This window comes from Campylobacter lari subsp. lari (genome assembly GCF_013372185.1).
Taxonomy (GTDB): Bacteria; Campylobacterota; Campylobacteria; order Campylobacterales; family Campylobacteraceae; genus Campylobacter_D; species Campylobacter_D lari.
On the sequence record NZ_CP053830.1, the window covers coordinates 344121 to 805493 of the forward strand.

A 461373-nucleotide genomic window follows, 5' to 3' on the forward strand; every position below is an offset into this window, starting at 1 on the left:
TTCACAAGCTGGAGCTTTATCATCTTTTACTTTTGAAATGCTTGAGGGTATGAGTTTGCAATGTTCTTACGAGCTTTCTAAAATGCATGATCTTATACTTTATGCACCAGTTTGCGATGAAGCACATTTTAACAATGCTATTGCATACTTAGTAAGAAGACTTGATGAAAATACTAGTGAAGATAATTTCATGAGATATTTTTTCAATCTTAAAATCAATGATAAAAATTGGCAAATGCAAAAAGAATTATTTATAAAATCCTTAGAAGGTGTTGCTAGTTTGGATAATTCTACTCATAGAACTCAAGATAGAAATAATGAAACAAAGGCTATTAGTTCTTATGAGAGTAAAGAATTTAAAAATGAACCTGATACAGATTTTATCTTAAAAGCAAATAGAGAATGGGCTAAAGCAATACGCACTCGATATGAAAATTTAGAAAATTATGATGTTTATCCGGTTGCAAAAGAAGAGATTAAAAATGAAAATTTACAAGTAGTAGAAGTTAAAGATAAAATCAAAAATCGCACTATAGGAAAAGCATATTTGGCAGGAGAAAAAGAAATAAAATTTGCTTTAGATGTAGCTAAGAGCTCAAATTTTAGCAATTTAAGTCATGATGAAATTTATAAAATTTTAGCAAAAACTGCTCAACTTGTTAGAGAACGTAGAGGAGATTTAATAGGTATAGCAGCTTTAGAGGTAGGAAAAACTTTCTTAGAAATTGATCCTGAAGTTAGTGAGGCTATAGACTTTTTAGAATTTTACCCACATTCTTTGGAAAAACTAAAAGAGCAAAATCCAAATACCACTTTTAAAGCAAAAGGCATAGGTGTGGTGATTGCGCCATGGAATTTCCCAGTAGGTATTTCAGTAGGAACCATAGCAGCGCCTTTGGCCGCAGGTAATAAAGTAATATATAAACCATCATCTTTATCAATGTTAACAGGTTATATGCTTTGTAAATGTTTTTGGGATGCAGGAATTCCAAAAGATGCTTTGATTTTCTTACCTGCTAAAGGTAGTGATATATCAAAATACTTACTTGTTGATCAAAGTGTGAAATTTTCAGTATTAACCGGTGGGGAAGAAACTGCTTATGCAATGCTTAAAGCAAATCCAACCTTGCTTTTAAGCGCTGAAACAGGCGGTAAAAATGCAACTATTGTTTCCAAATTTGCTGATCGTGATAGTGCGATTAAAAATATCATTCATTCAGCATTTTCAAATTCAGGTCAAAAATGCTCTGCTACTTCTTTGCTTGTTTTAGAAGAAGAGGTTTATAATGATGAAGAGTTCAAAAAGACTTTGGTAGATGCTGCTAGTTCTATGGCGGTTGGAAATCCATTTGTATTTAAAAATAAACTTGGAGCTTTAGCAGATAAACCAGATGTGAAATTACAAAAAGCTTTAGATGAGTTAGCTCCGTATGAAAGTTGGGCTTTAAAACCTAAATTTATAGATGATAATCCTTATCTTTTAACTCCAGGGATTAAATATGGCACTAAAAAAGGTGATTTTACGCACATGAATGAGCTTTTTGCGCCAATTTTAACTGTAATGAAAGCAAAAGATTTAAAAGAAGCTATTGATATAGTAAATTCTACAGGTTATGGGCTTACAGCAGGATTTGAAAGTTTAGATGAGAGAGAATGGGAGTACTTCCATACTCACATAGAAGCAGGAAATATTTACATTAATAAACCAACAACAGGAGCTATAGTTCTTAGACAGCCTTTTGGTGGTATTAAAAAATCAGCCATTGGTTTTGGTAGAAAGGTTGGAATTTATAATTACATTACCCAATTTTTAGATATAGAGCAAAGTCAAGCTGATCAAAATGTTTTAGACAATGAATTAGTATCAAATTTAAATGCTTTAAACTTGGATTTAAATGAAAAAGATAAAGCCGATTTTGAAGTCATTAAAGCTATAGCAAGAAGCTATGCTTATCATGCAAAACATGAATTTGCAAGTGTGAAAGATTATGTCAATATAAGAGGTGAGGATAATCTTTTCTCTTATACAAAGGTTAAAAATATCGCTTATAGAGTACATAAAGATGATAGTTTAAAAGATATTTTAGGAGTTATTTTAGCAGCTAGTGTACTAAATATTGATCTTATTTTAAGTTATGATGAGCATGAAAAAATAGATCTTGTGCAAAAAATTAATCAAAAAATTAGTTCAAAAACTTTATTCCTTAAAGAAAGTAAAGAAAATTTCATTAGCAAAATAGCTGATTATGAAAGAATTCGTTATTTTGCTCCATTAGATGTTAATGATGAAATTTTCATAAAAGCAGCAAGTTGTGCAAAAATCATCGCTAATGCTAAGCCTTTAATGAATGGGCGTTTTGAGTTGCTTTTATATCACAATGAAAAAGCTTTAAGTATATCTTTCCATCGTTATGGAAATCTAGGCATCCGTGCTTTAAAATAAAAAAGGAGGTAAAATGGAGGTTGTACAAATTAATACTCAAATTGCGATAATGTTTGTCGCATATTCAGCGTTAATGCTTTTTATCGGATTTTATTTTTATAAACAAAATAAAAACTCAGAAGACTATTTTTTAGGTGGTCGTTCTATGGGGCCTGTAGTTTCAGCACTTAGTGCTGGAGCTTCTGATATGAGTGGTTGGCTTTTAATGGGCTTACCAGGAGCTTTATATGTAAGTGGCTTAGCTGAAAGTTATATTGCAATAGGTCTTAGCATAGGAGCGTTTTTAAACTGGGCTTTTGTAGCAAAAAGACTTAGAATTTACACTAGTGTGATTGCAAATTCTATTACCATTCCAGATTATTTTGAAACAAGGTTTGATGATGATAAGCATATATTAAGAGTGGTTTGTGCTATTGTTATTTTGATTTTCTTTACTTTTTATGTTTCTTCAGGACTTGTAGGTGGGGCAAAACTTTTTGAAGCAACTTTTGGAATCCAATATGATTATGCTTTAACTACAGGAACTGTGATTATAGTTGCTTATACATTTTTGGGTGGATATAAGGCGGTTTGTTGGACGGATTTAATTCAAGGCTTATTGATGATGAGTGCTTTGATTATCGTGCCTATAGTGATGGTTTATCATTTGGGTGGTTTTAGTGAAGCTGTTAATATAGTCAAAGAAATCAAGCCAAATACTTTTTCCATGGGAGAAGGATTAAGCTTTTTAGGTATAGTTTCAGCACTTTCATGGGGGCTTGGGTATTTTGGTCAGCCACATATTTTGGTGCGCTTTATGTCTATACGCTCAACTAAAGACATTCCAACTGCTACTTTTGTAGGAATTTCTTGGATGATTATATCTTTAATTGGCGCTTGTTTGATAGGTGTTTTAGGTATAGCTTATGTGAGTAAATTTGAACTTAGTTTGCAAGACCCTGAAAAGATTTTTATCGTAATGTCACAATTACTTTTTAATCCTTGGATAGCAGGTATTTTATTAAGTGCTATTTTAGCAGCTATTATGAGTACAGCAAGTTCGCAATTGCTTGTTTCAAGTTCGACTATAGCAGAAGATTTTTATAAAAGAATTTTCAATAAAGAAGCATCTAATAAAATGGTAATGACTTTAGGTAGATTTGGTGTTTTAGCAGTGGCTGTGATAGCTTTTGTTATTTCTACTGATAAAAACTCAAGTGTTTTAAGTATAGTTGCTTATGCTTGGGCAGGATTTGGAGCAAGTTTTGGTTCTGTAATGCTTTTTTCATTATTTTGGTCAAAAATGACTAGATATGCTGCTATTGCAGGTATGATTACAGGTGCAGTTGTAGTTGTAGCATATAAAAATTTCTTAGCTGAGTGGCTTAATTTTCCTGTTTATGAAATCATTCCAGGATTTTTAGCTGCATCCATTGTGATTGTTTTAGTGAGCTTGGTAACTAAAGTGCGCCCAGGAACTAAAGCAGCTTATGAAACAATGTTAAAACATCTTTGATATATTCAAAAGCCTTTAAGGCTTTTGGATTAAAAATCTAAGCGTTGGCCCATCTTGATTTATTTCTAGAATTTCAAAACCACGATTTTTAGCATCCTGCGGTATGGAATTAATGCTTTGTGGGCAATCACATAAAATTTCTAAGACTTCGCCTGACTTTAGTTCTTTTAATGCATCAATAGTAGCTATAGCAGGGTATGGACAAGCCTCACCTTCTAAATTTAAACTATAATGAATAATCATATTCCCCCTTTTTTATTTTGTTTGAAAAAGAATGATTTTTTAAACTTTAATATAAATAAAAATAAAATTGCAAATAAAATTAAATTAATTACCAAACCATTAAAATAACCAAATTCATTTAAAAGATGAATCTTTACTCCATCTGTTAAGAAATTTGGAAAATGATCATAGCTTAAAGCTAATATCATAGTACCAATAATATTTGCAATACCCACTATAATAAAATGACTTTGTCCTTCACAAGCTCTATACATCCAGCCACACTCACATCCTCCGGCAAAAACTATCCCAAAGCCAAATAAAAAAGCACCTAAAGCAATATTTGGTGATATTTCTATTATTTTGCTAGTGTGTCCTTGTAAGATAAAAGCAAAAGCTATTAAACAAGCTATAATCATACCTATTAAAGCACCCTTTATGGCATTATCCCTACCAAATAAAAATAAATCTCTAAAGCAAGAAGTGAAGCAAATTTGAGCCCTAGATATGATAAAACCAAAAACAAAGCCAAATATCAATGCTAAAGGAAGAATACTTTCTTTGTTTTTAATATTTAAAGGTTGTTTTTGTAGTATAAATACAACATAAGTTATAAAAATTATAAATATACTAAGTCCTATATAAAAATATATCTTTGCGGTTTTATTTTGTGTTTTTAATGGTTGATTTTCTTTGCAAACGCGTTGTAATTTAGCTTTTGGCTTAAAAGGTGCTAGATTACAAACTTTAACAGCTAAATAAATCCCTAAAATCATAAATAAGGTAAAAACCCAAGTATGTAAAGAAAAATAAGGCAAGCCTGTAAAAAAATTTGCCAAGTTGCAACCAAAGGCAAGTCTCGCACCAAAACCGGATAAAATTCCACCTATAATAGCTTGAAAAATTCGAATTTTGCTAGCAGGTAAGCGCCATTTGAATTTATTTGCTAAAAATGCAGTGCTTAAACACCCTATAAACATACCTATAAGCATAATACCATCAATTCTTGTTAAGGGGCTGCCACTTAAATTTTGTTTTTGATAATAAGAATAAGAGCTTAAGTCTATACCAAAAAATTCCAAAAACTCTCCGCCCCAGCGTGTCATTTCGCCAGTGACCGCCCAAACACTACCAAAAATTCCAAAATAAATCGCACTTAAAATTCCAAGCACAATCATGCCTTTAGAATTATCCCAAAAATTGATAAAAAATGATTGTTTGAAAGAATGCATTGTCGTATCCAAAAATTGTGATTGTCAAAACTTGACACTAATTAAAGTTAGTATTATAGCTAATAAATTTAGATAAAATAAAATATTATCATAAAAATACAGTTTTAATTTTGCGTATTTGGTTTTTGTTTTAATTAAAAATATTAAGATATAATATCTTTTTGGAAGGTTAGCTTATCTGGTGATGGCCACTGACTTCAAATCAGATGAAAGGGTAGTTGACTACTTTTTGGGGAGTTCGATTCTCTCACCTTCTCGCCAAATTTAAGTCAAAATGGAGTTTTCATGAGTAAAGCAGATATTGTCGTTGGTATCCAATGGGGTGATGAAGGTAAGGGTAAGATAGTTGATAAGCTATGTGAAAATTATGATTATGTTTGCAGGAGTGCAGGCGGACATAATGCAGGTCACACTATATGGGTTGATGGTATAAGATATGCTTTACATTTAATGCCATCAGGTGTTTTGAATAAACAATGCATTAATGTTATAGGCAATGGTGTCGTAGTTAATCCTGATGTATTAATTAGTGAAATGGCTCAATTTGAAAATTTAGAAGGAAGATTATTTATAAGCGATAGAGCCCATTTAAATTTAAATCATCATGCTTTGATTGATCAAGCAAGAGAAAGACTTAAAGGCGATAAAGCTATAGGAACAACAGGCAAAGGCATAGGACCAAGCTATGAAGATAAAATTAGCCGTAATGGACATAGAGTAGGGGAATTGCTAGAGCCTGAAAAACTTTGTGAAAATTTAATGAAAGATTTTGAACTTAAAAAAACTTATTTTGATGTTTTAGGTATTGCAATGCCTAGCTATGATGAAATTTTAAAAGATTTAAAACGCTTTAAAGAAGTTTTAGCACCATATATCACAGATACTACAAGAATGCTTTGGAAAGCTTTGGATGAGGATAAAAAAGTATTGCTAGAAGGTGCGCAAGGATCAATGCTAGATATTGACCATGGAACTTATCCTTATGTTACTAGCTCAACGACTATTTCAGCTGGAGCTTTAAGTGGTTTGGGGTTAAATCCAAAAGAAATTGGAAAAGTTATAGGTATAGTAAAAGCTTATACAACAAGAGTGGGAAATGGAGCTTTTCCAAGTGAAGATTTAGGTGAAGATGGTGAAAAAATAGGACTTATTGGTAAAGAAATCGGAGTAAGTACAGGTAGAAAAAGAAGATGTGGTTGGTTTGATGCAGTTGCGGTAAGATATACTGCAAGATTAAATGGCTTAGATACTTTATCATTGATGAAACTTGATGTGTTAGATGGTTTTGAAAGTGTTAAAATTTGTAAAGCTTATGAGTATAAGGGGCAAGAAATAGACTATGTGCCTTGTGATTTAGAAAATGCTAAACCTATTTATGAAGTAATGGAAGGCTGGGATAAAGTTGCAGGGATTAGGGATTATGATTTGTTACCTGAAAATGCTAAAAAATACATTAAGCGTTTAGAAGAATTAAGTGGTGTTAAAGTAGGTTATATCTCTACAAGCCCTGAAAGAGAAGATACTATCATTTTATGAAAAGCAAATATTCTTCTGTAATTAAGCTTAGAAAACAACAGCTTGATAAAGCAGAAGCAAATTTAACTAAAACAAGACAAAAGCTTTTACAGTGTGAAGAAGAGTTTAAAGAAGCCTCAAAAACTTGTGAAAGCTTAACTTTAGCCAATAAGGGCTCGATAGCTTTGTTAAGATCGTCTTTAAAATTGCAAGAAATTGCAAGAGAAGGTAAGCAAAGGGTTAAACAAAAGTTAGATTTAACCAAAAAAGAACTTGCACATCATCAACATTTATACAAAAAGGCTCATTTGGAATTTGAAAAAATCAAAGTTTTAGAAAACGAAGAATTAAAAAAGATTCAAAAAGCTTTACAGAAAGAAGAAGAAAAATTTATAGATGAACTTGCTATAACAAGGCATTTTAATAAGGAAAAATGATGAAAAAAATAATATTTTTATTAATTTTTTTAAATTTTGTAAAAGCAGAACAAAATTGTGAGCAATATTTTGAAGCAAGAAAAGAGCAAATGCAAGAACAAATTAGAGAATATGATGAGGCAAGACAAAGTTTAGAGGCATATAGAGCATCTTTTGAAGCTTTACAAAAAGAAAAAATGCAAGCTTTGGTGCAAAAAGAAGCTGATATTAATGCAAGTTTAGAACAAATTAAAAGCTTAAAAGAACAAAATGAGCGTATATTGAAAGCAACTAGAGAAAATCTTCAAGCGATTAATGATAAAACTATGGGGCGTATTACAGAAATCTATGCAAAAATGAAAGATGTTGCTGTTGCAGGTATATTAAGCGAAATGGAACCTGATGAGGCTTCAAAAATTCTACTTTCGCTTGATCCTAGAAAAATTTCATCTATTATGGCAAAAATGGAACCTAAAAAAGCTTCAGATTTAACATTACTTTTGAAAAATTTAGATCAAAATGCAAGTTCGCAGTAAGTTTTAAGCAGTTTTTACCTTTTTTTTAGTATTATTTCAATAAAAATAAAAAGGTGGATAAATGCGTATCAAACCAGCTCACATACCTTATATAGCAAATAAAATAATACTTGATTTAATGCATTCTTCTTTTGTTAAAATCAAAGATGATAGTCAAAAACTTTTAAAAATAGCAAAAGAAATCATAGAAATAGATGTTTTGAATGAGCGTAAGCTTGATGAAAAAGCAAAAGAGCTTTTAGAAAGCCAAGAAGATGAAATTGAGTTTATGCAAATAGATAGAAAAAGTATGTTTTGGATGATTAAGAAAAAACTTGCAAGCGATTTTAAATTTATACTAGATAGTGAAGATAGATACAACAACCTTTCTCATAAAATTTTAGAAAATTTAGTAGAAGAGGATTTGATAAATTATAATGTATCAGAAAATCGTGTGAAAAATCTTATCTTTTCAAGTATTATGTCTTATTTAAAAGAGTATGAAAATTTAGAAGATATAGTTTATGAAAAAATTTCAAATTACAAAAGAAAACTTATACCAGGCTCTGAAGAGTATGAATTGATTTTTGAAAAATTATATCAAGAAGAATTAAGAAAAAAAGGGCTTTTATGAAAGCATATATTTATATAGAAAATGATGTTTTCTTAAGTGCAAAAGCTTTTGGACAAAGTGGAACTTTTTTTGGTGAGCTTGTTTTCAATACATCTTTAACAGGTTATCAAGAGATTATTTCTGATCCTTCATATGCGGGTCAATTTGTGGTTTTTTCAATGCCAGAAATTGGTATAGTTGGCGTTAATGATGAAGATAACGAAAGCAAAGAAGTTTTTGCTAGCGGTATGATCATAAGGGAATTAAATGAAGATTATTCTAATTTTAGAGCCAATAACTCTTTAAGTGCTTATTTGAAAAACCATGGCAAAATAGGACTTTGTGAAATTGATACTAGATTTTTGGTTAAAATGATTAGAGATCAAGGAAATTTAAGAGCGGTAATATCTACTGAAATTAAAGACAAAGAAGAGCTTAAGAAAATGCTTTTTTCTAGTGCTAAAATCGATGAGGTAAATTATGTAGCACAAGTTAGCACAAAAACTTCATATACTCACAAAAAAGGCACTTGGGATCATAGTAAAAAAGCTTATGAGAATGCAAAGACAAGCGGTAAAAAAATAGCTGTGATTGATTATGGTGTAAAAGAAAATATTTTAAATGAACTTGTAAGTGTAGGACTTAAAGTAGAGGTTTTTCCTTATAATACCAAGGCAAAAGATTTGATTGAATTATACCAAAAAGGTGTAATTCATGGTGTATTTTTATCCAATGGACCAGGTGAGCCAAAAATTTTAAAAGAAGAAATTGCAGAGATTAAAAAATTAGCAGAAGCAAAAATTCCTATGCTAGGTATTTGTTTAGGACATCAGCTTTTAAGCAATGCATTTGGTTATGAAACTTATAAGATGAAATTTGGTCAACATGGAGCAAATCATCCAGTAATCAATCTTACAAACAATACAGTAGAAATTACAGCACAAAATCACAACTACAATGTTCCTGAAGAAATAGCAGAGGTTGCAATAATTACTCATAGAAATTTATTTGGTGATAATGTAGAGGGAGTTAAATACAAAAATTACCCTATCATTTCAGTACAACATCACCCAGAAAGCTCCTCAGGACCACATGAGAGCAAATACATCTTTAAAGAATTTTTAGAGCTTTTGTGAATTTAGATTTCATTGCTTTAGCGAGTATAGCTTTTCTTTCTAGCTTTGGACATTGTTATGGAATGTGTGGAGGTTTTGTTTTAGCTTATACTCAGCTTTCAAAGCAAATCAAACTTCCTTTTTCTCTTTTGATTTTCTCTTATCATTTATCTAGAATTTTTGCCTATGTTTGTTTAGGTGTTTTTTTTGGATTTTTTGGAAATTTATTTTCTTTTAGCGAATTTGCAAAAGGTATAATGCTTTTTATTATCGGAATTTTTATGGTGGTTTTAGCTTTTGCTTTAATTTTTAAAGGAAAATTGTTAGCTTTTTTTGAAAACTCTTTATTTTTTGACTGTGTCATTAAAAAAAGCATTTCAAGATTAATTCAAAATAAGTCTTTGAAAAGTACTATTTTTTTAGGCTTTTTAAATGGTTTTGTACCTTGCGGCTTGGTGTATTTTTATATAGCTTTTGGAATGAGTGTGCAAAATGTATACTTAGCAGCGTTAATTATGCTTGTTTTTGGACTTTCAACACTGCCTGCTTTGGTATTTTTTGCTTATTTTTCTAAAACATTGAGTGAAAAATTTCAAAAAACAGCTAGTTTGATTTCTTATATTTTAATATTTTTTTATGGCTTGTATTTTTCTTATATAGGTTTTTCTATAACTCGATAAAATTTATTACTTACTTATAATTCTTAATAGATGATTAATCATTGTGTTTTTAAGCTAAAAAAGATGATAATTATCATATAATATAGTGATTGCATATTGCAGAAAAAAACTTAAGGAGAGGAAATGCACCCAGGAAATGCATTAAACTATGACTATACGGTTGCTAAATACTTTATGTTTGCTACCTTATTGTTTGGTATTATTGGGATGGCTATTGGAACGCTTATAGCTTTTCAAATGGCATATCCGGATTTGAATTATCTAGCTGGTGAGTATGGTACTTTTTCAAGACTTAGACCATTACATACTTCAGGTGTGATTTTTGGTTTTATGCTCTCAGGTATTTGGGCAACTTGGTATTATATTGGTCAGCGTGTGTTAAAAGTTAGCATGGCAGAATCTAAATTTTTAATGGCTATAGGTAAGTTACATTTTTGGCTTTATATGATTACTATGATTGTAGCTGTTATAAGTTTATTTGCAGGTGTTAGCACTTCAAAAGAGTATGCAGAACTTGAATGGCCGCTTGATATATTAGTGGTTTTAATTTGGGTTTTATGGGGAATTAGTATTTTTGGACTTATTGGAATTCGCCGTGAAAAAACTTTATATGTTTCACTTTGGTATTATATAGCTACATTTTTAGGTATAGCTATGCTTTATTTGTTTAACAATATGGCAGTTCCAACTTATTTTGTAAGTGGAATGGGCGATTGGTGGCATAGTGTTTCCATGTATGCAGGAACTAATGATGCATTAGTTCAATGGTGGTATGGACACAATGCTGTTGCATTCGTATTCACTGTTGGTATAATTGCTCAAATTTATTATTTCTTACCAAAAGAAAGTGGGCAACCAGTATTTTCTTATAAATTATCATTATTTGCATTTTGGGGCTTAATGTTTGTATATTTATGGGCAGGTGGACACCACTTGATTTATTCTACTGTGCCTGATTGGATGCAAACTATGGGTTCAGTGTTTTCAATAGTATTAATCCTTCCTTCTTGGGGTTCAGCAATTAATATCTTGCTTACTATGAAAGGTGAGTGGAGTCAATTAAGAGAAAGCCCATTAATCAAATTTATGATTTTAGCTTCAACTTTCTATATGTTCTCAACTTTAGAAGGTCCTATTCTTTCTATTAAATCAGTTAATGCATTAGCACACTTTACAGATTGGATTCCAGGACATGTTCATGATGGTACTTTAGGTTGGGTTGGCTTTATGACTATGGCTGCACTTTATCACATGGTGCCTAGAATGTTTAAAAGAGAACTATATAGCAAATCATTAATGGAAGCTCAATTTTGGATTCAAACTACAGGTATAGTATTGTACTTTAGTTCTATGTGGATAGCAGGTATTACTCAAGGTATGATGTGGAGAGCTACTGATGAGTATGGTAACTTACTTTATACTTTCATTGATACTGTTGAAGCTATTGTTCCTTATTATTGGATTAGAGCTGTGGGTGGCTTGTTATACTTAGTAGGATTTTTCATGTTTGTTTATAATATTTATAAATCAATTTCAGTGGGTAGAGTGCTTGATAAAGAACCAAAAAGTGCTTCACCTATGGCAGCATAAGGAGGAAAAATATGTTTAGTTGGTTAGAAAAAAATCCATTCTTTTTTGCTGTGGCAGTATTTATAGTGATTGCATATGCAGGTATTGTGGAAGTTTTACCTGATTTTGCTCAAAATGCAAGACCAATTGAAGGTAAAAAACCTTATACGGTTTTACAACTTGCAGGACGCCATGCTTATATTAAAGAAAGTTGCAATGCATGTCATTCACAACTTATTCGTCCGTTTAAATCTGAAACTGATCGTTATGGTATGTATTCAGTTAGCGGTGAATATGCTTATGATAGACCATTTTTATGGGGTTCAAAAAGAACTGGACCTGATTTATTGCGTATAGGTAATTTTAGAACTACAGATTGGCATGAAAATCACATGTGGGATCCAGTTTCAGTTGTTCCTGGTTCTATTATGCCAGCTTACAAACATATGTTTAATAATAACGCAAACATAGAAACAGCATATGCTGAAGCACTAACTGTAAAAAAAGTTTTCAGTGTACCTTATGATACTGAAAATGGTACAAAACTAGGTACTTGGGAAGAAGCTCAAGCAGAAGTAATGGCTGAAGCTAAAACTATAGTAGATCAAATGAAAAATCAAGATGTTAAAGATGCGTTTGCAAGAGGTGAGATTAAAGAAATCGTTGCATTAATTGCGTATCTTAACAGCTTAAAATAGGAAAAAATATGGATTTAGAACTAATAAGAGAACTACAAGGCTATGGATTTTTCGCTCTTGTAGTATTTTTAGTGGTAGTTTTGTATTCTTATTGGTTTCATTTGTATAGATCTGAAAAAACAGGTAGAAGAAACTATGAAAAATATGCTGATTTGGCATTACATGATGAAATCAGTGATCGTGTTTTAGAGCAAAATAAAAGGAGTGCTTAATGCAATGGTTGAATTTACAAGATAATGTTAATTTATTATCTTTTATCGGAGCAATTCTTATCATACTAATTACGCTAGTTGTGGTAGGAAAATTGTTTAAAAGTATGAAAGAAGAAAAGAGCCAAGGTGAACTAAGCGAGCATAGTTGGGATGGTATAGGTGAGTTTAAAAATCCTATACCGCTTGGTTGGGCTGTAGTGTTTTTCTTAGCTATAGTATGGTGTATATGGTATTTTCTTTGGGGATATCCTTTAAATAGTTATTCTCAAATTGGTGAGTATAATAAAGAAGTTCAAGCACATAATGAAAAATTTGCACAAAAATTTGCAAATTTAAGTGCGCAAGATAAACAAGAAATGGGTAAGAATATTTTCTTGGTTCAATGCTCATCTTGTCATGGTATTACAGGTGATGGTATTAATGGAAAAGCACAAAATCTTAACATTTGGGGTTCAGAAGAAGGACTTATAGAAGTAATTACTAAAGGCTCTAAGGGTTTGAATTATCCTATGGGTGAAATGTTAAGTGCAGCTGATAATGGCATAGATGAAGCTGATATCCCTGCAATTGCCGCTTATGTTGCTTCTGAAATTTCAGCAATCAAAAAAACTGAAAATCCTCAACTTGTAGCAAAAGGAAAAGAACTTTTTGCAACTTGTACAGTGTGTCATGGTGAAGATGGAAAAGGAACTATCGATGGACAATTAGTTGCGCCAGATCTAACAAAATATGGTAGCGCAAGCTTTGTTGTAGATGTTTTAAATCGTGGTAAAACAGGATTTATAGGTATAATGCCACATTTTAATAATGGTGTATTAAATGAGCTTCAAAAAGAAGCAGTTGGCGAATATGTAATTTCTCTTTCAAGGGGTGAATAATGGAAAATCAAAATAGATGTGTATTTTCACTTTCAGGGGTAAGTGGATTATTAATCGCAACTGTTTTATTGTTAGCGATTTTAGTTTGCTTAACGATTTGGGGGTTAAACATTCAGCAAGATGTAATGCAAAAACCATACAAATTAGAAAATGCAGAGCAAATTAAAATGTTTAATTCTAAAGAAGATGAACATATCATTATAAAGGAATGATTATGGTTAAAATTATGGAATATTTAATTGTAGGTGGATTGATTGTTGCAGCTGCTATTACAGCGTGGTCGGTTTTAACTATAAATCATCTACATATAGGATGAAAAATTTATTCAAAGGCGGTTTTTTAACCGCCATTTTTATGTGTTTTGCTACTTTTTTGCAGGCTGAAATTTTGCTGAATGAAAATATATTAAATACTTTTGTTGAGCAAAATATTAGCACTACTTCTAAAGAAATTAAAAAAACAACAGGTGTTGATATCGCTCTTGCGCTAAGCGATAAAAAAAGCTTTGATGAGTTAAAAAAATACGAAAGTAATTTAACAAAGCCTTATATATTGCTAGTTTTATCAAAAGCGTCTCACAGGGTTGATATTTTTGCAAGTGAAGATGCTATGAAATATTTTGATAAAGAAGGTGTTTTGAGTCCTTATCCTGAAAAAGGAACTATTTTGCCAATACTTGCAAACCCTAAGCAAAAAGATATTTATAATGCGGCAATCTTTAATGGATATGCTGATATTGCTGATCAAATTATGAGTTATTTTAATCTTAAGCCATATTATGGAAATTCAAATAAAGATACATTAAATATTATGCGAATTTTAATTTATGGTATTGTTTGTATAGCTATTTTAATGCTTGTGCAAAGAAGATTTAAAAGGAAAAAATGCAATGGAAAATAATAAAAGCTTTTGGCCTTATGGTATTTTGATTTCTTTAGGGCTTATTGTTATAGCTTGTATTGTTACGATTTTTATCGCAAGCAAAGCACCTGTATATGAAGATAATTTTTATTTTGATTCTTATCAAAATGTAGAATTAAATTATAATGAAATTCAAAACAGACAAAAGACTTTTGATGAAAATTTTAAGCTAAGCATTAAAGATAAAGAAAGCTTTGTGCATAAGAAAAATCAAGTTTATTATATTAATGAAGGGCAAAATGAACTTAGGATTGCAATTGAAAATTTAAAAGATTATGACTTAAATAAACTTCAAATTCAAACTTTACTTTCGCGTCCACATACAAATATAAATGATGAGAATTTACAAGCAAGATTAGAAGGAGATGATATAGTATTTGCTTTTAATATCAAAGAAAAAGGCGTATGGCAAATACTTTTAAAAATCACTCAAGATGAAAATAGTGTAGGATTTTTTAAATTCTTTTTACAAACTAAATAATGAAGCTTTTTGTTTTTAGCTCACTAAGAGCAGTAAGAAAATATTATGATAAAAAACTCATAGAAGATGGCTTGCTAGATCAAGCTATAAGTATGGCTGATTTTATGCAAGCTGTTGTATTTTCCTTGTCTTTTAAAGCAAGTCATTATGAGTGCTTGCTTTTGATGAAAAAAGCATGCGAGCAAACTAAAAATTTAGAAAAAGAACTGAAAATTCCAAGTAATTTTTTTGCATTTTTAAAAAATAATGCATACTTGTTTAGTTTTTTTAAAGAATTAAGCGTAAGTAAAAAAGATATTAAGGATTTGTATTTTAACGACACTTATGCTCAGTATGATGAACATTTAAAAATTCTCCAAGAACTTTTTGATAATTATCTTTCTTTGCTTAAAAAACAAAATTTATATGATGATATTTCTTTGAGTTATGATTATAAAATCAATGAAAGTTTTTTAAAAAATTATGATGAAATTATTTTTGATTTTCAAGGTTTTTTGACGAATTTTGAAGAAGAAATTTTATTAAAAATAAAAGAAATCATTCCTTTAAAAATTCAATTTTCTTGTACTAAATTTAATAAAGATTTTTTAGAAAAACTTTCTTTGTTAAAAAATGTAAATTTAAAAAATAATTATAGTTATTTATATGATGTAAATCAAAATAAAATTTTAAATGAAGAAAATTTTTCCATAAAAAATGAAATTTCATATAAAAGTTTTAATCTTAGATCACTGCAAGCTGCTTTTGTTTTTGAAAAAATTGATAGTTTTTTAAAAAAAGGTTTGCAAGCAAAAGATATAGTAGTAATCACCCCTGATGAAAAATTTAGTGAAATTTTAAAACTTTATGACAAGCATAATTTTTTAAATTTAGCAGGTGGAGTGAACATTAAAAATACTCATTTTTATCATAAATTAAATTCGCTTTATAAGAGCATTAAAGATGATGAGTATGAATTAAAAGATTTAAATTTAAATGAAGATACGAAATTAAATTTACACACTTGTAATTTGCATTTTTTTAACTGCGCTGATAAATTTCAAGAAATTAAAAAGAATTTTGATGAAAAGATAGAATTTGAATTTTTTCAAAATTTTATTGAAGAATTATTAGTAGATAGTGAAGAAGAATTGGTAATTAAAATCAAAGAAGAATTAGCCTTTATAAAAGAGCTTGTAAGAGCTCATGAGCTAAGCTTTTGTCAAATTTTAGAATTATTTTTTATGCAAATTGATGGCATAAAATTAAGCAGTGTTGGTGGCGGTGAAGTTACTGTAATGGGGCTTTTAGAAAGCAGGGGGCTTAGATATGATGGGGTTATTATAGTTGATTTTAACGATGAGTTTATCCCTAAAAGAGTTTCAAGTGAGTTATTTTTAAACAATGAAATTCGCAAAAAAGCAGGACTTATCACTCATACACAAAGAGAAAATTTGCAAAGGCATTATTATTATACTTTGATGGCTAAGGCAAAATTTGCGGGAATTTCTTATGTAGAAAATGAAGAAAAAATCAAATCACGCTTTTTAGATGAGCTTGAATTTTTTCTTGTTGAAGATAAGATATATAGTGATAATGCTTATATAAAATATTTTCAAGAAAATGAATGCAAATTTAATCTTGAGCCAATTACGCATATAAAAGCTGAGCATGATTATTTTAAAAAAGCGCTTACTTTTTCAAGATTTCACATTTTGATAAATTATGGACTAGATTATTATTATAAATATGTTTTAGGTTTAAAAGAGCCAAAAATTTTAGATAATAACCTTAAAGCTAATGAGCTAGGAAGTTTTATCCATAAGGCTTTGGAAGAATATTATAATCAAAATAAAAGCTTAAATTATTTTGATTATGAAAAATTTATAAATATTGTTAAAAATTTAAAAGATAAGCAAATTGATGTTTTAAATTTTGCTTTAATGCAAGCTATGTTTAAAGAATTCCAAGCGCTTGAAAATGAGCGTTTTAAGCAAGGCTATATGGTAGAAAAATGTGAATTTGAGCAAAAAAAAGAATTTATTAGTGATAATGGAATAAAAATCACTACTTTTGGGCGTATAGATAGATTAGATAATAACACTTATGAAAGATTGATTATAGATTATAAAAGTGGAAAAATAGATGAAAAAACCTATCAGCTTGCTTTTTATGTGTTTTTATTAGAAAGTAAAGATATGTTAGCAAATACAAAAGCTTGCTTTTATGATCTAAAAAATATGAAAATTGTTTATGAAAATTGCACAAATGAAAAAGTACAAGAGCTTAAGAATTTACTCAATGAGCTTGCAAAAGAGCCTTTAGAAAAAGAATTTTTTAATCAAAAAAATGACAACAACTATAGCCCATATACTATGCTTTATAAAAAGGAGTTTAAGCTTTGAGCCATAAATTTGAGCCTTTTTTAGCCTTAGAAGCTAGTGCAGGAAGTGGAAAAACCTTTGCTTTGAGTGTGCGTTTTGTAGCTTTAGTATTAATGGGAGCTAAGATCAATGAAATTTTAGCCCTAACTTTTACCAATAAAACTGCAAATGAAATGAAAGAAAGGATTTTTAAAACCTTTTTAGAATTTGATATGCTTGAAAATGGGCAAAACAAAGCAGAATGCAATGAGCTTATGAAAATGCTAGATAAAAGCAAAGAAGAGCTTATAGCCTTAAAAGAAAAATACAAAGATGAATTTTTAAGATCTAAACTTAATATCTATACCTTTGATAGTTTTTTTTCACAAATCATTCGTTCTTTTGCTTTGAATTTGGGTTTAATGAGTGATTTTATTACCACAGAAGAATCATCAGATAATTATAAAAATTTTATTGCTAAATTAAACGAAGAAGAATTACAAGCTTTAGCTTATTATATTATGCAGACAAAAAGCAAAAGTGATTTTTTTAAAAATCTTGAAAATTTATATGTAAGATCTTGCAATATCAAGCCAAATTCAAATGCCCATCTTCCAAATAAAGTAAATTTGAAAAATAAAATTGATGAGTTTATAGCTTATGCAAAAAATTTAAGTACAAATAAAAATTATCTTTCAAATTTTAATTTTGAGAGCATGGAAGAATTCTTTACTAAACCTATTATTTGCGATTTAAGTAAAAAATATTTTGAAAAAATTATCAATGATGAGTTTTTGCAAAAAAGAGCAAAGCTTATGCAAAATATAAAAGAATATCTTGCTCAAATGGAAAATTACCGCATTAGTATGCTTGCAAAACTTTTAAAACATTTTAAAGAGGCAAAAAGTGAAAACAATGCCAAGCAAAATACCCTAAGTTTTTCAGATATAGCCTTAAAAACTTATGAGTTAATCAGCGATGAGACTAATAAAGATTTGATTTATTTTAGACTTGATGGTTATATTTCGCATTTATTAATCGATGAATTTCAAGATACTAATGTTTTACAATATCAAATTCTAAAGCCTATCATAGCCGAACTTGTTTCAGGTGAGGGTGTGAAAAAAAATAGAAGTTTTTTTTATGTGGGTGATAAAAAGCAAAGTATATATAGCTTTAGAGGGGGTAAAAAAGAACTTTTTGACAAGCTTTTAAAAGACTTTCCGCAAATTAAATTAGAACATTTAGATACTAATTATCGTAGTAAAAAGATCATTGTTGATTATGTAAATGATATTTTCAAAGATAAATTTTTTGATAGTTCTTTAAAACCTAGCTTTACTTTGCAAAAAAGCATTAAAGAGGGTGGATATGTAGAAATTTTACAAAATCATATTCCTAGTAAAAATAGCCCTGTTTATGAAGCAAGCGCCCAAAAAACTTTAACTATCATTCATGATCTTTTAAAAAAAGGTATTGAGCTTAGTGAAATTTGCATTTTAGTGTGGGTGAATAATGATGCAACTTTAATAAAAGAATTCCTTGAAAAAAACGGCGTTAAAGCTTATACGCAAAGCAATGTAGCTTTGCTAGATTGCATTAGCGTGAGAGTGCTTTTTGAGTATGCAAAAGCTTGTGTGTTTAAAGATGAATTTAGTTTGTATTTTGTAAAGAGCATTTTAGAGAAAGATTTTGCCTATCTTGAACTTGATTTAAACCGCGGTGTGTGTGAAATTTTAAAATACTTAATTGATCATTTAAAATTAGATCTAAGCGATGTTAATCTCATCACATATTTAGAGTATGCAAACACTTTTGATAACTTTTTTGAATTTTTATTTAATCCTTGTCAGTTAAATTCTTTGCAAGCTCAAAATGATGGGGTGAGTATTATGACCGTGCATAAGTCTAAGGGGCTTGAATTTGAAAATTTAATAGTGCTTGATAGGCTTAGTAAGAAATCTTTGGACAATGATACTTTGATGTTTGATTATGATTTAGAGCAAGGTTGGGAAATAAAATACAGACATAGTGCTAGAAAATATCTTGAAGATGAAAGTTACAATGCCTTTTTAGCCAAAAGAGAAAAACTTCAAGCAGAAGATGAGATAAATTGTTTGTATGTAGCATTGACTAGAGCTAAAAATTCTCTTTTTATCATAAAAAATGATGAGAATTTTACAGGCTTTAAAAGCTATTTTAAAGACTATGAAGAAAAGCAAATAGGCATTTTAGAAGAAAAATTTTCAAAAACAAATGAGTCTTTAGAAAATTTAGAGCAAATAGAAATTTTTGGGCAATTTCAAAAGGTAAAGCCACAAGAGATTAAAAGTAAAAATCATTTTTCCAATACTCAAATTCATTTTGGCTTGGCTTTGCACGAGTTTTTGCAATATTTTGATTTTAATACTAAAGATAATTTTGAATTTTGTAAGCAAATGATATATAAAAAATATCGTTTTTACTTAGATGATGAGGGTTTTAATGAGCTTTTTAAAAGACTTATTATGCTTTTAAAAGATGAGAATTTTAACGCGCTTTTGGTGGGTAAAAAGCTATTAAAAGAGCAAATCATCACTTATAAAGGCGAGCAAAAACAGCTTGATATGCTTGCATTTGATGATAATGAAGCCATCATTATAGACTATAAGACGGGTTTAAATTTAAACGAGCATAAAAAGCAAGTTTTACTTTATAAAGAAGCTATAGAAAAAATCTTAGCTAAGACTTCCACTAAGGCTTTTTTGGTGTATGTTTTAAAAGATAAAGTGGAGATAGTGGAGGTTTAACATTATATAAGATATTTATATCGCTTTCATTTTTTAAGTTGTGTATTTTTTCATACTAAATATTTTTCATATAGTGGCAAGAATATTTAAACTTTAAATATTCTTAAATTAAGTATTAATTAAGCTAAAATAATTATAATCTCATTTTTAAAAAATTTTTGGCAAAGGTAAGATGATGACAAAGATAACAAAGCCAAACGAAGTAAAACGCGAATGGATCGTTTTAGACGCTGAAGGAAAGCGTTTTGGTCGTCTTTTAACAGAAGTAGCGACTATTTTAAGAGGTAAAAATAAACCTTGCTATACTCCAAATGTTGATTGTGGGGATTATGTAATTATCATAAATGCTTCTAAAGCAGTTTTCACAGGTGCAAATAAAGCAGAAGATAAATTATACCACAGACATTCAGGGTATTTTGGAAGCGTAAAAAGTGAAAAATTTGGTGATTTATTAGAAAAAAATCCAGTTAAATTATATAAATTAGCAGTTCGTGGTATGCTACCTAAAACAAATCTAGGTAGAGCTATGCTAAAAAAATTAAAAATTTATGCAGGTAGTGAACATCCTCATACTGCTCAAATTGCTAATAAAGGAAAATAATCATGGCAACAACATACGCAACAGGTAAAAGAAAAACCGCTGTAGCTAAGGTTTGGGTAAAATCAGGTAGCGGTAAAATCATCGTTAATGGTATGGATTTAAACACTTGGCTTGGCGGACATGAAGCTATAAAATTAAAAGTAGTTCAGCCTTTATTAGTAACTAAACAAGAAACTTCTATGGATATTAAAGCAACAACTTTGGGTGGTGGATACAGCGCTCAGGCTGAAGCTTTAAGACATGGTATTTCAAGAGCATTGGCTTCTATGGATGCAGATTTTAGAGCATTATTAAAACCAAAAGGACTTCTTACTAGAGATAGTAGAACAGTTGAGCGTAAAAAATACGGTCGCAGAAAAGCAAGAAGAAGCCCACAATTCTCTAAACGTTAATCTTTTTTGGATCCATTTTTGGATCCATTTTTTCTTTCATTTTTTAAAAAATCATATTTTTCCATATATTTTAGTTTTGTTTAAAATTACAGGATTTTTTATTTATAATAAACTTTTATAATTTCAAAGTCCGATCAGGGAAACCTCCTTTTTGTAGTAAATTTAAGCCCCTTACCCAAAAGGGGCTTATTTTATTTTAATCTTCATTTTATATAATATCCCAATTTATTTTTTAAGGATAGTCGATGAGAAAAATTATAGGATTAGTTAGTTTGGCTAGTGCTTTGTTTGCTTTTGATGCTAGTAAAATAGAAATTACTCCAACCTTTAACTACACAACCCCAGAAGGAAATTTAGATCTTAAAAATTATAGTGGAGTGGGATTGAGATTTGGCTATCATTATGATGATTTATGGATAGATCAAGCTGAACTTGGTTTAGAGTATTATAATAATGCAAAATATAATAATCCAAACGATAATACACATACAGATACTAGTGTTTCAAGATTTTATGTAAATGCTATTAAAGGAATTGATCTAGCTAATCATGTGTATTTATATAGTTTATTAGGAACAGGTTATGAGTATTTAAGTCATGGAGCTTATGAAAATAAAAGCAGCATGTTTGCTCAATATGGTGCAGGTTTGAAGTTTGCACTTGGGGAAGATTTGGCTTTAAGAGTGGAAGCAAGAGATCAAATTAAATTCAATAATGGTGATCATAATTTGATTTCTAGCGTTGGCTTGAGTTTTTATTTTGGCAATAAAACTCCAAAAGCTCCTCAGCTTGCAACTAAACAAATCGAAGAAAAACCACAAGCAAAACAAATAGATAAATCATGTCCAGAGCCAAGAAAAGGTGCTTTGCTTGATCATATAGGTTGTGAAAAAACTATAATGCTTGAAGGGCATTTTGGTTTTGATCAAATCACTATAAACCCTGAATTTGCACAAAAAATCCAAGAAGTAGGCAAGGTTTTAGAAGAAAACCCACAATATTATACTATTTTAGAAGGACATACTGATAATACAGGCCCTAAAGCTTATAATCAAAAATTATCATTAGAGCGTGCAAAGGCAGTTGCAAAAGAACTTGAAAAAGCAGGTGTTGCTAAAGAGAAAATTACAACTAAAGGCTACGGTTTTGAAAAGCCAATTGCAAGTAATGACACAAAAGAAGGTCGTGCGCAAAATAGACGCGTGGAAGCAAAATTTTTCATTAAAGAATAAACTTTGTTAAAAAAGACTATTTTATTTGACTTAGATGGCACTTTGATAGATTCTACAAGTGCCATTTTAGATGGATTTGATGCTGCTTTTAAAGCTTTTGGCGAGCCTTTAAGAGATCATGAAATAATTAAAGCTTTAATAGGCTTTCCTTTGGATATAGCCTTTGAAAAACTAGGTGTATCAAAAGAAAAAATAAACGAATATATAAACGCATATAGAAGTGTGTATCAAAAAATTTATATAGAACAAACTCATTTGCTTGCTTTGGCTAAAGAAAGCGTATATGAGGCTAGTTTGTTTGCTGATTTGGCTGTAGTTACTACTAAAAGCTCTAAATTTTCAAAGCCTTTGCTTGATCATTTGGGTATAGGAAAATATTTTAAGGTTATTATAGGCAGAGATGATGTAACTCACCCAAAACCAAATGCTGAGCCTATTTTATTAGCCTTAGGAAAATTGTCTAAAAGTAAAGAAAATGCATTTATGATTGGAGATACTCATTTAGATATCCAAGCAGCTTGTAATGCAGGCATTAATCCCATAGCAGTGAGTAGTGGTTATGAAAGTAAGGAAAGTTTAGCTAAATTTAAAATTCCACTTTTTAAAAATACTCATGAGGCAATAGAACACATAAAAAATATCCGATAATTTCACACTCAAACTCCATACTCATAAATAATAAAAATTTTTTATCATTGTTTAAGACAATTCAAGATAAAGTAGCTATTGATTTTAAGTAATTATTTTAATTATAAGGATAATTAGATGAGTAAAATAATGAAAACAATGGATGGTAATGAAGCAGCAGCTTATGCAGCTTATGCATTTACAGAAGTTGCTGGAATTTATCCTATTACCCCAAGTTCACCAATGGCAGATTATACTGATATATGGGCTTCTCAAGGTAAAAAAAACCTTTTTGGAGTACCGGTTAAAGTCGTAGAAATGCAAAGTGAGGCAGGAGCAGCAGGGACAGTCCATGGTTCTTTGCAAGCTGGTGCTTTAACTACTACTTATACTGCTTCTCAGGGACTTTTGTTAAAAATACCAAATATGTATAAAATCGCAGGTCAGCTTTTACCTGGGGTTATTCATGTGGCAGCTAGAGCTTTGGCTTCTCAAGCACTATCTATCTTTGGCGATCATCAAGATGTTTATGCAGCAAGACAAACAGGCTTTGCTATGCTTTGCTCACATTCTGTACAAGAAAGTATGGATTTAGCAGGTGTTGCGCACTTAGCAGCTATTAAAGGTAGAGTACCTTTTATGCATTTTTTTGATGGTTTTAGAACAAGCCATGAAATTCAAAAAATTGAAGTGATGGATTATGCACATTTTGATCGTTTGCTTGACCGTGAAGCTTTGATGGAGTTTAGAAATTCCTGTCTAAATCCAGAAAATCCAAAAACAAGAGGTACAGCTCAAAATGATGATATTTATTTTCAAACAAGAGAGTTAGCAAATAAATATTATGAAGCTATTCCTGATATTGTTAATGAATATATGCAAGAAATTTCAAAAATTACAGGAAGAGAATACAAGCCTTTTGTATATTATGGGGATAAAAATGCAACCCGCATTGTAGTAGCAATGGGCTCAGTGACTGAAGCTTTAAAAGAAGTTGTGGATCATCTAAATAGTAAAGGCGAAAAAGTTGGGGTTTTAAAAGTTCATTTATATAGACCATTTAGTTTAAAATATTTATTTGATGCAATGCCTCAAAGTGTTGAAAAAATCGCCGTTTTAGATAGAACTAAAGAGCCAGGAAGTTTAGGAGAACCACTTTATTTAGATTTGAAAAGTGCATATTATGGAAAAGAAAAAGCACCTTTAATCGTTGGTGGTAGATATGGACTTTCTTCAAAAGATGTTGATCCTGCTCAACTTCTAGCGGTTTTTGAAAATCTAAATCAAGCAAATCCAAAAGATGGTTTTACCATAGGAATTAATGATGATGTGACTTTTACTTCATTGCCTGTGGGAGAAAAAATTTCTTTGGGTGATGAGAGTACTATAGAGTGCTTATTTTATGGACTTGGTGCTGATGGTACTGTAGGGGCGAATAAAAACTCTATTAAAATTATAGGGGATAAAACAGACTTTTATGCGCAAGCTTATTTTGCTTATGATTCTAAAAAATCAGGTGGTTATACAAGAAGCCATTTAAGATTTTCTAAAAAACCTATTACTTCAACCTATCTAGTTTCTACACCACATTTTGTAGCATGTTCAGTGGCTGCTTACTTAGAAATTTATGATGTTTTAGCAGGCATTAGAAAAGGCGGAACTTTCCTTTTAAATAGTATTTGGAACGCACAAGAGACAATAAAAAGAATTCCAAATTCAGTAAAAAGGGTTTTAGCGCAAAAAGAAATTAATTTTTATATCATTAATGCTACAAAACTTGCTAGAGAAATAGGACTAGGTAGTAGAACAAATACAATCATGCAATCGGCTTTTTTCAAACTTGCTAATATCATTCCTTTTGAAGATGCGCAAAAATATATGAAAGAATTAGCTTATAAATCATATAGCAAAAAAGGTGATGCTATAGTTGAGATGAACTATAAAGCTATTGATGTAGGTGCAGATGGACTTGTAAAAGTTGATATTGATCCTTCTTGGGCGAATTTGACTGATGAAGTAAAAGAAGAAACTATAGCCTATAAAGGTACTGAGTTTGTTGAGAAAATCGCAAAACCTATGAATGCAGCTAAGGGAGATGATTTACCAGTTTCGGCATTTTTGGGTTATGAAGATGGTAGTTTTGAACATGGTACTACTGAGTATGAAAAAAGAGGCGTTGGTGTTATGGTGCCAAGATGGATTGAAACTAATTGTATTCAGTGTAATCAATGTGCTTCGGTGTGTCCACATGCAGTTATTAGACCATTTTTAATAGATGAAAAAGAATTAGAAAATGCTCCAGCAGGTGTAAAAGAACATAGCTTAAATGCAAAAGGTGTAAAAGAGCAAAAACTTAATTTTAAAATTCAAGTATCTCCGCTTGATTGTACAGGATGTGAGCTTTGTGTGCATGAGTGTCCTACTAAAGAAAAATCTTTAGTAATGGTTCCACTAGGTGAAGAGCTTGATCATGGTGAGCAAGAAAATGCAGATTATTTATTTAAAAAAGTAAGCTATAAAGATAATATCTTAAATAGAGAAAATGCAAAAGGTATCCAATTTGCTCAACCTTTATTTGAATTCCATGGTGCATGCCCAGGGTGCGGGGAAACTCCTTATATTACTTTAATCACTAGATTATTTGGTGAAAGAATGATTATTGCTAATGCAACAGGTTGTAGTTCTATTTACGGTGGTTCAGCTCCTTCAACTCCATATAGAAAAAGTAATAAAAATGGTCATGGGCCTGCTTGGGGTAATTCTTTATTTGAAGATAATGCTGAATTTGGCCTTGGTATGAAAATAGCAACTGAAACAACAAGACATAAAATAGAGCAGATTATGAATGAAAGCATGCAAGAAGTTCCTAATGCGCTTTCAGCTTTATATAAAGAATGGATTGCAAATAAAGAAGATTCTAAAGCTTCTTTAGAACTAAGAGATAAGTTGGTGCCATTGCTAGAAGAAAATAAACAGATTAAAACTGTAAATGATATTTTAGAACTTAAAAGCTATTTAAGTAAAAAATCACATTGGATTTTCGGTGGTGATGGCTGGGCTTATGATATAGGTTATGGTGGGCTTGATCATGTTTTAGCAAGCGGTGAAAATGTAAATATTTTAGTGCTTGATACTGAAGTTTATTCAAATACTGGAGGTCAAAGCTCAAAATCTTCAAGAACAGGTTCAGTGGCTCAATTTGCTGCAGCAGGTAAGCCAGTACAGAAAAAAGATCTTGGTCAAATTGCTATGACTTATGGTTATATTTTTGTGGCTCAAGTAAATTCTAATGCAAATTATGCGCAATTGTTAAAAGCAATAATAGCAGCAGAAGCTTATGATGGACCTTCTTTGATTATAGCTTATTCTCCTTGTATAGCTCATGGTATTAAAGGTGGGCTTGGAAATTCAGGAAATCAAGCAGAACTTGCTACAAAATGTGGATATTGGCCAACTTATATTTATGATCCGCGTTTGGAAGCTGAGGGTAAAAATCCTTTAACAATTTCTTCAAAAGAACCTGATTGGGATTTATATGAAAGCTTTTTAATGAACGAAGTGCGTTATAATTCTTTGAAAAAATCAAATCCTGAGCATGCAAAAGAATTGTTTGAAAAAAATAAAGCAGAAGCACAGCGCCGCTATAGACAGCTTAAACGATTAGCAAGTGCTGATTTTAGTAATGAAAACTAAAATTTGCTTCGATTTTTACTTGTGAGTTTATGGATACTTAGCGCTTTTGGCGCTAAGTATCCATTTTTGAATCAAAGTTGCAATGATGTTGATTTTTCCTTGATTCAAGATCCTTTTTTTCAAAAAACTACAAATATAAAATCTGATTTTTCCTTGCAAGCTATCGTTTCTAATAAAGTTAAGATTAATGATAAATGGTATGTTTTGAATGATGATATTGAAGGTTTTAAGATTGTTGAGATTAAAAATTCTCAAGTTATATTGATAAAGGAAGAAAAAGTCATGGTTTTAAAATTGTATGAAAAAAATAATATTTTTATTCATTAGTATTTTAAGTTTTACAAATATTTTTGCTTCGCAGTGTCATCAGCGCTTTTTTGATATAAGCGTAGAAAATAAAACTTCTTTGATTGAAATTTTAAATGAACTTGGTAGAGAATGTGGATTTAGTATTATAATAAAAGATTCATTAGCTAGAGAAAAGTTAAATCATACTCAAAATTATTTACACATAAGAAAAATGTCTTTAAGAGAAATTTTTAAACTTTTATTGATGGAAAATAATCTTGCTTATGAGTATGAAAAAAATATTTTAAAAATTTATGGAAGACAAGTTAAAACTTTTAAAGTTCATTATATAAGCTCTATTAGAGAAGGGCAAAGCATTACTAAAGCTTCAGTGGATTCAAGACCTAAACAGGGTGATTATGATAGTGCTAAAGAAGCAGATAATTTAGTCATTAGTACAGATAAATTTGATTTTTGGGAGAAAATTGCAGAAGAAATTCAAGCTTTACTTGATGAAAATACTACTAAGCCCATTATTAATACCAATGCGGGAATTATTACTTTAAATGCTACCTTGTATGAGCTTGCAAGAGTTGAAAAATATCTAAAAGACTTAAATAAAAGACTTAAAAAGCAAGTTTTAATTGATGTAAGTATAGTTGCAGTACATTTAAATAAAAGCCATTCAAGTGGGATTAACTGGCAAGAGCTTGCTTTTAAACTTAATGGAGATGATAATGATTTTATAATCAATAAAGGTGGTGTTAAAAATATTAATCTTAAAGCTAATGTTGAAACTAAGGCAATTTTAAATTTATTACAAGAAAATGGCAAAACCACTGTACTTTCTAACCCAAAACTCATGGCACTTAATAATCAGCAAGCTATTATTTCCATAGGTGATACGATTAATTATCAAGTAAAAGAAAGCTCTAAGGGTACTGAAAATGGTACGACCATTAGTGAAACTTATAATAATTATTCTATTTTTGTAGGAATTTTACTAAATATTTTGCCAGAAATTTCAGATGATCATAAAATCATGCTTAGGATTAATCCTAGTTTGAGTGATTTTAAATATAGTGTTGATAATCATAGACAAAATAAACCAAGAAATATAGCACCAGATACTATACAAAAAAAGCTTTCTACTGTAGTTGAAGTGGATGATGGGCAAACTTTAATTTTGGGTGGATTGATTAGCAAAAATACGATTAGTAATCATAATGAAGTAAGTGCTTTATCTAAAATACCACTTTTTGGTGCCTTGTTTCAAGGAAAGCAAAATTTAGAAGATATTAGTGAAATAGTTTTTATCATCAAGCCAAGTTTAATAAGAGCTGATAAAAAAGTATTAAGTTTGAAAGAATTAGGTTTTGAACATGAAGATGATATGTTTTAATTTTTTGATTTGTTTGTCTTTTTTAAATGCAATAAATATTCAAAATGAAGATTTTGAGCAAAATGTATTCTATGAAAAATTTATCAATCAGCCAAACTATGAAAATGCTTTAAATTTAGCTAAATATTTTTATCAAATAAAAGATTATCAAAAGGCCGTTTTTTGGGCTATTGAGGCAAATGAATTTGAATTATTAGAAAAAGAAGCATGGCTAGTTTTTATCAATGCTAAATTAAAACTTGGAAAGCATGAAGATGCTTTAAGAGCTAAAGAAGAGTATGAAAAACTTTTAGGAAATTATTTTGAATGACGCAAAAGAAATAAAAGTTTTAAATAAACTTCCTTTGCAAGAATTGGCTTTAGAATATAAATTAGAAATTTTAGACTTAAACCAAACTCTTAAAATAGAAAAATATCTCCATGTTTTGCCTTTTTCTCTAATAGAACAATATAATATTTTTTGTTTTTATGAAGATGATGAAAATATTCATATAGCTTCTTTAAAACCTTTAGATGAGAGTATTTTAGAAAAAATACAAAATTTATACCGCTTAAAGACGATTAAAATTTTTCTTTGTGATTTTATACAATTTAAATTCTTACTAGAAAGGATTAAATTTTTAATTTGCTTTCAAAACTATCTTGATAAATTAAAACTTAATTTAAAAAGTGATGAAAATAAAGATGAGCTTTTATTAGAGCAGTTTTTGAATTTAATTTTAACTTATGCTTGCTTTTTAAGAGCAAGTGATATTCATTTAGAGCCTTTGGAAAATGAAGTTTTGATAAGATTTAGAATAGATGGAGAATTAAAATATATCCATAGCCTTGATGTGAGTTCTTATCAGGCTTTATTAATGCATATAAAAATCATCACCCTACTTAATGTAGCCGAACAAAGACAAGCTCAAGATGGAAGTTTTTCCAAGATTATTTTAGAGCAAAAGTATGACTTTAGAATTTCAATTATGCCTTTGTTATTTGGGCAAAGTGTGGTACTTAGGATTTTAAAACAAGATGAGCATGTTTTAAAACTTGATAGACTTTTTATTAAAGAAGAAAATTTATTCCGTTTGAAAAAAGATATGAATGCACCTTATGGTTTGATTTTATTTTGTGGGCCAACAGGGAGTGGTAAAAGCACTTTTATGCATGCTATTTTAAACGAGCTTGATCAAAATAAAAAAATCATTACTCTAGAAGATCCTATAGAATATAAACTTAAACATGCTCAGCAAATTTTGTTAAATTCTAAAACCGGTTTTGATTTTCACAAAGCTTTAAGAGCGGTTTTGAGGCAAGATCCTGATGTGATTATGGTGGGTGAAATCAGAGATGAGGAGAGTTTGGATATAGTTTTAAAAGCTTCTTTAAGTGGACATTTAGTTTTAAGCACCCTGCATACTAATGGTGCTATAGAAGCTATTTTTAGAATGAAGCACATGGGTGCAAAAGAATATTTAATAGCTTATGCACTTAATTTGATTATAGCTCAACGCTTGGTAAGAAAATTATGCGAATGTAAAGAAGCTAGCGATGAAAAATTTCATTTTCAAAATCAAGTTTTTGAAGGAAAATTTTATAAAGCAAAGGGTTGTGCTAAGTGTATGTATAGTGGATATAAAGGGCGTTTAATGGTGGCTGAGTTTTTATTTTTGGACCGTAATTTAAAAAGTATGATAGAAAATAATGCAAATTATGAAAATATTTTAACATACGCCTTGAAAAAGGGCTTTTTGACTTTAGGCACTGATGCTTTAGAAAAGGCAAAACTGGGTTTGACAAGCATAGATGAGCTAAGAAAGATTGGTTTTTGAAAAAATTTATTATTTTTTATGCTTTAAACAAAGAGCAAAAGCAATGTGTAATTAAAGCCAAAAGTCTATATGAAGCCAGAAATCTTGCACAAAAATCATTTGAAAATATTATTAGTGTTGAAGAATACTTTAGAACAACAAAACATAAAATTAAAGAAGAAGAGCTTATTTTTATCCTTAAAGATCTAAGTATGGTTTTAAAAGCAGGATTAAGCTTACAAGAGGCTATTTTAGAATTTACAAGATCAAATCATGATGCGCACGTAGCTAAAATATTTAGTGTGATTTATAATAAACTCAAAAATGGAAGTTCTTATAATGAAGCTTTTAGAGGTGTTTTAAACTCTAGAGAATGCGCTGTTTTAAAAATTTGTGATGGTAAGGAGGATTTATATAAGGCTTTTGAGATTATCATTAATTTAAAAGAGAAAAACCTTCATAGTTTTAAGCAGTTTAAAAAATCTATAACTTATCCACTTTTTGTTTTTTCATGTATTATTTTAGCTTTTTTTGTACTGATGATTTTGGTTTTGCCTGAGTTTAAAACTTTATTTTTGCAACTTGAATTAGATTTGCCAAAAATCACTCAAATTCTTTTTGTTTTAGGAGATTTTTTTAAACATTTTTATGTATTTATTTTATTAGGTATGGGAATTTTTATAATGCTTGCTTACTCTTTTAGAAAGTCTTTGTTTTTTCATAAAATTCTTTTTTATTCTCCCATTTTTGGAAAGATAATATTTTATCAAGATAAATTTTGTTTTTTCTTGATTTTTTCATATTTACTGAAAGCAGGTGTGGATATAAAAAGAGCTTTTGATCTTGCTTGCGAAGGTATAGAAAATCAATTTTTTAAAAATAAAATGTTTATTATAAAGACTTCATTTGAATCAGGACTTGATTTAGATCAAGCTTTTTTCAAAATAAAGCTTTTTGAGCCTTTTGTGATAAGAATGTTAAAATTAGCTTTAAAAAGTTCTAAACTAGATGAGAGTACTTATGAGCTTGCTTTATTTTATGAGCACAAAAAAGAAAATTATACTCAAAGACTTTTAAGTGTTTTAGAACCTTTGATGACAATTTTTATGGCGAGTTTGATTTTAGTTTTAGCCTTGGGTGTATTTTTACCTATGTGGCAAATTAGTCAAGGAATTTAAGCAAGATAATCATAAGCAACCTTAGCTATAGTTAAAGCAACCATGGTTAAAAAAAGTTTTTTGATAAAAGTTCCCTGTGTTTTTAAGACTAGTTTTGAGCCTACAAAGGCGCCTAAAACTTGGCCTATACCCATTAAAACACCAACTTTCCAAAGTACTTCATAAGAGTATAAAAATACCCCTAAAGCCACTACATTGCTAGTGAAATTTAAGATTTTAGTATTAATGCTTGCATTTTTCATACTAAAACCAAGAAATATCACACAAGCAAAAATCCAAAAAGACCCAGTTCCAGGCCCTAAAAAGCCATCATAAAAGCCAAGCAATAAACCAAAAGTGATTTGAAAGCTTGTAGTGCTCATTTTCGCTTCATTATGAACATTTCCTAAATTAGGCTTAAAAATAGTATAAAGAAAAACTAAAGCTAGGCATATTAGCACAATGATTTTAACAGCATTTTGATCTATTAGTAAAACTGCATAAGTACCAATAACAGCTCCAATTGCGGTAAATAAAATACCTAAAGCAATTTTTTCTATATTCATATGTTTTCTATAAGATAAAACCGCAGTAAGTGAGCCAAAAGTGCTTTGAAGTTTATTGGTAGCTAGGGCTAAATGAGGAGGGATTCCACAAGCAAACAAAGCAGGTATAGTAATAAGTCCACCACCACCTACAATCGCATCAACACAGCCTGCAAAAGCAGCAACAAAAAATAAAATCACATAATAAGTTAATTCAAGCTCCATAAGCTTTCCTTGTTTTGTCCGATTCTATATAGAGCAAAATCATATTTTATAGGATCTTGTGGATCAAATTTTTTAAGACTTCGAGTAAGCTCTAAAACACTTTTAAAATCATAAATCTTACGCTTTAAAAGCTTAAGTTTTAATGAAACTTTATGAGTATGAGTATCTAAGGGTATGAGTAAATCTTTTTTATCGATATTTTTAAACAAACCCAAATCAAGCTCATCATTTCTTACCATCCACCTAAGATACATATTGTACCTTTTTAAAGGACTTTTTGGAGTTTTAAATTCTTTTGAAAAGAAAAATTCATAACCATGGCTTTTATAAGGATTAAGTTTATAAATTGTTTCTATGAAAGCTTTTATTGCATGTGTGATGTTTTGCTCTTTTTGATAAGTTTTGGTAAAAATATTTTCTATACTATCTTCATTTTTTAAGCGTTTAAGTGTGATAAAAATTTGAGCTATGTCATGGGAGTTTTGAAAGCGGTATTTTAGATCTTTGCATTCTTTTTTAATAATCTCATCATTTTTTTCAAGCAAAGAAAAATCAAGTTTTTTTAAAAAATTTACAATATTTTTAGCATTCCCATAGGCAAATAGAGCACAAATTAAAGCTATGGTTTCATCTTTATAAACACTTGCAATTTGTAAAGGATCAGGATGAGAGAAAAGCTCTTCTTGAGTATTTTTACTTAAAATAGCCTCATCTAAAAGAGCTTTAATTTGCATTAAGATTTTAAACCAAGTAGAGTTTCAATCATTTGATCTACGGTTGTAACTATCTTAGCTGCAGCTCCATAACTTGCTTGATATTGTATAAGTGCTGCTAATTCTTCATTAGTGTTTACACCACTTTTTGATTGATATTCTGCATAAGCTGTGTTAAATACTGTCATATTGGTAGCATGTGCAAAACTATTACTTTCTGCATTTGATGCAATTTTACCTGTAAATTTTCTATAATACCCATCTAATGTTAAACTATCTACCGTACCATCTTTATTGTAAAAATTCACCTTTTGATTTTGAAGTTGTAACATAGCATTAGCAATATCGTTGTTTCCATCAACTCCATTTGAGCTTGCTTTAAGAGTATTTGGATCATTTCTAATACTTGAATTTACATTAATACTACTTGCATCTTGACCATTAAAAAATGATGAAACATTTAAAGCTCCAGGGAAATTTGTACCTTTGTCCTTAAAAGATATTTTATAACCCTTTTTTAAGCCATTGATTTGGAAATTTCCACTATCACTTTGTCCATCATAATGATAAAAGGCTTTAAAATAATCATTTAAATCATTACCAGGTTTTCCATCATGGTTATCATCTATATCTGCATTGATTTGTTTGATAATATCTTCTATAGTGGTATTAACATCAATTTTTATAGTTCTTGTAGCAACCGGATCACCTTTTTCGTTATATACTGTAAGATCAAAACTTCCTGCCTGAATATTTCTATCATAACTCATCAATGAAGTGTCAGGTTTTAACCCTTTTAAATCATCTGAATTTACTTTTTCAGTTGCTGCTTGAGCATAGACATTGTTAGTTTGAGTGATGAGGGTTTTTGTAAAAGTATTTAGCATATCTTTATATTCTTGCAATATTCCATCACTATAAGTATCATGATTGCCATCATAATTTCTACCTCTAAGATCAAGCTGAGCACCAAGTTGTCCACCTGAAATTTTACTAGTTAAATCATAGCGGTTTTCATCATTTACTTCATAATAAATTTGATAAAAACCATTTTGATTATTATCATCTAATTTTAAAGGATGAAAACTAGAACCATTGACTATACTAAAACCTTGAATACTTAAATCATAATATCTTCCAGAATCAGTCATGGTGGATTCTAAAGTACTATCTTGAGAGCTTTTTCCTTTCCAAGCTACTGCATCAACTAATTTTGAAAGTCTAAGCTCAAGCTCATCTCTTCTATCTCTTAATTGATTAGCATTATCAGTTGGTAATACCTCTTCATTCTCAAGTTGTTTGTTGATATTTGCAATTTCTTGCCCAATATTATTAATCTCATCCACAGTTTGTCTGATTTGTTCATTAACAGTTTGCTGCATCTTGTCAAGGTCTTGTAGAGTTTTTTGTATATTTTGCGCTAATACATTTGCGCTATTAACAAGATCTATTTTGCTTGCTCCATCACTTGGATTGGAAGCAAAATTATTCCATGCATCATAATAATTTTTATAATCTTGTAAAATACCAGTTCCTTGCATATCAGGAAATCTTTGACTTGCTTCTTGTAAAATTTGTCCTAAATAATTTGTATAATTTTGCTGAGTAGTAGCATTTTTTAACTCATAATAAGAGTGTTCATCGTGCAATCTTTTTATGGTGTCAATTTGCGTGCCTGTTCCTAAGTGTAAGCCACCTCTATCAATAGACATACCAGAACTTTGCACAGCTCTTTGTCTTGTATAAAACACTGCATTTGCATTAGAGATATTATTACCTGTTGTATTAATTTGAATTTCAGCGGCTTTTATACCGCTAACTCCTGTATATAAACTATCAAAAATTCCCATGAGTTAGCCTTTAAACATTAATCTTAAATAATGAATCCGGAATTGTTTTTTTATCACCATAAGCATTATTTGTTCCATTTTGCTCAAACATTGCATTTAAAAGATTGTCATAAAAATTTTTAATAATAAGAGCTAACTTGGCATATTCTTTATTTTTTTGGTGTAAGGTGTTTAAATTTTGCTTTAAAAGAGCAAGTTTTTCTTTATCCTCATCATCTAAAAGCTCATCCAAGCCTTTATTGTTTCCTTGATTACTAAGTTCTACTAAAGCCTTGTCAAGATTTTTTTTAGCAATTTGGAAGTCATTTACAAGCTTAGTTTTATCTTCAACACTTTTACTTACATGTTTATGATTAGCTGCTTGAATTTGTGCTATATCTTCTAAAGTAAGATTGATGAGTTTTTCTAAAATAGAATTTGTTTCATTTAAATATTGTTTAACCATTTTTTATCCTTTCTTAGGCGCCAACCCAAAAAAGGATAAAAATTATAATAAAGAATCTGCTATTGCTTTAGAAGTGGCTTGTAGATTGATTTTATACTCGCCATTTTTAATTTGTGAAGCAATTAAAGATGCTTTACTTTCTTCTGCCTTTTGAGTTTCTTTTGCCTTGTTGTTTTCTTTGTTTTCTGTTTTATTTATATCATTAGTAGCAACCTGAGCTACATAACTTTGATGTATAGGGTTTATCATTTTAAGCCTCCAGTTCTATTAAAAAACTCTAAGAACTATATCGGCACTTAAAAAAATAACTTAACCCCTTTCTTTTAAATAATCAAATAATAATTTTGAAAAACCTAACCCCCCGCTTAAAGCCTTACTCATAGTATCATTATACATAGATGAATAAATTTCATCACTTGCATCTTTTCCAAATAAAGAATTTTCTTGTTTTAAAGAAATATCTAAAACACTTTTAATTAAAAAAGCTTCAAATGCGTCAGTTTGCTCTTTTAAAGCCTTATCTTCATCGCTTAGTGCTTGAATATGAGTGATATCATTTTTAAAAGCACTATCAGCATAGTTTTTAGCAGCTTTGTAGCTATTATTGTGTTTAGTGATACTTTCATAAAGATTGCTACTATAATTTTTACTCGCTATATAATTATCAACTTTCATTATATCACCTCTAATTCAGCACTAATCGCACCAGCTCTTTTTAGATTTTGCATAATAGCTATGATATCATTTGGTGCTGCTCCAAGTTTATTTAGCATTCTTGCTATATTTGCTACTGTTGTTTTATTGTTTGTGATTTTTAAAGTATTAGATACTGGATCTAAAATACCACCATCTTTCATATCGATTTCATTTTGTCCTAAAGCTACGGTATTGTTTGGATCGATTTTTATAGTGATATCTTTATGAGTGATTAATATAGGTTCAACTTCTATATTTACTCCAGCTACTATAGTACCAGTTCTCTCATCAATAATTACTTTACTTTCTGGAGTATAAGCTATATCTTGTTCTAAAACTCTTGCCATAAATTCAACATGAGAAAATTCTTCAGGTTTTGTTAATTTTATAGTTCTAGAATCTAAAGCTTTTGCTATATCTGTATCAAAAATAGTATTTAAAACTCTTTCTATATTATTAGCTGTTTTAAAATCTGCTTCTTTTAAGCTTAAAATCAAATCTTCGCTTTGACTAAAATTTTGTGGAATTTCTCTTTCTACTACCGCACCATTAATAACATTTGCTGAAGTTGAGTGTGTTCCTGCTGCACCCGGTCTTGGGCTAAGTCCACCTATAGCTAAAGAGCCTTGAGCCACAGCATAAATTTCTCCATCAACTCCTTTTAGGGCTGTCATAAGTAAGGTTCCACCTTGTAAAGATTTTGCATCACCTAAAGAAGCTACACTCACATCAAGTTTATCCCCACTTCTTGCAAAAGCAGGAAGTTTTGCTGTAACCATTACTGCTGCTGTATTTTTTGATTTTATATCACCTGGGCTAACTTTTACATTCATACCTTGAAGCATGTTTGAGATTGATTGTAGGGTAAATTCACTACTTGTTCCATCACCACTTCCATTTAATCCAACAACCAAACCATATCCTATAAGTTGGTTATCTCTAACGCCTACTACATTGGTAAGTTCTTTAATGGTAGCTGCAAAAACACTTAAGCTTAATGCTAAGCAAAGTAAAAATATTCTCATCGATTCTTCCTTTAATCTATGCTATTTTCATAAATTAAAGCAAAAAAAGTTCCAAATTTATGTAAGAGTGTAAAAACTTAAGCTAGTTGAGCCAAATTTCTTTTCTTTTGTTTTTTCATAATTTTGAATTTTAATTGGAGTTTTAAAAGTGCTGTGATGTTCTATGATGATGATTTTTACATTAGAATTTGGTAAATTTTTTATCAAATTCAAAGTCTTTTCATAAATATCAAAAAAACCTTCTCTAATATCAAAGGGCGGATCAAGATACAAAATAATATCTTCTTTAGAATTTTGAATAATTTGAGGGGTTTTTTTAAAAGTATCATCATTAAAGCAAATAGTGCTTTGATCAATATTGGAAGCATTTTTTAAAGCGATTTCATAAGCTTTTTTATCTTTTTCTATGGCATAACTTTTTAAGCAGCCGTTACTTCTTGCCTCTAAAGCCATTAAAGCACTTCCTCCAAAGGCCTCTATGAAAATTTTATCCTGCAAAGAAAAACGCAAAACATTAAAAACACAAGATTTTACTATACTTTTGGTGCTTCTTGTGGTATTTAAGCTAGGAAGTAAAATTTTTTTACCTTTATAGATTCCACTCTCTATGGTGGTGTAAATTTTTTGAGCTTGTTTTTTTGAGCTTGTTTTTTTATCTTCTTTGTAATTTTTTAAAAAATCCTTTACGCTTTGATATTCTTGTGTTTTATGCATTATTATTTTCTTCTTTGATGAGGTTTTTTAACTCTGTTTTGTAAAGATCAAATATCGCATCGATTTTTTCATGACTTTCTTGACGTAGTTGCTCTAAAATGGCTTCACATTTTTGATTCATAAGTTTTTTTTCACGCATAGCTATTTTATAAGCAATACTTTGCAAACTTGCATTGAAATCATTTAGAGCATTAAGTAATTCCTCTATATTAAAAGGATGAGATAAAAAATTTGATTTTTTATTGATGATAAATTGTGGTTTTTGCGTGTTGATTTTTTCATCACAGACTAAAAAATCACAATCTTTTTTTAAAACTAAAAAATCCTTCAAAGCGATTTCTAAAGTTTTTTCTAAAATTAAATCCTTACATTCAAGAGCGATTTTCATTGACTAAACTCACTTTTAATTTGTGTTTTTTTAAAGTGTATGGTACTATACCTAGAGCTAAATTTGCAAGCTCTGCAAAGGTTAAAATATAAAAATCTTCAAAATTTCTATTTGAAATAGCCTGTAATTCTTTATAGCATTTATCAAACATATAAAAAGAATAAAAATTTTCAACTACTAAAAAATCACAACCATTATCATAAGCATCTAATACAACAGAAGCTGCACATTTGTATGCTAATTGGGTGTTTAAATTTAAAAAATTATAGCCGCAACTTTTGTATTTTCTTTCAAAATCTATTATATTTGCTTTAAGCATCTTGACAAGCTCTAAAGAGCAGCTTGCATCTGAAAATCCCTGATATACACCTATATTAAATTGCTCAAAAAAATACTTAATGCGTTCTTGTTTAAGATGATCTAAAAAAATCTTTGGAGCATATTGGATTTTTTCAATTTTACTCATAATTTCATAAGAGCTGTATTCGCAAGCTAAAATATTATCCTCATCCATCATTCTAGAATATTCATCTAAGATATCTTTTGGATCATAATCAATAATAAAATAATTTTTACCCAAAGGCTTTTCGCATAATGTGCTTTGAATTCCAACTTTATCTAAAGCATCTTTGATAATATCAAAATAACAAAATAAATCATTATTGCTATTGGTGTAGATTTTATACATTATTCATTCCTTAAAAAATACTTCTTGCAAGACCTGATTTTACAAGCATAACTTTTAATTCTTTAATATAAGATTCATAATCAAGCTCGTTTGATGAAATAAAATTTTTAAATTTTGTGTGATAATAAATTCCTTTTTCTTCATCTGCAACTAATTTTAAAAATTGAGGTGCTTTTTCTGGGTATTTAAGTAGCATTTTATAAGCAAATACAAAAAAACTATCGCCAAGATATTCAGGTAAAAATTCCCTAACTTCGCTCGTATAATATAAAAAATCATATTGTTTATAAAGTTCTATATCGTGTATATCAATAAGCCCTTTAAAAAGTTCGAGTTTTTCTAAAAAATCACTTTTGTCCATGATTAAATCTTTGGTTGCTCTTTTAGTATCAAGTGGTTCTATGATAAGTTCTTTACCAAATCTTTCGATGATATTATTTAAATCTCTTCTTTGTCTGATTGTAACTTGATTGACTTTAATACAACTTTCTGGATTTTCTTCAAAATCAAAATATATATCATCTTTTTTAATTTGACTTAAAACATCATAAACACTTTTAAAATTTTTACTATCATAAACATAAGGTTTATAATAAGCTAAATAATCACTATCTTTATCAAAACGAAAAATTCTTAAAGTTATTTGCATATTTTGTCCTTGGTATTATTTTTCATTATATACATTTTAAACTTATAAAAATTTGATTATTATATAAAATTAAAAGCTTTTTGTATAAAATATTCACATGGATAAAGAAAAATTTATTATCAATGCTTTTACAAATTCTATTAATGGCGATGATGGCGCTGTTGTAGATGAGTATTGTTATTCTAAAGATTTATTTTGTGAAGATGTGCATTTTAAACGATCTTGGATGAGCTTAGAACAAATTGGAGCAAAGGCTATGCTTGTTAATATTTCTGATGCAATTGTTATGAATGCTACACCAAAGTACGCTCTTTTAGGGCTTTCTTTGCCAAAATGTTTAGAAATGAAGCAGGTTAAAGCTTTGCAAAAAGGCTTGCTAGATAGTGCAAAAGAATTTGGAGTGCAAATTATAGGTGGAGATACCATAGCGGATAATAAAATTAATATTAGTATAACTATTATTTCTAAGGTAAATAAAAGGGCCGTTTTTAGAAAAGGTTTGAAAAAAGGAGATTTACTCGCTTTTAGTGGAAAATTAGGTGAGAGTTTAAAAGGATTGAATATATTATTTCGTGGTGGAAAATTACACTCTAATCATCGTTTTATAAAGCCTAAATTAAGACAAAAATTTTTTTATGATATAGCAAAAAAAGTTAGAGTGAGTATGGATATTTCAGATGGGCTAAATAAAGATCTTTCAAGAATGTTAAATCTTAACAAACTAAGTGTTAAATTTTTTAAAAAATTAGATAAATTTAGCTTAAATAGTGCAGAAGAATATGAAATTTTATTTGCTTTTGATAAAAAACATAAAGCATTTGTACAAAATATGGCAAAAAAGCACAAAATTAAATTAAATATTTTTGCAAAAACTAAAATTGGAAGGTATAAATACTATGGAAAAGAACATCATTTTTAAACCACTTTATGCTTTAAAACATAGTCCAATAAATGTGTATTTTTCAAAAAATAGCAATGATTTTGTCGTTAGAGAAAAACCTTTGTATGAATTTAGTGGCAAGGGGGAGCATTTAATTTTACATATACAAAAAAAAGATCTTAGTACAAGTGAGGCTTTGAGAATTTTAAGTGAGCAAAGCGGTGTGAAAATGAGAGATTTTGGATATTGTGGATTAAAAGACAAGCAAGGTTTAACTACTCAATACATCTCAATGCCTAAAAAATTTGAAGAGAATTTAAAAAATTTCAAGCATGAAAAAATGAAAATTTTAGAAAGTTTTGTTCATGATAATAAGCTTAGAATAGGGCATTTAAAAGGAAATTCATTTTTTATAAGATTAAAAAAAGTTTTAAAAGTAGATGCTTTAAAGATAGAGCAAGCCTTTAAAAATATCCAAGAGCAAGGTTTTGCAAATTATTTTGGATATCAGCGTTTTGGTAAATTTCAAGATAATTTTTCACAAGGATTAGAAATTTTAAAGGGCAAAAATATAAAAAATAAAAAAATGCAAGAATTTTTAATCTCTGCTTTTCAAAGTGAGCTTTTTAATAAATACTTGAGTAAAAGAGTGGAAATTTCACATTTTATTAATGATTTTAGCGAAAAAGAGATAAGCCAAATTTATGCTCTTGATAAAGAAGAAATCAAAAGTTTGAAAAATCAAAAGCAGTTTTTTAAACTTTTAAAAGGTGAAGTTTTAGGGCATTATCCTTTTGGAAAATGTTTTTTGTGTGAAGATTTAATAAATGAAGTAGAAAGATTTAATCAAAAAGATATTAGTGCTATGGGACTTTTGCTTGGCGAAAGGGCATATGAGAGTAAAAATGATACTTTTGCTAGAAAAATAGAAGATGAAATTTTTAGTAATTTTTATGAGTATAAAACTAAAATGCAAGGCTCAAGAAGATTTTTATGGTCATATATGCAAGATTGTAAATGTTTTTATGATGAAGAAAAAGCACATTTTACTTTGGAATTTTTCTTACAAAAAGGCTCATATGCCACAGTGATCTTAGAAGAAATTTTACATACAGATATCTTTGAACAAAACCATAATATATAATTTAAAAAATTGATATTGAGTATCAGAAAAAATTTATTTTTTATAAATTATAATAACAATTATCATTTTTATAAAAAGGAAAACTCAATGTCAGTTTTGGTTATCGGAGCGGATGAAATAACCCCAATAAAAGCAGTTTTGACAAACCTAGGTGCAAAAAGCATAGAGCATTGGGATGCTAGAAATGAAAATAGGGTAAATAGAAAACCCATTCCACAAAATACTGAATGTATAGTTATGCTTACTAGTTTTTTAAATCATAATACTATGAAAAAAATCAAGACAGAGGCAAAAAAACGCAATATACCTTTGGTTTGTGCTAAACGCAGTGTAAGTTGTGTATATTGTGAATATTGTAAGGTTTTTGGCCTTGATCAAACCTATGAGTGCGCAAAGAAGGCTTAATATGTTTGGATTTAATGAAAAAGAGGATTTTATACCTAAAATATTTAGAGATTTAGAACAAAAAAGTATTAATCACATTTTTTTAAATTTATATAATTCTTTGGTTGAAGATGATCTAAAAATACCTTATATTTATGCAAAAAAAGCTAGCTCTTTAAGAAATATTTTTGAGTTAAAAATTCAAAATATGAGTATTAAGAGGACTTTGAGATTTAGCAAAGTAAAACAATTTTGTCCATATTCTCATAAAATCATCAAAGCTTATAAAGAAGGAAATTTAAATAAAATACAACTTGAAGCAAAGATGCCAAAATATGCTTTAGCTAAATTAATACAAAATGTGTTCTTATCATCTAGTTTTACTTTACCTTTGCAAGTTGCTTTTGAGGCTTTTGTGTATGATAAAATTTGCAAAAGTAATACCAAATCCAAAGTAAAGATTTATAAAAATATCATTATCATTAATGAAAAAATGGCAGTCATGCCTTTATTTTGTAAAGATAGTGATAAAGATATAGAGCTTGCTTTGCAATTTATAAAAGATAATTCTTTTGAAAGATTTTATATTGTGTATCCAAGAAATAAAAATTTCACTCAACATGAAGAAATAAGACATTTTTTATGCGAAAATAATAAAACTTTGCTAAAATTAGTTCCCTATACTATTAATAATCAAATTTTAAGGAGATGTTAAATGTCAATAGCAGTAATTTATGGTAGTTCAATGGGTAATACCGAAGGTGCGGCAAACATAATCGCTCAAAAATTAGGAATTTCAGATGTATTAAATATCGCAGATATTAATGCAGAAAAAATTAATTCTTATGATAAATTAATTTGCGGAACTTCTACTTGGGGAAGTGGTGATTTCCAAGATGATTGGGATGGTTTTGATTTTTCAGCTTTAAATCTTAGTGGTAAAACTGTTGCGGTTTTTGGTATGGGAGATAGTGAAAGCTATTCAGATACATATTGCAGTGCTATGGGAAAACTTGCTCAGGCCTTAAAAGCAGCAGGAGCAAATTTGGTAGGTGCTGTTTCTACAGGTGGTTATACTTTTGAATCAAGTGAAGCCGTAGAAGGTGATAAGTTTGTAGGACTAGCATTAGATAATGATAATCATGAGGATTTAACAGAAAGTAGAATTGATGCTTGGTTAGAGCAAATTAAACCTCATTTTTCTTAGAATAAAGATGTCTTAAAGACATCTTTGAAACTCTAATTTTTTAGAAAGTAAAATTTTATTATCAGTGTATTTTGCCCATTGTATATTTAAAGCAAAAATACAAGCTTGTGCAAGTTTTGCAAAGGGAAATTTTTTATAATATATTCTTTCTTGCTCTTTGGTGGCTTTTTGAAAAAGAGCTTTAATTTGTACTCCTTTAATGAGATTAATAATATCTGTATCTAGCGCTATATTAACTGCTACTTTAGGGGATTTATAGGTAAGTTGAATATGTTTGGTATGTTCTTCGCTAGCAAAAATTAAAGCTAAATTTTTATCATCAAAAGCATAATAACAGCTTGCGCAATATACTCCACCATCCTCATCAAGCATACTTAAATTTAAAAGTTTTTGTGAATGGATAAATTTTTTAATTCTTTCATCCATTGTTATTGGCTTTAAGCTTTAAAATTTTTTGATAACTTAAGTGTGTTAAGAAAATCACATAAAACACTTGTAAAAATAAACCAAGCAAAGGTATGCTTGATAAAGTAAAAAAGACTAAAGTGATAATTTTAAAATACAACGGTGATGAATTTTTATAAAAATCATCAAAATTGTTTTTATCTAAGACATTACTTAATACATCTAGCAATAAAAGTTTATGAAATAAATAATAAAATACTCCATAATAAATCACAATGCTAACAAAAGGTATAATCAATAAGAAAGTGGCTACTGCAAATAATACGCATGAGATGAGTAAAAATTTGAATGTTTTAAGTAAAATTTCTAAAGAATTTACTTCTTTTTGTATAGAATGGTTGTAGTATTTTTGGTTGATTTTTTTAACTATATAAGGAGTTAAAAAAGAAATTATAAACATAGTAAAAAATACAGAGGCAAATACTACTATAAAAAATCCACCTATAGCACTTAAAAATGCAAGTGAAAATTGCACTATAGAAAAGCTAAAAAACCAAGCCATAAAAGAGCCACTAACCACATCTTCAATATAAGAAAAAAATATATCATAACTATAATATACTAGCAGGGCAAAAATAACCAAGCTGATTAAAAAAGGCAAAGTTGAGAATTTTAAAAAAGGCCTGCTAAGAAAATCCTGCAAGCTTAGGTATAGTATATTCATTTAGTTTGCTTATAAGCATCCTGAAGTTTTTGATAGATTTCTTTATAATCTAGTGTTTCTTTTAAAATTTGATTTAAAACTTCGTTATCTTCTGTGCCATTCCAAATTTTTTTGTAAGTGCCTTCTTTGTAGCCATTTTCTTGTCTGAATTGATTTAATATATTTTTTCCAATATAGGTTTTATAAAGCTCAAAGAAATTTAAACCACATTTTCTAGCTAAAATAAAATATGCACTCAAGAGTTCACCTAAATCATAATCAAAACCACTACATTTATGGATAATAAGCTCAATATCATTTAAAATTCCATAGATATCTGCTTCATTTGGATTAGAAGTTTCTTTGCAAAAATCATCAAAAAAAGTTACAGAAGAAACTTCTTCTGCTATGAAATTTTTATCATTTATTTGTTTTTCTTTATATTCTTCTAAAATCAAACTTAAAATAAAATGCCATATATCTACTATTTCAATGCGTACATTGTCCCAGTTTGCAGGAGTATGTATGCTTTTCCAATGTTTCCAAGCAAAAGAATCAATAAGCTCAGCACACTCCATATAAATACATCTTCTAAAACTAATCAATTTACCTTCTTTTGTATAGCCATTTTCCCATCCTATACCATTAGTATCATCATTTAGTTTTTGCTGGAGTTCTAGCATGCTTTTTAAAATATCTTTTACTTCCATGTTATTTCCTTTTTTTAAGCATAAAATCCAAATTCTTTATTATCCTCTTCTTTTTGTTCTTTTTGTTTGTTATATTGCTCCCAAATTTCTTCTAGTAATTTAGTGCTATCTTGGAAAATTTGCTTTTTAATATCTTCAAGATCAGTTTTATTCATTTCTTTATTTAAACTCTTATCCATGGTATTAAATAACTCATGTAAAGTAGCTTTTTTATGTTCTTCATTTTTTGGTTCAGGCAAGGCATCGCCAATTTTCATTGCAGTGGCAATGAGCTCTTTTGGTTTTAAAGTTCCAACTCTTGAGTTTTTCATAAATTCATCGATTTGAGGTTGTACTTTGGCTACTGCTTCTTTTATCTCTTCAATTTCTTCTTGTGAAAGTTTAGTTCCACTATATGAAAATGAAAAACCAAATTGATTTCTTAAACTCAAAGATGCTGAATTTCCATCTTTATCTAATTTTGCTTCTTTTTTATCATACATAGAAAAAGAAAGATGGTTGCCATTTTTCGTTTTAATATCCATAGAAAAATTTTGAGAATTGTAGCTAGAAATTTGCATAGCTTTTCCTTTCAAGTAAAGATAAGGTTATATCGTCAAAACAACCAAATCTTGAATAAATTTGCAAAGTTTTCGCACTTTGCAAATTTCAAATATTTAGGGAGATGAATATTTTAGCATTAAGTCTTTAAATGCTCGTTAAATCCCAAAATAATTTTAATAATTTTTCGTTTTTTGCACATACTAAAATTTGCTCTTTGTTATGTGTCTTTTTGCATGCCTTTAGAGCTTGTTTTAAATGCTCTTTTAAAGAAAAAATCAAGCCAAAAGCAATGCCTTCTTTATCTAAGCCGCCTAGAATATAAATTAAAGGCATACGCATTGATTTAGAAACATCAAATTTTGCTTGCTCATTAATTGTGATTTTAAAATCAAATTTGCTAGGATGTTTAAACTTATAAGCTAGAGCAAGATCTAAAAACTCATCTAAATGGTTTAATTTTTTTCCACTAATAAATGGATATATAAAATAAAATAAATCTAAGATATTGTTGCTAGTTTTGCTTTCATCATCGTAATTTTCTTGTATAAAATCATAATATGTTTTAAATTGCTCTTGGTAATTTTGCACTAAAGTCATAGCCATTTTGGTTTTTGCAAAATTATTTAAGAAAACTTTAGGATTAGCTTCAAAACTAAAGTCTAAAAAATTAATCTTTGTGTCATTTTGATAAAAAATCCCACTAGTATCACTTTCTAAATCTAGTAAAATATTATTTGAATTAAGCTCATTGATAGAGCTATTATAGACTATTTTATCATCTAATATAATAGAAAAATCATTATAAGCAAATTCATTACTCATAGGTTTTTCATAAAAACCAAAATCATCCCAAAAATTCTCTTCACTACAAGCAATGCATCCATGTCCTGCAGCTACTGGCCAAGAAGTTTTAGAATTAAATTTAACCTTAGGACAATTATTATAAGCATAAGGTCCTTTGCAGCCTACTTTAAAAAGACAATAACCTTCTTTTATCTTTTCATCATCAAAGCTTTGAGCAAAATTTCCTGCCTCAAATTTAGCCTTTCTTTCACATAAATCATGAAGACATTTTCCATAAAGAGCTAAAGGTCTATTTTGATCATCTAAAGCCATATCTTGTTCAAATAATATATAAAAACAAAGTGCTGCGATGATATTTACATCACTTGGTGGGCAACCTGGTATGTTTATTATTTTTTCATCTAAGACTTTAGAAATTCCTATACTTTTAGTAGGATTTGGATGTGCAGCTTGAATTCCTCCAAAACTTGAGCAAGTCCCCATAGCAAAAATAGTTTTGGCATTTTTAGCGCATTTTTGTAAAATTTCATATCCATTTTCACCATGCGCTCCTATGGTTAGATAAAAAGGATCTATAGCACAAACCCCACCTTCTACAGCTAAAAGAAAATCTTTTTTTTCTAAAACTTCCTCTAAATGTGATTCTGCTTGATGTCCGCTTGCACTCATAAAGGTTTCATGATATTCTAAAGAAATAAAATCAAAAATTAAATCCAAAAAATCAGGCAATGAAGTTCTAAGCAAACTCTCACTACACCCTGTACATTCGCTCAAATGAAGCCATATAAGACTAGGCGGGGTGTGAAGTTGAAAATATCTATGCGCCAAAGGGCTAAAGTCATTTGGCAAACCTAAAATTTTAATGATAGAATTTACAGCTTCTAATGAGATATTTTTTTCTTCTTTTTGTGAGTTTTCTAATAACGCTATTTTTTTCTCTAATATGCTTTTTAATTCTTCATTACCTAAAGACATGTTTTTAACCTTTAGCTATTTGTATCATATTTAAAAAATCGCTTGCATTTAATGCAGCTGAACCTATCAATACTCCATCGCAATTTTTTAAAGCACAAATTTCTTTAATATTGCTTTGATTAACACTTCCACCATATAAAAGCTTAGCTTTGCTAAATTCTCTTAAAAAATTAAGTATAGTGTTAATATCATCAAAATTAGCACTCGCTCCTGTGCCTATAGAATAAATAGGCTCATAAGCTATAATGAGTTTTTTATAAGATAAATCAATATTTTCAATTTGTTTTTTTAAAAAATCTAAACTTTTATTGGCATTTTTAGTTTCTAAACTTTCACCTATACAATAAATAATATTAAAATCAAGATTTTTTGCAAAATCAAATTTAGCCTTTAAAAAGCTTTCATCTTCATTTAAAGCTCGTCTTTCAGAATGACCTATTAGCACGCTTTTGATATTAAATTCTTCTAAGTGAATTTTACCTATTTCTCCAGTATATGCGCCATTTTCACAAGGGTAAAAATTTTGTGCTCCTTGATGAAAATTTACTTTTAAACTAGAAAAAGCTATGCTTGGTGGGAAGATGAAAATTTCATCTTCATTGCTTAAGTTTTGGTTTAATTTTTGAGCGTAAAGTTCAAAGCTTGATCTTGTATGATTACACTTTAAATTTGCTGCAAAAATCATTCATTATCCTTTATGGTCAAAGGTTTTACACCAGGAAGTTCTTTTCCTTCTATAAGCTCTAATGAAGCCCCACCACCAGTTGAAATAAAAGTCATCTCATCAGCATCACCAGCTCTTGCTACAACATCAGCAGTATCGCCACCACCTATCACGGTAGTTGCGTGAGATTCGCTTATATAATGGCTCATTTTAATACTACCTTTTGAGAATTTATCGATTTCAAAAACTCCCATAGGTCCATTCCACCATATAGTTTGCGCATCAGAAAGTGCCTCTTTAAATAATCTTACACTAGCAGGCCCTATATCAAGCCCCATCCAACCTGCAGGAATTTCTTGCACAGGAGTGTATTTCATCACCGCTTCTTGAGAGCAAGTTTGCGCTGCTGTAACATCCACAGGAAGGTAAATTTTTACACCTAGATTTTTACCTTTGAGTAAGATTTTATTTGCTTCTTCAATTAAATCTTCTTCTAAAAGTGAATTTCCTATATCATAACCTTGTGCTTTTAAAAAGGTAAAAGCCATACCTCCGCCTATGATAAGCTTATCTACTTTTGGAAGTAGGTTAGTCAAAGCTTGTAATTTCCCACTCACTTTAGAACCACCTACTACAGCTACAAAAGGACGCGCAGGGTGTTTGATGAGATTGCTTGCAAATTCTATTTCTTTTTGGAGTAAAAATCCTGCACCTTTGTGGGTATTATCAAAGTATTTTGTAATGGCTTCAACGCTAGCATGAGCCCTATGACAAACCCCAAAAGCATCATTAATATAAACATCAGCCATAGAAGCAAGTTCTTTGGCTAAATTTTCATCATTCTTAGTTTCACCCTTTTCAAAGCGTAAATTTTCTAAAAGCAAAATTTCACTTGATTTTAATTCGCTAGCTTTTTTCTTTGCATCTTCACCTATAACATCTTTAGCCATGATAACATCTTTAGCCATTAAGCGTGCAAGTCTTTTTGCAACTGGCTCTAAAGAGTATTTTGAAGCTATTTCTTTGGGACGCCCTAAATGTGAAGCTAAAATAACCGCACAGCCATTGTCTAAACAATATCTTATAGTAGGGATAGCCGAGCGGATACGGCGATCATCGGTGATATTTAAAAATTCATCTTGAGGAACGTTAAAATCACATCTTATAAATACTTTTTTCTTTGCAAGATCAATATCTTTAATTGATAAAATACTACTCATCTTAAGCCTTTGCTACAAATACTGCCATATCTACTAAACGAGAAGAATATCCCCATTCATTATCATACCAAGCAACCACTTTAACAAAATCATCACAAATTACTTGAGTTAAATCACTTGCTACAATTGCGCCATAAGAGCAAGTTATAAAATCACTTGAAACTCTTTCTTCATCATCCACTAATAATATACCTTTTAAATTGCTAGCAGCTGCTTTTCTAAAGGCTTCATTGATTTCTTCTTTACTTACTTTTTTCTTTAAAGTTGCAGTTAAATCCACGCTTGATACATCAGCTACAGGTACACGCATACTTTGTCCGTGTAATTTTCCATCAAGTTCAGGCATAACAAGTTTCATAGCTTTTGCAGCTCCGGTTGATGTTGGAATGATATTTTGTGCAGCAGCACGCGATCTTCTTTTATCTCTTGCTTTTGCATCAATAATGCTTTGTCCATTTGTATAAGCGTGAATAGTGGTCATTAAGCCTTTTTCTATGCCAAAATTATCTTGCAAAACTCTACAAATTGGCCCTAAGCAGTTTGTGGTACAACTCGCATTTGAGATGATGTTTTCGCCTTTATATTCGTGAGCATTTACCCCTAAAACATAAGTTGGAGTTTTATCTTTTGCAGGCGCACTCATGATAACTTTTTGCACTCCATGATCTAAAAATCCTTGGCATTTTTCTATAGTTAAGTGTGCGCCAGTGCATTCTAAAACAATTTGTGCGCCGTATTTTGCAAAGTCTAAATCCGCTACATTTCTGCTTTTTAAAACTTTTATCTTTTCATTATCAATTATTAAATCATCTCCATCATTTTCAACACTACCATCGTATACCCCATGAACGGTGTCATATTTAAAAAGATATTTAGTAAGCTCTATATCAGTAGTATCATTAATCGCTACAAGTTCTATATCATCGCGTTTCATGATAATTCTTGCAACACATCTTCCAATGCGTCCAAAACCATTTATTGCAACTTTTACAGCCATTTTCATTTCCTTTTTATGATTAAGTAGGTAAAATTCTACTAAAAAAAGGTTAAATTTTAATGAAAATCGCACTTTTTGGTGGCAGTTTTGATCCACCCCATTTAGGGCATAATGCTATAGTCTTTAATGCGCTAGCAAATTTAGAGCTTGATAAACTCATTATTATGCCAACTTTTATTAGCCCCTTTAAGCAAGAATTCACCGCAAATGAGCAAAAACGCTTAAAATGGTGTGAGATGATTTGGGGAGGTTTGGAAAAAGTTGAAATTTGTGATTTTGAAATAAAAAAACAAAGACCTGTACCTAGTATAGAAAGTGTTGATTTTTTGTACAAGCAATATGAAATTTCTAAGTTTTATCTTATTTTAGGAGCTGATCATTTACAAAGTCTTGAAAAATGGCATGAATTTGAAAGATTGCAAAATTTGGTAGAATTTGTTGTAGCTAAAAGAGATGGTATTTTTATACCAAAACATTTTAAAACCTTAGATACTAAAGTAGATATTTCTTCTTCTTTTATAAGGCAAACCTTGCAAACATCACAAGTTTGTGAGCAAATCAAAGAAGAAGTTAAGCTTTATTATTCTAAATTTAAAAATATTTAACAAAAGGAAAATAATGCAAGAAAGAATTAATAATATAGTGCAGATTTTAGATGATAAAAAAGCTGATTTAATAGAAACTTTTGACATGCAAGATAAGGATTATTTTGTTAAATTTGTAGTGATTGCTACTACTATGGGGGAAAGACATGCGCTTTCTTTGATTGATGATTTAAAAACTAATCTTAAAAGTAAGGGTGAAGAATTTTTAAATATAGAAAGTAGCGAAGAATGGACTGTGCTTGATTTAGGTGATATTTTGATTCACTTAATGAGTGAAACTTATAGGGCAAAATATAATATAGAAGAATTTTTAAAAAGCCTAAATAAAGAAAATCAGAACTAGGATTAAGATTTGGATAATCTAATCACTGAGTTGTCAGATTTAGCCAAAGAATATTTCGAAAATTCAGAATTTGAAAAATGCGATGAGGTTTTAAGTGAACTTATAGCTTTTTGCAAAGGTGAAGTTACGCTTGCTCAAGATGGTAAAATGATTTTCATAGATGATGGAGATAAGCATCGTTTGCTTTTAGAAGCTTACCATAATAGAGCGCTTTGTAAATTTAATTGTTTGAAATTTCAAGAAGCACTTAAAGATGCAACTATAGCTGTAGAATTTGATCCTAACAATGTATTTTTGTTTAATCTTTTGGGTCTATGTAATTTTAAATTAGATTTATTACAAGAAGCACTTTTGGCTTTTAATAAAACTATAGCACTAGATAATGCATATTATTTAGCATATTTTAATAGGGCTAGAGTTTATATACTTTTAGATGAGCACACAAAGGCTTTAAAAGATTTACAAACTTGTATTGATTTGGCTCCAGAATATTATATGGCTTATTATACTAGAGCCATTACTTTGCTTAGTGTTGATCCAAAACAAGCTTTGATTGATTTTAAAAAATCTCAAGATTTAGGATTTGAATCCTCGCAGATTTTTTATTATCAAGGTGTTGCTTGTGAGAATTTGGAAGATTATCAAAAAGCTATAGAATTTTTTACTAAGATGATTGAGCAAGATGAGAGTTTTGCTGATGCATATTATAAAAGGGCTAATAATAAACGTAAAGTTGATGATTTAGAAGGAGCTTTGCAAGATTGTTTAAAATCCATTGAACTAGACAATGAAAATGCAATGGCATATTTGATTTTGGGACATATTTATAAAGATTTAGAAAAGATAGAATTATCAATAGATGCTTTTAAAAAATCAATCAATTTAGATGAAAATTTACAATATCCATGTTTTGCATTAGCTAGAGTTTTGTATGATTTAAAAGATTATGAACAAGCTTTGAAGTATTATGATAAAACAATTGAGCTTTATGAAGAATATGCCCAAGCTTACATTAATAGAGGTAATACTAAAATCAATCTAAAAATGATTGAAGAGGCTATAGAGGATTTTGATTTAGCAGCTAAATATTATCAAGAAAGAGCAAGAAGGCATGATTTTACTCCATCAGAATTAGCAGAGCTTGAACACGCAGTTCCTTATGGTTTTTATCATTTGGGTAATAGCTTGTATGAGATAGACAAATATGATGAAGCTTTGATAAGTTATGAAAAAGCCTTGAAATATCAAAAAGAATATCCTGATGTGTTTTTTAATAGGGCTTATTTAAAATCTGATCTTGAAAAATATGATGAAGCTTTAGAAGATAGCGAATTAGCTGTTAAATATTATAAAAAGCAAAATAATACTCAAGATTATGTTAATTCATTTTCTCAAAGAGCTTGGATTAAAAGCAAGCTTGAAAGATTTCAAGAAGCTATGGATGAATACAATGAGCTTATAAAAATATATAAAGATTATATTGATTTAAAAGATGTATTATTTGAAAGAGCATATTGCGCAAAAGAGCTTGAATCTTATGAAGAATTAATAGCTTATTGCAATGCAGCACTCAAGGTGGATAAAAATAATCTTAAACTTTATTTTTGGCGAGGAATTGCTAAATATAATTTAAGTTTAGAAGAAGAGGCCATAGAAGATTTAAATAGGGCTTTAAAAATTGATAAAAACCATAATGGAGTAAGGTATTATAAGGGACTTTGTTATGAAGATCTTTGTATGTTTGAAGAAGCTATAAAATGTTATGATAGTGTGATTTTAAGTAATGAAGAAGATGATGAATCATATTTTCATAGAGCAAAATGTAAAAGAAATCTTGAAAAATACAATGAAGCCTTAAAAGATATCAATGAATGCTTAAAAATAATTGATGATATTGGGGAATATTGGATAGAAAAAGCACAAATTTTAAGCTTTTTAGGAAAATATGATGAAAGTTTTGAAGCGGCAAAAAAAGCAAGCGAACTTGAGCCAAAATCATATGAATGTTATCATTTTATGGGTGCAGTTAAGGTGTATTCGCAAGATTTTAAAGAAGCTATAAAATATCTTAATATGGCTTTAAATTTAGACGAAAGTCAAAATTGGACACATTATTATAAGGCAGAGTGTTTAAGAAATTTAGGTGATTTTCATGAAGCATTGCAATGTTATGAAGACTGCTTAAAGATAACAAAAGAAAATACTGATGCTTTGGTGGGAAAAATTCAGTGTTTAGAAGAGCTAAAAGAATACAAGCAAGCTTTAGAATGCACTAAAGAATTATTAAAATTTGATGAAGAAAATGAGTTTGCATTAAAAAGTCAAAATATTTTAATGCAAAAATTAAAACAGCAAAATAAAAAGTGGTGGCAAATTTGGAATTAAATTAGAGTTTGTTGATATATTCTTCAATATCTTTTTTGATTTTGTCTTTTTTGTCTTTTAAAGCTTGTTTTTTATTTTTATACTCTATTTTACTCATATAATCTTTTTGTTTTTTTAATTCTTTTAACTCTTGTTCGATCTTTTCTATCTCTTGCTCTTTAAGTTTTTTAGCCTCTAATTTTTTATCATAAAAAAGAGGATCCTTTGCACAATCTGCCTGAACTTCTTTTAAGGCTAATTCTAGACTCAAAGCTTTTTCTTGATGATTGTAATTTTTAGCATAAGCTATTTCTTTTTGAATTTGCTTTATTTTAACCTCACATTGCGTGGAAAACGCAAATGAGCAAAGTGTAAGTAAAATAAAAATTTTTCTCATATTGTACCTTTTGTACCTTTTTAAAAATTTTTCTAAATTTTAAACCAAAATATTAAATATTTTTTATTTGGTATTTTTTATAAAAATATGAGTTTTAAATTTTGTTACATTTCCCCTTGCATCTATGTTAAACATTAAAGGTATAAAAGTTATAGTAGAGCTATTGTAAAGCTCATAATCTAGTTGAGAATTTTTTTGATAGGTTTTTAAAGTTTTATCAAAATCTATAATTTTTAAAATTTCTTGTTCTTGTAAGTAAAAGTATAAAATATTATCTTGTATTTTCATTGAGTATTTAAAATTACTTTTATTAGTGAAATTAAATAATACTTCATCATAGTCTTTTTTTAATTTTAAGTATTCAGGATTAAAATTTTTATATATAGAAAGATTAGGATTGGAAAGTTTTGCTTGATTTTTTAAATGATTTAAATTATTTGCCTTTAAAAATTCATCAAAACTATAAGATTTATCATAATTTTTATCTAAATTATGTATAGTATTTTTAATATCTTTTATTTGATTATAGTATTGTTTGCTTTTAGAATAGTCAAGTTCTAGTTTTTTTTCTTGTATAATTTTTTCTAGTTTTTCTAATTGATATTTTTGAGAATATATACTTATATGGTTAGCAAAAAAACCTAAAAATAAAGATATTATTGCTAGTATGTAAAAAGAATACTTAGGTGCTTCATTTTGTTTAAATACGCTTAAAAAACTTGAAATTAAAAGCCATAAATTAAAAGTTAATACAGCTAAGCGTTCAGGTGTAAATCCATATTGTGTAATTCTAATTATAATAGCATAAAATACAAAACTTGTTAAAAATATTAAAAACACAAGAAAAATATAAAAAATAATTTTTTTAATTTTATAAAAAGATAAATTTATCCAAAAATTAAATAATAAAAAAACTCCAAACCAAAGACACAAATGAACGATACTAAGATTTTCTAAAAAGTTAAAAAGAACACCAATAGTATAACTAAAAAGCATAATAATATATAAAATGCTAAAAATATTAAGTATAAATATAAAAATTTTTTTAAATTTATAAGATGTAAAATTTCCAAGCAAAAATAAAGAGAAAAAACCTGCACTAAAAACCCAAAAAGACACAATGGTAGTGTTTAGATTAGATGAAGAAATATCAAATAAAAAGCAAAATGAAGTATAAAAAATTAATATAAATAAACCTAGAATAAGCCAAAAGCTTATACTGAAAAAAAGCGCTGCTAAAAAATAATGAAAATTGTTAAAATCGTATAATTTTCTTGCACATATTAAAGATATAAGTGTTAGTGCTAAAGATATATAAAGAGTATTTTGAGTGTAAAATAGCAAATAATCTTCATCTTGTTTGAAAATAAAGTGCAAAATTATATAGAAAATTAGCCCAAAAAATAAAATCCAAAAATTTGTTATACTTTTATAAGTCTGTGTTAAATTTTCTTTTGCTTTAAAAAATGTTTCACAAAAAATAATAAAAAGAGTTAAAAATAAAAAATCGCTACATTGATACGAATCATAAAAAAATCCTATAAAAAACCAAAAACATAAGTAGCAAATTGCACCAAATGGATGATTTTTTAAGGCTATATGAGTAGAATTAATAAAATTTTTAAACATGGATATTGTTTATTTCTTTGAGCAAAATTAATTTAAATCCCTCAAAGTCTGGTAAATTTAAATCCCTTACTTCTCTTTGTTGTTTTCCCCACATACATTCAGGAAAAAAAGCATCTTCTTTAAAACGCGCCATAACATGAAAATGCACTCTTGGTACATAGTTTGCAAAGGAAGCTATGTTGATTTTTTCTGGGTTATAATGCTCTCTAAGGCTTAATTCGCAAGCTAAAACATACTGAAAAAGCATATTTTGTAAAAAGGTTGGACAATCACTTAATTCTCTGTAATTTTCTTTAGTAAAAATTTTCACCCAAGGAATTTGAGAATTTTCTTTTTCTATAAATAAATAATCATTTTCATAAATCATGCTAACTCTTAAGAAAAGACTAGGGTTATTCCTAGTCTTTTGATTATTTTTTTGGCCCTATCATTTTTGTAGGATCTACAAATTTAGCAAAGTCTTCCTCGCTTACTAAGCCAAGTTCCATAGCGCTTTCTTTTAAAGAAATGCCTTTTTTATGGGCATTTTTTGCTACTTTAGCTGCATTTTCATAACCAATGTGTGGATTTAATGCAGTTACTAGCATTAAAGAATTATGTAAATTATGATCTATTTTTTCTTTATTTGGCTCTATACCAACAGCACAGTGGATATTAAATGAATGCATAGCATCAGCCAATAAATCAAGGCTTTGCAAGAAGTTATAAATAATCACAGGTTTAAAAACATTAAGCTCGAAATTTCCTTGGCTTGCTGCAAAACCAATTGCTGCATCATTTCCCATAACTTGTACTGCAACCATAGTTAAGGCTTCACACTGAGTAGGATTAACCTTACCTGGCATGATAGAACTTCCTGGTTCATTCTCAGGTATGTTTAACTCTCCAAGACCACATCTAGGACCACTTGCTAGCCATCTAATATCATTTGCTATTTTCATTAAATTTGCAGCTAAACCTTTCATAGCTCCATGGGTAAAATTAATTGCATCATGGCTTGTTAGTGCATGGAATTTATTTGGACTTGACACAAATTTAGTACCTATTAGCTTGCTTAATTCTTCGCTTACTTTTTCACTAAGTTCTGGATGGGCGTTTAATCCTGTACCAACAGCTGTTCCACCTATTGCAAGCTCTCTTAAAGTAGGTAAAGAAGCGATGATTTGCTCTTTTGAATGAAGCAACATAGATAAATATCCACTAAATTCTTGAGCTAGAGTAAGTGGTGTAGCATCTTGAAGATGAGTTCTTCCTATTTTAATGATCCCTTCAAATTCTTTTACTTTTTTTTCAAAAGTTGCAATAAGCTCATCTAGAGCAGGGATAAGTTTTTTTTCTACTTGTTCTACTGAAACTATGCTCATGGCAGTTGGAAAAGTATCATTTGAGCTTTGGCTCATATTTACATGATCATTTGGGTGAACAAGTTTTTCTTTTCTAAAATCTCCACCCATAATTTCAGTAGCGCGATTTGCTATAACTTCATTCATATTCATATTGCTTTGTGTGCCTGAACCTGTTTGCCATATTGCTAGTGGGAAGTTATCATCAAATTTTCCTGCTACAATCTCATCGCAAGCTTGCACAATAGCATTTTTTTTAGCATCGTCTAATTTGCCAAGTTTATTATTAACTAAAGCCAAAGATTTTTTAAGATTTGCAAAAGCATAAATTAAAACTTTTGGCATTTTTTCACAACCAATTTTAAAATTTTCAAAACTTCTTTCAGTTTGTGCACCCCAATATTTATCATTAGGAACTTTAATCTCTCCCATAGTATCGTGTTCGATTCTATATTCCATGGCTTTTCCTTGTAATAAAATAAGATATGATATTTAAACCAAATAAACCCTAAAGTTTGCTTATAATTTAAGAAGTATTTATAAAATTTTTTAAAAAAGTGTAGTTTTTTCAAAACTACACAAAATATTTATTCTACAGTAACACTTTTTGCTAAATTTCTTGGCATATCTACATCATTGCCAAGTCTTATAGAAACTTCTAAAGCAAGAAGCTGTAAGATCACCATCATTTCAAAAAATTCACACATATAGTGCTCTTGTTTTGAAGTTCTTATAAAATCATCGCTTAAGTCAAAATCAAGTGGAGAAATAGCAAGTAAGGTAGAATCCCTTGCAGCTAATTCTTCTACATTTGATTTGGTTTTTTCATAAAGGCAATTTTGTGGCATTAGTGCAACGGTAAAAAGTTCGCTATCTGCTAGAGCAATAGGCCCATGTTTCATTTCACCTGCTGGATATCCTTCAGCATGCAAGTATGAAATTTCTTTTAATTTTAAAGCCCCTTCTAATGCTAGTGGATAAAATACATCTCTTCCTATAAAGAAAAAGCCATGGCCATGTAGGTATCTTTTTGAAATTCTGTGTACTTTTTCATGCAAGTTTTGCTCAACTTTAACTATACTTGGTAAGCTTCTTAGAGCTTTGATTTCTTTGCTCATATCTAAATTTGCTTTTTGTGCAAGATAGATTGCAAGCATCCATAAAGTTGCCACTTGAGTGGCAAAAGCTTTAGTTGAAGCCACACCTTTTTCAATGCCCGCTCTAGTAAGTAATGATATATCAGCCAAACGCACGATATTAGAATTATCCACATTACATATTGCTAAAGTTTTAACTCCTTGTGCTTTTGCTATTTTTAAAGCTTCAAGTGTATCAGCAGTTTCCCCACTTTGTGAAATCACTACAAAAAGAGTATTTTTGCCTATAATAGCCTCTCTGTATCTAAATTCACTTGCTACTTCAACTTTGGTTTTAACTTTAGCAAGTCTTTCTAGCAAATAAGCCCCGCTTAATGCTGCATGATAACTTGTGCCACAAGCACAAAGTGTTATTTTGTCTATGTTTTGTAAAAGAGTTTCATCTATATCTTCAAAAACAATCTGCTCACCTTGCAAGCGTCCCATTAAAACTTCGCCTAAAACTCTACTTTGCTCATAAATTTCTTTTTCCATGAAAAATCTATAACCATCTTTTTGAGCATAACTTTTATCTTGACTTAAAGCCACAAAAGTAGGTTGTATGCAAGCTTGCTCATGACAAATTTTGCATTCATTTAAATTAACATAACCATAATCTCCATCTTCAAGATAAGCTACTTTATCCACTAAAGAAACTAAAGGCGCATCACTTGATGCAAAATAATATTCATTTTCATCACCATTTTTTCCGATGATGAGTGGCACAGCATTTTTAGCAAAATAAATAGTACTAGGATCTTTTTTACTTACAAGCAAGATTGCAAAAGCGCCTTTTAGTTCAGCTATAGTCTTTTTAAAAGCTTCAAATGGTTCGAAATTACTTGCATAGTATTCAAATAAATGTACAATAACTTCAGTGTCAGTTTGACTTAGAAAATTAATACCTTCTTGTGTGAGTTTTGTTTTTAATTCTTGGTAATTTTCTATGATTCCATTATGTATTACACAAGAGTACTCGCCTAAATGCGGATGAGCGTTTATTTCAGTTGGTTTTCCATGAGTTGCCCAACGCGTATGACCTATAGCAAGTCCAAAGCCATCGCTGTGAAATTGTGCTGTTTTATTGGCTAAATTTTCTAATTTCCCAACCGCTTTAAAAAAGTCTAACTCCCCATCTTTCATCACTGCTATACCAGCGCTATCATAGCCTCTATACTCAAGCTCTTTTAAGCCTTCTAATATGATTTTTTTCTTTTCTTTGGTTCCTATATAACCTACTATTCCGCACATCTTTTACTCGCTTATTAGTGATTTAAGAATTTGATCTTTATGATCTTGCAAGCTTTCATTTTTATGCAAAATCAAAACATTTCGCGTTCTTTCTTTTATAGTTTGAATTTTTGCTGCACTTAAGATAATATCATATCTTACAAGCACATCCATCACATAAGCCATCAAACCTTTTTGATCTTTTGTGTTTAAAGTTATTTTGGCGTAGCTTTTGGAATAATTCATATCTAATTTTAATTCATCTTTTTTAATGTTTGGTTTTTTTGCTTTTTTTTGTACTTTTAAATGTAATTTAGAATTTAGTAAATTTTCTAAACTTTGCTTTTGAGTATCGCTTACTATATCTGAATATTCAAATTTCAAATAAACTTTTTCATCAAATAATTCAAAGAAACTCATAAAGATTAAATTTAAAGAACTCAAAGTATTGAGTATATTTTCAAGATTATTTTTTCTATTCATGATAAGTTCTAGGGTAAAATTATCTTGATTATCAAGCCAAAAAATAAAATTTTCTTTTTGTGCAATTTGCGTTATTTTGATGATTTTTTCAAAACTATTTTTTATAAAAAAGAGATTGGATTTAATATGAGTGATATTATTTTGAGTTTGCTCATCAAGATCTAAAAAAGCCTTGCTTCTTTTTAGAGTTTGTTCTTTTTTTACTCTTCTTTGACTCTCATCAATTAAATTCTCATCCTCAAAGCCTTCGAGTGCATTTTGAAATAATCTTTCTAAACTTTTATAATAAAAATGATTTTCTATGCCTAAAGCTTTAGCATTGCAAAAAGATAAAAGATGTAAGGTTTTTAAGGTATTTATATCATTTAATTTGGAAATAAAATTTAAAACAATAGTAGAATTATAAATATCTTCTTTTTCTATAATATCTTTAAAAGCATTAAAATTTTTATATAATCTTAAGCCAAAATCTAAAAGTTCATTATCAACTTGGAATTTTCCTACATAAGCCCTATAAATATTTGCTAAAGAAATTTCATTTTCTTCATGAATAGCACTTAAAAGTATGGTGAGTTTTATTATTAAAAGTGTATTTTCATCAAAGTTATAATCTTTTTCTTCAAAGTATTTTAAGCAAAGTAATGCTCTATCTAATGCACTATAAACACCTTCTTCTTCAAGCAAGAATTTGCTTTGAGTAAGAGGTTTGCAAAAATCTTTTAAAATATTAGCATCAGCAAGAAGTTTTAAAAGAGCAAAAGAATGCTTTCTTTCTAAAATTTTCTTGAATAATTCTAAATTTTCATCTTTGTTTTCTGCTCTTTTTAATGCGAAAATGAGTTTGATATCAAAATTATAATTTTTATCATCTAATTTTAAAAGCTGATTTAATATCAAATTTAGGTTTTCACTTTTATTAGAATAAGTAAAAGAGCTATCTTGTGTTTCATAAAGTTCATTATCTTTATAGTGTTTTTCTTGGATACACCTTGCTAAAAATTGTGTGTAAATTCCACAAGTTTGCATACATTGCATAGCTTTTTGAATAAGTATGGATTTAAGATCTAAATTTTTCTTTTCTTTTTTTTGCATTAAGTTAGCAAGTTCTTGTGAATTTTGTATTAAAAACAAGTTAGTGTTTTTACCTTCTAAAAGATTCATTGCGCATTTAAGTGAAAATAAAAAATCACTTGCAAGTTTAAATTCACTTAATTCTTTTTCGTTGATAAAATTAAGCATATAATTTTTAGGAGAATCTTTAAATAATATACTTAAATTTTCTATATCAAGTTGCTCATCTAAACCACCAAAATTTTTATTAATGTCAAATTCTTGCTTGATTAAAGGTTGATGATAAGGGTTAAATTCTTGCAAGATTTTTAAAGCAAATTCTTCTTTTAGCTCATCTTGAGCTTGAGAAATTTTTTCTTTGATTTGTTTGAATAAAATTTTAGATCCGCAAATATAACGATATTGTAAAATATTTTGTTTTAGCTCATTTTTGGCTATATTATAAAGTCCATTTATTTCACAAATTTGATAATTGATATTTAGATTAATATCATTTAAAGAAGTAATAAATGCTTTCATTAAAGGCTTGATATTATAAGCTTTTATATCTTTATAAATAAGTAATAAATCAACATTTTCTTTTATACTTAAATTCATTTTAGCATATTGTTTAATGGCGATAATACAAAAAGGAAATTTATCATTATGTGGAAAATAATCATCAAAAAAATCATTTAAAACAAGCTCGTAAACATCTTCTATAAAACGATCAATTTCTTTAGAGTGGTAAAAACTAAACGAGCCTTGTTTTAAAAAAAGTCTAGAGCAATAAGCTTCATAATCTTTTAAAGAATTTTTTAATTTTTGAATTTTTTGTATATCCATAACTTGATAATAATCCTTATTTAATTTTACTAGTATCATACCAAAAATACTTTGTATTAAATTTTAAGTAAGTTAAAATTATAATTGTAGTTTAAATTTAAAAAATGGTAAGAATATGCAAACAATTATAGAAAAACTAGAAAATCAAGAAAGATTAAACGAAGAAGAAGCTAACAAGCTTTGGGATTTAGATCTTTTTACTCTTGGAAAATATGCTCAAAAAATTCGCACAAATTTACATGGAAAAAAGGTTTATTTTAATGTAAATCGCCATATAAATCCAACCAATATATGCGCTGATACTTGTAAATTTTGTGCTTTTTCAGCTCATAGAAAAAATCCAAATCCTTACACTATGACTCATGAAGAAATCATGAAAATAGTTGATGAGACGGTTTTAAGAGACACCAAAGAAATTCATATTGTTTCAGCTCATAATAAAAATACCTCATGGCAGTGGTATTTAGAAATTTTTAAAATGATTAAGCAAAAATATCCATTTTTGCATATTAAAGCTCTAACTGCTGCTGAGGTTGATTTTTTAAGTAGAACTTTTAATATGAGTTATGAAGAAGTGATAGATAAAATGCTTGAATATGGCGTTGATTCTATGCCAGGTGGTGGGGCTGAAATTTTTGATGAAGAAATTAGAAAAAAAATTTGTCATGGTAAAGTAAGTAGCCAAAATTGGCTAAAAATTCATCAACTTTGGCATGAAAAAGGAAGATTAAGCAATGCTACTATGCTTTTTGGGCATATAGAAGAAAGAAAACATAGAATTAATCATATGATAAGATTAAGAAATCTTCAAGATCAAACCAAAGGTTTTAACGCTTTTATTCCACTAGTTTGGCAACAAGATAATAGCTTTATAACAGGCAAAAAACCACTAGGCTCTATAGAAATTTTAAAAACCTTAGCCATTGCAAGAATCGTGCTTGATAATATTAAAAATATCAAAGCTTATTGGGCAACTATGGGGATAAATTTAGCCATGGTAGCGCAAGATTTTGGCGCAAATGATTTAGATGGTACTATAGAAAAAGAAAGCATACAAAGTGCAGGTGGAGCAAAAAGCTCAAATGGCTTAAATTTAAATACCTTTATACAAATGATACAAAGCTCAGGTTATATCGCCATAGAGCGAGATAGTTTGTATAATGAATTAAAAACTTATTAAGGGCGAGAATGAATTTTTTTAAACTTAAAGAACACAATAGCGATGTAAAAACTGAAATTTATGCAGGAATTGCTACTTTTTTAGCGATGATTTATATTATACCAGTAAATGCCAATATAATGAGCAATTCTGGTATGCCTTTAGAAGCCTTGATAGTCGCAACAGCTTTGGTGACCATTATAGCTACAACTATCAATGCATTTTTTTCTAATACCCCAGTTGCAATGAGCGTTGGTATGGGTTTGAATGCTTATTTTACCTTTAGTGTTTGTAATACTTATCAAGTTCCATGGCAAACAGCACTTGGTGCGGTATTTTTATCAGGTATGATTTTTACTTTACTTTCTTTTACAAATTTTAGAATTTGGGTTATTAAAAGCATACCTAGTGATTTAAGAAAAGCTATTTCAGCAGGTATTGGAGTTTTTATAGCTTTTATTGGCTTATCTCAAATGGGTGTTATAAGTAAAAATGAAGCGACTTTGGTAGGTTTGGGCGATTTTTCAAGCTCTAATGTTTTATTTGGTTTATTTGGTTTATTTTTAGTTTTTATTTTTTGGGCTTGGAAAATTAAAGCTGCATTTATATTAGCTGTTTTTGTTAGCGCATTGTGCGCTTGGATTTTTGGTATAAATGGCGCAAGCTTTCCAGAGCAAATTTTTTCTTTGCCAGTAATTAGCGGAGAAAATGGCTTGAGTGCTATTTTTGGTCAGCTTGATATCATGGGAGCTTTAGAGCTTAGCATGATACCTGTGATTTTAACTTTTTTTGTTACTCAACTTTTTGATAGCGTAGGAACTATCACAGGAGTTGGTTCAAGGGGTAAAATTTTTGATGATCCAAAATTAGGCGAGAAAAAATTAGGAAAAACCTTAGGCGCTGATGCAGCAAGTTCTGCTTTGGGTTCTGTAGTTGGAACTTCAACCGTTACTGCATTTATAGAAAGTTCAGCTGGAGTTGAAGCAGGTGGAAGAACAGGACTTACAGCTTTAGTTACAGCAATTTGTTTTATTTTTACTTTGTTTTTGCTTCCTGTATTTAAGGCAATTCCAGCAAATTCTATCTATCCTGTTTTAGTTTTGGTTGGTGTTTTGATGTTTATGGAAGTTGCAAACATAAATTTCAAAGATAAATCCATAGCAGTGAGTGCATTTTTTATTATTATTATGATGCCACTAACTTATTCTATTACCACAGGTTTTGCTTTTGGTTTTATTGCGTATTTATTTATGCGTATCATGCAAAAAGAATTTGATAAAATCAATCTTGGTATTATTGTATTAAGTGCGATTTCATTGCTAGTATTTTTATTACAATTTTTATAGGAAGTGATTATGTATTATTATGCTTATGAAGAATTTCAAAAAGAAATTATTCCTTTTACGCGTAAAATAAAAGAGGAATTTAACCCCGATGTTTTACTTGCCATTGCAAGAGGTGGTATGACTTTGGGTCATTTTTTGGCAGAAGGTATGGGAAATAGAAATTTATTTTCTTTAAATTCAATTCATTATGAAGATACTCAAAAATTAGATACTATTAAAATCTTTAATATCCCAGATCTTAGTTCATATAAGAAAATTCTTTTGGTAGATGATATTATAGATAGCGGTGAAACCATGATAGAAATAAAAAGGGTATTAATGGAAAAATATCCTCATTTAGAATTAAAAGTTGCTAGTGTGTTTTATAAGCCATCAGCCTTGCTAATACCTGAATTTTGTGTTAAAGAAGCTAAAGAGTGGATAAAATTCTTTTGGAGTATAGAGGTTTAATTAAAACTAAGCTTATTTGGGTATTCTTATAATATTCATTTTGTTAAAAAAAGGATATTTTATGAGTCTAACAAGAAGAAAATTTCTAAAAGGTTTAGCAGCAAGTTCAGCTATAGCTAGCGTTAATCCTTTATTAGCAGCAAGTGAGGGAACTAAATTTTATGATGTTAAAAAAATTCCTCATGCTACTCACTTTGGTGCTTTTTACGCAGATGTAAATTCAGAAGGTAAGATTGTAAAAATTACTCCTCAAAAATCCGATAAACATCCTTCTATTATTACTGATGCAATTATTGATAGAACATATTCAGATACTAGAGTAAAGTATCCTTGTGTTAGAAAAAGTTTTTTAGAAGGTAAAAAAAAGCCTAAACTAAGAGGCAAAGAGCCTTTTGTAAGAGTGAGCTGGGAAAAAGCTTTAGAACTTGTATTGCAAAAATTACAAGAAACACCAATTGAAAATTTATTCAACGCTAGTTATGGTGCTTGGGGGCATGTAGGCTTATTGCATAATTGTAATTCAGTAGCAGGAAGATTTTTTAATACTGCTTTAGGCGGTCACATAGGAACCGATGGGGAGTATAGCAATGGAGCTGCTGGTAAAGTAAATGCTAGTATAATAGGGGATTTAGAAGTTTATTCTTTACAAACTTCTCATGAGGTTATTTTGGAAAATACCCAAGTTTATGTTTTATGGGGAGCTGATCTTTATAAATGCAACCAAATTGACTTTAAAGTTGCAAATCGTGGAAATGATGAGTATTATAAAAAATACAGCAAATCAAATATCAAATTTATTAGCATTGATCCTCAATACACTCAAACTGCAGAGATTTTAAATGCCCAGTGGATTAAAATTCGTCCAAATACCGATGTAGCTTTAATGCTTGGTATGATGAATTATTTATATAAAAGTGGAAAATACGATAAAAAATTCATTGAAAAATATACTGATGGTTTTGACAAATTCTTACCTTATTTGCTTGGAAAAACTGATGGTATTGATAAAACTCCAGCTTGGGCTGCAATTATCACTGGTGTTGAAGAAAAAGTTATCACAAGCTTAGCAGATACTTTTGTAAAAAATAGAACCTTCTTAGCAGGTAACTGGGCTATGCAAAGAGCGCACCATGGCGAACAAGCTGATTGGACTTTAATGGTTTTAGCTTCTATGATAGGTCAAGTGGGTTTGCCTGGTGGCGGATTTGGTTTTTCAATGCATTATTCAGGTGGTGGACAAGCATTTTCAGGTGTAAGATTACCAGTAGGCTTACCACAAGGTAAAAATAATCTTGACACCAATATCCCTGCAAGTAGAATTTCAGAAGCAATATTAAATCCAGGTAAAACAGTTAAATTTAAAGGTAAAGAAATCACCTATCCAAAAATCAAACTTATGTATGTAGTAGGTGCTTCTGTATTAGGTCATCATCCAGATACAAATGAACTTATCAAAGCACTAAGAACTCTTGATACACTAATCGTGCATGAGCCTTGGTGGACTTCTATGGCAAAAATGGCTGACATTGTATTACCATCAACAACTACCTTAGAAAGAGATGATATTAGTTTTGGTGGTTCTTATTCTCAAGATTATGTTTATGCTATGAAAAAAGTAATTGAGCCTTATTTTGAAAGTAGAAATGATTATGATATTTTTGAAGAATTAGCAAAAAGAATAGGTGAAAGAGAGCATAAAAAATTCACCGGAAATAAAACAAAAGAGCAGTGGCTTGAAGGATTTTATGGCAGAAGTGATTGTCCTTATTATATGGAATTTGCTGATTTTTGGAAACAAGGATTTATTCATTTTGAAGCTCCAAAAGAAGCTTATAGCTTTGTAAGACACTCTGAATTTAGAGCCGATCCTATAGCAAATAAACTTGCAACAGAAAGTGGAAAAATTCAAATTTATTCACCAAAATTTGAAAAATATAATTTAGAAGATTTTAAAGCACATCCGACTTGGTTTGAACCAGCTGAGTGGTTAGGTAATGAAAAATTAGTTAAAAAATATCCTTTCCATTTGTTAAGTCCACATCCAAGATATAGAGTGCATTCTCAGCTTGATAATACTTGGGTGAGAGATTTGTATAAAATTCAAGGTAGAGAGCCTGTGGTGATTAATACAAATGATGCTAAAAAACTTGGCATTACACACGGAGAAGTTGTAGAAGTATATAATGATCGTGGATCACTTTTAGCAGGGGCTTTTGTAACAGATAATATCATGGAAGGGGTTATTAGTATCCAAGAGGGTGCTTGGTATGACCCTGAAGATGTAAGCGATAGCAAGCCAAGATGTAATGCAGGTCATGTAAATGTTTTAACAAGCTCAAGACCAACTTCAACTATGGCTCAAGCAACTAGCGTAAATACTTGTCTAGTGGGTATTAAAAAGCTAAAAGAAGTTATAAAACCTTATAATTCAACTACACCGCCAGAAATTATAGGAGCTTAATAATGAAGAAAATTATATTAGTATTGACTTTTTTAGCTAGTGCTTTATTTGCTAAAGATATGTTTATTTTTAATGAAAAAGTAGATCTTTTAGATAGTGCTAACAAAAAAGTGGTAGGACAAATTTATGAAGGCTCTAAAGTAGAGCTTATAAAAGAAGAGGGTGGGTACTCTTTGATTAAAGTTAAAGGTGAGGTTGTGGAGTCAAATCCAAAAAGCCTTGCTTATACAAAAGATGGAATTTATCTTTTGCTTACTTTAGATGCTAAAAATGCAAGCAATGAAATGGAATTTTTAGTTGAAAGTAAAGATTTAACCGATCAAGAAATTCTTGCTTGGGATGAGATAGAATTAACTTATTATGATACTTGTACAAGTTGTCATGCAGCGCATAAGCCAAAAGAACATTTAATGGAAGAATGGGATGCATACTTGTCTGCTATGCAAGGTTTTGCAAAAATTACTGATGCAGAAAAAGATAGAATTTTAAGATTTTTACAATCTCACGCAAGTAATGGTCCTGTAAAACTTGACTAATCAAAAATGAAAAGGTATTTACTAGCCGTTTTATTTTTTGATTTTTGTGCTTTATTGTATGGCATAAGCACTTTATCTATAAGCTACAATGAAGCGCAAATTTATTTTTATGATCATAGCTTAATTGCTATGATCGCTAGATTTGGCACTACTCTTTTTGGTCAAAATGATTTTGGGTTAAGATTTCCTTTTGTTTTATTACATTCTTTAAGCTGTATTTTATTATACATTTTAGCTTTAAAATACACCAAAACTTCTTTTGATGCCTTTATTTCTGTTGTGCTTTTTATATTGCTTCCTGGTAGTGTAGCTAGCGCTTTATTGCTTAATGAATCATCTATTGTAATATTTTTTACACTTTTAATTTTAGTATTATTTGAACATAAGAAAATATTTTTATTTTATATTTTATTGGTTTTAGTTCTTTTTATAGATGGAAATTTTGCAATTTTGTACTTATCTTTTTTCTTTTATGCTATTTATAAAAAAGATAAATTACTTATTATATGTTCTTTGATTTTATTTGCTATTGCAATGAGTGTTTATGGATTTGATGCAAGTGGAAAGCCTAAGGGGTATTTTTTGGATACTTTGGGTATTTTTGCAGCTTGTTTTTCACCTTTGATTTTTCTTTATTTTTTTTATGTTGTTTATAGAATTCTTTTGCAAGATGATAAACCGCTTTTATGGTTTATTAGTGCGACTACTTTTGTTTTTTGTTTGATTTTTTCTATAAGACAAAGGCTTTTTTTAGAAGATTTTTTACCTTTTTGTGTGGTTTGTACGCCTTTGTTGATTCGTTATTTAATGTCTTCTTATCGCTCAAGAATACCACAATTGCGTCTAAAACATAAAATTTTTATAGAATGTTCTTTGGTGTTTTTATTATTTTTTTATCTTGGTATTATTTTTAATCAAAGTTTTTATTATTTATTAAAAGATCCAAAAAAACATTTTGCATATGATTATCATATAGCTAAAGAATTAGCTCTAAATTTAAAACAACACAATCTCACGCATATTGCTACACAAGATAAAGAACTAGCATTAAGACTTAAATTTTATGGTATTTCTAAGGGCAAACTAGAGCTTCATTCTAGTAAAAAAGCTAGTAAGATTTTCATTAATTTAGGTAAACATAAAATTTATTATTCTATAAAATGAAACAGGCATTTACTTTAATAGAACTAGTTTTTGTTTGTATTATATTATCCTTATTATTTTCTATGGCTTATATTTATTATAAACCTGATTATTTGCGTTTGGGAGCTGAGCAAGTTTTAAATGATATTAAATACACAAGACATTTGGCTTTAATGCAAAATGATTTTAGAGTTAAAGAATTTAACATTGCTAAACGAGAGTGGTTTAAGGCTAAATGGCAACTGTATTTTATACGCTCAAAATCCGCTACCAATAATGAACAAACCTATACCATTTTTTTAGATAAAAATGGTGATGGAAATGCAAATATAGGTAAAAATATGATTAATAAAGACAGAGAAATAGCTGTTGATCTTATCAATCCAGATATATTAATGAACTCAGGTCAAAGTGGAGTAATAAATCAAAATGATTTCAAAGCAAATTTAAAATACAATATAGAAAAAACCTATGGTATATCTAAGGTTCTATTTGAAGGTGCTTGTAAAGGAAGTACGCGTTTAGTTTTTGATGATTATGGTCGTTTATATACACCTTTAAAAAATGCTACACGCGTTTATGATAAACTTACTTCTTTTAATAATGATTGTATTATAAGATTATCTAATGACCAAAATGAGCATATTTGCATTGTTATAAGTCCCATTAGTGGCTATGCTTACATCCCTAAATTTTCTTCAAATAAATCACAAAATATTATACTTAATAATAAAAATACCTATTGCCATACTTTATAAGATGTATTGATAATATATCACCCTGCCCAGTTTCCAAACATTAACTATCAAAGAGCATAATTACATCTGTAAAAGCAAACATTCATAGATAACTCCTTAGTTTTTAAAGATCTAGTTTTTACTAGATCTTTAAAGATATTTAGTTTTAAATATGAATGAGATTATTTATAGAATATAAAATTAGGAATAAAATTAAATTATAATTTTAAAAATTTAATATAATATAGTTTGATTATCTAAACTATAATCATTATATACTAATAATTTATAGTACAACAACATACTATAACTTCAAATATATCCCAATAAATACATATATTTTTATTTACTTTAAGAATTCTCATATAAAACTATGGTATAATACAAGCCATAGTTTTAATTTTAATAAGGAGAATTCTCATGAAACTAGTTAAACTTAGTTTAGTAGCAGCTTTAGCTGCAGGTGCTTTTTCAGCAGCTAACGCTGTTTCACTTGAAGAAGCTATAAAAGATGTTGATGTATCAGGAATGATGAGATACAGATTTGAATCTGATAGAAGAGATATTGGAAATAATCAAACTATCGGTGGTTATAACAATCCTGGTAATAGCAACAACACACATAAGTTTAAATCTCAATTAAACTTCAAAGCAGCTTTAGATGATAACTTCAAAGCTTTTGTTCAATTCCAATATAGCACTAGCGAATTAGGCTATGGCAATACAAGAAATGAAAAAAATGAAATTACTAAAAAAGTTGGAACAAATACTCATTCAACTTTTGCTGTTCAACAAGCTTACTTAGAATACACTAACGAAGCTTATGCTACAAATGTAATCTTCGGTAAAATGGAAGTTGGTTCTATTTGGACTGATGATGCAGTAGGTACAGGAGCTAAAGTTCTTAACAATTCTATCGAAGGCTTAACTTTTGCTGGTTATTGGTTTGATAGCTTCAATGATGAAGATGATGGTGATTTTACTAGCTTAGGAATTAAAAATTCATCTTTATACGGTGCTGCTGTATTAGGTGACTTTGATCCATTTGCATTCCAAGTATGGGCAGCTTATGCTAACAGCTGGGCATTCTTATATGCAGTAGATGCTAGCTATAAATTTGCATTCAACGACATGAACTTCAAAATCCAAGCTCAATACTTAGGAAATAGCTTAGACAGCGAACATACTAAAGCTGGAAGTACTTTAGATGATGGTAATTTCTATGCAGGTAAAGTTTCAGCAGATATTTCTGCATTTGATTTACAAGCTGGTGTAGTTGGTTATGGTGATAAAAATAAATATACAGTTACTACATTGGAAGATTTAGGTAGAGTTATCGCTCCAGGTCAACAAATTTTCTATTCTGATGGCAGTGATTTAAGAGGTAGTACTGGTGAAAACTTCTTCTATTTTGCAGGTTTAGGCTATACTTTTGCTGAAACTTTAAGAGTAGGATTTGACTATATCGGTGGTAAATCTAAACAAGCTACTCATGATATAGACAAATACGAAATGGTTGGAAGCGTATCTTATGCTTATAGCCCAAAACTTACATTTAGCGGATTCTATTCTTACCTAAGTGAAGATTTCAACACAGCTGGTAAAGATAATGCTAACGATCAATTCATCAGACTTGAAGCTCTATACAAATTCTAATTATAAAAGCTAAGCCAAAAGGCTTAGCTTACTATATCTAAGATTATCTCTTCTTTTAATCCCTGTATTTTAATTTCTTTTATTTTTAAATCATTAGGTAGATTTTCTAATAAAGCTTCTTTGTCATGTATATTTTTACTTGCTAGTATTCTTAATATTTTACCCCTATAAGCCTTTGCAAAGTGACTTAAGGTTTTGGAATTTTTTAAAAAAGTGAGGGTAACAAAGGGTTGTTTAATGGTGTAAAATTTTTCATAAAATTTAGCTCTAAGATCGATTATTAATTCATTTTCTAAAAAATTATCAAGCTCACTGGAAAAATTTTCTTTATAAAATTTTTCTATATTAAAATTTTTGATTTTCTCACCTTGTTTTAATTTATAATAAGGTATTAAATCTTTTGCTAAAATAGGACCAAAAAGATTTGAAAATATCAATACATTTTCATCTATATATTTTTTAGAAATTTCATCCAAACTTTCATAATCTAAATATTTAAAAGCAACACCATTGTATCTTTGAATCGCTTTAGTCGTATCTTTTTTTAATATATCTTGGCTAAGATCATATAATTCATCTTTGTCTTTGATACCAAAAAATTTTTCAAGAACATTTTCATCGCATTCTTTTATAAAATTATTATATTTGGCAATTACTTCAAGTCTTTTATCGTATAATTTGCTAAATATGAATGATTTTTCGTTTAAACAAGTATGTGTATTTATTTTACCCTTACCCTCGCTAGGTGAAAATAAAATTTTCATAATAAATCCTTTATTTTTTAAAAATTATACAAAATTATTTAAAACACTTGACATTAATTCAAAATTACATTATAATTCAACTTTATTTTTTGCTGGTTTAGCTCAGTTGGTAGAGCAGCTGCCTTGTAAGCAGCAGGTCGGGGGTTCAAGTCCCTTAACCAGCTCCATTGTTAATAGCAGTGTTTGACCAGAAATAAAAAGCATTTTTATTCATGGTGAGTTACTCAAGTGGCCAACGAGGGCAGACTGTAAATCTGCTGGCTTTCGCCTTCCGTGGTTCGAATCCACGACTCACCACCATTGCTTTGCGGGAGTAGCTCAGTTGGCTAGAGCATCAGCCTTCCAAGCTGAGGGTCGCGGGTTCGAGTCCCGTTTCCCGCTCCAACCTGATTTTGGTAGAGTGAAACTGGGAGCTGTTTTTAAATTCAGAATTTCTAGCAGTTTCAAATTTCCAAAATTTTTATAGTTTATGTTTTTAATTTTTCTGAGCGCTCGTATGGCTCAGAGGTAGAGCACTCCCTTGGTAAGGGAGAGGTCGCGGGTTCAAGTCCCGCTATGAGCTCCATTGATTTCAAAAGATTATAAAACATAAATTAGTATTTGTTTGTAAATTTTATATGGAGGAAAAAGATGGCTAAAGAAAAATTTTCACGTAATAAGCCTCACGTAAATATTGGTACTATTGGTCACGTTGATCATGGTAAAACTACTTTAACAGCTGCTATCTCTGCTGTTCTTTCAAGAAGAGGTTTGGCTGAGCTTAAAGATTATGATAATATCGATAACGCTCCTGAAGAAAAAGAGCGTGGTATTACTATCGCTACTTCACACATTGAGTACGAAACAGAAAATCGTCACTATGCTCACGTAGACTGCCCAGGTCACGCTGACTATGTTAAAAACATGATTACTGGTGCTGCTCAAATGGACGGTGCTATTCTTGTTGTTTCTGCAGCAGACGGCCCTATGCCACAAACTAGAGAGCATATCTTACTTTCTCGTCAAGTAGGTGTACCATATATTGTTGTTTTCATGAACAAAGCTGATATGGTTGATGATGCAGAATTATTAGAATTAGTTGAAATGGAAATTAGAGAATTACTAAGCTCTTATGATTTCCCAGGAGATGATACTCCAATTATTTCAGGTTCAGCATTACAAGCTCTTGAAGAAGCAAAAGCTGGTCAAGATGGTGAATGGTCTAAAAAAATCTTAGATCTTATGGCTGCAGTTGATGATTATATTCCAACTCCGGCTCGTGATACAGATAAAGATTTCTTGATGCCAATCGAAGATGTTTTCTCAATCTCAGGTCGTGGAACTGTTGTTACCGGTAGAATTGAAAAAGGTGTTGTAAAAGTTGGTGATACTATAGAAATCGTTGGTATTAGAGACACTCAAACAACCACAGTTACTGGTGTTGAAATGTTTAGAAAAGAAATGGATCAAGGTGAAGCTGGTGATAATGTTGGTGTATTACTTCGTGGAACTAAAAAAGAAGATGTTGAACGTGGTATGGTTCTTGCTAAACCAAAATCAATCACTCCACATACTGATTTTGAAGCAGAAGTTTATATCTTAAATAAAGATGAAGGTGGTCGTCATACTCCATTCTTTAATAATTATAGACCGCAATTTTATGTAAGAACAACTGATGTTACAGGTGCTATTAAACTTGCAGAAGGCGTTGAGATGGTTATGCCAGGCGATAATGTTAGAATTACTGTAAGTCTTATTGCTCCAGTTGCACTTGAGGAAGGTACTCGTTTTGCTATCCGTGAAGGTGGCCGTACTGTTGGATCAGGTGTTGTTTCTAAAATTATTAAATAATTATAAGCGAGATTTGATCTCGCTTTTTAAGGAATAAAAATGAGAATTAAAGTTGGTTTAAAATGTGAAGAGTGCGGTGATATTAATTACAGTACTTTTAAAAATAGTAAAAATACAACTGAAAAGTTAGAATTAAAAAAATATTGCCCAAGATTAAAAAAGCATACAATTCATAAAGAAGTTAAATTAAAAAGTTAAGGCTTTTATAAAAAAGCCCTTAGGGCAATAGCTCCAACGGTAGAGCGCCGGATTCCAAATCCGATGGTTGGGGGTTCGAATCCCTCTTGCCCTGCCACAAAATAAGGTAAAATATGGAAAAACTAATAACTTATTTTAAATTGTCAAAAGCTGAATTAGGAAAAGTAATTTGGCCTTTGAAAGAGCAAGTTAGAAATGCTTATATTACAGTTTTTGTAGTTGTTACTGTTGTTTCATTATTTTTAGCATTAGTTGATTTGATTATGTCATTTTCATTGTCTAAGATTATAGGATAGAAAAATGAATCATAAATGGTATGCAATTCAAACTTATGCAGGTAGTGAGATGGCTGTAAAAAGAGCCATAGAAAATTTAGTTAGAGATCATGGAATTCAAGAGCAATTATTAGAAGTAATTGTTCCAACTGAAGATGTGATTGAATTTAAAAATGGTAAAGAAAAAATAAGTGAAAGAAGTTTGTATTCAGGCTATGTATTTGCTAATATAGACTTATCAACAGAACTTTGGCATAAAATTCAGTCTTTACCAAAGGTTGGTCGTTTTATAGGTGAAAGTAAAAAGCCAACCCCATTAAGTGAAAAAGATATCAATCTTATTTTAGAAAAGGTGAAAAACAAAGCAGCACCTAAGCCTAAAATTTCATTTGATAAAGAAGAAAGTGTAAGAATAACTGAAGGTCCTTTTGCAAACTTTGTTGGTATTGTAGAAGAATATGATATGGTTAGAGGAGTTTTAAAGCTAAATGTTTCTATATTTGGTAGATCAACTCCAGTAGAAATCTTATACTCTCAAGTTGAAAAAATAGTTTGATAATTAAGTAAAGGAGAAAGGTTATGGCTAAAAAAGTCGTAGGAGAAATAAAATTACAAATAGCTGCTACTAAGGCTAACCCATCACCACCAGTTGGTCCTGCTTTGGGTCAACAAGGTGTTAATATTATGGAATTTTGTAAAGCATTTAATGAGAGAACAAAAGATATGGCTGGTTTCAATATCCCAGTTGTTATCACTGTGTATGCTGATAAAAGCTTTACATTCATAACAAAACAACCACCAGCTACAGATTTAATTAAAAAAGCTGCAGGAATTTCTAAAGGTGCAGATAACCCTTTAAAAAACAAAGTGGGCAAACTAACTAAAGCACAAGTTTTAGAAATTGTTGATAAAAAAATCGCTGATATGAATACAAAAGATAGAGAGCAGGCTGCTAAAATTATCATGGGTTCTGCTCGTTCTATGGGTGTTGAAATCGTAGATTAATACTCTTTACCGCCAAGAGTTTAAAAAGGCGGTAGCACTTTATATAAAATGCGGAGAAAATTGATGTCTAAAAATACTAAAAGATTTACAGAATTATTAAAAAAAATAGATTCAAATAAAAACTATTTAATGGATGAGGCAATAAGCACAGTAAAAACTCTTGCTTCTGCTAAATTTGATGAAACAGTTGAAATTGCTTTAAAACTAAATGTTGATCCAAGACATGCAGATCAAATGGTAAGAGGTAGTGTTGTTTTACCTTGCGGTACAGGTAAAAAAGTTCGTGTTGCTGTTATTGCAAAAGATGCAAAAGCTGATGAAGCGAAAAATGCAGGTGCTGATATAGTTGGTAGTGATGATTTAGTAGAAGAAATTCAAAAAGGTAATATGAATTTTGATGTTTTGATTGCTACACCAAATTTAATGGGCCTAGTAGGTAAAGTAGGTCGTATATTAGGACCTAAAGGTTTGATGCCAAATCCTAAAACAGGTACAGTAACAATGGATGTTGCTCAAGCTGTTAATAATGCTAAAAATGGACAAGTTAATTTCCGTGTTGATAAACAAGGAAATATCCATGCAGGTTTAGGTAAAGTTAGTTTTACTCAAGAACAATTAAAAGAAAATATGAGTGCATTTGTAAAAGCCATTAATAAACATAAACCAGCTGCTGCAAAAGGAAGATATATTAAAAATGCTAGTCTTTCTTTGACTATGAGTCCTTCTCTTTCTCTTGATACTCAAGAATTACTTGATACAAAATAAAATTAATGAGAGTTTTTCTCTCATTAATAAAAATTAGATAAGATAATATCTTTTATTTTATCTAATTTTTATCTTAGATTGGAGATAGCCGAGGTCTTAGGACTTAATTAGATTTTCTGCTCTGCTTGAAATCACCGGTCGGAAAGGAGTAAAGATGACTAAAAGCCAAAAAATTGAACTTGTTTCTAAGCTTGAAGATGGTTTTAAGGCTAGTGAAGCTGTTGTAGTTTGTAACTACAAAGGTCTAAATACTAAAAAACTTGAAGAGCTGAGAAATAATGCGAGAGAAATGGATGTTAAAGTTCAAATTATTAAAAATACTTTAGCAAGTATTGCTCTTAAAAATGCCGGCAAAGATGGAATGGAACTTAAAGATACAAATATTTATCTTTGGGGTGAAGACCAATTAAATGTTTCAAAAGTTGCTGATAAATTTAGCGAAGCTAATCAAACATTTGAAATCAAAACCGCATTTATTGATGGTGAAGTTGCTTCAGTAGATAAAGTTAAAGCTTTAGCTAAAATGCCTTCTCGCAATGAGTTGCTTGCTATGCTTTTGCAAGTTTGGAATGCACCAATTACCAATTTTACAATTGGATTGAATGCATTAAAAGAAAAAAAAGAAGCTGAATAAAATTAAAAAGGATAAAAAATGGCAATTACTAAAGAAGATGTATTAGAATTTATTTCTAACCTAAGTGTTCTTGAACTTTCAGAATTAGTAAAAGAATTTGAAGAAAAATTTGGTGTTTCTGCTGCTCCAGTTATGGTTGCAGGTGCTGCTGTTGCAGGTGCTGCTGGTGGTGCTGCTGAAGAAAAAACTGAATTTGACATCGTATTACAAGATGGTGGTGATAAGAAAATCAATGTAATTAAAGTTGTTCGTGCTTTAACTGGTCTTGGTTTAAAAGAAGCAAAAGACGCAGTTGAGCAAACTCCATCAGTTCTCAAAGAAGGTGTTAGTAAAGCTGAAGCTGAAGAAGCTAAAAAACAACTTGAAGAAGCTGGCGCTAAGGTTGAGCTTAAATAATTTTTTTTGTTTTAAAAGAAAGGATTTTATATCCTTTCTTGTTTTCCTTTAATTAGGATTCTTTCTTTCAATACTTTTACCATGGGGTATAATAATATGTTAAATTCACAATCAGGAAATCGTTTAAGAATAGACTTCTCGAATGTTCCACAACAAATAGACATTCCAAATTTATTACAATTACAAAAGAAAAGTTTTGATTATTTTTTAAACATAGATGCGAAAAATTCAGAAAGTGGAATTGAAAAAGTATTTAAATCTATTTTTCCAATTCATGATCCGCAAAATAGATTAAGTTTAGAATATGTAAGTAGTGAAGTGGGCAAACCTAAGTACACTATTAGAGAGTGTATGGAAAGAGGTTTGACTTATTCTGTAAATTTAAAAATGAAAATTCGCCTTACTTTACATGAAAAAGATGAAAAAACGGGTGAAAAAATTGGTATAAAAGATATTAAAGAACAAGAAATTTATATTAGAGAAATTCCATTAATGACAGATAGAATTTCTTTTATAATAAACGGCGTTGAAAGAGTGGTTGTTAATCAACTTCACAGAAGCCCAGGCGTTATTTTTAAAGAAGAAGAAAGTTCAACTGTTGCAAATAAATTAGTATATACAGCTCAAATTATACCAGATCGTGGTTCTTGGCTTTATTTTGAATATGATGCTAAAGATGTGCTTTATGTGCGTATTAATAAAAGAAGAAAAGTGCCTATTACAATTTTATTTAGAGCACTCGGTTATAAAAAACAAGACATTATAAAATTATTTTACCCTATACAAACTATTCATGTTAAAAAAGATAAATTTTTAACAGAGTTTAATCCAAATGACTTTTTAGATAGAGTCGAGTATGACTTAAAAGATGAAAAAGGTAATATAATTCATCAAGCTGGTAAAAGAATGACAAAGAAAAAGGCTGAACAGCTTGTAAAAGATGGGATTAAATGGGTTGAATATCCAGTTGAAATTTTAACAAACAGATATTTAGCTAATCCTATTATTAATAAAGAAACTGGTGAGGTTTTATTTGATTCTTTAACGCTATTAGATGAAAGCAAACTAGCTAAAATTAAAGAACAAAAAACATTTGATATAGCAAATGATTTGGCTAATGGAGTAGATGCTGCAATTATAAATTCATTCATTCAAGATAATGAAACTTTAAAATTATTAAAACAAACTGAGAATATAGATGATGAGAATGATTTAGCAGCTATTAGAATTTATAAAGTAATGAGACCAGGGGAACCTGTAGTGAAAGATGCGGCTAAGGCTTTTGTAAATGATTTATTTTTTAATCCTGAAAGATATGATTTAACAAAAGTTGGCCGCATGAAAATGAATCATAAATTAGGCTTAGATACACCTGAATATGTTACGGTTTTAACCAATGAAGATATAGTAAAAACTGCAAAATATTTAATTAAGGTAAAAAATGGTAGAGGTCATATTGATGATAGAGACCATTTGGGTAATCGTCGTATTAGATCAATCGGAGAGCTTTTAGCTAATGAATTGCATGTTGGCTTAGCAAAAATGCAAAAGGCTATTAGAGATAAATTTACGGCTTTAAATACAGATATTGATAAAGTAATGCCTTATGATTTGATTAATCCTAAGACAATTACTGTAACAATTATGGAATTTTTTACCGGCGGGCAATTATCTCAATTTATGGACCAAACAAACCCATTAAGTGAAGTGACTCATAAGCGTCGTTTATCAGCACTTGGTGAAGGTGGTTTGGTTAAGGAAAGAGCTGGGTTTGAAGTGCGTGATGTTCATGCAACTCATTATGGAAGAATTTGTCCTGTTGAAACTCCAGAAGGTCAAAACATCGGGTTAATTAATACGCTTTCAACTTATGCTAAAGTAAATGATCTGGGTTTTGTTGAAGCACCTTATAAGAAAGTAGAAAATGGAAAAGTAAGTAACGAAATTGTTTACTTGACTGCTACTCAAGAAGAGGGTCTGGTGATTGCTGCAGCTTCAACTAAAATCGATGAAAAAGGTAGTATTGTTGAGGAATTTGTTGAAGCAAGACAGGATGGTGAGACTATACTAGCAAGAAGAGAAGAAGTGCATTTGATTGACCTTTGTTCGGGTATGATTGTAGGGGTTGCAGCGTCGTTAATCCCATTTTTAGAACATGATGATGCAAATAGGGCTTTAATGGGTTCAAACATGCAGCGTCAAGCAGTGCCTTTACTAACCGCACAGGCTCCTATAGTGGGTACTGGTATGGAAAAAATTATCGCTCGTGATGCTTGGGAAGCTATTAAAGCTAAAAGGGCAGGGATTGTAGAAAAAGTTGATAATAAAAATATTTTTATTTTGGGTGAAGATGAAAACGGACCATTTATAGATCATTATAAAATGGAAAAAAATCTAAGAACAAATCAAAATACAACTTTTACGCAGCATCCAATTGTTAAAAAAGGAGAATTTGTTCAAGTAGGTCAAATCATTGCTGATGGTCCAAGTATGGATCAAGGTGAACTTGCTATTGGCAAGAATGCCTTAATTGCATTTATGCCATGGCATGGGTATAACTATGAGGATGCGATTGTTATTAGTGAAAAAATATTGCGCGAAGATACCTTTACTAGTGTACATATCTATGAAAAAGAAGTTGAAGCTAGAGAATTAAAAGATGGTGTAGAAGAAATTACTAAAGATATACCAAATGTTAAAGAAGATGACTTAGCACATCTTGATGAAAGTGGTATTGCAAAAATTGGTACTCATATTAAACCTGGTATGATTTTAGTTGGTAAAGTTTCTCCAAAAGGTGAAGTAAAACCAACCCCTGAAGAAAGATTATTAAGAGCTATTTTTGGTGAAAAAGCAGGACATGTTGTAAATAAATCTTTATATGCAACTGCTTCTATGGAAGGTGTTGTTGTTGATGTAAAAATCTTTACTAAAAAAGGCTATGAAAAAGATGCTAGAGCTATTAAAGCTTATGATGAGGAAAAATTAAATTTAGAAAAAGAACATCACGATAGACTTTTAATGATGGATAGAGAAGAAACTTTAAGAGTTTGTTCATTGCTTTCTAAAACTGCTTTAAATTCAGATGAGGAAATAAATGGTCAAAAATATAAAAAAGGCGCAAAAGTTGATATCAAAGAACTTGAAAAAATTAATCGTTTTGCGTTAAATTCTTTAGTTAAAGCGTATTCTAAAGATGTTCAAAAAGAATATGAAGATTTAAAAAATCATTTCCAAAATGAGAAGAAAAAGCTCAAAAGTGAGCATGATGAAAAACTTGAAATTTTAGAAAAAGATGATATTTTACCAAGTGGAGTAGTTAAACTTGTAAAAGTTTATATAGCAACCAAAAGAAAACTCAAAGTTGGTGATAAAATGGCTGGACGCCATGGAAACAAAGGTATAGTTTCAAATATCGTTCCTGAAGTTGATATGCCATATTTACCTGATGGAAGACCTATTGATATAGCTTTAAACCCTTTAGGTGTTCCAAGTCGTATGAATATAGGCCAAATTCTTGAAAGTCACTTGGGTATAGTTGGTATGAGACTTGGTGATCAAATTCAAGAAATTTTCGATAAAAAACAAAAAGATTTTATTAAGCAATTGCGAACAAAAATTCTTGAAATTTGTAGTGTATCAAGACTAACTTTAGAAAAGAAATTTGTTGAAAGTTTAAACGATGAGCAGCTTATTTCTTATGCAAGAGATTGGGCTAGAGGCGTTAAATTTGCAACTCCTGTATTTGAAGGTGTAACTGTAGAAGAATTTAGCAAGCTTTTTGAGATGGCAAAAATAGCTATGGATGGAAAAAGTGAGCTTTATGATGGAAGAACCGGTGAGAAAATGGCAGAACGCGTACATGTTGGATGTATGTATATGCTAAAACTGCATCACTTAGTTGATGAAAAAGTGCATGCAAGAAGCACAGGACCTTATAGCTTAGTAACACAACAACCAGTTGGTGGTAAAGCATTATTTGGTGGTCAAAGATTTGGTGAGATGGAAGTTTGGGCTTTAGAAGCTTATGGTGCAGCGCATACTTTAAGAGAGATGCTTACTATAAAATCTGATGATGTTGAGGGAAGATTTAGTGCTTATAAAGCTTTAACAAAAGGTGAGAATGTTCCAGCTACTGGTATTCCAGAAACATTCTTTGTACTTACAAACGAATTAAAATCTCTTGCTTTAGATGTTGAGATTTTTGATAAGGATGAAAATAATGAGTAAATTTAAACCTATCGAAATAAAAGAAGATGGTAGACCAAGAGACTTTGAAGCTTTCCAGCTAAGACTTGCAAGTCCAGAAAAAATAAAATCTTGGTCATATGGTGAAGTAAAAAAACCAGAAACTATTAACTATAGAACCTTAAAGCCAGAAAGAGATGGATTATTTTGTGCTAAAATTTTTGGCCCAGTGAGAGATTATGAGTGTCTTTGTGGCAAATACAAAAAAATGCGTTTTAAAGGCATTAAATGTGAAAAGTGTGGGGTTGAAGTTACTACTTCAAAAGTTCGTCGCTCAAGAATGGGGCATATAGAGCTTGTAACTCCTGTTGCTCACATTTGGTATGTAAATTCTTTACCAAGTCGTATAGGAACATTGCTTGGTGTTAAAATGAAAGATTTAGAGCGTGTATTGTATTATGAAGCATACATAGTAGAAAATCCAGGTGATGCATATTATGATAATGAAAATTCAAAAAAAGTTGAATTTTGCGATGTTTTAAATGAAGAGCAATATTTAAATTTAATGCAACGCTATGAAAGCAGTGGATTTAAAGCTAGAATGGGTGGAGAAGTTGTTAGAGATTTGCTAGCAAATTTAGATCTTGTTGCATTGTTAAATCAATTAAAAGAAGATATTGCTTCAACAAATTCTGAAGCCAAGAAAAAAACTATTATCAAGCGCTTAAAAGTTGTAGAAAATTTCTTAAATAGTAATTTAAATAGCAATACAAACATTGATGAAGTTGTGCCAAATAGACCTGAATGGATGATGATCACAAATCTTCCTGTGTTGCCACCTGATTTAAGACCTTTGGTTGCTTTAGATGGTGGAAAATTTGCTGTTTCTGATGTGAATGATTTATATAGAAGAGTTATTAATAGAAATACTCGCTTAAAAAGATTGATGGAGCTTGATGCACCTGAAATTATCATTAGAAATGAAAAAAGAATGCTTCAAGAAGCAGTTGATGCTTTATTTGATAATGGTAGAAGAGCAAATGCAGTTAAAGGTGCTAATAAGCGTCCATTAAAATCTTTAAGTGAAATCATCAAAGGAAAACAAGGTCGTTTCAGACAAAATCTACTTGGTAAGAGGGTGGATTTTTCAGGTCGTAGTGTTATTGTTGTTGGACCAAAACTTAGAATGGATCAATGTGGTTTACCTAAAAAAATGGCTTTAGAATTATTTAAGCCACATTTGTTAGCTAAGCTTGAAGAAAAAGGTTATGCAACAACTGTTAAGCAAGCTAAAAAAATGATAGAAAATAAAACTAATGAGGTTTGGGAGTGCTTAGAAGAGGTTGTTAAAGGTCATCCTGTAATGCTTAACCGTGCTCCAACCTTGCATAAACTTTCCATCCAAGCTTTTCATCCTGTGCTTGTAGAGGGTAAAGCGATTCAACTTCATCCATTAGTGTGTGCGGCATTTAATGCTGACTTTGATGGGGATCAAATGGCTGTGCATGTGCCTTTATCTCAAGAAGCGATAGCTGAGTGTAAAGTATTAATGCTCTCATCTATGAATATCTTGCTTCCAGCAAGTGGTCGTTCTGTAACTGTACCTTCTCAAGATATGGTTTTGGGGATTTATTATCTATCTTTAGAAAAAGATGGTGCTAAAGGTGAGCATAAAATTTGCACAGGTATTGAAGAGGTTATGATTGCTCTAGAAGCAAAATCTTTAGATATTCATGCAAGCATTAGAAGTGTAGTTGATGGAAGAAAAATCACAACAACCGCGGGTAGATTGATTATTAAGTCTATCTTACCTGATTTTGTTCCTGAAAATATGTGGAATAAAGTCATGAAGAAAAAAGATATCGCAGCTTTGGTTGATTATGTTTATAAAGAGGGTGGCCTTGAAGTAAGTGCTAGCTTTTTAGATAAACTAAAAGATCTTGGTTTTGAATATGCAACAAAAGCAGGTATTTCTATTTCAATTGCTGATATTATTGTGCCTGATCAAAAGCAAAAAAATATTGATGAAGCTAAAAAACAAGTAAGAGAAATTCAAAATTCATATAATCTAGGTTTAATCACTTCAGGCGAAAGATATAATAAGATTATTGATATTTGGAAAAGCACTAATAATATCTTGTCAAAAGATATGATGGAGTTGATTAAAAAAGATAAAGAAGGATTTAACTCTATTTATATGATGGCAGATTCTGGTGCTAGAGGTTCAGCAGCCCAAATTTCACAGCTTGCTGCGATGAGGGGTCTTATGGCTAAGCCTGATGGCTCAATTATTGAAACGCCTATTATTTCAAATTTCCGTGAAGGGCTTAATGTGCTTGAGTATTTCATATCAACTCATGGTGCTAGAAAAGGTCTTGCAGATACAGCGTTAAAAACGGCAAATGCAGGTTATTTAACAAGAAAACTTATCGATGTGGCACAAAATGTAAAAGTTACAGTGGATGATTGTGGTGCGCATGAGGGTGTTGAAATTAATGAAATCACAGCAGATGGTGTCGTAATTGAAACCTTAGAGGAAAGAATTTTAGGAAGAGTCTTAGCTGAAAATATTATTGATTCTATTACTAATGAAATTTTATTTTCAGAAGGTACTTTGATAGATGAAGAAAAAGCTAGAGTAATTGTTGAAAGTGGTGTAAAAAGTGTAAGTATTAGAACTCCTATTACTTGCAAAGCTAAAAAAGGAGTTTGTTCTAAATGCTATGGTATTAACCTAGGTGAGGGCAAATTAGTTAAGCCAGGTGAAGCTGTAGGTATTATATCTGCTCAATCAATCGGTGAGCCAGGAACTCAGCTTACACTAAGAACTTTCCATAGTGGCGGTACTGCTAGTACAGATTTGCAAGATCGTCAAGTAGTAGCACACAAAGAAGGTTTTGTGAGATTTTATAATCTTAACACTTATGAAGATAGACAAGGTAAAACTATCGTTGCCAATCACCGCAACGCTGCTATTTTACTTGTTGAACCAAAAATCAAAGCTCCATTTAAAGGAACTATCCATATTGAACATGCATATGAAGATGTAGTGGTTAGCGTTAAAGCAAAAAACAATGAAGCTAAATTTATATTAAGAAAATATGACTTAGCAAAAGCTAATGAGCTTGCCGGTGTAAGTGGTAATATCGAAGGTAAGTTATATATTCCATATAGCGATGGTGTTGAAGTAGCTGAAAATGAAAGTATTGTTGAAGTAATCAAAGAAGGTTGGAATATACCAAATCGTATTCCTTATGCAAGTGAATTGCTAGTAAAAGATGGTGATCCTATCACTCAAGATATTATAGCAGGTGCAAAAGGCACATTAAAATTTTACATGCTCAAAGGCGATGGTTTAGATAGGATTAAAAATCTTAAAAAAGGTGATGTAGTTAAAGAAAAAGGTGTTTTTGTTGTTATTGCTGATGAAAATGATAGAGAAGCAAAAAGACATTATATACCAAGAGAATCCGTAATTGAATTTGATGATAGTGCTTTTGTGGATAATCCTAAAGCTATCATAGCAAAATCAAGCAAAGAAGATAAAACTATCATTGCTGAATGGGATGCATATAATAACACCGTAATTGCAGAGGTTGCAGGTACTATAAATTTTGAAGATATTGAATCAGGCTATAGTGCCGATGAACAAATTGATGAAGCAACAGGTAAAAGATCTTTAGTAATTAATGAGTATTTACCAAGTGGTGTGCGTCCAGCTATTTTAATTCTTGGAGAAAAAGGTAAAATGGTTCGTTATCAATTAGAACCAAAAACCGTTATTTATGTAAATGATGGAGATAAAGTTAAACAAGCAGATATTTTAGCTAAAACTCCAAAAGCAGCAACAAAATCAAAAGATATTACGGGTGGTCTTCCAAGAGTTTCAGAATTATTTGAAGCAAGAAAACCAAAAAATACTGCCGTAATTGCTGAGATTGATGGTGTAGTAAGATTTGATAAGCCTTTAAGATCGAAAGAAAGAATTATTATTCAAGCTGAAGATGGTAGTAGTGCTGAATATTTAATCGATAAATCAAAACGCATTCAAGTAAGAGATGGTGAGTTTATCCATGCTGGCGAGAAATTAACTGATGGAGTTATTTCAAGTCATGATGTGCTTAGAATTTTAGGTGAAAAAGCATTACATTATTATCTAATTTCTGAAATTCAACAAGTTTATCGCGGTCAAGGTGTTGTAATTTCTGATAAGCATATTGAAATTATTGTATCGCAAATGCTAAGACAAGTAAAAATTGTTGATAGTGGTCATACAAATTTTATAGTTGGTGATTTAGTTTCAAGAAGAAAATTCAGAGAAGAAAATGAGAGAATTTTAAAATATGGTGGTGAACCAGCTGTAGCTGAACCTGTATTGCTTGGGGTTACAAGAGCGGCTATTGGAAGCGATAGTGTTATTTCAGCTGCTTCATTCCAAGAAACTACTAAAGTTTTAACAGAAGCAAGTATTGCAGGTAAATTTGATTATTTAGAAGATCTTAAAGAAAATGTAATACTAGGCCGTATGATACCTGTTGGAACAGGGCTTTATAGCGAGCAAAACATAAAACTTAAACAACAAAATTAAATTTAAACCTTGTAAAATTTACAAGGTTTTTCTTCTTTTTTCTCCTTAAATATTTAGTTTATAAATTTATAAGTATATTTTAGTTATAATATTAGTTTATTATTTTATTTAATGAAAGGAATTACTGTGCCAACCATAAATCAATTGGTTAGAAAAGAGCGCAAAAAAGTTTTAGAAAAATCTAAATCTCCAGCGCTTAAAAATTGCCCACAAAGAAGGGGAGTTTGCACTAGGGTTTATACAACAACTCCTAAAAAACCAAACTCAGCGTTAAGAAAAGTTGCCAAAGTAAGACTTACAAGTGGCTTTGAAGTTATTAGTTATATTGGTGGTGAAGGTCACAACCTACAAGAGCACAGCATTGTTTTAGTGCGTGGTGGTAGGGTAAAAGACTTACCAGGTGTTAAATATCACATTGTTCGTGGTGCTTTAGATACCGCAGGTGTTGCAAAAAGAACTGTTTCTCGTTCTAAATATGGTGCAAAACGCCCTAAAGTAGCAGCTAAGTAATAAAATCGCAGACAAATCCGTTAGATTTGATTTTGTTTGAGTAAAATTATAAATTTGAAGGAAAATTATGAGAAGAAGAAAAGCTCCGGTAAGAGAAGTCTTGCCTGATCCGATTTATGGAAACAAAGTAATTACAAAATTCATTAACTCTTTAATGTATGATGGTAAAAAAAGCACAGCTACTACTATAATGTATGGTGCTTTAGAAGCTATCGATAAAAAAGGTGGAGAAAAAAAAGGCATAGAAATTTTTAATGATGCTATTGAAAATATCAAACCTTTATTAGAAGTTAAATCTCGCCGTGTAGGTGGGGCTACTTACCAAGTTCCAGTAGAAGTTCGCCCAGCTAGACAGCAAGCTTTAGCTATAAGATGGATTATTTCTTTTGCGAGAAAAAGAAGTGAAAGAACTATGATAGAAAAATTAGCAGCAGAATTATTAGATGCAGCTAATAGCAAAGGTGCTTCATTTAAGAAGAAAGAAGATACTTATAAAATGGCAGAAGCTAATAAAGCATTTGCTCATTATCGTTGGTAAGAGGAGTAAGGTATGTCAAGAACTACTCCTCTAAAAAGAGTTAGAAACATAGGTATTGCTGCTCATATTGATGCAGGTAAAACAACTACTAGTGAAAGAATTCTTTTCTTTACAGGTATGAGTCATAAGATTGGTGAGGTGCATGATGGTGCAGCTACAATGGACTGGATGGAACAAGAAAAAGAAAGAGGTATTACTATTACTTCTGCTGCTACTACTTGTTTTTGGAAAAATCATCAAATCAACCTTATAGACACTCCAGGCCACGTTGATTTTACAATCGAAGTTGAAAGATCAATGCGTGTTTTAGATGGTGCTGTTGCTGTTTTTTGTTCAGTGGGTGGGGTTCAACCACAATCAGAAACTGTTTGGAGACAAGCTAATAAATATGGTGTTCCAAGAATAGTTTTTGTTAATAAAATGGATAGAATTGGTGCAAATTTCTTTAATGTTGAAGAGCAAATTAAAAATCGCTTAAAAGGAAATCCAGTTCCACTTCAAATTCCAATTGGTGCTGAAGATAATTTCAAAGGTGTAATTGATCTTATTACCATGAAAGCTTTAGTATGGGAAGATGAGAGCAAACCAACTGATTATGTAGAAAAAGAAATTCCAGCAGAATTAAAAGAAAAAGCTGAAGAATATCGTATAAAAATGATAGAAGCAGTTTCTGAAACATCTGATGAATTAATGGAAAAATATTTAGGCGGCGAAGAACTTACACAAGATGAAATCAAAGCAGGTATTAAAGCAGGATGTTTAAGTCTTTCTATGGTTCCTATGCTTTGTGGAACTGCATTTAAAAACAAAGGTGTTCAACCATTGCTTGATGCAGTTGTTGCGTATTTACCAGCTCCTGATGAAGTTGCTAATATAAAAGGTGAATATGAAGATGGAACTGAAGTTTCTGTAAAATCAACAGATGATGGTGAATTTGCAGCTCTTGCATTTAAAATTATGACCGATCCTTTTGTTGGACAATTAACTTTCGTTCGTGTATATAGAGGAAGTTTGGAAAGTGGATCTTATGCATATAACTCAACAAAAGATAAAAAAGAAAGAATTGGTCGTCTTTTGAAAATGCATTCTAATAAAAGAGAAGAAATTAAAACTTTATATGCTGGAGAGATTGGAGCAGTTGTTGGTCTTAAAGATACATTAACTGGAGATACTTTAGCAAGTGAAAAAGATAAAGTTATATTAGAAAGAATGGATTTTCCAGATCCTGTTATTTCTGTTGCTGTTGAACCTAAAACAAAAGCTGATCAAGAAAAAATGTCTATTGCTTTAAATAAATTAGCACAAGAAGATCCTAGCTTTAGAGTCTCTACAGATGAAGAAAGTGGTCAAACTATCATTTCTGGTATGGGTGAGCTTCACTTAGAAATTATTGTTGATCGTATGCTTAGAGAATTTAAAGTTGAAGCTGAAGTTGGCCAACCTCAAGTTGCTTACCGTGAAACTATTAGAAAAACAGTTGAACAAGAATATAAATACGCTAAACAATCAGGTGGTCGTGGTCAATATGGTCATGTGTTCTTAAGACTTGAACCGCTTGAGCCAGGTAGTGGATATGAATTTGTAAATGATATTAAAGGTGGGGTAATTCCTAAAGAATATATACCAGCTGTTGATAAAGGTGTACAAGAGGCATTACAAAATGGTGTTTTAGCAGGATATCCAGTTGAAGATGTTAAAGTAACTGTTTATGATGGAAGTTACCATGAAGTGGATTCTTCTGAAATGGCATTTAAACTTGCTGCTTCTATGGGCTTTAAAGAAGGTGCTAGAAAAGCAGGTGCTGTAATCTTAGAACCTATGATGAAAGTTGAAGTTGAAACTCCAGAAGAATATATGGGTGATGTTATTGGAGATTTAAATAAACGTCGTGGTCAAGTAAATTCAATGGATGAAAGGGGTGGTAATAAAATTATTACAGCATTTTGTCCTTTGGCTGAGATGTTTGGTTACTCAACTGATCTTAGAAGTCAAACTCAAGGCCGTGCTACTTATTCTATGGAATTTGATCACTATGATGAAGTTCCAAAAAACGTTTCTGAAGAAATTATCAAAAAAAGAAATGGTTAATCTATCAAGATGGGTAAAAAGCTCATCTTGAATTATTTATGCCCTTTTGAATTAATTAAATTAATTACTCCTTCGTTAATTTCATATGCTTTTGCAAAACCTTTAACATATCTTCTATTTTTTAGTATCAGCTGAAATAAGTGAAAATCTTTCATATTTTTAACGACTTGGATTATTTCTTTATTGATAAGTATTTAATACTTGCTCAAAGAGTTGATTATCTCTCGTTATTTCTACACTCTCTACTCTAAATTTAAGTCTTTTTCTTGCAAAGATTGGCATATAATCTTTTTCATCTTCTATAAACATAATTTCTATGTTTTTATTATTGTGTTTAACTCTTTCAAATGTTCAGAAATTTCACTAATATAAATATAAAAGTCATTTTTAATTTTTATAATAGGCGCGTATGAGCATATGGTTTGATTGTTTAAATTTAAAGAAGATATCATAATGCTTTTGTGTTCTTGCATAAATTGATTGATTTCATCACGTAGTTGTATATATTTCTTGTAGGTTAGAATGGATAAGATTGAGAACTGTCTGTATGAGAGTAAAAAGAAGAGTTTGTCACTCTTCTTCATCGGTATTTTTACGTACAACTTTAATGCGTTCTATACTATTTCCATCCATCTTTTTGACTTCGTAGTAGCAGAATTCATCTTCTATTCTATCTCCAACAACCGGTAAGCGGCCTAAGAGATTGAAAACATACCCACCTATGGTGACTTGCTCTAGCTCTTCATTAAAGCGTATATCAAGCATTTCTTCTACTTCATTAATTTCATATCTTCCTTGAAATTCATAAATGTTTTCTGCAAGTTTTTTAAAATGTGGACTAGAATCATCATGTTCATCGTTAATATCTCCAACGATTTCTTCCATAATATCTTCCATAGTTAAAAGACCGGCTGTACCACCATATTCATCCACTACTAATGCTGTGTGTACTTGTTCTTTATTCATCATAAAAAGAACTTTAGATATGCTGATATTTTCTGGAACTAAGATCATTTTGATTAAAAAATCATCTAAATTTTTCTTATCTTTACTAAGTTCATTTTGCATGATATCTCTAATGTGTACCATACCCAAAATGATATCTTTAGAACCATCTATATATGGAAAGCGTGTGTGTTTGTACTGACAAACTATTTGCATATTTTCTTCATAGCTTTTTTGTTTGTTAAGGCATATCATATCTTTTCTAGGTGTCATGATTTCTTTTGCTACTGTATCTGAAAAATCAACAGCATTGCGTATGATTTCAGTTTCAAACTCATCCAAAACCCCGCCTTTTTGGCTTTCACTTGCAATAAATTTAATTTCTTCTTCAGAGTGGCTTAATTCATGTTCTTTAGCAGGTTTAATACCTATAACTTTTAAAGAAATTGCAGCTAATAAGTCAAATGTTTTGATAAAAGGTAAGAAAAGCAACCAAAATAAATGCAATGGTCTTGCGACCCATAAAACAGCTTTATCCGCAATAGCTATAGCAACACTCTTTGGAACTAACTCACCTAATACAACATGTAACAATGTGATAATAGCAAAAGCGATAATAAATGCTATGGTATGAATTAATGTCGGAGCTAAGCCTAAATTTGCCAAAGGAACTTCAAGAATTTTAGCAATAGCAGGCTCGCCTATCCAACCAAGAGCAAGAGAGCTTAGCGTAATACCAAGTTGGCAAGCACTTAAATAAGTATCTAGTTTTGAGGTTACTTCTAAAGCTTTTTTTGCATTATGTTTTTTTTCTTTTACCATTTCTTCAAGTTTTGATCTACGTACTTTAACAATAGCAAATTCAGATAAAACAAAAAATCCATTTAAAAGCACTAAAGCTAATGCAATAAGAATCATAAAAGTAGAATAGCCTACATCAATTGAGGCAACAGCGGGTAATGTTTGATTTAAGTCTAAAGATTGACTGGGGTCCAAAAAAACTCCTTTAATAAAATTTTTGCAAAATTATATCAAATCAAAACTATAAAATTAGCTTAAAATAAATGACATATTTTAAATTAATTTATGTTTTCTATATTCAATATTTTTTTCAAATTCATCTAAACGTTTATAAATGCTACGCAATTGAGTAATAGTTGTCCAATTGGTGATAAAAATACTAAATGATGATCTAACTTGATCAAAAGCATTGCCAACTTGTATGATAATTCCAAGTTGTATAAGTCCTAAAAATAAGCTTGGAGCCATGATTAAAAAAGGCACTATAACCATGATTTGCTCAAATAAATAAAGCCATATATTAAAATATCCATAATGCAAAAATAATCTTTTATAATTGATTTTAAGTCCAGTAAATAAACTTAAAATACTTTCATCACTCGCATAATTTTTTCTATCATCTTCAGCAAAAACAAGTTCTTTTCTAAAAGCAGCTTCGGCTTTTTGATTGTTATATTCTAGTCCAGGTAGTTTTATACCTACAAACCATGATATAACTAAACCTCCTAAAGAAACCAAAAATGCAATCCATACTAAAGAGCCATTAATGTCTTTTAAGATAGGTAAATTAACATGCGCACTTAACATCCACAAAATCGGAACAAAAGCAATTAAAGTCATAATTGCCTTAACAAAAGCCAATCCTAAGCTTTCTATGATTTTTGAAAAATTATAAATATCTTCTTGGATTCTTTGTGAACTACCTTCTATGTTATCATCTTTTTTTTGCCAAAATTTAATATAATCAAAAGTCATAGCTTCACGCCATTTAAAGGCATAAATACTTCCAAAATACTGTGTGATAGTAGCGATTAATACATAAGGCAATGCTAAATATAAAAATTGTTTAATAAAATGATAAAAGTCATCTATGCTGTGATTTTTCGCATCTTGTAAAACATCATAAAATTCTTTATACCATTCATTTATTGCAACATTGATGGAAGTTTGAGCGAGTAAAGAAGCTAGCAAAAAAAACAAACCTATATAAGCCCACAACGCCCATTTTTTTGAATAAAAAAAAGATTTAAACATTTAAATTTCTTTTAACATTTTTTCATAATGTTTTATTGTATGTTTTTTTGCTTTAAAAATTATACTAAAAATTACAATAAAACAACTTGCAACTAAAAATCCAGGAATGATTTCATAAATTGCTATAAAATTTGAACCAAAATGTTTATAAAATATAACAGTTAAAGCCCCACTAACCATTCCAGCTACTGCGCCTTCTTTGCTCATGTTTTTATAAAATAAAGAAAATAAAATAACACTTCCAAAACTAGCACCAAAACCAGCCCAAGCGTAAGAAACTATACTTAAAATTTGACTTTGAGTATCAAGTGAAAGTATAAAAGCTACGCAAGCAACAGCTAAAACACCTAGACGCGATAATAAAGTAATATTTTTATCATTTGTTTTTCTTTTTAAGATTTGTGTATAAAAATCTTGCACCAAACTAGAAGCGCACACCAGTAGTTGAGAACTTGCAGTACTCATAATAGCTGCTAAAATTGCGCTGAGTAAAATTCCTGCTACCCAAGGATTAAAAAGCACTTGAGACATCACAATAAAAATTCTTTCAGGATCATTTAAAGTAAGATTAAATTTAGCTATATAAGCAATACCTAAAAATCCTATCATAGCAGCACCAAATAAAGAAATTACCATCCAAGTTATGCCTATAAAAGTTGCAGTAGGAATTTCTTTTACATTTTTTATAGAGATAAAGCGAATTAAAATGTGAGGTTGGCCAAAATAACCAAGCCCCCATGCTAGGGTTGATACTACAACTAGCCAACCACCACCGTCTAAGCCAAAGGCTTGAGGTTTTACATCATTTATAGTAGAAAAGGCTTCGCCAAAACCACCAAGTTCAAAAATCATCACAAAAGGAATGATAATTAATGAACTCATCATCAAAAGTCCTTGTATCATATCAGTCCAGCATACAGCTTTATAGCCACCTAAAAAAGTATATAAAACAATAACTAAAAATCCAATACTCAAAGCAAAAATATAAGGCAAATCAAATACACTTTCAAAAAGTTTAGCACCACTTACTAATCCAGCGCTAATGTAAATAGTAAAAAATACCAAAATAACTACTGCGCAAATACTTCTTAAAATATGCTTATCATCATGAAAGCGACTTTCAAAAAAATCAGGAATTGTAATACATTCTTTGGCTATTTGAGAAAAAATCTTTAATCTTTTAGCAACAAAAGTCCAGTTTAAAAACATACCAAAACTTAAACCTATGGCTATATAAATTTGCCCAAGCCCTGCTGCATATAAAGCACCAGGAAAAGCCATTAAAAGCCAACTACTCATATCAGAAGCACCTGCGCTTAAGGCAGATATTACAGGCCCCATGGAAGCATTACCAACAAAATAATCTTTACTGTTTTGATTTTTTTTATAAAAATACAAACCTATAAAAAGCATTAAAAATGCATAGGTAATAAAAGTAATAACAATAGGATAAGAAAGTTCCACACTTTGTAAATTCATAAGTGTCCTTGAAAAATTTAAAAAACTATCATTTTACTTTTTTTGGTTTAAAAAAACATTATAAAAATTATTTTTTGTTTTTTATTTCAATGCTTTATAAAGTTTTTTTGTTACAATTTTCTAAAAAATTTAAGGAAAAATAATGAAAAATCTTTTAATTATAGGAGCTGGCGGTGTAAGTCGCGTTGCTACTGTAAAATGTGCAATGAATAGTGATGTTTTTAGCAAAATAACTCTAGCAAGTAGAACTAAAAGTAAATGTGATGAAATAGCTAAATTTATAAAAGATCGTTTAAATATAGAAATTCAAACAGCTCAAATAGATGCAGATGACACTGCTGCTGTTGTAGAACTTATCAAAAAAACAGGAGCTGAAATTTTATTAAATGTGGCTTTACCTTATCAAGATCTTACTTTAATGGATGCATGTATTCAAACTAACATCCACTATGTAGATACTGCAAATTATGAACATCCTGATTTAGCAAAATTTGAATATAAAGAACAATGGGCAAGAAATGAAAAATTTAAACAAGCTGGAATTTTAGGGCTTTTAGGAAGTGGATTTGATCCTGGTGTGACTAATGTATTTTGCGCTTATGCTCAACAAAATTTATTTGATGAAATTCATTATATAGATATATTAGATTGCAATGCTGGAGATCATGGATATGCTTTTGCAACAAATTTTAATCCTGAAATAAATTTAAGAGAAGTATCTGCAAAAGGGCGTTATTGGGAAAATGGAAAATGGATAGAAACTGATCCTATGCAAATAAAAATGGAATGGGATTATCCTGAAGTTGGAGTAAAAGATAGTTATTTGCTATATCATGAAGAACTTGAAAGTTTAGTAAAAAATATAAAAGGTTTAAAAAGAATAAGATTTTTTATGACTTTTGGACAAAGCTATCTAACACATATGAAATGTTTGGAAAATGTAGGAATGCTTGGTATCAAACCTGTTATGCATAAAGGTGTAGAAATAATTCCTATAGAATTTTTAAAAACATTGCTTCCTGATCCTGCTAGTTTGGGTCCTCGCACTAAAGGTTATACCAATATAGGCTGTGTGATTCGTGGTGTAAAAGATGGAAAAGATAAGCAAGTTTATATTTACAATGTTTGCAATCATGAAGAATGTTTTAAAGAAACAGGTGCTCAAGCAGTAAGTTATACAACAGGAGTTCCAGCTATGATAGGAACAAAATTAATAGCTAAGGGTATTTGGCAAGGACAAGGTGTATTTAACATGGAAGAATTTGATGCTAAAGCATTTATGGATGAGTTAAACACTCAAGGACTTCCTTGGAAAATCATAGAAATGACTCCAAGTTTAGGAAAATAATCTCAAGTCTTTTTTGACTTGAGAAAGTTTTAATAATGACACAATTATTATTAGGTATAGATTGGACACCTTTTTTAGTTTCCATAAAGCTTTCTATTATCACTTGTATAATTTTGTTTTGTTTTTGCATACCTCTTGCTTGGGTTTTTACTTTTAAGCAATTTAGAGCAAAAAAAATTTTAGAAACTATAATAACCTTACCTTTAGTTTTACCACCATCTGTTGTCGGTTTTTACTTGTTGATTTTATTTTCAAAATACTCTTTTTTTGGAAATTTTTTAGAAAAATGCTTTAACATCACTTTAGCTTTTACTTTTGAAGGTTTGGTGATAGCAAGTTGTATTTATTCTTTACCTTTTATGTTTAATCCTTTATATAATGCAATGTCTATGATTTCTAAAAATATTATAGAAGCTAGTTTTTCTTTGGGAAAAAATTCTTTCATTACACTTTTAAAAGTAATCTTACCTAGTATCAAACCAGCTATATTAAGTGCTTTAGTAATAAGTTTCGCACATACCATGGGTGAATTTGGCATAGTATTAATGATAGGCGGTTCATTAAGCGGAGAAACAAAAGTAGCTAGTATTGCTATATATGAAAGTATGGAAAATTTAGATTTTGCCACAGCCCATATTTATAGTCTTATACTTTTAATTTTTAGTTTTATTGTTTTATTAAGTGTAAATCTTCTTAATAAACAAAAAAGATAAACTATTTATTATCTTTATGTATTAAATCATAGTTTTATCTTTAATTGTTAGTTTTCTCTTTTTGTATTCTCATTTATTGCTTATTTAAGATATTGTTTTATTTATATTCGATACAAATTATCCATATTTTATAATAACTCATATCGCACTATTTTTCCCCATTCTTCACTCCCCCCCCCTTTTTTTTTTCAATCATAAATTTACACATTAACACCACACATAATAACAAATCTAAACTCATCCTAAAACAAATTTCTTTAAAATACCCAATCTATATTAATAAAACTTTAAGCTTTTATTGCTATAATTTCATTTCCTTTTTAAACAAAAGGATTTTAAAAAGCTAAGACTTTTTGTCTTAATTTTTTAGTATTTGTTCTTTAAATTATTAATATTGTTAATCAAATCTTATTAGTCAATCTTTGAAATCTAAATAAGTGATCGATTGAGCCAGAAAGATTTATTTTAAATCTTACACAATCAACTTTTTCTTTGAAGAAAAAGATTAAACTTATCCAATTATTTTTTTATGGAGAGTTTGATCCTGGCTCAGAGTGAACGCTGGCGGCGTGCCTAATACATGCAAGTCGAACGATGAAGCGACTAGCTTGCTAGTTGTGGATTAGTGGCGCACGGGTGAGTAAGGTATAGTTAATCTGCCCTACACAAGAGGACAACAGTTGGAAACGGCTGCTAATACTCTATACTCCTGCTTAACACAAGTTGAGTAGGGAAAGTTTTTCGGTGTAGGATGAGACTATATAGTATCAGCTAGTTGGTGAGGTAATGGCTCACCAAGGCTATGACGCTTAACTGGTCTGAGAGGATGATCAGTCACACTGGAACTGAGACACGGTCCAGACTCCTACGGGAGGCAGCAGTAGGGAATATTGCGCAATGGGGGAAACCCTGACGCAGCAACGCCGCGTGGAGGATGACACTTTTCGGAGCGTAAACTCCTTTTCTTAGGGAAGAATTCTGACGGTACCTAAGGAATAAGCACCGGCTAACTCCGTGCCAGCAGCCGCGGTAATACGGAGGGTGCAAGCGTTACTCGGAATCACTGGGCGTAAAGGGCGCGTAGGCGGATTATCAAGTCTCTTGTGAAATCCAACGGCTTAACCGTTGAACTGCTTGGGAAACTGGTAATCTAGAGTGGGGGAGAGGCAGATGGAATTGGTGGTGTAGGGGTAAAATCCGTAGATATCACCAAGAATACCCATTGCGAAGGCGATCTGCTGGAACTTAACTGACGCTAAGGCGCGAAAGCGTGGGGAGCAAACAGGATTAGATACCCTGGTAGTCCACGCCCTAAACGATGTATGCTAGTTGTTGGGGTGCTAGTCATCTCAGTAATGCAGCTAACGCATTAAGCATACCGCCTGGGGAGTACGGTCGCAAGATTAAAACTCAAAGGAATAGACGGGGACCCGCACAAGCGGTGGAGCATGTGGTTTAATTCGAAGATACGCGAAGAACCTTACCTGGGCTTGATATCCTAAGAACCTTATAGAGATATGAGGGTGCTAGCTTGCTAGAACTTAGAGACAGGTGCTGCACGGCTGTCGTCAGCTCGTGTCGTGAGATGTTGGGTTAAGTCCCGCAACGAGCGCAACCCACGTATTTAGTTGCTAACACTTCGGGTGAGCACTCTAAATAGACTGCCTTCGTAAGGAGGAGGAAGGTGTGGACGACGTCAAGTCATCATGGCCCTTATGCCCAGGGCGACACACGTGCTACAATGGCATATACAATGAGACGCAATACCGCGAGGTGGAGCAAATCTATAAAATATGTCCCAGTTCGGATTGTTCTCTGCAACTCGAGAGCATGAAGCCGGAATCGCTAGTAATCGTAGATCAGCCATGCTACGGTGAATACGTTCCCGGGTCTTGTACTCACCGCCCGTCACACCATGGGAGTTGATTTCACTCGAAGCCGGAATACTAAACTAGTTACCGTCCACAGTGGAATCAGCGACTGGGGTGAAGTCGTAACAAGGTAACCGTAGGAGAACCTGCGGTTGGATCACCTCCTTTCTAGAGTACTAAAGTAATAAGTCTCACAACTATTACTTCAATAAACTCAATCATCCTTGTTTAGATTTCAAAGATTGATGAAAAAGCTAATTTTGGGGAATTAGCTCAGCTGGGAGAGTGTGTGCTTTGCACATAAAAGCGTTAAGAAAAAGCAAACTGCTTTGCTTTTTTAGCTTTTCTCATAAAGTACTACGTTGCTTTATGAACTGCGTGCTTTAACTAGTTGAACTTTTTCTCTTAAGTTCTTTATGGGGAATTAGCTCAGCTGGGAGAGCGCCTGCTTTGCACGCAGGAGGTCAGCGGTTCGATCCCGCTATTCTCCACCATTATTAAGGGCCTATAGCTCAGCTGGTTAGAGTGCACCCCTGATAAGGGTGAGGTCACAAGTTCAAGTCTTGTTAGGCCCACCATAAAAAAGATTTGTTTGCAATATAAATATATAAGTTTTAAAACTTAAAGTAAGTATATTAAATATATTTATAAATAAAAATATTTTAATTATTAATTTACTTACTTTAGGTTTTAAGACCTAAATTAAATAAATAATAAAATATTTTATATATTAGATTAGTTATTTAAAGTTATTTGAATTATCATTGTTAAGAGTCACAAGCAAGTTTTAATAAAAACAATTTTACAGAACTTGTTAAAGAATAAAATTATTATTATCTTTGCTTTAGTCTTTAAAGATTAAAGATAAGTTTTAAACTCACAGCTTATTAGCTATATTTAGTTATTAAGTGTTTAAATGCTTTCCGTCTTGAGATAGTAAGGTTTTATTATAAAAACTTTAACAAGGAAGTGATGCGTTTTAGAATAAAAGGTAAAAAAGGTAAGCTACTAAGAGCGAATGGTGGATGCCTTGACTGGTAAAGGCGATGAAGGACGTACTAGACTGCGATAAGCTACGGGGAGCTGTCAAGAAGCTTTGATCCGTAGATTTCCGAATGGGGCAACCCAGTATATAGAGATATATACTACCATAATGGAGCGAACGAGGGGAATTGAAACATCTTAGTACCCTCAGGAAAAGAAATCAATAGAGATTACGTCAGTAGCGGCGAGCGAAAGCGTAAGAGGGCAAACCCAGTGCTTGCACTGGGGGTTGTAGGACTGTAATGTGCAATAAGTAAGGTTAGTAGAACACTCTGGAAAGTGTAGCCATAGAGGGTGATAGTCCCGTATACGAAAACCAAACTTTAGCTAGCAGTATCCTGAGTAGGGCGAAACACGTGGAATTTTGTCTGAAGCTGGGTCGACCACGATCCAACCCTAAATACTAATACCAGATCGATAGTGCACAAGTACCGTGAGGGAAAGGTGAAAAGAACTGAGGTGATCAGAGTGAAATAGAACCTGAAACCATTTGCTTACAATCATTCAGAGCACTATGTAGCAATACAGTGTGATGGACTGCCTTTTGCATAATGAGCCTGCGAGTTGTGGTGTCTGGCAAGGTTAAGCACACGCGAAGCCGTAGCGAAAGCGAGTCTGAATAGGGCGCTTAAGTCAGATGCTGCAGACCCGAAACGAAGTGATCTATCCATGAGCAAGTTGAAGCTAGTGTAAGAACTAGTGGAGGACTGAACCCATAGGCGTTGAAAAGCCCCGGGATGACTTGTGGATAGGGGTGAAAGGCCAATCAAACTTCGTGATAGCTGGTTCTCTCCGAAATATATTTAGGTATAGCGTTGTGTCGTAGTATAAGGGGGTAGAGCACTGAATGGGCTAGGGCATACACCAATGTACCAAACCCTATCAAACTCCGAATACCTTATATGTAATCACAGCAGTCAGGCGGCGAGTGATAAAATCCGTCGTCAAGAGGGAAACAACCCAGACTATCAGCTAAGGTCCCCAAGTCTTACTTAAGTGGAAAACGATGTGAAGTTACTTAAACAACCAGGAGGTTGGCTTAGAAGCAGCCATCCTTTAAAGAAAGCGTAATAGCTCACTGGTCTAGTGATTTTGCGCGGAAAATATAACGGGGCTAAAGTAAGCACCGAAGCTATAGACTTAGTTTTACTAAGTGGTAGGAGAGCGTTCTATTTGCGTCGAAGGTATACCGGTAAGGAGTGCTGGAGCGAATAGAAGTGAGCATGCAGGCATGAGTAGCGATAATTAATGTGAGAATCATTAACGCCGTAAACCCAAGGTTTCCTACGCGATGCTCGTCATCGTAGGGTTAGTCGGGTCCTAAGTCGAGTCCGAAAGGGGTAGACGATGGCAAATTGGTTAATATTCCAATACCAACATTAGTGTGCGATGGAAGGACGCTTAGGGCTAAGCAAGCTAGCGGATGGAAGTGCTAGTCTAAGGATGTAGGAGCTTATACAGGCAAATCCGTATAAGAATACTCCGAGATCTTAAAGGCTCTTTGAAGTCTTCGGATGGATAGGAGAATTGCTGATGCCGTCGAGCCAAGAAAAGTTTCTAAGTTTAGCTAATGTTGCCCGTACCGTAAACCGACACAGGTGGGTGGGATGAGTATTCTAAGGCGCGTGGAAGAACTCTCTTTAAGGAACTCTGCAAAATAGCACCGTATCTTCGGTATAAGGTGTGGTTCGCTTTGTATTAGAATTTACTTCGAAAGCAAAGAAACTTACAACAAAGAGTCCCTCCCGACTGTTTACCAAAAACACAGCACTCTGCTAACTCGTAAGAGGATGTATAGGGTGTGACGCCTGCCCGGTGCTCGAAGGTTAATTGATGGGGTTAGCATTAGCGAAGCTCTTGATCGAAGCCCGAGTAAACGGCGGCCGTAACTATAACGGTCCTAAGGTAGCGAAATTCCTTGTCGGTTAAATACCGACCTGCATGAATGGCGTAACGAGATGGGAGCTGTCTCAAAGAGGGATCCAGTGAAATTGTAGTGGAGGTGAAAATTCCTCCTACCCGCGGCAAGACGGAAAGACCCCGTGGACCTTTACTACAGCTTGACACTGCTATTTGGATAAGAATGTGCAGGATAGGTGGGAGGCTTTGAGTAATAGACGCCAGTTTATTATGAGCCATTGTTGAGATACCACTCTTTCTTATTTGGGTAGCTAACCAGCTTGAGTTATCCTCAAGTGGGACAATGTCTGGTGGGTAGTTTGACTGGGGCGGTCGCCTCCCAAATAATAACGGAGGCTTACAAAGGTTGGCTCAGAACGGTTGGAAATCGTTCGTAGAGTATAAAGGTATAAGCCAGCTTAACTGCAAGACATACAAGTCAAGCAGAGACGAAAGTCGGTCTTAGTGATCCGGTGGTTCTGTGTGGAAGGGCCATCGCTCAAAGGATAAAAGGTACCCCGGGGATAACAGGCTGATCTCCCCCAAGAGCTCACATCGACGGGGAGGTTTGGCACCTCGATGTCGGCTCATCGCATCCTGGGGCTGGAGCAGGTCCCAAGGGTATGGCTGTTCGCCATTTAAAGCGGTACGCGAGCTGGGTTCAGAACGTCGTGAGACAGTTCGGTCCCTATCTGCCGTGGGCGTAAGAAGATTGAAGAGATTTGACCCTAGTACGAGAGGACCGGGTTGAACAAACCACTGGTGTAGCTGTTGTTCTGCCAAGAGCATCGCAGCGTAGCTAAGTTTGGAACGGATAAACGCTGAAAGCATCTAAGCGTGAAGCCAACTCTAAGATGAATCTTCTCTAAGCTCTCTAGAAGACTACTAGTTTGATAGGCTGGGTGTGTAATGGATGAAAGTCCTTTAGCTGACCAGTACTAATAGAGCGTTTGGCTTATCTTTTTTATAAGCATCACTTCCTTGTTAAGGTTTTTAATAAAGCTTTGAGTGTTTTTATATGAAAACTATATTAGCTTATAAAATCTTACAAGTAAAGTTTATATTAGAACTTGCTCTTAACATTGTTTTTTAAGTATTCTTAAAAAAGATAATAAAGTGATTTAGTTTAATTAAATATTTAAACATAAAATAAAGATATTTTATAATCTAAATTTATTATTTTTATAATTTAATTTTTAAAAGAATATTTAAATAACAATGTCCGTGATTATACAGATGTGGAGACGCCTTGTCCCATCCCGAACCAAGAAGCTAAGCACATCGTGGGTGATGATACTACGCCTTACTGGCAGGGGGAAAGTAGCTCATTGCGGACTTGTTAATTCTTATTATTCTTACTTTATACATAATCTTACGTTTGTTTTTATTGTTAGTTATTATTTTAGTTTTTATAAAATTTAGTTATTTGCTTAGTTTGGGTTTTAGTTGGGTTATTTTATTTTGGATATTTTTGTTTGTGACATTATTTTTTATATTTTTTATTATTTTAGATTATATTTCTTGTGTTTCTTTCTTGTAGTTCTTAATTATTTATAATTTATAGTTTAATTTATAGTTTAATTTATAGTTTAATTTATAGTTTAATTTATAGTTTAATTTATAGTTTAATTTATAGTTTAATTTATAGTTTAATTTATAGTGCTTTTTATTTTTAGATTTTTATGGTTGTTAGGTTTGTTGTTTTATTTATTTCTATGGTTTTTAAATTTCTAGTTTTTAGTTGTTTGTGTTTTTATTGTGAAAATTTTTAATTAATTTGTGCTGATTAGATAGGGTGTTTAGTGTTATTTTTTATTATTTTATAAAATTTAGTTATGTGTTGTTTAGTTATTTATTGACTTATTCTATTTTATTTTTAAATTTTTTTAGTTTTATGTATTATTTTTTATGCTTTAGATTTGTGTTGTTGGTTATTGAATTGTTTTAATGGCTTATTTGGTGGATTGGTTTGAGGATTTAGTTGTTTTAAATTTGAAATGTTTATAACAAATTTGATAAATTTGGTTTTTATTTTTTAGTATAGTTTCTAAAATTGGTTTTTAATCTATGTTGAATTATTCTGATAATCTATTGGCAGTTTATTTTTAATTGCTTGTTGACTTTTTTATTAGTTTGCTAAATTTTTTGTTCTTTAGCGGTTTGTTAAATTTGTTTTAATTTTTAGATTGTGTTTCTTTGTGTTATGACTCTTAATTGATTATAGCTTTTTATTTTATGAGTTTTAAATGATTTAGCTTTTGGTTTTTTGGGTGGTTGGCTATTGAATTGTTTTAATGGCTTATTGGGTGGTTGGGTTTGAGGATTTAGTTGTTTTAAATTTGAAATGTTTATAACAAATTTGGGTTTAATTTTTTTAATAGAGTTTATATATTTGGTTTGAAATTATTCATTGAATGTTTTATTTAGTATATAGGTGAGTTTTAGTTGTAGTAAAGAATAAGTATTTGTGAGTGAAATAGGAGTGTTTTTTGTATTTTGATAGATTTTCAAATAAAAATTACAGGTTTTATAAAAAATATTAATTTTTATAATGTATCATATCTTTTTGTTTTTTGGAGGATATATGAAAAAATTATTTTTAACTTTATTGCTAGGTTTTACAACTTTATTGGCTAATGAAAAATTATTAAATATTTACGAAAGTCCTACTTGTGGATGTTGTGATCTTTGGGCTGATCATATGAAAGATAAAGGTTATAAAGTGCAAATACACAAAAGCGAGGATTTTTTAAAAATAAAAGAAAAAATGAATATTCAGCCTATGTATCAAAGTTGCCATACTGGCATAATTGATGGTTATGCTATAGAAGGACATGTTCCTGAAGATGCAGTTGCTTGGCTTTTGAAAAATAAACCTGAGGATGTTATAGGTATTTCTGCTCCTGGTATGCCTCAGGGAAGTCCTGGGATGGAGCAAGGTTATGAAGAAGAATATCCTGTGGTTTTAATGCTTAAAAATGGAGATTATAAAATTTATGGGATCTACAAAGGACATAATTTAATCAAGACAAACTAAGCAATTTTGCTTAGTTTATTTTATATATTAATGGTATTCTTATATGAAAAGTTTTTTCATATTGTGGAAAATTCTTAGATGCTATACGTATAGTTTCTAAGGCACTATCGTTTAATAATTTATATTTTGATGGTTTTAATATTTTTAAGTTTAATAGATTTTTATCTTTAGTCCATGTGAATTCTACTAAAATTTCACCACTCATTCGCATTTTTCTAGCTTGTCTAGGATAGATTAAAACTTCATCTATAGCTTGCTTGACTTCTTTTAAAAATTCGTTGTTATTAGTTAAAGATATGCTTTCTTGAGAAGTTATTGGAGTATTTTTTTCTTGTGCTATAGTTTTTTGAGGTTTTATTTTTTCATTTAATTGATTTATTGTATTGGTATTGGTTAAAGTATTTGTTTTTTTAGGTTGCATAATAGCTTTTTCTTTTGTTTGTTCTGGCTTTTTTATTTTTTCTTGTTTAGGCTGTTTGGTTTTTACTTTAGGGGAATCTTGTAAAAATTGTTTTATAGCTATATTAAATTTTTCTTCTTTTGAAGCACTATGCTGTATATGTAAAAAACTCTTAGTATAAATAAAAACAAAAAATAAAGGCAAAAAGAGAAATAAAGTGATAAAAAAGGATTGATTTTTATGATTGTTTATGAATGTTTTCATTTTTTTTGTTCTGTTAAAATTTGAAAATTTTCATGATTTTTATTTTTTAAAATATCAATAATTTTTATAAAACTTTCAAATTTTGCTTCTTTATCACTTTTTAACTCTACTAATGTTTTAGAATCTATAGTGTCAAATTTTTCTTTTGTTTCTTCCAAGGAGATTATTTTTCCATCGATATAAAATTTATTTTCTTTATCGATTAAGATGCTTATTTTTTCTTTATTTTCACTTATGGAATTTGAATTTTCACTTCGAGGTAGATTGATTTTGATTTCACCATGTGCGATAAAAGTGGATATACTTAAAACAATGGCTAGTAAAACAAGTATTATATCTATAAAAGGAATAATATTTAAACCTTCATTTTTTGGTAATTTAAGCATTTTTATCCTTAAAAATGCGATATGCATTACTCAAGGTTGATATTTTTCTAAGTAATCCATTATAAGCCATCAAAGAAGGAATGGCAACTAAAATTCCTAATGCTGTAGCCTTTAAAGCTAATGATAAACCAATAACAATAGATTTAACATCAATATTTCCACTTGCTCCCATGTCGTAAAATGTAATCATAATCCCTACTACAGTTCCTAAAAGTCCTACATAAGGAGCATTAGTGTAAATAATATAAAGCATAGTGAGATTTTCACTAATTGCATCATCAAATTTTTCTTGACATTGATAATTATTTAGCTTAATTTTTCTAAAAAACAAGATACGTTCTATAGTACACCATATAGCAATAAATGCCATTATTCCTAAAACAATGAATATAATTAAGTCAATATAAGTTTTTAAAAATTCCATCATACCCTCATCTTAAAATTTTTTGTGATTATATTGCTAAAAATTAAATTTTTTATTAATAATAATTATCATAATTGATACAATAAATTAATTTTAAATTAATAATTATTATCATAATATTCCAACTTTGAAAATTTATTTATAAGAAAGGAAATGATGAAAAAACATTGTTTATTGTTTTGTGTTGCTAGTTTTTGGGTCTGTAATGCTTTATCACAAGAAGTTTTATTGGATAGCTCCATAGTAAGTGCTTCGGGTTTTTCTCAAGATATCAAAGAAGCCCCTGCTACTATAAATGTGATTAGCAAAAAAGATTTAGAAAGTAAGCCTTATAGAGATGTTGCCGAAGCTATTGCTGATATTCCTGGTGTGGATTTATTTGCTAGCAAGGGAAAAACTGGATCTTATAATATCACCATGAGAGGTATTACTGGATATACTTTAATTTTAATCGATGGGCACCGTCAAGGGATAGGTGGAGAAGTAGGGCCTAATGGTTTTAATGAAATTTCAAATTCATTTTTACCTCCAATTTCTAGCATAGAAAGAATAGAAGTAATCAAAGGGCCAATGAGTACTTTATATGGTTCTGAAGCTTTAGGTGGTGTTGTAAATATCATTACAAAAAAAGTAAGCGATAAATGGGAAACATCGGTCAGTTTAGATGGTATTTTTAATGCACATAAAGAATGGGGTAATACTTATGGTACAAGTATATATTCAAGTGGTCCATTGATAAATGATCGTTTGGGACTTACTTTGCGTTTTAGAGAATTTTATAGGGATCAATCTAATGTTGAATTTAGCAATGGGAGCGGTCAAAGAGTGCAAGGTGATCAGGCTCAAAGTCCTACAAAAGCAAATAATTTTAATTTAGGAACTCGGTTAAATTATTTAGTAGATGATTATAATACTTTGATATTTGATATTGATTTTTCAAGAAATCATTATGATAATAAAAAAGGACAACTAGGAACACTGACTAAACCATCTGGTGATACTGGTGCTTTGATAGGTGGTTATACAGACACTATGCAAGTGGATAAGTTGGTAACTTATCTAAGTCATGAGGGTGTATATGAAAACTTTTTGATTACTTCTACCTTGCAGTATAACCGTGTAAGTAATGATGGACGCGAGGTAGTTGGCCAAGTAAATCAGCCATTTTTAGGACACAATAGAGATATAGTTGCTGAAGATATTATTGTAGATACAAAATCAGTTATTCCCTTAGGTCAAAGTCATATTTTAAGCGTAGGTAGTGAATACAGACTTGAAAAAATGCAAGATAAAATCGCTAATCCTACGAATTTTGATCAGTATTTATTAGCTCTTTTTGCAGAAGATGAGTATAGTATAAGAGATGATTTAAGATTTACTTTTGGTGCAAGATATAATCATCATGAAATTTTTGGAAATAATATTTCTCCAAGAGCTTATTTAGTTTATAATCCTACTAGCGAGCTTACTTTAAAGGGTGGTGTTTCAACGGGTTTTAGAACTCCATATGCTAATAGATTGATAGCGGGGGCTTATAATTATAGTGGACAGGGTAAATATCCTATGTATGGAAATCCAAATTTAAAAGAAGAAACTTCACTTAACTATGAACTAGCTGCTGTTTATAATAATGATTTGTTTTATATTTCAGCCACTGGGTTTTTGACAAATTTTAAAGATAAAATTTCTAGTCAAAAATTTAGCAAAAATAGTATGATTTCGAGTATTGGAAAATGTGAAGCTGAATCTTGTTATCAAGCGATTAATCATGGTAAGGTTGAATATAAGGGTATAGAGCTTGGAGCGGGGATTACTCCTATAGATCATTTAAATTTAGATTTAGCTTATACTTATCTTGATAGTGAAGTAAAAGATGCACAAGATAAGGCTGTGATAGGAAAGCCAGAGGAAGATAGTTTAAAACACAACATCATGCTAAAAGCAAGTTATAATATCTTTAATAAATTTACTCCATGGGTAAAAGGCGAGTGGCAAGTAGATCGTTATATGGGCGATACAAATATTAATAGAGAATATTATCAAGATGTCTTTTTAGCTTCTATGGGTGTGCGTTATGATATCAATAAAAAGTGGAGTATTAACGCAGCAATTTATAATCTTTTTGATAAAAGTTTTACAAATGCTTGGGAATCTTATAAAAACAAAGATGATAAAGATGTTTGGGTAAACACTTATAACCGTATAGAAGAAGGAAGAAGAATTTATATTTCAATCAATGGTAGTTTTTAACTTTGTATAGTTGGGGAACCAAAGAGCTTGTTAAGAGCTTCTTTGGTTTCGTCTTTAGGATCGTATTTTTTAGCATCTTTTTTAAAATTTTCAAAATGCTCATTTAAATTTGGAGTGTTTTTTACTTCTTGTTTTATGGGAGTTTTGAATATATCTTGTAGTTTTTGAGTATCTATGGTTTCTATTTTTTGGATTTTAATTTGTGTTTTTTCTCCAAAAAGTTCATGAAGTAATGTTTTGATTAATTTAAAACCATTGTTTAAAACCATTCTATCATCATCTTTAGCATGTGAGCTAATACTTAAAATATCATCTTCAAAAGAAACAAACTGCGTGGTTTTTTTGAAAACTTCAGCTAAGTCATAATCTCTTTTATATATTGCTTTTAAGAGATTTTCATAAGGACTAAGTTTTTCTTCTTTAAGGGTTTGTTGAATAGAAGGAATTTCTTGTTGTTTTGGACTTGGCGTGCTATCTTGCTTTGAGCCTTTAATAGCCTCATCGATGCTTTTTAGATAAGTTGCTTCTATAAGCATGAAAGCCATAACACAAAGCACAAAACTATCATCATCACTAGAATTTAACATAGTCTTAGCACGCGAAAGAATTCTAAAAAATCTTTCATAAATTAACATAGAAAAAAGATTATTTTTTGCAAAAAATGCTTCTTTTAAAAAAAATATCATTTCATCTATAACATTACTAGCCTCATAATCTTCAAATTCTTTTAAAAACTCAAAAACTTTATCTTTTTCATTTGCTAAAATAGCTTGATAAAATTCTTCAATTTTAGCAGGATCTAAAAAGCCTAGCATAGCGGTGATTTTTTGTGTTTGTATATGATTTTGACAATACACTATAGCTTGATCTAACAAGGTTAGGGTATCTCTTAAGGAGCCATTTCCACTTCTTGCTATGAGTTTTAAAGCTTCCTTTTCATAAGAAATTTTTTCTTGCTCTAATATCCATTCAAGATGTTTTAAAATTTCTTGTTGAGAAATTTGTTTAAATCTAAAATGCTGAGTTCTTGAAAGAACTGTGGCAGGTAATTTTAAAGGATCTGTTGTTGCAAGTATGAATTTAACATAAGATGGAGGTTCTTCTAGTGTTTTAAGAAGTGCATTTGCAGCTTGTGGTGTTAGCATATGCACTTCATCTATGATAAAAATTTTAAATCTAGCCATAGATGGAGCGTATTTGACTTGCTCGATAAGTTCTTGTATATCTTCTAAGCTTCTATGGCTAGCCGCATCCATTTCTATGATGTCAATATTGCTTCCATTTAAAGAAGATACGCATTGAGAGCATTTTCCGCAAGGATTAGCATTTGGTCCATTTTCACACACTAAGGCTCTTGAAAAAATTCTAGCACTTGATGTTTTTCCACTTCCTCTTAATCCTGAAAACAAATAAGCATGTGCTAAGCGATTGTTCTCAAGTGCATATTTTAAACTTATAGAAACAGTGCTTTGACCTACAAGCTCATCAAAAGTTTTTGGTCTGTATTTTATCGCAAGTGCTTGAAGCATTTTTACTCATTCATTATAGATAATAATTCTTCGTTACTTTTGGTTTTTAGCATTTTAGAGTATAAGAATTTTAAAGCTTCTATATCATCCATTTGTGAAATAGCTGATCTAATAGCCCAAATTTTTTGTAATTTTTCAACACCTTGTAGTAATTCTTCTTTTCTAGTACCTGATTTTATGATATTAATTGCAGGGTAAATTCTTCTATCTGAAATATTTCTATCAAGAACGATTTCACTATTTCCTGTACCTTTGAATTCTTCAAAAATCACCTCATCCATTCTTGAGCCAGTTTCAATGAGTGCTGTTGCTATTATGGTTAATGAGCCACCATTTTCTATATTTCTTGCTGCTCCAAAAAAGCGTTTTGGTTTATGCAATGCATTTGCATCAACCCCACCGCTTAAAACCTTACCACTACTTGGTGTAGCAGTATTATAAGCTCTTGCTAATCTTGTAATACTATCAAGCAATATTACAACATCTTTACCAGTTTCTACCATCCTTTTTGCTTTTTCTATGACAAGTTCAGCTACTCTTACATGATTGTAAGCTGGTAAATCAAAAGTAGAGCTAAAAACTTCACCTTTTACACATCTTTGCATATCTGTAACTTCTTCTGGACGCTCATCTACCAAAAGTACAATCAAATGAGCTTCAGGATGGTTTTTAGCAATTGCAGTTGCTAATTCTTTCATTAATTCTGTTTTACCAGTTCTAGGAGGTGCTACGATTAAGCTTCTTTGGCCTTTTCCTATAGGGGCAAATAAGTCAAGCATTCTACCTGTTAGTTTTAAAGGATCATATTCTAATTTTAATTTTTGTGTTGGAAAAATTGGAGTAAGATTGTCAAATAAAGGTCTTTCTCTAGCTTCTTTAAGAGGAAGATAATTAATCGCTTCTATTTTTAACAAAGCATAGTATTTTTCTTGGTCTTTTGGTTCTCTAACTTGACCGGTAACTATATCTCCCACGCGAAGAGCGAATTTACGAATTTGTGAGTTTGATACATAAGCATCATTTACACTATCGCTTAAATTTGAATCCATTCCGCGTAAAAAGCCATAACCCTCAGGTGAAATTTCTAAAATTCCTGTAAAAAGTATAAAACCACCTTTTTTGGTTTGGGCTTTTAGAATTTCAAAAATAAGATCTTGTCTTCTAAATTCTCTTGGATTTTCTATTTCTGCTTCATTGGCAATTTTAACTAAGCTTTCTAGATCAAGCAACTTTAAATCTTCTATTTTATAACCTTCCACTGGAATGTGTGTTCTTTGATGTTGTTTTTTTTCTTTTGTATTTTCCATATATCCTCTAAAATGTAGAAAATGTAGTATTTAATAATGAATAAGAGATTTTATTCAAAAAAATGCTTTTTTGTCAAATTTTTAAAATTATAATATAGCTTTGTAAATAATTTTTAAAATACTGATTTTAAAAAAATGATAAAATATTGTAAAAATTACTAAAGAAAGTATAAGATGAAATGCAAACACTGCCAATTAAGCTTTAGACAAGATCAAATGATAGAAAAAAATGGAAATTATTTTTGCTGCAAGGGTTGTGAGAGTGTTTATGAGATTTTACAAGAAAATAATTTGGAAGAATTTTATGAAAAACTTGGCAACCAAACCCTAACACCTGCGATAATAGAACATAATGTCAAAGATTATGAAAAATACATACAAAAAACCAAAGAAGGTTTTAGTGAGATATTTTTACTTATAGAAGAAATTCATTGTGCTGCCTGTGTTTGGCTTAATGAAAAAATTCTCATTAAAAGTGAAGGGGTGATAGAAGTTGATATTAATTCTATTACTCATAAAGCTAGAATTGTTTTTGATGAAAAAAGCATAAATTTAGCAAAAATTATCCAAAGTATAGAAAGTATTGGTTATAAAGCTAGTGTGTATTTGCCTACAAAAAATGAGCAAAGAGCAACTCAAACCAAAAGAGATTTTTATGCAAAATTAATAGTTGCCATAGCTTGTGTGATGAATATCATGTGGATATCTGTTGCAAAATATGCTGGATTTTTTAGTGGTATGGAGGCTGATACTAAGGATATTTTACATTTTGCTGAATTTTTACTTTGTACTCCTGTGCTTTTTTACACTGGCTCGATTTTTTATAAAAATGCCTATTATGCTTTGAAATTTAAAAGTGTCAATATGGATACTTTGGTAATTAGTGGGGCAAGTTTAGCTTATATATATTCAGTGTGGGCAATGTTTTCAAGAGCTTCGCAAGTGTATTTTGATTCTGTTGCTATGATTATTTGTTTTGTCTTTATAGGAAAGTATTTGGAACTTTTAAGCAAGAAAAAAGCTCTTGACACGCTTGATCATTTGCGATCATTTTTAAGCAATGAAGTAAGGGTATTAAAAAATAATAAAATAGAAAATATTGATGTAGAAGAAGTGCAAATAGGAGATATTATAGAGTTAAAAGAAGGTGATAGAGTTTTAATAGATGGAGTGTGTATTAGTGGTAATATTAGCTTGGACATGTCTAGTTTAAGTGGAGAGAGTTTACCACTTGATGTGCAAAAAGATGATATGATTTATTCTGCTTCTTTAGTTTTAAGCGGGAATGCTTTATATAAGGCAAATGCGTTTTATAAGGATTCTAAATTGGCTAGGATTATTAATTTGCTTGAAAACTCAAGTTCAAAAAAAGCCAAAATAGAAAAAATGGTACAACAAGTAAGTAAATATTTTTCGCCCATTATCTTAACTTGTGCTTTACTTTGCTTTGCTTTTACTTTTTTTGTATTAAATTTAGGTTTTGAAGAGGCTATGATGCGCATGGTTTCTGTGTTAATCATAGCTTGTCCATGTGCTTTGGCTTTGGCAACTCCTGTTAGTTCTTTAGTGGCAATTAGTACTGGTTTGAAAGAAAAAATTTTATTCAAAGAAGCAGGTGTTGTGGAGGATTTGAGTAAATGTAATGTGGCTGTGTTTGATAAAACAGGGGTTTTAACAAAGGCTAGTTTAGAAGTTAAAAAAAGCTTTTTGGATGAAAGATTAGATAAAAACGAATTATTAAATTTCTTACACCTAACTAACCATCCAGTAGCTAAAAGTATTTTGAATTTTTTGGATGAGAAAATCGATAGCAGAATAGAATTTGAAAAAGTTCAAAATTTTCAAGCAAGAGGTTATAAAGCTTTTTTGGGTAAAGATGAATTTTTGGGAGGAAATGAGAAATTTTTCAAAGAAAATCATATACAAGCACAAGAATTTCAAACTACGCATTTTATATTTGCTAAAAATAAAACTATATTAGCAGTTTTTGAGTTAGAAGATAGTATAAGAGAAAGCTCTGAGGAGTTGATTAGATTTATGAAAGAATGTAAAATGCAAATTTATATATTAAGTGGTGATAATTTACATGCTGTGAGTAAGGTAGCTGAAAAATTAAAAATAAATAATTTTAAAGCCTCGTGCATGCCAGAAGATAAAATGCAAATAATAGCCAATTTAAATCAAACAGGTAGGGTTTTAATGGTAGGAGATGGGGTAAATGATGCTTTAGCGCTTTCTTATGCAGGTGTTGGGGTTTCTTTAAAAGAAGGTTCGGAGCTTGCTATGGAAAATAGCGATATTATATTGTTAAAAAATGACCTAAAAAGCTTACAAAAAGCTATGCAAATAGCTAAAAAAACTTATCAAATTATTAAACAAAATTTGGCTTTTTCTTTATTTTATAATGCCTTGAGCATGCCTTTGGCTTTTTTTGGTTTAATTAATCCTTTAATTGCGGCTTTGTCGATGTCTTTTAGCAGTATAATAGTGATTTTAAATGCTTTAAGGATTAAAAAATGAATGGTGTTTTAATGATGATGATAGGTGTTTCTTTGGTTGCTTTGTTTTTGGCAATTTGTGCTTTGCTTTGGGGTATAAAGAATAAACAATTTGATGATGATTATAAATTTACCATGTTAAATGATAGTGAAGATGCTTTAAATGACGCAGTAATTTTAGAAAAGAGAAAAGAGGAAATTTTAAAAAATAAAAAACAGCCATGAAGGCTGTTTAGATTATTTTTTTAAGCTTTCAATATATTCTTCAATTGCTTTGAAATCTGCTTCAGTTAAACCTTTAAGGTTGATTTTCATAATCGCTCCTTGACCGTAAGCGTTTCTTTTACCTGCTGCATAATCTTTCATGTATTGTAATCTTTCAGCCGCAGTTAAAGTATTTAAAGCAGGAACTTTGTTAAGATAAACTTTATCTGCTTTAGCACCATGACATACTGCACATTTTTTATAAAGTGTAGCACCATCTGCAGCAAAAGCTGAAACACTAAGACATGCTAAAGTTGATAAAACAAGTAGCTTTTTCATTGTATCACTCCTATATAAATTGAAAATAAAATGTTTTTAATTATAAGCTTTTTTTATTTAAAGTCGCTTAAAAAACTTTTTTACTTGATAAATTATAAAAATCTTAATAAAAATACATTATAATTTTTTTATGAAAACAAAGGCGTTATTTTTAGATAGAGATGGGATTATTAATATAGACAAAAAATATGTTCACAAGATTAGTGATTTTGAATTTTGTGATGGTATTTTTGAACTTTGCGAATTTTTCCAAAAGCAAAATTTTTTAATTTTTGTAGCTACTAATCAATCAGGCATTGCAAGAGCTTATTATAGTGAAAAAGATTTTGAAATTTTAAGTTCATATATGCTGGATGAATTTTTAAAAAGAAACATTAGAATAGAAAAAATTTATCATTGCCCGCATTTAGAAAATTGCGAATGTCGTAAGCCAAAACCTGGCATGCTTTTAAAAGCACAAAAAGAATTTAATATAGATTTTTCACAATCTTTTTTTATAGGGGATAATTTAAGCGATATGCAAGCTGGAATTAATGCTGGTGTAAAAAATCTATTTTTGATTAATGAAAATTATAATGATGATAAAAACTATAAGGTCTTTAAAAATTTAAAAGAACTTTTGCATTATCTAAAGGACAGAAAATGAAAATTGTGATAACAGGTGGAGCAGGTTTTATAGGCTCTGCGCTTGCTTTAGAACTTCAAGATAAACATGAAGTTTTGATTGTAGATAAAATGCGATCAAGTGCTACTTTTGAAAATGGAAATTTAGAAAGCTTTGGTCATTTTAAAAATATTTTAGATTTTGAAGGTGAGCTTTATGTGGGTGATATTAATGATGAAAAAACTTTAAAAGTTATAAAAGATTTTAAACCCGATGTGATCTTTCATAAGGCTGCAATTTCAGATACAACTGTTTATGATCAAAACAAAGTTTTAAAGACTAATTTAAACACTTTTAAAGATTTTCTAGAACTTGCTTTGGAGCTTAATGCAAAATTAATCTATGCAAGTTCAGCTTCAGTTTATGGAGATGCTCCAAGCCCACAAACCGTAAATTTAAGTGAAGCCCCTAAAAACCCTTACGCATTTTCAAAACTAATGATGGATAAATTAGCAAAAAAATACTTTGATAAAATGCATATAGTTGGGCTTAGATATTTTAATGTATATGGCAAGGGAGAATTTTTTAAAAATAGCACCGCTTCTATGATTTTACAATTTGGACATCAAATTTTAGCGGGTAAAAATCCGCGTTTGTTTAAAGGAAGCGATCAAATTTATCGTGATTTTGTATATATTAAAGATGTTGTGAGTGCAAATTTGCAAGCTTTAGAAGCAAAAAGTGGAATTTATAATGTAGCTACAGGCAAAGCAAGAACTTTTCAGGATATAGTTGATATTTTACAAAAAGAATTAAACACTAATTATCCTTGTGAGTATATTCCTAATCCTTATAAAAATGCTTATCAATTTCATACTCAAGCAAAATTAGATGAGAGTTTTTCATATAAAGCTCAATTTAGTCTTGAAGAGGGAATAAAAGATTATTTAGATGAGATTAAAAGGCTTTATGAAAAGGAAGTAAATGCTTGATTTTTTAAGTTCCAAAAAGCCAAAAATTTTAGTTGTTGGGGATTTTATGGTGGATCATTATATATGGTGTGATTGCACTAGAATTTCCCCAGAAGCCCCTGTAATGGTAATGAAATCACAAAAAGAAGACAAAAGATTAGGTGGGGCTGGTAATGTATATGCAAATTTAAAAAGTCTTGGTGCTGAGGTTTTTGCTCTAGGGCTTGTGGGTGATGATGAGAGTGGGAAGTTTTTAAAAGAGAATTTAAATGCAAAATTGTTAATAGAAAAAGATAGAAAAACCCCTCTTAAAAGTAGAGTTTTGTCACATTCTCAACAAGTTTTAAGGCTTGATGATGAGAATAATTTTGATACCAAATTAGAAGATGAAATTATCCAAGAGTATAAAAAAATAGCAAAAGATTATGATGCGATTATTTTGAGTGATTATGCTAAAGGAGTTTTAACTTCAAAAGTAACAAAAGCTTTAATAGAGCATGCAAATACTTTAAATTTGCCTATTTTGATTGATCCAAAAGGAAGCGATTTTAGTAAATACCAAAATGCAACCTTACTAACTCCAAATAAAAAAGAAGCTATTCAAGCTTTGGGTGTAGAAAAAATTGATAATTTAGAAAAAGCTTTAAAAAAATTAAAAGACGATTTAAATCTAACTTATTCTATTATAACTTTATCTGAAGAAGGAATAGCGCTTTTTGATGAAAAACTACATATTATTCCTGCAAAAGCCTTGGAGGTTTATGATGTAACAGGAGCTGGAGATAGTGTTATAGCTATGCTTGCTTATGCTTTGGCTTTAAAAGTTGATATTATAAAAGCGTGCGAGTTAGCAAATGATGCAGCAGCTGTTGTAGTAGCAAAAGTAGGAAGTGTGAGTGTAAGTTTAGAAGAGATAAAAAACCTCAAAAAAGCTTCTTTTGAAGATAAAATTAAAAGCAAAGAAGAGCTTGTAAAATTAATACAAAATCAAAAAATAGTTTTTACCAACGGATGTTTTGATATTATGCATTATGGCCATATAAAATATCTTGAAAAAGCTAAAAAATTAGGAGATATTTTAGTTGTAGGTTTAAATTCAGATGAAAGCGTAAAAAGACTAAAAGGAAACTCAAGACCTATAAATTTAGAATTTCAACGCGCATGTATGCTTGCGAGTATGTATTTTGTAGATTATGTAGTGATTTTTAATGAAGATACTCCTTATGAATTAATAGAGTTTTTAAAACCTGATGTGCTAGTTAAAGGAGCTGATTATAAAGACAAAGAAGTGGTGGGTTCAAATTTAGTAAAAAAAGTAGAATTAATTGACTTTGAAGATGGATTTAGCACTACTAATATAATTAATAGGATTGCAAATGATAAATAAAATTGAAAAGGAATTTATTCAACATCAAAAAACCTTGGAGCAAAGTTTAAAATTAAAAGAGCAAATTGCTATGGTTGCTCAAGAGTTAAAAGTGTGCTTGGAAAATGGTGGGAAAATTTTAATTTGCGGAAATGGCGGGAGTGCTGCAGATAGTCAGCATTTTGCTGCTGAGCTTAGTGGAAGATATAAAAAAGAAAGAAAAGCTTTAGCTGCTATAGCTCTTAGTACAGATACTTCTGCTTTAAGTGCTATAGGAAATGATTATGGTTTTGAATTTGTTTTTTCAAGACAAGTTGAAGCTTTAGCTAGTGATAATGATGTGTTGATTGGAATTTCTACTAGTGGAAAAAGCCCAAATGTAATCAAAGCTTTTGAAAAGGCTAAAGAAATTGGTGCTAAGTGTATAGGTTTGAGTGGGAAGGGCGGCGGAGTGATGAATGCATTGTGTGAGCATAATATAGTCATTCCAAGTGATGATACAGCTAGAATTCAAGAAATGCATATTTTAATTATACATTGTTTGTGTGATTTGATAGAAGAAGAATGTTAAGTTTGGGTTATTTTCCCAAACTTAAATAATATTCAATTTGATCTTTTTGTAAAATTCTAATTAAATTTGTACTTCCTGCAACACCTACTGGAAATCCTGCAGTAAGAGTGTAAACTCCATCTTTTTTCATAAGGCCTTTTTCGACTCCAAGTTTTACGGAATTGCTTAAAAGCTCTGTTAAATTTTCGTGTTTTTCTATCAATATAGCAGGTTGAACTCCCCAAACTATACTTAAAAAATTTAAAGCTTTTTTAGAATGAGTGATAGCTATGATATCCATTTTTGGACGATATCTTGCTGTTTTAACTGCAGAGGCACCACTGCTTGTGATGGTAAAAATTGCATTTGCATTTAAATCAGTTGCTAGTTGTGTGCTTGATTTGGCAATGATATCAGTTTCGTTAAAACATTTAAAGGTTTCAAATTTTTCATAAGGATAGTTTTTTTCTGTTTCAATGATAGTTTGAGTCATAATATCAACTGCATTTGCCGGATCAATCCCTACCGCGCTTTCTTCGCTAAGCATAACCGCATCAGTACCATCAAGCACAGCATTGGCGACATCTGAAATTTCAGCTCTTGTGGCAGTTTTGGATTTTGCAAGAGAAAAAAGCATTTGAGTAGCAGTAATGACAGGTTTATTAGCTTCATTGGCCTTTTTAATGATGAGTTTTTGTATATTTGGCACTCTATAATAAGGCACTTCAATACCCAAATCTCCTCTTGCTACCATTATACCATCACTGCAATTTATGATTTCATCGATATTTTCAACAGCGTCAAATTTTTCTATTTTTGCAAAAATAGCAATTTTAGCATTATTTTCATCAAGTATTTTTTTAACTTCATCAATATCATGAGCATTTTGCACAAAAGAGATGGCTAAAAAATCCACATCGTTTTTAATACCCCATGCAAGATCTGCTTTGTCTTTTTGGGTAATTACATCAATGTTTATTTTGGTATTTGGAAAATTAATTCCCTTGTTTGAACTAAGTACCCCACTATTTTCTACTTGGGTTTGGATAAAATCTTTTTCTACTTGTACAACTTTGGTTTTTATAGAGCCATCGCAAAGATAGATGTATTCTCCCACCTTTAGCATAGAAAGAATTTCAGGATGATTAATACAAACTTTATAATGTTCACTAGAAAGCTTTTCTCCTTCAAAAGTAGCTTTGTAAAAGTCTAGTCTATCTCCATTTTTTAACTCAAAAGTTTCTGGAATTTTTAAGGTTCTAATTTTTGGCCCACTAATATCTTGTAAAATTCCAATTCTTGCATTAAGCTCAGCTGCTACTTTTCTAATAGTAGCTAAATTTTGACTATGATACTCATGGGTTCCATGTGAAAAATTTAAACGAAAAACATTAACCCCATTAATAATCATTTGTCTTATTGTAGCTTCATTTTCACTTGCTGGTCCAATCGTTGCAACTATTTTTGTTTTTTTTAACATTTCTTATCCTTTTTATAGTAGTTCGCTAGTAAATAAATCCTCATTAAAATTAGCGCCCAAGTATTGACAAATAAGTTTTGCATCTCTATAACCATTACCAAGACAACTTGTAGCACCTGGACTTGGGGTCATGTTAAAAATTATTCCTGGAATTTCAGTAATGCTTGCCTCTCCAAGCATTAATTCACCTGCCTTTTTATCAAGCACTTGAGGGCGCACTCCACCAAAATTTTTAGCATAGTAAATATCATCTGTTTTTAAACTAGGAACTATTTTTTTGGCATCTTTTACAAAAAGCCTTTTATTAATGTAAGGAATTTCAAATAAATAATTATAAAGAATATAATTTCTAATAGTAGAATCTTTAAAAAGATTAAGGCAAATTTTGACTACATTCATGTCTAAGTTAAGTGTTTTGAAAAATTCAGGTAGTGATTTAAAGCCATGATATCTTTCTAACATAGGGATAACTAAGGCAGTAGGGCCAAAACGGGTGTTCATGTTAGCTAATAAATCAGGATCACCATGTAACGCAGCAAATGGTAGTTTTGGATTTTGCACCATGTAAACTTTACCATTTAAAATTTTTCTTTTAGACATATAAAAACTTCCTGCAACCGGAAAGCAAGACTTATCTAATCCTATACCCATTTTATGCGCTAAAAATAAAGAATGCGCCCCTGCATTTACTATAATAGATTTTGCGCTATATTCTTTAAAATCTTTTGTTTTAATATAAAAAATATCATCTTTTTTTTCTATAAACACAACTTCTTGATTGTAGGCAACATGAGTATTTTTTCCTTGTTTGTAAGCTTGTTCTATAAGATTTTGACTCATCAAGCCAAAATCTACTGTAGTATAAACCGATCCTGCTTCTACACCCATAGCCACTACTTCATCAGTTCTATCATTCATGCCATTTTCACCTAATACAACATTAGGTTCTATTTGCTTGATTTCATCTTTAGTATAAAATTTAATATAAGGATATAATTCTTTAAATTCTTCATATCTATTTTTCATATATTCACATTCTTTGTCTCCGACTGCAAGTGCGAGTTTTTGGTGTGAGTGCATAAATTTATTTTGTGCATTTTGTAAAAGACCATATTTTACAATCATATCTGCTGTTGTTTTAACTTTTTTTGCTTTTTCTAAAGTATAATTTGTCTCTATATCACCACAGTGGATAGTTTGTGAATTGCTTGTGCTATGGCTATTTAAAGTTGCAGCGCTATTGTATTTTTCTAATAAAGCAATATTTTGAATATTTGTGTATCTAGCCAGTTCGTAAAATACTGCAGCACCAGAAATCCCACCGCCAATTACCACGGTATCAAAATGTTTTTGATCCATTATTATCAATTCCTTTTGTGTGTTTGATTTTGTTAATAATATCAAAATATAGTTGTTTTGAGTAAATAAATTTTATAATTTCAAGTACAGGGGTGAAGAAATAAATTTTAAAGTATAAAATTTTCACAAACGGCTTTTTTCATGCCTCTAAAAATTAAAAATTTATCATAAATTGCATAGTCGAAAAAATTTGCAAGAAATTGCCCATCTCCGCCCGTAAAATATAATTTTTTATCATATGCGCTATCTTTTATAATTAAATATATGCTTTTAAAAACTCCATAACTTAAAGCATCAACAGTTCTTTGAGGGAAAGCATCAAAATTAATCTGTGTGTTTAGCTCGTATCTTAAGCGTGATGAAATATTGGAAAAAGACTTTTTGTAGCTTTCAATACCTGGGAGTATAAATCCCCCAAGATGGATTGAATTTGAAACAATATCCACAGTTATTGCAGAACCCGCATCAACTACAACACCATCTTCTATAGTGTAACATGCCGCTATTCTATCAACCCCTAAATTCTCATAAATAGTGTCAAAATTAAAATATGGAGCAAGATTGATAAATAAAGGATTTTGTTCTAATCTTTGCTCTAAATTTGGATTTACATTAATATAAAATACTTTTTGTGTAGGCTCGTATTGTAAAAACTGATCAATACTCATAGAATAAAATTTTTGCTCATTTAGAAAACTAGCGGTTGTATTGCCAATATCACATAAAAGCATGATTTTTAATCCCTTTGGTAGCTAGATATTCTTTTGCTTTAGAGCAAATTAAAGCTTGGTGAAATATAAAATAATTTTGAAAATTTAAGTCTAGAGTTTGGCTTATATTTTGAAAAATATCTTCAAAATCTAAACTTTCTTTTAATAAAATTTTACTTTTTGTAAAAGAAAATAAAATCAAACAACACTGTTTATTTGTATTCTCTCCATAAATACAAATTAATTTTTTCTTTTTGCTAAAAGCATGGATATCTAAGAATTTGGTATTTTTTAAAACAAGTCCATGTTTTATAAGAATATCACTAAGCTCTTGATTCATTTTAATTTAATTGTAAAAATTTGTTTTGAAAGAAAAATTTACCATTAGCCATAAAACTTTTTTTATCAACGGCTTCACTTAGTTCATATACTACATAATCTTTCAAATTTGTATTCAGCTTGATCAAATAGCCTGTTTTTTCAAAAATATACAAAGAGTTATTGTGCAAGGTGCTTTTAGAAAACAGGGCAAACTGAAATTTTACTTCATCGATTTTTCTAAGATTATAATCATTTTTAATAACTCTTCCATCTTTTGTTAGTACAAAAATTTCATTATCGTTAGTGTTTACTTCTTTAATACTTTCGTTTAAATATAAGGTTCTATTTGGAGTAACAACAATGATTTTTTGTGCAGTTGCAGCAATCATAGTATCATTTTTAACATGAAGATAGATGATATTGTTAAAAAATTCTTCACTACTTACTAAAATTTCTTTACTTACTTTTAGTGTGTTTTTATTAAGTATGGCTAATTTTCCATTAAGCATAGGATAAATAATAATGGTATTTAAAAAATAAGGACTAGCATAACGACTATCTTGAGCATAGGCTGTGCCAAGATTTTGAAGCATTTTAATACCAAGATTTTTATTTGCATATACTAAGGTATTGCTAGCTAAAATTAAAGCTATATCATCCCCATCTATACTTGCACTCACAACACTTTCATTAAATTTATGAGAAAATAATTCATCACCTTGTAAATTTAAAATCTTAAAATTTCCATTATCATCACCAATAAGAACCTCTTCTTGTTGCATATTAATAATATGATAATTTTTATCTAGTTTAAAATTAATAATATTTCCCATGGTATCTATAAAGGAATTATTGCTTAATTGCGCTATATTGTTATTGAAATTTATAATCTTACCGTTAATACTTTGAGAGCTATAAGGAAGATGCTCTGCTTGTGTTGGTTGGTAATACTCCCTTTTTGTGCCACAAGCGCTAAAAAAAACTAAAGTGATAACAAATAAATAAAAGTGCTTCATTTTATTCCTTGGTAATGTTTTAAACTTGTAATAATCTGCCATAAGGGAGAATTTATAGGTATTTTATTAAATTCTATATCTGCATTTTTAAAATCATTTTGCTTTAGAAATTCAAAACCTGCTAATAAGGTACTATAGTCTTTTAAAAAGTCTGATTTTTGATTGTTTTGAGCAAGTGCTATTTGTTTTAACAAGGGATCCATGTTAAGACTTAAAGTTTGATTAAGATCTTGATTGTTTTGATTCATCATGAATATGGTATATAGATTTGCATTTTTTTGTTTTAATTCTTCAAGTAATTTTTGATCTGAAGGATTTTTCAATAAGTTGTTAAAAATTATATTACTTTCTTGGATATTACTTTCTTGTTTTAGATTATAAAAATAACTTCCACTAAGATATGCAATTAAAAGCACAATAACCGCAATGAAATAGTATTTGTATTTTTTTATAAAGCGCTCAGATTTGATAAAATTTTCCATCATTTGTTCTTGAGAGCTTAATTCTGCTTGAACTGCTTTTAGATTTTCTTTTAAAGCCATATTTTCCCTTTTTTAGCAAGAATAAACATTATTTATTGTTTTAAGTCTATAATTGTAACATATAAAAATGAAAAAATAAATGATTTTATGTTATAATTTTTAGTCTAAAAAGAGTTTTCTTGAGTTAAAAATTAAGATTAAGGTAAATCATGCAAATTGATGATAAATTATTGACTAAACTTGAAAAGCTAAGTGCTTTAAAAATTGCCGATGATAAAAGACAAGAATTGGAAGAACAATTGAGTCAGATTGTTAATTTTGTAGAAAAATTAGATGAGCTAAAACTTGATGATGTTGAAGCTATGACTAGCACTACAAATACTGCAACGCCATTTAGACTAGATGAAAGTAGAAAATCTGATGTGATAGATATGGTTAGCAAGCATGCTCCAAATTCTCAAGATGGATTTTTTATAGTCCCTAAGATAATTGAATAAAATATTTGGAGTTTAGTATAGATGGAAAATTTTTCTTGGTTTGATGTGTTTGTTTTAGGTTTAACTGCGATTTTAGGCTTAAAAGGCTTGGTAAGTGGATTGTTTAAGGAAATTTTTGGTTTATTAGGCATAGTCGGTGGGGTTTTACTTGCTTCAAGATATGCTAAAGAAGTGGCAGAAATTATTAATAATAATTTTTATGCAATTGAAAATGAAAATCTTGCGATTTTTGCAGGATTTTTGGTTTTGTTAATTGTGATTTGGGTAGCTTGTATGGCTTTGGGAAATATATTATCAAAGATTTTTAGTATGAGTGGTCTTGGTTTTATAGATCGTATAGGTGGATTTTTATTTGGTAGTGCTAAAATATTTTTGATTTTTGCAATTTTAGTGGCTTGTATTAATAATATAGATTTTTTGAATTCAAGTTTAGAAAAATATGCTAAAAATAGCTATACATTAGATCTACTTAGACAAACAGGTGATTTTATAATGAATACTGATTTTACTCAAAATGGTTTAGATAAAATACAAGAACAAATTATAGATTCTAATTTAAGTCTAAATTCGGAGGTAAATAATGCAAATTGAAAATATAGAATATGATGTTTTGCTTGAGCGTTTTAAAAAAACACTTAAAGATAATGGTCTAAAATATACCAAACAAAGAGAAGTGCTTTTAAAAACTTTATATAATAGTGATATGCATTATACTCCAGAAAGCCTATACGTAGAAATAAAACAAAAAAATCCCGAATTAAATGTAGGTATTGCAACAGTTTATAGAACTTTAAATTTATTAGAAGAATCAGGCATGGCTACTTCTATATCTTTTGGTGCTTCAGGGAAGAAATTTGAACTTGCAAATAAACCTCACCATGATCATTTGATTTGTAAAAGTTGCGGCGATATTGTAGAATTTGAAAATCCCATTATCGAACAACAACAAATGTTAATCGCAAAAGAATATAATTTTAAATTAACAGGACATTTAATGCAACTTTATGGCCTATGTCCACAATGCAGTAAAAAATAAGGTATGTTTAATGTTTGATAATATTTTAGAGCAACAAAAAATTCAAAAAGCGCAAGAGTTAAAAGAATTAGGAATCAACCCTTATCCGCACTTTTTAAAAAAAGAAATGAGTATAAGTGAATATAAGGCTAAATTTACCTATATTAAAGATATGGAAAATCAGCGCGATGAAAATGCTCATGGAGTATTAGCAGGAAGATTAAAGCTTCTTAGGATAGCTGGTAAATCAGTATTTGCTAATATAGAAGATGAGCAAGACAATTTACAAATTTATTTTAATCAAAATATCTTAGGAGAAGAATACTTTGCCATTTTAAAAAAATATCTTGAAGTAGGGGATATTGTTTTGGTTAAAGGTTTTCCTTTTATGACAAAAACAGGAGAATTCAGTCTTCATGTAGAGCAAATTCAAATAGCTACAAAAGCTATAGTGCCTTTACCAGAAAAATATCATGGGCTGACAGATATTGAGCAAAGATATAGAAAAAGATATCTTGATATGATTATGAATAGTGAGGTGAGAAAAGATTTTATTTTGCGCTCTAAAATCGTTTCTTATATTAGATCTTTTTTTGATAATAAAGGATTTTTGGAAGTTGAAACACCAATGATGCATCCTATTGCAGGGGGAGCAAATGCAAAGCCTTTTGTGACTTATCACAATGCTTTGGGTGTGGAAAGATTCTTAAGAATTGCTCCAGAATTATATCTAAAACGTTTGATTGTAGGTGGTTTTGAAGCAGTTTATGAGATTAATAGATGTTTTAGAAATGAAGGGATGGATTTAACGCACAATCCTGAATTTACTACAATTGAGTTTTATTGGGCTTATCATAATTATCATGATTTAATGGATTTAACAGAAGAGCTTTTTGCTATGCTTTTAGATAAGTTAAATTTAGATAAAAAACTTGAATTTGATGAAAAAATAATTGATTTTTCTAAGCCATTTGAAAGAATTACTTATAAAGATGCATTAAAAAAATATGGTGGTTTGGATGATGAGCTTATTAACAATAAAGAATTAATCTTGAAAAAGCTAAAAGAAGATGGATTTGAAGCCAATGAAAAATTGGAATTAGGCCATTTGCAAGCTGAACTTTTTGATAATTATGTTGAAGATAAATTGATTAATCCTACTTTTGTGATAGATTTTCCTATTTCTATAAGTCCTTTATCTAGAAGAAGTGATAAAGATGCAGATATTGCTGAAAGATTTGAGTTGTTTATCGCAGGCAGAGAAATTGCTAATGGATTTAACGAGCTTAATGATCCACTAGATCAATATGAGAGATTTTTAAAGCAAATTGAAGCAAAAAATGCAGGTGATGAAGAAGCATGTGAAATGGATGAGGATTTTGTTAATGCATTAGGTTATGCTATGGCGCCAACTGCAGGACAAGGCATAGGAATAGATAGATTAGTTATGCTTTTAATTAATAAAAAATCAATTCGTGATGTAGTACTTTTCCCAGCTATGAGACCACTTAAAAATGAGATAAAAGGAGAGTAAATGTTGGAAAATTTTGATAAAGAAATTTTTGATTTAACCCAAAAAGAGTTAGCAAGACAATGTGATGGTCTTGAGATGATAGCAAGTGAAAATTTTACCATACCAGAAGTTATGGAGGTAATGGGTAGTATTTTAACAAATAAATATGCAGAAGGTTATCCTGGTAAAAGATATTATGGCGGATGTGAATTTGTAGATGAGATTGAAACGATTGCTATAGAAAGATGCAAAAAACTTTTTAATTGTAATTTTGCTAATGTGCAACCTAATTCAGGCTCGCAAGCAAATCAAGGTGTGTATATGGCATTGTTAAATCCAGGTGATAGAATTTTGGGTATGGATTTAAGCCATGGAGGACACTTGACTCATGGTTCTAAAGTAAGTTCTTCTGGAAAGGTTTATGAAAGCTTTTTTTATGGAGTTGAGCTTGATGGAAGAATTAATTATGATAAAGTTAGAGAGATAGCAAAAGAGATTAAACCAAAACTTATTGTTTGTGGTGCTAGTGCTTATCCTAGAGTGATTGATTTTGCTAAATTTAGAGAAATAGCAGATGAGGTTGGTGCGTATTTGTTTGCTGATATTGCACATATTGCAGGCTTGGTTGTAGCAGGTGAGCATCCTAGTCCATTCCCTTATGCTCATGTTGTAAGTTCTACTACACATAAAACTTTAAGAGGTCCAAGGGGTGGGATTATTATGTGTAATGATGAAGAAATTGCTAAAAAGATAAATTCAGCAATTTTTCCAGGCATTCAAGGTGGTCCATTAATGCATGTAATTGCTGCTAAGGCTGTTGGATTTAAATATAATTTAAGTGATGAGTGGAAAATTTATGCCAAGCAGATCATCAAAAATACTGCTACTTTGGCACAAGTTTTAATAGATAGAAAATATGATTTAGTCAGTGGTGGTACTGATAATCATTTGATTTTATTAAGCTTTTTAAATAAAGAATTTAGTGGCAAAGATGCAGATTTAGCACTAGAAAGAGCAGGTATTACAGCTAATAAAAATACTGTTCCAGGTGAAACTAGAAGTCCTTTTGTAACGAGTGGTTTAAGACTTGGAACAGCAGCTTTAACAGCAAGAGGTTTTAAAGAAGAACAAATTGCTATTGTTGCAAATTATATAGCTGATATTTTAGATGATATACAAAATACAAAATTACAAGAGGAAATTAAGGTTAAACTGAAGGATTTAGCAAGTAATTTTATTATTTATGAAAGGGCTTTATTTTGATTACAACAATGGATTTAGCTTTAATTAAAATGGTTACAAGCCATTATTATATAAAGCGTGACACTATAGTAAATAAATATGAATATAAAGGTAGAATTTTCTTTGATAAATTTGAAAAAGTTAATGCTCCATTAACTGCTAGTGTTATACAAGAGCATATGGAAAAAAAGATAATCGTGGCGCATTCTTTAATCAATAGTTTTGATAAGGTTGAAAATATTGTATTTGATTATAATGGTTTTAATGCAGAGCGTTTTTGGCATAGAGCGCAGCTTGTTTTAAGAGAAGAAGGCTTTATTAATTTTACTGCTTATAGAACAAGAACTAATAATCATTTACATTTGTACATCCATAAAGGGCATACAACCTTTAATGAAGCTTGTTCTTTGGGCTCAAAATTATCTTTGCTCTTTTCTCAAAAAATGCCAGTGGAATGGAAGGTTTTTCCTAGTATGGATATACCTAGAGAATTTAATATATTAACCTTGCCTTATGAAGTATATCAAAAAGAACGCGGTGCTTCTTGGTCTAAACATATGTAATTTTGAAAGGATGAAAAATGGAAGAAAACAATAAAAACGAATTTGATGATATTATTTTGCAAAAAAGCAATAAAAGTGAAAAACTTAAAAAAATTTTACTTAGATCGATTATTTTAATCATTGTATTTTTAGTTGTTATGATAGTAATGAAGTTAATTAATGACCCAGGCGAAGAAAAAACATTGCAAATGCCATCAGAACCACAAGAACAAGCTGCTTATGAAAATAATTTTAATTCTTTGCCTATTACAGATAGTGCTAAAGAAGAGGATGAATTTGAAGCTTTAGCTAGAAAATTAAAAGAGGAGAGCTCTTTAAATGATACAAATACTACCATAGAAGAAAAGCAAGAAGCTCCAAGCAATAGTGTTTTAGATCAAATTACTACAATAGAGTCAAAAGAAGAGCCAGCTAAGGCGGAAGAAAAACAAGAAGGGATTAAACCTATAGAAAAATCTATAGAAAAACCGACTCAAAAACCTTCTGAAAAGCCAAAAAATAATATAATTGAGCAGCAAAAAGCTCCAGAACAAAGCAATACAAATGAATTGTTTGAAAGTATCAAAACACCAGATGTTCAAACACAACTTCCTTCAGGTGCTTATATTCAAGTTTTTTCTTTAAATAGTTTAGATCCTAAATCAAAAGAATTAAATATACTTAAAGAAAATGGATATGATTATAAAATTTATAAGACAACAGTAAATGGCAAAGAGCTAACGAAGGTTTTAGTTGGACCTTATAAAGAGAGTGAGTTAAAGACTGAATTAGAAAAAGTACGCTCTAAAATCGCAAAAGGTGCTTTTACATTTAGAGTAAAATGAAAACTTTTGCAGTTATAGGTGATCCTATTATGCATTCTAAATCTCCAAGAATGCATAATAATGCCTTGCAAGCTCTCAAAGAAGAAGCAGTTTATACAAGATATCATCTAAAAGATAAAACAAAATTAAAAGAAATTGTTCAAAAGTTAGATGGTGTTAATATCACCATACCTTTTAAAGAAGTAGCTTGCGAAATAGCTGATTTTAAAGACGAAAGTGTTATGCGTATAGGCTCTGCTAATACTTTATTAAATAAAGATAATAAAATTTATGCTTATAATACAGATTATTTGGGATTTTTAAAAGCAATTGAAGATTTTTCTTTTGTTAAAAGTGCTTTAGTTTTAGGTGCTGGAGGTACAGCTAAAGCTTTAGCATATGCTTTAAAATCTATAAATATTGAAGTTACGGTAGCAAATCGTTCTAGCGTTAGATTTGAAAATTTAACCAGCTATCCATGTTTTTTATATAATCAACTTGATTTAAGTAAAAAATTTGATTTGATAATTAATACAACTAGCGCAGGTTTAAATGATGAGAAACTACCTTGTCAAGAAGAGATTTTAAAAAGTATTTTTCAACATGCCAAATATGCTTTTGATGTGATTTATGGTAAAAATACACCTTTCTTAAAATTAGCAAGAGAAAATGGCTTAAAAATAAAAGATGGCGCACAAATGCTTTTATGGCAAGGTGTTTTTGCTCTTGAGCTATTTTTAGAATGTCAAAAAAAAGAAGAAATTTTTAAAGCCATGGAGATGGCTTTAAAACTCCCTCAGTGACTAAACCAAGATTTGATTTTATCAAACAAGCTTTCTTGTTCTATAAAGGCTTCTTCATCTGCCAAGCCAAAACTTTTCTCAAGTTGCAATAGTAGATTTTTTTGTTCATCAGTAAGATTTTTTGGAAATTTTATTTCAATTTGTACAATATGTGAGCCTAATTTTCCATTGTGAATATTTTTAACACCTTCATTGGTTAATTCAAATTTTTGCTTATCTTTTGCACCGACTGGAAGTTTAAGATCAGCCTCTCCTCTTATAGTGGATACTTTAATAGTTTTTCCAAGAGCAGCTTGGGTAAAAAATACAGGCACTATGGTATAGATATCATCATCGTGTCTGATAAATTTATCATCATCTTCTACGATGATTTTGATATATAAATCACCCCTTTGAGAAGAATTTGGAAGCTCATTTGCTTTATTTTGTACTCTAAGACTCATGCCGCTATCTATACCTTCTGGTATATCAAGTTCTATGTGATCTTTGATTTCCTCATAGCCATTACCATGACATGTTTTACATTTATCTTTTATAATCTGACCACTACCTTTGCAGTGATCACAGCTTTGTACAAAGGTCATAAAGCCTTGTCTAACACCAACTTGCCCTTTTCCTCCGCAATGAGGACAAGTATCTAATTTTCCATTTTCTGAGCCACTTCCTTTGCATGATTTACAAAAACTTTTATAGCTAAAATCAATCTTTTTTTTGCAACCAAAAACAGCTTCTTTAAAGCTAATTTTTGTTGTTATTTTTAAATCTTGAGGATATTTATTTCCTTTTTCTTTTTTACGCGTTGAGCTGCCAAAACCAAATCCATCTCCAAAAAAGCTCGAGAATATATCCCCTAAATCAACATCTCCAAAACCACCAAAACCACCGGCTTGACCTTTAAGCCCTTCTTTTCCGTATCTATCATATATACTTCTTTTTTCATCATTGCTAAGCACCTCATAAGCTTCATTTACAAGCTTAAATTTTTCTTCTGCTTCTTTATCTCCTTGATTTCTATCGGGATGATATTTTAAAGCCATCTTTCTGTATGCTTTTTTTATGGTTTCTTTATCTGAAGTTTGGGAAATTTCTAGTATTTCATAATAATTAAGTTCCACTTTTTTCCTCTCTTGAAAAATTAATATTGTAATTTTAGCAAAAAAATAAATGAATAGTTAAATTATGTGTTATAATGTTAAGTTCGTAACATATTTTCACTAAAGGGGTAGGGATGATTAATGTTTTAATGATCGAAGATGATCCAGATTTTGCAGAGTTTTTGGCAGAATATTTGGCCCAGTTTAATATAAAAGTTACTAATTATGAAGATCCATATTTGGGAATGAGTGCTGGTATAAAAAACTATGATTGTTTAATTCTTGATTTAACTTTACCTGGACTTGATGGTCTTGAAGTTTGTCGTGAAATAAGAGAAAAATATAGTATTCCTATTATTATTTCTTCAGCTAGAAGTGATTTGAGTGATAAAATTGTAGGGCTTCAAATAGGCGCAGATGATTACTTGCCAAAGCCATATGATCCAAAAGAAATGCATGCAAGAATCATGAGTTTGATTCGTCGTTCTAAACGAACCAATGAAACTCCTGAAAAAATAATCAATTCGGCATTTAAAATTGATGAAAAAAGACATGAGATAAGTTATAATGATGAGGTTTTGGTTTTAACTCCTGCTGAGTATGAAATTTTAAGCTATATGATAAGACAACATGGTTTTTCAGTTAGCAGAGAACAACTTGTATATCATTGCAAAAGCTTAAAGGATAAAGATTCTAAAAGCTTAGATGTTATTATTGGCAGACTTAGAACTAAAATTGGTGATAGCTCAAAAGCACCAAAACATATTTTTTCAGTTAGAGGAATAGGGTATAAATTAATAGGATGAAAGTAACTATTAATCTTAAAATCACTGTTCTTTTTGCAACAGCTTTTTTATTTGTTTGTGCTTTGTTTGTGCTTTTAGGAAAGATTCAGATTGATTCTTATTTAACTAACGAGCAAGGAAGACAAAAAGAAATTGTAGAAAAAATAATATATAATCTAGAAAGAAAAGAAGGTTTTTCAATACATGAGTATCTTCTTTCTAAGTCTTTTAAGTTGGTTGAAAATGAGCGCAGTGCAAAATATATCATTGCAAAAGGTGAAAAAGTATTTAGGATTAATTCTTTATATGGAAGTTTTTCTTCTATTATTTATCATAATCAAATTTTTTTCTATGTAGAAAGGTTGAATACAAAACATCTTTATGAATTAAATGCTTCTACGCGTTTAGAATATTTATTTTTATTAAGTTTCTTTTTTAGTTTAATTTTGATTGTATTTTTGTATTTTTCAGTATTAAGATCTTTAATGCCTCTAAAAATTCTAAAAAAGAAAATCAAAAATATTAGCGCAGGTAAAATTGAACCTTTATCTGAATACTCTCAGATTAATGATGAAATTTCAGAAATATCTTTTGAATTTGATCATGCTATTAATAAAATTCAAGAACTTGTAAAATCAAGACAGTTTTTTTTAAGAATGATTATGCATGAACTTAAAACACCTATTGGTAAAGGTAGAATAGTTTGTGAAATGCTAGATAATCAAAAGCAAAAAGATCGCCTAGTGGCGATTTTTGAAAGACTTGAATTGTTGATTGATGAATTTGGGAAAATTGAAAAAGTCTTATCGAGAAATTGTCAACTTAATTTGCAAACCTATCATTTGAGTTTGATTTTAGAGCAAGCCGAAGATTATTTAATGAGGGATGATTTTTATCAAAAAGTAAAAATCTCCTACAAAGAAGATACTATGATAGTTGCTGATCTAGAACTCTTTTCTTTGATGCTTAAAAATTTAATTGATAATGCTATTAAGTATTCAGATGATAAAGCGTGTGAGATTATATGCTCTGGGGATTATATAATTGTTAGAAACAAAGGGATGCAGCTTAAAAAAACTTTTGATTATTATTTAAAACCTTTTGTGAGAGAACAAAATACTCAAGTAGAGGGAATGGGGCTAGGACTTTATATTATTAATAATATTTGCAATCTTCACGGTTATAATTTAACTTACAGCTATGAAGATGGCTATCATACTTTTAAAATTGTTTTTTCAAGGTTAAATTAATTTGAAAGGCTTGGAAAAATTTAACGAGCTAGTATCTGCCTTTTCTGCTTTGCCTACCATAGGGAAAAAGTCTGCCTTAAGACTTGCATACCATGTTTGTATAAAAGATCCTTTACTAGGCTCTAAGCTTGCTTATCATATTGAAGAATCAATTAGAATGATAAAAAAATGCACACAATGTGGCGCTTTAAGTGAAAATGAATTATGTGAAGTTTGTTCTAATATAGAAAGAAATCATAACATTATTTGTATAGTTCAAGATTCTAAAGATGTCTTGGTTTTAGAAGATAGTGGAAGTTATGATGGGCTTTATTTTGTACTTGATGATATAAGTGAAGAAAATATTATAAAATTAAGAAGTATGATTGAGCATAATAAAACCACAGAAATATTTTTTGCCTTCACGCAAGGTTTAAATTCTGATGCTATTGTTTTTTTTGTAGAAGAAAAATTAAAAGATTTAAATTTGAGTTTTTCTCAAATAGCTCAAGGTATTCCAAGTGGTGTTAGCTTGGAAAATGTTGATTTTATATCTTTGCATAAAGCTATAAATCATAGAACTAGGCTTGATTGATATATTGTTTTAACAATGCTAACCATTCGCTTTTATTGATATCATTTAAGATTAAATTTGCAAAATCACAATCTTTAACTCTGTTTTTGGAAAAAAGCAAAATTACAATTTGTGGATTTTTTATCTTGTACTCTTGTAAAATTTGACTAATATGTGTTAGATCAAATTTTATAACCTCATAGTCTACTAAAATTAATTTAAATCTAAATTGCAATGCCTTTTTAAAGTCACTTAAATTATCTATAGTTTGATTATGGGAACAAAATTGATTAGTTATGTTTAAAATAAGATCATTTTCAAAGTAAGAAGATTTAAAAATTAAAACATTATAACAATCTCTTGCAATGTAACACTCTTGTGTAAAATGAGTATTCAAAAAATCAACAACCCCCTCAATATGAATTTTTTCAAAAGTGAAATTTAAAACATCATCTATTTTTTCCTTTGAAATGATAAAAGAATAATTCTTATTATCTTTTTGGTTATGTTTGTATAAAATTTCACTACTAATACCCATTTTAAGCAAAATAGACTGTAATAGAAAATTTTCATTTTTGTTATCATTGATAATACCCGCATGTATGTTTTTAAAGCGTCTATACTCTAAGTTGGGTTTATAATCATTGATAAAAGGTTTTAATATATAAGCAGAATTATCTAGATATAGATAACCCAAGCCGTGGGCAAGATATTGGTAATTTTGTTCTAAATATAGATTTTCCCTTTTTTGCTCATGTAAATTTTTACCCATTAAATCAAATGATAATTTTAAATTTTCTTTTAATTCTTCTAAAGAATTTGATCTTGGTAAGGAAAAATATTTTTCTATCTCTTGAATCAAGACTTTATCTTTTTTGTTTTTATGATTTTTTGAGATTATATAAATACAGGCAATAATAAAAATCAAAATGCTTATAAAAGCATAAATGAAGAATAATTTTTGATCCATAGGATATAAAAAATAATAATTTAAAAAACATAAAATTAAAGTCAAAACACTAATAAATAATATCATAAATTTTCCTTGATTAATTTAGCTATTTTTGTATTGGAAAGTGTTTTTAATTCATCAAAGCTAGCTTTGCTAATCTCATCAAAGCTACCATAATAATCTAAAAATTTTTTAATATATCCTTGGGAAATTCCAAGTTGTATTAATCTAGAATTTTGTAAATCTTGTTTTCTTTTTGTTTTTTGATGAAAACTAATTGCAAAGCGATGTGCTTCATCGCGTAATTTTTGCAAAAATTGTAATTTTTTATCATCAGTAGAAAGTTGAATTTTGCCTTCTTGGGTATAAATTTTATCTTTCGCACTTCCTTTTGCCCTGTAAGCTTTTGCATCTATTTTTTCTTTAGAAATTGCTAAAATATCTACATTTGCTCCAGAGCTTTTGATGATATCATTGGCTAGCTTTAACAAAGCATCTCCTCCATCAATTAACCATAAATCAGGCGGGGGTTTTTTATCAAATGACAAAGCTCTTTTGCTAAGGGTTTGAAGCATTTGATCGTAATCATTTTTATAGGATAAATGGTAGTGTCTATAAGAACTTTTGTCAAATTTTCCATCTTTATAGGCTACCAAAGCGCCGACATTTGCTTCACCTTGCATATGAGAATTGTCAAAAATTTCTATATAATTAGGATAATTTTGTAGGTTAAAAAATTCTTTTAATTCTTTTAAAAATAAATAATCATCACTTCTTAAGTGCTTTTGTATGTTTATTTTTGCATTTTCTAGTGCAAGTTCACATAAGGCTTTTTTTTCGCCAAGTTTTGGAGTTTTAAGATGAAATTTTTTAGAAAACCTTTCACTAAGTAAATTTTGCAAAAGGTTCATGTCTTCAAATTCTTCATGCGTATAGATTCGGGTCGAATTTATTGGACTATCTTGGGTATAATTTTCTAATATGTATTGTTTATATATTGCATTTAGGTCAAATTCGTCTTGATGATTTAGAGTTAGCACTTTATGGTTTGAACTGATTATCCTGCCATTATTTATAACAAAACGCACCATAGAGAGTATATTTGCTTTATGGTGTATGGCAAAAACATCAAAATCTTCTAATTTTGCAAGGTCTATTTGTATTTTTACGCTCAAATCTTCTATTGTTTTGATTTGATCTCTTATAGTGGCCGCTTCTTCATAGTTTTCATTTTTTGCATATTCAAGCATTTTATTTTCTAAATTTTTTATTAAAGATAAGGGATTTAAAAGAGCTTGGGTAGCCTTTTGGACAATTTTTTCATATTCTTGTTTAGAAATTTTTTGCTCACATGGACCTTTACATCGTTTAATTTGATAAAAAAGACAAAGCTCTTTACAAGATTTTTTTTGTCTTAGTTCAAATGATAAATACAAAGCATTTAAAAGCTCTTTTGCTCCTTTAAAAAACGGACCAAAATATTTTATTTTATTTTTTTTGATAATTTTTCTTGTAATTTCAAATCTTGGAAAATCTTCATTTAAATCTATATAAATATAAGGATAGGTTTTATCATCTCTTAGTAATATATTATATTTTGGATGAAGTTGTTTTATAAAAGAATTTTCTAATATTAAAGCATCAGCCTCACTTTTTGTGGTGATAAATTCTAAATGATAAGTTTGACTAATCATTTTTTGAATTCTTAAGCTGTTGTTGGGATTTGGACAAAGATTAGGAGTGAAGTTAAAATAACTTCTAACACGGTTTTTTAAATTCTTGGCCTTACCTACATATAAAAGCTTACCTTGTATATCAAAGTATTGATATACACCAGGTAAATTTGGCAAGGTTTTGAGTTCATTTTCAAGCATTTTTTATAAGCTTTCGTAGTTCTTCAAATTTGTTATGTAAAATAGGATTTTCAAAATGATTTTTAAAATTCCCATTAGAAAGCTCTAGGTGAGCTTTTTTATGTTCATTAATAGTATTATTTTTAGAAATAAAGTTTTTATCGCTGAGTATTTTTATGTTTTCTACCTTTGCAAAATTACTCATTGGCTTAGCTAAAGTATAGTTTTTTATGAGACTTTTAATCATTTTTTTGGTATTATCGTGATTAAGCTCCATATATGCAATGTGGTGTTTAACTAAAATAATCAAAGTATTATTTTTTATAAAGAGTTTAGTAATCATTTGTTGGTGATTATGGTTAAACAGTTTTAAAAACTCTTTATATTGCAAAAGTGCTTTTAAAGGTCTATAATGTTTATATTTTTTAGAATTAGCAAATATATCAATAACATCACGACTTGTTTTAATTTTATTTTCAACTTCCATTTAATTATTGTAACATTTTTTTTATTAATATTTTTAAGTGCATGTGGTTATAAAGCTGCTCCATTTTATGAGATAAAAGATAATAATGGCAGTGTAAAGCAAATAAAAAAATTCCAATCTTTGGAGAGTGAAATATGAGTAAAATGCTTTTTTTGCTTTGTTTTGGTGTTAGTTTTTTGTTTGCCAGCCAAACGCATGAGCTAAATTTAGCTTTTAGTGCTTTAGGTATAGGCATTTTAATAATTTTTATATTAGGTTATTATTTTATAGCAGCAGAAGAGAAATATCATATCAATAAAACTAAGCCTGCTTTATTTATAGGTACTTTATCTTTTGTTATCATAGGCATATATATGGTAATGAATGATCTAGACACACAAATACTTGAAGAAAGTGTAAATCATCTTATTTTAGAAATTGCGCAAATTGTCTTTTTCTTAATAGCTGCTATGACTTTTATAGAAGCGTTGATAGAAAGATCGGTTTTTGAAACTTTAAAATACAAACTTGTAAGTAAAGGTTATACATATAGGAAGTTATTTTGGCTAACAGGTATTTTGGCTTTTTTTATTTCCCCGATCGCAGATAATCTTACAACTGCTTTGATTTTATCTACTGTGCTGTTAACTATAGATAAAGATAAAAAAGAATTTTTAATACCAGGAGCTATTAATATAGTAGTCGCTGCTAATGCAGGAGGTGCTTGGTCGCCATTTGGCGATATTACCACTTTGATGGTTTGGACAGCTAAAAAAGCAACTTTTTTTGAATTTTTTGCTCTTTTTCCTGCTTCTTTTATTGGTTGGTTGCTTACTGCTTATTTATTATCGCGTTATGTGCCTAATGTTAAGCCAAATTTTCACAAAGATAATTTAGAAAAAGTTGAGATTAAACCAGGTGGTAAAGTTTTTATTGTACTTGGTTTTTTAACTATAGCTTTGGCAGTATTTATCCATAGTATTTGTGATTTACCTGCAATGTGGGGTATGATTTTTGGACTTTCATTGCTTAGTTTGTATATGTATTTTTTCAATAGAAAACAAGGCAAAAAAGATTTAAATATTTTTCATTATATGACGCATATTGAAATGGATACTTTATTATTTTTCTTTGGTATTTTATCTGCTGTAGGTGCTTTACATTTTGTTGGTTGGCTTGCATATGCTTCTGATCTTTATGCAAAATTTGGAGCTACTAGTATTAATATAGGAGTAGGATTTTTATCTGCTATTGTAGATAATGTTCCAGTTATGAGTGCAGTATTAAAGGCAAATCCAAGTATGGATGATACTCAATGGCTTTTAGTAACTCTTACAGCAGGAATAGGGGGATCATTGATAAGCTTTGGTTCAGCTGCTGGAGTAGGAGTAATGGGTAAAATGAAGGGAATTTATACTTTTAATGCTCATTTAAAATATGCATGGACGATTTTGGTTGGTTATATAATATCTATTATGGTTTGGTATGTACAATTTCAATTGTTAAATTTGTAAAGGAGTTAGATGAAAAAAGCAGATATTTTGGTTTTGGACTTTGGTTCACAATACACACAACTCATTGCCAGAAGATTAAGGGAGCAAGGTGTGTATGCAGAAATTTTACCTTTTAATGTAAGTTTAGATGAGATTAAAGCTAAAGAGCCTAAGGGTATTATTTTAAGTGGTGGGCCAGCTAGTGTATATGCAAATGATGCTTATTTTTGTGATAAGGGTGTTTTTGATTTAAATATACCAGTTTTAGGAATTTGTTATGGTATGCAATTAATGGCGCATCATTTTGGGGCAAATGTTGCTCCAGCAGGCCATAAAGAATATGGTAAAGCAACTATAGATATTCAAAACGATAGTGATTTGTTTAAAAATTTACCTAAAAAGCAAACAGTATGGATGAGCCATTCTGATAAGGTTGAGAATTTACCACAAGGTTTTGAGGTTTTAGCGACTAGTGAAAATAGTCCATTTTGTGTATTTGGAGATGAGAAGCGTAAATTTTTTGCTTTACAATTTCACCCCGAAGTTCAACATAGCGAATTTGGAAAAAGCATCTTGAAAAATTTTGCTAAGTATGCATGTAATTGTGATAGTGTATGGAATATGGGATCTTTTGCAAAAACTCAAGCGCAAAAAATCAAAGAGGAAGTAGGAAATGATAAAGTTTTATGTGCAGTAAGTGGCGGGGTTGATAGTAGTGTGGTGGCTGCACTGCTTGCTAGTGCGATAAAAGATCAAGTTGTGGTTGTGTTTGTTGATAATGGGCTTTTAAGAAGTGGCGAAAAAGAGCAAGTTGAGTATATGTTTAAACACACTTTGGGTATTGATTTAATTAGCATTGATGCAAGAGAGATTTTCTTAAGTCGTTTAGCAGGAGTGAGAGATCCTGAGCAAAAAAGAAAAATCATAGGAAATACTTTCATAGAGGTTTTTGAAGAAGAAGCTAAAAAACATAAAGATGTAAAATATTTAGCACAAGGAACTTTATATACTGATATTATTGAAAGTTCTGTTGTTGGGGCTAGCAAGACTATAAAATCTCACCATAATGTTGGCGGTTTGCCTGAAAAGATGAATTTAAAACTCATTGAGCCTTTAAAAGAAATTTTTAAAGATGAGGTAAGAGCTTTAGGAATGGAGCTTGGTTTAAGTAAAGATGTAGTTTATCGCCATCCTTTCCCAGGGCCAGGCCTTGCTATACGTATAATGGGTGAGGTAAATGAGCCTAGTTTAGAACTTTTAAGAAAAGCTGATGTGATTTTGATAGAAGAGCTAAAAAGTAGTGGTTGGTATGATAAAACTTGGCAGGCTTTTTGTGTGCTTTTAAATGTACAAAGTGTTGGTGTAATGGGCGATAATAGAACTTATGATAATGCAGTTTGTGTGCGTGTTGTTAATGCAAGCGATGGAATGACAGCCACTTTTTCTCATTTACCATATGAATTATTAGAAAATATTTCACGCCGTATTATCAATGAAGTAAATGGGATTAACCGCGTGGTGTATGATATTTCCAGTAAGCCACCAGCAACTATTGAGTGGGAATAATTATTTGGTACAAAAATAAACAAAAGCAGGAGGGAGGTTTCGCCAAATGATGGGTGAAATTTCTACCTTGCTAAAAGTAGCAAAAAGCTTTTTCTTGAAAACCCTGCCTTTTGGGGTTGGAAGTACATAAGCAAATGTTGCAAAGCACCCATTTTTCTCTAAAGCCCCATGAATAGATTTTAGTAATAAATCCTGTTCATTGGAATTTAATAAAGCCCAAGGAATTCCTGAAATAATTAAATCTACAGTATTGATTGCTCTTTTTTCTAGTATATTTGGTAAAAATTCTGCTGAGCTAATTTCTATATCTATATTTTTTATATTTTGCTCTAATTTTTTTGCCATGTGTGGATTGATTTCAACAGCAAAAAAACTTGCATTATGGCTTTTTTGTTTGAGAATATACTTTGTAAAACTTCCCGTACCAGGTCCTATTTCAACGATATTTTTTGCATGTTGGACATGAGAAGTTATGAGTTTGCTTAATTTTTTAGAGCTTGCGCAAAATGCACCTGTTTGTTTTGGGTTTTTAAAATATTGATATAAAAACATAAATAAATTACCTAAAGATGTTTATTTTGTGAAATTTTAAAATATAATTGTAAATTTATGAAAACAAAGTTAGAATAAGAATTGAATTTTTCTTTAGATCAAGGATTTGGATATGCACGGAAAAATAATGGTTTATGTGGATGCTACTGGAAGAGGAACAGTAATCAATCTTGCAAAAACATTTTTTGAATTTAATAAACACGCATGGCATGATAAAAGAAGTATGCCAACGGTTGGCATGTTTGTCGAATTTAGATCCGATGGAAAGCATATTACCGATTTGCGCCCTTCTAAATTTCAAGAATTTACAGATGGTGACTTTATCAAGGAAAGAGATTTCTGGAAAACAGATAGTGATGATGAATTAGAAGATTTAAGACTGACAAGACGCGATGCTTATGTTCAAGAACTTTATAGAGAAACAGATTATGATAATCTTGATAAAATCACATTAAATTTAACTATTCCACAAGCCATTCAAAGGTATTTTTATAATGAAACCTTGTCAATTAATGCAGTAAAAGACATTAATACAGATGAGGTGTCATATATTATTGATTTTTTTGCTATGAAGCGTTTTTTATATAAGGCTTTGGATACTTTATTATTTTCGGATAATACTATCAATCAAGCTGATTTTTCTGCAATGAAAAATATCATAGTACACCTTGAAATGTCATATAAAGATATGAAAGACAAGCAAAAGCATATCAATATGGAACGCTTATATGAAGAGGTTTTTTTATCTCATCAGTGTCATTATCAAGCGCTTTTGGCTTCAATTGATAACAGAAAAAATAGAAAATTAGCGCTTGATCGTCAAATGAGTACTTTAATAACAGATATAAAATCAAAACAAGCAAGATTAGAAGCAGAGGGTGGAAAAAAACACCATGAACTAGAAGAAGTGATACAAGATAAAAAACAAAAACTAATAGAATTAAAAAATGAAGCTGATTATTTTACTAAAAGCGTAGAAAAACTAGAGTTGATAAAAAAATCTTTCTATGAAAAAAATTTTACTATTTTTAGTAATAGTTTTAATATGGCAAGAGAAAAGCTTTTTGAAAAGATTAAGCAGGGTTTAAATATATGCGCAACAAAACTAGACATAGAAATTTGGAAAAAATCTTTAAAATCAACAAGCATTAAAAACTCTTATTTTAAAACAGCAAGTGAAATTTCTTTTTGTACGCTTTCTTTTGCTGAGCTTTATTTAAACAGACTAAACAAACATGCTTTAAACCCAAATGATCAATTATTATTTTCATATGTAAAGAAAGTGAAAAAAGAATGTGAAAAGAATTTCCTGGTTGTAACTTCTAATCCTGATTTATATGTTAATATGAAGATTCAAATTTTTGCAATGAATCCCTATTATGTAGTTAAGCATGCACCTAAGAAAGTAAATTACCAAGGGTTAATGAAAAACACTGAATTTGATATAGTTTATGTTGATGAAAAGACTATATGGGCGCCTGTTGCTGATGTTATTTTGGAAGGAAAATATTTTTTAAAGAAAGATTCTAAGACAAAATTTAAGATTTTATAAAAACCTTTTAAACGCTATTTTTAAGTTTTCTTAGCTATAATTATACCGCCTAAATGGTTCGATATGGTATTAAAGAGGATCCAACACATTAATTATAAGCTGTGATGTGTGATTTACCGTGTTCTGTGACTTCGTTTGAGTTTTGAAAAAAGCGAGAAGCTGCAGCCTTTAAAAATCACCTAATGGCATACTTTGACTTTTTGAGGGTCAGACACTTATACTCCGGCCATTTGGGTTTTTGTAATATTTTTAAGGAAAATAATGAAAATTTTAATACTAGGAAGCGGTGCTAGGGAGTATTCTATTGCTTTGGCTCTTCAAAAAACAAATGATAATTTAGAATTTTATTTTGCTCCAGGAAATGGTGCTACTGCTAAAATAGGAACAAATCTTAACATGAAAGACCCTAAAGTTATAACAGCTTATGCAAAGGCATCTGAGATTGATCTTTGTATAGTCGGGAGTGAAAATTTTTTAGCAGAGGGTATAGTAGATCTTTTTAAAGAAAACAATATCGCTATTTTTGGGCCTACTAAAGCTGCTGCTATGTTGGAAGCTTCAAAATCTTTTATGAAGAGTTTTTTAAAAAAATATAAAATCAAAACAGCTAAATTTTTAAACACAACTGATTATGAAAAAGCTAAGAAATTTATCACATCTTTAACACCTCCTATTGTTGTAAAAGCAGATGGCTTATGCGCAGGTAAAGGGGTGATTATCGCGCAAAGCCATGAAGAAGCTTTAGAGGCTACTAAAAATATGCTAAGTGGAGAAAGCTTTGGGGAAGCTGGAAAAATTGTTGTGATTGAAGAATATCTTGATGGTTTTGAATTAAGCGTATTTGCGGTTTGTGATGGAAATGATTTTATATTGTTGCCTGCGGCACAAGATCATAAAAGATTGTTAGATAATGATAAAGGGCCTAATACAGGTGGTATGGGGGCTTATGCTCCAAGTACTTTAGCAAGTGAAAGTTTGTTAGAGCAAGTGAAGAAAGATATAGTGGCGCCAACTCTTAAAGGCATGAAAGAAGAAGGTGCTGAATTTGTTGGAGTGTTGTTTATAGGTTTGATGGTTGTAAATAATAAACCTTATGTTTTAGAGTATAATGTGCGTTTTGGTGATCCTGAATGTGAGGTTTTGATGCCTTTAATAGAAAATCCTTTGGATTTGTTTTTAGCATGTGTGAATAAAAATCTTGCTAATACTCATATAAAAATTAAAAATGAATTTGCTGTGGGTGTGGTTTGTGCAAGCAAAAATTATCCTTACAAGGACTCCCCAAAAGCATTGATCGAAATAGGAAATATTCCTCAAAATTCTCATATTTCTTATGCTGGTGTGAGTTTAGAAGATGATAAATTATATGCCAGTGGTGGCCGTGTGTTGGTTTGCGTGGGAACTGGCAAAAGCATTGAAGAAGCTCAAAAAAATGCTTATATGCTTTGTGAAAATGTCCATTTTAAAGGAAAACAATACAGAAAAGATATTGCCTTTCAGGTTCTTAAATGAGCACCAATCAAGAATTATTTGATAAGCTAGAAAAAGAAGAAATAAAAATAGCAAGTTTTAAAAAAAGATTTTTAGCTTATGTTGTTGATAGTTTTGTAATTTTGGGCATTGTAAGTATTATTTTGCTTGATAAAATTAATTCTATGCAAACTTATGAAGAAATTCATAATCTTTTAATGCGTTTTGCTGGTGGGATTTTGATTTTACAGTTTGCATACCATAGTTTATTTACTTATTTATATGGTGCAACTTTAGGAAAAATGCTTTTGAAGATCATGGTGATTGATCAAGAATTACTAGATAAGCCAAATTTTACTCAAAGCGCTTTAAGAGCAGGTGTAAGACAAATTAGTGATATGTTGTATGGTTTAGGATTTGCTTGGGCTTTGAGTAATATTGTTTTGAAAACTTGGCATGATTATGCAGCCAAAACAGTGGTGATAGATCTTGCGTAAAATATTGCTTTCTTTGGCTTGCGTAGGGAGTTTATATGCTTCTAAGGTAGATATTTATGCTTTAGATGTTGTAAAAACAAATGATATTATAGAAGCAAAAAATAATGTGGTTGTAGTTTCTGATTTGTATTTAATAACCGCAAACGAGGCTAAATTTAATGAAACAACTAAAGATTTAGAATTGTTTGGTGATGTAAATATCTTACGAGGGCAAAAAGAAAGAACTAATTCTACTTATACTAAAATTAATCTTAAAGATAATACAACAGCTTTTAAAAATTTATTTTTTTCAAATAATGATTTAGAGGTTTGGCTGCAATGTCATCAAGCAAATTTAAATGATAAGTTTGTTGTAACTAAAAAGTCGGTTGTTTCTAGTTGTAATGTTGAAAATCCTGATTGGGAAATTCGTTTTGATGAGGGTAAATTAAATAAAGAGAGTAATTTTTTACATCTTTATAATGCAAAATTATATGTAAAAAATACCCCTGTGATGTATTTGCCGTATTTTGGCTTTAGCGTAGATACCAAAAGAAAAAGTGGTTTGTTAATTCCTCAGGTGATTTTAAAACAAAGCGAGGGATTATATTATAACCAACCAATCTATTATGTTATTGATGATAGTGTAGATATTCAATTTGAACCTCAAATTAGGACAAAAAGAGGCTATGGATTATACTCAACTTTAAGATTTATTGATAGTCCTTATTCTCAAGGTGAAATTAGCGGTGGTATTTTTGGAGAAAAATCAAGCTATAAAAAAGAAGAAAATTTAAAAAACAAAGAACATTATGGTTTAGAGATTAAATATTCAAGCGAAGCTTTATTCAAGAGTCTTTTGAGTGATGAATTTCAAGAAGGCTTATGGATTGATGCTACTTATTTAAATGATGTAGATTATATGAACTTAAGCTCTAGTGCAAAAACTGAAGCTTCTTTGGTTACCTCAAAAATAAATTATTTCTTATCTGATGATGATAATTATTATGGTGCTTATGCGAAGTATTATATAGATACTTCTAAAATTAGCAACAAAGATACCATGCAAGAATACCCTTCTTTTCAGTATCATAGATATTTAAATGGTTTTTTTGATAACTATATACAGTATAGCTTAGATGCTTCTTTTCATAGATATTATAGACATACGGGTATTTATGCTAAAACTTTAGATTTTGATTTACCTTTAATTTATCATACAAGTTTTTTGGATGATTTTTTAAATTTTGCCTTTACAGAAAGAGTTTATGCAAATTTTGTAGATTATTCTAATACAGATAGTAAAAATCAAGAGCACTTGTTTAGAAATTCACATAATTTTTCTTTATATACAGATCTTTCTAAACCTTATGAAAATTTTTATCATACCTTATATTTAGGTGCTAATTATTTTATACCCGGGGCTAAATCAGGTAAAATTACAGAAGATTTTATAGAATTAAAAGATGATCCTGAACAGTTTAATTTTTCGATGTATCAGTATTTTTATAGTGCTTTAGGTAAAAAAAAGCTATATCATAGTTTAAAGGCTAAATATTTTACCAAAGAAGGTAGTTTTGGTGGTTTTGACAATGTTGTGGAATATTTTTATAATGATTATATAAGTTTAAGAAATGAGGCAGAATATTCAGGGGTAGATAATCGCTTTGATAAAGTATTTAGTGAAGCCTTGTTTGATTATGGTGAGTGGAAAGTTAGTTTAAATCATGCTTATAGAATATATGAAAAAGAAAAATATAATTTTTTAGGAACTAAAGCTCAGTATGATATAAATACTAACTATCAAATATTTGGTGGTTTGTGGTTTGATTTAAATAAAGATCCTGAAAAATGGGAGGTAGGTTATACTTATCAAAGAAAGTGTTGGAATTATTCTTTGATGTACCGTAAGGATATTTCACCTAAACTTACTAGCGGTGGGATTAGCGCTAAAGATCAAAGCGGTGTATATTTTATGTTTAATTTTTATCCTTTGGGTGGTGTATCTTATGATTTTTCTTTGGAAGAAAATGAAAGGTCTATATAATGTTTTTTGAAGATGAAAAAGAAGCACTTGAAAGATTATATGATTTACTCCCATTAAATAAATTAAAAGATTATATCATTATTACTCCTTCTTTAAAATCTATAGTTTTTGTTGATGCATTGGCAAAAAAATTAGAAATACCCTATGATTTTTTATTTACAGAGCAAATCAAAGCTCCTAATAATGATGAATGTCAAATAGCTATGATTAGCGAAACAAAAGAATTAGTTTACAATGAAGCCTTGGTTAAGGCTTTTGATATAAGCTTAGATTATATTTATGGTGAGGCAAATAGGACTTATGAAGAAAAAATTTTAAAGAATGTATACCGTTATAGAAAAGGTAATCTTTTAAAAGATTTAAAAGGAAAAAATATTTTAATGTTGCATGAGGGGTGTGAGAGTGGAATTACTGCTTCTTCATGTATAAAAAGTTTGTTAAAAGAAGAGGTTAGTAGTATTATTTATGCCACCGCTTTAATGCCAAGTGACGTATATGATTATATTAGTGTTTTTGCAGATGAGGTTTATTGCGTGCAAAAAATTGATCATTTTGTAGATATTGAGTTTTATTTTAAAAATAAAACGATGTTGCAAGCTCACGAAATTTTAGATATCTTAGAAGAAAGTAGATATTATTTACCTTTAAAAAAATAAATTTATACCTGAGCAACAAGTTGTTTAGATATAAATTTATAGGCAAAATAAAAACAGGCTTTTTAAGTTTTAGTTTTTAAAATTTAAAAAGCTTATTTGGTTTTGCCTATGATAAAAATTTAAAGGAAAATCATGCGACATGAAATAAATATTAATAACCACATTGAAATATTTGATACCGATAAAGTGGCAAAACAAGCAGCAGGTGCAGTTTTAATGCAAGAAAAAAATGCAGTAGTTTTAGCAACTGTAGCAAGAGAAGAAAAAATGGTGGAAGAGGATTTTTTACCTCTTACAGTGCAATATATAGAAAAAGCTTATGCGGCAGGTAAAATTCCAGGAGGTTATGTAAAAAGAGAAACCAAACCGGGCGACAGTGAAACATTAAGCGCTAGGATTATAGATAGAAGTCTAAGACCTCTTTTTCCAAAAGGATATGCATATCCAACCCAAATTGTTATAATGGTTCTTTCTGCTGATCCTGAAGTAGATTTACAAGTGATGAGTTTAAATGCTGCAAGTGTTGCTTTATATTTAAGTGATATCCCTATTAAAGCACCTGTTTGTGGTGTAAGAATAGGTCGTATAAATAATGAATTTGTTTTAAATCCAAGCAATAATGAGTTAAAAAATAGCACTCTTGATCTTTATGTTGCAGGTGTTAAAGACGAACTTTTAATGATAGAAATGAGGGCTTTATCTAATAAAAAAGATAATCAGCACTGCATGAATGAGCTTAGTGAAGATGATACACTCAAGGCTTTAGATTTTGCAAGCAGCGCAATTTTGCGTGGCTCGAATGAATATGAAAAAGCATTTGCTGCTTATAGGAAAAATTCTAAACTCGAGTTTAAAATAGAGTCAGATAATATTCAAATTATTGACTATATAAAAAATACTTATATAACAAAACTCAAAATTGCTATTAATCAAATGGCAAAAAGTGAAAGGGCAAGTGAAATTTTACAAATTGCAAAAGAGATTGAAAGCGAATCTATGGCTATTGAAAACGAATGGAAATTTGAAGATATTGAAAAAGCTTTACATGTATGCAAAAGAGAACTTGTTAGAAACCAAATTATTAATGAAAATAAAAGAGCAGATGGTAGAGGTTTAAAGGATGTTAGAAAAATAGACATAGAAACAAATATTTTACCAAGTGCACATGGATCTTGTCTTTTTACTAGAGGGCAAACTCAAGCTTTAGTTGTTGCAACTTTAGGAAATGATAATGATGCGCAAATGTCAGATATGCTTACAGAAAAAAACCCAATTTGTGAAAAATTTATGGTTAATTATAATTTTCCAGGTTTTTCGGTGGGCGAAGCTAGCCCTATAAAAGCCCCTGGTAGAAGAGAGCTTGGCCATGGAAATTTGGCAAAAAGAGCTTTGTATCCTAGTGTTGATGCAGATTATATTCATACAATTCGTTTGGTTTCTGAAATTTTAGAAAGTAATGGTTCTAGTTCTATGGCTACTGTTTGTGGCGGTGCATTGGCTTTAAGAGCTGCAGGAGTAAAAAGTGAAAAACTAGTCGCAGGTGTGGCGATGGGACTTGTTTTTGAAGAAGAAAAATATGCTATTTTGACCGATATTATGGGACTTGAAGATCATGATGGAGATATGGATTTTAAAGTAGCAGGAAGCCATGATGGAATCACTGCTTTGCAGATGGATATAAAGCTTGGCGGTATAGAACAAAAAGTATTACAAGAGGCGTTATATCAAGCTAAAGAAGCAAGAGGATATATTTTAAATTTAATGCAAGAAGCTTGTGAAAAAATCATCGTAAATGAGGCTATTTTACCAAAAGTTGAAATTTTCAATGTTGATCCAAATAAAATTCCTGATATCATAGGACAAGGTGGTAAAACCATTAAAGATATCATTGAAAAATTCGAGGTAAATATTGATTTAGATAGAGATAAAGGTGAGGTTAAAATAGCAGGAATTGATCATAATTTGATTTCTCAAAGTAAAGAGTATATATTAAATTTACTTCACTCTAAAGGTTCTAACAAAAGGCGCGATAAAAAAGAAATGCCTAAATTTGATATTGGAGAAGAATTTTTAGGAAGAGTTCAAAAAGTTGTAGAGTTTGGAGTTTTTGTAGAACTTAAAGAAGGCGTGGATGGTTTGTTGCATAACTCTAAGATTAAGGAAAAGTTAGAGGTAGGGCATGAAATTAAAGTTAAAGTTGCAGAAATCAAAAATGGAAAAGTATCTTTAGATTTAGCCTAAATTTTGAGCATATTAAAAAATATGCTCAAAATTTTATATTATATCTTGACAAAAGAATATTCTTTTGGCATAATTTCGTTTTCTGATTGTCTCGTTAGCTCAGCCGGTAGAGCATCTCCCTTTTAAGGAGGGGGCCGTTGGTTCGAATCCAACACGGGACACCACTAAAATCTTTATGGTCGCTTAGCTCAGTTGGTAGAGCGCCACCCTTACAAGGTGGATGTCATAAGTTCGAGTCTTATAGTGACCACCATTCTTTTATTGTTTCAGGTGCGGCGGTAGTTCAGCTGGTTAGAATATCGGCCTGTCACGCCGGAGGTCGCGGGTTCGAGCCCCGTCCGCCGCGCCATTGTCTCGTTAGCTCAGCCGGTAGAGCATCTCCCTTTTAAGGAGGGGGCCGTTGGTTCGAATCCAACACGGGACACCACTAAAATCTTTATGGTCGCTTAGCTCAGTTGGTAGAGCGCCACCCTTACAAGGTGGATGTCATAAGTTCGAGTCTTATAGTGACCACCATTCTTTTATTGTTTCAGGTGCGGCGGTAGTTCAGCTGGTTAGAATATCGGCCTGTCACGCCGGAGGTCGCGGGTTCGAGCCCCGTCCGCCGCGCCATTGTCTCGTTAGCTCAGCCGGTAGAGCATCTCCCTTTTAAGGAGGGGGCCGTTGGTTCGAATCCAACACGGGACACCACTTACTGACCCTTTCGTCTAGTGGCTCAGGACGTCACTCTCTCTGTGTGATAACAGAGGTTCAAATCCTCTAGGGGTCGCCATATGAATATATATCATAATCAAATACAATAGATTAAAATTTATTTTACTTCATCACCTTTTTTCCATATTTTTCCAAAACTTCATATTCCGCATATTGCATATCATAATACACATCTTAAAATCTCTCTATCTTTTTTCCTCCCTATTTTTCACTATTTTTTCTAAAAATTCTACTACATATATAAACCAATATACCCCCCCCCTTTTTTTTTTCAATCATAAATTTACACATTAACACCACACATAATAACAAATCTAAACTCATCCTAAAACAAATTTCTTTAAAATACCCAATCTATATTAATAAAACTTTAAGCTTTTATTGCTATAATTTCATTTCCTTTTTAAACAAAAGGATTTTAAAAAGCTAAGACTTTTTGTCTTAATTTTTTAGTATTTGTTCTTTAAATTATTAATATTGTTAATCAAATCTTATTAGTCAATCTTTGAAATCTAAATAAGTGATCGATTGAGCCAGAAAGATTTATTTTAAATCTTACACAATCAACTTTTTCTTTGAAGAAAAAGATTAAACTTATCCAATTATTTTTTTATGGAGAGTTTGATCCTGGCTCAGAGTGAACGCTGGCGGCGTGCCTAATACATGCAAGTCGAACGATGAAGCGACTAGCTTGCTAGTTGTGGATTAGTGGCGCACGGGTGAGTAAGGTATAGTTAATCTGCCCTACACAAGAGGACAACAGTTGGAAACGGCTGCTAATACTCTATACTCCTGCTTAACACAAGTTGAGTAGGGAAAGTTTTTCGGTGTAGGATGAGACTATATAGTATCAGCTAGTTGGTGAGGTAATGGCTCACCAAGGCTATGACGCTTAACTGGTCTGAGAGGATGATCAGTCACACTGGAACTGAGACACGGTCCAGACTCCTACGGGAGGCAGCAGTAGGGAATATTGCGCAATGGGGGAAACCCTGACGCAGCAACGCCGCGTGGAGGATGACACTTTTCGGAGCGTAAACTCCTTTTCTTAGGGAAGAATTCTGACGGTACCTAAGGAATAAGCACCGGCTAACTCCGTGCCAGCAGCCGCGGTAATACGGAGGGTGCAAGCGTTACTCGGAATCACTGGGCGTAAAGGGCGCGTAGGCGGATTATCAAGTCTCTTGTGAAATCCAACGGCTTAACCGTTGAACTGCTTGGGAAACTGGTAATCTAGAGTGGGGGAGAGGCAGATGGAATTGGTGGTGTAGGGGTAAAATCCGTAGATATCACCAAGAATACCCATTGCGAAGGCGATCTGCTGGAACTTAACTGACGCTAAGGCGCGAAAGCGTGGGGAGCAAACAGGATTAGATACCCTGGTAGTCCACGCCCTAAACGATGTATGCTAGTTGTTGGGGTGCTAGTCATCTCAGTAATGCAGCTAACGCATTAAGCATACCGCCTGGGGAGTACGGTCGCAAGATTAAAACTCAAAGGAATAGACGGGGACCCGCACAAGCGGTGGAGCATGTGGTTTAATTCGAAGATACGCGAAGAACCTTACCTGGGCTTGATATCCTAAGAACCTTATAGAGATATGAGGGTGCTAGCTTGCTAGAACTTAGAGACAGGTGCTGCACGGCTGTCGTCAGCTCGTGTCGTGAGATGTTGGGTTAAGTCCCGCAACGAGCGCAACCCACGTATTTAGTTGCTAACACTTCGGGTGAGCACTCTAAATAGACTGCCTTCGTAAGGAGGAGGAAGGTGTGGACGACGTCAAGTCATCATGGCCCTTATGCCCAGGGCGACACACGTGCTACAATGGCATATACAATGAGACGCAATACCGCGAGGTGGAGCAAATCTATAAAATATGTCCCAGTTCGGATTGTTCTCTGCAACTCGAGAGCATGAAGCCGGAATCGCTAGTAATCGTAGATCAGCCATGCTACGGTGAATACGTTCCCGGGTCTTGTACTCACCGCCCGTCACACCATGGGAGTTGATTTCACTCGAAGCCGGAATACTAAACTAGTTACCGTCCACAGTGGAATCAGCGACTGGGGTGAAGTCGTAACAAGGTAACCGTAGGAGAACCTGCGGTTGGATCACCTCCTTTCTAGAGTACTAAAGTAATAAGTCTCACAACTATTACTTCAATAAACTCAATCATCCTTGTTTAGATTTCAAAGATTGATGAAAAAGCTAATTTTGGGGAATTAGCTCAGCTGGGAGAGTGTGTGCTTTGCACATAAAAGCGTTAAGAAAAAGCAAACTGCTTTGCTTTTTTAGCTTTTCTCATAAAGTACTACGTTGCTTTATGAACTGCGTGCTTTAACTAGTTGAACTTTTTCTCTTAAGTTCTTTATGGGGAATTAGCTCAGCTGGGAGAGCGCCTGCTTTGCACGCAGGAGGTCAGCGGTTCGATCCCGCTATTCTCCACCATTATTAAGGGCCTATAGCTCAGCTGGTTAGAGTGCACCCCTGATAAGGGTGAGGTCACAAGTTCAAGTCTTGTTAGGCCCACCATAAAAAAGATTTGTTTGCAATATAAATATATAAGTTTTAAAACTTAAAGTAAGTATATTAAATATATTTATAAATAAAAATATTTTAATTATTAATTTACTTACTTTAGGTTTTAAGACCTAAATTAAATAAATAATAAAATATTTTATATATTAGATTAGTTATTTAAAGTTATTTGAATTATCATTGTTAAGAGTCACAAGCAAGTTTTAATAAAAACAATTTTACAGAACTTGTTAAAGAATAAAATTATTATTATCTTTGCTTTAGTCTTTAAAGATTAAAGATAAGTTTTAAACTCACAGCTTATTAGCTATATTTAGTTATTAAGTGTTTAAATGCTTTCCGTCTTGAGATAGTAAGGTTTTATTATAAAAACTTTAACAAGGAAGTGATGCGTTTTAGAATAAAAGGTAAAAAAGGTAAGCTACTAAGAGCGAATGGTGGATGCCTTGACTGGTAAAGGCGATGAAGGACGTACTAGACTGCGATAAGCTACGGGGAGCTGTCAAGAAGCTTTGATCCGTAGATTTCCGAATGGGGCAACCCAGTATATAGAGATATATACTACCATAATGGAGCGAACGAGGGGAATTGAAACATCTTAGTACCCTCAGGAAAAGAAATCAATAGAGATTACGTCAGTAGCGGCGAGCGAAAGCGTAAGAGGGCAAACCCAGTGCTTGCACTGGGGGTTGTAGGACTGTAATGTGCAATAAGTAAGGTTAGTAGAACACTCTGGAAAGTGTAGCCATAGAGGGTGATAGTCCCGTATACGAAAACCAAACTTTAGCTAGCAGTATCCTGAGTAGGGCGAAACACGTGGAATTTTGTCTGAAGCTGGGTCGACCACGATCCAACCCTAAATACTAATACCAGATCGATAGTGCACAAGTACCGTGAGGGAAAGGTGAAAAGAACTGAGGTGATCAGAGTGAAATAGAACCTGAAACCATTTGCTTACAATCATTCAGAGCACTATGTAGCAATACAGTGTGATGGACTGCCTTTTGCATAATGAGCCTGCGAGTTGTGGTGTCTGGCAAGGTTAAGCACACGCGAAGCCGTAGCGAAAGCGAGTCTGAATAGGGCGCTTAAGTCAGATGCTGCAGACCCGAAACGAAGTGATCTATCCATGAGCAAGTTGAAGCTAGTGTAAGAACTAGTGGAGGACTGAACCCATAGGCGTTGAAAAGCCCCGGGATGACTTGTGGATAGGGGTGAAAGGCCAATCAAACTTCGTGATAGCTGGTTCTCTCCGAAATATATTTAGGTATAGCGTTGTGTCGTAGTATAAGGGGGTAGAGCACTGAATGGGCTAGGGCATACACCAATGTACCAAACCCTATCAAACTCCGAATACCTTATATGTAATCACAGCAGTCAGGCGGCGAGTGATAAAATCCGTCGTCAAGAGGGAAACAACCCAGACTATCAGCTAAGGTCCCCAAGTCTTACTTAAGTGGAAAACGATGTGAAGTTACTTAAACAACCAGGAGGTTGGCTTAGAAGCAGCCATCCTTTAAAGAAAGCGTAATAGCTCACTGGTCTAGTGATTTTGCGCGGAAAATATAACGGGGCTAAAGTAAGCACCGAAGCTATAGACTTAGTTTTACTAAGTGGTAGGAGAGCGTTCTATTTGCGTCGAAGGTATACCGGTAAGGAGTGCTGGAGCGAATAGAAGTGAGCATGCAGGCATGAGTAGCGATAATTAATGTGAGAATCATTAACGCCGTAAACCCAAGGTTTCCTACGCGATGCTCGTCATCGTAGGGTTAGTCGGGTCCTAAGTCGAGTCCGAAAGGGGTAGACGATGGCAAATTGGTTAATATTCCAATACCAACATTAGTGTGCGATGGAAGGACGCTTAGGGCTAAGCAAGCTAGCGGATGGAAGTGCTAGTCTAAGGATGTAGGAGCTTATACAGGCAAATCCGTATAAGAATACTCCGAGATCTTAAAGGCTCTTTGAAGTCTTCGGATGGATAGGAGAATTGCTGATGCCGTCGAGCCAAGAAAAGTTTCTAAGTTTAGCTAATGTTGCCCGTACCGTAAACCGACACAGGTGGGTGGGATGAGTATTCTAAGGCGCGTGGAAGAACTCTCTTTAAGGAACTCTGCAAAATAGCACCGTATCTTCGGTATAAGGTGTGGTTCGCTTTGTATTAGAATTTACTTCGAAAGCAAAGAAACTTACAACAAAGAGTCCCTCCCGACTGTTTACCAAAAACACAGCACTCTGCTAACTCGTAAGAGGATGTATAGGGTGTGACGCCTGCCCGGTGCTCGAAGGTTAATTGATGGGGTTAGCATTAGCGAAGCTCTTGATCGAAGCCCGAGTAAACGGCGGCCGTAACTATAACGGTCCTAAGGTAGCGAAATTCCTTGTCGGTTAAATACCGACCTGCATGAATGGCGTAACGAGATGGGAGCTGTCTCAAAGAGGGATCCAGTGAAATTGTAGTGGAGGTGAAAATTCCTCCTACCCGCGGCAAGACGGAAAGACCCCGTGGACCTTTACTACAGCTTGACACTGCTATTTGGATAAGAATGTGCAGGATAGGTGGGAGGCTTTGAGTAATAGACGCCAGTTTATTATGAGCCATTGTTGAGATACCACTCTTTCTTATTTGGGTAGCTAACCAGCTTGAGTTATCCTCAAGTGGGACAATGTCTGGTGGGTAGTTTGACTGGGGCGGTCGCCTCCCAAATAATAACGGAGGCTTACAAAGGTTGGCTCAGAACGGTTGGAAATCGTTCGTAGAGTATAAAGGTATAAGCCAGCTTAACTGCAAGACATACAAGTCAAGCAGAGACGAAAGTCGGTCTTAGTGATCCGGTGGTTCTGTGTGGAAGGGCCATCGCTCAAAGGATAAAAGGTACCCCGGGGATAACAGGCTGATCTCCCCCAAGAGCTCACATCGACGGGGAGGTTTGGCACCTCGATGTCGGCTCATCGCATCCTGGGCTGGAGCAGGTCCCAAGGGTATGGCTGTTCGCCATTTAAAGCGGTACGCGAGCTGGGTTCAGAACGTCGTGAGACAGTTCGGTCCCTATCTGCCGTGGGCGTAAGAAGATTGAAGAGATTTGACCCTAGTACGAGAGGACCGGGTTGAACAAACCACTGGTGTAGCTGTTGTTCTGCCAAGAGCATCGCAGCGTAGCTAAGTTTGGAACGGATAAACGCTGAAAGCATCTAAGCGTGAAGCCAACTCTAAGATGAATCTTCTCTAAGCTCTCTAGAAGACTACTAGTTTGATAGGCTGGGTGTGTAATGGATGAAAGTCCTTTAGCTGACCAGTACTAATAGAGCGTTTGGCTTATCTTTTTTATAAGCATCACTTCCTTGTTAAGGTTTTTAATAAAGCTTTGAGTGTTTTTATATGAAAACTATATTAGCTTATAAAATCTTACAAGTAAAGTTTATATTAGAACTTGCTCTTAACATTGTTTTTTAAGTATTCTTAAAAAGATAATAAAGTGATTTAGTTTAATTAAATATTTAAACATAAAATAAAGATATTTTATAATCTAAATTTATTATTTTTATAATTTAATTTTTAAAAGAATATTTAAATAACAATGTCCGTGATTATACAGATGTGGAGACGCCTTGTCCCATCCCGAACCAAGAAGCTAAGCACATCGTGGGTGATGATACTACGCCTTACTGGCAGGGGGAAAGTAGCTCATTGCGGACTTGTTAATTCTTATTATTCTTACTTTATACATAATCTTACGTTTGTTTTTATTGTTAGTTATTATTTTAGTTTTTATAAAATTTAGTTATTTGCTTAGTTTGGGTTTTAGTTGGGTTATTTTATTTTGGATATTTTTGTTTGTGACATTATTTTTATATTTTTATTATTTTAGATTATATTTCTTGTGTTTCTTTCTTGTAGTTCTTAATTATTCATAATTTATAGTTTAATTTATAGTTTAATTTATAGTTTAATTTATAGTTTAATTTATAGTTTAATTTATAGTTTAATTTATAGTTTAATTTATAGTTTAATTTATAGTTTAATTTATAGTTTAATTTATAGTTTAATTTATAGTTTAATTTATAGTTTAATTTATAGTTTAATTTATAGTTTAATTTATAGTTTAATTTATAGTTTAATTTATAGTTTAATTTATAGTGCTTTTTATTTTTAAATTTTTTATGGTTCTTAGGTTTGTTATTTTATTTTTTATGGTTTTTAAATTTCTAGTTTTTAGTTGTTTATGTTTTTATTGTGAAAATTTTTAATTAATTTGTGCTGGTTAGATAGAGTATTTATTGTTATTTTTATTATTTTATAAAATTTAGTTTTATGCGTTTTTTAGTTATTTATTGGTTATTCTATTTTATTTTTAATTTTTTTTAGTTTTATGTATTATTTTTTATGCTTTAGATTTGTGTTGTTGGCTATTGAATTGTTTTAATGGCTTATTGGGTGGTTTGGTTTGAGGATTTAGTTGTTTTAAATTTGAAATGTTTATAACAAATTTGATAAATTTGGTTTTTTATTTTTTATTGCTTATGTTTTTGGTTTGTGGATTTTTTGGGTTAGTTGTATGTATTTTATATTATTTTAGAAATAAAAAGAATGTTGAGTAAGGTATTAATTAGTAAAATATGTATTTGTTTGTAAAAGATTTTTATATGGGCTTTACTAGATTGTAATATAATGTCAAGATGGTATTAAGTAGATTGGAAAATTTTTTAAGAGATAATAATGTTTTTTTAAGTGGTAGCGCAGGGGTTGGTAAGTCATTTTTAACTATGGATGTTATAAAGGCTTTTAAAGAGCAAGGAAAAAGTGTTATTGTATTAGGTTCTACTGCACTTAGTGCTTTTAATATAGGTGGAGTAACTTTACATAGTTTTTTTGCTTTTAAAAGATGTCAAAACTATGATGAATTATATTATGAGGATAGAAAACAAAAAGATAAATTAGAAAAATTAAAGAGGGTTTTAAAACAATGTGATTTGTTGGTTATAGATGAAATCTCTATGGTAAGTGCTTCGTTGATGGAAATGATTTATTATAGATTATCAAGAAGTGGTTTTAATGGTAAAATTTTATTAGTTGGAGATTTTTTTCAACTTCCACCCGTGCTTAAGCATAAAGAAAATCAAATTCAAAGTACTTTATTTCAAAATACTTTATATGCTTTTTCTTCGCAAGCTTGGAATGATCTTAAATTTATTAATTTAAAACTTAGTATTACAAAAAGAACTTTAGATAAACAATTTTACGAATATTTGTTTTTTCTTAGAATGGGTGAAGCAAATAAAGAAATATTGAATTTCTTTAAAAAAATGTTAATTAGTTCAAAAAATTTACTTGAGTATATGGATGAGTATACTTTATTATGTGCTACCAATAAAAAGACTAATTTTATTAACACAGAAAAACTAAATCTTTTGCATGGTGAAGAAAGAGTATTTAAGGCAAAAGTAGAAAAACTTGATTATGCATTAGATGATAAAAGTCTTAAACAGTGGATTAGCGGATTAAATTCTTTAGAAGAATTAAAGCTAAAAATAGGCGCTAAGATTATTTTTTGTGTGAATAATAAAGAAGAAAATTATTATAATGGTGAGCAAGGTGTTGTTTTAGATTTCATAAAAGATAAAGAGCAAGAATATATTCTGATAGAAAAAAATAATGGTGAAAGATTGAAATTAAAACCATATGAATACACCTTAGAAGAGTATGAGTTAGACAAAGATGAAAAACTAGAAGTTAAGATAAAAGCTAAATTTGCTCAATTTCCTATAAAACTAGCTTATGCTATAACAATCCATAAATCTCAAGGTATGAGCATAGATAAATTAATATGTGATATTGATGGAATTTTTGAAAAAGGACAATTGTATGTATGTTTATCAAGAGCCATTAATCCAAGTAATTTAAAAATCATATATAATTATAAAATACCTTTTGAAGATTATTTTTTAAAAATTTTAAAATTTGATAAAGAAGTAAAGCGATTTTATCTGCAAGAAAAGTTTATAAATTTAGAAGAAGATAAGGAGTGATTATGAGATGGGTGGTAATTTTATTTTTTTCTTTTTGTAGTATTTATGCTAACTCTTTGAGTATAGAAGATTTTAGAACGGATTTGTATTCAAAAGCTGGAAATAATACTTTAAAAAAGATTGAAATGACTTTAGATTTTGAGGGAGAAAATTTAGAACAAAAGAAAATTATAGATGCATTAAATACTATTGTATCTAGTTATTTTTATGAGGATTTATTTACAGAAGTGGGTAAAAACAACTTCAAAGAAACTTTGCTTAAATTTAGCAATAAAAAATACAAAACTCAAATAAAAAACATTTATATTTTAAAAGTTAATTCAGTGGCTCAATTTGATATAGAAGAACTGAAGCGTTTTGTAAAAGATTTAGAAAAAAAAGACGAAGATTCAAAAGAAACTGCTAAGCAAGAAGAAATTCAAAATATTCTTAAAGTTATTAAAACTTCAGATCAAAATAATACTCAACCAAAAGATATAAATGCTACTCAAACAAATAGTATTAAAGATAGCAATATAAGTTTTAATCAAGATGTTAATACAAGTAAAGAGGCTATGGATATGATTTTAAAAACTATGGAAAATACTCAAATGCAAATGTTGGCACTAAACAAAGAACAAGATTTGTTTAAAGAGATACCATTTTGATTATTGGATTATATCAAAATGACTTGGGATTTTTGGTATAAAAATATTTTCGTTAATATTTTGATCAAATTTTTGATTGTGAAAATAAATACTGACTAAATTTCCCAATTCATCTTTATAAGAAATACTATTAAGACTACTATTTTTTAGTTTGATATTATATGTGATATTTTCGTATTTTGCTTCATAGTTTTCGTGAGATATTAACTTTGCGTTTTTAAAAATTGCTTGGAGATTTGGTAAATTTTGCAATTGAGTGTAAATGGCTTGTTCTAATTCAGGTTCTATGATAACAACTTCTTTGTTATTGATATAAATTTGCTTTTTATTTGGCTTAGTATAATTCCAAAAGGCTTTATTTTGAGTAATGATAAAATTTCCTTTATAATTTAGCGAAGAATTATTGCTTTGCACTTTTTGTTCAAAATCACTGCTAAAATTTTTAAAATTTATATCAAAAGCAAAAATATCACAAGTAAATATCATTAAAAATACAAAATATTTCATAGCTACCCTTTAAAAATTTTGCAAATTATATAAAATTTATGCAAATAAAATTTTATATAGTTCTAATTAAAATCAAGGTATAATTTAGCATATATTTTTGTAATTAAAGGTAAAAAAATGTTTTCTAGTGTATTTAAAGCAATATTTGGCACCAAAAACGATCGAGAAGTAAAAAAATATTTAAAGAGAGTTGCACAAATAAATGCTTTAGAGTCAAAATACCAAAATTTAAGTGATGATGAATTAAAACAAAAATTTATAGATTTTAAAACACAAATTCAAAAAGAAGAAAAAACTTTAGACCAAATATTAAATGATGTTTTTGCAATAGTTAGAGAAGTAGGAAAAAGAACGCTTAATATGCGTCATTTTGATGTGCAATTAATTGGTGGTATGGTTTTACATGAGGGAAAAATCGCTGAAATGAAAACCGGGGAAGGTAAAACCTTGGTAGCAACTTTGCCTGTTGTGCTAAATGCTATGAGTGGTAAAGGTGTGCATGTAGTTACTGTAAATGATTATTTGGCTAAAAGAGATGCAGAGCAAATGAGTGCTATTTATAATTTTTTAGGTTTTAGTGTTGGGGTGATACTTTCAGAGCAAAACAGCGATGAAGCCCATAAAAAAGCATATGAATGTGATATAACTTATGGTACAAATAATGAATTTGGTTTTGATTATTTGCGTGATAATATGAAATTTTCAAAGCTTGAAAAAGTACAAAGAGAGCATAATTTTGTTATAGTTGATGAAGTAGATAGTATTTTAATAGATGAAGCAAGAACTCCACTTATAATAAGCGGGCCAACAAATAGAACTTTAGATGGTTATATTAAAGCAAATGAAGTAGCAAAACAAATGCAAAAAGGTCAAGCAGCACCTACTCCTCAAGAATTGCCAAGTGGAGATTTTGTTGTTGATGAGAAAAATAGAACTATCATGATTACAGAGGCTGGAATTTCTAAAGCTGAAAAATTATTTGGAGTGGAAAATTTATATAGTTTAGATAATGCTATTTTAGCTCATCAACTAGATCAAGCATTAAAAGCACATAATTTATTTGAAAAAGATGTGCATTATGTATTAAGAGATAAAGAAGTTGTAATTGTTGATGAATTTACAGGAAGATTAAGCGAAGGAAGGCGTTTTAGTGATGGACTTCATCAAGCATTAGAAGCAAAAGAAAATGTAAAAATTCAAGAAGAAAGTCAAACTTTAGCAGATATTACTTTTCAAAATTATTTTAGAATGTATAAAAAATTAGCCGGTATGACAGGTACTGCACAAACTGAGGCAACAGAATTTTCTCAAATTTATAATCTTGATGTAGTTTCTATACCTACAAATATACCAGTTGCAAGAATAGATAAAGATGATTTGATTTATAAAACGCAGGAAGAAAAATTTAAAGCAGTTATTGAAGAAATAAAAAAAGCAAATGCAAAAGGTCAACCAGTTTTAGTAGGGACTGCAAGTATTGAAAGAAGTGAAGTATTTCACAATATGCTTGTAAAAGAACGCATTCCTCATCATGTACTTAACGCTAAAAATCACGAGCAAGAAGCTTTGATTATCCAAGATGCCGGTAAAAAAGGTGCAGTAACTATAGCTACTAATATGGCAGGACGTGGCGTTGATATAAAAATAGATGATGAAGTAAAGGCTTTAGGTGGTCTTTATATTATAGGAACTGAACGCCATGAAAGTAGAAGAATAGACAATCAACTTCGTGGTCGTGCAGGGCGTCAAGGTGATCCTGGTGTAAGTAGATTTTATTTAAGTTTAGAGGATAATCTTTTGAGAATTTTTGGTGGTGATCGCATTAAAAATATCATGGAAAGGTTAGGTATAGAAGAGGGTGAGCATATAGAAAGTCGCATTGTTACAAGAGCTGTAGAAAATGCTCAAAAAAAAGTCGAAAGTTTACATTTTGAAAGTAGAAAACATTTGCTTGAATATGATGATGTGGCTAATGAACAAAGAAAGACCATCTATAATTATAGAAATGAATTACTAGATGAAGAATTTGATTTGCAAGATAAAATTTTAAAAAATATTGCTGAATATAGCAATTATTTGGTAAGCCAAATTTATCTAAATGCAGAACTTGAAGATGATGTTAAACATTTTGAAAGTTTAAAACAAAAAGTGAGTTATGAGTGCAACCTTGAACTAAACGAAGTTGATTTTAAAGATTTGGGTGTAATTGAAGTAGAAAATAAATTAAGTGAAATTTTAGAAAAAGCTTATAAAGACAAAATGAGTATTATTGAAGATAAGGAAGCTAGAAGAATTGAAAGAATTTTATATCTTCAAATTTTAGATAATCTATGGAGAGAGCATTTATACCAAATGGATATTTTAAAAACTGGTATAGGTTTAAGAAGTTATAATCAAAAAGATCCTTTAGTGGAATATAAAAAGGAAAGTTATAATCTTTTCATGGAGCTTGTTGAGCGCATTAAATTTGACAGTTTAAAATTGTTATTTAATGTAGTTTTTACTCAACAGCAAGCACAAAATTTTGAAGAAAAAAACCATGAACAAAATGAGCAGTTTTTATCAAATACTACAGAAAGTGGTGTTAATGAAAACGGTGAAGCACAAATTACTAAAGTACCTAGAAATTCACCTTGCCCTTGTGGTAGTGGTAAAAAATATAAAGAATGTCATGGTAAAAGTGGTCCTAAAAAAGGTATTTTAGCTTAAGGTTTGAGATGAATTTAGTTATAGTTGAAGATGATATAAATATGAGAAAATCACTCGAAATAGCTTTGGGTGAATACGAAGAATTTACTATAAAATCCTATAAATCAGCAACTGAAGCGCTAAAAAAACTAAATGATGATGTGGATTTGATTATTACAGATATTAATATGCCGGGTATGGATGGTATTGAATTTGTACAAGCTTGTGAGAATAAATATGATTTTATCATTATCACAGGCAATGCAACGCTAAATCGCGCTATAGAAGCAGTAAGGCTTGGAGTAAAAGATTTTCTAGTAAAACCATTTGATATCAATACTTTGGTAACTGCAATAAAACGCGCAAAAATAATTCAAGAAAAGACTTCTAAAAAAACAAATAAAAAGACTACTAAAAAAGAAGAAAATCAAGATTTTTATGGTACTTCTAAGGCTTTGGAAAATTGTTTAAATTTGGCTTTAAAAGCTGCCAAAACAGATGCTAGTGTACTTTTTTTTGGAGAAAGTGGGGTAGGTAAAGAAGTTTTTGCAAATTTTGTACATAAAAATTCAAAAAGAGCGCAAAGGCCTTTTGTGGCAATTAATATGGCGGCAATTCCATCAAATTTGATAGAAAGTGAGCTTTTTGGTTTTGAAAAAGGCGCGTTTACTGATGCTAATACTACTAAAATAGGATTGTTTGAACTTGCTAATGAAGGCACTTTGTTTTTAGATGAAATAGGCGAAATGCCTTATGAAATTCAAGCAAAATTATTAAGAGCTTTGCAAGAAAAAGAAATTACAAGATTAGGAAGTACTAAAAGTATAAAGATTGATGTAAGAATTATCAGCGCAACTAATGCTCATATAGAAAAAAAGATTGCAGATAATGAATTTAGACAAGATTTATATTATAGACTTAATACTATCCCTATTAATATACCACCGCTAAGAGAACGTCAAGAAGAAGTTTTGCAAATTGCGCAAAAGGTATTACTTGATACGTGTAAAGAATATGATTTTAATGAGAAAACTTTAAGCCAAGAAGCGCAAGATGCTTTATTAGCTTATGATTTTCCAGGTAATATTAGAGAATTGATTTCTATTATACAAAGAGCTTGTATTTTAAGTGAAAATGATGAGATTAGTGCTCAAGATTTATTTTTAGAAAGTAGAAAAAGTAAAGATATTAAAAATCTTGAAAAAGAGTTGATTTTAGAAGCTTTAAAAAATTCACAAGATATTACAGAAGCAGCTAAGCTTATAGGGATGAGTGAGAAAATTTTTAGCGAAAAAATGAAAAAATACAATATTACTTAAAAAAGGACGGACAATGAAAAAAATAGCTATTGTAGGTGCAACAGGAGCAGTTGGTGAAGAACTTTTAAATGTCTTAGATGAGCTTGATTTTCCAGTCGAAAGTATTTTGCCATTAGCAAGTGCAAAAAGCGCAGGTAGTGAAGTAGAATTTAGAGGTAAAAGCTATAAAGTAAAAGAATTAACTCCAAGTGTTTTTAAAGAAAATCCTGTAGATATTGCTTTTTTTAGTGCCGGAGGAAGCATAAGTGCTGAGTATGCAAAATACGCAGTAGAGTGTGGTGCTGTAGTGATTGATAATACAAGTCATTTTAGAATGGATGAGAATGTTCCTTTAGTAGTTCCTGAATGTAATAGCGAAGATATTAAAGATTGGGAAAAAACAGGGATTATTGCTAATCCAAATTGCTCTACCATACAAATGGTGCATGTTTTAAAACCACTTGATGATGTATTTAATTTAAAAAGAGTAGATGTAAGTACTTATCAAGCAGCAAGTGGCGCAGGTAAAGAAGGTATGGAAGAACTAGTTCAAGGAATGCAAAGTTTTTTTGCTTTTAAATTAGATGAATTTGAAGCAAAAACTTTTCCATATACTTTGGCTTTAAATTTGATTCCTCAAATTGATGTTTTTAGCGACAATGGCTACACCAAAGAAGAATTAAAAATGGTAAATGAAACGCAAAAAATATTGCATAAAAAACTTGAAATTTCAGCAACTTGCGTAAGAGTTCCTGTGCTTAGAAGTCATAGTGAAGCTATTACTATGCATTTTGAAAAAGATGTTGATGTTGCTAAAGTTAGAGAGATACTTTCTAAAGCACCAAGTGTTGTTGTAATTGATGATATAGAAAATAAAAAATACCCTATGCCACTTTTTACAAGTGATACTAACGAAACTTATGTAGGAAGAATTAGATGTGATATTAATCACAAAAACATTTTACACTTATGGTGTGTGGCTGATCAAATTCGTGTAGGAGCTGCTACAAATGCAGTGCGTATTGCACAAAAATGGCTAGAATTGGTTTAAAAAGGAGAAAAATGCTAGAAAGATTTTTTGAGAATTTGTTAGTTAAAAGTCGTTTGGTTACTATTTTACCTGTAATTTTTGGTTTAATAGGGGCTTTTGTTTTATTTTTTATCGCAAGTTATGATGTGATTAAAGTTTTAAAATATGTATTTGAATACTTTATGCTACCAAATTCTACGGTAGATTTGCATGAAGATATTGTTGGTTTGATTATAGGAGCTGTGGATTTATATTTGATGGCTTTGGTTTTATTTATTTTTTCTTTTGGAATTTATGAGCTTTTTATTAGCGAAATAGAGGATTTTAAACAAACAAAGCAATCAAAAGTTTTAGAAGTGCATAGTTTGGATCAGCTAAAAGATAAACTTGCAAAAGTAATTATCATGGTTTTAGTTGTAAATTTTTTCCAAAGAATTTTACAAATGCAACTTAATACAGTTTTGGATATGACTTATTTAGCAGGTTCTATTTTGGCTCTTTGTGTGGGGCTTTATTTCTTGCATAAAAGTGATCATTAATAAGGAATAAAAATGATTTTTATTGATACGTGTTTTAAAAAATCAACCCCTTATACTCCAGTTTGGATGATGCGTCAAGCGGGAAGGTATTTACCTGAGTACATGGAAGTTAGAGCAAGTGCTGGGGATTTTTTATCACTTTGTAAGGACTATAAAAAAGCAAGTGAAGTTACTTTGCAACCTGTGGATATTTTGGGTGTTGATGCAGCTATTATTTTTTCAGATATTTTAGTGGTGCCTTTAGAAATGGGCATGGATTTAAAATTTGAAAAAGGCGAAGGGCCAGTATTCTCAAATCCTATTAAAACCAAGGAAGATTTGGAAAGATTAGATGTTGAAAAAAGTATTAAAAATCTTTCTTATGTTTATGATGCACTAGCGCTTACTAGAGAAAAACTTGCGCATGATAAAGCTTTGATTGGTTTTTGTGGAAGTCCTTGGACTATTGCTACTTATATGATAGAGGGTGGTGGTAGTAAAAATTATGCAAAATGTAAAAAATTAGTTTATCAAAATCCTGAATTTTTACATCAAATTTTATCTAAACTTACTTTAGCTTTAAAGCATTATATTCAAGAACAAATTAAAGCAGGAGCTAATGCTATACAGATATTTGATAGTTGGGCAAGTGCTTTAGAAGAAGAGATGTTTTTTGAATTTTCTTTTAAATATATGCTTGAAATTGCTGATTTTATCAAAGAAAAATATCCACATATTCCCGTGATTTTATTTCCTAAAGGGGTAAGTGGGTTCTTAGATAATATAAATGGAAATTTTGATGTTTTTGGTGTTGATTGGAGTACGCCTTTAGAATTGGCAAAAGAAAAACTAGGTGCTAAATATACTTTACAGGGTAATATGGAGCCTTGTAGATTGTATGATAAAAAGGCGATCGAAGTAGGAGTGGATAAAATTTTAAATATTATGCAAGATAGTGCACATATTTTTAATCTTGGACATGGTATTTTGCCTGATATTCCTGTTGAAAATGCTAAATATTTTATCAAGCTAGTTCAAGAGAAATCTAAAAAGTGAATAAAATCACCTTTGGCCCTATAAGCTCAAGAAGATTTGGGCTTTCTTTAGGGGTTGATTTAAGTCCAAATCAAAAGCAATGTAATTTCGATTGTGTATATTGTGAGTTGCAAGCTGCAAAACCCGTGGAAAAATCTTTAGTATACCCAAAAATTCAAGATATCTTAGAACAAGTAAAGCAAGCTTTAGCTAGCGATGTGAAATTTGACTTTCTCACATTAACTGCAAATGGTGAACCTAGCCTGTATCCTTATTTAAAAGAATTAGTTTGTGAATTAAATAAAATAAAACAAGATAAAAAACTTTTGATTTTAAGCAATGGTAGTGGTGTGTTAAATCCAAATGCATTCAATGCTTTATTGGATATTGATGTGGTTAAATTTAGTCTTGATAGTGCTAAAGAAAAAACATTTTATAGAATAGATAAAGCTTTAAAACAAATAAAACTTGAAACAATGATTGATAAAATGATTGCTTTTGGGGAAAAATTTCTAGGTGATCTTGTTATGGAAGTTTTAGTTGTACAAGGCTTAAATGACAATAAAGAAGAAATGTTAGCTTTAAATGAAGTATTTGGTAAAATAAAGCCATTAAGAGTAGATTTTAGCACTATTGACAGACCTCCAGCTTATCCTGTTAAAGGTGTATCTATGGAAAAATTAGAAGAATTAAGTATGTATATCAATAATACCCCTGTTGTACTTGCTAAACATTATTATAAAGGTGAAAAAATTGATTTTAATGCTCAAGAGCTTTTAAAAATGTTGCAACTTAGAGCTCAAAGTGAATTTGATGTTGAAAATAAATTTAGTCAATATAGCAAAGATATATTAGAAAAGCTACTTAAGGAGCAAAAAATTATTGTAAAAAATCTAGCTGGAGTGAAATTTTATAAAAAAATATAATTTATTGCGAAAAACTCTTGACAAGAGCATTTTTTTCTTATATAATACCATTTCTTATTTATTGATGTTCCGGATTAGCTCAGCGGTAGAGTAGTCGGCTGTTAACCGATTGGTCGTAGGTTCGAATCCTACATCCGGAGCCACTTCTTTTTAAATTATAATCCTGATTTTTATAAGTGTAAGTAAATTATATGATTTTTATATAACTAGTATTTTCGTTATGAAAATACTAGTTTTTGATATCAAAAGTAAAGAATTTGCTTTCGAAGTTATTGCCTACTTTTTCATACTGAAACATAGCAGGTTCTAGGTTTTGCACTTCATGGTATAAAAGTCCTAAAGCAAGCCTTGCTTCTAAGGTTTCTTCATTTTCTAATCTTGCAAGTTCAAGCAAAGCAATAGCTGAGTTTGGATTATTTGAACCTATTGCTGCAACTGCAGCTAAAAATAAAGTTTGAGCATCTTTAATTTTGTAATCATCTATTAAAATATTATAAAGTGTATATGCTTCTTGGTATTCTTTTGCAAATATATCTACATAAGCTAGAGCAAAGATTAATCCAATGGAATTTTTATTACTCATGGCTAGTCTTTTTTTAATATCATTTCTAACATGATTAAGCAAGCCTGTTATTTGCATAAGTGTTACATAGCTATCTTTAACTATCCCAGCTCCGCCAAATAAAGAATTATAATCAAGTTTGGTATTTAAAAAATACATTTGAGCTTGTTTGGCGTATTCTTTGATATTTAAGTTTATATTTTTGGAGTTAAAATATAAAATATTGCTAATAATATCCTCACTTAATAAATCTTTTAATTCTTTTATTTTTTGATTTCTCAGGGTTTCAAGATTGTTGCCATTTGCAGCTATAATAGCAAATATAAGCTCCAAAGGTGTGTTATTGGCATTTGAAAGATTATCTAAATAAGGAATAGTAGCAGTAAAGTCACTTTTAGCTAAATATAGCAAATATTTGTATATATTGTTGTTTTGATCAATGGCATTATCTGCTTGGAGATTTTCTAAAAGTTCATTAGCAAGTTTTGTATAATCTTTCTTTGCTAGATCCATACAATATATGCCAAAAATTCCTGCAATATAATTTTTAGGATTTAAATGATATGCGGTTGAAAAATGCTTGTAAGCATTGTTATAATCTTGCAATTGTGCATAAGTTAGGGCAAGATTATAATGAATTACATCATGAGCATGATAAATTTCACTTAAGTTTTTAAATTCTTGATTAGCTTCTCTTAGATGAAAATTAAAAGCTAAATTAATAGCATGGGATAATTCTATATTAACCCCTGATAAAGCCTTGCTTTTAACAAGTAATTCATTTTCGTATTCATATCCTTGTATAAAATTTCCCAAATCAGCCTTTGTAATAAGCTCCATGCTTTGTTTAACATCAAAAACACGATATGGTGAAAAGTAAAACAGTAAATCATATATTTGTTGTTTTCCGGTAATTAATTTCTTGGCAAAATTTTGTTGAGCGATATCAATGTTTGAAAAATTTCTTTTTAATCTTGTTTTGATATTATAGTATTTTGAACCTATATCTTTATCTTTAATATAAAGAGCTTTTAAAATTTGTGCACCACTTTCAAATTGACCAGTTTTTAACTCAACTAAGGCCAAAGCAACCTTGCTTCTAGCTTCATGTTCTCCTATCTTTGATGCTTTTTCAAGATATTCTTTAGCTTTTTGATAATCACCTGATTTTGCATATAATAAGCCTAAGGGTAAGCTTGCTTCATAATCTTCTTGTTTTTGTAAAAAATCAATAGCGTTTTTTTCTGATTTTAATAAAGCATAAACTTTTGCTCCAAGATAATAAGATTCACCTTGATATCCATTGATATTATTTGAGCGCATAAACATTTGTAAGGCTTCAGGGTAAAATCCCTGATAGTAATTAATTAAGCCCAGATAATAATCATACAAAGATGATTTGGAATCTTGTGGCAAATGCACTCTTGCTAAGTCAAGGTAGTAATTAAATTTTTCTTTATTGCCAAGATTAAAATAACATACAGCAGTGTTTATGGCAGCAGCCACCTTGTGCTCTTCTAATTCTAAAGATTGCTTGAAATTTTCAATTGCACTAGCATAATCTTTTTGTTTCATTTGGGCTACGCCAAGATTATAACTAGGGATTGATTAAAAATGTTAATGTTATTGTAAAGCTCTAAAGCGCTTTCTATATCGCCTTTTTCATATAATAAATTTGCTTTTTGTATTACAAGATCTAATGCTGATTGTTTTACTTTAGTGATACTTGGGCTAGTATTATCATCTAAGACTTGAGTATTTAAAATAGCTTGCTTATCTTCTTTGAAAACTATGAGTAAAATTAAAACTACAAACAATATTAGAGCAAGACCTCCAAGTGCAGAAATTAAAATAATAAATTTTTTATCAAAAAGCTTTTTTTTCTCTTCAGGTTGCGGTGTTTGAGGTTCTTCTTCCACTCTTTGAAAGGTGCTTTCTTCCTCCTCTAATTCAGGAGGTATCATACCAGGAGGGATAGCTTGTTCTTCTACTCCTGGATTTTCATCTAACCCAGAGAAAGCTTTTTCTTGGTTGTCTTGTTCTTTAAGTGTTACTTCTTCGGCCATGTTTTCTCTTAAAAGTATTTTCTTAATACATCAGGAATTCTTATATTTCCATCTTTTTCTTGATAGTTTTCCATAATAGCCACCAAAGTTCTTCCAACAGCTAGCGAAGAGCCATTGAGTGTATGCACTAATTCGTTTTTGCCTTTATCGTTTTTAAAGCGAATTTTTGCACGTCTTGCTTGAAAATCTTTACAATTAGATACAGAGCTAATTTCACGGTATTTATTTTGCGATGGAAGCCAAACTTCTAAATCCACTGTTTTTGCAGCTGAAAAACCTAAATCTCCAGTACAAAGCATCAAATGTCTATGAGCCAATCCTAAAGAACTAAGCAAATCGCTTGCACAATTTAGCATTTCTTCAAACATTAACTCGCTTTGATCAGGTTTGCATATACTAACAAGCTCTACTTTTTCAAATTGATGTTGTCTTATAATTCCTCTTGTGTCTTTTCCTGCACTCCCTGCTTCTTGTCTAAAACAAGCACTATAGCAAGTCATTTTTAAAGGCAATTCTTCTTGAGTTAAAATTTCATTAGAATAAAGATTGGTTACAGGAATTTCAGAAGTTGAGATGAGGTATAAATCATCATTTTCTACCTTATACATGTCATCTTTAAATTTAGGAAGTTGTCCGGTACCATACATGGTCGCACCATTTACTAAAAATGGTACATTAACTAACTCAAAACCTCTACTTCTATTAAAATCTATCATATAATTTACCAAGGCTCTACTTAATAAAGCCCCTTCGTTTTTAAGCACACAAAAGCGGCTTTGTGAGATTTTAACTCCTCTTGTAAAATCAAGCCAATTTAATTTTTCTCCTAAGTCATGATGTTCTTTAATTTCAAAATCAAAACTAGGCGGAGTCAAAACTTTTTTTAATTCTACATTCTCATCCTCATCTTCCCCAAAAGGCACACAATCATCAGGGGTATTTGGTATTGCTAGAGCAATTTGTCCTAGCTTTTCTTCTAACTCATTAACAATTTTTGATTGAGCATTAATCTTTTCTTTATTTTGACTTAGTTGTGCTTTTAAGCTTTCTTTATCTTGTGCTGTTGCAAGTTCTTTGCTAAATTTGTTTTGAAAAGCTTGAAATTCTTCCAAAAGTGCTTTTTCTTTTTTTAAATTTATAAATAAATCACTCAGTTCTTTGAGTAAATTTTCATCCACTTTTTTAGCTTTTAATTTTTGTGCAATTTCATCGAAATTATTTTGTAAAAGTTTTAAATCTAACATTTTAACTCCTTTTATAGTCCTATTTTAGCATAAATTTTTTCCATTGTTTCTTGGGCTTGTTTTTTTGCTTTACTTGCTCCAAATTCTAAAATTTCCTCAATTTTAGAAGGATTGGCTAATAATTTTTCATATTCGCCCTTGGCCGAGGCAAAATACTCATTAATGATTTCATTTAAATACATTTTAAAATGTCCATAACCTTCGCCACCTTTTTCATAGCGACCTTTTAAAGCTTCTTGCTCTGTTTTGTCTAAAAACAATTTTGCGATTTTAAATATATTGCAATTTTGCCAATCTTTTGGATCTTCTAAAGCTGTACTATCTGTAACAATGGAAGAAATTTGTTTTTTAATAGCTTTTGGTGTATTAAAAATATCGATTGTATTTTGATAAGATTTACTCATTTTGGCTCCATCAGTACCAGGTACTACCGCAACTTCATCATTAACTTTAGCTTGAGGTAGGGTAAAAATTTCACCCCATTCATTATTTACCTTTAAGGCTATATCTCTTGCTATTTCAACATGTTGAATTTGATCTTTACCTACAGGAACCATTTGAGCATTAAAAAGCAAAATATCTGCAGCCATTAAAACAGGATAAGAAAAAAGTCCATGGTTAGCATTTAATCCTTTTGCAATTTTATCTTTATAGCTATGTGCTCTTTCTAAAAGCCCCATAGGAGTAAATTGAGAAAGAATCCAATAAAGCTCCATCACTTCTTTTACATCGCTTTGCAACCAAAACACGCTTTTTTGCGGATCAATCCCTAAACTCAAAAAAGCTGCTGCAGCTTTGAGTGAATTTTGTCTGAGTTTTTCACCATTAAAATTTGAAGTCATAGCATGGTAATTTGCTATAAACATATACATTTGATTTTTTTCTTGCATATTTAGCATTTGTTTGATTGAGCCAAAATAATTGCCTATATGTAAATCTCCACTCGGTTGCAATCCTGTAATAACTCTCATTTTACCTCTTTTTTAATCTCTTTGATAAGTTCTTTAATACTTTTGTTTTCAATGTTAATTATAATATCTGCTTTTTTTTCATATTTTTTTGCCCTTTGGTTAAAAAGAATTTTGGCATTATTTATATTTGCAAGTAAAGGCCTAGTGGATAATTCTTCCTTGCTTAATCTTTGCAAAAGATAATCAAAACTTGCTTTTAAATATATAATTATCCCTATGCCTTTTAGTTTTTTTTGTTCTATGAAGCCACCACCACTTGCAATAGAGCAATCTTGCACACAAGTTAAAAAAGAAACAAGTCTTTTTTCTTCTTTACGGAATTTTTTCTCTCCATATGTTTTAAAAATTTCATCAATTTCAAGATTAAATTTTTCTTTGATTAAACTATCCGTATCTAAAAATATTTTATTGCATTTTTTAGCATAAGCTCTTGCTATGGTTGTTTTACCACAACCCATAAAGCCAACAAAAAGGAGGTTATCCTTCTTGCTCATCTTTACTCCCTTTTTTTCTTGAAGCAATTATCAAAGGAACACCTTCAAAATTAAATTGTTTTCTAATTTGATTTTGCAAATAGCGCTTATAGCTAAAATGCAAAGCTTTTGGTCTGTTCATGATTAGAGCTATTTTCGGAGGTGCTAAGTCATATTGAACTGCATAATAAATTTTAACTAATTTTCCATAATCATGCGGCAAAGGATGAGCTCTTGTGGCTTCTTCTACTAAAGCGTTTAATTTTGCAGTTGGAATTTTTTGAGTGAAATTTGCAAAAACTTCTAAAATTTTATCTAAAAGTACATGTACTCTTTTTCCGCTTAAAGCCGATACGCTAATAACTGGAGCATAAGCTAGAAATTTAAAACGATCTAGTTTTAATTCTTTTAAAGTTTTATCAAAATCAAGCTCACTTTTGTCCCATTTGTTTAAAACTATAATTACTCCCAAGCAATGTTTAGCAGCAAGTCCTGCAATTCTTTCATCAAGCTCGTTAAAACCTTCAGCTGCATCAAGGACTAAAAGTGCAATTTGAGCATTAGTTAAGGCATATTCAGTTCTATTTAGCGCATAACGCTCCAAGCCTTGAATTTTCCCACGCTTTCTAATGCCTGCAGTATCTACAAATTCTATGATTTTATCTTTATGCATAATACTTTCATTTACAGGATCAATTGTAGTGCCTGCTATATCGCTTACCACGCTACGCTCTTCTTTAACCAAAGCATTTAAAAGACTTGATTTTCCTACATTTACCCTGCCAATAATTCCTACTTTTATGTGATTTTCATCAATGCTTTTTAATTTAAAATCTCCACTATTTTCATCAAAATTTTCTAAATAACTTTCAAAATCTTCTTCTTCATCTGCATCTAAAAAATTCTCATTTAAAAACTTACTAGCCCACATACAAAGCTCATCTATGCCGATATTGTGTGTTACAGAGATATTAAAAACTTCTTTTACGCCAAAATTTGAAAATTCCCAAGATCTTTCTTCATCTTTTTTATTATCTATTTTATTAATCACTAAGGCTATGGGTTTGTTGAGTTTTTTCATTTCATAAAAAAAAGCTTTATCTTCATCATCAGGTAAAAATTTACCATCTACCATATAAAAGATAATATCACTATTTTTAGCAGCTTTTAGTGAATTTGCTTTGACATTTTTAAAAAGTTCATTGCTCTCATCAAGTCCACCGCTATCTATAAGCAAGGCTTTTTTGCCATCAATTTGTACTTCTATTTTATTGGTATCTCTTGTGGTTCCACTTATGTCACTGGTGATAGCTATGCGCTTTCTTGCAAGTCTATTAAAAAGACTTGATTTACCGACATTTGGTTTTCCTATTAAAATAATACTTTGCATTAATACTCATTTTTAAATTTTTATTTGTGATTATATAAAAATTGCCTTAAAATTAAGCAAAAAAGACTAAAATAACGGGAATTTTTATATGGAATTTATATGTTAAGAATAGTTAAAAAAAATTTAGGTATATATTTTATGATTATTGCTTCCATAGAATTTGCACTTGTAGGTGCTTGTGTAAAAATTCTTAGTGAAGAATTATCATCGATTGAAATTATGTTTTTTAGAAATATCATAGGCACAGCTTTTATGCTTTATGCGCTTTCAAAGTTAAATTTTCACAAAAGCGGCGGTCGTTTGGGTTTGCTTATTTTTAGAGGTGTTATAGGAACGATTGCTTTGTATCTTTTCTTTTATAATGTTTCTAATATTTCTTTAGGTGGAGCTTTTGCTTTCCAAAAAACAGCACCGATTTTTATAGCTTTAATTGCTTTTTTATTTTTTAAAGAAAGTTTAGGATTAAAAGCTTGTTTTGGGATTTTGATTGCTTTTATAGGAGTATTATTAATTTGTCAGCCTTTTGCAGATAGTACTATGCACTCAGGTTTTGATTTAAAAAATAGCATTTTGGGAATTTTAAGTGGTTTTTGTGCGGCCTTGGCACTAACTAGCGTAAGAGAGCTTAGAAAATCATATCCAGCACCTTTTATAGCTTTATCTTTTGTTTTAATTGGCACTTTAATGCCTTTAGTATCTATGATTATAGGTTCTTTTTATGAAATAAAAGAGCTTGATTTTTTAATTGCTCCTTTTGTGATGCCTAGTTTTAAAGCTTGGGTTTTTATTATTTTAATGGGTGTTTTTGGAGCGATGTATCAAATTCATGTTACCAAAGCTTATGGGGTAGCAAAAAAAGCAGGAGTTGTTGCTGGGGTTAGTTATATAGATGTAGTTTTTACTTTATTTTTGGGCATATTATTAGGAGATGATTTTCCTAGTTTGATGGTTTTTGTAGGAATTTTTAGCATTATTATAGGAGGAATTATTTTGGTTAGTAAGCAAACAAAAGGAAATAAAAATGGAAAATAAAACAGATTTAATTTATGGTTTAGAAGATAGACCGCCTTTTGCTAAAGCTTTTTTTGCTGCTTTGGTGCATTTGATGGCTATGTTTGTGGCTGTGATTACACCTGCTTTATTAATTTGCAAGGGTCTTGGAGTAGATGATGTTAATACAGCTAGAATTATATGCATGTCACTTTTTGCCTCAGGTGTTGCTTCGCTTTTACAGATTAAAACTTGGGGTCCTATAGGGAGTGGACTTTTATCTATTCAAGGGACTAGTTTTAACTTTGTTGCACCTATTATACTAGGTGGGCTTGTTTTAAAAAATAATGGTTTATCGCAAGAAGCAATGCTTGGGGCTATTTTTGGCACTTTAATGCTTTGTTCTACCACTGAAATGATTATTTCTCAAATTTTACCTTTTATTAGAAGAGTGATTTCGCCTTTGGTTTCAGGTATAGTAGTGATGATTATAGGTCTTAGTTTGATTAATGTTGGTCTTGTGAGTGCAGGAGGTGGATTTGCAGCTAAGGCAAGTGGTGAGTTTGGTTCTTTACAAAATTTATTATTGGCTGGAGTTGTGATTTTTAGCATTATTGTTTTAAATCGCTTTGATAATGCATATATAAGAATTTCTTCTTTGTTTATAGCTATGATAATAGGACTTTTAGTGGCTATGACTTTTGAAAATTTTAGTTTTAATTTTAATGAAAATTTACCTTTAATGTTTTTACCCGATCCTTTGCATTATGGTTTGAGTATTGATTATAATCTCATTTTACCTTTGATTTTGGTTTTTATGGTAACTTCTTTAGAGACAATTGGTGATATTAGTGCTACTAGTGAAGTTTCTAATCAGCCAGTTAAAGGTGAGCTTTATGCAAAAAGATTAAAAGGTGGGGTTTTAGCTAATGGTTTTAATTCTTTTGTTTCTGCCTTTTTTAATACTTTTCCAAACTCATGTTTTGGACAAAATAATGGCGTTATAGCCCTAACAGGTGTTGCAAGTCGTTATGTAGGGTTTATTGTAGCTTTTATGTTGATGATTTTGGGTTTATTTCCTATTGTGGCTGATATTACTTTGCAAATTCCAGAGCCTATTTTAGGTGGAGCAACTTTAGTAATGTTTGGCACTATAGCTGCAACGGGAGTTAGGATTATCTCTAAAGAAAATTTAAACCGTCGTTCTATTATCATCATAGCTATGAGTTTGGGTATAGGGCTTGGAGTTTCTAATAATCCTGACATTTTAGAATTTATGCCAATGTGGTTTAAAACTTTATTTTCTTCAGGGATTGCAGCAGGTGGGATTACGGCTATTATTTTAAATTTTGTTTTCCCTCTTGAAGAAAATAATAAAAATAAAGTAAAATAATAAAAAAACAAGGAAAAATGATGAAAAAAATGATACTAATAGCAGGGCCTTGTGTGATAGAAAATGAAGAGCTTGTTTTTAAGGTTGCACAAGAGCTTGAATGCTTTTTAAAAGATGATAGAATTGATTTTTATTTTAAATCAAGTTTTGATAAGGCAAATAGAACGAGCATTAATAGCTTTAGAGGACCAGGTCTTGAAAAAGGTTTGGAAATTTTACAAAAAGTGAAAGATAAATTTGGCATGCAAATACTTACTGATATTCATGAGAGTTCTCAAGCGAGCATAGCGGCTGAGGTTGTAGATGTTTTACAAATTCCAGCCTTTTTATGCAGGCAAACTGATTTATTAGTGGCTGCTGCTAAAACAAAGGCTAAAATAAATGTAAAAAAAGGGCAATTTTTAAATCCTGAAGATATTAAATACAGCGTAGCTAAAATTTTACAAACTAGAGGCGTTATCGAAGAAGGTTTTGAAATAGCCAAAGAAAATGGTGTTTTTGTAGCTGAGAGAGGTTCAAGTTTTGGCTATGGAAATTTGGTTGTTGATATGAGAAGTTTGGTTATCATGAGAAAATACGCTCCTGTTATTTTTGATGCTACTCATAGTGTGCAAATGCCAGGAATAAATGGTGGAAGTAGTGGAGGTAAAAGTGAATTTGTAGAGCCTTTAGCAAGAGCTGCAGCTGCTGTTGGCGTGGATGGATTTTTCTTTGAAACTCATCTTGATCCTTGCAAAGCTTTGTGTGATGGACCAAATATGCTTGATATTTCAAGACTTAAAAATTGTGTTGATACGCTTTTAAAAATTCAAGAAATCATTTAAAAAAGGAAAAATATGAAGATAATAGAAGGAAATTTAAGCTTAAAAGGTGATGAGAAAATTGCAATTATTAACGCAAGATTTAATCATATTATCACAGATCGTTTGGTTGAGGGTGCTAAAGATGCATTTTTAAGACACGGGGGCAAGGAAGAGAACTTAAGTCTTATTTTAGTACCAGGTGCTTTTGAAATTCCATTTGCGTTAAAACAAGCTTGTGAGAGTAAAAAATTTGATGGAATTTGTTGTGTTGGAGCGGTAATTCGTGGAAGTACGCCACATTTTGATTATGTAGCAGCTGAAACTACTAAAGGTATAGCAAGTGTGGGGCTTGGAGCTAATGTGCCTGTAAGCTTTGGGGTTTTAACAACTGATACTTTAGAGCAAGCCATAGAAAGAGCAGGTAGTAAAGCAGGTAATAAGGGCTTTGAAGCTATGCTTACTGTGGTTGAAATGCTTAATTTAATCCAAAAAATTAAGGCTTAAAATGGCTACTAGACACCAAGTAAGACAAAGTATTGTTTCTTTGCTTTATGCAGCACAGTTAAATCAAGAAAATAAAGATTTTATCAATGAATTTTTAGATGAGAAAAAAATTCGTAATGACCAAAGAAAATTCACTCTAGATTTGTATAATGGTATTAATGAGCAACTTGCTTTGCTTGATGAGAAAATTAATGAGTGCTTAAAAGAGCATAAGTTAGATGGAGTAGCTAGTATAGAAAAGGCCATTTTGCGTTTGGGTGCTTATGAGATTTTATTTACTTCTACACAAAAAGCGATTATTATTAATGAGGCCATAGAGCTTGCAAAAGAAATGGCAGGGGATAATGCTCCTAAATTTATCAATGGGGTACTAGATAAAATCAACAAGGAAGTGCAATGAAACTTTGCGTGGCTTTTGATGTGACAAGCTATGATGAGTGTATAAATTTAGCCAAAGAATTAAAAGGTTTAGATCTTTGGGTTAAAATAGGGCTTAGATCGTATTTAAGAGATGGAGTAAAGCTTTTAGAGGCGATTAAAAAAGTGGATAATTTTAAAATCTTTTTAGATTTAAAGCTTTATGATATACCAAATACTATGGCAGATGCTTGTGAAGAACTTGCTAAGCTTGATGTAAATATGTTTAATATCCATGCAAGTGCAGGTAAAAGTGCTATGTGTATGATTATGGAGCGCTTAAATACTTTAAGCAAAAGACCTTTGGTGCTTGCTGTATCTGCTTTAACTAGTTTTGATGAGCAAGAATTTTTTAGTGTATATAAACAAGATATTAAACAAGCTGTTAAGGATTTTTCTAAAATTAGTTATGAAAGCGGTCTTGATGGTATGGTTTGCTCAGTATATGAAAGCTTGCTGATAAAAGAAAATACAAGTACAAATTTTATTACATTAACACCTGGTATCCGTCCGTTTAAAGAAAATTCAGATGATCAAAAAAGAGTAGCTGATATACAGTGTGCTAAGGATAATTTATCAGATTTTATCGTGGTTGGAAGACCTATTTATAAAGCAAAAGAGCCTAGAAAGATTTGCGAGAATATATTAGAGCATTTAAAATAAGCCTTAAGGCTTATTTTAAATAAACTTTCATTTTTTTATTTTCTAAAATAATTCCTTCATCATCACTAATGATTTTAAATTCTCCATTAAAGTATCTTAGGAAATTGTCTTCAAATTTCATAGATTCTTGATCGCAAAGCATTTTTGTTGAAGCAAGATTGTCTTCTATTTTTATGCTACTTCCTTGATCTTTATAATTTCCAAAAAATCTATTGCATCCTGCTGTTCCAAAAAGCCTTTTGTCTTTATTGTCAAAACTAATACTTGTTTTTGTATTTTGAGGAAGCTCGTAGCTTTTTCCATTTGCTTCATAAGAACTTATGGTAAATTCTTTATTTTGTAAATCATCAACACTTAAATTTGTCACAGAACACCCACTAAAAACAGCTAAGCTTGCTATGCTTAATGCGATTATTTTTTTCATTTTTATTCTCCTTATACATGAAAATGTTTTAATTCATCTTCTAAATTTTGACAAACTACATTTAACTCATGGGCAACATCAAGTAAAATTTTTGAAATTTCTTCATTTTTATCACTTAATTTTACCGTTTCTTGCATTTTATCAAGTAAAGACTGTAAAGTTTCTTGTGTGCTTGAGATTTTTTGCATACAAGCATTTGCTAAGTCTCTTGCATTTTCATTGCAAACTTTTACTTCATTGGTTCCTTCTACCAGATCTTTTGCGTCTTGATTTAAAGAATTAATTTCTTTAGCATTATATTTTAGTTCTTTAGAAACTTCATTAATACTATCCACTAATTGCTTGGTAACAATAGCAATATTTTTTAAAAATTCTTCTGAACTTTGAGCAAGATTTCTTACATCTTCAGCGATAACTGAAAAACCACGACCAAATTCTCCAGCACGAGCAGCTTCAATACCTGCATTTAATGATAAAAGATTAGTTTTATCAGCAATTTCTCCCATCATATCAGAAGCTTTTTTGATCTCTTCTGCTTGTTTTTCCATAACTTCAACTTTTTGAGATAAAACATCTTCATTTTCTGCAACAACTCTTACTTTATCCACTACCTGATTTAATGAATCAAGCATAGTATTTAAAACTTCAAAAGATTTTGTATTGGCTTTATTTGCATTGTTTGAAAGCTCGGCAAGATCTTGTAACTCTGTATGAATTTGTTCACTTAAATGATAAGATTCATCAGTTTTTGTATGTCCTTCTTTTGTTCTATTTGCTAGATCAAGCGCATTGGTATTTAAAAGCTTAGATTGTTTATCTACCATTTGAGAATTTTCATTAGTAGAAATCACCGCATTTTGAATTTTTTCAATAAATTGGTTGATGTAGGTACAAGCTTTGCCTATCTCATCAGTGCTTTTTATGTTGATTCTTGCGCGTAAATCTCCATCACCGCTAGCTAATTCTTTAGCATGTTTTAAAAGATCTAAAACAGGATTGCCAACAACAATTTTTAAAATATAAAGCACAGCAAAAACAGTAAAAAGTAAAGCTACACTAAAAATTATAATGTAAGTTTTAGCTGAATTTGCCAAATCATCATCTATATGTTTTAAGTCATTATACATATCCATAACACCCAAAACATCACCTTCTTTAGCATTAGCATGACAAGCTAAGCAACTTTCATTAGCGATTAATGGGCGTATAAGTCTTAGATAATGTCCTTGATTGTTATTAATCTCAACTGCTTTAATTTCTGGCTTGTTAAATTGTTCATTGATGATATTTTCATCGCTTTTTGCATATTTTTGCATTTCAAAAAGTTCAATTGTGCTCTTTGAAGGATAAATTTTAATATCTTTTATACCTTCAATTTCTCCAGCATCTTTTATAGCTTGTTCTATAATGGCAGGATCACCTAAATTCATCGCCATTCTTAATGTTTGAAAAACAGAAGTGCTTAAGGTGTCTAAATTTGCACGACTGATTCTATCGGTCGTTTGCTGAGAATCTTTTTGCAAGATAATTTGCATAATAATAAAACTAATTAGCAATGTAGAAATCATTGCTAAAGATATCTTTGCACCTATGCTTTTAAACATTTGAAGCTCCTTGTGTTAATGTAAAAAGTGTCTTATGCCACTAAAGTATAGCGCAATGCCATATTCATTAGCAGCTTGGATGATATCCTCATCTCTTATGCTTCCTCCTGGTTCGATAATGGCCTTTACACCTATTTTGCTAGCCTCATCTATACTGTCTCTAAATGGAAAGAAAGCCTCGCTTGCTAAAACACAACCTTGCAAATCAAGTCCCATTTCCTTGGCCTTATTAATAGCTGCTTTAGCCGCATCAATACGACTTGTCATACCCATACCAATGGCTACCATAGCTCCATTTTTTACATAAACTACATTGTTTGATTTGGTAAATGCAGCAATTTTCATAGCTATTTCAAGATCTTTTAATTCTTGTTCATTAGCCTCTCTTTCGCTTTTTAATACTGCATTTTTTAATTCATCTTCTTTGACTTCATCGCTATCTTGATATACAAAACCACCATCTATGTGTTTAAAATCATATTTATCATAAGCTCTAGTTAAAAATGGCGCTTTTTGTGTAAAGATTTTAATACGCTTTTTATCTTTAAAAACTTCCAAAGCATCATCATCTACATTTGCTGCAATGATTACTTCTATATAAATTTCATTGATTTTTTGTGCTAATTCTTTATCTAGCGTTCCATTGATAGCCACAACTCCTCCATAAGCACTCAAAGTATCGCATTTAAGCGCATAGATATAGCTTTGGAGTAAGTTTTCTTTTATAGCAAAACCACAAGCATTTGCATGTTTTACAATGGCTACTGCTGGAGCTTTGTCAAAAGCACTTGCTAAATTCAAAGCTGCGTTAATATCGGTTAGATTATTAAAGCTTGCTTCGCCTTTTAAGGTTGTAAAATTATGTGTGAAAAAATCATCAAATTCATATAAAGCACCTTTTTGATGAGGATTTTCCCCATATCTTGTATCAAATACTTTTTGACCAACAATAAATTTACTCGCACCAAAACCACCATTAAAACGCTCATTCATATAATTTGCTATATAAGCATCATAATTTGCTGTGTGTTCATAAGCTTTGATCATCAATGCTCTTCTAAAATCAAGATCTAAAGTATCATTTTTTAAAGCTTGTATGATTTTATCATAATCTAAAATATCACAAACTACAATGACATTTTTAAAGTTTTTTGCACCACTGCGTATCATAGCAGGACCACCAATATCAATATTTTCTACAATCTCATCAAAATCTTGGGTTAAAATTGTAGTTTTTTTAAAAGGATATAAATTCACACAAAGTAAGTCTATACTTTCTATATTGTATTCTTTGGCTTGTTTTTGGTGGTTTTCATCTTCTCTTTTATACAAAATACCACCATGAATTTTTGGATGTAAGGTTTTTACACGCCCTTCAAACATTTCAGGACTTTGAGTAAAATCACTAACTTCTTGTACTTGCAGGCTATTTTCCTTTAAAAGCTTATAAGTGCCTCCAGTAGATAAAAGCTCAAAACCTAATTTTGCAAGCTCACTAGCAAATTCTACTACTCCTTCTTTATCGCTGACACTAATTAGCGCTTTCATTGATTTTTCCTTTCTATGTATTGTTTTAAAAATTCATAAGACTCATTAACTTCTTGAAATTTTTTTACACCTTCTTTTATTTTTGCTTCATCACTGTTGTTTGCGTTTAAAATATCAGGATGATATTTTTTAGCAAGTTCTCTATAGCGTTTTTTAAGCTCTTGTAAATTTACATTTTCGCTTACACCTAAGACCTCGCATGCTTTTTGCAAATTCATACCCACCTTTTGAGTTTGCATAGAATTTAGAAGTCTCTCAAGTATATTTACATCAAGATTAAATGCCTTGACAATGGCTTTTAATACATCTTTTTTAGTGCTATTGAGTTCGCCATCAATCAAGGCCATTGCAACCAAAACATTTAATATATTAATTCTTTCTTGTTGAGGTAAAGGTACTTCTTTAATAAGTTCTTTGGCTACTTCATAGGTATCATTTAAGGTGTTTTTGTGTTCATTAAAGCTTTGCTTTAAAAACTCTCTTTCTCTTGAATCTTTAGCATTATAATCAAGAATTTGTGAAATCATGTTAGCTTCATTTTCACTAACTCTACCATCGCTTTTTGCTATTTTTGCTAAAAGTGCTATAACATAGTAGTTTAATCTTCTTTTAAAGCCATCAATTCTTTCTTCGTGATAGCCTTGTTTAAAACCTTGAGAGAAGCTTTTAGCTCCTTTTTTAAAAGAGCCTAAAAGATCATCTTTACCCCATGTTTTATAATACCAATAAAATGCCAAAATTGCCAATACGAGTAAAACAAAAAGCATTTTTATCCTAAATACTCATTAAATTTATCAAAATAAATTGTTTGTAGTTTTGCTAAAGATATCTTAATATCATCTAAAATAAAATCTTTTTCATCTAAATTTCCAAGTTTTGCAAAATTAATTCCCATTTCATTTACAAATTTTATGAATTCTTCCTCATCTTTAACACCAACAATAACCCTTGTTGGGCTTTCTTCAAAAATAAAGCTTTTATCTGCAAAATTTGTTTTCGCGTTAATTCCTAAATTTGCCATCGCGCACATTTTAGCTAAAGTGATAGCAATGCCACCTATGCCTATACTATTGGCGCAATCAAGTATTTTTGCTTCATTTGCTTTTAGTAGAAAATCCCATAGTTTTAATTCTGCACTAAAATCTATATCTTCAAGCTCTCCTGCTACTTTTTTATCTAATATTTTTGCGATCAATGAGCCGCCAAAACTACCTTTACTTTCTCCAAGTAGATAAATAGCACTAGTATCTTTACTAAAATATGATTTTAAAACATTTTCTGCTTTTTCATTTACTCCAACACAAGCTATAGTTGGGCTTGGAAAAATACTCACCCCATCAGTTTCATTATATAAAGAAACATTACCACTTACCACAGGAGTGTTGAGTTCTTTACAAGCTAATTTTATACCCTCACAACCTTGGGCAAATTGCCACATTACTTCAGGATTTTGTGGGTTGCCATAATTTAAGCAATCGCTAATTGCTAAAGGCTTGGCCCCTGAGCATGCTATTTTTCTACCTACGCTTGCAACAGCTGCTGCAGCACCAATTTTTGGATTTACATAGTTTAATCTTGAGTTGCACTCAATTGCCATAGAAAGCAAGCAATTATTTTCTTTGATTCTAATACTATTTGCCCCTAAAGCTCCATCGCTTTTTAAGGTATTAGTTTGCACGCTTGAGTCAAATTGCTCATAAATATAAGCTTTATTGCTGACATTTTCATTTGCAAGAAGTTTTTCAAAAGCTTCTTGAGTGGAAATATTTAAATTAAATTTGTAATTTTTTATTTCATCTAGATATTTTGGTCTAGCCACAGGTCTATCAAGTATAGGTGCTTTTTCACTAAGTGGCTCAATAGGGATTAATCCCACTAGCTCACCATGCCAAAATAGTTCCATTTTACCACTATCGGTAACTTCACCTATAATAGCTGCATCAAGTCCCCATTTATTGAAAATTTCAATAACCTTTTCCTCGTAGCCTTTTTTAGCACAAATTAGCATTCTTTCTTGAGATTCACTTAGCATTAACTCATAAGGAGTCATACCTTCTTCTCTCATAGGAGTTTTATCAAGATAAAGCCTCATACCACTACCACTGCGTCCTGCCATTTCAAAAGAGCTTGAAGTAAGTCCTGCTGCACCCATATCTTGAATTCCAACTATATAATCGGTTTTGAAAAGTTCTAAACAAGCTTCCATTAATAATTTTTCAGCAAATGGATCTCCAATTTGAACAGTTGGTCTTAAGCTTTTGCTAGATTCATTAAAACTATCACTTGCCATTACAGCTCCACCAAGCCCGTCACGACCAGTTTTTGAACCCACATAAATTACAGGATTGCCTATGCCTTCAGCTTTTGCATAAAAAATATCTTTGATTTTGCAGGTTCCAAGCGCAAAAGCATTAACCAAGATATTGCCATTAAAACACTCATCAAAAGCACACTCTCCGCCTATAGTAGGCACCCCCATGCAATTGCCATAGTGTGAAATTCCACTTACTACACCTTTAACTAGATATTTTTGATGTTTGCCTATTTTTTCATCGTGGATATTGCCAAATTTTAAAGAATTCATACCCGCAACAACTCTTGCACCCATGGTAAAAACATCACGTAAAATTCCACCCACTCCCGTAGCTGCGCCTGCAAATGGCTCTATAAAACTTGGATGATTGTGACTTTCTACTTTAAATACAGCTGCCATTTTCTTACCTATATCGATAACGCCAGCGTTTTCACCAGGACCTTGTATGACCCAGGGGGCCTTGGTTGGAAAGCCACTAAGGTATTTTTTGCTTGATTTGTAAGAACAATGCTCACTCCACATAGCAGAAATTACTCCAAGCTCTAATAAATTTGGCTCTCTACCTAGTATATTTAAAATTTCTTGATATTCCTCATCGCTAATTTTGTGTTGTTTTATAATTTCTTTATCCATTTTCTCTCCTTTTTATTTGCCTAAACAAAAATTACTAAACATAGCATCTAAAATTTCATCTCTTTCAAAATCTTTTGTAAATTGGGCTATCTCTCCTATGGCTAAATTTAGTTCAAAAGCAAAAAGTTCTAAAGAACTTTCTTTTAATAAATCCCTTGCGCGCAAAATAGCTTCGCTAGCATTCTTACAAGCATTGAGTATTAAGGTATTGCTAATTAGCATTCCATCGCCATCTAAAGTATTTAAGTACTCATTTAAATTTTCCTTAATGGCTTGGGTGTTTTCTTGAGCACAAATGCGTATACAAGAAGTACTAATTTCATGTTCAAATTTGGTGGTTAGATCGCTTTTGTTTAAAACATAAATGATTTTTTTGTCACAATCTTTTAAAGCTTGTAAAATTCGCTCATCTTCTTCTTCAAATTCTTTAGATCCATCAAATACAACTATGATAATATCTGCTTCTTTAATGCTTTCATAGCTTAAGTGAACCCCGATTTTTTCTATCTCATCATCTGCATTTCTTATACCTGCTGTGTCGATGATTTTGATTAAATGTGAGCCTATTTTTAAACTTTCCTCGATACGATCTCTTGTGGTGCCTGCAATATCAGAAACAATGGCTCTATCAAATGCTAAAAGCGAATTTAACAAGGAACTTTTTCCCGCATTTGGCTTGCCGATAATAGCAACTTTAAAGCCTTCTATAAGTCCTTTTTTACTTAAAGAAATATCTACTATATCGCGTAAAAGTTTTGAATTTTTTTCACACATAGTAATGATTTGATCAAGTAAATCTTGTGGTAAGTCATCATCTGCATAGTCAATGTTAGTTTCTACAAAAGCAAGGGTTTGAACAAGATCTATTCTAATGGTATTTAAAAATTTACTTAAATCGCCTTTAATATTTTTTGCTATGATATTTGCAGCACATGCTGATTTTGACATGATGGCATCTTGTATACTTAAAGCCTTTAAAAGATCCATTTTACCATTTAAGCAAGCTCTTTTACTAAATTCTCCAGGGTTAGCAAGACGCGCTCCTGCTAAAACAAGCTCATCAAGTAAAATTTCACTCAAAGAAAAACCCCCATGAAGTTGAAATTCTACTATATCTTCTCCTGTAAAAGAGTAGGGTGCTTTAAAATAAATCACTAAAGCTTCATCTAAAAAATCATCATTGTTTTTATAAATTTTGCATAAATGTGCATAGCGGGGTGTGAGTTTTTCTTTGCGGGTAAATTTAAGAGCAAGTTCTAAGGCTTGATCTCCACTTACTCTAATGATACTTATAGAGCCCACTCCATGGGCTGTGGCTATAGCAGCTATAGTGTCATTCATTCATTTTTCTTCAAAAAATCATTTACAACGATATATCTTTGATCGTCATTTTGTTTGATAGCTACATACTTATCAGGAAAGCGTTCTCTTAATTTTTCTAATGTAAGTTTTAGCCAAATTCCATCTAAAGGCTTTGTTTGAACTCTTCCCGTGCTCTCTACTTTTTCTATGAGAATTTTTAAATAATTTTCTATAGCTTGGGTTTGATTTTCTAAAAATTGAGCAATTTCTAGTCTTGGTTGAATTTTGTATTTAGCACTAAGCCAGTTATAAAGTAAATATGAAAAAGCTTTATATCTGTGAGCTTCTTTGCCTATAAGTAAGGCTGCATCTTCTCCATCAAGTTTTATTAATACACAATTTTCATCCCAAACACTAACTTGTATAACCTTGATATCAAAATCAAAAGTTGCCAGTAAATTTTCTAGCGAAATTTTTATCTCATCAATATAAGAAGCAATATCTTTTTCTTCTGGTGATTCTTTATGAAATGAATCAAAAATAGCATCATTTTTTACTTTATAATGCTCTTTAGTACTAGCTTCAAGTGGTTTTTGAAAACTTTCTCTGTGTTCTTTGTAGTGTTCATTTTTTTCAAGATTTTTTTGTGAATGTTTGATAAAGTTCTCGTTTTGATTTTTTTTAGCTTTTTCTTGATGAGGTTTTTTGGTTTTTTTGTGTCCTTTGATACAAATAATAGCATTTTTTCTAAACAAACCAAAAAATCCTGCTTTAGCATGTTGAATAACTTCGTATTCTAAGTCAATCACAGAGCACTCAAGTTGTTTTGAGGCTTCTATGAGTGCAGTTTGTAAGTCTTTAGCTTCTATGTTCATGTTTAGCTATTTCCTCTTTTTTGTGGTTTTTAAAAAGTTTATTTACAATCACTTGTTGGATAAGTGAACATATATTATTTACACACCAATATAAAGTTAAACCTGCTGGGAAGGTTAAGAAGAAGAAAGTGAAAATTAATGGTAAGAATTTCATAATCTTTTCTTGCATAGGATCTTGTATAGCCATTGGTGTAATAAGTTGTTGGATAAACATAGTTAGACCCATAAATATAGGTAAGATAAACCAAGGATCCATTACAGATAAATCTGTGATCCAAAAAGCCCAAGGTGCGGCTTTTAATTCTATAGCATTTAGTAAAACTCTATAAATTGCAAAGAAAATTGGAATTTGAATAAGTATTGGTAAACATCCGCTCATAGGATTTGCACCATGTTTTTTATAAAGTTCCATCATGTGTAAATTCATCTTTTGTGGATCGCCTTTATAGCGCTCTCTGATTTCTTTCATTTTTGGAGCTAAATCTTTGAGTTTATTCATAGAGATCATTGATTTGTAAGTAAGCGGGAAAAGAATAATACGCACAATTAAGGTCATAATCACTATAGCCCAACCCCAATTTCCTAAATACCCATGTAAAAAGTCTAAAAATTCATACATAGGCTTAGCTATAAAAGTAAACCAACCATATTCAACAACATTGTCTAATCTTGGATCAATATTTCTTAAAATATCATGTTCTTTTGAGCCAATGTAACCACTTGCTTTAAAAGTATTTGATGCGCTTGCAAAAACGATAGAATTTTCATGGTTATCTTTAGTAACTACAGCATTGAGTGATTTTTCAAAATTATAAAAGAAAGCACTATAATAGCGATCTGAAGCTGCCATAAGGGTTACATTAGAAAAACTTTCATCATTTTCTACATCTCCATCTTCTAACATTGTGATTTTATCATCTTTGTCTAAGATTAAAACTCCATGTACTGTATAGCTATCAACCGCTATATTTGGACGATAACCTGGAGTGATAAAATAAGCTGCATCTTTGCTTAGATTAACTTCTAAATCGTAGTTTCCATATTTATGGAAAGTGATTTTTTTAGTTACTACCAAATCATTTAAATTTTGAGTAAGGATTAATGTTGTATTTTCATCACTTACATTGATAGTTTTTTGACTTGTGGTATATGGTGTATTAAACGCTTCTTGATTGATCTTTGTATCACTAAATCTTATTTCTAATGGTAAAGGTGATAAAGAAGTATCTACTAGATTAATACTTTTACCATTTTCATCTTTGTATTTTTCATCACTTAGATAAAATTTAGCTATCCTACCTAAAGAGTCAATATGTGCTTCAAAATGCTCGCTTTTAACAACTGCTATTTCTTCTTTTTGATTAATGCTAAGTTCTGTTTTTGGAGCTTGAGTATTTGTATTTATAGTGCTTTGTGGAGCTGAGTTGTTTTGTTCTATTTGAGTGATATTTTGCTCAGTTTGTGGAGCTTTGGGGATAAAAAAATAATCATAAACTACAAAAAATAAAAATGATAATACAACGGCAATTAATATGCGTTTTTGTTGAGATAAATTTTCTGACACGGATTGTCCTTTGGAAATATAATCTTAATTAAAAAAAATTGATTATCGTTGCAAGGGATATAAAGATAATTGAGTTGTTTTAAAGCATTAAAACTAGGTTTAAAACATATACCTGAGTTTAGATTATTCTTGCGTATTTTAGGATAATCAATACCACCTTTAAAAAACGGATTGCATTTTAAAATTCTTAAAAAAACTGCACCAAATGCTTTAAAAATATTATTTTTTTTAAATTGCCACAAGGCATATTCGGAACAACTTGGGTAATACCTACAACATTGTGGCTTAAAAGGACTGATAAAGAGTTGATAAAATCTGATAAGTTTTAGACAAACTATTTTATACATCCTATTTTTTTCAAACCCCATTTCAAGTTTTTTTCTAATTTTAAAAAAGGAATTTCAGTAATACTCGTTTTAGCTACAAGTATGTATTTTCCGTTTTCAACTTGATTTTTAACCTGAAAAAAAGCTGATCTTAAGAGCCTTTTGGCTCTATTTCTTACAACAGCTTTTCCAACTTTTTTACTAGCAACAACGGCGAATTTTTTTTCTTCGCTTAAAGAGTAAAAGATGATCATGCCTTCGCAGTGCCATTTTTTACCTTCTTTATAAATTGCTGCAAACTCTCCTAAGTCGTTAATACTTAGAAAATCTTTTATACCGCTAATCTTTTTCTACCTTTAGCACGTCTAGCATTGATCACTTTGCGACCATTTTTGCTTTTCATACGTACACGAAAGCCGTGAGTTCTTTTTTTAGGAGTTTTATGTGGTTGATATGTTCTTTTCATATTTTTTCCTTAACTTAAAATAAAAAACAAAATAATAAGCAAGTATGTTAGCAAAATCTTACTTAAATCTGCTTTTAATTAAGAGTTATTTTAAAACTTTTTGCTAAATTTTGATTTTATTTTGTAAACTAAGGAAAAATAATGGCTTTTGAAATTTGTGAGAGTAAAAAAGAAGATTTGGAAAAAATTTTAGAATTACTCAAAGAACTTGCTATTCATGAAAATATGTTTGAAGATGTAAAATGCACAAGTAAAGAACTTGAAGAATCATTTTTTAAACATGAATATGCTAAGGCTTTGAGTTTAAAGGTTGATGGTGAAATAATAGGCTATGTGATGTATTATTTTACTTTTTCATCTTTTTGGGGCTTGGGTGGTTTATACCTAGAAGATATTTACATACAGCCAAAACATAGAAAAAAAGGCTATGCCAGAGCTGTTTTTAAATACTTAGCACAAATTTGCAAAGAAAAAAACCTCAAACGCCTGGAGTGGGTTTGTTTAAATGATAATGATTTAGGGATTGAGTTTTATACCAAGTTAAATGCAAGACATATGAGTGAGTGGAGAACTTATCGTTTAGAGGGCGAAAATTTAGAAGCGTTGATGTGATGAATAAACGCAGTTTGCATTATCTAAAAGCTTTTGGTTATGAATACTTTGATGAACAAAAACAAATTAGACATTTTAACTTAAGCTTTAAAGAATTAAATGAGAGGGTGAAAACTTGCAATCTTTGCCATTTTTCTAAACTAAGAAAGTATAGTTTAATAGAAAAAGAAGCCAAAAATGCTAAAATTCTGATTTATCAAGCTTTTATTGATAAAGAAGAAAATGAAAGTGGAAAGTTTTTTGCTTCTAAAAATAAACAAGAGTTTTTAAGATTATGTAAAGAGCTTTTAAATTTAAAAGAAGATGAGATATATTTTTCTTATATGTTTAAATGTTTTAGTAATTTTAAAATAGATGATCAAGCATTAAAATTATGCTTACCATATTTTTATAACGAGCTTGATTTTATAAAAACAAAGATTATTTTATGTCTTGGTCAAGAAGCTTTTGCAAGTTTGGGTTTTGAGAATTTTCAAAAATACAAAGGGCAATGTATGCGTTTTAATAATGTTTTGCTTTTGCCAAGTTATGATTTGAATTTTGTGAGTAAAAATCCTAGTTTTTATACTGAATTTATAGAAGATATTAAAAAAATAAAAGGTTATTTATGAGAAAAAGTTTAGTTTGTTTGGTGATGAGTTTTGTTTTAACTTTAAGTGCTTTTGCAAAAGAGCAAAAACCATCACCTATAGAACCTAGTGAGTCTTTTTATCCTAATTTAGAATTTCAAAATTGTGACAATGATTGTTTATTTACTTTGCTGGAAACTGGACTTTATTTTAATTTCTTATCAAGATTTAACAATGATAACGCAAATGAACTTTTGGTTAATATCTATACTAAACTTTTAAATTCCATCATAGATTTTGAAAAAAGAATTCAAAAAAATGCTAGTGTAAAATTAGCTATTATTATACCTGAACAAACGATTAAAAGTTATTCAAATACTATTATAAATTCAAGTATAGCGTATTTGCTAAGACAAAGAGCGCAGATAAAAGTAAAGGTGTTTTTAATAGGCACTGAAGATGAGAGCAAGATAGCTAAAGCTCTTAAACAAGCTCAAGAAGAAAAATTTAACTACATCATCGCAGGTTTTACAGATAAAGGTGTGAAAAATTTATTAAAAGAAAATCTTGATTTTAATGTAAAAGTTTTCATACCTACTGCACACAAAAGAAATTTTGATACGCAAAATGAAAATGTGTATTTTGGAAGTATAGACTATCAAAAACAAATTCAAAAACTTTTAGAATACTCAAATGGTAAAAATATCATTTTTTCAGATGGAACACCTTTGGCAAATCGCTTAGATGAGAATGTTTTAAATACAGGTAATGGTAGTGAGAAAATTTACACTATTAATAGTTCTAAATTTGATTTTAGAAGTATTTTAAATCAAAATAGAAGTTTTCAAGATTCTAGTATTATTTTAAATACTTCTTTGATTAAAACAGCACTTATAAGCTCGCAAATAAGAACTTATGATATAGAGCCTTTTGTGTTATTATCAACTCAGATTAATTATAATCCTATTTTATTAAGCCTAACGCAAATTAATGATAGAAAAAAACTTTTGCTAGCAAATTCCATTTCTAATGAGGATCAAACTCTAAGCTATCTTAATGAGCTTTTTTCGCAAAATATTAATTATAACTGGATAGCGTATGCAACTAGCGTGGGGCTTGATTATTTTTATACGCAGTTTTTAGATAAAGACTCTCAAAGAATTTTTGATGAGAGTTTAAATGATAATCAATTTGACTATAAGGTTAAAATCATACGCTCGCAAGGCTTAGGTTTTATTCCTTTGTAAAATCAGTAAAAACCTTAGCTATAGCCTCATCTATAGGGGCTACTTTTTCATTTTTTAAAAAAGCTAGGGTGAATTCAGCCTCAAAAAGCTTGGTGCTATCTTTGTAAATCTCTTGTTTTATACAAACTGAGGCCTTTTTAAGCTTTGTGATAAATGTTTTTACCTCTATAAGATCTCCAAGTTTAGCGGGTTTTAAAAAGTTACAATTCGCTTTAGTAAGTAGAAAATGCCCTGTGTTTTTATCAAAAATTTTTGCGTTTTTTTGAAAAAATATCTCACTTCTTGCTCTTTCGCAAAATTTTAAGTAGTTGCTATGATATACTACTCCACCCGCATCGGTATCTTCATAATAAATTCGTATTTGCATTTAAAATCCTTTAATTTGGTATGATAGTGTCTCTTTTGAGCGGAGATTAGATACAATCTCCATAAGGTAAGGATTTTATATAATTTTCCATAAATTTCCAATCAGGAGTGTTGTCTGAAGCTACCGGAAGTTTGATTTTCATATCTTTTATTGTATTACTATAAACAGCTCTTCCATATGAAAATTTAAATTTTTCATTATTTAAGAGTGTTGTAATAAATAACAGATGAAATTTATTTAGTTGAGTTTTTGGCTTAAGTATATTAACTCTACCGTGACTTACAGCATAAAAATCTTTATCTCTATAAAAAGCATTACAAAACATATCCAAAGTAATGCTGTTTTTTTTGAATATTAAAGAATCTTTTTTGTTAGAAATTGTTGATTGTCCATTTGTATAGCAAAGTATTCCAAAGTTGTTTATTCCAGATGATATTAATGGATAAAAACCATTTTCACATTCATCATTTTTTAAATCACCTTTGGCAAGTTTTACATCAAAAAAATCTTGTACCAAAAAATATTTCCAATTATTAGTATCTAAAGAACTGTTTTTTGTTTGATTTTTAGTTTCTAAACTGTTTTTATATAGACTTTGTATTTGATTTTTTAAAGATTTTATGTAATCTTCCATAAATTTCCAATCAGGAATTCCATGTTTAGTTGAAGGTAATTTTATTTGATGAGTATTGAAATTTTTAATACGATATTGTCTTCCATATTCAAATCTATATTTATCTTGAGATATAATAGAAACAATAAATAGTTTAACAAAAGGTGAAATATTTTTTGTAATATCAATTTCATCTAGTACAATGATATTGTCATCACACGCAAAGTTATATGGTTGATAAAAACAATTACAAAACATATCTATGGTAATTTTATCTTTGTATATAATTACATCATTATCAATATAATCAGAAACTCCATTATTGTTTTCACCAGCTGTTATAAATGGAATGTTACCTTTTTTTCTATCGTTTATAGTTAATCTTTTACCACGAATGGGTAAAAATAAATCTTTTAAATAAAATACCTTCCATTCGGTTGTTTTTATACTACTCATTATTATCTCTTATTGTTATTTTATAAGCTAAGAAATTTCTAATTGTCTTTTCAAAATCATCTTGTGTTAAAGTTGAATAATCTGTTTCCATATAAGCTTCTGCTAGCCATTCATCATCAGCAGTTACTTTTCTAAGAACACTTAGCCCGCTTACCTCTTGTTTTTTGGCAAACAATTCAAGCCATAATTTTTCTTTTTCTTTCCATATGCCATTATTTTTCTCAACTCTACCTAGATATTTCTTTTTAATAAAACCATCATCTTTGAAATAACCAAAGAAAGTTTCTTTTATTAAAGCTTTGTCATGTTTAATACCTAGATTGAATATCATGCAACATGCGCAAGCGCTTGCCCCTGGGTGAAATATATCAGAAGGTAAAGTGAAAACAGCTTCTAAATGATGTTCTTGTAGCATAAGTTCTTTGTATTTTTTTATACTACTAGATGATCCGATGGCGCATTGTAAAGGTAATAATACAGCCAGTTTGCCTTTTTTAACATTTTTTGCTATTTCATAGACAAAATAAAAACCTTTTGAAGGATCTTCTTTTGATGTCCCCCAGTTATCGGTGTAGCTATTAGGACAAACTGATTTTTGAGCATTATAAGGCGGATTCATTAATACTTTATCAATACCCCATTCTTCAAATTTATCTAGCATGTTAAAACAGCTTTCTTGGTAAATATTGGAATTGCCATCACCGTGTATTAGCATATTTGTAGTTGCTAATCCAAAGGCTACTTCTTCTCGTTCAATACCATAAATATTCTTTTCTTTAACACCTTCTTTTTCTTCTAAAGTTTTGCAATCATCTATAGCATCTGTTAACGCTCGAACTAAAAAAGATCCGCTTCCACAGCAAGGATCTAGAACTTTACTTTTGTTATTTATTCCTATTGCTTTACACATAAATGAAACGATGTGGTCTGGTGTAAAAGCTTGGTTTTTGTCATCTTTTCCTACATATTTATTGAAAGTTGTAAAGAAAAGATTGAGTAAATCTTGTCCTTGTGTGGATTTTTCATTAATAAATGGGTATATATTTTTATGAATAAAAGATATGATTTCTCTAAAAACATTATCTTGTAATTGTCTAATGTCTTGTTGTTCTAATATTTTTTTATCAAGTATAGTTAGTTTTTCTGATTTATTAGGATTATTATTAAGCAATTGCTCTAATATTTCTTTAATACTGGCAATAATTTGTTTTGTACTTAAATTATCATATCTTAAATTATTTTTTATGGCTAAAAGACATGTTCCTACAAATTGACCACGTAACTTCTCTTTTATTCCATATTGATGTAATATTTCATTTAACTTATAAGTGTTTTTCATTACTTCTTCACGGTTATTGGTTGTTTGTGGTTTTAATAAATCTATATACTCTTTAAAGGTTTTAAGTGTTAATTCGTTGTTTAATAGATTGTTGCTATTAATTTCGTTTTTGTAAACTTTAATTCTATCATCGGTTGTGTTTGCTAATATACCGATAATTAAATGATTTGTTAGTTTTTTTTCATAGCTAACATAAGCTTGTAGTTGCTCTTTTGCACTATCAATATCTTTTGTGAAATCTTGTTTAGTTTCAACTAAAATTGTTATTTTTGACTCAATATCAACAAACCTTAAATCAACATTTGTGTAATAAGTTTTATTTTTTTGTCTTTTTATTTTTAATTCATCAAATTTTTTATTAATAATATTGAATGCTTTTTGGTAGCTAAATTCTCCATTTTCAACATTACTGCTAAGATATTTTTCGCCTATTGTATTGATAATTGCATTACGAGAAGCCATTTTATTCCTTGCTTTATGTTTTTACAGGTTATTTTATAAAAAATAATTATATAAAATCAAATTATATCTATTTAAAATAAAAGTATAACTTTATGATGTTGGTTGATTTTACATCTTGTGTTAAAATTGTATTTTAAAAATATAAAAGGAAAAAACATGCAAATAAATCAAAAAATTCATAAACTTATAATCTTTTTAGCCTTTGTGTTTGCTATAAATGCACAAGCTCTTAGTGAGGGAAAAGAATACATTGCTTTAAAAACACCTATCCCAAATGCACAAAATTCTTTGATAGAAATTTTTTCTTATCGTTGCATTCATTGTTACACCCATCATCAATTTCACACTTTAGCAAAGGTTAAAGAGGCTTTGCCAAATTTAAAATATGATCTTTTTTCGGTAAGTTCTATGAGTGAGTATGGTGGGGCTTTAAATGAGATGTTTGCTTTAGCTTCTTTTAAAGAAAAAGCTTTAGGTTTAGATGTTACTAGTGAAAAAAGTCTTACCTATAAGCTTGCTGATGTGTATTTTATAAGTCATTTTGAACAAAAGTTAAATTTAAATGATCTTGATTTATTTTACAAAATAGGTTTAAATGTTATTGGTGCTAGCAAAGAAGAATTGCAAAAATTTTTACAAACTAAAGAAGCCAGAGAACTTTTAGCTGCTTATGATATGGCTAATGAAATTTCAAGAAATTATGGCACACCTGCTTTTGTAGTAAATGGTAAATATCAAATCAACCCTGAATACATTACTTCTTTAGAAGAACTAATCCGTATAGTTAAAGAACTTTCAGTTAAATAATGCCTTTATTTTAAAGGTGTTATTAATCTTATAAAGGATAAAAATGAAAATTAAAAAAATCATCAGCTTAAGTTTGCTAGCTAGCGTTGTTTTGGCACCAAATTTAGCTTTGGCTGTAGGTGGAGCAAGTGGGGCTAAGATAGACTATCAAGTACAAGGGCAAATTGGAGCTATAAAGCTTAATCCTTATGGCCTATCTCCGCTTAGTGCTGTGATTGTAGATGGAGGGTATGAGTTAAGCGATGTAAGTGTGACTATAGTTCCAAAGCCAAATGGACAAACCATATCTTATAAGGTAAGCCCTAATAAAATTAAAACTTATGGAGGAATTCCTATTTTTGGGCTTTATCCATCATATTTTAATACAGTAAAGGTAAGTTACACTAAAAGTGCTTTTGGAAAAAGTGAAAAAGTGGTAGATGAGGTATATAAAATAGCAACAGGCGGGGTAAATATAGAGCCAAGTGGAAGTCTTATGCAAAGAGGCGTGCCTTTTGAGAAAGTGGAAGTGCTTAAAGTAGATAAAGAATTTGAAGATAGATTATATCTAGTAAATAATACTCCAGGAAAATACAGCGCAAAAAGCTCTCAAACTATATGGAATAATCCAAGTGGTGGTGCTTTAGAATGGGATGAGGCTTCTAGTGTTTTTATTATCGACACAAAGGGTGAAATTCGTTGGTATTTAGATAATGATAAGCTAATGGATAAAAACAATATTTATAATCGTGGCATTATGATGGGCTTTAGGCAAAACCCAGATGGGGCGTTAAGCTTTGGGTTTGGTCAAAGATATGTAAAATATGATTTAATGGGTAGAGAAATTTTTAACCGCCTTTTACCTTCTTCTTATATAGATTTTTCTCATTCTATGAGCCAAATGCCAAATGGAAATTATCTTTTAAGAGTGGCTCTGGCTAGTGTTAAGCGTCCTGATGGTAAAAATGTGCGCTCGGTGCGTGATGTGATAGTAGAGGTTGATAAAAATGGCAATGTAGTAGATGAGTGGAGACTTTTTGAAATTTTAGATCCATATAGAGCTAATATAATCAAAGTTTTAGATCAAGGTGCGGTTTGTTTGAATGTAGATGTTTCAAAAGCGGGTAAGACTTTAAGCAATGAAGAATTAGCTAAAATGGATACAAGTGATGTATTTGGAGATATAGCAGGCACTGGAGTAGGGCGTAATTGGGCTCATGTAAATAGCATAGATTATGATGAGAGTGATGATAGCATTATCATTTCAAGTCGTCATCAAAGTGCTATTGTAAAAATAGGACGCGATAAAAAAGTAAAATGGATACTAGGAGCGCATAAGGGCTGGGGAGAAAAATATAAAAAAGCACTTTTGCAACCTATTAATAAAAATGGCAAAAATATCATTTGTGAAGATGATTATAGTAAATGTCCTGGTTATAAAAATAAGGAAGGTGGTTTTGATTTTACATGGACACAGCATACTGCTTTTAGAATAAGTGAAAAGTCTAATAAAAGATATATTTACATTACAGCTTTTGATAATGGTGATGCAAGAGCTATAACACAACCTGCTTTTGCTTCGATGAAATATTCAAGAGCAGTTATATATAAAATAGATCAAAAAAATAAAACCGTAGAGCAAATTTGGGAGTATGGTAAACAAAGAGGTAATGAATGGTTTTCGCCTATTACTTCTTTAACTGAGTATTATAAAGATAAAAATTCGATTATGGTTTATAGTGCTAGTGCTGGAATGGCTTTTGATTTAAGTAAGGGTATTGCTATAGGAGAACCAAAACCTGAAATAGATGAGTTTAAATGGGGAGCTAAAGAGCCTTCGGTGCAAATTCGCTTTAGCGGAGCAAGCACTGGTTATCAGGCTATGCCTATTGATTTAGAGAAAGCATTTAAATAAAAAAGGGCTTTAAAATAAGCCCTTTAATTTTATAAATATCCTGCACCCAAAGCTAAGAAATAACCTACTATACAAGAAACAATTACACCAATTAAACCTGGCAAGATAAAACTGTGATTGATAACAAATTTACCTATTTTTGTTGTGCCTGATCTATCAAATTGTATAGTTGCAAGATCGCTTGGATAGGTTGGTAAAATATAATACCCATAGCAAGCTGCTGCAAAAGCAATGATAATACCTGGTTCAACACCAATACCTAATGCAAGTGGCACAAATGCTGCAATTGCTGCTGCTTGAGAATTAACAAATTTAGAAATTAATAAAAGCATAACTGCATAAGTCCAAGGGTGTTCTATAACAATATTTCCTAAAGACTCTTTCATCATAGGAGTATGTACTGCAAACATAGTATCTGCCATCCAAGAAATTCCAAAAACAGCCACTAAAGCTATCATACCTGATTTAAAAATCTCATTTTTTGCAATTTTGCTTGCATCAAGTTTAGTAAAGATAATGAGTGCTGCACCTGCTAAAAGCATAAACATTTGAATGGTTGCAACCATATTCATAGGTTTAGTAACACCTTTTGAGATAAATTGTGGTCTAAGTTCTGGGAAAGCTCCAAGTATAGCTACTATAGCAATAGCACCCAAGAAAATCCACATAGCTACCCATTGAATGGTTGGAAGTTTTTGTTCAAGAAGAGTTTTGCTATCGCCATAGATATATGTTCTTTGTTCTGGATCTTTGATTTTAGCTTGAAATTCTTCATCTTTGTCAAGATCTTTTCCTCTAAACCAAGAAAAAATTCCTATAGCTAAAACACCCACTAAAGTAGAAGGTATAGTAATAGCAAGTAAATCTACATAGCCATCAAATCCTGCTAAAGGATGTTTATTAATTTCTGGATTTAAAAGCAATGCGGTTAAACTTACAACAGCAACTGAAACAGGGCTTGCTATAATACCAAGTTGAGAAGAAATGCTAGAAGCAGCCATTGGTCTTTCTGGACGTATGCCGTTTTTAATAGCAATATCGTAAATAATAGGCATCATAGTATAAACAACATGTCCAGTTCCACAAAGTATAGTCAAAAAGCAAGTTACAAAAGGAGCTAAGATGGTTAAAAATTTAGGATTTTTTCTTAAAACTCTTTCTGCAATTTGCAACATTACATCTAAACCACCACTAGCTTGTAAAGTTGCACTAGCAACAACAACAGCTAAGATAGTAAGCATAACATCAATAGAAGGTTTTCCAGGCGCTACAGCAAAACCAAAACTTAAAACTAATAAACCAATACCACCCAATAAACCTAGAGCGATACCACCTTTTTTTGCCCCATAAAAAAGACAAATGAGAACTACGGCTAGTTAGCATTTCCATACTCTCTCCTTGTTTAAAAATATGCGAGAGTATAGTGTAAGTTTTATTAATAGTAAATAAAATTTTTTATTATTTAAATAAATATTTACCAATATTTTGAATTTGTTTGTCAAAATATTGGTCTTTTTTGTTTATTGGTAATTTTTTAAGATAGCAAAAAGAATTTTGCTGATTTTTTCAATAGAAGCTATTTCGCATTTTTCATCTGTTGAGTGAGGGCTATGGATGTTTGGACCTATGGAGCAACATTCTAGTGGTTGCTTTTCGCTTATAATGCCGCATTCTAAACCAGCATGTATGGTGTAAAGCTTGGCATTTGGGTTTTCTTTTTTAAAATAACTTAGAATTTCTTCTCCAAAATTAGTATCTTTATTAGCCCAAGGTGGATAAAAATTTGCACTTGAAACTTCACAATTTTGCATTTTAAAATAAGTTAAGGTTTCAAATTCTATATTTTTAAGCTCTTGTAAATCATTCGATCTTGCAAAAAGTTCAAAATGAAATTTACCTTCTTTTTCATAAGCTAACGAAAGATTGATACTTGTTTGGACTAAATTGAGTTGATAATTAAAAGTTCTAACACCTTGCGCAAAAGCATTGATAAGATTTAAAATGATTTGAGAATTTTTATAATATGTTCTTTTGATTTTACCTAGATATTTTATTTTAAAATGATTATTTTCCTTTGGAGAATTTTTAAAAAATGCTACGATTTTAGCATGTTTTGGTATAGAGTTGATTCTCTCACCTGCGTTAAACTCGCAAAGTTCACCTTGGTTTTGAGTGATAAAATGACTTGCTTCTTTAATAGAAGATTTAATATTTTTAACAATATCAATCCCTGAATGCCCACCTTTAAAATTAATTGCTTCTATTTCATAACAATCTTCTTCCTTTTCACCTATCTCTAAATTTAAATTAGCAAAAATATCTACCCCGCCAGCACAACCTATAACAACTTCATCATCGCTCTCATGGTCTAAATTTAATAGCTTGTTTGAAATCAAAGTATGTGTAAGATTATTTGCTCCACAAAGTCCAACTTCTTCATTGTTAGTAAAAAGACATTCGATATTTTCAAATTCTTTTAAAGCTTGCATCATTAATGATACACCTATGCCATTATCTGCACCCAAACTTGAATTTTTAGCCTTTAAATATCCATTGTCTTCATACATTTGTATATTTGGAGCCTCTCCCATGCAAACCATATCATAATGACTTTGTAAACAAATTTTAGGTTTTCCTTTATATGCATGGATATTACCTGCTTCATCAATATTTACTTGGCAGTTTTGACTTTTAGCAAAATCAATAAGAAAATTTTTTAATTCTTCGGTATGGAAACTACAATGAGGTATTTGAGTAATTTGTTTAAAATTTTGTATAATTTCTTGCATAAAATCTCCTTTTTGTTGTAATTATGGCATATTTTTATATAGATGAGGTTTAAATGAAAATTTCTAAAAAGCAAATTAAACTATTAATAGCTTTACTAAAAGATCCAAGGAAATTTTTAATTACACTTTTTCTATTTACTTTTGCTTATATTTTAAATTATGATAGTGGTTCGTATATTAATGCCAAAGTAAGTCGTGTGGTAGATGGAGATACAATTGAGGCTAAATTTGAAGATGAAGAACTTAAAATTAGACTTTTTGGTATAGACGCGCCTGAAAGTGATCAAGCTTATGGAAAGATGGCAGCGCAATTTTTAAATGCAATTGTGTTGAATAAAGAAGTAGTTTTGAATGTAAAAGATGAGGATAAATATGGTAGAATTTTGGCCATTGTGTATTTAAATGACAAAGATATCAATCAAGTTATGGTTAAAAATGGCTTTGCTTGGGCTTATGAGCATTATAGTGATTTATATGTAAATGAGCAAAATTATGCCAAAGAAAATAAAAAAGGCTTATGGGTAGATGAAAATCCTATAGAACCTTATAAATGGCGTAAGCAAATAAGATTAAAATAGGAAAAGAGATGTTTAAAAAAATATTTTTCATTGGGTTTTTAGTATTATTTTTTGGTGGTTGCTTTGTAAATGAAAGAGGAATTTCAAATCGCTTTTATGATGATTGCAAAGAATATTACGATGCAAGCGGAACTTACCATAAAGAATGTCCAAAGAATTGGGTGGATTTGCCTTTAACTCCCGATTCCTTTTAAAACAGCATTTAATTCTTCTGGAGTGGCATCTTGCTTAGAGTTTTCTTGTTGGTTTTGGCTACTAGAGCTTGTGTTTTGACTTTGCTTTAATTTAAATATATGATCATCTGTGGTAATTACTTGAAAAGATGCATCAAAAATTTTAATCTCATTTACAAAGCCAACTACTTTAACCTCTCTTTTTTTTGAGTCATCGCTAAATAGAGCACTTGCTTCAAGATTTAAAATATCTCCAACTTTCAAAGGTGCATAAAAAAAGCTTCTTGAGCCTATTAAAACGCTAAATTCTTTATTAATTGCTGCTTGGGCTATATAATTTGCAGCATTGAAAACAAAACCACTATGCACTAATCCTAACTCATCTACTGCCATATCATGGGTTGTAATTAAAATACCTTTGGCAAAATTTTTTTCTATATGAGAAATGCTTCCTGCTAAAGCATTATTTATCCCTGGACAAGTGATAAGTTCTGATTTAATACGATTTAATTCTTCAGGATCTATTAGCTCTTCTATAGTAACAGCACTTATTGTTCTTGCCATTTTTACACCTTTAATTTAACATAAACTCTTTTTGGTGCTTCATAGCCCTCGCAAGTTAAATTTGAGTCATTTTTATCTAAAAATTGATCTAAAGAATAAGAATCAATCCATTGTGTTTTTCTTTGTTCTTCAAAATCAGTTTGTCTAGTTGTTATAACTTCAAATTCACTAAATCCAGCTCTATAACACCAATTTCTTAAACCCAATATCGACGGAATGAAAAAAATATTTGGTATTTTTGAATAAGTTTTTTGAGGAATAAGTGCAATTTCTCTTTCATCTTCTATATACATAGTGTCTAAAAAAACTACACCATCTTTATTTAAAGATTGCTTGAGTTGTTTTAGCATGGCTATAGGATCACTACGATGATAAATTACACCAAGGCAAAAAATAACATCAAATTTTATACCATAATTTGGTACATCAGCTACGCCTAAAAGCTCATACTGTATAGGAGTTTTTGCTAAAGAGTTTAAAAGGAAAAACTGTAAAAAATATTTAATAGAAGGATCAAAACCTATGAGTTTTGAAGGGTTAAATTCAAGCATTTTAAACATATAATAACCATTATTGCAGCCAATATCCGCAACCACTTTACCTTTGATTTCTTGCATATAAGGCTTTAATATGTTAAATTTAATAAAACTTTGCCATTCTGTATCTATAAAAAGTTTATTTATTTTAAAAGGACCTTTACGCCATGGTTTTAATTCTAAAGCTATATTTTTAATTTCTTCATCTAGCTTTTCATCGCAAAAAATATTAAAACTATCATCTATAGTGTAGTTTGAGTTTTGAGCTTTTAAATTTAATTTTTGAATTTTTTCATATAATGGATGTTTTAAGGCTTGCTTTAACAAAGCATTATCTTGCATATTTTTCCTTAAAAAACCCCCTTATTTGGGAGTTTTATTATTGAAGTAGGCTTGCTAATTTAGTTTGTAGCATTACATTAGAATGGGCATTTGCAAATAAATACGCATTTTCTTTTAGATAATTTGCATTAAAATCATTTACATTTTGCGCTAAATCATTATTTTGCAATTTGCTTTCAGCTTCTTTGGTGTTAATGCTAGTTTGCAAAGATGAGTTGATATTAGAATGGATAGCATTAATCCCAGCGCCAATATCTGCGCGTAAAGAACCTACTTGATCTTGAAAATTGCGAATTCCATCTTGGTTTTCAAGGCTTAAATTTGCTGTGCTTGGTTGATTTAAATTGATATTTTCAACTCCTGCTCCAACAACAAAATCCATGCTTTGAAAAACATTTTTACCATTATAGGTTGCATTTGAAAAAGCATCATTGATTGAGCTTACAAGTCTATTTGCTTCAGTATTTAGCATGCTTTTTTGTCTATCATTTAATGCAGCGCTATTTGAGCGCACTGATAATTCATTTAATCTATCAGCAGTTGCTGAAATATTATTTAAAGTTGAATCAGCAATTTGTAAAACACCTACTGAATCATAAGCATTTAAAATGCCTTGGTCTATAGTGCTATACTGACTTCTTAAAGAATCAGCTATAGCTAAATTTGCTCCATCGGTTCCATCTATAGCGCGTATTGCAGCTATATTTTCTAAAGCTTTTTCTTGGCTTTTTTGAGCTTGATTTAAGTAATGGTTTTGTTGGGTTGTTCCTATATCGCCTATTTTCATCTTTGACTCCTTTTAAAGACTTATTTTATTATATCATTTTTTTGTTTTAAAATTTAAAAAAAATAAAATTACTTGTGATAACATGATAATCTTCATCACAACTTCACTTGCACCATGAATTTTTATAAATTCTTGAGTCTTAGTTGCTTCTTCTCCTAAGCTTTGTGCTTCTAAAACATAAGCAGTGAAGTAAAATACAAAAAGCAAACTTAGTGCCAAAATGATTAAAGAAAGCATAAATTTTGAAAAATTTATTTTAAAAGTTAAATTTTTATTCTTAAATGAGAAAATTTCCACTAAAATAGATAAAACACTCACACCTAGTAAAACATAGCCAAATTGTACAAAAATATTTGTCATTAAAAGCCCGCTTTGAAAATGAGTTAAAACCCCTTCACCTATAAATTTAGCAGGATAAAATATAGTCGGAGCTAAAAACACTCCTATGCTAATTTCAATCCCAATTAAACTTGCTAGTAAAAATAAATATATTGATTTCATTATTTTCTCCTATAAAAAGATAATTATAGTCTAATTTTTTAAATTCCACGCAACAAAGGCTCTATCAAATCCATTATAATCTTGATAAAAAGTAGCTTTAAAATCATTTTCTTCTAAAATTTGATTTAAAATTACTTTTTGATCATAGCCAAATTCACAAGCTAAGACTTTTGTGTTATGATTTTTAGCAAAAATAATGATTTCTTCTAAAATTTCCCAGCCTTTATCTCCTCCAAATAAAGCATCATATGGCTCATTTTGCACCCATTTATCTAAAGGATAATCATTTTTAATATAAGGAGGATTGGAAAAAATAAAATCAAATTCCCCTTGCATATTTTTAAAATCACAAAGTTGAAAATTGATTAAATTTGAAACATTGTGAAAATCTGCATTTTTTTTAGCAAGATTTAATGCTTTTGGATTGATATCGCAAGCTTGTATAAAAATTTGTTTTAACTTTGCTAAAGAGATGCTTAAAATTCCACTTCCAAAGCCAATTTCAAGTATATTGTTAAAAGAGTTATGATCTAAAATTTCTAAACATTTTTCAAGTAATATTTCACTATCAAAACGCGGTATTAACACCCCTTTTTGTGTGAAAAAATCAAAACCATAAAATTGAGTTTTTTCAAATAAATACTCAAAAGGCTCGCCATTTAAAAATCTATCTACATAATCAAAGAAATTTTTTTCATCAATTTGAAATTCAGGATTTAAAAAAATCCAAGCCTTATCTTTTTGCAAAAGCTCACAAAGAATAAAAAGTATATATTCTTTATGAGTGCGATCTTTTGCGTAAGCTTGTTTTAAAGCTTCTTTGATAGAAATCATTGCAAAGCTTTGATTCTATCAAAAATGCAAGGATGGCTTAAATGAAAAAATGCATAAATTTTGCTTGTCTTAACAAAGGCTTTGTTTTCTTTTGCTAAGGCTATGAGGGCATTTTTCATATCTTCTTTTGAGCTAAGTTTTGCTCCGTGTAAATCAGCATTAAATTCATTTTTTTGACTCATTTTATTGATTAAAGGCGAAATGAAAAAAACAAATACATTGCCAAATACCAATAATAGCGCAAACACTCCAGCATTTACTTCATCTAAATGGCTTTGGGTGTAAAAAAAGCTTGGTAAATGTGCAAAGATAAAAAATAAAGCAAAAAGCATTATGGCATTTAAAATAAGCATTTTTACGATATCTTTATGCACAAAATGCCCTAATTCATGACCTAAAACAGCTAAAAGTTCATTTTCTTTTAATGCTTTTAAAAGCGTATCAAATAAAACTACTCTTTTGCTTTTGAATAATCCTCCAAAATAAGCATTTAGCCTTTTATCTCTTTTGCTTGCATCAATTATATAAACCCCATTAGCACTAAAGCCGCATTTTTGCATTAAATTGCTTATTTTTGCTAATAAATTTTCATCTTCTAATTTTGTCATTTTGTTAAAAATTGGCGCGATAAAAGTAGGGTAGATAAGATTTATAATAAGTATAATTGCAAAGCTTAACACAAAGGCTACTACCCACCAATAAGCACCAAAAAATTCAAAACAAAATACTAAAGAATAAATGATTAAAAAACCAAAAATAAGCATTAAAATCAAAGATTTAATGCTATCTTTAACAAAAAGTGTTAAAGTCATATTTGAAAAACCATGTTTTTTGTCTTTTACAAAGCTTTCATAATAGCTAAGCGGTAAATTTGAAATACTTAAAATAAACAAAAAAGAAAGCAAAAACAAAGTATTTTCTAAGGTAGAATTTTCTTTTATAAAAATTTCTTTTAAGTATAAAAAGCCAAAACTAAGCCAAGCGATGTTGATGATTAGATTATAAATATTTGAAAAGATTTTGTATTTTTCATTTTCTATAGCGATATTTGCAGCATTTTCATAATCATTTTTATCTAAAATTACTGCTTGTTTAACTTTTTCTTTTTTTATAAAATTAATTTGATGATAAGAAATATAAATCATTAAAAAAGTATAAAAACATAAAATTGTTATTAAAGTCATAATTTTTTCCATTTTTTTTTTTTTTTTTTTTGAAAGTATGCAACAAGAAGGTAAATAAGCATAGGTGAAAACCTATGCTTGTATAAGAAGAATTCTTTTTTGTGTTAATTAAAATGAGTATTTAAGACCAATATTACCAGTTAAGTAAGTTTCATCTGTATCATCTTCTTTTCCAGCTAAGATCTGTTTAGCACCTATACTTAAATCAAGAGATAAACTATTAGTTATATTAATATTGCTACCAACTAAAATTTTACCAAAAGTTTTATCTTTTTCAGCACCAGCTACATTAAAGCTCATATCGCTACCTACAAATCTAGCATGATAATCATCTCCACTAGTTGCAAAGAATTGTTCAACTTTTGGAGTTATATAAAAAAATCCATTTTCAAAAGATTTTCTAAATTCAGCACCAAGTTCTGCACTTGCTGTAAAGCTTGTCATTGATTGTACATGTTGAGCCCAAACGCCAGTTTCTGTATAATCAGGAGTATTGCTATAGTAAAGATTTAAACCAATTAAAGGTTTAATAGCAAATTCATTACCCATATCAAATACATATCCATAAGTACCGCTTGCACCGAAGAAAGTTTGTGTGTAATCAGATTTATTGCTGGTTCCATTTAATAATCTTTCTTGATCAGTCCAGCTAAATTGCGCATAAGCTTTGATGTCAAATTCGTGATTGTTGTTTTTAATTCTTGAGTAAGCACCGATTTGTAAATTATCTGCATCTTGACTAACAGAATTGTAGTTTAGTTTTGAATCTGCATAGGTCAAGTAAGCACCAGCAAGTATAGCATCACTAAATTGTCTGTCAATACCTATGCTAGTACCAAATACACTATCATTTTCACTTCCTATCATATTTACGCCGCCAAAAGCATTAGCCCATACGCTATTTTCTCCTTGACTTCTTGGCTGCATCATTCTAGTTGCAATAGCCATTTCATTAGCTAGGTTAATAACTTGGATAGCACCTTGGCGGTTAGAGTTATTTGCGCTTTCTCTAGCCGAATTTAAAACATTTTTAGCTTGTTGAGCATTTCCTGTTATCGCATCTACTATAGCACTAGCTGCTGCTTGTTCTTTGTTTGAAGATATAACAGAAGCTAAAACTGCATCAACTTGATAGTTAAATGCTGTTGTTTTATTAGCAATGCCACTTTCAATAGCATCTAATTTGGCATTTAATTGGCTGATTAAATGATTATAGTCTAACCCTGTAAAATCTTGTTTTTTATTATTTCTTGGTTTTGGACCAGTTGCTTCAGCTGCTAATTTTTCATATTCGGCAATCATAGCTGTTAAAATTTCTTTTTGTGCTGTTCTAAGGGCTGCGGCAATCCCTTCTCTTTTTATTGCACTTTTCCAACCATTTTTATCTACTTTTGCATTGATGTATAAAGTATTTCCTACTGCTTTAAGGCTGTAATTAATTCCAAGTTTATTTTCTAAATTAATTTTTACTATAGCATCATTGTATTTTTTAGCTTCTTCTGCGCTTAGTCCAAGAAGTTGTGCGGTTGAAAATTCTTTAAAAACATTTGCTGTATTGGTTAGTTCGATATCTTTATTAAAACCTTTATCAGCGCTTAATAAAAAGATACCATTTTCACTTATTGGTGCATTTGAAGCACTAAAATTTGAATTTCTTATAATTGCTGTACCAGTTATATGAAAACCATGATTTCCATAAAATTCAAGATTTGCATCATTTGCAGTAAAATCACCTTTTACAAGCAAAGAACCATTTGCACTTTGACTTCCTAAGGTACCATTGCTAATGAAAAGATCAGCACCATTAAGTAGAGCTAGATTTCCTTCTATAACCCCAGTATTGCCTACATTTAATGAAGTATCTTGACCCAAAGCATTATTTTTGCCATCAAAAATTATTTCTTTTGCTTTTATATTAAAAGAATAAAATTTATCTTTTTCTCCATCAAAATAATGACCGATTTCCGCATCTTGGCCATTGGCACCAACATTAAATGTGCTTTTAGCTGCATCTATATTTAAGTGATTGATGTATTTGTTTGTAGTGCCATCGAAACTGCCTCCGATAACAGAAGTGATATTGTAAGTAGAACCTGTGTCTTTATCTACTACGAAAGAATAGTTTCCATTTTTATTTTCATCTTTTAGGTTAGTGTCGGAAAACGGATCCCCCCCCCCGATAGCGTGAGCTGAACTAGCTACCATAGTAGCAACACAAGCTGATAGAAAAATTTTTCTTGAATTTTTCATCATTTAACTCCTCAATAAAATAATATTTTGAAATGGTATTATATCTTTATGTATATTAAAAAATAATAAATATTATAATTAATAAATATTTTTTATATATATTGTAAAAAAAACAATATTAAACTAGCTTTTTTCATAGTATAACTAAAGATTAAGTTTTTTAAATATCTTATCTATCAAATTTTTCAAGAATTTTAAAATACTCTTCTTCTAACACAATCAAAATTTCTTCTTTTTCTTTTAATTCTTCATAAAGCTTATTAATTCCGATTTTCTGATAAAACTCAGGATTTGATAAAGCATTTTTGAGTTCTTTGATTTCTTCTTCTAATTTATGAATTTTATCAGGATATGAGTTTAAAATTTCATTTTCTTTATAGCTTAGTTTTTTACTTGATTTTTCTTTTGTTTTTACACTTGTTGTGGTGTTTGTTTCTAAGCTTTTAGAAAATTCTTCAAAGTCTTTATATTCTTTTTCATTTTCTAAATACTCACTATAAGAAAGAACTTCTATATTGATATTTGCATTATCTTCAAAAGCATAAAGCTTGGTTGCTATTTTATCGACAAAATATCTATCGTGCGAGACAAGCAAAATCGCACCTTCAAAGGAAAGTAAATATTCTTCTAAAATATTAATCGTAGCAATGTCTAAATCATTTGTTGGCTCATCTAAGATTAATACATCATATTCTTTGGTAAAAAGCAAGGCTAGGGCGACTCTATTTTTTTCACCACCACTTAAAACACTAACACTTTGCTCTAAAAATTCTTTTGGAAATAAAAATTGTTTTAAATACCCATAAACATGCATATTTTTACCACGCACTTGGATATGATCACCGCCATTTGGGCAAAAAATTTCTAAAAGTTTTTTATCAGTATTTAGCAAGCTCCTACTTTGATCAAAATAGCCAATTTTTACTTCACCTCTTTTAATCTCTCCACTATCAAGTGGAATTTGATCAAGTAAAATTTTTAAAAAGGTAGATTTGCCACAGCCATTTTTTCCTACTATAGCTATACGCTCACCTTGTAAAATTCGTGCATTAAAATCTTTAAAAAGTGTCTTGTTAGCAATAGACTTTGAGATATTTTTAAGTTCAAAAAGCATTTTTTTGCGGTTTTGGCTTTGGTTTTGGTTGAAATTTTTACTCGCTCTTTTTATTTCAAGTTCTAAGCGTTTTATTGCAGAAGGATTTTTTTTGGCTTCTTCGCGCATTTTAAAAATGCGTTCTTTACGCCCTTCGTTGCGTTTAAGTCTAGCTTTAACTCCTCTTCTTAGCCATTCTTCTTCGCTTTTTAATTGCTTAAGTAAGGTTTCATGACTTTTTGCTAAAGATGCTAAAATAGCTGCTTTTTTTTCTAAATACTGTGTGTATCCACCCTCAAAAATGCTTAATTTTCCTGCTTCTATTTCCACGCATTTTTGCGCTATTGTATCTATAAAATATCTATCATGAGAGATGAAAATAACACACATTTTAGAAGCTTTTAATCTTTCTTCTAAGAAACTGCTCATATATACATCTAAATGATTAGTTGGCTCATCTAAAAGCAAGATGTCAGGATTTTTTAAAAGCAAAGTACAAAGTCCTACGCGTCTTATCTCTCCTCCGCTTAAAGAGCAAAGCGCTCTGTCTTTATACTCTAATAGTTTAAACTCTTCTAGTATTCTTTGTATTTTTTGATCTAAATTCCAAGCATCTTTTGAGTCTATAAATAAACTTAACTCATCTACTTTTTTTAAATATTCTTTATTTTCTGGATTTATTGCTAGTTTTTCATTATAGTTTTCATACTCTTGCAAGGCTTGATAAATTTCTTCAAGTTCTTGTTTTATGGCTTCATTTACACTTAATGAACTTTGAAAACTTACTTGTTGGCTTAGCATGCCTATGCTAGCATTATTTTGTTTAATCACTCTACCGCTATCTAGTTTTAAAGTTCCCATAAGGGCTTTTAGAAAGCTTGATTTTCCTTCGCCATTTTTACCTATGATGGCGATTTTTTCTCCTAAATTTGCACTAAAATTTGCATTTTCTAAGATTATTTTTGTATTAAATTTCTTATTTGCATCGATTAAATCTATTAAAGCCAAATTTCTTTCCCAAATGTTTTTTTGCGATTTTACTTTAAAATATATTAATTTTGCTTAAATAAAATTACACTATGAGAGTGTTTGTTTTTTTTACTTTATTAGTTTTATTTTTTGCTTTGGCAAATTGGTATATTTATAAAAGATTTTTAAGTAAAGTTGATTTTTTAAAACCTTATAAAAAGCTTGTGTTAGCTCTTGTTTTAATAGTTTTTGCATGTGAATTAATCTTTTTTGTAAACATGCGCGGGGATTTTTTGTATGAAAAGCTTTATTATATTTTAGCGATTTTTCCTACTATTACCTGCTTTTTCTTGCTTTTTGGAGTGATTTATGAAATTGGCTCTTGGATTTTCTTTAACGAAAATAAAAAAGAGCAAATTTTTAGCCTTCAAAGAAGAAGGTTTTTAAAATTAATTTTTGATTCTTGGCTTATTATACTTAGCGTTAGTATGGTATTTAAAGGCTTTGTAAATGCTATTAGCACACCTAAGGTTAATGAGGTAGATATTAAAATTAAAAATTTAAAAGAAGATTTAAACATAGCTTTGCTTTCTGATGTGCATTTGGGGAAAAATTTAGGTGAAGATTTTTTAAAAACTTTAATCGATGAGGTTAATGCTTTAAATGCTGATATAATCATCATAGCTGGGGATTTAATCGATGCAGATATAGCTAGTATGTCTTATATTGATCTATTGGAAAATTTTAAATCAAAATATGGTACTTATTTTGTTTATGGAAATCATGAGTATTATAATGATATAAATGCGATAAGCAAAAAGCTTAAAACGCTTAAGAATTTCAAAGTTTTAGAAGATGAAAGTATTGATTTTGGAGATTTTACTTTAAGTGGGACTTTGGATTTAGCTGCTAAACGTTTGGGTTTTAAAGAAAGCAATATAGAAAAAATCAAAACTCAAATCAATCAAGAAAAAGTTAATATTTTAATCACGCATCAGCCAAAATATGTAAAAACTTATGATGTGAGTGGGTTTGATTTGATTTTATCAGGGCATACTCATGCAGGGCAAATTTTTCCTTTTTCTTTGCTTGTGTATTTAGAGCAAGGCTTTGTGCATGGGCTTTATAAATTAAGTAAAGATAGTTTGCTTTATGTAAGTAGTGGGGCTGGTTTTTGGGGACCTGCTGTGAGATTTTTGGCTCCTAGTGAAATAGCATTGATTAAATTAAAAGGAGAATAAATGGGATTTAGCAATAGTGCTTCAAAAATATTTGGGGTGATAGCAAAATATAAATTTCCAAAAATCATACAAAAAAACATCAATAAAGCCTATATTAATGTTTTTAAAATCGATATGAGCGAGTTTAAAAATTATGAAGAATATGAAAGTTTAAATGCTTTATTTACTAGAAGCTTGTTAAATGAGCGAGAATTAGAAGATGGCCTTATAAGTCCATGTGATGGTAAAATTTTAGAACTTGGAAGTAGTTTTCAAAATGATTTAGGGCAAAATTTAGCTCTTAGCATTAAAGGATCAACTTACAGCATAGAAGAGCTTTTAAAAAATTCAGCTAGCAAAGAAGAATTAGAAAATGGTATAGATTATGCAAATATTTATCTATCTCCAAAAGATTATCATCATTATCACGCACCTTGTAATATACAAATTTTAAGTGCTACTTATATGAGTGGGGCTTTATTTAGTGTGAGTGAAGCAAAATTAGCTAAGATTATAAACCTTTATACTAAAAATGAAAGAGTGGTTTTAAAGTGTTTGGTGGAGGGAAAATTTATACTTTGGATGGTATTTGTGGGTGCGCTAAATGTTGGTAAAATGCATTTTAGCTTTGATACTAGCATACAAACTAATGCTGCAAATTTTGATTTTACTCATACTTATGAAGATCTTTTTGTAAAAAAAGGCCAAAAACTTGGAAATTTTGAACTTGGATCGACTATAGTGTTAATTTCTCAAAAAGGGTTTTTAAAATTTAGTAAAAACGCTTATAAGCAAGTTGAATTTTCTAAGAAGATTGCGGACTTTGCTTAGTCTCATCTTCATTAGCAACTTTATATAAAAAGGCAAAAATTTCAGCTACAGCTTTATACATATTAGGTGGGATTTCATCGCCTAAGTCAAGCTTGCTAAGAACTTCTACTAAGTCTTTATCCTCTTTTATAGGAATGCCATTTTCTTTGGCTAGTGAAATGATTTTAGAAGCATTTTCACCTTTTGCATTGGCTAAAATTTTTGGTGCATTTTGATCTTCTTTGTTATAACCTAGTGCAACTGCTTTTTTTGTTTTTTTAGCCATTTTTAGGCCCTTGTATCAAAACCCATATTAAAATCATTATATTCTTCTTGATTGTGAAATTTGCTTTTAACTATATCACTGATGAAAAAATTAGAGCTTAGAAGTCCTACTTTAACTAAGGCTTTTTTTAGCTCATGTGCTCTTTCGTAAAGTTTTTTTCTAAAATTAGCATTTTCTATCATCATATTTATATCGATATATTTATCATTGCTTAGTGATAAAAATACATTGATTTTTCCTAATTTTTCAAATTCAAGATTAATTTGTGCATAAAATTTATCTTTTTTACCGCGTTTAAAAACTACATTAGATTTTTCTAAATCATCCCAAAAGAAAGGTAAAAAAGTATGAATGCTATTATTAGCCAAAGATAAAAGTTGGTTAAACTCAAGTTGGGCTATAAGACGATTTGCTTGATTTAGTATGCTTTCATTGTCTAAATTTTTAGCCAGATTAGAAACTTGCAAAAGAGTGGATTTAATGTCTTTTTGCAATTCTGAAGAAATTTCTGCGGTATCTTTTGGAGTAATTTTTCCAAGATCTTTTATAGAAAGTTCTAATTTTTTTTCTATATTTTTTATATCATCTAAAGAATTTTTTGCTTCATAATTTTTAGGATCTAAAGCTTTTAAAACCTCATTGAGTTTTCTTCCTATTAGGCCTAGTTCTTTGTTTAGATTATTTAAAAGCTCTTCTTGTAAATTTTGACTAAAATTAAGATTTTTGCTTACATTTTGTTTGAAAATATCTTCTAGTAAAATTTTACCTGAAGTGCTTTTGAATATATCTTCTAATTTAGTGTTATTTGTTTGTAAATTTTGACTTTTACTATCATTTTTGTTTAAATCTTCAGTATTTTTTTGTGGTGTTTTAGGCTCTTCTTTAGGATTTTCTTTGATATCTTTATTTTGTGGTATTTTTTCTTCTTTTGTGTTTTGAATTTCTTTATCTTTTACTATGCTTTCTTGTTTTTGTTGAGTTTCTTTTTTATCTTCTGTGTTTTTTTGCGGAGTTTTTATTTGCTCTTTTAACTCTTCTTTGATGTCTTCAGTATGCGGAGTTTTATTTAAATTTTCTTGTGTTGTTTCAGTTTTGTTTTTGTGGTTTTTGATATCTTTTAAAAGCGTTATAAGATCTTTAATGTTTTGACTAAGTTCTTTTAGTATATGCGTATTTTGAATTTTTATATTTTCAGGTTTAGCTAGTTCTTTGTTGATAAGTGCTAAATTTTTATTAAGATTTTTAATGAAATTATTAGCAATATTTTGTAGCTTTTCTTGACTAATGGAGTTTGGATTTTTATTGATATAGTTTTTAAAATTTTCTATTTTATCAAATAGCTTAAAAAGTGTCTTGTAGTTTGTATTTTCTAAAGAAATTTTATTATCTTTTTTGTGATTTTGCAAGATGTGAATTAGTTCTTTTAGTGTATTTGTGGTGTCAAGATTTTTAAGATCTAAATTGCTTATATCGCGTTTTAGATTTTCGCTAGTAGCCCCTTTTATGGTATTTAAAAGACTAAAAAAGCTTTGTGGTAAATTTTGCTCTTTTAAAGAATGATTAAGTTTTGCTTCTAAAAATACACCTGAATTTTTTACCAAGGATGAAAGATTTTTATTGTTGATATCTTTAGCAGGTTTAACTAGATCTTCTAAAACTTTAAGTAGTTTTTCAAATTCAGGATTTTTAGAAAGCTCTGCTTGAAGTTTTTTAACTTCATTGGCAAAATTAGGTGCAAAATTTAAATCTTTGTGATTTTTTAAAATGGCTAAATCAGGATCTTTGTTGGTTTTGATTTGATCTAGTAATTTGTTTAAAAGTTCTTGTAATTTTTGATCAACTTTGTTTACATAGTCTTTTGGAAGCTTTACTTCATCTTTAGAAAAAAAAGGATTTTTTAAAGCTTCACTAAGAGAGGTTTTTTTGTCTAATTTTTCTTTGATATTATCTTTGCTATCTTTTGTGGTTTCATTTTTGGCAAATTGGTTTTGGTTTGAAATATTAGTTATCATCTAGCATTACCATATTACCTGGTTTTCTTTTAAATTTGCTTAGATTTTTAAATTTTGGTTTATCTATAGCAAAGGCAATTAAAGTAGCTAGTAAAACAATATAAAAATACATAAAACCATTGCTTTCAAAATAATACATCAAAGTTCCAAGCACAGCAGGAGCAAACAAAGCACCAAAAGAATAAGTAAAAAGAACCGCTCTGCCAAGCTCAACTCTTTTACTAGAATCTTCAAGCATGTCATTTGCTCTAGCTAAAGAAAGAGCGTACAAACAACACATTCCCATACCTAGTAAAAAGCCAAAAAAGTATTTTAAATAAATATTATAGCTTAATAATAAAATACAAAGCATAGCACTTAAAGCGGTAAAAGCGCATAAAATAATAGCAAATTTACGACTAATTTTATCAGAAAGAGTTCCGATGAAAAGTTGAGATATAAACCCTCCTAACATGGTACAAAATATAAAAATCGAAGCTTCTTTTGCGCCAAATCCTTGTATGAGTATAAATAAAGAAGCCATGGAAAAAAATCCATTTAAAAGCATACCCGCTATAAAGCTTGTCACTAAAGCTAAAGGCACTATATCAAAAACTTTAGGAATGGAAATTTTGGTTTTTTGTGGTAAAACCGGCTCTTTAATACGAATTAAAAATAAAGGAATAGAAGCAAACATAATAAAACTAGCGCTTAAAATAAATACTGTATTACTTGGGAAATCAAATGACATAAGTAAAATTCCAAAGCCTGATGATGAGTAAAATACTACTTCATAAAAGGCTATTACTCTTGAGCGAATAGCATTTTTTGCTTTTTCATTAAGCCATGATTCTATGACCATTAAAAGTGCATAATAGCAAAAGCCAAGCAAAAATCTCAAAACCATCCAAAAATATAGATTAGAGTTTAAACTATGAAGCATAGTAGCTATACCAAAAATGATGGCAAAAATTCCAAATGATCTTATATGTCCTACTTTAGAGACTATCCTATGAGCACTAATTGTACTTACCATAGCACCAAGAAAATAACAACTTCCTATTATTCCTATATAAAAATTACTAATATCGTTATGTTTTAGAATAATTGCTATAGAATTTACTGTTAAAGCACTTCCTATAAAAACAAAAATCATACCAAAAAACAATGCAGTTAATGATCTAATCGTTCTTTTTGAGCTTAGCATTTTCTTATTAAAAAATTATATATTAATACCGCTATGGGTGTGACAAACATCGCACAAAACAAGGCAAAAATACTCATTAAGCCTTGAAACTCTAAAAATAAAAATCCTGCTATTAAAAACACATAAGCAAAAATTTTAAACAAAGAAAAAAAAGCTAATGCGTTTTTAAAAATACTTTTAAATTTTGGTTTTAAATCGTCATCTATATGGATAAATTTTATAATTTTTGGCAAAGAATATTGTTTTTTAGCAAAAATTTGCAAAGGCCTTTGTGTAAAATCATAATTTTTAGCTGCTTTAAAAATAAAATTTTTATAATTTAAAAAAGAGATTAGAATGATTAAATTTTGAGCTAAAAAGCCAAATTCAAAGCTTATAAAGGTATTAAAGCTTAATTCTTTATAGAAAAAAACTCCTGCTAAGAAAAGTAAATTTAATCCTAGCAAGAGTTTTAGTAAAATTTTAGGCTTTAGGATCATTTTTTAAATCTTTATAGCGATTTTCTTCTTTAAATTCTTCATAGCTTTTTACTTGTGCTTTGTAAGCTTTATAAACATTTAAAATCGCCGCAGCTACTCCTATAAACACTCCTATCCAAAAAAGCCAAGCTATACCGGTTAAATTTTTTAAAAAATAGCCTATGCCAACACCGATTAAAACAGCTACAACCATGGATATGCCAAGGCTTAATCCATCTGCAGCTTCTATACCTTTGCGAATGATTTTTTGTCTTTTATTCATAGGGCTTTAAAACTTTCTTGTGCTGCTTGTATGGTTTTATCAATGATTTTTTTATCCATACATTCACATATAAAACCTGTTTCAAATTGAGATGGTGCTAAATATATGCCTTTGCTAAGCATTTGAGCGTGAAATTTAGCAAATAATTTAGTATCTGATTTTAAGGCATCTTGATAATTATTTACAGGATTTTCACAAAAGAAAAATCCAAACATAGAGCCAACGCAATTAACTTGCAAAGGAATTTTGCAATCATTTGCAGCTTCTTTAAAGCCTTGAGTAAGTCTTTTGCCTAGTTTTTCTAATTTTTCATATAAACCTTCATAATTTCTTGCTTTTTTTAAACTAGCATAGCCTGCAGCCATAGCAAGAGGATTACCACTTAGTGTTCCTGCTTGATATACCCCGCCTAAAGGACTTAGCAAGTCCATGATCTCAGCTCTTGCAGCAAAAGCAGCCGCAGGCATACCTCCGCCTATAACCTTACCAAAAGTTACTATATCAGCTTTTATATTATTAATCCCAAAAGAGCCTAAATACGAAGCCCTAAAGCCGCTCATAACTTCATCAAAAATTAAAAGAATTTGATGTTCATCGCATAGTTTTCTTAGCTCTTGTAAAAATTCTATTTTAGCAGGTACTAGGCCCATATTCCCTGCAATTGGCTCTATAATGATACAAGCAATGTCTGAGTGTTTTTCTACTAAATTTTTCACACTATCAATGTCATTATAAATAGCAACAAGGGTGTTTTTGGCTACATCTTCTAAAACACCAAGTGAGCTTGGGGTATTAAAAGTAGCAGCTCCGCTTCCAGCACTTACTAATAATGAATCAGAATGCCCATGATAGCACCCTTCAAATTTAATGATTTTATCTTTTTTGCTAAAGCCTCTTGCAAGACGAATAACGCTCATAGTAGCTTCAGTGCCACTGCTTACAAAGCGAATTTTATCTAGATGTGGCCAATCTTGCAAAATAAATTTAGCTAATTTAGTTTCAGCTAGGGTTGGTGCGCCAAAGCTCGAGCCATGCTCTAATGCTTTTTTACAAGCTTTTTCAACATCTTCATCACAATGTCCAAAAAGTAAAGGTCCCCAACTTTGTACATAATCAATATAAGTATTATCTTCTATATCTACAATATAAGCACCTTTGCCTTTTTTTATAAATAAAGGATTGCTTCCTACGCTAGCAAATGCACGCACAGGAGAATCTACTCCACCTGCTATATATTCGCAAGCTTCTTCAAAGGCTTTTTTATTATTTTTCATTTTTTACTCCTTTTATTGTTAGTAATATAATCATAAAGCGATTTCATCTCATCTTCTGTTAATGAGTAAGTTGGCATAATGCTTTTTGCCTCTTGAGGTTGGCTTAGAATTTCTCTAAAACGTGTATAAGGAGTGTTTTTAATACTTGGCACTATAAAAGGTGTTTTTTCTCCATTTTTAGTATAATATCCTAGTATTTGTTGTCCTCCATCACCATGACATTTAGCACAACTTATACCTCTTGGATTTTTGTAAAGGGATTCTTGGTATTCTTTAGGTGAGATAAAATCTTCAGCCCAAACACCATAAACTATAAAAAACAAAAATAAAATAATTTTCATTTATCACCTTTAACAAAAAAAGAAGTTTTATTATGATACAATTTTTTAAGTTAAAGAAAGCTATAAATTTAAGGAAAGAAATGACACTTTTAGATGGTAAAAAGCTAAGTGATGAGATAAAAAATAATCTAAAACAAGAAGTATTAGAACTTAAAACCCAAAGTATAGAGCCTTGTTTGGCCGTGATTTTAGTAGGTGAAGATCCTGCTAGTGCTACTTATGTGGGTTCTAAAGCAAAGGCTTGTGAGCAATGTGGGATCAAGTCTTTGGTTTATAGACTTGATGTAAACACAACTCAAAATGAACTTTTGGCTTTGATTAATACCTTAAATCATGATGATAGTGTTGATGGAATTTTAGTTCAACTTCCATTGCCAGCACATATTAATAAAGATATTATTTTAGAAAGTATAAATTTTAATAAAGACGTAGATGGTTTTCATCCTTTTAATGTTGGGAATTTAAACTTAAATTTAAAAGGTGGCTTTTTACCTTGTACGCCTTTGGGAGTGATGAAAATTTTAGAGCATTATGGTATTAAATTACAAGGTGCTGATGTAGTTGTGATAGGAGCTTCTAATATAGTAGGTCGTCCTATGGCTACGCTTTTGCTTAATGCTAATGCTAGTGTGAGTATTTGCCATATTTATACAAAAGATTTAAAAACTTATACCAAAAATGCTGATATTATCATTGTAGCGGCAGGTTGCCCAAAGCTTTTAAAAGAAGATATGGTTAAAGATGGTGTTGTGGTAATTGATGTAGGGATTAATAGAGTTGATGGAAAAATAGTAGGTGATGTTGATTTTGAAAATGTAAGCAAAAAAGCTAGTTATATTACTCCTGTGCCAGGCGGAGTAGGGCCTATGACTATAGCAATGCTTTTAGAAAATACTATAAAATCAGCTAAGAATAGGATTAAAAAATGAATTTTTTAAAAAAATTATACAAATTCACACAATCTTGGACAGGAACTTTAATAGTTGTTTTATTGATTATATTTTTCTTTATTCAAGCTTTTACCATACCAAGTGGTTCTATGAAAAATACTTTATTAGTAGGGGATTTTTTATTTGTAAAAAAATTCTCTTATGGTATTCCAACTCCGCATATTCCTTGGATAGAAGTGCCTGTTTTACCTGATTTTAATAAAAATGGACATTTAGTAAGCGCTGAAGGTCCTAAAAGAGGAGATATTGTAGTATTTAGATATCCACACGAACCAAAAATTCACTATGTAAAAAGATGTGTGGCTAAGGGTGGAGATGAGATAATTTTTGCAAATAAAACCTTATATGTACGTATGGTTGAGGGTGATGAATATATGAGGGATTATTATCCTAATAAAACAAAAATCATAGGTGGAAAACTTTTTGTAAAAGAACCTTTTGTAGAAAAAGGAATACATTATGATTCTAGAGTGGATATTGAAAGTGTGTTTTTTCGTTATTTAAATTTAAATCAATTTGCTATGAAGCCCGCTTCTTTTGATGAATTAGGTGCTAATAATATTTATGGTTTTAATGCTTATTATTATAAAGTGCCTGAAAATGAGTATTTTATGATGGGTGATAACCGTGATCACTCTAGTGATAGTAGGTTTTGGGGAAGTGTAGCTTATAAATATATAGTTGGTCAACCTTGGTTTATTTATTTTTCATGGGATGAAAATAAAAAAGTTAGATGGGAAAGAGTGGGGCGTTTAGTTGAAACTATAGAAAAAGATGAGCGTTTTATCCATCATAATGAAAGCGATATAGAAGCTTTAGAATAATTACTCAAAGAAACAATGTAAAATTTTTGTGTGTAGAAAATGTATAGTTTCTACACAAATTTATAAAAATATACACTCTTAATTTTATTCGTAGATTTTTTTAAGCTCCAAGTTGTAACAATTAACACAAATAAAAATCAAAGCAAAAAAATAAAGGATAAAAAATGCTAAGTCAAAGATCTCAAAATTTAGGAGAATCCTTAACTTTAGTAATGACTGATATAGCCAAAACTTTAAAAGCAAATGGTGAAAAAGTTATTAGTTTTTCAGCAGGTGAGCCTGATTTTGATACTCCAGAAATCATTAAAAAGGCAGCAATTGAAGCTATTGAAAAAGGTTGTGGGGCTTATACACCTGTTGTTGGTATAAAAGAAGTTATAGAAGCTATACAATATAAATTTAAAAATGATAATAATTTAGAATATAAAGCAAGCGAAATCATTACCAATGTTGGTGCTAAGCATTCTTTGTTTATGGCGATTGAGTGTTTGGTTGAAGAGGGTGATGAGGTTATTATACCAAGTCCATATTGGGTAAGTTACCCTGAAATGGTTAAATTTGCAGGCGGCACTCCTGTGTTTATAGAAGGGGATGCTAAAAATGGTTTTAAAATTACCCCAGAGCAATTAAAACAAGCCATTACTCCAAAAACTAAAGTTTTAATGTTTAATTCCCCATCAAATCCTACAGGAGCAATATATTCAAAAGATGAAATTATCGCTTTAGCTAAGGTTTTAGAAGGAAGTAAAATTGTAGTTTTAAGTGATGAAATTTATGAAAAATTAGTTTATGATGGAGAATTTTTTGCATTTGCTCAAGCAAGTGAAGATGCTTTAAATAGAACTGTAACTATAAACGGGCTTAGTAAGTGCGGAGCTATGCCAGGATGGCGTTTTGGTTATATGGCTAGTAAAATGAGTGGGTTTAACAAAGCTATAAAAAAATTACAAGGCCAAAGTACTTCAAATATTTGCTCTATAGTTCAACACGCTGCTTTACCAGCTTTACTTGGAAAAGCAAATGATGATATTGAAATGATGAGACAAGCTTTTTTAAAACGTAGAAATTTAGCTTGTGAAATTTTAAGCAAATGTGAGAAAATAAAATTAGAGCAAATTCCACAAGGTGCGTTTTATTTGTTTATTTCTTGTAAAGAGCTTGATAATGATTCTATGAGATTTTGCAAAAGATTATTAGAAGAGCAAAAAGTTGCTTTAGTGCCAGGTGTAGGTTTTGGCATGGAAGGGTATTTTAGGCTCTCTTATGCAACTAGTGAAAATGATATAAAAGAAGGTTGTGAAAAAATTATCAATTTTGTAAAAAACTACTAATTCCTTAAGCCTGCTTGAAAACAGGCTTTCTTTCAAAAAACTTATAAGCAAGACTTTGGTATGATTATGCAAAAAATATAGGAAAATCAATGGAATTTAAAGTTGAGTATAAAAGCGCAAACGCTAGAGCTTGTCGCATTAAAACTACTCATAGTGAAATTTTAACTCCTGCTTTTATGCCAGTTGGAACTTTAGCTGCAATTAAAAGTTTAGATGCTATTGATATGAGTGAAATTTTAGATGCAAAAATAATTTTAGCAAATACTTATCATTTGTATTTAAGGCCTAGTTCAAAAGTTATAAAACAAATGGGTGGCTTACATGGATTTAGTAAATTTAATAGATCTTTTTTAACAGATAGTGGAGGTTTTCAAGCTTTTTCTTTAAATAAAATTTCAAAGCCAGATGAAGAGGGGATTAAATTTAAAAGCCATATTGATGGGAGTTTGCATTATTTTACCCCAAAAAGTGTTTTAGATGCACAATATGATTTTAATTCAGATATTATGATGATTTTAGATGATTTAGTTGCCCTGCCAGCTTCTAAAGAGCGCATAGAACTTTCTTTAAAACGCACTATAAAATGGGCAAAAGAGGCTATTGATTATCATAAACTAAAGCAAAGTCAAGGTGTTGGAATAGGACAAAATATTTTTGGTATTATCCAAGGTGGGACTGATTTTGAAGCTAGAAGAATTTGTTCTCAAGCACTTTGTGAGATGGATTTTGATGGTTTGGCTATAGGTGGATTGAGCGTAGGGGAAGAAAATGAAGTTATGTATGATACGGTTGAAGCTATGATGCCTTATGTTGATAATAATCGCCCTAGATATTTAATGGGGGTTGGTACGCCTGAGGATTTAGTGGAAAATGTTGCAAGGGGTGTTGATATGTTTGATTGTGTTATGCCAACTCGAAATGCAAGAAATGGAACTTTATTTACTAGTTTTGGTAAATTTAATATTAAAAAAGCAGAATTTATAACAGATCATAGTCCTATTGATTCAAAATGTTCTTGCTATACTTGTAAAAATTTTTCAAGAGCCTATTTAAATCATTTATTTAAAGCCAAAGAACTAACTTTTTTTAGACTTGCAAGTTTGCATAATTTACATTATTATTTAAATTTAGCAAAACAAATGCGTGAAGCCATTATCAAAAATGAGTTTGAAAATTTTAAAAAAGAATTTTATAGACAAAGAACATGCTAAGTCAAACATTAAAACAATTTATCGATAGTATAAGCATTTCTAATGCTTATTATGAATTTGAAGAAAGTGATATTTTTATATTAGATAATGATGATATAAGGCAAATTTTTATTTTTCAAAATGAAAAAATTTTTATTTATGAGAATAATAATTTGAGTGAATTTTCTAAGGATAAATTTTTACTTGTATTAAAAAATATTTTACAAAATGAAAAAATAAAAATTCAAGCGATAAATTCATCTATAGAAAAACGCGAAAATTTAATTTTAGAAAACCAAAATGTAAAAAATTTCTTAACTAAGTATTTTACCTTAAAGGTAAGATTGAGCAAAAGTTATAAATTAATTTCATCTATATTAGAAGCTTGTAAAATGTGTCATAGCAAGCAGCATTTTATGAAAAAAAGCTTAAAAACTATTCTGATAAATTTAGGAAATTTAGAAAGAAGCATTAAAGAAAATATTACAAGATTAGAAAGTATTTATACTTATATAAACACAGTAAGAAATGAAAAAATAAATAAAAATATATATTTTTTAAGCATTATGTCAGCGATATTTTTACCTTTGAATTTAATAGTTGGATTTTTTGGTATGAATACTAAAAATTTATTTTTATCTGAAAATGACTATGGAACTTATTATATTTTAGCTGTGATTTTAAGTATATTTTTTATTCTATTTTTATGGTATCAATTTAAAGATAAAAAGGAATTAGACTTAGATGAATTTTCATCAAAAATAAAAAAGTAAGTGGTACGCCCAAGAGGATTCGAACCTCTGACCTTTTGAACCGCAATCAAATGCTCTATCCAGCTGAGCTATGGGCGCAAAATAAAAGATTAATTTTATCAAAAAATTCTTAAACTTAGCAAAAATAAGTAATTTTATAGAATTTTTATATTTTTATGCTAATCTTCTTTAAATAATATTTTAGCTTAAGGCAAAGTAATGATACATAAGATTTTAATAGCTAATAGAGGCGAGATTGCAGTAAGGGTAATCCGTGCTTGTAGGGATTTGCATATAAAAAGTGTTGCTGTTTATACTGAGCCTGATTATGAGTGTTTGCATGTAAAAGTTGCTGATGAAGCATATAGAATAGGAACTGATGCCATAAGAGGATATTTAGATGGTAAAAGGATAGTTGAAATTGCTAAAGCTTGCGGCGCTGATGCTATACATCCTGGATATGGCTTTTTAAGTGAAAATTATGAATTTGCAAAAGAATGCGAAGAAGCAGGGATTATTTTTATAGGGCCAAAATCAGATGTTATCCGTAAAATGGGAAATAAAAATATAGCAAGATATTTAATGAAAAAAAATGGAATCCCTGTAGTTCCAGGTACTGAAAAATTAAATCATTGTACATTAGAAGAAATCAAACTTCAAGCTTTAAAAATTGGCTATCCAGTGATTTTAAAAGCAAGCGGTGGTGGAGGCGGTAGAGGTATACGCGTAGTACATAAAGAAGAGGATTTAGAAAAATCTTTTGAGGCTTGTAAAAGAGAAGCGCTTAGCTTTTTTAAAAACGATGAGGTTTTTATGGAAAAATATGTCATTAATCCAAGACATATTGAGTTTCAAATTCTAGCAGATAATTATGGCAATATCATTCATCTTTGCGAAAGAGATTGCTCTATTCAAAGAAGGCATCAAAAAATCATTGAAATAGCCCCATGCCCTAGTATCTCAGAAAAATTAAGAAAAACCATAGGAGTTACTGCAGTAGCTGCTGCAAAAGCTGTTGGATATACTAATGTTGGGACGGTTGAGTTTTTACTTGATGATTATAATAGATTTTATTTCATGGAGATGAATACAAGAATTCAAGTAGAACATCCAATAACAGAAGAAATTACAGGGATTGATCTTATTACAAGACAAATTCGTATAGCAAATGGAGAAATTTTAGATCTTGAACAAAGTGATATTAAGCCAAGAGGTTTTGCTATAGAAGCTAGAATTACAGCTGAGAATGTGTGGAAAAATTTCATTCCAAGTCCGGGTAAAATCACAGAATATTTTCCAGCATTAGGGCCTTCTGTGAGAGTGGATAGTCATTTATATAAAGATTATACTGTTCCGCCATATTATGATTCTTTACTTGCAAAATTAATCGTTAAAGGTTCAAGTTATGACAGTGCGGTTAATAGGCTTGAGAGGGCTTTGAAAGAATTTGTGATTGATGATATTAGAACAACTGTGCCGTTTTTGATTGCAATTACTAAAATAAGAGAATTTAGAAGAGGGTATTTTGATACTTCTTTTATAGAAACACATATGGAAGAGCTTTTAGAAAAAACAGAGGATAGACACCAAGAAAACAAAGAAGAAGTAATTGCTGCTATAGCTGCGACTTTACAAAAGATAAAAGAAAGTAGACAATCATGAGTTTTTTAGATGAATTAAAAGATATAAAAAAAGCACTCCAAAAAGAACAAGGTCAAACAAAAAAAGAAAAGGTTAAAGCGAGTAAAAGTGGAGTTAGTATGAAAAATACCGACTTAGATGCTATACAAAAAGATTTAGCTAAGCAAAATGAAGATAAAAAACAAGAGCAAGAATTTGAAGATATGTTTTTAAAAGAAGAGCGTTTGGCTAATGAATTTATGGAATTTGTAAAAAATAGTGATATTAAAAAGATCTAATGAATAATATTATTGGTTTTTGTACTTTAGAAGAAGAATGTCCTTATCTTGAAAATAGGTATTGTAGAAATGAGTATAATTATATATCTTTTATCACAAAAACACAAAATCAAGAACTAGTTTCAAGAGGCTGGCGTCGCTTTGGTTCGTATTTTTCAAGACCAATATGTAATGATTGCAACGAATGTCAAAATTTGCGTATTTTAGTGGAGAATTTTCATTTTAGTAAAAGTTATCGCAGGGTTTTAAAAAAAAATACAGCCACTAAAATAATCTTACAAAAACCTTCTTTAAGTGATGAGCATTTATTGCTTTATGAAAAATACCACCGCTACCAAAAAGATAAAAGAAATTGGAAAATTTATGATTTAAATTTTAGGAAATATTATAATCTTTATGTAGATAATGCTGGTACTTTTGGATATGAGCTTGATTTTTATATAGACAATAAGTTAGTTTGTGTTGACTTGATTGATATTTTAGAAGATGGAATTTCTAGTATATATTGTTTTTATGATCCTGATTTTTCTCATTTAAGTCTTGGTAAATACTCGCTTTTAACAGAAATTAAACTTGCACAATTAAAAAAATTAAAATATATTTATTTGGGATATTTTGTAAAAGGGTGTCAATCTTTAGCATATAAAGCCGATTATAGTCCAAATGAAATTTTAAAACACACTAGTGCTTTAAATGAACAAGCATTTTTGTGGAGTTAGGTTTATAGAGAGGATTTTATGCAAGTAGTGCAAACTTTAGAATCAGTTAGTGTTAATACTGATGATTTTTTAATGTTTAAATATTTTCAAGATCTTATCCGTAAAAATTTTTCCAAAGTTATAGGTAATAAAAATAAAACCTTGTCTTTTTTTGTAGAAAATGAAATTCCTCAAAGAAGATATTTTTTAAAACTTGTTAATCACAAATATAAAAAAAATACTGGAAATGATATAGATAATCTTGCTTTTGCTCACTATAAAACTTTTAAATTAAATTTAGCTCAAGCAAATACTTTAAAACCTGTTATTTTTGCAAAGATTGGTTTTTCGCAAAAAAATATTTTAATCACACTAAGTTCGAATGAAAAATTATTTGCTGTGTATTTAGAGCAGTATTTTAAAGATCACAAAAGCGTGTATGATGAAAAAAATTGTATTTTTTCAGTAGAATACAAAGATGATAACACTTTAAATCTTTTAGAAATTTTAGCTAGCGTAAATGAGCATTTAAAATATTGTGTTGATTTTACGATCAATGAAACCCAACTTTTAGAATTTAGAAATAAAATGAAGAATAAAGCTAGTACTAATTGGAAATTTAATGCCCTAGCAAAGCTTTTTGAAAATTATTTTCAAACACTAGGATGCAATTCTAGCGATGACTTTGCCACTATTAGACAAAATTATCTTAATTTGGTTAAAATATATCACCCTGATCGTCATCAAGGTAAAAGCAAGATAGAACAAGCTTATTGTAGGGAAGAATTTGAGAAAATTCAGCTTGCTTATGAGAGTTTAAAATCTTTATATAAAAATAATACTTGATGCTAAAATAACATCATTTTAAGTTGCAATTTATTAAAATTAACTTTTTATAAAAATTTAGGGAATAATATTGGTTGCTGATAGAAAGTTATTTTTTTTAAGTTGCATTCTTATAACTATAGGAATACTTTTTTCATATTCTTTAAGTGCTTTTACTGTTCTTTATTTAGAATATAATGAATTTCACTTTTTTATCAGACAGCTTTTTTTCGGGCTTAGTGGTATAGCTATTATTTATTTTGTTTCAAGATTAAATCCTGATAGTAAAATGGCGCACTATTTGATGATAAGCGTTTTGCTCATCTCTTTTTTATTTATACTTATTTTACCTTTTTTACCCACCTTTCTTGCTACTGCAGCAGGTGGTGCTAAAAGGTGGATTAGGCTTGGTCCTTTATCTATCTCTCCAGTTGAATTTTTTAAAATAGGTTTGATTTATTTCCTTGCTTGGTCTTATACAAGAAGGATTGATGATAGTAAAAAAGCAATCAAGCATGAAGTTTTAATTTTAATTCCTTATTTTATTTTAGCTGCTTTTGTTATTGGTTATATTTATATGACACAAAATGATTTAGGGCAAAGCGTTATTTCTTTTTTCTTGGTTTTCGCTCTAGCTTTTTTTGCAGGAGCTAGTAAAAGACTTTTTGCTTTTGGTGTGGTTATTGTTGGAATGATTGGGGTTTTGGTAATCTTAAGCAATCAAAGAAGAATACAGCGTATTTCGGCTTGGTGGGGAAATATCCAAGATGCGTTTTTACCTTTCTTTCCTGATTGGCTAGCAAGTGTTTTAAGAGTAAGTCACAACTCAGAGCCTTATCAAATTTCACATAGTTTAAATGCTATAGCTCATGGTGGATTTTTTGGAGAGGGTTTAGGGCTTGGAACTTTTAAACTAGGATTTTTAAGTGAGGTTCATACAGACTTTGTCTTATCGGGGATTACTGAAGAGATAGGACTATTAGGATTAAGTATTATTTGTTTTATATATTTGATGGTAATACTGCGAATTTTTAGAATAGCAGGGCGTTGTGAAAATAAAGTTCATTTTTTATTTTGTTCAGGTGTGGCTTTACTTTTATTGTTTTCATTTTTTATGAATGCTTTTGGAATTATTTCCTTGACTCCATTAAAAGGCGTAGCTGTACCGCTTTTAAGCTATGGAGGTAGTTCTATGTGGTCAATTTGTTTTGGAATAGGTTATGTTTTAATGATTAGTAAAAAGGTAAAAATATAAATTTGTTAATTAAAATATATAAAAAATAACTTAAATAAAAAATATTTGCTATCAAGTCTTTACAAAAAACTTTTTTCTGCTATAATTATGCTATATTTATTATACAAGGAGGCGGATATGAAGAAATACAGGCGTTTAAACACATTATAATCATTTATCAATTTTATTTTAATTTTTAACAAAGGAAAGAAATGAAAAAAATATTATATGTTGTTTTAGCGTTATTTGGTATATTGGCTTTAGGTGCTTGCTCAAGCGATAAAAATCAAGCTAGTGCTTCTAGTGAAAAAGTTTATAAAGTAGGTATAGCTGCAAATTATCCTCCTTTTGATTTTATTAAAGATGCAAAAATTACCGGATTTGATGTTGATTTGCTAGAAGAGATTGCAAAAAGAGAAAATTTAAAACTTGAGTGGGTAAACATGAGTTTTGATGGTTTGATCCCTGCTTTAAAAGCTGGAAAGATTGATATGATAGCTTCTGCTATGAGTTCAACACCACAAAGACTCACTAGTATGGATTTTAGTGATACTTATTTTAATACTAAAAATTTATACTTAAAACTAAAAACAGATTCTAGTATTAGTGATAAACAAAGTTTGGAAGGTAAAAAAATAGGTGTTCAGCTTGGAACCATCCAAGAAAGTGCTGCTAAGGCTATTCCAAATGCTCAAGTGGTGGCTAGCGAAGAAATGTTAGCTGCAATTTTGGCTTTAAAAGCTGGTAAAGTTGATGCTGTTTTAACAGATAAGGATATTGGTAAAGGTTATTTAAAAACTAATGAAGAGCTAGAAGCATTTTTAGAAGAAAATGATGGAAGTTCAGGGTTTTGCATAGCTTTTGATAAAGGAAAACAAATTGAGCTTGTTCAAAAAATTAATGCAGGTTTAGAAAAAGTTAAAGCCGATGGTACTTACCAAAAAATCGTAGAAAAATACGATTTACAATAATCAACTTAAAGCCTTGATACTTGCTTTCAAGGCTTTAAAAAAATACTCTATATCTTCTTTTGTATGTGTATAATGAAAACCCACTCTTAGCCAACCTGGTTTGAAATTTAATTTTTGATTATCTTTTAAATTTAGCAAATCATGTCCATAAGGTCCTGCGCAAGCACAACCTGCTCTTGTTTCTATCTTATAAGTTTTGCTTAGTTTATAAGCTAAATCAAAAGGAGAAATTCCTTCTATGTTAAAAGCAAAAATAGGTAATCTATGAGTGATATTTTTTGCATATAAGATCATTTTTGGAAAATTTATGCATTGTTTTAAAAAATATTCACAAAGCTCTTTTTCTTTTTTTTCTATATTTTTTAAGCCTATTTCATTGCGTACTTTAAAAGCTAAACTTGCTCTAATAAGTTGAATAATTCCAGGTGTGCCACCTTCTTCTAAATTTTCAACTTCGCATAAGTATTGTTGGGAAGTTCTTGAAACATAGCCTACAGTTCCACCTGCAGCAAAACTAGGAGTATTACCACATAGATTTTTTTTAATAACAAGTAAACCACAAGATCCTACACCACCAAGTAATTTATGAGAACTAATAAATACTGCATCATAAAATTTAGGATCCAAGTTAGCATAAGGAGCTAAGGTGGAAACATCAAAGGCAACTATGCCATTATATTGTTTGATCAGAGTGTAGATTTTTTTATAATCACTTAAAATTCCTGTGACATTTGAAGCTGCGTTAAAACTTGCGATGATTTGTCTATTTTTAGATTTTTTTAATAATTTTTCCAAAAAAGCATAATCTAACTCGCCTTTTTTATCTAAGGGTATGCGAACGCATTCACACAAAGCTTCTCTAAATGAAAGCTCGTTAGAGTGGTGTTCATAGGGTCCTACTATAACTAAAGGCAAGGTGTTTTTATCTGTATTTTTAAAGTATTTTTCTTTAATAAGCGGGGGTATATATAAACCTAAAAGCTCTTGAAATTTTTTAATAGCAGCTGAAGATCCACTCCCACAAGCTATAAGAGCAAAACTATCATCTAAATCAAGATATTCTTTTAAATTTTTTCTTGCATCTTCGTAATATTTTTGTGTCAAAAAAGAATTTATAGAGCTATCTGAGTGAGTGTTAGCATAAGTTTTTAAAATTTTATTAATTTCTTTTTCCACGCTTTTTAAGGCTAAAGCACTAGCTGTAAAGTCAAAATAATATATGCCTTTTTTTAAAATAATATCTTGTTTTAATGTTTCAATATTCAAAAAAATCCCCCAAAAATTTGTTAAAATTATATCATACAAAATATTTAAAATAAGGATGTGGTTATAAATTTTAGTGATTTTTCAAAACGCTGTGAAGCTTTGGAGCTTAAAAATATTTTTGATTTTTATAGTATTTTTGATGAATTTGAATTTGATTTGAAATTAAGTTTATATGATAATATTTTAAATGTTTTTGTTTTAAAAGCTTTTGATATTTTATCTTATTTAAATTTAGATGATAATGCTTTGAAGGCTTTGAGTGTTCTAAGTAAAAATGATAGAAAACGCTATTCTATTAATAAATCCATTCCGCATTTTCAAGCTCTAGGACTTGTTAATAAACTTTTAGAAAAAAATATTTTGATTTTGGAAAAAAGTCAAGAAAAACCTATTGTAAAAAATAAAAGACAAAAGATTAAAAAAGAATTACGCTCATATAACATTCAAGATAAGGTTGTTTTTAAAAATCAAGGATTGAGATTTTTCTTTTATTTTATATATCCTAATTTAAACTTAATTGAGATGAAAAGATATAACGAGCTAATGGAAATAATCCAAGAAAATTTAGAAAAATATCAAAGCTTTACTTTTGAGCTTTTGTGCAAGGAATTTTTAGCTAAAAAGCTTAAGGTAGAGCAGGTGTATAGTTTTTGGAATTATTATTGTGAGATAGATCTTTATTATAAAAAAGAAAATTTTTGTGTTTTAGGTGAGGCTAAATTTAAAGATAGAAAAATTTGCAAAAATGTCTTAAATATTTTAAAAAATAAAGCAAAAATACTAAATTTAAAACCAAATTTATATGTGCTTTTTTCTAAAAATGGTTTTAGTAAAGAACTTGTTGAAAACAAAGAGTATAATGTGCTTTTATATACCTTAGATGATTTTGATTTTTTAATTAAAGGGTGAAAATGGATGAAAAAATTTTAAAAAGTTTAGACTCTAGTGAAAAGGAAGATTTTCAAAAAGGATTAAAATTTTTAATAGAGCAAACCTTTGTAGTGGAAAATGCTTATAATCAACTCAATGAAAACTACACAGCTTTGATGCAAACAATGAATGAAATTATTGAAGTTTTACCAATGGCTTTGTGGGTTTTAGATACTAATAAAAAAATCACACTTCAAAATAATTTAGCCAATCAACAACCAAAACTTTTAGAAAAAATTGATCTTGAAAAATCTCACTATGAGCTTGAATTTGATCATAAGTTTTATCTTATAAAAGTTACATCTCATGCTGATAAACTTATAGTAAGTGCAACTGATATTAGCGATGAAAAAAGAAATGAAAGGCTTGCTAGTATGGGTACGGTAGCAGCACACCTAGCACATGAAATACGCAATCCTATTGGTTCTATTTCTTTATTGAGTTCAACTTTATTTGAAAGAAGTGAGTTAAAAAATAAACATATAGTTTTAGAAATTCAAAAGGCTATTTCTAGGGTGGAGCGCATAGTAAATTCTACTTTGCTTTTTACAAAAGGGGTGCATGTTAATTTAAATGAGTTTGATTTAAAAGAATTACAAGATGAATGTGAACAAGCTATTGGGGCTTATAATTATCTAGCTAATATTGATTTCACATTTGAATTTTTAGATTTAAAAATCAATGCAGATAAATCTTTACTTGCTTTAGTCTTGCAAAATTTACTTTATAATGCCATAGATGCTATTGAAGAAAGTGAAAATGATGATGGTTGTATAAAAGTTAAATGTGAACAAAAGGAAGATAGAGTTTTTATTAAAGTTTATGATAATGGAGTAAGTATCAAAGATAAAAAAATGGTTTTTGAGGCTTTTAAAACAACCAAGTTAAAAGGCAATGGTTTAGGGCTTTCTTTATCAAAACAAATTATTGATGCGCATAATGGAGTTTTAGGTTTTGATGAAAATCCAAAATGTTTTTTTATAGAGCTTAAAATTTAAGCTCTATAAAATAAATTTTTTCTTAAAATAATAAAAATATTTGTCCTCATAGCTCAGCTGGATAGAGCGCAGAATTCCTAATTCTGAGGCCGCAAGTTCAAACCTTGCTGGGGACACCATTATTATTTAAATATATTTCTTACATTTCTTTAAACATCTATTTTTAGGTATTTGTAGTATTTTATTTATTTCTTTTGTTTCATTTATTTGATATAATTTCAATACCCATTTTATACCCAGCGTTATTTTTTATAGGTATTGGGTATATTTTTGGTATTTTTTGGGTATAAAAAGGCGAAAAATGGCACTCTCTCAAAGTGATATAGAAGCATTAGAAATAAAGGAAAAACAATACTTAGTTCCGCTCGGTGAGCCAAAAGAGCTTTATTTAAAAATTCATCCTACAGGTAGAAAAGTTTTTCAACTTAGAGAACAAAAATTAAAAAAATATATAACCATAGGAGAGTTTAGAAAAGGATTGTTAAGTCTTGCAGAAGCTAGAAAGGAAGCGATTAAGATTTTGCAACAATTAAGAAGCGGGGATTTTATTGATAATAAGAATAAAAAATTTACATTAAATATGGCAAATGATCACTATATGGAAACTATAGGAAAAAAACTTTCATATTTTACTATAAAAAAGGAGCAGGGGACTTTTGTAAAATACATACAGCCTATGCTAGGAGGAAAGCCTATTAATTTGCTAGAAAAGAAAGACTTTCTTCCTATTTATGATCATATGAATTCAAAAAATATTTATTCAACTTTAAATAAAAGTATTGCTTTTATTTGCAGAATTTTAGAACTTGCAAGACAAAGAGGAGAATTAAAAACTAGCATTATTACAGATTTGAAGGATTTACAAAAGTACTATAGATTAATCAATGATGATTGCAATGTGAAGCATTTTAAAGCTTTAGTAGAAGAAAAAGAAGTTAAGTTTATGCTCGAATGTATGAAAGAATACAGACAAAGAGCTAGGGTTAATGTGAATATTATAAATGCAATTTATTTTACGCTTTTGACAGCGCAAAGAAGTAAAAACATACGATTTGCTAAATGGAGTGAGATAGATTTTGATAATAATCTTTGGGTTATACAAGCTGAAGATATGAAGGTAAAAAGCAATGGTGAAAATATTATCCCATTGAATGAATATGCATTAAAAATATTACAAATGCAAAAGATGTTTAATGTAAACAAAGAATATGTGTTTTTTAATTTTGATAAATGCATTAGCGATAACTTTGCAAGCAAGTTTTTCAAAATGTATGATTTGAAACATACAATACATGGATTTAGAAGTACTTTTAGGAGTATATGTACAGAAAAAAGCAACGAGCTTATAAAACTTGGCATAGGCAAAGATATCGCTGAGATGATATTGCACCATGTAAATGGAAGTGAAGTTGAAAGAGCTTATAATAGAAGTAAGGCCATTGATTTAAGAAAACAGCTTATGAATTGGTATGGCGAATACTTAAATTCTTTGTGTCCATTTGATTTTAAATGATAACTTTTTTAGATTTAAACCAATGATCTAGTTCTGTTTTTTTGTACCTGATTGTTTTAACATCAATCTTGTAGTGTGGCATGCCATTGCTTCTTGCTCTAAATTGTTGTAAAGGGTTTAATCCATACATTTGCTCTACTTGCTTTGGTGTTAAAAATTCTATATTTGACATGGAGTTTCCTTTAAATATTGTATTTTATATTGATGATTTTAAACAAAATGTCTTTGTATGCATTCCATACTTGCGTATAATCTTCACGACCATCGTTTAATTCTTCATTTTTTACATTTTTCCACCATGATATGCTTTCTTGTTTACAACCTATGGCTATATCTTGAGAATTAAAGGATATGGAAAATTTTTCTACTTGTAATGAGCATATGTTTTCCATATCTCCTATGGTATTTGAAATTAAAGTATTTTTAAAAAATGGATTTGTAATTCTTGTTTTTAAGAAATTGTTTTCTCTTAAATCAGCCCCGCTAAAATCACAATCTATAAATCTAGCAGAATTTGAAAAAATGTTTTGTAGCGAGCAATTTTTAAAATTAGTTTCATTTGCAATTACATCTTGCATATAAGCGTTTTTTAAAACAGCATTTGTAAAAACAGCATTTGATATAATGCTTGATTCAAAATCGCAATATTGTAAAATGGCATTAGTGAAATCAGCCCCGATTAGATCTAAACTATTAAAATCTATGCCTGCTAAATTTTGCTCTTTAAAATTAGCATTTTTTAAAGATATTTTTTGCTTTCTGCAAAAATCAAGTAATTCACTCAAACTAAATTCAGTTTTTTCTATAATAATATTTCCATTTTTGTCATAAATTGTAGCCATTTTATTTCCTCTTGTTTTAGAATTAATATTGTTTTTTGTGGGTTTAGATGTGGTTTTCGTGGATATTACCGATGATTTCAATGGTATATGCTTCATCTTCAACTAAATAAATTAAAGAACCCATATAGTCTCCATTTTTTCCCTCAAGATAAAAAGTTCCTTCTTTATGAATGCTAATTTTTGCTATAAAGCAATCATATGGACTTTTCATTCTAACAATATCATTCTCATATACTTTCTTACCATTCCTATCTATGATTCTAGTCCATAGCTCTATTTCTACATCTTTACCAATAAATTCTGATAACATATTCTTAGCGTGTTCTCCAAGTGTATATTTTGATTGACACTTACAATCTTTATTACCACAATCTTTATGATTTTCATCCCAAATCCTAAAATCAAAATCTTTTAATTTCATTGTTTCTCCTTAATTCTTTTTTCTAAAAGCTCAATTTTTTTAATATTTAATTCCAAGATTTTAATACTTAATTCTAATGTTTTTTTGTTTTGTTCTAAAAGCTCAACTTGTGCTTTTTGATATTTATAGTTAAAAAACATCAGAATGAAAAATAATACAAAAAGTAAAACTGAGATGATATTTAACATTTTATAACCTGCAACTTTAATTTTTATTTTAATTATTTATCATTAACTTTAAGCTTTAAAACTCTTTTACAGTCTTTTATTAAATCTTTTAATGCCCTTCTTGTATTTGGTATTTCTCTTGATAACTCAAAATATAAATCATCAACAATTCTTTTTACATTTCCGCAGTAAAAATCATAATCTCCTTCAAAAATGGTAACTTTAGTATTATGTTCAAGGTCACCAAGTGAAAACAAATTGAAACGAGCTTCAATATGAAAATTTCCTAAATCAAAAATTAAATCAAAAGTAAGATTTTTAATATCAACCCTTAAAAGATTATCTCTATCTGCGTTAGGAATACTTGCGTTAAATCTTTCATCTTTTAAAATCGCCTCCATAACTTGTTTTCTAAGTGGTTCTACTTTTGCTTGTGCTTCTTGCCAAGAATTATAATCTAACATTTAATAACTCCTTGTTTTCATGGATATTACCAATAATAGACATTTCTTCTATTGTATTGTTTTTATCATTCATAAAATGTTCAAAAAACCAACCGAATTCTCCGTTAAGTAATTTGGAATAAAGCCCTCCATTTGTATCAAAACAAACAACTTCATAAATAGTTTCTGAATGTTCGGCATCTTCCATATATTGTTCGCACCATCTAGTATACTCAAGTATATCACCTTCATAAATCTTATTTCCGTTTTTGTCATAAAGCCCTGTAAAAAGTTCTATTTCATAATCATCTTCAGTGTAGTTTTTATTTATTAAGGGCATACTATCATATGGTGAAAACTCTACTGCTAGTATTTTGTTTTCTCTTGCATTATATTCAAGACTACTATCACTTGCTATGGATATTATATTACCACAAGTTTTCTCGACATAAAAATTAGATTTTTTATTCCAAACCCTAAAATCAAAATCCTGTAGTTTCATTACTTATCCTTTAAGCTGTGTTATTTTTTTAAAGTTAACTTTTTTATTAGTCCTTTATTGGTTTTGCAAGCTTAAGTTTAAAAATTCTCTAGTAAATATAAAAATTCTTCTCCTTACAATGTTTTCTAAAAATTCATATGAGACACAATTAGGTATATTTACATACATTTTCATAGGTAAGAAAGATCTAGACATATCAAATATAATAGCATTCTTAGCTTTATTTTCTAAAGCTTTTGTGCTATCAGACATATCTTTATTAAGTGTTATAGAGAATATAACTTCACTATTATTCATATAAACATTATAACTGCTAGAAATATCATTAAATCTACCCCTCATTAAATCTATAATCACATCTTTGTTTGTATTAATATATGATTTAATTTCCTTAATGGCTAAATTTTTCTTTAAAATCTTTCTTGTGGAACTTACTTTACCATCTACATAATAAATACTACACTCTTCATCTTTTATTAAATCTTGTATCTTCATTTACAAACCTTTTTTAATTATTTAAACCCTAATCATGCCATTTACATCAATACTTTGATTAGTATTAAAATTTTCTAATTCTTTCCCATACAAAGCATAAGCTACTGCATAACTAATTTTAATTTGTATCATTTTTTTTAACCTTTTCTATAATTTATGAAATTGTGTAAAATTGATATTTTCTATATTGAATTTTTCTTTTATATGATTAACTACATATCTATGCGTAATATTTGGGTCAGATGTTTCCCAAAAATATCTTTTGTCTGTAGCTATACAGCTTCCTTTAATTCTTTCTCCATCGTTTATCGTTGCCTCGTAAGCGCAAAAATAATGAGTTTGAATTTTTAAAAAGTTAAGTATTTTTTCTGTATTCATATTAATCCTTAGTAACCAAATAAACAACCCAAGCTATTAAGGCTATTATTGATAATAAAAATATTGTTGAATGTATATAAAGCAAAGTAATCATATTAGTCCTTGTTCTATTTTTTAAATTTAAAAATCCTTTTACATTTTTTAAGATTATCTTTTGAGAAAATTTCAAGAATAAATAATCCTATGATAATCACACAAATCCCAAGAAATGCAAAAGTTAAAGCTAATATTGAGATGATAATATTAAAAGCTTTTGAGAGGGCATTTAAAGCAGATCTTATTGTTTTTGTAATCATAGCTTGCAACCCTCATAATCAGCTTTGTACCATTTGATAAAATTTAATTCCATATCACCACCTATATACCACTCAGGACCGCTCGCATAAGCATTATTTCCAAGATTATAAGGTATATCAGCTATTACAAGCTGTGCTTTTGGTATATGATACCTTTTGTGGTTTTGAAAGTGATCATTAAATAATTTAGGTGTATGCATTTTCAACCTTTCAATAATTCTTTTGCTTTTATCAAGAGTTTTTTTAAGTCATCTAAGTTAGATCTTAATTCATCCTCATCACACTCTTCCATGTAGTCAATCAACTCTAAGCATTCTTTGTTAATTAAAGCCAAAGCTCTTGCGTGTTCTATGGCTGTGTTAATTTTTTCTTTTAACATTTTTACTTACTTTAAAATGGAAGCTCACCATCATCTTCTAAAGTGGCATCTAAAGTATGAATTTGTTGAGGTTTTTGATTAAAATTTTGTGCATATGGATTAAATGAAATGCTTTGAGCTTGAAACTCATTTTGCTCTTGTGGTAATTTTTTGTGTCTGGCTTTAAAGTTTTTATATGCAACTGGCTCTTTTTGGTTTTTAAATTCATCAAGACTTTGTAGTTTTGAGTTAAAAATTCTACTAAGTACTATTTTATTTTCAACTTGATTGTTTTTATTTAAAAACTCTTCTGTGTCAAAGCCTAAAAGCAAAGTTTTATTTGTTAACTCATCAAGACTTGTAGCTTCTGTTTCTTTTCCGTAGATATTTGCTTTTGTTTTTTTACTAAGATCAAGTTCTTCTATGCCTAAAAATAGCATTATTGCGTTAAGTTGTCTAAAACCTAAGTAGCTTTCCTTTTCGCCTTTTGAAGTTGTGTATGTAAAATCTCCATTCTTTGCAATAAATAAATTAAAATCAGCTAATTTATTGTGTTTTTGGCATACAAATTCACATTTTACAAAAGTATTTGTATGGCCTGTGTTGCCGATAGTATCATATAAGAATATTTTTCTAAAATAGCCACTATATAAACCACCTTCGTTTAAATATTCAAGTAGTGGCTGATAATTTGCCACTTCATAATTTGCTTTAAATGTTGGTATCATTTTTTAGTCCTTGTTTAAGTTCGAATATTTTATTTTTATCATCTAACAATTCTTTTATTTTCTCTCTTGTAAAGATATTGTTGTTTTTGATAAATGCATTTTGTTCTTCTTTATTTAAACCCATATCCTCTAAGGTTTTTCTTAGTTCAAGCCCAAGTTTTTTTAGCTCATTTGCTTCATCTTTTATTAGCGTTGCTTTAGTATTGTTATAGTCTTTGATAGTATCTAATTCGCTCTCATCTAACATTCCAAGACCGCAAATACTTAAAGTAACGCGCCTTTTAGCTTTAGTTATGGCTTTCATTAGAGCATTTGCTAGGTTGTCTCCACCTAAATTTTTAATATTTAAAGCTCCTGTGTCGCAATCTGTTCTACCATCTGGGGTGCTAGCATAAACTGTGACCATATAAATATCTCCTATTTGATTAGCTTCTGTTTTAGTGATAGATACTTTATGGATTTGTCTTAACTGATCTGTTGCTGTTTTTGTTGCATAAAGAGTTAATTTGCCATTAAGTTCAATGTACTCAAAAGGCTTAGTTAGCATATTGATGCCTAAGCTATCGCAAATACTTTTTACATAAGAAGTTCTTTCTTCATCACTTAATTTTGATAAATCTCCTTTAACTAGTGCTAATTCATATGGATTAAAGTTAAAATTATTTTTTTGTGTTTTTTCAGCTACTACTAATTCACTCATTTTATGCTCCTTTTTTGATTTTTAAACACATTGAGATACTTTGTTTTATATATTCTTTTGGGATTTCTAATTTAGTAAAATCTAAAAAGCCTTTATAATCAATCGTTGTTCTATTTTGCGGATAAACACTAATATCCAAGCATTTAACTTTCTCACCATTTGCTAGCTCTATAAATTCTTTTTTAAGAGCTTCTAGTTTTTCTTTTATAGGCTTCATTGTGCTTTCAAGTCTAATTATTTCTAAGGCTAATTCTTTTGCATGAGCATCATCAAGTTCTTTGTAGTCGCTTTTTTGATTAACGAGATAATCTTTTATAAACTCATCTATTTTTCTAAGCATAAAATCTTGATATTCCTTATCGCTTTTAACCACACAATAAGTCAAATCATCATTCTCATTTAAGACTGCAAAAACACATTTTTCAAAACCACCTACAAAAAGTTGAAATTGAACTTGAGCGTAGTATTTTGGGCTAGGTTTTTTAAATTTTAACACTTGCTCGTATTCTTCGTTGTTTGTTGAGTATTTAAACTCGTATATTGTTTTTTCATCATCTATACCATCTAAAGAAGCCATAAAAAGCTCATTTTCTAAGCTTTGAATAACAATAGGAGTTATATCTTTTCCTATTATAAATTCCATTTTTGCTCTGATTAATTCCTCATACTCTCTACCTTTTTGCATGGCTTTATTGGTATATGGTTCAAAAAGTCCTTGTATAAGTTCTTTTGCCTTTTCTTTGCTTAAAAAAGCACCTTTTTCACCAATGCAAGAAGCGACTATACTAGCTGTGATTTTTCCTTTTCTAAACTCAAGCCATTCTTTAGAGCCTTGTTCTAATTTTATGATTTTATATTTCATTTGTTTTCTCCTTTAGTGTTTTTATTTTTTTAATTGCTAATTCTTCAGCGTTATCCATAGCTATAAGCCCTAACTCATCAAGTATTTTTATTTTAAAAGAGTAAAGCTTTCTAAGCTCTTTTTCTTTTTCTTCTAAAGCTAATAAGCTTTGATTGATTGCCTTGTTTTTAAGTCTTATGTGGTTTTGGGCTTTGAAAAGCTTTATTTTTAAATCATCATCTTTTTTGAAAAATAACAACATCAAAGCTCCTTTGTTAATAAGCTTAATAGTTTAATGTTTTCAACTTCTATAGCCATTCTTAAGTTATTTTCACTTTTAAATAAGTCTTTAGCTTCTTTTAGTTTTTCTTCTAATAAAACTATTTTCTTTTTATATTCGCTGACTTCATTTGCATAATCATCAAAACGAACATATGCCTTTTTGTTTATTACTTCTGCTCTCATTGATATTCCTTTCAAAATCTTTATACTCAAAAGAGCGCAAAGCAAAAAGGAAAAAATATGTCTTATTGTTTATAATTAAGGAGTAATCGCAATGAAAAAAAACTTAATGAATGTGATGTAAAATCAAAACAAAAATCTTTGCGCTCATTTGAGTATAAAAAGGGGTTTAAGAAAGCCGAAAGCCACGCTCTCTTTCGGTTATTGTGTTATAATTGTATTAAGCTTAGACTAAGCGTGGATATATATAATATGCTCTAAGGATTTTAGATGAGATAATTAACGAGCTTAATTATCTCTTTTATTAATTCTAAAATAAGAATTATAAAATCAATTATCTTGCTCACCAATAACCCCCTTTCTAAAAAACCGAAAGAGTAGCCATACTTAATACAATTGTTATTGTACAAAATTATTTCTTAACCCTTAAGTTTTCTGTCATTTTTAAAGTGCAAGAAAACATAAAATAGCACTATAAACATTTATACTAAGCCAAGTTTTTGGATAACTTGCTAACCCTTCTGCTATAAGAACTATCAACGCGATAGCAAAGCTTAATTTCCAAGCAGTCAAAAGCTTAATCAAGTCTTTTTAATAAAAGACTTTGTTAAACTTTAATAGCATTTAAAGTTTTTTGCGTTTGCTTTACTTTGGATATTAAATCCCAAATCTCAAACTCAACATTTTCTTTGTAAGTTTCTAAAGAAGTTGAAAACTCCCAATCTTCCATTTTGCACTCAAGATCTGTTATAAAATCTTCTATCAAATCTTTAAGATAAAAAAGATTTTTGCTACTCATACTCTCATCATGCATAAGCTCTTTAGCTAGAGTATCAGCTTCTCTTTCTCTTTTTTCTAAATCAAGGTAGCAACTATCTAACATTTTAAATCCTTTTTTGTTTCTTAGGTTTCATTTGTTTCGATGAAGAAAGAATATAATAAATATACTTAAAATTAAATTAAAAAGAATATATATTTTATACTTTTTAAAAATATGTTTATGATATAATTTTGAGTATAAAATAAAGGCAAAAAAAGGGTTTTGATGAGATTACTGATAAAAAGTTTTTTGGCAATAATATTATTTTCTTTAGTAGATTATTATGTTACGAATATTAAATATTCAGAGCCTTGGCTATATACTATTATCCCTTATATAATTGTTTATTTTTTATGTTTCGGCTTATTTTATATAGCTAAAAGAATTTATTATGGCAAGGATAAATGTAAAAATTTTGTTTTTAATTCTATTATTCCTGTGTTTGTATTATCTATTATTTTAAAAATGCTTTTGATGGTTTCTTTAAGAGTTTTAGTTGCTAATAATTATGATAATGCTGATATATATACTTATGTTATTTCCACAATATTAGGTATTTATGCATATGTGATTGTGTTAACTTTACTCGCAAGATTAATATTTAAAGGGTTTGTTGTAAATTACCCTATAAAAAATAATTTTTTAACAAGACTTTTAAAAGTTTTGCACATAGCTTGTTTAGTTGCTGATTTGACAATTATTGGAGCTTTTTTTGGAATTCCTATATTTCTAGCATTGTGGATTTTTCAGTATATTTTTGCAAATGAAAAAAATCCATTTTTTGTATTTAGAAAATACAATCCTAAGTCATATCAAGAAGAAGAAATTATAAATGTTGAGGTGGAAGATGAAAAACCAAAAAAATCCTTAAAAACATTTTTAGAGAATTGGAAAGATTAAAAATGAAATTGAAAAACGCAATAAAAACAAAACGAATATTTTAAAAGAAAAATTAGCAGAATATGAGAAAAGGTTTGGAAAGATAGAATAATATTCGTGGATAATCATTAAACAAGCAAAAAAATACTATGGCTTAGCTTGTGATGGCGGTTATCAACTTGGCTGTGATGGATATAAAAGGTTGATGGGGTATTGAGAGAATAGTTTGGTGTTAATAGAAAGTAGAATTAAATTTTTTCCAATGATCTCTTAAGATAATAAAAACACTTTTACAGAAATCTTTTTGTTTTTCATTGTCTGTTAAACCAATACAAATAAAGTAGTCTTGCTCTATATTATTTAAAGCTTTAAAACACTTATCTTTTTCAAAAACACTACTATCTCCTAGATGAGATAAGTATTTAAGTAATTCGTTTTTGTGTTCAAGTAAAATTTCTATATCTATATCAGTCATATTAGAAAGAAGAATTAAGAAATATCTAAAATTAATTAAGGCCATAATTCATTAATTTCCATATCATTTTTTTGTAATTCTTTTAGTCTTAATGCTTCTTTTTTATTTTCTTCCTTAAAAAAAGTAGCTATTGTATCTTGTGTAATTTCATTTCCAAGACTTGCAACATAAGAACTTTTCCAAGGATATTCTTCGTGGGTTTTTTCTCTAAGCTCCCAAGCCCCCATAGAACCGTATTTGTCAAAAATAAGAACTAAAAGTTCATGGGCATCTTTATTGTCAGCAATACAATCTGTATCAAAATCTTCAAGTTCATCAAAAGAGATAGAATTTGATCCATATTTTTTAAATTGCTCATACACTGCTTTAACCACTGGTCCATGCGGCCACGCTTCTATTCTATCATCAAAGAGTGGTTTTTCAAATATGGCAAGCATATACCCTTGTGCATAATAAAGCATTTTTTGTATTTTTAAATTTGATAGCGTGTCACCAGCTTCTTTACTTCTTGCTAAGAATAAAAAGTATTTTGCAACATCTAATGCTTTCATAGTTTTTACCTTATTTTAAGATATAAAATATATTATCTTATATTATCTTATATTATCTTATATTATCTTATATTATCTTATATTATCTTATATTATCTTATATTATCTTATATTATCTTATATTATAGTTTAAACTAAAAAATCGTTTAAGACTGATGATTATTGCTAGTTAAAACATCACAATTGAACTTATATCTTTTTATACTTAAATTATCGACTTCATAATTTGGAACTTTATAACATTCTTTAAAATTATTACCTTTTTTATAAATACTATTCTTAATATTAATATTTAAGCCACTAAATAATCTATATATTCTTTTCTTTTGCTCCAAAGAAATGCTTTTACATTATGCTCTTTTGAAGCATTGACTAAAGCGTCCATATTTCTACCTTCCTTATTGTTAAAAATAATAATATTATCAGCATTAGCTTTTCTTTCTTGAGGTAAATCCATAAAAGAGAATAATGTTGCCTTTAAATTATCATTCTTTGGATTATTAATTATTTTTATAAGTCTTTCTTTTTGCTGCGAAGATTTTGTAATTAAAAAATCAAATTTATGATTTAAATGACTTTTTCCGTCCAAACTAATATTTTCTGTATATCTAATAAAATTTTCTTCAAAAAAATTTTTTACATCATCAAAAAAGAAGCTTTGTATTTTGCCTTGAGCTAACACAAACATATCATTAACACTTATAAGTGCTTGTATGAGATTATGTTGTTTTTTTGCAAAATCACTTTCATTTGCGCGAGTAAATAAAATATCATTGTTTTTTTGAATATTGAAGCCATTAAGAATTATTTCTAATTCTTTTAATCTTTTTTGAGAATTAAAATCAAAACCGCTTAATGATAAATTTCTTAAGGTTTCTCCACCATCGCTTAACTCTATCAAATCATCTTTTTTTTCTATATAAAATAAAATATTATCATTGCTTTTATCTAAAAATGGTGTTGTAACTTCATATATGCTATTTTCTATTTTGGATACATCAAAGCTGTTTTTAACATAAGAAAAATAAGAATTCATAAGATTTTCTATATTTAACAAAATAAATCACCTTTTGCAAATTTTATATTTATTATATTACAAAATTGACAAAAATCATAACTTTGATTTAAAAAATCTTCATTTGGTTTGATATTAAATTCATTTAAAGGGAAAGCCCATTTATCTGCATAATTTTCCATAAAAATATGGATATGATTTTCGTTTCTAAATCTAAATTCGCTATATTTTTCCATAAGTTCTGATAATCTTTTATCGCTTGGAATTTTATTTGGATTAAATTCTGGATTTGTATGAGAAGAATAAAAATCAATTCTTGCTATTACATTAATTGCATTGTAGCGGTATTGGTTTGTTTTTCTTTGGAATTGTACGCTAGATCTTGAAATATCAAGTATAAAATTCTCTTTATGATATTTATCATCATTGCATTGTAATTCTATTTTTAAAGATTTAGAATTTTCAAGACTTGGCAATATATAAGTTTGTTGTATTTTTGGATATTTTTTAATGCATAATAGTTCTTTAACATTTATCATCTTACAAACTCAATAAAATTTTTAAAGGTTTCAACTGTCATTTTTGATACAACCACCCCTATAATTTCACACTGTGCAAAATCGCTAATTTTAACTTCTTTATAGTCTTTGTTTTCAGATACTAAATAAATAAAATCGCAAAAAGCTTCTTTTTTAATTTTTTTGCAATATAGATCTTCGCCTTGTCTAAAAATAACTATATCAGCACTCGATATAGTACCAAGAGTATTTTTGCTTCTATCAATAACAACAAAATCTCCATGTGTTAAAAGTGGCTCCATGCTATCGCCATTTATTTTTATAATATCGTAGCTTTTTTTTATAGGAATGTCTAAAATCTCTTTTAGAAAACTTCCATCAACACAAATACTAGTATAATTTATATCTTGTGCTAAAACTCCATATCCAGCTGAAGCAGAAATATCAGGATAGTATTTAAGTTCGATTTGATTGTAGTTTTTAAATATATCTTGTGTGATGATTTCATCAAATGGTATGTTAAGTTCATCACAGATCACTTTAATTACTCCCATAGGTGGCTCTGTTCTACCATTTTTCACAAACCACTTTTTTATTCCAGGCTCTGTATATTCTATGCCGTGTTTATATAAAATTTCTATTAAGTTTTGATATGTTATTTTTTTTTCTCTATTTCTTAAATAAAATTGAAATTTATCTTTATTAAACAAATAATCTATGGTTTTATCTTTTCTTGCCAAACTATCTCCTTTTTTTGGTATAAAAATTATACACTTTTATCTATGCAATTATCGTTCCTTATATCTATTCTTTTTAATTTTCATATAAGAATATTTATTCTATACTTTAACTATGAAAAAAATTGATTTTATGAAATTTACTAATTTAATGAAACAACATTATTCATTGGTAAGTATTAAAAAAATTAGAACTAATAAAACACGCCCTTCTTTTAAAAAACAAATAGAGTTTAAAAGGCTATATGGAATTCCGCATGAGTTTTGGGTAGATGTGCGTTCTAATCTTACAAATATACCAAAAAGAGGAAGAAAACCAAAAAAGGAGTGTGAGTGAAAGAGCAAAACAAAAGAATTGAAGATATTTCTATGGATTTAAAAGAAATACTTTTAATCATGAGAAAGCATAACTTAGGCGACCAAGCTAAGATTTTAAAAATGCTGAATGCTTTTTATGAAAATAGCATTGAAATTAAACCGATTGTGGTTGCTGGTAGCATTTAATTGTCATATTTTATGGTTTCAAAAATGGTGTTGTATATGTTTGATAATTCTTTTGCCAAATCTTGTGGTTGTTTATTGGTATATCCATCATCTTGTGTAACATCAAGAGGGAGATACTCTAATAGTTTTTTAGTTAATTCTAAAACAATTTCATTTTTTGTCATGATTAGATCCTTTATAAAGTATTTCTTAGCTTGGCAAAAGAATTTTAACAAAATTAAGGATGTTTTATGAGTGTGATTAACTACTTGCTTTCAGGTCTTAGCATAGGATTTTTAATCGGAGTTTTTATTTATTCTTTGTCTCATTTTTTACATCAAAAGTTCGGAGGTAAAGGCAAGTGACTTTTGTTTTCGCACAAATGCCATCTTTTCTTAAAAAATCGCATTTTGGAGCTTGTTCTATTCCATCTTTATATACCAAAGTGATGGGTATTTTAACTCTTAAAATAGCGTTGCATGTGCTTTGGAATGTGGTTATTTGCGTTTTGTTTTGCGCTTTTGTAAAAAAACGCCCAAGTAAAAAACCTATGATAAGCCCATATATAAAAATGGCTTGTTTTTCACCTAGTATCTGCACTAAAGAGTTAAGTAGATCTATTTTAGGCCTTTTTGTGTTTGATTTTATCATATTAAAAATGAGAAATAAATTAAGGAAAAATGATGAGTATACCGCATTTTAAAGCTAGTTTAGAGGTGGCTTTAGGAGCTAAAAAGCCACTTAGAGCTAGAAGAGGTTTTGCAAAAGTAGCTAATACGATTTTTTATGGTGGCTTAAGTATGGATGCTTTGGCACTTTATTTACAGCTTAAGAGAATGAGTGAAAAAACTTTAGTAAGTGAAATTTACTTAAGAGAACTTATTTTAATCAAAAAAGATACAAGAATAAGCTTGCAAAGACTTAGGGTAGCAAAGAGAGAATTAATAGATTTTGATTTATTGCAAATAGATAAAGTAAGAAAAGGTTCTTTAAACTTTTTTGAATGGATTTTATTTGATGAAAATAAAAACATTATTAAGCATTTTAATAAAACTGAGTATAAGCTTAAACTAGAAGATAAAAACCTAAGCAAAGTCGCTGAAAATAACACTTTATCAATCGACACAAAAATGACTATTGAAAAAGAAAAAAATGAAAATTCCCTATATATAGAAACACGCACGCACGCGTATAAAGAAAATAATATAAATATAAATAATAATAAATTTATAAATTTAGAAAATTTAGAAAATAAAGAGAATACAAATAAAAATAATAACGCTACGCGAACTTTTTTTGTTGTTGATTTTGGAGCTTTAAAAACACAGGAGTTTAGCATGGGTAAATTTAAAAAACCTAGTGTAGATGATCTAATGGAGCAGATTAATACCTTTAATCAAAAGCACAATACTTGCTTTGATGAGAGTTTGGCTGAAGATTTTATAGAGTATTGGGATGTTAGGCAGTGGAAGAGAGGCAACAAAAAAATGGCTTCTGTTGCTGGTAGCTTACATACTTGGCTCAAATATGCAAAGGAAAATGCATTAAGAAAAAATGCTTTTAAAGTTAGAAAAAAAGAGGCTGAAGCTTGTGTGGTGAGCTCTTTGATGGATTATTATGGATTTGAAGATAGTCAAGAACAAAAATGTATTGATGTAGTAAGTATTAGTTGAGGGTGAAATGAAAGAAAAAGTTAAAATTTTAATGAATTTGTTAGAGCTTAATGAAGCTCAAGCGGTGGATATAGTTGGTAGATATTTAAAAGATGTCAAAGATATACATGTTTTTTTAGATTATTATTTTGAGACATGTATGAGTGAAAAAATCATCGGTTCTACTTATGAAAAACTTAGAATTGTTTGCAAGATAGCACAACTTGAGTTTAAAGAACGATTTGAGAATAAAGAAAGTTTTTTAAAATGGCTTTTTAGAAATTACAAGTCAAGAGCTTTTTTTAGATTATATAAAAATGATTTCACATATGAATATTTTGCTTATGATAGTTTCAAAAATAAAGTAAAACTTGAAAATAGCTCAAATGATTGTTTAATATGTATAAATGGCTTTAAAGAATTAACATATCACGATGGGTCTTTGGTAGAAGATGGGTATTTTAAAGAGGCACTTATAGACTTCATGTTTAAAAACCAGCATAGAGTTGGTAAAGATTTGAGCTTGGACATTCAAAAGATAGAATTAAAAACAGAACTTTGCCATCAAAAAACAAAAGAAGAAGAAAAAATATTGCACTTGCAAAATTTGGAAAAGTTTTCTCAAAAACTAAAAGAAAAAACCAACACCAATTTTAATTATTTAAGCAAAAATAAAGAAAAGGTGAAGCGATGAATTATTCTTTAAAATTAGAGCTTAAAAATAACCCTGTACCTTATAAAAGAACAACTCAAAGGGCTAAGTTTGTTTGCAAGGATTATCTTAAGTATTTAGATTTTAAAAAACTCTTGCAAATTGAGTTTAGAAAGCAAAATGGAATAAGCCCTAATCAAGCTTTTGACTCTAAAAAGCAATACGAGTTTTCTTTAAAAATAGGCTTTAATAATAAAAAGCATGGCGATGCAGATAATATCGTAAAAGCCGTATTGGATGCGCTGTTTGAAAATGATAAGAACGTGTTAAAAGGGAAATATGAAATTGTTGCTTTTAAAAAGGCTTTTTTGGAAATTGATATTAAAGAATATGAGTTTAAAGAGGTTTTATAAATGGGCGGTCGAGTTTTAACAAAAGAAGAATTAGAACAAAAAATAGAAGAGTTTTTTAATATTAAAAAAGTAATCAAAGAAACAAAAAACGAGCTTGTTTATGCTCCAAAAACTATCGAAAGTCTAGCGGTGTTTTTGGGTATTACGACAAAAACTCTTAGTGTTTGGGAAAAAGATGCAGATTTTGGAGAATTGGTTCAAATGGCTAAACAAAGATGTGCTAGCTCTATAATAGAGCATTCTTTAATAGGAACTTATACTCCTAGTGTGAGTATGTTTTTACTTAAAAATAACCATGGCTATGTAGATAAACAAGAAGTGGTTAGTGATAGTGTTCAAAAAATAGAAATCATAAGAAGTGAAGTTAAATGCAATTAAAACTTGATTTTTCTTACACTCCGGCACAACTTAAAGTTTTTGATGATAAAAATCCACGCTTCATAACTGTAGCAAAAGGGAGAAGATTGGGTTTTACAAGAGGAAGTGCAAAATATGTAATAGAAAATCTTTTAATGGGGTTAAATGTTCTTTGGGTTGACACGGTTCAAAGCAACTTACAAAATTATTTCGAGCTTTACTTTATGCCTGAGCTAAAAAAACTCCCAAAAGAATTTTATTCTTGGAGCGTTCAAGATAAAAAACTCATTTTAAATAATGCTGTGCTTCATATGAGAAGTGCTGAAAGACCTGAAAATATAGAAGGCTTTGGCTATGATTTGGTAATTTTAAACGAAGCAGGAATTATCTTAAAAGGCTCTAAAGGGGAGTATCTTTGGTATAACGCCATACGCCCTATGTTGCTTGATAATCCTAAATCAAGAGCGATTATAGGTGGAGTTCCTAAAGGAAAAAATCTTTTTTATGAGCTTTGTAAAAAAGAATTAAGTGATGAAAATTGGAAACATTTTCAGTTCTCAAGTTATGATAATCCTTTTTTGAGTAAAGATCAAATCAAAGAGCTAATCGAAGAAGTAGGCGGAGAAGATAGCGAAGTAGTTAAACAAGAAATTTATGGAGACTTTATAGATAACTCTAGTGCAGAACTTTTTGCTTTAAGTGATATTGAAAAAAGTATGAATGTTATTAGTTTTGATATGCAAAAAATGCAAGGAGACAATATATGGGGACTTGATGTAGCAAGATATGGAGATGATAAGAGTGTTTTGGTCAAAAGAAAAGGTTTTGTTGTAGATGAGATTAAAAAATATAGTGGGCTTAGTATTAGTGCTTTAGCAAATGTTGTTTTAGCAGAATTTAATAAAGACAAGGAAAAGCCACGAGGTATTTTTATAGATACTTGTGGGCTTGGAGTTGGTGTATATGATATATTGAGTGATTATGGCTTGCCTGTATTTGATGCCAATTCTGCAAATTCTGCAACTAGCAATGAATACTTAAACAAAAGAGCGCAAATGTATTTTACTTTGGCTAAAAACATAAAACATATGCAAATTATCAAAGATGATGAGCTAAAAAAAGATTTACGCATGATTGAATATGAGTATTCTGACAAGGGGCTTTTAAAGATAAAGGCAAAAGAACAGATAAAAAAAGATTACGGAAAAAGCCCTGATACTAGTGATGCTTTAGCTTTAACTTTCTTTGAAAAATTGCACCCAAAAAACAATACTAGTGAAGATTGGAGTTATGATGGCTGGTGAGTTTTTAATGGTATATGAGAATATAGATCCGCTTAAGATTAAAGAGTTAGCTAAGAAAGAAGATGATGTTATAAAAATAATTTTGGCTAAGTGGATATTAGATCTTTTTGGGGGTTTTAGAAATATTTCTAAAAAGCAATACAAAAGAGAAATGGTGAAAATTTTAAAAGAAAAAGGTGTGAGTGATGATGATATTGCTAAGCTAACAAAGCTTAGTAAAGTTACCATATGGAGAATTAATAATGAGAAATAAAGAAGAAAAAATTACATATTTAGTAAAACTTATAAGTGAAAGTAAAAATGCTTATGAAAAATACAAGCCTTATTTTTCTGCCTTGCAAGATGCATATTTATTAAAAAATGAAAAAAAAGAAATTTATGAAAAAAGAAACAAATCTTGCATCTTTATACCAAAGATTAATGCAAAAATTAAATATTTAATAACTGCTTTAAATGATGTGTATTTTAACAGTGAGAGAATGGCAGATATTGAAAGTTATATTAATTCAGATGAGCAAATTATAGCTATGTGGCAAAGAGCTTTAGATTTTTATACAGGAGAAATTAATTTATTTAAGCTCTTTCAACCTTTATTTTTAGATGTTTTAACAACAGGAACATCTATAGCAAAAGTAACTTGGCACAAGGGTATGCCTCGTATTGAAAGAGTTGGTATAGATGAGGTTTATTTTGATCCAAATGCTTTAAATAATGATGATATTAGTTTTATCGTAAATGAGATTTATCTTTCACACGCACAAATTAAGCAAAGGCAAAAATTAGGATTTTATCAAAAGACAAATATAGATGTGCATTTTGACAAAAATGAAGAGTTTAAAAAGGTTAAGTTATATGATATTTATGTGAAAAAAGATGATGATAAATGGGTTGTTTCAACACTTTTAGAAGAGGAATTGCTACGCGATGATGTGGTTTTAGAAGATGGACAGCCTTTTGTTTGGGGGTCAATGCTTCCACAATTAAAAACAATAGACAATGAAGAATATGTGTGTGCTTATGGCGAGCCTGTTATGTCAAGCGCATTGTCTTTACAAAAGGAAATAAATATTACAAGAAATCTTTTAATAGATGCAATGAGAAGTGCATTAAACCCAAAAATAATACTTCAAAAATCTGCCGGAGTTTCAAGAGAAGACTTAGAGACTGTTGGTAAGCCAATATATCTTACAGAGCCTTCAAGTGTTGGTTTTTTACCAACACCGAATATAAGTAGCTCGGGAGTTAATTTAGAACTCTTAGAGAGTGAAATCACAGAGGTTACGGGTGTTAGCCCACAAAATAACGGCGCGCAAACTGCACAAAATGAAACTGCTACTGAAATTAGCATAAAAGCACAAGAAGGTGGTCGAAGAAGTGCTGATTATATTAGATCATATAATGAGACTTTTGTAGAGCCTTTGTTTGATAGATTTGCAAAACTAGTATTTAAGTATGGAAATGATGAATTTTTTAATGGGTTTACAAGAGAGGATATACCTAGTTTTAGATTTAATATACAAACAGGTACTGGAGCTATGAATAAAGAAGTTAGAAGGGCAGGACTTCAAGCAAGTATGCAAGTATTTTCACAACTTTATCAAATGTATATGAGTATAGGTGATATGCAAAGTGCATATGGAATTGTTAAAGCTAATGAAGAGTTAGTTAAAGAACTTTTGCCTATTTTGGGGATAAAAAATGTCAATTCTTTATTTGCTTTCAACAAGGGTATGCAATGAAGATTTTATTGGATTTAAATTTTGATATACAACAAACAAAAGGAGGTAAGAGGCTAGTTGATTTTATAGATAAAAAATACCAAGAATGTTTTGCAATGGCAAAAAACCAACAACAAACAGCAGAGTATAGGCTAAAAGCTTTAGAGCAAATGGCTTTTTTAGACACGATAATAAATTTACTAAAGGAAGAAGATGATGAATGAACAAATGAATGAAAATGATGCTTTAAATGAACTTTTAAACTCACTTAATGACAATGAAGAAACCATTCAAAACAAAGAGGAAGGACAAGAAGTAGAGCAAGTAGAACAAGATGAACAAAATAATCAAGATTTATCTAAACTTTTAAAAGAGCAAGCAAATGAAATTAAAACCTTAAAAGAAAGCTTAGCACTACTTAATAATAAAAATAAGCCAAGTAAAGAAGAAGAAGAAAGGAAAGAGTATTTAAAGCAATTAGGGCTTGATGGAATTGATGAAAGGCTCAAAAAGCTAGATGAATTAGAAGCAAAAGCTAAGCAAAAAGATGAGGAAGAAAGCTTGCGTGCTAAATACATGGAGATTGAAAGAACAATTAGAAAAGAGTATCCAAATGCTGATTTGAAAACTATGGGAGAATTAGCAAACAAACTTGGTGGATTAGCAAGTGGAGATTTACAAAGCTGGAGAACACTTTTGGCTATGGTTTATAAAAAAGATACTGGTAAAAAGGCAGATGAGAGCTTACCTAGATCAAATTACGCAGGTGGTGAGAGTGATTTTAACTCAAAAATAAAAAAAGGTGATGATATTTCTAATATTGATTTAGGAAAAGAATTATTATCTTTAGCATAAAGAGGGGTATTTAATGAATTACGCAGCATTGATGAATAATGGTTTTGATTTTTCAAAAAACTTAGTTAAAGCTCAGGCTCCAAAGGCTGGTGGTTTTTCATTTACTGATTTTCTAAGTAAAGGTTTTGATAATTTTAGTAAATGGGGGAATAAAGAAATAGCAAAAAATGGAGCAAGAACTAATTTTGATAGGCTTATAGACCTTGGTGGGCTTGCCGGAGGACTTTGGGGCGGATATGAAGAGCAGAAAATGGCAAAAAAGAATTTTGAGCTTCAAAAAGATGCTTACAATTTTAACAAATACTTAGCACAAGAGGAGCTTAGAAGAAGACAAAATAGAGAAAATAACTTAAAAGAAGTTTGGGCTAGTTAAAGTTTATGGATTTAAGAGTTTGTGTTTTTAAAGGGTAAATCTTAACCCCTCCTTTTTATAAGGAAGGGCTTTGCCTATTATTGCTAGTTTGCGTTGACAACAATAGTGCAAAGTAGTATAATAACTATTAAGATTTGTAGCATCTTATTTCCACCGCCTTTCTAGGTGGTAAATTAGTGCTAAGGGTGGCGACCCTTGGCACCACACCCTTTATAATTATACACAAACCTTTCTTAAATCCTTTATTTTAGATATTAAATAAAGGTAAAAAAATGGCACATTATAACCCACAACAAGTAGTATTTAATCCAAGTCTTGGTGTAATCCAAAATGCAGGAAAAGTAGGCGGAGTTTTATACGACAGTATGAAACAATATAGAGAAGAAGAAAACAAAAGAAGACTTTTGGCGCAGCAAGATGAAGAATTAAAAGCTCGACAAGAGCAAAATGAGATTAATAATGCTTTTTTAAATAATAATTTATTGCAAAAGGAAAGAGCTTTTGAGTATGCTATGGAGCAAGATAGAATAAAGAATAATTTAGCTTTGCAAGATTTGCTTTTTAAAAAAGAAAAAATAGACTTAGAACAAGCAAAAGAACAAAAACAAAACCAACTTTTAGCAGAACAAGCAATGCTTAATTTACCAAGTTATACAAAGTCAAATCCGGAGATGAGAGCAATAGAAGAAAGATTTAATACCATAAAAAAAGCCGGTGGCAGTTCTTATTATGATGGGCAAGGGCTTTTGGGCGGAACTTGGCAAAATATAAAAGGACTTTTTGGAGCAGATAATATAAATGATGCTCAAGATAGCTTATTTAAATTTATGAGTGATGGTATTTATAATGAAAAAGTTAGAAGAGATACAACTTATAACAGAACAAGGCATGATGAAATTTATAAAGAGCCTTCAGCTTGGAAGCCACAAACCATAAATGCTAAAGAATTTGAAAGAATAACAAGAGATTATATAGCTGTTAATGAGGCTAAGATTAATGCTTACTATGATGAGCAAATGGCAAAGATTTCTAATTTAAAAAATCCTTACATTAATCATCTTTATGAAGAGCAAAGACAAAAAAGTTTAAAAGGTTTTAGAGAGGGTTTAGCAAAAAAGCTTAGTGATTATTATATTAAAGATGGAAAGTATGACAAACCTAGCGAAAAAGCAATTACAGTAGAAAATCAAAAAACAAAAGAGGCTCAGCAAAATTCTCATAACTTATTAGCGTTTGCTAATAATCAAAAATTTTATGATGTGAATTTAGGAGGCTTTGAGGCACAAATTTCTGAACCTGATTCCAATGGAAATGTTATTTTAATCAACAGCGTAGGAAAAAGAAAACAAGTAAGCTTGGAAGAACTAAGAAAAGAGGGGTTAGTAAAATGAGCATAAGAGAATTTTTAAAAGAAAAACCAAGAGAAAGTGATATTTTAGCTTTTTTGCAGCAGGATAATAAAGATAAGAATGATTATTTAGATGAGTTAAGAAATGACATAGATAAAGCAATTACACAAAATAGAAATAATATCTCAATATATAACATACAAGACCAAAATCTAACAAATCCACTCGGCCATATTAGTCAATACAAGCGAGATTTGTATGATTATGAAAATAATCAGGAAATGAATGCTGATGATTTAAGTGATTATATTTTAGATAAACAATCTCAATTTAATGCTTCTAAACCTATTTTTGCTGATGATAACGAAGTGGCGAGAAAAAGCAATCAGTTTATGAGAGATTTAGGAGATGAGCTTCAAAAATCCGGAAGAGGAAAACTTTTACAAGATAGCGATGGTTCATATTGGGTTAAAGATGTAAAAGGTAATTATGCTAAGGTTCAAGGAAGCCTAATAGGTGACTTATATCGTGGGATTAGAGATAATGGTGCTAGTGTAGCACTAGGAACAGCAGGTGCAATTGGCGGTGGTATGTTAGGTGGTGGAGTTGGTATGGTCGCTGGGGGTGCATTAGGTGCATCTTTAGGAGCTGGATATGATTATTATGGGAACACAAAAGATACAAATCAGGAAGCAAATTTAAAAGAAGCTCTTATGCTTATGGGGGAAAATGCTGGACTTTCTTTAGTTGGAGATGCAGCTTTCGCCGGAGTAGCTAAAGGTGCAAGAACTTTAAAAAATACATACGCTATGGCAAAAACAGGGTCAGCTGTCGGCAAAGATATGATAGATGGGATAGCTGTTAAGGGAAATAGAGTTATTGATAAAATCAGTCAAAAAGATATTCCCATAGTTGGCAAGTTTAGTGATGGTGGCTTGCAAAATGCTGAAACAATTTTTAACAATCTTACAAAAAATGTGGAAAATAAAGCCCAAATTGATGAATTAATATTAAAAGAAAACCCAATATACTTAGAAAATGGAAAACCTACAATAGAAATATTAAAAAACCTTGTTGAGCAAGGACTTAACAAAAACAATCCGCAATTTATACAAGATAGTGCTAAAAGAACAAGTGCTATTTTAAAAAATATTTCTAATGCTTTGTCGGGTTACCCCACTACACAAAGAAGAGAAATACTACTAAAAGCAGCACAAGCGTATCCTGAAATAGGTAGTTTTTTAGATGATGTTTTAAAAGCTGATAAAGATGCTAGCATTTCTTTTTTAAACATAGTTAAAGAACAAGATGAGATGTTTAAGAATAAAACTGGTTTAAGTGGGGAGTTTGATGTTAAGGCTTGGCAAAAAGATAATAGCTCTTATAAAAAAAGAATTAATAATGAATATGCTCAAGCTATAAAAAGTATAGATGAGCTTAACAACGGCTCAATAAGGTTAAGCAAAGAAGATTTAGCAAAGATTGAAGAGTTTAAAAACAACAATTTTTTAGAGCAAGATATAAAAACAAATATTAGTAGCTTTCTAGAAGATGCTATTGATAAAGACTTAAGTGCTGAGCAAATATTTAACTTAAGAAGTGCTATAAATAAGCAATTAGCCACAGGAAACAAGACATATAATACTAAAGAAGCTTATAGACTAGTAAAAGATACTTTAGATGAAACTATGATAAAAAATGCAAGTGATAAAGAACTAGCAAGGAAGATTTTAGAAGATGCTAATAAAAACTATGCGTTAAAAGAAAATTTTAATAATAGTTATCTAGGAAAAATAAAAGACCAAGAAACGCCCGAAGCGCTCGCACAAAGAATAGCTAATGGTGCTAGAAATATCAATGAAGATAAGGATTTAAAAAGAGCTTTTGAAGGTATGAATGAAGCAGAGCGAAAAGCAAATGAAAAACATGTTTTTAATGCATTACTAGCAAAACATAGAATTGAAGATATAGGATATGATTTTAAGAGCCTAGCAAAAGATATGGATAATGTAGAATTTGTAAGTAAAGACTTAAAATATGCAAAAGAAGTAGTAAATGTTTATGCAAAAATTTATCAAAACAATAAAGACTTAATAATGACGGCTTTAGCTAGTAGTGGCAAAAAAACAAATTCTGCAATGGCTACAACAATAAGTGGTGTTTTTGATAGAATATTAATAAGCGGTGTTTTTGCTAGAATACATGCTTTAGCTCCTTTTATGAAAAGTGCTAAAGAGCAAGCGTTAAGAAATCAAATATTAGATGCATTAAAACTTGCTAAAACCAACAAGCAGATTATAAAAAATCTCAAAAACATAAAAATATCAAATCCAGAACAAAGTAAAATCTTTAAAGATGCTTTGGATAATTATATTAAAGTAGATAAAGAGCAAAATAAAATATTAAAAGATGCACTAATAAAAGAAGGGCTTATCAAAGGCGATAATTTTTATATGGATAAGCCTAATCCTAAGGATAGTTCTTTAAAATTTATAGGCAAAAATGGTAAAGAATATATTATAGATAAAAATGCCAGAAGCGAATGGATGAAAACTTTTAATCTTAAAAGTATTGATGATGATTATATCCCTAATATGCCAAATGAAGTAAAAATGGCTTTAAAAGATAGAGAAATAAAGCTTACTAAGGGGAGTTTGTTAAAACTAGTTGAAAGAGATAGAATTAAATATATACCACATATAAAAGATACTTTAGAAAATCCACAAGTAGTCTTAAGAGATAAGGATGATTTTGTATTTATTAAAAACATAGATAACCAAACTTATTTTACAAGCATAGGTAAAGATTATGAAACGCATTTAACTATAATTAGCAATTCGCCTAAAAAGCAAAATAATATAAGAAATAAAATGAAAAATGCTAAAGTAGTGTATTATAATAATGCGAGAGCCTTACCGACATCTAGGGCATCTTCAGAGACAAAACAAGTGTCGTTCTCTAATGGAAATTCTACCCAAGATAAGCCTAAAGAAAACTTAATTGAGAAATTAAAGGAGGATAGGAAAAACAAGAAAAGAGTTAAAGAAAAACTTGATGAAAAAATTAAAAATCAAAAAGAGAGCGATGAGGATAAATGGAAAAGATTTGATAATTTTTTAAAAGAGAATAAAGACTATAATCTTGATGTTATGGGTAATTTAGATGTTGTCACTAGAGAATTTATACTCAATGCTAAAAAAAAGACACATAAGGGCAAAAAAGCTGATATACCTGATCTAATGCGTTCTAAAATAGAAAATGAATTAAACATCAAGCCTTTAAAAGAATTTGGAAAAAATTACGCAGAGTATTACCATGATGGAAAGGGTGCTTTGCAAAAATTACTCATTGAAAAACAAGGACAAGTAGCAGGTGCCTTTCATAGAAAAGACTTAGGGGATATTGATTTGGTTTGGGGAGATGGTAACTTTGGATTAAGTCATATTGTTAATCGAAGAGAAGAAGATTTTATTAAGCAAGGGCTAAATAAAATAGAAGCAAAAAATAAAGCTTTAAATTTTATAAAAGAAATAGAAAATATTATAAATAATGGAAATGTAAAAAAGGGTAATAATAGAGCTTTTATTGATACTAAGAATAGTAGAGTTATGGTAGCACTTGATTATAAAGGTAAAGATAAAAAGTGGATTATAACTGCATATAATTTTTATTAATATTATCGCCCCTAGCTCAGCCGATACGCACTGAAGCTAGGCTTAATACTGACACTTTAAGCGTGAGTAGTGCCAATGGCGATTATTAATTATATCATAAATCCATATAATATTTTAAAATTAAAAGATGTTGGAATTGTTGCTGTTTTTGAAAAGATTTAAGAGAAAAAGCAAGAAGGTAGCAACTCTCTTGCTTTTATAAAGGGCGAGATTCTGCCCTTAAACTCTTAATTAAAATTCTAACAAACAAAGCTAAAAACAAAATTAAGTTAGCTTTGATTTGTCTTGTTTTTTAAATGTAAATTAATTTTTAGGTTTGCTTTTTATAGAGTCAAATACTTTAGGCAAAAGTGTCAACACTCCGAGTATAAAAGAAAAATAAGCACCATCATTATGTCCATTAAGTATAAGATACAATCCAACACTTATACTAGCAATAGTTATAAGCAGAAAAGATACCATTCCAAAGCCATTCCAAAGATGATAAGATTTTATATCTTTTCTTCTAATCTCTAAGTTTTTATTTTCTAAATCTAATATTTTATTGTCGTTATCTTTTTTATATTCTAAAGATTTTTCTAGCATTGTCATAGTTCTATCTGCTAAATCTGAAGGAAGTTTTGCTATAGCATTGAGCTCATTTTCCATAAGAAAATTAAACTGAGTATTGAAAGTTTGAGGTGGAATTTCTTTATTTTGATTTTCTTGTTTAATAGTATTAGGTGTTTTTTGTTTTTGCGATTTTTTCAATTTGTTTCTCTCTAAATTCAATATTTTCTTTATATAACTTTGCTTGTTTTTCTCTTATAATAGCATTTAAATCCCATAGATTAAAGCATTCATTTTTTATAGGTCTGCCTATAAAACCATCTACAAAAGCTTGTGTTTTTGTCATTTTGTTATTCCTTTTTTTACACACTTATTATATAATATCACAAAATAATTAATATTTTATTGTGTTTAAGAATAAAGCAAAAAACATTCCTATTTATATTCTATACCTATTTTATAAAAGGTTTTATAGATTTTGAAATTTCATCTAAAACTTTTGCTTTTTCATAATTAATAAGCCAACTATTTACCCAGCCGGGTATAGAATTTGTTTGTCTCCAATTGGTTACGCCGGTATAGCTCATTTTAACCATTTCAGAAAAATCTTTTTTGCTTAAACTGATTGATTTTAATTTATTCTCAAATTCATCATAATTCATTTTAACACCTTTACAAATAAAATATTTATTATTTTACAAAAAAACAACTAAAATATTTATAAAATTATTGACAATATAACTAAATAATGTTATAATTTACTCATAAAACAAATGATTTATTTGTTTTAAATCAAAACAAAGGGAAAAAATGGAAAAATTAGCTGTAATTAATGGCGTAGGTGTAGAGTTGGAGGTAGCCAACGACCAAGTAACGACTACCTCTTTAAGTGTGGCGGCGGTTTTTAATAAACGCCACGATAATATTATAGCAAAAATTAATGAATTACCACAAGATGAGTTTAACGCCCTTAATTTTAAGGCGGTTGAATATAAAGATAAAAAAGGCGAGTTAAGACCTTGCTACAACCTAACTCGTGATGGTTTTTCTTTACTTGTTATGGGTTTTACAGGCGAAAAAGCCTATAAATTCAAAGTTGAGTTTATCAAAGCTTTTAATGAAATGGAAAAATGCTTAAAAAACTTAGAACAAGAGCAAATGCAAAAACTAGCTTTTAGACAAAGCTTAGGTTACAAATCTCAACTTAAACAGCAAAAGCTAAAATATGAAAATGAGATTAAAGCTTTAAAGTATGATTTAGAACATAAAAACGAGTTAAGCTTTAAAAGAAAACTTAGCGATGAAGAATTATTAGAGCTTAGGAAATTTCTAGCAAAAGATTATGAAATAGTTTGTTTTAAAAAATGGGAGTATATGTTATTTGCTGAAAGCATTTCAAGAAAAAACTATAAACTAGACAAAGCAAATGGTTTTTGTATTTATAAAAGTATAGAAGAAAAGTTTAATTCTAGGCTTGATTATTATAAACATTATGATGAATATGAAGAAAAGTGGGGTAACTTATTAAGAAGGTAAAAGTTTTTTAATTTATTTCAAAATATACTAGTTTTGAAATAGCCATTTTTGTCAAAATCTCCAAAAAATATCAAAGGAGATTTTAAAATGGCTTTGTCATCTATGGACTTTACCCCACCAGCAACACAAAATGTTAAATTAAAACCTAGTGTATATGAAAAGATTATACAAATAGGTGCAAGCGAGACACCACTTTTAAACAAAATAGGCACATCAAGTGTTACAAGCCCACTGTTACATTCTTGGCTTACAGACACATTAGCAGATCCAAAGAAAAATGCTAATTTGGAATTAAGTAAATTTAATGGCGAAACAAAAAACACAACTCAAAAAACATCTAATGCAACACAAATTTTTATTACAGAAGTTTCAGTTACCACAGCTTTAATGAAGGCTAAACAATATGGCGGTAATGAGATGGAATATCAAGTTGGTAAAAAGACAAAAGAGCATAAAAGAGATATAGAATATGCTTTGTTTGGATTAGGTCGTGATGATGATGCAAAAGTGTCAGTGTTTAAAGAGCATATTCAAGCGCAAAATGGCGTAAGTGGAGAAATGGCAGGGTTGTTTCACTATATAGCAAAAGGACAAACAAACTTTAGAGATGGAAAAAGAGGCAATGTATTAGCATTTGATGAAGCAAAAGATTGGAGCGGAACTCCTAGCTTGCTTACTGAAGATAAATTAAGTCAAATTTTACAAAGCATTTGGGATAGTGGTGCCACACCTAAAGATGTATTTTTAGGAGCTAGTTTAAAACCGGCTATTAATAAACTCGCTACTAGGATTTTTGGAAATGAGAAAAATCTAGTTGGAAATGTTATGAGTCTTGAGACAGATTTTGGAACAATCAATTTTCACTTACATAGACTATTAAGCCCTAAATATGGATTAGGTGATGTTTTAATAGCAGGTGATTTTGAGTTTATGAAACACGGGCTTTACATTCCTACTTTTATTGAAGATGTACCTACTGATGCAACAGCAAAAGCAAAAAGATTTTACACTCAAAGCACATTAGAAGTAAGAAATGCTGATGCATTTGCTATAGGTGTTGGGCTTAGTAGTGTAGAAGGTGGAGCTTTAAAGCTTAAAAAATGAAAAGTGTATTAGTTAGGGATATTATCTTAAAGAAAATGTCCAAAGAAAGAACTAGTGTTGATGATAAATTTATAAAAGCCTATATTATGGAGGCTTTTTATTATATTTGTGGCAAATGTGAGCCTAGCGTACTCACTAAAACCATAAGAGAAGATGACCAAGTGGTCTTAAGAAACACTAGAAACAATGCATTTTTGATAGTCCCTGATGAGCCAAATTTTGAAGATGAACAAGAACATTTAATGATAGATGAAAGCCTTTGCTACGCTGTTATTAATTATGTATGTTTTTTGATGAGCAAAGGCGAAAATGTGATGTATTTAAAGCTTTGCAATGAAATTATCAATGATTATATTAGTAACGATGGAAAGGAGCTTGAAAATGCACACTTGTGATACATATAAAAAATTTATCAGAGCAAAGAGTTATGATGATTATGAAAAAAGTATTACAAACTTAGATTTTATAGCTTATTTGGATACTAAAAAATGGCTTGAAGCAATGGATGATTTGTTGTTATTTTGCCAAAGAAGAATAAAAGATAGCGATTTTTATACAGGGGAGTAAAATGGTAAGTTTGGCTGAATTGAAAACAGGCAAAGAAAAGCTAGAATTAATTAATCAAATTTTATTAAGAATTGATACTATAGCTAGAGCTTTAGACAATACAAGACTTGATGAAATTGTCGGTTTAAAAGAGAGCGTGAATTCTTTACACGAACAAACACTAGAACTAAAACAAGAAGTTTTAACAATGTATACTAGTTTTAGTGAAAATAAAAAAGATTTTGATACTAAATTTTCTAGTGTTAATGAAAAATTTAGCATTATGCAAGAGCGTTTTAGTTTTATAGAGCAAGTTTATAATGATTTTTCAAGTTCTAAAGAAGAACTTGAGTTTATAAAAGGCTTTATAGAAGAAAATAAACCTGTATTTGAAAGCTTAAAAGATGATTTATCTAAATATGAAAGTATGAAGATAGATCTAGAAGTCATTATCACAGAAGCTACAAATAATACAAAATTATCAAAAGAATATTTTGAATTAAGCTCAAAAATAAAAGATGATATTTTAAGAGAATTAGAACATTGTAAAGATTTGGTGCAAGAGTTAAACTATAGTGCTGATGAGCTTAGGGGACTAAAGCCAGAGCTTTTGCAGATAAAAAAAGAAGTAAACGAGCTTTCATCGCAAGCTAGTAAAGTAGTTTTAGATGCAAGCGAAATTATAAAAAATAAAATAAATACTATCTTTTTTGAAAATCAAAGATTAAATCAAGAAATGATAGATAGTGTCAAAAAATTAGAGGAAATAAAATATGATATTGGCATAAAGTATAAAGAAATAATACAAGCTTATAATCTTTTACTAGAAACCAAAGAGAGTTTAGAAGAGTTAAAAGAAGTTATTGCTTTATACAAAGAATTTGAAAACGACATTAAATCATATTCAGAGCTTATAAAAAATTTCAAAGAACAAATTGCGAATTTAGAAAGTGATTTAGAAAATAAAGCACAAGGTTTACACGAAGCTTTAGAAGCAAAAGGTGAACAAGTAATCTCATCCATAGAAACAGCAAAAAATGAAGCTATTGTTAAATTTGATGAGCTTGTTGCAAAATGTGAAGGATATAAAATACATTTTGAGCAAAGTTATGATAGGTTTAATCAAAGAGCTTTAATAGCTAATGAAGATTTGGGGAGACTAGCAGAAGTTGCTAAAAAAGAGCTAGGCAATGACAAGTTAATCTATGAGACAGAATTAAAAGCTTTGCGTGATAGCACTATCGAAGCTATGAATGATATCTATCAAAAAATGTGCGATGATGCAACAGGTATAGTTTCCAATATAGAAGAAAGAGAAAGTAATTTTAGAGAATATATAGAAACATCAAAAGCTTTGATTGATAATTTAACTCAAATTTTTATCACTACTTATCAAGGGTATAAAAATGAATTTGATGTTTTTGTAAATAATCATTTGCAAAATTTACATACTCAAAAAGAAGAATATAAACAAGAACTTGATGTAAAAAAAGAAGAATGTAAAGTCGAACTTGATGCAAAAAAAGATGAGTGTTTGGAAGAGATAGATGCAAAGGCTATTGATTATGATATAGTGAGTATAAAAGAAGAGCTAGAATATATACTTTCTTTACTTGAAAAAGATGAAGAGCTAACAAATAAAGAAGAGAGTATAAAAAATTTAGAAGATGAAATAAAAAATAAAGAAGAAATTATAAAGGATTTAGAAGAAAAAATAGAACAAGGCTTATCTCAAGAGCCACCTCAAGATGTTAGTAACTTAGAAAATCAAAAAGAACAAATAGAAGAAGAACTCAAGCAAGCTCAAGAGGAATTAACACAAAAAAAGAACGAATTAGAGCAAATTTTAGAAGATAAAAGTTTGGTTGATTTAAAGACTTTAAATGAAGCTCTTGCTTTAAAGATAAACAAAAATGGCGATGAAAGTATAAATGGAATAAAAACATTTACAGAAAATGCAGTATTTAATAAAGAGGTGCAAGTTAAAGGAGCGTTAAGAGCTTTACTTGATTTGATAATAACTAGAAATCTAAGTGTAACTGGCACTACTACTTTGAATGGAAATACCACAACGAAAGTTTTTACAGCCACAGAAAATGCAGTATTTAACAAAGAGGTGCAAGTTAAAGGAGCGTTAAGAGCTTTACTTGATTTGATAATAACTAGAAATCTAAGTGTAACTGGCACTACTACTTTGAATGGAAATACCACAACGAAAGTTTTTACAGCCACAGAAAATGCAGTATTTAACAAAGAGGTGCAAGTTAAAGGAGCGTTAAGAGCTTTACTTGATTTGATAATAACTAGAAATCTAAGTGTAACTGGCACTACTACTTTGAATGGAAATACCACAACGAAAGTTTTTACAGCCACAGAAAATGCAGTATTTAACAAAGAGGTGCAAGTTAAAGGAGCGTTAAGAGCTTTACTTGATTTGATAATAACTAGAAATCTAAGTGTAACTGGCACTACTACTTTGAATGGAAATACCACAACGAAAGTTTTTACAGCCACAGAAAATGCAGTATTTAACAAAGAGGTGCAAGTTAAAGGAGCGTTAAGAGCTTTACTTGATTTGATAATAACTAGAAATCTAAGTGTAACTGGCACTACTACTTTGAATAATACTCTAACCGCAAATGGAACTACTAATTTAAATGGAAATACTACTTTTAAGCTTATTCCAAATTGTGCAGTTAATCCAACAGCTGATAATCATTTAGCTAGAAAGTGGTATGTAGATTATGGTGGTGGTATTAAAAATTTAGGAACAGTAGGTTCAACAAACATAGACTTAAGACAAGCTCAACATTTTATTTTAACAGCAAATGCAAATACAGAGTTGGGCATAGCTAATTGGGGCGGGGCAGGTAAAAGTGGAACCATAACCATAAATAATTGTCAAAACATAAAATCTTTTAAAGCACCATTTAAATTTAGAATAGCACAAAGTGGTTTTAGTGGAACTGAGACCTTTGCTTATTTTTGTATAGCAGCAAATAACATCAGATTAGTAAGGTCTTAATATGAATACTCTAATGCTTGCAAATTCAATATTTCAAGTTAATTTACCTCCAGAACTTGGCGGAGGTGTGGCTAATTATAATTATATGTTTAGTTTAAATAATCTAGTAAGGCCTAATGAATATGTTGTGCCTGCTAATTTAGCAAATAAAGAAGTTTTAGTTGTAGGAGAAGTTTGGACTGCAAACAACATGAATAATAAAACTTCAGCAAATTCTATTGATATAACTTGGAATAATTATGCTAATTCGCATCGTTTTTATGGTCCATCAAGATCATACACAGCTAATAAAAAAATACCCGTAAAAGCAAAAATAAAATTTGGCGCTATAAACTCAAATAAAATTAGATTTTCTTCATATCAAACAGGTAGTCACAACGCATATGCAGGATGGGATACTAGCGATTGTAGTTTGCAATGTCGTGGAAACTTGACATTTTATTATAACTAAGGAGGAAAGATGTTTTACAAGATAGATGATAAGGCTTTTTTTAATGAAGATGTGTATTTAAAAAAAGTTATTATTAAAGTAGATGAGGAAGAATTAGAAGGAGAAGATACTTATTTTTTAAGTAAATTAAATGATGATGAGCTTAAAGCTCTTGGTTTTGCTAGAGTGAGTGAGCAAGAATTGCCAAGTTTTGATGAAAAAAGCCAAGAGCTTGTTAGAAAAGAAGAATTTGATGAGCTAAGTAATATCTTTCATATAAAATATGAAGTACGCCAAAAAAGCTTAGAAGAACTAAAAACAATTAAGCTTGATGAAATAAGAGCTAAAAGAGATGAAGCTTTAGAAAGTGGACTTGTTTATAATGAGCATACTTTCCAAACAAGAGAAAAAGATAAGCTTAATATCAATGGAGCTGTAACTAATTTAATGCTTGATATGCAAAGTAAAGCTAACTCAATTTCTGAAATCATTTGGATTGATATCAATGATGAAAAAGTAACTTTTACACCACAAGATTTTTTAAAATTTGCTTCAATGGTGGCTTTTCATACCCAAGAAATTACCTTTAAAGCAAATGAATTAAAAGAAAGAATAGAGCAAGCTAAATCTGAGCAAGATTTAGAAGCTATTGTTTGGGAGGATTAATATGTCTCATTTAGAAAATTCAGCCAATATAGCTTTATTTGGAGGTTCTTTTATCTTAGCTTTTTTCTTTCAGTTTTTAGCATATACTGGTATTAAAGAAGCTCAAGCTTTTACTTTGTTTATTATTTTTATATTTTCAGCAATAGTAGGTTTTTGCAGAACTTTAGCTTTAAATGAGAGTACTAAAGTTTATACCTTTTCTGATCTTTTGTCAAAGTTTTTAATGTTAGGAATACCTTTTATGTTTGCTTTGGGTGCAAAGCAAATAGATGCTTTATATTATTTTGTAGATTATAGTTTTAGCTTCTTGATTTTAGGAGAAATCCTTTCTGTAATGATTAATATTCAATGTATAAAAACAAGAAAGGCAATAGCTGAAGTAGACATTTACAATATTGCAGTTGAGAAAATAAAGAATTTTTCAAGCGGTTTTTTAAAAACAAATACTTATATAAAAGAAGAAGAAAAGGGTAGGCAAGATGATAAGAAAAACACTTAAAAGGGTTATAGTTAAACCTTTTGGTAAAGATAGATTTGAAGTTGTAAAAGAATTTGAAGTTAGTTTGTGTGGTTTAAATTTTATCGTGCCAAAAGGCTTTATTAGTGATGGTGCTTCAGTGCCACGCATTTTTTGGAGTATTTATCCTCCATATAAAAGTGAGTATTTTAGTGCTAGCATCGTGCATGATTATTTATGCCAAAAAGCATATTCAAAAGATGATTATAAGTTAGCAGATAAAGTTTTAAAAGAAGCTATGAGTGAGCTTGGTTGCTCTAAAGTAAAGACTTTTATTTTTTATCATGCGTGTAATACATTCCATGTGGTTAAATGTTTTTTGAAAGGAATAAAATGAGTTTAGAACAAGTTATTCAAACACAAAATGAAAGCTTAAATGAGCTTAAAAACAAAATGGAAAAATTGGTGCAATTTTATGAAAATGGTAAGATAGATAAAGAAGAATTGATAAAAATCATAAATGAAGAGCTAGATAAGATAAATCTAGATGATAGTATAAAAGATGGTATTTTATCTTATATTACAGAAAATCAAGCTAGTTTAAAAGGCGAAAAAGGCGATGCATTTACTTATGAAGATTTTACGCCTGAGCAACTTCAAAGTTTAAAAGGCGATAGTGGGGCCAAAGGAGAAGATGGAAAAAGTGCTTATGAACTTTGGCTTAACAAAGAAGGTAATGCGGGAAAAAGTGAAGATGAGTTTTTAGCTTCTTTAAAGGGTGAAAAAGGAGACAAAGGCGAAGCAGGGGAGCAAGGAGCCAAAGGTGAAAAAGGAGATAAAGGTGATAGTATATCTAAAGAAGATCTAAAGCCCATAGTAAAAGAAGTTGTAGATGAATTAGGTATCTCAAATGGTGGTATAGTGGGTGAAGATGGTCAGGTAATAACAGATGATAAGCTAAAAGAAGTTATAAGCAGTGTTACTATGCCTTTTCTTGAAGAAAATATTATAAAAATTTCAACCATAGAAAACAATTGTTTGAGTACTTTTTTAAATGCTATGCAAAACAATGCATTGATGTGTAATATTGCAAACACTCCTCCACCTGAAAAAATTGGAAACTACGTAGGATATGAAAAAGGCTTTATATGGGTTGATAAAAGTACTACTCCAAATACATTTTATGTAAGTAATTTAACTGAATGGGTAAAAGTCGAACTTTCAAAAGAAATACCAATAAATAAGCTATCTTTTAAGGTTTCAAGAAATAATGTAGCTACAACTTACTCAGCTTGTTGTGTTTCTAATTTTGGTCTTATTGATATAAATGCAAATGCAATATTTGCTAAGGAAGCTAATATTGCTACAAGTCCAAATGGAAGTGTTGTTTTTGAAATAAATGGAAAAGATTATACGGCTACTATATCAAGCACTATACCACTTTATGGAACAGGCTATACATACAATATTTTTCAAGCTAACAATAAATCTTTACTAAGTGGTGCCTTAACAAATGATGGAATTTATGAATATACACTTATATTTGATCAACCTTTGCCAGCAAATATTATAGGTTTTGGATTGCGTCCTTATGGGAATGTTGTTAGCAGAGATTGGACTCCTAAGATGATTTTAGAAGCTTTTTCAAATGGTATCTTAGAACCTATGAGCAGATTAGAAAAAATCGCAAAGACTAATGCAGAAGTTTCTAAAAAAGGCATATATGCAATAGATATTAGAACAGGTGATGATATTTCTAAAGATGTAACATCATACTCACAATGGAACATAAAATAAATCAAAAAGGAGAATAAATGAAACTAAAATTAACTAGAAAGTATTTAAGAAATACTTGTGTCATAGGAGAGTTTAAAGTATTAGATGAAAAAGAAAATATTCTTTTTGAATGTTTTTCTTTAGAAGAAGATAAAGAAGGTGTTGAAAGAGAAAAAGACTTAAGAGTTCCTGCGGGAGTTTATAATCTAAAAAGACATATACTATCTAGTTTTAATGATAAAGGTAAAAGGGTAGTAGCAGGAGTTAAGGTTTTAAACGATGATGATAGCGTTGTAAATATCTACAACGATGATGTACCTTTTGATAGACATATTTTAATACATTGGGGAAATACAGACAAAGATACAAAAGGTTGTATTTTACTAGGTTTAACTAAGAGCGATGAAAGTATAGGCCAAAGCAGACAAGCTTGTAAAGAATTATATGACTTGTTATATCAGCAAGATTTATCAAATATAAAATTAGAAATCACAAACAAATTTTAGAAAGGAGATAAAAGTTTAAGTAAGCCAAAGGTGGTATTCTAGCTCCCCTTTTTAAAGGGGAAATCAAAGCTAATAAGCCTTGACTATAATTATACAAAGTAGTATAATTATTACTAGAATTTTATGGTTCAATTTAATCACCACCTAACTGAGTGTTGATTAACACCAAAGGCGGCCACCTTTGGTGTTCCACCCTTTGAAATTATACTCAAATCTTACTTAAACTTCTAAAATAAGAAATGATAAATCTTTTATTTAAAAACACAAAGCTTTATATTGCTTTAGCATTAATGCTTATGCTTAATGTATTTTTATATCTTAAGCTAGATAGCACAAACGCAAAATTAGAAAAAAGTCAAAGTGATTTAAATTTAGCTTTGGGTGTAAATAATGAACTCACGAGGATTACTCAGGAGTTGAAAGCAAGACACGAACAAGAGCTAAAAGCACTATTTCATGCAAATACTCAAAAAAATCAAATCAAAACAAGGGTTGATGATGTTAAAAACTATATATCCAAAAGCAATGAAACTAATACCACTAAGCTTTTTAATGCTATGCTTGATAGGCTGTGGGAGCAAAACACAAGTATTAACCAAAATACAAATTCAAAAAGTACAAATACCAAATGAGCTTTTAGAATTTGATAGAGCGCATAAACCTATAGTTCAAGATGAAAAAGATATATTAAAAGCTTATAGTGAGCTTTTTTATCACTATAAGCAATGTGAGATCAATATAGATAAAATAAAGGAGTTGAATGATGAATTATGAGCAAAGATTAAATCAATTTAAAAAAATATATCCCGAAATTTTAGAGTTAAGCTTGGCGGAAAAATCCCCATTTGGAGAATTAAAAAAGATATTAGATGATAGCATAAAAAATGATGTTATTAAAAATGAAGAGCAGTTTAAAACTTTAGCGAATGCATTATCTTTAGTAGGCCAAAGCATAGTAGCACAAAGCCAAGTAACATCTCTTAATATGATTTTGCAAGGCGATGAAAATGAAGTTAATTTTTATGCTAATGAGTTAAAAAAAGCACAAACAGAAACAGAAAAAGCACAAACTGATTTGGTTGTAAGACAGACTAAGCAAATAGATGATGATATTGAATTAAAAGAGCAGGGGCTTAATATTGAAAGAAATATTTCCATAGAGAAAATTAATTTATTAAAAGCACAAACAGAAACAGAAAAAGCACAAACTGATTTGGTTGTAAGACAGACTAAGCAAATAGATGATGATATTGAATTAAAAGAGCAGGGGCTTAATATTGAAAGAAATATTTCCATAGAGAAAATTAATTTATTAAAAGCACAAACAGAAACAGAAAAGAAAAAACCAGCACTTATAGTTAGACAACAAGAACAAATAGATGATATGTTAAGAATAGAAATGGCAAAAGTTGCACAAGGATATAGTTTTGGGCTAAGCGCAGGTGGACTTGAAATACCAAAAGAGTTGGAAGCTTGGGTAAGAGAAAAAATTGAAAATATAGATAAATGATTGATAAAAAATATAGAACTCCAAAATATTTTTTAAGAGCCAAATATCCACAGAATGCAAATGACATAGGATATGTAGAATGCTATCAAGCTTGGTTTTTATACGGAACTACCTTTGTGCATAAATATGTAGAGCTTTTGCATAAACAATTAATAAGAAAAGGTAGGGCTGTAAAAACAAGAATTTATCACCCGCTCTTCCCAAATTCCTATGGGATTGATTTTTATGATATTAAAAGTCCTTCTAGGGCTCCATATAATTACCATAATAGTGGGGATTTGGGGTTAAATCAGTTTTTTGTAGGTCAAAACCCTTATGAATGGTATAGAGGAGACCCTGGAGATAAAAGTGGAATATATCATGATACTTGTCAAATTGTAAGGAAAAGACAAAATTTAAGCTTGTTTAACTTTGATTTTCATGGAAAAAATGTTGTTACAAACCCTAGCTATCTTTTAAAATACAAAGAAGAGTTAAAGAATTTTTATTATCTACATGATCTTACTTTTGAAAAAATACATGGCTTTTATGGTGCTATAGTCCCTGGATATGGTAAGCCAAAATATATTTTTGTAAAATCTAATATAATTAATAACGAGCTTATAAAACCTAATTTTATTTTACCGGATAAAGACAAATTTAAGCCAAGTTTAGTAGAGAGTGAAGATGGTAGATATTACAATTTAAGACCATATTATGATGAGTTCTTGAGATTAAATAAAAATGTATTTATTGTACCTGAAAAAATATCTAATATTGATTTTTTAAGTGCATTTAACAATAACATCAATGTTTCTAAATTAGGCGATATATTTCACCCTCTAGCATTTCTTTCTAATTTAAATAATATAGCTTATCAAGAGCCTGTTGTTTTGAGAAGTCAGAATAGTCTTTTTAATAAAAATATTTCATTGATGCCTTGTTATAATAATGAAAGCAATATGCCTTATGGAAGAAAAGATAGATGGTTTATTTTATGGGATAGTATGTATGATCTTTATGTGAAAGAAGATAAGGAATGGTGGGAGTTTATAATAGCTCCTGTTGTTTCTGCTGTGATTGTTTTTATTAGTTTTTATACAGGTGGAGTTATAGGTGGGGCTTTAGGTGGTATGATAGGCGGAGCTTCGGCTACAATTATAACAAATATAACAATCGCACTTAGTACGCTTGGAGGTGTTATAGACGCATTAAGTTTTTTAGGCATAGTAGATAATGGAAGTTCTTTAGCTAAAATAAATAAAGTTTTAAAATTGGTTTTAGCTGTTGCAGGATTGGTAAGTGCTGGATATAAAATAGGAGTTGATATTAATAGTGCAATTTCTAATCAAACCCCTATAGTTGATGTTTTAATTAATAAAGATGCTACATCTTCAGATATTATAGGTTATATTAGTGATATATTTTTAAGCTCTAATTTAAAAGAAGCTAGTTTGCCTTTAGATGAAAATAGTGATATTGATGAGCATGTTTTTTTTGGAGAGGCTTCGAAGGAAGATGTTGAAATGGTAACTAAAAATCTACTAAATGAAAACTGGTATAGTTTTGACACCTTAGATATTTTAAATGAAAAAGATGTTGAGATATAATTTAGATAATTAAGTTTTGTCTAATATATTTTAAAGTATCTTTTGGAAAATAAAAAATATATGTTCTTAGCAAATTATACCCATTTTATACCTATTTGTGAATTTTTTGGTATAAAATATCTATAAATAAGCTATTTTATAGCATAGTTCAAACCTTGCTGGGGACACCATTTTAAGGAAAAATATGTTTCATATAGTCTTGGTCGAGCCTCGTATACCGCAAAATACAGGAAGTATAGGTAGAATGTGCTTTAATGCAGGTTTTACTTTGCATATCATCAATCCACTTTTTAGTATAGATGAAAAAGCAGTTAAAAGGGCAGGACTTGATTATTGGAAAAAATTAAATCCTATGCTTTGGAATAATTTAGAAGATTTTTTAAAAAAATATGAAAAATTTCAAGATAGATTTTTCTTTGCGACAACTAAAACAAATCAAGCTTATTTTGATGTTAAATTTCAAGAGGGGGATTTTTTGTTTTTTGGAAGCGAGAGTTTTGGTTTGCCAGAACAGCTTATGCAAAAAAATTGGAAAAATGCCATTACTATACCTATGAAAGATTGTGGCAGAAGTTTAAATTTAGCCACAAGCGTGGGTATAGTGAGTTATGAAGCTTTAAGACAAAATTTTGCTTCTTTTAAAAAATCTTAGTGATTTAAAACTTGATTTAAAAATTCTTTCAATCTTTCATTTTTTGGGTTTTCAAAGGCTATTTTGGGACACTCATCTACTGCTATAATGCCTTTATCCATGAAAAAAATTCGATTAGCTACATTTCTTGCAAAACCCATTTCGTGAGTAACTACAAGCATGGTAAGTCCTTCTTTAGCTACTTCTTTCATGATATTTAAAACTTCACCTATCATTTCAGGATCAAGGGCTGAAGTTGGCTCATCAAATAAAATCACATCAGGGTTCATCATCAAAGATCTTGCTATAGCAATGCGTTGTTTTTGTCCGCCTGAAAGTTTATGGGGAAAATAATTTTCTTTATCACTTAATCCAACTTTTTCAAGTAATTTTCTCGCTTTTTTTATAGCCTCATCTTTGCTCATGATTTTAGTTTGCACAGGAGCTAGACATAAATTTTCTAAAACATTTTTATTATTAAAAAGGTTAAAGTGTTGAAATACCATACTTACTTTTTGACGAATTTGATTGATATCTGCTTTGTTATCAAGTACATTAACATCATTGATATAAATATTACCACTATCTGGTGTTTCAAGTTTATTTAAACAGCGTAAAAAGGTACTTTTACCACCTCCACTAGGCCCTATAATAGCAATAATATCACCTTTGTGTACTTCAACACTAATATCTTTTAAAACTTCTAAATCTCCGTATTTTTTAACTAAATTTTCTATTTTAATCATGTTTGTTTAATCTTTCTTCTAGAATTCTTGCAAATAGTGTAAAAATTTTAACACTTACATAATACACAAGTCCTGTAAAAATGATAGGTTTAGGATTATAATAAATTGCTTGTAAGCTTTTACTTTGCATGGTTATATCCATAACGCTAATATAACCTACTATTGAAGTTTCTTTAAATAAAGAAATAAATTCATTCATTAAAGAAGGTAAAATGTTTTTAATTGCCTGTGGGAAGATGATTAGTCTCATAGAAGCAGAATAATTAAGTCCCATAGCTCTTGCTGCTTCCATTTGCCCTTTATCTACGCTTTGTATTCCACTTCTTACAATCTCAGCTACATATGCTGAACTATTAAGCCCAAGTGCGATAATAGCTACATAAAAATTATCACTCCAAGTAGCAAAAATCACTACTGAAAAAATTAAAAGTTGTAAAAGAATAGGAGTTCCGCGTATGATGTCTATGTATTCATCTATAATAAAATTTAAACTTTGGATTTCTAAAAATCTCAAAAATGCTAGGAAAAAACCAAGCACAATACCTATTAAAATTCCACCCACTGTTAAACCAAGTGTTATGAAATAACTATGAACATAAGCTTTAGCTTCTATAGTATAAGCATATTCTCCTGTGGCTAAACCATTTTGATCTTTAACTTGTAAAATTTCAATAGGAAATGAAAAATAAGCCCAAAAAACAATAATGGCAAAAAATACAAAAATTTTCATCGTATTTTGTTTCAATTTAAACACCTTATAGAATTTTAAAAAAACTAAGTGTATAAAAATTAAGTTTTCTTTTTACTTAAAAGCATTTTTATATGTTTTTTTGGTAAATATCGTGAGTTAAATTTTCACATAGCTATAAAAAATAAAATAAAATTAATATAAAATTATATTTTTTTGTAGCAAATTCATTTTTTTATGATAAATTTACACTCAATTAAAATATAAAAAGGAGATAAATATGGATTTAATATCCCAATTTGTTGGCTTTGTAAATAATCAATATTATTCCATTTTGGTTATTTTGCTTATTATTGTAGGGTTTTATTATAGTTATTTGACGGGTTTTGTGCAATTTCGAATGCTTCCTTATGTGTTTGATATCTTGACAGAAAAGCAAGAAAAGCATGAAAAACACCATATTACTCCTTTTCAAGCTTTGATGATTTCAACAGCTTCAAGAGTTGGTATAGGAAATATCGCAGGTATCGCAGTAGCAGTTGTTTTGGGCGGGCCTGGTGCTTTATTTTGGATGTGGGCTATGGCATTTTTTGGAGGGGCTTCAGCCTTTGCAGAAAGTACTTTAGCACAAGTTTATAAAAGCCGTGATGGTAAAAGTTTTAAAGGTGGTCCTGCTTATTATATTAGCAAAGCTTTAAATTTAAAATGGCTTGGAGCTGTTTTTGCGGTGATTTTAATCATTACTTATGCATATGGTTTTAATGGTCTTCAAAGTCAAACTATGACTTCAGCATTTGAGTTTTACTATAAAGGTATGGTTGATGCTAGTGAAGTAAGCTTTGCTCAAAGTTGGTGGCCTATTGTGATAGGAGCAATCTTAGCTGTTTTTGCTGCTTATATGTTTTTTGGTGATCATACTAAAATAGGTAAAGTAAGCTCAGTTATCGTTCCTATTATGGCGATGATTTATGTGGGTTTATCTATCATAGCGATGTTTATGAATTTTGATAAAATTCCTGAAGTATTTTCTATGATTTTTAAAAGTGCTTTTGATTTTGAAGCTATTTTTGGTGGATTTGCAGGATCAGCTTTGGTTATAGGTATAAAAAGAGGATTATTTTCAAATGAAGCGGGTATGGGTTCAGCGCCAAATGCAGCAGCTTCTGCTCTTACAACTCATCCTGCAAAACAAGGGGTTATTCAAGCATTTTCTGTATTAATTGATGTGATTATTTGCACAAGTTCAGGATTTTTAGTGTTATTTTCACTTGCTTATGCAAACAACATTGGTGTAGATGGCAAGCCTATTTTAACAGCACTACCTTTGGTGCAAGAATCTATGAAAGAATATTATGGAAATTTAGGTGTGCATTTTACTACTGTTAGTATAGTTTTATTTGCTATTACTTCTTTGATAGGAAATTATTATTATGCTCAAGCAAATATTAAATACCTTACTCAAAATCCTATTATTATTAATCTTTTTAAAGCAAGCGCTGTGCTTATGATTTTTATTGGTGCAAATATGGATTTAAAATTTGCATGGGATTTAGCTGATACTACTATGGCGTTTATGGCTACGATTAATATCATTTCTATTTTATTGCTTGGTGGTATAGTGAAAAAGGTATTAAAAGACTTTAGCGAGCAAAAAAGACAAGGTAGGGATCCAGTATTTAGTGCTTCAAAGCTTGGTATTAAAAACGCAGAGTGTTGGGATTGATGATAGATTATATTATTATTGCTTTGTTTGTAGCTTTTATGGTTTTTCTTGTGTTTGGCTTTAACCGCCAAATGCAAGAAAAAGCCAAACAAAGAGAAGAAAAACTAAAAACAAAGAAAGATTTTAAAAAAAATAGGTAAAATACACTAAAAATTTTTAAAAAAGAGTGTAAAATGAAATTATTAATAGAAGTAGGCACAGAAGAACTTCCTGCTATTCCTTTATTGAAAGAACTTCCAAATATTAGTCAAAAATGGGAAAAAATTTTACAAGAGTATCATTTAGAAGCTGAATTTAAATTTTTTTATACGCCTAGAAGATTAGTTTTTATCCATGAAAATTTTAAAGAAAAACAAGATGATTCTTTTGTGGAATTTATAGGAGCTCCTAAAACTATAGCTTATAAAGATGGAAAGCTTACTCAAGCAGGACTTAGCTTTTTAGAAAAAAGTGGTTTGAAAGAAGAAGAGCTTGAATTTAAAGAAATTAAGGGTAAAGAAGTATTGTATTGTCAAAAACAAGTGCAAGGTTTACAAAGTAAAGAAGTTTTAGCTCAAATGATAGAAACTTTTTTAAAAAGTTTGAGTTTTGGTAAAACTATGAGATGGGGCGATGGTAGCTTTGAATTTATCAGAGCTATTCGCTCGCTTTGTTGTATTTTAAATGATGAATTAGTTGAGTTTGAAAGCTATGGTGTTAAAAGTGCAAAAAGTACTTTTGTACATAGAAGTGTTAGTTATGATTTAATACCTTTTAAAAATATTGATGAGTATTTTAAAACTTTAGAGAAAAATTATGTAATTTTAGATCAAGAACAAAGAAAAAAACTTATCATTGAGCAATTAAAAACACTTGAAAAAGAAAATGATATTATGATTTCAGAAGATGATGAGCTTTTGGCTGAAGTTGTGGCTATCACAGAGTATCCAAAAGCATTGTTAGGACATTTTGAAAAAGAATATTTAGAAATCCCAAGTGAAGTAATCATCACTTCTATGAGGGAAAATCAACGCTATTTTGCAGTATTTAAAAATAATACTTTGAGTAATCATTTTGTGGTTGTATCTAATGCAGTTTGTGAAGATTATTCTAAAATCATTAATGGCAATGAAAGGGTTTTAAGAGCAAGATTAAGCGATGCGATGTTTTTTTGGAAAAATGACTTAGCACAAGGCTTAAATAATGATAAAATAAGTCAAATGGTCTATCTTGAAGGACTTGGAACCTTAAAAGATAAAATCATCAGAGAACAAAAAATTGCTACTAAGCTTTGTGAAATTTTTGCTAATACTCAAAAGAATGAAATTTTAAAAGCTATAGAATACTCAAAAGCCGATCTAAGTACTCAAATGGTATATGAATTTACCAATCTTCAAGGTATTATGGGTTCTTATTATGCTAAGGCTATGGGTATGAGTGATGAAATTACATTAGCTATTAAAGAACAATATCTTCCAAATGGTGATAATTCAGCTATGCCAAGTAATGAATTTAGCTCTATCGTAGCTTTAGCTAATAAACTTGATACTCTCATGGGACTTTTTTCTATAGGAAAGATTCCAAGTGGTACAAAAGATCCATATGCGCTAAGAAGAGCAGCAAATGGTGTTTTAAAAATTATCCTAGCTTTAAATAAAAACTTTGATTTAAAAGTATTTTTAGAAGCAATAGCTAGTGAGTATAAAAGCTTTGATTTGAAAATTTTACTAGACTTTATCTTAGAGCGTTTATATACTTTTTACAATGCAAATCCTTCTTTTATCAAAGCAGTACTTAGTTCAAAAAATTATGATATTGTTTATATTGATTCTTGTATTAAAGCTTTGATTCAAAGTGCAAATAAGGCAGATTTTAGTCAAAATTTTGCCACCTTTAAGCGTTTGGCAAATATTGTAGTATTAAGTGAAGTTCCAGTTAATGAGAGTTTATTTAACACTCAAGAAGAAAAGGATTTATATCAAGCATTTTTAAAATGCAAAATAAAAGAAAACAACACTCAAGAGCTTTTAGAAAGCCTTTTTGAGCTAAAACCTCAAATTGATGCTTTTTTTGATAAAGTAATGATTAATGACAAAGATGAAAATATAAAAAACAATCGTCAAGCTTTAGTATGCGCGATTTACCACGAGTTTTTAAAAATAGCTGATATTAAAGAGCTTAGCGTATGAGAAAAATTCTTTTTTTTCTTTGCTTTTTATTTTTTACTTTAAAAGCTAGAGAGATTGAGCTTATAAAAGGGCAAGTAGTTTTTTTAGAATTTGATAAAAATAATTTTTTACAAATTAGCTCAAATTCTAAAAAACTTCCTTTTTTTGAGTATAAAAATAAAATTATCGTTAGTATAGCTATGCCTTATAAAAACCCCAAAGATAGAAAATTAATAGTAGAATTTAAAGATAATTCTAAAGAAGAAATTAATATAAAATTTAATGAGGGAAATTACAAAAAAGAATTTTTAAAAGTGAGTGCTTCTAAGGTCAATCCACCTAAAGAAACACTTGATCGCATTAGCAAAGAATATCAAGAAGCTATTAAGGTTTATAATACCTATACTAATATGGCCTTTTTTGAAGGCAATTTTACATATCCTTTAGAAAGTAAGATTACTAGCGATTTTGGAAAAGCAAGATTGTTTAATGATACTCTTAAAAGCTATCATAGTGGAACTGATTTTAGAGCAGCAAGTGGAACCAAAATATATGCGAGTAATGATGGTATTGTAAGAATTGCTTCAAATCGTTATTATGCAGGAAATTCGGTGGTGATTGATCATGGATATGGGATTTATTCTCAGTATTATCATCTATCAAAACTTAATGTAAAAATAGGACAAAAGGTAAAAAAAGGCGAGCTTATAGGTTTAAGTGGAGCTAGTGGTAGGGTTACTGGACCACATTTGCATTTTGGAATTTTGGTTAATGGTGTGCAAGTTGATCCGCTTGATTTTATAGCCAAATTTAATGCCTTATAATGATAGCTTTTAGTGAGTTTTTTCAAAATTGGATTGATAAATACTATTCCCAAGCTGTGAGTGTTGGCAAAAACGGAGATTTTTATACCGCAGTTAGCGTGGGAAATCTTTTCGGGGTACTATTAGCTAATCATTTTTTAAAACTTATAGATGATAAAAAATTAACTTTACCCGCCCAAGTTGTAGAAATAGGAGCAAATGAAGGGCATTTGATGCTTGATTTTATTCAAGCTTTATATACACTTAGGGCTGATGTTTTAGAGCAAATTGAATGTTTTATCATAGAACCACATGAAAAATTAAAATGTGTTCAAAAAAAACTTTTTGATAAATATGATTTGGATGTAAAAATTTATAATTCTTTAGAAGAATGCCATTTTAAAAATGCATTTTTTTACGCTAATGAATTGTTTGATTGTTTTGCGTGTGAGCTTATAAAAGATAAAACAATGGCATATATTGATGATGATTTAAACATCATTTTTAAACCGATGAGTGAAAATCTTTTAAAAGAATGTGAAAAATATGCTATCACCAATAGCGAGCTTTGTATTTCTTATAAACCTTTTCTAACCAAATTAAAACAAGCTTGCGAAAAATTAATTTTTGCTTGTTTTGATTATGCAAAAAAAGAAGAAAAAATTAGCATTAGAATGTATAAAAATCACCAAGTGTATAATCTTTTTGAAGAGAATTTAAAAGATTTTTTTGCAAAAAGTGATATTACATATAATGTAAATTTTAATCATTTTTTGCAGGTTTTAAAAGAAGAGGGTTTTGGTGTATTAGAATACAAAAACCAAAATCAAGCCTTAATTGATTTTGGTTTGGAAGAAATTATCGAGCAAGCTAAAAATACTAACCCCCAAATTTATAAAAACTTTATCAGCCAAAGTAAAAATTTGATGTTTAACTTTGGCGATAAGTTTAAGTTTTTAGAATTTAAGCTTTAAAATCACTGCTTGTAATATCAAGCCCAAAACCTTTTAAGCCTATAAATTCTTTATCGGTATTTTGACTTAGAAGTTTGATTTTTGAAATTTTTAAATATCTTAAAATTTGCGCTCCTATGCCGTAATTTTTAAATTGAGTATTTTCTTGTTTTTCATTTTTCATGAAAATGATTACACCACCTTTTTGGCTTAAAAATTCAATTTGTTTTAATAATTCATTAAATTTATTAGAAGTTAAAAGCTCAAAATCACTTCCGCTAAGATAAAATTTAACATTCTCACATTCTTTTAAAGCACCAAAACTAAAAGCTATATGTTCATTTGCATTATGATCTTTAAAAATCATCTTTTTAGCTTTAAAACCTGCTAAAATACTATCCTCTTCTTTAATTAAAGAAATCAAACTTTCATTTTTTAAACGATACTCGATTAAATCTGAAATAGTAATCATGTTAATATCATGTTTTTTGCAAAACTCAAGTAAATCATCTCTTCTAGCCATATCTCCATTATCTTTAACAATTTCACATATTACACAAGCTTCTTTTAATCCTGCTAAACGACATAAATCCACCGTTCCTTCTGTGTGTCCTGTTCTTTCTAAAACCCCACCTTTTTTTGCTATTAAAGGATTGATATGGCCAGGGCGCACAAAATCACTTGCTTTTGCATTATCATCAGCAAAAATTTGTATAGTCATATCCCTTTCATAAGCACTTACTCCAGTTGTTGCATTTTTAGCATCAACGGTTATAGTAAAAGCTGTTTCGTGATTAGAAGTATTTTTAGGTACCATTAAAGGTAGTTCAAATTTTTTAGCTAAATTTTCACTTAATGCTACACACACCACGCCTCTTGCATGAGTGATGGTAAAATTTACTTTCTCTTTTGAGCTAAATTGCGCAGGGAAAATCAAATCCCCTTCATTTTCTCTATCTTCTGCATCTACCATTATCAACATCTTGCCATCTTGAAGTTCTTTTATGGCTTGTTCTACACTAACATATCCCACTATTAATCTCCTTTTTTTTATTTTTTGAAAATTGTATAACATTTTTCTTGACATTATGTTAAAAATGGTATATAATACCACTTTTAATTTAAAAATATTGCTTTTTATTGGGGTATCGCCAAGCGGTAAGGCAACAGGTTTTGGTCCTGTCATTCAGGGGTTCGAATCCCTTTACCCCATCCACTTCATATGATGCCGCGAAGTAGAGCAGTGGTTAGCTCGTCGGGCTCATAACCCGAAGGTCGGGAGTTCAAATCTCCCCTTCGCAACCAATTTTCTGATAAAATTTTTTCAAAAAATTTAGATTAACCACAGAATAAATAAAAATCTTGTCAATTTTACTTTTGATGATTTTCATTAGCCTCTTGAGCATTTTTAATACTCTAATTAAACATATAAGAAATTTGAAATTATATACTTTTTGGTTTTAATACAAAATACATAAAAAATAATTAAAGTTAAGAATGTAATTTAAAAAAAGTTTTAACCGGAATAAAAATACGATATTAAATAAAATGGTGGATTTAGCAGGACTCGAACCTGCGACCAACCGGTTATGAGCCGGTTGCTCTAACCAACTGAGCTATAAATCCGCCAGAAGTTAAAATAAAAATGTTATTATATCTTTATTTCCTTAATTTAAATTTAGAATTTTATTTTTACTGCTTTTTCTATTGCTAAATATCTAAAGGTTATTAAATTTTGTAAAATTCCAAAGAAAATCATAAAAGTAGCAAAAGAACTTCCTCCATGACTAAAAAATGGCATAGGTATACCAACAACAGGAGCAAAACCTATGGTCATTGATATATTTACTGCTACATATATGAAAATAAATAAAGCAATGCAATTTGTTACCACTCTTGTAAAATAATCGTCTTTGAGCTTATAATTTAAACTCAATAAGTGAAAAATGAGTAAGGTATAAAGTGATATGATTACAACCGCACCGATAAAACCAAATCTTTCAGATAAATATGCAAAGATAAAATCACTCGTAGAAATAGGTAAGAATTTAAAATGTGTTTGTGTAGCTTCATCGGCCTTTTTTCCGCTCAAACCACCACTTCCTATAGCGATGATGGATTGTTTTACATGGTAACTTGGCTCTTCGGCTAAGAAATCATGAATTCTTTGTTTTTGATAAGGTTTTAAAAAATCATTATAAATAATAGGTGAAGCTATAGCTATAGCTAAAAAAATACTAAGCCAAATTTTATAATTTACCCCTATGATAAAAAGCGTTCCAAAACCTACTATTAAAAGCACTAAAGCTGTTCCTAAATCAGGTTCTCCCGCTATAAGTAAAAATGGGAGTAAAATATAAAAACTTAGTTTTAAAAATTGTTTTAAACCATAGCCATTATGTGGTGGTGGATTTTGATAAATCAAATAAGCTAGCATTAAAATAAAGGAGGGTTTGAAAATTTCAGAAGGTTGCATGGTAAAATGCGTAAAAGGTATCTCAAGCCATCTTCTAGCTCCAAGTTTTTCAACACCAAAAATATCCACACTCAAAAGCAAAGCTATATTGATCCAATATAACACAGGTATGAGCCACATTAATCTTCTTAAAGGTAAAAAGAAAAAAAATACAAATCCTGCAAAACCTACTAAAGTATAGATAAATTGCTTTTCGGCTAAGCGTGTATTTGCCTCATAAATTAAAAGAAAAGATATAGCTATGATAGGTAACACTAAAAGAGGTTGAACAAAATCAAAATGCGTTAGAATTCTTCTATCAAGTTTTATCAAAGCTAACCTTTTTTATAAAATATTGCGTAATTATATGCTAAAATTGCAAATTTTATCACAAGGAAATATAATATGCTAAAAATTTCATCACTTTGTGAAGAAAGATTGGATATTTTTTTATCAGATATACTTAAGCAAAGTCGTTCGCAAGTTGCTAAACTAATCAAAGAAAACTGCATATATATTAATGAAAAAATAGAAAACAAAAGCTCTAAAAAAATTAAACAAAAAGATGAAATAAGTATTTTTTTACCTTTAATAAAAGAAGCCAAAGAAAGCTACACGCCTGAGTTTGATATAGAAATTTTATATGAAGATGATGATGTTTTAGTTTTAAACAAAGCTCCTAATGTTGTTGTGCATGGTGCAAGTAGTGTTAAAGAAGCGACTTTGGTGGATTGGCTTTTGCATAAGGGCTATGCTTTATCAAATTTAAATGGAGAGCATAGAGCAGGGCTTGTGCATAGACTTGATAAAGGCACAAGCGGAGCTATCATCATAGCTAAAAACAATCAAGCACATCAATTTTTAGCAAATCAACTTTTAGATAAAAGTATGGGAAGATTTTATCTTGCTTTGAGTGAATTGCCTTTGAAAAATGATAAAATGAGTAATGAAAAAGCTATTATGCGTTGTCCTAATAATAGGCTTAAAAAAATTACTACAAATACCAAAAATCCTTTAGCAAAAAATGCAAAAACAGATTTTATAAATTTATTAAGTGTTAAAAACTGCTCTTTAATAGCTGCTAAATTATATACAGGAAGAACCCATCAAATCAGGGTGCATTTGGCAGATTTTAATCGCTATATTTTAGGAGATGAATTATATGGATATAAAGGAAAAATAAAGTATAATAGGGTAATGCTTCATGCGTATTTGATTTATTTTATTCATCCTAGGACTAAAGAATTAATGTTTATAAAAGCTCCTATGTTTGATGATTTTTATCAAATTTTAAAAGAAAATTTTATACAAGGAGAGATAAATGAAAAAATTTCACTGGATTATCTTAAGTTCTGCTTTGGCTTTTAGTGCTTGTAGTACAACTATGAGTTCGCCTCAAATTGCTCAAGTAAATGATACCTTACCAAAAGTTTCAAATATTAAAAGCATAAGTGATATTACAAGCATAGCTTTTGAATGGGAACCTTTGTATGATCAAAATATAGCAGGCTATTATATTTATAGAGCAAATGCAGCTGGTGCACCTATGGAGCTTATAGCAAAAATTAAAAATAAATTTCAAACCCATTATACTGATACAAATTTAGAGCCAAATACAAGATATTATTATTCTATGAAAACCTTTAATGAGCTTGGTCAGATTTCTCAAGATGGTGTAAGTATAGAAGCTTTTACAAATAGAGTGATTGACCCTGTGCCTTTTGTGCAAGCCATTGTGGGTTTGCCAAATCGTGTGAAAATAGTTTGGAGACCACATCCTGATGTAAGAGTGAATTCATATATCATTGAGCGTGCAAATATGAAAGATATGAAATTTAAAGAACTAACTAGAATCAAAAATCGCTTAAGTGCTGAATATATAGATGATTCACTAAAACCTGATGAGAGTTTTCAGTATAGAATTGTAGCTTTAACTTATGATGGTATTAAAAGCACCCCAAGCAAGGTAGTAGAATCAACTACCAAAGCACTCCCTCCTATGGTAAGTAATTTACAAGCAAGTAAAGATGCGCCAAGAAAAATCATTTTAACTTGGGATAAAATTGATTATGCTGATTTTGCTTATTATAAAATTTATTCAAGCTCAACCACCTTTTTACCTTTTAGCGTGGTAGCTAAAACTTCTGAAAATACTTATGAAGATGTGGTTAAGGGTATTGCTGAAAAAAGATATTATAAAGTTAGTATGGTCGATAAAGATGGCTTGGAAAGTCCTATAGCAAATGAGCCTGTAGAAGGTATCACCCTAGGGGCGCCATTAGCACCAAGTATTATTTTATGCGCTGTTGAAGATGATGGTATTAGAGTTGAATGGGTTGATAATGATGATAGAGCTAAAGAATACATAGTTAAAAGAAGCGGTGGTGGAAGTAGTGCTGTGTTTAAAGAGATTAAATCTAAACAATTAAAAGATATTACCGCAGCTCCTGGAAAAGTATATAGTTATGAAGTTATAGCAATTGATGCAAATGGTATAGAATCTAAAGCTTCTAATAAATTTACAGCGGTGAAATAATGCCAAATTTTAAGTGTAAAGTTTTAAAAGAAATTCAACTCCCTTTTGAAAAAGATGGAGTTGAATTCTTATGGCTTGCTAAAGGTGAAAATGTAGATTTACTTTTTACGCGTATAAAGCAAGAAAACTTTTTTTTGCAGATTAAAATAGATGAAAAAAAGCAAGAATGGCTTATTAAGGGTGAAAAACACACTAAGCCTTCGCAAATTGGATATTTACAAAAAGCTTTGCTTGTGTTTAAGGAAAATTTCACTCAAGACATAGTTTGTGAAGCTGTGGCATTAAAACATACAAGATTAATCCAAAAAACACCTTTAATTGTTAATGATTTAAAAGAATTACTAGAGCAAATAAAAAACAAAAAACAAATTTTTATTGAAATAGGCTTTGGAAGTGGTAGACATTTGCTTTATCAAGCAAGATCAAATCCTGATGTGTTGATAATTGGTATAGAAATTTACACGCCTGCGTTAGAGCAAGTAGCTAAACTTGCTTTAAGTGAAAATTTAAACAATGTTTTATTGATAGAAACTGATGCAAGATTATTGCTAAGCGTACTTGAGTCTAACTTGATAGATAAAATCTTTTTGCACTTTCCTGTGCCTTGGGATAAAAAGCCTCACCGTAGGGTAGTGGGAGTAAATTTTGCAAATGAATGTGCTAGAGTTTTAAAAGAAAGTGGGCAATTTGAACTAAGAACGGATAGCTTTTTGTATTTTGATTTTACCCTAGAAACTTTTTTAACTTTTTCGCATTTAAAAGCTTTAATCAAAAAAAATGAAAATTTAGAAATTTCAAGCAAATATGAAGATCGCTGGAAAAGACAAAATAAAGATATATATGATTTAATCATTAGTGGTTTTAGCAAGAGTGAAAGTTTAAGCAAGGATCAAAAATTTGCTATTGAAGATTTAAAATTAAACACAGAAGAATTAGCTTGTATAAAAAAGAATTTTAAAAATGAAGTTTTTAAAGGTGAGGATTTTTTCTTGCATTTTGAAAAAATGTATATTAAAGATGATGGGCTTATCATTAAAATAGCTTTTGGTGCTTTTTATAAGCCCGAGCATGTTTATATAGCTTTAAACACACAAAAGATAGAATTTATTTTTGAACAACCTTTTAAAACTAAAGAAAATTTAAAAGCTATAGAAAAATTAAGAGAAATATTGTATTCTTATATCAAATAATCATTTATAAAATAAATAAGGAAAAAGCAGTGATGATAGAAGCTAAAAAGCTTTGTCTTGGTTATGATGAACTTGTTATAGAAAATGCTAGTTTTTCGCTAAAAGATAATGATTTCGTTTTTATTACAGGAAAAAGTGGTAGCGGGAAGTCAACTTTGTTAAAATCTTTTTATGGAGATTTGGAGCCAATAAGTGGGAATTTAAAAGTTTGCAATAATGATTTAGTGGATATTTCTAATGCTGAGCTTTTACAGCTTAGGCAAAAAATAGGAATTATTTTTCAAGATTATCGCTTAGTTCAAGAATTTAGCGTAGAAAAAAATGTAATGCTACCTTTGATGATTAAAGGCTATAGTAAGAATGTATGCAAAGAACAAGCCGCAAAGCTTTTAAAGCATGTAAATTTAACTTTCAAAGCTGACAAAAAGCCAGCTCAACTTTCAGGTGGAGAGCAACAACGCGTGGCTATGGCAAGAGCTTTGGCGCATAATCCAAAATTACTCTTATGTGATGAACCAACGGGAAATTTAGATGAGTATTCTTCAGATATTATATGGACTTTATTAAAATCAGCTAGAGAAATACTTGGAACTTGTGTGGTAGTTGTTACGCATAGAATTCCTACTAATTTAAGACTTGATTATCGTCGTTTTAATATTGAAAATGGGAGAATGAATGAAATCTTTTAAAAATCATCTTTCTTTGATATTTGCATTAATGGTAATGATGTTTGCTTTTGAGTTTTTAATCATTACAAACAAAACTATAGAGCATTATGAAAAACTTTTAAATAAAGATTATAATATTATTTTAGTAGGTAAAACTCATTTGGATAAAAAGAGCATAGAAGATCAAGTAAGCCATTTTCAGTCTTTGGAAATTTTAAATCCAAATGAAATGATAGATAGACTTAAAAATGATATATCAGCTAAAAATATAGAGGTTTTAAAGGCTACATTGCCAAAATTTTACACTCTAAAACTCAATAAACTTTTATCAGAAGATGAGTTAAATACTTTAAAAGATAAGCTTTTAAAAAATCCTAGCATTACTAGAGTGGAGACTTTTGCTAAAACGCATACAAAAATTTATAAACTTTTGGTTTTAGTGAAATTTTTATTATGGTTTTTCTTGTTTATTATAATATTACTTAGCTTTGTATTGCTGCTTAAGCAAATGAAAATTTGGCTTTTTGAACATACTCAAAGAGTGGAAATCATGTGTTTGCTTGGAGCGCCGTTTTGGTTTAGATCTTTTATGCTTTATAAGATTGTTTTTATTGATTGTTTTATAGCATTTTTATTGCTTGTATTATTTTTTACCCAAGTTTATGATCTTGAATCTATCAAACTAGCTTTGCAAAGCGTGGATATTAGCTTACCTAAAATAAGTATTTTCACACATTTGTTTTTGATTTTTTTAGCAATGCTTTGTGTTTGTTTTGCTTGTGTGAATTTTGTAATGTTTAAGGTTAGAAAATGAAAAAATGCTTTTTGCTTTTTTTGTTTTCTTTTTCTGTGTTATTTGCAAATGAAATTGCACAAAAACAAAAAGATATTAAAGAAAATGAGCGCATAGTAAAGCAACTTTCTAAAAAGCTAGAAGATTTAGCTAGCGAAATTTTAGATAATGAAAAAAATTTAAAAAAAATTGCTTTGGAAATTAGCACTTTAACTTCAAAAACCTCTAAACTTGAAAGTTCAGTAAAAACTCAAATAAAAGCGCTAGAACAACTCAATGCGCAAAATAAAGATCTTTTGCAAAATAAAAACAAAATCGAAGGAAAGATTATTGATTTAATTGCCAAAGACTTTGCTTATGATTTGGCAATCCCTAAAAATTATATCGAAAGTGAAGATAGTATCATAGCTTTAGAATTAGTTGGTGTTTTGGATAAAATTTTCAAAGAAGAATTTTATCAAATTTCAAAAGATTATGAAAATATAAGTAAAAAAATAGAAGAAAAACAAACTCAAATTACCACAATTAATAACAATTTAAAAGCCTATAAAGATCAAATCGATGAGCTTAAAAATCTTAGAAAAAAACAAGAGCAAGAGATAGCTAAGCAAAAAACAGATAAAGAAATCTATACTAGAAAACTTTTTAATTTACAAGCCCAACAACAAGAATTAAGAAAAACACTTAATAATTTAAAAATTATTAAAGAAAAAGAAGAAGAAAAGTTAGCGCAAAAAAAAGAAGATAAAAAACCAAACTCAAATGTTAAACAAGTAGGCTCAAGTTATCAAACAAGCAGTGTTAAACGCTATAGTGGCCCTAGGACAATTGCTCCTTTAGAATCTTACACGGTAAAGCAAAAATTTGGAAATTATGTTGATCCTATTTATAATATAAAAATTTATAATGAAAATGTAGTTTTAAAAAGTGACAGTGCTAACGCTGCAGTAAGAAATGTCTTAGATGGTAAAGTAGTTTTTGCAAAAGCAACTCCGACTTTAAAAAAAGTTGTGATTGTAGAAAATAAAGATGGTATACATACTATTTATGCGCATTTAGATAAAATTGCACCTGGGGTTAAAGTGGGTAGAAATATCAAAAAAGGTTATATTATAGGTAGGGTTGAGAGTGATTTAACTTTTGAAGTAACACAAAAGAATTTCCATATCAATCCTTTAGAAATGATAAAATAAATTAGTTTTTTTTAATGCGAATTTTGATATAGTTTCAAATCAAAGGAGAAATTTAATGAACAATAAAAGAAAAAGAGTATTGGTTAAATTTTCTGGCGAAGCTTTGGCTGGAGAAAATGGATTTGGTATAGAAAATTCCATTTTAAAATATATTGCTGGTGAAATTAAGAGTTTGATAAATGAAAATGTTGAAGTAGGTATAGTAATAGGTGGTGGAAATATCATTAGAGGGGTTTCTGCTGCAAGAGATGGGCTTATAAAAAGAACAAGTGGCGATCATATGGGTATGCTTGCTACTGTGATTAATTCTATAGCTATGCAAGAAGCATTAGAAAGTGCTGGACTTGATGTAAGGGTTCAAAGTGCTATTCAAATGGAAGCATTTTGTGAAACCTATATCATGAGAAGAGCGCATAGGCATTTAGAAAAAGGACGTATAGTTATCTTTGCTTGTGGTACGGGTAATCCTTATTTTACTACAGATACTGCTGCTACTTTAAGAGCGGTGGAAATTCAAGCGGATATGATTATTAAAGCAACTAAAGTAGATGGAATTTATGATAAAGATCCTAAAAAATACGATGATGCAATTATGCTTAATGAATTAAGCTATGAAAGAGCTTTGCATGATAATATCAAAGTTATGGATGATACCGCAATAGCTTTAGCTAAAGATAATGCTTTACCTATTGTGGTATGTAATATGTTTAAAGAAGGAAATTTATTAAAAATCATCCAAGGCGATATGAGTTTATGCTCTATTGTTAAAAATCAAGATTAAGGATAAAAATGAGAGTAGAACAAATAGCTGCAAAAGCATTAAAAAAACTAAAAGATGATAGATATAAATTAGCTCTTGTGGTAGCTAAAAGAGCTGAAGAACTTGCAAATGGTGCAGAGCCTTTAGTAAATTTAGATAAAAATAAATACAAATACACTGACATTGCTTTACATGAAATAGCAGAAGATAAAATCGTTTTAGAGGGTTTTGTTGAAACTAGTAAATGATGAGTTGTTATTAGATAAACTTGTTGATGATGTTAAAAATTGTAAGGATTTACAAAGAGCAAAAGAAATCCTTTTTATGGTCTTTCCACAATCTGCTGTTTTAGAAAAAGCAGTAGATTTTTGTATTCAAAAACACGAAGGACAATTTCGAAAAAGCGGAGAACCATATGCAGTTCATCCTATATTAGTGGCTTCTTTTGTGGCATTTTTAAGCCCTGTGCAGTCTATGATCATCGCTGCATTATTACATGATGTATTAGAAGATACAAATTGCAATGAAGAAGAACTGAGTTTAAATTTTGGAGAAGAAGTTACTAAATTAGTTCAAGGTTTAACTAAAATAGTCAGTATTAGAGAAGATCATCTTACACGCTCTAATTCTAATGAAAAACTTGCAAAATCTGCTTTGACTTTTAGAAATATGCTTTTAGCTGGTGTTGAAGATGTGAGCGTGCTTGTAATAAAGCTTTGTGATAGATTGCACAATATGCTTACTTTAAATTTTTTAAGAGAAGATAAACAAAAAAGAATCAGTGAAGAAACCTTGGTGGTATATGCACCTATAGCTCATAGACTTGGAATTTCAAGTATAAAAAATTTACTTGAGGATTTAAGTTTTAAGTTTTTATTGCCTGATGAATATGCACAAATTGATAATTATATAAATGCAAAAGATCAACAAATTCAACTTGGATTTAATGAATTTATTTCAAAAATAGAAATGTTATTTTTGGAAAATGGGTTTAGACAAGGTAGCTTTGTTATACACAAAAGAATTAAACATAATTACTCTATTTACTTAAAAATGCAAAGAAAAGGTGTGGGACTTGATGAAGTTTTAGACCTTTTAGGTGTAAGAATTTTGGTTGAAAAAGTTTATGATTGTTATTTGGCTTTAGGAATTTTACATACACATTTTAATCCTTTAATTTCAAGATTTAAAGACTATATAGCTTTGCCAAAACAAAATGGTTATCAGACCTTACATACAACACTTTTTGATGCAAAAAATATCATAGAAGCTCAAATTCGCACCTTTGATATGCACAAGACTGCTGAATTTGGCGTGGCAGCGCATTGGAAATATAAAGAAGGAAATATAACAACACCAAATTTAGATTGGCTTGCAGACATTTCTATGCATGGTAAAGAAGATGGCAATGCTGTGCAAGATTGTGATGCTATTGAACTTTATGAATATGCAAAAGATAGTTTATATATAGAAGATATAGCAGTGTATTCTCCAAAGGGAGAAATTTTCACCTTGCCGCGTGGGGCTACAGCTTTAGATTTTGCTTATGAAGTTCATACTAAAGTAGGACTTCATGCAAAAACTGCTTTTGTTAATCGCGTAAGAGTACCACTTTTAACTGTGCTTAAAAATGGAGATATAGTTAGTATTGAAACTTCAGAAGAAGAATTTTTTAGATGTTCATGGATAGATAGCGTTAAAACAGGAAAAGCTAGGGCTAGTATAAGAGATTTTTGCAAGCAAAAGAAAAAAGAGTTAAATAATAAAATTGCTATTAATCTTTTATCTACTGTTTTTAATAAAGATTCTAAACTTATAGAAGAATGGCTTGAAAAAGAAAATTTTAATAAAAAGCTAAGACAAATTGCTTTGGATTTTAATTATTTTAAAGATGTAATTATTGCACTAAGAAAATATATGGGGCAAAATCAAGCAGCTAAATTTGAACAAAATGAGCAAAAATTTGAAAGCATAGTGATTGGTTCTAATTATAAAATAACCACAATTAATTTTGATTATTGTTGTAGACCTAAAAGAGGGGATGAAATCATTGCTTTTAGACATTCAACTGGAGCAACAATACACCATAAGCTTTGTGAGCAAGCAATGAAAATGATAGAAGATAACAAAGAAATGGTTTTTGTTTTCTGGAATGATAGTTCGATAAAAAGTTACAAAATCATCGTTTCTATAGAAAATAAAAAAGGCTCTTTAGCGGATTTTCTAACTACTTTGGCTAAAATGCAGATTAATGTTTTAAGTATTAACTCAGCTGATTCAGAGCCAGTTGTTGCAAATTATTTTGAAGTACAGGTTGAGTTACCTAGCAATATAGATCTTGAGAATGCAAAAGAAAGATTAAAATCTAGATATAAAATTTTAGATTTTATATCTTTAAATGATGCATATAATAATCACTAAAAAGGTTTTTTTATGGATATTAATGAAATTATTAAAGAAATTAAAAGAGGAATAGCAGAAATTATTGATGAGGAAAGATTGGTTTCTTTAGTAAAAAATTACTATGAAAAAGGTGAAAATTTTTTTGTAAAGGCCGGTTTTGATCCTACAGCTGCTGATTTGCATTTGGGTCACACTGTGGTTTTGAGTAAAATGGCTTTGCTTCAAAAACATGGAGCTATAGTGCAGTTTTTAATAGGTGATTTTACTGCTCAAATTGGAGATCCAACAGGCAAAAGTGTTACAAGGAAAAAACTTGATAAAGAAGAAGTACTTAAAAATGCCAAAACTTATGAAGAGCAAGTTTTTAAGATTTTAGATCCAAGTAAAACTCAAATTCATTTTAATTCTAAATGGCTAAATGAGCTTGGTGCTGCTGGTATAGTAGAGCTTACTTCGACTTTTAGTGTTGCTAGAATGCTTGAAAGAGATGATTTTACTAAGCGTTTTAAAGAGCAAAGCCCAATTTCAATTTGTGAGTTTTTATATCCACTTTTGCAAGGTTATGATAGTGTTGTTTTAAAAAGTGATATAGAAATGGGCGGGACTGATCAAAAATTTAATCTCTTAATGGGAAGACAACTTCAAAGAGTATATAATTGTCAAAAAGAACAAGCGGTGATGATGATGCCATTGCTTGAAGGCCTTGATGGTGTGAATAAAATGAGTAAAAGCTTGGGAAATTATATCGGTGTAACTGAAGATGCTAAAGATATGTATGCTAAAGTTTTGAGTATAAGTGATGAGTTGATGTTTAGATATTATGAACTTTTAAGCGAAAAAAGTTTAAATGAAATTTCACAAATAAAAGATGATATTAAAAATGGTTCATTACACCCTAAAAAAGCTAAAGAAAATTTAGCTTTAGAAATTACTGCGCGTTTTCACTCAAATGAATGTGCGCTAAAAGCTAAAGAAGAATTTGACAAAGTCCATAGTGCAAAAGAACTTCCTAGTGATATGCCAAGTTTTACTTTAGAAGGTAGTATTTGGCTTGCAAAAGCTATAGTAGAGTGCAAAATGGAAAGTTCTACTTCAGCTGCTAGAAGATTGATTAATTCAAATGCGGTAAGTGTTAATGGAGAAAAAGTTCAAGATGAACAATTCCAACTAGAAAACGGTGAATATATTTTACAAGTTGGAAAAAGAAAATTTGCAAAATTAAAGGTAATATGATGAGTTTTAAAGCTTTAAAAATTGGAAAGCATGAGATAAAATATCCTATTTTTCAAGGTGGTATGGGACTTGGTATAAGTTGGGACAAACTTGCTTCTGCAGTTTCTTTAAATGGTGGATTAGGGATTATTTCTTCAGTAGGAACTGGATATTATGAAAATAGAACACATATAGATAAAGAGTTCAATGCAAAACCTTACGGTAGTGATAATTTTTACTCAAAAGCAGGTTTAAAAGCTTTGATAGATAATGCTAGAAAAGTTTGCAAAGATGCTCCTTTGGGTTGTAATATTTTATATGCAAGTAATAATTATGCGCAAATTGCGCGTAATGCTTGCGAGCTTGGTTTTAATGTGATAGTTTCAGGAGCAGGTTTGCCTACAAATTTGCCTGAATTTACACAAGATTATCCTGATGTTGCTTTGGTGCCTATTGTATCTTCAGCTAAGGCTTTAAAGATTATTTGCAAAAGATGGCAAAGTAGATACAATCGCTTGCCTGATGCAGTTATAGTTGAAGGGCCAAAAAGCGGAGGTCATCAAGGCTTTACTTATGAACAATGCTTAATGGATGAATATCAGTTAGAAAATGTAGTACCACAAGTTGCAGCTGAGATTAAAAATTGGGGTGATATACCATTAATTGCTGCAGGTGGAATTTGGGATAAGCAAGATATAGAAAAAATGATGTCTTTAGGAGCAAGTGGCGTTCAAATGGGAACTCGTTTTATAGGAACTTTTGAATGTGATGCGAGTGATGATTTTAAACAGGTTTTATTAAATTGTAAAAAAGAAGATATCGAGCTTTTAAAATCTCCTGTTGGATATCCTGCAAGAGGAGTAAGAACTAATCTTTTAAATTTGGTCGATAAAAGAATGGGGCCAAAAATAAATTGCATTAGCAATTGTGTTGCGCCATGCGGTAGAGGTAAAGAAGCTACAAAGGTAGGTTATTGTATAGCAGATAGATTATATGATGCTTGGAGTGGTAAAAAAGATACTGGTTTATTTTTTACAGGGGCTAATGGATATAGACTAGATAAGCTTATTAGTGTAGAAGAGCTAATGAAAAAATTAGTTAATGGTGAAGATGCTTAGAATATTTTTTATTTTTTTATTATTTTGTTTTAGTGTTTTTGCTAATGCAGAAGTTAAGAAATTTGATCAAAATTTTTTAACTTCTAATTCAGAAGAAAAACTACAATTACACCAGCAATTAAAATCTTTGTATATACAAAGTGTGATTAATGATAATAATGAAGAAAAAAATGAGATTTTAAAAAGATTGATTATTAGCTCCAATTCTTTAGGTTTTGATGATAAAGCTTATGTGCAAGAGCTTAAAGAAAGCGGGGTAAGTGAAGAAGAAATTTCAAGATTAAAAAATGCATTAAATATCATACAAGATCAAAAAATAAAAAAAGAACAAACAAAAATTGAAACCAATACTACATTACCTATTAATAAAAAAGAAGATAAAAAAGAAGATAAAAAAGAAGATAAAAAAGAAGATAAAAAAGAAGATAAAAAAGAAGATAAAAAAGTTCCGGCGCAAAAGGAGCTTTTTGTACTTGATGTAAAGAAATTAGACAATGGTATCTTGCTTGATTTAAGTGAAAAAATTAGCCAAAAAGATATAAAAAATTTTACTTTAAAAGGTGATAATTTTCGTTATGTTGCAGATTTTGATGGAATTTTAAAAGGACCTAAGAGAACTTTTGAATTTAAAGATTTCGATATTATTGTGTCGCAATTTAACCCAACTAGCATGCGTTTGGTCTTAAGTTCAAAAAAAGAATTAAAGATCAAAATAGAACTTAAAGATCAAAGTCTTTTTATGGGGCTTGAAAAAGTAGAAAAAAAAGAAGAGCCCAAACCTATAGTTAAAAAACAAGAAGAAGCTAAAAAAACAGAAGTAAAAAAAGAAGTTGTTAAAAATGAGCCTTTATATATTTTAAAATCAAGTAAAGATAAAAATGGTGTTAATTTAAAATTAAACAACGATATTGATTTTGAAGATGTTAAAATCAATTCTTTTAAAGATGGTAAAACATATCGTTCTATTGTAAGTTTTGAAGCTATTTTAGAAGGTGATAGAAAAAAAATCGACATCAATAAAAATCAATCCATCACAATAGTGCAATTTAATAAAACTACAGTAAGAGTTGTTTTAAATTCTACTAGTGATTTTAAAACTAATCTTGATTTAGACGATGAGGAATTATTTATAGGCTTTGAAAAAAAGGCTAAAAAAATACCGACAAAAACTACCTCAAAAACAGCAAAAACTGCCATTAAAAAATCAGGTAAAATCATAGTAATTGATCCAGGTCATGGAGGTAAAGATCCAGGTACTTTAGGCGATAAGGGTGTTAGAGAAAAAGATGTAGTTTTAAGCGTTGCTTTAAAACTTGGTAAAGAGCTTAAAAAACGAGGATATAAAATTTATTATACTAGAAGTACGGATAAATTTATAAATTTAAGAGATAGAACCTCTATGGCCAATGAAAAAATGGCGGATTTATTTATTTCTATCCATGCAAATGCAGCGCCAAATAAACAAAGAGCCAAAACCTTGCAAGGCATTGAAACTTTCTTTTTATCTCCTGCAAGAAGTGAAAGAAGTAAAAAAGCTGCTGAGTTGGAAAATCAATCAGATTTTGAAGAGATGAATTTCTTTTCAAAACAAACTTTTTTAAATTTTCTAAATCGCGAAAAAATAGTAGCTTCAAATAAATTAGCAATTGATGTTCAAAAAAGCATTTTAAGTAATGTTAGAAAAAAATATAAAGTTGTAGATGGTGGAGTTAGAGAAGCTCCTTTTTGGGTTTTAGTGGGTGCGCAAATGCCTGCTATATTGATTGAGACAGGTTATATTAGTCATCCTAGTGAAAGAAATAGATTGGTAAATAAAAATTTCCAAGAATTATTAGCTATTGGTATTGCTAATGGTATAGAGAGTTATTTTTATAAAAATCAATGAAAAAAGCAAATATCATTATTAAAAACAATGCGCCTTTTTCTTTAGATTTTGATGATTATTATTTTAATTCCAGTGATGGTTTAAACGAGAGTGAATTTATCTACACTAATGCTTTTGAATTTCAAACAAAACAAACTATCATTGCAGAGCTTGGTTTTGGTATAGGTTTAAATTTTTTTCTTACTTTAAAGCGCTTTATAAAAGAAAAAAAAGAAAATCAAAGACTATTTTATCTTAGTTTTGAAAATTTTTATATAGAAAAAGATAAATTAAGACAAATCTATAAAAATCTTGGTTTTTATGAGAAATTTAAAGAGCTTTTAGAGCAGTTTTTAAAATTTTATCCCCCATGTAAAGATGGAGTTTATAGGTTTTATTTTCAAGATTGTTTTTTAGATTTAGTATTTGGTAATGCTAAAGAAAAGTTGCAAAATTTAGATTTTAAAGCTGATATTTGGTATTTAGATGGTTTTGCTCCATCTAAAAATCAAGAAATGTTTGATGAGGACATTATAAGCAAAGTTGCTAAAAATTCAAAAATAAATACCAAGATTTTAACCTTTTCTTCTGCAAGTATTTTAAAAAAAGCTTTAATTGTTAATAATTTTCAGGTGCAAAAGATCAAAGGTTTTAGAAAAAGAGAAATGATACAGGCTATTTTTAATGGCCTTGAGTTTAAAGATAAATTTGCTTATTTTAACACTCCAAGTTTAAAAAAAGAGATACAAAAAATAGCCATCATAGGAGCAGGTATAGCTGGAGCTAGTATAGCTTATGAACTTTCTTTAAGAAATGTCCAAGTGGATGTTTTTGAAAAAGAAAATTCATTAGGAAAAGGTGCCTCTGGTAATATTAATGGAATTTTGAGTTCTTTGATTTTAAAACCTGATGTTTTATTGGGCGAGTTTTCACAATATGCTTTTTTGGAGGCTAGTAGATTTTATAGGCAAATTTTAAATTTAATTCCTCAAGGGGTTTATGAGTTTGCGCATAATGAGCTTATGCAAGAGCGTTTTGATAGTCAAAAAGATAATGTTTTATTTGAAATTATTAACAACCAGGCCTTTTTGAAAGATGGAGCTTGTATCAAACCCAAAGAGCTTGTAAAAACGCTTTTACAAAAAAGCAAGGCTAAAGTATTTTTTGAGCATGAATTTAAAGATTATTCTTATGAAAATGAAAAATTTTCTTTGCAATTTAATAATCAAAAAGCATTAAAAGATTATGATGTATTAATTTATGCTCAAGGTGCTGATATTAAGAATTTTTTAGATTATAAACATATGAAATTAAGTAGCGTAAGAGGGCAATGTACTTATCTAAAGCCATTTTTAAAAAATACTCATGCTCTATCTTCAAAAGGTTATATCTGTCCTATCAACGAAGAATTAAATTTACAGCTTATTGGTGCAAGTTATGATAGGCTTAATCAAGAAAAAAATCTTTTAAAAAACGATGATTTACAAAATTTTGAAAATATAAAAGAATTTTTGCAAGGTGAAAATTTAGAAATTATGGGTGGTAAAGTAGGATTTAGATCATATTCTAGTGATAGATTTGCTATAGTAGGTCAAGCATATGATGAAAAATTTTATTTGCAAAATTACAAAGCACTTTTGTGGCATAAAAATAAAAGTCAAGTAGTGCCAAATGATTTTATTCCTTTGTATTTTTCTATCGCTCATGGATCTAGGGCTTTTGCTAGTGCTATTATTGGAGCTAGAATACTTAGTGCATTAATCTTTGATGAGCCAAAAATAGAAAAAGATTTTTTACATGCTACTCATCCTGCAAGGTTTTTAATTAGAATGCTAAAAAAGGGAAAAGTTTTATAGTAAGTAGTTTTTTGTTTGAAATACTATTAGTCATATTGTAAAAATATAATGCTATTATAAATATAGAGTTAGCAATATTTCATGATAAATGTGAAATTTTGTATCTTTAAAATAATACATTAGAGGTTGAGTGAAAAAATACATTTTTTTAAGCTGTATATGCATAAATGCATTTGCTTTAAATTTGGAAGAAAGCTTAGGTGAGGGTGAGGCTAATATTAGCAAGTATCAAAAATCAAACACTGCTTCTAAGCAAGTATTTTTTCAAAAACCACAAGAGTACCAAGCTCAAGGTGCTGACCTTAGCTCTTTTGCCAGTAATTCTTTAGGTCAAGTTTTAAATTTAAGCTCTAAAGATAAAACAGAGGCTAATTTAGATTATGGCGCTTTAAATGTAAATATAAAAAATATTAATTCAATACTAGATTATGAAAACGCTACTTTACTTTTAGAAAAACAAGCAAGAATAGGGCAATTAGAACAAGCTTATTCTTTAGGACTTATTAATCGTTATGAATTTGATGAGTTTAATTTGGGTTTTAATTATTTTAATGATCAATATAAAGAAGCTTATGAAAAAAATAGTTTTGGTGCTGAATTTCAATTTAGTCGTTATTTTAAAGCATATGTTAATCACTACAATATAAAAGAAAATGATAGCGAAGATAGCACGGAACTTGGTTTGATGTTTGATTTGCCTTATTTAAATATCTTAAATGTAAATTCTAATATAAAAGAATTACAAAATCAATATAACATTACTTATTCTCCAATTTCTATTTTAGATTTATCACTTAATTATCAAGATGAAAAAACTAGCGCCAAAGATCAAACAGCAATGTGGGTAAGATTTAGACTAAATTATGAGCAAAGTTTAAGTAAGCAATTTTATAATAGTTTATATCGTAAAAACAATATAGGTAAATTTAATCGTTATGATTTTGCTACTAGGACTTATTAATTACTCATAAAACGAGTAATGTCATTATAAGTTACAAACACCATTAAACTTAAAAGTAAAGCCATACCAAAATAACTAAGATATTCAAAACACACTTTTGGCACTTCTTTTTTAAAGACTAACTCATAAAGATTAAAAAGTATATGTCCTCCATCTAGTGCTGGGATAGGAAGCAAATTTAACACTCCAAGATTGATAGAAATTAAGGCGGTGATTAAAAATAAAACTACTATACTAGTATTTGCTGCTTTGGAGGTTATATCTACCATGGTGATGATACCACCCATATTTTTTGCATCTAATTCCCCGCTTATTATTTTAGCAAGTCCTTTAAAAATAAGCAAAGAAGCCTCTATGCTTTCTTCATAAGCGTATTTTAAACTATTAATTCCTGGATGGTAAATAGTAACAAACTCACCTTTAGGTGCTATGCCAATGAGTGGTTTTTGAACTTTTTGATAAAACTCATTATAGCCTTGATCAATTTGTGGGGTTAGGGTAATGTTGATGAGTTTGCCATCGCGCTCTATATTAAGTAAGGTTGGTTTTATATGTACAAGTTTGCTAATTTCTTCAAAGCTTTGAATTTTAACTCCATCTATGGCTAAAATTTTATCCCCAATTTGCAAATTTGCCTTTTGTGCAGCTGAATTTGGTGCTATATTACCAATAACGGGTGCAAGCTTTTGAACTCCTAAAAAAGCTATAGCTATATAAAGTAAAAATGCTAAAAAGAAATTAAAAAATGGCCCCGCAAAGAGTATGTAAATTCTAGCTAAAGGGCTTAGAGTATTATAGCTGTTTGCTTCGTAATTTTTTTTACTAGGGTTTAAATCATCTTGTCCTTTGAGTTTAACATAACCACCAAAAGGTAGTGCAGATAAGCGGTATTCTGTGTTTTTGTAAGTTTTTTTAAAAACAGCTTTTCCAAAACCTATACTAAAAATTTCAACATCAACCCTCATATGTTTTGCAGCTAAAAAATGCCCAAGTTCATGAAAAAATATTAAAAAAGATATAACAAAAAGTGTTATTAAAAAATTAAAAGAATAAAATTTAAAGCCTATGGCAAGAATTATAAATAAAAATATATAAGATTTCAATTATTACCTTTTTTACTATGTTTAATATAGGCTAAGACATATTCTATACCTGAATATAGGGTTAAAAATAAAGCTAAAATAAGCAATTCATTTGCAAATGGCCATTGCATGATTAAAAATATCACCGCGCAAACCTGAGATGAGGTTTTAATTTTCCCAGCAAATGAAGCACTAACATCAAATTGCTCACTCACCATTATAACCCTAAAACCAGTGATAAAAAATTCCCTAACTAAGATAATATAAACTATCCAAGGATCAGCCCTTTGTGTAAGCAATAAGCCTAAAAATGCAGCAAGTATTAGCATTTTATCAGCAAGTGGATCTATAATAGCTCCAAGTTTTGTTGTTTGATTCCACATTCTTGCAATGTGTCCGTCAAAAAAATCCGTCATTGCAGCTATGCCAAATATTACACAAGCAAAATAATTTACCCAACTAGGATGAATATTTTCAAAATCATTAATAAGTAAAAAAAACAAAAGTGGTGCTAATAATATCCTTATAAATGCTAAGATATTAGGTAAATTCATTGTTTATTAATCCTTGTGTTTAAAGAAAATACCCCAAAGTGGGGTAATGAATCATTTAAAGGTTGTACCACCATCAACGATTAAAGTATGCCCTGTGATCCAATTTGCCTTATCAGAGCATAAAAATAAACACGCTCCAGCTAGATCTTGAGGTTCTCCGATACGATTTAATGGACTAAGATTAATAGTTGCATTTTTAACTTCTTCATAATTTGTAAATGCTTTTAGTGCATCAGTGTCAATTGGCCCACCACTTACTACATTTACACGAATATTCTTAGAGCCAAGCTCAGTTGCAGCATATCTTGCCATAGCTTCTACTGCAGCTTTTGCTGTACCATGACCAGCATAATTTTCAATATGCACTAAATTTCCGGTTGATGAGATAGAAAGTATGCTTCCACCACCAACTTTTTCCATTCTTTTAGCAGCTTCTTGCGCTCCAACTACAAAAGCATTTACAGTAGCTGTGAAGATATTATTAATACCTCTTGGTTTTAATTTCATAAATTTAGTGTATCCACCAACTACTGCACGACCTGAGATAATAGCATTTGAAATGAAAAAATCAACTCTATCAAAATCTTGATCAATTTTTTCAAATAATTCTTTGTAAGTTTCAGGTTCTAAAATATTAAATTCATAAGCTTTTGCTTTGATTTTATAATTATTTTCTAAATCTTTTATCATATCTTCAGCAATTTGAGCATTTGAGTTGTAAGTAAATGCAATATTTGCCCCTGCTTTTGCAAATTCATATACTATAGCTTTTCCTATTCCTCTTGTTCCGCCACTAATTACTAAAGTTTTATTTTTAAAAAAATTATCCATTAAAATCCTTTGATATCATAGTTTTTCATTATCGCTTCTATTTTTGCTAAATTACAATCACTAGGCTTGCAAAGTGGCAAACGATATTCTAAAGTAGGGGTTAATCCTGCTATATACATCGCTGCTTTTATAGGTATAGGATTGCTTTCGCAAAATAAAATTTTATTGATATTATACAACTCATCATTAATTTTTTTAGCTTCAATGTATTTTTCTTCTAAAGCAAAATGAGTTAATTTTGAAATCATATCAGGAAGTAAATTTGAAGTAACTGAAATCACACCTTTTCCACCATTTGAAAGTATAGGATAATTAATCGCATCTTCACCGCTTAAAAGCATCATTCTAGGTTCATGCGCTAGTAAATCAACGCATTTATCAATGCTCCCACTAGCTTCTTTTACTCCATAAATATTTTCACAATCTCTAAATAATCTTATAATGGTTTCTGTTTGTAAATCACAGCCTGTTCTTCCTGGTACATTGTATAAAAGTACAGGTATATCAATACTTTTTGCTATTTCTTTATAATGCAAATACAAACCTTCTTGTGTAGGTTTATTGTAATATGGAGTAACACTTAAAATACCATCAGCTCCATGTTCTTGTGCAAACTTAGCTAAACTTACAGCTTCATGAGTAGCATTGCTTCCTGCTCCGGCTAAAACTTTACAAGAACTTCCCTTGCAAGCATCTAAAGCTATTTCTATACAAATTCTATGTTCTTCATGAGTTAAGGTGGCGCTTTCTCCGGTTGTTCCAACAGGCACTACTGCATCAATTCCATTTGCTATTTGTCTTTTGATGAGTTTGTGGTAAGTTTGTTCATCTAATTTTCCATTTTTAAATGGAGTTATTAAAGCTGTCATTGCTCCTATGATGATATTATTGTCCATTTTCACCCCTTTTTAAGATTATTGTTGTAGATTTGTTTTCATTAAAATATTTTCTAGCACAATGAATTAAATCATCTTTGCTTAGATTTTCTATATTTTTTTCATAATCAAGTAAAGGTTTTAAATCACCTTTGGCAAGATAAGATCCATAAATATTTGCAACGCTACTTGCATTACTTAGTGAAAAAATAAAATCACTTTTTACAGTATTTTTGATTTTTTCCATGATAGTATCATCAAATTTAGCATTTTTTACATCTTCAAGAATCTTTAAAAGCTCTTTTTCAACATCTTCTGCTTTTATACCTTCATTGCAAACACAAATAAATATAAATAAATTCTCATCTATATTTTCACTTGCATAAGCATAAAATTCATTGATAAGTTCTAATTTATCAATTAAAATTTCACTTATTAAAGAACTTTTTCCATTTCCTAGAAGTTCGCTTAATGCACAAAGTTTTGGCATATCTTCATGATTAAATGCAGGAATTTTATATGCAAGTGCTAATAATTGCGTATCACTTTCTTTATGCAAGATCACACGTTTAGCACCATCTTGTTCAGGTTCTTTTTCATGAACTATAGGGATTTCTTTGGTGTTTTTTATATCTTGAAAATGTTTTTTAGCTAAAGCAAAAACTTCATCTTCATTAATATCGCCACTCACAAGTAAAATAGCATTTTTGGGTTGATAAAAAGTTTGATGAAAATCTTGTATATCTTCTATTTTCCAATTTTGTATATCTTTAAAAAAGCCTATCGGGGTCCAGTGGTATGGATGGTGTAAAAAAGCATGATTGTATAATCTAAAATACAAATATCCCAAAGGATTATTATCAGTTCTCCAACGCCTTTCTTCTAAAACCACATTCCTTTCAGGTTGAAACTCATCATCTTTTAAATTTAAATTACACATTAATTCTGCAAAAAGCCATAAAGATTTGTCTAAATTTTCACTAGAGCATTTTATAAAATAATGCGTATAGTCAAAGCCTGTACTTGCATTATCCACTCCACCAAAACCCTTGACTATCTCATCAAATTCACCTGCTTTTAAATTTTTTGTACTTTTAAAATTTAAATGTTCAAGCATATGAGCTATGCCACTTTTTCCCATTTTTTCATTTCTTGAGCCAACTTTATAAAAAATATCTACACTTATAACTCCGCTTTTTTTATTTACAGGTAAAGTGTAAATTTCAAGTTTATTTTCAAGGGTAATTTTTTTATAATTAATCATTTAAAATTAACTCCTATAGCTTGACTAATATGATTAAAACCATCTTGTTTTAAAAGCTCAATTAAACCTTGATTGATATTTTTAACAATGCTTGGTCCTTTAAAAATCATAGCTGTATAAATTTGGACTAAGCTAGCACCATTTTTGATACGCTCATAAGCAAGTTCGGCACTATCTATGCCTCCACTTGCTATTAAAATAGTATCTTGATAAATTTCTTTAGCTACTTCCTTAAAAAATGCCGCACTTTTTTGAGTGATTAATCTACCACTAATTCCACCAAAGGTTCTTGTATTATCAATCAAAGAATAATCTATACTAGTATTTGCCATGATAATACCATCAGCTTTTGCACTAATAGCACTTTTGCAAAGTGAAATTGCACTGTCTATACTCATATCTGGCGCTATTTTTAAAATCACAGGTTTATTTGTGATTTCTTTTGCTTGGTTAAATAAAGTACTTACAAATTCCTCGCTTTGCAAATCTCTTAAATTTTTAGTATTTGGAGAAGATATATTAATCACAAATAAATCACACAAATCTTTAAATTCTTTTAATAAAATAATATAATCATTAATAGCTTCTTCATTTGGGGTGATTTTGTTTTTACCTATATTTGCCACTAAAGGTATGCTAAAAGGATAGACTTTTTTTACTTCTTTAGCAATGGCGTCTTTGCCTTTATTGTTAAAACCCATAGCATTTTGAATACTTTCTTGTTCAACAAGTCTAAAAAGTCTAGGTTTTTCATTACCATTTTGAGGTTTTGGAGTAAAAGTTCCATACTCTAAAAAGCCAAAGCCTAAAGCACTTAGCGGTCTTATCATCGTGGCATTTTTATCAAATCCACCTGCTAAACCTACAGGATTATAAAAATTCAGATTAAAAATTTCTTGATTTAAAATTTCATCATTTATTACACAATCTTTTGCAAAAAAACTAAGCCCTCCAGGAAATATATAATCTAGTGTTCGCATACTAAATTCAGCCAAAGTATGAGCATTTTCTGGATCTAATTTATATATTAAAGGTTTTAAGCTTTCATAAGTCATATTTTTCCTTTATTTGCAAAATAGCATATTGTACTAAAAAAATGATAATTTTTAGTTTTCATTTTCTTTAACTTTATCAGTTTTTTGTACTTTTTGTTTTAATTTTTGATAAATTTCACAATGTTTCATTAAATAAGCATCATTTCCTATAGAAGCTATTTTTCCTTTATCAAGCACAGCGATTTTATCGGCATTTTCTATAGTGCTAAGTCTATGAGCGATAATGAGTATCAAACGATCTTTTTTTAAGCTCTCTATAGTTTTTACTATGGCTTTTTCACTTTCATTATCAAGCGCTGAAGTTGCCTCATCAAAAATTAAAATTTGAGGATTTTTATATAAAGCTCTTGCTATAGCAATGCGTTGTTTTTGTCCGCCGGAGAGATTTTTTCCATGTTCTTTTAATTCAGTATGTATACCACCAAGTTCTTGGACAAAATCATAAGCATTAGCTTGTTTTAAAACCTCTATCACGCGCGCTTCATCGTATTCTTTAGCATAAGCAATGTTTTGAGCTATAGTGTCATTAAATATATAAATATTTTGAGTTACTAAAGAGATATTCTCTCTTAAACTAACAATATCAAAAGAGTTAATATCTCTTTGATTGATTAAAATTTCACCGCTATCTTTTTCAAAAAAATATATCAAAAGATTAATAATAGAAGATTTTCCTCCACCACTTGATCCGACTAAGGCTAGAATTTCTCCTTTATTAAAAGAAAAATTTACATCTTTTAACACCATTTTATCTTTTTGATAGCTTAAAGAGACATTTTTAAAATGGATATTTTGGATATTTTCTGTAAGTTTTTCATCGCCACCTTTAATTTGTGGTTCTAAATCAGTTAGATAAAAAGTTCTCTCACTTGCTGCTACTGCATTTTGTAATCTTGTATAAAGCGAAGAAAGTCTTTTAATAGGTGTATAAGCCATAAATAAAGCTGTGGTAAAACTAAAAAAAGATCCTATACTTAAGCTTCCATCGATTACTTCTTTACCGCCTATTATAATTACTATTGCAAAGCCAATTGAACCCATAGATTCCATCAAAGGGCTACTTAAAGCTTCAATTCTAATGCCTTTTAAGGAAAGTTTGCAAACTTCACTATTGGTTTGGCTGAATTTTTGCATTTCATTTTTGCCTGCATTAGAAGCTTTAATAAGTTCTATATTGGAAAAGATTTCGCTTAATCTTGAAGTAAGATCAGAATTTTTTTCTTGAGTATTGCGTCCTATTTTTTTGATTTTTTTAGCAAAAATAGCAAGAGGATAAATTGCTAAAGGTAAAATTACTAAAGCAAAAAAAGCAAGTTTTGGACTTTGATAAATCACCACACTTAAAAGCCCAATTGCAGTTAAACTTTCCCTTAAAATTTCAGGTATGATAGTAGAAACTATATTTTGCAAAGCTCCAATATCAGAAGTACAACGACTAATTAATTCCCCGTTTCTGTATTTATGGAAAAAGCTCATATCTAAACGCAAAAGATTACCAAGCACTAATTCTCTTAATCTTCTTAAAATATCTGTACCAACATAAGATATATAATAAACTTGCATATAAGCACCAAGATTTTTTAAAGCATAAATTAAAACAACAAGCAAAGGCATATAATAAAGCAATTGTGCATTTTTTTCTATAAAAATTTTATTTAAAATAGGCTCTATGATGTATGCACTAGCAGCTGTGCCACCACTAGTTAAAAGCATGCCAATGATAGCTAAAACAAAATAAAACCAATAATCTTTATAATAAGGCTTAAAGCGAGTAAAAACCTCTTTAAGCTTCATTTCTTTGTAATTTTTATCCATTTTTCTCCCATACCACACCATTTGGTGTATCCATTAAAAGAATATTCTCTTTGGCTAAATCATCTCGAATTTGATCTGCTAAGACATAGTTTTTTTCTTGTTTTGCTTTGTTGCGTAGAGTGATTTTTTCTTCTATTTCTTGACATTTTTCTTCACTAATGCCAAATTGAAAATATTTTATAGTATCTATAAAACCTATGCCAAAAATAAAAGCAAGTTCTTTTAAGGTTTTTTCTAATTGTATTTTATAAGCTTCATCTTTTGGGTTTTGATCTAAGTAAATATTACTTTCATTGATAAACTCATCAAGTAAAGCTAGAGCTTTAGAGGCATTTAAATCATCGTTTAAAACATCTAAGATATTTTGAGATACCTCACTTTCTATAATAGTTTTTTCATCTATAAAAGCATTTAAATTTAAGCGTTTTTTTAAGCGGTAAAATTTATCAAGCCTTTTTTTAGCAGCTTGTAAGTCTTCTAAAGCATAGTTAAAATGTGCTCTATAATGTACACTTAAAAGATAAAATCTCAAAACCTCCCCATTAAAAAGTTTTAAAGAATCTTTTAGAAAAAAGCTATTTCCCAAGCTTTTACTCATTTTTTCACCATTAATTTGTACAAAACCATTATGTAGCCAAAAATTAGCTAATTCATGATTGTTTTTACAACGACACTGACAAGCTTCATTCTCATGATGAGGAAAAAGTAAGTCTATGCCCCCTGCATGAATGTCAAGCTTATCTTTAAAAATACTCTCTATCATTACAACACATTCTGTGTGCCAACCTGGTCTTCCTTTGCCAAAACTTGCAGGATAAAATTTTTCATCAAATTTCCATAAAACAAAATCGCTATCATTTTTTTTAGCTATGTTTTCTTCTAAGCGTGATTGATTATCTTCTAAATTTCTTTTAGAGATATAAAAGTATTTATCATCTTTGCTAGTATCAAAATAAATCCCATCTTCAAGTTTATAAGCTAGGTTTAATTCTAAAAGTTTTTCTATATAAGTAATCATTTGCTCAATATAAGCTGTGGCCTTTGGTTTAAAATCAGGTTCTAAGATATTAAGTGCTTGCATATCCTCTTCATATCTTTTAATATAAAAATTTGTAATTTCTTCTAAACTTTTACCACTTTCTTGCATTTTTTTTAAAATTTTATCATCAATATCAGTGTAATTTCTAGCAAAAACCACTTCATAACCACTTGTTATTAAAACTCTTCTTAAAAAATCAAAACACACACTACTTCTTGCATGTCCTAAATGCGCATCATCATATACAGTAGGCCCGCACAGATAAATATTTGCTTTTTTTGCTTCATGTGGGATAAATTCGCATTTTTTCTTTAAAACACTATCAAAAAAAACCATTAAAACAAACCTTTAAAAAATGATAAAGTTCAATTAAAAATTGTATTAAAATATCTTTAATTTCAAATAAGCCTAAAGCAAATAAACTTAAAAATACTATGCTAATAAGCCAAAATTTAATCCTAAAAATACCCCAAAGATTTTTAAAGCCAAATTCTTTAATATTAGCATATAATAAATAAAAAGCACTAATAGATGAAGCTAGCGCAATGCCTAAGCTCTTATAGGCTTCTTCTTTGATAAGTAAAATAATCGCTATGCTAAAAAATGCTGATATAAAAAGCGTTTTAAAGGCGATTATAGCGGCTATTTTTTGTTTAAATTTAGCATAAAGCCATAAAGAAAAAAGTTTTTGTAAACCAAAAGGTAAAAGTCCTAAAAGATAAGCTTGTAATAAAAATGCAGTGATTTTTGTGTCTTCTTGATTAAAATTTCCTCTTTGAAATAAAAACTCCACAATTTCTTTAGCTAAAATAATTCCAACTATACTAGCTAAAATCAAAAGTACACTTAAATATTCAAAAGCTTTTTGCATAAAAGCTAAGGCTTTTTGTTCTTCATTTGCTTTTAAATGTCTTAGTATTTTTGGAAAGCTTACTTGACTTAGAGCGATTGCAAAAAGAGCTAAAGGAAGCTGAAAAACCCTATTAGAATAATACAAATACGAAATACTTCCAGCCATTAAAAAACTAGCTATAGTAGTATCTAATAAAGAACTAATTTGATTTGCTGAAGAGCCTAAAAGTCCATGGGTAAAAGTAGAGTGAAATTTATCTAAATTAGTCTTTGTTTTTTTAAGTTTTATGCTTAAATACATACTTTTTAAAATTCTAGTGTTTTTTAAAGCAAAAATATGCCATATAAGTTGAGCTAGACCACTTAAAACAGTCGCATATGAAAAATAATACAAGGCTTCTAAAGGTTTATCTTGGGTGACAAAAAATCCTGCAATCACAACAAAAAGATTAAAAAATGAAGCAGAAAAAGAAGTGATGAAAAAATTTTGTTTATAATTTAGCAAAGAGCCTAAAAAAGTGACCAAAAAGATAAAAAACAAATACCAAAAATTAATAGAAACTAAAGGCGCAGCCAGAATGATCGTTTCTTTGTTAAAACCAAAGGCAAAAATCTTTGTAAAAAATTCAGCAAAAAAACTCACCAAAATACAGGTTAAAAAAACAATTATACTAAATTGCAATAAGACATTTATACAAAAAGCACCTTTTTTGCTTGCTTTTAAAAAACTTGGTAAAAAAGCTTGTCCAAAAGCTCCTTCAGCAAAAATTCTTCTAAAAAAAGCAGGCATTTTTAAAGCCACAAAGAAAATATCACTATAAATTCCAGCTCCTAAGTATAAAGCTAAAACAATATCTCTTAAAACACCCATAATCCTAGAAAATAAAATTCCCAAAGCATTGATGATGAAATTTTTAAAAACAATATTTTTTCTCATTAATTTTCATTCTTTAAATATTAGTCTGAATATTATAAATTTTTTAGTAGCAATAATTTTAACTAAATTTTGATTTTATTTTTGCTAAAATCAAAATTTTATATACAATAAGGAAGCTTAAGCTATGGAAGAGAAGAAAATTTTATATACTAAAGACCCTTATAAAGAGCTTTTGATATTTGCTTCTGAAAATAAATGCAAAGTTGATGAACTTGATTTTAGGTTATTAAGTTTTAGCACTTCTTATACTTATGATAATCAAGAATGGATAAAAGTCAATGAAAAAGAATTAAAAATTTTTGAAGAAGATGAAAAATTTTTAATTCATGATTTAAATATAGAGCAAGAGTATAAAATAGAAATTTATTTTAAAAAAATTGCACGATCATCTGCTTTTGAAGTTAGCCTGCACACTAATGAGCTTTGTACTTTATTAAAAGCTAGTGTTAAAGCTAGTGAAATTATTGCTTTTCATGATAAATTGGCGCTAGAACTTTTAGAAGCTATTTATAAAGCAATGATAAAAGAGAAATATTTACTTGGATTTAGAATTTTTGATTTTAAAAAGCAAATTATTGATTTTAATACCAAAGCCAAAGAAAAGCAAAAATTTGATTTTGAAGTTGAATTTGAAGTTTGTAAGGGAGTTAATCCACAAGAGCCTACAAATGAAGAAATTCAATATCACTATCTAGAAAATTTAAAAAAACATAATGATGTGATGAATAGAAATTATGTAGCGCCTATAGGAAAAGATGAGGTGGCTATTGAGAGGATTAAACCAAAAGAGGGCAGTGATGGCAAGGATTTAAGATTTAAAATTTTAAAAGCTCTCCCGCCAAAAACAAACAAAGAAAAAGTTGTTTGTTCGGATAATTTTGAAGTTAAAGAAGGTGATGAAAGCATAAAATATATTGCTAAAAAAGATGGCTTTATTATTCAAAAAAAATCTATTTATGAGATAGAAAATTATTTAGAATTTAATAAGGTCGATTTTAAAAGTACGGGTTCTATTTGGGCGGGTTTTGATAAACAAGTTGTTATTGTGATTAAAAATACAAATAATTTAGAAGATGCAATAGGTCCTAGGATTACTGTTGAGGCTCAAGAATTAGAAGTTACTGGTAATATGGCTCAAGATTCTGTTTTAAGAGGTAAAAAAGTAATTCTTAAAGGCAATATGCATCATAAAAGTACTATTATAGGGCAAAAGGTTGAGGTTAATATCTTAAGAGGATATTGTGAGGCTGAGGAAGTTTTTGCTGAAACTTTAGAAAATGGCTCTATCAAGGCTAAAAAAGTAAATATTAAAAAAGCTGTGGGTGGAGAGATTATTGCTGATGAAATTTACATACAAGAGCTTGGTGGTAATTGTTTATGTAGTGCTAAAAGCTTGATTCATGTTGAAAAAATTCAAGGAAATGGTAATAAACTTGTAATTCAAGATCTCAAAGCTTTTGATAAAGAAAAAAGTGGTGAGGAAATACTTTTGCATATTGAAGAGTTAAAAAAAGAACAAGAAAATTTAATCAAAGAAATTGAAGAAACCAAGCATACCATCCATGTGAGTAAAGATTCTGTGAGAATTTTACAGCAAAAAGCAAAAGAATTGATGAGTGCAAAAAGAGCCATACCGCAAGCTTATAAGATTACCATTAAAGATTTTAATCAAAAGATTGAAAATTTAAATATTTTTACTAATAAGATAGAAAATTTAAAAGAGGAAGAAAAAGCAAATATAGAAAAGCTTAAAAAAATTCAAGATGAGCTTTTAAAATCAAAAATTATTAATAAAAGTGGAAAATGGATGGATTTAAACGAGGTTAAATTTGTTTTATTAAATCCTAGGAAAGAATTAAGTTATTATCCAAATAGCGAAGAAAAAATTCAATGTTTTGAGCTTGAAAAAATAGAGACTGAAAATGGAATGAGTGTTTATGAAATTCGCTCTATTAGTAATTACAAGGATGAAGCTAAATGATAGTGGCAATTGAAGGAATAGTGAGTAAAAAAGAACCTACTTTTGTAGTTTTAAAAACTTCAAGTGGGGTAAGTTATGGTGTTTATGTGTCGCTTTTTTGCTCAAGTAATTTTGAAAAAGATCAAAAAATTGAGTTTTTAATCACACAAATTATCAAAGAAGACTCTCATAAATTATATGGATTTTTAGATATAAATGAGCAAAGAATGTTTGAATTATTAATCAAAATTAGTGGTATAGGAGCAACTACTGCTATGGCACTTTGCTCAAGTTTAGATACTAATACTTTCTATACAGCTTTACAAAGTGGCGATGAGAGTGTATTTAAAAAGGTTCCTGGTATTGGCCCAAAGAGTGCAAAAAGAATTATAGCTGAGTTAAGTGATGCAAAAATCAATATAGAAAATTCTAATCAAGACCATGCACAGGCTTTGGCGGCCTTACTTTCACTTGGTTTTAAACAAGAAAATATTTTAAAAGTTTTAAGAACTTGCGAGAGTCAAAATACTAGTGAGCTTATTAAAGAAGCTTTGAAAAAATTAGCATAATAAAAGGAAAAATATAATGATATATGGTGTAATTTTTGGTGCAAATTCTTATGAGCATGAAATTAGTATTGTGAGTGCTGTGGTATTAAAAAAAGTACTCAAAGCGCAAAAAAAATTTATATTTTGTGATAAAAATAAGGAATTTTTTCTTATAGATGAAGAAAAAATGAATGCAAAAACTTTTAGCAGTGGTGCTTATAAAAAAGAAAAAGCCTTGGTATTAAAGCAGGGTGGGTTTTTTATCAAAACCATGTTAGGCGAGAAAAAACTTGACATGGATGTAGCGGTAAATATCGTACATGGAAAAGATGGCGAAGATGGTAAAATAGCTGCTTTGCTTGATTTTTATGGCATAAAGTATATAGGGCCACGCATAGAAGCTAGTGTTTTATCTTTTAATAAGGCTTTAACTAAACTTTATGCACAAAGTGTAGGGGTGAAAACACTTGATTATAAGGTTTTAAATTTACATAAAGAGCAAAATGTTTCTTTAAGTTTTCCTTGTATTTTAAAGCCTGCAAGATTAGGTAGTAGTATAGGTATAAGTATAGTTAAAGATGAAAGCGAGCTTAAATATGCTAAAGATGTTGCTTTTGAATTTGATGAGGATGTTGTGGTAGAACAATTTGTAAGCAATATTAAAGAATATAATTTAGCAGGTTGCATGATAGGTGAAAAAATGGAATTTTCCATTATTGAAGAGCCTAGAAAAAATGAAATTTTAGATTTTGAACAAAAATATTTAGGTTTTTCAGAAAGTTCTAAAGTCAGTGAAGCAAATATTAGTGAAGAATTAAAACAAAAACTAAGGGATAATTTTACTAGAATTTATAATCCTTTGTTTAAAGGAGCTTTGATTCGCTGTGATTTTTTTGTGATAGATGATGAGGTTTATTTAAATGAGATCAATCCAAACCCAGGATCTTTGGCAAATTATTTATTTGAAGATTTTACTAATATAGTTGATAATTTAGCAAAAAATATAGAGTTAGAAAAGCAAATTAAGATTGATTATGCTTTTATTCACAGCATTAATGGACAAAAAGGTAAGTTATAATCATGGCTACTTTTAGCAAAGATGAAATTTATACTGCCACGGAAGTAGTGAGAAATTTCAGTACTATGCTTGAAAAAACAAAAAAGAGCGAAAACGGTAGAGTGGTGATAGTAAAAAATAATAAATTTGAAGCCGTGCTTTTAAGCTTTGAAGAATATGAGCGTTTAAATGAGGCTGTAATGCTTTTAGAAAAGATTTATAAAGATAAAAAAGGCTAGAAATGGCAAAAACTAGAGTATATTCTAATGGATATTTTTATAATTTAAGTTATGAAATCATCAATCCAAAATGCGAAAAAACAATTCTTATTTTACACGGTTGGGGTGCTAATAAAGAGCTTATGAAACAAGCTTTTGAAAAGCCTTTGAATGATTTTAAACAAATTTATTTAGATTTACCTGGTTTTGGAAATTCAAGCATAGATGCATCTATGGATTCTTATGCTTATGCCAAGGTTGTAGAAGACTTTTTAACTACAATTGAGCAAAAGGTAGATTATTTAATGGGGCATTCTTTTGGTGGAAAAGTTGCGACTATTATGTGTCAAAATGCTAATTTTCAGGGTTTGATTTTACTTTCTAGTGCAGGTGTGGTTTTGCCAAAAAGTTTTAAAGTAAAGTTTAAAATAGCCTTGTTTAAGATTTTAAAAAATCTTCCTTATGGGGATTTTTGGAGAAAATTTTTTATTAGCAAAGACGCTCAAGGTATGAGTGAAGTGATGTATGAAACCTTTAAGAAAGTTGTTAATGAAAATTTAGAAAATGAATTTCAAAAGCTTAAAAACCCTATTTTGATTTTTTGGGGTAATGAAGATAAAGCTACGCCTTTAAAAAGTGGAGCGATTATCCATTCTTTAGCACAAAAAGGGAAATTTTTTGCATTAGATGGAGATCATTTTTTCTTTTTAAAACATGCTGATTTTATAAATGAAAAAATACATGAGGAATTTTTAAAAAATGATTAGTATGATAGCTTTTTTAAGTTTAAATTTTTTACTCGGATTTTACCTTATTTTGGCTTTGCAATGGTACTCTTATAAATTCTCACGCATAATTTTACATTTTGCTAAACCTTTATGGCATTTATATTTTTTAATAATTCCTTATTGCGCTTTCGCATTTTCTTTATATAGTGGAAATTTTTATTTATATTTTATAGTTTTTGCTTTATCATTGCTATATGGTGGATACTTATATAAAAATTTAGATAAAAAGCTAGTTTTTACTGCTAGGATCAAGCGTTATTTTTTATTTTTGTCGTTTTTTACTTTAGTATTTATGCCATTTTTTTGGATAGGTATAGAAGCTTTAGTGGGTGCATTTTTATTAAGCTTTTTGGTAGAAAAAATAAACCAAAATACATTTATAAAAAAGGCAAATAAAAAGATTTGTGATAATCCAAAATTAAAAATTATTCTAATTACTGCAAGTTTTGGAAAAACAAGTATAAAAAATTTTTTATACGAAGTTTTAAAAGATGATTTTAAGTGTTATAAAACTCCAAGAAGTGTTAATACTTTTATGGGTATAGTAAAAGATATCAATGAAAATTTAGAAAATAATACCGAAATTTATATCGTAGAAGCTGGAGCAAGAGAGCAAAATGATATTTTAGAAATTACAGAATTTTTAAATCCTCAAATTTGCATAGTAGGTGAGATTGGATTGGCGCATTTGGAGTATTTTAAAACTCAAGATAACATCCGCAATGCTAAGTTGCAAGCTTTAAAATCTAAGCGTTTGGAAAAATACTTTTTACACTCAAGCACCTTATATGAAAATGAATTTTATGATGATTGTTTAAGTGATGTTAGGGCAAGTTTGGAAGGTTTAGATTTTAAAATAAGATTAGATGATAATATTTATGATTTTCATGCGAATTTATTAGGCGCTTTTAATGCTTATAATATTAGTGTGTGTATTTTGCTTGCTCATTATTTAGGAATTAAAATAGAAAATATTATAAAAAGTGTATTGAATTTAAAAGCAGTAGAGCATCGTTTGCAAGTGATTTCTAAAGAGCCTAAATTTATCATAGATGATGGTTTTAATGGAAATTTTAAAGGTATGAGTCAAAGTTATGAGCTTTGTAAAAGCTATCAAGGAAGAAAAGTTTTGGTAACTCCTGGTATAGTTGAAGTTAATGAAGAAGAAAATATAAAATTATGTAAGATAATCAATGAATGTTTTGATTTTGTAATTATTACTTCAGAGGCTAATAGCACGATTTTACAAAAACATATTACATTAGATTTTTATGTATTAAAAGAAAAATCTCAACTTGTGCAAGCTTTATCAAAATTAACCCAAAATGGAGATTTGATTTTATTTTCTAATGATGCGCCAAGTTTTATGTAAAACCATTTAGCTTAAAAAGGCCAAATGGTTTCCATGAATTTTGTCCCCCAAGGCTTACGCGTTGATTTATCTATGTCACCTTCTGTTTTATAAAGAATTTTTGCATCAGCTATGTATTTACTATCTATCATGTTATCTTGAGAAATATCATAAGGTCTTATAACCCCACTTAGCTGAATGATTTGTTTTTCACCATTAATTAAAAGCTCACGACTTCCTTCTATAAAATAATTTCCATTAGATAAAACTTTAATCACTCTTGCAGAAATGGTGGTCTGAAAATTTTCACTTCTAGTTTGGCTTCCTGTGCCTTGATATTGTGAAGTACTTGCTGTGGTATAGCCTATATTTGTATAGTCATTGATAAAATCTCTAGCTTTGCTAAGTCCAGCACCAGTAGTTACTTGTCCTCCGCCTAAATTAACATTGTTGTTTTTACTTGTAGCTTTAGAGCCTTGTGAGTTTTGTGTGGCATTTTCTCTAATGACTACAGTAACTAAATCATTTACATTCATTGCTTTTTTATCAGAAAACAAAGGATTATCTCCTTTGCCAAATAGCGATCCAGGATTGCTTTGAGTATTGTTGTTTTGTTTAGGGGCTAGTTCTTCTACATAAGCTGGGGGTTTCATGTTAATATGAGGATCGACTGTGGCGCTACAACCAAACATTACAAAAGGTAACAAGTAAAAATTAACATTTTTAAATTTCATAGCTTTATAACCTTATATTATTGTGATGAATTTTAAAATTATTATATTACAAAAAAACAATTATTTTGTTAAAAAAGAGGAAAAAATGAAATCCATGTTTTTATTAAATTGTGTTGATGAGAAATTTTTAACACAGTCTTTAGAAAAAGTTCAAGGTAAAATAGCTTTTTATTTTCCTGTTTTTTGTGAAAAAAATAAAGAAAAAATTGCTTTAATATGCTCAAAAACCAATTTCAAACTAGATTTTTTTAGTAGTTTTGAAAAAAATAATTATCAAAGCAAATTTACCCAAAATTCAAATGATTTTTTTAAAAAAATAATTCAAGATTATGAAGAAATAAAAAATGAAAATGATTTTGTTATAGTGGTTGGAGTAGATGATTTTGGCTTGATGGGGGATTTGAGTTTAAATATAGCCTTAGCTAAAGAGCTAAATGCTCCACTGTATGCAAAAAGTCAAGATGAAAATCATACTATGTTAAATTTTTTACTAAGTCAAAAGCTTAGCGACTTTGTTTTGTTAAAAGAAAGTGAAGATTTTACTCAAGATTTATTACAAGAATATACCTATAAAACTCAGGCAAGATTTTCTTATGAGCTTTTTGAAAAAGCAAAAGCAGATAAAAAAATAGTGGTTTTACCTGAAAGTTTTGATGAAAGAGTGTTAAAAGCTAGTGAGTTTTTAATGCAAAATGAGATTGTTGATTTGATTTTACTAGGTGATAGCAATGAAATTTGCGCTAAAGCCAATAGTTTAAATATCAATATCGATGGTGTACGCATTATAAATCCTAAAAATTCTCAATACAATGAAGAATTTGAAGAGCTTTTATACGAAGCTAGAAAAAGTAAAGGTATGAGTAAAGAAGAAGCTAAAAAGTTAGTGCAAGATAAAACATATTTTGCGACCTTGCTTGTACATACTCAAAAAGCGCATGCTATGGTAAGTGGTGCGAGTACAACTACTGCTGAAACTATTCGTCCTGCCTTACAAATTATCAAAACAAAACCTGATGTGAGTTTGGTTTCTGGTATGTTTTTTATGTCTTTAGAGGATAAGGTTTTAGTTTTTGCTGATTGTGCTGTTATGCCAAATCCGAGCCCTGAGCAACTTGCTGAAATTGCTTATGTGAGTGCAAATAGTGCTAAAGCTTTTGGGCTTGAACCTAAAGTGGCTTTGCTTTCATATTCTAGTGGAGATAGCGGAAGCGGGGCTAGCGTGGATGCAATTAAAGAAGCTAGTAAAATAGCTAAAGAAAAATATCCTCAACTTGAGCTAGAAGGTCCTATACAGTTTGATGCAGCATATGATATGCTAACAGCAAAAAGTAAAATGCCAAATTCTAAAGTAGCAGGAAGAGCAAATGTGTATGTGTTTCCTGATTTAAATGCGGCAAATATCTGCTATAAAGCAGTGCAAAGAACAGCAAATTCTTTAGCTATTGGCCCGATTTTACAAGGCCTTAAAAAGCCAATTAATGATTTAAGTAGAGGTTGTTTGGTAGAAGATATTGTTAATACTGTGATTTTAAGTGCTATTCAAGCACAAGAATAAGGAGAAAAATGAAAATATTAGTTTTAAATTCAGGTTCATCTTCGATTAAATTTAAGCTTTTTGAAAAAGATGAGGCTTTAGCGTCTGGTTTGGTGGAAAAAATAGGCGAGCAAAACTCTAAAATAGAATTAAAAGATCTAAAAAGTGGTCAAAAATACAAAAAAGAATTGGCAATTAAAGATCATGAACAAGGTATTGAATTAGTAAATGAATTATTTGCTCAAAGTGGAATTTTACATGATTTAAATGAGCTTGATGGATGTGGACATAGGATAGTTCATGGGGGGCCAAATTTAACCAAGCATTGTTTAGTAGATGATAAAATTTTAAAAGAAATTGATAGAGTTGCACACATAGCACCTTTACATAATCCTGCACATTTAATAGGTATTAAAACTATGATAAAAGCTGCTCCAAAAGTTCCTAATGTGACAGTTTTTGACACAGCTTTTCATCAAAGTATGCCTGATTATGCTTATATGTATGCATTGCCTTATGAGTTTTATGAAAAACACCAAGTAAGAAAATACGGCTTTCACGGTACATCACATTCTTATGTAAGCAAGCAAGCTGCATATATACTTGGCAAAGATATTAATGAATTTAATGCAATTAGCGCTCATCTTGGAAATGGTGCGAGTGTTTGTGCTATAGAAAATGGAAAATGTGTAGATACTTCTATGGGTTTTACTCCGCTAGAAGGTTTAATCATGGGAACTAGATGTGGAGATATTGATCCTGCTGTATTGCCATTTTTGGCAAAAGAATTAAATTTAAACCCGTCTGATTTAGATACTATGATGAATAAAAAAAGTGGTGTTTATGGAATTTGTGGATTTAATGACTTTAGAGATATTGAAGCCCAAATTGAACAAAATAATGAAAAAGCAAGACTTGCTCTTGATATGTTTTGTTATCGTTTGAGTAAATATATTGGCTCATATTTTGCGATTTTGCCTAGGGTTGATGCATTGATTTTTACTGCTGGTATAGGCGAAAATGATGATATTGTTAGAGCAAAAGTTTGTCAAAAACTAGCACATTTGGGATTTGATATAGATTTAGATAAAAATGCACAACTTAGAAATGGTGAGATTAGTAAAAAAGACTCTAAAATTAAAATTTTAATTGTTCCAACAGAAGAAGAATTAGAAATAGCTAAAATTACCACAGAACTTATTAAAAATAAATAACCTTGAGTTTTAAAACTCAAGGTTTGTTTTAAAATGCAGGAACTACTGCACCTTGGTATTTTTCATTGATAAAATCTTTTACTTTTTGACTTTGCAAAGCCTTTACTAAAGCCTTGATTTTAGGATTGTCTTTATTATCTTGGGTGGTTACTAAGATATTTGCATAAGGACTTTCTTTGCTTTCTATTAAAATAGAATCTTTTACAGGATTTAAGTTTGCTGATAAGGCATAATTTGAATTAATCACTGCAAAGTCAACATCATCTAAAGCTCTTGGAAGTTGTGCTGCTTTTAACTCTTTAAATTTGATATTTTTTGGATTATCTTTAATATCAAGTGGAGTTTTTAATGCGCTATTGTCAAAACTAACTAGCTTAGTGCTAGCGATAATATCCAAAGCTCTGCTTTCATTTGTTGGATCATTTGGTACAGCTATGGTAGCATTTTGTGGAAGATCTTGGATGTTTTTATATTTTTTAGAGTAAACTGCCATTGGTTCGATGTGAATTTTTGCAACGCTAATTAATTTTGTGCCTTTATTAGCATTAAACTCATCTAAATAAGGCTGATGTTGGAAAAAATTTGCATCAAGTTCTTTACTATCTGTGCTAAGATTTGGTAAAACATAGTCGTTAAATTCTTTAATTTCTAATGTGTAACCCTCTTTTTTTAGCAAATCTTTAGTTTGTTCTAAAATTTCAGCATGAGGAACAGGTGTTGCACCTACAGTGATAACTTCATTAGCAAATAAACTTGCACCTAAAATTGTACTTGCAGCGAGCAGTTTTAACAATTTCATTTTAACTCCTTTTTATAGTTTAAAATGCTTGATTATATTCTAAAAATATTAATAAGATGAGAAAAATTTTATTTTTGTTTGTTTTTATATTCTTTGGCAAAATGTTTGAGTTCTTTTATAAATTTTACATAACCACCTTTATGCCAATTTCTTTGAGCCTTAATAAGAGCTTGTCCTATTTTATAAGAATAAGTATTTTGATTTTTAATACCCTCGCTTTTATAATCATCATAGCTTGATAAAGGTGGAAGCTTAAGATAAGGTTTTGTTTTTAAATCTTTTTGATATTGTTTGGCAAGTTTTGTGTGTTTATAATAAATCTTTAATAAAGTAAAAGGTAAAAAAGGAATTTTTTTCTTATTTTTAGTGCATTCTATAAAGGCATAGCCTAGCTTGTATGATAAATGATATTTTGTGCGTTGGATGGATTGCTTGTTGTCTTTGTGGAAAGAGCCTATGTATTTACTTCCTCCAAACTCTAGCCATTTTTCATAATATTCTTGCCATTTAGGCCATGTTTGGTTGCAAAATTTGCTATTCCAAAAGCGACTATTAGTTCCACAAGCATGGACTATAGAAGCATTTTGTGTAAGATTTGTAAGATAATGAGTACTTCCTGTGTATTTGTCTTTTAAATCTTTGACTTTAAAGTGATTTTCATAAACCATCAAGGAAAAAATTCCTTGATCTTGCCAATTTTTAGTATTTTGTGAAAGATAATTATAGATAAATTGATAACACTGTAAAGGATTTGATATAAGATCGTTAAAAACTAAAATCCCTGTTTGATATACTCGTTTATTAGGATATTTTTTTTCTAAAGGCAGTGCCGTGTGAATTAAGGTTTTACCCAATCGTGCACCAAAATGATATTTTCTGGTTCTTAATTTACTAAGTTCATCTATGCTTTTTAAAAGTAAAACATCAAAATCAAGATAAATAATACTTTCGCATTCATCTAAAAACTTAAAAGCTTCAAATCTTGCAAAAGCCATATGTGTCCATCTTTTTAAGAAAAATAAATTATTAATATCGTTTTGATTTTTACCAAGAGTGGCTAAAAAATCTTCTTGAGTAAAAGGAATGAATTTAATTGTTTTGCTTTTAATAATTTTTTGCATGATATTTTGATCATTCAAGCTAAAACCATCATGCAAAATGTAAAACACATCTACCTTTTCACCCATAACATCCATGATATTAATGAGTAAGGTTCCTATGGTAAAGCTTGAATTTTTAGTTGCTGCTAGCAAAATACCAAGTTTATGCTTCATTGTTTATCTTTTGGTGATTTTATAAAGAATATTTCCTATAAATTGTATAATTTGAACCAAAACAATTAAAACCACAACAGTTTGAATCATAATATCAGTTCTAAAGCGCTCATAGCCATAACGAATAGCCACATCGCCCAAACCACCACCACCAACAGTTCCTGCCATAGCAGAAAAGCCAATTACTATAATTAAAATCATAGTAATTCCATTTATAATACTTGGCAAAGCCTCGCTAAGCATAACTTTAAATATAATTTGAGTTTTACTCGCCCCATATGATCTTGCTGCTTCAATAATCCCATGATCAATTTCTTTAAAAGCACTTTCTATCATTTTAGCTAAATACGGAGCAATTCCTATGGTAAGTGGGACTATAGTAGCTGTAGTGCCAATGCTCATTCCAACGATATACTTTGTAAAAGGACTTAAAACTACAATCAAAATTAAAAAAGGAAAAGATCTTAAAATATTAATAATAAAATCAAGAACGCCATAAATACTTTTATTTTCACACAAACCACCTTTATCGGTTAGTGTTAAAACTATAGCAGGGATGATTGCGATTAAAAATGCTATAAATGTTGAAACAAAACTCATATATAAAGTTTCAAGCAATGCTGGATATAAAATATTTTCAAAATTTAATAATATTGTATCAAAACTCATGCTAACTCCCATATAACACCATTTTCTTGTAAATATTTTAAAACATTTTCTTGATCTTTAGCTTGTATATTAATAACCAAATTTCCTAAAGCATTATCATTAAGTTTTTCGATTTTACCCCATACTATATTAAAATCGATATTTAAATTTCTAGCCATATGAGTGATAATGCATTGATTAGCTTTTTCTTTACAAAAATAAAGTCTAATATTTACTCCATTTTGCGGTAAAAACTCATTCTCGCCTAAAAATTCACGCATTTTTTCACTCGGCTTTAAAAATAATTCTTCTATTTTTCCTTTGCCTATAATTTTTCCATGCTCTAGCAAAACTGCTTTTTGCGCGATTTGTTTTACTGCTTCCATTTCATGAGTTACTAAAACCACGCTAATATTAAATTCTTTATTAATTTTAGCAATAAGTTCTAAGATGTTATTAGTTGTATTTGGATCTAAAGCTGAAGTAGCCTCATCGCTAAGTAAAATTTTAGGATTTAAAGCAAGAGCTCTAGCTATGGCAACTCTTTGCTTTTGACCACCACTTAGCTCACTTGGATAAGCTTTATCTTTTGCTAAAAGTCCTACAAGGTCTAAAAGTTCTTTTACTCTTTTGTTAATAGATGTTTTTGAAAAACCATGAATTTCTAAAGGCATGGCAATATTTTCAAATACATTTTTTCTACTCATAAGTGCAAAATGTTGAAAAATCATTCCTATGTTTTTTCTAAATTCTCTAAGTTCTTTTTCTTTTAGTTTTTGAATTTCTCTTCCAAAAACCTCCACGCTACCGCTTTGATAATTTTCTAAGCCATTTATACATCTTAAAAGTGTTGATTTTCCAGCACCACTATGGCCAACAAGAGCATAAATTTCACCTTCTTTAACTTCTAAAGAAACATCATCAATCACCAATTCTTTGCCATAATATTTTTTAAGATTTTGTATTTTAATCACTTATTAGCCTTTTAAATTTGAAATCTCATCGTTTATTTTTTCAAGCTGTACTTTAATGCTTTCAAGTTGAGTTTTATTTTGCTCAACCACTGCTACAGGTGCATTAGAAATAAATTTTTCATTTTTCATCATAGCATCTAGTTTATTAAATTCTTTTTCTAATTTTGCTTTTTGATTATTTAAACGATTTAAAATTCCACTTAAATCAAGATCTTGAGTTGGTATAAATACTTCTAAATTTTCACTCACATCACGAATTGATTTTTCTATATTTAACTCGATAAATTCTATTTGCTCGCATTTTGCTAAAGTGGTTATGAAATTTAAATACATGCTAAGATCATCTTTTAATGAGGCATTATTTAATTTTATAAATGCTTTTTGAATTTTAGCATTACCAAGCTCAATCAAGCTTTTTGCACGGCGAATACCAACAATAGCTTCGATGATAATTTTAAATAATTGTTCTATTTTTTCATCTTGTGCGTTGCTTTTAGGGTATTTTGAAATCATTATAGACTCATGAGTTTGGATAGAAGTTTTGCTTAATTCATGATATAAATACTCGCTAATAAATGGCATAAAAGGATTTAAAAGCTTTAATGCTTCTTTAAAAATACTTCCAAGTTCTCTTATGCTTGATTTTTCAGCCTTACTAAGCTCGATACCCCAATCACAAAATTCATCCCAAAAAAATCTATACAAAGTATTTGCGGCATCATTAAAGCGGTAATTATCTAAATTTTCTCTTACTTCTTTAACGCAAAGATTAAAACGCGAAAGCATGTATTTTGCTAGTATTGATTTTATATTTTCTGTATTTAAATCTTCGAATTTTTCTTCATTTAAAAGTAAAAATTTGCTTGCATTATAAAGCTTGTTGGTAAAATTTCTAACTTGCATTAATTTATCATTACTTAGCTTAATATCTCTTCCTTGGATTGCAAGTAAGGCTAGAGTAAAACGCAAGATATCAGCACTATATTCTTCAACACTTTGCACAGGATCAATGACATTGCCTAAAGATTTACTCATTTTTCTACCTTGCTCATCTTTTACAAGAGCGTGTAAATATATATCTTTAAAAGGAAGTTCATTTAAAGCATTAGTGCTTTGAAACATCATTCTAGCTACCCAGAAAAATAAAATATCAAATCCTGTGATTAATAAAGAATTTGGATAAAAATCTTTTAAATCATCTTCATGCCAAAGTGTGTTTTTACCCCAGTCTTTATTACCCCAACCCAAAGTACTCATAGCCCAAAGCCCTGAAGAAAACCAAGTATCTAAAACATCAGGGTCTTGTTTAAAATTAGCACTTTGGCATTTTGGACAAGAAGTAGGAGTTTCTTCGCTTGCCCATTCATGAGAGCACTCACAATAATACACAGGAATTTGATGTCCCCACCAAAGTTGTCTTGAAATGCACCAATCTTTTAAATCTCTCATCCAAGCATTAAAACTATTTATCCAATGAGCAGGGTAAAATTTACTTCCACCAAGATTAACTTTTTCGATGCTTTCTTTGGCAATTTCTTTTTTTACAAACCATTGTTTAGAAATATATGGCTCAACTACATTTTTACAACGATAACAATATCCAACTTGATTGGTATAATCTTCTATTTTTTCAACAAAACCTTTATCTTCTAAACTTTTAACGATCTCATCTCTAGCTTCTAATCTTTCCTTGCCTTTAAAATTTAAACAATGCTCGTTTAAAATTCCTTTTTCATCAAAGATGGTGATAAATTCTAGATTATGTCTTAAGCCTACTTCATAATCATTATGATCATGTGCTGGGGTTACTTTTACAAAACCTGTCCCAAATTCCATATCTACATGTTCATCTACAATGATTGGAATTTTCCTATCTATTAAAGGTAAAATAACATTTTTTCCTATTAAGTGTTTATATCTTTTATCGTTTGGATTAACCATAACAGCACTATCACCAAAATAAGTTTCTGGTCTTGTGGTGGCTACTACTATGTATTCTTGAGAATTTTCTAAGAAATATCTTAAATGATATAATTTTCCTTTATTTTCTTTATGTTCTACTTCTATATCGCTTAATGCCCCATCATGAGTGCACCAATTAACCATATAATTTCCACGCACGATAAGCTTTTTGTCATAAAGATCTACAAAAGCTTTTTTTACTGCATTTACCAAACCCTCATCCATAGTAAAGCGCAAACGACTCCAAGCAGGAGTGATGCCTAAAATTCGCATTTGTTTAACTATAGTACCACCACTTTGTTCTTTCCACTCCCATACTTTTTTTATAAATTCTTCTCTACCAAGCTCTTCTTTTTTAATACCTTGAGCTAAAAGTTGTTTTTCTACAACATTTTGTGTTGCAATGCCTGCATGATCAAGCCCTGGTTGATAAAGAGTTTTATATCCATCCATTCTTTTATAACGCGTTGTAATATCTTGTAAAGTACAAGTTAGGGCATGACCTATATGTAAAACCCCGGTTACATTAGGCGGTGGCATCATGATACAAAAGTTTTTGCCTTTTTCTTGGATTTTTTCATTGCCATTGATTTCAAAATATCCACGATCTTCGCAAATTTTATAATATTCTTTTTCTAATGATTTATCATACATAATTGCTACCTTGAGAATGAAAATAAATTGTTATGTTAGCTTAAAATTGTTAAAGAAGTTTTGAAATTTAGAAATTAGTTATAAAAACTAATTTCTACTTTACGATTGTTTTGTCTTTGAGAATCAGACTTATCTTTAGTAGGATAGGTGTCTTTTCCTAAAGATTCTATTTCTATAACCTCGGTAAAGCTAAAAAAATGTTTAGCCACATTCATTGCTCTATTTAATCCTATCATGTAGTTTGCAAAAGTGCTACCTCTATCGTCTGCATAGCCTTGAATTTTGATTCTTTTGATTATATCTTCTCTTGCTAGGTTTTGATTGATTTTTTCAAGTAAATTTTCATTGCTGTATTCACTATATCCATTTCTTTCAAATAAAAATTTCAAATCAGAAATTTTCACATCTACATAATTATATTTTTTCTTATTTTTAGCAAAAACAATATCTTTATTGTATATGCTTAATTTCATATTATCATTTGAAAGCATATCGATAAAAATAGTTAAATTATAATCTTGAGAATTAGCTTTAACAGGATTAATCATTTCTTTTAACATATCAATTCTATAATCACTCAAACTTTTTCCATCTAATACATAAACTTTAACAAAATCATCACTCAATCTTGGCTCATATCTGCTAGTTTTACCTTTTGCAATGTATTCTTGCATAGTACTTTTATATTTTGTTGTTTTTTCTTTTTTAATATTTATTTGTTTGTTATTTTCAACTGGGGCTTCTTGTTTTTCTTGAGTTATTTTAGGTGTAGTAATTTCATTTTCAGAAACTTCATTTTCAGAAACTTCATTTTCAGAAACTTCATTTTCAGAAACTTCAGCTGTGTTTATTTGTGTTGTTGGTGCGACTTCTTGAGAGCTTGTATTTTCATCTATAGCAGGATTGTTTTGTGTTGAAATTTCTTCTTTTAAAGGTTCTTGGTTTGTTTGTTGTGCTTGGTAATAGGTATTATCACTTATATTATTTCTTTCTTGATTGTATTGTGTGTCTGGTGGAGTGTAGCTTTGATAAGAGCTATTTTTTTTATAATCATATACATAAGTATTTGAATTATCTTCAAAATACCACATATAAAATCCAATACTAGCACCAAGTAAAATCACTAATGCAACACTTAAAGCAATAATACCTTTCATTGTTTAATCCTTGTTTTAAAATTTATTTATAATTTTTAATTGAATTTTCTAAAATTTCACTTGCTTTTTCAATACCTGCAAATTCTTTTACTTTTACCCATTTATTTGGCTCAAGCATTTTATAGGTTTCAAAGAAATTTTTAATTTTTTCTAAATTTGCTTTTGGTAAATCATTTAAAGTTTTAATATCATCATATCTTGGATCAATTTTACTCACAGGAACAGCTAGTAATTTCTCATCCATACCACTTTCATCTTCCATTAATAATACCCCTATTAAACGACAAGGAATCACAGCTCCTGCTTGGATAGGATATTCATTTAACACTAAAACATCGATAGGATCACCATCATCTGCTAAAGTATTTGGTATAAACCCATAATTTGCTGGATAAAACATAGCAGAATACATCACACGATCAACCATGATAGCGCCACTTTCTTTATCAAGCTCGTATTTAATGTTTGATCCGTAAGGAATTTCAATCACTGCATTGAGTTTGTTTGGAACTTCTCCAATTTTGATTTTACTAATATCCATTTTTAATCCTTTATTTTAATAATTCATTAATTAAATTTTTCATATCAGCTACGATAGCTTCAATACTTCTTTCGCCATTTATAACATGATGAATATTTTCTTTAGCGTAAAAATTTGTTATTTCGTTTAAAGGCTCTAAATAAACTTTCATTCTATTGTTAAAAACTTCTTCATTATCATCAGCGCCTCTAGCACGGCCTAAAACTCTTTCTCTAGCAACTTCTTCGCTAACTTTTACTTCTATAACACCTTTTAAATTTACTTCACTTTGATTTTTTAATACCTTATCAAACTCAAGCATTTGCTCAACGCTTCTTGGATAGCCATCGATAAGTATCGTGTTAGTTGGTGCATTTTTTAAAGCAGTGATGATGGTATTAACAACTACATCTAGTGGAACTAAATTTCCCTTAGAAATAAAACTATCAATAATCTTTCCAAGCTCGCTTCCACTAGCCACTTCAGCTCTTAATAAATCACCTGTAGAATAATGAGTAATATTTGCATTATCGTTGGCTATAATGCTTGCATCAGTTGTTTTGCCACTACCTGGTGCGCCTATGATTAAAAATAATTGTTTCATTTAGTATTCTCCCTTAATCTTATACCTAGTTCTCTCATTTGTTCATTGCTTACTTCGCTTGGAGCTTGAGTCATAAGACATTGTGCTCTTTGTGTTTTAGGAAATGCTATAACTTCTCTAATGCTTGAAGATTTTGTTAAAAGCATGATAAGTCTATCAAGGCCTATTGCTATACCACCATGTGGTGGTGCTCCAAAGCTTAATGCATCAAGCAAGAAGCCAAATTTCTTTCTTTGTTCTTCTTCGTCAATATTTAAAAGTTTAAAGACTTTTTCTTGAATGGTGCTTTTGTGAATTCTAATACTACCACCACCTAATTCTACGCCATTTAATACCACATCATGTGCGATAGAACTAATTTCTTCTAAATCTTGCTCATCAATATTTTTTGGCATAGTAAATGGATGGTGCATTGCAGAATAGCTTCCATCATCATTTTGCTCAAACATAGGAAAATCAACAACCCATAAGAATTCTAATTTATCCTCATCAATAATCTTCATTTCATCAGCAAGGAATAATCTAAATCTGCCCATATAATCAAGCACAGTTTTTTTAGCTCCAGCTCCAAAAAATACCACATCACCAATCTCTAATTGACATCTTTGGATTAAAACATTTAAATCCTCTTCGCTAAAGAATTTACAAAGTGGTCCTTTAGGGCCATCTTCTTTCATTTGTATAAATGCAAGTCCAGCTGCACCAAATTTACGCACAAATTCTTCAAATCTTTGCATTTGACGCTTTGAAAAAATAGTATCACCTTTTGGAACCCTTAAAGCTTTAATGCGATTTTTCTTTGTATCTTTTGCGATATTTGTAAAAATTTCATTGTTTGATTTTGCAAAAATATCAATCACATCGATAAATTTCATATCAAATCTTAAATCAGGTTTATCAGAACCATAATTTTCCATAGCTTCTTTATAACTCATTTGTCTAAAAGGTATGCCAATTTCCTTTCCACAAGCTTTGAAAATATCTTTGAGTAAATTTTCTGCCATAGCTATGATATCTTTTTGCTCGCAAAAACTCATTTCAATATCAATTTGAGTAAATTCAGGTTGGCGATCAGCTCTTAAATCTTCATCTCTAAAGCATTTTGCAATTTGAAAATATCTATCAAAGCCTGAACACATTAAAAGTTGTTTGAAAAGCTGAGGGCTTTGTGGCAGAGCATAAAATTCACCTTGATGCACGCGTGATGGTACTAGATAATCTCTTGCACCTTCTGGAGTGGCTTTAGTTAAAATAGGGGTTTCAACTTCTAAAAATCCCATATTTGATAAAGAATTTCTAGCTGCTATACAAGCGGTTGATCTAAGTGCAAAATTATCATAAAGCTTTTTACTTCTTAAATCTAAAAATCTATATTTTAATCTTAATTCTTCATTTACACTCTCATCTCCTATAGCAAAAGGCACTACAGCGCTTTCATTTTCAATAGTAAGTTTGCTTATAACAACTTCTATTTCTCCAGTTTTTAATTTTGGATTTACAAGTCCTTCACCGCGTGGGCGAATTTTACCTTGTGCTATTAAAACATATTCATTTCTTACTGATGAAGCTATATTATGTGCTTCTTGATTATCTGCTGGATCGCATACTAATTGTATAAGTCCGCTACGATCTCTAAGATCGATAAAAATTACACCTCCATGATCACGGTAAGAATTTACCCAACCACATAATGTTACTTCCTCGCCAACATTTTGTATGTTAAGCTCTGTATTATAATGTGTTCTCAAAATTTTTCCTTAGCTTAATTTTGTTCAATTTTGTTATTATAGTATTTTATTCTTTTGCTTAGCTAAGTTTTGTTATAATTTTTTTATGAAAAAATGTATAAATATAGAAAAAATTCAAAAAATAGGCTTATTTTGTAGGTTAAACACAAACTTAAACAAGCAAATTGATTTTTTAAGAGCAATTTTTTTGCAAAAAAATATAGAGCTTGTGTTACTAGAGCAGGAAAAAATTAATCTAAAAGATTTACAGGAATTGGATTTTTTGATTTCTCTAGGTGGAGATGGTACGCTTTTATCTTTATGCAGACAAGCTTATCAAGCCAAAAAGCCTATTTTGGGTATAAATGCAGGAAATTTAGGTTTTTTAACAGCTCTTTCTTTTAATGAAGCAGAAAGTTTTTTTAAAGATTTTTTTAAAAATGATTTTAAAATAGAAAAAGCCAAAATGCTTCAAATAACGCTTTATAAAAAAAATAAAATCATTAAAAAATTTGCATTTAATGACGCGGTTTTTTCTCGTGATAATGCTTTAATGGCAAATGTGGAAGTTTTTTTTGAAAATAAACTTTTTAATGCTTATTATGGAGATGGTTTGATTATAGCTAGTTCAAGTGGTTCAACTGCTTATAATATTAGTGCAGGTGGGCCTATAGTGCATCCTTGGAGTGAAATTTTTGTTTTAACTCCAGTTTGTTCTCATTCTTTAACTCAAAGGCCTATAGTTTTACCTTATGGGTTTGAGCTTGAGCTAAAAGTTGAGCATTGTTTGCTGTATTTAGATGGACAAGAAGTGGTTGATCCTAAAGAATATGATAAAATTCTTATAGGGCTTAGCAAAAAAGAACTTAGTTTTATCCATAAAAAAAATAGAGATTATTTCCAAGTTTTAAAAGAAAAGTTAAATTGGGGCAAGTGATGATAGAAAGTATTTTGATTAAAGAAAATTTAGGTTTTAAACAAGCAAAATTAGACTTAGAAGAGGGACTTACTGTCTTTACTGGCTTAAGTGGTGCTGGAAAATCTGTGCTTTTTAAGGCTATTTTAGCAGCATTTGCTCTAAGTGAGAGTGAAGCTAAAATGGTGGAAATTTTATTAAATGATGAGCTTGAATTAGATGAATTTGGTATTGAAAATGAAGAATTAAATGTATTTAAACTTTTAAAAGACAAAAACTCGCGTTATTTTATCAATAATCAACTTATTTCAAAAAAGAATTTAGCCTTGCTTTCTAAGAAATTTATAAAATATCTTTCAGCTAAGGAAAATAATGAGTTCTCAAATGAAAGATTTTTAAACTTACTTGATTTTATGCAATCAAAAGAAGATAAGAAATTTCAAGATTTTTTAAATGAATATAAAAATATTTATAAAGAATACACAGAAAATAAAACTAAATTAGAAAAAATTCAAGAAGAAGAAAAAAAAGTCGAGGAATTAAAAGAATTTACGAGCTTTGAAATACAAAAAATCCAAAGCGTTAATCCAAAAATTGGTGAATTTGATGAGTTGATGAGTTTTAAAAAAAGACTTTCTAAAAAAGATAAAATTGACGCTGCTTGGAACAGGGCTAGTAAAATTTTTGAGTTAGAATCAGCAGTGATTGAAGCTTTGCAAATTAGTGATGTTGATAGTTCATTTTTTTCAGAGTGTTTAAATGAATTAAGGGTGGTGTGGGAAAATCAAAGCTTTGATGATTTTGATTTTGATATAGAAGAAGTACTTGATAGGATAGAAAAACTTTCTTCTTTGATTTCAAAATATGGAAGCATAGAAGAAGCTTTAGAAGCTTTAGAAAAGAAAAAAGCAGAATTAGCTCATTATGAAAATTTAAGTTTTGAAAAAAAGGAATTAGAAGAAAAAGTGCAAAGTGCTAGAATGCTTTTAGATGAGAAAAGTCAAAATTTAAGTACTTTGCGTAAAAAAAGATTAAAAGAGCTTGAAAAATTACTGAATTTTTATCTTGAAAAACTTTATATGAAGGAAGTTAAATTAGAACTTAAAGATTGTGCTTTAAGCATTTTAGGTAAAGATGAAGTGAGTTTAAATATTAATGAAGCTAGTTTAAAAAATTTAAGCTCAGGTGAGATAAACCGTCTAAGACTTTCTTTTATTGCAACAGAATGCAATGTTACTAATAAAGCTAGTGGAATAATATTTTTAGATGAAATTGATGCAAATTTAAGTGGTAAAGAAGCTATGAGTATAGCTGAAGTATTAAAAGAACTTGCTAAATTTTATCAAATTTTTGCAATTTCACATTTACCACAGCTTTCATCAAAAGCAAGCAATCATTTTTTAGTAGAAAAAATAGGAAATGAAAGTAGGGTAAGAAAAATAGAAAAAGAAGAAAGAGTAAGAGAGCTTGCTAGAATGGTAAGTGGGGAAAATATCACGCAAGAGGCTTTAGAATTTACTAGAACTTTACTTTAAAAACAAAAAGTAAATTTCTATATGTTATAATTATATTTTTAAATTATAAAGAGAGTTGACTATGGAAGAAAAAATTTTAATTATTGATGATAACAAAATGCTTACAAAGCTTTTGGCAAAAAAAGTAGAAAATACTTTGGGTTTAAAAGTGGATGTTGCTTTTGATATGAATAGTGCTAAAGAATTAGTGAAAAATGATTATTTTATGGCTTTTGTAGATCTTTGTTTGCCAGATGCTCCTAATGGAGAAGTAGTGGATGTGGTTTTAGAAAAAAATATCCCCGCTATAGTACTTACAGGAAGTAGCGATGGACAAACTAGAAAAAAATTTATGGAAAAAGATATTATAGGCTATATTCAAAAAGAAAGCGAAAGTTGTATTGATGAAATGCTAAGTTCCATTAGAATGCTTCAAAAAAACAATAAAACTAAAATTATTCTAGCAATCGCTAATGTAACTTTACGTGCAGAAATGAAAAAAAATCTTAATAATCAACTTTTTAATGTTTTAGCAGCAGCGCATGGAGAAGAAGCGCTAAGTTATCTTAGTGATAATCCTGATACGAAATTGGTAATTTGTGATGCAACTATGCCGGTAATTAATGGGGAAGATTTGCTTGTAGAAATTCGTTCAAAATACTCTAAGATAGAGCTTGGTGTGATTATGGTTGGAGATAAAGATGATGCGCTAGAGGCAAGAGCTTTTAGGAAAGGTGTTAATGATTATGTGATTAGACCTTTTCAAAAAGAATCGCTTAATTGTAGGGTAAATAATTGCTTAGATTATATGCAAAAATGTGTTTTGCTTGATGAGTATAGTTTGGGTAAAGATTTATTAACAGGACTTGATGATTATGCAAATTTTGAAAAAAGATTTTTAGATTATTTAGAAGATATGCAAGAAAATGAAGAATTAGCTTTAGCATTAATTGATATAGACAATCTTGCAACAATTAACTATGAACTAAGTTATGATTGCGGGGATGGAGTGATTAAACACACAGCTAAAAAAATCAAAGATCAAATTCGCGGTATGGATTTGGCAACTAGAATTGAAGATGGTAAATTTTACGTACTTTTAAAAAATACAGATAATAAAGAAGCATTGAAGGCTTTTTCAAATATAAGAGTAAATATTGCCAAAGAAAGTGTTTTGATAGGTTTAGATGAAGTTGATTATAGTGTTTCTGTAGGGGTTGCTTTTGGGGGTAAAACAAGTCAAATACAAGATTTGTTAGATAATGCTCAAAAGGCATTAGATTTAGCTAAGGCTAATGGTAAAAATAGGGTAGAGGTATGTTTTTAGATTGTGATTTTGAAAATAAAATCATAGATACACATTGTCATTTAGATAGTCAAGCTTATTTTGGATATTTAGATGAGATGCTAAATCATGCTTTTGCTAATGGAGTAGATAAAATCATCATACCTGGTGCAGATATAAAAGATTTGCCAAGAGCAAGAGAAATTGCACATGATTATGAAAATGTGTATTTTTCTTGTGGGGTGCATCCTTATGATATAGATGATTTTGACTTGGATGTTTTAAAAGAATTTATAAATGATAAAAAATGCGTTGCAGTGGGTGAGTGTGGGCTTGATTATTATCGTTTAAGAGCTGATGAGAATGAAATAAAAGTAAAACAAAAAGAAGTTTTTATAGCCCAAATTCAGCTAGCTATTGAATATAAAAAGCCTTTGATTGTTCATGTGCGTGAGGCTAATGAAGATAGTTTTAATATTTTAAAAACACACGCAAAAGATTTACAAGGTGGTGTTTTGCATTGTTTTAATGCTAGTGAGCTTTTACTTCAGCTAGCAGATGATGGTTTTTATTTTGGTATAGGTGGGGTTTTAACTTTTAAAAATGCAAAAAAACTAGTAGAAGTTTTACCTAAAATTCCAAAAGATAAACTAGTCTTAGAAACAGATGGACCTTATTTAACTCCAGAACCACATCGTGGCAAGGTAAATGATCCTATTTTGACACATTTTGTTGCTCAAAAAATGGCTGAGCTTTTAAATTTATCTAAAAATGAAATAATAAAACTTACTAATTTTAATGCTAATCGTTTGTTTTTCCAAGGTTTATAATGAAAAAAAGCTTTTTATTTTTTATTTTAGTATTATTATGTTTAAATGCTAAAGCCTTGCAATTTACTCCAGAACACTACACTCAACAAGCACAAATTTTAAGGAATTTAGATATAGAAGCAAGTTATCTTAGTGATATGATTTTTTTAGAATTTAAAGAATCTTCCATGGATATGCATTCTAAAACTTTAGTAGATACGATGAGGGAATTTTACAAAATTACTCCAATTATCCGTAAAATTTTAGAAAAAGAAGATATTCCGCAAGAATTTTTATACTTAGCAATTGTAGAATCTGGTTTAAAAATTCACAGTATTTCAAAAACTAAAGCTGTAGGCGTTTGGCAATTTATGAAACCAACAGCACAAACTTTAGGTTTAAGGATAGATCCTTATGTAGATGAGAGAAAAGATTTAGTAAAATCAACTTATGCAGCTATTACTTATTTAAAGCAATTAAAAGAGCAGTTTGGAAAATGGTATTTGGCTATTTTAGCTTATAATTGCGGTGATGGCAAATTAAGACAAGCTATAAAAAAAGCCAAAAGTGATGATTTAAGAATCTTACTTGATCCTGATAAAAAATACTTGCCATTAGAAACTAGGATTTTTATTAGAAAAATTCTTACTATGGCATTTTTAGCTAAAAATAATGATTTTTTAATTTCACAAGATAGTGCCTTGCTTAATTATGCCCTATCAAGTGAAGTTAAAAAAATTTCAGTTCCACCAAGTGTTTCTTTAGAAGAGCTTGCTAAAGTAGCTAAAATGTCTTATAAAGAATTTAAGCGTTATAATCCACATTTTAATTATGATTTTACTCCACCTGATAAAAAGGATTATTATATGTATATTCCTTTAAGCAAAAGTGTGGCAGTAGAAAAGGCTTTGGAGAATGTAAAATTAGCTAAGGTGGATACAACCATTCCGCATACAAAAATTTATATAGTAAAAGAGGGTGATAGTCTTTATACTATTGCAAGAAAACACAAAATAAGCGTTGAAAGCATTAAAGAATACAATAAAATAAAAGGAAATTTAATCAACATCAATCAAAAACTTGTGTTAAAAATTAAGGAGAATAATAATGCAAAAATCAAAACTACTCAAAAATTACCAAAAGACTCTCATACAAAAGTCGTTAGTCGTTAGTTGTGTAGGGGTTTTATTTAGTGCTTGTTCTATGGCACCTATAAGTGCTCCTACCGTATATTATCCAGAGAGAGATTTTAAAAGTGTAAAACATAATAACACTAGTTTAAAAGGCACTATGAAACCTTACACTATTAATGGTAAAACTTATTATCCAACTGTAGTAGAAGTAGGTGAGACTGCTGATGGTATAGCTAGTTGGTATGGACCAGGTTTTCATGGTAAAAAAACCTCCAATGGTGAAACTTATGATCAACACGCTTATACTGCAGCTCATAAAACTTTACCTATGAATACCATAGTAAAAGTAACTAATTTAAAAAATCACCGTCAAACTACGGTTAGGATTAATGATAGAGGGCCTTTTGTAGCAGGTAGAATTATAGATTTATCTAATATGGCTGCAAGAGATATAGATATGATTCAATCTGGAACAGCTCCTGTAAGACTTGAAGTAATTGGCTTTGGAACAAGTGCAAGTTCGGGCTCAGTTCATACCAATTCTAATTTAGGCAGCAGTGGAGAGATTGCTGATAGTGGTCATATTTTCCAAGGTGGATCTTTTATGGTGCAAATTGGAGCATTTAGAAATAAAAGCGGTGCAGAGCTAATTGCAAGTAGATATAAAAACTATAATTCTTATACTTCAACAATACAAACAAGTGCTAAAGATGGCTTACATAGAGTATTTTTAAAAGGCTTTAGAAGTGAGCAAGAAGCAAGAGATTTTGTTGATAGTGGTTCCTTCCCAGGTGCGTTTATAGTAAGAGAGTAAGATTATGATAGAACTTATTTTTTTAGATGTAGATGGTTGTCTAACAGATGGTAAAATCATCTACACACAAAATTATGGCGAGATTAAAGAATTTAATGTAAAAGATGGCGCGGCGATTGAAGCTTGGCAAAAGCTTGGTAAAAAAGTTGCTATCATTACAGGTAGGACTAGTGAGTGTGTGTATTTTAGAGCCAGGGATTTAAAAATTGATCTAGTTTATCAAGGTATTAGTGATAAACTAGCTTGTGCTAAGGAAATTTTAGAAAAATTAAATTTAGATTTTTCTCAATGTGCTGCTATTGGGGATTATTATAATGATATGAGTTTGCTTGAAGCAGTTGGATATAGCTTCAAGCCAAAAGATGCACATAAGGCTTTGAAAACTGATAAAGTTTTAAATAGAAAAGGTGGCAATGGAGCAGTGAGTGAGATGATTGAAATTTTAATTGAACACAATAATATGCAAGCTCAATGGGATAAACTTTGGCGATAAAAATTTTTGCTATATTAATGAGTTTATTTGCCTTTGTTATGGTGATTTTAAGTACTCAAGATCCATATTTATTTACTGTAAAACCACAAAAGGTAGATGTGGCAAATATGCAAGCTTTCGATGTGCTTGATTATGAGTTAAATGCTAGTGTGATTAAGGCTACATATCAAGCAAGTCGTTGGATAAAATATCAAGATAAAGATATCTTTGATGATTTTAAAGTTCAAGCGCTTGATTATAATTTAAGTTCAGATTTATTAGTAAGAAATGAAGAAAAATCCATTTTAGAAGGCAATGTAAGTTATTTTGATTATAATCAAACTTCTATTTTTACCCAAAAAGCAACTTATGATATGAAAAATAAAATTTTATTTTCTAATGATAATTTTAAAGCCTATGTAGGTTTAAATGAGATTTTTGGGGATAATTTTTTATATGATGTGAATCAAAAAGAATTAAAAATTCAAGGAATAAAAGCATGGTTTTTAGAGCAATAATTTTTTTGTGTTTGTTAAATTTATTTGCATTTAGTGCGCAAAAAATAGAAGTGTACGCTAAGGATTTTTACTTAGATGAAAAAAATGAAACAAGTGTATTAAGTGGTGATGTAGAAGTTAAAAAAGGTAATGATGTTTTAAATTCGCAAAAATTAGTTATTTATATGAAAAACAAACAACCCATCAAGTATATAGCTACTAAAGATGCTAAATTTAAAATCATGATGAAAGATAAAACTTATCATGGAAGCGGTGATGAGTTTATTTATAATGTAGCTAAGGATATATATGAGATTAATGGTAATGCAAAAATTACAGAAATGCAAACAAAAAAAGAACTCATAGGGGATAAAATCATAGTAGATAGAAAAAATATGACTTATAGAGTAGTGAGTAAAGATAAAAAACCTGCTAAGTTTGTATTTGAAGTAAAAGAATGATATTAAATGCTAAATTTTTAATTTCTGCTTCCAAAATAGACGAAGCACCACAACCTATATACACTGAAATCGCCTTTTTAGGACGCTCTAATGTGGGTAAAAGTTCTTTGATTAATACACTATGCAAAAATAAAAATTTAGCAAAAAGTTCTTCAACCCCAGGTAAAACCCAACTTATTAATTTTTTTGAAGTTGATTGCAAAAAAGATGAGGATAAATTTAAATTAATATTTATTGATTTACCTGGTTTTGGTTATGCTAAAGTGAGCAAAAAAACTAAGGCTATTTGGAATAAAAATTTAGATGAGTTTTTAAAAGAGCGCAGTTCTATCAAGCTTTTTATCCATCTAATAGATTCAAGACATGAAAATTTAGATATTGATTTAAATTTGGATTTGTATTTGGATTCTTTTATTAGAGCTGATCAAAAAAAAATAACGGTTTTTACAAAAGCAGACAAGCTCAATCAGAGTCAAAAGGCTAAACTTTTAAATGCAAACAAAAATGCTATCTTAGTATCAAATTTGAAAAAAAGCGGTATTGATAAATTAGAGCAAAAAATCATTTTAGAGAGCTTGGGTTTTAATGAGGAGTAGAAATTTAGTAAAAAATAGATTTGATTTTTCTTATTTGTTTTTTTATTTATCTTTGATTTTTTATCAAGTACTAAGTTCTGTGTATTATTGGATGCCTCCTTTATTTGGGGTGTTTTTTTGTTATATGATAGTACTTTTAAAAGAAAAAGAAAGAACTCTTAGTAAACTTGATTTTAGATGGTATTTTTCTTTGTTTTATCTTTTATTGATTGATATTATCCATGGATTTTATCTTTTTAGTTCATGGATAGCTTTTTTTGTTTTTTATCATCTTTTTGTTGATTGGTTTAAAAGCAAGTTAAAACTAGGTCATTATTTACTCGTTATATTTACCTTTTGTGCTTATATTTTTATCTATCTTTTTGATGTGTTTTTAGCATATTTAGATAATAATGAAATTTTAAAATTTGGTATTGAATATCTATGGTTTTTTGCTGTTGAAGCTTTGATTTCTTTTGTTATTTTTAAAGGAAAAATCTAATATGCGTATGCGTTTGGTGATGGGCTTTATAGCTTGTTTTTTCTTGCTTTTGCTTGCTAGAGTGTATTATATAAGTATTAAATCTAATGTTTATTATGAAGAAATAGCTAAACAAAATGCCATTAAAACGCAATTTTTGGCACCTGTTAGAGGGCAAATTTTAGACATAAAGGGTAGACCCTTAGCGGTAAATAAATTAGGTTTTTCGATCTCTATAAAGCCATATTTGCATATAAAAAAGAAAAACAGAGCTCTTTTAGAGCAAGAATTACAAGCTATAGCAGGAGCCTTTCCGGATTTAAATGTTACTAAGCTCAAAAGAGCTTATGTAAAAGCGGATTCTTATTATAACCAAGATTATATAGAAGTGGTTCCATTTATAGAATATGACGCGATGATTAAGCATTTTACTAAGCTTAATTTGCGTGAAAATATGCAAGTTAAATCTACTACTCAAAGATTTTATCCTTATGATGCTTTAGCTAGCCATGTTATAGGTTATGTTGGAAAAGCAAATTTAAATGATATGAATGAAAATGAAATTGCAAGATTGACTAGCTATGTAGGGCGTAGTGGCATAGAGCGTTCTTATAATGAAATTTTACAAGGCCAAAAGGGCGAAAAGGTTAGCAAGGTAAATGCATTAAATAAAGAAATAGAAGAACTTTCTTATAAAAAGCCTACTTCAAGTAATATCACTTTAAGTATAGATCTTGACTTGCAAGAATATTTGGCCAGTATTTTTGAAAATTTAGCAGGTGCAGCTATAGTAATGGATGTAAAAAATGGGGCTATTTTAGCAGCGGGTAGTTTTCCTGAGTATAATCTCAATCCTTTTGTTACGGGTATTAGCCAAGAAGAATGGGATAAACTTTCTAATGATTTAAACCATCCTTTTACTAATAAACTCATTAATGGACTTTATCCTCCAGGTTCGGTTGTAAAAATGGGTACAGCTTTAGCCTTTTTAGATAGTGGTAAAGTAAGTGAAAATCATAAATACTTATGTGATTCTAACTTTGAGCTTGGTGGTAGAAAATTTAGATGTTGGAAGGCTATAGGTCATGGTTATGTAAATATGATTGATGCTATTAGAGAAAGCTGTGATGTGTATTTTTATAAAGGCGCTTTGGAAGTTGGCATTGACATCATTAGTTCTGTTTTTGAAAGAATAGGTTTTGGCGCAAAAACAGGAGTTGATTTACCTAATGAATTTATAGGAACAGTTCCTAATAGAATATGGAAAAAAGAAAAATACAACCAACCATGGTATCAAGGTGAAACTTTAAATACAAGCATAGGTCAAGGTGATTTTCTTGCTACTCCTATGCAAGTGGCTAAATTTACAGCTATGATTGCTACAGCTAAAAATATCACACCACATTTTTTACATAGCGTTGATGATAATGTTACTAAGGTAAATTTTGACAATAATAAAAGTGTTTTTACAACTTTTGAACTATCAAAACTTCCACTTTTAAGGCGCGCTATGTATGAAGTTGCTAATGAAGATGGTGGGACTACGGCAAGATTTTTAAGAAATTCACCTATTACCATAGCAGCTAAGACAGGAACAGCTCAAGTAGTTGGAATTTCTCAAAGTGAAAAAAAGCGTATTAAAGAAGAGGATTTGGAGTATTTTTTAAGATCTCATGCTTGGATTACTTCTTATGCACCTTATGAAAAACCACAATATGTAGTAGTGGTTTTAATCGAACATGGAAAAAGCGGTAGTAGCACAGGAGGACCTATACTGGCTAAAATTTATCAAAAACTTATAGATTTGGGTTATATTGATAAAAAATATATCAAGAAAAAGACTAGATAATTAGCATTCCATCGCCATATGAGTAAAAACGATAGTTATTTTCTATGGCTTCATGGTAAAGTTTTAAGGTTTTTTCTCTACCTATAAATGCTGCCACAAGCATAATTAAAGTTGATTTTGGTAAGTGAAAATTAGTAAGTAAATAATCAAGTCTTTGCGGGGTGTTTTGCGGGTGTAAAAATAAATCACAAAAACCTTCTTTTATTTTTTTTCTATGATAATATTCTATACAACGAGTAACAGTAGTACCTACACCTAGTATTTTCTTAGAAGAATCAATCAAAACACAAGTTTCATCATCAATATGAAAAAATTCTGAATGCATTTTATGATTGCGTATATCTTCACATTCTACACCTTTAAAAGTTCCTGCGCCAACGTGTAGTGTGATAGTATGGATATTGTGATTTTTTTTAAGCTCATTAATCATTGTTTCATCAAAATGCAAGCTCGCAGTAGGTGCAGCAACCGCACCTTGATTTTTAGCAAAAATACTTTGATAGTTAATACTATCTTGTGCTTCATCTGCTCTTTTAATATAAGGTGGTAAAGGAATATGGCCTATTTTTTCTAAAATTTTAAAAACTTCATGATGGTTAAGCTCTTTTTCATCATTAAAAAATTCAACTTCTCTTGTACCATCATCATGTAATTTTTTGATTTTAGCTTTTAAAGAATTTTCAAAATATAAAATTTGTCCTTCTTTAACCTTACCCCGAATTTGCACTAAAAAATCATTATTTTTTAAAGGATGGTTGATAAAAAGTTCTATTTTGCTACCGCTTTCTTTATTTCCATAAATTCTTGCTTTGATGACTTTAGTGTCATTAAAGATGATTTCACAAGGTGGTAAAATTTTAGCTAAGTCCTTAAAATGCAAATGTGAAATTTGATCTTTACATCTTTCATATACTAAAAGCTTAGCATTTTCTTTAGGTAAAATAGGAAAATTTGCTATAAGTTCATTTGGTAAGTTATAATCATAACTAGAAAGCAAAAGATCTTTATCCATTGTTTTCATCATTTTCTTTTTGACTAGGATTAACTTTTTTAGCTATATAAATAGAAATTCCATAAAGTCCGCACAAAGGCACAGCCATTAAAAATTGCGATATAACATCAGGTGGTGTCATCATAGCTGAGAAAACAAAAATAACTAAAACAGAAACTCTAAAATGTTTTTTCAAAAAAGTATCATCAACAAGTCCAAGTTTAGCAAAGAAAAAGGTTATTACAGGCATTTCAAAAGCTAAGCCAAAAGCAATCACTAATTTAGTAAAAAACCCTACATATAAACCTATGCTAATTAAAGGCTTAAAATCTTGGGTTTGAACCCCAAAATCAATCAAAAATTTAAAAGCTAAAGGTATAACTATATAATAACAAAACAAAGCACCAAGCGCAAACATAATGCTCGCAAAGCTTACAAAAGGCACTACTAATCTTTTTTCATTATCATAAAGTCCAGGTGCTACAAACTTCCAAAACTGCCAAAAAATAACTGGCAAAGAAATCAAAAAAGCCGTAAAAAATGAAACCTTCATCGCAGTAAACAAAGGCTCTTGTAACTCAACGAAGGTCATTTGTCTTGAAATTTCAGGTAAGGCTGCTTCAACAGGTGCTTTTAGTATATCTATGATATAGTTATTAAAACTAAAACATACAAAAAACATCACAACAACACAAGCAACACTTATAAATAATCTTTTTCTAAGTTCTACTAAATGCGGTTTTAATTCTTCAAACATTCTTAGCTTTCCATTTTCTGAGTATTTTTTTCATCTTTTTGGATTTTTTCTTCAAGATTAGAAAGTTCTTGCATATCTTTTTCTAAATCATTAATTTCACTTTTTAATTCTTTGGTATTATTTAAAATATCTTCTTTGAGTTGATCAAATTCTTCAAAACTTAGTTTTTTTCTGATATTTTCATTAGTTTGTGAAAATTCATCTTTGTATTTTTGTGCTTCATCTTTTAATTCTGCTATTTTTAGTTCTTTGTTAATACTTGCTTTTGCTTCATCAATATTACTTTTAATGGCTTTTAAAATTTTTGCAATTTCAACTATAGTTGAAGGCAGTTTTTCAGGCCCAAGTACTAAAATAGCTACAACTAAAATAACTAAAATTTCACCAAAACTCATTATTTTATCTTCTTTCACTTGAATATGCGGTTTACATTTTACATAAAAATACTTAAAAATATTATTACTTTTACTATATTAATATATAAAGATATCTTGATATATTAATATATTTTTGTTATATTGAATTAAAAATAAAAAAAAGGAAAAGCATGGAGAAGTTGGTTTTTATTTTAAAAGATTTTCTTATTTTATTTATAGAAATATCTGCTTTGTTTATTTTAGTTAGTGTACTTATTGCTTATTTAAATGAGCGTTATGCTAAATTTTTTAATGAGCATTTAAAGAAAGATTCTTTTACAAGCTATGTAAAAGCCATACTTTTAGGTTGTTTAACTCCATTTTGCTCATGTTCAAGCATACCGCTTTTAAACGCATTTTTAAAAGCTAAAGTCCCACTTGGAGTATGCATAGCTTATTTAATCACCTCGCCTTTAATTAATCCTATTATAGTGGTGATGTTTATGGTGAGTTTTGGCTTAAAAATATCTTTATTTTATGTGGGATTTTTATTTTGTGTGATTTTATTTCTTGCTTTTTGTGTTTCTAAAATAAACACTCAAAGATTTTTTAATGAAGACTTTTTAAAAAATGATTTAGAGCAAAAGTCATGTTGTTCTAATAATACATTTCAAAGCTCATGTTGTCAAAAACCTAGCTTGGTTTTTGCTAAAAATTCTAAAACAAGTAAAATTTTAAATTTTAAAAATAAAGCTAAAGAAAGTAAAATCAAAATATTATTCTCACAAAGCTTTAATGAATATAAAAAAATTTTACCTTATATTGTTATGGGTATGGCTATAGGGGCTATTATACATGGTGCTTTTCCGCAAGAATTTTTCCAAAATTATATGAAAGATTATGGAGTTTTGGGTGTATTTATAGCAGCTTTTATAGGGGTTTTGCTTTATATGAATTGCACAGCTATGGTACCAGTGGCTCTAGCTTTAACTACTAGCGGAATTCCACTTGGTATAATGATGAGTTTTTTAATAGCAGGTGCAGGGTGTTCTTTGCCTGAGTTAATTTTGCTTAAAAGAATTTTTAAAACAAGCTTTTTGATTTTATTTGCAAGTATGATTGTTGTAATCGCTATTAGCTTTGGACTTTTAATGTTTTTTATATAAGGAGTATAATGCAGGATTTTTTAAAAATAACAAGTGTGATTAATGATGAAAGCAGGATTTTAATCCTAGCTTTTTTACAAAAACACGGAAAACTTTGCGTGTGTGATTTACAAAGCTCGTTAAATATGAGTCAATCAAGGCTTTCAAGACATCTAAAAATTTTAAAAGAAGCTAATTTTTTGGAAGTAGATAGACAAGGTGTTTGGGCGTATTATGGAATAAAAGAAAATTTAAATAATTTTTGTAATGATATACTAAAAAACATCAATGAACTTTCTATAAAGCTTCCCGAGCTAAAAAGAATTTCTTGTGAGTGTAAAGCTTAAGTACTAATATACAAAGCTAATTCATCGCTTAAAAGGTAGTTGGTGTTATAAAAAATTCCATTTTTATAAACTAGCTTTCCTTTTTTACTAAGAAACATTGCCTTTTCTTTTTCTAAAGGTTCTAGCTTTGTTTCATCTACTCCTATAACACTTCTAAGTCCTAGAAAAATATGCTCTAAGCGTAAATCTTGTAAATTTAAATTTTCAATCTCTCTAAAACAAGGATTTGCTATATAATCTTTTAAACTTTTTTTAGTATAAAATCTTTGATTTTTTAAAAATCCCACCGCACTTAAACCACAGCCTATATAGTCTTTTCCTTGCCAGTAGGCAAGATTGTGTTTGCAAATTTGTCCAAAATTACTGATTTCATATTGCTTATAGCCAAGGTTTTCAATTGCTTTAATAAAATACTTTGCAAGGCGTGGCGCATTTTTTTTAAAATGAAATTTTTTAGCAAATTTTGTCTTTTCTTCTATGGTTAGATTATAAGCGCTTATATGGTTAATATCAAGCAGAGTAAGTTTAGAAATTTCATAATCAAGCATTTTTTTATCATCAAGTTTTGTATCATAAATTAAGTCTAAGTTGATAATATCAAATCCTGCTTTTTTTGCATTTTCTATGCTAGTAAAAATACTTTTTTGATCATGAATGCGTCCAAGAAATTGTAGTTTTTTTTCATGAAAACTTTGCGCTCCAAAAGAAATACGGTTAAAACCTAAATTTTTTATCTCTTTAAGCCATGATAAATTACTCGAGTTAGGGTTTGCTTCTATACTAACTTCACTATCTTTTTGTAAATAATATTGTAAAAAAATAAATATTTTCTCATAAAAACTAGCATCCATTAAACTAGGCGTGCCACCACCTATAAAAACAGTCTTTATGGAATTTTTATCAAGTTTGAAAAAATCTAGTTGATATTTTATATCTTGCATTAAAGCGTTTAAATAATCTTTTTCAAAATCCTTTTTCTTAAGTGAAGTAAAAGAACAATAAAAACATTTGCTTTCACAAAATGGTATATGTATGTATAAATGCATAAAACTTCTTTAAAATGTGATTATAAATTCGTATTTTTTTGTTAGAATTATATTATTAAAAAGTCAAGGATAAGAAAATCATGGAAAAAGAAAAAAAATATAGGCCAAATGTAGCTGCTATAGTACTATCATCAGCTTATCCTTTTGAATGTAAAATTTTACTTGCTAAACGTAATGATATGGAAGATATATGGCAATTTCCTCAAGGTGGTATAGATGAAGGAGAGGATGCTAAAAGTGCGTTGTTTAGAGAATTAAAAGAAGAAATAGGCACAGATGAGGTTGAAATTTTAGCTGAACATCCTGAGTGGATTAGTTATGATTTTCCAGCCAAGGTTGCTCAAAAAATGTATCCTTATGATGGCCAAAATCAAAAATATTTTTTAGTTAGATTAAAAAATAAAGCTATTATTAATTTAAATACCAAAAATCCTGAATTTGATGCTTATAAATTTGCTTCATTAGATGATGTTTATGATATGATTAACCATTTTAAAAAGCCTATATATATTAGGGTTTTAAAATATTTTAAAGAAAGGGGGTATATTTAATGCTGATCGTACAAAAATATGGAGGAACAAGTGTAGGAACGCTTGAGCGTATTGATGAAGTTGCTAAAAGAGTGGCAAAAAGTAAAAAAACTTGCGATAAGTTAGTTGTAGTGGTTTCAGCGATGAGTGGGGTTACTAATGAACTTATTGATTTTGCTCACCATTTTAGCAAAAATCCTTCAGGTCGTGAGATGGATATGCTTTTAAGCAGCGGTGAACGCGTGACTTCATCTTTGCTTGCTATTGCTTTAAATGAAATGGGTTTAAAAGCCACTGCATTTTCCGGACGCAATGCAGGAATTATTACAGATGATGTTTATACTAAAGCAAGAATAGAGCGCATTGATACTGCAAATATCAACAAAGCCTTAGATGAGGGATATATTGTAGTCGTTGCTGGTTTTCAAGGTATTGACAAAATGGGTAATGTTACTACTTTGGGCCGCGGTGGAAGTGACTTAAGCGCGGTAGCTCTAGCTGGAGCTTTAAATGCTGATTTGTGTGAAATTTATACTGATGTAGATGGGGTATATACTACTGATCCTAGAATTGAGCCAAAGGCTAAAAAGTTAGATAAAATTTCTTATGAAGAAATGCTAGAGCTTGCAAGTTTAGGAGCTAAGGTTTTACAAAATCGCTCTGTAGAACTTGCTAAAAAATTAAATGTAAAACTAGTTACTAGAAGTAGCTTTAATGAAAATGAAGGGACGATTATTACTAAGGAGGAAAATATGGAACAAGCTTTGGTTAGTGGTATAGCACTAGATAAAAACCAAGCAAGGGTTACTTTAAGAAATATCGATGATAAGCCAGGCATTGCTGCTGAAATTTTTGGAACTTTAGCAAATGAAAATATCAATGTAGACATGATTATCCAAAATGTAGGTGTAGATGGAGCTACAAATTTAGGCTTTACTGTGCCTGAAAATGAGCTTGATTTAGCAACCAATGCTATGAAAAAAGTTTTAGGTGCTAATGCTAATATAGAAACAGATAGTGCTGTGGTAAAAGTTTCAGTTGTGGGTGTGGGTATGAAATCACATTCTGGAGTAGCTTCAGCAGCTTTTAAAGCATTAGCAAATGAAAATATCAACATACAAATGATTTCTACAAGTGAAATTAAAATTTCAGTGATCGTGCATGAGAAATATGGCGAATTAGCTGTAAGAGTATTGCATGAAGTTTATAAACTAGATATATAAATGAGTAATAGTTTTTTAAAATTCACCCTAGAGCAAATCCGAGAAAATGGCACTTATGCAAGTTGGTTGGAAGAAAGGCGTCTTGAATGGTCGCCTTTGATTGCTTCTAAATTAGCTTTGCTTTTACAAGGTTATACTTTTATTGTGATTACTGATGAGCAAAGAGTTTGGTTTGAAGAGTATTTTTTAAGCCAAATTAACGCCAGCCCCACAAGACCTTTAGTGCCTTTTGTGTCTTTAAAAGGAATTTATAATAAAGCTTGTAATACCCAAGAAGATATAGATTTATTAAATGATCTTTTAAGTATTTCTTTTCCTAATGGTTATGCCTTTTTTTATATAGGAACTAATACAGGTTTTAAATTTAAAATCGCTAATTCTAAAGCAGAAAGTATGTTTTGGCTTTTTGATGAGCAATTACAAAATAGCTTTTACCTCTCCTCGCGTGATAAGGAATTAGACTATAAACTTATTTCTTTATATAAAGTATTTGAGCAAAGTTTAGAGGCTGTGCTTTTTTCTAAGGTAGAAATTTGAATCTAAGAAATAAAATCATTATTCATAATGATTTTGAGCTAATGCAAGAAAAGCTTACAGAAGAATATGGAGCAAAAAATCTTAAATTTTTCATACCTAAAAATCCTGACTTAGAATTAAGATTAAATGACTTAACTTATGACAAAAACGGCCAAGCAACCGCAAAAGCTATTATGAAAGAAAGTTATATAGCTGAAGCACAAGCTAAAATCATAGTTGTGCTAGCTAAGTCTTTTCGTGAAGAAGCACAAAATTATCTATTAAAAGTTTTTGAAGAGCCACCAAAAAATATATATTTTATCATCGTAGCTCCTTCAAAAAATGTTTTTTTACCTACTATACTTTCAAGATTTATCATAGAAAAACATAAAATTCAAAAAGAAAAAATGCCTTTAAATTTAGATCTTAATAAAATGGATCTAGCTCAAATTGCTTCATTGTTAAAACAATATGAAAATATAGACAAGCATGAGTGTTTAGAGTTAATTAGCACTTTAAGCCATGAATGTTTTAAACAAGATATAAAGTTAAACGATGAAGAAATTGAATTTTTTTACAAAGCTTATGAGTTGGCTAAATTAAATGCAAAGCCAACTATCTTGCTAAGCACCATAGCCTTAATTTTACACGAGAGAAAAAATGAAAATCATTAAAATCAATCCTAATACAGATTTTAAACAAATTTCTAAATACATAAAGCCACACAAAGCAGGCGAGAAAATTATGAGTGAAAAAACTCAAATTCATTTTTTTCTTATTAAAGAGCTAAGAGCGCCTGCTGCAAATATACTCAAACAAGATGCACTAAGAGTTGGGGCTGAGCTTGTAACACATAAAGAAGTTATACTGGGTAAAGAACATACTAATGCTTTGCTTATGGTAACACAAGATCAAGCTAAAAAACTTATAGAAAAAGAAAAGTTACAAGATTTTAAGCTTAAAAATTTAGCATTATTTTTAAAGTCTAATTTTAACAAACCAAAATATGCAAAAATTATGGGTGTGATTAATATTAATGAAGATAGTTTTAATGCTCAAAGTAGGGTTAAAGAAAATGAAGTTTTAGAAAAAATCGAACTTATGATTTCTCAAGGGGCTGATTATATAGATATAGGCGGGGTTTCTTCAAGACCTGGAAGTGTGTATTGTGGGAAAGAAGAGGAGTTTAAGCGCTTAAAAAATACCCTAGATTTAATCTATAAAGAAAAACTTTATGAAAAATGTATTTTTAGCTTGGATAGCTTTGATGAGTATTGTTTAGAATATGCTTTAAATAAAGGCTTTAAGCTTATTAATGATATCACTGGTTTTAAAAATGAAAATTTAGCCAAATTAGCTTTAAAATACAAAGCTACTTACACACTCATGCATATACAAAATACCCCACAAAATATGCAAGATAACCCGCATTATGAAGATGTATTAGCTGAACTTGATGATTTTTTTGCGCAAAAGCTAGAAAGACTAAGTGAGCTTGGTTTAGAAGATGTGATTTTAGATGTTGGTATAGGTTTTGGTAAAAGTCCTTGGCATAATATGATGTTAATCAAGCATTTAGAGCATTTTTTACGCTTTGAAAAAGAGCTTTTAATCGGAGCTAGTAGAAAAAGTGTTATAAATGCTTATTTTAACTCAAATGTTGAGCAAAGACTAGCAGGTACGCTTTATTTGCACTTAGAAGCTTTTAAAAACGGAGCAAGTATTATAAGAGCGCATGATGTGTATGAACACAAACAAATGTTTGAACTTGCAAAAGCTATGGATGAACTTTCTTTGGAGTAAAGATGACTTATCAAGAGTATTTAGAAAAGGTAAAATTAGCAAAAGAATGGATGAGGGCTTATTATGAAGATGATGAGCCATTAGCAAGTGATGAAGAATATGATAAATTAATTAGAGAATTAAAAGAATTTGAAGCACTTTATAAGGATAAAATTTCTAAAGATTCTCCCACACAAAACATCGCTCCAACTATACAAAGTGAATTTCATAAAATCACTCATAGTGCAAAAATGTGGTCTATGGAAGATGTGTTTGATGAGGCTGAGCTTAGAGCTTGGGCAAAAAGAGCAAAATGTGAGTTTGATTTTTTTATAGAACCTAAATTTGATGGAGCTAGTTTAAATCTTACTTATGAAAATGGTAAATTAATCAGTGGTGCTACAAGGGGAGATGGTGAAATAGGCGAGGATATTACTTTAAATGTTAAAGAAATTTCTAATATTCCTAAAATCATACCTTATAAAGACAAAATAGAAATTCGTGGTGAGGTGGTGATTTTAAAAGAAGATTTTGAAAAGATCAACGAAAAAAGAGCCAAAGATGGTTTAAGTTTATTTGCCAATCCACGTAATGGGGCAAGTGGATCTTTAAGACAGCTAGATACAAGTATCACTAAAGAAAGAAATTTGAAATTTTATCCTTGGGGAGTTGGAGAAAATTCTTTAAAATTTAGCAAACACTCTGAAGTGATGGAGTTTATAAGAAGTCTTGGTTTTTTAAAAGATGATTTTGTATATTGTGTGAAAACCTTAGATGAGGTTTTAGAAAAATACCAAGAACTTTTAGAAAAAAGAGATCAAAAGCCTATGATGATGGATGGTATGGTTGTAAGGATTGATGATTTAAAAAAATGCCAAGAGCTTGGATACACGGTTAAATTTCCAAAATTTATGGCTGCGTTTAAATTTCCAGCTTTAGAAAAAACTACAACCTTACTTGGAGTAAATTTACAAGTTGGAAGAAGTGGGGTGATAACTCCTGTTGCAATCTTAGAGCCCGTGGAATTAGATGGGGTTATAGTAAAATCAGCTACTTTGCATAATTTTGATGAGATAGCTAGACTTGGAGTGATGATAGGTGATAGTGTAAGCGTGATAAGAAGCGGCGATGTAATACCTAAAATCACTAAAGTTTTTACCCAAAGAAGAGATGGTTTAGAAAGTAAAATCACTAAACCAAGTCTTTGCCCTGAGTGTTTAAGTGAGCTTTTAGATGAGGGTGCTTTTTTAAAATGTCAAAATTTAGATTGTAAAGCAAGACTTGTAAATTCCATTATATATTTTGTATCTAAGAAATGTTTAAATATAGATGGCCTTGGAGAAAATATCGTAGAACTTTTATTTAAAGAAGGAAAAATCACAAATATAGAAAGCATATTTTTCTTAAAATATGATGATTTTTTAAATTTAGAAGGTTTTAAAGAAAAGAAAATTAATAATCTTTTAAACGCTATAGAAAATGCTAAAAAATGCTCTTTATCAAGATTTATCACAGCTTTGGGTATAGAGCATATTGGCGAAGTGGCAGCTAAAAAGCTAGCGCAATCTTTTGGATTTGATTGGTTTTTACAAAGTTATGAAGCTTATGTGAATTTAGAGGGTTTTGGCGAGCAAATGGCAAAAAGCTTGCAAGAATTTACAAAAATAAATCATCAACGCATTAAACATTTTTATGAAATTTTGCACTTAGAAGATGAAAAAAAAGAGCTTGCTTTAAATGAAAATATTTCTAATAAAACCTTTGTTATCACAGGTACTTTAAGCAAATCACGCGATCATTTTAAAGAATTAATCGAAAGTTTTGGAGCAAAGGTAAGCTCATCTGTATCTAAAAAAACTGATTTTGTATTATATGGAAGCGAGGCAGGCTCAAAGCTTGAAAAAGCTCAAAGTTTGGGAGTTAAATGTATCAATGAAGATGAATTTAACGCACTTTTAGGCGGTGATGATGAGGTATGATGTTTTTGTAAGTCAAAAACTAAACATAAGTCGCAACAAAGCTTGTGAGCTTATAGAAAATGAGCAAATTTTATTAAATGATGAGTTTAAAAAAACTTCTTTTAAGATTATAAGTGAAAACCCCTTAGAAGATGAGAGTTTAAAACTCACTCTTTTAAATGAGTTTTATGTAAGTAGGGCAGCTTATAAACTAAAAGATTTTTTGCAAAATTATGCTTTAGAGATTAAAGATAAAATTTGTCTTGATATAGGTTCATCTACTGGTGGTTTTGTGCAAATTTTATTGCAAAATCAAGCTAAGCAAATTTATGCACTTGATGTAGGATCAAACCAACTTCATGAGAGTTTGAAAGAAAATGATGAGATTATAATATGTGAAAACACTGATTTAAGGGAATTTAAAAGCGATATTAAATTTGATCTTATAAGCTGTGATGTTAGTTTTATATCTTTATCACATTTACTTTTTTATATAGATAAATTGGCTAAAAAAGATATCATTTTGCTTTTTAAGCCACAATTTGAAGTGGGTAAAAATATTAAACGCGATAAAAATGGTGTGGTAAAAGATGAAAAAGCTATTGCTATGGCAAAAAATAAATTTGAAAAAGAATGCGCAAATTTAGGCTGGATTTTACAATATCATCAACAATCAAGCTTAAAAGGAAAAGAAGGTAATGTGGAATTTTTCTACGCCTATAGAAAAAACTAAAATCACAAGTTTGGCTATAGGGTGTTTTGATGGTATGCATTTGGGACATTTTGAGCTTTTTAAATATTTAGATAAAAATGGAGCTTTATTTATTATCGCAAAAGAAGAAAAAGAAGCTCTAACGCCTAAGGATTTTAGAATAAATTTGGTTGATTTTCCTTTGATTTTTTGTGATTTTGATAAAGTCAAAAACTATAAAGGTGAGGATTTTTTAAAACTTCTAAGGCAAGAATTTCCCAAACTAGAAAGGATTATCGTAGGCTATGATTTTAAATTTGGCAAAGAAAAAAAATGTAGCGCCAAAGATATACAAAATCTTTGTGGTATAAACACCATCATCATAGATGAGTTTAAAATTCAAAATAAAAGTGTTCATACAAGTATGATTAAAACCTTACTTAAAGAAGCAAAAGTCAAAGAAGCTAAAAATTTTCTAGGTAGATTTTATACTATACAAGCAAATATCATCAAAGGTCAAGGCATAGGTGCTAAAGAGCTTTTTGCAACTTTAAATTTATACGCAAAAGATTTCTTTTTACCCAAAGATGGTGTATACGCGACTTTGGTAAAGATTGAAAATAAAAGCTATCATAGTGTAAGCTTTATAGGTATAAGATCTACTGATGAAAATTTTGCTTTAGAAACGCATATTTTAGATGAAAATTTCACAAATACAAATGCAAAGTCAGTGGAGTTAAGCTTCATTGACTATATAAGAGCTAATGAAAAATTTAACGATATAGCCTTATTAAAAGCACAAATAAGTAAAGATATTAACAAAGCAAAGCAAATTTTAGGAAATTTATAATGAAAGATGAAATTTTTAAAAAACCTTTAGAAAAACAATTTGAATTTGATGCAAATGTTGCAAGTGTGTTTGATGACATGGTGGCTAGATCTGTGCCTTTTTATGCGCAAAATTTAAAGCTTATTACTCAACTAATCACACATTTTGCCCCGCAAAACGCAAAAATTTGCGATCTTGGTTGTTCGACTGCTAGTTTGCTTTTGGCTTTGTTTGAAAAAAGAAAAGATTTGCAATTAAGTGGAGTAGATAATGCCAAGGCTATGCTTGATATTGCTAGTAATAAAACGAGAGCATTTGGGGCTAGAGTGGATTTTTATGAGCAAAATTTAGATGAGTTTAGTTTTTTTAAAAACGATGTATTTGTTGCTACTTATACTATGCAATTTATCCGCCCACCAAAAAGGCAAGAAATCATTGATAAAATTTATCAAAATTTAAATGATGGTGGAATTTTTATCATGAGTGAAAAAATTCTTTATGAAGATGTAAAAATATCAAAAAAAATGATAGAAATTTATGAAAATTACAAACAAGATCAAGGCTATAGCAAATTAGAAATTGCAACAAAAAGAGAAGCTTTAGAAAATATACTCATTCCTTATACTCAAAATGAAAATATAAACATGCTTAAAAATTCAGGATTTAAAATCATAGAAAGTGTGTTTAAATGGGTAAATTTTGAAACATTCGTGGCTTTTAAATGAAATCTAAAAAATGTTTAATCTTTCCAAGATTAAACATTAAATCTAAAATGCATTACATCGCCATCTTGGACGATATAATCTTTACCCTCAAGGCGTAGCTTTCCTGCTTCTTTAGCTCCATTTTCGCCTTTACAGGTAATATAATCTTCATAAGAAATTACTTCAGCTTTTATAAAGCCTTTTTCAAAGTCATTATGGATAACACTTGCTGCTTTTGGTGCTTTCCAGCCTCTTTGTATAGTCCATGATCTAACTTCTATTTGGCCTGCTGTGAAATAGCTTATTAAATTTAACTTTGAAAAAGCAGTGCGTATAACCACTTCAAGTCCACTGCTTTCTATACCTAAGGATTTTAAAAATTCATAATTTTCTTCATCGCTTAAAGCTATCATTTCCTCTTCTATTTTAGAGCAAAGCTTAATGACCTCATGACCTGATTTTGCGGCAAATTCTTTAAGGTCTTTTACAAATTCATTGTCTTCTAAAAGGGAATTCTCATCTACATTTGCTCCATATATCACTTCCTTAGCTGAAAGCAATCTTAGTTCTTTTATAAGAGCATGATAGACTTCATTTTTATTAGCAAAAGAGCTTGCGCTATTGTTTTGATTTAAATGTTCTAAAAGTTCATTAGCTAATGCTAAGCTTTCTTTTGCACCTTTTTCATTAGCTTTTACACCTTTGCTTAATTTTTCTATCTTCTTGCTAAGTTGCTCAATATCTGCTAATATAAGTTCAGTTTCTATAATTTGCACATCACGTACAGGATCAACACTACCTGCAACATGAGTGATATTTTCATCATCAAAACAGCGAACTATATGTAAGATCATTTCTGTTTCGCGTATGTTTGAAAGAAATTTATTACCCAAACCCTCGCCTTTGCTAGCTCCTGCTACCAATCCTGCTATATCTACAAATTCTATATTTGAGCGTATAATTTTTTGAGGATTGACTATCTTTGCTAGTTCTTTCAAACGATGATCTGGCACAGGAACCACAGCTTTATTAGGCTCTATAGTACAAAATGGATAATTTGCACTTTCTGCATTTTGCGCTCTTGTTAGGGCATTAAAGGTAGTTGATTTTCCAACATTTGGAAGTCCTACTATACCAACTGATAAACTCATTTTTGTTTCCTTGAAAGATAAATTAAATAAGCAAGGCACATTCTAACCCCTGCTGAACTTGCGCCAAAGCTATAATATCCCCATGATTTTTCTAAATAAGCTGGCCCTGCTATATCTAAATGCAACCATTTATCTTTGTATTCTTCTCTAATGAAAGAATTTAAAAACAATCCTGCAGTAATAGCCCCACCATAACGACTTGAAGAGGTATTACTTACATCTGCAATGTTAGATTTTATAAGTTCTTTTAAGTAAGGATTAAAATGCAAGATGGTTGCTAAATCCCCACTTTTTTTACTTACTTTAAAAAATTCATCTTGTAATTCTTCTTTATTTCCCATGATAGCGCTTGTGTATTCTCCAAGTCCTACCACGCAAGCTCCTGTTAAAGTAGCAAGATCTATTAATAAATCAGGTTTTAAATCTTGAGCAAAAGAAAGGCAATCAGCTAAAACTAATCTTCCCTCAGCATCAGTATTTCTTACTTCTATGCTTACACCTTCTCTTGAGATAAGCACATCATCAGGCTTATAAGCATTCCCGCCTATCATGTTTTCTGTAGCACCTATAATGGAGTGAATTTCTATATCAAGGTTTAGCTCACTTGCACCTTTAATGATAGCCATAGCAGCAGCCCCACCACTTTTGTCTGCTTTCATAGTAAGCATATAATCAGCTGGTTTTAAACTAAGACCACCACTATCATAAGTCAAACCTTTACCAACAAAAACCACTTTCATCTTAGCATTTTGTGGTTTATATGAAAGGTGGATTAGTTTTGGAGGGTGGATTGAAGCACGATTGACTGCTAAAAATGCTTGCATTTTTTCTTTTTCTAAAAAATCACTTTCATAAATTTTACAAGTAATGTTTGGATTGTTTTTGCTTAAATTTAAAGCATCTTCGGCCATTTTTGCTGGAGTATATGTTTGTGGAATTTCATTAACAATATCTTTTGCAAAATCACATGCTTTAGAAAAAATCTGCCCATAATTAATCCCTATAAGAGCTTCTTCTTGGCTGAAATTTTTATCATTAATTTCATCTTTTGATATAAAAATTTTTTCTAAATTAGAATTTGTTTTTTCTTTTTTGTATTTATTAAACTCATAAGCAGCAAAAGTAAAACCTTGTACTAAAGAATTAAAACTATTTACAATGCATTTTCCCACAACACTTTTAGTTTTAACGCTTTTAATATCAAGTTTTTTTAAAGCCTTAAAAGCATTAGCAAATGTAAGTCTTATATCTTCATACTCTAAACTTTTAAGTTCACTGTAAAGAATTTTATTTTGCATATCTATGCAAATTCCTTCGCCTTTATAATTTGATAATTTGAAAAGTTCTTGACTTTGAGTGTATTTTTCTATATTTTTTTCTTGTACTAAGATGATTTCAAAATCAGCTTGTATAGAATTTATATCTTCATTTTTAAATTCAAAAATCATTTATGAGTCCTTTTTTTGAGTATAGATTTTTCTATTTGTTTCATACCTAAAAATAAAGCAAGTAAAAAACAAGCGATAATAGGCACTGCAAAATACCAGTGATCTCCAGCCCATTCTACTGCAAGCCAAATTTGTTTTCCAAAAAACCATGCAAGTAAAATGGTTATAGCAGCCCAAGCCCAAGCACTAATTAAATTTATAAATGCAAATTTTTTAGCACTATAACGAGTTAATCCTATACTCATAGGTATGATAGTTCTAAAACCATACATATATCTTTGTATGAAAATAATAGGCCAGCCAAAACGCTGTAATAATAAATGCGCTATGGCAAATTTACGCCTTTGGGTGCGAAGTTTTTTCTGAATGTATTTTTTATTATATCTTCCTATATAAAAATATATTTGATCACCTACAAAGCCACCCAGTCCAGCTACAAATATAATTAAAGCTAAATTTACATGCCCTTCATGGGCAAAAATACCTGCTAAAATAAGCGCAAGCTCACCTTCAAGTATGCACCATAAAAAAACTATGATATAAGCCCAATTTTTATAATCATACAAAAGCTGTTTTAAAAACTCCTCCATCATTACACCTCTAATACACTATAAACAGAAGTTAATTTAGATAATTCTTTTTCTCCATCTAAATCTTTTAAATTCAGTAAAAAGCAAGCTTCAACGCAATTTGCATTAAGCCTTTGTATGAGTTTAACAGCAGCTATTGCTGTGCCTCCTGTTGCGATAAGATCATCTATAAGTAAAACATTTGCTTTTTGATTATTAAAAGCGTCAATGTGAATTTCTATAGTGTCGCTACCATATTCTAAGCTATAAGATTCTTGCAAGCATTTTGAAGGTAATTTACCTGGTTTTCTAATAGGTACAAAAGGTAGTTTTAATCTAGCGCTTAGCGCAGCACCAAAAATAAAACCTCTACTTTCTATGCCAACGATATAATCAAGTTTTGCGTTTTGATATTTTTCAACTAAATAATCCATTAAAAATGCAAATGCTTCTTTATTGTTTAGTAAGGTTGTGATATCTCTAAAGATAATTCCTTCTTTTGGAAAATCTTTAATAGCTCTAATGCTATCTAATAAGTATTTTTTATCTTGTTCTTTCATCATAATAATGCCTCAATTTTTGCTTCTAATTCTTTGATTCTTTGTCTTAATTTTTCATTTTCGATACGATATTGAGAATTTCTTGTTCTAAGAGAAGTAAGATCTGCTTTGCTTTTGTTTAGCTCTTCGGTTAAAATGTCAATGTTACCCAAACTTCTTTGAAGTTGAACTTGTAATTTTCTTATAACAATTTCTGTATCATCAAGATTATTTTTTATGAATTCTTTTGCTACTTTTTCTTTGTGAAGTAAGGTTTTATAATAAAGCAACATAATAGTCATATAAATACTAATACAAATTAATATTGTTAATACAAGCCAACTCAAAATCATAGTTTTGCCTCTATTTTACTAATTCGCGCGCAATGTCTTCCACCACTAAAGGAAGTATTGATGAAATTATTTATAATTTCAAAAGCCATATCTATTCCGGTTAGTCTAGATCCTAAGGCTAAAACATTTGCATCGTTATGCTCTCTTGAGAGTTTAGCGCTTAAGGGTTCATTACATAAAGCACAGCGTATGTTTGTATGGCGATTTGCTGCTATACTCATACCAATACCTGATCCACATACTAAAATTCCAAAACTGGTTTCATTAATTTTAGAGCTTAGTAGATGTGCATAATCAGGATAATCACAACGATCATTACTAAAAGGACCTAAATCCTCAAAGTTTATATTTTTTTCTTGTAAAAAATTGATAATTTCTTGTTTTAAAATAAAGCCAGCATGATCGCTTGCTATGTAAATTTTTTCTCTTAACATTTAATAATCACTTATCATTTGAAATTTTAAAGTATTAATTTTATCATATTTAATTAAAATTTTTCTTTCTTATATATAATTATTTTTTAATATTTTCAAATATTTAATTTGATATAATAATACTAAATTTAAGGTAAAAAATGAAGCTTGTTTTGATTGGTTCTTCAACGGGTGGTCCAAGTCAACTAAAGTTTTTACTAAATGATGTAGAACTTAAAGATTGCGCGGTAGTGATTGCTCAACATATGAATCCAGCTTTTATCCCTTCTTTTGTGAATCAATTTAACAAAGAAGCAAAAAGCGATGTTGTCATACCAAATGATAAAGAAGTTTTAAAAAATAAAATTTACATTTGTCAAAGAAATATGGTTTTAGGTGGAAATAATACACTAACACTAAATACTACAGAGCAAACAAGTAGTTTTAATCCAGGGATAGATGTTTTATTCCATTCGGCTATAAATCTTTACAAATACCATAAAATTTTAGCCTTGATTATGACAGGAATGGGTGATGATGGCGCTAAATCTTTGTTTGATCTTTATAAGGTTGGAGTAAGGTGTTTGTGCGAAAATGAAGCAGATTCTATAGTATATGGGATGCCAAAAAAAGCCAGGGATACTAACCCAAATTTAAAACCTATGAGTTTAATAGAACTCAAAAAAGAAATAATAAATTTTATCAAATCATAGGATGGAAAGATGATAAAAATTACAGAAAATGAAATGAGTGATTTTATAAAAATAGTAGAGCAAATAAGTGGAAATAATCTTAATACTAAAAAAGATATTTTATCTATAAAACTGCCTAAATTTTTACAAGAATTAGGTTTAAATAGTCTTAGTGAATTAAATGAAAAAGTACAGCTTCAAAGAAATTTAAAACAAGAAACTATGGATTTTATCACAGTTTGTGAGACTTATTTTTTTAGAGAGTTAGAACAATTAAAAGATGTAATTTATTATATAAAATCTCTTGATAGGCCTATAAATGTGCTTTGTGCTCCATGCTCAAGTGGTGAAGAAGTGTATTCTTTAGCTATTTTAGCAAGTGAGAATTTTGTTAAAGGTATGAATATAGTTGGTATAGATATCAATAAAAAAATGATAGATAAATGTAATGAAATGTTATATTCAGAGCGCTCGGTAGCTAGATTAAATACCATGCAAAAAACGCGTTATTTTGATGTAAAAGATAGGATGTATCAGCTTAAAAAAGAAACTTTAGCCTGTAGATGCCGTTTTGAGCTATGTAATGTTTTTGATGATTCATTATTTAAGCTTGGAAAATTTGATGTGATTTTTTCAAGAAATATGATGATATATTTTGATCAAGATTTTAAAATAAAATTAATGGAGCGTTTTTATAGGGTATTGAATAGAGAGGGCAGAATATATCCAGGAAAATCAGATCTTGTACCTGAAACAGCTTATTTTGAAAAGAATTTTAGTGCGGGCGGGGTTTATTATTCTAAGGTGGATTAATTATATTTTTTATTAAACCACCACCAATAAATTGCTGCAAAGATAAAACATACTCCTAAACCAAAAGTAAAATGGCTTAATTTTAAGCCATGAAATTCAAATAAATACCCAGTAGAAAAAACTATAATAGCGCTAAAACTTAAATATACCATATCATTATAGGCAATCACTCTACCATAGTATCTTTTATCACAATCATTTTGTAAAAGTGTGTAAGTATAGCTCCATAAAGATGAAGTACAAAAACCTGCCATTACTAAGCCTATAAAGGCAAGATAAAAGTTAAATTGCAAGCAAGCCCACATCATTATACCCACACCTTGTGCTAAGTATAAATATACTAAAGTGTTTTTGTTAATATAGGGACTAAGTACATAAGGACCTATGAGTAAAGATATGGCTCTTATAGCATTAGAAAGTCCTATAGCTAAAGGTATGGAAATAACTTTTGCATATTCATATTCAGCTAAAAGTGTAATTAAAACATCATAAGCAGTTATTCCTACAACCCCATGAAGCAAAATCAAATGAATGATTTTTTTATTATTAAATACATAGTTTAAACCTTCTTTTATTAGTATAAAAGGATTATTTTGCGTAGTATTTTTCTCATCGGGTAAAATTAAAGTTTTGAGTATAAGCATGGCACAAAATAGCATTAAAGTATCAGCTATAAAGGCTGGTTTTGCTCCAAAAAGATCTATAAAAAGCCCCGCTGCACCCATACCCAAAGCATATGATACAGCCCATATAATGCTATGAAGTTCATTGCCTAGTTTTAGTTCTTGTGGGGTTAAAATTTTAGGTAAAACTGACATTTCTGTTTGAAAATATATACTAGCAACACCCATGCGAACAAAAGTTAAAAAGTATAAAAACCAAAGCATAGCTAAAGAATTTATAAAAATTAACATAAAAATAGAAATCATTTCAATACCAATCATTGTAAGTAATAAATTTTTGGGTTTAAATCTATCTACTATTATTCCATTTATAGGTGCAAGTATAATAGAAGGTAAAAAAACAAAAATAGCTGAAAAACCTATGATATTTGCAGAGGCATTTAATTCTTTTGTCAAAAGAGTAAAAACACCTACTTGAGAAAACCACGCGCCAAAATAACTTATAAATTGTACCATTGCTAAAAGACGAAAGGTTTTATTGTTTTTAAGTAAAGACCTATAAGTCATGAATATCCTATGAATATATGAAATTAAAGGGCTTGATTATATCCTTTTTAAAATTATTTTACATTTAAATGTTATAATAATTCTTTTTTATAAAAAAAGGTTAATAATGGATAGACTAAGTAAAAAAGAAGCATTAAATTTGCTCCAAAATACACCTTTATATGAACTAGGTGCAATGGCATATGAGAAAAAATTAGAGCTTCACCCTGAAAAAATTACAACTTTCGTGGTAGATAGAAATATAAATTATACAAATATTTGTTGTATTGATTGTGATTTTTGTGCTTTTTGCAGAAAAGAAAAAGATGATGATTCTTATATTTTAAAATACGAAGAAATAGGGCAAAAAATAGAAGAATTACAAGCCATTGGAGGCACTCAAATTTTATTTCAAGGTGGGGTGCATCCAAAACTTAAAATAAAATGGTATGAAGACTTACTTTCATATATAAAAACTAACTATCCAACTATCACTGTGCATGGTTTTTCAGCAGTAGAGATAGCTTATATAGCAAAAGTTTCTAAAATTTCCATAGAAGAGGTTTTAAAAAGATTACAAGCTAGCGGACTTTTTTCTATACCTGGGGCTGGTGCTGAAGTATTAAGCGATAGGGTAAGAGATATTATAGCACCACACAAATGCGACACAGCTACTTGGCTAAGAGTGCATGAGAGTGCGCACAATATAGGCATGAAAAGCACTGCTACTATGATGTTTGGCACGGTTGAAAATGATGAAGAAATTATCGAGCATTTTGATCATTTAAGAAAATTACAAGATAAAACAAATGGCTTTAGAGCTTTTATTTTGTGGTCATTTCAAAGTGAAAATACTCCTTTGATTAAAAAACATCCTGAAATTATCAAGCAAAGTTCTAATAGATATTTAAGATTGTTAGCTTTAGCAAGATTGTATTTGGATAATTTTAAAAATTTACAAAGCTCATGGGTGACCCAAGGTTCTTTAATAGGCCAGCTTGCTTTAAAATTTGGAGCTAATGATTTGGGTTCGACTATGATGGAAGAAAATGTAGTAGCAGCAGCTGGTGCAAAATATAGAATGAATCAAGAGCAAATGATAGAGCTTATTAAAGATATAGGAGAATTACCTGCTAAGCGCGATACAGCTTATAATATCTTAGAGAGGTTTTGATGTTAAATTTAGACTTTAATAATACTAAAATAGACATAATATATGAGAATGAAAACGAGCTTCCTGTGGTATTTTTTAAGCTCATTTTCAAAAATAGTGGAAAAATAGCAGAAAAACACAATAGAGGTTGTGCAAGTATGCTTGCTAGACTTTTAAATGAAGGAAGCAATGATGAGTTTTTTAAGAGCTTAGAATACCGTGCTATAGAGCTTTATGCTAAGGCTAGTTTTGAGCATTTTCAAATTAATATAAAATGTTTAAAAGAACATTTTGATTTTGCTTTAGAAAAATTACAAGAATTATTTTTAAATGTGCGTTTTGATGAAAAAATCTTACAAAGATTAAAAACTTTAGCTTTGGGTGAGCTTGCAAGTTTAAATACTGATTATGATTATCAAGCAAAAAGACTTTTGAATAAGAATGTTTTTATAGATGAAATTTTTGCTAGTGGTCTTGATGGGACTAAAGAAAGCATAGAAAAGATTAGTTTAAAAGAATTGCACGATTTTATGAGTGAAAATTTAGTACTTGATAATGCTTTATTTGTTTTTGGCGGAGATATTAAAGAAGATGAAGTGAAGGTTAAGACAGAAAAAATTTGCCAAATTTTAAAAAGAAATATCCCAAATCAAAACAAAAGCTACAAACTTATTGATGAGAATATAGAAGTAAGTGAACAAAAAAGCACCGAGCAAGCTTATATATACTTTTGCTCCCCATTTAATATACAAATTAACGATGAGAAAATGTATTTAGCTAAACTTGCTTTATTTATCTTGGGTCAAGGTGGTTTTGGTTCGCGTTTGATGGAAGAAGTGCGTGTAAAAAGAGGCTTGGCATATTCAGTATATGCTATGCTTGATGTAAATTTAAATTATAGTAGAGTTTTTGGGTATTTGCAAACTAAAAATGAAAGTTCTAATGAGGCTAAAGCTTTAGTTAAAGAAGTTTTTAAAAACTTTGTCCAAAATGGAGTAAATGATAAAGAATTTCAACTAGCTAAACAATTTTTAGTAGGTTCTATGCCTTTAAGATATGAAAGCTTGGCCAAAAGACTAGATATAATGCTAAATGAATATTTACATGGTTTAAAACTTGGAAATTTAAAAGAAGAAATGCAAAAGATTAAAAACACTAATTTAGATGAGTTAAATGACTTTATCAAAGCACATAGTGAAATTACCAAAGTGAGTTTTGCAAGCATAGAAAATGAAAGTTGAAGAAAAGGATTTAAAACTACTTCATACTTTAGGAGTTAAAAATTGTATCGATTTGGCTTTGATTTTACCTAAAAAATTTGATGATTTTAGAATTTCAAAGTTTCCAAAAGATACATTTTGTACCCAAAATGTAAAAATTATCAGCACGCAAAATCATCACTCTCAGCTTTTTATGCTTTGTGAATGTTTAGAATGGGGTATAAAAGCAAATATAGTAATTTTTCATCCTAATAAATGGCATTTTAAAATTTTTAAGCATAATGCTTTAGTTTGTATCTATGCAAAGATGAATTTTTTTAATGGAATTTGGCAGTTTATAAACCCAAAAATAGTAAAAAATATAGGTCAAATAGTCCCTAAATACCAAATTAGCTCTATTAAAGATGAAAGTATAAAAAAACTTATCATAAAATATGTCAATGAAGCTAATTTAAAAGCGCTAAATTTAGAACAAAAATATATTAATTTGCTTTTGAATTTACATAATTATGATGATTTAATTCTTTATGAAAATTTTAATGTTATAGTTAAAGACTTAAAATATATAGAAATTTTTAATCATTTAAGGCGTTTAAAGGGTAAAAAAATATCACAAAATGCTTATAAAATAGAACTTTTTGATATAAGCTCTTGGCTTAAGGGTTTAGAATTTAACCCTACAAATGATCAGCTTTTAGCGATAGAAGATATTAAAAAAGATTTGCAAAATAAAGTCGCTAAAAGGCGTGTGGTAATGGGCGATGTGGGTTGTGGCAAGACTTTGGTTATACTTGCTGCAAGTTTGCTTGTATATCCTAAAAAGGCTATTTTAATGGCTCCAACTAGTATATTAGCAGAGCAAATTTATCATGAGGCTAAGAGACTTTTGCCTGATTTTGTTAATGTATTGCTTTTAAAAGGTGGTAAAAAAGATAAAGATTTAGCAAAATCAAAAGAACAAGCTCATTTTATTATAGGTACACATGCGCTCATTCATCAAGAAGAATTTGAAGCAGTTTTAGTGATGATAGATGAGCAACACCGTTTTGGTTCTAATCAAAGACAAAAAATAAGCGAGCTTAGCAAAAACTCTCAATATGCTCCACATATCGTGCAATTTTCTGCTACACCTATACCAAGAACTTTATCTATGATACAAAGTGAGCTTGTAAATTTTAGTTTTATTAAACAAATACCCTTTAAAAAAGACATTAAAACTTTTTGCATACAAGATAAAGATTTTAAAGTTTTGCTTAAAAAAATCGATGGTGAACTTGCTAAAAATCATCAGGTGATCATCATTTATCCTTTGGTAAATGAAAGTGAAAATATAGATTATTTATCACTAGAGCAAGCACAAGGATATTGGGTAAACAAATACAAAAATGTTTATGTAACCCATGGAAAAGATAAAAATAAAGATCAAATTTTGCAAGAATTTAGAGAAAAAGGCACGATTTTACTTTCTACGACTGTGGTTGAAGTGGGGATTTCTTTACCAAGACTAAGCGTGATTGTTATTGTTGGGGCTGAAAGACTTGGGCTTGCTACCTTGCATCAACTTAGAGGCAGAGTAGGTAGAGTGGGGCTTGAGAGTTTTTGTTATTTATATACTAAACAAAAAGAAATTCCAAGTCGTTTGCTTGAATTTGCTAAAACTTTAGATGGATTTAAAATAGCTGAACTTGATTTAAAAAATAGGCTAAGTGGTGATTTACTAGATGGTAGAGTGCAACATGGTAATCATTTTAAATTTTTTGACTTTGCAGATGATGAAGAGTTAGTTTTAAAAGCAAAAGAAAGTATCAAAAATATGGAAAGAGAAAATGGATAAATACTTTGAAATTTTAATTTCTAAAGGCAAGAAAAAACACTTTAATAAAGGGAATATTTTATTTTTTCAAGGTGAAAAAGCAAATAAAATTTATATTTTATTAAGTGGAAAAGTGCGTATATATAAGGTGAATGCAAAAGGTTTTGAACTAACACTTCATACTTTAACTCCGGTAAACTTTATAGCTGAAATGCCTGTGTTTGAAGGCATTAATTACCCAGCTAATGCAATTTGTGAGCAAGATTGCGAAATTTGCGTTTTTGATTTTGATGAATTTAAAAAATTATGCTTGGAAAATGGGGAATTTAGTTTTTTACTTCTGACTTCTTTAATCGGTAAAATTCGAATTTTAGAAAATTTCATCAGACAAAAATCTTTGGATTTAAAGTCAAGATTGGTTAGTTTTTTGCTAGAAAATGAAGAAAAATTGCAAAATTTAAAACAAAAAGAAATCGCTGTGATTTTAAATTTACCTCCAGAATCTTTGTCGCGTTTTTTAAAAGAATTAAAACAAAATGAGCTTATTTGTACAAATAAAGGTAAAATAGTAATTTTAAATAAAGAAAAAATGCAAAATTTAATTAAGTCTTTTTAAGTCTTATTTGTTACAATATTGTATTTAAAGTATGGAAGGTTTTATGGATTTTGATTTTTTAATCAAGTTTAGCCCTATGTTTATACAAGCTTCTTGGCTTACTTTAAAACTTGCTATTTATGGAGTATTTTTTTCATTTTTAGTGGGTTTATTTTGTATGGGAGTAAGTTATTTTAAATTTTCTTTTTTAAATACAATCTGTAAAATTTACATAGAATTTTCAAGAAACACACCTTTATTAATCCAACTTTTCTTTTTATATTATGCTTTGCCTGAGTTTGGGATACACCTTAGCTCTTTTGCTTGTGCTGTGATAGGACTTAGCTTTTTAGGCGGTTCTTATATGGCTGAGAGCTTAAGAGCAGGCATGGAAGCAGTGAAAAAACAACAATACGAGTCAGGACTTTCTTTGGGTTTGAGTAAATGGCAAAATTTCCGTTATATTATCATGCCTCAAGCCTTGGGTATAGCTATGCCAAGCATTAGTGCAAATATCATTTTTTTACTTAAAGAAACATCGGTTGTAAGTATTATCGCTTTAGCAGATTTAGTGTATGTAGCTAAGGATCTTATAGGACTTTATTATAAAAGCAATGAAGCTTTATTTGCTTTGGTGCTTTGTTATTTGATCTTGATTTTACCTTTATCTTTAGTGTTAAACCGTATAGAAAAAAGGTTAAATTATGTTTGAAATTTTAAATCAAGATACCTTTTTTAGACTAGCACAAGGTTTAAAGGTTACTTTAGAGCTTTCGTTAATTAGTGTTTTGATTTCACTCATAGGAGGAGTATTTTTTGGAATTTTAATGCATTCTAAAAATAAAATCCTTTATGTTTTTTGTCGTTTTATGCTTGAGTTTGTGCGTATTATGCCTTTGATTGTTTGGCTTTTTATAGTGCATTTTGGTTTAGCAAAATGGTTTGGATGGCATTTGAGTGCTTTGGGTTCAAGTATTATTGTTTTTAGTATTTGGGGTGTGTTTGAGATGATGGATTTAGTTAGATCATCTTTGGCAAGCATACCAAAACACCAATATGAATCAGGACTTTCACTAGGCTTTAATAAATTACAAGTTTATCTTTTTATCATCATTCCTTTATCTTTAAGAAGATTGTTACCAATGAGTATTAATCTTTTTACAAGAATTATTAAAAGCACTTCAGTGATTTATCTAATCGGCGGTATAGAGCTTATTAAAGTAGGTCAACAAGTGATTGAGCTAAATTTATTTCAAAATTCTTACGCAGCTTTTGTGATTTATGGTTTGATTTTATTGATTTATTTTATACTTTGTTATCCTTTGTCGGTATATTCAAAGTTTTTAGAGAAAAAATGGAGCTAATATGAGCATTTTAAAAATACAAAATTTACAAAAATATTATGATAATCATCATGTTTTAAAAGATATAAATTTAGAAGTAAATCAAAAAGAAGTAGTGGTTATACTAGGTCCAAGTGGTTGTGGAAAATCTACACTTTTAAGATGTATTAATGGTTTAGAAGAAATGGCTGATGGAGCTATTTTTGTAGATGATGAGAAAATTGATAAAAATTATAAAAAATGGACTCAAATTCGCCAAAAAATAGGTATGGTATTTCAATCTTATGAGCTTTTTGATCATTTAAATGTGGAGCAAAATATACTCTTAGGGCCTTTAAAGGTGCAAAAAAGAAAAAAAGAAGAGGTTTTAGAAGAAGCAAAATATTGGCTTGATAGAGTAGGGCTTTTGCATAAATTAAAAGCTTATCCTAAAGAGTTAAGTGGTGGACAAAAACAACGCATAGCTATAGTTAGAAGCCTTTGTATGAATCCTGAAATCATGCTTTTTGATGAAGTTACAGCAGCGCTTGATCCTGAAATTGTGCGTGAGGTTTTAGATGTGATTTTAAATTTAGCCAAAGATGGTATGACTATGCTTATAGTTACGCATGAAATGGGTTTTGCAAAAGCTGTTGCTGATAGAATAGTTTTTATGGATGATGGAAAAATAGTAGAAATTTCAAAGCCTGATGAATTTTTTGAAAATCCAAAAACTGATCGTGCGAAAAAATTTCTCAATTTGTTTGATTTTCATTGTTAATTTTATTTTAGAAAAGATTTGTTTAAAAAATTAATATAAGGTTTAAAAATTTAAATTTTAATCACAAGGAAAAAACATGAAAAAGATTTTTCTTTTATCGTTTTTAATGGCACTTTTTTTTAGCGCCTGCTCAAATTCAGGCTCTAATGAAAACTCCATAGAAAAAATCAAACAACAAGGTGTTATCCGCATAGGTGTATTTGGTGATAAACCTCCATTTGGCTACTTAGATGTACAAGGGAAAAATCAAGGTTATGATATATATTTTGCAAAACGCATTGCAAAAGAACTTTTAGGAGATGAGTCTAAAGCACAATTTGTTTTAGTCGAAGCAGCAAATAGGGTTGAATTTTTACAATCAAATAAGGTTGATTTAATTTTAGCTAATTTTACTAAAACTCCAGAAAGAGAAGCTGTGGTGGATTTTGCACTGCCTTATATGAAAGTTGCTCTTGGGGTAGTAGCTCCTAAAAATTCAGATATTAAAACTATAGATGATTTAAAAAGTAAAACTTTGATTTTAAATAAAGGCACAACAGCTGATGCGTATTTTACAAAAAATATGCCAGAAATTAAAACCATTAAATTTGATCAAAACACAGAAACCTTTGCAGCTTTAATCGGCAAAAGAGGCGATGCGCTAAGTCATGATAATGCATTGCTTTTTGCATGGGCTAAAGAAAATCCAAATTTTGAAGTAGTGATTAAAGAGCTTGGAAATCATGATGTTATAGCTCCTGCTGTAAAAAAAGGCGATGAAGCTATGCTGAAATTTATCAATGATTTGATTGTAAAATTACAAAATGAGCAGTTTTTTCACAAAGCTTATGATGAAACCTTAAAGCCATTTTTTAGCGATGATATAAAAGCTGATGATGTGGTAATTGAAGGTGGCAAGATTTAATGATGCAAAAAGCTTTTAAAAATACCATCTATGCTTCTTTGGGTGGTATTTTAGAATTTTATGATTTTGTTTTATTTATCTTCTTTGCTAGTGTTTTTGCAAAAATTTTCTTTCCTCAAAATGATGATTTTTGGCCATTAATCTATACTTATATAGCCTTTGGGGCAGGGTATTTGGCTAGACCTTTTGGTGCTGTTGTTTTAGCGCATTTTGCAGATATAAAAGGGCGTAAGAATGTTTTTTATATTAGCATGCTTTTGATGGTTGTACCAAGTTTTATATTAGCTTTTTTACCTACTTATGAAAGTATAGGACTTTTTGCTACTTTTATGCTTTTTATCATACGGATAGCTCAAGGATTAGCCATAGGAGCTGAAGTAAGTGGAGCATGGATTTTTGTGAGTGAATTTGTAAGTAAAAAAAGACTTGGTTTAGCGCTTGGATTTATTTCAGCGACTTTAACTTTAGGTTTATTGCTTGGAAATTTAGCAACTTTGGCTGTATATGCGTATTTTGATAAAGAAGAAGTAGAAAGCTTTGCTTGGAGAATTCCTTTTTTTGTTGGGGGATTTTTTGGTGTATTGGCTTTATTTTTACGCATGAAATTGAATGAAACACCAGCTTTTAAAAACATAAAAGATAAAGAAAAAATTTTAAATTTTCCACTTTTACATGCTTTAAAAACACATAAAAAAAGTATGCTAGTGTGCGCTTTGCTTACCGTTGTTTTAACAAGCGGGGTAGCCACTTTAATGATACTGCCACAATATTTTGAAAGCTTATTAGGAGTTAGTAAAACTACCGCTTTAACATATCAAAATTTGGCTATAGTGATGATTATACTAGGAAGTTTGGTACAAGGATATTTGGCGGATTTTTTAGGTCATTTTAGAATTTGTTTGATTTTTACTTCGCTTTTTGGAATTTTTGGTATAAGTTTTAGCTTTTATAATGAGTGGTTTTTATCATTTTATTTGCTTGCTTGTTTTGCGCAAGGTATTATAGCTTTTGCTCCTATTTTTATGACTCAAATTTTTACTACAGAGTTAAGATCAAGTGGTCTTTCTTTTGCTTACAATATTTCTTATGCGATTTTGGGTTTCATAACCCCTTTTATTGTTAATTTTACATATAAGGAGTATTTTTATATTTATATTATTTTTATAATAATTGCTTGCTTGTTAAGTATGTCTTTAGTAAAAAATATTTTTAAAACAAAAAATTAGCATTAAAAAACTTCAAAATATAAACTATAACTTTGCTATAATTGTATTTTGTATTTAGAGGTGTAAATGAATAAAATTTTATTACTAGCTGATGGGATTTTTGCTAAAGATTTTTTAATGAAAATTCATAACAATAAAACTTTTAAAGAATCTTTGAGTGTTGTTTATTATAATGATGAAAGTGTGGATTTGGATTTAGAAAATGAGCAAATATCTTTTTATAAATTTGATCCTACGAGTTTGGTTAAACTAGAAAATTTACTAAAGGAAGAATTCCATCAAGCTATCATCTATATGCAAGAAGAAGCAGATATGCTAGCTTGCTATAAAAATTTAAGAAAATTACACCCAAGATTAAATATAGTTGTTATGGATTTATGGAATAGTCAAATTGATGATAATTTTTGTGAAGTAATTAATGTTTATGATACTTTAAGCACGAGATTAACGGGTTGTTTAGATAATATGCCTTCCATGGCACAATTTATTGGGCTTGGACAAGGTGAGATAATGGAGGTAAAAATTCCTGCAGGATCAAGCTTTGCTTATAGACATATAAGCTCTATTAGCCAAAAACGCTTTAAAATTGTAATGGTTTATAGAAATAATGAATTTATCCTAGCAAGACCTGGGCTTATTTTAATGCCAAATGATAGTATTTTAATCGTGGGCGATCCTAAAGTTTTACAAAGTGTTTTTACTAATATTAAAACAAGCTTAGGCCGCTTTCCATCGCCATTTGGAGATAATATACTTTGTGTTATAGATATGAAAAAAATGAGTGAGTTTGCCATAGAAAAGCTTATTTTTGCAAGTTTGCTTTTACATGTAAGGATTAATAGCAAAAAGCTTTATTTTAAAGTGATTAATCCTACTTTAACTCCTATGTATTATAAACTTAAAGCCTTGCATAAAAATAGTACTGAAGTAATATTTGACTATGAAAGTACAAATATAAAAAATATTAAGCCTTTTGTGGAAAATACCAGCATAGGTTTGCTAGTGGTGGAAGATTATCTTTTTGAAAAAGAAAAAAGTTTTCTTTTTGCTTTAAAAATTCCTGTGTTAAAAGCAGGTAAAGGGGATTTTGCGGACTTAAAATCATCGGTGGTTTTAAGTTCAAACTTTGAAGATGTGGAAGGTATTGCTTCTATTGTACTTGATTTAAATAAGCAAATCCAACTAGGACTTGCTTTGTATTATTACGATTTGAAACTAAATAAAGCTGAAATTTTTGAATATCATCAATACTTTGAAAGCCTTTCAAAACTTCATGATGAAAAATTACTTTTAATAGAAGAAAAAGAGCACAACCCTATCAATAAATTTTCTTATAAACAAAATATATTGCATTTTGTGCCATTTAATGAAAAAATTTTAGGAAGTAATTTCAATAAAATTTTAAAAACAGATTTAAATACGATATATTATAAGATGAGTAAAAATTATCAATTATTTATACCATCATTGTGAGAATATAATGCAAGTTAAAGTAAATTTAGAAAATAATACAAGTTATAATGTCTATATAAATGAATTAGAAAAGTTAAATTTTGATACTAAAGTAGTGATTTTAACTAATGAATTAGTAGCAAAGCTACATTTAGATACGCTTTTGGAAAAAATTCAAGCTAAAGAACTTTTTATCATAAAAATCAAAGATGGTGAAGAGTATAAAAATTTACAAACTATAGAATATATCTTAAATCAAATGTGCGTTTATAAGCTAGATAGAAAAAGCTTGCTTATTAGCTTTGGTGGCGGGGTGATCTCTGATATGGGTGGTTTTGTAGCAAGTATATATCAAAGGGGGATAGAATTTATCAATATCCCCACAACTTTACTAGCTTGTGTGGATGCAAGTGTGGGTGGTAAAACTGGAGTTAATAATAAATTTGGCAAAAACTTAATAGGTACTTTTTATCAACCAAAAGCAGTGTATTGTGAGAGTAGATTTTTAAAAACTTTACCTTCAAGAGAACTAGCTGCGGGTATGGCTGAATTTATCAAAATGGCTGTGGTTTTTGATGAAACGATTTTATCTTTTTTAGAAAATTTAAACGAGGATAAATTTTTAAATGCCAAATTAGATGATATTACTTTGGCTCAAATCATCCAAAAAAGCATAGAACTTAAAGCTAGTGTGGTTTCACAAGATGAAAAAGAAAGCGGTTTGAGAATGCTTTTAAATTATGGACACACCTTTGCTCATGTTATAGAAAATCAAACAGGCTATAAAAAATACTTACATGGCGAAGCTGTGGCTATAGGTATGAATATGGCAAATGTTTTAGCACTAAATTTAGGATTGTTAAGTGAGCAAGAATGCCAAAGAGTACAAAATTTACTTGCGAAATTTAAATTACCTATATCTTATAAAATTTCAAATACACAAGAGTTTTACAATGCCTTTTTCTTGGATAAAAAGACACATTTTCAAAAGATTAATTTCATTTTAGCTTGTGGCTTGGGAAAAGCTTGTATAAAAAATGATATAAGCAAAGAAGATATTTTACGCACTTTAGAGGTGTTTGCATGAAAAAGATTTTTTTACTTTTATTTTTACCTTTTTTGATGCTTTTGGCACAAGATGATATAAAACATTTAGAAGAAAAATTAAATCAATTACATAATAATCTTTCTTATAATACTTGGGTAGAAAAATATAATAATTTTAATGCATACAAAAAGACACAAGAAGAAATTCTTGCCCTTGAAAAAGAGGGTTTAAAGGCCAATGAACGCAATAAAATCATCATAGAAAGACAAATTTTGATTTTAAAAGAAAGACTAGAGCTTTTAAATGAATACAAAAGCACAAATTTTTCAAAATTGATTTTGGCTCCAGATGATATAGAAAAAATGGATCCACTAACTAATCCTTTAGCTATAATTTCTGCATATTCTCATATAAAAAAATTAAAAAGAGATAGGGAGGATTTTATAAATCTTTTAAATTCCTTTAAAAAGACTTTAGAAGAATTAATAAAAGAAAATATTTTAATTGCTGAGCTTGCAAAAATAAGTCCAAATCAAAAACGCCAAGAAGAACTTGCACTTTCTAATCAAATGGTTAGGGATTTTTCTCAAACTCTACGCTTTGGTGAAATTTCATATTCTGTTTATGAGAAAAAAATTCAAGATGAAATTAATAAAACAACAGCTTCTATTAAAGTTCAAGGTCTTAGGGCTTTTAATGTTATTTTGGGTATTATTATCGCTATTGCAGTGGCGTTTATGCTTAAATTTATCGCTAGAAAATATATAGAAGATAATGATAGATTTTACACAGCAAATAAAATTATAAATTTTATTAATGTAAATGTTATAGTGTTAATCATACTTTTTGGTTATATAGAAAATATTAGCTATTTAGTAACCGTGCTTGGTTTTGCTTCTGCTGGTTTGGCTATTGCCATGAAAGATATGTTTATGTCTATGCTTGGCTGGTGTGTGATAGTCTTTGGTGGAAGTTTTAGAGTGGGCGATAGAATAAGAGTTTTTCAAAATGGAAACCAATACATAGGAGATATCATAGATATTTCTTTTTTAAGAATTACCTTATATGAAGATATTACTCTTTTAACTTATACTGATAATAGAAGAAGTGGTAGGATAGTTTTTATACCAAATAATTTTATTTTTACAAATTTAATTTCAAATTATACTCATCATGGTATGAAAACGGTTTGGGATGGGCTTGATATAACCTTAACCTTTGATTCAAATCATCAAAAAGCTTTAGAAATAGTCCAAGATATAGTCACTAAAGCCGCAAAAGGCTATACAAAAATAGCAAAAGAATCCATGGAAAAATTAAGAAATGAATATAGTATAAGAAATCCTAGAGTTGAGCCTAGATTTTTTACATTTTTTGAAAATTATGGTTTGAGAATTTCTGCTTGGTATATGACAAATTCATATATGGCTTTGGTTTTAAGAAGTAATATAAGCAAAGATATTATCAATGAATTTAACAAACACGATGATATTAAAATTTCATATCCATCGCAAAATATTTATTTTTCTAAGAATGAATTTATAAATGATAAGGAAAATATTTGAAGCAAAAAGTATATTTTAAAACTTTTGGATGTAGAACTAATATTTATGATACCCAGCTAATAAAAACTTACATAAAAGATCATGAAATAGTCCAAAATGAGCAAGAAGCTGATGTGATAATTATAAATTCATGCACAGTTACAAATGGAGCTGATAGTGGGCTAAGAACTTATATAAATAGTGTTAAAAAAAATGGCGTTAAGGTTATACTTACAGGTTGTGGAGCTATAAGTAAGGGTAAGGATTTTTTTGATAAAAAAGAAGTTTTTGGGGTTTTAGGCGCTTCAAATAAAAGTAAAATCAACGAACTTATCATGAGTAAAAAAGAATTTTACGAGATAGGGGATTTGAAATTTATAGATACAAAAATTGTTAGTGATTATGAAAATCACACAAAAGCTTTTGTGAAAATTCAAGAAGGGTGTGATTTTGCTTGTAGTTATTGTATTATCCCAAGTGTAAGAGGAAAATCAAGAAGTATTCCAAGTGATGAAATAATAAAACAAATTAAGCTTTTAGCTCAAAATGGCTATAGTGAAGTAGTTTTAACAGGGACAAACATAGGAAGCTATGGCTTAAAAGATAAAACAACACTTGGAAAATTACTCCAAGAAATAGGAAAAATTAATGGCATTAAAAGAGTAAGGCTTGGAAGTTTAGAACCTGCTCAAATTGATGAGAGTTTTAAAGAAATTTTAGATGAGCCTTGGCTTGAGAGGCATTTACACATTGCCCTGCAACACACTCATGAGAAAATGTTGCGTATTATGAGACGAAGATCGCATACTCAAAATGATTTAGCGTTGTTTAATGAATTAAGCCAAAAAGGCTTTGCTTTAGGGACTGATTTTATAGTAGCGCACCCTGGAGAAAGTGAGTTAATTTGGCAAGAAGCTTTAGAAAATTTCAAACATTTCAAACTCACACACATCCATGCTTTTATATTCTCACCACGTGATGGAACGCATTCTGCTTCTATGAAAGAGCGTATAAATGGCGAAATAGCAAAAGAAAGATTAAATATTTTAAAAGATATTGTTTTTCAAAATAATTATGAATTTAGAAAAAATCATAAGGTGAAATTAGAAATTTTAGTTGAAAATAAAAAGGGTGAATTTTATGAAGGATATGATCAATTTTTTAACAAAATAAAAATTTCATCTAAAGAAGATATAGCTAAACAATGGTTGATTGTTGATGATTATGAGATAAAAAATGATTATAATTTTGTGGGTTTAAATAATGAAAAATAAAAAAATCATTCTAGCTTCATTTTTACTTCTTTGTGTGCTTTTGGCTATTTTTTTTGTAAAAAATCAACCTGAAAATATTAGCAAAGCATACTATGAAGAGCTTTTAAATAATGATTTAATACAAAAAGCGATTATAGATCAAAATGAAATTTTATTAAAAAGTAAAGAAGGAAATTTTTTAATAGCAAAAGAGCTTGTAAATTTAGGCACTTTGTGGGAAAAAATTCCTTTAGAATATTCAAAAGAATATAACCTAAGTAGTATTTTTCTTGTATTAATTCTACTGACTTTTTTGATAAGCTTTTTGATGTTTTTAAATAAAAAAAACAAATATAAACAAAATTTATTATCATCACAAAAAGATATCTTAGAAAACAATGAAAGTAAAAATATAATAAAAGCTGTTGTAAGTGATGTAAAATTTGATGATGTAGCAGGGGTTGAAGAGGCAAAAGTCGAGCTTTTAGAAATTGTTGATTTTTTAAAAAATCCAACAAAATATAAAAATTTTGGTGTAAAAATGCCAAAAGGTGTTTTGCTAGTTGGCCCTCCTGGTGTTGGTAAAACATTGATAGCCAAAGCCGTAGCAGGCGAGGCTGGGGTACCATTTTTTTATCAAAGTGGGGCTAGTTTTGTTGAAATTTATGTAGGTATGGGTGCAAAAAGAGTTAGAGAACTTTTTTTAAAAGCAAAATCTCAAGCCCCAAGCATTATTTTTATAGATGAAATCGATGCTATAGGTAAAAGTAGGGGAGATTTTTCAAATGTTGAAAGAGACAGTACTTTAAATCAGCTTTTAACGCAAATGGATGGTTTTGAAGATAATAGCGGGGTTATAGTTATAGCTGCTACAAATAAAATCGATCTTATGGATAGTGCTTTACTAAGATCTGGTCGTTTTGATAGAAGAATTTTTATATCTTTGCCAGATTTTAATGATAGGGTTAAAATTTTAAAAAATTACATGAGAGAAAAAAACTCTAATGTAAATTTAGAAAAAATTGCTAAAGTAAGTGTGGGCTTTAGCGGGGCAGCATTAGAAACTTTAGTCAATGAAGCAGCAATTAATGCTATAAGAAGAAAGTCTAATTTGATAGAAGAAAATGATTTTTTTGCGGTTTTAAATAAGGTTTTAATGGGCAAAAAAAAGATTTTTTCACTAAATGATAAAGAAAGAAAAATTCAAGCAAGCTATCAAGCAGCAAAGGCTTTGTGCGCTTTTTATTTTGATGTTAAATTTGAAAAAATAACCTTAATTGAAGATAGATTTAAAGAGTATGAAAATACTATAAAATCAAGATCAGAACTTTTAAATAAAATAAAAGTTTATTTAGCTGGAAATATAGCAATGCAAATTTTATTTAATGAAACTTATACTAACGCTCAAGCTGATTTTTTAAAGATTAAAGAATTGATAAATTTTATGGAAAATTTTGACATGATAGATGAAAATTTTTTACAAGAGCAAAAGCAAGAAGTGAAAGAATTTCTGGAATTGATGAAAATAAAGGTTGAAAAATTAGCTAATTTTCTTTTAGAAAATGAAAAAATTGAAAAAAAAGATGTTGAAAATATTATAATGGAGTAAAAATGGTTAAAATAGGAATTTTAGTTTTATCAGATAGAGCAAGTAGTGGAATTTATGAGGATAAATCCGGAGTTGAGATAGAAAAAATTTTAAATGAGTATATTAAAAATGATAAAGAGTTTTTTTATGAATTAATCCCTGATGAGTTTGATTTAATTGTTGAAAAATTAAATTTTTTAGCACAAGAGAAAAAATGTGATTTGGTTTTTACTACAGGTGGTACTGGACCTGCATTGCGTGATGTTACTCCTGAGGCAACTGAAGTAGTATGTGATAAAATGCTTCCTGGTTTTGGGGAATTAATGCGTGCAAAAAGCTTAGAATATGTCCCAACAGCCATACTTTCAAGACAAAGCGCTGGCATTAAAAATAAAACTTTGATTGTAAATTTACCTGGAAATCCTAAGGCTATAAGAGAGTGTATGGAGCCTATATTCCCTGCTATTCCATATTGTGTGGATTTAATAGGCGGAGCTTATATAGAAAATAATGAAGAGGTAATTTCTGTATTTAGACCAAAGAAAAAGTAAGTCTAACTAAGACTTACTTTGAGGTTTCATAGCCTTGTGATAAAAGTGCATTCATACCGCCTTTTAAATTAGTAACTTCTATGCCGTTTTGATCTAGTAAAGCAGAAGCTTTAGCACTTCTTGAACCACTTCTACAAACTATAGCGATAGGTTTGTTACTTGAAATCTTTTTAATTTCCTCGATGAAATTTTTATTTACACTGCCATCTTCATTGTAAAAGCTAATTTTAATGGCATTTTTTATAGTACCAGTTTGTGCCCATTCGCTAGGTTTTCTAACATCAATTACTTGATAATTTTCCAAAATTTCTGCGTTAATGTCAATATTTTTAACTTCTGCTAAAACAAAACTAGCACAAAGTACTAAAGATAAAAATACTTTTTTCATAATTAACTTCCCTTTTTTGTAGCTTCGTAACCTTGCGATAAAAGTGCCACCATGCCACCGTCTAGATTAGTACATTCTATACCTAGGGCATCTTCTATCATTAAAGCACTATGTTTGCTTCTTGAGCCTGTAGCACACACAAAGGCTATGTTTTTATTTTGATAATCTACTTTTTCTTTAAACTCTTGGATAAAGTTTTCATTCATAAAGCCATTATCATCGCAAAGTGCGATGAGTATAGCTTCTTTTATAACTCCGCTTTTCCATTCGCTAGGAGTTCTTACATCTACAATGCAAAATTCGTGCAAAATATCTTTAGAAATAGCTATATTTTTCATTTTTCTAAAGCCTTGGAAACGATTTTATTTAAAGCATTGTTAAATTCGCTAGGATTGTCTATACCCATTCCCTCACTAAGTTTAGCCATATTTAAAAGTATATGAGCCATATCATTAGCTAAAGCATCATTTTCTTTTAAAGCTTTTAGTATTTCATGGTTAGGATTGATTTCAAGTATAGGTTTAACTTGTTGCTCTTGCCCCATTTGTTTAAGAATTTGTTGCATAGCAAAATCAGGTTTATTTTGATCATAAACTATACAGCTTGGGCTATTTGAAAGTCTTTGGCTAAGTTTTACCTCTTCAACTTCATCTTTTAATGCTTCTTTGATTTTAATAAGCAATGGTGCAAATTCAGCCTTTTGTTCTTCGCTAGTTTCTTCGCTAGCTAAATGATTAATAGCGCTAAATTTCAAACCTTCAAATTCATTCATCATTGGCATTACTATAGTATCAATTTCTTCATCAAGCAATAATACATTGATATTTTTTTGTTTATAGCTTTCAAGAAGTGGAGAATTTCTTAAAATTTTCTCATTTTTTCCAGTGATGTAAAAAATTTCTTTTTGATCTTGAGCTAAGTTTTGTTTGTATTCTTCAAGATCGATTAATTCTTCTTTGTTTGAATTTTTAAAATATAAAAGCTTGGCTATAGCGTCTTTATTTTCACCAAAACCATACAAACCTTCTTTTAAAACTTTTCCAAAATTTTCATGGAATTTAAGGTAGTTTTCTTTGTCTTTTTCTTTGAATTTTTTAAGTTCAGCTAGGATTTTTTTGACACTTGCTTCTTGGACACTTTTTAAAATTTTATTTTCTTGCAAGATTTCACGGCTTACATTAAGTGGTAAATCTTCTATATCAATAATCCCACGCACAAATCTTAAATAAGTTGGTAATAATTCTTTATCATCATCGCTTATAAAGACTCTTTTAACATAAAGTTTTAAACCACTTTTATAATCTACTCTATATAAATCAAATGGAGCTTGAGAAGGTATAAAAAATAAAGAATTATACTCTATAGAGCCTTCTGCTTTTGTGTGTATATAAAGCATAGGTTTATTTGAATCATGAAAATTTTGCTCATAAAATTTTTCATAATCTTCAGCCTTTAAGCTTGCTTTATTTTGTCTCCATAAAGCACTTGCTGTATTAATTTGAGTGTTTTTTAATTCTTTTTTAGGTTCTTTTTCACCTTCTTCTAAAGGTAAAATTTCTTCTTTTTCCATAAAAATAGGAAATTGTATGTGATTTGAGTATTTTTCTACTATACTTTCAATACGATAAGAATTTAAAAATTCTTCATCTTTTAAATGCAAGGTTATGCAAGTACCTTGCTCATCTTTGCTAGCATCTTCTATCTCATAGCCATTTGCATCAGATATCCACACATATGCTTTATCTTCTAAGGCTTTTTTGCTTAAAACCTCTATTTTATCAGCCACCATGAAAGCTGAATAAAAGCCAACACCAAATTGGCCTATAAGTTGAGAGTCTTTTTTAGCATCTCCGCTTAAATTTTCCAAAAAGCTTTTTGTACCGCTTTTTGCTATGGTTCCAAGATTGTTGATTAAATCTTCTTTATTCATTCCTATACCATTATCACTTATGGTTAGGGTTTTTGCTTCTTGGTTAAAATTGATTTGAATTTTTGGTTCAAATTTTAAATTTTTATAAGCATCATTACTTACGCTTAAATAACTTAGCTTATCTAAAGCATCACTAGCATTAGATATAAGCTCTCTTAAAAATATTTCTTTGTTAGAATACAAAGAATGAATCATAAGTTGTAAAAGTTGATTAACTTCAGTTTGAAATTGCATTTTATCTCCTTTATTTAAAAATTAAAAAACCAATCCATACTGCCAAAAGACAAAGGATAACATTTAAAATAATATTTAGAAAAAAGTGAAAATAATCACCACTTTGCAAAAATAACAAATTTTCATAAGAAAAAGTTGAAAAAGTCGTAAAAGCACTTAAAAAACCTGTGCTAATCAAACTTTTAGTAAAAATATGTACACCTTTAGAGCTTGCATAAGAAAAAAATAAGCCCATTAAAAAAGATCCTATGATATTAACAAGTAAAGTGCCATAGGGAAAATCATGTGGAATGATTTTATTAAAAAAGCTACTAGTAAGCATTCTGGATATGGCTCCTAAAAAGCCACCAAAACCTACAGCTAAAATCGTGCCAATCAAGCTTGTATCCTTTCGCTATCTAAGATCGCTTGCATTTTTTCTCTGGTTTGCTCAAGCCAATCATCTATACTTGTATCAACAAGATCAAGAAATACTACTTTCAAAACACCACTATTTGCACTAAAGTTTTGTGTGTCTAAAATTTTAGCTGAATCAACGACTACCACAGGTTGGACTTTTAGATTAAGTTTTTCACTTAAAATTTTAGCTCCGACTTTAAATTTTAAAAGTTTTTGGGTTTTTGATCTTGTTCCTTCTGGAAAAATAGCTAAGATTCTACCTTCTTTTAATCTTTCTTTAGCCTCTTTTAAAAGCTTTACTAAGCCTTTTGGACTTCTATCTATGCAAATGATTTTTGGTTTTTTAATCATAGTTTTAAATACTGGAATTTCGCCAAGCTCTTTTTTTGCTATCCAAGAAATATTTTTTTGGCTGATATCTTCTAATGCTATAATATCAAGCAAGCTTTGATGGTTAATTAAAAGCAAATTAGCTTGAGGATTTAAATTTCCTATAACTTCAATTTTGTAATTTATAAAATATTTTTGTAATTTAGCCCAAGTTTTTCTTAGTTTCCAAATTTTATCTTGAGAATTTATAAATAAAAAACAAAGCCATAAAAATAAAATAGAAAAAATAAATTCAATCCAAAAAAACAAAGCCTTAATTCTTTGCCAAATCTTCATGCTTTACCCATCCTATTTTTCCATTTTTTAATAAAATTTTTCTATAAGCTTCTCTTGCTCCAAGCACTTCTACTTCTTGAATATTCTCGCCTGAGTAAAAATGAGTAGAATTAAGTGTTGGAAGAATTTGAATTTTACTATGTGCTTTTAAATTTGCTTTGTATATATTATTTTGCGATAAAAAGCTAGCAATAAGAGCTAAAATAGACAAACCCAAAGCCACATAACTTTTTTTAAATACAAAATATAAAGCAAAGATAGCGCTTAAAATCCAAAATATTGTTTTTTTGTAAAAATTAAAATCATTTGTTTTTGGATTTAAATCACTTTGAGTACTTATACTATCTTCTTTTAACTCAATTTTTAAAGAAAAATCTTTTAATTCTTTAGAATTTAAATTAAAATAAGAAAAATCAAAATGTGTTTTGCTTTTATCTAAAATAGCATAATAAAACCCACTTTGTTTTTCAAAATCACCTTTAATAGCCTCTACACCTTGTTTTTGAATACCTTTTATGTTGAAACTTGCTAGGTTTGTGTTTTCTCCTGCAAGTTCTATAAACAAAATCATATTATCATTATCAAAATGGCTTGCTTTTACTTGTTTTACTTCTAAATTACTTGCAACTATGTGTGAGTATTTATTAGAAGGAGCGTCGATTTTTTTAAATCTAATAGGTTTTATAATTAGTGATGAGCTTTGAAAAATATGATCATTTCTGCTTAAAGAAACGATGATTTTATTTAAATTAGCATTCAAACTTTTTGCTTCAAACCATAATTTTGTATAATATGAATTAGCTTTTTGCTCCCAAATAGGATTAGGATTAATCCAAAGCATATCATCATTTTTTTCAAAACTCACATTTAAATCAAAACTCGCATTAGTTGTGGTGATAACCTCAAGATCTATAGCAAAAGCTTCATCTATATAGGCTTCATCAGCGTATTTTTTTGCGTTTAATACTAAAGAACCTTGAGGAATAAAATTTTCATCATTGATTTTGCTTTCATAATTACTCTCATCACTTGGAGCAATAGTTTGATAAATTTGCTTAGCTTGATCGTCTAATTGATTGTAATTTTTTTCTAAGGTGTTATAATCTTCAAAAACACTATTTTCTTGAGCATGTAAACTAAACGCTAGCAAAAAAACACAAAAAACTTTGAAAGTTTTTAGCAATTTAAAAATCCTTCAAACATTTTAAGTCCTACTTTTGAGCCAAGTATATCATCACACATTCTTTCAGGGTGTGGCATAAGTCCAAAAACTTTTTTATTCTCATCGCAAATCCCAGCTATATCATTTAAAGAACCGTTTGGATTATTGATATATCTTAATAAAATCATATCTTTATCTTCTAGCATTTTAATATTATCTTCACTATTAAAATAATTTCCTTCTCCGTGAGCAATAGGTAATTCTATAATGTCATTTTTTTGGAAATTTTTCAAAAAAGCATTATTGTTTGATACTACTTCTAATGCTTGCATCTTAGAAATAAAACTTAAGCTATTGTTGTGTTTCATAGCTCCCTTTAAAAGACCAAGCTCTAGTAAAATTTGAAAACCATTGCAAATACCTAGGACATATCCACCTTTTTGTACATGTTCTTTAAGTGTTTTCATAGCAGGAGCAAGTTTTGCAATAGCAGCACATCTTAAATAATCTCCATAAGAAAATCCACCTGGTAAAACAATTAAATCTGCACTAAAATCTTGTCTTTCATGCCAAATGATTTCAGTTTTTACACCTAGTTTTTCAAAAGCATAAGCCGTATCAAACTCACAATTAGTTCCAGGAAAACGAATAATAGCTACTTTCATAATATTATCTCATAATCTTCTATCACAGTATTTGCAAGCAATTCTTTACACATTAAATCAACTTGTTTTAAAGCTTCTTCTTTATTATCACAAGCTATGTCAAAACTAATTTGTTTTGAGGTTTTAACATTTGCTATGTTATTAAAATCTAAAGAATGCAAAGCCTTTTCTATGACTTTGCCTTGAGGATCTAAAACCCCATTTTTTAGTGTAATATTTACAATTACCTTCATTGTTTTTCCTAACTTAAAATTCTTTTTAATACTTCTTCATAGGCCATTTTTACATTACCTAGATCTTGTCTAAAGCGATCTTTATCTAATTTTTCATTAGTTTTGCTATCCCAAAATCTACAACTATCAGGGCTAATTTCATCAGCTAATATCATATTTCCTTCATTATCAATACCAAATTCTAATTTAAAATCAATCAATCTTAAGCCTTTAGATTCAAAGAATTTAACTAAGATAGAATTGATTTGTCTTGCTATATTTTTTATTAATTCTAAATCTTTTTCACTTTTTACTAAATTTAAAATCAAACAATGCTCATCATTGATAATAGGATCACCCAAATCATCATTTTTATAACAAAACTCAACTACAGCAAAAGGTAAAATCGTGCCTTCTTTAATACCTAATCTTTTTGTTAAAGATCCCGTAGCTACATTTCTAGTGATAACTTCAATAGGTATAATATTGCATTTTTTAACAATTTGTTCTTTGTCACTAATAGTTTCTACTAGATGTGTTTTAATACCTTCTTTTTCTAAAAGATGAAAAATTTCAGTACTAATTTTACAATTTAACGCACCTTTTCCTGCTTCATTACCTCTTTTTTCTGCATTAAAAGCAGTCAAATCATCTTTAAATTCTGTGATGAGTAAATTCTCATCATCAGTTTTATACATTTTTTTGCCTTTTCCTTCGTATAAAAGATCTAATTTTGTTGCCATTTTACTCTCCTTTTGTGATGTTTAAAATTTTGATTGCATCTATTGCAGTTTTTAGCTGTATGTCGTTATTAATTTGCTCTTTGGTGATGATATTTTTATCTTCTTTATTATCTTTTTTCTTTTCTTGATGTCCGATTTTGTCAAGTTCAGCTTGTAAGTGCTTTTTTAGATCGCTCTCTTTGATTTCAAAGCCATGATTTTCTTCTTTACTTACTTTTCCAGGGAATACTTCTATATCAGGACTAACTCCGACAGCTTGTATGGTTCTACCACTTGGTAAATAATATTTTGCTATAGTAAGTCTTAAACCTTCTTTACCTTTTTCATCCATAGGTAATATAAGCTGCACACTGCCTTTTCCAAAAGTTTTTTCACCCACTATAATAGCGCGTTTGAAATCTTGTAAAGCTCCGCTTACAATCTCACTTGCACTAGCGCTACCACCATTTACAAGCACTACTAAAGGCGCGTTGGTAATTTTTTTACTAGGATTTGCTTTAAATTCTACATTTTCACTTTCTATTTTTCCTTTTTGTGAAACAATGACTCCTTTATCTACAAAAAGATTTACCAAACCTACAGCTTGATTTAAAATACCACCTGGGTTGGTTCTAAGATCTAGTATGATTCCTTTTACATTAGAATGTTTTTTGATCGCTTTACTAGCTTCATCTACGACATTTTTATCAAAATTAGTCACTCTTAGATAAAGCAAGTTTTCATTTTCGATTAATTTTGTATAAACGCTATCTACTTTTATAATATCTCTTTTTAAATTGACATCAAATGGTTTTGCATCACCTTTTCTATAAATAGTTAAGGTAACCTTTGTCTTAGGTTCTCCGCGCATTTTAGAAACAGCTTCATTTAAAGTCATACCTAAGGTTGATTCGTTATTAATTCTTAAGATAATATCATCTGTTTTAATGCCTGCTTTGTCCGCTGGACTTCCTTCTATTGGTGCTACCACAGTGATTGCACCATCTTTTTGTGTAATTGTAAAGCCAAGTCCACCAAATTCTCCATTAGTTTGCTCTTTAAGTTCTTTATAACCTTTTTCATCTAAGAAAGATGAATGAGCATCTAAATTTGTTAGTAAACCTGCAATGGATTTATCAACTAAATCTGTATAATTAACATCATCAACATAATATTGCTCTATAATGGACATGGTTCTTGTGAGTTTGGATAAAGCTTCTATTTTCTTTTCTGCTTCACTAGGAGTGGGGTTTTTAGCTTGTAAATTAGTAAAAATAAAAGAAGCGGTTACTAAACTACAAATACTAGCTGCGATAATAAGATTTCTTTTTGTCTTCAAAGGAAAAACTCCAAAATAAATATGAATTCATAAAATAATTATCTAATTTTAGTTATTTTTGCTTAAAAAATCGTAAATAAAGTAAATATTTTTATGATATTAGTGTGTATATATAAAAAATTATTTATAAACATAACTAAATAAACTTGACAATAATAGACTAAAGTTATATAATACATCATATATAAAAGTAAAAAGGAGTAAAAAATGGCAAATATACAAGATTTTTTAACAGATTCTATGCTTTCAAATATAGAAAGTGCGATTTCTTTAGCCATTCATTCTAAGAATAGTGAAATAAAACCTTTGCATTTATTATGGGCTTTAAGTGTTGATAGTTCAAGTTTGCTAAATCAAGTTTTTAATAAATTAAATGTTTCTAAAGAGGCATTTGAATTAGAAGTAAAAAGTAAAATTTCATCTTTTCCCACTAGCTCAAATGTAAATAAAGATAATATTAAATTTTCAAATGAATTTATTAATTCTTTAGAAAAAGCAAAAGGCTTGGCTTTAGAAAACAAAGATAACTATTTAGCTGTGGATATGTGGCTTGTTTCAGAAAGTACGAGTGGAGTTATTAAAGAACTTTTATCTAAATTTGTAGATTTAAATGAATTTAAAAAAGAATTAGAATTCATTAGAGCTGGAGTTAAAATAGAAACCAAAACAAGCGATGAAACGCTTGATTCTTTATCTAAATTTGGTATTGATTTGACTATGAAAGCTAAAAACAATGAACTTGATCCTGTTATAGGCAGGGAAGAAGAAATTCAAAGATTAATGCAAATTTTAATAAGAAAAACTAAAAATAATCCTATTTTATTAGGTGAGCCAGGGGTAGGAAAAACTGCTGTAGTGGAAGCTTTAGCGCAAAGAATAGTAAAAAAAGATGTTCCTACTTCTTTGCAAAATAAAAAAGTCATAGCTTTAGATATGAGTGCTTTAATAGCAGGAGCAAAATACAGAGGAGAATTTGAAGATAGATTAAAAGCGGTTGTAAATGAGGTTATTAAGCATAAAAATATAATTTTATTTATAGATGAAATTCATACCATTGTGGGCGCGGGTGCAAATGAAGGAAGTATGGATGCAGCAAATATTTTAAAACCTGCTTTAGCAAGAGGTGAGCTTCATACAATAGGTGCTACAACTTTAAAAGAATATAGAAAATATTTTGAAAAAGACGCAGCATTACAAAGAAGATTTCAACCTGTAAATGTAGCTGAACCTAGTGTAAATGAAGCTTTGGCTATGCTTAGAGGTATAAAAGAAAAATTAGAAATTCATCACAATGTAACTATTAATGATAGTGCATTGGTAGCAGCTGCAAAACTATCTAAACGCTATATAGCTAATAGATTTTTACCAGATAAAGCGATTGATTTAATAGATGAAGCAGCAGCTGAGCTTAAAATGCAAATAGAAAGTGAGCCAAATTCTTTAAGAAAGGTTAGAAAGCAAATTGAAAGCTTGGAAGTAGAAAATGAAGCTTTAAAAATGGAAGAAAATGAAGCTAATGAAAAAAGATTAGAAGAGATTAAAAAAGAATTAGCAAATTTAAAAGAAGAGCAAATCAAACTTAATGCTAAATTTGAAAATGAAAAAGCAGTATTTAATGGCATAAGTGCAAAGAAAAAAGAAATCGATACTTTAAAAAATGAAGCTATTTTAGCTAAAAATAAAGGAGATTTCCAAAAAGCTGCTGAAATAGAATATGGCAAAATTTTAGAGTGCGAAAAAGAGGTATTAAATTTAGAAGAAAAATGGAAACAAATGACCCAAAAAGGAGTTTTGCTTAAAAACCAAGTAGATGAGGATTTAGTAGCTGGTATTTTAAGCAAATGGACGGGCATTAGCGTGCAAAAAATGCTAACTTCAGAAAAGCAAAAATATTTACATATTCAAGAGTATTTACAAGAAAGCGTCGTAGGACAAGATGAGGCTTTGAGTGCCTTAGCTAGAGCTATTAAGCGTAATAAAGCAGGGCTAAATCAAGCAACCAAGCCTATAGGAAGCTTTTTATTTTTAGGGCCAACTGGGGTAGGCAAAACAGAAAGTGCGAAGGCTTTGGCTAAGTTTTTATTTGACGATGAAAAAGCTATGGTGCGTTTTGATATGAGTGAATTTATGGAAAAACACAGCATATCAAGACTTTTAGGTGCACCTCCAGGGTATATAGGACATGAAGAAGGAGGGGAGCTAACTGAAGCTGTTAGAAGAAAGCCTTATAGTGTTATTTTATTTGATGAAGTAGAAAAAGCTCATAAGGATGTGTTTAATATACTTTTGGGAATTTTAGATGATGGTAGGGCTACAGATAGTAAAGGTGTAACGGTTGATTTTACTAATACTATAATTATCTTAACTTCTAACATAGGTGCAAATTTTATCATGGAGTTAAAGGGTGAAGAAAGAGAAAAAGCTATCAAAGAAGCCCTTAGAAGTTTTTTTAGACCTGAGTTTTTAAATCGTTTAGATGATATTATTACTTTTAATCCTTTAGGGGAAAGTGAAGCTGAAAAAATAGTTAAATTACTTTTTAATACCTTGCAAAAAAGTCTTGAAAATAGAGGTATCAAAGCAAGTTTGAGCGATAATGCTGCTAGGTTAATAGCAAAGGTTGGTTTTGATGTAGATTTTGGTGCAAGACCATTAAAAAGAGCTTTATATGACATGGTAGAAGATAAATTAAGTGATATGATATTATCTGATGAATTAAATGAAAATGATGAGATTATTATAGATTCTAAAGATGATGAGATTGTTATTATTAAACAATAAGCAAGTGCAATACTTGCTTATTTTAGAGTAAAATTATCCTATTAACATTAAATTGTAAATACTTCGTATATTTGTTTTAAAAATATTATTTTTTATCTATTCTTAACAATAAATGTTTTAAAATCTTTAATGATATTTCTATATTTAAGGAACAACAAATGAGTGATTTAGATATTTTTAATCGCCGTTTAGACGCATTAGAAAAACTTCCTCTTTTAAAAAATGAGATTTCTATCTCTAAAGCCTTAGAGCAATCAGGTTTTTCAAGAAGAGATTTTATGAAATGGGCTAGTGCAATGACTGCATTTTTAGCACTACCTGCTAGTTTTACTCCAGTAGTTGCAAGAGCTGCTGAGCTTAGTGATAGACTTCCAGTGATTTGGCTTCATATGGCTGAATGTACAGGATGTTCTGAGAGTTTATTAAGAAGTGATGCTCCTACTATAGATAGTTTAATTTTTGATCATATTTCTTTAGAATATCATGAAACTATAATGGGTGCAGCAGGTTGGCAAGCTGAGCATAATCTTGAAGCTGCTATGGAAAAATACAAAGGTAGATATATCTTAATGGTAGAAGGTGGTATACCAACAGGTGCTACAGAAAACTTTTTAACCATAGGACCACACGGTAAAACAGGTAAGCAAATAGCTCAAGAAGCTTGTGATAATGCCTTGGCTATTTTTGCTATAGGTACCTGTTCAGCTTTTGGTGGTATTCAAGCTGCTAGACCTAATCCAAGCAATGCTGTAAGTTTAAGTAAGGTTACAAATAAAACAGTTATTAATGTTCCAGGTTGTCCTCCAAGCGAAAAAAATATTATAGGTAATGTGATTCATTATATATTGTATCAGACATTGCCAGCGCTTGATGCTTATAATAGACCAAAATGGGCTTATGGATTAAGAATTCATGATCTTTGTGAAAGAAGAGGACGCTTTGATGCGGGTGAGTTTGTGCAACAATTTGGTGATGAGGGGGCAAAAAAGGGATATTGTCTTTATAAGGTAGGCTGTAAAGGACCTTATACTTTTAATAACTGCTCAAGAGAAAGATTTAATCAACATACCTCATGGCCAATCCAAGCTGGACATGGTTGTATAGGTTGTTCAGAGCCTGATTTTTGGGATACTATGGGACCTTTTGAAGAAGTTATGGCGGGAAGATTATTTGATACTGTTTATGGCTTGGGTGCTGATAGTATTTCAGACAAAATTGGTATAGGTGTGCTTTGTGTAACAGGTGTTGCTGTTGCTGCGCATGCTGTGATTGCTTCATTAGAAAAAAATAAGGATTAAGAATGTCAAAAAGAATTATTATAGATCCACTTACTAGAATAGAAGGGCACTTAAGAGTTGAAGTGGTGGTTGATGAAAATAATGTCATTAAAGAAGCATATTCAGGATCAACACTATGGAGAGGTTTGGAAACTATTGTAAAAGGTCGTGATCCAAGAGATGCAGGCTTTTTAACTCAAAGAATTTGTGGTGTTTGTACTTTTTCGCATTATAGAGCAGGGATTATTGCGGTAGAAAATGCTTTGGGTATTACTCCACCATTAAATGCAGTTTTAACTAGAACTTTAATGAATGCAGCTTTGTATATGCACGATCATCCTGTGCATTTTTATCAACTTCACGGGCTTGATTTTGTTGATGTTGTAAGTGCTTTAAGTGCTGATGTAAAAAAAGCAAGTGATGAAGCATTTAAATACACTGACATGCCTTATGCAACAGGTGCAGATAAACTTTTAGAAGTACAAAAAAGATTAAAAACTTTTGTAGATAAAGGAAATCTTGGACCGTTTGCAAATGCTTATTATGGACATGCGACTTATCGCTTTACTCCTGAGCAAAACCTTATTGCACTTTCACATTATTTAGAATGTTTAAGAATTCAAAGAGTTATAGCTCAAGCTATGGCAATTTTTGGTGCTAAAAATCCTCATCCACAAAGTTTAACTGTTGGTGGTGTAACTTGTGTTATGGATCTTTTAAACCCATCAAGAATGGCTGAATATATGACTAAATTCCAAGAAGTAGCTGATTTTATTAACCGTGCTTATTATCCTGATTTAATCATGGCAGCAAAAGCTTATTCTAAAGAAGCGAGTGTATTAAATGATGTTGGAGTAAATAATTTCTACACCGAAAGAGAATTCCAAGTTTCTAGTGATGAATGGTTATTTGAGGGTGGTATTATTAGAAATGGTGATTTGAGTAAAGTTGAAGAAGTAGATGAAGCTAAAATCACTGAAGAGGCTACAAGATCATGGTATGCAAATAATGAAGCTTTACACCCTTATGATGGCAAAACTAATCCAAACTATACAGGCTTAATTGATGGTGAAAGCATTGATGATAAAGGCAATATGGTTCATAGTAAGGTATTTGATACCAAAGGTAAATACAGCTGGATTAAAGCTCCAAGATATGAAAATTTACCTATGCAAGTTGGACCATTAGCAAATATTTTAGTAAATTATGCTAAGGGTAATAAAATCGTAGTAGAAGCGGTTGATTCATTCTTAAAAGCTACGAATTTACCAGTTAAAGCACTTATGAGTACTTTAGGAAGAACTGGTGCTAGAGCGATTGAAGCTAAAATCATTGCTGATCATGGTTTAAAAGCATTTAATTCTTTAGTTGAAAATTTAAAAACAGATGAAAGCACTTGTGCTACTTATGTAATCGATAAAAACAAAGAATACAAAGGTAGATTTATGGGAAGTGCACCTCGTGGTGCGTTGAGCCATTGGTGTAGAATTAAAGATGGTGTGATTGAAAACTGGCAAGCTGTGGTTCCTTCTACTTGGAATGCAAGTCCAAAAGATGCAAATGGGGTAGGTGGAAGTTATGAGCAATGTCTTATTGGAACAAAACTAGCTGATGTTAAACAACCTTTAGAAGTAATAAGAGCTATTCACTCTTATGATCCTTGTATAGCATGTGCTGTGCATGTAATGGATACTAAAGGCAATAATCTTAGCGAGTATAAAGTTAATGTAAATTTATAAGGAAAGGACTTTAGTATGGATTCTAAACATTCCTTAAAAACAAATAGAAAGGCTCAATATGAATTTAGTATTGGCCTTCGCTTTACACATTGGTTAAGAGCAGTTGCGATCGTGATTTTAGTAGGGACTGGATATTATATTTCTTATGTATTTCAATCTCCATCTATCTCATCTGAACCAACTTTATTTATGCAGGCAAAATACCGCATGGTACACCAAATTTTTGGATTTATCTTAATAGCTTGTGTGATTTTTAAAACATATTTGTTCTTTTTTGATAAAAAAAGCGACGGTGAGAGAAAAAGCATAAAAGATATTTTTAATGTAAAATTATGGATAGAGCAGATTAAATTTTACATTTTCCTAGGAAAGCACCCACATTTACAAGGTGTATATAATCCTTTGCAATTTGTTACTTATTTTTTCTTTTATCTTGTTATGTTTGGACTTATTTTAACAGGTTTAATTCTTTATGTACATGTGTTTCATGAGGGTTTGGGCGGATTTTTATATAACATCTTAAGACCTATTGAAGTAATGTTAGGTGGATTGGCCGATGTTAGAACCTACCATAGAATTTTAATGTGGATTGTTTTAATTTTTGTTCCAGTGCATATTTATATGGCTGTGTTTAACTCAGTTAAAGGTAAAGATGGTGCCCTAGATGCTATTTTTAGTGGTTATAAATTTGTAAGAGAAAATCATTGAAATTATTGATCTTAGGTATTGGTAATATTATGTTTGCAGATGAGGGCTTAGGCGTTCATCTTTGCAAGCTTTTAGAAAAAAATTATAAGTTTTATCATAAAAAAGACTCGGTAAGCTTTGTAGATGGTGGAACTTTGGCTTTGCAACTTAGCTATATTATAGCTGAATATGATGAAATGGTTGTGATTGATTGTATTGCAGCAGATGATGCAAATATAGGCGATATTTTCTTTTTTCCCTATGAGGCAATGCCAAAAAAAGTTAATTGGAGTGGTAGTGCGCATGAAGTTGAAATGCTTCAAACTTTACAATACATGGAGCTTATGGGAGATTTGCCTAAAACTCAAATTTTAGCCTGTGTACCAAAACGCATAGAACCATTGAGTTTTGAACTTTCAAAAGAAGTTTTAAATGCTTTAGAAAAAATGGAGAAAATCTTACTTGATTTTTTAGAGAAAAAAGGCTTTGCTTATGAGAGAGTTGCTAATTATAATATACAAGAGCTTGCTCTAAATTCTTATAAAAGCTAAGCAAAAAGCTTAGCTTAATTTTTAATCATCAAATTTTTGTCCCAAGAAATTTCCATTTACATCAGTATAAATTTCCATCATATTATTTAGTTTAAATTTATAACCTTGAATTTCTTTTTCAACTTTAATTATACTTGCATTTGGATGCATTTTTTTAATCGTTGCTAAAACATTTGGACTTAAAAAAGAAGTATCAATCGGTCTGTATTTTGCATCAATTTCTTTCCAATCACCATTTGTGAAAAACTCCAGTTCAGTTCCATTATCCAAATAAACATCAAAGCTATCAATATCTTGTTTAACCAAAGCAATGTTTGAGCCTGTAAAGTGCTTTTGTATAAAATTTTTAGAATTTGCTGGTAAAGCATTTACACCGACAACCATATCTTTTGCAAAAACACAACTTGCTAGAGCTAATGTTGTTAAAGCTATTTTTAATTTCATTTTTTATCCTTTGAATTGAATTATTTGTGAAATCATATAAATATTGAGTGAATTTTGTGTGAACTATGTTTTTTTAAAATAAATAGCAAGTATTTAATTGTATAATGACAAAAAAGTTTTAAAAGGATAAATAATGTATAGGTTTGCACCATCGCCTACTGGAGATATGCATATTGGAAATTTAAGAGCAGCTTTGTTTAATTATATTAAAGCAAGACAAGAAAATACAGATTTTATTTTGCGTATCGAAGATACGGATAATGCTAGAAATATTACTGGAAAAGAAGAAGAAATAAAAGCTATTTTAAAGGAATTTGGCATAAGTTGGCAGCATTATTATATACAAAGTGAGAATTTGAAATTTCATCGTCAAATGGCTTTAAAGCTAGTAAGTGAAAAAAAAGCTTTTGCTTGTTTTTGTACTGAGGATGAGTTGGCTCATAAAAAAGAATTAGCTAAAAGTAAAAATAAGGCTTATAGATATGATGGGACTTGTGAAAAATTAGCAGATATTGATGTGTTAAATTGTGAGAAACCTTTTGTAATTCGTCTTAAAAAACCTCAATCTCAAATGAAATTTACTGATTATATTAAAGGTGAGATTAGTTTTAATCCTGATGATATTGATAGTTTTGTGATTATGAGAGCAGATAAAACCCCAACTTATAATTTTGCTTGTGCGGTTGATGATATGTTAGAAGGTGTTACTTGTATCATAAGGGGTGAAGATCATGTTTCAAATACTCCTAAGCAAGAGCATACTAGAGCGAGTTTAGGATATAAAAAAAGCATGACTTATGCACATTTACCTATCATTTTAAATGAAGAGGGTGTTAAGATGAGCAAAAGAGAGGCTCATTCTAGTGTAAAATGGATGCTTGATAATGGATATTTAGCAAGTGCAATTGCAAATTATTTAATCCTTTTGGGCAATAAAACTCCAAAAGAGATTTTTACTTTAGAAGAAGCTATAGAATGGTTTGATTTGAAAAAAGTTTCAAAATCTCCTGCTAGATTTGATACTAAGCGCTTGATGCAAATTAACCGTGAGCATATAAAAATGCTTGATAATGATAAGTTAAATTCTTTATTAAACTTAGATAAAGATGTGGCAGATTTGGCTAAATTTTACACTCAAGAAGCTAGTACGCTAAATGAGATAAAAGAAAAAATTCAAACAATCTTTACTAAGAAAAATTATGAAGAGTTTGATGATGAATGCAAGTTGATTAAAGAAGTTTTAAAAGATTTGGATTTACCTCAAGAATATGATGAGTTCAAAAAGATTTTAATGCAAAAAACAAATTTAAAAGGTAAAAATTTCTTTATGCCTTTGCGTTTAGTATTAACAGGGGTTACTCACGGACCCGAAATGAGTGAAATTTATACTTTAATCAAACCTTTTATTAAAGAAATTATAAAGGAGTAAAATGGGAGTTGGAACAAGTTTGATTGTATCTTTGGTGCAAATTTTTTCTTTAGTGATTGAAATTTATGTATGGATTATAATCATTGCAGCGTTGATTTCTTGGGTAAGGCCTGATCCGTATAATCCTATAGTGCAAATTTTATATCGTTTAACTAACCCTGCCTATGCTTTTGTAAGAAGATTTATTCCTACTACTATAGGAAGTATTGATTTAGCGCCTTTGATTATTATTTTAGGATTAAAATTTATCCAAATATTTTTATCAAATTTAATTTTAGGAAGTTTATAAGTGTTGAAAAAAAGTGTAGTATTGCTTTTAGCTGGAGTAGTTTTTGCAAATAGTGCGATGTATTCTTATAAAGAATTAGAGCAAAGACCAAATTCTTTAGCTAAGGATTATTATTTATATCGTTTATTAGAAAAAAATGAATTTAAAAAAGAAGAAGTCGAAGGTTTAAAAGAACATATTTATCGTTATGCAGGGCGTATTAAAAATGCTATTGAAACGATCATTCCACCTTTGGGATATAATAAAGAATATGAAGCTTGTTATAAATTTAATACGCAAAATATCTTAGATGCTAATGCTACTTGTCAGCTTATAAGATTAAACAGTTTAACTTTTATACAAGATCTTAATGCTTCAACGCGTAATGAGATGAAAAAAGTTATCCCACAAGATAATTCAAATTTAGTAAAGCTTTTAGAAGCTTTTAACGCTAAAGATCCTCTAAGTTATGCAGTTTTAAATTATGATAGTGCAAATTTTTATAAAATTTATGGCTTTTTAAAAGATAAAAAAGATTTTTTCTTAGAAAAAGATTTTGCCGATGAGCTAGCAAAAGAAAAAGAATTTACAAATTTTGTAAAAGAAATTATCATTAAGAAAAAAAGCCCATTGATAAGGAAATCTTTAGTTAATGTAGATGCAAATTTAACTTTTCAAGATAATGCTTTTTATCTAGGTGTGAATGCTATTTTAGAAAATGATGATAAAAAAGCACTGGAATTTTTCCAAGTAGCAAAAGATACTTTTAAAAGCAAGCCTTTAGTGGATAATGCAAATTTTTGGGTTTATTTAATTACTCAAGATAAAAAGTATCTTGATGAACTTGCTCAAAGTGACTCTTTAAATATTTATAGTCTTTATGCAAGAGAATTAAAAGATTTACCTTTGCCTAAAATAGAAGAGTTAAATCCAAAAAAACAAAAAAATAATTTCGATATGAAAGATCCTTTTGCTTGGCAAAAACTTGCAAGAGAAATTGCAAAAGGTACTCCTAATGAGCTAGAAAATCTTGCAAAAGATTTTTATACTAAAGAAAATATTGCTATTTATGCTTATATTAAAGAAAGAGCTGAAGGTTTTAAAAAACATTATTTCATTATGCCTTATTTTGAGTATTTAAAAGATTATTCTATACAAAGAAAGGCTATGATTTTAGCTCTAGCAAGACAAGAAAGCCGTTTTATCCCAACAGCAATTTCAACCTCTTATGCTTTGGGTATAATGCAATTTATCCCATTTTTAGCTAATCATATAGGCAATAAAGAGCTTCAAATTCCAAATTTTGACCAAGATATGCTTTTTGATCCAAAAACAGCTTATACTTTTGCAAATCATCATTTAGATTATCTAGAATCTAAACTTTCTTCTCCAGTATTTGTGGCTTATGCTTATAATGGAGGTATAGGATTTGCCACTAGAATGCTCAAAAGAGAAGATATGTTTAGAGCAGGAAAATACGAACCATTTTTATCTATGGAACTAGTTCCTTATGCGGAAAGTAGGGTGTATGCTAAAAAGGTTTTAGCTAATTATATTGTGTATTTGCATCTTCTGAACGATAATACACCGATTTCGAAATTTTTTGAAACTTTAACTCAAAGCACTGATTTTCAAAACACAAATCAAGTTTTAAAATAGGTTTTTGTACCAACTCATCAAGAGTGATTTTGTAATAACTTGCATAATCACTTTTGATAATGTATTTAAATAATTCATCATTTTGATCTAAGGCTTTTAAGTTGGTTTTTTCTCCATTTATGAGTATTGAAATTTGTTCTTGTTTGATATTGATATTTGGTAAAAAACTAAGCACAAAAACTTCTTGTTGACTTTTTTCATCTAATACAGGATTTAGATAGCTTAATAAAGCAACTACTCTATTATCTTTATAATTAAAATTGATTTTTTGTGCATACATAAGAGTTTGACTTTTTAGATCGATTTCACTTTGTTTTTGAGTTTTATTGGAGCATGCGCTAAAAATTAATGCCAAAAAAATAATTGTAAAAATTTTTTTCATATTTTTTCCTAATTTTTTTCATAATTATAAGCTTTTAACTTTTAAAAAGATATAATTGTGCTTATTTTAATTTGTAGGTAAGATAATTGAAAAGATTAGCGATGGCTTTTAGTGGGCCTTCAAATTCAGGAAAAACGACCTTAATTACCCAAATTGCAAAGCATTTTATGGAGCAAAATTACAAAGTTTGCATTATAAAGCATGATCCAAAAGATAAAGCAAGTTTTGATATAGCAAAAAAAGATAGCTTTAAATTTTTTCAAAGTGGTGCTGATGTGATGGTTTTAAGTCCTACAAGGACAACTTTATTTACCCATTATCCAAGTACTTTAGATGATGCTATTGCAAAATTAGGTGATTTTGATTTTTTATTTATAGAGGGCTTAAAAACTTTAGATATGCCAAGAATTAGCGTGTTTTGCAAAGAAATTGATGAGAGTTATTTTGCCTATTCTAATGCTATTGCAAGTTACAAAAAAGTTGAAAATGAAAATTTAACTTGGCTTTATTTAGATGATTTAGAAGGTATTTGTGATTTTATATTAAAAAATTCAAAGAAAGTGTAGGGTAGAAGCATGCAAGAATTAATTAAAGATATACAAAAAGCAGTGATTGAAATTTCACAAGAGCTAAGATATTTAAAGGATTTTGATTATACAAGTTCTCAAAATGCAACTGGGGATAATCAATTAAAACTTGATGTAAAAAGTGATGAGATTATCACTAGAATTTTAGGGCAAAATAAAAATATTAAAAGTTTAATTAGCGAAGAAAAACAAGAGCAATTATTAATTAATGAAAATGAAAAATACATTGTAGCTTATGATCCATTAGATGGTTCTTCTTTGGTGGATGTAAATTTTGCTATAGGTTCTATTTTTGCTATATATGAAAATGAAGCAAAGGCTAAGAATTTAAAAGCAGCAATTTATGCCATATATGGAGTAAGATTAGAGCTTGTTGTGTGTTTTGAAAAACCTATGCTTTATAGACTAAATGAAAATGATGAATTTGTTTTTGTGAAAGAATTAAAACTTAATGAAAAAGGTAAATTAAATGCATGTGGTGGGACACAAAAAAACTGGTCAAGCACTCATGGAGCTTTTATAAAAGCTTTATTTGATGAGGGATATCGTTTAAGATATTCTGGTGCTATGGTGAGTGATTTGCATCAAATTTTACTCAAAGGTGGCGGTTTGTTTTCTTATCCTGCAACCTCTGATGCGCCAAATGGAAAATTAAGAGCTTATTTTGAGGTATTTCCTTTTGCTTTTATTTTTGAAAAGGCAAATGGACTTTCTACAAATGGAGAAAATGATTCTTTACTTGATTTAGAATTTGAAAAAATTCATGCAAGCACACCTTGCTTTTTAGGATCAAAATACGAAATTGAAAAATTAAAACAAGCCTACAAAGGTCTTTAATGAGTGAAAGCAAAGATACATTTGAATTAGCTTTAGAGCATAAAAAAAATGAACTTCAAGCTTGTCAAAATAATAAAAATTTAAAATCTTGTTTGCCTTGCTCTATGGTTTTTGAGTGCAATTTAAGAAAAGAATACGTTGATGCAGTTTATAAGAGTATGTCTAAGGGCAAAGAAGGTGGATTTGATTTTTAATTAAAGGTTAAAAAATGCGTTATATTACTACTCCAATATATTATGTAAATGATGTGGCTCATATAGGTCATGCTTATACAACTATTATAGCTGATACTTTGGCTAGATTTTATCGCTTACAAGGAGAAAAAACTTTTTTTCTAACAGGCACAGATGAGCATGGCCAAAAGATAGAACAAGCTGCTAGTGCTAAAAATTTTACTCCCAAAGAATATGCTGATGAAATTAGTGCTAAATTTAAAAAACTTTGGGATGAGTTTGAAATTTCTTATGATTATTTCATTAGAACTACTGATGAAAGTCACAAATTAAGCGTGCAAAAAGCCTTTAAAAAAATGTTTGATAAAGGTGATATTTATAAAGGCACATACGAGGGGTTTTATTGTGTTTCTTGTGAGAGTTATTTTACTCAAACTCAACTTGTAAACGAGTGTCATTGCCCAGATTGTGGTAAAAAAACACAGCTTTTAAAAGAAGAAAGTTATTTTTTCAAGCTTTCCAAATATCAAGATCAAATTTTAAAATGGTATAAAGAAAAAGAGCCTATTTTACCTAAAAATAAAGCAAATGAGCTTATAAATTTTGTAGAAAGTGGTTTGAAAGATCTTTCTATAACAAGAACGAGTTTTGAGTGGGGTGTAAAACTTCCAAAAGAATTAAATGATGATAAACATGTAGTTTATGTTTGGCTTGATGCTTTGATGAATTATGTAAGTGCGCTAGGATGGGGCAATGATGAAGCAAATATGGATTTTTGGCCTGCGCACATTCACTTTGTGGGCAAAGACATCTTGCGTTTTCATGCAGTGTATTGGCCAGCATTTTTGATGAGTTTGGATTTACCTTTGCCAAAATTTATCGCTGCTCATGGTTGGTGGACAAAAGATGGTGAGAAAATGAGCAAATCAAAAGGCAATGCCGTAGCACCTAAAGAAGTGGCAGATGTTTTTGGTTTGGAAGCTTTTAGATATTTTTTATTAAGAGAAGTTCCTTTTGGAAATGATGGAGATTTTTCTCAAAAAGCATTAATTGCTAGAATTAATGCAGAATTAAGCAATGAACTTGGAAATTTATTAAATAGAATTATCGGTATGAGTGCTAAGTATTCTCAAAATATTATTGATTGTAAAGATGTGAATTTATATTTTAATCAAGAATTAAATGAGTGCAAAGAATATTTAGATAATGCAATCAATGCTTTAGAAAATATCCAGCCAAATCGCTATTTAGAAGAGCTTTTTAAAGCTTTATCTTTGGCAAATTTAAGCATCAGTAAGTATGAACCTTGGAATTTGATAAAAAATGATCAAATGCAAAAAGCAAATGCTTTAGTGGCTTTATGTGCTAATATTTTAGCCAAAGTAGCGATTTTGCTTTCAGCTGCTATGCCAAACACAGCTTTAAAAATTGCCAAAGCATTAAATTTTGAAATTTCAAATGAAAATTATCAAAAATTAATTTTAAATAATCAATTATGTGATTTAAAATCAAGTCCGTGTGAAGCTTTATTTCCAAAAATAGAATTAACTCAAGAGCCAAAAAAAGAAGAAAAAATACCTGAAGATAAACCAAATTTAGCTCAAATTAAAATTGATGATTTTAAAAAAATTGAAATAAAAGTAGCACTAGTAAAAGATTGTCAGAATATAGAAGGCAGTGAAAAGCTTTTGAAATTCCAGCTTGAACTTGAAAATGGAGAGACAAGACAAGTGCTTTCAGGTATTGCTAAATTTTACAAAGCTAGTGAATTAATAGGTAAACAAGTTTGTGTAATAACTAATTTAAAAAAAGCTAAAATCTTTGGCTATGAAAGTCAAGGTATGATTTTAAGTGCAGAAAAAAATGGTAAATTAGTTTTAATTAGCCCTCAAAGTTTTATTGAAAATGGAGCCTTAATAGGCTAGATGAATATTTCTAATTTTATTGAGCTTATTAATGCCCAAGTTTTAAACTATGGTGCAACTTCTAGTGTTTATGATTTTAGCATTGATTTAAATAAAATTAAACAAGCGAGTGTTTTTTTTACTAAGAATAATGAACAAGCTAGTTTTGCTATAAAACTTGGTGCTTATGTCATAGTAAGTGAAGTGAAATTAAATCTTGAAGATAAAGATGTATTTTATCTTCAAGTTGATGATCTTGAAGAGGCTATTTTTAGGCTTTTTAGATTTTTATGCGAAGAAAAATCTTATGAATTTATATATTGCAATCATATAGAATTAAAATTTGCAAAAGCCTTTAATTTTAAAGCCTTAAACTCAAATATTTTATTAGATTTTGATCTTTTAAAAAATTCTAAAGAAAAAACTTTCTTTTGCTCTAATGATGAAAAATTTATTTTAAAATTAAAATCAAATTTTCATACCTTAAAAGCTTGTAAATATGAAATTTTAGGCTCAAAATCTTTATTTCAAACGAGTTTGCTTTGTAAAAATTTGTATTTTAAAGATTTAAAATTTGCATTTTTTTATGCAGATATTTTTGCTAGTTTTATTGAATTTGTAGAAAGTCAAAAATTAGCCTTTAGTTTTAATGATAAAAAATTAGAACTTTTTAAAGCCTATTTTTTAAACTCAAAAAATGAAATTTGTGCTTTTGGAGGTAGCTCTAGGGTAATTTTACTCGTGGAAAATGATGAGGATTTTGACTTTATAGCACAAAAACTTCAAGACACCAAGGGTTTTAAAACCGCATTAAAAAATTCTTTATTTTGTGATTTTTCTTATGCAAATTTAAAAGAATTAAAAAATTTTCTTGATTTTAGATATTGCTTGATAAAAGAAAATGTAGAAGACTTTTTAGAATGCTTTTTTGTCTGTGAAAAAAATATTAATTTATTTGATTAAAAAAACATATACTTTAAAAAGCTATATTTCTAATTTTATTTCATTAATTTAAAGGAAAAAATATGAAAAAAATTTTATTTTTAAGTTTATTTGCTGCAGCTGCATTGAATGCTGAAATTTTAGTTTATGGCCCAGGCGGTCCAGCTCCTGTTTTAAAAGAACTTGCTAAACAATTTGAAGCAAAAAGCGGAGAAAAAGTTATTGTTAATGCAGGGCCAACACCTAAATGGATCAAACAAGCCAAAATGGATGCTGATATTATTTACTCTGGTAATACATCTATGATGGATGGATTTGTTAAAGCTATGTCAAAACAAATCAAAATACAAGATGTTCAGGTTTTAAATGCTAGAGGCTCAGGTATGATAGTAAGAGCTAATAACCCTAAAAAAATTAAAAAATTTGAAGACCTTTTAAAAGATGGTGTTAATGTTATGGTGGTTGATGGAGCAGGACAGGTTGGCTTGTATGAAGATATGGCTTTAAAAACAGGAAAAATCGAAAACCTAGAAAAACTTAGAAAAAACATCAAAGTGTATGCTAAGAATTCAAAAGCTGCAGTTGATGAGTGGAAAAATAATCCAAATATCGATGCTTTAATCATTTGGACACATTGGATTAAAGCAGTTGGCGAGAAAGAAAATAAATTTATTAAAGCAGATAAAAATTCAATTATTTATAGAGCTGCTGAAATAGTACCAACACAAAAAGGTTTAAAAAATCCAAAAGTAGCTGAATTTATAGAATTTACACAAAGTAAAGAGGCACAAAAAGTATGGGAAAAAGAAGGTTGGTTAGCTAAATAAATTAAGTTAAAGCATTTTACTTTATTGTAAAATGCTTTTTAAATTATTTTTCATTAATTTCTGCTTCTATATTTATTTGTACTTCATCGCTAAGTGTCAAACTAGAGGTATCTGGAGCAAATTTAAAATCACTTCTTTTAATTTGTCCTTGTAAAGTAAACCCTGCTTTTTCTTTACCACTATCTGTTTTAATAACCCCACCAATTTCAGCATCTAAAACAATATCTTTGCTTACACCAGCAATATTTAAAGAACCATACATTTTACCTTTTTCATTAGAAATTTTTTCATATTTGCTCATAGTAAAAGTGATGCTTGGGTGGGTTTTTGCTTTGAAAAAATCATCTTGTTGTAAATGAGCATCTCTTGCTTTATTTTCAGTATTTATAGAAGCAACTTTTACATTTGCTTGAAGTTTATTAAATTCAAATTTAGCACTATCAAAATCAATTACTGCATCATAGTCTTTAAAATTTCCATTTACATTACTAATTTGCAAATGCTTGATTTTAAAAGCCACATTTGAATGAGCTTTATCTAGAATAAATTCTTTACTTAAAGCATTGCTTGCTAAAATTGAAACAGCTAAAAATGAACCAAGTAATATTTTTTTCATTAATTCTCCTTTTTTAATATATAAAATCTATTATACAAACAAATATAAAATGAAAGTAAATTTTTAAATGTATTCTATAAAATCTTTCACATTGGCTTCTTTAAAGCCTTTTAGTCTTAATAAACAACTATCACATTTGCCACAAGCTTTATCTTCTCTTTCATAGCAAGACCAAGTGCATTCTAAGGCTACCTTTTCTTTTAAGGCTAATTCAACTATTTGTCCTTTGCTTAGATGAACTAATGGGGTTTTAATTGCAACATTACAAGTTTTTGTTGTGCCTTCATTGATAAATTCACTTGCTTTTTGTATGAAATTTGCACTACAATCAGGATAACCACTACTATCTTCTTGCACCACTCCTATGAAAATACTTTCGCATTTTTCTTTTTCAGCTATAGCTCCTGCAATGGATAAAAAAATGCCATTTCTAAAAGGAACATAAGTATTTGGAACTTCTTTTTCGTGTAGCTTTTCTTTGGGAATTTCTAAATTTAAATCCGTTAAGGAATTGCCACCAATATTTGCTATAAATGAAACATCTAAAATATATTTTGTTTTTATATTAAGTTTTTCACAAATTTTATTAAAACATTCTCTTTCTTTAAGCATGGTGCGTTGATTATAATCAAAATGTAAAGCAATGATTTCATATCCTTCTTTTTTGGCTAAATATGCACATAAAGTACTATCCATACCACCACTTATAATACAAAGAGCTTTTTTCATACTTTTCCTTAATTTTGATATAATTTGAAATTATAAAATCAAAAGGATAATAATGATTTTTTGTGAAGAAGAAATGGATATTTCTTTTCTTGAAAAAATTGCTCAAAAAATGAGTGATCAAAATATAGAACTTGTTTTAGTAGATGAAAAAATCATGCATGAAATTAATCTTAATCAAAGAGGAGTAGATAAAACTACAGATGTTTTGTCTTTTCCTTTAGTGCAAAATTGTGAAAATTTGCTTGGCAGTATAGTGATAAATTTAGACGAAGTAAGTAAAAAAGCAATGGAGTATAAACACAGCAATGAAGAAGAGATGGCATTGCTTTTTATACATGCTATGCTTCATTTGCAAGGTTATGATCATGAGGTAGATCAAGGACAAATGAGACAAAAAGAACAAGAATGGATTGAGTATTTTAAACTACCAAAAAGTTTAATTATAAGAACACAAGAAGGGGATTGAATGATTAAAAAAATAATATTAAATTTAGGTTTATGTGCAAGTTTATATGCATATAATGAAAATACATTTACATTAAATATTTTAGAAGGAAAGGAATTTGATATTCATTTATATAGTTCCATTAAAAGTAACACTAGTTATGGTTTTGTCCAAACAAAACAAAAACAATACAGTTTTTGGGGTAGTGCTAAGAATGATGAGTATTATATAGATATAGCAGATTTTGGAACTTGTGTTTTAAAAGATATGCATAAAAATAAATTTGATGCTTTATGCAAAATAGATGAAGTAAAAAAAGAATTTAGCTTTTTAGCCAGCAAAACAAATATGATGATTTATCAATTATCACTTAAAGAGCAAAAACAACTAGATGCTAATAAAACTATAGAATTTGACTTTAGTGAAGATATTTTAAAATTGACAAGTAAAAATGAAAAATTAAATAAAATTATTGATGATTTTAATGAGAATTTAGATAAAAATTCATTAAAACAAAAAGCAAAAGAAAGCTTTGAAAAATGGAGTAAAGAAAACATTTCTAATAATGAGTTTTTTTCTCAAGCTTATATGTTTTACCAAGATGAGCATATTATCTCTTTAGGAAAAAATATTTATGAGTATAAAGGTGGTGCTCATGGCATGACTAATTTTTTAAGAAAAACTTATAGTATTGATGATATGAAACTTATAAATATAAAAAATGAGTTAAAAATAGAAAGTGAAGATTTTCAGAATATGATTAAGCAAAAGATTTTAAGTTTATACAGTGAAAATGAATTATTTGAGATTAAAGAGCTTAAAATGAGTGAAATTTTTGAAGTAAGAAAAGATGGATTAAATTTTATATGGGAACCTTACGAGATAGCTCCATATTCAACAGGAGCAATTGAAGTTTTTGTAAGTTTTGACGAATTAAAAGCTTTTTGGAAAAATAATTCAAAATTAGCTTATTTGAGCAAAATCAAATAAGCATTTAATCGTCAAATTTTTGTCTTAAAATCGTTCCATTATCGTCTATATAAAGTTTCATTTGATTATTAAGTTTGATTTTATAATAAGAAATTTTTCTTTCTATTTCTATGATTGCTGTATTAGGGTAGATATTTTTAATGGTATTTTGTATTGCTAGGGGTAAAATCGCATAATTTAGCGATCTAAAATTTTCAGCTTCTTTAAATTCTCCATTAAGCGAAAACTCAATCTCACTTCCATCACTTAAATAAATCTCATAAGAATAACCATCTTGTTCTACTAGGCCTATCTCTGCATTAAAATAATCTTTAATAAATTGTTTGATATTTACCGGCAAAGAATCAGGTGCTATAACTATACCTGCATTAAGGGTATTTAGAGCGATAAAAAAAGCTAAAGCTAGTTTTTTCATTTTTAACCTTATTTTATTTTTTGACGATATTGTATCTTATTAGTGTGAATTTTATGTGTAAGCTAGAATTTAAATAGCTTTTTGTTATAATTATTAAAAATACAAAGTAGGGCAATGATAGCTTCTTTTTTAATCGCTTTAAATATTGTGATATTTGTCTTTGTGAATTATCTTTATTTTGGTTCCTTAAATTTAGATGCTATTTTAGGTTTAAATTTATTTTTCTTTCAAGGATTTTACTGGCAAATTCTAAGCTCAATGTTTATGCATGGAAATTGGCCTCATTTGATTTTAAATATGATAGTGCTTTTTCAATTTGGATCTATGCTGGAAAAATACTTAAAAAGTTTTAAATTTGCTTTGCTTTATTTAATCGGTGGAATTCTTTGTTCTTTGCTTAGTGCTTTTTATGTATATTTAAGTTTTGATGGTAGTTTTGTAAATGTAGTGGGTGCAAGTGGTGCTATATGTGTTTTAATGGGATATTATGCATATTTAGATAAAACCGCCACTAAAGGGCTTATCGTGGCTATATTGTTAATGAGTTTTGTGCCTATTTTTATGGGTGTTAATATAGCTTGGTATGCACATATTTTTGGCTTTATATGTGGATATGCTTTGGGTAAATTTAAGGTTATAAGATGAAATATATCTATTTTATCCGTCATGCTAAAGCTCAAAAAGAAAACTACGATCAAGATTTGCAACGAGAGCTTAGTTCTAGTGGAAAAGATGATTTAAAAACTATGATTTATAGGATTAAAGATTTAGAATTTAAAGCTCAAAGCATTATCTCAAGTCCTGCTAGGCGGTGTATAAAAACAGCACAAAAACTTTGCAAAAGCTTTTCTTTAAAAGAAAAAGATATCAAGATAGAAAAAAGCTTTTATGATGGTAATTTAGAGGATGTATTAAATTTTATAAAAGAATTAAAAGAGAGTAGGGTAGTGCTAATTATGCATAATCCTTTATTGCAAGAACTTTGTGAATATTTAGCTCATATAGATTTAGAAAACTTTCCAACTTCTGCTATTTTATGTATGCAATTTGACATAAAAGAATTTAAAGATATAAAAGAACACAGCGGGGAAATTGTGTTTTTTGATTATCCTAAAAGTCAAGAAAATAACTAATCTACATTTTTAAACTTCAAATTTATTTAAGCAAAAATATAAACTAAAATTTAGTTGAAATAAAAAATATACATCTTTAGTCTTTCATAGCTACATAAAATAACTTATAATATTTTTCAAAAAATTATACTTATTTTTTTATGGATAAGTTATTTTCACTCAAAAATTAAAATGCTTTAAAATACTATATTATAGGTATTTTTAAATATATTTTACTTATGAAAGTGCAGATAAATATAATAGTTTGAAAATTATAGTTTTCAATACAAAATATATACAATTTCAAGATTTTACTATTTATCATATAATTTTACATATATATTAAGTTTAAATTAAAATATTTTTATAGACTAAAAAAGCTAAAATGATGAGTAAAAAGGAAAATACATATAAAAGTTTAACTTGTAAGGAATTTTTGGTTTTATTTGGATTTTTGGATTAATCTTGAAAGTTGTTTTGCTAAAAGTTTAGCACTATTTTCATCTTTACTAAGTTTTTTCATATTTTCTCTAAACTCATAAAGTCTTTTTTCTTGTGCAAAGTCATTATTTGAAGTATTATTTTGTTTTGAGTTATTGCTTTGGTTTGCTTGCTTTTGTGCGGTTTTTTTCTTGAAAAACATATTATTTTACCCTATTTTGTTTTTTATAATTATAGCTTGATATTTTTTAAGTAAGATTTTTTTATAATTTTTACATTAAATTTAAAAGGAAAAAGTTTGAAAACCATAGGTTTAATAGGTGGAATGAGTTATGAAAGCACACTTAGTTATTATGAAATTATCAATAAATTAACAAATAAAAAATTAGGAAAATTACATAGTGCTAAGATAGTTTTAACTAGCGTTGATTTTGAAGAAATAGAAGAATGCCAACGAAAGAATGATTGGCAAAAAGCAAGTGAAATTTTGACCCAACATGCCCTACTTTTGCAAAAGTGCGGAGTTGATTTTATATTAATTTGTACCAATACTATGCATAAATGTTATGAAAATATACAAAAAAACATTCAAATTCCTATCTTACATCTAGCCAAAGCTATGCTTTTAGAACTTCAAGAGCAAAATATCGATAAAGTATTGTTATTAGGGACAAAATACACTATGCAAGAAGATTTTTATAAACAACTTTTAATTAACTCAAAGATTGAAGTTTTTATTCCCAAAAATGATGATATTTTAAAGCTTAATGATATTATTTTTAATGAGCTTTGCAAAGGTATTATAAATGAAAAATCAAAAAGATACTTGTGTGATTTAATTGCTCAATTTCCACAAGTTCAAGGAGTGATTTTGGGTTGTACTGAACTTGGTTTGATTATAAAAGAGAGCTCTAAAAAGCTATTTGATAGTGCATATATTCATGCAAAAATGGCTACTTTGAAAGCTTTGGAGAATGAGTGATGAAATATCCTCTAGATTGTGAAGAAAATTTTGAAAAATCATTCTTGTTTTGGCTTTGTAGGTATGTTAAATTTAAGCTTAATTCTTTATCAAATAAGGAATTAAAAGATCCTCAAGCTTTAGCTGTAGTAAATTTAGCTTTAAGTAAGGGTGTAAAAAATATACAAGAGCTTGATGCTTATGTAAAAAAGGCTAGAAATGCTGGACTTAGTGGGGTTAATACTTATTTTAATCCTTTAAAAAAACTCTATGAATATTTACTTTTTTACAAACTTTATTCATTAAAGCAAATAGATGAAGAGCTTTTGGTGGAAATTTTAGCAAGCATTAGCGCTTCATTATCTGATGCTAGTAAGAAAAATTACCGCATAGCTGTGATTAATTTTTTTGCATTTTTAGATAAACAAAATGAAGAAGAACAAAAAGCACATATTTTTGATATCAACCTTAAAAACTGGGCGGGTATAAGTAGTTCCAAGGGAGTTAAGCTACCTGAGTATATGAGCGAAGACGAAGTGAGTAAATTTTTAGATGCTATTGATAATACAGATTTTAAAAGCAACACTATTCGCAATCGCTTGATTATTAAAATCATCATTTTTACAGGAATGCGTGTAAGTGAAGCTATTAATATAAAATTAAAAGATATAAGCGAAGAAAATGATCTTTATATTATACGCATTAGAGCCAAAGGTAATAAATACCGCGTTGTGATGATAAAAAAAGAGCTTATAGAGCATCTTTTAAAAGATGTTAGGGTAAATTATCTCTCTTATGATGGGCTTTTATTTGTCAATCGCAATGGCAAAGCTTTGACTCAAGCTTATGTTTCGCGTATAGTAGAGCAAATTTTATTTAAAGCAGGAATTCGCAAACAAAAAAATGGAGCTCATATGCTAAGACATACTTTTGCCACCCTACTTTATAAAAAGCAAAAAGATTTGGTTTTAGTTCAAGAAGCATTGGGTCATGCAAGTTTAAATACTTCAAGAATTTATACACATTTTGATAATGAAAAATTAAAACTAGCAGCAGAAGTAGCTAAAAAACTTCACGATAAAACTTAAAAAATATATAATTTTTTGTTGTAAAATAATGTTATTTTATAAAATTAAGGGAAATTAATGACTTATTTAGAGATTGATGGTGTTGAAAAATTAAGCGGAGGAGTGATAATAAGTGGTGCAAAAAATGCTGCACTTCCTTTGATAGCTTCAAGTATTTTAGCTAAAAATGAAGCTCAAATTTCAAATTTGCCTAATGTTGCAGATATTTGCACCCTACTTTCTTTGCTTAAAAATTTAGGGGCAAGTTATACTTTTGAGAATAATTTTGCAAAAATAAACACTAAAGATTTAAATAAAACCATAGCAAAATACGACATTGTTCGCAAAATGCGCGCTTCTATACTTACATTAGGGCCTTTACTAGCTAGATTTGGAAATTGTGAAGTATCTTTGCCAGGGGGTTGTGCTATAGGCCAACGTCCTATTGATTTACACCTTTTAGCTTTAGAAAAAATGGGGGCAAATATTGAAATAAAACAAGGTTATGTGGTAGCTAGTGGAAAACTCAAAGGTGCTGATGTGATGTTTGATAAAATTACTGTTACAGGCAGTGAAAATATCATCATGGCAGCAGCCTTAGCTCATGGTAAAACAAGACTTTTAAATGTCGCTAAAGAGCCTGAAGTGGTGCAACTTTGCGAGGTTTTAGCTGAGGCTGGGCTTGATATAAAAGGTGTGGGAAGTGATGAGCTTGAAATTTATGGTACAAGCGGAGAGCTTTTAGAATTTAAACCTTTTAAAATCATTCCTGATCGCATTGAAGCAGGAACTTACTTGTGCGCAGGAGCTATTACAAATTCAAAAATTACCTTAAAAAATGTCAATGCAAACCATCTTGGAGCGGTTTTGGCAAAATTAGAGCAAATGGGTTTTAGCTTTGATATAAGTGAAGATAGTATTAGTATAAACCCTGCTAAAGAAATCAAACCAGTTGAAATTTTAACTAGTGAGTATCCAGGTTTTCCAACAGATATGCAAGCGCAATTTATGGCTTTGGCTTTAAGAGCAAATGGAGTTAGCATTATAGATGAGAGATTGTTTGAAAATCGCTTCATGCATGTAAGTGAGCTTTTAAGAATGGGTGCTGATATAAGATTAAATGGGCATATTGCTACTATAAATGGCACAAAAGAGCTTTTTGGAGCTGATGTTATGGCTACTGATTTGCGTGCATCTTCAGCTTTGATTTTAGCAGCTTTAGCAGCTAAGGGAACGAGTAAAATTCATAGAATTTATCATCTCGATAGAGGATATGAAAATTTGGAAGAAAAATTTAAAAATTTAGGTGCGAGCATAAGAAGGCTTGAAGAATGAGAGATATTTTTGAAACTTTAGATTTTTTAAAAGAACAAATTAAACCATGTGCTAAATTTGAAAAAATAAATTTAACCAAGGCCTTGGGAAGAATTTTATATGAAGATATTTTTGTTTTAAAAAACTTACCCTCTTTTGATAATTCAGCCTTAGATGGCTATGCGCTAAATTATGCAGATAAAAATGAGTTATTAGATATAAAAGGGAGTATTTTAGCAGGCGATAAACATGAATATAGCATAGAAAAAAATGAATGTTATAAAATCATGACAGGAGCTAAAATTCCACAAAATGCAAATACCATCTTAATGTTTGAAGATGCTTTGCTTGAAAATGGAAAATTAAACGCAAAAAATGCTAAAGAAAATAATGCCATCCGCTTTAAAGGAGAAGAAGCTAAATTTGGCGAGCTTTTATTTAAAAAAGGACAAAAAATCACCCAAGCTATGATAGCTATGCTTGCTGCACAAGGAATTTATGAGTTAAATGTGCTAAAAAAATCTCGTGTTGGAATTTTTTCAAGCGGAGATGAGTTAGTTGAGCCTTGGGAAAAAGCAGATGAGTATAGTATATATAATGCTAATGCTTTTGGAATTTATGCTATTTTGCAAGATTTTGCAGATGTTGAGTATTTAGGTCTTATAAAAGATGATTTAAATGCGTATAAGAAAATTTTAAACACTAGTGATTTTGATGTGTTAATTAGCAGTGGTGGTGCTAGTATGGGCGAGGCTGATTTTATAAGGCAAGCCTTACTTGAGAGTGGTTTTAGCCCTATTTTTGAAAAAATTAATGCAAAGCTTTGTAAGCATGTAAAAGTTTTTAATAAAAACAACACGCTTTTTCTAGCCTTACCAGGAAATCCCCTAGCCTCTTTAATCTCAACGCATATTTTTGCTAAGAATATTTTAAATTTATTTTATGGATTAGATTTATTGGAATTTTTAGAAGTAAAATTAGCATGTGATTTAAATTTTAAAGGCGGTAGAAATGATTTTGTGTTTGGAAAGATATCACAAGAATCTTTTATACCAAATAAAGCTAAATTTGGATCAGGTATGATTAAACCTTTGTATGAAAATACGCATATTTTAATCACAAAAATTGATGATATAAAATTAGTAAAAGATCAAGAAGTTAAAGTTTTAAAAATTTAATAGGGTATTGCACTACCCTATTTTGAATGATTAACTTCTTGCTTTATCTAAAGTTTTAAAAAGATTATTTAAGATATTTTCTTCATTTTTTTGGTATTTGCTTTGGCGTAATTTCTCCCAAGCATATACACTATAATCTTTAGAAATCGAACCTATATTTAAATCTGTATTGCTAAAAGCATTGCTGCTATCTTTTTTATATTCTTTTTCTTCTTTGTCTTTGAGTGCATTAAGTGCAGCTTGAAATTCATCTGAAGATGTGTTTTTTTCTTTGATTTTTGTCATATTGTTTAGGGCTAGTGGACTATTTTTATCATTTACTTGCATGAGAACTCCTTTTTTAAAATTTAATAACTACAAGCAAAAAACATTCCTTAATTTTAAAAACTTGACAATAAAATAAAGTTTTGATAAAATCACAATCTACTTTCAAAGGTGCGGGAATAGCTCAGGGGTAGAGCACAACCTTGCCAAGGTTGGGGTCGCGAGTTCGAATCTCGTTTCCCGCTCCACTTTTTACGCCCTAGTTTGATTTAAAATATTATTTAATTTATCCATTACAGAATTTACATAAGAATTTATACTTTCATTGCTGGGAGAGTAGCCACTAGCTTTAGCTTGATTAAACTGATTATCAAACCAAGCTCCGCCATAACCTATGCTTGAATTTTGCCAAGCAATATTATTTTCTTTGGCATAAATTTTAGAATCAAGCCAGCCATCTTGAGCGTGTGCTTTTAAAATTTGTGCAAAATCGACTTTACCTGTCATAATATCATTTAAAGAGGCTAAAGAACCATCAAAACTTTCTTTTGCCATAGCGTCTTTAAATGCTTGAATTTGAGGATTGACTTTGGTGCTTCCACCTTCTAAAACCTCTCCACCACTAGACTTTAAAAAACTCATAAATAAAGCTTCTTTAGTATAACTCCCATCTTCATTTTTTGGATAAACAGACATATCAGGATTAAAAGTATCTTTTGCTATATCGCTATCTAAATTTTGAGTTTCCATACTTTCAGGTGAAAAATCTAATTTTTTCAATCCTGTATTGATAGAATTTTGCATTCCTATGTTATCTATAGCATTGTATTGCTCTTGTGTATCATAAAAATTTGTTATAGTTTGTTTGTCTAGATTTTCTAAAGAAGCAAAATTGTTATTTGTATTATAAACGCTATAACCTTTTGGTAAAGAATTTAAATCTTCTATGCTAAAACTAGTCTTATTAGAATTTTCAAAACTATGATTTATGATTTGATCAAATTTAGAATAATATTGTCTTATGGTATCAGCTATATCTATATTTGTGTAATAACTACCAGTTACACCCAATGAATTTTTACTTGATGTACTAAAATAATTTTCCTCATTATATCTATATATTTCATCTAAAGTAGATTTATGTATCTTAAAATCTTCAGGTAATCCTGCAGCTTTATTAAAATCACTTCCCATATACCCTTTAGCATCTACACTATAACCATAAGCCATAGAAACAGGGTTATTAGTTTGTTTATATTTTAAAGTATAAATAGAATTTTTAAAATCACTTGATATATGATAATTAGGGGAGTCATTTTTTATATTATTTTTATTTGACATTGCTTCATTAAGTGCTAATGTTTGAGTATTATTACTTTGAATTTCAACTAATTTACTAGCATTTTGCTTAATAAAAGTATTTGCAAAATTTGTTTTTGAACTTGTTTTATTTTCTTTATTTGCTTTTGTTTGTGAAATGATAGAACCATAAGATGAACTATCATTTATACTAAATATACTCATTAGGCATTCCTTAGATTTTAGATTTTGCCTTCAATCTTCAATCTTGCATTTTTACAAGCAAATTTTATTCCATTTATTTTAGCAATTTTCAACTAAATTCAAACTTTTTTTATGTATGATATGTTAGTTTTTGAATTTAGTGCAAAGGTTGTATTGTTTGTGAGAAATATTATATTATTTTTATTTTTCTATACTTTAAGTTTTGCTTCGAATTTTGATGAAGTAAAATTAGCTTTGATTAAAGAATTTAAGACAAATTATCCACAAATTGAAATCATCTCTTTAGAGCTTAATACTCAATCAAGTTTGCCAGAAGATTTTAATCAATATGTTTTTTTAAAACTAGGTAATCATAATTTTGATAGAGCTGATGGATTTATCAAGGCTGAATTTAAAACTCCAGAACAACACAAAAAAAATGTTTTTTTTAAATATTTTTTAAAAGCAAAGTTAGAAGTTTTACAAAGCACACGCCCTATTTCGCGTAATGAAAATTTAAGCCCTGCTAGTTTTAAAATTTTAAAAATTCCTTTTGATAAAGTCCCTCAAGGTATATTAAAAAAAGATGAAATCGCAAATTTAATAGCCAAAAGCAATATAAGAGAAAATATGATTTTAAAATATAATATGTTTAAAACCAAAACCCTTATACAAAGAAATGATTCTGTTTATGGGGTTATCAAAGATGGGGATTTAAGCATGATAATAGAATTAAAAGCCTTACAAAGTGGGAATTTAAACCAAAGAATTCGCCTTAAAAATAAAGATGGAAAAGTCGTGCATGGTAAAGTCATTAGTAAAAATTATGTGGAGCTAAAATGAGAAAAATTTTAGTAGGTATTAGCGGGGCTAGTTCTTGTGAGCTTGGTTTTTTGTTATTAAAACATTTAAAAGAAAAAGGGCAAATTTATGCCATTGTGAGTAAAAATGCAAAAATAAGTTTTGCAAAAGAAAATTCTCTTTTAGAAAATATAGACTTTTTGCAACACATAAAAGATAAATTTGAGCTTGGACATGTAAATTTTTTAGATAATGAAGATATTAGTCAATGCGTTGCAAGTGGATCTTTTGGCATAGAAACGACTTTTATCACACCTTGTTCTATTAATACTTTAGCTAAGATATCTTGTGGAATTTGTGATAATCTTATCACAAGGAGCGTTGCTGTAGCGTTAAAAGAAAGAAAAAAAATAATTCTTGGTGTTAGAGAAATGCCCTATTCTACTTTGAATTTAGAACAAATGGCTAAACTTTCTAGCTATGGAGTTATCATTGCTCCTCCTGTAATAGCAAGTTATGCTAAGATTGATAATTTAGAAAAACTATATGAATTTATCATAGGAAAATGGCTTGATTTGGCAAATATTGAGCATAATTTATACCAAAGGTGGCAATGATGGATAGTTGTATATACCCAGGGACATTTGATCCTATTACCAATGGGCATTTAGATGTGATCATTCGAGCTAGTAAGATGTTTGAAGAAGTAGTTGTTGCTATAGCTAAAAGTGAAAGTAAAAGGCCTATGTTTAACCTAGAACATAGAGAAAAAATGGTAAAAATTGCTACAAAAGACTTAAAAAATGTTAAAATTACAACTTTTGATAACTTGCTTGTAGATTTTGCAAAAAATTTAAACATTAAAACCATAGTAAGAGGCTTAAGGGCTGTGAGTGATTTTGAGTATGAATTGCAACTTGGTTACGCAAATCATATGCTTTGGGAAGATCTTGAGACTATATATCTTATGCCAAATTTAAAAAATTCATTTATTTCAAGCTCTATTGTAAGATCAATTTGTGTGCATAATGGCGATGTGAGTAAGCTTGCGCCAAAAGAAATTGTATCTTTATTAAAGGAAGGAAGATGTATATAGCTTTTGAAGGGGTTGATTGTGTGGGTAAAAGCACGCAAATAGAACTTTTAAAAAAATGCTTTAAAGATGCGATTTTCACTAAAGAACCAGGCGGGAGTGAGCTTGGTATGCATTTGAGAAAAATTTTATTAGAAAGTAAAATGCAATTTTCCAAAAAGGCTGAACTCTTGCTTTTTTTGGCTGATAGAGCAAATTTGATCGACATACATTTAGTACAAAATAAAAACAAACTTATCATTTCAGATCGTAGTTTTGTTTCTAATATGGCTTATGCAAAATTTGATTTTGATCAAAATATTTTATTTGATTTAAATTCTTTTGCAACTGGTGGATTTTTCCCACAAAAAATAGTTTTTTTACATGGCTCCAAAGAACTTATTGAGCAAAGACTTTCTAAAAAAAACTTAGATAGTATAGAAAAAAGAGGGGTTGAGTATTTTTTAAATATACAAAATGCCCTAGAAGAAACTTTAGAAATTTTAAAAACTAAGATAGATATAAAAATTTTAAAACTAGATGCGTCTTTAAGTATAGAAAATTTACATGAAAAAATTAAGGAATTTATTAATGATTAATGCATTAAAAGGTATGAAAGATTTACAAGATTATCAAGCAGCACTTTATGAAAAAGTGGTAAAAACTTGTGAAGAAGTAGCTAAAAACTATGGTTTTACTTTTATTAATTGTCCGCATTTAGAGCTAACTAGGCTTTTTAAAAGAAGTGTTGGAGAAAGCTCTGATATAGTTGGCAAAGAAATGTATGAATTTGTTGATAAAGCAGGCAATGATGTGTGTTTAAGGCCTGAAGGGACAGCTGGGGTGGTAAGATCATATATAGAAGCTAAGATGGATAAAAATCAAAGCGTAAAAAGGTGGTTTTATCATGGATCTATGTTTCGCTATGAAAGGCCACAAAAAGGAAGATTGCGCGAATTTCATCAATTTGGTGTAGAAAGCTTTGGTGTAGAAAGCGTATATGAAGATGCTAGTATTATTTTAATGCTAGATGAGATTTTTAAACGCTTAAAAATTCATACAAACTTAAAAATTAATTCTTTAGGTTGTAAAGAATGCATGGGTGTTTATAAAGAAAAACTCATAGCTTTTTTAAATTCTAAAGATGGCTTTTGTGAAGATTGTTTAAGAAGAAAAGAATTAAATCCTATTAGGGTGCTTGATTGTAAAAATGATCATTGTCAAAATTTAATTAAAAATGCGCCAAAACTTAGTGAAAATTTATGCCCATGTTGTAAAAAAGATTATGAAAAATTGCAAAAAATATTAAGTGAAAATGGCATTGAGTTTGAATGTGATGAGAAATTAGTGCGCGGGCTTGATTATTATTCTAAAAGTGCGTTTGAATTTATAAGCGATGAAATAGGAGCAAAAGCTGCTGTTGCAGGTGGTGGAAGATATGATAGATTGATAGAATATTTAGATGGTAAAAGTGGCTATGGCGTAGGATTTGCCATGGGTATAGAAAGGATTATGGCTATTTTAGAACAAAAACAAGACATTAAAAAAAGAAATGGAATTTATCTTTGTGCTATGGATGAAGCTTTTATAGATATTATTTTTAAGCTTGGAATTATTTTGAGAAAAAAACATAAAGTCTTTATAAATTATGAAGCAAAAAAACTTGCAAAACATCTAAATCAAGCAGACAATGCTAATGCAAAAATATTTTTATGTATAGGCGAAGATGAAATGCAAAAAGAAGAAATTTTTTATAAAAATTTAGATACTAAAGAAAATAAAAATATAAAAATAGCAAATTTGGAGAATGAGTTATGATTGATTATGGTATTAATATTTGGGGTGCAAATAATTTTATCATTGAAGGTGGCAAAGTTTGTGTAAATCATGGCAAAAAACCAGCTATCATTGATATAGTAAATACCTTGCGTGATGATGGTTATAAGGGGCCATTATTACTTCGTTTTCCTCATTTAATCCACAAGCAAATTGAACAAATTTATGAAAAATTTGCTAAGGCTAAAAAAGAATTTAACTATAAAGGTTCTTTTAATGCTGTGTATCCTTTAAAAGTTAATCAATATCCAGGTTTTGTAAAAAATTTAGTTAATCTAGGTAAAGAATATAACTATGGCTTAGAGGCAGGAAGTAAGGCTGAGCTTTTGCTAGCTATGGCTTATAATAATGAAGGTGCTCCTATAACGGTTAATGGTTTTAAAGATAAAGAACTCATAAATATGGGCTTTATAGCCTGTGAAATGGGTCATAATATCACTTTGACTATGGAGGGACTTAACGAGCTTGAAGCGATGATAGAAATTGCTAAAAATCGTTTCAAGCCAAAGCCAAACATAGGCTTAAGAGTACGTTTGCACTCAGCTGGAGTTGGAATTTGGGCAAAAAGCGGTGGTATAAACTCAAAATTTGGTCTTACTTCTACTGAATTAATAGAAGCTGTAAATTTGTTAAAAGCTAATAAACTTTTAGATCAATTTACTATGATACATTTTCATCTTGGCTCGCAAATTACTGAAATTCATCCTCTAAAAAAAGCTTTAAATGAAGCGGGTAATATCTACACCGAGCTTAGAAAAATGGGAGCAAAAAATTTAAAAGCCATTAATCTTGGCGGGGGTTTAGCAGTAGAATACTCTCAGTTTAAAAACGAAACAAGCAGAAATTACACCTTAAGTGAGTATGCAAATGATGTGGTTTTTATATTAAAAAGCATTGCTGAGCAAAAAAAAGATCTTGAGCCTGATATTTTTATAGAAAGTGGGCGTTTTGTAGCGGCTAATCATGCTGTTTTAGTAGCGCCTGTTTTAGAGCTTTTTTCTCAAGAATACACAGAAAGCAAGCTTTTATTGAAAGACAAAAATCCTAAATTAATTGATGAGCTTTATGATTTATACAAAAGCATAAAAGCTTCTAATGCATTGGAATACTTACACGATAGTATTGATCATATGGAAAGCATTTTAACTTTATTTGATTTAGGATATGTGGATTTACAAGATAGATCAAATAGTGAAATTTTAGTGCATTTAATCATGCGAAAGGCTATTTCTTTGGTGGGTGATCAAGCTGATTTATCAAGCTTGCAAAATGAAGTGCAAGAAAAATATTTGGTGAATTTTTCTTTGTTTCAATCTTTACCTGATTTTTGGGGTTTAGAGCAAAATTTTCCTATCATGCCTTTAGATAGACTCAATAAAAAACCAACTAGAAGTGCAAGTATATGGGATATAACTTGTGATAGCGATGGAGAAATTTCTTATTCTAAAGATAATCCTTTGTTTTTACATGATATTGATGTAGAAGCTGAAGATTATTTTTTGGGATTTTTCTTAGTGGGTGCTTATCAAGAAGTTCTTGGTATGAAGCATAATCTTTTCACTCATCCAAGCGAAGCTTGTATAAGTATTAACGAAAAGGGTTTTGAAGTAGAAAGCGTGCTAGAGGCTCAATCCATTTTAGATACCTTAGAAGATCTTGACTATGATATTCATGCGATTATGGATAATATTAATGAAAAAATTTATGCTTCAAAACTTGTTAATGAAAATCAAAAAAAGCATATTTTGGGTGAAATTTATTTGTTTTTAAATGACAATGGATATTTAAAAAGCATAGGTTCTAAATGAGTATTTTCAAACTAATCAAAGAAGATTTTTCTATGCCAAAGCAAAAAGATCCTGCATATAGATCTTGCGTGGAATTAGTTTTTAACTATCCTGGTGTTTGGGCTGTGGTAAATTATCGCTTTGCGCATTTTTTTTATATAAAAAACTATAAACGCATAGCAAGAATGATTAGTGGAATTTCTCAGTTTTTAACAGGGGTTGATTTGCATCCTGGAGCTAAGCTAGGTAGGAGAATATTTATAGATCATGCAATAGGTGTTGTAGTAGGTGAAACAGCTATAATTGGTAATGATGTGATTATTTATCAAGGAGTAACCTTAGGTGGCACAAGTTTAGATAAACACACCAAAAGACACCCTACTATAGAAGATGGCGTAGTAATAGGATCTGGTGCTAAAATTTTAGGCAATATTACCATAGGTAAAAATGCAAAAATAGGTTCAAATGCAGTTGTATTAAAAGATGTTGAGGCAAATTTAACAGCTATTGGTATACCTGCTTATATTAAAGAACATGGTAAGATTGATTATGAAGAAAAAATCGCTAAATTAGAAGCAAAGCTTGCTATTTTAGAAGAAAAGCTAAATAAAGAGGATAAATGATAGCAATTACAGGCGGAGGCACAGGTGGGCATTTAGCCATTGCAAGATGCTTATTACAAAGTGCTAAAAAACAAGGTTTAGAGTGTATTTATATAGGAAGTGAAAATGGTCAAGATAAACTTTGGTTTGAGCAAGAATTAGCTTTTCATCAAAGGTATTTTTTAAGTAGTTCAGGCGTGGTAAATAAAAAAGGTTTATCTAAAATTAGCTCATTTATGCATATTATAAAATTAGCACTAAATGTAAAAAAAATTCTTAAAAAACATGAAGTTAAAGCTGTTTTTAGCGTGGGTGGATACAGCAGTGCGCCAGCTTCTTTTGCTGCTTTAATGGCAAATATCCCACTTTTAATCCATGAGCAAAATTCTAAAATAGGAAGTTTAAATTTACTTTTAAAGCCTTTTTCTAAAGCTTTTTTTACTGCATTTGATGATCAAATTGATAAAAAAAATACTTTCTTTTGTCCTTATCCTATTAATGAAGTTTTTATCCAAAAAGCAAGAATTAGGCAAGAATTAAAAAGCATTATTTTTCTAGGTGGTTCACAGGGGGCTAAATTTATTAACGATCTTGCTTTAAAAAATGCTTTATATTTTAAAGAAAAAGGTATAAATATCATTCATCAATGTGGCAAGAGTGATTATAAAAGATGTAAGAGTGCTTATGAGAGTATGCAAATTAAAGTTGATTTATTTGATTTTGATAAAAATATTATAGAAAAAATTTCAAAAGCTGATTTAGCTGTGTCAAGATCTGGAGCTAGTTCTTTGTTTGAACTTAGCGCAAACAAACTTCCTTGCATATTTATCCCCTACCCTTATGCAGCTAAAAATCATCAATATTTTAATGCTTTATATTTAAAAGAGCGTAATTTGTGTGAGATTTTAACTCAAGATCGCGAAGATGGTTTTATAGATATAATTAATAACTTTCCATTAAAACAAATTTCATCAAGACTTTGTGAAATTGAAAATAAAAATGGAGCTGATTTTATGCTTTATAAGGCTAAAGAATTAGGAATTATTTAAATAAAATACTTCCTAATCTAACCATATTTGAACCACATTTAATAGCTAGCTCAAAATCCCCGCTCATACCCATAGAACAAATTTTTGCTCCATGTTTTTGTAAATTTTCATAAATTTTAAAAGTTTGCTCAAAACTCTCTTGAACTTTTTCCTCATTCATAGCACCTATGCACATTATGCCTACTAAATTTAAATTTTTACATTCTTCTTGAATTTGTAAGTATTCTTCTATGGCTTTATTTTGCTCTATACCACTTTTAGAGCTTTCATTTGCTGTGTTTATTTCAAGTAAGGTATCAAGTTTATACTCTAATCTTTTATCTACTGCTTTAGCTATTTTAATGCCATTGCAAGATTGCCAAAGCACAGGTTTTTGTTTGACTAAAAGATTGATTTTATTACTTTGAAGATTGCCTATAAAATGCCATTTGATTTCTAAATCTTGAAGTTTTTCTTTTTTTAAAGCTAAAGCTTGGACTTGATTTTCACCAAATTCAAAAATTCCTTGCTTAAAAAGCTCTCGAATTTGTTCATCTTGAACATACTTGCTAGCTGCTATTAAACGCACATTTTGCTTTATAGTTTTTTCAAAAATGCTTTCTAATTTCATATTTTCCTACATCAATTCATATAATTTTTTACGCTCACTAGAACTTCCTATACCAAGTTGCATGCGGTATTTTGTGATGGTTCTACGCCCTAATTGCACGCTTGGAAATTCTTTTTGAGTTAGTTCAAGAATTTTTAAATCACTCAAAGGCTTTTTAGGGTTTTCTTTTTTGATTAGATTGCTTAGAAAATCTTTTATCGTTGCATTAGATGTTTCTCCATCATCAACGGCTGTTGTGAAAAATGATTTTAAAGGTATTAAGCCTCTATCGCAACTTAGATATTTATTAGAAATAGCCCTTGAGATGGTTGAAGCATTTCTTTCTAAATCTTGCGCTAAATCTTTAAGTTGCATAGGTTTAATATCTCCACCCATGAAAAAATCATATTGATATTCTATAATCATAAGCCCTAGTTTATAAAGAGTAGCTTTTCTCATCGCTAAAGCATCGATTAAATTTTTAGCATCTTTTAAATAAGCACTTAAAAACTCATGATCAAGCCCATCTGCTTCAAAAGCAATTTCAGGATAATATTCATCATTAATTTTTATTTTAATCTCGCCATTTTCTTGATAAATATAAATATCAGGGATGATAGCCATGCTTTCTTCAAAATATTCTAAAAATGGTGGTATGGAAATTTTTTTAATAATAGAAATAGCGTTTTTGTATAAAGGATCTTTAGTAAATTCTTTTGCATTTTCTAAATTTTGTATTAAACTTTTGCAAAATTCATAAAGCTCATCGTCTAAATCAAAATGTTCTAGTGCAAACATATAAGCTTCTTGATTATCTTTTGCTCCTACTCCTATTGGATCAAGAAATTTAAATCTTTGTCTTATTTTTTCAACTTCTAAAGGATCAAATTGTGCAAAAAGTTCTTCATCGTATTCAAAATAGCCCTCATGATTTAGACATTCTATGATTTTTTCAGCTATGAGTTGGGATTTTTTAGTTGGAAATAATGGTGGTATGATTTGCTCGTTTAAAAGCTCATAGACATTTTTATTATCTAAGCTTTTGGCATCAATCATTTGAGTTGTTGTGCTTTTGCTAAAATATTCTTGATAATATTTGTTTTGATTATTGGTAATGTTTGAGTTTTCTTTGATTTCTATAAAAGGATTTTCTTTGGCAAATTCTTCTAAGTTTTCTTTTAAATCTTCTATATTAGCTTGTAAAATTGGCAACCAAGATCTTAAAGTTTGTGATAATTTTGCTTTTTGAGCTAAAGAAGTTTTTTGTCTAAGCATTATTCAAGTCTAAATTCATTTCCAAGATAATATTTTTTAACATCTTCATTGTTTGCTATCTCGCTTGCATTACCACTAGCTAGCAATCTTCCACTTCTAATAACATATGCTCTATCACAAATTGCTAGAGTTTCTCTTACATTGTGATCTGTTATTAAAACACCTATATTCATTGCTTTTAAGTCTTTAATTAAACTTTGAATTTCACTCACTGCTATAGGATCAACCCCAGCAAAAGGCTCATCTAAAAGTAAAAATTTAGGATCACACATCAGAGATCTTGCTATTTCACAACGCCTTCTCTCGCCCCCACTTAAACTTAAACCTTTTCTGTGTCTAATAGGCTCTATGCTTAATAATTCTAACATTTGCTCTATTTTTTGATCTAGTATTTTTTTGTCTTTATAGAGCATTTGAGCAGCTAAAAGTAAATTATCTTCCACGCTTAAGTCTTTAAAAACACTACTTTCTTGAGGCAAATACCCAATGCCAAGCTTTGCTCTTTTATTAAGCGGTTCTTTTGTGATATCTTGTGAGTCTAAAAACACCTGTCCGCTTGTTGGTAAAATAAGCCCACATATCATATAAAAACTCGTAGTTTTTCCTGCTCCATTAGGCCCTAAAAGTCCTACAACTTCTCCACTTTGCACTTCTAGCGAAACATCGTGTATGATTTTTGTTTTTTTAATGATTTTTTCTAAATTTCTAGCTTCTAGCTTACTCATGTATTATATACTTTCTTTTATTTTCATAAGGAATGATTTGTAAAATTATATTAAAAATTTGATATTTATCTAAATATTTTTTTAATTTTTCATCACCCCACTCTACTAAATGCAAACCTTCTTCAAAAAAATTTTCAATCAAGCCATTTTTTAAAAGTCCATCAAAACCTTCTTGATAAATATCATAATGATACATTTTACCTTGTTGAAAATCATACTCTTGCATGATAGAAAATGTAGGAGAATTAAGCGTTTTTTCTACTCCAAGAAATTGAGCATAATTTTGCACCAAAGTAGTTTTACCACTTGCTAAATCACCTTGCAATAAAACAACTCCACTTTTAGGTAAAACTTCACAAAGTTTGTCAAGTTCATTTTGTGCTAAAACAAATTCTCTCATTTAATTTTTACCACATATTTTTCTTGCATAGCTTTGGGTATGCTTTTGGTAGTTGGTATATCAAGTACTTTGTATGTATCAGTATGCTCTATAAATTTAATACTAATTTCATCGCCAATTTTTACATCTTTACTAGCTTTAACTACTTGATTATTAATACTTACAACCCCGCTTTTACACATATCTTCTGAAATAGCGCGACGCTTTGTTATATTTACTACATTTAAAAACTTATCTATTCTCATAAAAATATTTTATCAAAAAATACAAGAAAATGTTATAAAATGTCTAAATATTTTACATTATATTAAGCTAAATTCGTTAAATTTTAAAATTATTTTTACAAAGAGGAAAGACAATGAAAAAAGATATCAAAAAAGTGGTTTTAGCATATTCTGGTGGGCTTGATACAAGTATAATTTTAAAATGGCTTCAAGATGAGTATAAAAGTGAAGTGGTAACTTTCACAGCAGATATTGGACAAGGTGAAGAACTTGAGCCTGCTAGAAAAAAAGCACTTTCTTTAGGTGTAAAAGAAGAAAATATTTTTATAAAAGATTTAAAAGATGAATTTGTAAAAGATTATGTATTTGCTATGTTTAGAGCAAATGCTATTTATGAGGGAGAATATTTACTAGGTACAAGTATAGCAAGACCTTTGATAGCAAAAGCTTTGGTAGAAATAGCAAATAAAACTAATGCAGATGCTATTAGTCATGGAGCAACAGGTAAAGGAAATGATCAAGTGCGTTTTGAATTAGGTGCTTTGGCACTAAATCCAAATTTAGCTATCATTGCTCCTTGGAGAGAATGGGATTTAAATAGTCGTGAAAAACTCTTAGCTTATGCACAAAAACATGGTATTGATATAGCTAAAAAGCCAGGTAAATCACCTTATTCTATGGATGCAAATTTATTGCATATTTCCTATGAGGGTTTAGTGCTTGAAGATCCTGCGGCTAAACCTGAGGCAGATATGTGGCGCTGGGTGAGGGATTTAAAACAAACTCCAAATGAAAGCGAAGTGATAGAGCTTGAGTTTAGCAAAGGTGATTTATGTGCTATAAATGGAGAAAAAATGTCTCCTGCACAGCTTTTAGCAAAACTTAATGAGCTTGGTGCAAAACATGGTATAGGTCGTCTTGATATAGTAGAAAATCGCTATGTGGGTATGAAAAGTAGAGGTTGTTATGAAACCCCAGGTGGGAGCATACTTTTAAAAGCACACCGCGCTATAGAAAGCATTACTCTTGATAGAGAAGCAGCGCATTTAAAAGATGAATTAATGCCAAAATATGCAAGTTTAATTTATAATGGATATTGGTTTTCGCCTGAGAGATTAATGCTTCAAGCTTTAATCGATGAATCACAAAAACACGTAAATGGCAAGGTTAAACTTGAATTGTATAAAGGTAATGTTATGGTAATAGGCAGAGAAAGTGCGAATGATAGCTTATTTAGCGAGGCTTATTGTACTTTTGAAGAAGATAGTGTGTATGATCAAAAAGATGCAGCAGGCTTTATCAAGCTAAATGCTTTAAGATTTATCATTGCAGGCAAAAATGGAAGAAAATTTTAAGGAAGAAAGATGAAAGTATTGTTAATTAAAGATGTAAAAAGTTTAGGAAAAGCTGGAGAAGTAAAAGAAGTAAAAGATGGGTATGGACAAAATTTTTTAATAGCAAAAGGTTTTGCAAAAGCTGCTACACATGAAGTTTTAAAACAATATGAAGCAGAGCAAAAGAAAAAGGCAGAAAATTTAAGATTTGAGCTTGCAAATTTGGAAAAATTAAAAGAAGAATTATCTAAAATCACTATTTGTATAGCTAAGCCTGTGGGGGCTAATGGAAGCTTATTTGGTGGGATCACTAAAGATGAAATTGCACATGCACTTAAAGAACAAAAAAATATAGAAATTGATAAAAAATCTTTAGAGTGTGATACCATAAAAGAACTTGGTATGCATGAAATTTCTATAAAATTAGGCCATGCAATTCATGCTAAATTTAAGTTAGAGGTTAAAGGGGAGTAATGTTTCACGCAACTACTATTTTAGCTTATAAGGGCAAAAATAAATCAGTTATTGGTGGTGATGGTCAAGTAAGCTTTGGAAATACTGTTTTAAAAAATAATGCAGTGAAAATTAGAAAATTAAATAATGGAAAAGTGTTAGCAGGTTTTGCAGGAAGCACTGCTGATGCTTTTAATCTTTTTGATATGTTTGAAAAACTCCTTTCTAGTTCTAAGGGTGATTTATTAAAGGCTGCAATTGATTTTTCAAAAGAATGGCGTAAAGATAAATATTTAAGAAAATTAGAAGCTATGATGCTAGTATTAGATAGAAATCATATATTTTTGCTTTCTGGAACTGGAGATGTGGTTGAGCCTGAAGATGGTGCTATAGCTGCTATTGGAAGTGGAGGAAATTACGCACTTTCTGCTGCTAGGGCTTTAGCTAAGTATTCTAAATTAGATGAAGAAAATTTGGTAAAAGAAAGCTTGCAAATAGCTGGTGAAATTTGCATTTATACTAATACAAATATTAAAACTTATGTAATTGAGGATGATAAATGAATTTAACCCCAAAAGAAATTGTAAATTTTTTAGATGATTATGTAATTGGTCAAAAAAACGCTAAAAAAATCATAGCAATTGCTTTGAGAAATCGTTATAGAAGAATGCAACTTAGCCCTGAACTTCAAGATGATATCATGCCTAAAAATATTTTAATGATAGGCTCAACTGGTGTGGGAAAAACAGAAATTGCAAGAAGATTAGCTAAGATGATGGGGCTTCCATTTGTTAAGGTTGAAGCAAGTAAATATACTGAAGTTGGGTTTGTTGGGCGCGATGTTGAAAGTATGGTTAGGGATTTAGCAAATGCTGCTTTAAATTTAGTAAAACAAGAAGAAAAAGAAAAAAATCAAGAAAAAATTAATGAATATATAGAAAATAAAATACTTGAAAAACTTTTACCGCCTTTACCAAAAGGTATTAGCGAAGAAAAAGAACAAGAATATAAAAATTCTTTAGAAAAAATGCGCGTAAAATTAAAAGCTGGTGATTTAGATGATAGTATTATCGAAGTAGAAATTTCTCAAAGTGTATTTGATACAAACCCAAATTTACCACCTGAAATGGGTGCTATGCAAGATATAGTGAAAGTAATTGGTGTTGGTAGTAAAAAAGTTAAAAAAGAAATGAAAGTTAAAGATGCTAAAAATGCTCTAGCTCAAGAAGCAAGTGAAAAAATACTTGATATGGAAAGCATTAAAAGCGAGGCTTTAAGAAGAGCTGAAAATGAAGGAATTATTTTTATCGATGAGATAGATAAAGTAGCGGTTTCAAGCTCAAATTCAAACCGCCAAGATCCAAGCAAAGAAGGGGTGCAAAGGGATTTACTTCCTATAGTTGAAGGTAGCACTATACAAACTAAATTTGGACCTTTAAAAACTGATCATATTTTATTTATAGCAGCTGGAGCTTTTCATTTGAGCAAACCAAGCGATTTAATCCCTGAGCTTCAAGGGCGTTTTCCATTAAGAGTAGAACTTGATAGTCTTGATGAAGATGCTTTATATGCTATTTTAACAAGACCTAAAAATTCTTTACTTACTCAATATATAGAACTTTTAAAAACTGAAAAAGTTGAACTTGTATTTGAAGATGCTGCAATTAAAGAAATTGCAAAAATCGCAAGCAAGGCAAATGAAGAAATGCAAGATATAGGTGCTAGACGCTTACATACTGTCGTGGAAAAACTTTTAGAAGATATTAGCTTTGAAGCAGATGAATATGCTGGAAAAGTATATAAAATAGATGATTTTAAAGTGCAAGTTAAACTTGGAGATATCGTAGAAAATAAAGATCTTGCTAGGTATATTTTGTGAAAAGTGGCTTTGTAAGTATTGTAGGTAGAACTAATGCTGGAAAAAGTTCTATTTTAAATTCTTTATTAGAAGAAAAAATTGCAATGGTTTCTCATAAGCAAAATGCAACAAGGAGAAAAATCAATGCAATTATAATGCATGAAAAAAACCAAGTGATATTTATAGATACACCTGGTTTACATGCAAGCTCTAAGGCTATGAATCAGCTTATGATAGATTTAGCGATTAAAAGTATTGCAGATTGTGATGTGATATTATTTGTTGCAAGTATTTATGATGATATTATTGATTATGAAAATTTTTTAAAATTAAATCCAAAAGTTCCTCATATTGTATTAATTAATAAAGTTGATTTAGCAGATAAAAAAACCTTGCTTTCAAAATTAGCTCAATATAATCAATTTAGTTCTTATTTTAGCGCTATTATCCCCTATTCTATTAAGCAAAAATTTCATAAAAAAATTTTACTTGATGAGCTTGTTAAATATTTGCCCGAGCATCCATATTATTTTGATCCAGAATTTATTACTACTACAAATGAAAAAGATATTTATAGAGATTTTATACTTGAAGCAATCTATGAAAATTTAAGCGATGAAATTCCATATACTACTGAAGTTAGAATTGATAAAATTAAAGAGTTAAAAACTATTTATTATATCAATGCAACCATTATTAGCTCTACTAATTCTCACAAAGGAATGATATTAGGTAAAGATGGTGCTACAATTAAGCGTATAGGTAAGGAAGCTAGGGTTAAAATAGAAAAATTAGCGCAAAAAAAGGTAATGTTAAAATTATTTGTTCAACTTGAGAAAAATTGGCATAAAAACGAGCAAAACCTTAAGAAAATTCTTTATGATGAGTAAGAAAACTATTCTAAAAGATTTTCTCGCTTATGAAAAGCTTTTATATATTAAATTTGCAAATCCTATTAGCGAAGATGAAATTTTAAAAAAGAGCTTTGAAGAGCTTGGCCTTAAAGATGATTTTTCTTATAAGTTAAAATATTTTCAAGATAATTCTTTTACATATGTATTCTTGTGCAAGTATGAAGATATTTTAGATATTGATTATGTGATACCAGAACCCCTGCTTTTTGAAGTGTATTTTAAGAATAATACAAATAGTGAAAATCTTGCATTATCGTTTAAGGAAAAATACATAGTTTTAGTGGAGTATTTAGGATGTAATTTTCAAAATTGCAAAGTTATACCATTAAACATCTATGATAAAATATATGAAGAAAAATTAAAAAAAACTTATAAACACATTATAAGCATAGATGATACTCAAAATCTTAGCAGTTTTGATAAATTTAATAGTAATATTTTCTATCAAAAATTGTTAAAAAATTGCGATCAAGTCAAGATTAATTTTACCAACAAAGAAAAAATAAATCATTTAAAATCTTTTAGTTTTAAGATTTTATTGGCTTTTGTCTGTGGAGTTTTACTGGCTTTAGTTTATCCTTTGTATTTGTATACACAAAAATCATTTTATGAAAACGAGAAAATAAAATATGAAAATTTAATAAAAAAGCAAGATGATATTTTAGAACAGGCAAAAATAAATCAAAAACAAAATCAAGAGTTCAAAAAATTACAAGAAGAAAATGAGTTAAAGGTTGATTTATTACAAAAATTTTATGCAAATACACTTTGCTATAAAGATTTTTATGATTTTTTAAAAGTTTTAAATTCTCATCAAGCTTATATAGAGGCTTTGTATGTTAAAAATAATGATTTTACTATAGAGCTTAAAAATGACTATGAATTTTATGAAGATTTTAAAAAGCATCATTTTGTATTAAAAAATAAAGAAGTTAATAATGGAAAAATTACTCTTGTTTTTGAAAAATCTTTATAAAAATTTAGAAAATGTCTTCGCTAAGTTATCCGAGCGTGAATTTATATTGTCTTTGATAGTTGTTTTTGTTTTTGGTTTTTTCATGGTCTATATGGGTGTTTTTGACTATTTTGAAAAACAAATGAAGTTGTCAAAAGATGAACTATATAATTTGCAAACAAAATACGAGCAAAAACAAGAAGTGATTTCTGATTTAAAAGAAGATGAAAATATATCTTATAATGAACAGTCGTTTTTTAATATAAACAGAGATTATCAAAGTATTTTAAAGAACATAGAAAAAAATCTTAATGGGGTTCAATCTTTACAAATTCAAAGTTACAAAAGTCAAGATGAATATTTTGCTTATTATGAATTAAGATTAAGTTTTGTTGGCGATTTTATTTTTTTAACGCAGTTTTTACAAAAGTTAGATCCTTGTATAAAAGTTAAAAATTTAGAACTTGTAAAATATGAAAATAAATTAAAAATTACATTAAATCTTATTTTTGCTCTGGCATAAAAATGATTTTTTTGATAAAATTCATCCAAACATAGCAAATGATCGCTTCATTTTTTGAAGAGGAAAGTCCGAGCTGCAATAGGACAAAGATTCCATCTAATGGATGGCTAGGGTGACCTAAGGGAAAGTGCAACAGAAAGAAAACTACCATATTTTATATGGAAAAGGTGAAACGGTAGAGTAAGAGCCTACCAGTAGCTTTGGTAACAAAGCTAGCTATGTAAACCCAATCTGCAGCAAGAAGGGGTGGTTTTTGTCTTATAATATAACCCTTCGCTTGAGTTTGTTTGCAAAAACAAAATTAGATAAATGATCATTCAAGACAAAACTCGGCTTATAGCTATGTTTTACTTTATATAAGCAGAAGCTTTTTTGAGTTTTTGTAAATTAACAGCTAATTCATCTTGCTTTTTTTTCATGAAAGCAATAGCTTCATTGGTTAATGCCAAAGCTTCATTAGGACAGTCGTTAAAATCAGGTTTTTCTATGAGTTTAACTATTTTTTCTAAATCTTCAGTATAAACAGCTAGTTTAAACTCATCTATCCATTTTTTTTCACTCATTTTTGATGTACTTCTCTCCAAGCTTCCAATAAGCCTTTAACCACATTTATCACTTCATCTACTCTTTCTTGGCTATTTTCAATATTTGCCAAGGAAAGAAGTTGTAATTCTCTAGTATACAAGCCACTAAGGTAGTGTGCTACTTCACCACCTTTTTCATAATCAAGACAGTTAAGTAGCTCGATAAAAATAGCACTAGCTCTTTTTACATAATATACTCTTTCTTCTATATTTTCATTTTGTATGGCTATTTTTATTCTACTAGAAAAACGTAAAATCCCACTATATAACATCTCGATTAATTTTTCTTGAGATTCTACTCCGGTTTGGTTTTGTGAATATGCATTATAAACTGCACTATTTAGCATTTAAATCCTTTCTTTATTTTAAGAATTTTGATTATTTGCTGCATTAATCATATTTGCAATAACGCTTGCTTGATTGTTTAATTTCGCGATGATACCATCATAAGCAGCCCATCTAGACCACATCGTATCATATCTATCTTCTATAGTTTTTTTAGTTGATTCAATGGTTTCATTTAGGTTTTTAGATTCTTTTGTTAGAGATTCTTTATAACCACCAAATGAGCCATCAGAACCCATAATTTCACCCATGGTATTTTTTAGCACCCCAAAGGTTCCTGTTTCTTCTTTATAAACTGAGTAAATAGTTCTAGAGCTTAAGCCAAATTTTTTCAAAAATTCACTATCGCCCTTGATTTCAAGGTTGCTACCTGAAGTTCCTTTGATTTTAAATTGGATTTGTTGTCCATCTTTACCTTGGTTGATGATTTCAAAACTAGCTTCTAAACCTTCTAAGCCAAAACTATTGATATGTTCTACTAGATTTTTAGCTTTTTCTATATCATCAGCACCAGTAAGTGTAAAAGGATCTCCATTTGCTGTTTTGCTTAAATCAATCGTTTCATCATTATAAGTGATGGTAAAATTACCTTCTTTAAATTCTATATTTTCGTCACCAAGTCCACTCACCCTATCGCCCACTAGATCAATATCTTCAAAACCATTGCTTCCTACGAAAAATTTTTCAGCCATTTGCGGATCTTCATTAAATTTAGAGTTAAACTTACCTGAATCAAAAGTCAAAACCCCATCATTTAAAGTCAAACCATAATCTGCCAAAGACAAGCTTACCTTTGAAGAAACTTTAATCCCTTCTGAGCTGTCGCTATCACCAACGATGACTGTCCCATCAACGGTGATGGTTTGAAGTAAGATGTTGTTGATTTGAGATTTGATATTATAAATTTCACTAACACCAACAAAATTTCCTTTTGTTCCTGCATCTGGATCATACTTTGTTGCTGCATTAAGATTGATCATCAAGTCATTATAAGCTGTGGCTAGGCTTTCTAAAGACTGCGCGATGGATTCTGTATCTTGAGTGACATTGAAACTAATCTCACCTTTTTGTTTTAACTCCAAAGTGATGTCAGGACCTATGTCAGTGATAGTGTTGGTTGGTCTTGTCATCTTCACACCATCTACACTAAAGATAGCATCCATACCTTTTTGAATGTGATTTTCATTGTCTGCTTTTACATTGTAACCTTGTGGTGTACTTGTATCTAAAGTGATTCCAAACTTATCGCTGAGTAATCTTGTAGCTAAAGGATCTCTTTGATAGTTGCTTGTGTCGATATTACCATCTTTATCAATCGCATAGCCCCCATCAAATATACTCAAATCACCACCATTGGTAGCTCTAAAGGAAAGTTTGCCACCATCTTCTATTTTAAGTTCAACTTTTCCATTGGTTTGTTTTCTTAAATCCTCAGCAAGACTTTCATAGGTGGTATTTTCATCAATATTAATGGTAAATCTATCATATCTTTCACCATTTTTTATAACAAAAGTAAAAGAAGTTTTTTCTCCTTCACCTAAAAGTTTTTGCTTTTTAAGATCTTCAATATTAAGAGGTGATAATTCTGAGATGCTTCCTGTTATAGTGTCTTTTTTTTCGCTTTGTCCACTAGGTCTAAACCCATACAAACCACCCGCGCTAATGCTGTTTTTATCAAGCCCCCAACCTAGGCCCTCTAAAAGCTTTTCATCGCCTGAAAAAGAGATGTTATTTTTTGCCCCTGTTTCGGTGCTTTGTACGACTAAGCGGTATGGATTGTCTCTGTCTCCGGTATTGACAAGTTTAGCTTCTATTTTACCACCGGTGGCTGCGTTGATCTTTTCAGCAAGCTGAGCCACAGTTGTGCTTTTGTCTATGTCGATCTTGTAGTCTTTTCCATCTTGGGTGATAGTAAAAGAAGTTTTGCCATCTTTACCGCCTTCTATACCTAAACTACTCATAACCGTGGCGGTTTTATCTCTAAAGCCATTACTTTGATACACATCTTTTTGGGCTAATTGATCTACGATTACTTTCATATTGGTAAGGTTAGATAAGGATCCCACTACTAAGCTCGCAGCAGCACTATCTCCACTTACACTAGGAGATACTTTCTTTTTGTTAAACTGAGAGGTATCCCCTAGGCTATTAACAGCAGTTTGGAAAGCAAGTAATTTCGCTTCAAGCTCTGCTAAGTCTTTTTGTCTTGAAGTATTAGTTTCAAGCTGTGAGTTATAAAGACCTAAATGCGCATTCATTTCTGCTTCTTTGAGTTTATTTAAAGTATCACTTGTTAAAACACCTGAACCTATCCCTAAACTTCCTAAACTACCTACTGCCATAATTAACTCTCCTTATCAAAAATAGTGCCAATAACACCTTTAAAATGCTCTATCAGCTTCATAACCTCTTCACTAGGAATTTTGCGTATGAGCCTGCCAGTATCTTTTTCGGTCACATTCACATACATTTCGTTGATTTTATCATTGTACGCAAAACGCACATTTGTTTCTAAAGTTTCCATTTGCTGGTTTAACTTTTCTGTTGCATTTTTCAACTTATCGTTTAAATTCTCATCTTGATCTTTTAAATCAATTTGTTGCTTGCTTTCTTGTTGAGATGTTTTTTCTGCACCCTTTGTATTAAAATGAGTGATACTTGCATCTCTTTGAATGTTACCAATGTCCATTTTAAACTCCTTTTTAAAAGACTTCAAAATACTCTATCGACACAATTTTAAAAAACTTAATATTTAGATAAAAATCTATATTTTTTACAAGCAAAAAGTGTTCTCAAAAAGTTTAAAATTAAAAAATTTCAAACTTTTTGAAGAATTTTTCATCGTTAGGGAGTAATTTTTTTGCAATGAGCTTATTAATAACCTCTTTAGAACAATTAGTCATTAAAGGCCATGCTTTATAATAATCTTCTAGTAAACCTTTATTTGTCGCATCAATACCAATACAATCTTTTTTTATAAAAATGTCTCTTTTTGCATCGATATTGTTTACGATACGCCATACTAGCATGTAAGGGTTTTCTAAAATAGCATCTTGATCTAAAAAGGCTAAAATTCTAAAGTGTTTTTTATAAATTTGTAGTTTTTCAAATACTTGAGCAATTTTTTCTTTTTTATCAATCAAAACCACACTAATTGGTGTGAAAGTTTGAGTGTAGAATTGTTTTAAATTTAAAATACTTGAATCTTTTTCTTTAAATAATTGAAGCAAAGTTTCATCTTTTAAAATTTCTAGTTCTACTTTTTTTTCATCACCACATGCATCAAGCCCTGCTTTCCCGCCATAACAATAAGTACTTGAAGCATGATCTAATTGATCGCAAATTCCTTCACTAATGAGTAATTTTTCTTCATCAAAACGATCGAGTATATAAGGTATGAGTTTGTCATAGTCTTTTAATGAAGGTGCGTTTTCATCTACAAAAATAGCATGTTTAACAAAGCTCATTTGCCCTACCCCCCAAAATGTATGCATGATTTGTTTTGCATGTGCTGGGTATTTTGCTTCTATTTTGGCTAAGATTAAGTTGTGAAATACCCCATTTTCAGGCATGTTATAATCTATCAAATCAGGAGCATTTGTCTGAAGTAAAGGTAAAAAAACTCTTTCTGTTCCAAGTCCCATGTATTTATCTTCTAATGGAGGTTTTCCAACAACAGTTGCTTGATAGATTGCATTTTTTTTAGCAAAGATTTTCTCTACTTTTAATACAGGGCAAAGCTCAACCGGAGTGTAAAATCCTGTGTGATCTCCAAAAGGCCCCTCAGGTGCAAATTCATTTGGATCTACAAAACCCTCGATAACAAAATCACTATCATAAGGCACAAAAAGATCATTGCTTTTGCATTTTGCCAAAATCGCAGGTTTTTTCTTGATAAAGCCATAAAGTAAAAGTTCAAAAATTCCTTTAGGTAAAGGTGCTTGAGCACACCAAATATATAAAGGATCCCCGCCTATTGCTATGCTTACTGGCATTTTTTTATTTGCTTTTTTATACTCATGAAAAAAATGACTCGCATCTTTGTGAATTTGCCAATGCATAAGCAAAGTTTTATCATCAACAACTTGCAAGCGATACATCCCAAGGTTATTTTGTTTACCATCTAAACTTTGAGTGTAAACTTGTCCCATGGTGATAAAAGGTGCAGCGTCTTTTTCCCAAGTTTTTAAAATAGGTATATCATATAATGAATTTAAACTTTTGTAGTTAAATTCTCCATCTTTTTTAATACGCTTTGGTGGGATATTTTTTAAGCCAAATAAGGTTTTGAAAAAATTTAATTTTGCACCAAAACTTTGTGGTATGTGCATTTTTAGCAAGGAACTAATTTCACTAGCTACATCTTCATAAGATCTTGTAAAAGCTAAATTTAAAGCTTTTTCATTGCAAAATGTATTTAAAAGCACAGGGTAATCATATTTTCTACCATCTTTAACTGCATTGGTAAAAAGTAAGGCTTTGGAATCTTCTTTTTTAACTTCTATATAGGCAAGATGTGCCATTTCAAGATCAACATCAACAGGATCGTTGATAATTTTTAATAGATGATTTTTTTCTAAAAGTTCTATAAATTTTTGCATTTATATCATACTCTCTGCTTCTTTTAAAATTTCTCTTGCCCCTTTTGCTATCATTTCTTTAGCCAAAAGTTCACCTGCATTAACATAATCTTGTTTTTTAATAACTCTTTTTTCTTTTAGCAATTTACTTGCATCAGGTAGGCCTACTATGGCGCGAATTTCTATTTTTTCATCAATGATTTTTGCATTAATACCTATAGGTACTTGGCAACCACCTTCTAAGGTTTTGATAAAGTCTCTTTCTATATGAGTTTCTATAAAGGCATTTTTGTCATTTAAGCATTCAAGGTATTTTAAAATTTGTTTATCATCAATGCTTTCTATACCTAAGGCTCCTTGGGAAGCTGCGGGTATCATCTCATCAAGCTCAAAAGCTTTGACATATTTAATTGTTTTGTCTAAACCTAAACGTTTGATACCAGCTAATGCCAAGATGATTGCATCAAATTCTTTTGCTTTAAGTTTTTCTAAGCGCGAGTTAATATTGCCTCTTAAAGAAATGATATTTAAATCAGGTCTTAGTGCTAAAAGTTGCATTCTTCTTCTAAGGCTTGTAGTGCCTACTTTTGCACCTTTTGGGAGGGCATTTAAGCTCTCATAATACTCACTTAAAAAAGCATCATTTACTTCTTCTCTTTTTGAAATAGCAGCCAAAACTAAACCTTTTGGGAAAAAACTAGGTACATCTTTTAAGCTATGTACAGCTAAATGCGAATCACCTCTTAGCATACTTTCTTCAAGTTCTTTTGTGAAAAGTCCTTTTCCGCCTATTTTAGCTAAAGGTGAATCAAGTAAAACATCACCTTTAGTTTTAAAACCCTCTAAAGAAATTTCTAAATCAGAATGTGTTTGGGATAATTTGTTTTTTATATATTCGCTTTGCCATAATGCAAGTTGGCTTTTTCTTGTTGCGATGATTAATTGCATTTTTTATGCTCCTGTATGATTTCTACATCTATGATTTCTTCTTCATTATTTGTTTGATGATTTTTTTTCTTTTGTTTTGTAAAAAGTTTTAACACCATCATGAAAAATAAGAGTAAAATTCCTAAAAATGTGCTTAAAATTCCTGGTATTAAAAGTAAAATTCCTACTATGGTTAAAGAAAATAATTTAATCATACCAAATAAATTAGTATTAGTATTTTGCATAGTGATGAGATTGGTCCAAGTCTTTGCTAAAAACATTGCTCCTAAAAACATGCTTGCAAAAACTATCATAAAAAAATTTAAAAATCCAAAAAAGGTTATAAATAAAATACTAGCAATTAATTCTAAAATTAAAAATGCACTTAAATTTGTTTTTATCATCATAGAATTTTCTCTAAGTGCGAAATTACTTCTTGGGTTTTTAAAACTTGTTTTTCTAAGGTATTTCTATGGATTAATTCTACTTCATCATTTACTAAACTCTTACCTATAACTAAAGCATAAGGAAAGCCCATTAATTCAAAATCATTAATCTTCACACCAAAACGCTCATTTCTATCATCAAATAAAATCTCTTTATCTTTAAAATGAGTGTAAATTTGCTCAGCAAATTCCATAGCTTTTGTATCTTTTATATTAGAAACGATGATATCTAAAACAAAAGGAGCTAGAGTTTTATTCCAAATACAACCTTTTTCATCATGGCTTGCTTCTATGGCAACCGCAACCAAACGACTAACACCCATGCCATAACAACCCATAGTAAAAAATTGAGCTTTACCATTTTCATCTAAATAGCTTGCATTCATTGCTTTTGAGTATTTATTTCCAAGTTTAAAAATATGCCCTACTTCAATACCCTTGCTTTGCTTAAGCTTATGCTGGCATTTTGGACAAAGATCATGCTCTTTAACTGCTGCAAGATCTTTAAAGCGTTCTTTGTTTAAATTTACAACATTGATTCCGACTAAATGATAATCTTTTTTATTTGCTCCAATAATCATATTTGTTTCGTTTTCAAGCTCATGATCAATATAAAAATCAACACCATTTAATCCTATAAAGCCGACAAATCCTGGTACTAAACCTGCTTTTTCTAATTCTTCTTCACTTACATCAACTAATTCTAATGCATTTGCTGCATTTAGTGCTTTAACTTCTTGTAATTCATCATCACCGCGTATAAAAAATACTATAATTTTTTCTTCATTTTCATAAATCGCTTTTTTTACTACTGCTTTGATAGTATAGTAAGGATTGATTTTAAAAAAATTAGCTAATTCTTCTATAGTTTTTACATTTGGAGTGTGAAATTGTGTAGCAAAATCAGCTTCTGGTCTCTCATCAGTACAAGTTTTTTTAGCTCTTTTTGCTGCTTCGATATTTGCAGCATAATCACAATGCTCACATAATAATATATCATCCTCGCCATTTTTAGCTAAAACCATAAATTCTTTCGAACCACTACCACCAATAGCTCCACTATCAGCTTCAACAGCCCTAAAATCAAGCCCTAATCTTGTAAGAATTTTACTATAAGTTTCATGCATAAGATTAAATTCTTTATCTAAATCAGCTTCGCTAGCATGAAAGCTATAGCCATCTTTCATTAAAAATTCCCTACATCTTAAAAGTCCAAATCTAGGTCTAGCTTCATCTCTAAATTTAAGTCCTATTTGATATAAATGTAAAGGAAGTTGTTTGTAAGAAGTGATTTTATTTCTTACTAAAGCTACCATAGCTTCTTCATGGGTTGGCCCTAAAACAAAGTCATTTTCTTTTCTATCTTTAAAGCGTAAAAGCTCTTTACCAAAAACATTAAATCTCCCACTTTCTTTCCAAAGTTCGGCTGGAGTATTAAAACTTAAATTTACTTCTAAAGCCCCTGCTTTATCCATTTCTTCTTTGATGATATTTTTAATCTTATCTAAAACTCTTTTTCCCAAAGGTAAAAAATTATACAAGCCACTTCCAATTTGTTCTACAAAGGCACCTTTAACTAAAAATATATGACTTGGCAGGGTAGCATCTTTTGGATTTTCTTTTGTGCTTATGGCATAAAATTTACTAAATTTCATGATTATTCTCCAAATTAAATTCACATTTATAAAGGTTTAAACCTTCCATTTTTTCATTTTTTAAATCAAACACATAACGCATGGCATTAATTACTGAATCATTTTGCATAGTTCCACTTAGTTTTTTTAAATTTACACTAGGATGATGTAAAAATGCATTCATTACTTGCCTTATAAGCTTTCTTGCTTCTTCATGGTTTGAGTGTTTTAAATATCCTTTATCTATAGCCTTTTGTAATTGTTCTTTAGCGATTTCATCAGCTTGTAAGCGTAATTGCTTAACTAAAGGCAAGGTTGCTAGTTTGCTTAGATGTTGAAAAAACTCATTTGTCATAGTACCTACTATAGAATAAGCAATTTGGGCTTGGTGTTCTCTTAGAGTTAAATTTTTTCTTACAACTTCTTCTAAATCATCAACAGCATAAACTATATTTTTTTCATTTGCTTTTACATCAATATCCCTAGGCACTGCTATATCAAAAAAATATCTTCTATAATCTTTTTCTTCTAATAAATCATTGGTTATGATAGCATGTGGAGCGTTTGTGGCACTAAAAAATATCTCATATTGATTTAGTGCTTCTTTTAAATTTGCAATACTTTCATAGCTTGCATTTTCACCTAAATCTTCGCAAAGTTTTTGGGCATTTTGTATATCTCTATTTAATATCAATACTTTAGCCTTAGCATTTAATAAATGCTTACAGGCTAGCTCACTCATTTCCCCTGCACCTACTACAACAGCAGTTTTATTTTCTAAATTTACAAGCTCTTTAGCTTTTGCCACCGCCACCGAAGCAACTGAAATAGGATTTTTAGAAATTTCAGTTTGATTTCTAACATTTGCCGCACATTTAAAAGCATAATGCACTGCTCTAGTTATATGTACACCGCATCTTTGCTCTTGCAGGGCAAATTTATAAGCATCTTTTAATTGCCCAGCAATTTGCGTTTCACCAATAACCAAGCTATCAAGTGAGCTTGCTACAGAAAATAAATGATGAATAGCTCCGCTATCTTCGTAAAAATCAGCCTTGGTGCTTAAATTTTCTCTATCAACCCCACAAAGCAAACTAAGTGTTTTTAAAATATGCTCATTAATGCTTTCAACATCTCCTACAAAAAGAAAAATTTCAACCCTATTGCAAGTACTAAGTACTAAGCTTTCTAAAATTTTATTATTAGTATGGATTAGCTTTAGCAATTCTCTTTTTTTGTCTTCATTAGAAAAGGAAAGTTTTTCTCTAGTAGCAATATCTGTATTTTTATGTGTAAAACTGATGCAATAATAATGCATTAAAATTCCCTTTCTATCATGCTTTTAATAATATCTTCTAAATCTTTTATATTGTATTTTTTTATAGCTTTTAGCGCATTATTTGCATAAGTGTTTAGTTCTTGGCCAACTTGATTAAAAATTTCATGCTCTTGCATTTTATTTTTAATCCAAGCAAGCTCATCTACACTTAAATCTTTCTTGTAGTAAGACTTAAGTGTTTTTTGATCTTGTGAGTCTAATTTTTCGTGCAAATACATATAAGCAAGAGTGGTTTTACCTTCTTTAAAATCATTCATAGCAGGTTTACCTAAGGTTTGTTCATCACCTTTAATATCTAAAATATCATCTACAATTTGAAAAGCTAAACCTAAATTTTTACCATATTCAGCAAAATCATCTTCATTTAAATTAGCAAGTAATGCCCCACATCTTGCACTAGCTTCGATTAAAACGGCTGTTTTGTTATATATCATTTGTAAATAAGCGTTTTTATCAGTATTGAAAGTTTCACTTAAATTTACATCCATTAATTCACCAACAGAAAGCATAACAACAGCATTAGAAATGATTTTTGCTAATTTTAGATCAATCAAAGAAAGCTCATAAAAGGCTTTTGAGTATAAAATATCTCCAAGCATGATAGCATTTTTGGCTCCAAATTGTGCATTAATAGACTTTACACCTCTTCTTAATTTTGCTTCATCAATCACATCATCATGCAATAAGCTTGCAGCATGAATTAACTCTATAATAGCACAGATTTTATAGCTAATATCACTTTCCCCAGCTATTTTTAAAAGTAGTTTTGAGCGTAATTTTTTACCACCTTGAAGTTTTGAACTCATGATTAAAATAGGCTTGTAGTTTAATTCAGATAAAAATTCATGCATATATTGATCGATCTTTTGCACTATGCTTCCCTTATTTTATTTACAATATTTTATTAAATTATGCTTTATTTTTAGTTAAGCGGCGGTTTTCTTGGATCTAAAAATTTAACTTCTAATTTTTTATCCCTATCTTCTATATAAACAATAAAAACAGCTTCATCCTTTTTAAAATCACTAAATTCAAGTATCAATCTTGCTCTATCAATATGAGGGTTTTTATAATCAGGTACTAAGGTTTGATCAACCCAATTTAAATTTCTTCTTAAAGACATAACAAATTGTCTAGGGTATTTTTTGTATCTTGAATGAACTATTATATTAGTTTGATCAAATAAAGTCCAAGAAAAATCAAAAAAATATGTCTCATCAGGATAATCAATCTCTTTTATCCAAACCCTAGCTTTTTCATCTTTTTTGAGTGTAAATTTATAAGTATAATCAAAAAATACTTCAGCCTTTAAAAAACAAAAACTCACAAGTAAAGCAAAAATAAATTTCAAATTTAACCCTCATGCCCTAAAATTTGAGCGCTTAAGCCTATGTAAAAATCATTTTTTCTCTCATCTATTAAGAGTGAATTTTCCATTTGAAAATTTGCTACATCATTTTCATTTAAATTATTTTTTTCTAAAAGTTCTATCATAGCTATATGATCAGCTAATAACTTTTCTAAAACATTTTCTAAAGCACCCAAATTTGCATGTTTTATAGTTTCTATAAATTTTTCTTTAGGAGTTTTTGTAAACATCTCATCAAAAATATCCATTTTCTAACCTTTCATGTGAATTTGAATTTTATCTATTAAAGTAGTTTTATCGTTAGCTTCATCTAAGTTTTTAATTTCTTTTTGCCAAGAAATATGTATATAATCCATCTTAGCATTTTTAGCACAAAGTCTATCTTTTAAACTATCGCCTATGAAAATACTTTTTTCATATTTTGCTTCATCTGCGATTAATCTTAGCATCATAGGATCAGGTTTAGCTTCTATACCATAACTAACACCTAATATTTTATCAAAATATGAAAGAATGTTTTGTTTTTTTAAAATAGGCACCAAGCTTTCTTGAGGCGCATTAGTAGCTATAGCTAAATAGCAATCATTTTTTTTACAAAATTCCAAAACCTCAAGCACACCATCAAAAAGTACCACGCTTTGATCATAATGTTTTATGAAATATTTTTCATAGCCTTCTTTAAAGCTAGTATGAGAGTAAGTATCAACCCCATAAAAAATCTTAGCATAATTTTGCCCAGGAGTATTGATAGTATCTAAAATAAACTCTCTTTTTAAAGGTTCTAAATTTAAATCCGCTCTTATTTCATTTACCGCGCATACTATAGCATTAGCACTATCTATAAGCGTTCCATCCATGTCAAAAATTACATTTATCAATATTCATCCTTAAATTTAATTTTATGTTTGTCTTTTTTATAACTTTGATTATTTTTTAGCTTATATAAGGCATTGGCTTTTGAAGTTAAGGTTTTTTGATCTAAACTCTCATCTAAGCACTCATTTACAAAAATCTCCAAAGCCTTGGTATAGGTAGAATCCAAAAACACCGCTTGAACTTTTTCAAAGATTTTAGCATTTTTTTGCATTCTTTCTCTAAAAAGTGTTAAATCAAAATCCTCCCTTTTTAAAGCACTTACAGCGGAGTTGGTAAATTTTTCTAAAGCTCTTACATATTTTATTCTCAAAGCTTTTTCATCATTTTTCATTCTGCTGCACTTGTATTGATTCTACATTGTAATGCTTCTTGCACTAAATTTCTAGCTATTGAAGCTTCAGCATCTACAATGTGTAAGTGTTTATCAGTGTGCGGAAAAATGATCTTAGCACCCATACCGCTTGTTTTTAAAACCGTTTGTATAGGTTTATTGAAATTAGAAAGTACTTGATAGAGCATATCAAGTTTAGCTTCATTGCTTATAGTTATAATAGCAACTGAGCATTCTTCTATATTGGCCACCTTTAGTGTTTCTACTTGGGCTACATTTGCAAAAAATACATTTTCATTTCTACTACGCCCAAGCTCAACTAAATTTAAATCACTTTCTAAAACTAGATATGGAATACCTGTTTTTTTAATCTTTTGCACCACTTCTTGTCCTAATCTTGTATAACCAAAAATGATAAAATGATCTTTCATTTTTTGATCACATAGATAAAATTTAGCCATATCACTTTGCTCACCTTCAGCTGCATTGGCTATTTTTCTAAGATTGTTTAAAATAAAAGGTGTTGCAACCATAGTGATGATAGAAACTATAATGAAAATTTGTGCCGTTTTTTCATCTATAAGTGAATTTACTTGCATTAGCGAAAATACCGCTAGAGCAAATTCTCCAATTTGAGAAATACTCAAAGCAGTTTTTAAAGCTACTCTTTTTCTTGTATAAAGGATTAAAAGACCATAAATTACTACAAATTTTATCAACAATACTAAGCTTACAAAAACAAAAATCAAAAACCAATTTTCAAAAACTATATGAAAATCAATTTGCAAACCAACACTGATAAAGAAAAACCCTAAAAGCAAATCCCTAAAAGGAACTAAATCTGCTTCTATTTTATGTTTATATTTAGTTTCAGCAATCAAAGCTCCAGCTATGAATGCTCCAAGCGAGTAAGAAAAACCAAATGAATGCGCTAAAAAGCTTGCTCCTATTACGGTAAAAAGTATGGTAGCGATAAAAATTTCATTTGCATTAGTTTTGATAATAAATTTTAAAACATAAGTAAAAAGGTATTTTCCTATAAAATAAAGTAAAACAAGTAAAATCACAGCACTAACTAAGGTTGTAAATAAAAGCTTTGAAATATCAGCATTTTGAGAACTAAATATATCAATCATTAACAGCAGTGGTATCACGGCAATATCTTGAAAAAGCAAAATTCCCAAAGCTTTTCTGCCATATTCTTCATTGATATCGCCACTATCATTAAGTATTTTTAAAACTATAGCCGTGGAGGATAAAGCTAGGGCAAAACCTGCTATCATTGCTATATGGCTTGCTATACCTAAAATATAAGTTACAAGCAAAGTACAAACCAAACCACAAGTTAGCATTTGCAAACTACCATTTAAAAACACCTCTTTTTTCATAGCTAAAAGATGTTTAAATGAAAACTCAAGTCCTATAGTAAACATTAAAAAAACTATACCAAACTCAGCCACATGGATAATGATTTCATTAGTACTAAAACCATAAAATTCACGCACAAACAAACCTGTGGCTATATAGCCTATAATAGTTGGAATTCCAAATTTTTTAAGTATAACATTAAGTACAACCGCAACTGCTACTGCAGTTAAAAATAAAGTTATAAAAGCATCCACTCACCAACCTTTTACAATGTTTTATTATTTTATTTTTTCTAAAAAAATTAAGTCAAAATTGCTTCTGTGTTTTACTACTGCTCTTGATTTTGAAGGATTGTTTTTTTTATCAAGCTCTAATCTTAATTCTTCAATAATATTTTCAAACTCATCCATTTTTGTTTTTAGCTTTAATATCACATCAACCCCAGCTAAATTTACACCAAGATCTCTTGTAAGGCGTAAAATCATTTTGATTCTATCTATATCCTTTTGAGAATAAAGCCTCATTTTTCCATCTGTTCTACTTGGTTCAACTAAACCTTCTTTTTCATATTGTCTTAAGGTTTGAGGATGTATGCTTAAAACTTTTGCTACAACACTGATTAAATAAACTGGTTCATCATAACTATGCTGCATATTCACTCCTTATGGTAATTTTTCTTCTAAAATTTTTAAAAATTCAGGATCTAGGGTGCTTGTATCTGGTAATTTAACATTTAAAATTAAATACATATCCCCATAAATATCTGTTTTTCTATTTTGTACCCCATAGCCTTTTAGTCTGATTTTTTGATTATTTTTTGAATTTGGTGGTATGGTGATTTTAACTTCTTTTCTTGGGGTATTAACGCTAATTTTATCACCAAAAAGTGCTGTTTTTAAGCTAATTTCAACCTTTTTATACAAATCATCATCTTCTCTTTCATACTCATTGCTTTTTTCAAGCTCAACTTTTAAGATCAAATCCCCTCTTTGATTATTAAATGTTTTTCCTTTATTACGTATGCGTAATTTTTCTCCATCTTTAATGCCGTGTGGAATTTTGATTTTAACTTGTTCTTTATTTATCATTATAGAGTGCTCACCGCCTAAAATTCCCTTTTCAAAAGGAATTTTTATACTAGCTTGCAAGTCTAAATCCTCTTCAAAGCCTCCAAAACCCCCAAAGCCACCTCTAAAATTATTACTAGAGCTAAAGCCACCTCCGCCAAAGCCACCACCAAAAATATTTCTTAATATATCATTAATGTCTGCTCCACCTGCGCTTCTTGAAAAATCCTGAAAACTTTGGCCGCCAAACATAGAATCACCATATTGATCATATTGGGCTCTTTTTTTCTCATCACTTAAAATTTCATAAGCAGCGTTAATTTCTTTAAATTTTTCTTCAGCACCTGCTTCTTTGTTGATATCTGGGTGGTATTGTCTTGCTAATTTTCTATAAGCTTTTTTTATTTCATCTGCACTAGCATTTTTTGAAACACCAAGCGTTTCATATAAACTATTACTCATTTTTATTCCTTATTTTTTTGTAAGATTATATCATAAACTTTAGTCTAAGTCAATCAACTTTTATAAGTTTTAAAACTAAAGGTTTTATTTACAATTGCGTAAAAATAAAATTTTATACTTGTATAAATTGATTTTACAAAGGATAATATATGAAAAAAACTATAGTTCTTTCTTTAGCATTAGCAACTAGTCTTTTCAGTGCTAGTATTGATTTTAAACAAGCAGATGATAATGTAAAAAGATCTTTACCAACTGATAATCAAAACACTATACTTTCATATCATGATTCTATACAAAAAGTTAAAAATTCAGTTGTTAATATCTCAACTTCTAAAACCGTTCAAAGTAATTCCTTTGGGATTGATGATTTTTTCAATGATCCTTATTTTAAACAATTTTTTGGTTTTGATTTTCCACAAGCTCCAAAAAGTAAAAAAAATAAAAAAGAAGTAGTAAGTTCACTTGGATCTGGTGTAATTATTTCAAGTGATGGTTATATTATAACAAATAATCATGTTATAGAAGGTGCTGAAAAAATTACTGTAAATTTACCTGATACAAGTACTGAATATAAAGCTAAATTAATTGGTGCTGATCCTAAAACAGATTTAGCAGTGATAAAAATAGAAGCAAAAAATTTACCTGCTGTGGTTTTTGCTGATTCGGATAAATTATTAGAAGGTGATGTAGTGTTTGCTCTAGGTAATCCTTTTGGAGTTGGAAGTAGTGTTACAAGTGGAATTATTTCAGCTTTAAATAAAAACAATATCGGCTTAAATCAATATGAAAATTTTATACAAACTGATGCTTCAATTAATCCAGGAAATTCAGGCGGGGCTTTAGTAGATAGCAGAGGAGCTTTAGTCGGGATAAACTCAGCTATACTTTCAAGAAGTGGTGGAAATAATGGAATAGGCTTTGCAATACCTTCAAATATGGCTAAAACCATAGCTAAAAAACTTATTGAAAATGGAAAAATAGAAAGAGGATACTTGGGTGTGGTTATAGGAGCTTTAACTCAAGATATTAAAAAAGCTTATACTAATCAAGAAGGAGCTTTAATAACAGAAGTTCAAAAAGACTCAGCAGCTTATAATGCGGGTTTAAAAAGAGGCGATTTGATCATAAAAGTGGATAAAACATTGATCAAAAGTCCAATGGATTTAAAAAATTATATAGGAAGTATTGATCCAAAACAAGCTATAGAGGTAACTTATGAAAGAGATAATAAAATCAAAACAGTTAAATTTATGCTAAAAACAGATGAAAAATCGCTACAATATGAAAAAGGTTATATTGATGGTCTAAAATTAATAGAACTTGATTCTAAAAATAAACAACAATACCGCATACCTGAAAATATTAGTGGTATTTTAATTACTGAAGTTACTCCAAAATCAAAAGCAGAAAAAATAGGCTTTGAGCAAGGTGATATCATTATAGGTATTGATCAATACGAAGTTTCAAATTTTAAAGAATTATCTAAGGCTTTAGAATTAAATAAAGGCAAAGAATATGTTAAAATTTGGATTAATAGAGGCGGCATGGTTAGAGCTTTACTTTTTTAAGAAAGGAAGAAAATGACAAATATTTTAATGATAGAAGATGATTTAGAATTAGCTGAGATTATAGCTGAATATTTAGAGCAATTTGATATGAAAGTGGATATTGCTCATGAGCCTTATATAGGTCTTTCAAGACTTGCTTTAAATCCTTATGATTTAATCATTTTAGATTTAAGCTTACCTGGACTTGATGGTCTTGAAGTGTGTGAAGAAATTCGTAAAAAATACGATACTCCTATCATCATTTCAAGCGCAAGACATGATATTAGTGATAAGGTTGCAGCTCTTGATTTAGGAGCTGATGATTATTTACCAAAGCCATATAATCCTCAAGAGCTTCAAGCAAGAATTAAAAGCCATTTAAGAAGAATTTCAACTACCAAAAGTGCACAAACTCAAGTAAAAAAAGATCTTGTTTATGATAAATACAAACACACTATTACCATGAAAGATCAAGAAATCAGTTTTACTAATGCTGAGTTTGATATCTTAAGTTATTTAATCAAAAAAGAAGGTGGAGTGGTAAGCAGAGAAGAGCTTGTGTATAATTGTAGTTCAATTAGCGAAGATTCAAGCAATAAAAGTATAGATGTAATCATAAGTAGAATCAGGCAAAAAATCGGAGATGATCCTAAAACCCCAAAATACATTCATTCAATCAGAGGTATAGGATATAAATTAACCCAATGAATAAATCATCAATTTTTTATACCATAACTTTTGTTTTTTTGCTTGCTAGTGTTAGTGTGATTTTAGCATTTTTATGGCTTATAAAATATGATCAGCAAAATTACACTAATGAGCTTAATGCGAAATATTCTTTTATAGCTAATGCAAGATTATTGTATTTTAATCATGTAATTAGTGAAAAAGAATTTTATGAGCAAACAAAAAATTACAAGATGATAGAATTAACCACACCATCTTCTATAAGAAAAATCATCTATAAAGCTGAAACTATAGCACGCGCTCAAACTAGTACAGGTGTGGTTGAAATCATTACTTTAGAAGATAATGTGTATTTAAAAATCATTTTTGATGGTAAGCTTTATTTGTATAAAGATTTAGAATATCAAGGTTATAGATATTTTGTGATTAAGCTTATTGCTAGTATAGTAGTAATGGTTTTATTGATTTTATATATTTTTATCATAAGAAAATTAAAGCCATTAAGAGCCTTAAAAAGACAAATAGATAAATTTGGTGAAAACAAACTCAATGAAATTCAAAATGTTAGCAAGGGAAATGATGAAATTTCTCAAGTTGCAACAGCATTTTATGAGTCTATTTTAAGAATTCAAAAATTAAATACTTCAAGGCAGTTTTTTTTAAGAAATATCATGCACGAGTTAAAAACCCCTATAACTAAAGGCTTAATTACCTTAGAAATGCTTGAAGATAGCAAGTATAAAGAAAGATTAGTAGGAGCTTTTAATCGCTTAGAAATTTTAATCAACGAATTTGCAGCCATTGAGCAAATCACATCAGGTGCTGGTTTGATAAATTTAAAAAAATACAACATTTTAGATTTATTAGATGAAGCAAAAGATATAGCAATGAATGATGATGAAAATAAAATCAAAACTAGCATTAAAGAAAGCTTTAGTGTGAATGTGGATTTTAAATTATTTACCACTGCTATGAAAAATATGATAGATAATGCTATAAAATATTCTGATGAAAATATTGTAACTATAATAATCACTAAAGATTATCTTTGTTTTAAAAATCAAGGAAAAGCCTTAGATAAAGACTTAAAATACTACACTCAAGCTTTCACACAAGGAAAGAAAAACAAAGATAGTTTTGGACTTGGATTATACATAGTAAAAACCATACTTGATGCACATAAATTAAAACTTTTTTATGAATACAAAGATGGTTATAATTATTTTTATTTTAAAAATTTAGAAAATATTACCTTAGCTTAGGAAAAATATGCCCCTATCACGCTTAAACGAAGAACAATACAAAGCAGCTTGTGCTCCTTTTGGGCACAATCTCATCATAGCAAGTGCAGGCACAGGCAAAACTTCAACCATAGTTGCAAGGATAGCCTTTTTACTTCAAAATGGCACAAATCCTGAAAAAATCATGCTTTTAACCTTTACCAATAAAGCTAGCAAAGAAATGATAGAAAGACTTGGAAGATATTTTGATAAAAATATCACTTCAAAAATCACAGCAGGGACTTTTCACAGCACTGCCTATACGCTTTTAAAACAACTAAATCATGAGATCATTTTAAAACAAGCAAGCGAGCTAAAGGTTCTTTTGCGATCTATTTTTGAAAAAAGAACTTTTCATCATTTAAGTGATGTCAAACCTTACATGGCAAGTTATTTATACGATGTGTATTCTTTATTTCAAAATACAAATTCAAATTTAGATAATTTTTATGAATGGTTTTGTCAAAATTACGATGAACAAGCCGTATATGCTGAAATTTATGAAGATATTTTAAAAGAATACGAAGAAGAAAAAGCGCGTTTTAATTATGTTGATTTTAATGATTTGCTAATTAAACTAAAACATGCTTTAAAAGAACATCATTTTGAATTTGATGAAATTTTAGTAGATGAGTATCAAGATACAAATACTTTGCAAGGCTCGTTAATTGATGCATTTAAAAGCAAAAGTTTATTTTGCGTGGGCGATTATGATCAAAGTATTTATGCTTTTAATGGAGCTGATATTTCCATTATAGGAAGTTTTAAAGATAGATTTTTAGATGCTAAAATTTTCACACTCAATAAAAACTATCGCTCAAGTAAAAACATACTTGCCTTGGCTAATAAAGTCATTTTAAATAATGAAAGATTATATCCTAAAGAATTAATTGTTACTAGAGAAGGCGATTTTAAAGCACCAAGTTTGCTTACTTTTAATGAATTATTTGATCAATATTCTACCATTGCTAAAATCATCTTACAAAGCGGGGTTGATTTAAATGAAATAGCAGTTATTTTTAGAAATAACTCAAGCGCAGATGGCATAGAAGTAGCCTTAAGAGAACTTGGTATATCAAGCAAAAGAAAAGGTAGTGGAAGCTTTTTTGAAAGCTTGGAAGTAAAAGCATTTTGCTCTATGCTAGCGATTATTTTAAACCCAAAAGATATCATGGCTTTTATACATTTACTTGAATACACAAAAGGCGTTGGCGGAGTTTTGGCTAAGGATATTTTTGATTCTCTTTTAAAGCTTGGCCATGCTAATTTAATCAAAGGCTTTTTAGAGCCTGATACTAGCATAAATTTGAAAAAATACAAAAAGCAAAGCTATCAACTTGGACTTTTTGATGATATCGAAGAATTAGCTTCTCCTTCAAGATTTAATTTAGAAAGTGAGTTTAATACCCACCCTATTTTAAGTTTGCCTAAAATCAACGAAACTTGTGCAAAAAATTTAGAAAAATTGTATTTATTTATCAAAAAAGCAAGTGAGTGCAAAATTTCAACCCAACTTGTAAATTTGATTTTAGAAAATGATTATTTTAAAGAAATTTGTGATATTTTAGCCACAAAAAGAGCAACTAATAAAAACTCTAATGTCGATTTAAACAAAAAAAATGAAATTTTAGAAAAAATCAGCGCAAAAATGTTTGTCTTAAAAGAACTTGCAAAAAATTATAGCGATAATTACAAATACTATAATTTTCTAACCCTTGGCGCAAGTGAAATGAGTAATGGAAATGGGGTAAATCTTTTAAGCATACACGCTAGCAAAGGGCTTGAATTTGAACTTGTATTTGTGATAGATCTTGCACAAGGTAGATTTCCAAACCAAAAACTCATGAGCATGGGTGGTAGTTTAGAAGAAGAAAGAAGATTATTTTATGTAGCAGTTACTAGGGCCAAAGATACTTTATATCTAAGCTATGCAAAATATGACAAGATTAAAAAAAGTAATTATCAACCATCGTGTTTTCTAATCGAAGCAGGTATGTGTAAAGAAGAACAAAAATAAGACTTTATTAATCTTTTTATATTATGATTAATAAAAATCATTCAAGGAGAAAAAATGAATAGTGTATTATTCAAAGGAAATAAAGTAAATTTAAAAGGAAATAACATCCAAGTTGGCGATATGGCTCCAAATATCACTTTAAAAGCTAAAGATCTTTCAGGTGTTGAAATTGCTCCAAAAGGTAAAACTCAAATTATTATCAGCGTGCCAAGCCTTGATACTCCAGTATGTGCAACAGAAGCTAGAGAATTTAATAAAAAAGCAGCAGCAAGTGGTGTAGAAGTAATCGTAGTTAGTATGGACTTACCATTTGCTATGGGTCGTTTTTGTTCAACTGAAGGTATAGATAATTTAACTGTTGCAAGTGATTTTGTTTCTAAAGAATTTGGTGAAAAGTATGGTGTTTTAATGGCTGATGGTCCACTTGAGGGAATTTTAGCTAGAGCAGTGTTTGTAGTTAAAGATGGTGTGGTTGCTTATAAAGAATTAGTAAATGAAGTAACAGAACTTCCAAATATGCAAGCTTTAGAAAGCTTCTTTGGTCAAAGTTGTGGATGTGGTGGTTGTGGTTGCCACTAAAATTTAAAAGCCTTTTATAGGCTTTTAAAACTTAAAAACATGGAAAATTTTCTTTCTCGTTTTGAAATAGAAAAACAAGATCTCAAACTCATACAAGAACACTTACAAATAATAAACATTGAAAAAGACTTTAAGGTTAATGATAAATGTTTAGGATTTATAAAAATTTTAAAAGGCGAGCTTAGAGCTTTTATTTTAACCCCAAATGCAAAAGAAATAACACTTTTTCACCTTAAAGAAAATGATGAATGTGTTATTTGCTCTGAGTGTAATATGGATGGTATATCTTATGATGTTTTTATACAAAGTACTCAAAATACAAGTATAGCCATCATCCCCTCATCGATTTTTCAAATTTTAAAAGAAAAATACCCAAAAATTAATAATTATGTTTTAAGTTTAATCACTAAGCGTTTTAACACTTTAATCAAAGTTTTAGAACAGGCTTTATTTGCGCCTTTATCTTCTAGAATTTGTGATTTTTTGAAAGAAAATGCTAGCAACAATACTTTAAAAATTACCCATGAAGCTTTAGCTAATCACTTAGGAAGCGCCAGAGAAGCTGTTTCAAGAATTTTAAAAGAATTGGAAAAAGAAGGTAAAATCAAACTTGAAAGATCTAAAATAATACTAATTTCTTTGTAACTTTATCACAGAAATACTTTTAAAATTTATTTATAATATCAACAAAAAAAGGAGAAATTATGAGTAAATTAGAAAGAGTGCTAAGAATAGCTTTAGCCATAGTGGCGTTTTCTTTAGGAGTTTATTTTTCAACTTGGTGGGGGTTATTGGGTTTAATTCCTTTATTAACAGGTCTTTTTGCTGTTTGTCCTATAAGAGTGCTTAGTGGAAAACAAGCTTGTCCACTTGGGGTTTGCCCTATTTCTAAAAAGAAAAATTAGGAATGATTTGCTAATTTTTCTAGCTTTGGTGTAATGACAAATCTACAATAAGCTTGGTTGGGATTATTTTTAAAATATTTTTGATGATAATCCTCAGCCTTATAAAATTTTTCTAATTTTAAAACTTGCGTAACTATAGCTTTAGCATAATATTTTTGTACTTTTTGTAAAAAATCACTAATGATTTTTAACTCCTCATTAGTTTGATAAAAAATAACTGATCTATATTGCATCCCCTCATCAGCACCTTGCTTATCTAGGCTTGTTGGATCATGCATTTTGAGAAAAATTTCTAAGATTTTTTCTAATGAAATTTGTTTTTCATCATAAATTATCTTAGCTACTTCTATATTTTCATCGCCATTTATCACGCTTTCATAACTTGGATTTGGCTTACCGCCGCTATAACCTACTTCTGTATAAACTACGCCTTTAATTTCATCAAACACAGCTTGAGTGCACCAAAAGCAACCCGCACCTAAGATGATTTCTTTATTTGTCATTATTTTCTAAATCCTCATTTTCTTTTAAAACAAGTTGCATAAGATAAAGTTCTTCTCCATCTATAATCTTTAAATTTTTATCTTCACATTTTGGGCACCAAAAGATATTATTTTCAAGCACTCCACTAAAATGGCATTTTTGACACTCAACTACTACTTCTTGAATATGCATAATAAATTTAGCATTTTTACACAAGGGACTATTTTCTTTAAAAGTTTCAAAGCTTCTTTGTAAAAGTGGAGGTTCAACCCCACTTAAACGCCCTATTTTAACATGCACTTCTTCAATAATTTTTCCTTGAGCATATTCTTCGCAAAGCTCTAGTAAAGATTCTGTAATACTTAACTCATGCATTAGCAAATTCTTGGTAAAAGTTCGCCTTTTGGAGTTTCTAAAATGCGTTTTGCTCCATAAGCATTTTCTAAAACCACTCTTGCTTTTTCATTTGGTGTGATTTCACCTATAATGGCTGCATTAGCGTTAAATTGTTTTAAAATTTTTAATGCTTTTTGCTCATCTTTTTTATCTACACAAATAATAAAAGTTCCTTCATTTGCAAGCTCATAAGGCTCATACCCAAAAAGCTCACAAACCCCTAAAACTTCATCACAAACTGGAATTTTTTCTTCATATATTAAAAGCTCTAAATTACTTAATTTAGACCATTCGTTTAAAACCGCACTAAGTCCACCACGCGTAGCATCACGCATTGCTTTTATAGAAATACCTGCATTTAAAAGTGCCAAAACTTCATTTTTTAAGCTTTTGCAATCACTTTGGATATTTGCCTCTAAATTATTTCTTTCAACCAAAACCGCACAACCATGAGCTCCAATATCCCTTGAAACTAAGATACTACAACCACTTTTTAAGTTTTTGGTATTGATTTTTTGTATATTTTTACCTATACATGAAGTATTAATATATATTTCATCGCCTTTATTTTTAGGAACAACTTTGGTATCCCCGCAAACTAGCTTTACTCCCGCTTTATCGCATTCTTCTTTAATGGAATTTAATATAATTTTTAATTTTTCTATCTCAAAACCTTCTTCTAAAATCAAAGCTAGTGATAAATATAGCGGTTTTGCTCCCACCATTAATACATCATTAACACTCCCACAAACTGCTAATTTTCCTATATTTATATCTTTTAAAAAGATAGGGTTTAGTACAAAAGAGTCTGTGCTAAAAGCTAGATCATCTAAAATAGCAGCGTCATTTGCTTCTTTTAAAACATCATTTTCAAAAATAGAAAAAATTTCATTTATCAAAGCATTCATTTCTTCGCCACCGCCACCATGGGCTAAAGTAATTTGCTTCATTTTATGCCTTATCTTGATAGTATTTATAATAAGCCGCACAAGCTCCTTCACTAGAAACCATACAGCTACCTATGGGATTTTTTGGAGTGCAAGCTTTTGCAAACACCTTACAATCATAAGGCTTAGCTAAGCCTCTTAAAATTTGACCACAAATGCAAGCCTTACTTTCATCTTTACTTTGTACTTTACAATCAAACACCTTGCTAGCATCTAAGTGAGCAAATTCATCTTTTAAACAAAGCCCGCCATTTACAATCACTCCAAGACCTCTAAATTCAAAATCACAAGGTTTAAAGTATTTTTCCACTAAAGCTTTGGCTTTTAAATTTCCTTCTTTACTAACTACTCTGTGATATTCATTATAAACTTCAAAAGTATTTGCATTCATTTGCTCTACTATATTTAACACGCTAAGCATTATATCAACCGGTTCAAAACCACTCACTGCTATAGGGGTTTTATATTTTTTAGCAATAGGTTCATAAATGTTTGATCCTGTGATGACACTAACATGAGAAGGCCCTAAAAAGGCATCAATTTTTACATTTTCATCTTGCATGATAGCTTCTACCGCAGGTGGAACTAATACATGATTGATATGAAAAAATAAATTTTTTAAATTTAAGGCTATACTTTTTTCTATAATCACCCCGCTCATAGGGGTTGTAGTCTCAAAACCTATGGCAAAAAAGATTATATTTTTTTCAGGATTTTTTAAAGCTATATCTATCACATCCAAAGGTGTATAAAGCGCTCTAATATCAGCACCTTTAGCTCTAAGATCAATTAAGCTTTCATAGCTTCCTGGCACTTTAAGCATATCGCCTAATACACAAAAGATAGTATTTGGTATACTTGCAAGTTTTAAAGCTACATCAATACGCTCTCTTGGCATAACACACACAGGACAGCCTGGGCCATGAACAAAATTAATTTCTTTTGGCAATAAATCAGGCAAGCCAAATTTCATAATACTATGCGTATGTCCACCACAAATTTCCATGATATTAATAGACTTAGTAATTTTAGAAGCAATAAGTTCTTTTAAGGCTAAAATTCTTTCTTTATCTCTAAAATCATTAATTAAATCCATTTTTTAGCCCCATATCACCCTCATTTTCATCAATTTGCCCATTTTGCATTTTATCTGCTATATCTGTATAAATTTTTAAACTCTCTTGCGCAGCTTGAGTGTCGATTTTTTCCATAGCAAAACCCACATGTATAAGCACATAATCGCCTACTTTTAAAGGCTCGCTTATTAAATCCAAACTTACTCTTCTTTTAACCCCTAAAGTTTCTACTATGGCTGAATTTAGCTCATCAATTTCTAAAATTTTAGAAGGTATAGAAAGGCACATTAGCTAAGCTCCTTTTTCATTTTTAGATAATTTATCCAAAGATCAAATCCTGTTTTTGTTTTGCTATCTAAAATCATAATATCTATTTTAGGATTTAATCTTTTAGCTGCCATAGAAGCTGCTTTAAAATCAAAATCAAAATGCTTAGCCAAATCAGCTTTAGTGATGATTAATAAATCAGCCTTTCTAAACATCACAGGATATTTTTCTACCTTATCGCTACCTTCTGTTACTGAGAGTAAAACTACATTTAAATGCTCGCCCAAATCATAACTTGCAGGACATACCAAATTTCCCACATTTTCAACAAAAACTATATCAAGTTCGCTAAGTTTAAAATGATGTAAAGCTTCATGCACCATAAAAGCATCTAAATGACAAGTTTGTCCTGTAGTAATTTGATGAGCTAAGCCTCCTGCTTTAATAATGCGATTTGCATCATTATTTGTTTCTAAATCTCCTTCAACCACAGCTATTTTTAAATCATCTTTTAAAGTTTTTATAGTTTCTTCTAAAAGTGTTGTTTTACCGCTTCCTGGAGAACTCATTAGATTAATACAAAGAGTATTATACTCATTAAAATGCTCTCTATTATGAGCTGCTTGATGATCATTTTTTGATAAAATTTTGCTAATAACATTAATAGTTTTTTCATCTTTTAAAGCTGGATTTTCATGATGGTGATCATGATGATGTTCATGTCCATTAATAGAACAGCCGCAATCTTTACACATAATCTTTCCTTTATATTTTTATTTTATTGTATATAAAAAAGCATTAAAAAAATATGAGTTTTATTAAGTTTTTAAAGATAAATAATGCACAAGTTGTCCAAGCGCAATAGAGCTGTCATTGCAAGGAAATTGTAAGGAAGTTTTATAAGCAAAATTTTTTCGAACTAAAATTTCAAGCAAGGTTTTATTTTGAAATACCCCGCCACATAAAAGCACTTCTTCTTTAAAATCTTTTGAATATTCTATAATTAAATTTGCAATGCCATTAAGCAAACCAGTGCTAATTTTAACCTTATCTTTATCTTCTAAAGCTTGCAAAAAGGCATTTTTAAAGCAAATTTCTTTTTCATAGATATCAAATTTGTAATTATAATCAAGATTTTTATCATAATATTTTTCCATCAAAAGTCCAATTTGTGCTTCATAATCAAGTTTTTGCATATCAAAAGCAAAAGCGCCAAAAGCATCAATAATCCTACCAAGAGAACTCGTATATAAAGAGCTTTGAGTGTGAATTTTTTTAAGATTGTTTAATTTTACTTGAGAAAATTTAGCTAAAAACTCGCTAGCTTTGCTTTCTAAATTAAAATCAAAAATCAAAGCCAAAGCTAAATTTGCAATGTTTTTAATATCTGCATTAATTAGTTTGAAATTTTTAAAATGATTTAGCCTTTCATAGCTTTTTAAATTTGCTCTAAAAATCTCCCCACCCCAAATTTTTCCATCATCTCCATAACCTGTCCCATCAAAAACAAAGGCTAAAACATCATTTTTGTAAATTTTATGTTCAAATAAACAAGCACATAAATGCGCATAGTGGTGTTGCACGCGAAAATTTTTATAATCTTTAAATTCTTTTACATAGTTAAATTGTGGGTGTTTATCGCTTAAAATTTGATCAAAATTTAACTTATAAGAGTTTTGAAAGAAAGTTAAAATTTTAAAAAATCTCTCTTGTATGTCTAAACTTTTCATATCACCTATATAAGGAGAAATAAAAATTTGATTTTTAAAAAAACATGCAAATTCGTTTTTTAACTCACTTCCTAGAGCTAGAATATTTTCTTTTGCATTAAAAATACCTGCTGTATTGATATAAAGTGGGTTAAGACCTCTTGAAGTCCTTAAAAACATTACCTCTTTACCAATAACTTGAGCAATGCTATCATCGCTTGAGTTATATATTGCTCTATCATAATCAAGATAAAAATCAAACACATCGCTAAGTTGCTCTAAAAGTTTTGTTTCTTCATAAATAATGCTTTGTGAGCTTAAATTAGCACTTGTTGCAATGATAGGTTTTTTAAAATGTTCAAAAAGCATTAAATGCGTTCCCATATAAGCTAACATAATACCTATTTTATTAGTATCTGGCGCTAAGCTTTTATGGATATTTTTGCTATTTAAAATAACTATGGGTTTTAAATTTGAAGTTAAAAGTTTTGCCTCAGCTTCATTGATAAAAGCTAATTCTTGAGCCATTTTAAGATCTTTTACCATGATAGCAAAAGGCTTTTTAGGGCGATTTTTGCGTATTCTAAGTTCATTTATAGCATTTTTATTTGTGCTATCACAAATTAAATGAAACCCACCCATACCTTTAAAAGCTATGATTTTACCTTCTTCTAAAAGCTTTGCAAGCAAGATAAAAGCTTTTTCATCTTTGGCTAAAATATTTTGATTTTTATCTTTTAAAAAAATAGTAATTTTACATTTTGGGCATGAAAGTGGCTGGGCATGAAATCGACGATTAGTAGGATCATCATACTCACTTTGACAAAAAGAACACATTTTAAACTCATTCATAGTCGTATTAACTCTATCATATGGAAGTTTTTTTATAATAGAAAATCTTGGCCCGCAATTTGTACAAGTAATGAAAGGGTATTTAAAACGCGGATTTTTCTCATCATAAAATTCATTATAGCAATCCTCACAAAGAGCAAAATCGCTTAAAATCGGGCTAAATTTTTCACTATCTTGTGAAGTACTTATGCTAAATTCATTATAAGTTTTTTGAAGTTTTTTATAAGAAAAATTAAAATCATCTATCCTAGCTAAAGGTGGTAAATTAGCAAAAAGTTTTTCTTTAAAAATTTCTAATTCATCATTGCTACACTCAAGTATTATAACAACACCTAAGCTATTATTATAAACCTCACCTTTTAAATTAAGCTCTTTAGCTATATTAAAAACAAAAGGGCGAAAGCCAACGCCTTGCACTAGCCCTTTAATATGAATTTCATATCCAAAGTGGGACATCACTTAACTTAAAAAATGGTATGTGTTTAAATACATTTTTACTAAGGCTTTTATGCTCAAACAAGCTTCCACTAAGCACGGCACAATCAACTTGCTCTTTAACTTTTAAATCATCAAATAAATCTCTTAAAAAATACGCCAAACTCTCAACAACACCCAAGGCTATGATTTGATTTTCTACTCCAGCAAGCTTAAAGCTCATCACGCTTCTTAAGGTCTTAGTATAATCAAATTCTTTTTGTTCATTAAGTTTAAAATCTATCCTAACACCTTTTGCCATTTTACTCTCATCTGCTAAGGCCAAAAGCGCTAATGCGGCCTTTTGCTCGTCTTTACTAAGCTCTAAAATCATCCCTACCATGCCAAAAAGATTAAAAAAATTATTAGCCGTGTTTAGTTCTTTTCGCACTAAGGTAAATTCTTTTTCATAATTAGCTAGTAATCTTTTAGCAACATCATCTTGACTTATATTTTCATAAAATTCATCAAAGCTTTTTGGTAAATTTAGTTTTAAAAGATTGATTTCTTTATCGAGTAAAATAATATCATCATATTTTTTACTAAGTTCTAAAAGTAAAGGCTTTTTGTCTTTAAAATCAGACAATATACAAGAAATTCTTGCAAAATTTTTATCTTCTTTTTGAAAAATCAAATTTTTAAACTCAGGTAAAATATAATCATAACCCCTGCAAACTACTAGCTCATTTTCGATTAAAGTCACTTCAAAATCATCTTCAAAATGTTCTAGCTTTTTAAAATTTAAAAACTTAATCCCTTCTTTTTCAAGTTCAAAACATAAGGCAAACAAGAAAAGATTATCATATATTTTTATTTTAAAATACTCATGATTTAATTGATGATTTTGTCTAAAAATAGCATTAAATTTAAGCCTCATTAGAGGTTTTTCAACCCCTGCTAAGATTTTAAACTGCTCGTTATTACAGGAAAAAAATGCATTGATATGCTTTGGGTCACTTGGCATTAAAAAATCATCTAATGCTTCATTGAAAATTTCAAAAGCATATATTCCTTTTGAGTTTTTTAAATATATTTTTTCTTTGTTTTTTAATTTTTCTAAGGCTTTTTTTAAATTATCGCAGAAATTTTCTTTAGTAATTTTTATAAAATCTTCTTCTATTTTAAACTCTTCTTCTACAAAAACACCCCATTCATTTTCTAAAAATTCACCATTAGTATAAGCATTTGCATTGAGTCTTGTTAAAAAACTTCTTTTAGTGAAGGTTTTTTCTTTTTTTATAGGTGTAAAATCTTCTTCTATAACTTTTAAGTCAAATTTGTTTAAAAAAACACTGTGACTGATATTTTCTAAATTAGAACAAAAGGCTTGAATTTCATCTTTTTCGCCTTTAACTTTAATGATGATTTTTTCATCTTTTTGCTCATAATCATAAGTAAAATCTTTGGCATAATAATCTAACAAATATTCAAAAATATCGTTTTTAGATTTATAATCAAAAGTAATTTCTAAAAGCAAGTTAAAAACCTTAAAATTAAATTTTTTAAAGCATAAATATAACAATTTTAATTCTAAGGAAAGCTTAAAAATATACTTAAAAAATAAGACTTTTTAGAAAAACTTCTCTTGCTTTGTAATCAGGCATTAATTTATGCAAAAAATCATAAAATTCTTTTTGATGATGTGGGTAGATTAAATGTGTAAGTTCATGCAAAATCACATATTCTATAGCTTTTATAGGTTTTTGTATGAGTTTTAAATTTAAGTTTATATATGCTTTTTGATGATTGCAAGAACCCCATCTTGAAATCATTTCTTTAATACAAATTCTTTGTACCTTTCTCTTGAAGACAAATTGCCATTTTTTTATAAAATACTCAAAAATCACCCTAGCACTACGCCTTAAGAAAAGATCTAAGGACTTTTGATTTTTTGCAAAAATTTTATCATTTTTTATGAGAACTTTTTTATGATTTTCATTAAAAATTAGCTTATATTTTTTACCTAAAAAATACAACTCATTATTTGCTAAAACTACCCTTTTTAAAGAAAGTTCTTTTTCTTTGGCTCTAATCCAGCTTTCATTTTTTTCTAAAAATCTTAAAACATCTCTTTGCTCATAATATAGCGGTATACTAAGCTTGAAATTCAAATCCCTATCTATCCTAAGTCTTAGATATTTAAGTTTTTTCTTTTCAAAAGCAAAACGAAATTCTTTAAATTCTAAAATTCCTTTTATACCAGTGCTTTGCCTTGCCATTTTTTACTTTTCCATCTATATGAATTTACTATACCGCGTAAAAACTCATCTGCACAAAAACCTATCCAAACTCCTAAAATTCCAAGTCCAGCATAAAAACAAAGCACATAACCAACTGGTAAAGAAACTCCAAGCATAAATACCACTCCACTTAAAAACGGAAATCTCGCATCACCACTTGCTCTTAGTGAATTCACCATGACTATATTAAAAGTTCTTGAAATTTCTAAGAAAATTGAAAGAGTAAAAAGTGGTATCATAAGTTCTTTTAAACTCTCTTCAAGCTTTACTACACCCATAGTAAAATCTTGTAAAACATAATTAAGCAAAGCTACAAAAGCACTTGCTACCACGCTAAAATACAAAGCTATCCAAGTATGTTTATAGGCCACATTTAAGTATTTAGCGCCGACTAACTTACCTATGATGATTTCATTTGCTACGCTTATGGCTTGTCCTACTAGCATGATAAGCAAAGAAATTTGAAAATAAATCGTTTGAACGCTTAAATTTTCTTTACCCAAACTTGCTACAAAAGCAAAAGCTATGGTGTATTGTATAAACCATATCAAATGCTCTCCTGCTGCAAAACCACCGATATTAAAAATCTTTTTAAGCACAGATTTTTCAAGGTTTATCATCTCTTTAATTTTAAGATGAATTTTGAGCTTAAAACTAAGTATTGCTATAAGCATGCTAAAGGCTACCAAGCGCCCAAGTATATTACTAAGCCCTACTCCAAAAAGTTCTAGCTTAGTAAAATGCAACACATAAAAATTTCCTATAAATATCACAATATTCATCAATAAGGTAGTAAACATAACCCAATAAGCCATATTATACACCCTAATAATAGCAGCCAAAACTATGCCCATAGCATCAAAAAACAAACAAATTCCAAGCATATGTAAGTAAATTGCACTATCTTTTAAAAGCTCATTTGGAATTTGTAAAAGATAGAGTAAAAACTCTCCATGCCATAAAATCAAACTTCCACACATAAAACCAAGCAAGGCATTTAAAAATAGACTTTGGTGAATTGCCTTTCTTGCTAGAGTGTAATCTTTAGCCCCTAAAGCTTGAGCGATCACTACACTACAACCCACACTTAGAAAACTAAAAATAATGATAAATAAATCTGCTACTTGATTACCCGCACCCATAGCTCCAACTAAAAAGTTAGAATACTGCGAAACCATCACGGTATTAATAATCAAAGAAAAATACCTTAAAAACATTTCAAGTAATATAGGCATACTAAGATGTTTAAGTGAAAGTTGTTTGCTTGCCATAAATGCTCTTTTTATTAATATTTTTTTTGAAAGTAAAAAGTAATTTTACTTAAAAATTACTTTTTATAAAATAAATAATGTTAGTTTGAATTTACTATACTTAAAATAATCTGATTGTTATCTTCTTTAAAAGCATATACTAAATCATCGCATTTATAAGAAATTTCTTTTTTGCAAGTTTTATCTTTTAAAGATTTTTGTAGAATTTGTGGCAAGTGTTTTTTGGTTAAAGTTTTTATCGACATTCCTAATCCATGATTTAAATCTTTAATCAATCTACCATCTATTTGCTTTTCACAATTAATTTCATATAAATAAACATCAAATCCTAATTTATCTAAAAACCCATATAATTCTTTTTTATCTTTAAATGGCGCTATGGTATCATATATACTGTGATAACTAATATAAGGAATTTTTCTATAACTTGATTGAAGTTTTAAATGTTCATAGTTTAAAATATCTCTAATACTTTTTCTTGCATTAGAAAAATAGCAAGAAGAGTATTGATTAGATGTCCAAAAACTTTTAGTAAATAAAAACAAATCAATATTTTTAGAATAATTTATATAAAATTCGCAGTTCTTGGTATAATCGATTTCTTTAGCAAAACCCAAATATGCAAGAGGTGTTAAAGCATAAGAGGAATTATCTATTATACCATCTACAATCCAAGGACTTATTTTAGCGCATAAATTTGCTAAATATCCTCCATGAGAACTGCCAACTAAAATTACTGGTATACCCCCCCCCATATTTTTTTCTACATGCAATATAGCATTAGATATATCTATTGCTTGCATGATGCCAAAATTTTGATACTCATTTTTAGTTGGTTTTAAAGTGGCACTAAGTTGAATTTTATTTTGATTGCGAATTTTATTTGTTGATTTTAATTCAATCATCTGTTGGTCTATGTATTTTAAATCATCATAAGAAAAATCTTTCCATTTTATACCAAAAGCTTTGCATGAATGCTCTAGTATAAATTCATCTATATCATCAAATACTATTTTTGCACCATTATTTAATCTTGAACCAATACAATGATACTCAACACTAAGTACAATTACATCAAAATTATTACAAATGGTTTCAGCTAAATGTCTTCTATAATCGCTATTTGCATCATCTCCAAATCCAGAGATAATACAAACAATAGCTTTCATTTGCTTACTATCATCATAAGTGATTCTGTATTCTAATTTACTTTCTCTTTTTATACCAAGTTCTACATCATCACAAGAATCAATAAAATAAGTTTCATTTTTGAGCATTTATTTTCCAAAATAAAAATTTAACGACATTATATCGTTAAATTTTTAAAAATAAATCACCCAAAAGCTCCACTCAAATAAGCTTTTGTTTTTTCTTCTTTAGGATTTTCAAAAAATTCTTTACTCTCTCCAAATTCCACAAGCTCTCCTAAATGAAAAAACGCAGTGTAATCAGCCACGCGCTTACCTTGTTGCATATTATGTGTTACCATTATCATAGATAAATTATGACTTAGTTCTTTAATAAGTTCTTCTATGACTCCAGAAGATATAGGATCAAGTGCAGAAGTTGGTTCATCTAAAAGTAATAATTTTGGCTTTATGGCCAAAGCTCTTGCTATGCAAAGGCGTTGTTGCTGGCCACCTGAAAGTGCTAGAGCATTTTGTTTTAGTTTATCTTTTACTTCTTCAAAAAGACCCACTTTTTTAAGACAATCTTCTACTAAAGCATCTTCTTCATCTTTATTTTTAATCATCCCATGGAGTTTTGGAGCATAAGAAATATTATCATAAATGCTTTTTACAAAAACATTTGGTTGTTGAAATACCATTCCAACTTTTTTTCTAAGCACAACTAAATCTTGATTTTTAACATCTTTTCCATCAATCTCAACAAGACCATCGATTTTTGCTATTTTGTCATTCATGCGATTAAAGCAACGCAAAAATGTGGATTTTCCGCAACCTGAAGCACCTATTAAAGCTGTGATTTTATTTTTTTGAATTTCCATATTTATATCAAACAAAGCCTGTTTTTTACCATAAAATAAATTTAAATTTGTTGTTTTTGCTATCATTTTAATTTTCCTTGAAAATATCTTCTTAAAAGTATTGCTGCTAAATTTAAAATCACCAAAAGAGATAAAAGCACTATAATCCCTGCTGCTGTTCTTTCTAAAAATGCACGCTCTGGCATAGCTGACCATGAAAAAATTTGAGCAGGTAAAACACTTGTTGGCGCAAAAACACTATTTGCCACATCGGGTATAAAAGCTATCATACCTATAATCATCAAAGGTGCAGTTTCGCCAATAGCCCCCGCTAGAGTTAAAATAGAACCTGTTAATATCATAGGCATTGCCAAAGGCAGCATAATGCCTTTTATCATTTGAATTTTAGTCATACCTAAAGCATATGCAGCATTTTTCATATTAATATCTACACTTTTTAAGGCAGCTTTAGTTGAAACAATAATAATAGGCAAACTCATAATAGCCAAAGTAAGTCCCCCAACCAAAGCACTAGAACGAGGCATGCCAAAAAGATTAATAAACACTCCAAGACCTAAAAGTCCAAATAAAATACTAGGAATGCTAGCTAGATTATTTATGCATACTTCTATAAAATGCGTAAATACATTTTGCGGGGCAAATTCTTCTAAATAAATAGCAGCTCCAACTCCTATTGGGATACTAACGGCCATACATACTAACATTACAAGCAAAGTTCCAATCACAGAAGCAAAGATTCCTGAATTTTCAGGTGATTTAGAGTCTCCATTAAGAAAAAAATTTGTATTAAAACTTAGTTTGATTTCTTGCTTTTGAACTAATTCATCAACTAATTTTTTTTGCTCATCGCTTAGTTTATTGTAGTTTTTTTTCATATATTGATCAACTTCAGAATTTGCTAAAAGCCAAGATTTTTCTTTTATTTGACCCGTTCTTATTTTCCTCTGTTCAGCGCGTGATAAAAGCTCATATGAAGGGCTATTTCTATCAGCTTGAGTATAAATGTAAGTTTGCTTAAAAGCTCCTATCCCAAGATACCCTACACTTGATAAAAAAACACAAAGAAAAATAAGGTTTATATAAAGCCCTATTTTACAAAATCTTTTGAAATTTTTTGAAGCTTTTTTTCTTTGTTTAAAAAGTTTTTTCATAAATTTTTCCTTTTATGGAAGCGATTTATCAAATAAACGCTAAAAATATTAATGATTAATGTAATAATAAAAAGCACAAGCCCTAAAGAAAATGCACTTAAAGCTAAAGAACTATCAAAAGCTTGATCACCACTTAATGCCTCTACTATCTTAACAGTAACCGTTGTCATATCTTCTAAAAAATTCATTGTTAAATTTGGACGCAATGAAGCAGCCATGACAACAATCATCGTTTCACCTAAAGCTCTTGAAAGCCCTAAGAGACAAGCTGCAACTATGCCTGGCATTGCTTCTGGTAAAATTACTGCAAATACAACTTCTTTTTTAGTCATACCTAAAGCATAAGCTCCATTTATCCTTTTTGAACTTACAGCTTCAATGCAATCTTGCGAGAGTGAAGCCACTATAGGAACTATCATAATACCCATGATAAAACCTGCACCCAAAGCACTTTGAAAACTAGCTTTGATACCAAAAAGAGAAAAAAACCACACTATAAAAGGAGCTACAACTATGGCTGCGAAAAATCCAAAAACTACAGTAGGAATTCCTGCTATGATTTCTAAAATAGGTTTTAAATAGTTTTTAGATTTTTTACCTGCAAATACTCCAAGATAAATAGCACACATTACACCTAAAGGTAAGGCTGTTAGCATTGCTATTAGTGAAATATAAAAAGTTCCCCAAAATAAACTCAAAGCACCAAAAACACCATGCTTACTACTTCCATCAGCACCTACAAATGCAGCATCTGCTGCCCACTGGCTTGAAAACAAAAAAGTAAA

The 461373-nt window shown here is 29.8% G+C and carries 463 protein-coding genes, 25 tRNA genes, 6 rRNA genes, 1 other RNA gene and 3 pseudogenes (2 of these 498 running past the window's edge); 295 read left to right on the forward strand and 203 right to left on the reverse strand.

What is annotated here, in order from left to right:
• Window positions 1-2443 carry the 3' portion of a bifunctional proline dehydrogenase/L-glutamate gamma-semialdehyde dehydrogenase gene (locus CLLT_RS01840; protein ID WP_074692616.1) on the forward strand. 1055 nt of this gene lie to the left of the window's left edge, so 2443 of the gene's 3498 nt are visible here — the last part of the coding sequence; the start codon falls outside the window, past its left edge; its stop codon occupies window positions 2441-2443.
• Window positions 2444-2456: 13 nt separating this feature from the next.
• Entirely contained in the window at window positions 2457-3938 is a 1482-nt protein-coding gene (gene putP / locus CLLT_RS01845) for a sodium/proline symporter PutP (RefSeq protein WP_074692615.1), read from the forward strand.
• A gap of 15 nt (window positions 3939-3953) precedes the next feature.
• Here putP (CLLT_RS01845) and yedF read toward each other — a convergent pair whose 3' ends face one another.
• Window positions 3954-4181: a sulfurtransferase-like selenium metabolism protein YedF gene (gene yedF / locus CLLT_RS01850; RefSeq protein WP_012661107.1), complete on the reverse strand. Its 228-nt coding sequence runs from the start codon at window positions 4179-4181 to the stop codon at window positions 3954-3956.
• Window positions 4178-5392, reverse strand: coding sequence for a selenium metabolism membrane protein YedE/FdhT (gene yedE, locus CLLT_RS01855; RefSeq protein WP_074692612.1), 1215 nt, complete (start codon window positions 5390-5392; stop codon window positions 4178-4180). The genes yedF and yedE overlap by 4 nt, the downstream gene beginning before the upstream one ends.
• Before the next feature lie 163 nt (window positions 5393-5555).
• Between yedE and CLLT_RS01860 the strand changes: the two genes are divergently transcribed.
• The 27 genes from CLLT_RS01860 to CLLT_RS01990 all read left to right on the forward strand — a co-directional run bounded on the left by CLLT_RS01860 (window position 5556) and on the right by CLLT_RS01990 (window position 31345).
• Window positions 5556-5653, forward strand: a tRNA-Sec gene (locus tag CLLT_RS01860).
• Between the two features lie 24 nt (window positions 5654-5677).
• Window positions 5678-6928, forward strand: a complete 1251-nt coding sequence (locus CLLT_RS01865; protein ID WP_012661109.1) for an adenylosuccinate synthase — start codon at window positions 5678-5680, stop codon at window positions 6926-6928.
• Window positions 6925-7344 (forward strand): flagellar FliJ family protein, encoded by a 420-nt coding sequence (locus CLLT_RS01870; RefSeq protein ID WP_012661110.1) that lies wholly within the window; start codon window positions 6925-6927, stop codon window positions 7342-7344. The genes CLLT_RS01865 and CLLT_RS01870 overlap by 4 nt, the downstream gene beginning before the upstream one ends.
• Window positions 7341-7859: a MotE family protein gene (locus CLLT_RS01875; protein ID WP_041570263.1), complete on the forward strand. Its 519-nt coding sequence runs from the start codon at window positions 7341-7343 to the stop codon at window positions 7857-7859. Before CLLT_RS01870 ends, CLLT_RS01875 begins: the two co-directional genes overlap by 4 nt.
• Before the next feature lie 61 nt (window positions 7860-7920).
• Complete coding sequence (locus CLLT_RS01880; protein WP_012661112.1) at window positions 7921-8472, forward strand: DUF507 family protein; 552 nt, start codon at window positions 7921-7923, stop codon at window positions 8470-8472.
• Window positions 8469-9587, forward strand: coding sequence for a glutamine-hydrolyzing carbamoyl-phosphate synthase small subunit (carA, locus tag CLLT_RS01885; protein ID WP_012661113.1), 1119 nt, complete (start codon window positions 8469-8471; stop codon window positions 9585-9587). The genes CLLT_RS01880 and carA overlap by 4 nt, the downstream gene beginning before the upstream one ends.
• Window positions 9584-10246, forward strand: a complete 663-nt coding sequence (locus CLLT_RS01890; RefSeq protein ID WP_074692611.1) for a sulfite exporter TauE/SafE family protein — start codon at window positions 9584-9586, stop codon at window positions 10244-10246. The genes carA and CLLT_RS01890 overlap by 4 nt, the downstream gene beginning before the upstream one ends.
• Window positions 10247-10369: 123 nt before the next feature.
• Window positions 10370-11836: a cytochrome-c oxidase, cbb3-type subunit I gene (ccoN, locus tag CLLT_RS01895; protein ID WP_070255972.1), complete on the forward strand. Its 1467-nt coding sequence runs from the start codon at window positions 10370-10372 to the stop codon at window positions 11834-11836.
• An 11-nt stretch (window positions 11837-11847) separates the two neighbouring features.
• Entirely contained in the window at window positions 11848-12513 is a 666-nt protein-coding gene (gene ccoO / locus CLLT_RS01900; protein WP_012661116.1) for a cytochrome-c oxidase, cbb3-type subunit II, read from the forward strand.
• A gap of 8 nt (window positions 12514-12521) precedes the next feature.
• Complete coding sequence (locus CLLT_RS01905; protein ID WP_070255975.1) at window positions 12522-12725, forward strand: cytochrome c oxidase, cbb3-type, CcoQ subunit; 204 nt, start codon at window positions 12522-12524, stop codon at window positions 12723-12725.
• Complete coding sequence (gene ccoP, locus CLLT_RS01910) at window positions 12725-13603, forward strand: cytochrome-c oxidase, cbb3-type subunit III (protein ID WP_074692609.1); 879 nt, start codon at window positions 12725-12727, stop codon at window positions 13601-13603. The genes CLLT_RS01905 and ccoP overlap by 1 nt, the downstream gene beginning before the upstream one ends.
• Entirely contained in the window at window positions 13603-13815 is a 213-nt protein-coding gene (locus CLLT_RS01915) for a DUF4006 family protein (protein WP_012661119.1), read from the forward strand. Before ccoP ends, CLLT_RS01915 begins: the two co-directional genes overlap by 1 nt.
• A 2-nt stretch (window positions 13816-13817) precedes the next feature.
• On the forward strand, window positions 13818-13919 hold the full coding sequence (locus CLLT_RS01920) for a hypothetical protein (RefSeq protein ID WP_115613980.1): 102 nt from the start codon (window positions 13818-13820) through the stop codon (window positions 13917-13919).
• Entirely contained in the window at window positions 13916-14503 is a 588-nt protein-coding gene (locus tag CLLT_RS01925) for a hypothetical protein (protein WP_041570265.1), read from the forward strand. Before CLLT_RS01920 ends, CLLT_RS01925 begins: the two co-directional genes overlap by 4 nt.
• Window positions 14493-15005, forward strand: a complete 513-nt coding sequence (locus tag CLLT_RS01930) for a FixH family protein (protein ID WP_070255981.1) — start codon at window positions 14493-14495, stop codon at window positions 15003-15005. The genes CLLT_RS01925 and CLLT_RS01930 overlap by 11 nt, the downstream gene beginning before the upstream one ends.
• Window positions 15005-17389 (forward strand): PD-(D/E)XK nuclease family protein, encoded by a 2385-nt coding sequence (locus tag CLLT_RS01935; protein ID WP_074692608.1) that lies wholly within the window; start codon window positions 15005-15007, stop codon window positions 17387-17389. The genes CLLT_RS01930 and CLLT_RS01935 overlap by 1 nt, the downstream gene beginning before the upstream one ends.
• The gene (locus CLLT_RS01940) at window positions 17386-20136 is read left to right on the forward strand and encodes a RecB-like helicase (RefSeq protein WP_074692606.1); all 2751 of its coding nucleotides are present in this window, start codon (window positions 17386-17388) and stop codon (window positions 20134-20136) included. Before CLLT_RS01935 ends, CLLT_RS01940 begins: the two co-directional genes overlap by 4 nt.
• Before the next feature lie 175 nt (window positions 20137-20311).
• Complete coding sequence (gene rplM, locus CLLT_RS01945; protein ID WP_039617653.1) at window positions 20312-20737, forward strand: 50S ribosomal protein L13; 426 nt, start codon at window positions 20312-20314, stop codon at window positions 20735-20737.
• 2 nt (window positions 20738-20739) lie between these two features.
• Window positions 20740-21129 (forward strand): 30S ribosomal protein S9, encoded by a 390-nt coding sequence (rpsI, locus tag CLLT_RS01950; RefSeq protein WP_012661126.1) that lies wholly within the window; start codon window positions 20740-20742, stop codon window positions 21127-21129.
• A gap of 245 nt (window positions 21130-21374) precedes the next feature.
• Window positions 21375-22361 (forward strand): OmpA family protein, encoded by a 987-nt coding sequence (locus tag CLLT_RS01955; RefSeq protein WP_070255992.1) that lies wholly within the window; start codon window positions 21375-21377, stop codon window positions 22359-22361.
• Between the two features lie 3 nt (window positions 22362-22364).
• Window positions 22365-23009 carry an HAD family hydrolase gene (locus CLLT_RS01960; protein ID WP_012661128.1) on the forward strand — a complete coding sequence of 215 codons (645 nt, stop codon included), beginning with the start codon at window positions 22365-22367 and terminating at the stop codon, window positions 23007-23009.
• Between the two features lie 117 nt (window positions 23010-23126).
• Entirely contained in the window at window positions 23127-26681 is a 3555-nt protein-coding gene (gene nifJ / locus CLLT_RS01965; RefSeq protein ID WP_070255998.1) for a pyruvate:ferredoxin (flavodoxin) oxidoreductase, read from the forward strand.
• A gap of 66 nt (window positions 26682-26747) precedes the next feature.
• Window positions 26748-27008, forward strand: a complete 261-nt coding sequence (locus CLLT_RS01970; RefSeq protein ID WP_143297314.1) for a hypothetical protein — start codon at window positions 26748-26750, stop codon at window positions 27006-27008.
• Window positions 26980-28371 (forward strand): pilus (MSHA type) biogenesis protein MshL, encoded by a 1392-nt coding sequence (gene mshL / locus CLLT_RS01975; RefSeq protein WP_074692605.1) that lies wholly within the window; start codon window positions 26980-26982, stop codon window positions 28369-28371. The genes CLLT_RS01970 and mshL overlap by 29 nt, the downstream gene beginning before the upstream one ends.
• Entirely contained in the window at window positions 28352-28681 is a 330-nt protein-coding gene (locus CLLT_RS01980) for a hypothetical protein (protein ID WP_012661132.1), read from the forward strand. Before mshL ends, CLLT_RS01980 begins: the two co-directional genes overlap by 20 nt.
• Window positions 28674-30188 (forward strand): GspE/PulE family protein, encoded by a 1515-nt coding sequence (locus CLLT_RS01985; RefSeq protein WP_074692603.1) that lies wholly within the window; start codon window positions 28674-28676, stop codon window positions 30186-30188. The genes CLLT_RS01980 and CLLT_RS01985 overlap by 8 nt, the downstream gene beginning before the upstream one ends.
• Complete coding sequence (locus CLLT_RS01990; protein WP_074692601.1) at window positions 30185-31345, forward strand: type II secretion system F family protein; 1161 nt, start codon at window positions 30185-30187, stop codon at window positions 31343-31345. Before CLLT_RS01985 ends, CLLT_RS01990 begins: the two co-directional genes overlap by 4 nt.
• Here CLLT_RS01990 and CLLT_RS01995 read toward each other — a convergent pair.
• The 11 genes from CLLT_RS01995 to CLLT_RS02045 are packed head-to-tail and all read right to left on the reverse strand — an operon-like array spanning window position 31342 to window position 39262.
• Window positions 31342-32094 carry a TSUP family transporter gene (locus CLLT_RS01995; protein ID WP_074692600.1) on the reverse strand — a complete coding sequence of 251 codons (753 nt, stop codon included), beginning with the start codon at window positions 32092-32094 and terminating at the stop codon, window positions 31342-31344. The genes CLLT_RS01990 and CLLT_RS01995 overlap by 4 nt on opposite strands.
• Window positions 32079-32828, reverse strand: a complete 750-nt coding sequence (locus tag CLLT_RS02000) for a TIGR02757 family protein (protein ID WP_074692598.1) — start codon at window positions 32826-32828, stop codon at window positions 32079-32081. Before CLLT_RS02000 ends, CLLT_RS01995 begins: the two co-directional genes overlap by 16 nt.
• Complete coding sequence (gene flgK / locus CLLT_RS02005; protein WP_012661137.1) at window positions 32828-34657, reverse strand: flagellar hook-associated protein FlgK; 1830 nt, start codon at window positions 34655-34657, stop codon at window positions 32828-32830. Before flgK ends, CLLT_RS02000 begins: the two co-directional genes overlap by 1 nt.
• A 10-nt stretch (window positions 34658-34667) precedes the next feature.
• A complete protein-coding gene (locus CLLT_RS02010) occupies window positions 34668-35102 on the reverse strand; it encodes a flagellar protein FlgN (protein ID WP_074692596.1) in 435 nt (144 codons plus the stop codon).
• A 42-nt stretch (window positions 35103-35144) separates the two neighbouring features.
• Window positions 35145-35351 carry a hypothetical protein gene (locus CLLT_RS02015; RefSeq protein WP_012661139.1) on the reverse strand — a complete coding sequence of 69 codons (207 nt, stop codon included), beginning with the start codon at window positions 35349-35351 and terminating at the stop codon, window positions 35145-35147.
• Window positions 35352-35411: 60 nt separating this feature from the next.
• Entirely contained in the window at window positions 35412-35777 is a 366-nt protein-coding gene (locus tag CLLT_RS02020; protein ID WP_074692595.1) for a rod-binding protein, read from the reverse strand.
• On the reverse strand, window positions 35777-36823 hold the full coding sequence (locus CLLT_RS02025) for a flagellar basal body P-ring protein FlgI (protein WP_012661141.1): 1047 nt from the start codon (window positions 36821-36823) through the stop codon (window positions 35777-35779). Before CLLT_RS02025 ends, CLLT_RS02020 begins: the two co-directional genes overlap by 1 nt.
• Window positions 36824-36880: 57 nt before the next feature.
• Complete coding sequence (locus CLLT_RS02030) at window positions 36881-37537, reverse strand: RsmD family RNA methyltransferase (protein WP_074692593.1); 657 nt, start codon at window positions 37535-37537, stop codon at window positions 36881-36883.
• On the reverse strand, window positions 37530-37925 hold the full coding sequence (locus tag CLLT_RS02035; protein ID WP_012661143.1) for a hypothetical protein: 396 nt from the start codon (window positions 37923-37925) through the stop codon (window positions 37530-37532). The genes CLLT_RS02030 and CLLT_RS02035 overlap by 8 nt, the downstream gene beginning before the upstream one ends.
• The gene (locus CLLT_RS02040; protein ID WP_012661144.1) at window positions 37909-38613 is read right to left on the reverse strand and encodes an HdrB C-terminal domain-containing protein; all 705 of its coding nucleotides are present in this window, start codon (window positions 38611-38613) and stop codon (window positions 37909-37911) included. The genes CLLT_RS02035 and CLLT_RS02040 overlap by 17 nt, the downstream gene beginning before the upstream one ends.
• Before the next feature lie 10 nt (window positions 38614-38623).
• A complete protein-coding gene (locus tag CLLT_RS02045; protein ID WP_012661145.1) occupies window positions 38624-39262 on the reverse strand; it encodes a DUF5644 domain-containing protein in 639 nt (212 codons plus the stop codon).
• A 97-nt stretch (window positions 39263-39359) separates the two neighbouring features.
• On the opposite strand from CLLT_RS02045, the gene CLLT_RS02050 reads away from it, so the two are divergent.
• The 5 genes from CLLT_RS02050 (at window position 39360) to fldA (ending at window position 42877) form a co-directional block, all read left to right on the forward strand.
• Window positions 39360-40181 carry a thiamine-phosphate kinase gene (locus tag CLLT_RS02050; RefSeq protein WP_012661146.1) on the forward strand — a complete coding sequence of 274 codons (822 nt, stop codon included), beginning with the start codon at window positions 39360-39362 and terminating at the stop codon, window positions 40179-40181.
• The gene (truD, locus tag CLLT_RS02055) at window positions 40150-41286 is read left to right on the forward strand and encodes a tRNA pseudouridine(13) synthase TruD (protein ID WP_081352031.1); all 1137 of its coding nucleotides are present in this window, start codon (window positions 40150-40152) and stop codon (window positions 41284-41286) included. Before CLLT_RS02050 ends, truD begins: the two co-directional genes overlap by 32 nt.
• 87 nt (window positions 41287-41373) lie before the next feature.
• On the forward strand, window positions 41374-41691 hold the full coding sequence (locus CLLT_RS02060) for a DUF2325 domain-containing protein (RefSeq protein WP_012661148.1): 318 nt from the start codon (window positions 41374-41376) through the stop codon (window positions 41689-41691).
• Between the two features lies 1 nt (window position 41692).
• Window positions 41693-42385, forward strand: a complete 693-nt coding sequence (locus CLLT_RS02065) for a hypothetical protein (protein ID WP_012661149.1) — start codon at window positions 41693-41695, stop codon at window positions 42383-42385.
• Entirely contained in the window at window positions 42386-42877 is a 492-nt protein-coding gene (gene fldA / locus CLLT_RS02070) for a flavodoxin FldA (RefSeq protein WP_012661150.1), read from the forward strand.
• Between the two features lie 12 nt (window positions 42878-42889).
• Here fldA and CLLT_RS02075 read toward each other — a convergent pair whose 3' ends face one another.
• The 8 genes from CLLT_RS02075 to gap all read right to left on the reverse strand — a co-directional run bounded on the left by CLLT_RS02075 (window position 42890) and on the right by gap (window position 49898).
• Complete coding sequence (locus tag CLLT_RS02075; protein ID WP_012661151.1) at window positions 42890-43303, reverse strand: pyridoxamine 5'-phosphate oxidase family protein; 414 nt, start codon at window positions 43301-43303, stop codon at window positions 42890-42892.
• The gene (locus CLLT_RS02080) at window positions 43296-44006 is read right to left on the reverse strand and encodes an EI24 domain-containing protein (RefSeq protein ID WP_012661152.1); all 711 of its coding nucleotides are present in this window, start codon (window positions 44004-44006) and stop codon (window positions 43296-43298) included. Before CLLT_RS02080 ends, CLLT_RS02075 begins: the two co-directional genes overlap by 8 nt.
• On the reverse strand, window positions 44003-44695 hold the full coding sequence (gene dut, locus CLLT_RS02085) for a dUTPase (RefSeq protein ID WP_074692592.1): 693 nt from the start codon (window positions 44693-44695) through the stop codon (window positions 44003-44005). The genes CLLT_RS02080 and dut overlap by 4 nt, the downstream gene beginning before the upstream one ends.
• Window positions 44696-44709: 14 nt before the next feature.
• Window positions 44710-45255 carry a hypothetical protein gene (locus CLLT_RS02090; protein ID WP_012661154.1) on the reverse strand — a complete coding sequence of 182 codons (546 nt, stop codon included), beginning with the start codon at window positions 45253-45255 and terminating at the stop codon, window positions 44710-44712.
• A 127-nt stretch (window positions 45256-45382) separates the two neighbouring features.
• On the reverse strand, window positions 45383-47017 hold the full coding sequence (locus CLLT_RS02095; RefSeq protein ID WP_074692590.1) for a hydrogenase small subunit: 1635 nt from the start codon (window positions 47015-47017) through the stop codon (window positions 45383-45385).
• A 4-nt stretch (window positions 47018-47021) separates the two neighbouring features.
• The gene (locus tag CLLT_RS02100; protein ID WP_074692589.1) at window positions 47022-47702 is read right to left on the reverse strand and encodes a triose-phosphate isomerase; all 681 of its coding nucleotides are present in this window, start codon (window positions 47700-47702) and stop codon (window positions 47022-47024) included.
• On the reverse strand, window positions 47699-48901 hold the full coding sequence (locus CLLT_RS02105) for a phosphoglycerate kinase (protein ID WP_074692587.1): 1203 nt from the start codon (window positions 48899-48901) through the stop codon (window positions 47699-47701). The genes CLLT_RS02100 and CLLT_RS02105 overlap by 4 nt, the downstream gene beginning before the upstream one ends.
• A gap of 1 nt (window position 48902) precedes the next feature.
• A complete protein-coding gene (gene gap, locus CLLT_RS02110) occupies window positions 48903-49898 on the reverse strand; it encodes a type I glyceraldehyde-3-phosphate dehydrogenase (RefSeq protein ID WP_074692586.1) in 996 nt (331 codons plus the stop codon).
• A 59-nt stretch (window positions 49899-49957) separates the two neighbouring features.
• On the opposite strand from gap, the gene nadD reads away from it, so the two are divergent.
• The 3 genes from nadD to CLLT_RS02125 are packed head-to-tail and all read left to right on the forward strand — an operon-like array spanning window position 49958 to window position 53231.
• Window positions 49958-50503, forward strand: a complete 546-nt coding sequence (nadD, locus tag CLLT_RS02115) for a nicotinate (nicotinamide) nucleotide adenylyltransferase (protein WP_012661159.1) — start codon at window positions 49958-49960, stop codon at window positions 50501-50503.
• Between the two features lie 13 nt (window positions 50504-50516).
• Window positions 50517-50846: a ribosome silencing factor gene (gene rsfS / locus CLLT_RS02120; RefSeq protein WP_012661160.1), complete on the forward strand. Its 330-nt coding sequence runs from the start codon at window positions 50517-50519 to the stop codon at window positions 50844-50846.
• Between the two features lie 9 nt (window positions 50847-50855).
• Window positions 50856-53231, forward strand: coding sequence for a tetratricopeptide repeat protein (locus tag CLLT_RS02125; RefSeq protein WP_074692584.1), 2376 nt, complete (start codon window positions 50856-50858; stop codon window positions 53229-53231).
• A gap of 1 nt (window position 53232) precedes the next feature.
• Here the strand turns inward: CLLT_RS02125 and CLLT_RS02130 are convergent, their stop codons facing one another.
• The 6 genes from CLLT_RS02130 to CLLT_RS02155 all read right to left on the reverse strand — a co-directional run bounded on the left by CLLT_RS02130 (window position 53233) and on the right by CLLT_RS02155 (window position 61324).
• Window positions 53233-53607: a DUF1090 family protein gene (locus tag CLLT_RS02130; protein WP_012661162.1), complete on the reverse strand. Its 375-nt coding sequence runs from the start codon at window positions 53605-53607 to the stop codon at window positions 53233-53235.
• Window positions 53608-53670: 63 nt separating this feature from the next.
• Window positions 53671-55236 carry a DUF4153 domain-containing protein gene (locus CLLT_RS02135; protein ID WP_012661163.1) on the reverse strand — a complete coding sequence of 522 codons (1566 nt, stop codon included), beginning with the start codon at window positions 55234-55236 and terminating at the stop codon, window positions 53671-53673.
• Window positions 55229-55603 carry an HIT domain-containing protein gene (locus tag CLLT_RS02140; RefSeq protein ID WP_012661164.1) on the reverse strand — a complete coding sequence of 125 codons (375 nt, stop codon included), beginning with the start codon at window positions 55601-55603 and terminating at the stop codon, window positions 55229-55231. The genes CLLT_RS02135 and CLLT_RS02140 overlap by 8 nt, the downstream gene beginning before the upstream one ends.
• A 43-nt stretch (window positions 55604-55646) precedes the next feature.
• Window positions 55647-57038 (reverse strand): class II fumarate hydratase, encoded by a 1392-nt coding sequence (fumC, locus tag CLLT_RS02145; protein WP_012661165.1) that lies wholly within the window; start codon window positions 57036-57038, stop codon window positions 55647-55649.
• A 128-nt stretch (window positions 57039-57166) separates the two neighbouring features.
• Window positions 57167-58966: a glutamine--fructose-6-phosphate transaminase (isomerizing) gene (gene glmS / locus CLLT_RS02150; protein ID WP_074692583.1), complete on the reverse strand. Its 1800-nt coding sequence runs from the start codon at window positions 58964-58966 to the stop codon at window positions 57167-57169.
• Between the two features lie 3 nt (window positions 58967-58969).
• Window positions 58970-61324 (reverse strand): hypothetical protein, encoded by a 2355-nt coding sequence (locus CLLT_RS02155; RefSeq protein ID WP_074692581.1) that lies wholly within the window; start codon window positions 61322-61324, stop codon window positions 58970-58972.
• A 115-nt stretch (window positions 61325-61439) separates the two neighbouring features.
• On the opposite strand from CLLT_RS02155, the gene mqnE reads away from it, so the two are divergent.
• The 8 genes from mqnE (at window position 61440) to CLLT_RS02195 (ending at window position 70812) form a co-directional block, all read left to right on the forward strand.
• Window positions 61440-62504 (forward strand): aminofutalosine synthase MqnE, encoded by a 1065-nt coding sequence (gene mqnE / locus CLLT_RS02160; protein WP_074692580.1) that lies wholly within the window; start codon window positions 61440-61442, stop codon window positions 62502-62504.
• 8 nt (window positions 62505-62512) lie between these two features.
• The gene (locus CLLT_RS02165; protein ID WP_074692578.1) at window positions 62513-63829 is read left to right on the forward strand and encodes an NCS2 family permease; all 1317 of its coding nucleotides are present in this window, start codon (window positions 62513-62515) and stop codon (window positions 63827-63829) included.
• Window positions 63830-63838: 9 nt separating this feature from the next.
• Complete coding sequence (locus CLLT_RS02170) at window positions 63839-64279, forward strand: phosphoribosyltransferase (protein ID WP_074692576.1); 441 nt, start codon at window positions 63839-63841, stop codon at window positions 64277-64279.
• 61 nt (window positions 64280-64340) lie between these two features.
• Window positions 64341-66740 carry a molybdopterin-dependent oxidoreductase gene (locus CLLT_RS02175; protein WP_074692575.1) on the forward strand — a complete coding sequence of 800 codons (2400 nt, stop codon included), beginning with the start codon at window positions 64341-64343 and terminating at the stop codon, window positions 66738-66740.
• A 2-nt stretch (window positions 66741-66742) separates the two neighbouring features.
• The gene (locus tag CLLT_RS02180) at window positions 66743-67276 is read left to right on the forward strand and encodes an SH3 domain-containing protein (RefSeq protein WP_012661172.1); all 534 of its coding nucleotides are present in this window, start codon (window positions 66743-66745) and stop codon (window positions 67274-67276) included.
• 6 nt (window positions 67277-67282) lie between these two features.
• Entirely contained in the window at window positions 67283-68440 is a 1158-nt protein-coding gene (locus CLLT_RS02185; RefSeq protein WP_012661173.1) for a glycosyltransferase family protein, read from the forward strand.
• A complete protein-coding gene (locus tag CLLT_RS02190) occupies window positions 68437-69177 on the forward strand; it encodes a pilus assembly FimT family protein (RefSeq protein WP_074692573.1) in 741 nt (246 codons plus the stop codon). Before CLLT_RS02185 ends, CLLT_RS02190 begins: the two co-directional genes overlap by 4 nt.
• A 399-nt stretch (window positions 69178-69576) precedes the next feature.
• Window positions 69577-70812, forward strand: a complete 1236-nt coding sequence (locus CLLT_RS02195) for a major outer membrane protein (RefSeq protein WP_074692569.1) — start codon at window positions 69577-69579, stop codon at window positions 70810-70812.
• A 23-nt stretch (window positions 70813-70835) separates the two neighbouring features.
• Here CLLT_RS02195 and CLLT_RS02200 read toward each other — a convergent pair whose 3' ends face one another.
• The gene (locus CLLT_RS02200; RefSeq protein ID WP_012661176.1) at window positions 70836-71576 is read right to left on the reverse strand and encodes a YaaA family protein; all 741 of its coding nucleotides are present in this window, start codon (window positions 71574-71576) and stop codon (window positions 70836-70838) included.
• A gap of 91 nt (window positions 71577-71667) precedes the next feature.
• On the opposite strand from CLLT_RS02200, the gene CLLT_RS02205 reads away from it, so the two are divergent.
• The 18 genes from CLLT_RS02205 to fusA all read left to right on the forward strand — a co-directional run bounded on the left by CLLT_RS02205 (window position 71668) and on the right by fusA (window position 88591).
• A tRNA-Thr gene (locus CLLT_RS02205) sits at window positions 71668-71743 on the forward strand.
• 47 nt (window positions 71744-71790) lie between these two features.
• Window positions 71791-71876 (forward strand) — tRNA-Tyr (locus CLLT_RS02210).
• Window positions 71877-71883: 7 nt separating this feature from the next.
• Window positions 71884-71960, forward strand: a tRNA-Gly gene (locus CLLT_RS02215).
• A 106-nt stretch (window positions 71961-72066) separates the two neighbouring features.
• Window positions 72067-72141, forward strand: a tRNA-Thr gene (locus CLLT_RS02220).
• Window positions 72142-72206: 65 nt separating this feature from the next.
• Complete coding sequence (gene tuf, locus CLLT_RS02225; protein ID WP_012661177.1) at window positions 72207-73406, forward strand: elongation factor Tu; 1200 nt, start codon at window positions 72207-72209, stop codon at window positions 73404-73406.
• Between the two features lie 39 nt (window positions 73407-73445).
• Entirely contained in the window at window positions 73446-73604 is a 159-nt protein-coding gene (gene rpmG, locus CLLT_RS02230) for a 50S ribosomal protein L33 (protein ID WP_012661178.1), read from the forward strand.
• A gap of 21 nt (window positions 73605-73625) precedes the next feature.
• Window positions 73626-73701, forward strand: a tRNA-Trp gene (locus CLLT_RS02235).
• A gap of 16 nt (window positions 73702-73717) precedes the next feature.
• Window positions 73718-73900, forward strand: a complete 183-nt coding sequence (gene secE / locus CLLT_RS02240; RefSeq protein WP_012661179.1) for a preprotein translocase subunit SecE — start codon at window positions 73718-73720, stop codon at window positions 73898-73900.
• Between the two features lie 4 nt (window positions 73901-73904).
• Window positions 73905-74435, forward strand: coding sequence for a transcription termination/antitermination protein NusG (nusG, locus tag CLLT_RS02245; protein WP_012661180.1), 531 nt, complete (start codon window positions 73905-73907; stop codon window positions 74433-74435).
• A 23-nt stretch (window positions 74436-74458) separates the two neighbouring features.
• Entirely contained in the window at window positions 74459-74884 is a 426-nt protein-coding gene (rplK, locus tag CLLT_RS02250) for a 50S ribosomal protein L11 (protein WP_012661181.1), read from the forward strand.
• Between the two features lie 63 nt (window positions 74885-74947).
• Complete coding sequence (rplA, locus tag CLLT_RS02255; RefSeq protein WP_012661182.1) at window positions 74948-75649, forward strand: 50S ribosomal protein L1; 702 nt, start codon at window positions 74948-74950, stop codon at window positions 75647-75649.
• Between the two features lie 154 nt (window positions 75650-75803).
• The gene (gene rplJ, locus CLLT_RS02260) at window positions 75804-76283 is read left to right on the forward strand and encodes a 50S ribosomal protein L10 (protein ID WP_074692988.1); all 480 of its coding nucleotides are present in this window, start codon (window positions 75804-75806) and stop codon (window positions 76281-76283) included.
• Between the two features lie 18 nt (window positions 76284-76301).
• Entirely contained in the window at window positions 76302-76679 is a 378-nt protein-coding gene (gene rplL, locus CLLT_RS02265) for a 50S ribosomal protein L7/L12 (RefSeq protein WP_012661184.1), read from the forward strand.
• Between the two features lie 96 nt (window positions 76680-76775).
• Window positions 76776-80909 (forward strand): DNA-directed RNA polymerase subunit beta, encoded by a 4134-nt coding sequence (gene rpoB / locus CLLT_RS02270; RefSeq protein ID WP_074692990.1) that lies wholly within the window; start codon window positions 76776-76778, stop codon window positions 80907-80909.
• On the forward strand, window positions 80902-85455 hold the full coding sequence (gene rpoC, locus CLLT_RS02275) for a DNA-directed RNA polymerase subunit beta' (RefSeq protein WP_012661186.1): 4554 nt from the start codon (window positions 80902-80904) through the stop codon (window positions 85453-85455). The genes rpoB and rpoC overlap by 8 nt, the downstream gene beginning before the upstream one ends.
• Window positions 85456-85581: 126 nt before the next feature.
• The gene (rpsL, locus tag CLLT_RS02280; RefSeq protein ID WP_070256357.1) at window positions 85582-85965 is read left to right on the forward strand and encodes a 30S ribosomal protein S12; all 384 of its coding nucleotides are present in this window, start codon (window positions 85582-85584) and stop codon (window positions 85963-85965) included.
• A gap of 67 nt (window positions 85966-86032) precedes the next feature.
• A complete protein-coding gene (gene rpsG, locus CLLT_RS02285) occupies window positions 86033-86503 on the forward strand; it encodes a 30S ribosomal protein S7 (RefSeq protein ID WP_012661188.1) in 471 nt (156 codons plus the stop codon).
• A 12-nt stretch (window positions 86504-86515) separates the two neighbouring features.
• Window positions 86516-88591, forward strand: coding sequence for an elongation factor G (fusA, locus tag CLLT_RS02290; protein ID WP_070256354.1), 2076 nt, complete (start codon window positions 86516-86518; stop codon window positions 88589-88591).
• 180 nt (window positions 88592-88771) lie between these two features.
• Here the strand turns inward: fusA and CLLT_RS07905 are convergent, their stop codons facing one another.
• From CLLT_RS07905 to putP (CLLT_RS02305), 4 genes are all read right to left on the reverse strand, one after another.
• Complete coding sequence (locus CLLT_RS07905; RefSeq protein ID WP_255198378.1) at window positions 88772-88900, reverse strand: hypothetical protein; 129 nt, start codon at window positions 88898-88900, stop codon at window positions 88772-88774.
• 261 nt (window positions 88901-89161) lie between these two features.
• Complete coding sequence (locus CLLT_RS02295) at window positions 89162-90532, reverse strand: hemolysin family protein (protein WP_074692992.1); 1371 nt, start codon at window positions 90530-90532, stop codon at window positions 89162-89164.
• Between the two features lie 78 nt (window positions 90533-90610).
• Window positions 90611-91591 (reverse strand): putative transporter, encoded by a 981-nt coding sequence (locus CLLT_RS02300; RefSeq protein ID WP_012661192.1) that lies wholly within the window; start codon window positions 91589-91591, stop codon window positions 90611-90613.
• The gene (putP, locus tag CLLT_RS02305) at window positions 91592-93070 is read right to left on the reverse strand and encodes a sodium/proline symporter PutP (RefSeq protein ID WP_074692994.1); all 1479 of its coding nucleotides are present in this window, start codon (window positions 93068-93070) and stop codon (window positions 91592-91594) included.
• Between the two features lie 142 nt (window positions 93071-93212).
• Here putP (CLLT_RS02305) and CLLT_RS02310 point away from each other — a divergent pair, with 142 nt between their 5' ends.
• The 8 genes from CLLT_RS02310 (at window position 93213) to CLLT_RS02345 (ending at window position 102982) form a co-directional block, all read left to right on the forward strand.
• Window positions 93213-94418, forward strand: coding sequence for a saccharopine dehydrogenase family protein (locus CLLT_RS02310; RefSeq protein ID WP_012661194.1), 1206 nt, complete (start codon window positions 93213-93215; stop codon window positions 94416-94418).
• A 35-nt stretch (window positions 94419-94453) separates the two neighbouring features.
• Complete coding sequence (gene modB, locus CLLT_RS02315; RefSeq protein WP_012661195.1) at window positions 94454-95131, forward strand: molybdate ABC transporter permease subunit; 678 nt, start codon at window positions 94454-94456, stop codon at window positions 95129-95131.
• Window positions 95132-95657: 526 nt separating this feature from the next.
• A 16S ribosomal RNA gene (locus CLLT_RS02320) occupies window positions 95658-97170 on the forward strand.
• 250 nt (window positions 97171-97420) lie between these two features.
• Window positions 97421-97496: transfer RNA gene (locus CLLT_RS02325), tRNA-Ala, on the forward strand.
• 7 nt (window positions 97497-97503) lie between these two features.
• Window positions 97504-97580 (forward strand) — tRNA-Ile (locus CLLT_RS02330).
• A gap of 420 nt (window positions 97581-98000) precedes the next feature.
• Window positions 98001-100908: ribosomal RNA gene (locus CLLT_RS02335) — 23S ribosomal RNA — on the forward strand.
• A gap of 257 nt (window positions 100909-101165) precedes the next feature.
• Window positions 101166-101282, forward strand: a 5S ribosomal RNA gene (rrf, locus tag CLLT_RS02340).
• The 16S, 23S and 5S rRNA genes sit together here with 2 tRNA genes alongside, the layout of an rRNA operon.
• A 1247-nt stretch (window positions 101283-102529) precedes the next feature.
• Complete coding sequence (locus CLLT_RS02345; protein WP_074692969.1) at window positions 102530-102982, forward strand: DUF411 domain-containing protein; 453 nt, start codon at window positions 102530-102532, stop codon at window positions 102980-102982.
• 10 nt (window positions 102983-102992) lie between these two features.
• Here CLLT_RS02345 and CLLT_RS02350 read toward each other — a convergent pair whose 3' ends face one another.
• Genes CLLT_RS02350 through exbB form a run of 3 tightly spaced genes read right to left on the reverse strand, consistent with a single transcriptional unit; the run spans window position 102993 to window position 104456 of the window.
• Complete coding sequence (locus CLLT_RS02350; protein ID WP_074692967.1) at window positions 102993-103646, reverse strand: energy transducer TonB family protein; 654 nt, start codon at window positions 103644-103646, stop codon at window positions 102993-102995.
• A complete protein-coding gene (gene exbD, locus CLLT_RS02355; RefSeq protein WP_074692966.1) occupies window positions 103643-104032 on the reverse strand; it encodes a TonB system transport protein ExbD in 390 nt (129 codons plus the stop codon). The genes CLLT_RS02350 and exbD overlap by 4 nt, the downstream gene beginning before the upstream one ends.
• A complete protein-coding gene (gene exbB, locus CLLT_RS02360) occupies window positions 104025-104456 on the reverse strand; it encodes a TonB-system energizer ExbB (protein WP_012661199.1) in 432 nt (143 codons plus the stop codon). Before exbB ends, exbD begins: the two co-directional genes overlap by 8 nt.
• 156 nt (window positions 104457-104612) lie before the next feature.
• Here exbB and cfrA point away from each other — a divergent pair, with 156 nt between their 5' ends.
• Window positions 104613-106706, forward strand: a complete 2094-nt coding sequence (gene cfrA / locus CLLT_RS02365) for a TonB-dependent ferric enterobactin receptor CfrA (RefSeq protein WP_074692964.1) — start codon at window positions 104613-104615, stop codon at window positions 106704-106706.
• Here cfrA and CLLT_RS02370 read toward each other — a convergent pair.
• Both CLLT_RS02370 and rho read right to left on the reverse strand, forming a co-directional pair.
• Window positions 106703-108235: a DNA polymerase III subunit gamma/tau gene (locus tag CLLT_RS02370; RefSeq protein ID WP_074692962.1), complete on the reverse strand. Its 1533-nt coding sequence runs from the start codon at window positions 108233-108235 to the stop codon at window positions 106703-106705. The genes cfrA and CLLT_RS02370 overlap by 4 nt on opposite strands.
• A gap of 2 nt (window positions 108236-108237) precedes the next feature.
• The gene (gene rho, locus CLLT_RS02375; protein WP_012661202.1) at window positions 108238-109542 is read right to left on the reverse strand and encodes a transcription termination factor Rho; all 1305 of its coding nucleotides are present in this window, start codon (window positions 109540-109542) and stop codon (window positions 108238-108240) included.
• Window positions 109543-109716: 174 nt separating this feature from the next.
• On the opposite strand from rho, the gene CLLT_RS02380 reads away from it, so the two are divergent.
• Together CLLT_RS02380 and ccoS are read left to right on the forward strand one after the other, a co-directional pair.
• Window positions 109717-112062, forward strand: coding sequence for a heavy metal translocating P-type ATPase (locus tag CLLT_RS02380; protein ID WP_012661203.1), 2346 nt, complete (start codon window positions 109717-109719; stop codon window positions 112060-112062).
• Window positions 112059-112265, forward strand: coding sequence for a cbb3-type cytochrome oxidase assembly protein CcoS (gene ccoS / locus CLLT_RS02385; protein ID WP_012661204.1), 207 nt, complete (start codon window positions 112059-112061; stop codon window positions 112263-112265). The genes CLLT_RS02380 and ccoS overlap by 4 nt, the downstream gene beginning before the upstream one ends.
• 12 nt (window positions 112266-112277) lie before the next feature.
• On the opposite strand, the gene CLLT_RS02390 is transcribed toward ccoS, so the two are convergent.
• Window positions 112278-112583 (reverse strand): c-type cytochrome, encoded by a 306-nt coding sequence (locus tag CLLT_RS02390; RefSeq protein WP_012661205.1) that lies wholly within the window; start codon window positions 112581-112583, stop codon window positions 112278-112280.
• A gap of 130 nt (window positions 112584-112713) precedes the next feature.
• Between CLLT_RS02390 and CLLT_RS02395 the strand changes: the two genes are divergently transcribed.
• Genes CLLT_RS02395 through gmhA form a run of 4 tightly spaced genes read left to right on the forward strand, consistent with a single transcriptional unit; the run spans window position 112714 to window position 116095 of the window.
• Window positions 112714-113229 carry a D-glycero-alpha-D-manno-heptose-1,7-bisphosphate 7-phosphatase gene (locus tag CLLT_RS02395; protein WP_070256404.1) on the forward strand — a complete coding sequence of 172 codons (516 nt, stop codon included), beginning with the start codon at window positions 112714-112716 and terminating at the stop codon, window positions 113227-113229.
• A complete protein-coding gene (gene rfaD, locus CLLT_RS02400; RefSeq protein ID WP_074692961.1) occupies window positions 113226-114179 on the forward strand; it encodes an ADP-glyceromanno-heptose 6-epimerase in 954 nt (317 codons plus the stop codon). Before CLLT_RS02395 ends, rfaD begins: the two co-directional genes overlap by 4 nt.
• A complete protein-coding gene (rfaE1, locus tag CLLT_RS02405) occupies window positions 114172-115545 on the forward strand; it encodes a D-glycero-beta-D-manno-heptose-7-phosphate kinase (RefSeq protein WP_012661208.1) in 1374 nt (457 codons plus the stop codon). Before rfaD ends, rfaE1 begins: the two co-directional genes overlap by 8 nt.
• A complete protein-coding gene (gmhA, locus tag CLLT_RS02410; protein WP_074692959.1) occupies window positions 115535-116095 on the forward strand; it encodes a D-sedoheptulose 7-phosphate isomerase in 561 nt (186 codons plus the stop codon). The genes rfaE1 and gmhA overlap by 11 nt, the downstream gene beginning before the upstream one ends.
• 7 nt (window positions 116096-116102) lie before the next feature.
• Here gmhA and pyk read toward each other — a convergent pair whose 3' ends face one another.
• From pyk to CLLT_RS02440, 6 genes are all read right to left on the reverse strand, one after another.
• A complete protein-coding gene (gene pyk, locus CLLT_RS02415; RefSeq protein WP_070256400.1) occupies window positions 116103-117554 on the reverse strand; it encodes a pyruvate kinase in 1452 nt (483 codons plus the stop codon).
• 12 nt (window positions 117555-117566) lie between these two features.
• Window positions 117567-118913 carry an FAD-dependent oxidoreductase gene (locus CLLT_RS02420; RefSeq protein WP_012661211.1) on the reverse strand — a complete coding sequence of 449 codons (1347 nt, stop codon included), beginning with the start codon at window positions 118911-118913 and terminating at the stop codon, window positions 117567-117569.
• A gap of 107 nt (window positions 118914-119020) precedes the next feature.
• Window positions 119021-119644 carry a type III pantothenate kinase gene (locus CLLT_RS02425; RefSeq protein ID WP_012661212.1) on the reverse strand — a complete coding sequence of 208 codons (624 nt, stop codon included), beginning with the start codon at window positions 119642-119644 and terminating at the stop codon, window positions 119021-119023.
• Window positions 119631-119963 carry a hypothetical protein gene (locus CLLT_RS02430; protein ID WP_012661213.1) on the reverse strand — a complete coding sequence of 111 codons (333 nt, stop codon included), beginning with the start codon at window positions 119961-119963 and terminating at the stop codon, window positions 119631-119633. Before CLLT_RS02430 ends, CLLT_RS02425 begins: the two co-directional genes overlap by 14 nt.
• 1 nt (window position 119964) lies before the next feature.
• A complete protein-coding gene (locus CLLT_RS02435; protein WP_074692958.1) occupies window positions 119965-120960 on the reverse strand; it encodes a hypothetical protein in 996 nt (331 codons plus the stop codon).
• Window positions 120957-121502, reverse strand: a complete 546-nt coding sequence (locus CLLT_RS02440) for a hypothetical protein (RefSeq protein ID WP_074692956.1) — start codon at window positions 121500-121502, stop codon at window positions 120957-120959. The genes CLLT_RS02435 and CLLT_RS02440 overlap by 4 nt, the downstream gene beginning before the upstream one ends.
• 149 nt (window positions 121503-121651) lie before the next feature.
• On the opposite strand from CLLT_RS02440, the gene gatC reads away from it, so the two are divergent.
• From gatC to CLLT_RS02480, 8 genes are read left to right on the forward strand one after another with little or no spacing between them, the layout of a single operon-like run.
• On the forward strand, window positions 121652-121939 hold the full coding sequence (gene gatC / locus CLLT_RS02445) for an Asp-tRNA(Asn)/Glu-tRNA(Gln) amidotransferase subunit GatC (protein ID WP_012661216.1): 288 nt from the start codon (window positions 121652-121654) through the stop codon (window positions 121937-121939).
• A 21-nt stretch (window positions 121940-121960) separates the two neighbouring features.
• A complete protein-coding gene (locus CLLT_RS02450; protein ID WP_070256387.1) occupies window positions 121961-122530 on the forward strand; it encodes a CvpA family protein in 570 nt (189 codons plus the stop codon).
• The gene (locus tag CLLT_RS02455; RefSeq protein ID WP_012661218.1) at window positions 122520-122975 is read left to right on the forward strand and encodes a Fur family transcriptional regulator; all 456 of its coding nucleotides are present in this window, start codon (window positions 122520-122522) and stop codon (window positions 122973-122975) included. The genes CLLT_RS02450 and CLLT_RS02455 overlap by 11 nt, the downstream gene beginning before the upstream one ends.
• A 10-nt stretch (window positions 122976-122985) precedes the next feature.
• Window positions 122986-124488 (forward strand): lysine--tRNA ligase, encoded by a 1503-nt coding sequence (lysS, locus tag CLLT_RS02460; RefSeq protein WP_070256384.1) that lies wholly within the window; start codon window positions 122986-122988, stop codon window positions 124486-124488.
• Window positions 124489-125730: a serine hydroxymethyltransferase gene (locus CLLT_RS02465; RefSeq protein ID WP_012661220.1), complete on the forward strand. Its 1242-nt coding sequence runs from the start codon at window positions 124489-124491 to the stop codon at window positions 125728-125730.
• Entirely contained in the window at window positions 125727-126272 is a 546-nt protein-coding gene (locus CLLT_RS02470) for a DUF1882 domain-containing protein (protein ID WP_012661221.1), read from the forward strand. The genes CLLT_RS02465 and CLLT_RS02470 overlap by 4 nt, the downstream gene beginning before the upstream one ends.
• A 17-nt stretch (window positions 126273-126289) precedes the next feature.
• Window positions 126290-127096, forward strand: a complete 807-nt coding sequence (locus CLLT_RS02475) for an SPOR domain-containing protein (protein ID WP_012661222.1) — start codon at window positions 126290-126292, stop codon at window positions 127094-127096.
• The gene (locus CLLT_RS02480) at window positions 127093-127878 is read left to right on the forward strand and encodes a shikimate dehydrogenase (protein WP_012661223.1); all 786 of its coding nucleotides are present in this window, start codon (window positions 127093-127095) and stop codon (window positions 127876-127878) included. The genes CLLT_RS02475 and CLLT_RS02480 overlap by 4 nt, the downstream gene beginning before the upstream one ends.
• On the opposite strand, the gene dnaJ is transcribed toward CLLT_RS02480, so the two are convergent.
• The gene (dnaJ, locus tag CLLT_RS02485; RefSeq protein ID WP_012661224.1) at window positions 127872-128993 is read right to left on the reverse strand and encodes a molecular chaperone DnaJ; all 1122 of its coding nucleotides are present in this window, start codon (window positions 128991-128993) and stop codon (window positions 127872-127874) included. The genes CLLT_RS02480 and dnaJ overlap by 7 nt on opposite strands.
• Window positions 128994-129106: 113 nt before the next feature.
• Between dnaJ and CLLT_RS02490 the strand changes: the two genes are divergently transcribed.
• Genes CLLT_RS02490 through recR form a run of 3 tightly spaced genes read left to right on the forward strand, consistent with a single transcriptional unit; the run spans window position 129107 to window position 131581 of the window.
• Entirely contained in the window at window positions 129107-129778 is a 672-nt protein-coding gene (locus CLLT_RS02490) for a response regulator transcription factor (protein ID WP_012661225.1), read from the forward strand.
• The gene (locus CLLT_RS02495) at window positions 129775-131007 is read left to right on the forward strand and encodes an ArsS family sensor histidine kinase (RefSeq protein ID WP_012661226.1); all 1233 of its coding nucleotides are present in this window, start codon (window positions 129775-129777) and stop codon (window positions 131005-131007) included. Before CLLT_RS02490 ends, CLLT_RS02495 begins: the two co-directional genes overlap by 4 nt.
• Window positions 131003-131581: a recombination mediator RecR gene (recR, locus tag CLLT_RS02500; RefSeq protein ID WP_115613981.1), complete on the forward strand. Its 579-nt coding sequence runs from the start codon at window positions 131003-131005 to the stop codon at window positions 131579-131581. The genes CLLT_RS02495 and recR overlap by 5 nt, the downstream gene beginning before the upstream one ends.
• Here the strand turns inward: recR and CLLT_RS02505 are convergent.
• The 3 genes from CLLT_RS02505 to CLLT_RS02515 are packed head-to-tail and all read right to left on the reverse strand — an operon-like array spanning window position 131568 to window position 134852.
• Window positions 131568-132596: a hypothetical protein gene (locus CLLT_RS02505; RefSeq protein ID WP_012661228.1), complete on the reverse strand. Its 1029-nt coding sequence runs from the start codon at window positions 132594-132596 to the stop codon at window positions 131568-131570. The genes recR and CLLT_RS02505 overlap by 14 nt on opposite strands.
• The gene (uvrC, locus tag CLLT_RS02510) at window positions 132593-134386 is read right to left on the reverse strand and encodes an excinuclease ABC subunit UvrC (RefSeq protein WP_012661229.1); all 1794 of its coding nucleotides are present in this window, start codon (window positions 134384-134386) and stop codon (window positions 132593-132595) included. The genes CLLT_RS02505 and uvrC overlap by 4 nt, the downstream gene beginning before the upstream one ends.
• Window positions 134379-134852 carry a hypothetical protein gene (locus CLLT_RS02515; RefSeq protein WP_074692955.1) on the reverse strand — a complete coding sequence of 158 codons (474 nt, stop codon included), beginning with the start codon at window positions 134850-134852 and terminating at the stop codon, window positions 134379-134381. Before CLLT_RS02515 ends, uvrC begins: the two co-directional genes overlap by 8 nt.
• A gap of 134 nt (window positions 134853-134986) precedes the next feature.
• Here CLLT_RS02515 and nhaD point away from each other — a divergent pair, with 134 nt between their 5' ends.
• Together nhaD and guaA are read left to right on the forward strand one after the other, a co-directional pair.
• The gene (gene nhaD / locus CLLT_RS02520) at window positions 134987-136345 is read left to right on the forward strand and encodes a sodium:proton antiporter NhaD (RefSeq protein ID WP_070256369.1); all 1359 of its coding nucleotides are present in this window, start codon (window positions 134987-134989) and stop codon (window positions 136343-136345) included.
• A gap of 9 nt (window positions 136346-136354) precedes the next feature.
• Window positions 136355-137890: a glutamine-hydrolyzing GMP synthase gene (gene guaA / locus CLLT_RS02525; RefSeq protein WP_012661232.1), complete on the forward strand. Its 1536-nt coding sequence runs from the start codon at window positions 136355-136357 to the stop codon at window positions 137888-137890.
• On the opposite strand, the gene CLLT_RS02530 is transcribed toward guaA, so the two are convergent.
• Window positions 137891-138442, reverse strand: a complete 552-nt coding sequence (locus CLLT_RS02530) for a class I SAM-dependent methyltransferase (RefSeq protein WP_074692953.1) — start codon at window positions 138440-138442, stop codon at window positions 137891-137893.
• Window positions 138443-138554: 112 nt separating this feature from the next.
• Between CLLT_RS02530 and CLLT_RS02535 the strand changes: the two genes are divergently transcribed.
• From CLLT_RS02535 to CLLT_RS02635, 21 genes are all read left to right on the forward strand, one after another.
• Entirely contained in the window at window positions 138555-139994 is a 1440-nt protein-coding gene (locus CLLT_RS02535; RefSeq protein WP_074692951.1) for a hypothetical protein, read from the forward strand.
• 261 nt (window positions 139995-140255) lie between these two features.
• The gene (gene purD, locus CLLT_RS02540; protein ID WP_012661235.1) at window positions 140256-141506 is read left to right on the forward strand and encodes a phosphoribosylamine--glycine ligase; all 1251 of its coding nucleotides are present in this window, start codon (window positions 140256-140258) and stop codon (window positions 141504-141506) included.
• Window positions 141503-141961 (forward strand): RDD family protein, encoded by a 459-nt coding sequence (locus CLLT_RS02545; protein WP_012661236.1) that lies wholly within the window; start codon window positions 141503-141505, stop codon window positions 141959-141961. Before purD ends, CLLT_RS02545 begins: the two co-directional genes overlap by 4 nt.
• Window positions 141951-143987, forward strand: coding sequence for an LPS-assembly protein LptD (locus CLLT_RS02550; RefSeq protein WP_049751999.1), 2037 nt, complete (start codon window positions 141951-141953; stop codon window positions 143985-143987). The genes CLLT_RS02545 and CLLT_RS02550 overlap by 11 nt, the downstream gene beginning before the upstream one ends.
• Window positions 143987-144643 carry a phosphoribosyltransferase gene (locus CLLT_RS02555; RefSeq protein ID WP_074692950.1) on the forward strand — a complete coding sequence of 219 codons (657 nt, stop codon included), beginning with the start codon at window positions 143987-143989 and terminating at the stop codon, window positions 144641-144643. The genes CLLT_RS02550 and CLLT_RS02555 overlap by 1 nt, the downstream gene beginning before the upstream one ends.
• A gap of 132 nt (window positions 144644-144775) precedes the next feature.
• On the forward strand, window positions 144776-146884 hold the full coding sequence (locus CLLT_RS02560) for a polyribonucleotide nucleotidyltransferase (protein WP_074692948.1): 2109 nt from the start codon (window positions 144776-144778) through the stop codon (window positions 146882-146884).
• Between the two features lie 88 nt (window positions 146885-146972).
• A tRNA-Lys gene (locus tag CLLT_RS02565) sits at window positions 146973-147048 on the forward strand.
• Between the two features lie 13 nt (window positions 147049-147061).
• Window positions 147062-147137 (forward strand) — tRNA-Val (locus CLLT_RS02570).
• 19 nt (window positions 147138-147156) lie between these two features.
• Window positions 147157-147233 (forward strand) — tRNA-Asp (locus CLLT_RS02575).
• Window positions 147234-147235: 2 nt separating this feature from the next.
• Window positions 147236-147311 (forward strand) — tRNA-Lys (locus CLLT_RS02580).
• A 13-nt stretch (window positions 147312-147324) separates the two neighbouring features.
• Window positions 147325-147400 (forward strand) — tRNA-Val (locus CLLT_RS02585).
• A 19-nt stretch (window positions 147401-147419) separates the two neighbouring features.
• A tRNA-Asp gene (locus CLLT_RS02590) sits at window positions 147420-147496 on the forward strand.
• Between the two features lie 2 nt (window positions 147497-147498).
• Window positions 147499-147574, forward strand: a tRNA-Lys gene (locus tag CLLT_RS02595).
• Between the two features lie 6 nt (window positions 147575-147580).
• Window positions 147581-147656 (forward strand) — tRNA-Glu (locus CLLT_RS02600).
• Window positions 147657-148207: 551 nt separating this feature from the next.
• Window positions 148208-149720: ribosomal RNA gene (locus tag CLLT_RS02605) — 16S ribosomal RNA — on the forward strand.
• A gap of 250 nt (window positions 149721-149970) precedes the next feature.
• Window positions 149971-150046 (forward strand) — tRNA-Ala (locus CLLT_RS02610).
• Between the two features lie 7 nt (window positions 150047-150053).
• Window positions 150054-150130 (forward strand) — tRNA-Ile (locus tag CLLT_RS02615).
• 420 nt (window positions 150131-150550) lie between these two features.
• Window positions 150551-153457: ribosomal RNA gene (locus CLLT_RS02620) — 23S ribosomal RNA — on the forward strand.
• A gap of 256 nt (window positions 153458-153713) precedes the next feature.
• Window positions 153714-153830 (forward strand): 5S ribosomal RNA (gene rrf / locus CLLT_RS02625).
• A gap of 980 nt (window positions 153831-154810) precedes the next feature.
• Window positions 154811-156160, forward strand: coding sequence for an ATP-dependent DNA helicase (locus CLLT_RS02630; RefSeq protein ID WP_074692708.1), 1350 nt, complete (start codon window positions 154811-154813; stop codon window positions 156158-156160).
• 2 nt (window positions 156161-156162) lie between these two features.
• A complete protein-coding gene (locus tag CLLT_RS02635) occupies window positions 156163-156807 on the forward strand; it encodes a flagellar basal body-associated FliL family protein (protein WP_074692710.1) in 645 nt (214 codons plus the stop codon).
• Here the strand turns inward: CLLT_RS02635 and lolA are convergent, their stop codons facing one another.
• Window positions 156808-157314 (reverse strand): LolA-like outer membrane lipoprotein chaperone, encoded by a 507-nt coding sequence (lolA, locus tag CLLT_RS02640; RefSeq protein WP_074692711.1) that lies wholly within the window; start codon window positions 157312-157314, stop codon window positions 156808-156810.
• Window positions 157315-157431: 117 nt separating this feature from the next.
• On the opposite strand from lolA, the gene secA reads away from it, so the two are divergent.
• From secA to CLLT_RS02675, 7 genes are all read left to right on the forward strand, one after another.
• Window positions 157432-160023: a preprotein translocase subunit SecA gene (secA, locus tag CLLT_RS02645; protein WP_074692713.1), complete on the forward strand. Its 2592-nt coding sequence runs from the start codon at window positions 157432-157434 to the stop codon at window positions 160021-160023.
• An 8-nt stretch (window positions 160024-160031) separates the two neighbouring features.
• Complete coding sequence (locus CLLT_RS02650) at window positions 160032-161321, forward strand: sigma-54-dependent transcriptional regulator (RefSeq protein ID WP_074692714.1); 1290 nt, start codon at window positions 160032-160034, stop codon at window positions 161319-161321.
• 13 nt (window positions 161322-161334) lie between these two features.
• On the forward strand, window positions 161335-162351 hold the full coding sequence (locus tag CLLT_RS02655; RefSeq protein WP_074692716.1) for an aspartate-semialdehyde dehydrogenase: 1017 nt from the start codon (window positions 161335-161337) through the stop codon (window positions 162349-162351).
• A gap of 11 nt (window positions 162352-162362) precedes the next feature.
• On the forward strand, window positions 162363-162869 hold the full coding sequence (locus CLLT_RS02660) for a YqhA family protein (RefSeq protein WP_012661246.1): 507 nt from the start codon (window positions 162363-162365) through the stop codon (window positions 162867-162869).
• Between the two features lie 12 nt (window positions 162870-162881).
• Window positions 162882-163904 carry a uroporphyrinogen decarboxylase gene (hemE, locus tag CLLT_RS02665; RefSeq protein WP_074692717.1) on the forward strand — a complete coding sequence of 341 codons (1023 nt, stop codon included), beginning with the start codon at window positions 162882-162884 and terminating at the stop codon, window positions 163902-163904.
• Window positions 163901-164809, forward strand: a complete 909-nt coding sequence (locus tag CLLT_RS02670; protein ID WP_012661248.1) for a radical SAM protein — start codon at window positions 163901-163903, stop codon at window positions 164807-164809. Before hemE ends, CLLT_RS02670 begins: the two co-directional genes overlap by 4 nt.
• 68 nt (window positions 164810-164877) lie before the next feature.
• Window positions 164878-164952: transfer RNA gene (locus CLLT_RS02675), tRNA-Asn, on the forward strand.
• Window positions 164953-165038: 86 nt separating this feature from the next.
• Here the strand turns inward: CLLT_RS02675 and CLLT_RS02680 are convergent.
• The 6 genes from CLLT_RS02680 to der are packed head-to-tail and all read right to left on the reverse strand — an operon-like array spanning window position 165039 to window position 171515.
• Complete coding sequence (locus tag CLLT_RS02680) at window positions 165039-166946, reverse strand: tetratricopeptide repeat protein (RefSeq protein ID WP_176316451.1); 1908 nt, start codon at window positions 166944-166946, stop codon at window positions 165039-165041.
• Between the two features lie 5 nt (window positions 166947-166951).
• Complete coding sequence (locus tag CLLT_RS02685) at window positions 166952-167437, reverse strand: hypothetical protein (protein WP_176316452.1); 486 nt, start codon at window positions 167435-167437, stop codon at window positions 166952-166954.
• Between the two features lie 8 nt (window positions 167438-167445).
• Window positions 167446-168681 (reverse strand): serine--tRNA ligase, encoded by a 1236-nt coding sequence (gene serS / locus CLLT_RS02690; RefSeq protein ID WP_012661250.1) that lies wholly within the window; start codon window positions 168679-168681, stop codon window positions 167446-167448.
• An 11-nt stretch (window positions 168682-168692) separates the two neighbouring features.
• Window positions 168693-169652, reverse strand: coding sequence for a tryptophan--tRNA ligase (gene trpS, locus CLLT_RS02695; RefSeq protein ID WP_012661251.1), 960 nt, complete (start codon window positions 169650-169652; stop codon window positions 168693-168695).
• The gene (locus CLLT_RS02700; protein WP_012661252.1) at window positions 169649-170146 is read right to left on the reverse strand and encodes a shikimate kinase; all 498 of its coding nucleotides are present in this window, start codon (window positions 170144-170146) and stop codon (window positions 169649-169651) included. The genes trpS and CLLT_RS02700 overlap by 4 nt, the downstream gene beginning before the upstream one ends.
• Entirely contained in the window at window positions 170130-171515 is a 1386-nt protein-coding gene (gene der, locus CLLT_RS02705; protein ID WP_074692719.1) for a ribosome biogenesis GTPase Der, read from the reverse strand. The genes CLLT_RS02700 and der overlap by 17 nt, the downstream gene beginning before the upstream one ends.
• Before the next feature lie 99 nt (window positions 171516-171614).
• Between der and CLLT_RS02710 the strand changes: the two genes are divergently transcribed.
• Genes CLLT_RS02710 through pyrF form a run of 6 tightly spaced genes read left to right on the forward strand, consistent with a single transcriptional unit; the run spans window position 171615 to window position 176285 of the window.
• Window positions 171615-172547 (forward strand): DMT family transporter, encoded by a 933-nt coding sequence (locus CLLT_RS02710; protein ID WP_074692720.1) that lies wholly within the window; start codon window positions 171615-171617, stop codon window positions 172545-172547.
• Window positions 172537-173898, forward strand: a complete 1362-nt coding sequence (locus CLLT_RS02715; RefSeq protein ID WP_074692722.1) for a uracil-xanthine permease family protein — start codon at window positions 172537-172539, stop codon at window positions 173896-173898. The genes CLLT_RS02710 and CLLT_RS02715 overlap by 11 nt, the downstream gene beginning before the upstream one ends.
• Before the next feature lie 20 nt (window positions 173899-173918).
• Window positions 173919-174722, forward strand: a complete 804-nt coding sequence (gene kdsA / locus CLLT_RS02720; RefSeq protein WP_041570271.1) for a 3-deoxy-8-phosphooctulonate synthase — start codon at window positions 173919-173921, stop codon at window positions 174720-174722.
• Between the two features lie 12 nt (window positions 174723-174734).
• The gene (gene ribH, locus CLLT_RS02725; protein WP_012661257.1) at window positions 174735-175205 is read left to right on the forward strand and encodes a 6,7-dimethyl-8-ribityllumazine synthase; all 471 of its coding nucleotides are present in this window, start codon (window positions 174735-174737) and stop codon (window positions 175203-175205) included.
• 1 nt (window position 175206) lies between these two features.
• Window positions 175207-175605 carry a transcription antitermination factor NusB gene (gene nusB, locus CLLT_RS02730; protein ID WP_012661258.1) on the forward strand — a complete coding sequence of 133 codons (399 nt, stop codon included), beginning with the start codon at window positions 175207-175209 and terminating at the stop codon, window positions 175603-175605.
• The gene (gene pyrF / locus CLLT_RS02735; RefSeq protein WP_074692723.1) at window positions 175602-176285 is read left to right on the forward strand and encodes an orotidine-5'-phosphate decarboxylase; all 684 of its coding nucleotides are present in this window, start codon (window positions 175602-175604) and stop codon (window positions 176283-176285) included. Before nusB ends, pyrF begins: the two co-directional genes overlap by 4 nt.
• Window positions 176286-176295: 10 nt before the next feature.
• On the opposite strand, the gene CLLT_RS02740 is transcribed toward pyrF, so the two are convergent.
• From CLLT_RS02740 to rpmH, 11 genes are read right to left on the reverse strand one after another with little or no spacing between them, the layout of a single operon-like run.
• Window positions 176296-176709: an META domain-containing protein gene (locus CLLT_RS02740; RefSeq protein WP_074692725.1), complete on the reverse strand. Its 414-nt coding sequence runs from the start codon at window positions 176707-176709 to the stop codon at window positions 176296-176298.
• Between the two features lie 11 nt (window positions 176710-176720).
• Window positions 176721-178313, reverse strand: coding sequence for a methyl-accepting chemotaxis protein (locus CLLT_RS02745; protein WP_074692726.1), 1593 nt, complete (start codon window positions 178311-178313; stop codon window positions 176721-176723).
• 15 nt (window positions 178314-178328) lie between these two features.
• A complete protein-coding gene (purH, locus tag CLLT_RS02750) occupies window positions 178329-179861 on the reverse strand; it encodes a bifunctional phosphoribosylaminoimidazolecarboxamide formyltransferase/IMP cyclohydrolase (protein ID WP_074692728.1) in 1533 nt (510 codons plus the stop codon).
• Complete coding sequence (locus CLLT_RS02755) at window positions 179858-180628, reverse strand: TerB family tellurite resistance protein (protein WP_012661263.1); 771 nt, start codon at window positions 180626-180628, stop codon at window positions 179858-179860. Before CLLT_RS02755 ends, purH begins: the two co-directional genes overlap by 4 nt.
• A gap of 2 nt (window positions 180629-180630) precedes the next feature.
• Entirely contained in the window at window positions 180631-182808 is a 2178-nt protein-coding gene (gene purL, locus CLLT_RS02760; RefSeq protein ID WP_012661264.1) for a phosphoribosylformylglycinamidine synthase subunit PurL, read from the reverse strand.
• Between the two features lie 12 nt (window positions 182809-182820).
• Window positions 182821-184149: a tRNA uridine-5-carboxymethylaminomethyl(34) synthesis GTPase MnmE gene (gene mnmE / locus CLLT_RS02765; RefSeq protein ID WP_074692729.1), complete on the reverse strand. Its 1329-nt coding sequence runs from the start codon at window positions 184147-184149 to the stop codon at window positions 182821-182823.
• On the reverse strand, window positions 184146-184985 hold the full coding sequence (locus CLLT_RS02770) for a Jag N-terminal domain-containing protein (RefSeq protein WP_074692731.1): 840 nt from the start codon (window positions 184983-184985) through the stop codon (window positions 184146-184148). Before CLLT_RS02770 ends, mnmE begins: the two co-directional genes overlap by 4 nt.
• Entirely contained in the window at window positions 184969-186549 is a 1581-nt protein-coding gene (gene yidC / locus CLLT_RS02775; RefSeq protein WP_074692733.1) for a membrane protein insertase YidC, read from the reverse strand. The genes CLLT_RS02770 and yidC overlap by 17 nt, the downstream gene beginning before the upstream one ends.
• Complete coding sequence (gene yidD, locus CLLT_RS02780) at window positions 186513-186896, reverse strand: membrane protein insertion efficiency factor YidD (RefSeq protein ID WP_012661268.1); 384 nt, start codon at window positions 186894-186896, stop codon at window positions 186513-186515. Before yidD ends, yidC begins: the two co-directional genes overlap by 37 nt.
• Window positions 186884-187210, reverse strand: a complete 327-nt coding sequence (gene rnpA, locus CLLT_RS02785) for a ribonuclease P protein component (protein WP_074692735.1) — start codon at window positions 187208-187210, stop codon at window positions 186884-186886. The genes yidD and rnpA overlap by 13 nt, the downstream gene beginning before the upstream one ends.
• Window positions 187207-187341, reverse strand: coding sequence for a 50S ribosomal protein L34 (gene rpmH, locus CLLT_RS02790; RefSeq protein WP_012661270.1), 135 nt, complete (start codon window positions 187339-187341; stop codon window positions 187207-187209). The genes rnpA and rpmH overlap by 4 nt, the downstream gene beginning before the upstream one ends.
• 138 nt (window positions 187342-187479) lie before the next feature.
• Here rpmH and CLLT_RS02795 point away from each other — a divergent pair, with 138 nt between their 5' ends.
• The 3 genes from CLLT_RS02795 to CLLT_RS02805 are packed head-to-tail and all read left to right on the forward strand — an operon-like array spanning window position 187480 to window position 189769.
• Window positions 187480-187953 carry a GNAT family N-acetyltransferase gene (locus tag CLLT_RS02795; RefSeq protein ID WP_234944986.1) on the forward strand — a complete coding sequence of 158 codons (474 nt, stop codon included), beginning with the start codon at window positions 187480-187482 and terminating at the stop codon, window positions 187951-187953.
• A complete protein-coding gene (locus CLLT_RS02800; protein WP_074692738.1) occupies window positions 187953-188564 on the forward strand; it encodes a uracil-DNA glycosylase family protein in 612 nt (203 codons plus the stop codon). The genes CLLT_RS02795 and CLLT_RS02800 overlap by 1 nt, the downstream gene beginning before the upstream one ends.
• Entirely contained in the window at window positions 188561-189769 is a 1209-nt protein-coding gene (locus CLLT_RS02805) for a hypothetical protein (protein ID WP_074692740.1), read from the forward strand. Before CLLT_RS02800 ends, CLLT_RS02805 begins: the two co-directional genes overlap by 4 nt.
• On the opposite strand, the gene CLLT_RS02810 is transcribed toward CLLT_RS02805, so the two are convergent.
• The 3 genes from CLLT_RS02810 to CLLT_RS02820 are packed head-to-tail and all read right to left on the reverse strand — an operon-like array spanning window position 189756 to window position 193006.
• Window positions 189756-190136, reverse strand: a complete 381-nt coding sequence (locus CLLT_RS02810; RefSeq protein WP_074692741.1) for a YbgC/FadM family acyl-CoA thioesterase — start codon at window positions 190134-190136, stop codon at window positions 189756-189758. The two genes, CLLT_RS02805 and CLLT_RS02810, sit on opposite strands and share 14 nt — an antisense overlap.
• A 46-nt stretch (window positions 190137-190182) precedes the next feature.
• Complete coding sequence (locus tag CLLT_RS02815) at window positions 190183-191205, reverse strand: restriction endonuclease subunit S (RefSeq protein WP_070255127.1); 1023 nt, start codon at window positions 191203-191205, stop codon at window positions 190183-190185.
• Entirely contained in the window at window positions 191198-193006 is a 1809-nt protein-coding gene (locus CLLT_RS02820; RefSeq protein WP_070255124.1) for an HsdM family class I SAM-dependent methyltransferase, read from the reverse strand. The genes CLLT_RS02815 and CLLT_RS02820 overlap by 8 nt, the downstream gene beginning before the upstream one ends.
• 156 nt (window positions 193007-193162) lie before the next feature.
• Here CLLT_RS02820 and CLLT_RS02825 point away from each other — a divergent pair, with 156 nt between their 5' ends.
• Together CLLT_RS02825 and CLLT_RS02830 are read left to right on the forward strand one after the other, a co-directional pair.
• The gene (locus CLLT_RS02825; RefSeq protein ID WP_074692743.1) at window positions 193163-193813 is read left to right on the forward strand and encodes a thiol:disulfide interchange protein DsbA/DsbL; all 651 of its coding nucleotides are present in this window, start codon (window positions 193163-193165) and stop codon (window positions 193811-193813) included.
• A gap of 43 nt (window positions 193814-193856) precedes the next feature.
• Window positions 193857-195707, forward strand: coding sequence for an aryl-sulfate sulfotransferase (locus CLLT_RS02830; RefSeq protein WP_070255119.1), 1851 nt, complete (start codon window positions 193857-193859; stop codon window positions 195705-195707).
• 29 nt (window positions 195708-195736) lie between these two features.
• On the opposite strand, the pseudogene CLLT_RS02835 reads toward CLLT_RS02830, so the two are convergent.
• A pseudogene (locus tag CLLT_RS02835) lies at window positions 195737-197083 on the reverse strand (anaerobic C4-dicarboxylate transporter); the annotation flags it as partial.
• A 144-nt stretch (window positions 197084-197227) separates the two neighbouring features.
• The gene (locus CLLT_RS02840) at window positions 197228-198496 is read right to left on the reverse strand and encodes a M20/M25/M40 family metallo-hydrolase (protein ID WP_074692746.1); all 1269 of its coding nucleotides are present in this window, start codon (window positions 198494-198496) and stop codon (window positions 197228-197230) included.
• A 53-nt stretch (window positions 198497-198549) separates the two neighbouring features.
• Between CLLT_RS02840 and CLLT_RS02845 the strand changes: the two genes are divergently transcribed.
• Complete coding sequence (locus tag CLLT_RS02845) at window positions 198550-199074, forward strand: thermonuclease family protein (RefSeq protein ID WP_074692747.1); 525 nt, start codon at window positions 198550-198552, stop codon at window positions 199072-199074.
• An 8-nt stretch (window positions 199075-199082) separates the two neighbouring features.
• Window positions 199083-199268, forward strand: coding sequence for a hypothetical protein (locus CLLT_RS02850; protein ID WP_074692749.1), 186 nt, complete (start codon window positions 199083-199085; stop codon window positions 199266-199268).
• Here CLLT_RS02850 and CLLT_RS02855 read toward each other — a convergent pair.
• The 8 genes from CLLT_RS02855 to abc-f all read right to left on the reverse strand — a co-directional run bounded on the left by CLLT_RS02855 (window position 199248) and on the right by abc-f (window position 208346).
• Window positions 199248-199811, reverse strand: coding sequence for a hypothetical protein (locus CLLT_RS02855; protein ID WP_012661282.1), 564 nt, complete (start codon window positions 199809-199811; stop codon window positions 199248-199250). The genes CLLT_RS02850 and CLLT_RS02855 overlap by 21 nt on opposite strands.
• Before the next feature lie 2 nt (window positions 199812-199813).
• Window positions 199814-200689, reverse strand: a complete 876-nt coding sequence (gene cmoB, locus CLLT_RS02860; RefSeq protein WP_074692750.1) for a tRNA 5-methoxyuridine(34)/uridine 5-oxyacetic acid(34) synthase CmoB — start codon at window positions 200687-200689, stop codon at window positions 199814-199816.
• A gap of 37 nt (window positions 200690-200726) precedes the next feature.
• On the reverse strand, window positions 200727-201476 hold the full coding sequence (locus CLLT_RS02865; protein WP_074692753.1) for a flagellin: 750 nt from the start codon (window positions 201474-201476) through the stop codon (window positions 200727-200729).
• Window positions 201477-201509: 33 nt separating this feature from the next.
• Window positions 201510-201977 carry a DUF4149 domain-containing protein gene (locus CLLT_RS02870; protein WP_070255101.1) on the reverse strand — a complete coding sequence of 156 codons (468 nt, stop codon included), beginning with the start codon at window positions 201975-201977 and terminating at the stop codon, window positions 201510-201512.
• Window positions 201978-202007: 30 nt separating this feature from the next.
• Complete coding sequence (locus CLLT_RS02875) at window positions 202008-202808, reverse strand: HemK/PrmC family methyltransferase (protein WP_074692798.1); 801 nt, start codon at window positions 202806-202808, stop codon at window positions 202008-202010.
• Window positions 202808-203995: a M48 family metallopeptidase gene (locus CLLT_RS02880; RefSeq protein WP_074692755.1), complete on the reverse strand. Its 1188-nt coding sequence runs from the start codon at window positions 203993-203995 to the stop codon at window positions 202808-202810. The genes CLLT_RS02875 and CLLT_RS02880 overlap by 1 nt, the downstream gene beginning before the upstream one ends.
• A gap of 108 nt (window positions 203996-204103) precedes the next feature.
• Window positions 204104-206248 (reverse strand): autotransporter family protein, encoded by a 2145-nt coding sequence (locus CLLT_RS02885; protein WP_176316453.1) that lies wholly within the window; start codon window positions 206246-206248, stop codon window positions 204104-204106.
• A 166-nt stretch (window positions 206249-206414) separates the two neighbouring features.
• Window positions 206415-208346 (reverse strand): ribosomal protection-like ABC-F family protein, encoded by a 1932-nt coding sequence (gene abc-f / locus CLLT_RS02890; protein ID WP_070255093.1) that lies wholly within the window; start codon window positions 208344-208346, stop codon window positions 206415-206417.
• Window positions 208347-208417: 71 nt separating this feature from the next.
• On the opposite strand from abc-f, the gene CLLT_RS02895 reads away from it, so the two are divergent.
• Entirely contained in the window at window positions 208418-209548 is a 1131-nt protein-coding gene (locus tag CLLT_RS02895) for a metallophosphoesterase (RefSeq protein ID WP_070255090.1), read from the forward strand.
• The gene (locus CLLT_RS02900; protein WP_070255087.1) at window positions 209549-210358 is read left to right on the forward strand and encodes a phosphatidylserine decarboxylase; all 810 of its coding nucleotides are present in this window, start codon (window positions 209549-209551) and stop codon (window positions 210356-210358) included.
• On the opposite strand, the gene CLLT_RS02905 is transcribed toward CLLT_RS02900, so the two are convergent.
• Genes CLLT_RS02905 through CLLT_RS02935 form a run of 7 tightly spaced genes read right to left on the reverse strand, consistent with a single transcriptional unit; the run spans window position 210333 to window position 216177 of the window.
• Entirely contained in the window at window positions 210333-210623 is a 291-nt protein-coding gene (locus tag CLLT_RS02905) for a FlhB-like flagellar biosynthesis protein (RefSeq protein ID WP_074692758.1), read from the reverse strand. The two genes, CLLT_RS02900 and CLLT_RS02905, sit on opposite strands and share 26 nt — an antisense overlap.
• Before the next feature lie 2 nt (window positions 210624-210625).
• Window positions 210626-212635, reverse strand: coding sequence for a flagellar hook-length control protein FliK (locus tag CLLT_RS02910; protein WP_074692760.1), 2010 nt, complete (start codon window positions 212633-212635; stop codon window positions 210626-210628).
• Window positions 212625-213821 (reverse strand): MFS transporter, encoded by a 1197-nt coding sequence (locus CLLT_RS02915; RefSeq protein ID WP_074692761.1) that lies wholly within the window; start codon window positions 213819-213821, stop codon window positions 212625-212627. Before CLLT_RS02915 ends, CLLT_RS02910 begins: the two co-directional genes overlap by 11 nt.
• Entirely contained in the window at window positions 213815-214300 is a 486-nt protein-coding gene (locus tag CLLT_RS02920) for a hypothetical protein (protein ID WP_074692763.1), read from the reverse strand. Before CLLT_RS02920 ends, CLLT_RS02915 begins: the two co-directional genes overlap by 7 nt.
• The gene (locus CLLT_RS02925) at window positions 214284-214562 is read right to left on the reverse strand and encodes an AtpZ/AtpI family protein (RefSeq protein WP_074692764.1); all 279 of its coding nucleotides are present in this window, start codon (window positions 214560-214562) and stop codon (window positions 214284-214286) included. Before CLLT_RS02925 ends, CLLT_RS02920 begins: the two co-directional genes overlap by 17 nt.
• Window positions 214559-215836 carry a glutamate-1-semialdehyde 2,1-aminomutase gene (hemL, locus tag CLLT_RS02930; RefSeq protein WP_074692766.1) on the reverse strand — a complete coding sequence of 426 codons (1278 nt, stop codon included), beginning with the start codon at window positions 215834-215836 and terminating at the stop codon, window positions 214559-214561. Before hemL ends, CLLT_RS02925 begins: the two co-directional genes overlap by 4 nt.
• Window positions 215833-216177, reverse strand: coding sequence for a c-type cytochrome (locus CLLT_RS02935; RefSeq protein ID WP_012661297.1), 345 nt, complete (start codon window positions 216175-216177; stop codon window positions 215833-215835). Before CLLT_RS02935 ends, hemL begins: the two co-directional genes overlap by 4 nt.
• A gap of 80 nt (window positions 216178-216257) precedes the next feature.
• On the opposite strand from CLLT_RS02935, the gene folD reads away from it, so the two are divergent.
• From folD to CLLT_RS02960, 5 genes are all read left to right on the forward strand, one after another.
• Window positions 216258-217106, forward strand: coding sequence for a bifunctional methylenetetrahydrofolate dehydrogenase/methenyltetrahydrofolate cyclohydrolase FolD (folD, locus tag CLLT_RS02940; RefSeq protein ID WP_074692767.1), 849 nt, complete (start codon window positions 216258-216260; stop codon window positions 217104-217106).
• The gene (lepB, locus tag CLLT_RS02945) at window positions 217103-217951 is read left to right on the forward strand and encodes a signal peptidase I (protein ID WP_074692769.1); all 849 of its coding nucleotides are present in this window, start codon (window positions 217103-217105) and stop codon (window positions 217949-217951) included. The genes folD and lepB overlap by 4 nt, the downstream gene beginning before the upstream one ends.
• 164 nt (window positions 217952-218115) lie before the next feature.
• Window positions 218116-219282 (forward strand): pyridoxal phosphate-dependent aminotransferase, encoded by a 1167-nt coding sequence (locus CLLT_RS02950; RefSeq protein WP_074692770.1) that lies wholly within the window; start codon window positions 218116-218118, stop codon window positions 219280-219282.
• Window positions 219283-219371: 89 nt separating this feature from the next.
• Window positions 219372-220493: a tRNA guanosine(34) transglycosylase Tgt gene (gene tgt, locus CLLT_RS02955; RefSeq protein ID WP_074692772.1), complete on the forward strand. Its 1122-nt coding sequence runs from the start codon at window positions 219372-219374 to the stop codon at window positions 220491-220493.
• On the forward strand, window positions 220487-221245 hold the full coding sequence (locus CLLT_RS02960; RefSeq protein ID WP_012661302.1) for a CorA family divalent cation transporter: 759 nt from the start codon (window positions 220487-220489) through the stop codon (window positions 221243-221245). Before tgt ends, CLLT_RS02960 begins: the two co-directional genes overlap by 7 nt.
• Before the next feature lies 1 nt (window position 221246).
• Here CLLT_RS02960 and CLLT_RS02965 read toward each other — a convergent pair.
• Window positions 221247-221323 (reverse strand) — tRNA-Arg (locus tag CLLT_RS02965).
• 120 nt (window positions 221324-221443) lie between these two features.
• On the opposite strand from CLLT_RS02965, the gene CLLT_RS02970 reads away from it, so the two are divergent.
• The 6 genes from CLLT_RS02970 (at window position 221444) to CLLT_RS02995 (ending at window position 226871) form a co-directional block, all read left to right on the forward strand.
• Complete coding sequence (locus tag CLLT_RS02970) at window positions 221444-222886, forward strand: acetyl-CoA carboxylase subunit A (RefSeq protein ID WP_012661303.1); 1443 nt, start codon at window positions 221444-221446, stop codon at window positions 222884-222886.
• The gene (locus CLLT_RS02975) at window positions 222883-223143 is read left to right on the forward strand and encodes a hypothetical protein (protein WP_012661304.1); all 261 of its coding nucleotides are present in this window, start codon (window positions 222883-222885) and stop codon (window positions 223141-223143) included. Before CLLT_RS02970 ends, CLLT_RS02975 begins: the two co-directional genes overlap by 4 nt.
• Window positions 223143-223862 carry an arginyltransferase gene (locus CLLT_RS02980; protein WP_012661305.1) on the forward strand — a complete coding sequence of 240 codons (720 nt, stop codon included), beginning with the start codon at window positions 223143-223145 and terminating at the stop codon, window positions 223860-223862. Before CLLT_RS02975 ends, CLLT_RS02980 begins: the two co-directional genes overlap by 1 nt.
• Before the next feature lie 18 nt (window positions 223863-223880).
• The gene (locus CLLT_RS02985) at window positions 223881-224687 is read left to right on the forward strand and encodes an adenylosuccinate lyase (RefSeq protein ID WP_012661306.1); all 807 of its coding nucleotides are present in this window, start codon (window positions 223881-223883) and stop codon (window positions 224685-224687) included.
• Between the two features lie 70 nt (window positions 224688-224757).
• The gene (ftsW, locus tag CLLT_RS02990; RefSeq protein ID WP_070255061.1) at window positions 224758-225921 is read left to right on the forward strand and encodes a putative lipid II flippase FtsW; all 1164 of its coding nucleotides are present in this window, start codon (window positions 224758-224760) and stop codon (window positions 225919-225921) included.
• Window positions 225922-226112: 191 nt separating this feature from the next.
• Entirely contained in the window at window positions 226113-226871 is a 759-nt protein-coding gene (locus CLLT_RS02995) for a basic amino acid ABC transporter substrate-binding protein (RefSeq protein ID WP_070255058.1), read from the forward strand.
• Here the strand turns inward: CLLT_RS02995 and CLLT_RS03000 are convergent, their stop codons facing one another.
• The gene (locus tag CLLT_RS03000; RefSeq protein ID WP_070255055.1) at window positions 226872-228137 is read right to left on the reverse strand and encodes an aminotransferase class V-fold PLP-dependent enzyme; all 1266 of its coding nucleotides are present in this window, start codon (window positions 228135-228137) and stop codon (window positions 226872-226874) included.
• 99 nt (window positions 228138-228236) lie between these two features.
• Here CLLT_RS03000 and CLLT_RS03005 point away from each other — a divergent pair, with 99 nt between their 5' ends.
• The 4 genes from CLLT_RS03005 to CLLT_RS03020 all read left to right on the forward strand — a co-directional run bounded on the left by CLLT_RS03005 (window position 228237) and on the right by CLLT_RS03020 (window position 231578).
• A complete protein-coding gene (locus CLLT_RS03005; protein WP_074692800.1) occupies window positions 228237-229046 on the forward strand; it encodes a DUF234 domain-containing protein in 810 nt (269 codons plus the stop codon).
• 2 nt (window positions 229047-229048) lie between these two features.
• Window positions 229049-230065, forward strand: coding sequence for a fla regulon two-component system sensor histidine kinase FlgS (locus CLLT_RS03010; protein ID WP_012661311.1), 1017 nt, complete (start codon window positions 229049-229051; stop codon window positions 230063-230065).
• A gap of 42 nt (window positions 230066-230107) precedes the next feature.
• Window positions 230108-230184 (forward strand) — tRNA-Arg (locus CLLT_RS03015).
• 182 nt (window positions 230185-230366) lie between these two features.
• Complete coding sequence (locus CLLT_RS03020; RefSeq protein WP_074692773.1) at window positions 230367-231578, forward strand: tyrosine-type recombinase/integrase; 1212 nt, start codon at window positions 230367-230369, stop codon at window positions 231576-231578.
• Here CLLT_RS03020 and CLLT_RS03025 read toward each other — a convergent pair.
• The 16 genes and pseudogenes from CLLT_RS03025 to CLLT_RS03100 all read right to left on the reverse strand — a co-directional run bounded on the left by CLLT_RS03025 (window position 231571) and on the right by CLLT_RS03100 (window position 239094).
• Window positions 231571-231750 (reverse strand): helix-turn-helix domain-containing protein, encoded by a 180-nt coding sequence (locus CLLT_RS03025; protein WP_039625719.1) that lies wholly within the window; start codon window positions 231748-231750, stop codon window positions 231571-231573. The genes CLLT_RS03020 and CLLT_RS03025 overlap by 8 nt on opposite strands.
• A 10-nt stretch (window positions 231751-231760) precedes the next feature.
• Complete coding sequence (locus CLLT_RS03030) at window positions 231761-232420, reverse strand: pentapeptide repeat-containing protein (RefSeq protein ID WP_074692775.1); 660 nt, start codon at window positions 232418-232420, stop codon at window positions 231761-231763.
• A gap of 43 nt (window positions 232421-232463) precedes the next feature.
• Window positions 232464-232841, reverse strand: coding sequence for a YopX family protein (locus tag CLLT_RS03035; RefSeq protein WP_074692776.1), 378 nt, complete (start codon window positions 232839-232841; stop codon window positions 232464-232466).
• Window positions 232838-233029, reverse strand: coding sequence for a hypothetical protein (locus CLLT_RS03040; RefSeq protein ID WP_052804601.1), 192 nt, complete (start codon window positions 233027-233029; stop codon window positions 232838-232840). The genes CLLT_RS03035 and CLLT_RS03040 overlap by 4 nt, the downstream gene beginning before the upstream one ends.
• 32 nt (window positions 233030-233061) lie before the next feature.
• Window positions 233062-233472 (reverse strand): hypothetical protein, encoded by a 411-nt coding sequence (locus tag CLLT_RS03045; protein WP_074692778.1) that lies wholly within the window; start codon window positions 233470-233472, stop codon window positions 233062-233064.
• Complete coding sequence (locus CLLT_RS03050) at window positions 233459-233953, reverse strand: YopX family protein (RefSeq protein ID WP_074692779.1); 495 nt, start codon at window positions 233951-233953, stop codon at window positions 233459-233461. Before CLLT_RS03050 ends, CLLT_RS03045 begins: the two co-directional genes overlap by 14 nt.
• Before the next feature lie 54 nt (window positions 233954-234007).
• On the reverse strand, window positions 234008-234448 hold the full coding sequence (locus tag CLLT_RS03055; RefSeq protein WP_074692781.1) for a hypothetical protein: 441 nt from the start codon (window positions 234446-234448) through the stop codon (window positions 234008-234010).
• A 147-nt stretch (window positions 234449-234595) separates the two neighbouring features.
• Window positions 234596-234826, reverse strand: a complete 231-nt coding sequence (locus CLLT_RS03060) for a hypothetical protein (RefSeq protein WP_074692783.1) — start codon at window positions 234824-234826, stop codon at window positions 234596-234598.
• Between the two features lie 349 nt (window positions 234827-235175).
• A pseudogene (locus tag CLLT_RS03065) lies at window positions 235176-235322 on the reverse strand (DNA-methyltransferase); the annotation flags it as partial.
• A 2-nt stretch (window positions 235323-235324) separates the two neighbouring features.
• The gene (locus CLLT_RS03070) at window positions 235325-235501 is read right to left on the reverse strand and encodes a hypothetical protein (protein WP_159427738.1); all 177 of its coding nucleotides are present in this window, start codon (window positions 235499-235501) and stop codon (window positions 235325-235327) included.
• An 11-nt stretch (window positions 235502-235512) separates the two neighbouring features.
• Window positions 235513-236208 carry a hypothetical protein gene (locus tag CLLT_RS03075; RefSeq protein ID WP_074692787.1) on the reverse strand — a complete coding sequence of 232 codons (696 nt, stop codon included), beginning with the start codon at window positions 236206-236208 and terminating at the stop codon, window positions 235513-235515.
• Complete coding sequence (locus tag CLLT_RS03080; RefSeq protein ID WP_074692789.1) at window positions 236192-236908, reverse strand: hypothetical protein; 717 nt, start codon at window positions 236906-236908, stop codon at window positions 236192-236194. Before CLLT_RS03080 ends, CLLT_RS03075 begins: the two co-directional genes overlap by 17 nt.
• 1 nt (window position 236909) lies before the next feature.
• A complete protein-coding gene (locus CLLT_RS03085) occupies window positions 236910-237770 on the reverse strand; it encodes a lambda exonuclease family protein (protein ID WP_074692790.1) in 861 nt (286 codons plus the stop codon).
• On the reverse strand, window positions 237760-238011 hold the full coding sequence (locus CLLT_RS03090) for a hypothetical protein (protein WP_074692792.1): 252 nt from the start codon (window positions 238009-238011) through the stop codon (window positions 237760-237762). The genes CLLT_RS03085 and CLLT_RS03090 overlap by 11 nt, the downstream gene beginning before the upstream one ends.
• A complete protein-coding gene (locus CLLT_RS03095) occupies window positions 238011-238214 on the reverse strand; it encodes a hypothetical protein (protein WP_039625728.1) in 204 nt (67 codons plus the stop codon). Before CLLT_RS03095 ends, CLLT_RS03090 begins: the two co-directional genes overlap by 1 nt.
• A gap of 604 nt (window positions 238215-238818) precedes the next feature.
• On the reverse strand, window positions 238819-239094 hold the full coding sequence (locus CLLT_RS03100) for a hypothetical protein (protein WP_074692795.1): 276 nt from the start codon (window positions 239092-239094) through the stop codon (window positions 238819-238821).
• A gap of 162 nt (window positions 239095-239256) precedes the next feature.
• On the opposite strand from CLLT_RS03100, the gene CLLT_RS07910 reads away from it, so the two are divergent.
• A complete protein-coding gene (locus tag CLLT_RS07910) occupies window positions 239257-239931 on the forward strand; it encodes a hypothetical protein (protein WP_234944985.1) in 675 nt (224 codons plus the stop codon).
• 211 nt (window positions 239932-240142) lie between these two features.
• Here CLLT_RS07910 and CLLT_RS03110 read toward each other — a convergent pair whose 3' ends face one another.
• The 5 genes from CLLT_RS03110 to CLLT_RS03130 form a co-directional block, all read right to left on the reverse strand.
• On the reverse strand, window positions 240143-240430 hold the full coding sequence (locus CLLT_RS03110; RefSeq protein ID WP_039625734.1) for a hypothetical protein: 288 nt from the start codon (window positions 240428-240430) through the stop codon (window positions 240143-240145).
• Window positions 240421-240936: a Panacea domain-containing protein gene (locus CLLT_RS03115; RefSeq protein ID WP_074692797.1), complete on the reverse strand. Its 516-nt coding sequence runs from the start codon at window positions 240934-240936 to the stop codon at window positions 240421-240423. The genes CLLT_RS03110 and CLLT_RS03115 overlap by 10 nt, the downstream gene beginning before the upstream one ends.
• A gap of 292 nt (window positions 240937-241228) precedes the next feature.
• Window positions 241229-241993, reverse strand: coding sequence for a DUF1829 domain-containing protein (locus tag CLLT_RS03120; RefSeq protein ID WP_074693037.1), 765 nt, complete (start codon window positions 241991-241993; stop codon window positions 241229-241231).
• Window positions 241987-242490 (reverse strand): DUF6978 family protein, encoded by a 504-nt coding sequence (locus CLLT_RS03125; RefSeq protein WP_074693035.1) that lies wholly within the window; start codon window positions 242488-242490, stop codon window positions 241987-241989. The genes CLLT_RS03120 and CLLT_RS03125 overlap by 7 nt, the downstream gene beginning before the upstream one ends.
• Entirely contained in the window at window positions 242487-243209 is a 723-nt protein-coding gene (locus CLLT_RS03130; RefSeq protein ID WP_081352050.1) for a S24 family peptidase, read from the reverse strand. Before CLLT_RS03130 ends, CLLT_RS03125 begins: the two co-directional genes overlap by 4 nt.
• Before the next feature lie 112 nt (window positions 243210-243321).
• Between CLLT_RS03130 and CLLT_RS03135 the strand changes: the two genes are divergently transcribed.
• Both CLLT_RS03135 and CLLT_RS03140 read left to right on the forward strand, forming a co-directional pair.
• Complete coding sequence (locus CLLT_RS03135; protein WP_039625743.1) at window positions 243322-243543, forward strand: hypothetical protein; 222 nt, start codon at window positions 243322-243324, stop codon at window positions 243541-243543.
• A complete protein-coding gene (locus CLLT_RS03140) occupies window positions 243540-243710 on the forward strand; it encodes a hypothetical protein (RefSeq protein WP_159427740.1) in 171 nt (56 codons plus the stop codon). Before CLLT_RS03135 ends, CLLT_RS03140 begins: the two co-directional genes overlap by 4 nt.
• Here CLLT_RS03140 and CLLT_RS03145 read toward each other — a convergent pair.
• Complete coding sequence (locus CLLT_RS03145; RefSeq protein ID WP_159427739.1) at window positions 243707-243874, reverse strand: hypothetical protein; 168 nt, start codon at window positions 243872-243874, stop codon at window positions 243707-243709. The genes CLLT_RS03140 and CLLT_RS03145 overlap by 4 nt on opposite strands.
• Before the next feature lie 176 nt (window positions 243875-244050).
• On the opposite strand from CLLT_RS03145, the gene CLLT_RS03150 reads away from it, so the two are divergent.
• From CLLT_RS03150 to CLLT_RS03210, 13 genes are all read left to right on the forward strand, one after another.
• Window positions 244051-244392, forward strand: a complete 342-nt coding sequence (locus CLLT_RS03150) for a hypothetical protein (RefSeq protein ID WP_074693034.1) — start codon at window positions 244051-244053, stop codon at window positions 244390-244392.
• Window positions 244373-245362 carry a hypothetical protein gene (locus tag CLLT_RS03155; protein ID WP_074693032.1) on the forward strand — a complete coding sequence of 330 codons (990 nt, stop codon included), beginning with the start codon at window positions 244373-244375 and terminating at the stop codon, window positions 245360-245362. Before CLLT_RS03150 ends, CLLT_RS03155 begins: the two co-directional genes overlap by 20 nt.
• A 7-nt stretch (window positions 245363-245369) precedes the next feature.
• Entirely contained in the window at window positions 245370-246035 is a 666-nt protein-coding gene (locus CLLT_RS03160; RefSeq protein ID WP_074693030.1) for a hypothetical protein, read from the forward strand.
• A complete protein-coding gene (locus CLLT_RS03165) occupies window positions 246032-246406 on the forward strand; it encodes a RusA family crossover junction endodeoxyribonuclease (protein WP_074693029.1) in 375 nt (124 codons plus the stop codon). The genes CLLT_RS03160 and CLLT_RS03165 overlap by 4 nt, the downstream gene beginning before the upstream one ends.
• A complete protein-coding gene (locus tag CLLT_RS03170) occupies window positions 246407-246784 on the forward strand; it encodes a terminase small subunit (protein WP_074693027.1) in 378 nt (125 codons plus the stop codon). It begins immediately after the preceding gene.
• On the forward strand, window positions 246775-248067 hold the full coding sequence (locus CLLT_RS03175) for a terminase large subunit domain-containing protein (RefSeq protein ID WP_074693026.1): 1293 nt from the start codon (window positions 246775-246777) through the stop codon (window positions 248065-248067). Before CLLT_RS03170 ends, CLLT_RS03175 begins: the two co-directional genes overlap by 10 nt.
• Entirely contained in the window at window positions 248057-248320 is a 264-nt protein-coding gene (locus tag CLLT_RS03180) for a hypothetical protein (RefSeq protein ID WP_039625751.1), read from the forward strand. Before CLLT_RS03175 ends, CLLT_RS03180 begins: the two co-directional genes overlap by 11 nt.
• Window positions 248310-249806, forward strand: a complete 1497-nt coding sequence (locus CLLT_RS03185; protein ID WP_047208151.1) for a portal protein — start codon at window positions 248310-248312, stop codon at window positions 249804-249806. Before CLLT_RS03180 ends, CLLT_RS03185 begins: the two co-directional genes overlap by 11 nt.
• Window positions 249803-250009, forward strand: a complete 207-nt coding sequence (locus tag CLLT_RS03190) for a hypothetical protein (protein WP_047208152.1) — start codon at window positions 249803-249805, stop codon at window positions 250007-250009. Before CLLT_RS03185 ends, CLLT_RS03190 begins: the two co-directional genes overlap by 4 nt.
• A complete protein-coding gene (locus CLLT_RS03195; RefSeq protein WP_234944989.1) occupies window positions 249999-250640 on the forward strand; it encodes a hypothetical protein in 642 nt (213 codons plus the stop codon). Before CLLT_RS03190 ends, CLLT_RS03195 begins: the two co-directional genes overlap by 11 nt.
• Window positions 250641-250653: 13 nt before the next feature.
• Window positions 250654-251013, forward strand: a complete 360-nt coding sequence (locus CLLT_RS03200) for a hypothetical protein (RefSeq protein ID WP_074693024.1) — start codon at window positions 250654-250656, stop codon at window positions 251011-251013.
• 272 nt (window positions 251014-251285) lie between these two features.
• Entirely contained in the window at window positions 251286-252404 is a 1119-nt protein-coding gene (locus CLLT_RS03205) for a hypothetical protein (protein ID WP_074693023.1), read from the forward strand.
• Entirely contained in the window at window positions 252401-256036 is a 3636-nt protein-coding gene (locus CLLT_RS03210) for a putative barnase/colicin E5 family endoribonuclease (RefSeq protein WP_074693022.1), read from the forward strand. Before CLLT_RS03205 ends, CLLT_RS03210 begins: the two co-directional genes overlap by 4 nt.
• A gap of 303 nt (window positions 256037-256339) precedes the next feature.
• On the opposite strand, the gene CLLT_RS03215 is transcribed toward CLLT_RS03210, so the two are convergent.
• The 3 genes from CLLT_RS03215 to CLLT_RS03225 form a co-directional block, all read right to left on the reverse strand.
• Window positions 256340-256786 carry a hypothetical protein gene (locus CLLT_RS03215; protein WP_074693021.1) on the reverse strand — a complete coding sequence of 149 codons (447 nt, stop codon included), beginning with the start codon at window positions 256784-256786 and terminating at the stop codon, window positions 256340-256342.
• Window positions 256755-256931, reverse strand: a complete 177-nt coding sequence (locus CLLT_RS03220) for a hypothetical protein (RefSeq protein ID WP_012661574.1) — start codon at window positions 256929-256931, stop codon at window positions 256755-256757. Before CLLT_RS03220 ends, CLLT_RS03215 begins: the two co-directional genes overlap by 32 nt.
• 106 nt (window positions 256932-257037) lie before the next feature.
• On the reverse strand, window positions 257038-257247 hold the full coding sequence (locus tag CLLT_RS03225; RefSeq protein ID WP_002846748.1) for a hypothetical protein: 210 nt from the start codon (window positions 257245-257247) through the stop codon (window positions 257038-257040).
• A gap of 148 nt (window positions 257248-257395) precedes the next feature.
• Here CLLT_RS03225 and CLLT_RS03230 point away from each other — a divergent pair, with 148 nt between their 5' ends.
• From CLLT_RS03230 to CLLT_RS03300, 15 genes are all read left to right on the forward strand, one after another.
• On the forward strand, window positions 257396-258121 hold the full coding sequence (locus CLLT_RS03230; protein WP_074693020.1) for a Rha family transcriptional regulator: 726 nt from the start codon (window positions 257396-257398) through the stop codon (window positions 258119-258121).
• 87 nt (window positions 258122-258208) lie between these two features.
• Window positions 258209-259225: an SU10 major capsid protein gene (locus tag CLLT_RS03235; protein WP_074693018.1), complete on the forward strand. Its 1017-nt coding sequence runs from the start codon at window positions 258209-258211 to the stop codon at window positions 259223-259225.
• A complete protein-coding gene (locus tag CLLT_RS03240) occupies window positions 259222-259620 on the forward strand; it encodes a hypothetical protein (RefSeq protein WP_039625773.1) in 399 nt (132 codons plus the stop codon). The genes CLLT_RS03235 and CLLT_RS03240 overlap by 4 nt, the downstream gene beginning before the upstream one ends.
• Window positions 259607-259792 carry a hypothetical protein gene (locus CLLT_RS03245; protein WP_087685567.1) on the forward strand — a complete coding sequence of 62 codons (186 nt, stop codon included), beginning with the start codon at window positions 259607-259609 and terminating at the stop codon, window positions 259790-259792. The genes CLLT_RS03240 and CLLT_RS03245 overlap by 14 nt, the downstream gene beginning before the upstream one ends.
• Before the next feature lies 1 nt (window position 259793).
• Entirely contained in the window at window positions 259794-262796 is a 3003-nt protein-coding gene (locus tag CLLT_RS07915) for a hypothetical protein (protein ID WP_236585205.1), read from the forward strand.
• Window position 262797: 1 nt separating this feature from the next.
• On the forward strand, window positions 262798-263247 hold the full coding sequence (locus CLLT_RS03255; protein ID WP_074693122.1) for a hypothetical protein: 450 nt from the start codon (window positions 262798-262800) through the stop codon (window positions 263245-263247).
• 9 nt (window positions 263248-263256) lie between these two features.
• Complete coding sequence (locus CLLT_RS03260; RefSeq protein WP_074693123.1) at window positions 263257-263892, forward strand: DUF4376 domain-containing protein; 636 nt, start codon at window positions 263257-263259, stop codon at window positions 263890-263892.
• A 1-nt stretch (window position 263893) separates the two neighbouring features.
• Window positions 263894-264391: a hypothetical protein gene (locus CLLT_RS03265; protein ID WP_012661553.1), complete on the forward strand. Its 498-nt coding sequence runs from the start codon at window positions 263894-263896 to the stop codon at window positions 264389-264391.
• The gene (locus CLLT_RS03270) at window positions 264372-264746 is read left to right on the forward strand and encodes a DUF1353 domain-containing protein (protein ID WP_047208162.1); all 375 of its coding nucleotides are present in this window, start codon (window positions 264372-264374) and stop codon (window positions 264744-264746) included. Before CLLT_RS03265 ends, CLLT_RS03270 begins: the two co-directional genes overlap by 20 nt.
• The gene (locus CLLT_RS03275; RefSeq protein WP_074693125.1) at window positions 264743-266146 is read left to right on the forward strand and encodes a collagen-like protein; all 1404 of its coding nucleotides are present in this window, start codon (window positions 264743-264745) and stop codon (window positions 266144-266146) included. The genes CLLT_RS03270 and CLLT_RS03275 overlap by 4 nt, the downstream gene beginning before the upstream one ends.
• A 17-nt stretch (window positions 266147-266163) precedes the next feature.
• Complete coding sequence (locus tag CLLT_RS03280) at window positions 266164-266631, forward strand: DUF5675 family protein (protein WP_074693126.1); 468 nt, start codon at window positions 266164-266166, stop codon at window positions 266629-266631.
• A 239-nt stretch (window positions 266632-266870) separates the two neighbouring features.
• A complete protein-coding gene (locus tag CLLT_RS03285; protein WP_115613986.1) occupies window positions 266871-267263 on the forward strand; it encodes a hypothetical protein in 393 nt (130 codons plus the stop codon).
• A 128-nt stretch (window positions 267264-267391) separates the two neighbouring features.
• Window positions 267392-268141 (forward strand): hypothetical protein, encoded by a 750-nt coding sequence (locus CLLT_RS03290; RefSeq protein WP_115613987.1) that lies wholly within the window; start codon window positions 267392-267394, stop codon window positions 268139-268141.
• Window positions 268138-269730, forward strand: a complete 1593-nt coding sequence (locus tag CLLT_RS03295) for a hypothetical protein (protein ID WP_074693013.1) — start codon at window positions 268138-268140, stop codon at window positions 269728-269730. The genes CLLT_RS03290 and CLLT_RS03295 overlap by 4 nt, the downstream gene beginning before the upstream one ends.
• Before the next feature lie 184 nt (window positions 269731-269914).
• Window positions 269915-270382: a tRNA (cytidine(34)-2'-O)-methyltransferase gene (locus CLLT_RS03300; RefSeq protein WP_070255052.1), complete on the forward strand. Its 468-nt coding sequence runs from the start codon at window positions 269915-269917 to the stop codon at window positions 270380-270382.
• Here CLLT_RS03300 and CLLT_RS03305 read toward each other — a convergent pair.
• Both CLLT_RS03305 and CLLT_RS03310 read right to left on the reverse strand, forming a co-directional pair.
• Window positions 270379-271107, reverse strand: coding sequence for an amino acid ABC transporter ATP-binding protein (locus CLLT_RS03305; RefSeq protein ID WP_012661313.1), 729 nt, complete (start codon window positions 271105-271107; stop codon window positions 270379-270381). The two genes, CLLT_RS03300 and CLLT_RS03305, sit on opposite strands and share 4 nt — an antisense overlap.
• Window positions 271100-271837, reverse strand: coding sequence for an amino acid ABC transporter permease (locus CLLT_RS03310; protein ID WP_081336356.1), 738 nt, complete (start codon window positions 271835-271837; stop codon window positions 271100-271102). The genes CLLT_RS03305 and CLLT_RS03310 overlap by 8 nt, the downstream gene beginning before the upstream one ends.
• A 238-nt stretch (window positions 271838-272075) precedes the next feature.
• Here CLLT_RS03310 and CLLT_RS03315 point away from each other — a divergent pair, with 238 nt between their 5' ends.
• From CLLT_RS03315 to CLLT_RS03335, 5 genes are read left to right on the forward strand one after another with little or no spacing between them, the layout of a single operon-like run.
• Window positions 272076-273518: an alanine/glycine:cation symporter family protein gene (locus tag CLLT_RS03315; RefSeq protein ID WP_012661315.1), complete on the forward strand. Its 1443-nt coding sequence runs from the start codon at window positions 272076-272078 to the stop codon at window positions 273516-273518.
• The gene (locus CLLT_RS03320) at window positions 273518-273658 is read left to right on the forward strand and encodes a hypothetical protein (protein ID WP_087685579.1); all 141 of its coding nucleotides are present in this window, start codon (window positions 273518-273520) and stop codon (window positions 273656-273658) included. The genes CLLT_RS03315 and CLLT_RS03320 overlap by 1 nt, the downstream gene beginning before the upstream one ends.
• 33 nt (window positions 273659-273691) lie before the next feature.
• Complete coding sequence (glyS, locus tag CLLT_RS03325; RefSeq protein WP_074693011.1) at window positions 273692-275686, forward strand: glycine--tRNA ligase subunit beta; 1995 nt, start codon at window positions 273692-273694, stop codon at window positions 275684-275686.
• On the forward strand, window positions 275683-276489 hold the full coding sequence (gene pgp3 / locus CLLT_RS03330) for a peptidoglycan metallopeptidase Pgp3 (protein WP_074693008.1): 807 nt from the start codon (window positions 275683-275685) through the stop codon (window positions 276487-276489). The genes glyS and pgp3 overlap by 4 nt, the downstream gene beginning before the upstream one ends.
• Window positions 276490-276491: 2 nt before the next feature.
• Window positions 276492-277442 carry an SAM-dependent methyltransferase gene (locus tag CLLT_RS03335; protein WP_041570344.1) on the forward strand — a complete coding sequence of 317 codons (951 nt, stop codon included), beginning with the start codon at window positions 276492-276494 and terminating at the stop codon, window positions 277440-277442.
• Here the strand turns inward: CLLT_RS03335 and CLLT_RS03340 are convergent.
• Window positions 277432-278454 (reverse strand): bifunctional 3,4-dihydroxy-2-butanone 4-phosphate synthase/GTP cyclohydrolase II, encoded by a 1023-nt coding sequence (locus CLLT_RS03340; RefSeq protein ID WP_012661319.1) that lies wholly within the window; start codon window positions 278452-278454, stop codon window positions 277432-277434. The genes CLLT_RS03335 and CLLT_RS03340 overlap by 11 nt on opposite strands.
• A 108-nt stretch (window positions 278455-278562) precedes the next feature.
• Here CLLT_RS03340 and CLLT_RS03345 point away from each other — a divergent pair.
• Window positions 278563-278637 (forward strand) — tRNA-Gln (locus tag CLLT_RS03345).
• A 13-nt stretch (window positions 278638-278650) separates the two neighbouring features.
• Window positions 278651-278726 (forward strand) — tRNA-Met (locus tag CLLT_RS03350).
• A 244-nt stretch (window positions 278727-278970) separates the two neighbouring features.
• On the opposite strand, the gene CLLT_RS03355 is transcribed toward CLLT_RS03350, so the two are convergent.
• Window positions 278971-279047 (reverse strand) — tRNA-Ile (locus CLLT_RS03355).
• Between the two features lie 52 nt (window positions 279048-279099).
• On the reverse strand, window positions 279100-280209 hold the full coding sequence (locus CLLT_RS03360; protein ID WP_074693006.1) for an FtsW/RodA/SpoVE family cell cycle protein: 1110 nt from the start codon (window positions 280207-280209) through the stop codon (window positions 279100-279102).
• A 72-nt stretch (window positions 280210-280281) separates the two neighbouring features.
• Here CLLT_RS03360 and CLLT_RS03365 point away from each other — a divergent pair, with 72 nt between their 5' ends.
• The 14 genes from CLLT_RS03365 to CLLT_RS03430 all read left to right on the forward strand — a co-directional run bounded on the left by CLLT_RS03365 (window position 280282) and on the right by CLLT_RS03430 (window position 296430).
• Complete coding sequence (locus CLLT_RS03365) at window positions 280282-281244, forward strand: RluA family pseudouridine synthase (protein WP_074693003.1); 963 nt, start codon at window positions 280282-280284, stop codon at window positions 281242-281244.
• On the forward strand, window positions 281198-282412 hold the full coding sequence (locus tag CLLT_RS03370) for a fibronectin type III domain-containing protein (RefSeq protein WP_074693001.1): 1215 nt from the start codon (window positions 281198-281200) through the stop codon (window positions 282410-282412). Before CLLT_RS03365 ends, CLLT_RS03370 begins: the two co-directional genes overlap by 47 nt.
• Window positions 282412-283602, forward strand: a complete 1191-nt coding sequence (gene trmB / locus CLLT_RS03375) for a tRNA (guanosine(46)-N7)-methyltransferase TrmB (protein ID WP_012661323.1) — start codon at window positions 282412-282414, stop codon at window positions 283600-283602. The genes CLLT_RS03370 and trmB overlap by 1 nt, the downstream gene beginning before the upstream one ends.
• A 32-nt stretch (window positions 283603-283634) precedes the next feature.
• On the forward strand, window positions 283635-284291 hold the full coding sequence (locus CLLT_RS03380; protein ID WP_039625813.1) for a cell division ATP-binding protein FtsE: 657 nt from the start codon (window positions 283635-283637) through the stop codon (window positions 284289-284291).
• The gene (locus tag CLLT_RS03385) at window positions 284278-285084 is read left to right on the forward strand and encodes an ABC transporter permease (protein ID WP_012661325.1); all 807 of its coding nucleotides are present in this window, start codon (window positions 284278-284280) and stop codon (window positions 285082-285084) included. The genes CLLT_RS03380 and CLLT_RS03385 overlap by 14 nt, the downstream gene beginning before the upstream one ends.
• Complete coding sequence (locus CLLT_RS03390) at window positions 285081-286256, forward strand: murein hydrolase activator EnvC family protein (RefSeq protein WP_012661326.1); 1176 nt, start codon at window positions 285081-285083, stop codon at window positions 286254-286256. Before CLLT_RS03385 ends, CLLT_RS03390 begins: the two co-directional genes overlap by 4 nt.
• Window positions 286257-286311: 55 nt before the next feature.
• Window positions 286312-287037, forward strand: coding sequence for a UMP kinase (pyrH, locus tag CLLT_RS03395; RefSeq protein WP_012661327.1), 726 nt, complete (start codon window positions 286312-286314; stop codon window positions 287035-287037).
• An 8-nt stretch (window positions 287038-287045) separates the two neighbouring features.
• Entirely contained in the window at window positions 287046-287264 is a 219-nt protein-coding gene (locus CLLT_RS03400; RefSeq protein WP_012661328.1) for a DNA-directed RNA polymerase subunit omega, read from the forward strand.
• Window positions 287248-289437, forward strand: coding sequence for a RelA/SpoT family protein (locus CLLT_RS03405; protein ID WP_074692998.1), 2190 nt, complete (start codon window positions 287248-287250; stop codon window positions 289435-289437). The genes CLLT_RS03400 and CLLT_RS03405 overlap by 17 nt, the downstream gene beginning before the upstream one ends.
• 12 nt (window positions 289438-289449) lie before the next feature.
• Window positions 289450-290652, forward strand: coding sequence for a tyrosine--tRNA ligase (gene tyrS / locus CLLT_RS03410; protein ID WP_074692996.1), 1203 nt, complete (start codon window positions 289450-289452; stop codon window positions 290650-290652).
• Window positions 290652-291749 (forward strand): nitronate monooxygenase, encoded by a 1098-nt coding sequence (locus tag CLLT_RS03415; protein ID WP_041570274.1) that lies wholly within the window; start codon window positions 290652-290654, stop codon window positions 291747-291749. The genes tyrS and CLLT_RS03415 overlap by 1 nt, the downstream gene beginning before the upstream one ends.
• Complete coding sequence (locus CLLT_RS03420; protein ID WP_115613988.1) at window positions 291742-293634, forward strand: N-acetylmuramoyl-L-alanine amidase; 1893 nt, start codon at window positions 291742-291744, stop codon at window positions 293632-293634. Before CLLT_RS03415 ends, CLLT_RS03420 begins: the two co-directional genes overlap by 8 nt.
• Window positions 293631-295469, forward strand: a complete 1839-nt coding sequence (mnmC, locus tag CLLT_RS03425; protein WP_074691915.1) for a bifunctional tRNA (5-methylaminomethyl-2-thiouridine)(34)-methyltransferase MnmC2/FAD-dependent 5-carboxymethylaminomethyl-2-thiouridine(34) oxidoreductase MnmC1 — start codon at window positions 293631-293633, stop codon at window positions 295467-295469. The genes CLLT_RS03420 and mnmC overlap by 4 nt, the downstream gene beginning before the upstream one ends.
• A 130-nt stretch (window positions 295470-295599) precedes the next feature.
• Window positions 295600-296430, forward strand: a complete 831-nt coding sequence (locus CLLT_RS03430; RefSeq protein ID WP_070257131.1) for a hypothetical protein — start codon at window positions 295600-295602, stop codon at window positions 296428-296430.
• On the opposite strand, the gene rseP is transcribed toward CLLT_RS03430, so the two are convergent.
• Genes rseP through murJ form a run of 9 tightly spaced genes read right to left on the reverse strand, consistent with a single transcriptional unit; the run spans window position 296427 to window position 306734 of the window.
• Window positions 296427-297533, reverse strand: a complete 1107-nt coding sequence (gene rseP / locus CLLT_RS03435; protein WP_012661335.1) for an RIP metalloprotease RseP — start codon at window positions 297531-297533, stop codon at window positions 296427-296429. The genes CLLT_RS03430 and rseP overlap by 4 nt on opposite strands.
• Entirely contained in the window at window positions 297530-298066 is a 537-nt protein-coding gene (gene pgsA / locus CLLT_RS03440; protein ID WP_012661336.1) for a CDP-diacylglycerol--glycerol-3-phosphate 3-phosphatidyltransferase, read from the reverse strand. The genes rseP and pgsA overlap by 4 nt, the downstream gene beginning before the upstream one ends.
• 51 nt (window positions 298067-298117) lie before the next feature.
• Window positions 298118-298897, reverse strand: a complete 780-nt coding sequence (locus CLLT_RS03445; protein WP_012661337.1) for an enoyl-ACP reductase — start codon at window positions 298895-298897, stop codon at window positions 298118-298120.
• Entirely contained in the window at window positions 298897-299793 is an 897-nt protein-coding gene (gene dapA, locus CLLT_RS03450; protein WP_012661338.1) for a 4-hydroxy-tetrahydrodipicolinate synthase, read from the reverse strand. The genes CLLT_RS03445 and dapA overlap by 1 nt, the downstream gene beginning before the upstream one ends.
• Window positions 299783-301036, reverse strand: a complete 1254-nt coding sequence (locus CLLT_RS03455; RefSeq protein ID WP_012661339.1) for a M16 family metallopeptidase — start codon at window positions 301034-301036, stop codon at window positions 299783-299785. The genes dapA and CLLT_RS03455 overlap by 11 nt, the downstream gene beginning before the upstream one ends.
• Window positions 301033-302091 carry a quinone-dependent dihydroorotate dehydrogenase gene (locus tag CLLT_RS03460; protein WP_012661340.1) on the reverse strand — a complete coding sequence of 353 codons (1059 nt, stop codon included), beginning with the start codon at window positions 302089-302091 and terminating at the stop codon, window positions 301033-301035. The genes CLLT_RS03455 and CLLT_RS03460 overlap by 4 nt, the downstream gene beginning before the upstream one ends.
• A gap of 51 nt (window positions 302092-302142) precedes the next feature.
• Complete coding sequence (locus CLLT_RS03465) at window positions 302143-303906, reverse strand: ABC transporter ATP-binding protein (protein WP_074691918.1); 1764 nt, start codon at window positions 303904-303906, stop codon at window positions 302143-302145.
• Window positions 303899-305281, reverse strand: coding sequence for a cysteine--tRNA ligase (gene cysS, locus CLLT_RS03470; RefSeq protein WP_074691920.1), 1383 nt, complete (start codon window positions 305279-305281; stop codon window positions 303899-303901). Before cysS ends, CLLT_RS03465 begins: the two co-directional genes overlap by 8 nt.
• The gene (gene murJ / locus CLLT_RS03475; RefSeq protein WP_074691923.1) at window positions 305268-306734 is read right to left on the reverse strand and encodes a murein biosynthesis integral membrane protein MurJ; all 1467 of its coding nucleotides are present in this window, start codon (window positions 306732-306734) and stop codon (window positions 305268-305270) included. Before murJ ends, cysS begins: the two co-directional genes overlap by 14 nt.
• Window positions 306735-306858: 124 nt before the next feature.
• Between murJ and CLLT_RS03480 the strand changes: the two genes are divergently transcribed.
• The 6 genes from CLLT_RS03480 to CLLT_RS03505 are packed head-to-tail and all read left to right on the forward strand — an operon-like array spanning window position 306859 to window position 312677.
• The gene (locus tag CLLT_RS03480; protein ID WP_074691926.1) at window positions 306859-308715 is read left to right on the forward strand and encodes a flagellar assembly protein A; all 1857 of its coding nucleotides are present in this window, start codon (window positions 306859-306861) and stop codon (window positions 308713-308715) included.
• On the forward strand, window positions 308712-309263 hold the full coding sequence (ruvA, locus tag CLLT_RS03485; protein ID WP_070257113.1) for a Holliday junction branch migration protein RuvA: 552 nt from the start codon (window positions 308712-308714) through the stop codon (window positions 309261-309263). The genes CLLT_RS03480 and ruvA overlap by 4 nt, the downstream gene beginning before the upstream one ends.
• 16 nt (window positions 309264-309279) lie before the next feature.
• Window positions 309280-310320: a D-alanine--D-alanine ligase gene (locus CLLT_RS03490; RefSeq protein WP_070257111.1), complete on the forward strand. Its 1041-nt coding sequence runs from the start codon at window positions 309280-309282 to the stop codon at window positions 310318-310320.
• A 2-nt stretch (window positions 310321-310322) separates the two neighbouring features.
• The gene (locus CLLT_RS03495) at window positions 310323-310538 is read left to right on the forward strand and encodes a type II toxin-antitoxin system Phd/YefM family antitoxin (protein ID WP_012661347.1); all 216 of its coding nucleotides are present in this window, start codon (window positions 310323-310325) and stop codon (window positions 310536-310538) included.
• Between the two features lie 2 nt (window positions 310539-310540).
• A complete protein-coding gene (gene estV, locus CLLT_RS03500) occupies window positions 310541-311284 on the forward strand; it encodes an EstV family lipase (RefSeq protein ID WP_012661348.1) in 744 nt (247 codons plus the stop codon).
• Window positions 311277-312677 (forward strand): Mur ligase family protein, encoded by a 1401-nt coding sequence (locus CLLT_RS03505; protein ID WP_070257110.1) that lies wholly within the window; start codon window positions 311277-311279, stop codon window positions 312675-312677. Before estV ends, CLLT_RS03505 begins: the two co-directional genes overlap by 8 nt.
• 11 nt (window positions 312678-312688) lie before the next feature.
• On the opposite strand, the gene flgH is transcribed toward CLLT_RS03505, so the two are convergent.
• The gene (flgH, locus tag CLLT_RS03510) at window positions 312689-313390 is read right to left on the reverse strand and encodes a flagellar basal body L-ring protein FlgH (RefSeq protein ID WP_012661350.1); all 702 of its coding nucleotides are present in this window, start codon (window positions 313388-313390) and stop codon (window positions 312689-312691) included.
• 85 nt (window positions 313391-313475) lie between these two features.
• On the opposite strand from flgH, the gene pta reads away from it, so the two are divergent.
• On the forward strand, window positions 313476-314945 hold the full coding sequence (pta, locus tag CLLT_RS03515; protein WP_074691929.1) for a phosphate acetyltransferase: 1470 nt from the start codon (window positions 313476-313478) through the stop codon (window positions 314943-314945).
• 8 nt (window positions 314946-314953) lie between these two features.
• On the forward strand, window positions 314954-316138 hold the full coding sequence (locus tag CLLT_RS03520) for an acetate kinase (RefSeq protein ID WP_070257109.1): 1185 nt from the start codon (window positions 314954-314956) through the stop codon (window positions 316136-316138).
• 28 nt (window positions 316139-316166) lie between these two features.
• Here CLLT_RS03520 and CLLT_RS03525 read toward each other — a convergent pair whose 3' ends face one another.
• The 9 genes and pseudogenes from CLLT_RS03525 to aspS all read right to left on the reverse strand — a co-directional run bounded on the left by CLLT_RS03525 (window position 316167) and on the right by aspS (window position 326478).
• Window positions 316167-316937, reverse strand: coding sequence for a MetQ/NlpA family ABC transporter substrate-binding protein (locus tag CLLT_RS03525; protein WP_070257107.1), 771 nt, complete (start codon window positions 316935-316937; stop codon window positions 316167-316169).
• A 68-nt stretch (window positions 316938-317005) separates the two neighbouring features.
• Complete coding sequence (locus CLLT_RS03530; protein WP_012661354.1) at window positions 317006-318211, reverse strand: DUF8374 domain-containing protein; 1206 nt, start codon at window positions 318209-318211, stop codon at window positions 317006-317008.
• A gap of 9 nt (window positions 318212-318220) precedes the next feature.
• Window positions 318221-318856, reverse strand: a pseudogene (locus tag CLLT_RS03535) (methionine ABC transporter permease); the annotation flags it as partial.
• A 20-nt stretch (window positions 318857-318876) separates the two neighbouring features.
• Window positions 318877-319833 (reverse strand): methionine ABC transporter ATP-binding protein, encoded by a 957-nt coding sequence (locus CLLT_RS03540; protein ID WP_070257103.1) that lies wholly within the window; start codon window positions 319831-319833, stop codon window positions 318877-318879.
• Window positions 319834-319836: 3 nt separating this feature from the next.
• Window positions 319837-322449: a valine--tRNA ligase gene (locus tag CLLT_RS03545; protein ID WP_074691932.1), complete on the reverse strand. Its 2613-nt coding sequence runs from the start codon at window positions 322447-322449 to the stop codon at window positions 319837-319839.
• Between the two features lie 74 nt (window positions 322450-322523).
• On the reverse strand, window positions 322524-323606 hold the full coding sequence (locus tag CLLT_RS03550; protein ID WP_074691935.1) for an OmpA family protein: 1083 nt from the start codon (window positions 323604-323606) through the stop codon (window positions 322524-322526).
• Window positions 323607-323628: 22 nt separating this feature from the next.
• The gene (ppa, locus tag CLLT_RS03555; RefSeq protein WP_074691938.1) at window positions 323629-324147 is read right to left on the reverse strand and encodes an inorganic diphosphatase; all 519 of its coding nucleotides are present in this window, start codon (window positions 324145-324147) and stop codon (window positions 323629-323631) included.
• A gap of 10 nt (window positions 324148-324157) precedes the next feature.
• The gene (locus tag CLLT_RS03560) at window positions 324158-324730 is read right to left on the reverse strand and encodes an adenylate kinase (protein WP_074691941.1); all 573 of its coding nucleotides are present in this window, start codon (window positions 324728-324730) and stop codon (window positions 324158-324160) included.
• Window positions 324727-326478: an aspartate--tRNA ligase gene (aspS, locus tag CLLT_RS03565; protein WP_074691944.1), complete on the reverse strand. Its 1752-nt coding sequence runs from the start codon at window positions 326476-326478 to the stop codon at window positions 324727-324729. Before aspS ends, CLLT_RS03560 begins: the two co-directional genes overlap by 4 nt.
• Window positions 326479-326563: 85 nt before the next feature.
• Between aspS and CLLT_RS03570 the strand changes: the two genes are divergently transcribed.
• From CLLT_RS03570 to mrdA, 12 genes are all read left to right on the forward strand, one after another.
• Window positions 326564-327394 (forward strand): NAD(+)/NADH kinase, encoded by an 831-nt coding sequence (locus CLLT_RS03570; protein ID WP_012661362.1) that lies wholly within the window; start codon window positions 326564-326566, stop codon window positions 327392-327394.
• Window positions 327394-328908 carry an AAA family ATPase gene (locus tag CLLT_RS03575; protein ID WP_074691947.1) on the forward strand — a complete coding sequence of 505 codons (1515 nt, stop codon included), beginning with the start codon at window positions 327394-327396 and terminating at the stop codon, window positions 328906-328908. The genes CLLT_RS03570 and CLLT_RS03575 overlap by 1 nt, the downstream gene beginning before the upstream one ends.
• 61 nt (window positions 328909-328969) lie before the next feature.
• Window positions 328970-330214: a bile resistance response regulator CbrR gene (gene cbrR / locus CLLT_RS03580; protein WP_070257092.1), complete on the forward strand. Its 1245-nt coding sequence runs from the start codon at window positions 328970-328972 to the stop codon at window positions 330212-330214.
• The gene (locus tag CLLT_RS03585; RefSeq protein WP_074691950.1) at window positions 330205-331002 is read left to right on the forward strand and encodes a TatD family hydrolase; all 798 of its coding nucleotides are present in this window, start codon (window positions 330205-330207) and stop codon (window positions 331000-331002) included. Before cbrR ends, CLLT_RS03585 begins: the two co-directional genes overlap by 10 nt.
• Window positions 331002-332153, forward strand: a complete 1152-nt coding sequence (locus CLLT_RS03590) for a lytic transglycosylase domain-containing protein (RefSeq protein ID WP_074691952.1) — start codon at window positions 331002-331004, stop codon at window positions 332151-332153. The genes CLLT_RS03585 and CLLT_RS03590 overlap by 1 nt, the downstream gene beginning before the upstream one ends.
• Window positions 332089-332928 (forward strand): septal ring lytic transglycosylase RlpA family protein, encoded by an 840-nt coding sequence (locus tag CLLT_RS03595; RefSeq protein ID WP_012661367.1) that lies wholly within the window; start codon window positions 332089-332091, stop codon window positions 332926-332928. The genes CLLT_RS03590 and CLLT_RS03595 overlap by 65 nt, the downstream gene beginning before the upstream one ends.
• Before the next feature lie 4 nt (window positions 332929-332932).
• Window positions 332933-333421, forward strand: a complete 489-nt coding sequence (locus CLLT_RS03600; RefSeq protein WP_039618077.1) for a 3-deoxy-D-manno-octulosonate 8-phosphate phosphatase, YrbI family — start codon at window positions 332933-332935, stop codon at window positions 333419-333421.
• On the forward strand, window positions 333412-333918 hold the full coding sequence (locus CLLT_RS03605; protein ID WP_012661369.1) for a hypothetical protein: 507 nt from the start codon (window positions 333412-333414) through the stop codon (window positions 333916-333918). Before CLLT_RS03600 ends, CLLT_RS03605 begins: the two co-directional genes overlap by 10 nt.
• Entirely contained in the window at window positions 333900-334358 is a 459-nt protein-coding gene (gene lptA / locus CLLT_RS03610; RefSeq protein WP_012661370.1) for a lipopolysaccharide transport periplasmic protein LptA, read from the forward strand. Before CLLT_RS03605 ends, lptA begins: the two co-directional genes overlap by 19 nt.
• Entirely contained in the window at window positions 334355-334954 is a 600-nt protein-coding gene (gene yihA / locus CLLT_RS03615) for a ribosome biogenesis GTP-binding protein YihA/YsxC (protein WP_012661371.1), read from the forward strand. Before lptA ends, yihA begins: the two co-directional genes overlap by 4 nt.
• Window positions 334944-335435, forward strand: coding sequence for a hypothetical protein (locus CLLT_RS03620; protein WP_012661372.1), 492 nt, complete (start codon window positions 334944-334946; stop codon window positions 335433-335435). The genes yihA and CLLT_RS03620 overlap by 11 nt, the downstream gene beginning before the upstream one ends.
• 1 nt (window position 335436) lies before the next feature.
• Window positions 335437-337263 (forward strand): penicillin-binding protein 2, encoded by a 1827-nt coding sequence (gene mrdA / locus CLLT_RS03625; protein ID WP_074691955.1) that lies wholly within the window; start codon window positions 335437-335439, stop codon window positions 337261-337263.
• Here mrdA and queA read toward each other — a convergent pair.
• From queA to tatB, 3 genes are read right to left on the reverse strand one after another with little or no spacing between them, the layout of a single operon-like run.
• The gene (gene queA, locus CLLT_RS03630) at window positions 337256-338275 is read right to left on the reverse strand and encodes a tRNA preQ1(34) S-adenosylmethionine ribosyltransferase-isomerase QueA (protein ID WP_074692139.1); all 1020 of its coding nucleotides are present in this window, start codon (window positions 338273-338275) and stop codon (window positions 337256-337258) included. The two genes, mrdA and queA, sit on opposite strands and share 8 nt — an antisense overlap.
• Window positions 338268-339011 (reverse strand): twin-arginine translocase subunit TatC, encoded by a 744-nt coding sequence (tatC, locus tag CLLT_RS03635; RefSeq protein ID WP_074691957.1) that lies wholly within the window; start codon window positions 339009-339011, stop codon window positions 338268-338270. The genes queA and tatC overlap by 8 nt, the downstream gene beginning before the upstream one ends.
• Before the next feature lie 2 nt (window positions 339012-339013).
• The gene (tatB, locus tag CLLT_RS03640; RefSeq protein WP_012661376.1) at window positions 339014-339406 is read right to left on the reverse strand and encodes a Sec-independent protein translocase protein TatB; all 393 of its coding nucleotides are present in this window, start codon (window positions 339404-339406) and stop codon (window positions 339014-339016) included.
• 152 nt (window positions 339407-339558) lie between these two features.
• Here tatB and CLLT_RS03645 point away from each other — a divergent pair, with 152 nt between their 5' ends.
• Both CLLT_RS03645 and CLLT_RS03650 read left to right on the forward strand, forming a co-directional pair.
• Window positions 339559-340533, forward strand: a complete 975-nt coding sequence (locus tag CLLT_RS03645) for a permease (RefSeq protein WP_074691960.1) — start codon at window positions 339559-339561, stop codon at window positions 340531-340533.
• An 8-nt stretch (window positions 340534-340541) separates the two neighbouring features.
• Window positions 340542-340859: an ArsR/SmtB family transcription factor gene (locus CLLT_RS03650; RefSeq protein WP_074691963.1), complete on the forward strand. Its 318-nt coding sequence runs from the start codon at window positions 340542-340544 to the stop codon at window positions 340857-340859.
• On the opposite strand, the gene hemW is transcribed toward CLLT_RS03650, so the two are convergent.
• Window positions 340856-341905: a radical SAM family heme chaperone HemW gene (gene hemW / locus CLLT_RS03655; protein ID WP_074691966.1), complete on the reverse strand. Its 1050-nt coding sequence runs from the start codon at window positions 341903-341905 to the stop codon at window positions 340856-340858. The genes CLLT_RS03650 and hemW overlap by 4 nt on opposite strands.
• A gap of 80 nt (window positions 341906-341985) precedes the next feature.
• On the opposite strand from hemW, the gene CLLT_RS03660 reads away from it, so the two are divergent.
• Genes CLLT_RS03660 through cmoA form a run of 9 tightly spaced genes read left to right on the forward strand, consistent with a single transcriptional unit; the run spans window position 341986 to window position 350159 of the window.
• Entirely contained in the window at window positions 341986-342456 is a 471-nt protein-coding gene (locus CLLT_RS03660) for an RNA pyrophosphohydrolase (protein ID WP_070257077.1), read from the forward strand.
• On the forward strand, window positions 342456-343658 hold the full coding sequence (locus CLLT_RS03665) for an aspartate kinase (protein WP_070257075.1): 1203 nt from the start codon (window positions 342456-342458) through the stop codon (window positions 343656-343658). The genes CLLT_RS03660 and CLLT_RS03665 overlap by 1 nt, the downstream gene beginning before the upstream one ends.
• On the forward strand, window positions 343659-344195 hold the full coding sequence (locus CLLT_RS03670; protein ID WP_012661382.1) for a HobA family DNA replication regulator: 537 nt from the start codon (window positions 343659-343661) through the stop codon (window positions 344193-344195).
• 41 nt (window positions 344196-344236) lie between these two features.
• A complete protein-coding gene (locus tag CLLT_RS03675) occupies window positions 344237-344848 on the forward strand; it encodes a DNA polymerase III subunit delta' (protein WP_049752005.1) in 612 nt (203 codons plus the stop codon).
• Window positions 344835-345977, forward strand: a complete 1143-nt coding sequence (folP, locus tag CLLT_RS03680; protein WP_012661384.1) for a dihydropteroate synthase — start codon at window positions 344835-344837, stop codon at window positions 345975-345977. Before CLLT_RS03675 ends, folP begins: the two co-directional genes overlap by 14 nt.
• Before the next feature lie 2 nt (window positions 345978-345979).
• Window positions 345980-347935 (forward strand): NAD-dependent DNA ligase LigA, encoded by a 1956-nt coding sequence (gene ligA / locus CLLT_RS03685; protein WP_074691969.1) that lies wholly within the window; start codon window positions 345980-345982, stop codon window positions 347933-347935.
• Complete coding sequence (gene tlyA / locus CLLT_RS03690; RefSeq protein WP_070257068.1) at window positions 347925-348647, forward strand: 23S rRNA (cytidine-2'-O)-methyltransferase TlyA; 723 nt, start codon at window positions 347925-347927, stop codon at window positions 348645-348647. Before ligA ends, tlyA begins: the two co-directional genes overlap by 11 nt.
• Window positions 348613-349455 (forward strand): bifunctional riboflavin kinase/FAD synthetase, encoded by an 843-nt coding sequence (locus CLLT_RS03695; protein ID WP_074691973.1) that lies wholly within the window; start codon window positions 348613-348615, stop codon window positions 349453-349455. The genes tlyA and CLLT_RS03695 overlap by 35 nt, the downstream gene beginning before the upstream one ends.
• Complete coding sequence (cmoA, locus tag CLLT_RS03700; RefSeq protein WP_074691976.1) at window positions 349455-350159, forward strand: carboxy-S-adenosyl-L-methionine synthase CmoA; 705 nt, start codon at window positions 349455-349457, stop codon at window positions 350157-350159. Before CLLT_RS03695 ends, cmoA begins: the two co-directional genes overlap by 1 nt.
• A 29-nt stretch (window positions 350160-350188) precedes the next feature.
• On the opposite strand, the gene ychF is transcribed toward cmoA, so the two are convergent.
• Genes ychF through rpiB form a run of 6 tightly spaced genes read right to left on the reverse strand, consistent with a single transcriptional unit; the run spans window position 350189 to window position 354632 of the window.
• Window positions 350189-351289, reverse strand: coding sequence for a redox-regulated ATPase YchF (ychF, locus tag CLLT_RS03705; RefSeq protein WP_074691979.1), 1101 nt, complete (start codon window positions 351287-351289; stop codon window positions 350189-350191).
• Window positions 351286-352737, reverse strand: coding sequence for a leucyl aminopeptidase (locus CLLT_RS03710; protein WP_074691982.1), 1452 nt, complete (start codon window positions 352735-352737; stop codon window positions 351286-351288). Before CLLT_RS03710 ends, ychF begins: the two co-directional genes overlap by 4 nt.
• Window positions 352734-353327, reverse strand: a complete 594-nt coding sequence (locus tag CLLT_RS03715) for a DedA family protein (protein ID WP_070257060.1) — start codon at window positions 353325-353327, stop codon at window positions 352734-352736. The genes CLLT_RS03710 and CLLT_RS03715 overlap by 4 nt, the downstream gene beginning before the upstream one ends.
• 2 nt (window positions 353328-353329) lie before the next feature.
• Entirely contained in the window at window positions 353330-353866 is a 537-nt protein-coding gene (gene apt, locus CLLT_RS03720) for an adenine phosphoribosyltransferase (protein WP_070257153.1), read from the reverse strand.
• A complete protein-coding gene (locus CLLT_RS03725; protein ID WP_012661393.1) occupies window positions 353866-354198 on the reverse strand; it encodes a membrane protein in 333 nt (110 codons plus the stop codon). The genes apt and CLLT_RS03725 overlap by 1 nt, the downstream gene beginning before the upstream one ends.
• Window positions 354195-354632 carry a ribose 5-phosphate isomerase B gene (gene rpiB, locus CLLT_RS03730; protein WP_070257058.1) on the reverse strand — a complete coding sequence of 146 codons (438 nt, stop codon included), beginning with the start codon at window positions 354630-354632 and terminating at the stop codon, window positions 354195-354197. The genes CLLT_RS03725 and rpiB overlap by 4 nt, the downstream gene beginning before the upstream one ends.
• Before the next feature lie 140 nt (window positions 354633-354772).
• Between rpiB and CLLT_RS03735 the strand changes: the two genes are divergently transcribed.
• Window positions 354773-355324 (forward strand): CheB methylesterase domain-containing protein, encoded by a 552-nt coding sequence (locus tag CLLT_RS03735; RefSeq protein ID WP_070257056.1) that lies wholly within the window; start codon window positions 354773-354775, stop codon window positions 355322-355324.
• A gap of 9 nt (window positions 355325-355333) precedes the next feature.
• On the forward strand, window positions 355334-356116 hold the full coding sequence (locus CLLT_RS03740) for a CheR family methyltransferase (protein WP_012661396.1): 783 nt from the start codon (window positions 355334-355336) through the stop codon (window positions 356114-356116).
• Here the strand turns inward: CLLT_RS03740 and CLLT_RS03745 are convergent.
• A complete protein-coding gene (locus tag CLLT_RS03745) occupies window positions 356113-357306 on the reverse strand; it encodes an MFS transporter (RefSeq protein WP_070257054.1) in 1194 nt (397 codons plus the stop codon). The two genes, CLLT_RS03740 and CLLT_RS03745, sit on opposite strands and share 4 nt — an antisense overlap.
• Window positions 357307-357412: 106 nt before the next feature.
• Between CLLT_RS03745 and CLLT_RS03750 the strand changes: the two genes are divergently transcribed.
• The 15 genes from CLLT_RS03750 to mog all read left to right on the forward strand — a co-directional run bounded on the left by CLLT_RS03750 (window position 357413) and on the right by mog (window position 373735).
• A complete protein-coding gene (locus CLLT_RS03750) occupies window positions 357413-358459 on the forward strand; it encodes a dehypoxanthine futalosine cyclase (protein ID WP_070257052.1) in 1047 nt (348 codons plus the stop codon).
• Entirely contained in the window at window positions 358459-359679 is a 1221-nt protein-coding gene (locus tag CLLT_RS03755; RefSeq protein WP_070257050.1) for a M16 family metallopeptidase, read from the forward strand. Before CLLT_RS03750 ends, CLLT_RS03755 begins: the two co-directional genes overlap by 1 nt.
• Window positions 359669-361492, forward strand: coding sequence for an ATP-dependent DNA helicase RecG (gene recG, locus CLLT_RS03760; RefSeq protein WP_074691985.1), 1824 nt, complete (start codon window positions 359669-359671; stop codon window positions 361490-361492). Before CLLT_RS03755 ends, recG begins: the two co-directional genes overlap by 11 nt.
• Entirely contained in the window at window positions 361485-362087 is a 603-nt protein-coding gene (locus tag CLLT_RS03765) for a Crp/Fnr family transcriptional regulator (RefSeq protein ID WP_074691988.1), read from the forward strand. Before recG ends, CLLT_RS03765 begins: the two co-directional genes overlap by 8 nt.
• Window positions 362088-362130: 43 nt before the next feature.
• Window positions 362131-362778, forward strand: a complete 648-nt coding sequence (locus tag CLLT_RS03770; protein WP_012661402.1) for an amino acid ABC transporter permease — start codon at window positions 362131-362133, stop codon at window positions 362776-362778.
• Window positions 362771-363430: an amino acid ABC transporter permease gene (locus tag CLLT_RS03775; RefSeq protein ID WP_070257042.1), complete on the forward strand. Its 660-nt coding sequence runs from the start codon at window positions 362771-362773 to the stop codon at window positions 363428-363430. Before CLLT_RS03770 ends, CLLT_RS03775 begins: the two co-directional genes overlap by 8 nt.
• A gap of 1 nt (window position 363431) precedes the next feature.
• Window positions 363432-364169: an amino acid ABC transporter ATP-binding protein gene (locus CLLT_RS03780; protein ID WP_070257041.1), complete on the forward strand. Its 738-nt coding sequence runs from the start codon at window positions 363432-363434 to the stop codon at window positions 364167-364169.
• A gap of 106 nt (window positions 364170-364275) precedes the next feature.
• Window positions 364276-365073, forward strand: a complete 798-nt coding sequence (locus tag CLLT_RS03785; RefSeq protein ID WP_370510398.1) for a cysteine ABC transporter substrate-binding protein — start codon at window positions 364276-364278, stop codon at window positions 365071-365073.
• Between the two features lie 2 nt (window positions 365074-365075).
• Complete coding sequence (locus CLLT_RS03790) at window positions 365076-366299, forward strand: MFS transporter (protein WP_070257151.1); 1224 nt, start codon at window positions 365076-365078, stop codon at window positions 366297-366299.
• A 66-nt stretch (window positions 366300-366365) separates the two neighbouring features.
• Complete coding sequence (locus tag CLLT_RS03795) at window positions 366366-367772, forward strand: COG3400 family protein (protein ID WP_012661407.1); 1407 nt, start codon at window positions 366366-366368, stop codon at window positions 367770-367772.
• 7 nt (window positions 367773-367779) lie between these two features.
• The gene (gene aroB / locus CLLT_RS03800) at window positions 367780-368838 is read left to right on the forward strand and encodes a 3-dehydroquinate synthase (protein ID WP_074691991.1); all 1059 of its coding nucleotides are present in this window, start codon (window positions 367780-367782) and stop codon (window positions 368836-368838) included.
• The gene (locus CLLT_RS03805; RefSeq protein ID WP_074691993.1) at window positions 368835-370364 is read left to right on the forward strand and encodes a mechanosensitive ion channel family protein; all 1530 of its coding nucleotides are present in this window, start codon (window positions 368835-368837) and stop codon (window positions 370362-370364) included. Before aroB ends, CLLT_RS03805 begins: the two co-directional genes overlap by 4 nt.
• On the forward strand, window positions 370361-371617 hold the full coding sequence (gene mtaB / locus CLLT_RS03810) for a tRNA (N(6)-L-threonylcarbamoyladenosine(37)-C(2))-methylthiotransferase MtaB (protein ID WP_012661410.1): 1257 nt from the start codon (window positions 370361-370363) through the stop codon (window positions 371615-371617). Before CLLT_RS03805 ends, mtaB begins: the two co-directional genes overlap by 4 nt.
• The gene (locus tag CLLT_RS03815) at window positions 371607-373205 is read left to right on the forward strand and encodes an AAA family ATPase (protein WP_012661411.1); all 1599 of its coding nucleotides are present in this window, start codon (window positions 371607-371609) and stop codon (window positions 373203-373205) included. Before mtaB ends, CLLT_RS03815 begins: the two co-directional genes overlap by 11 nt.
• A 2-nt stretch (window positions 373206-373207) precedes the next feature.
• Window positions 373208-373735, forward strand: a complete 528-nt coding sequence (mog, locus tag CLLT_RS03820) for a molybdopterin adenylyltransferase (RefSeq protein ID WP_012661412.1) — start codon at window positions 373208-373210, stop codon at window positions 373733-373735.
• 13 nt (window positions 373736-373748) lie between these two features.
• On the opposite strand, the gene CLLT_RS03825 is transcribed toward mog, so the two are convergent.
• Genes CLLT_RS03825 through CLLT_RS03870 form a run of 10 tightly spaced genes read right to left on the reverse strand, consistent with a single transcriptional unit; the run spans window position 373749 to window position 381452 of the window.
• Window positions 373749-374123, reverse strand: coding sequence for a rhodanese-like domain-containing protein (locus CLLT_RS03825; protein ID WP_074691996.1), 375 nt, complete (start codon window positions 374121-374123; stop codon window positions 373749-373751).
• Window positions 374124-374125: 2 nt separating this feature from the next.
• Window positions 374126-374461, reverse strand: a complete 336-nt coding sequence (locus CLLT_RS03830) for a rhodanese-like domain-containing protein (protein ID WP_070257031.1) — start codon at window positions 374459-374461, stop codon at window positions 374126-374128.
• On the reverse strand, window positions 374458-376287 hold the full coding sequence (gene htpG, locus CLLT_RS03835; protein ID WP_070257029.1) for a molecular chaperone HtpG: 1830 nt from the start codon (window positions 376285-376287) through the stop codon (window positions 374458-374460). The genes CLLT_RS03830 and htpG overlap by 4 nt, the downstream gene beginning before the upstream one ends.
• A 10-nt stretch (window positions 376288-376297) precedes the next feature.
• A complete protein-coding gene (gene crcB / locus CLLT_RS03840) occupies window positions 376298-376666 on the reverse strand; it encodes a fluoride efflux transporter CrcB (RefSeq protein ID WP_012661416.1) in 369 nt (122 codons plus the stop codon).
• A complete protein-coding gene (locus CLLT_RS03845; protein WP_070257027.1) occupies window positions 376663-377352 on the reverse strand; it encodes a lysophospholipid acyltransferase family protein in 690 nt (229 codons plus the stop codon). The genes crcB and CLLT_RS03845 overlap by 4 nt, the downstream gene beginning before the upstream one ends.
• Window positions 377330-378535: a hypothetical protein gene (locus CLLT_RS03850; RefSeq protein ID WP_070257026.1), complete on the reverse strand. Its 1206-nt coding sequence runs from the start codon at window positions 378533-378535 to the stop codon at window positions 377330-377332. Before CLLT_RS03850 ends, CLLT_RS03845 begins: the two co-directional genes overlap by 23 nt.
• Complete coding sequence (gene purQ / locus CLLT_RS03855) at window positions 378529-379179, reverse strand: phosphoribosylformylglycinamidine synthase subunit PurQ (RefSeq protein ID WP_012661419.1); 651 nt, start codon at window positions 379177-379179, stop codon at window positions 378529-378531. The genes CLLT_RS03850 and purQ overlap by 7 nt, the downstream gene beginning before the upstream one ends.
• Window positions 379176-379412: a phosphoribosylformylglycinamidine synthase subunit PurS gene (gene purS, locus CLLT_RS03860; protein WP_012661420.1), complete on the reverse strand. Its 237-nt coding sequence runs from the start codon at window positions 379410-379412 to the stop codon at window positions 379176-379178. The genes purQ and purS overlap by 4 nt, the downstream gene beginning before the upstream one ends.
• Before the next feature lie 8 nt (window positions 379413-379420).
• Window positions 379421-380134, reverse strand: coding sequence for a phosphoribosylaminoimidazolesuccinocarboxamide synthase (gene purC, locus CLLT_RS03865; protein ID WP_012661421.1), 714 nt, complete (start codon window positions 380132-380134; stop codon window positions 379421-379423).
• A gap of 1 nt (window position 380135) precedes the next feature.
• Entirely contained in the window at window positions 380136-381452 is a 1317-nt protein-coding gene (locus CLLT_RS03870) for a S41 family peptidase (protein ID WP_012661422.1), read from the reverse strand.
• A 207-nt stretch (window positions 381453-381659) separates the two neighbouring features.
• Between CLLT_RS03870 and CLLT_RS03875 the strand changes: the two genes are divergently transcribed.
• The 5 genes from CLLT_RS03875 to CLLT_RS03895 all read left to right on the forward strand — a co-directional run bounded on the left by CLLT_RS03875 (window position 381660) and on the right by CLLT_RS03895 (window position 388487).
• Window positions 381660-384233 carry an ATP-dependent Clp protease ATP-binding subunit gene (locus tag CLLT_RS03875; RefSeq protein WP_074691999.1) on the forward strand — a complete coding sequence of 858 codons (2574 nt, stop codon included), beginning with the start codon at window positions 381660-381662 and terminating at the stop codon, window positions 384231-384233.
• A 158-nt stretch (window positions 384234-384391) separates the two neighbouring features.
• The gene (locus CLLT_RS03880) at window positions 384392-385531 is read left to right on the forward strand and encodes a hydrogenase small subunit (protein WP_074692002.1); all 1140 of its coding nucleotides are present in this window, start codon (window positions 384392-384394) and stop codon (window positions 385529-385531) included.
• A gap of 2 nt (window positions 385532-385533) precedes the next feature.
• Window positions 385534-387249 (forward strand): nickel-dependent hydrogenase large subunit, encoded by a 1716-nt coding sequence (locus CLLT_RS03885; RefSeq protein ID WP_074692005.1) that lies wholly within the window; start codon window positions 385534-385536, stop codon window positions 387247-387249.
• A gap of 15 nt (window positions 387250-387264) precedes the next feature.
• The gene (gene cybH, locus CLLT_RS03890) at window positions 387265-387957 is read left to right on the forward strand and encodes a Ni/Fe-hydrogenase, b-type cytochrome subunit (protein ID WP_012661426.1); all 693 of its coding nucleotides are present in this window, start codon (window positions 387265-387267) and stop codon (window positions 387955-387957) included.
• Complete coding sequence (locus CLLT_RS03895) at window positions 387954-388487, forward strand: HyaD/HybD family hydrogenase maturation endopeptidase (protein WP_070257018.1); 534 nt, start codon at window positions 387954-387956, stop codon at window positions 388485-388487. Before cybH ends, CLLT_RS03895 begins: the two co-directional genes overlap by 4 nt.
• 21 nt (window positions 388488-388508) lie before the next feature.
• On the opposite strand, the gene CLLT_RS03900 is transcribed toward CLLT_RS03895, so the two are convergent.
• Window positions 388509-388931 (reverse strand): PepSY-like domain-containing protein, encoded by a 423-nt coding sequence (locus CLLT_RS03900; protein ID WP_012661428.1) that lies wholly within the window; start codon window positions 388929-388931, stop codon window positions 388509-388511.
• Window positions 388932-389064: 133 nt separating this feature from the next.
• Here CLLT_RS03900 and gltX point away from each other — a divergent pair, with 133 nt between their 5' ends.
• Genes gltX through CLLT_RS03915 form a run of 3 tightly spaced genes read left to right on the forward strand, consistent with a single transcriptional unit; the run spans window position 389065 to window position 392287 of the window.
• On the forward strand, window positions 389065-390360 hold the full coding sequence (gltX, locus tag CLLT_RS03905; protein WP_074692008.1) for a glutamate--tRNA ligase: 1296 nt from the start codon (window positions 389065-389067) through the stop codon (window positions 390358-390360).
• A gap of 1 nt (window position 390361) precedes the next feature.
• A complete protein-coding gene (locus CLLT_RS03910) occupies window positions 390362-390649 on the forward strand; it encodes a YggT family protein (protein ID WP_012661430.1) in 288 nt (95 codons plus the stop codon).
• Window positions 390650-392287, forward strand: coding sequence for a lytic transglycosylase domain-containing protein (locus CLLT_RS03915; RefSeq protein WP_070257014.1), 1638 nt, complete (start codon window positions 390650-390652; stop codon window positions 392285-392287).
• Here the strand turns inward: CLLT_RS03915 and CLLT_RS03920 are convergent.
• On the reverse strand, window positions 392175-392669 hold the full coding sequence (locus CLLT_RS03920; RefSeq protein WP_012661432.1) for a hypothetical protein: 495 nt from the start codon (window positions 392667-392669) through the stop codon (window positions 392175-392177). The genes CLLT_RS03915 and CLLT_RS03920 overlap by 113 nt on opposite strands.
• Window positions 392670-392755: 86 nt before the next feature.
• On the opposite strand from CLLT_RS03920, the gene mobB reads away from it, so the two are divergent.
• From mobB to CLLT_RS03950, 6 genes are all read left to right on the forward strand, one after another.
• On the forward strand, window positions 392756-393235 hold the full coding sequence (mobB, locus tag CLLT_RS03925; RefSeq protein ID WP_012661433.1) for a molybdopterin-guanine dinucleotide biosynthesis protein B: 480 nt from the start codon (window positions 392756-392758) through the stop codon (window positions 393233-393235).
• A gap of 9 nt (window positions 393236-393244) precedes the next feature.
• Entirely contained in the window at window positions 393245-394093 is an 849-nt protein-coding gene (locus CLLT_RS03930) for a class 1 fructose-bisphosphatase (RefSeq protein WP_070257012.1), read from the forward strand.
• A complete protein-coding gene (locus CLLT_RS03935; protein ID WP_074692012.1) occupies window positions 394093-394287 on the forward strand; it encodes a hypothetical protein in 195 nt (64 codons plus the stop codon). Before CLLT_RS03930 ends, CLLT_RS03935 begins: the two co-directional genes overlap by 1 nt.
• Window positions 394288-394301: 14 nt before the next feature.
• Window positions 394302-396191 carry a methionine--tRNA ligase gene (metG, locus tag CLLT_RS03940; RefSeq protein WP_074692015.1) on the forward strand — a complete coding sequence of 630 codons (1890 nt, stop codon included), beginning with the start codon at window positions 394302-394304 and terminating at the stop codon, window positions 396189-396191.
• Window positions 396192-397133 (forward strand): hypothetical protein, encoded by a 942-nt coding sequence (locus CLLT_RS03945; protein WP_074692018.1) that lies wholly within the window; start codon window positions 396192-396194, stop codon window positions 397131-397133.
• Window positions 397134-397195: 62 nt separating this feature from the next.
• Window positions 397196-397939, forward strand: coding sequence for a substrate-binding domain-containing protein (locus CLLT_RS03950; protein ID WP_012661438.1), 744 nt, complete (start codon window positions 397196-397198; stop codon window positions 397937-397939).
• 43 nt (window positions 397940-397982) lie between these two features.
• On the opposite strand, the gene CLLT_RS03955 is transcribed toward CLLT_RS03950, so the two are convergent.
• Both CLLT_RS03955 and queC read right to left on the reverse strand, forming a co-directional pair.
• Entirely contained in the window at window positions 397983-398555 is a 573-nt protein-coding gene (locus tag CLLT_RS03955) for a YceI family protein (protein ID WP_070257006.1), read from the reverse strand.
• A 63-nt stretch (window positions 398556-398618) separates the two neighbouring features.
• The gene (queC, locus tag CLLT_RS03960) at window positions 398619-399284 is read right to left on the reverse strand and encodes a 7-cyano-7-deazaguanine synthase QueC (protein ID WP_012661440.1); all 666 of its coding nucleotides are present in this window, start codon (window positions 399282-399284) and stop codon (window positions 398619-398621) included.
• A 52-nt stretch (window positions 399285-399336) separates the two neighbouring features.
• Between queC and ybeY the strand changes: the two genes are divergently transcribed.
• Both ybeY and CLLT_RS03970 read left to right on the forward strand, forming a co-directional pair.
• A complete protein-coding gene (ybeY, locus tag CLLT_RS03965) occupies window positions 399337-399750 on the forward strand; it encodes an rRNA maturation RNase YbeY (RefSeq protein ID WP_012661441.1) in 414 nt (137 codons plus the stop codon).
• Window positions 399751-400719 carry a DUF3298 and DUF4163 domain-containing protein gene (locus tag CLLT_RS03970; RefSeq protein ID WP_012661442.1) on the forward strand — a complete coding sequence of 323 codons (969 nt, stop codon included), beginning with the start codon at window positions 399751-399753 and terminating at the stop codon, window positions 400717-400719.
• A gap of 4 nt (window positions 400720-400723) precedes the next feature.
• On the opposite strand, the gene CLLT_RS03975 is transcribed toward CLLT_RS03970, so the two are convergent.
• Window positions 400724-401134, reverse strand: a complete 411-nt coding sequence (locus CLLT_RS03975) for a PepSY-like domain-containing protein (protein WP_074692021.1) — start codon at window positions 401132-401134, stop codon at window positions 400724-400726.
• A 114-nt stretch (window positions 401135-401248) separates the two neighbouring features.
• Between CLLT_RS03975 and CLLT_RS03980 the strand changes: the two genes are divergently transcribed.
• The gene (locus tag CLLT_RS03980; protein ID WP_012661444.1) at window positions 401249-401779 is read left to right on the forward strand and encodes a rhomboid family intramembrane serine protease; all 531 of its coding nucleotides are present in this window, start codon (window positions 401249-401251) and stop codon (window positions 401777-401779) included.
• A complete protein-coding gene (locus CLLT_RS03985) occupies window positions 401776-402267 on the forward strand; it encodes a SixA phosphatase family protein (RefSeq protein WP_012661445.1) in 492 nt (163 codons plus the stop codon). The genes CLLT_RS03980 and CLLT_RS03985 overlap by 4 nt, the downstream gene beginning before the upstream one ends.
• A gap of 421 nt (window positions 402268-402688) precedes the next feature.
• Here CLLT_RS03985 and CLLT_RS03990 read toward each other — a convergent pair whose 3' ends face one another.
• On the reverse strand, window positions 402689-402889 hold the full coding sequence (locus CLLT_RS03990) for a hypothetical protein (RefSeq protein ID WP_074692024.1): 201 nt from the start codon (window positions 402887-402889) through the stop codon (window positions 402689-402691).
• A 96-nt stretch (window positions 402890-402985) separates the two neighbouring features.
• Between CLLT_RS03990 and CLLT_RS03995 the strand changes: the two genes are divergently transcribed.
• From CLLT_RS03995 to CLLT_RS04010, 4 genes are read left to right on the forward strand one after another with little or no spacing between them, the layout of a single operon-like run.
• Window positions 402986-403669: an aspartate/glutamate racemase family protein gene (locus CLLT_RS03995; RefSeq protein WP_074692027.1), complete on the forward strand. Its 684-nt coding sequence runs from the start codon at window positions 402986-402988 to the stop codon at window positions 403667-403669.
• Entirely contained in the window at window positions 403669-404736 is a 1068-nt protein-coding gene (locus CLLT_RS04000) for a tyrosine-type recombinase/integrase (protein WP_074692029.1), read from the forward strand. The genes CLLT_RS03995 and CLLT_RS04000 overlap by 1 nt, the downstream gene beginning before the upstream one ends.
• 57 nt (window positions 404737-404793) lie before the next feature.
• Window positions 404794-406050, forward strand: a complete 1257-nt coding sequence (murA, locus tag CLLT_RS04005; protein WP_074692032.1) for a UDP-N-acetylglucosamine 1-carboxyvinyltransferase — start codon at window positions 404794-404796, stop codon at window positions 406048-406050.
• On the forward strand, window positions 406047-407207 hold the full coding sequence (locus CLLT_RS04010) for a molybdopterin molybdotransferase MoeA (protein ID WP_074692035.1): 1161 nt from the start codon (window positions 406047-406049) through the stop codon (window positions 407205-407207). Before murA ends, CLLT_RS04010 begins: the two co-directional genes overlap by 4 nt.
• 30 nt (window positions 407208-407237) lie before the next feature.
• Here CLLT_RS04010 and CLLT_RS04015 read toward each other — a convergent pair whose 3' ends face one another.
• The gene (locus tag CLLT_RS04015) at window positions 407238-407534 is read right to left on the reverse strand and encodes a hypothetical protein (RefSeq protein ID WP_012661450.1); all 297 of its coding nucleotides are present in this window, start codon (window positions 407532-407534) and stop codon (window positions 407238-407240) included.
• A 110-nt stretch (window positions 407535-407644) separates the two neighbouring features.
• Between CLLT_RS04015 and CLLT_RS04020 the strand changes: the two genes are divergently transcribed.
• A tRNA-Gly gene (locus CLLT_RS04020) sits at window positions 407645-407719 on the forward strand.
• Window positions 407720-407723: 4 nt separating this feature from the next.
• On the opposite strand, the gene CLLT_RS04025 is transcribed toward CLLT_RS04020, so the two are convergent.
• The gene (locus tag CLLT_RS04025; RefSeq protein WP_074692038.1) at window positions 407724-408995 is read right to left on the reverse strand and encodes a Cj0814 family flagellar-dependent secreted protein; all 1272 of its coding nucleotides are present in this window, start codon (window positions 408993-408995) and stop codon (window positions 407724-407726) included.
• Window positions 408996-409115: 120 nt separating this feature from the next.
• Here CLLT_RS04025 and flgA point away from each other — a divergent pair, with 120 nt between their 5' ends.
• From flgA to CLLT_RS04065, 8 genes are read left to right on the forward strand one after another with little or no spacing between them, the layout of a single operon-like run.
• Window positions 409116-409817: a flagellar basal body P-ring formation chaperone FlgA gene (flgA, locus tag CLLT_RS04030; protein ID WP_074692141.1), complete on the forward strand. Its 702-nt coding sequence runs from the start codon at window positions 409116-409118 to the stop codon at window positions 409815-409817.
• Window positions 409814-410392 (forward strand): UbiX family flavin prenyltransferase, encoded by a 579-nt coding sequence (locus CLLT_RS04035; RefSeq protein WP_070256991.1) that lies wholly within the window; start codon window positions 409814-409816, stop codon window positions 410390-410392. The genes flgA and CLLT_RS04035 overlap by 4 nt, the downstream gene beginning before the upstream one ends.
• The gene (gene coaD, locus CLLT_RS04040) at window positions 410389-410871 is read left to right on the forward strand and encodes a pantetheine-phosphate adenylyltransferase (protein WP_074692041.1); all 483 of its coding nucleotides are present in this window, start codon (window positions 410389-410391) and stop codon (window positions 410869-410871) included. Before CLLT_RS04035 ends, coaD begins: the two co-directional genes overlap by 4 nt.
• Window positions 410862-411446, forward strand: a complete 585-nt coding sequence (gene tmk, locus CLLT_RS04045) for a dTMP kinase (protein ID WP_074692044.1) — start codon at window positions 410862-410864, stop codon at window positions 411444-411446. Before coaD ends, tmk begins: the two co-directional genes overlap by 10 nt.
• Complete coding sequence (gene hisS, locus CLLT_RS04050) at window positions 411439-412665, forward strand: histidine--tRNA ligase (RefSeq protein WP_074692046.1); 1227 nt, start codon at window positions 411439-411441, stop codon at window positions 412663-412665. Before tmk ends, hisS begins: the two co-directional genes overlap by 8 nt.
• Complete coding sequence (speA, locus tag CLLT_RS04055) at window positions 412662-414491, forward strand: biosynthetic arginine decarboxylase (protein WP_074692049.1); 1830 nt, start codon at window positions 412662-412664, stop codon at window positions 414489-414491. Before hisS ends, speA begins: the two co-directional genes overlap by 4 nt.
• Entirely contained in the window at window positions 414488-415093 is a 606-nt protein-coding gene (gene cysE / locus CLLT_RS04060; protein WP_070256981.1) for a serine O-acetyltransferase, read from the forward strand. The genes speA and cysE overlap by 4 nt, the downstream gene beginning before the upstream one ends.
• Window positions 415090-416121 (forward strand): UDP-N-acetylglucosamine--N-acetylmuramyl-(pentapeptide) pyrophosphoryl-undecaprenol N-acetylglucosamine transferase, encoded by a 1032-nt coding sequence (locus CLLT_RS04065; protein WP_074692052.1) that lies wholly within the window; start codon window positions 415090-415092, stop codon window positions 416119-416121. The genes cysE and CLLT_RS04065 overlap by 4 nt, the downstream gene beginning before the upstream one ends.
• On the opposite strand, the gene CLLT_RS04070 is transcribed toward CLLT_RS04065, so the two are convergent.
• From CLLT_RS04070 to CLLT_RS04090, 5 genes are read right to left on the reverse strand one after another with little or no spacing between them, the layout of a single operon-like run.
• A complete protein-coding gene (locus CLLT_RS04070; protein ID WP_074692055.1) occupies window positions 416114-416731 on the reverse strand; it encodes a YggS family pyridoxal phosphate-dependent enzyme in 618 nt (205 codons plus the stop codon). The two genes, CLLT_RS04065 and CLLT_RS04070, sit on opposite strands and share 8 nt — an antisense overlap.
• Window positions 416732-416737: 6 nt before the next feature.
• Window positions 416738-417985: an RNA polymerase factor sigma-54 gene (locus CLLT_RS04075; protein WP_074692059.1), complete on the reverse strand. Its 1248-nt coding sequence runs from the start codon at window positions 417983-417985 to the stop codon at window positions 416738-416740.
• Window positions 417985-418710: an LPS export ABC transporter ATP-binding protein gene (gene lptB, locus CLLT_RS04080; RefSeq protein WP_074692062.1), complete on the reverse strand. Its 726-nt coding sequence runs from the start codon at window positions 418708-418710 to the stop codon at window positions 417985-417987. Before lptB ends, CLLT_RS04075 begins: the two co-directional genes overlap by 1 nt.
• Window positions 418703-419110: a tRNA (adenosine(37)-N6)-threonylcarbamoyltransferase complex ATPase subunit type 1 TsaE gene (gene tsaE, locus CLLT_RS04085; RefSeq protein ID WP_074692065.1), complete on the reverse strand. Its 408-nt coding sequence runs from the start codon at window positions 419108-419110 to the stop codon at window positions 418703-418705. Before tsaE ends, lptB begins: the two co-directional genes overlap by 8 nt.
• The gene (locus CLLT_RS04090) at window positions 419107-419355 is read right to left on the reverse strand and encodes an RNA-binding S4 domain-containing protein (RefSeq protein WP_070256968.1); all 249 of its coding nucleotides are present in this window, start codon (window positions 419353-419355) and stop codon (window positions 419107-419109) included. Before CLLT_RS04090 ends, tsaE begins: the two co-directional genes overlap by 4 nt.
• A gap of 113 nt (window positions 419356-419468) precedes the next feature.
• Here CLLT_RS04090 and CLLT_RS04095 point away from each other — a divergent pair, with 113 nt between their 5' ends.
• From CLLT_RS04095 to rnpB, 8 genes are all read left to right on the forward strand, one after another.
• On the forward strand, window positions 419469-420689 hold the full coding sequence (locus tag CLLT_RS04095; protein ID WP_070256966.1) for an argininosuccinate synthase: 1221 nt from the start codon (window positions 419469-419471) through the stop codon (window positions 420687-420689).
• Window positions 420690-420698: 9 nt separating this feature from the next.
• Window positions 420699-421142 carry a 50S ribosomal protein L9 gene (rplI, locus tag CLLT_RS04100; protein ID WP_012661466.1) on the forward strand — a complete coding sequence of 148 codons (444 nt, stop codon included), beginning with the start codon at window positions 420699-420701 and terminating at the stop codon, window positions 421140-421142.
• The gene (gene hslV / locus CLLT_RS04105; RefSeq protein WP_074692068.1) at window positions 421142-421684 is read left to right on the forward strand and encodes an ATP-dependent protease subunit HslV; all 543 of its coding nucleotides are present in this window, start codon (window positions 421142-421144) and stop codon (window positions 421682-421684) included. The genes rplI and hslV overlap by 1 nt, the downstream gene beginning before the upstream one ends.
• A complete protein-coding gene (gene hslU, locus CLLT_RS04110) occupies window positions 421681-423000 on the forward strand; it encodes an ATP-dependent protease ATPase subunit HslU (RefSeq protein ID WP_012661468.1) in 1320 nt (439 codons plus the stop codon). Before hslV ends, hslU begins: the two co-directional genes overlap by 4 nt.
• On the forward strand, window positions 422997-423869 hold the full coding sequence (era, locus tag CLLT_RS04115) for a GTPase Era (protein WP_070256961.1): 873 nt from the start codon (window positions 422997-422999) through the stop codon (window positions 423867-423869). Before hslU ends, era begins: the two co-directional genes overlap by 4 nt.
• A complete protein-coding gene (locus CLLT_RS04120; protein ID WP_141080129.1) occupies window positions 423859-424869 on the forward strand; it encodes a hypothetical protein in 1011 nt (336 codons plus the stop codon). Before era ends, CLLT_RS04120 begins: the two co-directional genes overlap by 11 nt.
• A complete protein-coding gene (locus CLLT_RS04125) occupies window positions 424832-425371 on the forward strand; it encodes a hypothetical protein (protein ID WP_074692073.1) in 540 nt (179 codons plus the stop codon). The genes CLLT_RS04120 and CLLT_RS04125 overlap by 38 nt, the downstream gene beginning before the upstream one ends.
• Before the next feature lie 26 nt (window positions 425372-425397).
• Window positions 425398-425724: RNase P RNA component class A (gene rnpB, locus CLLT_RS04130), an RNA gene on the forward strand.
• Here rnpB and CLLT_RS04135 read toward each other — a convergent pair.
• The 17 genes from CLLT_RS04135 to CLLT_RS04215 all read right to left on the reverse strand — a co-directional run bounded on the left by CLLT_RS04135 (window position 425719) and on the right by CLLT_RS04215 (window position 440699).
• On the reverse strand, window positions 425719-425934 hold the full coding sequence (locus CLLT_RS04135) for a hypothetical protein (protein ID WP_074692076.1): 216 nt from the start codon (window positions 425932-425934) through the stop codon (window positions 425719-425721). The two genes, rnpB and CLLT_RS04135, sit on opposite strands and share 6 nt — an antisense overlap.
• A complete protein-coding gene (fliS, locus tag CLLT_RS04140; protein ID WP_074692079.1) occupies window positions 425931-426302 on the reverse strand; it encodes a flagellar export chaperone FliS in 372 nt (123 codons plus the stop codon). Before fliS ends, CLLT_RS04135 begins: the two co-directional genes overlap by 4 nt.
• Window positions 426303-426320: 18 nt before the next feature.
• Window positions 426321-428642 (reverse strand): flagellar filament capping protein FliD, encoded by a 2322-nt coding sequence (fliD, locus tag CLLT_RS04145; protein WP_074692082.1) that lies wholly within the window; start codon window positions 428640-428642, stop codon window positions 426321-426323.
• Between the two features lie 2 nt (window positions 428643-428644).
• Window positions 428645-428989 carry a flagella length regulator FlaG gene (flaG, locus tag CLLT_RS04150; protein ID WP_074692084.1) on the reverse strand — a complete coding sequence of 115 codons (345 nt, stop codon included), beginning with the start codon at window positions 428987-428989 and terminating at the stop codon, window positions 428645-428647.
• A gap of 118 nt (window positions 428990-429107) precedes the next feature.
• A complete protein-coding gene (locus CLLT_RS04155; protein ID WP_074692087.1) occupies window positions 429108-430901 on the reverse strand; it encodes a menaquinone biosynthesis decarboxylase in 1794 nt (597 codons plus the stop codon).
• Entirely contained in the window at window positions 430902-431828 is a 927-nt protein-coding gene (gene hemC, locus CLLT_RS04160) for a hydroxymethylbilane synthase (RefSeq protein WP_074692090.1), read from the reverse strand.
• Window positions 431819-432214 (reverse strand): FxsA family protein, encoded by a 396-nt coding sequence (locus CLLT_RS04165; RefSeq protein ID WP_074692093.1) that lies wholly within the window; start codon window positions 432212-432214, stop codon window positions 431819-431821. Before CLLT_RS04165 ends, hemC begins: the two co-directional genes overlap by 10 nt.
• Window positions 432211-433911 (reverse strand): proline--tRNA ligase, encoded by a 1701-nt coding sequence (locus CLLT_RS04170; RefSeq protein ID WP_115614013.1) that lies wholly within the window; start codon window positions 433909-433911, stop codon window positions 432211-432213. Before CLLT_RS04170 ends, CLLT_RS04165 begins: the two co-directional genes overlap by 4 nt.
• A complete protein-coding gene (gene hemA / locus CLLT_RS04175) occupies window positions 433898-435205 on the reverse strand; it encodes a glutamyl-tRNA reductase (RefSeq protein ID WP_074692099.1) in 1308 nt (435 codons plus the stop codon). The genes CLLT_RS04170 and hemA overlap by 14 nt, the downstream gene beginning before the upstream one ends.
• Window positions 435205-436098: a polyprenyl synthetase family protein gene (locus CLLT_RS04180; RefSeq protein WP_012661481.1), complete on the reverse strand. Its 894-nt coding sequence runs from the start codon at window positions 436096-436098 to the stop codon at window positions 435205-435207. Before CLLT_RS04180 ends, hemA begins: the two co-directional genes overlap by 1 nt.
• Window positions 436099-436148: 50 nt before the next feature.
• The gene (locus CLLT_RS04185; protein ID WP_012661482.1) at window positions 436149-436577 is read right to left on the reverse strand and encodes a hypothetical protein; all 429 of its coding nucleotides are present in this window, start codon (window positions 436575-436577) and stop codon (window positions 436149-436151) included.
• Between the two features lie 2 nt (window positions 436578-436579).
• Window positions 436580-436843, reverse strand: coding sequence for a DUF2018 family protein (locus CLLT_RS04190; RefSeq protein WP_070256941.1), 264 nt, complete (start codon window positions 436841-436843; stop codon window positions 436580-436582).
• A 3-nt stretch (window positions 436844-436846) separates the two neighbouring features.
• Complete coding sequence (locus CLLT_RS04195) at window positions 436847-437473, reverse strand: HAD family hydrolase (protein WP_070256939.1); 627 nt, start codon at window positions 437471-437473, stop codon at window positions 436847-436849.
• The gene (locus CLLT_RS04200; protein ID WP_070256937.1) at window positions 437470-437802 is read right to left on the reverse strand and encodes a hypothetical protein; all 333 of its coding nucleotides are present in this window, start codon (window positions 437800-437802) and stop codon (window positions 437470-437472) included. The genes CLLT_RS04195 and CLLT_RS04200 overlap by 4 nt, the downstream gene beginning before the upstream one ends.
• On the reverse strand, window positions 437799-439424 hold the full coding sequence (locus CLLT_RS04205; RefSeq protein ID WP_012661486.1) for a cation:proton antiporter domain-containing protein: 1626 nt from the start codon (window positions 439422-439424) through the stop codon (window positions 437799-437801). Before CLLT_RS04205 ends, CLLT_RS04200 begins: the two co-directional genes overlap by 4 nt.
• A 24-nt stretch (window positions 439425-439448) precedes the next feature.
• Window positions 439449-439823, reverse strand: coding sequence for a heat shock protein transcriptional repressor HspR (locus tag CLLT_RS04210; RefSeq protein ID WP_012661487.1), 375 nt, complete (start codon window positions 439821-439823; stop codon window positions 439449-439451).
• Window positions 439824-439832: 9 nt separating this feature from the next.
• A complete protein-coding gene (locus CLLT_RS04215; RefSeq protein ID WP_070256935.1) occupies window positions 439833-440699 on the reverse strand; it encodes a DnaJ C-terminal domain-containing protein in 867 nt (288 codons plus the stop codon).
• 149 nt (window positions 440700-440848) lie between these two features.
• On the opposite strand from CLLT_RS04215, the gene CLLT_RS04220 reads away from it, so the two are divergent.
• From CLLT_RS04220 to CLLT_RS04250, 7 genes are read left to right on the forward strand one after another with little or no spacing between them, the layout of a single operon-like run.
• Complete coding sequence (locus tag CLLT_RS04220) at window positions 440849-442267, forward strand: DegQ family serine endoprotease (protein ID WP_012661489.1); 1419 nt, start codon at window positions 440849-440851, stop codon at window positions 442265-442267.
• A gap of 12 nt (window positions 442268-442279) precedes the next feature.
• Window positions 442280-442954 carry a response regulator transcription factor gene (locus tag CLLT_RS04225; RefSeq protein ID WP_012661490.1) on the forward strand — a complete coding sequence of 225 codons (675 nt, stop codon included), beginning with the start codon at window positions 442280-442282 and terminating at the stop codon, window positions 442952-442954.
• Complete coding sequence (locus tag CLLT_RS04230; RefSeq protein ID WP_070256928.1) at window positions 442951-444195, forward strand: ArsS family sensor histidine kinase; 1245 nt, start codon at window positions 442951-442953, stop codon at window positions 444193-444195. The genes CLLT_RS04225 and CLLT_RS04230 overlap by 4 nt, the downstream gene beginning before the upstream one ends.
• A 7-nt stretch (window positions 444196-444202) precedes the next feature.
• Entirely contained in the window at window positions 444203-446230 is a 2028-nt protein-coding gene (locus CLLT_RS04235) for an ATP-dependent helicase (RefSeq protein WP_074692102.1), read from the forward strand.
• Window positions 446231-446284: 54 nt separating this feature from the next.
• Entirely contained in the window at window positions 446285-446809 is a 525-nt protein-coding gene (gene tpx, locus CLLT_RS04240) for a thiol peroxidase (protein ID WP_012661493.1), read from the forward strand.
• A 39-nt stretch (window positions 446810-446848) separates the two neighbouring features.
• Window positions 446849-447454 carry a Crp/Fnr family transcriptional regulator gene (locus CLLT_RS04245; RefSeq protein WP_070256924.1) on the forward strand — a complete coding sequence of 202 codons (606 nt, stop codon included), beginning with the start codon at window positions 446849-446851 and terminating at the stop codon, window positions 447452-447454.
• A gap of 59 nt (window positions 447455-447513) precedes the next feature.
• Entirely contained in the window at window positions 447514-447714 is a 201-nt protein-coding gene (locus CLLT_RS04250; RefSeq protein ID WP_070256917.1) for a YgaP family membrane protein, read from the forward strand.
• On the opposite strand, the gene msrA is transcribed toward CLLT_RS04250, so the two are convergent.
• The 14 genes from msrA to pstC all read right to left on the reverse strand — a co-directional run.
• Entirely contained in the window at window positions 447711-448217 is a 507-nt protein-coding gene (gene msrA, locus CLLT_RS04255; protein WP_070256916.1) for a peptide-methionine (S)-S-oxide reductase MsrA, read from the reverse strand. The genes CLLT_RS04250 and msrA overlap by 4 nt on opposite strands.
• Window positions 448207-448572 (reverse strand): hydrogenase maturation nickel metallochaperone HypA/HybF, encoded by a 366-nt coding sequence (locus CLLT_RS04260; RefSeq protein ID WP_012661497.1) that lies wholly within the window; start codon window positions 448570-448572, stop codon window positions 448207-448209. The genes msrA and CLLT_RS04260 overlap by 11 nt, the downstream gene beginning before the upstream one ends.
• Window positions 448572-449543: a hydrogenase expression/formation protein HypE gene (gene hypE / locus CLLT_RS04265; RefSeq protein ID WP_041570276.1), complete on the reverse strand. Its 972-nt coding sequence runs from the start codon at window positions 449541-449543 to the stop codon at window positions 448572-448574. The genes CLLT_RS04260 and hypE overlap by 1 nt, the downstream gene beginning before the upstream one ends.
• A 1-nt stretch (window position 449544) precedes the next feature.
• Window positions 449545-450636, reverse strand: coding sequence for a hydrogenase formation protein HypD (gene hypD, locus CLLT_RS04270; protein WP_012661499.1), 1092 nt, complete (start codon window positions 450634-450636; stop codon window positions 449545-449547).
• The gene (locus CLLT_RS04275; RefSeq protein WP_039663709.1) at window positions 450623-450904 is read right to left on the reverse strand and encodes a HypC/HybG/HupF family hydrogenase formation chaperone; all 282 of its coding nucleotides are present in this window, start codon (window positions 450902-450904) and stop codon (window positions 450623-450625) included. The genes hypD and CLLT_RS04275 overlap by 14 nt, the downstream gene beginning before the upstream one ends.
• Window positions 450904-451638 (reverse strand): hydrogenase nickel incorporation protein HypB, encoded by a 735-nt coding sequence (gene hypB, locus CLLT_RS04280; RefSeq protein WP_012661501.1) that lies wholly within the window; start codon window positions 451636-451638, stop codon window positions 450904-450906. Before hypB ends, CLLT_RS04275 begins: the two co-directional genes overlap by 1 nt.
• 63 nt (window positions 451639-451701) lie before the next feature.
• Window positions 451702-453900, reverse strand: a complete 2199-nt coding sequence (gene hypF, locus CLLT_RS04285; RefSeq protein WP_012661502.1) for a carbamoyltransferase HypF — start codon at window positions 453898-453900, stop codon at window positions 451702-451704.
• Window positions 453881-455395, reverse strand: coding sequence for a hypothetical protein (locus CLLT_RS04290; protein ID WP_074692104.1), 1515 nt, complete (start codon window positions 455393-455395; stop codon window positions 453881-453883). Before CLLT_RS04290 ends, hypF begins: the two co-directional genes overlap by 20 nt.
• A gap of 76 nt (window positions 455396-455471) precedes the next feature.
• Window positions 455472-456137 carry a M48 family metallopeptidase gene (locus CLLT_RS04295; protein WP_070256914.1) on the reverse strand — a complete coding sequence of 222 codons (666 nt, stop codon included), beginning with the start codon at window positions 456135-456137 and terminating at the stop codon, window positions 455472-455474.
• Window positions 456113-457429: an MATE family efflux transporter gene (locus CLLT_RS04300; protein WP_070256912.1), complete on the reverse strand. Its 1317-nt coding sequence runs from the start codon at window positions 457427-457429 to the stop codon at window positions 456113-456115. Before CLLT_RS04300 ends, CLLT_RS04295 begins: the two co-directional genes overlap by 25 nt.
• Window positions 457430-457509: 80 nt before the next feature.
• On the reverse strand, window positions 457510-458706 hold the full coding sequence (locus tag CLLT_RS04305) for a DUF2920 family protein (protein WP_074692107.1): 1197 nt from the start codon (window positions 458704-458706) through the stop codon (window positions 457510-457512).
• Window positions 458707-458762: 56 nt separating this feature from the next.
• Window positions 458763-459503: a phosphate ABC transporter ATP-binding protein PstB gene (gene pstB, locus CLLT_RS04310; RefSeq protein ID WP_074692110.1), complete on the reverse strand. Its 741-nt coding sequence runs from the start codon at window positions 459501-459503 to the stop codon at window positions 458763-458765.
• On the reverse strand, window positions 459500-460588 hold the full coding sequence (pstA, locus tag CLLT_RS04315) for a phosphate ABC transporter permease PstA (RefSeq protein WP_074692113.1): 1089 nt from the start codon (window positions 460586-460588) through the stop codon (window positions 459500-459502). The genes pstB and pstA overlap by 4 nt, the downstream gene beginning before the upstream one ends.
• Window positions 460585-461373 carry the 3' portion of a phosphate ABC transporter permease subunit PstC gene (pstC, locus tag CLLT_RS04320; RefSeq protein WP_039668424.1) on the reverse strand. It continues 126 nt past the right edge of the window, so the window shows 789 of its 915 coding nt (coding positions 127-915); its start codon lies beyond the right edge, outside the window — the gene reads right to left on this strand; it ends in the stop codon at window positions 460585-460587. Before pstC ends, pstA begins: the two co-directional genes overlap by 4 nt.

What these genes read in the sequence shown, in the direction of transcription:
- CLLT_RS03110 (WP_039625734.1), bottom strand. Translation starts at nt 240,430, where the DNA reads ATGGCCTTAATTAATTTTAGATATTTCTTAATTCTTCTTTCTAATATG.
- CLLT_RS03650 (WP_074691963.1), top strand. Translation starts at nt 340,542, where the DNA reads ATGCAGGATTTTTTAAAAATAACAAGTGTGATTAATGATGAAAGCAGG.
- CLLT_RS02840 (WP_074692746.1), bottom strand. Translation starts at nt 198,496, where the DNA reads ATGCAAGAAATTATACAAAATTTTAAACAAATTACTCAAATACCTCAT.
- CLLT_RS03460 (WP_012661340.1), bottom strand. Translation starts at nt 302,091, where the DNA reads ATGACTTATGAAAGCTTAAAACCTTTAATATATAAATTAGATCCAGAA.
- apt (WP_070257153.1), bottom strand. Translation starts at nt 353,866, where the DNA reads ATGAAAGAACAAGATAAAAAATACTTATTAGATAGCATTAGAGCTATT.
- CLLT_RS02175 (WP_074692575.1), top strand. Translation starts at nt 64,341, where the DNA reads ATGAGTCTAACAAGAAGAAAATTTCTAAAAGGTTTAGCAGCAAGTTCA.
- modB (WP_012661195.1), top strand. Translation starts at nt 94,454, where the DNA reads ATGACACAATTATTATTAGGTATAGATTGGACACCTTTTTTAGTTTCC.
- tpx (WP_012661493.1), top strand. Translation starts at nt 446,285, where the DNA reads ATGAATAGTGTATTATTCAAAGGAAATAAAGTAAATTTAAAAGGAAAT.
- hemL (WP_074692766.1), bottom strand. Translation starts at nt 215,836, where the DNA reads ATGAAAAATAATAAAAAAGCCTTTGAAGAAGCTTGCGAATATATAGCA.
- CLLT_RS03235 (WP_074693018.1), top strand. Translation starts at nt 258,209, where the DNA reads ATGGCTTTGTCATCTATGGACTTTACCCCACCAGCAACACAAAATGTT.
- CLLT_RS02030 (WP_074692593.1), bottom strand. Translation starts at nt 37,537, where the DNA reads ATGCATAAAACACAAGAATATCAAAGCGTAAAGGATTTTTTAAAAAAT.
- rho (WP_012661202.1), bottom strand. Translation starts at nt 109,542, where the DNA reads ATGGAAAATACAAAAGAAAAAAAACAACATCAAAGAACACACATTCCA.
- CLLT_RS03310 (WP_081336356.1), bottom strand. Translation starts at nt 271,837, where the DNA reads ATGAAAATTTTTGTATTTTTTGCCATTATTGTTTTTTGGGCTTATTTT.
- CLLT_RS04000 (WP_074692029.1), top strand. Translation starts at nt 403,669, where the DNA reads ATGAAATATCCTCTAGATTGTGAAGAAAATTTTGAAAAATCATTCTTG.
- CLLT_RS03170 (WP_074693027.1), top strand. Translation starts at nt 246,407, where the DNA reads ATGGGCGGTCGAGTTTTAACAAAAGAAGAATTAGAACAAAAAATAGAA.
- CLLT_RS02465 (WP_012661220.1), top strand. Translation starts at nt 124,489, where the DNA reads ATGTTGGAAAATTTTGATAAAGAAATTTTTGATTTAACCCAAAAAGAG.
- CLLT_RS03230 (WP_074693020.1), top strand. Translation starts at nt 257,396, where the DNA reads ATGGAAAAATTAGCTGTAATTAATGGCGTAGGTGTAGAGTTGGAGGTA.
- CLLT_RS03930 (WP_070257012.1), top strand. Translation starts at nt 393,245, where the DNA reads ATGCAAGAATTAATTAAAGATATACAAAAAGCAGTGATTGAAATTTCA.
- mog (WP_012661412.1), top strand. Translation starts at nt 373,208, where the DNA reads ATGGTTAAAATAGGAATTTTAGTTTTATCAGATAGAGCAAGTAGTGGA.
- CLLT_RS02000 (WP_074692598.1), bottom strand. Translation starts at nt 32,828, where the DNA reads ATGCAAATTAAAGCTCTTTTAGATGAGGCTATTTTAAGTAAAAATACT.
- speA (WP_074692049.1), top strand. Translation starts at nt 412,662, where the DNA reads ATGATTGATTATGGTATTAATATTTGGGGTGCAAATAATTTTATCATT.
- CLLT_RS03910 (WP_012661430.1), top strand. Translation starts at nt 390,362, where the DNA reads ATGGGAGTTGGAACAAGTTTGATTGTATCTTTGGTGCAAATTTTTTCT.
- hisS (WP_074692046.1), top strand. Translation starts at nt 411,439, where the DNA reads ATGATTAATGCATTAAAAGGTATGAAAGATTTACAAGATTATCAAGCA.
- CLLT_RS03095 (WP_039625728.1), bottom strand. Translation starts at nt 238,214, where the DNA reads ATGAGAGCAGAAGTAATAAACAAAAAGGCATATGTTCGTTTTGATGAT.
- tmk (WP_074692044.1), top strand. Translation starts at nt 410,862, where the DNA reads ATGTATATAGCTTTTGAAGGGGTTGATTGTGTGGGTAAAAGCACGCAA.
- CLLT_RS03445 (WP_012661337.1), bottom strand. Translation starts at nt 298,897, where the DNA reads ATGGATAATTTTTTTAAAAATAAAACTTTAGTAATTAGTGGCGGAACA.
- CLLT_RS03155 (WP_074693032.1), top strand. Translation starts at nt 244,373, where the DNA reads ATGAGTATACCGCATTTTAAAGCTAGTTTAGAGGTGGCTTTAGGAGCT.
- CLLT_RS02745 (WP_074692726.1), bottom strand. Translation starts at nt 178,313, where the DNA reads ATGTTTAAAAGCATAGGTGCAAAGATATCTTTAGCAATGATTTCTACA.
- flgH (WP_012661350.1), bottom strand. Translation starts at nt 313,390, where the DNA reads ATGAAATTTAAAAATGTTAATTTTTACTTGTTACCTTTTGTAATGTTT.
- CLLT_RS03070 (WP_159427738.1), bottom strand. Translation starts at nt 235,501, where the DNA reads ATGTTAAAAGAAAAAATTAACACAGCCATAGAACACGCAAGAGCTTTG.
- CLLT_RS03675 (WP_049752005.1), top strand. Translation starts at nt 344,237, where the DNA reads ATGCAAGAAAAGCTTACAGAAGAATATGGAGCAAAAAATCTTAAATTT.
- CLLT_RS03045 (WP_074692778.1), bottom strand. Translation starts at nt 233,472, where the DNA reads ATGTTAGATTATAATTCTTGGCAAGAAGCACAAGCAAAAGTAGAACCA.
- CLLT_RS03900 (WP_012661428.1), bottom strand. Translation starts at nt 388,931, where the DNA reads ATGAAATTAAAAATAGCTTTAACAACATTAGCTCTAGCAAGTTGTGTT.
- CLLT_RS02820 (WP_070255124.1), bottom strand. Translation starts at nt 193,006, where the DNA reads ATGGCTTCTCGTAATGCAATTATCAATACAATAGGCGAAAAATATCTT.
- CLLT_RS02075 (WP_012661151.1), bottom strand. Translation starts at nt 43,303, where the DNA reads ATGGATGAAAGAATTAAAAAATTTATCCATTCACAAAAACTTTTAAAT.
- purH (WP_074692728.1), bottom strand. Translation starts at nt 179,861, where the DNA reads ATGAAAGCGCTAATTAGTGTCAGCGATAAAGAAGGAGTAGTAGAATTT.
- CLLT_RS02045 (WP_012661145.1), bottom strand. Translation starts at nt 39,262, where the DNA reads ATGCAAATAACTTTAAGAATTTTTCGTTTTGATAAAGATAGTGATTAT.
- CLLT_RS04305 (WP_074692107.1), bottom strand. Translation starts at nt 458,706, where the DNA reads ATGCTCAAAAATGAAACTTATTTTATTGATTCTTGTGATGATGTAGAA.
- CLLT_RS03090 (WP_074692792.1), bottom strand. Translation starts at nt 238,011, where the DNA reads ATGTTGTTATTTTTCAAAAAAGATGATGATTTAAAAATAAAGCTTTTC.
- CLLT_RS02895 (WP_070255090.1), top strand. Translation starts at nt 208,418, where the DNA reads ATGAGAGTGTTTGTTTTTTTTACTTTATTAGTTTTATTTTTTGCTTTG.
- tatC (WP_074691957.1), bottom strand. Translation starts at nt 339,011, where the DNA reads ATGTTTGAAGAATTAAAACCGCATTTAGTAGAACTTAGAAAAAGATTA.
- CLLT_RS03815 (WP_012661411.1), top strand. Translation starts at nt 371,607, where the DNA reads ATGAAAAATAAAAAAATCATTCTAGCTTCATTTTTACTTCTTTGTGTG.
- CLLT_RS02100 (WP_074692589.1), bottom strand. Translation starts at nt 47,702, where the DNA reads ATGATTTTTGCAGCAAATTTAAAGTGTAATCATACAAGATCAAGCTTT.
- CLLT_RS02935 (WP_012661297.1), bottom strand. Translation starts at nt 216,177, where the DNA reads ATGAAAATTATTTTATTTTTGTTTTTTATAGTTTATGGTGTTTGGGCT.
- CLLT_RS03420 (WP_115613988.1), top strand. Translation starts at nt 291,742, where the DNA reads ATGCTTAGAATATTTTTTATTTTTTTATTATTTTGTTTTAGTGTTTTT.
- CLLT_RS02810 (WP_074692741.1), bottom strand. Translation starts at nt 190,136, where the DNA reads ATGCAAATACGAATTTATTATGAAGATACCGATGCGGGTGGAGTAGTA.
- CLLT_RS02830 (WP_070255119.1), top strand. Translation starts at nt 193,857, where the DNA reads ATGAAAATTAAAAAAATCATCAGCTTAAGTTTGCTAGCTAGCGTTGTT.
- CLLT_RS02310 (WP_012661194.1), top strand. Translation starts at nt 93,213, where the DNA reads ATGAAAAATCTTTTAATTATAGGAGCTGGCGGTGTAAGTCGCGTTGCT.
- CLLT_RS02370 (WP_074692962.1), bottom strand. Translation starts at nt 108,235, where the DNA reads ATGCTTCAAGCACTTGCGATAAAATACAGACCAAAAACTTTTGATGAG.
- CLLT_RS03025 (WP_039625719.1), bottom strand. Translation starts at nt 231,750, where the DNA reads ATGTCAAATATAGAATTTTTAACACCAAAGCAAGTAGAGCAAATGTAT.
- CLLT_RS02435 (WP_074692958.1), bottom strand. Translation starts at nt 120,960, where the DNA reads ATGAAGCACTTTTATTTATTTGTTATCACTTTAGTTTTTTTTAGCGCT.
- yedF (WP_012661107.1), bottom strand. Translation starts at nt 4,181, where the DNA reads ATGATTATTCATTATAGTTTAAATTTAGAAGGTGAGGCTTGTCCATAC.
- tlyA (WP_070257068.1), top strand. Translation starts at nt 347,925, where the DNA reads ATGAGGTATGATGTTTTTGTAAGTCAAAAACTAAACATAAGTCGCAAC.
- CLLT_RS02140 (WP_012661164.1), bottom strand. Translation starts at nt 55,603, where the DNA reads ATGATTTATGAAAATGATTATTTATTTATAGAAAAAGAAAATTCTCAA.
- CLLT_RS02910 (WP_074692760.1), bottom strand. Translation starts at nt 212,635, where the DNA reads ATGATAACTAATATTTCAAACCAAAACCAATTTGCCAAAAATGAAACC.
- rplA (WP_012661182.1), top strand. Translation starts at nt 74,948, where the DNA reads ATGTCTAAAAATACTAAAAGATTTACAGAATTATTAAAAAAAATAGAT.
- CLLT_RS02185 (WP_012661173.1), top strand. Translation starts at nt 67,283, where the DNA reads ATGAAAAGGTATTTACTAGCCGTTTTATTTTTTGATTTTTGTGCTTTA.
- CLLT_RS04125 (WP_074692073.1), top strand. Translation starts at nt 424,832, where the DNA reads ATGGAAAAATTACTCTTGTTTTTGAAAAATCTTTATAAAAATTTAGAA.
- CLLT_RS01955 (WP_070255992.1), top strand. Translation starts at nt 21,375, where the DNA reads ATGAGAAAAATTATAGGATTAGTTAGTTTGGCTAGTGCTTTGTTTGCT.
- ccoO (WP_012661116.1), top strand. Translation starts at nt 11,848, where the DNA reads ATGTTTAGTTGGTTAGAAAAAAATCCATTCTTTTTTGCTGTGGCAGTA.
- CLLT_RS03060 (WP_074692783.1), bottom strand. Translation starts at nt 234,826, where the DNA reads ATGAATACAGAAAAAATACTTAACTTTTTAAAAATTCAAACTCATTAT.
- glmS (WP_074692583.1), bottom strand. Translation starts at nt 58,966, where the DNA reads ATGTGCGGAATAGTAGGTTATATAGGAACCAAAGAAAAGAAAAAAATC.
- pgsA (WP_012661336.1), bottom strand. Translation starts at nt 298,066, where the DNA reads ATGAATTTACCTAATATCTTAGCATTTATAAGGATATTATTAGCACCA.
- murJ (WP_074691923.1), bottom strand. Translation starts at nt 306,734, where the DNA reads ATGAGAAAAAATATTGTTTTTAAAAATTTCATCATCAATGCTTTGGGA.
- rsfS (WP_012661160.1), top strand. Translation starts at nt 50,517, where the DNA reads ATGCAAGAAAGAATTAATAATATAGTGCAGATTTTAGATGATAAAAAA.
- CLLT_RS04135 (WP_074692076.1), bottom strand. Translation starts at nt 425,934, where the DNA reads ATGAGTGAAAAAAAATGGATAGATGAGTTTAAACTAGCTGTTTATACT.
- CLLT_RS03695 (WP_074691973.1), top strand. Translation starts at nt 348,613, where the DNA reads ATGTGGAATTTTTCTACGCCTATAGAAAAAACTAAAATCACAAGTTTG.
- CLLT_RS03575 (WP_074691947.1), top strand. Translation starts at nt 327,394, where the DNA reads ATGATAGAAAGTATTTTGATTAAAGAAAATTTAGGTTTTAAACAAGCA.
- pstB (WP_074692110.1), bottom strand. Translation starts at nt 459,503, where the DNA reads ATGATAGCAAAAACAACAAATTTAAATTTATTTTATGGTAAAAAACAG.
- CLLT_RS02950 (WP_074692770.1), top strand. Translation starts at nt 218,116, where the DNA reads ATGCTAAGTCAAAGATCTCAAAATTTAGGAGAATCCTTAACTTTAGTA.
- CLLT_RS01980 (WP_012661132.1), top strand. Translation starts at nt 28,352, where the DNA reads ATGAAGATGATATGTTTTAATTTTTTGATTTGTTTGTCTTTTTTAAAT.
- CLLT_RS03320 (WP_087685579.1), top strand. Translation starts at nt 273,518, where the DNA reads ATGATAGATTATATTATTATTGCTTTGTTTGTAGCTTTTATGGTTTTT.
- CLLT_RS03665 (WP_070257075.1), top strand. Translation starts at nt 342,456, where the DNA reads ATGCTGATCGTACAAAAATATGGAGGAACAAGTGTAGGAACGCTTGAG.
- nifJ (WP_070255998.1), top strand. Translation starts at nt 23,127, where the DNA reads ATGAGTAAAATAATGAAAACAATGGATGGTAATGAAGCAGCAGCTTAT.
- CLLT_RS02035 (WP_012661143.1), bottom strand. Translation starts at nt 37,925, where the DNA reads ATGAAAATCGCTCTTGAATGTAAGGATTTAATTTTAGAAAAAACTTTA.
- CLLT_RS03455 (WP_012661339.1), bottom strand. Translation starts at nt 301,036, where the DNA reads ATGATTAATTATAAAAAAATTACCCTTGAAAATAAACTTGAAATTTAC.
- kdsA (WP_041570271.1), top strand. Translation starts at nt 173,919, where the DNA reads ATGAAAAAAATGATACTAATAGCAGGGCCTTGTGTGATAGAAAATGAA.
- CLLT_RS03790 (WP_070257151.1), top strand. Translation starts at nt 365,076, where the DNA reads ATGCAAAAAGCTTTTAAAAATACCATCTATGCTTCTTTGGGTGGTATT.
- CLLT_RS03125 (WP_074693035.1), bottom strand. Translation starts at nt 242,490, where the DNA reads ATGATAAATGTTAAAGAACTATTATGCATTAAAAAATATCCAAAAATA.
- CLLT_RS03715 (WP_070257060.1), bottom strand. Translation starts at nt 353,327, where the DNA reads ATGGAGGAGTTTTTAAAACAGCTTTTGTATGATTATAAAAATTGGGCT.
- CLLT_RS02515 (WP_074692955.1), bottom strand. Translation starts at nt 134,852, where the DNA reads ATGGAAGTTGAAAATAAAATTAAAACAAGTCGTGATGTTATTGATATA.
- CLLT_RS07915 (WP_236585205.1), top strand. Translation starts at nt 259,794, where the DNA reads ATGGTAAGTTTGGCTGAATTGAAAACAGGCAAAGAAAAGCTAGAATTA.
- CLLT_RS01875 (WP_041570263.1), top strand. Translation starts at nt 7,341, where the DNA reads ATGATGAAAAAAATAATATTTTTATTAATTTTTTTAAATTTTGTAAAA.
- CLLT_RS02905 (WP_074692758.1), bottom strand. Translation starts at nt 210,623, where the DNA reads ATGGCTAAAAAAACAAAAAAAGCAGTTGCACTAGGTTATAACAAAGAA.
- mnmE (WP_074692729.1), bottom strand. Translation starts at nt 184,149, where the DNA reads ATGAATGACACTATAGCTGCTATAGCCACAGCCCATGGAGTGGGCTCT.
- folD (WP_074692767.1), top strand. Translation starts at nt 216,258, where the DNA reads ATGACACTTTTAGATGGTAAAAAGCTAAGTGATGAGATAAAAAATAAT.
- CLLT_RS02770 (WP_074692731.1), bottom strand. Translation starts at nt 184,985, where the DNA reads ATGAACATAGAAGCTAAAGACTTACAAACTGCACTCATAGAAGCCTCA.
- ppa (WP_074691938.1), bottom strand. Translation starts at nt 324,147, where the DNA reads ATGGATATTAGTAAAATCAAAATTGGAGAAGTTCCAAACAAACTCAAT.
- CLLT_RS03225 (WP_002846748.1), bottom strand. Translation starts at nt 257,247, where the DNA reads ATGAATTATGATGAATTTGAGAATAAATTAAAATCAATCAGTTTAAGC.
- CLLT_RS02105 (WP_074692587.1), bottom strand. Translation starts at nt 48,901, where the DNA reads ATGAGTAGTATTTTATCAATTAAAGATATTGATCTTGCAAAGAAAAAA.
- CLLT_RS03040 (WP_052804601.1), bottom strand. Translation starts at nt 233,029, where the DNA reads ATGTTAAATATCATCTCAGTTTTACTTTTTGTATTATTTTTCATTCTG.
- CLLT_RS03030 (WP_074692775.1), bottom strand. Translation starts at nt 232,420, where the DNA reads ATGGCTACAATTTATGACAAAAATGGAAATATTATTATAGAAAAAACT.
- CLLT_RS03875 (WP_074691999.1), top strand. Translation starts at nt 381,660, where the DNA reads ATGGCAAATATACAAGATTTTTTAACAGATTCTATGCTTTCAAATATA.
- cmoA (WP_074691976.1), top strand. Translation starts at nt 349,455, where the DNA reads ATGAAAGATGAAATTTTTAAAAAACCTTTAGAAAAACAATTTGAATTT.
- CLLT_RS02850 (WP_074692749.1), top strand. Translation starts at nt 199,083, where the DNA reads ATGTTTAAAAAAATATTTTTCATTGGGTTTTTAGTATTATTTTTTGGT.
- CLLT_RS03795 (WP_012661407.1), top strand. Translation starts at nt 366,366, where the DNA reads ATGAATAAAATTTTATTACTAGCTGATGGGATTTTTGCTAAAGATTTT.
- pyrH (WP_012661327.1), top strand. Translation starts at nt 286,312, where the DNA reads ATGAACAATAAAAGAAAAAGAGTATTGGTTAAATTTTCTGGCGAAGCT.
- CLLT_RS03020 (WP_074692773.1), top strand. Translation starts at nt 230,367, where the DNA reads ATGGCACTCTCTCAAAGTGATATAGAAGCATTAGAAATAAAGGAAAAA.
- CLLT_RS03765 (WP_074691988.1), top strand. Translation starts at nt 361,485, where the DNA reads ATGGATAAATACTTTGAAATTTTAATTTCTAAAGGCAAGAAAAAACAC.
- CLLT_RS02700 (WP_012661252.1), bottom strand. Translation starts at nt 170,146, where the DNA reads ATGAGCAAGAAGGATAACCTCCTTTTTGTTGGCTTTATGGGTTGTGGT.
- CLLT_RS02970 (WP_012661303.1), top strand. Translation starts at nt 221,444, where the DNA reads ATGATACATAAGATTTTAATAGCTAATAGAGGCGAGATTGCAGTAAGG.
- CLLT_RS01915 (WP_012661119.1), top strand. Translation starts at nt 13,603, where the DNA reads ATGGAAAATCAAAATAGATGTGTATTTTCACTTTCAGGGGTAAGTGGA.
- mrdA (WP_074691955.1), top strand. Translation starts at nt 335,437, where the DNA reads ATGCGTATGCGTTTGGTGATGGGCTTTATAGCTTGTTTTTTCTTGCTT.
- CLLT_RS03365 (WP_074693003.1), top strand. Translation starts at nt 280,282, where the DNA reads ATGCTAAAAATTTCATCACTTTGTGAAGAAAGATTGGATATTTTTTTA.
- CLLT_RS03270 (WP_047208162.1), top strand. Translation starts at nt 264,372, where the DNA reads ATGATAAGAAAAACACTTAAAAGGGTTATAGTTAAACCTTTTGGTAAA.
- CLLT_RS02755 (WP_012661263.1), bottom strand. Translation starts at nt 180,628, where the DNA reads ATGCTTTTTGTTTTACTCGTATTGGCAATTTTGGCATTTTATTGGTAT.
- CLLT_RS03265 (WP_012661553.1), top strand. Translation starts at nt 263,894, where the DNA reads ATGTCTCATTTAGAAAATTCAGCCAATATAGCTTTATTTGGAGGTTCT.
- rplI (WP_012661466.1), top strand. Translation starts at nt 420,699, where the DNA reads ATGAAAGTATTGTTAATTAAAGATGTAAAAAGTTTAGGAAAAGCTGGA.
- CLLT_RS02635 (WP_074692710.1), top strand. Translation starts at nt 156,163, where the DNA reads ATGAGATGGGTGGTAATTTTATTTTTTTCTTTTTGTAGTATTTATGCT.
- CLLT_RS03180 (WP_039625751.1), top strand. Translation starts at nt 248,057, where the DNA reads ATGGCTGGTGAGTTTTTAATGGTATATGAGAATATAGATCCGCTTAAG.
- CLLT_RS03620 (WP_012661372.1), top strand. Translation starts at nt 334,944, where the DNA reads ATGAGGAGTAGAAATTTAGTAAAAAATAGATTTGATTTTTCTTATTTG.
- queC (WP_012661440.1), bottom strand. Translation starts at nt 399,284, where the DNA reads ATGAAAAAAGCTCTTTGTATTATAAGTGGTGGTATGGATAGTACTTTA.
- CLLT_RS02430 (WP_012661213.1), bottom strand. Translation starts at nt 119,963, where the DNA reads ATGAATCAAGAGCTTAGTGATATTCTTATAAAACATGGACTTGTTTTA.
- CLLT_RS03380 (WP_039625813.1), top strand. Translation starts at nt 283,635, where the DNA reads ATGATAGAAGCTAAAAAGCTTTGTCTTGGTTATGATGAACTTGTTATA.
- CLLT_RS03190 (WP_047208152.1), top strand. Translation starts at nt 249,803, where the DNA reads ATGAAGATTTTATTGGATTTAAATTTTGATATACAACAAACAAAAGGA.
- CLLT_RS02135 (WP_012661163.1), bottom strand. Translation starts at nt 55,236, where the DNA reads ATGTTTAAAAATTTTATTAATTCTACTCATATAGCCTTAAAAAATCAT.
- CLLT_RS03135 (WP_039625743.1), top strand. Translation starts at nt 243,322, where the DNA reads ATGAAAAAAATTGATTTTATGAAATTTACTAATTTAATGAAACAACAT.
- CLLT_RS02025 (WP_012661141.1), bottom strand. Translation starts at nt 36,823, where the DNA reads ATGAGAATATTTTTACTTTGCTTAGCATTAAGCTTAAGTGTTTTTGCA.
- recG (WP_074691985.1), top strand. Translation starts at nt 359,669, where the DNA reads ATGAAAGTTGAAGAAAAGGATTTAAAACTACTTCATACTTTAGGAGTT.
- serS (WP_012661250.1), bottom strand. Translation starts at nt 168,681, where the DNA reads ATGTTAGATTTAAAACTTTTACAAAATAATTTCGATGAAATTGCACAA.
- CLLT_RS03195 (WP_234944989.1), top strand. Translation starts at nt 249,999, where the DNA reads ATGATGAATGAACAAATGAATGAAAATGATGCTTTAAATGAACTTTTA.
- CLLT_RS03035 (WP_074692776.1), bottom strand. Translation starts at nt 232,841, where the DNA reads ATGAAATTAAAAGATTTTGATTTTAGGATTTGGGATGAAAATCATAAA.
- yidD (WP_012661268.1), bottom strand. Translation starts at nt 186,896, where the DNA reads ATGTATAAAATAGTTTGTCTAAAACTTATCAGATTTTATCAACTCTTT.
- CLLT_RS02475 (WP_012661222.1), top strand. Translation starts at nt 126,290, where the DNA reads ATGGAAGAAAACAATAAAAACGAATTTGATGATATTATTTTGCAAAAA.
- CLLT_RS02865 (WP_074692753.1), bottom strand. Translation starts at nt 201,476, where the DNA reads ATGAAAATAGGCGATATAGGAACAACCCAACAAAACCATTACTTAAAT.
- CLLT_RS03255 (WP_074693122.1), top strand. Translation starts at nt 262,798, where the DNA reads ATGAATACTCTAATGCTTGCAAATTCAATATTTCAAGTTAATTTACCT.
- CLLT_RS03550 (WP_074691935.1), bottom strand. Translation starts at nt 323,606, where the DNA reads ATGAAAGGTATTATTGCTTTAAGTGTTGCATTAGTGATTTTACTTGGT.
- CLLT_RS03670 (WP_012661382.1), top strand. Translation starts at nt 343,659, where the DNA reads ATGAGTAATAGTTTTTTAAAATTCACCCTAGAGCAAATCCGAGAAAAT.
- uvrC (WP_012661229.1), bottom strand. Translation starts at nt 134,386, where the DNA reads ATGCTTGAAAATGAACTCAAAACCTTGCCAAATTTACCTGGTGTATAT.
- CLLT_RS03200 (WP_074693024.1), top strand. Translation starts at nt 250,654, where the DNA reads ATGAATTACGCAGCATTGATGAATAATGGTTTTGATTTTTCAAAAAAC.
- dapA (WP_012661338.1), bottom strand. Translation starts at nt 299,793, where the DNA reads ATGGACAATAATATCATCATAGGAGCAATGACAGCTTTAATAACTCCA.
- CLLT_RS03010 (WP_012661311.1), top strand. Translation starts at nt 229,049, where the DNA reads ATGGATGAAAAAATTTTAAAAAGTTTAGACTCTAGTGAAAAGGAAGAT.
- CLLT_RS02535 (WP_074692951.1), top strand. Translation starts at nt 138,555, where the DNA reads ATGCACGGAAAAATAATGGTTTATGTGGATGCTACTGGAAGAGGAACA.
- CLLT_RS03055 (WP_074692781.1), bottom strand. Translation starts at nt 234,448, where the DNA reads ATGAAGATACAAGATTTAATAAAAGATGAAGAGTGTAGTATTTATTAT.
- rfaD (WP_074692961.1), top strand. Translation starts at nt 113,226, where the DNA reads ATGAAAATTGTGATAACAGGTGGAGCAGGTTTTATAGGCTCTGCGCTT.
- CLLT_RS03050 (WP_074692779.1), bottom strand. Translation starts at nt 233,953, where the DNA reads ATGAAACTACAGGATTTTGATTTTAGGGTTTGGAATAAAAAATCTAAT.
- hypD (WP_012661499.1), bottom strand. Translation starts at nt 450,636, where the DNA reads ATGGATTTAATTAATGATTTTAGAGATAAAGAAAGAATTTTAGCCTTA.
- CLLT_RS03285 (WP_115613986.1), top strand. Translation starts at nt 266,871, where the DNA reads ATGATAAATCTTTTATTTAAAAACACAAAGCTTTATATTGCTTTAGCA.
- ybeY (WP_012661441.1), top strand. Translation starts at nt 399,337, where the DNA reads ATGATTTTTTGTGAAGAAGAAATGGATATTTCTTTTCTTGAAAAAATT.
- CLLT_RS02845 (WP_074692747.1), top strand. Translation starts at nt 198,550, where the DNA reads ATGAAAATTTCTAAAAAGCAAATTAAACTATTAATAGCTTTACTAAAA.
- CLLT_RS03530 (WP_012661354.1), bottom strand. Translation starts at nt 318,211, where the DNA reads ATGAAGCATAAACTTGGTATTTTGCTAGCAGCAACTAAAAATTCAAGC.
- carA (WP_012661113.1), top strand. Translation starts at nt 8,469, where the DNA reads ATGAAAGCATATATTTATATAGAAAATGATGTTTTCTTAAGTGCAAAA.
- CLLT_RS02180 (WP_012661172.1), top strand. Translation starts at nt 66,743, where the DNA reads ATGAAGAAAATTATATTAGTATTGACTTTTTTAGCTAGTGCTTTATTT.
- CLLT_RS02420 (WP_012661211.1), bottom strand. Translation starts at nt 118,913, where the DNA reads ATGGATCAAAAACATTTTGATACCGTGGTAATTGGCGGTGGGATTTCT.
- CLLT_RS03745 (WP_070257054.1), bottom strand. Translation starts at nt 357,306, where the DNA reads ATGACTTATAGGTCTTTACTTAAAAACAATAAAACCTTTCGTCTTTTA.
- CLLT_RS03145 (WP_159427739.1), bottom strand. Translation starts at nt 243,874, where the DNA reads ATGACAAAAAATGAAATTGTTTTAGAATTAACTAAAAAACTATTAGAG.
- CLLT_RS03980 (WP_012661444.1), top strand. Translation starts at nt 401,249, where the DNA reads ATGATAGCTTCTTTTTTAATCGCTTTAAATATTGTGATATTTGTCTTT.
- CLLT_RS02050 (WP_012661146.1), top strand. Translation starts at nt 39,360, where the DNA reads ATGGATAAAGAAAAATTTATTATCAATGCTTTTACAAATTCTATTAAT.
- CLLT_RS02880 (WP_074692755.1), bottom strand. Translation starts at nt 203,995, where the DNA reads ATGACTTTAATAACAATTTTATGTTTTTATACTTTTTTAATGATTTAT.
- CLLT_RS03300 (WP_070255052.1), top strand. Translation starts at nt 269,915, where the DNA reads ATGTTTCATATAGTCTTGGTCGAGCCTCGTATACCGCAAAATACAGGA.
- htpG (WP_070257029.1), bottom strand. Translation starts at nt 376,287, where the DNA reads ATGCAATTTCAAACTGAAGTTAATCAACTTTTACAACTTATGATTCAT.
- nusB (WP_012661258.1), top strand. Translation starts at nt 175,207, where the DNA reads ATGGCTACTAGACACCAAGTAAGACAAAGTATTGTTTCTTTGCTTTAT.
- rpsI (WP_012661126.1), top strand. Translation starts at nt 20,740, where the DNA reads ATGGCAACAACATACGCAACAGGTAAAAGAAAAACCGCTGTAGCTAAG.
- yihA (WP_012661371.1), top strand. Translation starts at nt 334,355, where the DNA reads ATGATATTAAATGCTAAATTTTTAATTTCTGCTTCCAAAATAGACGAA.
- CLLT_RS03495 (WP_012661347.1), top strand. Translation starts at nt 310,323, where the DNA reads ATGGCTACTTTTAGCAAAGATGAAATTTATACTGCCACGGAAGTAGTG.
- CLLT_RS02680 (WP_176316451.1), bottom strand. Translation starts at nt 166,946, where the DNA reads ATGAAACAAAAAGATTATGCTAGTGCAATTGAAAATTTCAAGCAATCT.
- CLLT_RS03295 (WP_074693013.1), top strand. Translation starts at nt 268,138, where the DNA reads ATGATTGATAAAAAATATAGAACTCCAAAATATTTTTTAAGAGCCAAA.
- CLLT_RS04200 (WP_070256937.1), bottom strand. Translation starts at nt 437,802, where the DNA reads ATGAAAAATGATGAAAAAGCTTTGAGAATAAAATATGTAAGAGCTTTA.
- tatB (WP_012661376.1), bottom strand. Translation starts at nt 339,406, where the DNA reads ATGAGTTTTGGTGAAATTTTAGTTATTTTAGTTGTAGCTATTTTAGTA.
- CLLT_RS02350 (WP_074692967.1), bottom strand. Translation starts at nt 103,646, where the DNA reads ATGAAAACATTCATAAACAATCATAAAAATCAATCCTTTTTTATCACT.
- CLLT_RS03660 (WP_070257077.1), top strand. Translation starts at nt 341,986, where the DNA reads ATGGAAAAAGAAAAAAAATATAGGCCAAATGTAGCTGCTATAGTACTA.
- dut (WP_074692592.1), bottom strand. Translation starts at nt 44,695, where the DNA reads ATGGAAGTAAAAGATATTTTAAAAAGCATGCTAGAACTCCAGCAAAAA.
- CLLT_RS03885 (WP_074692005.1), top strand. Translation starts at nt 385,534, where the DNA reads ATGTCAAAAAGAATTATTATAGATCCACTTACTAGAATAGAAGGGCAC.
- cmoB (WP_074692750.1), bottom strand. Translation starts at nt 200,689, where the DNA reads ATGCAAGATAATGCTTTGTTAAAGCAAGCCTTAAAACATCCATTATAT.
- lptA (WP_012661370.1), top strand. Translation starts at nt 333,900, where the DNA reads ATGGTTTTTAGAGCAATAATTTTTTTGTGTTTGTTAAATTTATTTGCA.
- pyrF (WP_074692723.1), top strand. Translation starts at nt 175,602, where the DNA reads ATGAAACTTTGCGTGGCTTTTGATGTGACAAGCTATGATGAGTGTATA.
- CLLT_RS03735 (WP_070257056.1), top strand. Translation starts at nt 354,773, where the DNA reads ATGAAGCTTGTTTTGATTGGTTCTTCAACGGGTGGTCCAAGTCAACTA.
- CLLT_RS03505 (WP_070257110.1), top strand. Translation starts at nt 311,277, where the DNA reads ATGATTAGTATGATAGCTTTTTTAAGTTTAAATTTTTTACTCGGATTT.
- CLLT_RS03075 (WP_074692787.1), bottom strand. Translation starts at nt 236,208, where the DNA reads ATGATACCAACATTTAAAGCAAATTATGAAGTGGCAAATTATCAGCCA.
- CLLT_RS04025 (WP_074692038.1), bottom strand. Translation starts at nt 408,995, where the DNA reads ATGAGTATATTTAGTATAAATGATAGTTCATCTTATGGTTCTATCATT.
- CLLT_RS03645 (WP_074691960.1), top strand. Translation starts at nt 339,559, where the DNA reads ATGGAGAAGTTGGTTTTTATTTTAAAAGATTTTCTTATTTTATTTATA.
- CLLT_RS04075 (WP_074692059.1), bottom strand. Translation starts at nt 417,985, where the DNA reads ATGCTTAGACAAAAAACTTCTTTAGCTCAAAAAGCAAAATTATCACAA.
- fliD (WP_074692082.1), bottom strand. Translation starts at nt 428,642, where the DNA reads ATGGCAGTAGGTAGTTTAGGAAGTTTAGGGATAGGTTCAGGTGTTTTA.
- CLLT_RS02925 (WP_074692764.1), bottom strand. Translation starts at nt 214,562, where the DNA reads ATGAATAAAAGACAAAAAATCATTCGCAAAGGTATAGAAGCTGCAGAT.
- CLLT_RS03160 (WP_074693030.1), top strand. Translation starts at nt 245,370, where the DNA reads ATGAAAGAAAAAGTTAAAATTTTAATGAATTTGTTAGAGCTTAATGAA.
- CLLT_RS02155 (WP_074692581.1), bottom strand. Translation starts at nt 61,324, where the DNA reads ATGGATATACAAAAAATTCAAAAATTAAAAAATTCTTTAAAAGATTAT.
- gap (WP_074692586.1), bottom strand. Translation starts at nt 49,898, where the DNA reads ATGGCTGTAAAAGTTGCAATAAATGGTTTTGGACGCATTGGAAGATGT.
- CLLT_RS03970 (WP_012661442.1), top strand. Translation starts at nt 399,751, where the DNA reads ATGATTAAAAAAATAATATTAAATTTAGGTTTATGTGCAAGTTTATAT.
- purQ (WP_012661419.1), bottom strand. Translation starts at nt 379,179, where the DNA reads ATGAAAGTAGCTATTATTCGTTTTCCTGGAACTAATTGTGAGTTTGAT.
- putP (WP_074692615.1), top strand. Translation starts at nt 2,457, where the DNA reads ATGGAGGTTGTACAAATTAATACTCAAATTGCGATAATGTTTGTCGCA.
- CLLT_RS02960 (WP_012661302.1), top strand. Translation starts at nt 220,487, where the DNA reads ATGCTAAGTCAAACATTAAAACAATTTATCGATAGTATAAGCATTTCT.
- lepB (WP_074692769.1), top strand. Translation starts at nt 217,103, where the DNA reads ATGAATTTTTTAAAAAAATTATACAAATTCACACAATCTTGGACAGGA.
- CLLT_RS01905 (WP_070255975.1), top strand. Translation starts at nt 12,522, where the DNA reads ATGGATTTAGAACTAATAAGAGAACTACAAGGCTATGGATTTTTCGCT.
- CLLT_RS03920 (WP_012661432.1), bottom strand. Translation starts at nt 392,669, where the DNA reads ATGAAAAAAATTTTTACAATTATTTTTTTGGCATTAATTTTTAGCGCA.
- CLLT_RS07905 (WP_255198378.1), bottom strand. Translation starts at nt 88,900, where the DNA reads ATGTTTATAGAAGATGAAAAAGATTATATGCCAATCTTTGCAAGAAAA.
- CLLT_RS02825 (WP_074692743.1), top strand. Translation starts at nt 193,163, where the DNA reads ATGCAAATAAATCAAAAAATTCATAAACTTATAATCTTTTTAGCCTTT.
- CLLT_RS02800 (WP_074692738.1), top strand. Translation starts at nt 187,953, where the DNA reads ATGAATAAACGCAGTTTGCATTATCTAAAAGCTTTTGGTTATGAATAC.
- fumC (WP_012661165.1), bottom strand. Translation starts at nt 57,038, where the DNA reads ATGGAATATAGAATCGAACACGATACTATGGGAGAGATTAAAGTTCCT.
- CLLT_RS03710 (WP_074691982.1), bottom strand. Translation starts at nt 352,737, where the DNA reads ATGATTTTTGAATTTAAAAATGAAGATATAAATTCTATACAAGCTGAT.
- CLLT_RS03210 (WP_074693022.1), top strand. Translation starts at nt 252,401, where the DNA reads ATGAGCATAAGAGAATTTTTAAAAGAAAAACCAAGAGAAAGTGATATT.
- hemW (WP_074691966.1), bottom strand. Translation starts at nt 341,905, where the DNA reads ATGCATTTATACATACATATACCATTTTGTGAAAGCAAATGTTTTTAT.
- CLLT_RS03390 (WP_012661326.1), top strand. Translation starts at nt 285,081, where the DNA reads ATGAAAAAATGCTTTTTGCTTTTTTTGTTTTCTTTTTCTGTGTTATTT.
- CLLT_RS04235 (WP_074692102.1), top strand. Translation starts at nt 444,203, where the DNA reads ATGCCCCTATCACGCTTAAACGAAGAACAATACAAAGCAGCTTGTGCT.
- CLLT_RS03560 (WP_074691941.1), bottom strand. Translation starts at nt 324,730, where the DNA reads ATGAAACAATTATTTTTAATCATAGGCGCACCAGGTAGTGGCAAAACA.
- CLLT_RS02985 (WP_012661306.1), top strand. Translation starts at nt 223,881, where the DNA reads ATGCAAGTAGTGCAAACTTTAGAATCAGTTAGTGTTAATACTGATGAT.
- CLLT_RS02440 (WP_074692956.1), bottom strand. Translation starts at nt 121,502, where the DNA reads ATGGCTTTAAAAGAAAATCTAAAAGCAGTTCAAGCAGAATTAAGCTCT.
- purL (WP_012661264.1), bottom strand. Translation starts at nt 182,808, where the DNA reads ATGGATAAAGAAATTATAAAACAACACAAAATTAGCGATGAGGAATAT.
- mshL (WP_074692605.1), top strand. Translation starts at nt 26,980, where the DNA reads ATGAAAAAAATAATATTTTTATTCATTAGTATTTTAAGTTTTACAAAT.
- metG (WP_074692015.1), top strand. Translation starts at nt 394,302, where the DNA reads ATGCGTTATATTACTACTCCAATATATTATGTAAATGATGTGGCTCAT.
- flgA (WP_074692141.1), top strand. Translation starts at nt 409,116, where the DNA reads ATGTTAGTTTTTGAATTTAGTGCAAAGGTTGTATTGTTTGTGAGAAAT.
- CLLT_RS02660 (WP_012661246.1), top strand. Translation starts at nt 162,363, where the DNA reads ATGCTAGAAAGATTTTTTGAGAATTTGTTAGTTAAAAGTCGTTTGGTT.
- CLLT_RS01920 (WP_115613980.1), top strand. Translation starts at nt 13,818, where the DNA reads ATGGTTAAAATTATGGAATATTTAATTGTAGGTGGATTGATTGTTGCA.
- CLLT_RS03600 (WP_039618077.1), top strand. Translation starts at nt 332,933, where the DNA reads ATGATAGAACTTATTTTTTTAGATGTAGATGGTTGTCTAACAGATGGT.
- lolA (WP_074692711.1), bottom strand. Translation starts at nt 157,314, where the DNA reads ATGAAATATTTTGTATTTTTAATGATATTTACTTGTGATATTTTTGCT.
- tsaE (WP_074692065.1), bottom strand. Translation starts at nt 419,110, where the DNA reads ATGAGAGAATTTGTTTTAGCACAAAATGAACTTGACAAACTTTGTGAA.
- coaD (WP_074692041.1), top strand. Translation starts at nt 410,389, where the DNA reads ATGATGGATAGTTGTATATACCCAGGGACATTTGATCCTATTACCAAT.
- rpoB (WP_074692990.1), top strand. Translation starts at nt 76,776, where the DNA reads ATGTTAAATTCACAATCAGGAAATCGTTTAAGAATAGACTTCTCGAAT.
- pyk (WP_070256400.1), bottom strand. Translation starts at nt 117,554, where the DNA reads ATGTTAAAAAAAACAAAAATAGTTGCAACGATTGGACCAGCAAGTGAA.
- CLLT_RS03845 (WP_070257027.1), bottom strand. Translation starts at nt 377,352, where the DNA reads ATGAAGATTTGGCAAAGAATTAAGGCTTTGTTTTTTTGGATTGAATTT.
- CLLT_RS02195 (WP_074692569.1), top strand. Translation starts at nt 69,577, where the DNA reads ATGAAACTAGTTAAACTTAGTTTAGTAGCAGCTTTAGCTGCAGGTGCT.
- CLLT_RS02915 (WP_074692761.1), bottom strand. Translation starts at nt 213,821, where the DNA reads ATGCTAAGCTCAAAAAGAACGATTAGATCATTAACTGCATTGTTTTTT.
- CLLT_RS03985 (WP_012661445.1), top strand. Translation starts at nt 401,776, where the DNA reads ATGAAATATATCTATTTTATCCGTCATGCTAAAGCTCAAAAAGAAAAC.
- pta (WP_074691929.1), top strand. Translation starts at nt 313,476, where the DNA reads ATGAAATCCATGTTTTTATTAAATTGTGTTGATGAGAAATTTTTAACA.
- fusA (WP_070256354.1), top strand. Translation starts at nt 86,516, where the DNA reads ATGTCAAGAACTACTCCTCTAAAAAGAGTTAGAAACATAGGTATTGCT.
- flgK (WP_012661137.1), bottom strand. Translation starts at nt 34,657, where the DNA reads ATGGGAATTTTTGATAGTTTATATACAGGAGTTAGCGGTATAAAAGCC.
- rplM (WP_039617653.1), top strand. Translation starts at nt 20,312, where the DNA reads ATGACAAAGATAACAAAGCCAAACGAAGTAAAACGCGAATGGATCGTT.
- cfrA (WP_074692964.1), top strand. Translation starts at nt 104,613, where the DNA reads ATGAAAAAACATTGTTTATTGTTTTGTGTTGCTAGTTTTTGGGTCTGT.
- CLLT_RS04245 (WP_070256924.1), top strand. Translation starts at nt 446,849, where the DNA reads ATGGAAAATTTTCTTTCTCGTTTTGAAATAGAAAAACAAGATCTCAAA.
- rpmH (WP_012661270.1), bottom strand. Translation starts at nt 187,341, where the DNA reads ATGAAAAGAACATATCAACCACATAAAACTCCTAAAAAAAGAACTCAC.
- ribH (WP_012661257.1), top strand. Translation starts at nt 174,735, where the DNA reads ATGAAGATAATAGAAGGAAATTTAAGCTTAAAAGGTGATGAGAAAATT.
- CLLT_RS02490 (WP_012661225.1), top strand. Translation starts at nt 129,107, where the DNA reads ATGATTAATGTTTTAATGATCGAAGATGATCCAGATTTTGCAGAGTTT.
- CLLT_RS04190 (WP_070256941.1), bottom strand. Translation starts at nt 436,843, where the DNA reads ATGGATATTTTTGATGAGATGTTTACAAAAACTCCTAAAGAAAAATTT.
- CLLT_RS02900 (WP_070255087.1), top strand. Translation starts at nt 209,549, where the DNA reads ATGGGATTTAGCAATAGTGCTTCAAAAATATTTGGGGTGATAGCAAAA.
- CLLT_RS03570 (WP_012661362.1), top strand. Translation starts at nt 326,564, where the DNA reads ATGAAAAAATGTATAAATATAGAAAAAATTCAAAAAATAGGCTTATTT.
- hemE (WP_074692717.1), top strand. Translation starts at nt 162,882, where the DNA reads ATGATTTTTATTGATACGTGTTTTAAAAAATCAACCCCTTATACTCCA.
- CLLT_RS02995 (WP_070255058.1), top strand. Translation starts at nt 226,113, where the DNA reads ATGAAAAAAATATTATATGTTGTTTTAGCGTTATTTGGTATATTGGCT.
- CLLT_RS03750 (WP_070257052.1), top strand. Translation starts at nt 357,413, where the DNA reads ATGGATAGACTAAGTAAAAAAGAAGCATTAAATTTGCTCCAAAATACA.
- CLLT_RS03260 (WP_074693123.1), top strand. Translation starts at nt 263,257, where the DNA reads ATGTTTTACAAGATAGATGATAAGGCTTTTTTTAATGAAGATGTGTAT.
- ligA (WP_074691969.1), top strand. Translation starts at nt 345,980, where the DNA reads ATGACTTATCAAGAGTATTTAGAAAAGGTAAAATTAGCAAAAGAATGG.
- CLLT_RS03465 (WP_074691918.1), bottom strand. Translation starts at nt 303,906, where the DNA reads ATGGATAAAAATTACAAAGAAATGAAGCTTAAAGAGGTTTTTACTCGC.
- CLLT_RS02200 (WP_012661176.1), bottom strand. Translation starts at nt 71,576, where the DNA reads ATGAAAATTTTATTTTCACCTAGCGAGGGTAAGGGTAAAATAAATACA.
- CLLT_RS04155 (WP_074692087.1), bottom strand. Translation starts at nt 430,901, where the DNA reads ATGCAAAAATTTATAGAACTTTTAGAAAAAAATCATCTATTAAAAATT.
- CLLT_RS02885 (WP_176316453.1), bottom strand. Translation starts at nt 206,248, where the DNA reads ATGATGAAAAATTCAAGAAAAATTTTTCTATCAGCTTGTGTTGCTACT.
- murA (WP_074692032.1), top strand. Translation starts at nt 404,794, where the DNA reads ATGACTTATTTAGAGATTGATGGTGTTGAAAAATTAAGCGGAGGAGTG.
- CLLT_RS04260 (WP_012661497.1), bottom strand. Translation starts at nt 448,572, where the DNA reads ATGCATGAGTTAAGTATTACAGAATCTTTACTAGAGCTTTGCGAAGAA.
- CLLT_RS03805 (WP_074691993.1), top strand. Translation starts at nt 368,835, where the DNA reads ATGAAAAAGATTTTTTTACTTTTATTTTTACCTTTTTTGATGCTTTTG.
- CLLT_RS02130 (WP_012661162.1), bottom strand. Translation starts at nt 53,607, where the DNA reads ATGAGAAAAATTTTTATTTTACTTACACTTTGCTCATTTGCGTTTTCC.
- fldA (WP_012661150.1), top strand. Translation starts at nt 42,386, where the DNA reads ATGTCAATAGCAGTAATTTATGGTAGTTCAATGGGTAATACCGAAGGT.
- CLLT_RS03280 (WP_074693126.1), top strand. Translation starts at nt 266,164, where the DNA reads ATGAAACTAAAATTAACTAGAAAGTATTTAAGAAATACTTGTGTCATA.
- CLLT_RS02380 (WP_012661203.1), top strand. Translation starts at nt 109,717, where the DNA reads ATGAAATGCAAACACTGCCAATTAAGCTTTAGACAAGATCAAATGATA.
- CLLT_RS02870 (WP_070255101.1), bottom strand. Translation starts at nt 201,977, where the DNA reads ATGAAATCAATATATTTATTTTTACTAGCAAGTTTAATTGGGATTGAA.
- CLLT_RS02165 (WP_074692578.1), top strand. Translation starts at nt 62,513, where the DNA reads ATGAATTTTTTTAAACTTAAAGAACACAATAGCGATGTAAAAACTGAA.
- CLLT_RS04165 (WP_074692093.1), bottom strand. Translation starts at nt 432,214, where the DNA reads ATGATGATAAAAACAAATTTAAGTGCATTTTTAATTTTAGAATTAATT.
- CLLT_RS01870 (WP_012661110.1), top strand. Translation starts at nt 6,925, where the DNA reads ATGAAAAGCAAATATTCTTCTGTAATTAAGCTTAGAAAACAACAGCTT.
- rplL (WP_012661184.1), top strand. Translation starts at nt 76,302, where the DNA reads ATGGCAATTACTAAAGAAGATGTATTAGAATTTATTTCTAACCTAAGT.
- CLLT_RS03935 (WP_074692012.1), top strand. Translation starts at nt 394,093, where the DNA reads ATGAGTGAAAGCAAAGATACATTTGAATTAGCTTTAGAGCATAAAAAA.
- CLLT_RS04210 (WP_012661487.1), bottom strand. Translation starts at nt 439,823, where the DNA reads ATGCAGCATAGTTATGATGAACCAGTTTATTTAATCAGTGTTGTAGCA.
- CLLT_RS02300 (WP_012661192.1), bottom strand. Translation starts at nt 91,591, where the DNA reads ATGTTTAAATCTTTTTTTTATTCAAAAAAATGGGCGTTGTGGGCTTAT.
- CLLT_RS02545 (WP_012661236.1), top strand. Translation starts at nt 141,503, where the DNA reads ATGAGCACCAATCAAGAATTATTTGATAAGCTAGAAAAAGAAGAAATA.
- CLLT_RS03775 (WP_070257042.1), top strand. Translation starts at nt 362,771, where the DNA reads ATGTTTGAAATTTTAAATCAAGATACCTTTTTTAGACTAGCACAAGGT.
- rpsG (WP_012661188.1), top strand. Translation starts at nt 86,033, where the DNA reads ATGAGAAGAAGAAAAGCTCCGGTAAGAGAAGTCTTGCCTGATCCGATT.
- CLLT_RS01935 (WP_074692608.1), top strand. Translation starts at nt 15,005, where the DNA reads ATGAAGCTTTTTGTTTTTAGCTCACTAAGAGCAGTAAGAAAATATTAT.
- tuf (WP_012661177.1), top strand. Translation starts at nt 72,207, where the DNA reads ATGGCTAAAGAAAAATTTTCACGTAATAAGCCTCACGTAAATATTGGT.
- CLLT_RS03955 (WP_070257006.1), bottom strand. Translation starts at nt 398,555, where the DNA reads ATGAAAAAAATATTACTTGGTTCATTTTTAGCTGTTTCAATTTTAGCA.
- nadD (WP_012661159.1), top strand. Translation starts at nt 49,958, where the DNA reads ATGAAAATCGCACTTTTTGGTGGCAGTTTTGATCCACCCCATTTAGGG.
- CLLT_RS02395 (WP_070256404.1), top strand. Translation starts at nt 112,714, where the DNA reads ATGAAAACAAAGGCGTTATTTTTAGATAGAGATGGGATTATTAATATA.
- CLLT_RS04035 (WP_070256991.1), top strand. Translation starts at nt 409,814, where the DNA reads ATGAGAAAAATTTTAGTAGGTATTAGCGGGGCTAGTTCTTGTGAGCTT.
- CLLT_RS02065 (WP_012661149.1), top strand. Translation starts at nt 41,693, where the DNA reads ATGTTTGGATTTAATGAAAAAGAGGATTTTATACCTAAAATATTTAGA.
- CLLT_RS02505 (WP_012661228.1), bottom strand. Translation starts at nt 132,596, where the DNA reads ATGATATTATTTATTAGTGTTTTGACTTTAATTTTATGTTTTTTAAAT.
- CLLT_RS02060 (WP_012661148.1), top strand. Translation starts at nt 41,374, where the DNA reads ATGTCAGTTTTGGTTATCGGAGCGGATGAAATAACCCCAATAAAAGCA.
- CLLT_RS02090 (WP_012661154.1), bottom strand. Translation starts at nt 45,255, where the DNA reads ATGCAAATTTCTAGCTACAATTCTCAAAATTTTTCTATGGATATTAAA.
- hslU (WP_012661468.1), top strand. Translation starts at nt 421,681, where the DNA reads ATGAATTTAACCCCAAAAGAAATTGTAAATTTTTTAGATGATTATGTA.
- pgp3 (WP_074693008.1), top strand. Translation starts at nt 275,683, where the DNA reads ATGAGAAAAATTCTTTTTTTTCTTTGCTTTTTATTTTTTACTTTAAAA.
- rpoC (WP_012661186.1), top strand. Translation starts at nt 80,902, where the DNA reads ATGAGTAAATTTAAACCTATCGAAATAAAAGAAGATGGTAGACCAAGA.
- rfaE1 (WP_012661208.1), top strand. Translation starts at nt 114,172, where the DNA reads ATGCTTGATTTTTTAAGTTCCAAAAAGCCAAAAATTTTAGTTGTTGGG.
- hypB (WP_012661501.1), bottom strand. Translation starts at nt 451,638, where the DNA reads ATGTGTAAAGATTGCGGCTGTTCTATTAATGGACATGAACATCATCAT.
- CLLT_RS02560 (WP_074692948.1), top strand. Translation starts at nt 144,776, where the DNA reads ATGCGACATGAAATAAATATTAATAACCACATTGAAATATTTGATACC.
- hslV (WP_074692068.1), top strand. Translation starts at nt 421,142, where the DNA reads ATGTTTCACGCAACTACTATTTTAGCTTATAAGGGCAAAAATAAATCA.
- CLLT_RS03275 (WP_074693125.1), top strand. Translation starts at nt 264,743, where the DNA reads ATGAGTTTAGAACAAGTTATTCAAACACAAAATGAAAGCTTAAATGAG.
- gmhA (WP_074692959.1), top strand. Translation starts at nt 115,535, where the DNA reads ATGATAAATAAAATTGAAAAGGAATTTATTCAACATCAAAAAACCTTG.
- estV (WP_012661348.1), top strand. Translation starts at nt 310,541, where the DNA reads ATGGCAAAAACTAGAGTATATTCTAATGGATATTTTTATAATTTAAGT.
- queA (WP_074692139.1), bottom strand. Translation starts at nt 338,275, where the DNA reads ATGGATAAAGATCTTTTGCTTTCTAGTTATGATTATAACTTACCAAAT.
- CLLT_RS03305 (WP_012661313.1), bottom strand. Translation starts at nt 271,107, where the DNA reads ATGATTAAAATAGAAAATTTAGTTAAAAAATACGGAGATTTAGAAGTT.
- CLLT_RS03525 (WP_070257107.1), bottom strand. Translation starts at nt 316,937, where the DNA reads ATGAAATTGTTAAAACTGCTCGCTGCAAGTACAATTTTAGGTGCAAGT.
- CLLT_RS03480 (WP_074691926.1), top strand. Translation starts at nt 306,859, where the DNA reads ATGGAAGAGAAGAAAATTTTATATACTAAAGACCCTTATAAAGAGCTT.
- CLLT_RS03080 (WP_074692789.1), bottom strand. Translation starts at nt 236,908, where the DNA reads ATGAGTGAATTAGTAGTAGCTGAAAAAACACAAAAAAATAATTTTAAC.
- rplJ (WP_074692988.1), top strand. Translation starts at nt 75,804, where the DNA reads ATGACTAAAAGCCAAAAAATTGAACTTGTTTCTAAGCTTGAAGATGGT.
- CLLT_RS03385 (WP_012661325.1), top strand. Translation starts at nt 284,278, where the DNA reads ATGAAATCTTTTAAAAATCATCTTTCTTTGATATTTGCATTAATGGTA.
- CLLT_RS04295 (WP_070256914.1), bottom strand. Translation starts at nt 456,137, where the DNA reads ATGGCAAGGCAAAGCACTGGTATAAAAGGAATTTTAGAATTTAAAGAA.
- CLLT_RS03400 (WP_012661328.1), top strand. Translation starts at nt 287,046, where the DNA reads ATGAGAGTAGAACAAATAGCTGCAAAAGCATTAAAAAAACTAAAAGAT.
- purS (WP_012661420.1), bottom strand. Translation starts at nt 379,412, where the DNA reads ATGAAGGTAATTGTAAATATTACACTAAAAAATGGGGTTTTAGATCCT.
- CLLT_RS02450 (WP_070256387.1), top strand. Translation starts at nt 121,961, where the DNA reads ATGGAAAATTTTTCTTGGTTTGATGTGTTTGTTTTAGGTTTAACTGCG.
- exbD (WP_074692966.1), bottom strand. Translation starts at nt 104,032, where the DNA reads ATGCTTAAATTACCAAAAAATGAAGGTTTAAATATTATTCCTTTTATA.
- CLLT_RS04300 (WP_070256912.1), bottom strand. Translation starts at nt 457,429, where the DNA reads ATGGCAAGCAAACAACTTTCACTTAAACATCTTAGTATGCCTATATTA.
- rplK (WP_012661181.1), top strand. Translation starts at nt 74,459, where the DNA reads ATGGCTAAAAAAGTCGTAGGAGAAATAAAATTACAAATAGCTGCTACT.
- CLLT_RS03785 (WP_370510398.1), top strand. Translation starts at nt 364,276, where the DNA reads ATGGCACTTTTTTTTAGCGCCTGCTCAAATTCAGGCTCTAATGAAAAC.
- ychF (WP_074691979.1), bottom strand. Translation starts at nt 351,289, where the DNA reads ATGAGTTTATCAGTTGGTATAGTAGGACTTCCAAATGTTGGAAAATCA.
- CLLT_RS04015 (WP_012661450.1), bottom strand. Translation starts at nt 407,534, where the DNA reads ATGCAAGTAAATGATAAAAATAGTCCACTAGCCCTAAACAATATGACA.
- aroB (WP_074691991.1), top strand. Translation starts at nt 367,780, where the DNA reads ATGCAAGTTAAAGTAAATTTAGAAAATAATACAAGTTATAATGTCTAT.
- CLLT_RS03595 (WP_012661367.1), top strand. Translation starts at nt 332,089, where the DNA reads ATGCAAAAATCAAAACTACTCAAAAATTACCAAAAGACTCTCATACAA.
- CLLT_RS02630 (WP_074692708.1), top strand. Translation starts at nt 154,811, where the DNA reads ATGGTATTAAGTAGATTGGAAAATTTTTTAAGAGATAATAATGTTTTT.
- hemC (WP_074692090.1), bottom strand. Translation starts at nt 431,828, where the DNA reads ATGCAATTAATCATCGCAACAAGAAAAAGCCAACTTGCATTATGGCAA.
- CLLT_RS04070 (WP_074692055.1), bottom strand. Translation starts at nt 416,731, where the DNA reads ATGAAATTAGAAAGCATTTTTGAAAAAACTATAAAGCAAAATGTGCGT.
- CLLT_RS02345 (WP_074692969.1), top strand. Translation starts at nt 102,530, where the DNA reads ATGAAAAAATTATTTTTAACTTTATTGCTAGGTTTTACAACTTTATTG.
- CLLT_RS03115 (WP_074692797.1), bottom strand. Translation starts at nt 240,936, where the DNA reads ATGAAAGCATTAGATGTTGCAAAATACTTTTTATTCTTAGCAAGAAGT.
- CLLT_RS03315 (WP_012661315.1), top strand. Translation starts at nt 272,076, where the DNA reads ATGGATTTAATATCCCAATTTGTTGGCTTTGTAAATAATCAATATTAT.
- lysS (WP_070256384.1), top strand. Translation starts at nt 122,986, where the DNA reads ATGTTTGATAATATTTTAGAGCAACAAAAAATTCAAAAAGCGCAAGAG.
- CLLT_RS03520 (WP_070257109.1), top strand. Translation starts at nt 314,954, where the DNA reads ATGAAAATATTAGTTTTAAATTCAGGTTCATCTTCGATTAAATTTAAG.
- CLLT_RS02010 (WP_074692596.1), bottom strand. Translation starts at nt 35,102, where the DNA reads ATGGTTAAACAATATTTAAATGAAACAAATTCTATTTTAGAAAAACTC.
- CLLT_RS04120 (WP_141080129.1), top strand. Translation starts at nt 423,859, where the DNA reads ATGATGAGTAAGAAAACTATTCTAAAAGATTTTCTCGCTTATGAAAAG.
- CLLT_RS03245 (WP_087685567.1), top strand. Translation starts at nt 259,607, where the DNA reads ATGCACACTTGTGATACATATAAAAAATTTATCAGAGCAAAGAGTTAT.
- mqnE (WP_074692580.1), top strand. Translation starts at nt 61,440, where the DNA reads ATGCAAACAATTATAGAAAAACTAGAAAATCAAGAAAGATTAAACGAA.
- hypF (WP_012661502.1), bottom strand. Translation starts at nt 453,900, where the DNA reads ATGTCCCACTTTGGATATGAAATTCATATTAAAGGGCTAGTGCAAGGC.
- purC (WP_012661421.1), bottom strand. Translation starts at nt 380,134, where the DNA reads ATGGCAACAAAATTAGATCTTTTATACGAAGGAAAAGGCAAAAAAATG.
- CLLT_RS03585 (WP_074691950.1), top strand. Translation starts at nt 330,205, where the DNA reads ATGTTTTTAGATTGTGATTTTGAAAATAAAATCATAGATACACATTGT.
- CLLT_RS04065 (WP_074692052.1), top strand. Translation starts at nt 415,090, where the DNA reads ATGATAGCAATTACAGGCGGAGGCACAGGTGGGCATTTAGCCATTGCA.
- CLLT_RS03240 (WP_039625773.1), top strand. Translation starts at nt 259,222, where the DNA reads ATGAAAAGTGTATTAGTTAGGGATATTATCTTAAAGAAAATGTCCAAA.
- nusG (WP_012661180.1), top strand. Translation starts at nt 73,905, where the DNA reads ATGAATCATAAATGGTATGCAATTCAAACTTATGCAGGTAGTGAGATG.
- CLLT_RS02040 (WP_012661144.1), bottom strand. Translation starts at nt 38,613, where the DNA reads ATGTATAAAATCTACACCAATAGCAATAATGATTTATTTTGTTATTTT.
- CLLT_RS01995 (WP_074692600.1), bottom strand. Translation starts at nt 32,094, where the DNA reads ATGGAGCTTGAATTAACTTATTATGTGATTTTATTTTTTGTTGCTGCT.
- glyS (WP_074693011.1), top strand. Translation starts at nt 273,692, where the DNA reads ATGAAATTATTAATAGAAGTAGGCACAGAAGAACTTCCTGCTATTCCT.
- CLLT_RS02170 (WP_074692576.1), top strand. Translation starts at nt 63,839, where the DNA reads ATGTATTATTATGCTTATGAAGAATTTCAAAAAGAAATTATTCCTTTT.
- CLLT_RS03740 (WP_012661396.1), top strand. Translation starts at nt 355,334, where the DNA reads ATGATAAAAATTACAGAAAATGAAATGAGTGATTTTATAAAAATAGTA.
- CLLT_RS03220 (WP_012661574.1), bottom strand. Translation starts at nt 256,931, where the DNA reads ATGACAAAAACACAAGCTTTTGTAGATGGTTTTATAGGCAGACCTATA.
- CLLT_RS03770 (WP_012661402.1), top strand. Translation starts at nt 362,131, where the DNA reads ATGGATTTTGATTTTTTAATCAAGTTTAGCCCTATGTTTATACAAGCT.
- trpS (WP_012661251.1), bottom strand. Translation starts at nt 169,652, where the DNA reads ATGAGAGTTATTACAGGATTGCAACCGAGTGGAGATTTACATATAGGC.
- CLLT_RS03205 (WP_074693023.1), top strand. Translation starts at nt 251,286, where the DNA reads ATGGCACATTATAACCCACAACAAGTAGTATTTAATCCAAGTCTTGGT.
- secA (WP_074692713.1), top strand. Translation starts at nt 157,432, where the DNA reads ATGTTTTCTAGTGTATTTAAAGCAATATTTGGCACCAAAAACGATCGA.
- CLLT_RS03755 (WP_070257050.1), top strand. Translation starts at nt 358,459, where the DNA reads ATGTTAAATTTAGACTTTAATAATACTAAAATAGACATAATATATGAG.
- CLLT_RS03880 (WP_074692002.1), top strand. Translation starts at nt 384,392, where the DNA reads ATGAGTGATTTAGATATTTTTAATCGCCGTTTAGACGCATTAGAAAAA.
- CLLT_RS03165 (WP_074693029.1), top strand. Translation starts at nt 246,032, where the DNA reads ATGAATTATTCTTTAAAATTAGAGCTTAAAAATAACCCTGTACCTTAT.
- cybH (WP_012661426.1), top strand. Translation starts at nt 387,265, where the DNA reads ATGGATTCTAAACATTCCTTAAAAACAAATAGAAAGGCTCAATATGAA.
- nhaD (WP_070256369.1), top strand. Translation starts at nt 134,987, where the DNA reads ATGAGTAAAATGCTTTTTTTGCTTTGTTTTGGTGTTAGTTTTTTGTTT.
- folP (WP_012661384.1), top strand. Translation starts at nt 344,835, where the DNA reads ATGAAAATCATTAAAATCAATCCTAATACAGATTTTAAACAAATTTCT.
- CLLT_RS03290 (WP_115613987.1), top strand. Translation starts at nt 267,392, where the DNA reads ATGATGAATTATGAGCAAAGATTAAATCAATTTAAAAAAATATATCCC.
- CLLT_RS03100 (WP_074692795.1), bottom strand. Translation starts at nt 239,094, where the DNA reads ATGTTAGATAGTTGCTACCTTGATTTAGAAAAAAGAGAAAGAGAAGCT.
- cysE (WP_070256981.1), top strand. Translation starts at nt 414,488, where the DNA reads ATGAGTATTTTCAAACTAATCAAAGAAGATTTTTCTATGCCAAAGCAA.
- trmB (WP_012661323.1), top strand. Translation starts at nt 282,412, where the DNA reads ATGCCAAATTTTAAGTGTAAAGTTTTAAAAGAAATTCAACTCCCTTTT.
- putP (WP_074692994.1), bottom strand. Translation starts at nt 93,070, where the DNA reads ATGAATTTACAAAGTGTGGAACTTTCTTATCCTATTGTTATTACTTTT.
- CLLT_RS04215 (WP_070256935.1), bottom strand. Translation starts at nt 440,699, where the DNA reads ATGAGTAATAGTTTATATGAAACGCTTGGTGTTTCAAAAAATGCTAGT.
- lptB (WP_074692062.1), bottom strand. Translation starts at nt 418,710, where the DNA reads ATGAGTAAGCTAGAAGCTAGAAATTTAGAAAAAATCATTAAAAAAACA.
- CLLT_RS03545 (WP_074691932.1), bottom strand. Translation starts at nt 322,449, where the DNA reads ATGTATGATAAATCATTAGAAAAAGAATATTATAAAATTTGCGAAGAT.
- CLLT_RS03945 (WP_074692018.1), top strand. Translation starts at nt 396,192, where the DNA reads ATGAATATTTCTAATTTTATTGAGCTTATTAATGCCCAAGTTTTAAAC.
- CLLT_RS01930 (WP_070255981.1), top strand. Translation starts at nt 14,493, where the DNA reads ATGGAAAATAATAAAAGCTTTTGGCCTTATGGTATTTTGATTTCTTTA.
- CLLT_RS04220 (WP_012661489.1), top strand. Translation starts at nt 440,849, where the DNA reads ATGAAAAAAACTATAGTTCTTTCTTTAGCATTAGCAACTAGTCTTTTC.
- CLLT_RS03175 (WP_074693026.1), top strand. Translation starts at nt 246,775, where the DNA reads ATGCAATTAAAACTTGATTTTTCTTACACTCCGGCACAACTTAAAGTT.
- gatC (WP_012661216.1), top strand. Translation starts at nt 121,652, where the DNA reads ATGCAAATTGATGATAAATTATTGACTAAACTTGAAAAGCTAAGTGCT.
- CLLT_RS03725 (WP_012661393.1), bottom strand. Translation starts at nt 354,198, where the DNA reads ATGATTTTGAGTTGGCTTGTATTAACAATATTAATTTGTATTAGTATT.
- CLLT_RS02855 (WP_012661282.1), bottom strand. Translation starts at nt 199,811, where the DNA reads ATGGCAAGAACAATAAGTGCTGTTACTATAGAAGAGCTAATAGATCCT.
- CLLT_RS04095 (WP_070256966.1), top strand. Translation starts at nt 419,469, where the DNA reads ATGAAAAAAGATATCAAAAAAGTGGTTTTAGCATATTCTGGTGGGCTT.
- CLLT_RS03990 (WP_074692024.1), bottom strand. Translation starts at nt 402,889, where the DNA reads ATGTTTTTCAAGAAAAAAACCGCACAAAAGCAAGCAAACCAAAGCAAT.
- CLLT_RS02015 (WP_012661139.1), bottom strand. Translation starts at nt 35,351, where the DNA reads ATGATAAACCCTATACATCAAAGTTATGTAGCTCAGGTTGCTACTAAT.
- secE (WP_012661179.1), top strand. Translation starts at nt 73,718, where the DNA reads ATGGAAAAACTAATAACTTATTTTAAATTGTCAAAAGCTGAATTAGGA.
- CLLT_RS03590 (WP_074691952.1), top strand. Translation starts at nt 331,002, where the DNA reads ATGAAAAAAAGCTTTTTATTTTTTATTTTAGTATTATTATGTTTAAAT.
- CLLT_RS02390 (WP_012661205.1), bottom strand. Translation starts at nt 112,583, where the DNA reads ATGAAAAAGCTACTTGTTTTATCAACTTTAGCATGTCTTAGTGTTTCA.
- CLLT_RS04230 (WP_070256928.1), top strand. Translation starts at nt 442,951, where the DNA reads ATGAATAAATCATCAATTTTTTATACCATAACTTTTGTTTTTTTGCTT.
- CLLT_RS03370 (WP_074693001.1), top strand. Translation starts at nt 281,198, where the DNA reads ATGAAAAAATTTCACTGGATTATCTTAAGTTCTGCTTTGGCTTTTAGT.
- CLLT_RS07910 (WP_234944985.1), top strand. Translation starts at nt 239,257, where the DNA reads ATGAGATTACTGATAAAAAGTTTTTTGGCAATAATATTATTTTCTTTA.
- flaG (WP_074692084.1), bottom strand. Translation starts at nt 428,989, where the DNA reads ATGGACATTGGTAACATTCAAAGAGATGCAAGTATCACTCATTTTAAT.
- fliS (WP_074692079.1), bottom strand. Translation starts at nt 426,302, where the DNA reads ATGCTAAATAGTGCAGTTTATAATGCATATTCACAAAACCAAACCGGA.
- CLLT_RS04275 (WP_039663709.1), bottom strand. Translation starts at nt 450,904, where the DNA reads ATGTGCCTTTCTATACCTTCTAAAATTTTAGAAATTGATGAGCTAAAT.
- CLLT_RS04225 (WP_012661490.1), top strand. Translation starts at nt 442,280, where the DNA reads ATGACAAATATTTTAATGATAGAAGATGATTTAGAATTAGCTGAGATT.
- rpmG (WP_012661178.1), top strand. Translation starts at nt 73,446, where the DNA reads ATGAGAATTAAAGTTGGTTTAAAATGTGAAGAGTGCGGTGATATTAAT.
- CLLT_RS02740 (WP_074692725.1), bottom strand. Translation starts at nt 176,709, where the DNA reads ATGAAAAAAATAATCGCATTAAGCATAGCAAGCTTAGCTGTTTTTAGT.
- CLLT_RS01880 (WP_012661112.1), top strand. Translation starts at nt 7,921, where the DNA reads ATGCGTATCAAACCAGCTCACATACCTTATATAGCAAATAAAATAATA.
- CLLT_RS02020 (WP_074692595.1), bottom strand. Translation starts at nt 35,777, where the DNA reads ATGAAAGTTGATAATTATATAGCGAGTAAAAATTATAGTAGCAATCTT.
- CLLT_RS04090 (WP_070256968.1), bottom strand. Translation starts at nt 419,355, where the DNA reads ATGAGAATAGATAAGTTTTTAAATGTAGTAAATATAACAAAGCGTCGC.
- CLLT_RS04010 (WP_074692035.1), top strand. Translation starts at nt 406,047, where the DNA reads ATGAGAGATATTTTTGAAACTTTAGATTTTTTAAAAGAACAAATTAAA.
- exbB (WP_012661199.1), bottom strand. Translation starts at nt 104,456, where the DNA reads ATGGAATTTTTAAAAACTTATATTGACTTAATTATATTCATTGTTTTA.
- ruvA (WP_070257113.1), top strand. Translation starts at nt 308,712, where the DNA reads ATGATAGTGGCAATTGAAGGAATAGTGAGTAAAAAAGAACCTACTTTT.
- CLLT_RS02805 (WP_074692740.1), top strand. Translation starts at nt 188,561, where the DNA reads ATGAGAAAAAGTTTAGTTTGTTTGGTGATGAGTTTTGTTTTAACTTTA.
- CLLT_RS02655 (WP_074692716.1), top strand. Translation starts at nt 161,335, where the DNA reads ATGAAAAAAATAGCTATTGTAGGTGCAACAGGAGCAGTTGGTGAAGAA.
- CLLT_RS03780 (WP_070257041.1), top strand. Translation starts at nt 363,432, where the DNA reads ATGAGCATTTTAAAAATACAAAATTTACAAAAATATTATGATAATCAT.
- CLLT_RS01925 (WP_041570265.1), top strand. Translation starts at nt 13,916, where the DNA reads ATGAAAAATTTATTCAAAGGCGGTTTTTTAACCGCCATTTTTATGTGT.
- tgt (WP_074692772.1), top strand. Translation starts at nt 219,372, where the DNA reads ATGGAATTTAAAGTTGAGTATAAAAGCGCAAACGCTAGAGCTTGTCGC.
- CLLT_RS02080 (WP_012661152.1), bottom strand. Translation starts at nt 44,006, where the DNA reads ATGAATATACTATACCTAAGCTTGCAGGATTTTCTTAGCAGGCCTTTT.
- CLLT_RS03825 (WP_074691996.1), bottom strand. Translation starts at nt 374,123, where the DNA reads ATGAAAAAAGTATTTTTATCTTTAGTACTTTGTGCTAGTTTTGTTTTA.
- ccoS (WP_012661204.1), top strand. Translation starts at nt 112,059, where the DNA reads ATGAATGGTGTTTTAATGATGATGATAGGTGTTTCTTTGGTTGCTTTG.
- CLLT_RS02975 (WP_012661304.1), top strand. Translation starts at nt 222,883, where the DNA reads ATGAGTTTTTTAGATGAATTAAAAGATATAAAAAAAGCACTCCAAAAA.
- CLLT_RS02980 (WP_012661305.1), top strand. Translation starts at nt 223,143, where the DNA reads ATGAATAATATTATTGGTTTTTGTACTTTAGAAGAAGAATGTCCTTAT.
- ccoP (WP_074692609.1), top strand. Translation starts at nt 12,725, where the DNA reads ATGCAATGGTTGAATTTACAAGATAATGTTAATTTATTATCTTTTATC.
- CLLT_RS02530 (WP_074692953.1), bottom strand. Translation starts at nt 138,442, where the DNA reads ATGTTTTTATATCAATATTTTAAAAACCCAAAACAAACAGGTGCATTT.
- cysS (WP_074691920.1), bottom strand. Translation starts at nt 305,281, where the DNA reads ATGGTTTTTTTTGATAGTGTTTTAAAGAAAAAATGCGAATTTATCCCA.
- mnmC (WP_074691915.1), top strand. Translation starts at nt 293,631, where the DNA reads ATGAAAAAAGCAAATATCATTATTAAAAACAATGCGCCTTTTTCTTTA.
- CLLT_RS02425 (WP_012661212.1), bottom strand. Translation starts at nt 119,644, where the DNA reads ATGCTTTTATGTGATATTGGCAATACAACCGCTAGTTTTCTAAATGAG.
- CLLT_RS02095 (WP_074692590.1), bottom strand. Translation starts at nt 47,017, where the DNA reads ATGTCTTTAGGTAATGAAGAATTAAAAAGCATATTAGAGAAAAAAATA.
- msrA (WP_070256916.1), bottom strand. Translation starts at nt 448,217, where the DNA reads ATGACAAATAAAGAAATCATCTTAGGTGCGGGTTGCTTTTGGTGCACT.
- hemA (WP_074692099.1), bottom strand. Translation starts at nt 435,205, where the DNA reads ATGCATTATTATTGCATCAGTTTTACACATAAAAATACAGATATTGCT.
- cbrR (WP_070257092.1), top strand. Translation starts at nt 328,970, where the DNA reads ATGGAAGAAAAAATTTTAATTATTGATGATAACAAAATGCTTACAAAG.
- CLLT_RS02920 (WP_074692763.1), bottom strand. Translation starts at nt 214,300, where the DNA reads ATGATCCTAAAGCCTAAAATTTTACTAAAACTCTTGCTAGGATTAAAT.
- purD (WP_012661235.1), top strand. Translation starts at nt 140,256, where the DNA reads ATGAAAATTTTAATACTAGGAAGCGGTGCTAGGGAGTATTCTATTGCT.
- CLLT_RS02715 (WP_074692722.1), top strand. Translation starts at nt 172,537, where the DNA reads ATGGAAAATAAAACAGATTTAATTTATGGTTTAGAAGATAGACCGCCT.
- gltX (WP_074692008.1), top strand. Translation starts at nt 389,065, where the DNA reads ATGTATAGGTTTGCACCATCGCCTACTGGAGATATGCATATTGGAAAT.
- CLLT_RS02685 (WP_176316452.1), bottom strand. Translation starts at nt 167,437, where the DNA reads ATGGCCGAAGAAGTAACACTTAAAGAACAAGACAACCAAGAAAAAGCT.
- der (WP_074692719.1), bottom strand. Translation starts at nt 171,515, where the DNA reads ATGCAAAGTATTATTTTAATAGGAAAACCAAATGTCGGTAAATCAAGT.
- CLLT_RS02555 (WP_074692950.1), top strand. Translation starts at nt 143,987, where the DNA reads ATGTTTTTTGAAGATGAAAAAGAAGCACTTGAAAGATTATATGATTTA.
- ccoN (WP_070255972.1), top strand. Translation starts at nt 10,370, where the DNA reads ATGCACCCAGGAAATGCATTAAACTATGACTATACGGTTGCTAAATAC.
- CLLT_RS03975 (WP_074692021.1), bottom strand. Translation starts at nt 401,134, where the DNA reads ATGAAAAAACTAGCTTTAGCTTTTTTTATCGCTCTAAATACCCTTAAT.
- CLLT_RS02455 (WP_012661218.1), top strand. Translation starts at nt 122,520, where the DNA reads ATGCAAATTGAAAATATAGAATATGATGTTTTGCTTGAGCGTTTTAAA.
- pstA (WP_074692113.1), bottom strand. Translation starts at nt 460,588, where the DNA reads ATGAAAAAACTTTTTAAACAAAGAAAAAAAGCTTCAAAAAATTTCAAA.
- rpiB (WP_070257058.1), bottom strand. Translation starts at nt 354,632, where the DNA reads ATGTTAAGAGAAAAAATTTACATAGCAAGCGATCATGCTGGCTTTATT.
- CLLT_RS02650 (WP_074692714.1), top strand. Translation starts at nt 160,032, where the DNA reads ATGAATTTAGTTATAGTTGAAGATGATATAAATATGAGAAAATCACTC.
- CLLT_RS02495 (WP_012661226.1), top strand. Translation starts at nt 129,775, where the DNA reads ATGAAAGTAACTATTAATCTTAAAATCACTGTTCTTTTTGCAACAGCT.
- CLLT_RS02480 (WP_012661223.1), top strand. Translation starts at nt 127,093, where the DNA reads ATGAAAACTTTTGCAGTTATAGGTGATCCTATTATGCATTCTAAATCT.
- CLLT_RS03830 (WP_070257031.1), bottom strand. Translation starts at nt 374,461, where the DNA reads ATGAAAAATATAGCTATTTCTAAAGATATTTTGCACGAATTTTGCATT.
- CLLT_RS03085 (WP_074692790.1), bottom strand. Translation starts at nt 237,770, where the DNA reads ATGAAATATAAAATCATAAAATTAGAACAAGGCTCTAAAGAATGGCTT.
- CLLT_RS03415 (WP_041570274.1), top strand. Translation starts at nt 290,652, where the DNA reads ATGAGTTTTAAAGCTTTAAAAATTGGAAAGCATGAGATAAAATATCCT.
- CLLT_RS02710 (WP_074692720.1), top strand. Translation starts at nt 171,615, where the DNA reads ATGTTAAGAATAGTTAAAAAAAATTTAGGTATATATTTTATGATTATT.
- CLLT_RS03950 (WP_012661438.1), top strand. Translation starts at nt 397,196, where the DNA reads ATGAAAAAAATTTTATTTTTAAGTTTATTTGCTGCAGCTGCATTGAAT.
- CLLT_RS02815 (WP_070255127.1), bottom strand. Translation starts at nt 191,205, where the DNA reads ATGAGTAGTATAAAAACAACCGAATGGAAGGTATTTTATTTAAAAGAT.
- CLLT_RS03490 (WP_070257111.1), top strand. Translation starts at nt 309,280, where the DNA reads ATGATATATGGTGTAATTTTTGGTGCAAATTCTTATGAGCATGAAATT.
- CLLT_RS02190 (WP_074692573.1), top strand. Translation starts at nt 68,437, where the DNA reads ATGAAACAGGCATTTACTTTAATAGAACTAGTTTTTGTTTGTATTATA.
- hypE (WP_041570276.1), bottom strand. Translation starts at nt 449,543, where the DNA reads ATGAAGCAAATTACTTTAGCCCATGGTGGCGGTGGCGAAGAAATGAAT.
- guaA (WP_012661232.1), top strand. Translation starts at nt 136,355, where the DNA reads ATGAAAAAAGCAGATATTTTGGTTTTGGACTTTGGTTCACAATACACA.
- CLLT_RS04250 (WP_070256917.1), top strand. Translation starts at nt 447,514, where the DNA reads ATGAGTAAATTAGAAAGAGTGCTAAGAATAGCTTTAGCCATAGTGGCG.
- yedE (WP_074692612.1), bottom strand. Translation starts at nt 5,392, where the DNA reads ATGCATTCTTTCAAACAATCATTTTTTATCAATTTTTGGGATAATTCT.
- CLLT_RS01865 (WP_012661109.1), top strand. Translation starts at nt 5,678, where the DNA reads ATGAGTAAAGCAGATATTGTCGTTGGTATCCAATGGGGTGATGAAGGT.
- tyrS (WP_074692996.1), top strand. Translation starts at nt 289,450, where the DNA reads ATGGATATTAATGAAATTATTAAAGAAATTAAAAGAGGAATAGCAGAA.
- CLLT_RS03185 (WP_047208151.1), top strand. Translation starts at nt 248,310, where the DNA reads ATGAGAAATAAAGAAGAAAAAATTACATATTTAGTAAAACTTATAAGT.